General features: G+C 61.6%; 404 protein-coding genes, 4 tRNA genes and 2 pseudogenes (2 of these 410 only partly in view). 153 read left to right on the forward strand and 257 right to left on the reverse strand.

Features of this window, described 5'->3' with window-relative positions; translation table 11 throughout:
- Nucleotides 1-268, reverse strand: partial view of a glucose 1-dehydrogenase gene (locus J7U39_RS14630; protein ID WP_210628840.1) — the 5' end (the start) only. Its footprint begins 479 nt before the window's first position; 268 of the gene's 747 nt are visible here — the first part of the coding sequence; the start codon lies at nucleotides 266-268; the stop codon falls past the left edge of the window.
- Nucleotides 269-375: 107 nt separating this feature from the next.
- On the opposite strand from J7U39_RS14630, the gene J7U39_RS14635 reads away from it, so the two are divergent.
- Together J7U39_RS14635 and J7U39_RS14640 are read left to right on the forward strand one after the other, a co-directional pair.
- Nucleotides 376-720: a helix-turn-helix domain-containing protein gene (locus J7U39_RS14635; RefSeq protein ID WP_210628841.1), complete on the forward strand. Its 345-nt coding sequence runs from the start codon at nucleotides 376-378 to the stop codon at nucleotides 718-720.
- A 462-nt stretch (nucleotides 721-1,182) separates the two neighbouring features.
- Complete coding sequence (locus J7U39_RS14640; RefSeq protein WP_210628842.1) at nucleotides 1,183-2,277, forward strand: GSU2403 family nucleotidyltransferase fold protein; 1,095 nt, start codon at nucleotides 1,183-1,185, stop codon at nucleotides 2,275-2,277.
- 54 nt (nucleotides 2,278-2,331) lie between these two features.
- On the opposite strand, the gene J7U39_RS14645 is transcribed toward J7U39_RS14640, so the two are convergent.
- Nucleotides 2,332-2,796 (reverse strand): hypothetical protein, encoded by a 465-nt coding sequence (locus tag J7U39_RS14645; protein WP_210628843.1) that lies wholly within the window; start codon nucleotides 2,794-2,796, stop codon nucleotides 2,332-2,334.
- Nucleotides 2,797-3,070: 274 nt separating this feature from the next.
- Here J7U39_RS14645 and J7U39_RS14650 point away from each other — a divergent pair, with 274 nt between their 5' ends.
- Both J7U39_RS14650 and J7U39_RS14655 read left to right on the forward strand, forming a co-directional pair.
- Nucleotides 3,071-3,754, forward strand: coding sequence for a winged helix-turn-helix domain-containing protein (locus tag J7U39_RS14650; protein ID WP_210628844.1), 684 nt, complete (start codon nucleotides 3,071-3,073; stop codon nucleotides 3,752-3,754).
- A gap of 58 nt (nucleotides 3,755-3,812) precedes the next feature.
- A complete protein-coding gene (locus J7U39_RS14655; RefSeq protein ID WP_210628845.1) occupies nucleotides 3,813-5,210 on the forward strand; it encodes a HAMP domain-containing sensor histidine kinase in 1,398 nt (465 codons plus the stop codon).
- Here the strand turns inward: J7U39_RS14655 and J7U39_RS14660 are convergent.
- The 9 genes from J7U39_RS14660 to J7U39_RS14700 all read right to left on the reverse strand — a co-directional run bounded on the left by J7U39_RS14660 (nucleotide 5,107) and on the right by J7U39_RS14700 (nucleotide 10,756).
- Nucleotides 5,107-6,003, reverse strand: coding sequence for a glycosyltransferase family 25 protein (locus J7U39_RS14660; RefSeq protein ID WP_210628846.1), 897 nt, complete (start codon nucleotides 6,001-6,003; stop codon nucleotides 5,107-5,109). The genes J7U39_RS14655 and J7U39_RS14660 overlap by 104 nt on opposite strands.
- Before the next feature lie 710 nt (nucleotides 6,004-6,713).
- The gene (locus tag J7U39_RS14665; protein ID WP_210628847.1) at nucleotides 6,714-7,844 is read right to left on the reverse strand and encodes a hypothetical protein; all 1,131 of its coding nucleotides are present in this window, start codon (nucleotides 7,842-7,844) and stop codon (nucleotides 6,714-6,716) included.
- A 424-nt stretch (nucleotides 7,845-8,268) separates the two neighbouring features.
- A complete protein-coding gene (locus J7U39_RS14670) occupies nucleotides 8,269-8,859 on the reverse strand; it encodes a hypothetical protein (protein ID WP_210628848.1) in 591 nt (196 codons plus the stop codon).
- A gap of 13 nt (nucleotides 8,860-8,872) precedes the next feature.
- Nucleotides 8,873-9,028, reverse strand: a complete 156-nt coding sequence (locus tag J7U39_RS14675) for a helix-turn-helix domain-containing protein (protein ID WP_247241762.1) — start codon at nucleotides 9,026-9,028, stop codon at nucleotides 8,873-8,875.
- Between the two features lie 37 nt (nucleotides 9,029-9,065).
- Nucleotides 9,066-9,362, reverse strand: a complete 297-nt coding sequence (locus J7U39_RS14680) for a GcrA family cell cycle regulator (RefSeq protein WP_210628850.1) — start codon at nucleotides 9,360-9,362, stop codon at nucleotides 9,066-9,068.
- Nucleotides 9,359-9,757, reverse strand: coding sequence for a hypothetical protein (locus J7U39_RS14685; RefSeq protein ID WP_210631682.1), 399 nt, complete (start codon nucleotides 9,755-9,757; stop codon nucleotides 9,359-9,361). The genes J7U39_RS14680 and J7U39_RS14685 overlap by 4 nt, the downstream gene beginning before the upstream one ends.
- Nucleotides 9,723-10,091 carry a hypothetical protein gene (locus tag J7U39_RS14690; RefSeq protein ID WP_210631681.1) on the reverse strand — a complete coding sequence of 123 codons (369 nt, stop codon included), beginning with the start codon at nucleotides 10,089-10,091 and terminating at the stop codon, nucleotides 9,723-9,725. Before J7U39_RS14690 ends, J7U39_RS14685 begins: the two co-directional genes overlap by 35 nt.
- 35 nt (nucleotides 10,092-10,126) lie before the next feature.
- Nucleotides 10,127-10,393 carry a sigma-70 family RNA polymerase sigma factor gene (locus tag J7U39_RS14695; protein WP_210628851.1) on the reverse strand — a complete coding sequence of 89 codons (267 nt, stop codon included), beginning with the start codon at nucleotides 10,391-10,393 and terminating at the stop codon, nucleotides 10,127-10,129.
- Nucleotides 10,394-10,531: 138 nt separating this feature from the next.
- Nucleotides 10,532-10,756 carry a hypothetical protein gene (locus tag J7U39_RS14700; protein WP_210628852.1) on the reverse strand — a complete coding sequence of 75 codons (225 nt, stop codon included), beginning with the start codon at nucleotides 10,754-10,756 and terminating at the stop codon, nucleotides 10,532-10,534.
- 83 nt (nucleotides 10,757-10,839) lie between these two features.
- On the opposite strand from J7U39_RS14700, the gene J7U39_RS14705 reads away from it, so the two are divergent.
- From J7U39_RS14705 to J7U39_RS14715, 3 genes are all read left to right on the forward strand, one after another.
- Nucleotides 10,840-11,487: a S24 family peptidase gene (locus tag J7U39_RS14705; RefSeq protein WP_210628853.1), complete on the forward strand. Its 648-nt coding sequence runs from the start codon at nucleotides 10,840-10,842 to the stop codon at nucleotides 11,485-11,487.
- Between the two features lie 778 nt (nucleotides 11,488-12,265).
- Nucleotides 12,266-12,529: a hypothetical protein gene (locus tag J7U39_RS14710; protein WP_210628854.1), complete on the forward strand. Its 264-nt coding sequence runs from the start codon at nucleotides 12,266-12,268 to the stop codon at nucleotides 12,527-12,529.
- A 13-nt stretch (nucleotides 12,530-12,542) separates the two neighbouring features.
- Entirely contained in the window at nucleotides 12,543-12,770 is a 228-nt protein-coding gene (locus J7U39_RS14715) for a hypothetical protein (protein ID WP_210631683.1), read from the forward strand.
- Between the two features lie 26 nt (nucleotides 12,771-12,796).
- Here J7U39_RS14715 and J7U39_RS14720 read toward each other — a convergent pair whose 3' ends face one another.
- The 6 genes from J7U39_RS14720 to J7U39_RS14745 form a co-directional block, all read right to left on the reverse strand.
- Nucleotides 12,797-13,036 (reverse strand): DUF982 domain-containing protein, encoded by a 240-nt coding sequence (locus tag J7U39_RS14720; protein ID WP_210628855.1) that lies wholly within the window; start codon nucleotides 13,034-13,036, stop codon nucleotides 12,797-12,799.
- Between the two features lie 641 nt (nucleotides 13,037-13,677).
- A complete protein-coding gene (locus J7U39_RS14725) occupies nucleotides 13,678-14,445 on the reverse strand; it encodes a MarC family protein (protein ID WP_210628856.1) in 768 nt (255 codons plus the stop codon).
- Nucleotides 14,442-14,813, reverse strand: a complete 372-nt coding sequence (locus J7U39_RS14730) for an STAS/SEC14 domain-containing protein (protein WP_210628857.1) — start codon at nucleotides 14,811-14,813, stop codon at nucleotides 14,442-14,444. Before J7U39_RS14730 ends, J7U39_RS14725 begins: the two co-directional genes overlap by 4 nt.
- A 178-nt stretch (nucleotides 14,814-14,991) precedes the next feature.
- Nucleotides 14,992-16,311 carry a glucoamylase family protein gene (locus J7U39_RS14735; protein WP_210628858.1) on the reverse strand — a complete coding sequence of 440 codons (1,320 nt, stop codon included), beginning with the start codon at nucleotides 16,309-16,311 and terminating at the stop codon, nucleotides 14,992-14,994.
- A 2-nt stretch (nucleotides 16,312-16,313) separates the two neighbouring features.
- A complete protein-coding gene (locus tag J7U39_RS14740; protein ID WP_210628859.1) occupies nucleotides 16,314-20,168 on the reverse strand; it encodes a glycosyl transferase in 3,855 nt (1,284 codons plus the stop codon).
- A 42-nt stretch (nucleotides 20,169-20,210) separates the two neighbouring features.
- Nucleotides 20,211-22,658 carry a phosphoketolase family protein gene (locus J7U39_RS14745; RefSeq protein WP_210628860.1) on the reverse strand — a complete coding sequence of 816 codons (2,448 nt, stop codon included), beginning with the start codon at nucleotides 22,656-22,658 and terminating at the stop codon, nucleotides 20,211-20,213.
- 378 nt (nucleotides 22,659-23,036) lie between these two features.
- On the opposite strand from J7U39_RS14745, the gene J7U39_RS14750 reads away from it, so the two are divergent.
- Nucleotides 23,037-24,725 carry an SbmA/BacA-like family transporter gene (locus tag J7U39_RS14750; RefSeq protein WP_210628861.1) on the forward strand — a complete coding sequence of 563 codons (1,689 nt, stop codon included), beginning with the start codon at nucleotides 23,037-23,039 and terminating at the stop codon, nucleotides 24,723-24,725.
- A 131-nt stretch (nucleotides 24,726-24,856) separates the two neighbouring features.
- On the opposite strand, the gene J7U39_RS14755 is transcribed toward J7U39_RS14750, so the two are convergent.
- A complete protein-coding gene (locus J7U39_RS14755; protein ID WP_247241673.1) occupies nucleotides 24,857-25,027 on the reverse strand; it encodes a hypothetical protein in 171 nt (56 codons plus the stop codon).
- A gap of 603 nt (nucleotides 25,028-25,630) precedes the next feature.
- On the opposite strand from J7U39_RS14755, the gene J7U39_RS14760 reads away from it, so the two are divergent.
- Nucleotides 25,631-26,683, forward strand: coding sequence for a septal ring lytic transglycosylase RlpA family protein (locus J7U39_RS14760; protein WP_210631684.1), 1,053 nt, complete (start codon nucleotides 25,631-25,633; stop codon nucleotides 26,681-26,683).
- 183 nt (nucleotides 26,684-26,866) lie between these two features.
- Here J7U39_RS14760 and J7U39_RS14765 read toward each other — a convergent pair.
- Nucleotides 26,867-26,943 (reverse strand) — tRNA-Pro (locus J7U39_RS14765).
- A 263-nt stretch (nucleotides 26,944-27,206) separates the two neighbouring features.
- Here J7U39_RS14765 and J7U39_RS14770 point away from each other — a divergent pair.
- Nucleotides 27,207-27,614 (forward strand): hypothetical protein, encoded by a 408-nt coding sequence (locus J7U39_RS14770; RefSeq protein WP_210628863.1) that lies wholly within the window; start codon nucleotides 27,207-27,209, stop codon nucleotides 27,612-27,614.
- Between the two features lie 201 nt (nucleotides 27,615-27,815).
- On the opposite strand, the gene J7U39_RS14775 is transcribed toward J7U39_RS14770, so the two are convergent.
- Entirely contained in the window at nucleotides 27,816-30,791 is a 2,976-nt protein-coding gene (locus J7U39_RS14775; RefSeq protein ID WP_210628864.1) for an NAD(P)-dependent oxidoreductase, read from the reverse strand.
- An 811-nt stretch (nucleotides 30,792-31,602) separates the two neighbouring features.
- Between J7U39_RS14775 and J7U39_RS14780 the strand changes: the two genes are divergently transcribed.
- Together J7U39_RS14780 and J7U39_RS14785 are read left to right on the forward strand one after the other, a co-directional pair.
- Nucleotides 31,603-32,796, forward strand: a complete 1,194-nt coding sequence (locus J7U39_RS14780; protein WP_210628865.1) for a TCR/Tet family MFS transporter — start codon at nucleotides 31,603-31,605, stop codon at nucleotides 32,794-32,796.
- A 795-nt stretch (nucleotides 32,797-33,591) separates the two neighbouring features.
- A complete protein-coding gene (locus J7U39_RS14785; protein ID WP_020920629.1) occupies nucleotides 33,592-33,876 on the forward strand; it encodes a GIY-YIG nuclease family protein in 285 nt (94 codons plus the stop codon).
- 666 nt (nucleotides 33,877-34,542) lie between these two features.
- Here the strand turns inward: J7U39_RS14785 and J7U39_RS14790 are convergent.
- The 3 genes from J7U39_RS14790 to J7U39_RS14800 form a co-directional block, all read right to left on the reverse strand.
- A complete protein-coding gene (locus J7U39_RS14790; protein ID WP_210628866.1) occupies nucleotides 34,543-37,938 on the reverse strand; it encodes an acyl-[ACP]--phospholipid O-acyltransferase in 3,396 nt (1,131 codons plus the stop codon).
- A gap of 92 nt (nucleotides 37,939-38,030) precedes the next feature.
- The gene (locus J7U39_RS14795; RefSeq protein WP_008529123.1) at nucleotides 38,031-38,312 is read right to left on the reverse strand and encodes a YiaA/YiaB family inner membrane protein; all 282 of its coding nucleotides are present in this window, start codon (nucleotides 38,310-38,312) and stop codon (nucleotides 38,031-38,033) included.
- A gap of 46 nt (nucleotides 38,313-38,358) precedes the next feature.
- Nucleotides 38,359-39,045: a PspA/IM30 family protein gene (locus tag J7U39_RS14800; protein ID WP_210628867.1), complete on the reverse strand. Its 687-nt coding sequence runs from the start codon at nucleotides 39,043-39,045 to the stop codon at nucleotides 38,359-38,361.
- Between the two features lie 111 nt (nucleotides 39,046-39,156).
- On the opposite strand from J7U39_RS14800, the gene J7U39_RS14805 reads away from it, so the two are divergent.
- Complete coding sequence (locus J7U39_RS14805; RefSeq protein WP_210631685.1) at nucleotides 39,157-39,771, forward strand: TetR/AcrR family transcriptional regulator; 615 nt, start codon at nucleotides 39,157-39,159, stop codon at nucleotides 39,769-39,771.
- A 695-nt stretch (nucleotides 39,772-40,466) separates the two neighbouring features.
- Nucleotides 40,467-41,246 (forward strand): SDR family NAD(P)-dependent oxidoreductase, encoded by a 780-nt coding sequence (locus J7U39_RS14810; RefSeq protein WP_210628868.1) that lies wholly within the window; start codon nucleotides 40,467-40,469, stop codon nucleotides 41,244-41,246.
- A 62-nt stretch (nucleotides 41,247-41,308) separates the two neighbouring features.
- Here J7U39_RS14810 and J7U39_RS14815 read toward each other — a convergent pair whose 3' ends face one another.
- The 5 genes from J7U39_RS14815 to J7U39_RS14835 form a co-directional block, all read right to left on the reverse strand.
- The gene (locus J7U39_RS14815; RefSeq protein ID WP_210628869.1) at nucleotides 41,309-41,884 is read right to left on the reverse strand and encodes a DNA-processing protein DprA; all 576 of its coding nucleotides are present in this window, start codon (nucleotides 41,882-41,884) and stop codon (nucleotides 41,309-41,311) included.
- Between the two features lie 7 nt (nucleotides 41,885-41,891).
- Complete coding sequence (locus J7U39_RS14820; protein WP_210628870.1) at nucleotides 41,892-42,488, reverse strand: hypothetical protein; 597 nt, start codon at nucleotides 42,486-42,488, stop codon at nucleotides 41,892-41,894.
- The gene (locus J7U39_RS14825) at nucleotides 42,485-45,763 is read right to left on the reverse strand and encodes a DNA methyltransferase (protein WP_210628871.1); all 3,279 of its coding nucleotides are present in this window, start codon (nucleotides 45,761-45,763) and stop codon (nucleotides 42,485-42,487) included. Before J7U39_RS14825 ends, J7U39_RS14820 begins: the two co-directional genes overlap by 4 nt.
- Nucleotides 45,764-45,777: 14 nt before the next feature.
- Entirely contained in the window at nucleotides 45,778-49,167 is a 3,390-nt protein-coding gene (locus J7U39_RS14830; protein ID WP_210628872.1) for a helicase-related protein, read from the reverse strand.
- Nucleotides 49,168-49,487: 320 nt separating this feature from the next.
- Nucleotides 49,488-49,562 (reverse strand) — tRNA-Gln (locus J7U39_RS14835).
- A gap of 166 nt (nucleotides 49,563-49,728) precedes the next feature.
- Between J7U39_RS14835 and J7U39_RS14840 the strand changes: the two genes are divergently transcribed.
- Genes J7U39_RS14840 through J7U39_RS14850 form a run of 3 tightly spaced genes read left to right on the forward strand, consistent with a single transcriptional unit; the run spans nucleotide 49,729 to nucleotide 52,827 of the window.
- On the forward strand, nucleotides 49,729-50,637 hold the full coding sequence (locus tag J7U39_RS14840; protein WP_210628873.1) for an MBL fold metallo-hydrolase: 909 nt from the start codon (nucleotides 49,729-49,731) through the stop codon (nucleotides 50,635-50,637).
- 22 nt (nucleotides 50,638-50,659) lie between these two features.
- Nucleotides 50,660-51,109, forward strand: a complete 450-nt coding sequence (locus J7U39_RS14845; RefSeq protein WP_210628874.1) for a DCC1-like thiol-disulfide oxidoreductase family protein — start codon at nucleotides 50,660-50,662, stop codon at nucleotides 51,107-51,109.
- Nucleotides 51,106-52,827, forward strand: a complete 1,722-nt coding sequence (locus J7U39_RS14850; RefSeq protein ID WP_210628875.1) for a DUF4166 domain-containing protein — start codon at nucleotides 51,106-51,108, stop codon at nucleotides 52,825-52,827. The genes J7U39_RS14845 and J7U39_RS14850 overlap by 4 nt, the downstream gene beginning before the upstream one ends.
- A 21-nt stretch (nucleotides 52,828-52,848) precedes the next feature.
- Here J7U39_RS14850 and J7U39_RS14855 read toward each other — a convergent pair whose 3' ends face one another.
- The gene (locus J7U39_RS14855) at nucleotides 52,849-53,247 is read right to left on the reverse strand and encodes a VOC family protein (RefSeq protein ID WP_210628876.1); all 399 of its coding nucleotides are present in this window, start codon (nucleotides 53,245-53,247) and stop codon (nucleotides 52,849-52,851) included.
- A gap of 103 nt (nucleotides 53,248-53,350) precedes the next feature.
- Between J7U39_RS14855 and J7U39_RS14860 the strand changes: the two genes are divergently transcribed.
- Both J7U39_RS14860 and J7U39_RS14865 read left to right on the forward strand, forming a co-directional pair.
- On the forward strand, nucleotides 53,351-54,049 hold the full coding sequence (locus tag J7U39_RS14860; RefSeq protein WP_210628877.1) for a YafY family protein: 699 nt from the start codon (nucleotides 53,351-53,353) through the stop codon (nucleotides 54,047-54,049).
- A 202-nt stretch (nucleotides 54,050-54,251) separates the two neighbouring features.
- Entirely contained in the window at nucleotides 54,252-54,662 is a 411-nt protein-coding gene (locus tag J7U39_RS14865; protein ID WP_210628878.1) for an ester cyclase, read from the forward strand.
- Nucleotides 54,663-54,664: 2 nt separating this feature from the next.
- On the opposite strand, the gene J7U39_RS14870 is transcribed toward J7U39_RS14865, so the two are convergent.
- Complete coding sequence (locus J7U39_RS14870; protein WP_210628879.1) at nucleotides 54,665-55,327, reverse strand: MarR family transcriptional regulator; 663 nt, start codon at nucleotides 55,325-55,327, stop codon at nucleotides 54,665-54,667.
- A gap of 202 nt (nucleotides 55,328-55,529) precedes the next feature.
- Nucleotides 55,530-55,781 (reverse strand): hypothetical protein, encoded by a 252-nt coding sequence (locus J7U39_RS31815; RefSeq protein WP_247241674.1) that lies wholly within the window; start codon nucleotides 55,779-55,781, stop codon nucleotides 55,530-55,532.
- Here J7U39_RS31815 and J7U39_RS14875 point away from each other — a divergent pair.
- Together J7U39_RS14875 and J7U39_RS14880 are read left to right on the forward strand one after the other, a co-directional pair.
- Nucleotides 55,780-56,610 carry a PHB depolymerase family esterase gene (locus J7U39_RS14875; protein WP_247241675.1) on the forward strand — a complete coding sequence of 277 codons (831 nt, stop codon included), beginning with the start codon at nucleotides 55,780-55,782 and terminating at the stop codon, nucleotides 56,608-56,610. The genes J7U39_RS31815 and J7U39_RS14875 overlap by 2 nt on opposite strands.
- 113 nt (nucleotides 56,611-56,723) lie before the next feature.
- Complete coding sequence (locus tag J7U39_RS14880) at nucleotides 56,724-57,404, forward strand: peroxiredoxin-like family protein (RefSeq protein WP_210628881.1); 681 nt, start codon at nucleotides 56,724-56,726, stop codon at nucleotides 57,402-57,404.
- A 315-nt stretch (nucleotides 57,405-57,719) separates the two neighbouring features.
- On the opposite strand, the gene J7U39_RS14885 is transcribed toward J7U39_RS14880, so the two are convergent.
- On the reverse strand, nucleotides 57,720-58,628 hold the full coding sequence (locus J7U39_RS14885; protein ID WP_210628882.1) for a DUF1499 domain-containing protein: 909 nt from the start codon (nucleotides 58,626-58,628) through the stop codon (nucleotides 57,720-57,722).
- Between the two features lie 696 nt (nucleotides 58,629-59,324).
- Here J7U39_RS14885 and J7U39_RS14890 point away from each other — a divergent pair.
- Nucleotides 59,325-59,711: a hypothetical protein gene (locus J7U39_RS14890; RefSeq protein ID WP_210628883.1), complete on the forward strand. Its 387-nt coding sequence runs from the start codon at nucleotides 59,325-59,327 to the stop codon at nucleotides 59,709-59,711.
- 15 nt (nucleotides 59,712-59,726) lie between these two features.
- Here J7U39_RS14890 and J7U39_RS14895 read toward each other — a convergent pair whose 3' ends face one another.
- A complete protein-coding gene (locus J7U39_RS14895) occupies nucleotides 59,727-59,972 on the reverse strand; it encodes a hypothetical protein (RefSeq protein ID WP_064706406.1) in 246 nt (81 codons plus the stop codon).
- Between the two features lie 116 nt (nucleotides 59,973-60,088).
- Here J7U39_RS14895 and J7U39_RS14900 point away from each other — a divergent pair, with 116 nt between their 5' ends.
- Complete coding sequence (locus J7U39_RS14900; RefSeq protein ID WP_029531594.1) at nucleotides 60,089-60,286, forward strand: hypothetical protein; 198 nt, start codon at nucleotides 60,089-60,091, stop codon at nucleotides 60,284-60,286.
- Nucleotides 60,287-60,721: 435 nt separating this feature from the next.
- Here J7U39_RS14900 and J7U39_RS14905 read toward each other — a convergent pair.
- Nucleotides 60,722-61,007, reverse strand: a pseudogene (locus tag J7U39_RS14905) (GIY-YIG nuclease family protein).
- A 452-nt stretch (nucleotides 61,008-61,459) separates the two neighbouring features.
- On the opposite strand from J7U39_RS14905, the gene J7U39_RS14910 reads away from it, so the two are divergent.
- On the forward strand, nucleotides 61,460-61,735 hold the full coding sequence (locus tag J7U39_RS14910) for a hypothetical protein (RefSeq protein WP_210628884.1): 276 nt from the start codon (nucleotides 61,460-61,462) through the stop codon (nucleotides 61,733-61,735).
- Between the two features lie 18 nt (nucleotides 61,736-61,753).
- Here the strand turns inward: J7U39_RS14910 and ppdK are convergent, their stop codons facing one another.
- Entirely contained in the window at nucleotides 61,754-64,420 is a 2,667-nt protein-coding gene (ppdK, locus tag J7U39_RS14915; protein ID WP_210628885.1) for a pyruvate, phosphate dikinase, read from the reverse strand.
- 879 nt (nucleotides 64,421-65,299) lie between these two features.
- On the opposite strand from ppdK, the gene J7U39_RS14920 reads away from it, so the two are divergent.
- Nucleotides 65,300-65,953 carry a glutathione S-transferase family protein gene (locus tag J7U39_RS14920; RefSeq protein ID WP_210628886.1) on the forward strand — a complete coding sequence of 218 codons (654 nt, stop codon included), beginning with the start codon at nucleotides 65,300-65,302 and terminating at the stop codon, nucleotides 65,951-65,953.
- A gap of 521 nt (nucleotides 65,954-66,474) precedes the next feature.
- Here J7U39_RS14920 and J7U39_RS14925 read toward each other — a convergent pair.
- The 5 genes from J7U39_RS14925 to J7U39_RS14945 form a co-directional block, all read right to left on the reverse strand.
- Complete coding sequence (locus J7U39_RS14925) at nucleotides 66,475-69,936, reverse strand: chromosome segregation SMC family protein (protein WP_210628887.1); 3,462 nt, start codon at nucleotides 69,934-69,936, stop codon at nucleotides 66,475-66,477.
- A gap of 102 nt (nucleotides 69,937-70,038) precedes the next feature.
- Nucleotides 70,039-70,815, reverse strand: a complete 777-nt coding sequence (locus tag J7U39_RS14930; RefSeq protein ID WP_210628888.1) for a DsbA family protein — start codon at nucleotides 70,813-70,815, stop codon at nucleotides 70,039-70,041.
- Nucleotides 70,816-70,965: 150 nt separating this feature from the next.
- Nucleotides 70,966-71,235 carry a type II toxin-antitoxin system RelE/ParE family toxin gene (locus tag J7U39_RS14935; RefSeq protein WP_210628889.1) on the reverse strand — a complete coding sequence of 90 codons (270 nt, stop codon included), beginning with the start codon at nucleotides 71,233-71,235 and terminating at the stop codon, nucleotides 70,966-70,968.
- Nucleotides 71,219-71,443, reverse strand: a complete 225-nt coding sequence (locus tag J7U39_RS14940) for a DUF6290 family protein (RefSeq protein WP_210631686.1) — start codon at nucleotides 71,441-71,443, stop codon at nucleotides 71,219-71,221. Before J7U39_RS14940 ends, J7U39_RS14935 begins: the two co-directional genes overlap by 17 nt.
- A 229-nt stretch (nucleotides 71,444-71,672) precedes the next feature.
- The gene (locus J7U39_RS14945) at nucleotides 71,673-72,170 is read right to left on the reverse strand and encodes a DUF721 domain-containing protein (protein ID WP_210628890.1); all 498 of its coding nucleotides are present in this window, start codon (nucleotides 72,168-72,170) and stop codon (nucleotides 71,673-71,675) included.
- Nucleotides 72,171-72,266: 96 nt separating this feature from the next.
- Here J7U39_RS14945 and mutY point away from each other — a divergent pair, with 96 nt between their 5' ends.
- Genes mutY through J7U39_RS14960 form a run of 3 tightly spaced genes read left to right on the forward strand, consistent with a single transcriptional unit; the run spans nucleotide 72,267 to nucleotide 74,358 of the window.
- Complete coding sequence (gene mutY, locus J7U39_RS14950) at nucleotides 72,267-73,370, forward strand: A/G-specific adenine glycosylase (protein WP_210628891.1); 1,104 nt, start codon at nucleotides 72,267-72,269, stop codon at nucleotides 73,368-73,370.
- A gap of 2 nt (nucleotides 73,371-73,372) precedes the next feature.
- Complete coding sequence (locus J7U39_RS14955) at nucleotides 73,373-73,987, forward strand: HAD family phosphatase (RefSeq protein ID WP_210628892.1); 615 nt, start codon at nucleotides 73,373-73,375, stop codon at nucleotides 73,985-73,987.
- A gap of 5 nt (nucleotides 73,988-73,992) precedes the next feature.
- On the forward strand, nucleotides 73,993-74,358 hold the full coding sequence (locus J7U39_RS14960) for a nuclear transport factor 2 family protein (protein ID WP_210628893.1): 366 nt from the start codon (nucleotides 73,993-73,995) through the stop codon (nucleotides 74,356-74,358).
- Nucleotides 74,359-74,537: 179 nt separating this feature from the next.
- Here the strand turns inward: J7U39_RS14960 and J7U39_RS14965 are convergent, their stop codons facing one another.
- The 4 genes from J7U39_RS14965 to J7U39_RS14980 form a co-directional block, all read right to left on the reverse strand.
- Complete coding sequence (locus J7U39_RS14965) at nucleotides 74,538-75,668, reverse strand: site-specific DNA-methyltransferase (RefSeq protein WP_210628894.1); 1,131 nt, start codon at nucleotides 75,666-75,668, stop codon at nucleotides 74,538-74,540.
- Between the two features lie 170 nt (nucleotides 75,669-75,838).
- Nucleotides 75,839-76,483: a hypothetical protein gene (locus J7U39_RS14970; RefSeq protein WP_210628895.1), complete on the reverse strand. Its 645-nt coding sequence runs from the start codon at nucleotides 76,481-76,483 to the stop codon at nucleotides 75,839-75,841.
- 126 nt (nucleotides 76,484-76,609) lie between these two features.
- Complete coding sequence (locus J7U39_RS14975; protein WP_210628896.1) at nucleotides 76,610-76,960, reverse strand: antibiotic biosynthesis monooxygenase; 351 nt, start codon at nucleotides 76,958-76,960, stop codon at nucleotides 76,610-76,612.
- Entirely contained in the window at nucleotides 76,957-77,286 is a 330-nt protein-coding gene (locus J7U39_RS14980; RefSeq protein WP_210628897.1) for an NIPSNAP family protein, read from the reverse strand. Before J7U39_RS14980 ends, J7U39_RS14975 begins: the two co-directional genes overlap by 4 nt.
- Nucleotides 77,287-77,355: 69 nt before the next feature.
- Between J7U39_RS14980 and J7U39_RS14985 the strand changes: the two genes are divergently transcribed.
- Entirely contained in the window at nucleotides 77,356-78,039 is a 684-nt protein-coding gene (locus tag J7U39_RS14985; protein WP_210628898.1) for a metalloregulator ArsR/SmtB family transcription factor, read from the forward strand.
- Nucleotides 78,040-78,242: 203 nt separating this feature from the next.
- On the opposite strand, the gene J7U39_RS14990 is transcribed toward J7U39_RS14985, so the two are convergent.
- Both J7U39_RS14990 and J7U39_RS14995 read right to left on the reverse strand, forming a co-directional pair.
- On the reverse strand, nucleotides 78,243-78,467 hold the full coding sequence (locus J7U39_RS14990; protein WP_210628899.1) for a hypothetical protein: 225 nt from the start codon (nucleotides 78,465-78,467) through the stop codon (nucleotides 78,243-78,245).
- A 323-nt stretch (nucleotides 78,468-78,790) separates the two neighbouring features.
- On the reverse strand, nucleotides 78,791-82,312 hold the full coding sequence (locus J7U39_RS14995; RefSeq protein ID WP_210628900.1) for an autotransporter domain-containing protein: 3,522 nt from the start codon (nucleotides 82,310-82,312) through the stop codon (nucleotides 78,791-78,793).
- A 203-nt stretch (nucleotides 82,313-82,515) separates the two neighbouring features.
- On the opposite strand from J7U39_RS14995, the gene J7U39_RS15000 reads away from it, so the two are divergent.
- The 5 genes from J7U39_RS15000 to J7U39_RS15020 all read left to right on the forward strand — a co-directional run bounded on the left by J7U39_RS15000 (nucleotide 82,516) and on the right by J7U39_RS15020 (nucleotide 85,868).
- Nucleotides 82,516-83,430: a MarR family transcriptional regulator gene (locus tag J7U39_RS15000; RefSeq protein ID WP_210628901.1), complete on the forward strand. Its 915-nt coding sequence runs from the start codon at nucleotides 82,516-82,518 to the stop codon at nucleotides 83,428-83,430.
- Nucleotides 83,431-83,565: 135 nt separating this feature from the next.
- Nucleotides 83,566-84,141: a hypothetical protein gene (locus tag J7U39_RS15005; protein WP_210628902.1), complete on the forward strand. Its 576-nt coding sequence runs from the start codon at nucleotides 83,566-83,568 to the stop codon at nucleotides 84,139-84,141.
- A gap of 52 nt (nucleotides 84,142-84,193) precedes the next feature.
- Nucleotides 84,194-84,538: a hypothetical protein gene (locus tag J7U39_RS15010; protein ID WP_210628903.1), complete on the forward strand. Its 345-nt coding sequence runs from the start codon at nucleotides 84,194-84,196 to the stop codon at nucleotides 84,536-84,538.
- Between the two features lie 9 nt (nucleotides 84,539-84,547).
- Nucleotides 84,548-84,991 carry a hypothetical protein gene (locus J7U39_RS15015; RefSeq protein ID WP_210628904.1) on the forward strand — a complete coding sequence of 148 codons (444 nt, stop codon included), beginning with the start codon at nucleotides 84,548-84,550 and terminating at the stop codon, nucleotides 84,989-84,991.
- A 187-nt stretch (nucleotides 84,992-85,178) separates the two neighbouring features.
- Complete coding sequence (locus J7U39_RS15020) at nucleotides 85,179-85,868, forward strand: HAD family hydrolase (RefSeq protein WP_210628905.1); 690 nt, start codon at nucleotides 85,179-85,181, stop codon at nucleotides 85,866-85,868.
- 625 nt (nucleotides 85,869-86,493) lie between these two features.
- On the opposite strand, the gene J7U39_RS15025 is transcribed toward J7U39_RS15020, so the two are convergent.
- Nucleotides 86,494-87,141 (reverse strand): hypothetical protein, encoded by a 648-nt coding sequence (locus tag J7U39_RS15025; protein WP_210631687.1) that lies wholly within the window; start codon nucleotides 87,139-87,141, stop codon nucleotides 86,494-86,496.
- Nucleotides 87,142-87,404: 263 nt separating this feature from the next.
- On the opposite strand from J7U39_RS15025, the gene thrC reads away from it, so the two are divergent.
- From thrC to J7U39_RS15055, 6 genes are all read left to right on the forward strand, one after another.
- Nucleotides 87,405-88,829 carry a threonine synthase gene (gene thrC, locus J7U39_RS15030; RefSeq protein WP_210628906.1) on the forward strand — a complete coding sequence of 475 codons (1,425 nt, stop codon included), beginning with the start codon at nucleotides 87,405-87,407 and terminating at the stop codon, nucleotides 88,827-88,829.
- A gap of 3 nt (nucleotides 88,830-88,832) precedes the next feature.
- A complete protein-coding gene (locus tag J7U39_RS15035) occupies nucleotides 88,833-90,128 on the forward strand; it encodes a pitrilysin family protein (RefSeq protein ID WP_210628907.1) in 1,296 nt (431 codons plus the stop codon).
- Nucleotides 90,129-90,156: 28 nt separating this feature from the next.
- Nucleotides 90,157-90,771: a GNAT family protein gene (locus J7U39_RS15040; protein WP_210628908.1), complete on the forward strand. Its 615-nt coding sequence runs from the start codon at nucleotides 90,157-90,159 to the stop codon at nucleotides 90,769-90,771.
- On the forward strand, nucleotides 90,768-93,680 hold the full coding sequence (locus J7U39_RS15045) for a sensor domain-containing phosphodiesterase (RefSeq protein ID WP_210628909.1): 2,913 nt from the start codon (nucleotides 90,768-90,770) through the stop codon (nucleotides 93,678-93,680). Before J7U39_RS15040 ends, J7U39_RS15045 begins: the two co-directional genes overlap by 4 nt.
- Before the next feature lie 84 nt (nucleotides 93,681-93,764).
- The gene (locus J7U39_RS15050; RefSeq protein WP_210628910.1) at nucleotides 93,765-94,184 is read left to right on the forward strand and encodes a hypothetical protein; all 420 of its coding nucleotides are present in this window, start codon (nucleotides 93,765-93,767) and stop codon (nucleotides 94,182-94,184) included.
- Nucleotides 94,185-94,290: 106 nt separating this feature from the next.
- Nucleotides 94,291-94,599 carry a Dabb family protein gene (locus J7U39_RS15055; RefSeq protein ID WP_210628911.1) on the forward strand — a complete coding sequence of 103 codons (309 nt, stop codon included), beginning with the start codon at nucleotides 94,291-94,293 and terminating at the stop codon, nucleotides 94,597-94,599.
- Between the two features lie 61 nt (nucleotides 94,600-94,660).
- Here J7U39_RS15055 and J7U39_RS15060 read toward each other — a convergent pair whose 3' ends face one another.
- From J7U39_RS15060 to J7U39_RS15080, 5 genes are all read right to left on the reverse strand, one after another.
- Complete coding sequence (locus tag J7U39_RS15060; RefSeq protein ID WP_210628912.1) at nucleotides 94,661-95,563, reverse strand: zinc ABC transporter substrate-binding protein; 903 nt, start codon at nucleotides 95,561-95,563, stop codon at nucleotides 94,661-94,663.
- A 16-nt stretch (nucleotides 95,564-95,579) separates the two neighbouring features.
- Nucleotides 95,580-96,452, reverse strand: a complete 873-nt coding sequence (locus tag J7U39_RS15065) for a metal ABC transporter permease (protein WP_210628913.1) — start codon at nucleotides 96,450-96,452, stop codon at nucleotides 95,580-95,582.
- Entirely contained in the window at nucleotides 96,449-97,198 is a 750-nt protein-coding gene (locus tag J7U39_RS15070) for a metal ABC transporter ATP-binding protein (RefSeq protein WP_210628914.1), read from the reverse strand. Before J7U39_RS15070 ends, J7U39_RS15065 begins: the two co-directional genes overlap by 4 nt.
- Before the next feature lie 551 nt (nucleotides 97,199-97,749).
- Nucleotides 97,750-98,235, reverse strand: coding sequence for a peroxiredoxin (locus tag J7U39_RS15075; RefSeq protein WP_210628915.1), 486 nt, complete (start codon nucleotides 98,233-98,235; stop codon nucleotides 97,750-97,752).
- A gap of 81 nt (nucleotides 98,236-98,316) precedes the next feature.
- Complete coding sequence (locus J7U39_RS15080) at nucleotides 98,317-99,156, reverse strand: protein-disulfide reductase DsbD domain-containing protein (protein ID WP_210628916.1); 840 nt, start codon at nucleotides 99,154-99,156, stop codon at nucleotides 98,317-98,319.
- 141 nt (nucleotides 99,157-99,297) lie between these two features.
- On the opposite strand from J7U39_RS15080, the gene J7U39_RS15085 reads away from it, so the two are divergent.
- The 3 genes from J7U39_RS15085 (at nucleotide 99,298) to J7U39_RS15095 (ending at nucleotide 101,380) form a co-directional block, all read left to right on the forward strand.
- Nucleotides 99,298-99,903: a YqgE/AlgH family protein gene (locus tag J7U39_RS15085; RefSeq protein WP_088396070.1), complete on the forward strand. Its 606-nt coding sequence runs from the start codon at nucleotides 99,298-99,300 to the stop codon at nucleotides 99,901-99,903.
- Nucleotides 99,904-100,022: 119 nt separating this feature from the next.
- Nucleotides 100,023-100,214, forward strand: a complete 192-nt coding sequence (locus J7U39_RS15090) for a CsbD family protein (RefSeq protein WP_210628917.1) — start codon at nucleotides 100,023-100,025, stop codon at nucleotides 100,212-100,214.
- 89 nt (nucleotides 100,215-100,303) lie between these two features.
- Nucleotides 100,304-101,380 (forward strand): putative zinc-binding metallopeptidase, encoded by a 1,077-nt coding sequence (locus tag J7U39_RS15095; protein ID WP_210628918.1) that lies wholly within the window; start codon nucleotides 100,304-100,306, stop codon nucleotides 101,378-101,380.
- Nucleotides 101,381-101,583: 203 nt separating this feature from the next.
- Here the strand turns inward: J7U39_RS15095 and rnhA are convergent, their stop codons facing one another.
- The 5 genes from rnhA to J7U39_RS15120 all read right to left on the reverse strand — a co-directional run bounded on the left by rnhA (nucleotide 101,584) and on the right by J7U39_RS15120 (nucleotide 105,258).
- Nucleotides 101,584-102,039: a ribonuclease HI gene (gene rnhA, locus J7U39_RS15100; RefSeq protein ID WP_210628919.1), complete on the reverse strand. Its 456-nt coding sequence runs from the start codon at nucleotides 102,037-102,039 to the stop codon at nucleotides 101,584-101,586.
- Nucleotides 102,036-103,001 (reverse strand): homoserine kinase, encoded by a 966-nt coding sequence (locus tag J7U39_RS15105; RefSeq protein ID WP_210628920.1) that lies wholly within the window; start codon nucleotides 102,999-103,001, stop codon nucleotides 102,036-102,038. The genes rnhA and J7U39_RS15105 overlap by 4 nt, the downstream gene beginning before the upstream one ends.
- Before the next feature lie 52 nt (nucleotides 103,002-103,053).
- Complete coding sequence (gene ispH, locus J7U39_RS15110) at nucleotides 103,054-104,055, reverse strand: 4-hydroxy-3-methylbut-2-enyl diphosphate reductase (RefSeq protein WP_210628921.1); 1,002 nt, start codon at nucleotides 104,053-104,055, stop codon at nucleotides 103,054-103,056.
- Between the two features lie 74 nt (nucleotides 104,056-104,129).
- Nucleotides 104,130-104,885 carry an SURF1 family protein gene (locus J7U39_RS15115; protein ID WP_210628922.1) on the reverse strand — a complete coding sequence of 252 codons (756 nt, stop codon included), beginning with the start codon at nucleotides 104,883-104,885 and terminating at the stop codon, nucleotides 104,130-104,132.
- Complete coding sequence (locus J7U39_RS15120) at nucleotides 104,878-105,258, reverse strand: DUF983 domain-containing protein (protein WP_210628923.1); 381 nt, start codon at nucleotides 105,256-105,258, stop codon at nucleotides 104,878-104,880. Before J7U39_RS15120 ends, J7U39_RS15115 begins: the two co-directional genes overlap by 8 nt.
- Nucleotides 105,259-105,397: 139 nt before the next feature.
- On the opposite strand from J7U39_RS15120, the gene J7U39_RS15125 reads away from it, so the two are divergent.
- Nucleotides 105,398-106,039, forward strand: a complete 642-nt coding sequence (locus J7U39_RS15125; RefSeq protein WP_210628924.1) for a chloramphenicol phosphotransferase — start codon at nucleotides 105,398-105,400, stop codon at nucleotides 106,037-106,039.
- Between the two features lie 241 nt (nucleotides 106,040-106,280).
- Nucleotides 106,281-106,544, forward strand: a complete 264-nt coding sequence (locus J7U39_RS15130) for a hypothetical protein (RefSeq protein WP_097597707.1) — start codon at nucleotides 106,281-106,283, stop codon at nucleotides 106,542-106,544.
- A gap of 108 nt (nucleotides 106,545-106,652) precedes the next feature.
- Here J7U39_RS15130 and J7U39_RS15135 read toward each other — a convergent pair whose 3' ends face one another.
- The 6 genes from J7U39_RS15135 to coxB form a co-directional block, all read right to left on the reverse strand.
- Nucleotides 106,653-107,531 carry a cytochrome c oxidase subunit 3 gene (locus J7U39_RS15135; protein ID WP_064800923.1) on the reverse strand — a complete coding sequence of 293 codons (879 nt, stop codon included), beginning with the start codon at nucleotides 107,529-107,531 and terminating at the stop codon, nucleotides 106,653-106,655.
- Between the two features lie 60 nt (nucleotides 107,532-107,591).
- Nucleotides 107,592-108,200, reverse strand: a complete 609-nt coding sequence (locus J7U39_RS15140) for a cytochrome c oxidase assembly protein (protein ID WP_210628925.1) — start codon at nucleotides 108,198-108,200, stop codon at nucleotides 107,592-107,594.
- Complete coding sequence (locus J7U39_RS15145) at nucleotides 108,197-108,337, reverse strand: hypothetical protein (RefSeq protein WP_004672998.1); 141 nt, start codon at nucleotides 108,335-108,337, stop codon at nucleotides 108,197-108,199. The genes J7U39_RS15140 and J7U39_RS15145 overlap by 4 nt, the downstream gene beginning before the upstream one ends.
- A complete protein-coding gene (locus J7U39_RS15150; protein ID WP_210628926.1) occupies nucleotides 108,337-109,287 on the reverse strand; it encodes a heme o synthase in 951 nt (316 codons plus the stop codon). Before J7U39_RS15150 ends, J7U39_RS15145 begins: the two co-directional genes overlap by 1 nt.
- A gap of 65 nt (nucleotides 109,288-109,352) precedes the next feature.
- Nucleotides 109,353-111,053 carry a cytochrome c oxidase subunit I gene (gene ctaD / locus J7U39_RS15155; protein ID WP_210628927.1) on the reverse strand — a complete coding sequence of 567 codons (1,701 nt, stop codon included), beginning with the start codon at nucleotides 111,051-111,053 and terminating at the stop codon, nucleotides 109,353-109,355.
- Between the two features lie 17 nt (nucleotides 111,054-111,070).
- Nucleotides 111,071-111,955 carry a cytochrome c oxidase subunit II gene (gene coxB, locus J7U39_RS15160; RefSeq protein WP_210628928.1) on the reverse strand — a complete coding sequence of 295 codons (885 nt, stop codon included), beginning with the start codon at nucleotides 111,953-111,955 and terminating at the stop codon, nucleotides 111,071-111,073.
- Between the two features lie 315 nt (nucleotides 111,956-112,270).
- Between coxB and J7U39_RS15165 the strand changes: the two genes are divergently transcribed.
- From J7U39_RS15165 to J7U39_RS15190, 6 genes are all read left to right on the forward strand, one after another.
- Nucleotides 112,271-112,927 (forward strand): invasion associated locus B family protein, encoded by a 657-nt coding sequence (locus J7U39_RS15165; RefSeq protein WP_210628929.1) that lies wholly within the window; start codon nucleotides 112,271-112,273, stop codon nucleotides 112,925-112,927.
- A gap of 282 nt (nucleotides 112,928-113,209) precedes the next feature.
- Entirely contained in the window at nucleotides 113,210-113,851 is a 642-nt protein-coding gene (locus J7U39_RS15170; protein ID WP_210628930.1) for a peroxiredoxin-like family protein, read from the forward strand.
- Nucleotides 113,852-114,050: 199 nt separating this feature from the next.
- Nucleotides 114,051-115,466 (forward strand): metalloprotease TldD, encoded by a 1,416-nt coding sequence (tldD, locus tag J7U39_RS15175; RefSeq protein WP_210628931.1) that lies wholly within the window; start codon nucleotides 114,051-114,053, stop codon nucleotides 115,464-115,466.
- A gap of 14 nt (nucleotides 115,467-115,480) precedes the next feature.
- On the forward strand, nucleotides 115,481-115,972 hold the full coding sequence (locus J7U39_RS15180; RefSeq protein ID WP_210628932.1) for a GNAT family N-acetyltransferase: 492 nt from the start codon (nucleotides 115,481-115,483) through the stop codon (nucleotides 115,970-115,972).
- 163 nt (nucleotides 115,973-116,135) lie between these two features.
- Entirely contained in the window at nucleotides 116,136-116,777 is a 642-nt protein-coding gene (locus J7U39_RS15185; protein WP_210628933.1) for a DUF47 family protein, read from the forward strand.
- Entirely contained in the window at nucleotides 116,777-117,790 is a 1,014-nt protein-coding gene (locus J7U39_RS15190) for an inorganic phosphate transporter (protein ID WP_210628934.1), read from the forward strand. Before J7U39_RS15185 ends, J7U39_RS15190 begins: the two co-directional genes overlap by 1 nt.
- 16 nt (nucleotides 117,791-117,806) lie before the next feature.
- Here the strand turns inward: J7U39_RS15190 and J7U39_RS15195 are convergent, their stop codons facing one another.
- Both J7U39_RS15195 and J7U39_RS15200 read right to left on the reverse strand, forming a co-directional pair.
- On the reverse strand, nucleotides 117,807-118,112 hold the full coding sequence (locus tag J7U39_RS15195; RefSeq protein WP_210628935.1) for a pyrophosphatase: 306 nt from the start codon (nucleotides 118,110-118,112) through the stop codon (nucleotides 117,807-117,809).
- Between the two features lie 81 nt (nucleotides 118,113-118,193).
- Complete coding sequence (locus J7U39_RS15200; protein ID WP_210628936.1) at nucleotides 118,194-119,477, reverse strand: D-alanyl-D-alanine carboxypeptidase family protein; 1,284 nt, start codon at nucleotides 119,475-119,477, stop codon at nucleotides 118,194-118,196.
- 217 nt (nucleotides 119,478-119,694) lie between these two features.
- On the opposite strand from J7U39_RS15200, the gene J7U39_RS15205 reads away from it, so the two are divergent.
- Nucleotides 119,695-120,732, forward strand: coding sequence for a polysaccharide deacetylase family protein (locus J7U39_RS15205; RefSeq protein WP_210628937.1), 1,038 nt, complete (start codon nucleotides 119,695-119,697; stop codon nucleotides 120,730-120,732).
- Between the two features lie 4 nt (nucleotides 120,733-120,736).
- Here the strand turns inward: J7U39_RS15205 and pdxH are convergent, their stop codons facing one another.
- On the reverse strand, nucleotides 120,737-121,357 hold the full coding sequence (pdxH, locus tag J7U39_RS15210) for a pyridoxamine 5'-phosphate oxidase (RefSeq protein WP_210628938.1): 621 nt from the start codon (nucleotides 121,355-121,357) through the stop codon (nucleotides 120,737-120,739).
- Nucleotides 121,358-121,422: 65 nt separating this feature from the next.
- On the opposite strand from pdxH, the gene J7U39_RS15215 reads away from it, so the two are divergent.
- From J7U39_RS15215 to J7U39_RS15230, 4 genes are all read left to right on the forward strand, one after another.
- Entirely contained in the window at nucleotides 121,423-121,881 is a 459-nt protein-coding gene (locus tag J7U39_RS15215; protein ID WP_210628939.1) for an RT0821/Lpp0805 family surface protein, read from the forward strand.
- A 337-nt stretch (nucleotides 121,882-122,218) separates the two neighbouring features.
- Entirely contained in the window at nucleotides 122,219-123,382 is a 1,164-nt protein-coding gene (locus J7U39_RS15220) for a DnaJ C-terminal domain-containing protein (RefSeq protein WP_210628940.1), read from the forward strand.
- Nucleotides 123,383-123,503: 121 nt separating this feature from the next.
- Nucleotides 123,504-124,322, forward strand: a complete 819-nt coding sequence (gene fabI / locus J7U39_RS15225) for an enoyl-ACP reductase FabI (RefSeq protein ID WP_210628941.1) — start codon at nucleotides 123,504-123,506, stop codon at nucleotides 124,320-124,322.
- A gap of 19 nt (nucleotides 124,323-124,341) precedes the next feature.
- A complete protein-coding gene (locus J7U39_RS15230; protein WP_210628942.1) occupies nucleotides 124,342-124,932 on the forward strand; it encodes a histidine phosphatase family protein in 591 nt (196 codons plus the stop codon).
- 190 nt (nucleotides 124,933-125,122) lie between these two features.
- Here J7U39_RS15230 and J7U39_RS15235 read toward each other — a convergent pair whose 3' ends face one another.
- Complete coding sequence (locus J7U39_RS15235) at nucleotides 125,123-125,383, reverse strand: DUF1344 domain-containing protein (protein WP_003569889.1); 261 nt, start codon at nucleotides 125,381-125,383, stop codon at nucleotides 125,123-125,125.
- Nucleotides 125,384-125,621: 238 nt separating this feature from the next.
- On the opposite strand from J7U39_RS15235, the gene J7U39_RS15240 reads away from it, so the two are divergent.
- The 3 genes from J7U39_RS15240 to ribB all read left to right on the forward strand — a co-directional run bounded on the left by J7U39_RS15240 (nucleotide 125,622) and on the right by ribB (nucleotide 131,164).
- Complete coding sequence (locus J7U39_RS15240) at nucleotides 125,622-128,801, forward strand: EAL domain-containing protein (RefSeq protein WP_210628943.1); 3,180 nt, start codon at nucleotides 125,622-125,624, stop codon at nucleotides 128,799-128,801.
- 153 nt (nucleotides 128,802-128,954) lie between these two features.
- On the forward strand, nucleotides 128,955-130,052 hold the full coding sequence (aroC, locus tag J7U39_RS15245) for a chorismate synthase (protein WP_210628944.1): 1,098 nt from the start codon (nucleotides 128,955-128,957) through the stop codon (nucleotides 130,050-130,052).
- An 8-nt stretch (nucleotides 130,053-130,060) separates the two neighbouring features.
- Nucleotides 130,061-131,164, forward strand: coding sequence for a 3,4-dihydroxy-2-butanone-4-phosphate synthase (ribB, locus tag J7U39_RS15250; RefSeq protein ID WP_210628945.1), 1,104 nt, complete (start codon nucleotides 130,061-130,063; stop codon nucleotides 131,162-131,164).
- A 321-nt stretch (nucleotides 131,165-131,485) separates the two neighbouring features.
- On the opposite strand, the gene J7U39_RS15255 is transcribed toward ribB, so the two are convergent.
- A complete protein-coding gene (locus J7U39_RS15255) occupies nucleotides 131,486-132,676 on the reverse strand; it encodes a winged helix-turn-helix domain-containing protein (protein ID WP_210628946.1) in 1,191 nt (396 codons plus the stop codon).
- 278 nt (nucleotides 132,677-132,954) lie between these two features.
- Between J7U39_RS15255 and J7U39_RS15260 the strand changes: the two genes are divergently transcribed.
- Genes J7U39_RS15260 through J7U39_RS15270 form a run of 3 tightly spaced genes read left to right on the forward strand, consistent with a single transcriptional unit; the run spans nucleotide 132,955 to nucleotide 134,825 of the window.
- The gene (locus J7U39_RS15260; protein ID WP_210628947.1) at nucleotides 132,955-133,629 is read left to right on the forward strand and encodes an ABC transporter ATP-binding protein; all 675 of its coding nucleotides are present in this window, start codon (nucleotides 132,955-132,957) and stop codon (nucleotides 133,627-133,629) included.
- Nucleotides 133,629-134,237 (forward strand): energy-coupling factor transporter transmembrane protein EcfT, encoded by a 609-nt coding sequence (locus J7U39_RS15265; protein ID WP_210628948.1) that lies wholly within the window; start codon nucleotides 133,629-133,631, stop codon nucleotides 134,235-134,237. The genes J7U39_RS15260 and J7U39_RS15265 overlap by 1 nt, the downstream gene beginning before the upstream one ends.
- A gap of 24 nt (nucleotides 134,238-134,261) precedes the next feature.
- A complete protein-coding gene (locus J7U39_RS15270) occupies nucleotides 134,262-134,825 on the forward strand; it encodes a biotin transporter BioY (protein WP_210628949.1) in 564 nt (187 codons plus the stop codon).
- Between the two features lie 348 nt (nucleotides 134,826-135,173).
- Here the strand turns inward: J7U39_RS15270 and J7U39_RS15275 are convergent, their stop codons facing one another.
- Nucleotides 135,174-136,313: an acyltransferase gene (locus J7U39_RS15275; RefSeq protein WP_210628950.1), complete on the reverse strand. Its 1,140-nt coding sequence runs from the start codon at nucleotides 136,311-136,313 to the stop codon at nucleotides 135,174-135,176.
- Between the two features lie 576 nt (nucleotides 136,314-136,889).
- Nucleotides 136,890-137,783, reverse strand: coding sequence for a LysR substrate-binding domain-containing protein (locus J7U39_RS15280; RefSeq protein ID WP_210628951.1), 894 nt, complete (start codon nucleotides 137,781-137,783; stop codon nucleotides 136,890-136,892).
- A gap of 232 nt (nucleotides 137,784-138,015) precedes the next feature.
- Here J7U39_RS15280 and J7U39_RS15285 point away from each other — a divergent pair, with 232 nt between their 5' ends.
- The gene (locus tag J7U39_RS15285; protein WP_085779980.1) at nucleotides 138,016-138,402 is read left to right on the forward strand and encodes an ectoine synthase; all 387 of its coding nucleotides are present in this window, start codon (nucleotides 138,016-138,018) and stop codon (nucleotides 138,400-138,402) included.
- A gap of 107 nt (nucleotides 138,403-138,509) precedes the next feature.
- On the opposite strand, the gene J7U39_RS15290 is transcribed toward J7U39_RS15285, so the two are convergent.
- From J7U39_RS15290 to J7U39_RS15300, 3 genes are all read right to left on the reverse strand, one after another.
- Nucleotides 138,510-139,859, reverse strand: coding sequence for an SLC13 family permease (locus J7U39_RS15290; protein WP_210628952.1), 1,350 nt, complete (start codon nucleotides 139,857-139,859; stop codon nucleotides 138,510-138,512).
- Between the two features lie 92 nt (nucleotides 139,860-139,951).
- The gene (locus J7U39_RS15295) at nucleotides 139,952-141,466 is read right to left on the reverse strand and encodes a malonyl-CoA synthase (protein WP_210628953.1); all 1,515 of its coding nucleotides are present in this window, start codon (nucleotides 141,464-141,466) and stop codon (nucleotides 139,952-139,954) included.
- Nucleotides 141,463-142,887 (reverse strand): malonyl-CoA decarboxylase, encoded by a 1,425-nt coding sequence (locus tag J7U39_RS15300; protein WP_210628954.1) that lies wholly within the window; start codon nucleotides 142,885-142,887, stop codon nucleotides 141,463-141,465. The genes J7U39_RS15295 and J7U39_RS15300 overlap by 4 nt, the downstream gene beginning before the upstream one ends.
- Nucleotides 142,888-143,052: 165 nt before the next feature.
- Here J7U39_RS15300 and J7U39_RS15305 point away from each other — a divergent pair, with 165 nt between their 5' ends.
- A complete protein-coding gene (locus J7U39_RS15305) occupies nucleotides 143,053-143,703 on the forward strand; it encodes a GntR family transcriptional regulator (RefSeq protein WP_210628955.1) in 651 nt (216 codons plus the stop codon).
- 293 nt (nucleotides 143,704-143,996) lie between these two features.
- On the opposite strand, the gene J7U39_RS15310 is transcribed toward J7U39_RS15305, so the two are convergent.
- Complete coding sequence (locus J7U39_RS15310) at nucleotides 143,997-144,398, reverse strand: thioesterase family protein (protein WP_085777184.1); 402 nt, start codon at nucleotides 144,396-144,398, stop codon at nucleotides 143,997-143,999.
- Nucleotides 144,399-144,661: 263 nt separating this feature from the next.
- Between J7U39_RS15310 and J7U39_RS15315 the strand changes: the two genes are divergently transcribed.
- From J7U39_RS15315 to J7U39_RS15330, 4 genes are all read left to right on the forward strand, one after another.
- Entirely contained in the window at nucleotides 144,662-145,597 is a 936-nt protein-coding gene (locus J7U39_RS15315) for a histone deacetylase family protein (protein ID WP_210628956.1), read from the forward strand.
- Nucleotides 145,598-145,599: 2 nt separating this feature from the next.
- Nucleotides 145,600-145,851 carry an exodeoxyribonuclease VII small subunit gene (locus J7U39_RS15320; RefSeq protein ID WP_039618216.1) on the forward strand — a complete coding sequence of 84 codons (252 nt, stop codon included), beginning with the start codon at nucleotides 145,600-145,602 and terminating at the stop codon, nucleotides 145,849-145,851.
- An 87-nt stretch (nucleotides 145,852-145,938) separates the two neighbouring features.
- Nucleotides 145,939-146,706 (forward strand): SDR family oxidoreductase, encoded by a 768-nt coding sequence (locus tag J7U39_RS15325; RefSeq protein ID WP_210628957.1) that lies wholly within the window; start codon nucleotides 145,939-145,941, stop codon nucleotides 146,704-146,706.
- An 89-nt stretch (nucleotides 146,707-146,795) separates the two neighbouring features.
- Nucleotides 146,796-147,719, forward strand: a complete 924-nt coding sequence (locus J7U39_RS15330) for a pirin family protein (protein WP_210628958.1) — start codon at nucleotides 146,796-146,798, stop codon at nucleotides 147,717-147,719.
- A gap of 25 nt (nucleotides 147,720-147,744) precedes the next feature.
- Here J7U39_RS15330 and J7U39_RS15335 read toward each other — a convergent pair whose 3' ends face one another.
- Complete coding sequence (locus J7U39_RS15335; protein WP_210628959.1) at nucleotides 147,745-149,721, reverse strand: phospholipase D-like domain-containing protein; 1,977 nt, start codon at nucleotides 149,719-149,721, stop codon at nucleotides 147,745-147,747.
- A gap of 264 nt (nucleotides 149,722-149,985) precedes the next feature.
- Here J7U39_RS15335 and dxs point away from each other — a divergent pair, with 264 nt between their 5' ends.
- Complete coding sequence (gene dxs, locus J7U39_RS15340; RefSeq protein WP_210628960.1) at nucleotides 149,986-151,902, forward strand: 1-deoxy-D-xylulose-5-phosphate synthase; 1,917 nt, start codon at nucleotides 149,986-149,988, stop codon at nucleotides 151,900-151,902.
- 298 nt (nucleotides 151,903-152,200) lie between these two features.
- On the opposite strand, the gene J7U39_RS15345 is transcribed toward dxs, so the two are convergent.
- Complete coding sequence (locus tag J7U39_RS15345) at nucleotides 152,201-154,144, reverse strand: methyl-accepting chemotaxis protein (RefSeq protein ID WP_210628961.1); 1,944 nt, start codon at nucleotides 154,142-154,144, stop codon at nucleotides 152,201-152,203.
- Nucleotides 154,145-154,371: 227 nt separating this feature from the next.
- On the opposite strand from J7U39_RS15345, the gene J7U39_RS15350 reads away from it, so the two are divergent.
- Nucleotides 154,372-155,157 (forward strand): TlyA family RNA methyltransferase, encoded by a 786-nt coding sequence (locus J7U39_RS15350; RefSeq protein WP_210628962.1) that lies wholly within the window; start codon nucleotides 154,372-154,374, stop codon nucleotides 155,155-155,157.
- On the forward strand, nucleotides 155,154-156,404 hold the full coding sequence (locus J7U39_RS15355; RefSeq protein ID WP_210628963.1) for a class I SAM-dependent RNA methyltransferase: 1,251 nt from the start codon (nucleotides 155,154-155,156) through the stop codon (nucleotides 156,402-156,404). Before J7U39_RS15350 ends, J7U39_RS15355 begins: the two co-directional genes overlap by 4 nt.
- A 64-nt stretch (nucleotides 156,405-156,468) precedes the next feature.
- Here J7U39_RS15355 and J7U39_RS15360 read toward each other — a convergent pair whose 3' ends face one another.
- The 3 genes from J7U39_RS15360 to J7U39_RS15370 all read right to left on the reverse strand — a co-directional run bounded on the left by J7U39_RS15360 (nucleotide 156,469) and on the right by J7U39_RS15370 (nucleotide 161,293).
- Nucleotides 156,469-158,550 (reverse strand): methyl-accepting chemotaxis protein, encoded by a 2,082-nt coding sequence (locus J7U39_RS15360; protein ID WP_210628964.1) that lies wholly within the window; start codon nucleotides 158,548-158,550, stop codon nucleotides 156,469-156,471.
- A 204-nt stretch (nucleotides 158,551-158,754) separates the two neighbouring features.
- Nucleotides 158,755-159,507 carry a crotonase/enoyl-CoA hydratase family protein gene (locus tag J7U39_RS15365; protein ID WP_210628965.1) on the reverse strand — a complete coding sequence of 251 codons (753 nt, stop codon included), beginning with the start codon at nucleotides 159,505-159,507 and terminating at the stop codon, nucleotides 158,755-158,757.
- 10 nt (nucleotides 159,508-159,517) lie between these two features.
- On the reverse strand, nucleotides 159,518-161,293 hold the full coding sequence (locus J7U39_RS15370) for an acyl-CoA dehydrogenase (RefSeq protein WP_210628966.1): 1,776 nt from the start codon (nucleotides 161,291-161,293) through the stop codon (nucleotides 159,518-159,520).
- A 206-nt stretch (nucleotides 161,294-161,499) separates the two neighbouring features.
- On the opposite strand from J7U39_RS15370, the gene J7U39_RS15375 reads away from it, so the two are divergent.
- Both J7U39_RS15375 and J7U39_RS15380 read left to right on the forward strand, forming a co-directional pair.
- Complete coding sequence (locus tag J7U39_RS15375; RefSeq protein ID WP_210628967.1) at nucleotides 161,500-162,495, forward strand: transporter; 996 nt, start codon at nucleotides 161,500-161,502, stop codon at nucleotides 162,493-162,495.
- 399 nt (nucleotides 162,496-162,894) lie between these two features.
- On the forward strand, nucleotides 162,895-163,158 hold the full coding sequence (locus tag J7U39_RS15380; RefSeq protein ID WP_210628968.1) for a DUF982 domain-containing protein: 264 nt from the start codon (nucleotides 162,895-162,897) through the stop codon (nucleotides 163,156-163,158).
- A 133-nt stretch (nucleotides 163,159-163,291) separates the two neighbouring features.
- Here the strand turns inward: J7U39_RS15380 and J7U39_RS15385 are convergent, their stop codons facing one another.
- Both J7U39_RS15385 and J7U39_RS15390 read right to left on the reverse strand, forming a co-directional pair.
- Complete coding sequence (locus J7U39_RS15385; RefSeq protein WP_210628969.1) at nucleotides 163,292-163,741, reverse strand: BA14K family protein; 450 nt, start codon at nucleotides 163,739-163,741, stop codon at nucleotides 163,292-163,294.
- 126 nt (nucleotides 163,742-163,867) lie between these two features.
- Complete coding sequence (locus tag J7U39_RS15390; protein WP_210628970.1) at nucleotides 163,868-165,112, reverse strand: aromatic ring-hydroxylating dioxygenase subunit alpha; 1,245 nt, start codon at nucleotides 165,110-165,112, stop codon at nucleotides 163,868-163,870.
- Nucleotides 165,113-165,516: 404 nt separating this feature from the next.
- On the opposite strand from J7U39_RS15390, the gene J7U39_RS15395 reads away from it, so the two are divergent.
- From J7U39_RS15395 to J7U39_RS15405, 3 genes are all read left to right on the forward strand, one after another.
- Complete coding sequence (locus J7U39_RS15395; protein ID WP_210628971.1) at nucleotides 165,517-166,125, forward strand: DUF6656 family protein; 609 nt, start codon at nucleotides 165,517-165,519, stop codon at nucleotides 166,123-166,125.
- Between the two features lie 68 nt (nucleotides 166,126-166,193).
- Complete coding sequence (locus tag J7U39_RS15400; RefSeq protein WP_210631688.1) at nucleotides 166,194-167,168, forward strand: L-threonylcarbamoyladenylate synthase; 975 nt, start codon at nucleotides 166,194-166,196, stop codon at nucleotides 167,166-167,168.
- 33 nt (nucleotides 167,169-167,201) lie between these two features.
- Nucleotides 167,202-168,638 carry an FAD-binding oxidoreductase gene (locus J7U39_RS15405; protein WP_210628972.1) on the forward strand — a complete coding sequence of 479 codons (1,437 nt, stop codon included), beginning with the start codon at nucleotides 167,202-167,204 and terminating at the stop codon, nucleotides 168,636-168,638.
- Between the two features lie 263 nt (nucleotides 168,639-168,901).
- Here the strand turns inward: J7U39_RS15405 and J7U39_RS15410 are convergent, their stop codons facing one another.
- The gene (locus tag J7U39_RS15410; protein WP_210628973.1) at nucleotides 168,902-172,237 is read right to left on the reverse strand and encodes a DUF1217 domain-containing protein; all 3,336 of its coding nucleotides are present in this window, start codon (nucleotides 172,235-172,237) and stop codon (nucleotides 168,902-168,904) included.
- Nucleotides 172,238-172,537: 300 nt separating this feature from the next.
- Here J7U39_RS15410 and J7U39_RS15415 point away from each other — a divergent pair, with 300 nt between their 5' ends.
- Nucleotides 172,538-173,104 (forward strand): DUF6101 family protein, encoded by a 567-nt coding sequence (locus tag J7U39_RS15415; protein ID WP_210628974.1) that lies wholly within the window; start codon nucleotides 172,538-172,540, stop codon nucleotides 173,102-173,104.
- A 95-nt stretch (nucleotides 173,105-173,199) separates the two neighbouring features.
- Here J7U39_RS15415 and ubiA read toward each other — a convergent pair whose 3' ends face one another.
- The 5 genes from ubiA to J7U39_RS15440 form a co-directional block, all read right to left on the reverse strand.
- Complete coding sequence (gene ubiA, locus J7U39_RS15420) at nucleotides 173,200-174,159, reverse strand: 4-hydroxybenzoate octaprenyltransferase (RefSeq protein ID WP_210628975.1); 960 nt, start codon at nucleotides 174,157-174,159, stop codon at nucleotides 173,200-173,202.
- A 163-nt stretch (nucleotides 174,160-174,322) separates the two neighbouring features.
- Nucleotides 174,323-175,135 carry a MipA/OmpV family protein gene (locus tag J7U39_RS15425; protein WP_210628976.1) on the reverse strand — a complete coding sequence of 271 codons (813 nt, stop codon included), beginning with the start codon at nucleotides 175,133-175,135 and terminating at the stop codon, nucleotides 174,323-174,325.
- A gap of 306 nt (nucleotides 175,136-175,441) precedes the next feature.
- Nucleotides 175,442-176,023, reverse strand: coding sequence for a histidine phosphatase family protein (locus J7U39_RS15430; RefSeq protein ID WP_210628977.1), 582 nt, complete (start codon nucleotides 176,021-176,023; stop codon nucleotides 175,442-175,444).
- Between the two features lie 35 nt (nucleotides 176,024-176,058).
- The gene (locus J7U39_RS15435; protein WP_210628978.1) at nucleotides 176,059-177,318 is read right to left on the reverse strand and encodes a cyclopropane-fatty-acyl-phospholipid synthase family protein; all 1,260 of its coding nucleotides are present in this window, start codon (nucleotides 177,316-177,318) and stop codon (nucleotides 176,059-176,061) included.
- A 133-nt stretch (nucleotides 177,319-177,451) separates the two neighbouring features.
- Nucleotides 177,452-179,761, reverse strand: a complete 2,310-nt coding sequence (locus tag J7U39_RS15440) for a Tex family protein (protein ID WP_210628979.1) — start codon at nucleotides 179,759-179,761, stop codon at nucleotides 177,452-177,454.
- 226 nt (nucleotides 179,762-179,987) lie between these two features.
- On the opposite strand from J7U39_RS15440, the gene glyS reads away from it, so the two are divergent.
- On the forward strand, nucleotides 179,988-182,102 hold the full coding sequence (gene glyS / locus J7U39_RS15445) for a glycine--tRNA ligase subunit beta (RefSeq protein WP_210628980.1): 2,115 nt from the start codon (nucleotides 179,988-179,990) through the stop codon (nucleotides 182,100-182,102).
- 293 nt (nucleotides 182,103-182,395) lie between these two features.
- Nucleotides 182,396-182,884, forward strand: a complete 489-nt coding sequence (locus J7U39_RS15450; RefSeq protein ID WP_210628981.1) for a DUF523 domain-containing protein — start codon at nucleotides 182,396-182,398, stop codon at nucleotides 182,882-182,884.
- A gap of 131 nt (nucleotides 182,885-183,015) precedes the next feature.
- Here the strand turns inward: J7U39_RS15450 and J7U39_RS15455 are convergent, their stop codons facing one another.
- The 11 genes from J7U39_RS15455 to J7U39_RS15505 form a co-directional block, all read right to left on the reverse strand.
- A complete protein-coding gene (locus J7U39_RS15455; RefSeq protein ID WP_210628982.1) occupies nucleotides 183,016-184,839 on the reverse strand; it encodes a methyl-accepting chemotaxis protein in 1,824 nt (607 codons plus the stop codon).
- Nucleotides 184,840-185,624: 785 nt separating this feature from the next.
- The gene (locus J7U39_RS15460) at nucleotides 185,625-186,086 is read right to left on the reverse strand and encodes a plant virulence effector HPE1-like domain-containing protein (RefSeq protein WP_210628983.1); all 462 of its coding nucleotides are present in this window, start codon (nucleotides 186,084-186,086) and stop codon (nucleotides 185,625-185,627) included.
- 93 nt (nucleotides 186,087-186,179) lie between these two features.
- On the reverse strand, nucleotides 186,180-187,463 hold the full coding sequence (gene purD / locus J7U39_RS15465; protein WP_210628984.1) for a phosphoribosylamine--glycine ligase: 1,284 nt from the start codon (nucleotides 187,461-187,463) through the stop codon (nucleotides 186,180-186,182).
- 65 nt (nucleotides 187,464-187,528) lie between these two features.
- Entirely contained in the window at nucleotides 187,529-189,463 is a 1,935-nt protein-coding gene (locus J7U39_RS15470; RefSeq protein WP_210628985.1) for a DUF2207 domain-containing protein, read from the reverse strand.
- Nucleotides 189,464-189,501: 38 nt separating this feature from the next.
- Complete coding sequence (aroA, locus tag J7U39_RS15475; protein ID WP_210628986.1) at nucleotides 189,502-190,764, reverse strand: 3-phosphoshikimate 1-carboxyvinyltransferase; 1,263 nt, start codon at nucleotides 190,762-190,764, stop codon at nucleotides 189,502-189,504.
- A gap of 90 nt (nucleotides 190,765-190,854) precedes the next feature.
- A complete protein-coding gene (locus tag J7U39_RS15480; RefSeq protein ID WP_210628987.1) occupies nucleotides 190,855-191,406 on the reverse strand; it encodes a LemA family protein in 552 nt (183 codons plus the stop codon).
- A gap of 112 nt (nucleotides 191,407-191,518) precedes the next feature.
- Entirely contained in the window at nucleotides 191,519-193,267 is a 1,749-nt protein-coding gene (locus J7U39_RS15485) for a DUF2207 domain-containing protein (RefSeq protein ID WP_210631689.1), read from the reverse strand.
- Nucleotides 193,268-193,529: 262 nt separating this feature from the next.
- Nucleotides 193,530-194,081: an AAA family ATPase gene (locus tag J7U39_RS15490; protein WP_210628988.1), complete on the reverse strand. Its 552-nt coding sequence runs from the start codon at nucleotides 194,079-194,081 to the stop codon at nucleotides 193,530-193,532.
- Nucleotides 194,078-195,034 carry a glycine--tRNA ligase subunit alpha gene (locus J7U39_RS15495; RefSeq protein WP_210628989.1) on the reverse strand — a complete coding sequence of 319 codons (957 nt, stop codon included), beginning with the start codon at nucleotides 195,032-195,034 and terminating at the stop codon, nucleotides 194,078-194,080. Before J7U39_RS15495 ends, J7U39_RS15490 begins: the two co-directional genes overlap by 4 nt.
- A 120-nt stretch (nucleotides 195,035-195,154) precedes the next feature.
- Nucleotides 195,155-195,346, reverse strand: a complete 192-nt coding sequence (locus J7U39_RS15500; protein WP_064837015.1) for a hypothetical protein — start codon at nucleotides 195,344-195,346, stop codon at nucleotides 195,155-195,157.
- Nucleotides 195,347-195,363: 17 nt separating this feature from the next.
- Entirely contained in the window at nucleotides 195,364-196,224 is an 861-nt protein-coding gene (locus tag J7U39_RS15505; protein WP_210628990.1) for a S49 family peptidase, read from the reverse strand.
- A 182-nt stretch (nucleotides 196,225-196,406) separates the two neighbouring features.
- On the opposite strand from J7U39_RS15505, the gene J7U39_RS15510 reads away from it, so the two are divergent.
- Nucleotides 196,407-197,747, forward strand: a complete 1,341-nt coding sequence (locus J7U39_RS15510; protein WP_210628991.1) for an Nramp family divalent metal transporter — start codon at nucleotides 196,407-196,409, stop codon at nucleotides 197,745-197,747.
- On the opposite strand, the gene J7U39_RS15515 is transcribed toward J7U39_RS15510, so the two are convergent.
- Together J7U39_RS15515 and J7U39_RS15520 are read right to left on the reverse strand one after the other, a co-directional pair.
- A complete protein-coding gene (locus tag J7U39_RS15515) occupies nucleotides 197,737-198,534 on the reverse strand; it encodes a methyltransferase (RefSeq protein ID WP_210628992.1) in 798 nt (265 codons plus the stop codon). The two genes, J7U39_RS15510 and J7U39_RS15515, sit on opposite strands and share 11 nt — an antisense overlap.
- Before the next feature lie 7 nt (nucleotides 198,535-198,541).
- A complete protein-coding gene (locus tag J7U39_RS15520) occupies nucleotides 198,542-198,769 on the reverse strand; it encodes a DUF2007 domain-containing protein (protein WP_088939554.1) in 228 nt (75 codons plus the stop codon).
- A gap of 108 nt (nucleotides 198,770-198,877) precedes the next feature.
- Here J7U39_RS15520 and J7U39_RS15525 point away from each other — a divergent pair, with 108 nt between their 5' ends.
- The 4 genes from J7U39_RS15525 to moaB all read left to right on the forward strand — a co-directional run bounded on the left by J7U39_RS15525 (nucleotide 198,878) and on the right by moaB (nucleotide 203,302).
- The gene (locus tag J7U39_RS15525; RefSeq protein ID WP_210628993.1) at nucleotides 198,878-199,894 is read left to right on the forward strand and encodes a polyprenyl synthetase family protein; all 1,017 of its coding nucleotides are present in this window, start codon (nucleotides 198,878-198,880) and stop codon (nucleotides 199,892-199,894) included.
- Between the two features lie 127 nt (nucleotides 199,895-200,021).
- A complete protein-coding gene (locus J7U39_RS15530; protein WP_210628994.1) occupies nucleotides 200,022-201,854 on the forward strand; it encodes a tetratricopeptide repeat protein in 1,833 nt (610 codons plus the stop codon).
- A 12-nt stretch (nucleotides 201,855-201,866) separates the two neighbouring features.
- The gene (locus tag J7U39_RS15535) at nucleotides 201,867-202,751 is read left to right on the forward strand and encodes a 4-(cytidine 5'-diphospho)-2-C-methyl-D-erythritol kinase (RefSeq protein ID WP_210628995.1); all 885 of its coding nucleotides are present in this window, start codon (nucleotides 201,867-201,869) and stop codon (nucleotides 202,749-202,751) included.
- Nucleotides 202,751-203,302 carry a molybdenum cofactor biosynthesis protein B gene (gene moaB / locus J7U39_RS15540; protein ID WP_210628996.1) on the forward strand — a complete coding sequence of 184 codons (552 nt, stop codon included), beginning with the start codon at nucleotides 202,751-202,753 and terminating at the stop codon, nucleotides 203,300-203,302. The genes J7U39_RS15535 and moaB overlap by 1 nt, the downstream gene beginning before the upstream one ends.
- Nucleotides 203,303-203,382: 80 nt before the next feature.
- Here the strand turns inward: moaB and J7U39_RS15545 are convergent, their stop codons facing one another.
- Together J7U39_RS15545 and J7U39_RS15550 are read right to left on the reverse strand one after the other, a co-directional pair.
- On the reverse strand, nucleotides 203,383-203,718 hold the full coding sequence (locus tag J7U39_RS15545) for a hypothetical protein (protein ID WP_210628997.1): 336 nt from the start codon (nucleotides 203,716-203,718) through the stop codon (nucleotides 203,383-203,385).
- Between the two features lie 410 nt (nucleotides 203,719-204,128).
- Nucleotides 204,129-204,647 carry a glycosyltransferase family A protein gene (locus tag J7U39_RS15550; protein WP_210628998.1) on the reverse strand — a complete coding sequence of 173 codons (519 nt, stop codon included), beginning with the start codon at nucleotides 204,645-204,647 and terminating at the stop codon, nucleotides 204,129-204,131.
- A gap of 140 nt (nucleotides 204,648-204,787) precedes the next feature.
- Between J7U39_RS15550 and J7U39_RS15555 the strand changes: the two genes are divergently transcribed.
- Entirely contained in the window at nucleotides 204,788-205,945 is a 1,158-nt protein-coding gene (locus J7U39_RS15555) for a PA0069 family radical SAM protein (RefSeq protein ID WP_210628999.1), read from the forward strand.
- A 166-nt stretch (nucleotides 205,946-206,111) separates the two neighbouring features.
- Nucleotides 206,112-206,801, forward strand: a complete 690-nt coding sequence (locus tag J7U39_RS15560; protein WP_210629000.1) for a ribonuclease HII — start codon at nucleotides 206,112-206,114, stop codon at nucleotides 206,799-206,801.
- A gap of 140 nt (nucleotides 206,802-206,941) precedes the next feature.
- Here J7U39_RS15560 and J7U39_RS15565 read toward each other — a convergent pair whose 3' ends face one another.
- The 11 genes from J7U39_RS15565 to J7U39_RS15615 all read right to left on the reverse strand — a co-directional run bounded on the left by J7U39_RS15565 (nucleotide 206,942) and on the right by J7U39_RS15615 (nucleotide 218,329).
- Nucleotides 206,942-207,436, reverse strand: coding sequence for a F0F1 ATP synthase subunit B (locus J7U39_RS15565; protein WP_210629001.1), 495 nt, complete (start codon nucleotides 207,434-207,436; stop codon nucleotides 206,942-206,944).
- Between the two features lie 3 nt (nucleotides 207,437-207,439).
- Nucleotides 207,440-208,063 (reverse strand): F0F1 ATP synthase subunit B, encoded by a 624-nt coding sequence (locus J7U39_RS15570; RefSeq protein ID WP_064800845.1) that lies wholly within the window; start codon nucleotides 208,061-208,063, stop codon nucleotides 207,440-207,442.
- A gap of 77 nt (nucleotides 208,064-208,140) precedes the next feature.
- On the reverse strand, nucleotides 208,141-208,368 hold the full coding sequence (locus tag J7U39_RS15575) for a F0F1 ATP synthase subunit C (protein ID WP_003588243.1): 228 nt from the start codon (nucleotides 208,366-208,368) through the stop codon (nucleotides 208,141-208,143).
- Nucleotides 208,369-208,436: 68 nt separating this feature from the next.
- Nucleotides 208,437-209,189: a F0F1 ATP synthase subunit A gene (locus J7U39_RS15580; protein WP_210629002.1), complete on the reverse strand. Its 753-nt coding sequence runs from the start codon at nucleotides 209,187-209,189 to the stop codon at nucleotides 208,437-208,439.
- Nucleotides 209,190-209,252: 63 nt separating this feature from the next.
- On the reverse strand, nucleotides 209,253-209,588 hold the full coding sequence (locus J7U39_RS15585; RefSeq protein ID WP_210629003.1) for an AtpZ/AtpI family protein: 336 nt from the start codon (nucleotides 209,586-209,588) through the stop codon (nucleotides 209,253-209,255).
- A gap of 272 nt (nucleotides 209,589-209,860) precedes the next feature.
- A complete protein-coding gene (locus J7U39_RS15590) occupies nucleotides 209,861-211,072 on the reverse strand; it encodes a cell wall hydrolase (protein WP_210629004.1) in 1,212 nt (403 codons plus the stop codon).
- A 323-nt stretch (nucleotides 211,073-211,395) separates the two neighbouring features.
- The gene (locus J7U39_RS15595) at nucleotides 211,396-213,297 is read right to left on the reverse strand and encodes a potassium transporter Kup (protein WP_210629005.1); all 1,902 of its coding nucleotides are present in this window, start codon (nucleotides 213,295-213,297) and stop codon (nucleotides 211,396-211,398) included.
- 18 nt (nucleotides 213,298-213,315) lie between these two features.
- Nucleotides 213,316-214,293 carry a magnesium transporter CorA family protein gene (locus tag J7U39_RS15600; RefSeq protein WP_210629006.1) on the reverse strand — a complete coding sequence of 326 codons (978 nt, stop codon included), beginning with the start codon at nucleotides 214,291-214,293 and terminating at the stop codon, nucleotides 213,316-213,318.
- 448 nt (nucleotides 214,294-214,741) lie between these two features.
- Entirely contained in the window at nucleotides 214,742-215,926 is a 1,185-nt protein-coding gene (locus J7U39_RS15605; RefSeq protein WP_210629007.1) for an Mrp/NBP35 family ATP-binding protein, read from the reverse strand.
- A 615-nt stretch (nucleotides 215,927-216,541) separates the two neighbouring features.
- Entirely contained in the window at nucleotides 216,542-217,276 is a 735-nt protein-coding gene (locus tag J7U39_RS15610) for a LuxR family transcriptional regulator (protein ID WP_210629008.1), read from the reverse strand.
- Between the two features lie 258 nt (nucleotides 217,277-217,534).
- A complete protein-coding gene (locus J7U39_RS15615) occupies nucleotides 217,535-218,329 on the reverse strand; it encodes an IclR family transcriptional regulator (RefSeq protein ID WP_210629009.1) in 795 nt (264 codons plus the stop codon).
- Nucleotides 218,330-218,432: 103 nt separating this feature from the next.
- Between J7U39_RS15615 and J7U39_RS15620 the strand changes: the two genes are divergently transcribed.
- The 6 genes from J7U39_RS15620 (at nucleotide 218,433) to J7U39_RS15645 (ending at nucleotide 222,993) form a co-directional block, all read left to right on the forward strand.
- On the forward strand, nucleotides 218,433-219,230 hold the full coding sequence (locus tag J7U39_RS15620) for an SDR family oxidoreductase (protein WP_210629010.1): 798 nt from the start codon (nucleotides 218,433-218,435) through the stop codon (nucleotides 219,228-219,230).
- Nucleotides 219,230-220,147, forward strand: coding sequence for a 2-dehydro-3-deoxygalactonokinase (locus tag J7U39_RS15625; protein WP_210629011.1), 918 nt, complete (start codon nucleotides 219,230-219,232; stop codon nucleotides 220,145-220,147). Before J7U39_RS15620 ends, J7U39_RS15625 begins: the two co-directional genes overlap by 1 nt.
- 13 nt (nucleotides 220,148-220,160) lie before the next feature.
- Nucleotides 220,161-220,793, forward strand: a complete 633-nt coding sequence (locus J7U39_RS15630) for a 2-dehydro-3-deoxy-6-phosphogalactonate aldolase (protein WP_210629012.1) — start codon at nucleotides 220,161-220,163, stop codon at nucleotides 220,791-220,793.
- 4 nt (nucleotides 220,794-220,797) lie between these two features.
- Nucleotides 220,798-221,685: an SMP-30/gluconolactonase/LRE family protein gene (locus J7U39_RS15635; RefSeq protein ID WP_210629013.1), complete on the forward strand. Its 888-nt coding sequence runs from the start codon at nucleotides 220,798-220,800 to the stop codon at nucleotides 221,683-221,685.
- 221 nt (nucleotides 221,686-221,906) lie between these two features.
- A complete protein-coding gene (locus tag J7U39_RS15640) occupies nucleotides 221,907-222,512 on the forward strand; it encodes a PRC-barrel domain-containing protein (RefSeq protein WP_210629014.1) in 606 nt (201 codons plus the stop codon).
- A gap of 163 nt (nucleotides 222,513-222,675) precedes the next feature.
- Nucleotides 222,676-222,993 carry a hypothetical protein gene (locus J7U39_RS15645; protein WP_210629015.1) on the forward strand — a complete coding sequence of 106 codons (318 nt, stop codon included), beginning with the start codon at nucleotides 222,676-222,678 and terminating at the stop codon, nucleotides 222,991-222,993.
- Here J7U39_RS15645 and J7U39_RS15650 read toward each other — a convergent pair.
- Both J7U39_RS15650 and J7U39_RS15655 read right to left on the reverse strand, forming a co-directional pair.
- The gene (locus J7U39_RS15650) at nucleotides 222,957-224,321 is read right to left on the reverse strand and encodes an EAL domain-containing protein (protein ID WP_210629016.1); all 1,365 of its coding nucleotides are present in this window, start codon (nucleotides 224,319-224,321) and stop codon (nucleotides 222,957-222,959) included. The genes J7U39_RS15645 and J7U39_RS15650 overlap by 37 nt on opposite strands.
- 145 nt (nucleotides 224,322-224,466) lie before the next feature.
- A complete protein-coding gene (locus J7U39_RS15655; RefSeq protein WP_210629017.1) occupies nucleotides 224,467-226,197 on the reverse strand; it encodes a response regulator in 1,731 nt (576 codons plus the stop codon).
- Between the two features lie 183 nt (nucleotides 226,198-226,380).
- Between J7U39_RS15655 and mutL the strand changes: the two genes are divergently transcribed.
- A complete protein-coding gene (gene mutL, locus J7U39_RS15660; RefSeq protein ID WP_210629018.1) occupies nucleotides 226,381-228,213 on the forward strand; it encodes a DNA mismatch repair endonuclease MutL in 1,833 nt (610 codons plus the stop codon).
- Between the two features lie 67 nt (nucleotides 228,214-228,280).
- Nucleotides 228,281-228,511 carry a DUF2093 domain-containing protein gene (locus tag J7U39_RS15665; protein WP_210629019.1) on the forward strand — a complete coding sequence of 77 codons (231 nt, stop codon included), beginning with the start codon at nucleotides 228,281-228,283 and terminating at the stop codon, nucleotides 228,509-228,511.
- A 209-nt stretch (nucleotides 228,512-228,720) separates the two neighbouring features.
- On the opposite strand, the gene J7U39_RS15670 is transcribed toward J7U39_RS15665, so the two are convergent.
- The 3 genes from J7U39_RS15670 to J7U39_RS15680 all read right to left on the reverse strand — a co-directional run bounded on the left by J7U39_RS15670 (nucleotide 228,721) and on the right by J7U39_RS15680 (nucleotide 231,538).
- On the reverse strand, nucleotides 228,721-229,638 hold the full coding sequence (locus J7U39_RS15670; RefSeq protein ID WP_210629020.1) for a sugar ABC transporter substrate-binding protein: 918 nt from the start codon (nucleotides 229,636-229,638) through the stop codon (nucleotides 228,721-228,723).
- Between the two features lie 80 nt (nucleotides 229,639-229,718).
- A complete protein-coding gene (locus J7U39_RS15675) occupies nucleotides 229,719-230,483 on the reverse strand; it encodes an ATP-binding cassette domain-containing protein (protein WP_210629021.1) in 765 nt (254 codons plus the stop codon).
- Nucleotides 230,480-231,538 carry an ABC transporter permease gene (locus tag J7U39_RS15680; RefSeq protein WP_210629022.1) on the reverse strand — a complete coding sequence of 353 codons (1,059 nt, stop codon included), beginning with the start codon at nucleotides 231,536-231,538 and terminating at the stop codon, nucleotides 230,480-230,482. The genes J7U39_RS15675 and J7U39_RS15680 overlap by 4 nt, the downstream gene beginning before the upstream one ends.
- 99 nt (nucleotides 231,539-231,637) lie before the next feature.
- Here J7U39_RS15680 and J7U39_RS15685 point away from each other — a divergent pair, with 99 nt between their 5' ends.
- Nucleotides 231,638-232,522: a GntR family transcriptional regulator gene (locus J7U39_RS15685; RefSeq protein WP_210629023.1), complete on the forward strand. Its 885-nt coding sequence runs from the start codon at nucleotides 231,638-231,640 to the stop codon at nucleotides 232,520-232,522.
- 48 nt (nucleotides 232,523-232,570) lie between these two features.
- Here J7U39_RS15685 and lpxK read toward each other — a convergent pair whose 3' ends face one another.
- From lpxK to J7U39_RS15715, 6 genes are all read right to left on the reverse strand, one after another.
- Entirely contained in the window at nucleotides 232,571-233,644 is a 1,074-nt protein-coding gene (gene lpxK / locus J7U39_RS15690; protein ID WP_210629024.1) for a tetraacyldisaccharide 4'-kinase, read from the reverse strand.
- 89 nt (nucleotides 233,645-233,733) lie between these two features.
- On the reverse strand, nucleotides 233,734-234,456 hold the full coding sequence (locus J7U39_RS15695) for an HAD family hydrolase (protein ID WP_210629025.1): 723 nt from the start codon (nucleotides 234,454-234,456) through the stop codon (nucleotides 233,734-233,736).
- A gap of 9 nt (nucleotides 234,457-234,465) precedes the next feature.
- Entirely contained in the window at nucleotides 234,466-235,785 is a 1,320-nt protein-coding gene (waaA, locus tag J7U39_RS15700) for a lipid IV(A) 3-deoxy-D-manno-octulosonic acid transferase (protein WP_210629026.1), read from the reverse strand.
- 159 nt (nucleotides 235,786-235,944) lie between these two features.
- Nucleotides 235,945-236,193, reverse strand: a complete 249-nt coding sequence (locus tag J7U39_RS15705; protein WP_210629027.1) for a DUF4170 domain-containing protein — start codon at nucleotides 236,191-236,193, stop codon at nucleotides 235,945-235,947.
- A gap of 62 nt (nucleotides 236,194-236,255) precedes the next feature.
- Complete coding sequence (locus J7U39_RS15710; protein WP_210629028.1) at nucleotides 236,256-237,065, reverse strand: 3'(2'),5'-bisphosphate nucleotidase CysQ; 810 nt, start codon at nucleotides 237,063-237,065, stop codon at nucleotides 236,256-236,258.
- Nucleotides 237,066-237,094: 29 nt separating this feature from the next.
- Complete coding sequence (locus tag J7U39_RS15715) at nucleotides 237,095-238,441, reverse strand: TldD/PmbA family protein (protein ID WP_210629029.1); 1,347 nt, start codon at nucleotides 238,439-238,441, stop codon at nucleotides 237,095-237,097.
- Between the two features lie 119 nt (nucleotides 238,442-238,560).
- On the opposite strand from J7U39_RS15715, the gene J7U39_RS15720 reads away from it, so the two are divergent.
- The 3 genes from J7U39_RS15720 to J7U39_RS15730 all read left to right on the forward strand — a co-directional run bounded on the left by J7U39_RS15720 (nucleotide 238,561) and on the right by J7U39_RS15730 (nucleotide 241,348).
- Nucleotides 238,561-240,375, forward strand: a complete 1,815-nt coding sequence (locus tag J7U39_RS15720) for a monovalent cation:proton antiporter-2 (CPA2) family protein (RefSeq protein WP_210629030.1) — start codon at nucleotides 238,561-238,563, stop codon at nucleotides 240,373-240,375.
- A 118-nt stretch (nucleotides 240,376-240,493) separates the two neighbouring features.
- Nucleotides 240,494-240,865, forward strand: coding sequence for a VOC family protein (locus J7U39_RS15725; protein WP_210629031.1), 372 nt, complete (start codon nucleotides 240,494-240,496; stop codon nucleotides 240,863-240,865).
- A gap of 3 nt (nucleotides 240,866-240,868) precedes the next feature.
- A complete protein-coding gene (locus J7U39_RS15730; protein ID WP_210629032.1) occupies nucleotides 240,869-241,348 on the forward strand; it encodes an EVE domain-containing protein in 480 nt (159 codons plus the stop codon).
- Here the strand turns inward: J7U39_RS15730 and J7U39_RS15735 are convergent.
- Genes J7U39_RS15735 through J7U39_RS15745 form a run of 3 tightly spaced genes read right to left on the reverse strand, consistent with a single transcriptional unit; the run spans nucleotide 241,337 to nucleotide 244,679 of the window.
- Nucleotides 241,337-242,218 carry a patatin-like phospholipase family protein gene (locus J7U39_RS15735; protein WP_210629033.1) on the reverse strand — a complete coding sequence of 294 codons (882 nt, stop codon included), beginning with the start codon at nucleotides 242,216-242,218 and terminating at the stop codon, nucleotides 241,337-241,339. The two genes, J7U39_RS15730 and J7U39_RS15735, sit on opposite strands and share 12 nt — an antisense overlap.
- 15 nt (nucleotides 242,219-242,233) lie before the next feature.
- Nucleotides 242,234-242,794, reverse strand: coding sequence for a 16S rRNA (guanine(966)-N(2))-methyltransferase RsmD (gene rsmD / locus J7U39_RS15740; RefSeq protein ID WP_210629034.1), 561 nt, complete (start codon nucleotides 242,792-242,794; stop codon nucleotides 242,234-242,236).
- Entirely contained in the window at nucleotides 242,775-244,679 is a 1,905-nt protein-coding gene (locus J7U39_RS15745) for a pseudouridine synthase (RefSeq protein WP_210629035.1), read from the reverse strand. Before J7U39_RS15745 ends, rsmD begins: the two co-directional genes overlap by 20 nt.
- A 90-nt stretch (nucleotides 244,680-244,769) precedes the next feature.
- On the opposite strand from J7U39_RS15745, the gene J7U39_RS15750 reads away from it, so the two are divergent.
- Nucleotides 244,770-245,207: a nucleoside deaminase gene (locus J7U39_RS15750; RefSeq protein ID WP_210631690.1), complete on the forward strand. Its 438-nt coding sequence runs from the start codon at nucleotides 244,770-244,772 to the stop codon at nucleotides 245,205-245,207.
- 260 nt (nucleotides 245,208-245,467) lie between these two features.
- Here the strand turns inward: J7U39_RS15750 and J7U39_RS15755 are convergent, their stop codons facing one another.
- The 4 genes from J7U39_RS15755 to J7U39_RS15770 form a co-directional block, all read right to left on the reverse strand.
- Nucleotides 245,468-246,097, reverse strand: coding sequence for a hypothetical protein (locus J7U39_RS15755; protein ID WP_210629036.1), 630 nt, complete (start codon nucleotides 246,095-246,097; stop codon nucleotides 245,468-245,470).
- Between the two features lie 131 nt (nucleotides 246,098-246,228).
- Nucleotides 246,229-249,135: an isoleucine--tRNA ligase gene (gene ileS / locus J7U39_RS15760; RefSeq protein ID WP_210629037.1), complete on the reverse strand. Its 2,907-nt coding sequence runs from the start codon at nucleotides 249,133-249,135 to the stop codon at nucleotides 246,229-246,231.
- A gap of 283 nt (nucleotides 249,136-249,418) precedes the next feature.
- Nucleotides 249,419-250,402 (reverse strand): bifunctional riboflavin kinase/FAD synthetase, encoded by a 984-nt coding sequence (locus J7U39_RS15765; RefSeq protein WP_210631691.1) that lies wholly within the window; start codon nucleotides 250,400-250,402, stop codon nucleotides 249,419-249,421.
- A gap of 14 nt (nucleotides 250,403-250,416) precedes the next feature.
- Nucleotides 250,417-251,265 carry a TIGR01459 family HAD-type hydrolase gene (locus J7U39_RS15770; RefSeq protein ID WP_210629038.1) on the reverse strand — a complete coding sequence of 283 codons (849 nt, stop codon included), beginning with the start codon at nucleotides 251,263-251,265 and terminating at the stop codon, nucleotides 250,417-250,419.
- Nucleotides 251,266-251,615: 350 nt separating this feature from the next.
- On the opposite strand from J7U39_RS15770, the gene groES reads away from it, so the two are divergent.
- The 3 genes from groES to J7U39_RS15785 all read left to right on the forward strand — a co-directional run bounded on the left by groES (nucleotide 251,616) and on the right by J7U39_RS15785 (nucleotide 254,750).
- Nucleotides 251,616-251,912 carry a co-chaperone GroES gene (groES, locus tag J7U39_RS15775; protein ID WP_004675403.1) on the forward strand — a complete coding sequence of 99 codons (297 nt, stop codon included), beginning with the start codon at nucleotides 251,616-251,618 and terminating at the stop codon, nucleotides 251,910-251,912.
- A 72-nt stretch (nucleotides 251,913-251,984) separates the two neighbouring features.
- Nucleotides 251,985-253,622: a chaperonin GroEL gene (groL, locus tag J7U39_RS15780; RefSeq protein WP_088396568.1), complete on the forward strand. Its 1,638-nt coding sequence runs from the start codon at nucleotides 251,985-251,987 to the stop codon at nucleotides 253,620-253,622.
- A gap of 681 nt (nucleotides 253,623-254,303) precedes the next feature.
- Complete coding sequence (locus J7U39_RS15785) at nucleotides 254,304-254,750, forward strand: hypothetical protein (RefSeq protein ID WP_210629039.1); 447 nt, start codon at nucleotides 254,304-254,306, stop codon at nucleotides 254,748-254,750.
- 191 nt (nucleotides 254,751-254,941) lie between these two features.
- On the opposite strand, the pseudogene J7U39_RS15790 reads toward J7U39_RS15785, so the two are convergent.
- The 3 genes and pseudogenes from J7U39_RS15790 to J7U39_RS15800 form a co-directional block, all read right to left on the reverse strand.
- Nucleotides 254,942-255,851, reverse strand: a pseudogene (locus J7U39_RS15790) (sigma-70 family RNA polymerase sigma factor).
- Nucleotides 255,848-256,591, reverse strand: coding sequence for an SDR family NAD(P)-dependent oxidoreductase (locus J7U39_RS15795; RefSeq protein WP_210629040.1), 744 nt, complete (start codon nucleotides 256,589-256,591; stop codon nucleotides 255,848-255,850). The pseudogene J7U39_RS15790 and the gene J7U39_RS15795 overlap by 4 nt, the downstream one beginning before the upstream one ends.
- A 403-nt stretch (nucleotides 256,592-256,994) precedes the next feature.
- Nucleotides 256,995-257,705, reverse strand: a complete 711-nt coding sequence (locus tag J7U39_RS15800) for a glutathione binding-like protein (protein WP_210629041.1) — start codon at nucleotides 257,703-257,705, stop codon at nucleotides 256,995-256,997.
- 203 nt (nucleotides 257,706-257,908) lie between these two features.
- Here J7U39_RS15800 and J7U39_RS15805 point away from each other — a divergent pair, with 203 nt between their 5' ends.
- The gene (locus J7U39_RS15805) at nucleotides 257,909-258,352 is read left to right on the forward strand and encodes a DoxX family protein (protein ID WP_210629042.1); all 444 of its coding nucleotides are present in this window, start codon (nucleotides 257,909-257,911) and stop codon (nucleotides 258,350-258,352) included.
- Nucleotides 258,353-258,430: 78 nt separating this feature from the next.
- Here the strand turns inward: J7U39_RS15805 and hisG are convergent, their stop codons facing one another.
- From hisG to hisS, 3 genes are read right to left on the reverse strand one after another with little or no spacing between them, the layout of a single operon-like run.
- Nucleotides 258,431-259,126: an ATP phosphoribosyltransferase gene (gene hisG, locus J7U39_RS15810; protein ID WP_210629043.1), complete on the reverse strand. Its 696-nt coding sequence runs from the start codon at nucleotides 259,124-259,126 to the stop codon at nucleotides 258,431-258,433.
- Nucleotides 259,123-260,244 carry an ATP phosphoribosyltransferase regulatory subunit gene (locus J7U39_RS15815; protein ID WP_210629044.1) on the reverse strand — a complete coding sequence of 374 codons (1,122 nt, stop codon included), beginning with the start codon at nucleotides 260,242-260,244 and terminating at the stop codon, nucleotides 259,123-259,125. Before J7U39_RS15815 ends, hisG begins: the two co-directional genes overlap by 4 nt.
- A 51-nt stretch (nucleotides 260,245-260,295) precedes the next feature.
- Nucleotides 260,296-261,819, reverse strand: a complete 1,524-nt coding sequence (gene hisS / locus J7U39_RS15820; RefSeq protein ID WP_210629045.1) for a histidine--tRNA ligase — start codon at nucleotides 261,817-261,819, stop codon at nucleotides 260,296-260,298.
- Nucleotides 261,820-261,948: 129 nt separating this feature from the next.
- Here hisS and J7U39_RS15825 point away from each other — a divergent pair, with 129 nt between their 5' ends.
- The 3 genes from J7U39_RS15825 to J7U39_RS15835 all read left to right on the forward strand — a co-directional run bounded on the left by J7U39_RS15825 (nucleotide 261,949) and on the right by J7U39_RS15835 (nucleotide 263,572).
- Complete coding sequence (locus J7U39_RS15825) at nucleotides 261,949-262,713, forward strand: hypothetical protein (RefSeq protein WP_210629046.1); 765 nt, start codon at nucleotides 261,949-261,951, stop codon at nucleotides 262,711-262,713.
- A gap of 61 nt (nucleotides 262,714-262,774) precedes the next feature.
- On the forward strand, nucleotides 262,775-263,137 hold the full coding sequence (locus tag J7U39_RS15830) for a hypothetical protein (protein ID WP_210629047.1): 363 nt from the start codon (nucleotides 262,775-262,777) through the stop codon (nucleotides 263,135-263,137).
- 75 nt (nucleotides 263,138-263,212) lie between these two features.
- Complete coding sequence (locus tag J7U39_RS15835) at nucleotides 263,213-263,572, forward strand: DUF305 domain-containing protein (protein WP_210629048.1); 360 nt, start codon at nucleotides 263,213-263,215, stop codon at nucleotides 263,570-263,572.
- 64 nt (nucleotides 263,573-263,636) lie between these two features.
- On the opposite strand, the gene J7U39_RS15840 is transcribed toward J7U39_RS15835, so the two are convergent.
- Nucleotides 263,637-264,686 carry an aldo/keto reductase gene (locus J7U39_RS15840; RefSeq protein WP_210629049.1) on the reverse strand — a complete coding sequence of 350 codons (1,050 nt, stop codon included), beginning with the start codon at nucleotides 264,684-264,686 and terminating at the stop codon, nucleotides 263,637-263,639.
- Between the two features lie 255 nt (nucleotides 264,687-264,941).
- Between J7U39_RS15840 and J7U39_RS15845 the strand changes: the two genes are divergently transcribed.
- Complete coding sequence (locus tag J7U39_RS15845) at nucleotides 264,942-265,646, forward strand: HAD family hydrolase (protein WP_210629050.1); 705 nt, start codon at nucleotides 264,942-264,944, stop codon at nucleotides 265,644-265,646.
- Nucleotides 265,647-265,676: 30 nt separating this feature from the next.
- Here the strand turns inward: J7U39_RS15845 and J7U39_RS15850 are convergent, their stop codons facing one another.
- Both J7U39_RS15850 and J7U39_RS15855 read right to left on the reverse strand, forming a co-directional pair.
- Nucleotides 265,677-266,177 carry a hypothetical protein gene (locus tag J7U39_RS15850; RefSeq protein WP_210629051.1) on the reverse strand — a complete coding sequence of 167 codons (501 nt, stop codon included), beginning with the start codon at nucleotides 266,175-266,177 and terminating at the stop codon, nucleotides 265,677-265,679.
- On the reverse strand, nucleotides 266,174-266,803 hold the full coding sequence (locus J7U39_RS15855) for a DNA-3-methyladenine glycosylase I (RefSeq protein WP_210629052.1): 630 nt from the start codon (nucleotides 266,801-266,803) through the stop codon (nucleotides 266,174-266,176). Before J7U39_RS15855 ends, J7U39_RS15850 begins: the two co-directional genes overlap by 4 nt.
- 246 nt (nucleotides 266,804-267,049) lie before the next feature.
- Here J7U39_RS15855 and J7U39_RS15860 point away from each other — a divergent pair, with 246 nt between their 5' ends.
- The 3 genes from J7U39_RS15860 to J7U39_RS15870 all read left to right on the forward strand — a co-directional run bounded on the left by J7U39_RS15860 (nucleotide 267,050) and on the right by J7U39_RS15870 (nucleotide 269,521).
- Entirely contained in the window at nucleotides 267,050-267,796 is a 747-nt protein-coding gene (locus J7U39_RS15860; protein WP_210629053.1) for a L,D-transpeptidase, read from the forward strand.
- A 235-nt stretch (nucleotides 267,797-268,031) separates the two neighbouring features.
- Nucleotides 268,032-268,724 (forward strand): L,D-transpeptidase, encoded by a 693-nt coding sequence (locus J7U39_RS15865; RefSeq protein WP_210629054.1) that lies wholly within the window; start codon nucleotides 268,032-268,034, stop codon nucleotides 268,722-268,724.
- A 122-nt stretch (nucleotides 268,725-268,846) separates the two neighbouring features.
- Complete coding sequence (locus J7U39_RS15870; RefSeq protein WP_210629055.1) at nucleotides 268,847-269,521, forward strand: outer membrane beta-barrel protein; 675 nt, start codon at nucleotides 268,847-268,849, stop codon at nucleotides 269,519-269,521.
- Nucleotides 269,522-269,544: 23 nt separating this feature from the next.
- Here the strand turns inward: J7U39_RS15870 and J7U39_RS15875 are convergent, their stop codons facing one another.
- The 4 genes from J7U39_RS15875 to J7U39_RS15890 all read right to left on the reverse strand — a co-directional run bounded on the left by J7U39_RS15875 (nucleotide 269,545) and on the right by J7U39_RS15890 (nucleotide 274,210).
- The gene (locus tag J7U39_RS15875) at nucleotides 269,545-269,982 is read right to left on the reverse strand and encodes a hypothetical protein (RefSeq protein WP_210629056.1); all 438 of its coding nucleotides are present in this window, start codon (nucleotides 269,980-269,982) and stop codon (nucleotides 269,545-269,547) included.
- A 43-nt stretch (nucleotides 269,983-270,025) separates the two neighbouring features.
- Nucleotides 270,026-271,336 carry a glycolate oxidase subunit GlcF gene (glcF, locus tag J7U39_RS15880; protein WP_210629057.1) on the reverse strand — a complete coding sequence of 437 codons (1,311 nt, stop codon included), beginning with the start codon at nucleotides 271,334-271,336 and terminating at the stop codon, nucleotides 270,026-270,028.
- 238 nt (nucleotides 271,337-271,574) lie between these two features.
- On the reverse strand, nucleotides 271,575-272,774 hold the full coding sequence (locus J7U39_RS15885; RefSeq protein WP_210629058.1) for an FAD-binding protein: 1,200 nt from the start codon (nucleotides 272,772-272,774) through the stop codon (nucleotides 271,575-271,577).
- A complete protein-coding gene (locus J7U39_RS15890; RefSeq protein ID WP_210629059.1) occupies nucleotides 272,771-274,210 on the reverse strand; it encodes an FAD-linked oxidase C-terminal domain-containing protein in 1,440 nt (479 codons plus the stop codon). The genes J7U39_RS15885 and J7U39_RS15890 overlap by 4 nt, the downstream gene beginning before the upstream one ends.
- A gap of 158 nt (nucleotides 274,211-274,368) precedes the next feature.
- On the opposite strand from J7U39_RS15890, the gene J7U39_RS15895 reads away from it, so the two are divergent.
- From J7U39_RS15895 to J7U39_RS15920, 6 genes are all read left to right on the forward strand, one after another.
- On the forward strand, nucleotides 274,369-275,265 hold the full coding sequence (locus tag J7U39_RS15895; protein WP_210629060.1) for a LysR family transcriptional regulator: 897 nt from the start codon (nucleotides 274,369-274,371) through the stop codon (nucleotides 275,263-275,265).
- Between the two features lie 327 nt (nucleotides 275,266-275,592).
- Nucleotides 275,593-276,141, forward strand: a complete 549-nt coding sequence (locus tag J7U39_RS15900; RefSeq protein WP_210629061.1) for an NUDIX hydrolase — start codon at nucleotides 275,593-275,595, stop codon at nucleotides 276,139-276,141.
- Nucleotides 276,142-276,204: 63 nt separating this feature from the next.
- Nucleotides 276,205-277,704 carry an inorganic phosphate transporter gene (locus J7U39_RS15905; RefSeq protein ID WP_210629062.1) on the forward strand — a complete coding sequence of 500 codons (1,500 nt, stop codon included), beginning with the start codon at nucleotides 276,205-276,207 and terminating at the stop codon, nucleotides 277,702-277,704.
- An 18-nt stretch (nucleotides 277,705-277,722) separates the two neighbouring features.
- Nucleotides 277,723-278,460 (forward strand): 16S rRNA (uracil(1498)-N(3))-methyltransferase, encoded by a 738-nt coding sequence (locus J7U39_RS15910; RefSeq protein ID WP_210629063.1) that lies wholly within the window; start codon nucleotides 277,723-277,725, stop codon nucleotides 278,458-278,460.
- Between the two features lie 145 nt (nucleotides 278,461-278,605).
- A complete protein-coding gene (locus tag J7U39_RS15915) occupies nucleotides 278,606-279,979 on the forward strand; it encodes a glutamate--cysteine ligase (RefSeq protein ID WP_210629064.1) in 1,374 nt (457 codons plus the stop codon).
- A gap of 98 nt (nucleotides 279,980-280,077) precedes the next feature.
- Entirely contained in the window at nucleotides 280,078-280,947 is an 870-nt protein-coding gene (locus J7U39_RS15920) for a DUF937 domain-containing protein (protein ID WP_210629065.1), read from the forward strand.
- A gap of 85 nt (nucleotides 280,948-281,032) precedes the next feature.
- On the opposite strand, the gene J7U39_RS15925 is transcribed toward J7U39_RS15920, so the two are convergent.
- Entirely contained in the window at nucleotides 281,033-281,332 is a 300-nt protein-coding gene (locus J7U39_RS15925; RefSeq protein ID WP_210629066.1) for a DUF1127 domain-containing protein, read from the reverse strand.
- Between the two features lie 204 nt (nucleotides 281,333-281,536).
- Between J7U39_RS15925 and J7U39_RS15930 the strand changes: the two genes are divergently transcribed.
- A complete protein-coding gene (locus tag J7U39_RS15930; protein WP_210629067.1) occupies nucleotides 281,537-282,493 on the forward strand; it encodes a LysR substrate-binding domain-containing protein in 957 nt (318 codons plus the stop codon).
- Between the two features lie 6 nt (nucleotides 282,494-282,499).
- Here the strand turns inward: J7U39_RS15930 and J7U39_RS15935 are convergent, their stop codons facing one another.
- From J7U39_RS15935 to J7U39_RS15945, 3 genes are all read right to left on the reverse strand, one after another.
- On the reverse strand, nucleotides 282,500-283,132 hold the full coding sequence (locus tag J7U39_RS15935) for a TetR family transcriptional regulator (protein WP_210629068.1): 633 nt from the start codon (nucleotides 283,130-283,132) through the stop codon (nucleotides 282,500-282,502).
- A gap of 227 nt (nucleotides 283,133-283,359) precedes the next feature.
- Nucleotides 283,360-283,776: an MAPEG family protein gene (locus J7U39_RS15940; protein ID WP_210629069.1), complete on the reverse strand. Its 417-nt coding sequence runs from the start codon at nucleotides 283,774-283,776 to the stop codon at nucleotides 283,360-283,362.
- 105 nt (nucleotides 283,777-283,881) lie between these two features.
- Nucleotides 283,882-284,637 carry an SDR family oxidoreductase gene (locus J7U39_RS15945; RefSeq protein ID WP_210629070.1) on the reverse strand — a complete coding sequence of 252 codons (756 nt, stop codon included), beginning with the start codon at nucleotides 284,635-284,637 and terminating at the stop codon, nucleotides 283,882-283,884.
- A 91-nt stretch (nucleotides 284,638-284,728) separates the two neighbouring features.
- Between J7U39_RS15945 and J7U39_RS15950 the strand changes: the two genes are divergently transcribed.
- The gene (locus J7U39_RS15950) at nucleotides 284,729-285,646 is read left to right on the forward strand and encodes a LysR family transcriptional regulator (protein ID WP_210629071.1); all 918 of its coding nucleotides are present in this window, start codon (nucleotides 284,729-284,731) and stop codon (nucleotides 285,644-285,646) included.
- A gap of 8 nt (nucleotides 285,647-285,654) precedes the next feature.
- On the opposite strand, the gene J7U39_RS15955 is transcribed toward J7U39_RS15950, so the two are convergent.
- The 3 genes from J7U39_RS15955 to J7U39_RS15965 form a co-directional block, all read right to left on the reverse strand.
- Complete coding sequence (locus J7U39_RS15955) at nucleotides 285,655-286,209, reverse strand: hypothetical protein (protein ID WP_210629072.1); 555 nt, start codon at nucleotides 286,207-286,209, stop codon at nucleotides 285,655-285,657.
- Nucleotides 286,210-286,211: 2 nt separating this feature from the next.
- Nucleotides 286,212-287,696 carry an IMP dehydrogenase gene (gene guaB, locus J7U39_RS15960; protein ID WP_210629073.1) on the reverse strand — a complete coding sequence of 495 codons (1,485 nt, stop codon included), beginning with the start codon at nucleotides 287,694-287,696 and terminating at the stop codon, nucleotides 286,212-286,214.
- Nucleotides 287,697-288,078: 382 nt separating this feature from the next.
- Nucleotides 288,079-289,071 (reverse strand): MBL fold metallo-hydrolase, encoded by a 993-nt coding sequence (locus J7U39_RS15965; RefSeq protein ID WP_210629074.1) that lies wholly within the window; start codon nucleotides 289,069-289,071, stop codon nucleotides 288,079-288,081.
- A gap of 242 nt (nucleotides 289,072-289,313) precedes the next feature.
- Here J7U39_RS15965 and J7U39_RS15970 point away from each other — a divergent pair, with 242 nt between their 5' ends.
- Complete coding sequence (locus J7U39_RS15970) at nucleotides 289,314-290,738, forward strand: DHA2 family efflux MFS transporter permease subunit (RefSeq protein WP_210629075.1); 1,425 nt, start codon at nucleotides 289,314-289,316, stop codon at nucleotides 290,736-290,738.
- Between the two features lie 8 nt (nucleotides 290,739-290,746).
- Here the strand turns inward: J7U39_RS15970 and J7U39_RS15975 are convergent, their stop codons facing one another.
- From J7U39_RS15975 to J7U39_RS15985, 3 genes are read right to left on the reverse strand one after another with little or no spacing between them, the layout of a single operon-like run.
- Nucleotides 290,747-291,130, reverse strand: coding sequence for a VOC family protein (locus tag J7U39_RS15975; protein WP_210629076.1), 384 nt, complete (start codon nucleotides 291,128-291,130; stop codon nucleotides 290,747-290,749).
- Between the two features lie 31 nt (nucleotides 291,131-291,161).
- A complete protein-coding gene (locus tag J7U39_RS15980; protein WP_064681032.1) occupies nucleotides 291,162-291,881 on the reverse strand; it encodes an RlmE family RNA methyltransferase in 720 nt (239 codons plus the stop codon).
- Between the two features lie 10 nt (nucleotides 291,882-291,891).
- Nucleotides 291,892-293,439, reverse strand: coding sequence for a Ppx/GppA phosphatase family protein (locus J7U39_RS15985; RefSeq protein WP_210629077.1), 1,548 nt, complete (start codon nucleotides 293,437-293,439; stop codon nucleotides 291,892-291,894).
- Between the two features lie 244 nt (nucleotides 293,440-293,683).
- Between J7U39_RS15985 and J7U39_RS15990 the strand changes: the two genes are divergently transcribed.
- The 3 genes from J7U39_RS15990 (at nucleotide 293,684) to J7U39_RS15995 (ending at nucleotide 295,324) form a co-directional block, all read left to right on the forward strand.
- Nucleotides 293,684-293,757: transfer RNA gene (locus J7U39_RS15990), tRNA-Gln, on the forward strand.
- 519 nt (nucleotides 293,758-294,276) lie between these two features.
- Nucleotides 294,277-294,405, forward strand: coding sequence for a hypothetical protein (locus tag J7U39_RS32185; RefSeq protein WP_259671803.1), 129 nt, complete (start codon nucleotides 294,277-294,279; stop codon nucleotides 294,403-294,405).
- A 73-nt stretch (nucleotides 294,406-294,478) separates the two neighbouring features.
- Nucleotides 294,479-295,324 carry a DUF5675 family protein gene (locus J7U39_RS15995; RefSeq protein ID WP_210629078.1) on the forward strand — a complete coding sequence of 282 codons (846 nt, stop codon included), beginning with the start codon at nucleotides 294,479-294,481 and terminating at the stop codon, nucleotides 295,322-295,324.
- 238 nt (nucleotides 295,325-295,562) lie between these two features.
- On the opposite strand, the gene J7U39_RS16000 is transcribed toward J7U39_RS15995, so the two are convergent.
- From J7U39_RS16000 to J7U39_RS16015, 4 genes are all read right to left on the reverse strand, one after another.
- On the reverse strand, nucleotides 295,563-295,949 hold the full coding sequence (locus tag J7U39_RS16000) for a hypothetical protein (RefSeq protein ID WP_210629079.1): 387 nt from the start codon (nucleotides 295,947-295,949) through the stop codon (nucleotides 295,563-295,565).
- Between the two features lie 87 nt (nucleotides 295,950-296,036).
- Nucleotides 296,037-296,330 carry a hypothetical protein gene (locus tag J7U39_RS16005; RefSeq protein ID WP_210629080.1) on the reverse strand — a complete coding sequence of 98 codons (294 nt, stop codon included), beginning with the start codon at nucleotides 296,328-296,330 and terminating at the stop codon, nucleotides 296,037-296,039.
- The gene (locus J7U39_RS16010) at nucleotides 296,323-296,646 is read right to left on the reverse strand and encodes a DUF2293 domain-containing protein (protein WP_210629081.1); all 324 of its coding nucleotides are present in this window, start codon (nucleotides 296,644-296,646) and stop codon (nucleotides 296,323-296,325) included. The genes J7U39_RS16005 and J7U39_RS16010 overlap by 8 nt, the downstream gene beginning before the upstream one ends.
- 913 nt (nucleotides 296,647-297,559) lie before the next feature.
- Nucleotides 297,560-297,985 carry a hypothetical protein gene (locus J7U39_RS16015; protein WP_210629082.1) on the reverse strand — a complete coding sequence of 142 codons (426 nt, stop codon included), beginning with the start codon at nucleotides 297,983-297,985 and terminating at the stop codon, nucleotides 297,560-297,562.
- Nucleotides 297,986-298,358: 373 nt separating this feature from the next.
- Here J7U39_RS16015 and J7U39_RS16020 point away from each other — a divergent pair, with 373 nt between their 5' ends.
- Entirely contained in the window at nucleotides 298,359-299,573 is a 1,215-nt protein-coding gene (locus J7U39_RS16020) for a hypothetical protein (protein ID WP_210629083.1), read from the forward strand.
- 273 nt (nucleotides 299,574-299,846) lie between these two features.
- Here J7U39_RS16020 and J7U39_RS16025 read toward each other — a convergent pair whose 3' ends face one another.
- The 4 genes from J7U39_RS16025 to J7U39_RS16040 all read right to left on the reverse strand — a co-directional run bounded on the left by J7U39_RS16025 (nucleotide 299,847) and on the right by J7U39_RS16040 (nucleotide 311,017).
- Nucleotides 299,847-300,464, reverse strand: a complete 618-nt coding sequence (locus tag J7U39_RS16025; protein WP_210629084.1) for a hypothetical protein — start codon at nucleotides 300,462-300,464, stop codon at nucleotides 299,847-299,849.
- Nucleotides 300,465-300,595: 131 nt separating this feature from the next.
- Nucleotides 300,596-302,557: a DNA/RNA helicase gene (locus J7U39_RS16030; protein ID WP_210629085.1), complete on the reverse strand. Its 1,962-nt coding sequence runs from the start codon at nucleotides 302,555-302,557 to the stop codon at nucleotides 300,596-300,598.
- Nucleotides 302,554-308,058 (reverse strand): DEAD/DEAH box helicase, encoded by a 5,505-nt coding sequence (locus J7U39_RS16035; RefSeq protein WP_210629086.1) that lies wholly within the window; start codon nucleotides 308,056-308,058, stop codon nucleotides 302,554-302,556. Before J7U39_RS16035 ends, J7U39_RS16030 begins: the two co-directional genes overlap by 4 nt.
- On the reverse strand, nucleotides 308,024-311,017 hold the full coding sequence (locus J7U39_RS16040; protein WP_247241676.1) for a hypothetical protein: 2,994 nt from the start codon (nucleotides 311,015-311,017) through the stop codon (nucleotides 308,024-308,026). Before J7U39_RS16040 ends, J7U39_RS16035 begins: the two co-directional genes overlap by 35 nt.
- Nucleotides 311,018-311,273: 256 nt before the next feature.
- On the opposite strand from J7U39_RS16040, the gene J7U39_RS16045 reads away from it, so the two are divergent.
- From J7U39_RS16045 to vsr, 5 genes are all read left to right on the forward strand, one after another.
- Nucleotides 311,274-312,599, forward strand: coding sequence for a DNA cytosine methyltransferase (locus J7U39_RS16045; protein WP_210629088.1), 1,326 nt, complete (start codon nucleotides 311,274-311,276; stop codon nucleotides 312,597-312,599).
- Between the two features lie 173 nt (nucleotides 312,600-312,772).
- Nucleotides 312,773-314,719: a hypothetical protein gene (locus J7U39_RS16050; RefSeq protein WP_247241677.1), complete on the forward strand. Its 1,947-nt coding sequence runs from the start codon at nucleotides 312,773-312,775 to the stop codon at nucleotides 314,717-314,719.
- A 68-nt stretch (nucleotides 314,720-314,787) separates the two neighbouring features.
- Nucleotides 314,788-316,227, forward strand: a complete 1,440-nt coding sequence (locus tag J7U39_RS16055; protein WP_247241678.1) for a hypothetical protein — start codon at nucleotides 314,788-314,790, stop codon at nucleotides 316,225-316,227.
- Entirely contained in the window at nucleotides 316,224-321,686 is a 5,463-nt protein-coding gene (locus J7U39_RS16060; protein ID WP_210629091.1) for an ATP-binding protein, read from the forward strand. The genes J7U39_RS16055 and J7U39_RS16060 overlap by 4 nt, the downstream gene beginning before the upstream one ends.
- Nucleotides 321,687-321,690: 4 nt before the next feature.
- A complete protein-coding gene (vsr, locus tag J7U39_RS16065; protein ID WP_210629092.1) occupies nucleotides 321,691-322,152 on the forward strand; it encodes a DNA mismatch endonuclease Vsr in 462 nt (153 codons plus the stop codon).
- Nucleotides 322,153-322,216: 64 nt separating this feature from the next.
- Here vsr and J7U39_RS16070 read toward each other — a convergent pair whose 3' ends face one another.
- The 7 genes from J7U39_RS16070 to J7U39_RS16100 all read right to left on the reverse strand — a co-directional run bounded on the left by J7U39_RS16070 (nucleotide 322,217) and on the right by J7U39_RS16100 (nucleotide 330,472).
- Complete coding sequence (locus tag J7U39_RS16070) at nucleotides 322,217-324,043, reverse strand: site-specific integrase (protein ID WP_210629093.1); 1,827 nt, start codon at nucleotides 324,041-324,043, stop codon at nucleotides 322,217-322,219.
- A 441-nt stretch (nucleotides 324,044-324,484) separates the two neighbouring features.
- Nucleotides 324,485-325,144 carry a flavin reductase family protein gene (locus J7U39_RS16075; protein ID WP_210629094.1) on the reverse strand — a complete coding sequence of 220 codons (660 nt, stop codon included), beginning with the start codon at nucleotides 325,142-325,144 and terminating at the stop codon, nucleotides 324,485-324,487.
- 1 nt (nucleotide 325,145) lies between these two features.
- The gene (locus tag J7U39_RS16080) at nucleotides 325,146-326,570 is read right to left on the reverse strand and encodes a Xaa-Pro peptidase family protein (RefSeq protein ID WP_210629095.1); all 1,425 of its coding nucleotides are present in this window, start codon (nucleotides 326,568-326,570) and stop codon (nucleotides 325,146-325,148) included.
- A 34-nt stretch (nucleotides 326,571-326,604) separates the two neighbouring features.
- The gene (locus tag J7U39_RS16085; protein WP_210629096.1) at nucleotides 326,605-327,438 is read right to left on the reverse strand and encodes an ABC transporter permease; all 834 of its coding nucleotides are present in this window, start codon (nucleotides 327,436-327,438) and stop codon (nucleotides 326,605-326,607) included.
- Nucleotides 327,431-328,261 (reverse strand): ABC transporter permease, encoded by an 831-nt coding sequence (locus J7U39_RS16090; RefSeq protein ID WP_210629097.1) that lies wholly within the window; start codon nucleotides 328,259-328,261, stop codon nucleotides 327,431-327,433. Before J7U39_RS16090 ends, J7U39_RS16085 begins: the two co-directional genes overlap by 8 nt.
- Before the next feature lie 7 nt (nucleotides 328,262-328,268).
- Nucleotides 328,269-329,312 carry an extracellular solute-binding protein gene (locus J7U39_RS16095; protein WP_210629098.1) on the reverse strand — a complete coding sequence of 348 codons (1,044 nt, stop codon included), beginning with the start codon at nucleotides 329,310-329,312 and terminating at the stop codon, nucleotides 328,269-328,271.
- Between the two features lie 47 nt (nucleotides 329,313-329,359).
- Nucleotides 329,360-330,472 (reverse strand): ABC transporter ATP-binding protein, encoded by a 1,113-nt coding sequence (locus tag J7U39_RS16100; protein WP_210629099.1) that lies wholly within the window; start codon nucleotides 330,470-330,472, stop codon nucleotides 329,360-329,362.
- 576 nt (nucleotides 330,473-331,048) lie between these two features.
- Here J7U39_RS16100 and J7U39_RS16105 point away from each other — a divergent pair.
- From J7U39_RS16105 to J7U39_RS16120, 4 genes are all read left to right on the forward strand, one after another.
- Nucleotides 331,049-331,978, forward strand: a complete 930-nt coding sequence (locus tag J7U39_RS16105) for an ABC transporter substrate-binding protein (protein WP_210629100.1) — start codon at nucleotides 331,049-331,051, stop codon at nucleotides 331,976-331,978.
- Between the two features lie 5 nt (nucleotides 331,979-331,983).
- Complete coding sequence (locus J7U39_RS16110) at nucleotides 331,984-332,859, forward strand: amino acid ABC transporter permease (RefSeq protein WP_210629101.1); 876 nt, start codon at nucleotides 331,984-331,986, stop codon at nucleotides 332,857-332,859.
- 67 nt (nucleotides 332,860-332,926) lie between these two features.
- The gene (locus J7U39_RS16115; RefSeq protein WP_210629102.1) at nucleotides 332,927-334,057 is read left to right on the forward strand and encodes a sugar phosphate isomerase/epimerase family protein; all 1,131 of its coding nucleotides are present in this window, start codon (nucleotides 332,927-332,929) and stop codon (nucleotides 334,055-334,057) included.
- Nucleotides 334,058-334,223: 166 nt separating this feature from the next.
- A complete protein-coding gene (locus J7U39_RS16120; protein ID WP_210629103.1) occupies nucleotides 334,224-334,967 on the forward strand; it encodes a GntR family transcriptional regulator in 744 nt (247 codons plus the stop codon).
- Nucleotides 334,968-335,369: 402 nt separating this feature from the next.
- Here the strand turns inward: J7U39_RS16120 and fabI (J7U39_RS16125) are convergent, their stop codons facing one another.
- The 7 genes from fabI (J7U39_RS16125) to gmd all read right to left on the reverse strand — a co-directional run bounded on the left by fabI (J7U39_RS16125) (nucleotide 335,370) and on the right by gmd (nucleotide 344,565).
- Complete coding sequence (gene fabI, locus J7U39_RS16125) at nucleotides 335,370-336,155, reverse strand: enoyl-ACP reductase FabI (protein WP_210629104.1); 786 nt, start codon at nucleotides 336,153-336,155, stop codon at nucleotides 335,370-335,372.
- Nucleotides 336,156-336,185: 30 nt separating this feature from the next.
- Entirely contained in the window at nucleotides 336,186-337,358 is a 1,173-nt protein-coding gene (locus J7U39_RS16130; protein ID WP_210629105.1) for an acetate/propionate family kinase, read from the reverse strand.
- A gap of 4 nt (nucleotides 337,359-337,362) precedes the next feature.
- Nucleotides 337,363-338,331 (reverse strand): phosphate acetyltransferase, encoded by a 969-nt coding sequence (locus J7U39_RS16135; RefSeq protein ID WP_210629106.1) that lies wholly within the window; start codon nucleotides 338,329-338,331, stop codon nucleotides 337,363-337,365.
- 56 nt (nucleotides 338,332-338,387) lie between these two features.
- Nucleotides 338,388-340,637, reverse strand: a complete 2,250-nt coding sequence (locus J7U39_RS16140; RefSeq protein WP_210629107.1) for a DUF3141 domain-containing protein — start codon at nucleotides 340,635-340,637, stop codon at nucleotides 338,388-338,390.
- Between the two features lie 543 nt (nucleotides 340,638-341,180).
- Nucleotides 341,181-342,203: a class I SAM-dependent methyltransferase gene (locus J7U39_RS16145; RefSeq protein WP_210629108.1), complete on the reverse strand. Its 1,023-nt coding sequence runs from the start codon at nucleotides 342,201-342,203 to the stop codon at nucleotides 341,181-341,183.
- A gap of 349 nt (nucleotides 342,204-342,552) precedes the next feature.
- The gene (locus J7U39_RS16150) at nucleotides 342,553-343,503 is read right to left on the reverse strand and encodes a GDP-L-fucose synthase (protein WP_210629109.1); all 951 of its coding nucleotides are present in this window, start codon (nucleotides 343,501-343,503) and stop codon (nucleotides 342,553-342,555) included.
- Nucleotides 343,504-344,565, reverse strand: coding sequence for a GDP-mannose 4,6-dehydratase (gmd, locus tag J7U39_RS16155; RefSeq protein WP_210629110.1), 1,062 nt, complete (start codon nucleotides 344,563-344,565; stop codon nucleotides 343,504-343,506). It lies immediately after the preceding gene.
- A gap of 184 nt (nucleotides 344,566-344,749) precedes the next feature.
- Between gmd and rfbB the strand changes: the two genes are divergently transcribed.
- The gene (gene rfbB, locus J7U39_RS16160) at nucleotides 344,750-345,805 is read left to right on the forward strand and encodes a dTDP-glucose 4,6-dehydratase (protein ID WP_210631692.1); all 1,056 of its coding nucleotides are present in this window, start codon (nucleotides 344,750-344,752) and stop codon (nucleotides 345,803-345,805) included.
- A 41-nt stretch (nucleotides 345,806-345,846) separates the two neighbouring features.
- Here rfbB and J7U39_RS16165 read toward each other — a convergent pair whose 3' ends face one another.
- The 20 genes from J7U39_RS16165 to rfbA all read right to left on the reverse strand — a co-directional run bounded on the left by J7U39_RS16165 (nucleotide 345,847) and on the right by rfbA (nucleotide 364,278).
- On the reverse strand, nucleotides 345,847-346,818 hold the full coding sequence (locus J7U39_RS16165; protein WP_210629111.1) for a hypothetical protein: 972 nt from the start codon (nucleotides 346,816-346,818) through the stop codon (nucleotides 345,847-345,849).
- Nucleotides 346,815-347,627, reverse strand: coding sequence for a class I SAM-dependent methyltransferase (locus J7U39_RS16170; protein WP_210629112.1), 813 nt, complete (start codon nucleotides 347,625-347,627; stop codon nucleotides 346,815-346,817). Before J7U39_RS16170 ends, J7U39_RS16165 begins: the two co-directional genes overlap by 4 nt.
- Nucleotides 347,627-348,760 (reverse strand): glycosyltransferase, encoded by a 1,134-nt coding sequence (locus tag J7U39_RS16175; RefSeq protein WP_210629113.1) that lies wholly within the window; start codon nucleotides 348,758-348,760, stop codon nucleotides 347,627-347,629. Before J7U39_RS16175 ends, J7U39_RS16170 begins: the two co-directional genes overlap by 1 nt.
- Nucleotides 348,741-350,234, reverse strand: coding sequence for a glycosyltransferase (locus J7U39_RS16180; protein ID WP_210629114.1), 1,494 nt, complete (start codon nucleotides 350,232-350,234; stop codon nucleotides 348,741-348,743). The genes J7U39_RS16175 and J7U39_RS16180 overlap by 20 nt, the downstream gene beginning before the upstream one ends.
- Before the next feature lie 2 nt (nucleotides 350,235-350,236).
- Nucleotides 350,237-351,103, reverse strand: a complete 867-nt coding sequence (locus tag J7U39_RS16185; protein WP_247241763.1) for a TIGR04325 family methyltransferase — start codon at nucleotides 351,101-351,103, stop codon at nucleotides 350,237-350,239.
- A gap of 44 nt (nucleotides 351,104-351,147) precedes the next feature.
- Nucleotides 351,148-352,014 carry a hypothetical protein gene (locus tag J7U39_RS16190; protein ID WP_210629116.1) on the reverse strand — a complete coding sequence of 289 codons (867 nt, stop codon included), beginning with the start codon at nucleotides 352,012-352,014 and terminating at the stop codon, nucleotides 351,148-351,150.
- The gene (locus J7U39_RS16195; protein WP_004677164.1) at nucleotides 351,999-352,631 is read right to left on the reverse strand and encodes a PIG-L deacetylase family protein; all 633 of its coding nucleotides are present in this window, start codon (nucleotides 352,629-352,631) and stop codon (nucleotides 351,999-352,001) included. The genes J7U39_RS16190 and J7U39_RS16195 overlap by 16 nt, the downstream gene beginning before the upstream one ends.
- A complete protein-coding gene (locus J7U39_RS16200) occupies nucleotides 352,628-353,329 on the reverse strand; it encodes a WbqC family protein (protein ID WP_210629117.1) in 702 nt (233 codons plus the stop codon). The genes J7U39_RS16195 and J7U39_RS16200 overlap by 4 nt, the downstream gene beginning before the upstream one ends.
- Complete coding sequence (locus J7U39_RS16205) at nucleotides 353,326-354,291, reverse strand: glycosyl transferase (protein ID WP_210629118.1); 966 nt, start codon at nucleotides 354,289-354,291, stop codon at nucleotides 353,326-353,328. The genes J7U39_RS16200 and J7U39_RS16205 overlap by 4 nt, the downstream gene beginning before the upstream one ends.
- Nucleotides 354,273-354,950: a glycosyltransferase family protein gene (locus tag J7U39_RS16210; protein WP_210629119.1), complete on the reverse strand. Its 678-nt coding sequence runs from the start codon at nucleotides 354,948-354,950 to the stop codon at nucleotides 354,273-354,275. Before J7U39_RS16210 ends, J7U39_RS16205 begins: the two co-directional genes overlap by 19 nt.
- A complete protein-coding gene (locus J7U39_RS16215; RefSeq protein WP_210629120.1) occupies nucleotides 354,947-355,963 on the reverse strand; it encodes an N-acetylneuraminate synthase family protein in 1,017 nt (338 codons plus the stop codon). The genes J7U39_RS16210 and J7U39_RS16215 overlap by 4 nt, the downstream gene beginning before the upstream one ends.
- A 113-nt stretch (nucleotides 355,964-356,076) precedes the next feature.
- Complete coding sequence (locus J7U39_RS16220) at nucleotides 356,077-357,147, reverse strand: radical SAM protein (protein WP_210629121.1); 1,071 nt, start codon at nucleotides 357,145-357,147, stop codon at nucleotides 356,077-356,079.
- A 2-nt stretch (nucleotides 357,148-357,149) separates the two neighbouring features.
- On the reverse strand, nucleotides 357,150-357,995 hold the full coding sequence (locus J7U39_RS16225) for an NAD(P)-dependent oxidoreductase (RefSeq protein ID WP_210629122.1): 846 nt from the start codon (nucleotides 357,993-357,995) through the stop codon (nucleotides 357,150-357,152).
- Complete coding sequence (locus tag J7U39_RS16230; RefSeq protein ID WP_210629123.1) at nucleotides 357,988-358,701, reverse strand: nucleotidyltransferase family protein; 714 nt, start codon at nucleotides 358,699-358,701, stop codon at nucleotides 357,988-357,990. Before J7U39_RS16230 ends, J7U39_RS16225 begins: the two co-directional genes overlap by 8 nt.
- Nucleotides 358,694-359,674, reverse strand: a complete 981-nt coding sequence (locus tag J7U39_RS16235; protein WP_210629124.1) for an NAD-dependent 4,6-dehydratase LegB — start codon at nucleotides 359,672-359,674, stop codon at nucleotides 358,694-358,696. The genes J7U39_RS16230 and J7U39_RS16235 overlap by 8 nt, the downstream gene beginning before the upstream one ends.
- Nucleotides 359,671-360,990, reverse strand: coding sequence for an ABC transporter ATP-binding protein (locus tag J7U39_RS16240; RefSeq protein ID WP_210629125.1), 1,320 nt, complete (start codon nucleotides 360,988-360,990; stop codon nucleotides 359,671-359,673). The genes J7U39_RS16235 and J7U39_RS16240 overlap by 4 nt, the downstream gene beginning before the upstream one ends.
- Nucleotides 360,990-361,865 carry an ABC transporter permease gene (locus J7U39_RS16245; protein ID WP_210629126.1) on the reverse strand — a complete coding sequence of 292 codons (876 nt, stop codon included), beginning with the start codon at nucleotides 361,863-361,865 and terminating at the stop codon, nucleotides 360,990-360,992. The genes J7U39_RS16240 and J7U39_RS16245 overlap by 1 nt, the downstream gene beginning before the upstream one ends.
- Nucleotides 361,862-362,968: a DegT/DnrJ/EryC1/StrS family aminotransferase gene (locus J7U39_RS16250; RefSeq protein ID WP_210631693.1), complete on the reverse strand. Its 1,107-nt coding sequence runs from the start codon at nucleotides 362,966-362,968 to the stop codon at nucleotides 361,862-361,864. The genes J7U39_RS16245 and J7U39_RS16250 overlap by 4 nt, the downstream gene beginning before the upstream one ends.
- 1 nt (nucleotide 362,969) lies before the next feature.
- A complete protein-coding gene (locus tag J7U39_RS16255; RefSeq protein ID WP_210629127.1) occupies nucleotides 362,970-363,344 on the reverse strand; it encodes an FdtA/QdtA family cupin domain-containing protein in 375 nt (124 codons plus the stop codon).
- Between the two features lie 22 nt (nucleotides 363,345-363,366).
- Nucleotides 363,367-364,278, reverse strand: coding sequence for a glucose-1-phosphate thymidylyltransferase RfbA (gene rfbA / locus J7U39_RS16260; RefSeq protein ID WP_210629128.1), 912 nt, complete (start codon nucleotides 364,276-364,278; stop codon nucleotides 363,367-363,369).
- Nucleotides 364,279-364,533: 255 nt separating this feature from the next.
- On the opposite strand from rfbA, the gene J7U39_RS16265 reads away from it, so the two are divergent.
- Nucleotides 364,534-365,331, forward strand: coding sequence for a glycosyltransferase family 2 protein (locus tag J7U39_RS16265; RefSeq protein ID WP_210629129.1), 798 nt, complete (start codon nucleotides 364,534-364,536; stop codon nucleotides 365,329-365,331).
- A 27-nt stretch (nucleotides 365,332-365,358) separates the two neighbouring features.
- Here J7U39_RS16265 and J7U39_RS16270 read toward each other — a convergent pair whose 3' ends face one another.
- The 3 genes from J7U39_RS16270 to J7U39_RS16280 are packed head-to-tail and all read right to left on the reverse strand — an operon-like array spanning nucleotide 365,359 to nucleotide 367,339.
- Nucleotides 365,359-366,159 (reverse strand): anti-sigma factor, encoded by an 801-nt coding sequence (locus J7U39_RS16270; RefSeq protein WP_210629130.1) that lies wholly within the window; start codon nucleotides 366,157-366,159, stop codon nucleotides 365,359-365,361.
- Nucleotides 366,156-366,758, reverse strand: coding sequence for an RNA polymerase sigma factor (locus J7U39_RS16275; RefSeq protein ID WP_210629131.1), 603 nt, complete (start codon nucleotides 366,756-366,758; stop codon nucleotides 366,156-366,158). Before J7U39_RS16275 ends, J7U39_RS16270 begins: the two co-directional genes overlap by 4 nt.
- A 44-nt stretch (nucleotides 366,759-366,802) precedes the next feature.
- The gene (locus tag J7U39_RS16280) at nucleotides 366,803-367,339 is read right to left on the reverse strand and encodes a tetratricopeptide repeat protein (protein ID WP_210629132.1); all 537 of its coding nucleotides are present in this window, start codon (nucleotides 367,337-367,339) and stop codon (nucleotides 366,803-366,805) included.
- Nucleotides 367,340-367,507: 168 nt separating this feature from the next.
- Between J7U39_RS16280 and J7U39_RS16285 the strand changes: the two genes are divergently transcribed.
- From J7U39_RS16285 to J7U39_RS16295, 3 genes are all read left to right on the forward strand, one after another.
- Nucleotides 367,508-368,560, forward strand: a complete 1,053-nt coding sequence (locus J7U39_RS16285; RefSeq protein ID WP_210629133.1) for a type III polyketide synthase — start codon at nucleotides 367,508-367,510, stop codon at nucleotides 368,558-368,560.
- Nucleotides 368,561-369,061 (forward strand): isoprenylcysteine carboxylmethyltransferase family protein, encoded by a 501-nt coding sequence (locus tag J7U39_RS16290; protein ID WP_210629134.1) that lies wholly within the window; start codon nucleotides 368,561-368,563, stop codon nucleotides 369,059-369,061.
- Nucleotides 369,062-369,133: 72 nt separating this feature from the next.
- On the forward strand, nucleotides 369,134-370,381 hold the full coding sequence (locus tag J7U39_RS16295; RefSeq protein WP_210629135.1) for an FAD-binding oxidoreductase: 1,248 nt from the start codon (nucleotides 369,134-369,136) through the stop codon (nucleotides 370,379-370,381).
- Here J7U39_RS16295 and J7U39_RS16300 read toward each other — a convergent pair.
- The 8 genes from J7U39_RS16300 to J7U39_RS16335 form a co-directional block, all read right to left on the reverse strand.
- Nucleotides 370,371-370,910 carry a gluconokinase gene (locus J7U39_RS16300; RefSeq protein WP_210629136.1) on the reverse strand — a complete coding sequence of 180 codons (540 nt, stop codon included), beginning with the start codon at nucleotides 370,908-370,910 and terminating at the stop codon, nucleotides 370,371-370,373. The genes J7U39_RS16295 and J7U39_RS16300 overlap by 11 nt on opposite strands.
- A 26-nt stretch (nucleotides 370,911-370,936) precedes the next feature.
- Complete coding sequence (locus tag J7U39_RS16305; protein ID WP_210629137.1) at nucleotides 370,937-371,890, reverse strand: peptide ABC transporter ATP-binding protein; 954 nt, start codon at nucleotides 371,888-371,890, stop codon at nucleotides 370,937-370,939.
- On the reverse strand, nucleotides 371,887-372,903 hold the full coding sequence (locus J7U39_RS16310) for an ABC transporter ATP-binding protein (RefSeq protein WP_210629138.1): 1,017 nt from the start codon (nucleotides 372,901-372,903) through the stop codon (nucleotides 371,887-371,889). Before J7U39_RS16310 ends, J7U39_RS16305 begins: the two co-directional genes overlap by 4 nt.
- The gene (locus J7U39_RS16315) at nucleotides 372,903-373,793 is read right to left on the reverse strand and encodes an ABC transporter permease subunit (protein WP_210629139.1); all 891 of its coding nucleotides are present in this window, start codon (nucleotides 373,791-373,793) and stop codon (nucleotides 372,903-372,905) included. Before J7U39_RS16315 ends, J7U39_RS16310 begins: the two co-directional genes overlap by 1 nt.
- Before the next feature lie 9 nt (nucleotides 373,794-373,802).
- A complete protein-coding gene (locus tag J7U39_RS16320) occupies nucleotides 373,803-374,807 on the reverse strand; it encodes an ABC transporter permease subunit (RefSeq protein WP_210629140.1) in 1,005 nt (334 codons plus the stop codon).
- Nucleotides 374,808-374,894: 87 nt separating this feature from the next.
- Complete coding sequence (locus J7U39_RS16325) at nucleotides 374,895-376,490, reverse strand: ABC transporter substrate-binding protein (RefSeq protein WP_210629141.1); 1,596 nt, start codon at nucleotides 376,488-376,490, stop codon at nucleotides 374,895-374,897.
- 332 nt (nucleotides 376,491-376,822) lie between these two features.
- Nucleotides 376,823-377,305: an iron-responsive transcriptional regulator RirA gene (rirA, locus tag J7U39_RS16330; RefSeq protein WP_210629142.1), complete on the reverse strand. Its 483-nt coding sequence runs from the start codon at nucleotides 377,303-377,305 to the stop codon at nucleotides 376,823-376,825.
- A gap of 214 nt (nucleotides 377,306-377,519) precedes the next feature.
- Nucleotides 377,520-379,016 (reverse strand): CoA-acylating methylmalonate-semialdehyde dehydrogenase, encoded by a 1,497-nt coding sequence (locus J7U39_RS16335; RefSeq protein WP_210629143.1) that lies wholly within the window; start codon nucleotides 379,014-379,016, stop codon nucleotides 377,520-377,522.
- Between the two features lie 165 nt (nucleotides 379,017-379,181).
- Here J7U39_RS16335 and J7U39_RS16340 point away from each other — a divergent pair, with 165 nt between their 5' ends.
- Together J7U39_RS16340 and J7U39_RS16345 are read left to right on the forward strand one after the other, a co-directional pair.
- Nucleotides 379,182-379,493, forward strand: a complete 312-nt coding sequence (locus J7U39_RS16340) for a putative quinol monooxygenase (RefSeq protein WP_210629144.1) — start codon at nucleotides 379,182-379,184, stop codon at nucleotides 379,491-379,493.
- On the forward strand, nucleotides 379,493-380,374 hold the full coding sequence (locus J7U39_RS16345; RefSeq protein WP_210629145.1) for a LysR family transcriptional regulator: 882 nt from the start codon (nucleotides 379,493-379,495) through the stop codon (nucleotides 380,372-380,374). The genes J7U39_RS16340 and J7U39_RS16345 overlap by 1 nt, the downstream gene beginning before the upstream one ends.
- Here the strand turns inward: J7U39_RS16345 and J7U39_RS16350 are convergent.
- The 5 genes from J7U39_RS16350 to J7U39_RS16370 all read right to left on the reverse strand — a co-directional run bounded on the left by J7U39_RS16350 (nucleotide 380,371) and on the right by J7U39_RS16370 (nucleotide 390,655).
- Nucleotides 380,371-380,538 (reverse strand): hypothetical protein, encoded by a 168-nt coding sequence (locus J7U39_RS16350; protein WP_210629146.1) that lies wholly within the window; start codon nucleotides 380,536-380,538, stop codon nucleotides 380,371-380,373. The genes J7U39_RS16345 and J7U39_RS16350 overlap by 4 nt on opposite strands.
- A 36-nt stretch (nucleotides 380,539-380,574) precedes the next feature.
- The gene (locus tag J7U39_RS16355; RefSeq protein WP_210629147.1) at nucleotides 380,575-381,012 is read right to left on the reverse strand and encodes a DUF4174 domain-containing protein; all 438 of its coding nucleotides are present in this window, start codon (nucleotides 381,010-381,012) and stop codon (nucleotides 380,575-380,577) included.
- A gap of 262 nt (nucleotides 381,013-381,274) precedes the next feature.
- Entirely contained in the window at nucleotides 381,275-389,224 is a 7,950-nt protein-coding gene (locus J7U39_RS16360; protein ID WP_210629148.1) for a M10 family metallopeptidase, read from the reverse strand.
- Between the two features lie 775 nt (nucleotides 389,225-389,999).
- Nucleotides 390,000-390,076: transfer RNA gene (locus J7U39_RS16365), tRNA-His, on the reverse strand.
- A 129-nt stretch (nucleotides 390,077-390,205) separates the two neighbouring features.
- On the reverse strand, nucleotides 390,206-390,655 hold the full coding sequence (locus tag J7U39_RS16370) for a phasin (protein ID WP_210629149.1): 450 nt from the start codon (nucleotides 390,653-390,655) through the stop codon (nucleotides 390,206-390,208).
- A gap of 213 nt (nucleotides 390,656-390,868) precedes the next feature.
- On the opposite strand from J7U39_RS16370, the gene J7U39_RS16375 reads away from it, so the two are divergent.
- A complete protein-coding gene (locus J7U39_RS16375; RefSeq protein WP_210629150.1) occupies nucleotides 390,869-394,663 on the forward strand; it encodes a PAS domain-containing sensor histidine kinase in 3,795 nt (1,264 codons plus the stop codon).
- 255 nt (nucleotides 394,664-394,918) lie between these two features.
- On the opposite strand, the gene J7U39_RS16380 is transcribed toward J7U39_RS16375, so the two are convergent.
- Nucleotides 394,919-396,871 (reverse strand): acetoacetate--CoA ligase, encoded by a 1,953-nt coding sequence (locus tag J7U39_RS16380; RefSeq protein ID WP_210629151.1) that lies wholly within the window; start codon nucleotides 396,869-396,871, stop codon nucleotides 394,919-394,921.
- A 245-nt stretch (nucleotides 396,872-397,116) separates the two neighbouring features.
- On the opposite strand from J7U39_RS16380, the gene J7U39_RS16385 reads away from it, so the two are divergent.
- Entirely contained in the window at nucleotides 397,117-399,009 is a 1,893-nt protein-coding gene (locus J7U39_RS16385; RefSeq protein ID WP_210629152.1) for an AsmA family protein, read from the forward strand.
- A gap of 29 nt (nucleotides 399,010-399,038) precedes the next feature.
- On the opposite strand, the gene J7U39_RS16390 is transcribed toward J7U39_RS16385, so the two are convergent.
- From J7U39_RS16390 to J7U39_RS16410, 5 genes are all read right to left on the reverse strand, one after another.
- Nucleotides 399,039-399,857, reverse strand: coding sequence for an ABC transporter permease (locus tag J7U39_RS16390; RefSeq protein ID WP_210629153.1), 819 nt, complete (start codon nucleotides 399,855-399,857; stop codon nucleotides 399,039-399,041).
- Nucleotides 399,858-399,860: 3 nt separating this feature from the next.
- A complete protein-coding gene (locus J7U39_RS16395) occupies nucleotides 399,861-400,772 on the reverse strand; it encodes an ABC transporter permease subunit (RefSeq protein WP_210629154.1) in 912 nt (303 codons plus the stop codon).
- A 4-nt stretch (nucleotides 400,773-400,776) separates the two neighbouring features.
- Entirely contained in the window at nucleotides 400,777-401,919 is a 1,143-nt protein-coding gene (locus J7U39_RS16400) for an ABC transporter ATP-binding protein (RefSeq protein ID WP_210629155.1), read from the reverse strand.
- Between the two features lie 89 nt (nucleotides 401,920-402,008).
- Complete coding sequence (locus J7U39_RS16405) at nucleotides 402,009-403,106, reverse strand: polyamine ABC transporter substrate-binding protein (protein WP_064800725.1); 1,098 nt, start codon at nucleotides 403,104-403,106, stop codon at nucleotides 402,009-402,011.
- A 125-nt stretch (nucleotides 403,107-403,231) separates the two neighbouring features.
- A complete protein-coding gene (locus J7U39_RS16410; protein ID WP_210629156.1) occupies nucleotides 403,232-404,641 on the reverse strand; it encodes an XRE family transcriptional regulator in 1,410 nt (469 codons plus the stop codon).
- Nucleotides 404,642-404,832: 191 nt separating this feature from the next.
- On the opposite strand from J7U39_RS16410, the gene aceA reads away from it, so the two are divergent.
- On the forward strand, nucleotides 404,833-406,122 hold the full coding sequence (gene aceA / locus J7U39_RS16415; RefSeq protein WP_210629157.1) for an isocitrate lyase: 1,290 nt from the start codon (nucleotides 404,833-404,835) through the stop codon (nucleotides 406,120-406,122).
- A gap of 21 nt (nucleotides 406,123-406,143) precedes the next feature.
- Nucleotides 406,144-406,380 (forward strand): hypothetical protein, encoded by a 237-nt coding sequence (locus J7U39_RS16420; protein WP_210629158.1) that lies wholly within the window; start codon nucleotides 406,144-406,146, stop codon nucleotides 406,378-406,380.
- A gap of 112 nt (nucleotides 406,381-406,492) precedes the next feature.
- On the opposite strand, the gene J7U39_RS16425 is transcribed toward J7U39_RS16420, so the two are convergent.
- Complete coding sequence (locus tag J7U39_RS16425; RefSeq protein ID WP_210629159.1) at nucleotides 406,493-407,362, reverse strand: LysR family transcriptional regulator; 870 nt, start codon at nucleotides 407,360-407,362, stop codon at nucleotides 406,493-406,495.
- A 90-nt stretch (nucleotides 407,363-407,452) separates the two neighbouring features.
- On the opposite strand from J7U39_RS16425, the gene J7U39_RS16430 reads away from it, so the two are divergent.
- The gene (locus J7U39_RS16430) at nucleotides 407,453-407,704 is read left to right on the forward strand and encodes a hypothetical protein (protein WP_210629160.1); all 252 of its coding nucleotides are present in this window, start codon (nucleotides 407,453-407,455) and stop codon (nucleotides 407,702-407,704) included.
- On the opposite strand, the gene J7U39_RS16435 is transcribed toward J7U39_RS16430, so the two are convergent.
- The 4 genes from J7U39_RS16435 to J7U39_RS16450 form a co-directional block, all read right to left on the reverse strand.
- Nucleotides 407,677-409,524, reverse strand: coding sequence for a methyl-accepting chemotaxis protein (locus tag J7U39_RS16435; protein ID WP_210629161.1), 1,848 nt, complete (start codon nucleotides 409,522-409,524; stop codon nucleotides 407,677-407,679). The two genes, J7U39_RS16430 and J7U39_RS16435, sit on opposite strands and share 28 nt — an antisense overlap.
- Nucleotides 409,525-409,677: 153 nt before the next feature.
- The gene (locus J7U39_RS16440; protein ID WP_210629162.1) at nucleotides 409,678-412,209 is read right to left on the reverse strand and encodes a HAMP domain-containing methyl-accepting chemotaxis protein; all 2,532 of its coding nucleotides are present in this window, start codon (nucleotides 412,207-412,209) and stop codon (nucleotides 409,678-409,680) included.
- Nucleotides 412,210-412,520: 311 nt separating this feature from the next.
- A complete protein-coding gene (locus J7U39_RS16445; RefSeq protein ID WP_210629163.1) occupies nucleotides 412,521-412,664 on the reverse strand; it encodes a hypothetical protein in 144 nt (47 codons plus the stop codon).
- A gap of 145 nt (nucleotides 412,665-412,809) precedes the next feature.
- Nucleotides 412,810-413,991, reverse strand: coding sequence for an NAD(P)/FAD-dependent oxidoreductase (locus tag J7U39_RS16450; RefSeq protein WP_210629164.1), 1,182 nt, complete (start codon nucleotides 413,989-413,991; stop codon nucleotides 412,810-412,812).
- Between the two features lie 125 nt (nucleotides 413,992-414,116).
- On the opposite strand from J7U39_RS16450, the gene J7U39_RS16455 reads away from it, so the two are divergent.
- From J7U39_RS16455 to edd, 5 genes are all read left to right on the forward strand, one after another.
- Nucleotides 414,117-415,553: a glutamine synthetase family protein gene (locus J7U39_RS16455; protein WP_210629165.1), complete on the forward strand. Its 1,437-nt coding sequence runs from the start codon at nucleotides 414,117-414,119 to the stop codon at nucleotides 415,551-415,553.
- 7 nt (nucleotides 415,554-415,560) lie between these two features.
- A complete protein-coding gene (locus J7U39_RS16460) occupies nucleotides 415,561-416,856 on the forward strand; it encodes an FAD-binding oxidoreductase (protein WP_210629166.1) in 1,296 nt (431 codons plus the stop codon).
- A 133-nt stretch (nucleotides 416,857-416,989) separates the two neighbouring features.
- The gene (zwf, locus tag J7U39_RS16465) at nucleotides 416,990-418,465 is read left to right on the forward strand and encodes a glucose-6-phosphate dehydrogenase (protein ID WP_210629167.1); all 1,476 of its coding nucleotides are present in this window, start codon (nucleotides 416,990-416,992) and stop codon (nucleotides 418,463-418,465) included.
- Nucleotides 418,466-418,475: 10 nt separating this feature from the next.
- Entirely contained in the window at nucleotides 418,476-419,174 is a 699-nt protein-coding gene (pgl, locus tag J7U39_RS16470; RefSeq protein ID WP_210629168.1) for a 6-phosphogluconolactonase, read from the forward strand.
- 78 nt (nucleotides 419,175-419,252) lie between these two features.
- Nucleotides 419,253-421,073, forward strand: a complete 1,821-nt coding sequence (gene edd, locus J7U39_RS16475; RefSeq protein WP_210629169.1) for a phosphogluconate dehydratase — start codon at nucleotides 419,253-419,255, stop codon at nucleotides 421,071-421,073.
- A gap of 83 nt (nucleotides 421,074-421,156) precedes the next feature.
- On the opposite strand, the gene J7U39_RS16480 is transcribed toward edd, so the two are convergent.
- The 6 genes from J7U39_RS16480 to J7U39_RS16505 form a co-directional block, all read right to left on the reverse strand.
- On the reverse strand, nucleotides 421,157-421,510 hold the full coding sequence (locus J7U39_RS16480) for a hypothetical protein (RefSeq protein WP_009996042.1): 354 nt from the start codon (nucleotides 421,508-421,510) through the stop codon (nucleotides 421,157-421,159).
- Nucleotides 421,511-421,686: 176 nt separating this feature from the next.
- A complete protein-coding gene (gene ugpC, locus J7U39_RS16485) occupies nucleotides 421,687-422,775 on the reverse strand; it encodes a sn-glycerol-3-phosphate ABC transporter ATP-binding protein UgpC (RefSeq protein WP_210629170.1) in 1,089 nt (362 codons plus the stop codon).
- A 21-nt stretch (nucleotides 422,776-422,796) separates the two neighbouring features.
- The gene (locus tag J7U39_RS16490) at nucleotides 422,797-424,449 is read right to left on the reverse strand and encodes an alpha-glucosidase (protein ID WP_210629171.1); all 1,653 of its coding nucleotides are present in this window, start codon (nucleotides 424,447-424,449) and stop codon (nucleotides 422,797-422,799) included.
- A 33-nt stretch (nucleotides 424,450-424,482) separates the two neighbouring features.
- Nucleotides 424,483-425,646: a carbohydrate ABC transporter permease gene (locus tag J7U39_RS16495; protein WP_210629172.1), complete on the reverse strand. Its 1,164-nt coding sequence runs from the start codon at nucleotides 425,644-425,646 to the stop codon at nucleotides 424,483-424,485.
- A 1-nt stretch (nucleotide 425,647) separates the two neighbouring features.
- Nucleotides 425,648-426,661, reverse strand: a complete 1,014-nt coding sequence (locus J7U39_RS16500) for a sugar ABC transporter permease (RefSeq protein ID WP_210629173.1) — start codon at nucleotides 426,659-426,661, stop codon at nucleotides 425,648-425,650.
- A gap of 185 nt (nucleotides 426,662-426,846) precedes the next feature.
- On the reverse strand, nucleotides 426,847-428,208 hold the full coding sequence (locus J7U39_RS16505) for an ABC transporter substrate-binding protein (RefSeq protein WP_210629174.1): 1,362 nt from the start codon (nucleotides 428,206-428,208) through the stop codon (nucleotides 426,847-426,849).
- A gap of 292 nt (nucleotides 428,209-428,500) precedes the next feature.
- Between J7U39_RS16505 and J7U39_RS16510 the strand changes: the two genes are divergently transcribed.
- Complete coding sequence (locus tag J7U39_RS16510) at nucleotides 428,501-429,529, forward strand: substrate-binding domain-containing protein (RefSeq protein WP_210629175.1); 1,029 nt, start codon at nucleotides 428,501-428,503, stop codon at nucleotides 429,527-429,529.
- Here the strand turns inward: J7U39_RS16510 and folD are convergent, their stop codons facing one another.
- From folD to J7U39_RS16625, 23 genes are all read right to left on the reverse strand, one after another.
- Entirely contained in the window at nucleotides 429,530-430,429 is a 900-nt protein-coding gene (folD, locus tag J7U39_RS16515) for a bifunctional methylenetetrahydrofolate dehydrogenase/methenyltetrahydrofolate cyclohydrolase FolD (RefSeq protein ID WP_210629176.1), read from the reverse strand.
- Between the two features lie 121 nt (nucleotides 430,430-430,550).
- A complete protein-coding gene (locus tag J7U39_RS16520; RefSeq protein ID WP_210629177.1) occupies nucleotides 430,551-432,317 on the reverse strand; it encodes a succinoglycan biosynthesis protein exop in 1,767 nt (588 codons plus the stop codon).
- A 172-nt stretch (nucleotides 432,318-432,489) separates the two neighbouring features.
- Nucleotides 432,490-433,329, reverse strand: coding sequence for a WecB/TagA/CpsF family glycosyltransferase (locus J7U39_RS16525; RefSeq protein ID WP_210629178.1), 840 nt, complete (start codon nucleotides 433,327-433,329; stop codon nucleotides 432,490-432,492).
- 291 nt (nucleotides 433,330-433,620) lie between these two features.
- Complete coding sequence (locus J7U39_RS16530; RefSeq protein WP_210629179.1) at nucleotides 433,621-434,160, reverse strand: hypothetical protein; 540 nt, start codon at nucleotides 434,158-434,160, stop codon at nucleotides 433,621-433,623.
- Complete coding sequence (locus J7U39_RS16535; protein ID WP_210629180.1) at nucleotides 434,160-434,525, reverse strand: hypothetical protein; 366 nt, start codon at nucleotides 434,523-434,525, stop codon at nucleotides 434,160-434,162. The genes J7U39_RS16530 and J7U39_RS16535 overlap by 1 nt, the downstream gene beginning before the upstream one ends.
- Nucleotides 434,526-434,536: 11 nt before the next feature.
- Nucleotides 434,537-435,100 (reverse strand): rod-binding protein, encoded by a 564-nt coding sequence (locus tag J7U39_RS16540; protein ID WP_210629181.1) that lies wholly within the window; start codon nucleotides 435,098-435,100, stop codon nucleotides 434,537-434,539.
- A 31-nt stretch (nucleotides 435,101-435,131) separates the two neighbouring features.
- Nucleotides 435,132-435,545 (reverse strand): hypothetical protein, encoded by a 414-nt coding sequence (locus J7U39_RS16545; RefSeq protein WP_210629182.1) that lies wholly within the window; start codon nucleotides 435,543-435,545, stop codon nucleotides 435,132-435,134.
- 7 nt (nucleotides 435,546-435,552) lie between these two features.
- Nucleotides 435,553-436,305 (reverse strand): flagellar biosynthetic protein FliR, encoded by a 753-nt coding sequence (fliR, locus tag J7U39_RS16550; protein ID WP_210629183.1) that lies wholly within the window; start codon nucleotides 436,303-436,305, stop codon nucleotides 435,553-435,555.
- Nucleotides 436,302-438,389 carry a flagellar biosynthesis protein FlhA gene (gene flhA / locus J7U39_RS16555; RefSeq protein WP_210629184.1) on the reverse strand — a complete coding sequence of 696 codons (2,088 nt, stop codon included), beginning with the start codon at nucleotides 438,387-438,389 and terminating at the stop codon, nucleotides 436,302-436,304. Before flhA ends, fliR begins: the two co-directional genes overlap by 4 nt.
- A gap of 148 nt (nucleotides 438,390-438,537) precedes the next feature.
- The gene (gene fliQ, locus J7U39_RS16560) at nucleotides 438,538-438,804 is read right to left on the reverse strand and encodes a flagellar biosynthesis protein FliQ (protein ID WP_210629185.1); all 267 of its coding nucleotides are present in this window, start codon (nucleotides 438,802-438,804) and stop codon (nucleotides 438,538-438,540) included.
- Between the two features lie 89 nt (nucleotides 438,805-438,893).
- Nucleotides 438,894-439,319, reverse strand: coding sequence for a flagellar hook assembly protein FlgD (flgD, locus tag J7U39_RS16565; RefSeq protein WP_210629186.1), 426 nt, complete (start codon nucleotides 439,317-439,319; stop codon nucleotides 438,894-438,896).
- Complete coding sequence (flbT, locus tag J7U39_RS16570; RefSeq protein ID WP_064693845.1) at nucleotides 439,310-439,759, reverse strand: flagellar biosynthesis repressor FlbT; 450 nt, start codon at nucleotides 439,757-439,759, stop codon at nucleotides 439,310-439,312. Before flbT ends, flgD begins: the two co-directional genes overlap by 10 nt.
- Nucleotides 439,756-440,103, reverse strand: coding sequence for a flagellar biosynthesis regulator FlaF (gene flaF / locus J7U39_RS16575; protein WP_210629187.1), 348 nt, complete (start codon nucleotides 440,101-440,103; stop codon nucleotides 439,756-439,758). The genes flbT and flaF overlap by 4 nt, the downstream gene beginning before the upstream one ends.
- A gap of 34 nt (nucleotides 440,104-440,137) precedes the next feature.
- Nucleotides 440,138-441,190: a flagellar hook-associated family protein gene (locus J7U39_RS16580; RefSeq protein WP_210629188.1), complete on the reverse strand. Its 1,053-nt coding sequence runs from the start codon at nucleotides 441,188-441,190 to the stop codon at nucleotides 440,138-440,140.
- Nucleotides 441,191-441,193: 3 nt separating this feature from the next.
- Nucleotides 441,194-442,681 (reverse strand): flagellar hook-associated protein FlgK, encoded by a 1,488-nt coding sequence (gene flgK / locus J7U39_RS16585; RefSeq protein WP_210629189.1) that lies wholly within the window; start codon nucleotides 442,679-442,681, stop codon nucleotides 441,194-441,196.
- A 19-nt stretch (nucleotides 442,682-442,700) separates the two neighbouring features.
- On the reverse strand, nucleotides 442,701-443,999 hold the full coding sequence (locus J7U39_RS16590) for a flagellar hook protein FlgE (protein WP_184457300.1): 1,299 nt from the start codon (nucleotides 443,997-443,999) through the stop codon (nucleotides 442,701-442,703).
- 126 nt (nucleotides 444,000-444,125) lie between these two features.
- A complete protein-coding gene (locus J7U39_RS16595) occupies nucleotides 444,126-444,797 on the reverse strand; it encodes a winged helix-turn-helix domain-containing protein (RefSeq protein WP_064709879.1) in 672 nt (223 codons plus the stop codon).
- A gap of 280 nt (nucleotides 444,798-445,077) precedes the next feature.
- Nucleotides 445,078-445,662: a lytic transglycosylase domain-containing protein gene (locus J7U39_RS16600; protein WP_210629190.1), complete on the reverse strand. Its 585-nt coding sequence runs from the start codon at nucleotides 445,660-445,662 to the stop codon at nucleotides 445,078-445,080.
- The gene (locus J7U39_RS16605) at nucleotides 445,583-447,022 is read right to left on the reverse strand and encodes a flagellar hook-length control protein FliK (protein WP_210629191.1); all 1,440 of its coding nucleotides are present in this window, start codon (nucleotides 447,020-447,022) and stop codon (nucleotides 445,583-445,585) included. Before J7U39_RS16605 ends, J7U39_RS16600 begins: the two co-directional genes overlap by 80 nt.
- A complete protein-coding gene (gene motC, locus J7U39_RS16610) occupies nucleotides 447,019-448,314 on the reverse strand; it encodes a chemotaxis protein MotC (protein WP_210629192.1) in 1,296 nt (431 codons plus the stop codon). The genes J7U39_RS16605 and motC overlap by 4 nt, the downstream gene beginning before the upstream one ends.
- 10 nt (nucleotides 448,315-448,324) lie before the next feature.
- Entirely contained in the window at nucleotides 448,325-449,662 is a 1,338-nt protein-coding gene (locus J7U39_RS16615; RefSeq protein ID WP_210629193.1) for a MotB family protein, read from the reverse strand.
- Nucleotides 449,659-450,288 carry a hypothetical protein gene (locus J7U39_RS16620; protein ID WP_210629194.1) on the reverse strand — a complete coding sequence of 210 codons (630 nt, stop codon included), beginning with the start codon at nucleotides 450,286-450,288 and terminating at the stop codon, nucleotides 449,659-449,661. The genes J7U39_RS16615 and J7U39_RS16620 overlap by 4 nt, the downstream gene beginning before the upstream one ends.
- 202 nt (nucleotides 450,289-450,490) lie before the next feature.
- On the reverse strand, nucleotides 450,491-451,453 hold the full coding sequence (locus J7U39_RS16625) for a flagellin (protein ID WP_210629195.1): 963 nt from the start codon (nucleotides 451,451-451,453) through the stop codon (nucleotides 450,491-450,493).
- A 64-nt stretch (nucleotides 451,454-451,517) separates the two neighbouring features.
- On the opposite strand from J7U39_RS16625, the gene J7U39_RS16630 reads away from it, so the two are divergent.
- Nucleotides 451,518-451,751, forward strand: a complete 234-nt coding sequence (locus tag J7U39_RS16630; protein ID WP_210629196.1) for a hypothetical protein — start codon at nucleotides 451,518-451,520, stop codon at nucleotides 451,749-451,751.
- Nucleotide 451,752: 1 nt separating this feature from the next.
- On the opposite strand, the gene J7U39_RS16635 is transcribed toward J7U39_RS16630, so the two are convergent.
- From J7U39_RS16635 to J7U39_RS16645, 3 genes are all read right to left on the reverse strand, one after another.
- Nucleotides 451,753-452,664: a flagellin gene (locus J7U39_RS16635; protein WP_210629197.1), complete on the reverse strand. Its 912-nt coding sequence runs from the start codon at nucleotides 452,662-452,664 to the stop codon at nucleotides 451,753-451,755.
- A 245-nt stretch (nucleotides 452,665-452,909) separates the two neighbouring features.
- Nucleotides 452,910-453,818 (reverse strand): flagellin, encoded by a 909-nt coding sequence (locus J7U39_RS16640; protein ID WP_184457286.1) that lies wholly within the window; start codon nucleotides 453,816-453,818, stop codon nucleotides 452,910-452,912.
- A 281-nt stretch (nucleotides 453,819-454,099) separates the two neighbouring features.
- Nucleotides 454,100-455,005, reverse strand: coding sequence for a flagellin (locus J7U39_RS16645; protein WP_210629198.1), 906 nt, complete (start codon nucleotides 455,003-455,005; stop codon nucleotides 454,100-454,102).
- 430 nt (nucleotides 455,006-455,435) lie between these two features.
- Between J7U39_RS16645 and J7U39_RS16650 the strand changes: the two genes are divergently transcribed.
- A complete protein-coding gene (locus J7U39_RS16650) occupies nucleotides 455,436-457,352 on the forward strand; it encodes a glycosyl transferase (protein ID WP_210629199.1) in 1,917 nt (638 codons plus the stop codon).
- A 54-nt stretch (nucleotides 457,353-457,406) separates the two neighbouring features.
- Here J7U39_RS16650 and J7U39_RS16655 read toward each other — a convergent pair whose 3' ends face one another.
- Nucleotides 457,407-457,883 carry an Lrp/AsnC family transcriptional regulator gene (locus J7U39_RS16655; RefSeq protein ID WP_210629200.1) on the reverse strand — a complete coding sequence of 159 codons (477 nt, stop codon included), beginning with the start codon at nucleotides 457,881-457,883 and terminating at the stop codon, nucleotides 457,407-457,409.
- Between the two features lie 104 nt (nucleotides 457,884-457,987).
- Between J7U39_RS16655 and J7U39_RS16660 the strand changes: the two genes are divergently transcribed.
- Nucleotides 457,988-458,521, forward strand: coding sequence for an alpha/beta hydrolase (locus J7U39_RS16660; protein ID WP_210629201.1), 534 nt, complete (start codon nucleotides 457,988-457,990; stop codon nucleotides 458,519-458,521).
- A gap of 48 nt (nucleotides 458,522-458,569) precedes the next feature.
- On the opposite strand, the gene fliP is transcribed toward J7U39_RS16660, so the two are convergent.
- Nucleotides 458,570-458,836, reverse strand: partial view of a flagellar type III secretion system pore protein FliP gene (gene fliP / locus J7U39_RS16665; RefSeq protein WP_011424032.1) — the 3' portion only. The gene runs 471 nt beyond the window's last position; 267 of the gene's 738 nt are visible here — the last part of the coding sequence; its start codon lies off the right edge, out of view; its stop codon occupies nucleotides 458,570-458,572.

Here is a 458,836-nt window from a genome sequence, read left to right on the forward strand (position 1 = left end):
TGACCAGCACGTCGAGCTTGCCGAATTCCTTGACTGCGGCATCGACCACGCCCTGCGCCTGTTCGGCCTTGGAAACGTCGCCCTGCACCGCGATGGCCTTGCCGCCGGCCGCGTCGATCGCCTCGACCACGGCGTCGGCTCCGGCCTTGCTCGAGGCGTAATTCACCACCACTTCAGCACCTTCGGCCGCCATCGCCTTGGCAATCGCGGCGCCGATGCCCTTGGAGGCTCCCGTGACCACTGCGACCTTCCCTGTGAGCTTAGCCATCTCTCGTTCCTTCTGATCCGGAAGGCCGCCGGAATTGACGGCCTTGTTCCGTAGTTCAGAAATTCGGAACTGTTGATCTCGGTTTCAAGGGGCACTATATAAAATTCATGCGACCGCTCTTTCACCCAGCTCTCGAGGATATCAAGCCCGATGCGATCCTCTATGCGCTGTCGGATCCGGAGCGCGTGGCGATCTTCGCCAAGCTCGCAGGCACCGCCTGCGGCGGCACCTGTTCGGCGCTTGCGGATCTCGGCGACCGCATCATTCCAAAATCGTCGCTGTCGAACCATTTCAAGGTGCTGCGCGAATCCGGCCTGATCCGCAGCGAACGCCAGGGGGTGGAGATGCGCAACCAGACCCGCTGCGCCGAGCTCGACGAGCGCTTCCCCGGGCTGGTCAGGGCGATCCTGACGGCTTACGGACAGCTTCCCGAGCAAATGAAGACGGGTTGACGGCTCTTGGAAGATAGCAGCTGCCGTTGGTGGCTCGCCTGGGTCCTCGGGTCAAGCCCGAAGGACGACGGAGAGTGTGAGGTGCCCTGCGGTAACAGGGTGAGGTTCGGCAAACCCGATGCAATCACACTCTCTGATCTCGCTGCCAGACTTCGTCATTCACGCTACCCGATGCCTATCCGCTGCGCCGACGGCGCGTTTGGCGAGAACGCCCACCCCACTCTCCGTCATCCCAGGGCTTGACCCCGGGATCCATACTCGACTTGCCGACGCATGTCGGGAAACCAGTTAGTTATAAGGTCGTGGCAGAAACTTATAACTGGAGATCACGGCCAAAAGGAGTTATAAGGCTTTGGCAGATACTTATAACGCGCATGTGAGCGAGCGAGGACTGCACTTAAGCGGGGAACGCCGCTTTGACCCGTGTGGATGGTCGCTGCACTCGAAAAGGACGAGCCGCCAATGATGAAAGAGATCGACATCAGCTATAGGACAATGTTCGCGGAACTGGCGCAGCGGACGTTGGACGGGCAGTTTCTGTCGGACTTTCCATTGGAAGGTTGGTTTGTGACCGTCACCGTGAAAGGGCGCGACTACTGGTATTTCGATCTCCCGACTCCCGAAGGCAAGGACAAGCGAAGCTATGTCGGTCCGCAGAGCGATGACGCGATCACGGCGCGGGTGATGGCCCACAAGGAGATCAAGGATAACGTCCGGGAGCGACGGCGGATGGTCAGCACGCTCCGTCGTGCCGGCCTTCCGGGTCCCGATAATTTTGCGGGCGACATCACCAAAGCCCTCGCGGATGCGGGCTTATTCCGTCTGCGTGCAGTCCTGATCGGGTCGGTGGCATTCAGCACCTATGCAGGCATGCTCGGCGTTCGCCTGCCCTCATCCGCCATGCAGACCGGCGACGCGGACTTCGCGCAGGACTTTGCTATTTCTGCGGGTGTCCAGGACAGCCTGCCTCCGGTTCTTGAGGTCCTCCAGTCGGTCGATCCCGAATTCAGGGCAGTTCCCCATGAGGCAGACAAGGCTAGGGTCGTCGCCTTTCAGAACGCCAAGGGCTATCGGGTGGAATTCCTGACGGGAAACCGCGGATCGGATGACTATACCGGCAAACCCTCCCCCATGCCTGCCCTCGGCGGTGCGTCGGCGGAAAACCTGCGCTTCCTGGACTACCTGATCTACGAGCCCGTCCGCACGGTTCTCCTCTTCCGCGAGGGCGTGAACGTCCTCGTTCCCGCGCCCGAGCGATATGCAGTCCATAAGCTCATCGTGTCGTCCAGAAGGTTCACGGACACTCTGGGACGCGTAAAGGCCGACAAAGACCTCACGCAAGCGTCACTGCTTTTCCAAGCCCTCGTCGAGACACGCCATGACTCCGAGCTGACAGATGCTTGGGCGGAAGCCTGGGATCGAGGGGATTCATGGAAAGACGGCATTTGCCACGGTCTCCTGAGGCTTCCTCATAAGGGTGTCGAAGCGCTCGGCAAGGCTCTTGGATCGGAGATGCCCGATCTGGAGAAGTTGAGAGCCAAAACTCGGCAGAAGTGATGTCGCATGATGCTCGAGCCGCCCGACGATGGACCGCCCTTCCTCCCGACCACGTTATTGTAGCGCCTTATCCAAAATCACGTTTGTCAGCACGAAAGAATAGAAGTCATCGGCTTCCGGCTCGAAGCTTGGGCCGGCCATATCCAGACAAAAGACACCGCCTCCGCTCGATGGCCAGAGGCAATAGCGCCAGGAAGCTCCACAGTCCGCAATTGAAACCGCATCGGCGGGAATGGAATCGCCTTTTGGGCGCGCTCCATAAACCTTGCTATAGCTGGAAGATTGATAAAGCTGAAACGAGGGGTGTCGTTCAACGAAGGATGCGGGCTCGGGCTCGTAGATGTAGAACCCTTTCGTCGTTGAGCCGACGCCGATGACGCGGATGAACTCTAGATATTGCTGAGAAATGGCGGGATAGCGAGCGACGATGCCCGACAGCTTCTCGTTTGAGAGCGGCTCAAGTGAGGAAAGTTCCTTGCTTTGGTCAACTTCGAGCAGTTGTGAGATTTTGTCGATCATAATGCGTCGGGTCCCTCGATTCTGCCGACACTTTGACGCCTTCTGTCCTGCTGCCGTCAAGGTCCGCTGGACCTCGCAGGCTTGAAGTCGTCGAGCGGCTTTCATTTGTAGCGACCGGCTATGACATGCCGGCGCCGCAACGACCCGACGAGGCACGGCAGCAGAAGGCTCGCGCCGGTGCCCGTCTACCGCCCCTCGCCTTACCAATCCGTAAGTTGCCGCCGGGCCGCCCTCTCGGCTAGATCTGGCCGCACCAGGCATGCCGGAGCGGCCGATGCGAATCCTGCTAATCGAGGACGATATCAAGACGTCCGATTATATCGCCAAGGGCTTGTCCGAGGCCGGGCACGTCTGTGACGTCATCGGCGACGGCCGCGACGGGCTGTTTCAGGCGCAGCGCGAGACCTATGACGTTATCGTCGTCGATCGCATGCTGCCGGGCCTCGACGGGCTGGCGATCGTCCGCTCACTGAGGGCTGCCAGGGTCGGCGCGCCGGCGCTGTTCCTGACCTCGATCGGCGGCGTCGACGATCGCGTCGAAGGGCTGGAGGCGGGCGGCGACGATTATCTCACCAAACCTTTCGCCTTCTCCGAGCTTCTGGCGCGCATCCATGCGCTCGGTCGGCGTCCGCCGGTGCAGGAGCAGCGGACGGTCTTGAAGGTTGCCGATCTCGAGCTCGATCTGATCCGCCGCGAGGCCCGCCGCGCCGGCCAGCTGATCGAGCTGCAGCCGCGCGAGTTCACCCTGCTCGAGGTGCTGATGCGCGGCGAAGGCCGGGTGATCACCAGGACGATGCTGCTCGAGCGGGTCTGGGATTTCCACTTCGATCCGAAGACCAGCGTCGTCGAGACCCATATCAGCCGCCTCAGGGCCAAGGTCGACAAGCCGTTCCAGGCCCAGCTTCTGCACACGATCCGCAACACCGGATACAGCCTGCATGCGCCTCGAACAGGATGATTTCAGGCCCATCGGCCTGAAAATCTCAAATCCTGTTCGCAAGTTAAAGAGTAAGAGCATGATGTCGTCCGAAAACCGCGCACACTTTTCGGCATCATGCTCTAGCCTGCGAAGAAGCACGCCGTTCCGCCTGGCCGTTACCTTCGGCGTCCTCTTCGTCGTCGCCTTCATCTTCAGCGGCGCGATCATCTATCACATGCTGCGCCTCGGCCTTGACCGAGACGTCGACCAGTCGCTCACCGAGATGAATTCGCTCATCGCCTCGACCTATGAGCCCGGCGACACCCAGGATCTGATCAACACGCTGAACAATTATGCGAGTTTCCAGTCCACCTCTGACGGGCTCTATTCGCTGACCGATGCCGGCGGGCGCAAGCTCGCCGGCAATTTTGCGGCGCCCCGCATCCCGGACGGCGTCTATACCGTCACCTCGGGCGATGTCGGGCTGAAGGGGCGTGAGCGCTACCGGATGCGGGTGTCGACCATCGGCCCCTACAATCTGGTGGTGGCGGAAAACTTCAACGATGTCGACGAGATGCTGCGGATCGTTCTGGTAAGCTTCGAATGGGCTGCGGCAATCGTCGTGGCGACGGCGATCGGCGGCGGCGTCTTTCTGGCCGTTCGCGCCCAGGCGAGATTGGACGGGGTCGCCAACACCATGAACGACGTTTCTCACGGCGCCCTCGACGCTCGCGTCCCGATCACCGGCCACGGCGACGATCTCGATACGGTGGCGATCCAGATCAACGCGGCACTGGAGCGGCTGCAGAGACTGGTCGAGAGCATGCGGCAGGTGAGCGCCGATATCGCCCACGATCTGAAAACACCGCTCAACAGGCTGCGCCTGACGCTGGATGCCGCCGTGGCTGGAATCAACCGGCAAGCGGATGTTTCGGCTCTGCTTGACGAAGCGAGAAACGAGAGCGACCGGATCGACGCCACCTTCGAGGCGCTGCTGCGCATTTCCCAGATCGAGGCCGGCGCCCGCAAGGAGCGCTTCCAGGCGACCGATATCGACGCCGTGCTGAGCGTCATCTCCGAGGTCTATGTCGATGTCGCCGAAGATGCGGGGCAGTCGTTCCGGATCGCCGAGCGCGCGCCCGCCGTCATCGGGGGCGACCGCGATCTCTTGACGCAGATGATCGCCAACCTGGTGGAGAACGCGATCAACCACTGCCCGCCCGGAACCGGCATCACGCTGTCGCTTCGCCGCCAGGGCGGCCGCGCCATTCTCTCGGTCGCCGACACCGGCCCCGGCATCCCCGCCGAGGAAAGGGACAAGGTCTTCCGCCGCCTCTACCGCATCGACAAGAGCCGCACGACACCGGGAAGCGGCCTCGGCCTCAGCCTCGTCAGGGCAATCGCCGAGCTGCATTCGGCCGAGATCGCACTGGCGGACAATCATCCCGGCCTTCGCGTTTCGATCGCCTTCCCGCTGATGCCGGAGAAATCCTGAGCCGCCATGCCGCGAGCCGGGCGAAACGGGCGGCAAAACGGCGGATCTCGGCAGCAGCGCGAAAAGACAGCACGCTCCACGGCCGGCGGCGGCCGAGCCGGTAGGCCGAAAGCCCCGCCTGGATCTGCGAGCAGGGATCGGCCCTTTGGCTCACCGGCAGCGGATCGACGAAGCAAGCGCGCAGCCCCTCATCGAACTCCAGGTCGAAGGCGAGATCATAGGGCAGCCGCATCGGCAGCAGCGCCCCGGCAATCCAGCCCGCCGCCTTGCGGTTGACCAGATAGGCGCCCGATCCCTTCTCGCGGGTCAGCGCGATGGCGAGCGAGCGCGAGCCGGTCAGCGGCTCGACCCGGTGCTTGCGACCGGAATTGACCGTCGACAGCCGCAGAATGTCCCAGTGCGCCTGGTGGCGAAGCGCGGCCTCGAGCAGTTCGGCAAAATCGTCGTCTAAGTCGAGATCGTCTTCCAGAATAAGCGCGAATTCCGCCTCACTGGCGAGGAAGCGTCTGGCGCATTCGACGTGGCTGAGATAGCAGCCGATCTCGAAAGGGTTCGGCCGGCGGCCATGCCGACGGAGATAGGATGCTTCATCAAAGTCGGGATGCGGCAGGCTCAGCCCCGCCCCGTCGACCGCCGCCACGCGCTCATAGGCAAGGCCGAAGCCTGCCAGCAGCCGTTCCATCCGAAACCGCCGCAACGGCGCGCGGTCGAGATTGATGAGGTAGGTATTCACCTGCAGGCTGACGGGATGAAGAGCCGGCATAAGGGCGGCAGGTGTGGCGCGCATGTTCATGAGATTTGGCCTCGACTTGGCAATGACGACGCCAAGCCTGCGCTGCAAACCTCACCGGGACTTCGCCCGGACCATACATTTTCGTAAGCTGCGCCATCGCCAGCCGAGGAATGCATCCTTACGGATCGGTATTGTCCCGGCAAAGAGCCGGTAAGAATGCCGCGCTACATCCTCGCGTGCTGCACGCAATGGGTCACTTCCCTTCCCGCGATCATGACGACACCCATCAGGCCTTCGATGACGACGGCGACCCATTGCGTGCCGCGCCTCGCGTCCAAAATACTCCGCCAGCTCGGGAACAACAGGCTTCGCCGATCGTAAGGTTTGTGGGCCGTGCGGAGGTGCTTTAACACAGCCATGCACTTCGATACTCTGTGCGGCCCACTCCAGTCGAAGCCAGGGCGCTCCCGTATGTTTGGAAGCGCCCACGCCATTGCCCAGTCCCGATCGGCATCGCGATGGGAGCGACAGCCCGGAGGCACGTCCGGCGAGAGCACCCGCCGCAACCTCCCTCATCCCAGGCCTTGAGCCTGGGATCCATGGCCACGGCAGTCCAGGCCAGGGTGGATCCTCGGGGAAGCCGGCCGCTCACAGCCGCGACGTCTCGACGCGGAACGCGAAAGGCAATCGCGCGCCGGTCAACCCCACCACGCGACCTTACGAGCGTTCAAGGACGCCCTCGGCCGGTTTGATGATATCCCACATCCCTACTATGGAGGGCTGAAGCCCCAGGCAGCAGGCTCGAGATAAGCACGGGGTGGCTGGATTTCATCCATACCCACCGGCCGGCGCGTCAGCGTCACTATTTTGAATCCCTCGCTGTCTCCCCAGCCAGACAAGTGGGCGTCGATCAGCGGTATGCCGTCCGAAGTCAGGCATTGCCTTAGACCCATATCAGCCATATTCGGTGTCCGGTCATACCATGCGCAGTCCTCGCCGAGCAGCCGGTCCTGCTCTCTCAAGTCGACGATTCCATACGCCTCGTCAAATCTCCTGAACTTCGGCGAGACAATCGAGGAGGAGCGGACAGCTTCGAACATGCGCTCCCCCTTGGATACGGAATATCGAAGCCCCTGGTCTTCAAGCTCGTTCCAGACGGTGATCAGGATCGATCCGTCTCCACGGTCGCGCTGTCGGAGCCACCAGGGATAATGACGCAACAGCCTCTCCTTGGATCTGTGGCTAACCAGCTCCGCCTCGAAGTCTCCAGGATTTGGGGTGTAATCGTCGTAACGTGGCAAGGGCGCGAGCCAGGTACCGGCTTCGAGAAGCTGCATTGGCGGTCGTACCACCGCTTCCGGCACAGGCCCGCGCCGCAGTTCCGTCAGCCGCGTCTCGGACATGACCTCCCCGCTGGAGAAAAGGACTTTCGTCGCGATCTCTATTCCGTCCTCGGTCAGGCAAGTCATCCAACTGGGACTGGTCTCGCCCCTGTCCATGCGCCGGACGATCTGCCGCCAGCGACACTGCTCACCGCCGACGGTCTCAACATCATCCGTTTCCCTGACTTTCGTGATGCCGTCATAATCTTGAGATGGTTCGACCTGCCTGACCTGAAATGATGAGATTTCACCATTCCTCCTGGTTGCCCTCAGAACCACGTTCTTGAAGAAATGTCCGTAAGAAAGGTTCGTTTCTTCGTTTCCTTGCTCTTCAACACGTGTCCAGCCTTTGTGATGCTGGACGACCCGCTGGCGGTCCCCTTTGGCACTATGGGCGTCACGCACGATCATCTTTGCGGTATAGTCGGGCACATCAGGACTGGCGAAATACGGAACCTCGCTCGCAAAGGCGGAACCGGCCGCAATCGTGATCACTGCGAAAACAATCAATCTGTACATGAGACTCCTCGGCGGGAAGGCCCGCACAACCAGTGGGATTGACAGGAGCAGCGACAGGTCAGCGTAACTGAAGGCAGCTGCAGGTCAACTGATAGCCTGCAGCCTCAAGCCGAATGGTGGTCGACCGCACCACCGCCGCATCCCAGGGGCGTAAACGACTGCCCCGATCATCACCAAAACGTAGCGCATACTGCCCTCCGGAGTTTCTCATCTTCTGCAATTTTTAGCTGCAGTCTCTCGTTAGTGGAAGCACCAATCTTGGGTGGCGCCCCGGCACATTCCGCAGACCGGTGAAGGCGCCGCCCTTGCCGTAACGTCATCGCGCCGACGCCGCCTATCTCTCCCGGCACCACCTCTCCTTCGTCTCCTCGGGTCAAGCCCGAGGAGACGAAGGATGAGGCACGCTCTGCGGCAGACCCCCGCATCACCCCTTCGCCCTGCGCAGCGCAATCAACCCCCGGCGAAGCCACAGCAATTGCTGCGGCGGCATGTGGCGCAGGTGTTCGTAATCCATCACCGCGACGTTATAGACGGTGCTGCGCACCTGCGGCCCGTCCTCGCAGCGCAGAAGCACGGCCTGCAGTTCCATCATGCGGTTGCTGGCCTTGCGGGCGCGGTCGGCGAGGCTTTCGGTCACCTCGCCTTCGTGGCCCTTGACGGCGAAGAGCGATTGGGCCCTGGGGCTTGGGGCGGGAATGCCCGTCGTCTTGTGGTAGCGGGCCATGACCTCGGCATAGTCGTCGCCGGCCTGGCGCTGCTCGTCGGTGATCAGCCCGTCGAGGAACATGCGGCCGAGGGTATAACCGGCATAGGGGCTTCTCACGGTCTCGTCGGCTACCGTCCTGCCGAAGCCGTGGATGCGCCGGCGCGCCGCCATCGCCACGCTGATATTCTCCTTCTCGGTTTCGAACGGCTTGATCTTGCCGCAGGGGAAACGCTCGACATTGGCCTTGCGCGGCCGGCCGGCGCCGTTGTTTGCCCGCTGTATCTTCACCTTGGTGGCCTTGCCGCCCATCGGGATCTCCTTCCTATTGAATGATGCCGTTTCGAAGTGCGGCGGCGACCAGGGCAGTCTCCTTGAACACGCCGAGCTTCGCCTTGGCGTTGGCAATGTGGGTGTTGACGGTGATCGGCGAGATGCCGAGGATCGCGCCGATCTCGGCAGCGGTCTTGCCTTGCGCCATCCAGCCGATGATCTCTCGCTCGCGCGGGGTCACGCCCTCATGGCGCCGGTCCGTCGATCGTCGGCACGCGCGGCATCGTCACCTCGGCGCCCGACAGCGTCACCCGCCGCACCCGGTCTGGATGGCGGATCGGCGCGGGTGCCGCGCTGGTGGCCGCCAGCTGCTTGCGCGCATCCTGCCTGGACGGGAACCGGTCGCGGTTGCGATGCGCCATGTTGATGACGGTGTTCTTCTTCGAGCCGAAGAGTTCGGCGATTTGACGTGCCGAGAACCCCTCCTGCCAGAGCTTCTGCGCCTTGACGATCTTGTCTTCCGTCCAGAACAGATCTCTCATCCCACTGCCTCCTGTGCGTCTCGTGCGGCCCTTGCGATGACCGGGTTGTCGGGAAACATCTCAGCCAGCGCCCGCTTGGCGCTGCGGCTGCCCTTTGCCGCCTGCCTCAGCAGGGCCATCTTTTCGGCCGCGACCTTCGGCTGCGGCTGTTCGGGCTCAGCTTTAACGCGCGGGCGGCTTTGCGCCGTCATCACCGCCTGCTGCTGGCGGGCGATTTCGGCGAAGCTCGCCGAGCTCGGGGCGAAGGCGCGGTTATGGTCCCTGACCTGGCCCGACAGGAACAGCCTGGCGGCGCGCCAGACCGCCTCTGCCGGAATGCCGTCGATGGCGACGAGGTAGGCGCGGAGCTGCATGTCGGGATCAATGCCGGCGGAGGCCGGAAATCCCGAAAGCATCCCCGCTATGATCTTGACCGGAGAGGAAATCTCTTGCGGCATCGACCGTTGTCCTTCTGCCCACGCTTGCATTGATCGGCCCGGCTTGCCTCGCCTTCTCATTGAAATACCAGTCGGATTTGATCGCCCGCCAACCGCGCAGGATCTGCATCTCGGCGGCCTCGACCGGGTTGCCGGTCTTGAGGTACTCCTTGAGCTGGATCCTCGCCGCATAGACCGTGAGCGGCTTCTTCAGGCTGCGGGCGCGATGCTCGATGATCGCCGCCGCCAGCTCCTGCCCCAGCACAGGGCTGAGGATTTCCATGATGTCCTTGCTCATCTCCTGCCTTTCCATGCGATTGCCTTCCCGCTCGCGGCGTGTCGCCGTCGTCAAGCGCGCAGCTTCAGCCGCCCTCGGGCGAAGTTGACCAGGGCGCCCGGCCTTACGGCGCGGCCGGGAAAACGCCGGACCGCGCGGCCGGCATGATCCTGTTGGGCGGTGTCGCCCTTCTCGGCGCTGCGAAGCCGGTGGATCTCGTTTTCCACCGAGGGCACCGACACCCCGAGGATGGCTGATATTTCGATATAATCCCGGCCGGAGCGGAAGAGCTCGAGGGCGTTCATGTCAGTGCCTTGATGCGCCGGGGCGGTGCTCATCACTTGATCCTCATTTTCATTTCGATCCGCAGCCGGCCCTTCCCGCCAAGCGGACGCCGGCCAGATCGTTCATTTTCAAACTGGTGAAAGAGGCTGGCGTCGCCGAGGGAGCGCGACGACGCCAGCTGCCGATAGCCTTCAGGGAGGAGTGAGGCTGTCGGAATTGGTGATTGGCCGAGAACGGGGCAAGACCGGCGTCTGCCGCATCTCTTCCGGCTCCGTCTGCCGGCCGCAATTCTCGCAATGGCGCTCGATCACCTCGGCGATCGACAGCGCCCTGCCGCAGTGCGGGCAGCCGGTGTAGCGGGCATTGGCGGAACCCGAAAGCCGGGGCCGGCCGTTGATGATATCGGTGCTTGTCATGACAATAAGGGTATATAAAATACCTCGCACGTCAAGCGATTTAGGGCATTACATGTACCTTTTTTTAGGGTATAATTTATATCATGTTGAAAGATCAGGAACAATTCGAGCGCGAAGAACGCGCAAGGCGTCTGGTCATGGCCAGGAAGAACGCGGGCTTTGCCGGGCCGAAGGCGATCGTCGATCGTTTGGGCTGGAACGCCAATGTCTACAAGGCGCACGAGTCGGGCCGGAACGGCTTCGGCATCGCCGACGCGAAGAAATACGCCAAGGCGTTCAAGGTCAATCTCAACTGGCTGCAGTTCGGAACCGGCGACGCGCTCGATCCGGAGGAACGGCCGGTCTCGGTCGCCGACGTGCCAAAGATCTCCTGGGTCAGCGCCGGGCAGCTGACCGAGCAGGCGCCGATCACCGACTTCTCGGAATTCCCGACGGTCGCCGCGCTCGACCTGCCCGACGGCGACTGGATCGCGCTCGAGGTCGAGGGCAATTCGATGAACAAGATCTCGCCGCCGGGCTCGATCATTTTCGTCAACCGCCGTGACAAGCGCCTGGCGCCGAACGCCCTCTATGTCGTCGCCGACGAGACCGGGGCCGCGACCTACAAGCGCTACCGTCCCAACGACAATCCGCCCTTCCAGCCCGCTTCCTACGAGGACGTGCCGCCGCCGGAATTCCAGGGCGCCGTCACCATCGTCGGCCGCGTCCGCCGATCGGTGATCGAAATGTGAGAGTCCAAGCCTTTCAAAAAGATGAACTGATTCCGTGAGATAACTCTCTCTGTTCCCGCAAAGCGCCAACCTCTTCCCAGTTAGATTCAGGATGATCCGCCGCCCTCACCAGCCGGAAGAATTTGGTTCTCTTGCTTTGCTGATCATCGCTTTCAGCGCCGGCGACCCTGCTTTGAGGTGAACCTCTCAAGGCCGAAACCGGCTCTGCCCCTCGCTTCCATCGCCATGCGCATAATGCGTGCAGCGATCCTTGCGGGAATGACATGCCTGCAAACACGCGCTTCGAGCGCAGGCGCCAAATCTGAAAGCCGCGCCGCAGAGCAGAGCGGATCAGCGTCGCCGCCCGCGCGCCTGCGATATCCCGATCTCTCTCACTTCCTCTCTCTTCCATCTCTTTCCAGTTCCTGAAGGCTGGTGAGGGAGGGTTCCGGCCAAAGCTTCCCCCTACCCCATGAGCAAAGCCCATGAAGCCGGGAGAGCATTGGCCATGTCCTGAAGGCCGGAGCCGGGATGGGACACGTGCCAGAGGGGCCATTCGCTTCACCCTCGTCCTGATTTTCTGACAGCGCACTTAAGGACTTTCGCTTCCCGCGCCGCTGGGCTTCGTCAGCTCGGGAGTTGCACCCGGTCGCCCAATCACTTGGCTGAGACATACGCCTACGATTCGTACCCCGTCAAGCATTGAGGTATTTTTTATACCTTTCCATGTTGACGATATAGGGTATTCTATATACCTTATTCAGCACGCCAATTAGCCGGCGCGAGAGAGGGCAGAGCGATGCAGCATATCCGCGGGATCGAGACCGAGCAGAGCCGGCGGGACGCCCGCTGGAATGGTGCGCGAAGGCTCGACGACTGCGATGCCTATATGGCCAACGAGGCCCAGCGCATGGGCGCCCTCGGCTTTGCCTATCTCGGCCGCCCGGAACATTCGGTCCGCGGCCCGTCATGGCTGCGCGGCGCCACGGCAAGCGTCGAAGCGCATTACCGCTACGCCCGCGAAATCATGGGCATCACCGATGGCGATCAGCTTTATGCCTGAGGGAGAAACGGGGATGTCCGCCGATTGCGTCATTAAAGCCTTTTCCGGCTGCGCCTGCCCGCCGGGTCAGTGCGCCGAGAAGCCCATCATCCCGGCGCCGGTCACCTTCGTCTCGTGGCGGATTCAAGCGTTCACCTGCATCGCCTTCGGCTTCCTGGCCGCGATCCTCTTGGCCGCCTGGATGGAGCCGCAACTCAAGCATCGCGATCTCGATCACCAGGAGCAGGTGCCATGGAAGTAAGCGAATGGTTTTCGACGCGCCACCGGTCAGGAGCTGAACTTGATGTCGCTCGCCCTGGCCGCGGTAATGAACGCCCGCCGCACCTGCTCGGGCTCGGCAACGTCATTGAAGACATCGAGCACCAGCAGCTCGGCAGCCTTGGCCGCCGGCGTCTGCTCGGGCCAATCGTTGAGCAAGGTATTGCCGGCCTGGACGACGTTATAAACGGTCCTGGTCTTGCCATTGATGGTGATCTTTACCGGCTTGAAGCTTCGTCGCCTGCTCATGATGCAGCCCCCACGCGGAACACGCAATTCAACGAACGAGGTTCGGACTCGTTCCGGTTGAAGTGACTATGTCACATCTCGCTGCCGTCAGGCGAATCAACTTGCCTGCAGCCAGACCTGCGAGAGCCGGCAAACCTGGCGACCCGTTTTTCGGTCGACCGCCTGACGTACAGGGACGCCATGCTTGGGGTTTAGCAAACGGCCACCGAATACCAAGAAATTATGAGCCTGAGTTGTGGATAGTTTGCTTCCCTGCAGAAATAAAATGCAATCGTACGAATATTCCCTCTATTTATAGCCGCGATAATAGCACTCACGATAGTATTAATCATTGCAATAAATATTGATTTGTGTATAATAATTCCACAGCACCTAGACGCCAATACCTAGGAAACACCCCCTCTCTTGATCCCCGCTTTTTGCGGGGCTTTCTTTATCTCAGCCGTAGTTTGAGAAGCAGGTGGGCTTTTTGTTGTTTTTGGCGTGCAAGTCAGGACTTCCGGCAGCAGGCAGCGAGCGCGCTCCTGCCAATTCCCGACCATGCCGGCGCGTCCCAAGCACCAGCAACAGCGGTTTTTCGACACGATTTGCCAATGGCAGCACATCAACCATTGCGTCTAAGCGTTACTCGGTAGATGCCGTTACCAGGATAGCATGCTCAAACTATGCAAAATCACCTGCAGCCCCAGAGCAGCCTGGGTAACGCCGAGCACCACTGCCAAAACCTGTAGGGAAGTTCCGATCCATCTGAGGATAGTCTCTGCGAAAATCATTGCCATCCAGTCCAGCGCCAAGATCAGTGCTACGATGGCCGCCACTGTGAGCCCTTCCGTTCGGCGCCCCCCGGCCAACGTGGCGAAGACGATGACAGCGGCTATACCATAAGGCGTCACGATCGTTGGAAACGCCAGCGGTGTGAGAGCCAGCCGCAGATCCGTCTGGCCCAATTCTGTTGGTCGTACCGGGAGGTCAGGAGTCGGCTGCAAGACGGTTCGCAAGGCCACGATGAACAGGATGATGCCACCAGTCATCGCCAGCACCGGCAATGAGATATCCAGATTTTCAAGCATGGTGCGTCCGAGCAGCCCGGCGATCGCCAGTGCCGCCGCCGAGAACAGGATCGCCCTGGCGGCTATTCGTCGCCGAAAGGTGGGCTCATGGCCGCCGACCAGCGCCTTGAACGGCATCAGTATCTTGATCGGACCGAGCATCAAGAAAAGCATGAGGAATATTTTGCGCGCACCGAACTCCACCGCTGGCACATCCGGTCCGAGCGGCGATTGCGCAAAGGATGATGCGGGAAGACAAGCCACCCAAACCATGGCCAGAACAGAAGCCAGGAGGTTCCACCGACCGGCACGACGCAACCAGAGGCCTGCATCTGCAACTTTCCCCCGCAGCCAAGTCATCGTCGGCCCGTCTCCAACCACGAAAGCGCTGGTGCTCGTTGCCCGATGTCGAATAGCCGAACCTCGGGATGTACGAAATAGCGGGCGACGGCGGGGATGATCCTAAGGAACCTGCTTCTGGTTACGACCGCAAGCCGTTCGATCTGTCGATGGTGGCCAGAGACAAATTTCAGATGAGCAGCCACGGCCTCGAAGCTCTTCCACCCGGGAAATGATTCAATGATGATCATCAGCCCGTTGAGTTTTCCATTTGCGTCGAGACAAAGCTCGACCTCTGTCGCGATCCTCTCGAAGTCCGCCTGCTCGAGAGGACCTTGCGGTGTAATGATCAGGATGTTTTTGTCACGCACGGGCTCAACGAGAATCATCTTCGCTCTTGTCCTCAATGCCACTCGATCGCCCCCTCCGCCGGCGGGGAGCAGTCAGACGGTGATGCCGGCCTGTGCGCCGAATGGCGGCTTGCCCGGTGGAAGGCCCCCGGTTCGCACTTTGCGCGATCGCCGATGGTCCCGCCGCAACTGAAAGGCCAAATCGGTTCAGTCGCTGTCATAACCAGCCGCCCGAGAACCCGGCCCGTCTTAGCCCCACAACCAAAGGCGCGCATCGACGCATGATGTTCCATAGCAAGCCGGTTCGGTAGTTTTCGATCATCAGAACCACAGGCCCCTGGTCGATCCCGAAATGGTAGGGGCTGACCCAAGATCCGCCGTCGCCGTTCTCCAAAGTATAGGTCTGGTTGAAGGACGGTTTGAAACCGTAGAGCCGCGTCATGCCGAGATTCATGCGTGCGAAGTTTCGGACGGTCGGGATCACGATCTCCGGCGCAAATGGCAATGAAGCAATGACGACCCATGGGCATACGGTTCCATCGTCCGGCCCAAAGGGTGCACCGCGGGCGATGTAGTCGAAGAATTCCCTGTCGATACCGTCGACATTTCGCTTGATCCAACCGGGACCGTCGCTCGCCGTGAAGCCCCAGCAGTGGGCGCCATAGCCTCCAAAGTTCAAAGGGTTGCGGATTGCGTATTCCTGCTGGACAAAAGTCGCATGCCGGCTGTTCTGAAAGTAGTCGCTGTCATGTTCGCGCATGAACTCGTCACGGATGCTGCGGAAGTCGATCCACATATGCGAAAGCTGGTGGGTAAACAGCGGTCCTGAATAGAGCAGCTCGCGACCGTAGATATTCCGCCATTCATAGCTCTCGGTGTAGGCGGCATAGGATTCCGGCGGCAACGGATGCGTGGGGGAGCCGAGGCCGAGGATATAGAGGAGCAATCCTTCGTCATAGCCGCGCCAGCGATAGGGAATGAAGCCGCTTTCCGGTCGCCAGCCATGGGTCAGCGTCGCGCCGTGGTCGCAGGCCCAGTTCCAGTCCGCCCGCTCGTAGAGCGCCGCCGCGAGCCGTCTGACCTTCACCTCGTCCTCCGTGTCGCCGTCAAAGTAGGCGGCAACGGTCAGAGCACCGGCAAACAGAAAAGCCGAGTCGATGGTCGACAATTCACACTGCCAGACCCGCCGCCCCGTCTCGATGTCGAGGAAATGGTAGAAGAAGCCCTTGTGCCCCGAGGCGTCCGGTTCCGGTCCCTGATGGCAACGCAGCAGGAATTCCAGCCGCCGTCGGGCGATCTTGGCGGCAAACTCCCTGATGACGACGCCGCGCTCCACCACGACCGGAATGGTCGCAAGCGCCATGCCGATGGCGGCGATGCTCGCCGGAGCACCCGCCTGGGTCTTGTCGCGCACCAATCCGTTGTCGGGGTTCGTACATTGGAGATAGTAGAGCAAGGTGGTGAACTGAAGGCGACCGAGATCTTCATCGGTTGGCATCCGGTTCAGTTCGGGATCGGTCGACAAGAGTTCCGACATGGCTAGCCCATCACCAACTGGATCTGATGGTTCTTCCCGTCGTCCTCAAGTGGAACGCTCTGCGCGGTGAGGTCCTCGCCGTCGGCGCTCAGCAGGCGATGACCCCGGCCAGATGCGGGATCCCTCCGCACCTTGATGGAATAGGTCGCCGATCCGAAGCGCAAGTCAGCCTCATAGCCAGGCCAGTGCGAGGGAATGCAGGGTTGGACGGAGAGCTGGTCTCCCTGTCTGCGAATCCCGAGAATGGCTTCCAGACCAACGCGATAAAGCCAGCTGGCCGATCCGGTATACCAGGTCCAGCCTCCGCGGCCGGTATGCGGAAACGCCCCATAGACGTCAGCGCTGACAACGTAGGGTTCGACCATGTATCGCGCAGCGTCTTCGGCGGAGAGGGAATGGTTGATGGGGTTGAGCATGCTCCAGAGCTCAAAGGCCCGATCTGCCTCTCCGAGCATCGCAGTCGCCAGTGCAACCCAGGCCGCCGCATGGGTATACTGGCCACCATTCTCCCGAATTCCGGGAACATACCCCTTTATGTAGCCGGGCTGCAGCGTCCCCTTGTCGAAGGGGGGATGGAAAAGCTGAATCAGCTTGTCTTCGGGCCGAACCAGCCGCTCCCAGACTGCTTGCATGGCATTGGAAGCGCGTCCTGCGTCGGCGACACCGGAGATGACCGCCCAGGCCTGTGGGATGGCGTCGATCTGGCATTCGTCGTTGAGGTGCGAGCCAAGGGGGGTACCATCGTCGAAGTAGGCCCGGCGATACCATGAACCATCCCAAGCCTCAGCCTCCAATGAAGCGCGCAAGGCTTCGGCGCGCTCGAGGCACCATGCCACCCGCTCCTCGTCGCCCCTTGCCGATGCGATGGTGGCAAACGACCTGAGCACGGTGAGGAAGAACCAGCCGTTCCACACGCTCTCGCCTTTGCCCTGCGCGCCGACCTTGTTCATGCCGTCGTTCCAGTCGCCCGTTCCTATGAGCGGAAGTCCATGCGCTCCGAGGCGAAGTCCCCGATCCAACGCGCGGCAGCAGTGGTCATAGAGGGTCCCATTTTCCTCAGTGACCCGAGGAACGCCGAAGCTTTCCTCCTGGTCGTCACTCAAGGGCGGCGACGTCACAAAAGAAACCCGCTCGTCAAGGAGCGCGTGGTCCCCGGTCGTTGATACGTAGTGCTGGACGACGTAAGGCAGGAAATAGAGGTCATCGGTCATGCGGGTGCGCACACCGACGCCTGACGGCGGATGCCACCAGTGCTGGACATCTCCTTCCGTGAACTGACGCGCAGCAGCTCGAAGGATGTGGGCGCGTGTTTCGTCGGGTGCGCAATGCACCAGGGCAGCAACATCCTGGAGCTGGTCGCGAAATCCGTACGCGCCTCCGGACTGGTAGAAACCCGTCCGGGCCCAGACGCGGCAAGACAACACCTGATAGATGAGCCAGCGGTTCATCATGAGATCAAAGGCGGCATCGGGCGTTCGCACCGTTACCGAACCGAGCAGTTCGTCCCATTGGCGGGAGACGATCGCCTGCGAGCGTCGGGCGCCAGCCGGCTCGGCATAGTCGCGCGCGAGCCTGCGGACCTCGTCGCGACTGCCAGCCTGCCCAAGGACGAACACCAGTTCGGCGCCTTGGCCGGGGGGAACCGTCATCTCGACCATCAGCGCGGCGCAGGGATCGAGCAGGCAGCCGACGCTGCCGCCGAGACGGGAACCTTCCAGTCCGGCCGGTCGGGAAACGGACCCATTGATGCCGAGAAACTCCCGCCGGTCGCAGGTGAAGGAGCGCGGTGGCGCGCTTGAAGCAATGAAAGCCAGCTTGCCGGAGAAACCACTGTCCCAGAGGTTCCGCGCGACGATGGCGCCGCTCTCGCCGTCAATCTCGCATTCGATCCGTCCGGCTGCGGTCTCGCGCAGCGTACCGAGAACCCATTCGACGAAATAGGTGGCGGTAAGCCTGCGCGCGTCTGTTCCATTGTTGCGGATCGCCAGGTGAACGATCTTGACGGGGTCGGCGTCCGGGACGTGGACCGTCATTTCCTGCCGCAGAGATCCGTGGGTGCTCTCGTAACGGCTGTAACCCTGCCCATGACTGGCGGTCACCGAAGACGAGTGCCCAAGAGGCAGAAGTGTCGGCGTCCAGAACTCCCCGGTCTGCTCATCGCTGAAGTAGACGACTTCGCCTGGAGGGTCCGAAACCGGATCATTGGCCCATGGCGTAAGCCTGTTCAACTGGCTGTTGCCGGCCCAGCTATAGCCGAGGCCGCTTTCGCTCGTCAGGCAGCCGAACGCGGGGTTGGCAATGACGTTGCACCAGGGCATGGGCGTCATGGCCTCTCCATCAGCCGCGATCACATACTCGCGCCCGTCAGGGGTAAAGCCGCCACAACCATTCCAGAAAAGCAGGTCGCCGCGTGCGGCCGCGCGAGGTTTCTCGCCCTCGCCTCGAGACGGCTCCATTGGTTCCCGGGCTTTAGGCATGGTGGCCGCCGGCGTCTCAACCTGATCGGCAAGTGTTCCCTTGCTGCAATAAAGAACGACGCGCGCTGCAGCAGCGAGGGCATCCGCCGATGCGCTTGAAATAGCGGCCGCCGACAGGAGGTGGATGCCTCCGGCCTTGCCGAGCGTCTCCGCCACTTGGCTTCTGTCCACCGCCTCGCCCGCGCCGTCTTCATCGAGGAGCGCAAGGTCGAAGGGAAGTCCGCGGCTGGTGATGAATGCGTGAGCGGCGATAATCTCCTCGACGAGAGACTTCTGGTCCGCCTGGTCCATGCGCAGCAGCAGAATGGGCAGATCTCCGGATATGCCCAGCGACCACAGTCCCTCCGTGGTCAGCCCTTCCTTGACGGGAGCGCCACCATATCGAAGGCCGGGATTCGAAAATGCCAAGCTTCCGGCAAGGCGATTGTAGGCGGCCACCGTGGCCGGCGAGAGCTTTGAGGAAGCAAGTTCAGCGGCATGCCTCTCCTTCGCATCCGACACGGTCTGGACAACCGCATCGATGGTGGCAAAGCGCTCTGCAATGGCTGCCGCGCCCGCTTCGCTATCAGCCGCGCCCGTCACGAATGCGATTGTCTCCGTTCCGGAGGGTTCGAGGCGGACGGTCCTGCGCAAGCTGAAGATGGGGTCGAGTACCGGACCGGTCGTGCCGGTCAGTTTTCCGCCACGCTCGAGCGCGCCGGGATTTGACGGTGTCCTTCCGCGGCCGAGAAACCTGTAGCGGTCCGTGTCGTACCCGACTGCTGGATGGGTGTCGTCGCTTGATGCCGAAACGTGCACCGCCCAGACCGGCTTCTCCGAGCCGCTGCGTGGCCGACGCCTTGCAAACAGTGCGGTGGTTTCAGCGACAAACCAGGTCTCGACGAAGAGCTTTGCAAATGCCGGATGCGCGCTGTCGGCACGCCGGCCATTCAGGCAGATCTCCGAATAGCTCGTCAGCTCGAGTTCCCTTGCCTTCGCCCCCCTGTTGAACAGACGAAGCAGACGCAGTTCGGCGTCATGGTCGGCTGCGACGCAAACTTCCCACGAGATCTCGATGTCCCCTGCCGAACAGCGAAACTCGGCGCGATCCCCTGGAAAGCTGTGCTGGTAGTCGGCATCGGCCCGGCAGACCGGCTGCCGGGCGATGGACCAGACCTTTCCGTCTTCAAGGTCCCTGACGTAGCAGAACTGGCCCCAGCAATCTCGCGTACCGTCCTCCCGCCAGCGCGTCACGTCGAGGCCGAGCCAGGATCCGTAGCCGGAACCGGATTCGGTCAGCAGAACGCTGTATCCACCGTTCGAAAGCAGCGTGATCTCGGGAGGCGCGCCCGCCGGACGCGCCTCACCGACGTCTTCAATTTCGCCAGTCAATCGAGCCATCGGACAAACCCCTCAGTCGAAGCGGGCACCGGCCCATGGCATCTATGCGTTGTCACCCTCAGTGGAAGTAGCCCCCTTCACGCGAACCGTGCTCTTGACGCCCCACTTCCAACCGCTGATCTCAGGCATGTCGTCGCCATGCTTCTCGATATACTGACGGTGCTCGATCAGCTTCTCGCGGATTGCCTGCTTGAAGTAGGCGGCGCGAGCGCCGAGTTGCGGCAGTCGATCGATAACGTCCTCGACAAGGTGGAAGCGATCGAGTTCGTTGAGGACGACCATGTCGAAGGGTGTTGTTGTCGTCCCCTCCTCCTTGTATCCGCGCACGTGCAGATTGCCATGATTGGTGCGCCGGTAGGTCAGCCGGTGGATCAGCCAGGGATATCCATGGAACGCGAAAATGATCGGCTTGTCCTTGGTGAAGAGCGCGTCGAAATCCCGATCGGAAAGTCCGTGCGGGTGCTCGCTCGACGGCTGCAGCTTCATGAGGTTGACGACGTTGATGACGCGCACCTTCAGTTCGGGCAGGTGCTCCCGGATCAACTGCACCGCAGCCAGCGTCTCAAGCGTCGGCACGTCGCCGCAGCACGCCATCACGACGTCCGGCTCGCTGCCCTTGTCGCTGCTGGCCCATTCCCAGATGCCGAGGCCTTCAGCGCAATGCTTGATCGCCTCATCCATCGTCAGCCATTGCGGCGCTGGCTGCTTGCCGGCAACGACGACGTTCACGTAGTCGCGGCTGCGCAGGCAATGGTCGGTGACGGAAAGCAGCGTGTTCGCGTCCGCCGGCAGGTAGACGCGGATCACCTCCGCCTTCTTGTTGACCACATGGTCGATGAAGCCCGGATCCTGGTGGCTGAAGCCGTTGTGGTCCTGGCGCCAGACGTGCGAGCTCAGGAAGTAGTTGAGCGACCCGATCGGCCGCCGCCACGGAATGTGGTTGCAGATCTTCAACCATTTGGCGTGCTGGTTGAACATCGAGTCGATGATGTGAATGAACGCCTCGTAGCAGGAGAAGAAGCCGTGGCGGCCCGTCAGCAGGTAGCCTTCCAGCCAGCCTTGGCACTGATGCTCGCTCAACACTTCCATCACCCGGCCGTCGGGCGAGAGGTGATCGTCCTCGGGATAGATCTCGGCCATGTAGCAGCGATCGGTGACCTCGAGTACGTCCTGCCAGCGGTTGGAATTGTTTTCGTCGGGGCTGAACAGCCGGAAGTTCTTGTTGTTCAGGTTCAGCTTCATGACGTCGCGCAGGAACTTGCCCATGACCCTGGCGGATTCGGCGGTTGTCGCCCCGGCGCTCGTCACCGACACGGCGTAGTCGCGGAAATCGGGCATCTTCAGGTCACGCAGCAGCAGGCCGCCGTTTGCATGCGGGTTGTCGCTCATCCGGCGTTTTCCGGCCGGGGCGAGCGCGGCAATTTCGGCGCGCAGCTTGCCGTCGCCGTCGAAAAGCTCTTCCGGCTTGTACGACTTCATCCACTGCTGAAGGATCTCGATGTGCTCCTGCTTGCCCATCTCGCCCATCGGGACCTGGTGCGACCGCCAGTAGTCCTCGCATTTCTTGCCGTCGATTTCGCCCGGGCAAGTCCAGCCCTTGGGTGTGCGGAAGACGATCATCGGCCAGGCCGGCCGCTTGAGGTTGCCCTTGTCGCGGGCCTCTGACCAGATTCTCTTGATCTCCGCGACAGCGGTATCCATCGCTGCGGCAAGTTGCTGCTGCACCCTGTCTGGCTCACGCCCTCCCACGAAGAGGGGCGCATATCCCATCCCTTCGAAGAACTTCCTCAGTTCTTCCTCGGGAATGCGGGCAAGGAAGCAGGGATTGGCGATCTTGTAGCCATTGAGGTGCAGGATCGGCAGCACGCAGCCGTCGCGGGCAGGATTGAGAAATTTGTTGCCCTGCCATCCCGTCGCCAGCGGGCCGGTTTCCGCCTCCCCATCGCCCACGACGCAGGCGACGATCAGATCCGGGTTGTCGAAGGCAGCACCATAGGCGTGGCTCAGGGCATAGCCCAGTTCTCCACCCTCGTGGATGCTTCCGGGCGTTTCGGGAGCGACGTGGCTCGGAATACCTCCGGGAAAACTGAACTGTTTGAACAGTCGCTGCATGCCTTCGGCGTCCTGGCCGATATTTGGATAGAACTCGCTGTAAGTACCCTCGAGATAGGCATGCGCGACGAGCGAGGGCCCGCCATGGCCGGGGCCGATGATATAGATCATGTTCAGGTCATCGCGCTTGATCACGCGATTCCAGTGGACATAGAGCATGTTCAGGCCGGGCGAGGTTCCCCAGTGTCCGAGCAGCCGCGGCTTGATGTGCTCGCGTTTCAGAGGCTCCTTGAGCAGCGGATTGTCGAGAAGATAGATCTGCCCGACAGAGAGATAGTTCGACGCCCGCCAGTAGGCGTCCATCAAGCGGAGTTCCTCGGCTCCGAGTGGTGCGGTTGTCGTCTGATTGTCGTTTATTGAAAGAGCGGCATTGGCCATCGTCAGCCTCCTAGCGACTTGTCTTCGCCTCTGCATGCCTGCAGCCGTCACACATGAAGCCCTGCCTCCCCGACAGGTTCCTCAAAGGCACATTGCGCCAAACAAGAGCGCCAGCTTGCAAGGCAACGGCGACGTCTCCACGCAATTCGCAGGCACACAATTCCCGAGACGATTGATCCTGGCCGCGTCAATGCGCCGGAAACCTTGCCGGCAGCATGGCTGGCGCTTTCATGATCCGCCCCTGCGAAGACCCTACACCCCGGAGGGAACCTGGAACATTAGGAATGGCCACTACGTGTTTTTACCAATCCCGGGCCCGTTCTTCGTCGACTGCTTTTCAGGTTATACTTCTGCAGGCACAAACTTGCGGAGGCGAGCATGAGCCAGCAACCTGTTCCGCTCAAGTTGACGGCCAGAAGATTCGTCCGCGCGGTCAAGATATTCATGACCTCGGATGTCGGCAGGCGAGCCAGGCTCCTTCTCGTCGCCCTGGTCGCCCTTTTTGGCGGCATCAGCGCCCTGAATGTCGTCAACAGCTACGTCGGCCGATACTTCATGACGGCAATCGCCGAAAAGCAAACTGCCGAATTCATCCGTCAGGCGATCCTCTATACTGGCGCATTCGCCGCTTCGACGATCGTTGCGGTCATAGCGCGGCTCGCCGAGGAAAGACTGGCATTGCTCTGGCGAGAGTTCCTCACCCGCCGCGCGATCGGCTTCTATATGAGCGACGGCACCTTCTACCGGGTCGGGGTGCGAGGCAAGCTCTCGCACCCCGACCAGCGAATTGCCGAGGACATCAAGGCCTTCACGATCACCACGCTTTCCTTCGTGCTGATGCTCCTCAACAGCGCGCTGACGATCCTGACCTTTTCCAGCGTGCTGTGGCTGATCAGTCCGCTGCTTTTTATTGCGGCTGTCGTTTACGCGGCCTTCGGATCCTACATGACAATCGTGCTGGGCCGCCCCTTGATCAACCTCAACCATGATCAGCTCGACGGCGAAGCAGCCTTCCGGTCCAGTCTCATCCGCGTGCGGGAGAACGCAGAGTCGATCGTGATCGCGGGAGAAGAGCAACGCCACGCAAACCTGCTGTTGAGACAGTTCGATGCACTCGCGGCGAACTTCAGACGCATCATCGTCGTCAATCGCAACGTCGGCTACTTCACCACCGGCTACAACTGGATGATACAGATCATACCGGTCGTCATCATTGCGCCAGCCTTCTTCCGCGGCGACATGGAATTCGGTGTGATCACCCAGTCGGCCGCAGCGTTTGCGATGCTGGTCGGCGCATTCTCGTTCATTGTCAGACAGTTCAATTCGATCTCGAACTTTGCGACGGTCGTAGCGCGCATCAGTTCGCTTTTGGAAGCAATCGAGGAAGCTGGCGAAGCGTCAACAACAGACGTGGACGTTTACGAAACCGAAGGCAAGCTCGCCTATGAACAGCTTACGCTGACGTCGCCGACACAAGAGATACTGCTGAAGAACCTGTCGATGGTCGTCCCGATCGACACGCGATTGATCGTCGCGGGAGAGGGCGAAGCTGCGGGCACGGCGTTGTTCCGGGTCACTGCGGGAATTGGCGCCTGCGGAACCGGACGCGTCCGCCGCCCGCCGCGCGAGCATATGCGCTTCATCGCCCAGCGCTCCTATTTCGCTCCCGGAACGTTGCGCCAGATTTTGGTGCCGACGGAGCGCCCGACGGAAGAGCCGGATGACGAGATCCTTGGCCTGCTCAAGAGGCTCGGTCTTGCCCGCCCCCTGACCTCCACTGACCTCGACGAGGATCAGGACTGGTCGACACTATTGTCACCGCGCGAGCAACAGCTGATTGCGATTGCCAGCGTGCTGATCACGGCTCCATCCTATGTCGTTGTGGAAAAAGCCGACACCATCTTCGGCCACGAGCTTCTGGCCGAAATCCTGAAGCTTCTCGCGGACCGGAAAATCGCATGCATCAACTTCGCGGAAGCGGACGCTCCGCGCGCCGCTTATGATGCCGTTCTCGAATATCATGCGGACGGCTCCTGGAGGTGGATCGACCAAGGAAAACGGCCCTGACGGTCGTGGTGCGCACCGCTTTATCAAATTCTCATCCGGCGACCGCGAGCGGCCTCCCTTGTGACCAATGACACCGAAGTGTCGTCGGCCCTCCGGGAGCCCCTGCGGGGCTGGGGAGATCGATGATGCCGTCATGGGAAGCTCAGGTCCAAACCGAGCATCCTGCTAAGCACGAAGGCGACGAGCCCCACGGCCAGGACCGCTAGCACGAAGACTGCGGCCATCGTGACGCCCGTGCGCAGTACCGCTCGCCTCTCCCCCTTCTCGCCTTGATCGTGATGCCACTTGATGGCGAAGAACATGGCTATGCCTAACGCGAGAACCTTGAAGGTAACGAAGACTATAGGGACCCAATCCAAACAACGACTCTCCTATGCATCAGCTAGGCGCCTTATGCTCGCATCTTAGGCAAATGCATATTTCTTATTACGCAATGCTGATATGTAGCAGCAGGTGGCGGCTTGCGGGCCTGTATCGTTGGGTTCAGGAATGACCGCTTAGGGCGACAGCAGACTTCAGCCGCGTGTTTGCTCCCGGCAATTGGATAGTGGTCGATATCCAATGCCGCTCGGCGACCACTCGGTGCCTGAGGTAGCAACCGGCCCCGGCAAAGTACGGCGTAAAATCGCGTGTCCCCATGGAACTATTGCCCTCAGGCCAGCTTTCACAATTATCTCAGGGATGGAGCGAATGACGGCACAATCCCAGAAGGCAATAGCGCATCGAAGTGCGCTTGGGCTGCTATTCCGCCTGGCTCTCGACCACACGCGTAGCAAACTTCGAGTACGCGGCCGGCAGGAGCGTTTGTATCGACGCATGGCGCCGATACACGGAAGACTGTTGTCAACGATGAACGGATGGCTGTTGATGTAAGTGCTGCAAAGGGCTTGCGATGGCTGGCGATCATGGCGGTCTGCGCATGCTGTGCCTGTACGACCACACAAACACCGAACACGTATCGCAGCAAAGGATATGTTTCCGAGAAGGTTTACGGTGTGACGGCGAGCCCGCGACCCGCCCACGGCAGGAATATTCGCAAGGGTGGTGGCCGTTATACCGTCGGCAAGCCCTACGTGGTGAAAGGCAAACTTTACTCACCGAAGGAGGACCCGAGTTACGACAGGAATGGTGTCGCTTCCTGGTACGGCTCAGCGTTTCATGGTCGCTTGACTGCAAATGGCGAAGTTTACGACAGGCATCACCTTTCCGCCGCGCATCCCACCCTCCCTTTGCCCAGCTACGTGAGGGTGACCAATCTTGAAAACGGTTCGTCGCTCATCGTGCGTGTTAACGATCGCGGTCCCTACCATAGGGGCCGCATCATCGACCTTTCCAGCAAGGCAGCAGATTTGCTGGACCTGAAGCACCATGGCACGGCCTTTGTTCGGGTCCAGTATGTAGGCCGCGCCCGCTCGGACGGACATGATATGCCTTTTCTTATGGCGTCCTACGTCAGGAAGCCAGATCGCCACCAGGACATCAAACCAGAGCCTCGGATCGCGACCGACGTGACGGTAGCCTCGAACCAGTCGGCCGGCGGTCATTTCTCGTCGTCACGGGCGAACCCTGCCATCAAGGCGATGAGCGCCTCCTACCAGCCGGGGGCAATCGCCGCGGCGGCGTTTCAGACATTCGGGCAATTCGTGATGTTCCCTGAGATCGGCCCTACCACCTTTGAGCGGACGCCCGAATTCGCTCCATCGATGCCGCGACAAAAATACTTCCTGAACGAGGATAGTGATGACCGTGAGCGCGGCTCCTGCGAGGTTCAGGCTCTCCCGTTACAGGGTGTCAATCGCAATGTGCGTCTGACGGTGGTTGTCTTGATAAAGCGACGCCGCTCTCGACTCAGAGGCCACCGCCGGCGAGGAATAGCAATGGTTCTTCCCTGGAGTGCGCAAGAAGCCGCCACGAGACATGCCCACCCGCGGCGATCGTGCCAGGATAGCCGCCGATAGCGCCCGGGCCCATGATCGCGATCCGCATGCCCCCGTCGACAAAAGCCGTGGCTGTAAAATCAATATAGCAATTCTACCGCCCCAGAGCAGAATCAAATGCTAAGTCCGGGGTGGCTGTCATGATGGCGGATCGCAAGGCATATTAGCAACAAGAAAAAAGCCCGCTTTCGCGGGCTTTTCGGCTGGTCGGAGTGGAGTGATTCGAACACTCGACCCCCACGTCCCGAACGTGGTGCGCTACCAGACTGCGCTACACTCCGTGACCAGCGGCGCTTCTATAGAACAGCCTATCTGGTTGCACAAGCACCAAATTTCAAAAAGCCGAGGGATTTTTTGACGGGTTGATGACAGCGGCCGGAAGAGGCCGCTGCTTGCAAAAAGACACACCGCAAGCAAATCGAACGGAAGTGCAAAAGGGGCAATTTTCTTTTGCCGGGTTCCGCGCTAAAGGGCTCGGCGGGACAGGCGAAACCGTCGCGACGGCGGCTTCGCAGCCATTGCGCTAGAGATCAGGGACGACACGATGAAACTCCGCACCATTACCGCGGCCGGGATTGCAATTGCGCTTGCCGGATGCACGACCATACCTTCCGCCGGCAATCCGATCGAGGCCCGCTGGGTCGGCAAATCGGCCGGCATCTTCTTTGCCGCCTACGGGCCGCCGATCAGCGATCGCGAGGAAGGTGCGAGCACCATCTATACCTGGCGCGGCGGCTACAAGACCGTGCGCATTCCGGCGAAATATGCCGAGGGCGCCGACGGCAAGCGCGGCAAGCAGATTTCCGCCGCCCGCACCGCCTATCTGCGCTGCCAGGCCGAAATCACCACCAATTCCGACTACACGATCCGCGACATCCGCACCGTCGCCGACATCCCGGGCGTCAACGGCCCGTCCTATTGCGCCGAGTTCCTGGCGCCCGAACAGAAATAACGGACGCTTCGTCCGGCATGTGAGGACAGGCGGCCCTGAGTGCCGCCTGTTTTCGTTTGGGATCCACAAGTTCTGCCTCGAAGCATCCGCATGAATGGCAGTTGGAGATCGTTTCAGGCCAGCGGGTTCGCGCCCGTTGTCACGGAGCGAACGATGAGGTCAGCCTGTGCCGTGTGGCCCCCTTATCCGCGTCGATGGATCTCACCCCTCCGCCGGCCCGTAGAGGCCGAGCTCATCGAGAAGCGCCCGCTGCCGGTCGGCATTTTCGACCAGAAGGCCGGTGTAACGCGCGACGATCCGCGCGCGGTGTGCCGGGTCGGAGACGGCGGACAGCGCGCCGGTGACGGCGGCGATCTTTTCCGAGGTCTGGCGCAGCTCTTCCAGAAGTGCGGCCTTGCCGCCGGCCTCCGCGACCACCTGCTTCGTCACCTTGCCGATGCCGGCCGGCGTGCGGCTGCCGCCGGAGACGTAACCCTCCGGCAGGTCGCCCTTGAGATTGACGACTGTTTTAAACCGGATGACGTCGAAGATCTGGTCGACCGCCTGCCTGGCGCCGGTCACCCGTGAGGGGTGGTCGGTGTCGGCGGCGGCGTGCGGCAGGAGTTCCAGCTTGCCCTTGTGGCGCTCCTCGAGCGGCAGGTAAGGCAGCATCGGGCCGCTCAGCGTGCCGGTCGCCGCGTCCCGGAAGAGGTCGGCGTCGATCGCCGCATGGGCGATCTTGCCCGACGACAGGGCCGCGTCGAGCGCCTCGGCATCGACGACTTCGCCGCGGTCGTAATTGACCAGCACCGCGCCGTCCTTCATGGCGGAGAGCACCTGCGCATCGACGGTGCCGGCATTGGAATAGATGCCGGTCGATGCGTCCAGGCGGCCGAGGCCGATATGGACGGAGAGCACATCGGCGCCGCTTGCGGCTTCGACCGGGCTTGCGGCATAGTCGAAGCCTTCCGCCTCGATCCAGCGCCTGTGATGCTCGCGGGCATAGATCGCCACTTTCATGCCGAAGGCCTTGGCGAGCTTGGCGACTTCACGGCCGATATTGCCGTAGCCGAGAACGGCGAGCTTGCGGCCCTCGAGCTTTGCCGTCGGAAAATCCTTGAGCTGGCGGCCGGTATCGAAATCGCCGCCGGCGACCATCCGGTGCAGCCGGTCGACCGGCAGGTCGGGAACGACCTTCAGGATCGCCTTCATCACCATCTGGGCGGTCGCCCGGCTGTTGATGCCGGGCGTGTTCATCAGGGCCGCAGTGCCGCCCTCGCCATTGCCGCCGCCCCAGGAGGCCGAGCCCATATTGCCAGTGCCGGCGCCGATGCGCACGCCGCCGAGCGGAAAGACCGAGGCCTTGGGAATGAAGGTCGCCGCCGCAATCAGCGCGTCGTACTGGCCCTTGTCGGTCTGCGGCAGGATCTCCGCCTCGGTGCTGAGGTTCGGCTGATAGAAGAAATGGATGCGGCCCTTTTCGAGGCTGGCGCGATCACCGAGCGGGCCGAGATGGAAGCTGCCGCCCTTCCCCTCGATATAGGCCTTGACCTCGCTATAATCAGGCTCGCCGTCGGCGCCGAAGCGTAAGCCCACCAGATCGGCGATCAACACGGTATAAGCGCGGTGCGGATCGTCCTTGCGCACGGCGCCATCGGCCTTGACGGGCGCTTCGAAGGTGACGCCGTTCCTTGCCAGCTCCTCCTCGAGCACGACGATCTTGGCTCTGAGATAGGCGTATTGCAGATTATCAAGCAGCGCGACGACATCGTCCGGTTCGCGGATGCCGCCGACCCAGGCGCGGTAATCGCCCGGCGTGCCGGGGAAGGCGTTGACGTAGCGGGCCGCGTCGAGGCCGGGCTCGTATTCGCCGTTCGGATGGGTGATGCCCTCATAGCCGAGCAGCTGCTTGGAACGGGCGATGATGCGGGCGTGGATGGCGGGATCGGTGATATCAGCGTCCTCGACCTTCAGCAGCGTCACCGCCGCCCCGCGCCGTTCGGCATCGGTGACGGTCAAGGACAGCAGCGGATGCGACTTGACCCATTCGTCGATGACGGCGCGATTGGCGGCGGAGCGACGGTTGAGCTCGACGACGGAGCCGACCCGGGCCTCCGACTGCAGCAGGCCGAAAGTGGTCTCGGCAAAGGCGAGCGCGCTGTAGGTGTTGATGACGCCGCCGAGCATGCGGTCTTCAGCCGCATCGTAGAATGGGCCGGCATCGACGGAGCGCTTGGCCGAAAACGGCTGGCGCGGATCGATCGGCGGGGCGATCTTCAGCTGGCGCGGGATCGCCCAGGCCGGATCCTGCTGGTTCTTCTCGATCAGCGCCAGCGCATGCGGCGTGAAGGAGGCGACGAAATAGCCCGAGATGCCGCCGATCGCCTTCTGGAACGGCATGAACAGGCAGCATTTCGCCATCACGGCGCTGACCAGTTCCGGCTCCCACGGCATGGCGCCGAGCATCGAGGTGGCGTCGAACACCGCATGGCGGTTGGCCGGGTCGCCGTCGAGCCAGCTCAAGAGCTCGCGGATCTCGCCGCTGGTATAGGCATTGGCCCCCGTCGTCTCGTGGCCGACGCCGACGAAGATCGACACGCCGAGGTCGGCAAGTTCGCCCGCCGTGGGGATCACGCCTTCGGAGGCGGCGAAATGAATGCGGCTCTCGCAGCCCTTTTCGGCGAAACGCTGCATCTCGATCAGCTGTGTCGCCCAGGACTGGCGGAAGAAGCCGGCGGCCTTCGACGGATCGCTCTCCGGCCGCGGCGTATCGACATAGACGCGCTGGGAAGCGTCGTTGGCATTCATCAGGTGCTGGATGCAGACGGTGAAGCCGCTATGGCCGCCACCGAGCCCGACCGCCATGCGGTTGACCTTCGGGAAACCGAAATAGCGATGGATCGCCCGCATCATGTCGGTCAGGATCTTGTCGGCCGGATAGCCGCGATGCATGCTGCGGGAAATCTCGGCCGTGGTGAAGCCGCCGATATCGTTGCCCCGATCGTCGAACTTGCGATAGGTCTTTTCGATCCAGGCGTCGAAGGCGATGCGCCGCAGGCGGCTATCGACTTCATCGGTCGTCGCATCGGTGATCGGCCCGACGCCGAAGAACGGGTTGGACGGCAGCTTCGGCGCGCCCGACGCGGTCTGTCGAAGGGCGCTCAATCGCTGTTCCTGCATCTGCGCGATATCTGTCATGGCCTGCCTGTCTGTTTGCGGAGCTGAAGTTGCCTTCATGGTGAAGCGACTGTTCCGCCGAGACAACCTCATCTGCGCCGAACGACAGGCGAAACGCGTCATCGGGGTCGTATCGTTGATGATGGCGCGGGGGACGCGACGCGCTTTCCTGCCTGGAGATCGGCGGTACTGGGATGACGGAGGAGAAGTGGTGCTGCGGATGGAGGGGCAGACGTGGTGCCGCGAGCTGCATCGCCGGTGCGTCTGGCAACAAAGCCAACCACACTCTCCGTCGTCCCAGGGCTTGACCCTGGGATCCACAACCAAGGACGCGCGGACTGCTATTTCTTTGCCCCGATCCACCTCGTCCCAGCCGCATGGATCCCAGGGTCAAGCCCTGGGATGACGGAGGAGAGGTGGTGCCCGGGATGGAGGAGGAGAGGTAGTGCCGGGGACCAAAAGCCTCGTCAGGGCGCGAAGCGAACCGTGAGCGCGGCGCCACAAAGCATCACAGCCGCAACCATCCCCGCACAAAAACGGGCTTGCCGCACGCAACCATCCGGCGTATGTCTTGCCCGTCGCGAAAAGCGACTGCCTCCCTTGATCCGCTCAGTGGCGGAGTAAACAGGTGGACGAATGGGTCGTCCAGGCGGTCGAGCACACGCCGGCCATGCGCTTCAGCCATGGTTCGGCCAGCACTCCCTGAAACCAGCGCCTGACGAGATCAGGCCTCATCGTGAGCCCTCGGCGTCGCGACGCAATTCCGTGATTTGAACGAAATCAGGGAAGCGCTGGCGAGCCTCCCGGCTTGCGTCGACCGTGGAACGCACCCATGACCAGACCCCTTATCGTCATCTTCACCGCCATTGTCCTCGATGCCGTCGGCATCGGGCTCATTTTCCCCATCCTGCCGTCGCTGCTGCAGGAGATCACCCATGCCGCAAACGTCGCGCCCTATATCGGCACGATGACGGCGCTTTACGCGGTGATGCAGTTCATTTTCGCGCCGGTGCTCGGGGCCCTGAGCGACCGGCTCGGCCGGCGGCCGGTGCTGCTGATTTCGCTTGCCGGCGCGGCCGTCAACTACCTGTTCCTGGCGCTCGCGCCCAACCTGCTGCTGCTCTTCGTCGGCCGGGCGATCGCCGGGCTGACAAGCGCCAACGTCTCGGTGGCCACAGCCTATATCACCGACATTTCGCCGGAGGAGAAACGCGCCCGCCGCTTCGGCCTGTTCAACGCCATGTTCGGCCTCGGCTTCATCATCGGCCCGGTCCTCGGCGGCGTGCTCGGCGATCACTGGCTGCGGCTGCCCTTCATCGCAGCCGCCGCACTCAACGGCGCCAACCTGCTGCTCGCCTGCTTCATCCTGCCGGAATCGCGCCGGGGCAGCCGCGCGAGGATCGACCTTGCCGCGCTCAATCCGCTCCGGCCGCTGCGCTCGGTGCTGGCGGTCAGGAGCCGGCTGCCGGTTGTCATCCTCTTTTTCATCTTCAGCGCCACCGGCGAGGCCTACGGCACCTGCTGGGCGCTCTGGGGCAGCGACGCCTTCCGGTGGAACGGGCTTTGGGTCGGCCTGTCGCTCGGCGCCTTCGGCATCTGCCAGACGCTGGCCCAGGCCCTCCTGCCGGGGCCGGCGGTCAAACTGCTCGGCGAACGCGGGGCGATCCTGACCGGCGTCACCGGCGCCGCCATCGCACTTGTCGTCATGGCCCTTGCCGAGCGCGGCTGGATGATCTTCGCGATCATGCCGGTCTTCGCGCTCGGCGGCATCGGCGTGCCGGCGCTGCAGTCTCTCGCCACCCGGCAGGTGGATGAAAACAGCCAAGGCCAGTTCCAGGGCGTGCTGGCCTCGGCCGTCAGCCTCGCCTCGATCGTGGCGCCGCTCGGCTTTTCCAGCCTCTATTTCCTCGTCCGGCAGGACTGGCCGGGCGCCATCTGGCTGTCGGTCGTGGCCGTCTATGCGCTCTGCGTGCCGCTGGTTCTCGGTCTCGGGCTGAGGAAGAGGGAAACGGCGCCGGCGAGTTGAACCGCTGCGGCACTGGTCTCGCTGGAATCCCTCCGGGAGCCGGTCATCGGCGTTTGGCGAGGACGCTAACCCCACCCTCCGTCGTCCCAGGGCTTGACCCTGGGATCCACGACCTGGCACGCGGCTTCAATTTCTCTGCGGTGGGTGGCCATTGCTGCTCAGCGCCAGCCTCATGGATCCCAGGGTCAAGCCCTGGGATGACGGAGGAGAGGTGGTGCCGGCACGCACAAGCCGGCGCGGACGAGAGGTGGTGGCGGGATGTATTTGTCCGCCAGCGCGGAGGCGAGGTGGTGCCGCGACGCGTCGGCTCAGCAGCGGTGAGGACGCTTCGGCAAAAGCGGCGCCGCACAAGCCTCGGCGAAAGCGAGGTCTCACAAGCTGCGCCGGTTCTCAAGCTGCGCCGGCGGTGCGTTTGGCAACATCGCCACCCCACACTCCGTCATCCCAGGGCTTGACCCTGGGATCCACAGCCAAGCACGCGGCTTCAATTCCTTCCCTACGAGAAGATGCCAGCGCTCTTCCCGCAGTGCCAGCCGCATGGATCCCAGGGTCAAGCCCTGGGATGACGGAGGAGAGGTGGTGGCGCAGCACATAAGCCCGCCAGCGCGCGGCAGAGGTAGTGCCGGGACGCGTCGGCGGCAGCGATGACGCTTCGGCAGACGCGGCGCCACACTAGCTACGGCAAATGCGGCGCCTCACAGGCTGCGCCGGCGGTGCGTTTGGCGAGAACGCCAACTCCACACTCCGTCATCCCAGGGCTTGACCCTGGGATCCACAGCCAAGCACTCTGCCCACATGGCAGGATATGTTTACATCGTCACCAACCAGAAAAACGGCACCCTCTATATCGGCGTGACATCCGATCTGGAGCGCCGCATCTACGAGCATCGCGAAGGACTGACACCGGGCTTTGCCTGGAAATATGGCTGCACCCGCCTCGTCTGGTACGAGGAGCATTGGGACATCGGCAGCGCCATCCAGCGCGAGAAATCATTGAAACGATGGAACCGGCAATGGAAGATCGACCTGGTCGAGGCGATGAATCCCGAGTGGGACGATCTCTATCTTACGCTGTGGTGATGCCGGCTGCGTCTTCTGTGGTGCTCTGCGCATGGATCCCAGGGTCAAGCCCTGGGATGACGGAGGAGAGGTGGTCGCGAGACAGATCGGCTCACTGCGAGGAGAGGTGGTGCCGGGATGCATAAGCCGCCAGCGCGGAAGAGAGGTGGTGGCGCAGCACATAAGCCCGCCAGCGCGCAGCAGAGGTAGTGCCGGGACGCATCGGCGGCAGCGATGACGCTTCGGCAGACGCGGCGCCACACTAGCTACGGCAAATGCAGCGCCTCACAAACTGCGCCGGCTCTCAAGCTGCACCGGCGGTGCGTTTGGCGAGAACGCCACCCCCACACTCCGTCATCCCAGGGCTTGACCCTGGGATCCACAGCCAAGCATGAGGCTTCGATTTCTCTGCGGTGGGAGGCCATTGCTGTTCAGCGCCAGCCGCATGGATCCCAGGGTCAAGCCCTGGGATGACGGAGGAGAGGTGGTGCCCGGACGCATAAGCCGACGCGGACGAGGGGTGCGGCTGGGATGCATAAGTGCGCCAACGCGGAAGCGAGGTGGTGCCGCGAAGCATCGCCAGCGGCGGCGATGAAGCGACGGCAAAAGCGGCGCCGCACAGGCTGTGCCGGCGGCGCGTCTGGCGACAGAGGAGAGCTGGCGCCCTCCCCCGCCCAACGCCGGCGCTCACGCCGCCTCTTCCTTCTCCGCCGCCCCCTCCGCCAGCTTGCGGGCGGCGACGAAATCCACCTTGCCGGAGCCCAGCACCGGCACCTTGCCGATGGTGACCTCGGCCGGGACCATCATGTCCATCGCGCCCTTCGACTTGGCGAAGGCGAGGAATTCGGCGCGGGTGGCGGTTTCGGCGTCGGTGAGCAGCACCAGGCGCTCGCCCTTCTTGGGGTCGGGCAGCGACGAGACGACCGAGAGCGCGGCAGGCCAGAGTTCGGCGGCGAGCGCCTCGATTGCCGCCAGCGACACCATTTCGCCGCCGATCTTGGCGAAGCGCTTGGCGCGGCCGCGGATCTTGACGAAGCCGTCCTCGTCGATGCTGACGATGTCGCCGGTGTCGTGCCAGCCATCGGCGAGCGGTTCGAGCACGCCGGGCTTTTCGGCACGGAGATAACCGGCCATGACATTGGCGCCGCGCACATGCAGGCGGCCGCCCTCGTCGATGCCGGGCACCGGCTCGAGCTTCCATTCCATGCCCGGCAGGATTTTGCCGACCGTGCCGGAGCGGTTGTACATCGGCGTATTGATGGAGATCACAGGCGCGGTCTCGGTGACGCCGTAACCTTCGAGGATGCGCAGGCCGAATTTTTCCATATAGGTCTGGCGGGTCGCCGCCTTCACCGGCTCGGCGCCGGCGAAGATGTAGCGGATCGAGCGAAAATCATACGGATGCGCCGTCCTGGCATAACCGTTGAGGAAGGTATCGGTGCCGAAGATGATCGTGGCGTTGGAGACATAGATCAGCTCCGGCACGATGCGGTAATGCAGCGGCGACGGATAGAAATAGACCGGCACGCCCGAGATCAGCGGCAGCACGGTGCCGGCCGTCAGCCCGAAGGAATGGAAGACCGGCAGGATGTTGAACACCTTGTCGCCGCTGTGGAAATCGATGCGGGCGGCGGCCTGGGCGGCGTTCGACAGCACGTTGCGGTGGGTCAGCACCACGCCCTTCGGCGTGCCCTCCGAGCCCGAAGTAAACAGGATGACGGCCGGATCGTCGGCCTGGCGTTTGACGAGCGGCCGACCCTTGCGAAGAAGCCCGATCAGCTTGTCCTTGAACGAGATTTCGGCCCTCAAATCATCGAGCCAGACGATCGTCAGCTGCTTTTCCAGCTCCTCGATCACAGGGCCGAGCTTGGCCTGGGCGACGAAGGCGCGCGAGGTCAGCACGTGTTTGACCTCAGCCGCCTTGCAGGCGGAGAGGATGTTGGCGGCGCCCGCGGTGAAGTTCAGCATCGCCGGCACCTTGCCGGCCGACATGACGCCGAGAAGGGTGGCGGCGGCGCCATTGGCATTCGGCAGCATGACGCCGAGGTTCTGTTCCGGGAAGCGGGCGCGGAACTTGGCGCCGAGCACGGCGGCCCCGGTCAAGAGCTTGCCATAGGTCAGCCGGCCGGTGACCGGATCTTCGACAGCAAGCTTCTTCATGCCGAATTCGTGGCCTGCCCGGATGACCCGCTCGAGCACGGTCGACGAGGTGTCGGCGGTGCGGAACAGCAGGTTCGACATCACCTGGTAGAGTGCTGCCCCCGCCGCCGTGCGGCGTTTGCGGCCTTTCAGCTCCGGCTCCACCTCGAGCTTCACCGGCTCGAGAATGGTGACCTTGACCTTGGGGAACAGCCGGCGGCGGATCTTGCCGTTGTCGAGATAGGAGAAATAGGTCTTCTCCAGCCCGTCGATCTTGACCGGCACCACCATCGAGCCTGTTTTGTCGGCGACCATGGCGGCTCCGTCATAGACCTTCATCAGCGTGCCGGTCACCGTCAGCCGGCCCTCGGGGAAGATGCCGATCGCATTGCCTTCCTGCGCCACCTTGATCAGCGAGCGCGTCGCCATCGGCTTGGTCGGGTCGAGCGGCAGGAATTTGCACATTTTCAGGAAGGGGCGCACCCACCAGGCCTGGGCGATCTTGTAATCGACGGCAAAGACCGGCTCTTCCTCGGTGATGGCGAGCGCCAAGGCGCCATCGAGCAGGCTGACATGGTTCAGCGCAATGATCGGCGCCGGGCCGGCCTTCTTGATATTCTCCAGCCCCTCGACCTCGAGCCGCATGAAGGCGCGGAACAGGATCGAGATGAAATCGCGGAAGGCATTGGTCGGCAGCGTCTTCAGCATCAGCCAGGCGACCGCGAAATTGACAATGCCGAGGCCGATCAGGATCTGCGGAATGGAGGCCCCGAGCGCCTGGATGGCGGCGACCAAACCGAGGCCGACGGTGATGAACAGCGCAGACAGCACATTGGCGGCGCCGATGACGCGGGCGCGGTGATCCTCATGCGCCCATGTCTGCAGACCGGCGAAGGTCGGCACGGCGATGAAGGCGCCCGAGATCGCCATGCCGGCGAGATCGATGGCGACGCGGATGGTATTTTCGCCGGCGAAGAAATCGAGGATCGTCGTCGCGTGCGAGGTCGAGGTGAGGCCCCAGAGGTTCCAGGCGAGATCGAGGCTGAAGAGGCCGAGCAGCGCGGTGCCGACGGGGGCCGGCAACAGCACGACGCGGCCCGCCGACATCCAGGCGGCAATGCCCGAACCGACGGCGACGGCAATCGCGAACACCGTGAGATAGGCGGGCACGACGAGCTCGGAGCCGCCGAGCAGCTCGGTCACCATGGTCGGCAGGATGGAGAGCGTGAAGGCGCCGACCAGCCAGAACCAGCAGTTCATCAGCGCCGAGCGCCACAGCCGCGTATCCCTACGGATCTCCATGACCAGCGTGTAGCTGGAGCGGATGACGTTGCGGTCGATCTGAAGATCCGGCGCCTTGGAGCCGGTCGGCGGGATCATGCGGGCCGACAGCCAGCAGAGCACCGACAGCCCCATCATCATCGAGCCGAAGAGGACGATATTGTCGCCGCTCGAAAAGGCGAGTGCGGCGATGATGGTGCCGCCGAGGATGGCGATGAAGGTGCCGCCCTCGATCCAGGCATTGGCCTTCGGCAGGTCGCGGCGTTCGAGATGATCGGGCAGGATGCCGTATTTGATCGGCCCGAACAGCGCCGAGACGATGCCGAAGCCGAAGAGCGCCGCCATCAGCACAAAAATCGAGGAGAAGCCGAGGCCGACGACGGCAAGGGCCGCTATGCCGATCTCTGAGCGTTTCAACAGTTCCGCCACCTTCGCCTTGTCGTGCTTGTCGGCGATCTCGCCGCCCAGCGCCGAAAGCAGCAGGAAGGGCACGATGAGGATGACGCCGGCAAGCGTCACCAAAGCCGCGCCTTCGCTCGCCGACATCTTGAAGAGGATGAGGAAGACCAGCGTATTCTTCAGGAAATTGTCGTTGAAGGCGGTCAGGAACTGCGTCCAGAACAGCGGCGCGAATTTCCTCGATGTCATCAGATTGTTTTGCACGGCGAGACCCTCTTTTCGTGGGCAGAGAAGGCCACAGAGTTGTTACGCAAAAGTTGAGTGCGATAACAACTCTGCGATGTGGTTAAGGAAGATCAATCTTCACCGTTACGATTGAATTTGACCAGCAGCTTTTCGGTGCGGGCATCTTCGACCTTGCGGATCAGCTTCTCGGATTCGGCATTGTCGCGCAGCGTCTTGGTGATGTTCACCGTCGTCTGCACCAGCATCAATATGCCCATGGCGAGATAGCCCTTCCCCCAGAGATCGAGCGGCATCATGTAGAGGCCGAGCGCCAGCATGAAGGCGGCGGCGCCGAAGGAGATGTAGGAGAAGCTGACCCAGCTGGCGGAATGTTTCTGGAAACTGTCGTTCATAGCAGTGACCCTTTAATTTCTAGGGGTGGATTGTTGGATGAAGATGTCAGGCGGCCGGCGTGATGCGGCTCTTCAGCCGGGCGAGCACGTCATCGGCCGATGAGGTGAGCGGCGCGCCGCAGCCGGCATTGGCAAGCTTTTCGATGATGCCGGCCGGCCGCGTGGCGCTTTCCATCTCCTTCAGCGCCGCCGCCGTCAGCTCGTTCTGGCTCTGGCGCAGGCGCAGCCTGGCCAGCGTCTCCTCGGCCTCGTCGAGGGTGGCCAGGCCGGGACCGGCGACTGCGATATCGAGCTTCTGCGCCTCCTCAGTGGCGCGGGCCAGCCGCTCGCCGCGCTGCAGCGCCTGCAGCCGCGCCTCGGCATCCCTGACGATGCCCTTCAGCTTGGCGATCGAAGTGGTGAACTGGCTTTGCGCCTGTTCCGACGCATCGCGCTCGGCCTCGAGAAAGGCGATCGCCTCGGCCGCTTCCCGCGCCAGCCCCTCATTGCCCCTGGTGAGGGCTGCGGTGGCGCGGGTCTCGAGATCGGCGATGCGGGAAAGGATCGTCTGGTGCTGGGCCTTCTCCTGCTCGTTCTGGGCGATGGCGACAGCGACGCTGCGCCGCGCCGTCTGGATCGACTGGGCGGCATCGCGGATCTGCTGGGCCAGCAGCGGCACGGCGTTGCGATCGGCGAAGGCCTGCTCGGCATCATGCGCCCTGCCCCGCAGCAATGTGGAAATCAATTTGAACATTTCTGTCCTCCGGTTTATGAACGTTGTTCACGAGCTGAGTTATGGCAGAATCATGAACGACGTTCAAGATAAATTTTGAACGACGTTCAAAAATTCGGAAGGGAATGGTTAATGGCCGGTCGACGGGAAGAAAAACGCGAGGATTTGAAGGCGCGGCTGATCGAGGCGGCGCGCGAGCGCATCGCCCGCGACGGGCTCGCCAACCTGCGCGCCCGCGACATCACCCAGGATGCCGGCTGCGCGCTCGGCGGCCTCTACACCGTCTTCTCCGACCTCGCCGAGCTCGTCATCCATGTGAACTCCGCGACGCTGAAGGCGCTGGAGGCGAGGCTGACGCTTGACGAGGCCAGGGGCAAAAGCCCGACTGATCGCCTGCGCAACCTCGCCCAGGGCTACCTCGCCTTCGCCGTGGAACACCGCAATCTCTGGAAGGCGCTGTTCGACCACTTCCCCCCCGCCACCAGCCCGACGCCGCAATGGCACCTCGACGAACACCTCTTCCTGATGGACGTGATCGCCGAACCGCTCGCCGAACTGCAGCCCGGCATGCCCGCCGAAGACCGCGCCATCCGCGCCCGCACCCTGTTCGGCGCCGTCCACGGCGTCGTCAGCATCAGCCTGGAGGGCCGCTTCGTCGGCCTGCCGCTGGAACGGCTGGCACGCGAGGTGGACGAGTTGGTGCAGACGATTGCCGCGGGCGCGGAGCGGCGGCGGCAGGGGGTGTGAGGTGGTGTTGGGTGGAGTGGCGTAGACTGACGTTGCGGTTTCTTTCGCCGAGCCCACCTCATACTCCGTCATCCCAGGGCTTGACCCGAGGATCCATGCCCGGAGCATTGTGCCGGCCGGCGGCGCATGGAGCGGTATCATCCGACTGACGACATTGCCGTTTTCGCCGAGCCCCACCCCCTCCTCCGTCATCCCAGGGCTTGACCCTGGGATCCACGCCGCGCGCATTGTGCAGGCCGTAGGCGCATGGAGCGGCATCATCTGACTGAGGGCCTTGCGGAACCAGCCGGAGCCTCACCCCACTCTCCGTCATCCCAGGGCTTGACCCTGGGATCCATGCCCCGAGCATTGTGCTCGCCGTGTCAGACGGAGCGGCATCATCCGGCGAACGGCCTCGCGGTTCCGGCCTAAGCCTCACCCCACTCTCCGTCATCCTCGGGCTTGACCCGAGGATCCATGCCGCGCGCATTGTGCTGGCCGTCGGCAGACGGAGCGGCAGGGAGCATCCTGTCCGTGAACGTATGTACTCGAGTGCTGCGTGTGGATCCTCGGGTCAAGCCCGAGGATGACGGAGGAGGTGGGAACCAATCTGCAAAACCGCACCCGATCGCTGGCGGACTTGTCGACCATCCCACCTTGACCGAAGCACCCCTACCCAGCACTCTGTCCCGCCACCGCTCGCGAAAGGAACCCCCATGAGCCGCATCTTCATCACCGGTTCCACCGATGGCCTCGGCCTCGCCGCCGCCCGCACCCTTATCCGCGAAGGCCACGAGGTCGTCCTCCACGCCCGCTCCCGCGAGCGCGCCGCGGCCATCGCCGAGACCTCAGCCGCCGCCCTCGGCCTCGTCATCGGCGATCTCGCCAGTGCTGCGGAAACCCGCTCGATCGCCGAACAGGTCAACGCCATCGGCCGCATGGACGCCGTCATCCACAATGCCGGCATCTACCTCGAGCGCAGCCGCGGCGAGACACCCGAAGGCCACGCCAAGACGCTGGCGGTCAACACGCTCGCCCCCTATCTCCTCACCGCCTCGATCACGCGGCCCGACCGGCTGATCTATCTCACCAGCGGCATGCACCGCAGCGGCGGCAGCACGCTTGACGATATCGACTGGAAGAAGCGGCCCTGGAGCGCCAGCCAAGCCTATTCCGAAAGCAAGCTCTACATCGCCACCCTTTCCGCCGCCATCGCCCGCCACTGGGCCGACGTCCTCAGCAACGCCGTCGACCCCGGCTGGGTGCCAACAAAGATGGGCGGCGCTGGCGCGCCGGATGATCTGGAGATGGGACATCTGACGCAGACGTGGCTGGCGACGAGCGAGGAAGAAGCGGCGAAGGTGAGCGGCGGGTATTGGTATCACCGCCAGCGGCGGGAGCCGGCGGCGGAGGTGAACGATGTTGGGTTTCAGGAGGCGCTGGTGGAGAGGCTGGCGGGATTGACGGGGGTTCGGCTGTTTGCAGCGCGCCGGTGAGTTGCAGCAATCTAGCAAGAGCGGAAGAATATCGCGTGCAAAGCAAGGAGATCACGCGCGAATTAGCGATGAAGGTGTCGAGTTTGAATGCCCCAGCCTGCGAGTTCATTGGAAAGCATTGATAAGCTCCCTCCTGGCGAAACGAAGGCGAACACCACTTGGTCAGCGAGGGCAGCGACAAAATGGTTTCGGTGGCGGGCGAGATTAGCGGTGGCGCGTTTCTCGGTTTCCGGAAATGGCGAGATGATAGTCAGCCGACCGTCGTCGAGAGCCTTTCGTTGCACAGCGGGCAATTTCAAGGTGCTGATGCCGCGCGCAATTGCCATCACAACGGGCTGTTTGCCGCGCAACAGAATATCGAGACATTGCTGCTCCAGCGGCGAATGAAAACCGCTGATTACACACCTTCTGGCATCGCGCCATGCCGCCGCCTGATCGAAAGCTTTGAGAATTGTTGCGCCAGGCGTTTCCTTCGAGCAGAGGAATGCCGTCATCGGCGCGGAAAGCGGCTCGAACGTCCCGAGGATTGAAATCGTCTTTGGAGCATCTGCGCCGAGCCGCTGGATCAGCCGGTCGGGATAAGTTCGCTCGCCTTGAGATACGAGTTTCAGGCTATCCGCTAGCTCCAGGCTCCTCATGGTCCCCTCATCCTTCTGGCCAGCGAGCATTGACCGCAGCCCGAACAGGCGTCTGAAGATCGGGAGGCGCAAATCGGATATAGCGCAAAGCGGCGGCCAGCTTTTGCTCCTTAAGCGATGCGAGATAGCGGATCGCGGCTTCTTCGGAAAACGGCTCTGCGGCCTTGTCGGGCTCATGAAAATTTTCGCCCAGCGCTGTCCATATCACAGCGTCGTACCCATTCGCCTGCATCCAGACCGTAATGGCTTCCACAGTTTGCGGGTGACGCTCCATAGCCTTCTCGCTACGGGTTCCGTTGGTGGAGTCGATCCAGCCAACCCGGCCATGCGAGCGTACATTCTTCGGCAATACCTCGGTACCTGAACCTTCACGCGTCCAGAGGTTTTCAAGTGCTGCATTGAGATCACTACAAGCGCTCAACGCGTAATTTGTGGAACAAGAAGCACCGAAGGCTTCGTCGATCACCAACGTAAGGCGCCCATCTCCCGATATCCGGGCGAATTCAACGGGGAGGATCGGTCCGCGTTGCATAAATTCCGACGCGATCGCCAAATCCCGCCGGTCCCAAATCAGCGAGCCCCATGCGAGAACAGCGATCGTCATTCATCGGCTCCTGACTCCACCTCATCTGCACCAGCAAGGCGATATTTTATGTCGTAGTTTTTTATGAAGTCAGCTTCCTCCAGACCCAAGCCGTAGATCAGAGATAATTCCTCATCAATTCGATCTATCGACCCCTTTGATTTTGCTGCTGATATCTCATCGTATTCAATCACATGTCCTTGCTTAGTATTAATGGTCTTTTGGATCGCATCACGTTCTAAGCTGTCGACCAATTTATTGCTAAGCCGTACCCAGTCGATCGTGTCCCAATTTGCTGGTATGGGAAACGACCTAACCAAGGCGTCGTTCACATGCTCGCAATCGGAAAAAACGGAATACCACCAATAAAACAGACTCGAATTCAATAGAGCAGCTGCAAACGCAGCCGCATTCCCGCTTTGAAAGCCGATTTTTCTGCCGTGCGGCGGCTCCATCGCTACGCCATTCTTAATGAACCGCGGAACGCGATGGGATGCCTTGACCCAGTAGCGGCACGCTTCCTGATAATACATCATTCCTTTGCCCGACTTCGAGGTCAGACTTTCAATATTAAACTTCTGCGATGAAACTCGACTGTGAATCTCTATTTCTTCCGCGTGGCCAAGTTTTCCAATGCGATGCCCGTGCAGCTTAACGCTGTGCGTAGCGATCATCATCTTTGACATCAAATTGGGTCGTTCTTCAGCGTAGAAACGTGACACGTCCGAACTAATAATCTGCTTCTGCCCGCCGGGGAGTGACAAAAGGATAACCACAGGCATCTCCACGCCCTCGAACACGGATTGAGGACGACGAGGAAACGAGAGAGCGACTAGCGAGCTACGTTGGAGCAACATCTTTTGAAGAGGCGGCATTTTTTCGGACGACAATGCCGTCAGCTGAACTATCAGACCGATTGGTGATTGCGTCTTTGCTAAACGGATACTCCTCTCAAAAACGAAAGAATAAAGATTTTTGGTTGAGAGTGTGTCGTAGCCATACGAATTCAGAGAGTACGGAACATTCTTGCCAGGATAAACGACGTAAGGGGGGTTGCCCACGATGACGTCAAATCCCCCGTTTTCCATGATCCCGTGGAACTCGATAAACCAGTGAAATGGTTGGTGGGTGTGCAACCATTTTGAATATTGAGCGGAATCGGTCCTCACGCCTGATTCCCGAGCGAGGTGCAAATTTAGCTTGTCTTCAAGTGACTTGAGACGTTGTCGTAGGGCTTGCTTGTCGGCAACCGGAACCGATCCATCGCCGTCAACCTGGCGCAACCGAAATGCTTTGAACGTCTGCTGAAGGTCCGCAGCGCTCCGTGTGATCGTCTCCAATGAATTATCAAGATCAAGCTTGCTGGTTAGCGCTTTCTTGACATCGGCGTAGGTTGCGTAGCCGACCAGCGTGTTCCCGGCGCGAATGTTGAAATCGATATCCGGCAACGGCTCGATGCCGAGGTTCTCATGCCTCGGGTCGGGATCGACCTGGGCTGCGAGCTTCAGGAACAGGCGGAGTTTGCAGATCTCTACCGCTTCTTCCATAATATCGACGCCGAAGAGATTGTTCAGGATGATGCTCTTCAGCGTGAAATAGCGCGCGTTGGGGTGCGTGCTGACCTTTTGCAGTGTTGCCTTGAAGTCCTCGAATTTTTTCGGCGAATGGCCTTCCCCCAAGCGCTCAAGATCAGCGACAAAAGCCTCCATCCGGTCGAGGCAGGTCTCGTAGAGCGGCTCGAGAATGTTAAGCGCGGCGAACAAAAACGCACCTGAACCGCAAGTTGGATCAAGAACGGTGACACCCTCGATTGCTTTCCAGAAGGCACGGAGCAGGTCGGGGCCTTCGCAGCGCTCAATCACATCATGGGCAAACTGCCGGATGTCCAGATTGAGGGTGATCAGATCATTGATCCCCCGAACTTCGCCTGCCGCCAGTTTAGTCCGGACCTCGGTATAGCGTTTGCGGCGCGCCAACACTTCGCGCCAGATCTCCGTAGGTAAAGCGATTCCTGCTGGCGCCTTCTGATTCCACTGCGTTCGGGCCGACACGTCTTGCATGCCCGCCGCAATCTCCGGCGGGAGCTCGTGTTCGGTGCCGTGCTTAACGGCGGCATGGATATAGCGGTCGGGGTCATCACGCAGATGATCCCAAATCGTCGGCCCACCTGGATTTTCAAATGCAACCTTGCATTTTGCTTTAGCGGCGTCGAAAAGGAAGGGGATCACCGTATTCTTTGAAATGTACTCTGTAATATCTTCCTTCGTGTAATAGGCGCCCATCTGTTTTTGATTGATGTATTTTTCGAAAATGTACCCGAGAACGTCCGGATTGATCTCGTTGTCGTTGCGTAGAGGGCGCTCATCGAGATGCCACTGATAGCGGTCGAAATAGGCGAAGATACGAGTGAAAGCCTCGTCTGGAATCTTGATGTCTGGGAAACGCTCCTCAATCTGATGCTTCTCGAACAGGCCGCCATTTAGATAGGGAATCCGGCCAAGCAACTTGTCGAGCTCTGTGTTGCGTTCCTTGCCTCCGAGCCCTTCATGAAAGAGGCGAAGCAGGAAGTAGCGGTAGAATGAATAGAACTTGTCTTGGCCCTCTTGATTCTGACACCGGGCGAGACGGTCGCGCAGGTAGTCGCGTTCGCCATTGAGGAACCCCTTCCGCTGCATGAAGTAGATAAACATCAGGCGGTTTAGCATCAGGGAAGCGTACCATTCCTTATCCGCCACCTCCGTGATGCCACTGATGAAACCGAGAAAGACTTTGTGCTCGGTCTTGAACTGGTCGTAGAACCGCTTTGTGACACGCTCCACATCGAAGGCGGCGCGGGCTCGCGCCGTGACATCAAACAGCGTCAGGATCTTTTCTTCGGCAAGCGAGAATGCAATGGCTTCGATTTTTTGCAGAAAGCCGCGATTACCTGATGAGGCATACCAGAAGTGCTCTGGCATCGAAACGGGCTTGCCAGTTTCGCGCCGTGCCCAGGACCAGGTTTGCTCGGCGCGCTTTTCATCTGTGAAGATGATAAGATGCTCAAGTGTGGTTTTGGCGACCTGAGTTTCGATTTTTTTTCGTGCTGTTCGATCGGGGATTTGATGCCCTGAGGGCGCGTGGCAGACCCAAGCCACCATCCCGCGCTTTTCCGCGACAGCGCGGAGCACGAAAGTTACACCCCCGATGGGAACCGAAAGGTCCGCGTTGTGTCGATCCCAGCCTAATTCTTCGGTGAAGAGCTTCGCGAAGTCGAACTGCTCAAGCAGCTTTCTCGCATTATCAGGTTTGAAATCCATCCCAGTCCCTTTCATCAAACCATCGGGCGCGCCAGCCCCAGCGAGCAGATAATCTGCGGTTCGCCAGAGTGTTCTTCATCATGGATCAGGCAAAGCCTATCCTCCTCGCGCAACGCCAAAACCAGTTCGGCCAACTTGTCATCGCTAATGCCAGCTTTCATCTGACGATTAAGAGTATCCGTTGCCGATTGACGCAAAGGAAAGCGGTAGATCTCTTCAATGGCTTTGCCGAGCTCAGGGAGATCAAACAGCGTGCCCTTCACCTTGTCGGCATGGCGCTTGAGCCGCTCATATGTTCGAAAACGTGCTCCGGATGGGCGACCGAGTTGCCCGCCGACTTGCTTCTCCTCAGCGGCGATATGTTCGACACCCTTCGCCACCATGCCGTGGTGTTCCTCCTGTCGCGGCAAAACAGGTGTGTTTGGCTCGCAGGCGGCGGCTTTCAAAATTTCAAATTGCGATTGGGTGACGCTCGCACCATCCTTATCCACCCACGCCAGAGCGTCATTGCCTTGGGCCGTGCGCATATAGACGAGCGCACCGTTGGGACGTCCATCGTGCGGCGTGAAAGCCTTTGTGGAGTAGACGACGGACGGAAGGTCAGGGATGGATTTCTGCAAGGCAGAATTCGTGTCAATCGCGTTTTTCCAGATCTGATAGGCGTAAGAAGCCAGATCGACTTCTCCTTCTGCTTCCCCGTCAAGTATATTGGATTTCTCATTGTAGAGATCGACAAGTTCCTCACGCTCGCCCTCATCCTCGAAGAATGCTTCGTCGGTTCCCACAACTTCGGCGTTTTCCTTCAGCCGTTGGCGAACGCGCGAGCGGAGCTGGATCAGGCGCTCCACACCATCAGCCGGAAGGAACGAGTAGCAGAGGATTTTCTCTGCCTTCTGCCCAATTCGATCCACGCGGCCCGCTCGCTGGATGAGCCTGATGATCGCCCACGGTAGATCATAGTTCACAAGGATCGCACCATCTTGAAGGTTCTGGCCCTCGCTGAGCACATCGGTAGCGATCAGTATGCGCAGTTCCTCTTCGGGTTTGATCTTGTTGCGCTTGTTGTTGCTGTTTGGGCTAAACCGCCAAGCAAATGCTGTTGGGTCCGACGTTTCGCCGGAAACAGCGGCGATAGAATTAATGCCGGCACCTTTCAGTCGACGCTCAAGGTAGCGAACCGTGTCCGCAAACTGTGAGAAAATAAGCACCTTTTCTTTTTGATGCTTGCTGGTCAACAGTTCGATCAAAGCGGTGAGCTTGGTGTCCCTCGTATGGTTCCAATCACCGCAGTCGCGCAGAATCTTTAGAAGCCGAGCGCTGTCGGTCGTCAGATCTTTCTTCAATTGTGCGACGAACAAATCGGGCCGTAGCCACTTGAAGCGTCGTTTGAATTGACCGGCATAGACGCTGTAGGTCGCCGCGGCACGTGTTCGGAAAGCAGCCTCGTCGCGCAGATCAAGCGCTTCGAACTCCTGAGTATTCTCGTCCTCTCCTTCCGAAAAGAGTTCTGCGTCAGCACTTTGATCGTCGATATCCTCGTCGTAGTTGGCAGTGTCCAATAGCCCCGCATCCTGCGTGCCGAGCGGCAACGGAAGATCGTTCTCTATGGCGTACAAAAAGATGTAGTTTCGAAGGATATGGCGTTCCAACGACTGCTGAAATGCCTCGCCGCTGCTTTCCAAGCGTTTAAAGAGGTTTGTGCGACAGAACCCCATGAGCCGCTTACCCGCGCGAGAAAGATCATCAAGTTGCTTTGCTTCTTTAGGCGTTGGCGGCTTGTGGGGTTTGGGCGCGACATAGTTCCCTAAGCCGTAACGCGGCAAATGCATTTGGTTGATCGCATCGACAACCGGCGCCGCGTAAAGTCTTGCGTACTGATCGCTGGAGTCATTCTCATCGATCTTGAAACGAAGTGTGCGCGGAACACGCTCGGGGAAGTAGGAGCGTGTTCCGTCTTCAAATGTTAAGAACTTGCGACCATTGTCCGGGTCGTCGGTCTGGGCATAGTTGTCCTGAATAAACGTGCGAGTCCGACGAACCATGTAGAGACGCATCAATTCGCGCCAGTCATCTGCGTAAGTGCTCTTCTCGAAAGCAGCGAGGGACCGAACTGAGCACTGGTGGCGCCTTATAAACTCCGTTTCTCCGATATCCTGAAGCAAGCGCTCCGGCCTGACGCCGATATCGCGATCTTCGGGAACGAACAGGCGTAACTGGCTTGAAAGATCGCCGTAGGTCTTGTTGTAGGGCGTGGCGGAAAGGAGAATACAGCGGCTTTCATTTTCCGTGAGGTATTCCTGTATCGCGCGGTATCTTCGCCCTTCTCTGTTGCGAAGATTGTGGCTTTCGTCGATGAGCACCACGCGATAACGACGGAGCTCGGGCAATTCGCGGGTGGCCCGTGTCACCGAAAGAACCTTAGCAAGCAGCCGATACTCGGAAACGTAGTCCTCCCACATCTTCACGAGGTTCTTCGGACATATAATCAACGTTTCTGTGAAATGATCATCCTGAAAGATTTTTGCCAAGGCGGTGGCCATCAGCGTCTTGCCGAGGCCCACCACATCGCCGATCAAAACGCCACCGCGCTTGTTAAGATGATGCGCAGCGATTTTGACGGCCGCCTCCTGATAGGGAAAAAGCCGCTTGCCGAACTCGGGCGGAATTCGAAATTCATTGAGTCCTGCACGCGCCTCTTGGGCAAGATGGTAGGCCATCTTCACGTAGATTATATAGGGGTCGATCGGTTTCTCGCGGGCCCAACTTTCCTCGATGACCTCGATCAATTCATCCGTGATGTCGATGCACCAGCGGTCGGACCAACGATCGTCAAACCATTTCGCGAGCTTCGTCGTAGAATCGTGATCAAGTACATCGACATTTAACTCGCCCTGCTTTGAGAGCCCTGAAAGGGTAAGATTGCTGCTCCCCAAAAAGCCAGTGATTGGATTATTGGGATCAGGACGGAATAAAAGATACAGCTTTGCGTGCAGTGGATGCTTGAGGAACAGCCGAACTGTGACCTGCTTTGACTTTAGTTGATCCACCAACCGCCGCAACCCCGCTTCGTCGGCGTTGTTGGGCATGCCCAAGGTCAATTGAATGCGAAAGTCCTCAGCCAGCTTTTTTTTCAGACGAAGGGCTGTCTGATTGTCGAGCGACTGGTCATCCCTGTCATTGCCGAGGGCAATCCTCAAGTCGTCCTGAGGAAGGCGTTGCATACCTACAAGGAGACGGCATTGCCCGCCATCTCCGCCCGGCCAAACGGATATCAAGTCGTCAATTGATTTCCAACCGCGCAGATTGAAGTAGCCGACACAAAAGTCGCCGTGCGAAGAAATTTGTAAGGTCTGCCGAAGGGCGGGTAAAAGACCCTTTTCAATGTTATCAAATATTCGCGGCAATATTCTACTCCTTGCAGAAACGTCTGCCACATTGCCGAGATAGGCGGTGTAAACCCATCACGTCATGCAATCCGGTGACTTGCGAATCGTTGATTGAAATCTGGAACAATGGTCACTGTTTCGCCAGCGTTTTGCATTTAAAATCACAGGTTGATGCAACGGCGTGATTTTGTCGCATTTGCTAGCATCTTCGCATTCAGCGGCCCTGCTTCTGGCGAAGCATCTCGACATCGCCCTTCCGCACCGGAGGTTCACGCAATAGAGTTAGCCATTTCTCAGGAAAGCCGTAACTCTTGTGTCCAGAAGGGACCCTCGGCGATTGGCTGGGGCGCCTGGATTCGAACCAGGGGATGGCGGTACCAAAAACCGCTGCCTTACCGCTTGGCTACGCCCCACCAGAGCTTGAGCGGCGAACCGCTTGCTCAGAAATCGACGCCTGATTAGCAAAGCTCTTTGCCTGTCACAATGACTAAGTTGCGCCTGCGGCAGATTTCTGCGCGCGAAGCGGCGGGCGGCGTGCTAGCATGCCGCGATATTATCAACCTGAGATCATCGTCCGGCATGGAAAATCCCGCATTCGACCTAGCTTTCGAGCCGGCCTATGGGCGGGCCGTGCCGGTTGCTCCCGATGTCGAGCGCATCACGGCGGAAAATCCCGGGCCTTTCACCTTTTTCGGCACCAACAGCTATCTCGTCGGCTCCTCCTCGCTTGCCGTCATCGATCCCGGGCCGGAGGACGAGGCGCATTATCACGCGCTGATGGCTGCGATCGGCGGGCGTGATGTGACGCATATCTTCGTCAGCCATACGCATCGCGATCACTCGCCGCTTGCCCGGCGGCTGCAGGCGGCAACGGGGGCGGTGACGGTGGGGCAAGGGCCGCATCGGCCGGCGCGGCCGCTGCGGGAAGGCGAGGTCAATCCCTTCGCCGAAAGCGCGGATATGGATTTCGCGCCGGATATCGCGCTCGGCGATGGGGAGACGATAACGGGTGACGGCTGGGCGATGACGGCGGTGCTGACGCCGGGGCATACGGCCAATCATGCCGCCTTCGCGCTCGAGGGCCGCGACATCCTGTTCTCAGGCGATCATGTCATGGCCTGGTCGACCTCGATCGTCGCACCGCCGGACGGGACGATGGCGGATTACATGGCCTCGCTCGACAGGCTGATAGCGCGCGAAGACGGCCTGCTGCTGCCCGGCCATGGCGGGCCGGTCAGCGAGCCGAAGACTTTCCTGCCGGCGCTGAAGGCGCATCGCCTCGGGCGCGAGCAGGCGGTGCTGGCGCGGGTTGCGGCCGGCGATCGGGAGATTGCGGAGATGGTGAAGGCGATTTATCGCGATACCGATCCGAAGCTGCACGGCGCGGCGGCCCTTTCCGTGCTCGCCCATATCGAGCATCTCATGGAGCGCGGCGAGATTGCAGCGGATGGGCCGCCCTCGCTTGCCGCGCGCTATTGGCCGGGGTAATGAAAGGCGGAGGGAGATCAGCATGGGCCGCGCCGATTACAGCTATCGCACCGATCCCGCCGTTCCCGCCTTCGCCGATGACCGGCCGCTCATCGTTTTCGATGGCGAATGCGTCTTCTGCTCCGGCTGGGTGAAATTCGCGCTGAAGCACGACAGGCGGCAGCGCTACCGCTTCGTCGCGGCACAGTCGTCGCTCGGGCAGGCGCTCTACCGGCATTACGGGCTCGATTGCCGCGATTACGAAACCAATATCCTCATCGAGAAGGGCCGCGCCTTCTTCAAGTCCGATGGCTCGATCCGCATGGTGGCCGGGCTCGGCTTTCCCTATTCGCTGGTGAGGCTGTTCCGGCTGCTGCCGCGGCGTGCAGCCGACGCGATCTATGAATTCATCGCCCGCAACCGGCTGAAGATTGCCGGACGGCAGAGCTGCATGGTGCCGACGCCGGAGCAGCGCGGCCGCTTCATCGCATGAGCGGCGGCACCTTTTCCCTGCTGATCATCGGCGGCTACGGCGCCTTCGGCGGCCGGCTCGCCCGGCTGCTCGGCGAGGAGCCCAGGCTCAGGCTGCTGATCGCCGGCCGTTCGCTCGAAAAGGCCGATGATTTCGTCTTCGATATGCGATCGCCGAAGGGCGGCGCCGGGCGCCTCGGCGGCAACGATCTCGGCGCCTGGCTGCAGGCGGTGGTGTTCGATCGTGACGGCGATCTCCGGGAGCAGCTGACGCGGCTGAGGCCCGATCTCGTCGTCGATGCCTCCGGGCCGTTCCAGAGCTTCACCGGCGATGGCTATAAGCTGGTGCGGGCCTGCATCGACCTCGGCATCGATTATGCCGATCTCGCCGACAGCACCGGCTTTGTCGCCGGCATCGGTAGGCTGGATGCGCAGGCGAAGGCCAAGGGCATCTTCGTGCTCTCGGGGCTGAGCAGCCTGCCGGCGCTCTCCTTTGGGGCGCTGGAGGCGATGGCGCCGCATTTCTCCCGCATCGAAAGCGTGGCGGCCGGCATTGCCCCCTCGGCGCATGTGAAGATCGGCCTCAATGTCGTCAGGGCGATCGCAAGTTACGCCGGTAAGCCGGTGGCGGTGCTGCGCGAGGGCCGGCCGGCCGAGGGGCGCGGGCTGATCGATGAGATGCGGGTGACGATCGCCCCGCCCGATGTGGCGCCGCTCGCCAGCCGGAAATTCCTGCTGGTCGATGCGCCCGACCTGGCGCTGCTGCCTGATCGTTTTGCCGGCCTGCAATCCACCTTCACCGGCGTCGGCACCGAGCCGCAGGCGCTGCAGCGGCTCTTGAGATTTGCCGCCCGGCTGGTCGAGATCGGGCTGTTGCCGTCGCTCACGCCGTTCGCCCGGGCGCTGCAGGCGGCCAGCCATCGCTTCGCCGCCGGCGCGCATCGCGGCGGCATGTTCGTGCGCCTGGGCGGCCTCGATCATGAGGGGCGGCGGTTGACGGCGGATTGGTCGCTGATTGCCGAAGGTGATGACGGGCCGTTCATTCCGGTTCTCGGCGTCGAGCTGCTGGTGCGCCGGCTGCTCGACGGCCAACGGCCGGAAAGCGGCGCCCGGCCGGCGGCGGGGGAATTGTCGCTTGCGGATTTCGAAGCGGCCTTCAGCCAGTTCTCCATCGCTTCAGGCGTCCGGCTGGATCACCAGGAAGAGGCCCAGCCGCTCTACCGGCGCATTCTCGGCGACGCCTGGGAGAAGCTGCCGCCGGCGCTGGCGGCGATCCATGCGGGCGGCACCCGGCTTGCCTCCGGCCGGGCGCGGATCGAGCGCGGCAGCGGTCTCCTCGCCCGGCTGATCGCCGGCCTCATCGGCTTTCCCGCCGCCGGCGAGGATGTGCCGGTCGCGGTGCGCTTTGTCGCCGAGGGCGAGCGGGAGATCTGGACGCGCAGTTTCGGCAGCAAGACCTTCCGCAGCTGGCAGGCCGCCGGCCCCGGCCGCGATAGCCACTTGCTCGTCGAGGTGTTCGGGCCGTTCCGGGTGCTGCTGGCGCTGGTGCCGGAGGGGCAGAAGCTGCGCCTCATCGTGCGCGGCTGGCGCTTTTGCGGCATTCCGCTGCCGCTGTTCCTGGCGCCGGGCGGCGATACCTACGAGGAGGAGCGCGATGGGCGCTTCCACTTCCACGTCGAGATCGGCGGGCGGCTGACTGGGCTGGTGGTGCGCTATTCGGGATGGCTGGTGCTGGAGTGAGACCCCTCGCCCTTGCCAGCATCAACGGCCGGCGAAACGCTGTCTGGCGGCCTCGGTGACAGGCGTATAGAGGGCGATGCGGGTCCCCTCGGGGTCGGCAAACTGCACTGTCCGGTTGCCCCATGGCAGATCCTTGGGCGCGTGCACGACCGTGACCCGGTCCTTGAGCCGGGCGAATTCCGCATCGACATCCGACACCATGAATTCGAGAATGGCCGTCCGGTTGGCTCCTGGCTCGGCACTCCCCTCGCTGAACAGCGCCACCGTTTCCGCGCTGCCGATGGCGAGAGTGGCGCCTGGTGTGACGATCTCGGCGAAGACGGGCGCAAGCCATTCGGCGCGACAGCCGGTCACAAGCTCATAAAAGGCCACCATGCTGGCGATATCGGCGGCGATGAGGCGGGTGGATGCGAATTTCATGATCTTCTCCGTGGGTGCGCGATGATGGGTGCGCGACGATCTCTTGGCTTGCCTTTGTCACACAGCCGTGCTGACAGCGTTGTGGCAGCAGGAGTCAGCAGGCATGCGAAAAGCAGAGCGGCTTTTTCAGATCATCCAGATTCTTCGCCGGTCGAGCCGGCCGGTGACCTCGTCGGCGCTCGCGGATGAACTGGAGGTCGCCAGGCGGACCGTCTATCGCGATATCGCCCATCTGATTGCCCAGCGTGTTCCGATCGAAGGCGAGTCCGGGTTCGGCTATGTGCTCGATCCGCGCTACGACATGCCGCCGCTGATGCTGACGCCCGACGAGATCGAGGCGGTCGTGCTCGGCGTGCAGATGGCGGCAAGGCTGAATGATGCGGCCATCCGCAACGCCGCCAGCGATGTCATGGCCAAGATCACCTCGGTCATGCCGCCGGAGCTGCTTCCCTTTATTGCCGAGCCCGCGGTCGGCATCAAACCGGACGATATCGGCGGCGATGCGACGCTCGACACGCGTCCTCTGAGGTCGGCGATCCGGGAAGGCCGCAAGCTGGAACTCGACTATCGCGCGGCGGACGGGACGATCAGCAGCCGCATCGTCTGGCCCGTGCTTCTCGGCTATGCCGATAGGCACAGCCTGCTGATCGCCTGGTGCCAATCGAAACAGGCCTTCCGTCACTTCCGCACCGAACGGATCCTCAAGGTCGAGATTCTGGCTGAATCCATCGGCATGTCCAGGAGCCGGCTGCGACAGCAATGGCAGCAGTGGCGCGATGCCGAGATGCGCAAGTCGGGTTAGATGCGGAGATGCTTCCGGCCGACGAGCGTGGAACGGAAACGTCGCGGCATGCCCTTTCGCCCCGTTTACGGGATGGCAGCCGGATGCGGGGCTGGCTGCGCCGATCTGCCACGATGGCGCTGGAAAAGCGACGAAAAGTCGGTTGCCGATTTATACAGTTTACCTGTATAAATCGGCATTGGGATAGCAGAAAGGATCGATCATGGAGATCGAGAATAAAGAGGTGGTTCGCCGCTTCAACGTTGAAGTGATTCAAGACGGCAGTGAGGCGGCGTTCAAAGCCCTGATGGCCCCGGATTTCATCAACCATGCCGCGCCGGAAGGAATGGCGAATGGCCCGCAGAGCATGTGGAACACGTTCCAAAATGTCCTGCGCCCGGCGCTGTCGAATATGAAAGTGACGATCCATGATCAGATCGCCGAAGGCGACAAGGTGACAACGCGAAAGACGATCAGTGGCACTCACTCCGGTCCCTTGATGGGAATTCCACCGACCGGTCGGGATGTCGCCATCGATGTCATCGATATCGTGCGTGTCGAGGACGGCAAATATGCCGAGCATTGGGGCCTGAACACGTTCTCAACCGTTCTTGCGACTTTAGCGAAGGCCTGACGCTACGGACGAACAAGTCTTTCGATGATACGAATTGCGGCTTCGAGTGTTCGCCTGTCCTCCTGGGACAAGCGCTCGTCGATAAGCGCGGCAATTTCCGCCGTCCGAGCCTTCCTGGAGCGGGTCAGCTCTTCCCGGCCTTTCTCGGTTATGGATAGAAGCCGGCTGCGGCTATCCACCGGATTGGGCAACTTGCTGACCAATTCGGCGGTCTCCAATTGGCCTGCGACCAATCGCATGCTCTGATGTCTGACATTGCGTCGGCTTGCCAATTCGGCGACGCTGAGAGGGCCGCTTCGATCGAGCAGCGCCAGAGTTTCAGACTGAGACGTTGTCGGCGTGTTTGTATTCGCTCTTATGCCCCTGACGAAATTGCCGACCGTGACGCGAAGACTTTCCGCAAGCGCCAAGGCGGACTCCAGCTTTTCGGGGCTCTCTTCATCTCCGGCCATCGGCCACTTCTTCCTTGGAAAGAATGCGTTGCTCTTCCATAAACCGAGACATGCGGGAAATGAAACGGCATCGACCGATCTGAGTGTGAGGGGCAACTGATGCATCGCAGCTTTCGGCCGAGGACCTGGTAGGCTTGTCGCACGAGATCGGAACCAATAAGGGGTTGAAGGCTTCCTGTGACGGTCGAGATTGATTTCGGTTTCGGGCGACAACTTGAACTCCCCCTGCGGACCAGACTGTCATGGTTCGATGCGACAGCTCTGATGAAAGACAGGAAAATCGAAACAGCCATGCTCCATTCTCACGATCAATCCAACTCGACGATCGCAATGGTCCGCGATGTTCGGCAGGCCGATGCGATCTGTTATCGAAGAGACGGAAGCGGGCAGCTTCGCATCGCTACCATGTCACCGTTCATCTGCTGCACGTCGTCGAGGCGAGATGCGGCACAGCCTGGCTTGGAGGCTCTGCTTTCCAGGCTGGAAGGCGTGGTCGTTTGAAGCTCGGCTTCACCAAATCGCTGTCGAGACTGTTGACGACGCGACGGCGAGCCGCACGCTTGTTGGAGAAGGCATGGCGTCCGCTTCGCCGCAAGCCATCCAGGCAGGAGCGACCGAGGCTCCAGACGACCGCCGCATTCGGCAGCAACCCCGGAAGGCTTGTCATGAAGAGCTTCGTGCCCGCCGATCTGCCAAGCAAGCCGGCCCTTGTGGTGGTGCTTCATGGATGCCGGCAGACGCCGGAAAGCCTGGACGCCGCCAGCGGCTTCTCGAGACTGGCGAGCGAGAGAGGGTTCGTGCTGATTTACCCGCAGCAGACCCACGCCAACAATGCTCATAAATGCTTCAACTGGTTCCGTCCGAGCGAGGTCGCTCGCGATCGCGGCGAGGTGCTTTCCGTCAAGCAGATGATTGACCATGCCCTCAAACGACATCGAGCCGATCGCACGCGCGTTTACATTGTCGGCCTTTCTGCCGGCGGAGCGATGACAGGTTCGTTGGTCGCCAACTATCCGGATATGTTTGCAGGTGCCGCCATCGTCGCCGGGATGCCGGTTGGCGCGGTGCGCGATGCAATGTCAGCGCTGCGTGCAATGAAGTCCGGCGCGGCACTGCCCCCGGATGGCTGGGGCGCCAGGATTGCCGAAATCTCCCCCGGCCAACGCTCCTGGCCGCCGATCAGCATCTGGCAGGGGACTGCGGATCGCACGGTCAATCCGGCAAATGCGAGGGCCTGCGTCGATCAATGGGTTGAAGCGAACGCTGTCGATCGAAGCAGCGCCCGTGTCGAGAAGAAGCCCTGGGGCGAGTTGTCCTCCTGGAACGCCGGAGGTGCACGCCCGGTATCGCTCTATTCCATCCATGGCATGGGGCACGGTCTTCCCGTCAAGAGTCGAAGGCCGACCCGTTCAGGCTCGACAGACCCATTCGTGTTGACAGCGGAGATCTCGGCTCCGGTGGAACTGATGCGTCTGTGGCGCCTGGCAAGGCGGTAAGCACGCCTGGCCACTCCAGGCGATCTCACCATCGGGCGCTGGGTGTTCCTGCAACGAGTGCTATATTCAATTTCGGTCGTTGCACCTGAGACGAACCGGGAAAGGAATTCTCGATGGGAGAACAGAAGCGCCCGCTGCAACCTGGGAACACCGCGCCCGCCTTCGAGCTCGCCTCGGCCAATTTCGACGGGACGGTCTCTTTGGCCGATTTGAGCGGCCGGCCATTCCTGATCGGCTTCTTTCGCGGGCTGCACTGCCCGTTCTGCCGGCGCCAGCTCGAGCAGCTTGCCGGCATAGAGCCCACCCTCAGCGCCGCCGGGGTGAGGACCGTGGCCGTTATCAACACGCCGGTGGAGCGCGCTCGCCTGTATGTCCGCCACCGTCCGACGCCGGTGACGCTGCTGTGCGATCCCGACTGCCGCACGCATCGCGCCTATGGTGTGCCGCATGCCGAGTTCCTGCCCGAGGGCAGCAGCGAGCAGCCCGAATGGCCTTATACCGCGACGATGGCGCAGTTCCAGGCGGCGCGCATCAACCCCATGGGTGTGTTTCCGGAACCGATCCAGCCGATGGAAGCCAACACGGTGCTCAACGCCAGGGACGGCTTCGTGCTTGACGAAGCCGATCAGGCGATCTTCGCCAAACACCCTACCCAGCTCGTCGGTCACTTCCTGGTCGATCAGAACGGCACCATTGCCTGGGCACAGATGGAGGCGCTGGACGGACCCAGCAGCCTTTGCATCTTCCCGACGGCGACGGAGATCATCGCTGCCGTGGGCGAGCTTGGGCGCTAGGCTGCAGCGTTATCGGTTGGTGGTCGGATGATTGCCGGCGTCTTTGGCGGCCCGCAACAAGGGGGCCGGTCTGCCGCGCCTATCCCGGCTTTGCTGGGCTCGGGGCGTTTGCTTCCACCTCTCCTCCCTCATTCCTGTGCTCGTCACAGAATTAGGGAGGAGAGCTAGGCAATATCGCAGGACCGTCGAGTTTGCGGCACGGTATGCGGGCCGCGTCTGCCGCGCCCTCTCCCGGCCCTTCGCTTGGGCTCAGGGCGTTCGCCGCTGCAATCGATTCACTGGATCGATTGCTGCCGCCCTTGGCGGCACCGCGGCTCACCCACCCGCAATTCCCAGGAGTTCGGAGTCGAGCGCCTTCAGATAATCGCCGGCGATTGCGGCGCTGAGGCCGAGGTCGTGCTGGCCGTAGCGGGAGGCGACGCGGATGTCGACGAAGGTGGTTTCGGCCTCTTCGCGCAGCCGGATGACCATATCGAAGCGCAGGCCGAGGATCAGCGTGCGGGTGGTCGCCTGCAGCGTCACGCCGTTGGCGCCGCGGATCAGCTTGGCGACGTCGTCGTCATAGGGACGCGGCGTCGGCACGGGAATGATGCCGGGCGCGTCGGTCACGGCGTCGTCGTCGGGGTCGGGCTTTGCCGGCCTGTCCTCGAGATCGCGATCCGGCTCGCTCGTGCCAGTGCTCCTGACGATCGTAAAGCCGCTCTGCTTGGCGACCTTGCGCACCGCCTCCAGCACGCGGTCGAGAGCGCCCTCATAGCGCCGGCCGGTCAGTTCGGGATAGGCCTCCATCTGCTTCTCGCGATCCTCCGGCGTCACCAGCGGATTGCGCTTCAGCCAGATCTGGTCGGATTTCGGCGGCGACAGCCAGTCGGGCGCTGCGACCGGATCGGTGGAGACATCGTAGATCGCAGGCAGGCTGAGGTAGCGCTCCGCCGCCACGGCGCCGATGCCAAGCGGAAAGGCGGCATAGATCAGCGCCGCCAGTGCGGCGAGCCCGCCTTCGGCCCCTGATACCCAGAGGCTGCGCAGGCCGACGGCGGCGAGCAGTGCTGCAAGCAGCGCGCCGCCGGCGGCGGCGATCAAAAGCAGCACCAGATAGGGGGTGGCGAGCCCGCCGAAGCGGTGGGCGATCAGCACGGCGAGCGCCAGAACCAGAGAAAATGCCCCGATCAGCCGCGAAGCGTAGGCGGCGTTGGAAACGGGACGGTCGTAACGGATGGGCATCAAACTTACCGGTTGCTCGTCAGCGCCGCGCCATCAACCACGCAAATCGCCTTCTCCCTGTTTAGAGCATGATGCCGAAAAGTGTGAAGCGGTTTTCGGACGACATCATGCTCTATTTCTTTGATTTAGATCCTGATTCAGATTTAGAGCCTTTCCGGGTTAGATTGAAGCATTCTGTTGGCTCAAACGGAGGCGGATGGTCGACCGGCCGGCGCGTGGCGTAGCCCAGCTCTACGGCCAAGCCGGCCGGTCGATCAGCCGGCCCGTTTCAGCCAACCCTCCCGCAGATTTGTCTGGCAAATCTGCAAGACTTTGGAATCGCCGGACGCACTTATCGCTTCGCCATGGCGAAGCGGTGCGGCCGGTGGGCCGGGCATCTTTCCGCCAGGACAAAGGCGATCGGCTCGGACGTACCGAGGGGTATGTCCGTCGCCAATCGCCTTTGTCCTGACGAAAATCTGCTCCGGCAGAATGCTTCAATCTAACCCGGAAAGACTCTAGGCCGGGCCGGCCTAAAATTATCCGGATCTGGGGCAAGATTCGGCTGAATTGAAACTGTTGTCTCGGAATATCAGATGGAATTCAGCGGAGACCGCCGGGCAATCGACCGCCGATTTCATAAGCCCTTGCTGATATGTCAAAAAAAGGCCATTCTGCCGCGGTTTCATCTCCAGGGTCACGGACAGGAGAGACGGGATGATTTCACCCGAGATAGCAGCAAGGCCGCAGGCGTCTGCGCTTGGCGGGATCGATCACACCGAACCGACGCTGCCGATGGAGCTCGTCGAGCTCGAACTTTCGCTCGAAGGTTATGCTGGCGGCGATGCCGGCTTCTGCGAGGCGGTGCGCCGGGCGGCCGGCCGTTCCGGCGGCGAACTGCTGTTCGACCTGCCGGCCGCCGGCCTGATCGAGGATTGTCGCCGCATCGCCGTCCTGCGCATCCCCGATGGCGAGGGCATGCGCGTCGTGCTGGCGCTGCTCGATCAGAACGGCACCGAGATCCGCATGCAGGCGCCCGACGAGGACACTGCTCATCTGGTGCGCTTCGCCGATGCCTTCATCGAGGTGCTGGAGCGGATCTGAGCGTCCGTCTCGGTTCTAGCGCCGTTCGGCCGCCGCTTCCGCCAGGCTGCGGAAGGGAAATTTGCGGCCGCACTCGCATTTGATCATGAAGCTTTCCTGGTGGTTGGAAGCCCGCTGCACGCCAAAGCCGCGCGGCAGCTGATCGACCTGGAAATCCGGATGCTTGCGCTTGGGATCATCGATCTCCGAGGCCTCGGCAAAACCCGCATTGCCGCATTGCGGGCAGTTCAGTTTCTTCGAAAATCGATCGCGGATGGCCATGCTCGGTTCCAGTGTTTTCGGCCTCCTCATACAGAGGAATGCTCCTTGTGCATAGGTGGGTGGCGAAAGCGGAACCATCTTCCGGCGGTGCCGTTCCTTTTGGAAAGGAGGCGATCATGCCGAACAGAGATCCGATCCCGACACCGACGACCGATACACCGCGCGGGCCGACGCCGACACCCGGCATTCCCGACCGCATCCAGGAAAAACCGCCGCTGACCCCGGCCCAGGACCCGGGCGACACGAAGAACCCGCAAGACCCGCCGCTCGATCCGGCGCTGCTGCCGATCGGGGATCCCGCCGGGGCGGCGTGAAGATGGCGAGAGGCGTTGTCCTCGCTCTTGACGGCTTTTTCTCGTAAGTAACTGAAGCCGCGTGCTTGGTTGTGGATTCCAGGGTCAAGCACCCTGGGATGACGGAGTGTGGGGTTGGCGATGTTGCCAAACGCACCGCCGGCGCAGCTTGGGAGCCGGCGCGGTTTTTAGGATGTCGCAATGCCGCGGCTTGTGCAACGACGCATCCGCCGAAGGTTCCTCACCGCTGCTCAACCGATGCGTCGCGGCACCACCTTGCGCGCTGGCGCACGTATGGGTCGCGGCACCACCTCTCTTCCGCGCTGGCGGCTTATGCATCCCGGCACCACCTCTCCTCGCGGTGAGCCGATCTTTCGCGCGACCACCTCTCCTCCGTCATCCCAGGGCTTGACCCTGGGATCCATGCGCAGAGCACCACAGAAGACACAGCCGGCATCACCACAGCGTAAGATAGAGATCGTCCCACTCGGGATTCATCGCCTCGACCAGGTCGATCTTCCATTGCCGGTTCCATCGTTTCAATGATTTCTCGCGCTGGATGGCGCTGCCGATGTCCCAATACTCCTCGTACCAGACGAGGCGGGGTGCAGCCATATTTCCAGGCAAAGCCCGGTGTCAGTCCTTCGCGATGCTCGTAGATGCGGCGCTCCAGATCGGATGTCACGCCGATATAGAGGGTGCCGTTTTTCTGGTTGGTGACGATGTAAACATATCCTGCCATGTGGGCAGAGTGCTTGGCTGTGGATCCCAGGGTCAAGCCCTGGGATGACGGAGTGTGGGGTGGCGATGTTGCCAAACGCACCGCCGGCGCAGCCTGTGAGGCGCCGCATTTGCCGTAGCTAGTGTGGCGCCGCCTCTGCTGAAGTTTCATCGCTGCTGAGCCGACGCGTCGCGGCACCACCCCGCCTCCGCGCCGGCTTGTGCGTGCCGGCACCACCTCTCCTCCGTCATCCCAGGGCTTGACCCTGGGATCCATGCGGCTGACACTGCGGGAAGATTGACTGAGGCCGCATGCCGGAGCTGGATCCCAAGGCAGCTCAAGGGCGAGCATGACGGAGCGTGGGATGCGCAGGAGAAACAATTCCCGGCCTGGGCCACTCGGCAAGGGACGAGCGGTCGCTTGACGCACTCGCCCGAATGGCTTTTCCTCAGGGAAAAGCAAGGACCAAACCAATGCGCATCGCCCTTCTCCTTATCCTCCTCGCCGTGACCGCCGGCCTTTCCGCCTGCCAGACGATGACGCCGGAAGAGCGGCGGGCGGCCGATGAGCAGAAGTGCCTGAATTATGGTTTCCGCCGCGGAACCGATGCGTTTGCCACCTGCCTGCAGCGCATCGATCTCGACCGGCGGGCCGAGTCGCGGGCGCAGAGTGCCGAGCTGATGCAGAGCATGGCCTGGGATCTGAACGGACCCTATATCTATCACGATCGCTGGCGGTACCATCACTGACGTCGGCGCTGCGCGGTCCTACATGTTTTCCGAAATCACCGCCTGCGCCGCCGCCAATCTGGCGATCGGCACGCGAAACGGCGAGCAGGAGACGTAGTCGAGGCCGATCGTTTCGCAGAAGCGGATCGAGGCGGGGTCGCCGCCATGTTCGCCGCAGATGCCGAGCTTCATGTCGTTGCGGGTGCGCCGGCCGCGTTCGGCGGCGATGCTGATCAGCTCCCCCACCCCATCGAAATCGAGCGAGATGAAGGGATCGTGCTCGATGATGCCCTTGCGCTGATAGGTGGGGATGAAGGCCGACGCGTCGTCGCGTGAGATGCCGAAGGTGGTCTGCGTCAGGTCGTTGGTGCCGAAGGAGAAGAATTCGGCGGCCTCGGCGATCACATGGGCGCGCAGCGCCGCGCGCGGCAGCTCGATCATCGTGCCGACGAGATAATCGATCTTCATGCCGGCTTCGGCCATGACATTGCCGGCGATGGCGTCGATGCAGGCCTTGACGTAATCCAGCTCGGAGCGCAGGCCGACCAGCGGCACCATGATCTCCGGCACGACGGCCGCCCCGGTCTCATGCGCCGCAGCCACCGCCGCCTCGAAAATGGCGCGGGCCTGCATCTCGACGATCTCGGGATAGGAGATCGCCAGCCGGCAGCCGCGATGGCCGAGCATCGGGTTGAACTCGTGCAGCGCATCGACGCGCTGGCGCAGCGCAAGCGGCTCCAACCCCATGGCGAAGGCGACCTCGGCGACCTCGTCGTCGGTCTTCGGCAGGAATTCGTGCAGCGGCGGATCAAGCAGGCGGATCGTCACCGGCAGTCCGTGCATGACGGTGAAAAGGCCGGTGAAATCCAAGCGCTGCATCGGCAGCAGCTTGTCGAGCGCCAGCCGCCTGCCCTTCTCATCCTCGGCCAGGATCATCTCGCGCATGACATGGATGCGCTCGCCCTCGAAGAACATGTGTTCGGTGCGGCAAAGGCCGATGCCCTCGGCGCCGAAGGAGCGGGCGGCGCGGGCATCAGCCGGCGTATCGGCATTGGTGCGCACCGTCATGCGCCGGGCGCGGTCGGCCCAGCCCATGATGCGGCCGAAATCGCCCGACAGTTCCGGCTGGATCATCGGCACCTCGCCCTTCAGCACCTGGCCGGCCGAACCGTCGATGGTGATGATATCGCCCTTCTTCAGCGTCACGCCGATGCCGAGCAGGCGCTCGTTGCGTTGATCGATGCGCATGGTGCCGGCGCCGACGACGCAGGGAATGCCCATGCCGCGGGCAACCACCGCCGCATGGCTGGTCATGCCGCCGCGGGTCGTCAGGATGCCTTCGGCGGCATGCATGCCGTGAATATCCTCCGGGCTGGTCTCGACCCTCAGCAGAATGACCTTGCGGCCCTCGGCTTCCGCCTCGACCGCCTCTTCGGCGGTAAAGACGATGGCGCCGGTCGCCGCCCCCGGCGAGGCCGGCAGCCCGGTGCCGATCACCTGGCGGTTGACGCGCGGATCGATGGTGGGATGCAGGAGCTGGTCGAGGCTCGAAGGTTCGATGCGCAGCACCGCCTCCTCCTCGGTGATCACTTTCTCGTCGACCATGTCGACGGCGATCTTCATCGCCGCCCGGGTCGAACGCTTGCCCGAGCGGGTCTGCAGCATCCACAGCTTGCCGCGCTCGATGGTGAATTCGATATCCTGCATGTCGCGGTAATGCATCTCGAGCTCGGTGCAGATGCGGGTGAGCTCGCGGAAGGCCTCCGGCATCAGCTTTTCCATCGAGGGCTTGTCGGAGCCGGAGGAAAGCCGCCCCTCCTCGGTGATGCTGTGCGGCGTGCGGATGCCGGCAACGACATCCTCCCCTTGCGCATTGACGAGGAATTCGCCGTAGAGCGCCTTCTCGCCGGTCGAAGGATTGCGGGTGAAGGCGACGCCGGTCGCCGAGCTGTTGCCGAGATTGCCGAAGACCATCGCCTGGATATTGACCGCCGTGCCCCAGCCTTCCGGGATGTTGTGCAGCTGGCGGTAGGTGACGGCGCGCGCGCTCTTCCAGCTGGAAAAGACGGCGCCGACCGCACCCCAGAGCTGGACTTCCGGATTCTGCGGAAACTGCTGTCCCAGCTCCTCTTCGATCAACCTTTTGTAGAGGGAGACGACATGCTGCCATTCGGTGGCGCTGAGCTCGGTATCGAGTTCGTGGCCGAGCTTGGCCTTCTCGTCCTCCAGGATTTCCTCGAAGGCGTCGTTGCCGAGGCCCATGACGACATCGGCATACATCTGGATGAAACGGCGGTAACTGTCCCAGGCAAAACGCGCGTCGCCGGCATCATGGCCGAGCGCCTGCACGGTCTCGTCGTTGAGGCCGAGATTGAGCACCGTGTCCATCATGCCGGGCATGGAGACGCGGGCGCCGGAGCGCACCGACAGCAGCAGCGGCTGGCTGGTGGAGCCGAAATGGCGGCCGGTGATCGCCTCGATCGCCGCTATGCCGTCGCGCACCTCGGCCTTCAGCCGGTCGTCGATATGGCCGCCATTGCTGTAATAGGTGTTGCAGGCATCGCTGACGATCGTCAGTCCCGGCGGAACGGGAAGGCCGAGAGCGCACATTTCAGCAAGATTGGCGCCCTTGCCGCCGAGCATCTCGTGGTCGCGCGCGCCACCCTCCGCCTGTCCGTCGCCGAACCTATAGACCCACTTGGTCATCTTCCCCCCAACTCCAGATCGGGATCAGCGTGATCCCTCGGCTGTCGACGACCCTCGCTCTTTTCTCGGCGTCATCCTCGCCCCTGTGGCGAGGATCTGCTGCGTGTGACCGGTCGCAGATGCTCGGGACAAGCCCGAGCATGACGAAAGAGAAGAAGGCAGTGTCGTCAGCCTGACAAATCAGCTTAATGCCTTGGAGTTGAAATGAAAATCGACAAATGCGGCAAAAATGCTGCGTCGCACAATAAATTTCGCGAGAGTGGCGGCCGAAGGCATGCAAACCGCACCCGATCTGAAGAAGGCATAAAAAAAGCTTTGCGGGACTGCAACAATGTCCCGCAAAGCCTTGTTTCCGTCCGGCCAGGAAAACCGGACGGGGGGTCCCTCAACCCAGGACGGTTCATGGAACCACCCTGATCTTCGTGTTCGGCAATACCTCAGGATTTCCCGGGATTGCTCAACACCTCCCGGGTCTTTGCCCTCTACCCGGAAAGCGCATCGCAAATTCGACAATACGCAACGTTGACCGCCCGCTTTTCAGCAAAGTCATCAGGTTGCGTTGAAACAACTTCTAATGCAAGTCAGAGAAAAGAGCATCATCCAAATGGGGTACGGACCGCAAGACAGCCGACCTTTTTTGGTGTTTATCACTGAATGCGGGAAAATTGCGCGCGATTTGTGCACAGTCCGGCTGGAGTTCGGGTTTTGGCCGGCCGATGAGCAACCGCCTCGTCGTCGATGCGACCCTCTCGAAATGCGAGGCAGATCCTGCGCCGATGGCAGACAGCCGTTCCCGCAAAAGCTGACGCCGGACGGCGGTGAATGTCGGAATCCCGTTTGGCCGCACGTCTTTAATGTGGACAAGCGATGGAGAAAGCGATGACGATCACCATTACCGCCTTTGAACGTTCGCCTGATCGGGGCCGGGGTCTCGCGCGCGACATGCGGGTTCGCTGGGCGCTCGAGGAAGCCGGCCAACCCTATGAGGTTCGCCTCGTCACGTTCGAGACGATGAAGCAGCCGGCGCATCTGGCGCGTCAGCCTTTCGGGCAGATCCCGACCTATGAGGAAGGCGATCTTACCCTGTTCGAATCAGGCGCGATCGTCCTGCATATCGCCGAGCGTCATGGCGATGGCTTGTTGCCTGGGGATAGCAATGGCCGGGCGCGGGCGATCGCCTGGATGTTTGCCGCGCTCAATACGGTGGAGACGCCGATCTTCGAGCACAGCCTCGCCAGGATCCTGGAGCGCGACGAACCCTGGTACGAAAAGCGCCTGCGTTCCCTCGAGAGCAGCATCCGCAAACGACTGGACAGCCTTTCTGCCCATCTCGGCGATGCCGACTGGCTCGACGGCGCCTTCAGCGCCGGTGACCTGCTGATGGTCTCGGTACTGCTGCGGCTGAAGTCGTCAAACATACTGGACGATTATCCCAGCCTTGCAGCCTATGTCGCCCGCGCCGAAGCACGGCCGGCCTATCAGCGCGCCTTCGCCGCGCAGCTGGCGGTCTTCCAGGCTGCATCGGGCGGCTGACCAGGGATCATGGGGGGTGAACCGCTTGGACGGAAGTAGTCATTGATTGCTTCGTGTTCTGGCGTTTTCGTTGGTCGAGATACGCAGGAGTTCAATATCCGTGCAACGTCCCCGGCTGGGAGATCGGTGGGGGGGCTGCCCCTCAACCGCAACTACCTCTCGTCCTTCGAGCCCGGTTCATTCTCTCCTCTGCCAACCCAAGCACCACCCTTCCCGCCAGCCCGGCATCACCTCTCCTCACCATCCGGGCACCACCTCTCCTCCGTCATCCCAGGCCTTGAGCCTGGGATCCACGGCCTGGCGCTGGTGGATGCCGCATGGATCCTCGGGTCAAGCCCGAGGAAGACGGAGGATAGGGTGACAGCCGCAGCAAAATAGCGGCGGACCGCCAAATACCAATTCGGTGGCGCCCGTGTGTCTGTCCGCGGCCTCCTGCCGCGTCCGCGTTTCCGGCCGGTCCCTTGCCTCAATCCCATCACCCTGGGCCCTGAGCCTGGTCTCCGCGGCTCGCGCGGACGCCTTCAGGCGATTTCGCGCAGGCGTTCGGCCGTCTGCAGGTCGACGGAGACGAGGGTGGAGACGCCCTGCTCGGCCATGGTGACGCCGAAGAGGCGGTTCATGCGGGCCATGGTGATCGGATTGTGGGTGATGATGACGAAGCGGGTTTCGGTCGATGCCGCCATTTCGTCCATCAGGTTGCAGTAGCGCTCGACATTGTGGTCGTCGAGCGGCGCGTCGACCTCGTCGAGCACGCAGATCGGCGCCGGATTGGTGAGGAAGACGGCGAAGATCAGCGCCATCGCCGTCAGCGCCTGCTCGCCGCCCGACAGCAGCGTCATGGTCTGCGGCTTCTTGCCGGGCGGCCGCGCCAGGATTTCGAGGCCCGCCTCCAGCGGATCGTCGGATTCGATCAGCTGCAGCTCGGCGGTGCCGCCGCCGAAGAGATGGGTGAACAGCCGCTGGAACTGGCCATTGACGACGTCGAAGGCGGCAACCAGGCGCTCGCGGCCCTCGCGGTTCAAGCTCTGGATGGCGCCGCGCAGCTTGCGGATCGCGTCGATGACGTCGTCGCGCTCCTTGATCAGGGCTTCGAGCTTTTCGCTCAGCTCCTTCTGCTCCTCGTCGGCGCGCAGATTGACGGCGCCGAGCCGTTCGCGCTCCATCTTCAGCCGCTCGAGATCGCGCTCGACCTCGCGCGGATCGGGCAGCGCCTGCATCGGCTGCAGGCCGGCAAGCCGCAGCGCCTCATGCGGCGGCACGTTCAGCGCCTCACGGATGCGGGCTTCGCTTTCCTGCCGGCGCTCGCGGGCAGAGACGAGGCGCTCCTCGGCGCGGCCGCGGCGTTCGCGGTATTCGGCAAGCTCGGAAAGCGCGGTCGCCGCCTTGTGGTCGGCGTCGCGCTGGATGCGTTCGGCTTCGGCGAGCAGATCGCCGGCGTTGCGGCGCGCTTCTTCGGCCTTCTGCAATTCGCTGAGCAGAGCGCGGCGCTTGTCGTCGAATTCATCCGGCGCCATTTCGAGCTCGGCCGCCTCCTCGCGCGCCTCTGCCTCGCGCTCGCGCAGTGTGGCGACATGATCCTCGCCACTTGCCGCCCGCTGGCGCCAGGTCTCGCGCTCCTGGCCGATCGCCATGATGCGACGCTGGTGGGCCTCATTTTCCCTCGCCAGGCTTTCGTGCCGGGCGCGGGCCTCGGCGAGCGCGCCGCGGTCGGTCGCAACCTCCGCCTGCTGGAAGCGCAGCCGCTCGTCGATCAGCGTGAGATCAGGCGCATCCTCCAGCTCGATGCGGGCATTTTCTTCCTGAACGCCGATCTCCTCCAGTTGCGTGCCCAACTGGCTGGCGGCCTCGCTGACGACGTCGCGGCGGCGGATGAGATCGCCGGAAGCGCGCTCGGCCGCAGCCAGCGCCTCGCGCGCCTCGGCGAGATGACGCGCCGACAGGCGGCTCATGTCGCGGGCTTCCGCGAGCCTGCGTTCCTCGATGCGGATGGCTTCGGCGGCGGCTGCCTGCCGTTCCTCGGCCTCGGCAAGCACGTCGCGGGCAATCGCCACTTCACTTTCGAGTTCGGCCAGGCGGTTCTTTTGGGCAAGGCGCAGTGCCGCGGCACTCGGGGCATCTGCGCCGGTGACATGGCCGTCCCAGCGATAGACGGCGCCCTCCTTCGTCACCAGGCGCTGGCCGGGCTTCAGCGCCGCCATCAGCGACCGCGCGTCGCCCTCGCCAACCATGCCGATCTGGCGCAGCCGGCGCGTCAGAGCGGCGGGTGCGCTGATATGGGCGATGAGCGGCGTCACGCCCGGCGGAAGCGCCGGGTCGGCGGCGCCGTCGCCATTGACAGACCAATGGGCCGGCGCCTCGGCATCGAGCGGGGATTCCAGATCGTCGCCGAGTGCCGCACCCAGCGCCGTCTCAAAGCCGCGATCGACCTTCAGCTCCTCGGCAACCGGCGGAAACTTGCCGGCGGCCGCACCGGCGGCAAGCATGCGGGAAATGGTGCGGGCCTCGGTTTCCAGCGCATTCAGGGCGGAGCGGGCCTGATCGACCGGCGCGCGCGACAAGGCCTCGGCCTGGCGGGCGGCGGCGAGCGCCCGTTCGACTGTCTGGGCCGCGGCTTCGGCATCGGCCAGCGCGATTTCACCGGCCTCGACGATCGCCCGTTTTTCATCGGGATCGGCCAGGCCTGATATCTTCTCTGCGATGGCCGACAATTCCGCATTCGCCTCGTGCATCTGGCGCTCGAGGCGCATGCGGCGGTCGGCGAGATCGCGGATGGCGCGCTCCAGCTGGTTGCGGCCGGCGGCGGCTTCCGCCCGCTCGGCCGTCAGCTGGGTGAAGATGCGCTCGCTGTCGGCGAGCTTCGCCGCCGCCCCTTCGAAGGCTTCGCGGGTCTCCTCGGCAAAACGGCCGGAATCGGCGAGGATTTGAGAAATCTCGGCCTCTTCGGCGTCGAGCTTGGCGAGGATGACGGCATTGTCGGCGACCAGCCGTTCCTCGCGGCGGATATCTTCGGCCAGCTGGGCGAGACGGCGGGTCAGCTCGTCGCGGCGGCGCAGGATGCGGCCGGCATCCTCTTCCAGCTGGCTTCTGGCGATCTGCAGGCGTTGCAGGGCGGCAGCCGCACGCGCCTCGCCCTCGCGCAATTCCGGCAGCTTCAGGCTGGCAATACCCTGCTGCTTGGCCGCCTCCATCTGGATCTGCGCCTTTTCGGCGACGATGACGGTTGCCTGGTTGAGGGCGCTGTCGGCCTCGGCCTCGGCCTCCTTGGCCTGCACCCAGCGGATATGCAGGAGCATCGCCTCGCGGGCGCGGATATCGGCCGACAGCGTCTTGAAGCGATTGGCCTGGCGGGCCTGACGCTTCAGGCTCTCGATCTGGCTTTCGAGCTGCGAGGTGACGTCGTCGAGGCGCTCGAGATTGGTTTCGGCGGCGCGCAGCCGCAGTTCGGCCTCGTGGCGACGCGAATGCAGGCCGGAGATGCCGGCCGCCTCTTCCAGGAGCTGGCGGCGGGCCTGCGGTTTTGCCTGGATCAGCTCGCCGATGCGGCCCTGGCCAACCATCGAGGGCGAGCGGGCGCCGGTGGAGGCGTCGGCAAAGAGCAGCTGCACATCCTTGGCGCGGCTTTCCTTGCCGTTGATGCGATAGAGCGAGCCTTGTTCACGCTCGATGCGGCGGGTGACCTGGATCTCGTCGCTGTCGTTGAAGGCGGCGGGTGCGGTCCGCTCGCCATTGTCGAGATAGAGCGCCACCTCGGCGGTGTTGCGGGCCGGGCGGTTTCCCGAGCCGGAAAAGATCACGTCGTCCATGCCGGAGGCGCGCATGTTCTTGTAGGAATTCTCGCCCATCACCCAGCGCAGCGCCTCGACGAGATTGGACTTGCCGCAGCCGTTCGGTCCGACGACGCCGGTCAGCCCCCGTTCGATGATGAATTCCGTCGGCTCGACGAAGGATTTGAAGCCGACCAGGCGCAGCTTGTTGAACTTCATGCGGAAATATCCACGGCAGGAAGCCCCGCCCGCAAACTGCGCTGAAAACAAAAAACGGGCGCACGGCTTTCGCCGTCGCCCGCTGTGGTCGAACGGTCCGGTTCAGATGAGGCTGTCGATGAGCTTCGACATGGTGTCAACCGGCATGTCTCCAGAATAGCGCTTGCCATTGATGAGGAACGTTGGCGTGGCGTTGACGCCGAAATCCTTGGATCCCCTTTCCCGCGTGGCGTTCACTTCATCCAGAAGCTTCTGGTTCGTCAAGCATTTCGTGAAGCTATCCTCAGTAAATCCGGCAAGCTTCGACATCTGCAGCAGTGCGGCGCGGCCGTCATCGGCGGCGGCCCAGACCTGCTGCTGCTTGAACAGCATCGAAACCATCGGGAAATACTGTTCCGGCGTGCTCAACTGCTCCGGATTGGAGGAACTGCAGCGGGCGAGCATGAAGGCGGCTGCGGCACGCGGATCGAAGGGGAATTCGCGGATGATGAACTGCACCTTGCCGGTATCGACGTATTTCTGCTTGATCGTGTCGAAGGTGGTGTTGTGGAAATGGGCGCAATGCGGGCAGGTCATCGACATATATTCGACGATCTTGACCGGCGCGTCGGCCTTGCCAAGCGCCATCTCGGGCAGCGCGCCGGGCTTCAGCACTTCGGCCATGTCGACATCGCCGTCGGACTGGGGCATGTCCCCCGCCGAGGTGGCCGCCGTCTGCATGGTATCGACATCGGTGCCGTCGGCCATGGTCTTGCCGGAGGACGAAGCATCGGCAGCGTCCTTGCTGTCGTTGCAGGCGACAAGCGCTGCGGCAGCTGCGGCGATGGCGATCCCACCCAGGAGGCGGCGTTTCGTCAGTTGCATTTCGGACATCTGCATGGGTTCCCCATAAGTAATGAGAGTGACGGCATGATTGTGCGATATAACGGCTGGCAGCCGCCTACAAGGCACGGTTGGCCAACTTCCTTCAAAGAATTGTGACCGTGATGGGACCGCCGGACAAAATTGCTATCGGTCAGCTCCCGGATTTCATCGATAGACATCACGGCGATTGCCAATCCGCACGATGAGGATTCGCACGGTTCCATCGTCGATGCTTGCGATCACCCGATAGTCCCCGATGCGGTACTTCCAGAAGTCCCCAAGTTCAGATCCTTTAAGCGCCTCTCCGATGGATCGTGGATCGTCCAGCTTGGCAACGCGATCATTGAGAAACCGGAGGATTCGGCGAGCCGCCTCATGTCCAAGCTTCTCAAGCTCACGCTCGGCTGCCCGGTCAAACTCAATTCTCCAAGCCATGACGTGCCATCAGCTCGGCCAGCGGCACTGTATCGCTCTCACCTCGGCGAAGCTCTTCGAGGCGCTTTTCGGCGAGATAGACATCCTCGAGATCATCGAGATGTTCGAGAATGGCTTGACGCGCGTAGAAGCTCTTGCTGCGGCCCGTGCGCCTGGCAAGCTCATCGAGGCGTGCTTCGATTTCAGGTGGCAACCGCAAGGCCAACATGATTTTTCTCCTGTCTGCTATACAAATATAGCACCCGAAGCGTTCGGTCACCAGTCTCCTCCCGGAAATCTCGCTGATGCGACTACGCAATGCGAGCCCTATACGTCGGTCTCGGGCAGAGTCGAATTCCTTGTGACCCGTGAGCGTGTTGAAGCAGGATCAAAAAATTAAACGCCCGTAGGACGCCTCGGTCGCCAGAAGCGGACAAACTTCCACTCAGATTTGCTCATCAGCGCCCTCTTCCCCGCTTGCCCATCACCGCAGTTCCCAAGCGCTGGATCGCCTGACGCAGCTTGTCGCCCTCGATGCCCTCCATCATGCCTTCGAGCTTGCGCGCGGCCTCGCCCTTCAGCGGCGCGGGCGGGCGGGAGCGGCGGACGGCTTGCGACACCGGCTTCTGGACGATGCGGATCTGGTGGACGGCGGCGAAGCCGAAGAAGCTGTTGATGCGCTGGATAAGTTCGCCCTGGGCATGGGTGAGGAAGAGCGCGCGCGCGCCTTCGCAGGCGATCGTCAGCACGCCGGGGCGGAAGCTGCCGTCATCGCCGCCGCCGCGGGCCCAGGCGATCTTTTCCGGCCGGGTGCAATCGGCGAAATCCTCGCCGGCGATTTCGCTCCACGAGCCGAGTAGCGCCGTGTTGATGCCGGCGCGGCGCGCCAGGACCGGATCGATCAGCCCGTTCGCCAGTTCGGAAATCTGCTTCACATCTTTGCGTGGATAACTCATCGAAACCTTTGAACGGCGTCACGAATTGGTGCGGCCGACTTGATCGCGCGGCGTTGCTTCGCCAAGTATAGGGCCTTCCCCCCATTGCGGCAAATCATGACGACCACGACACTCGACACGCCCTCGGCAAAGCCCCTCCTCGACTGGTACGACCGCCATCACCGCGACCTGCCCTGGCGCGTTTCGCCCGGCATGGCGGCGCGCGGCGTCCGCGCCGATCCCTATCGCGTCTGGCTGTCCGAAGTGATGCTGCAGCAGACGACGGTGCAGGCGGTCAAACCCTATTTCGAGAAGTTTCTCGAGCGCTGGCCCGAAGTCTCCGATCTTGCCGCAGCCGAAAACGAGGCGGTCATGGCCGCCTGGGCGGGGCTCGGCTATTATGCGCGGGCCCGCAATCTGAAGAAATGCGCCGAAGCGGTAGCTAGGGAACATGGCGGCGTCTTTCCCGACACCGAAGAGGGACTGAAATCGCTTCCCGGCATCGGCGATTATACCGCTGCCGCCGTCGCCGCCATTGCTTTCAATCGGCGGGCCGCCGTCATGGACGGCAATGTCGAGCGGGTGATTTCAAGGCTTTATGCCATCGAAACACCGCTGCCGGGCGCCAAGCCGCTGATGAAGGCGAAGGTGGCGCTGCTGACGCCAGCGGCTCGGCCCGGTGATTTCGCCCAGGCGATGATGGATCTCGGGGCGACGATCTGCACGCCGAAGCGGCCGGCCTGTTCGCTCTGTCCGTTTCGCGATGCCTGCCAGGCGCTGAAGCTTTCCGATCCCGAGCTCTTTCCGGTCAAGGGGGCGAAGAAGGACAAGCCGGTTCGCCAGGGCGCGGCCTTCATCGCGGTGACCGCAGAGGGCGAGATCCTGCTCAGGCGGCGGGCCGATAGCGGCCTGCTCGGCGGCATGACCGAGGTGCCGACGACGGGCTGGACGGCGCGCATCGACGGCGAGACCTCCGTCACCGCCGCCCCCTTCGAGGCGGCCTGGCAATCCTGCGGCACCGTCATCCATGTCTTCACCCATTTCGAACTCCGGCTGTCGATCTGGCGGGCGGCGATCGCTGCAAAGCCGAAGCCGAATGCTGGCGTGGATGACGGATGGTGGGAACCGGTTACAAATCTTGAAGCGCAGGCCTTGCCGACCGTCATGAAAAAAGCGATCGCAGCGGCTATTCCTCTCGCGTTCAAAACATCCAGGGCATAAACATGACCATCGAAATAAGGCATATCGTTTTCGACATCGGCAAAGTTCTCATTCATTACGATCCCAATCTCCCCTTCGCCCGCCTCATTCCCGACGAGGCCGAGCGCAATTGGTTTTTCGCCAATATCTGCACCCATGACTGGAACGTCGAGCAGGACCGCGGCCGCACCTGGGCGGAGGCCGAAGCGCAGCTGATCGAAGCGCATCCGACGCGCGAGGAGCACATCCGCGCTTTCCGCAAATACTGGCACGAGATGGTCCCGCACGCTTATGAGGAGAGCGTCGCGATCATGGAGGGGCTGATCGACGAAGGCCGCGACGTGACCATGCTCACCAACTTCGCCTCCGACACTTTCCGCGAGGCGCAGCAACGTTTCCCGTTCCTGACGAAACCGCGAGGCGTCACCGTTTCCGGCGATGTCGGCCTGATCAAGCCTGACATCGCGATCTATGAGACGCATACGAAGAGCTTCGGCCTCGATCCCGCCGCGACGATCTTCATCGACGACGCACCGGCCAATGTCGAAGGCGCCAAGGCCTTCGGCTGGAACGCGGTGCGGTTTTCGGGCGCGGACAAACTGCGCAGCGATCTCGCTGCCTACGGCGTGAAGGTGTGAGAGCCATGGCCTTCGACCCGGCAGAGGAAATCGAACGCTTCCACGCCGCCATCAACGCGCTGGATTTTCCGGCGATCGAGGACTATTTCGCCGAGGACGCGACCTATGTCTCGAACGGCGTCGGCAGCCTCTCGGGGCGACCAGAGATCATGGCTGCCTTCCGGCGCTATTTCGACGATTATCCCGATCAGACGGCGGAGAATTCGCTGGTGGAAAGCCTGACGCCCCTCTCCGGCCGCGCGGTCTGGTCGCTCAGCGCCACCCACAGCCGGACCGGCAAACCGCTGCTGCGCGAGGGCGAGGAAACGATCACCTTCAATGAAGATGGCCGCATCACGCGGGTCGAAGTCACCGACTATCGCCAGTTCTGATCATTGCGCTTCCCAGCTCAAATAGAAGACGCCCGAGGCTTGAACCCCGGGCGCCTTGGTCTTCTTCCGCAACTGGAGGAAACCGGAAGAAGTTATTTCGATTCGCCAGAGCATGATGCCGAAAAGTGTAAGCGGTTTTCGGACGACATCATGCTCCAATTATCTGGTTTAGGCGCTGCTCAATCCACCTTTGCCAGATCACTGCGGATGACGGACCTGAGCTCGTCGATCGGGCGCAGGGACTGCCCGTCTTCGAAGTGCCAGAAGGTCCATCCGTTGCATGCATCGAGCCCCTGCACCTTGGCGCCGAGACGATGAATGGAGCCGGCCTCGCCGCCCGAGGCTACCGTGCCATCGGCGCGCACGATCGCGCTGTAGCGGCGCTTGGCGTCGGTCAGCACCTGGCCGGGCTTGATCAGGCCGCTTTCGACAAGCACGTTGAAGGCGACGCGAACCTCGGCCTTCTTGCCGGTCATTACGGTGAGTTCCGCCTTGCCGAGCGGCTCGATGGCGGCGATGCGAGCCGAAGCCGCATCGATATATTCCTGCTCGCGCTCGATCCCGACGAAGTGGCGGCCGAGGCGCTTGGCGACGGCGCCCGTCGTTCCCGAGCCGAAGAAGGGATCGAGCACGATATCGCCGGGCTTGGTCGAGGCCATGATGACGCGGGCAAGCAGCGCTTCCGGCTTCTGCGTCGGATGCACCTTCTTGCCGTCCTCGCCCTTCAGCCGCTCATTGCCGTTGCAGATCGGGAACAGCCAGTCGGAGCGCATCTGGACGTCGTCATTGGCGGCCTTCATCGCGTCGTAGTTGAAGGTATAGCCCTTGGCCTTGGCATTCGGACTTGCCCAGATCATCGTCTCATGGGCGTTCTGGAAACGGCGGCCCTTGAAATTCGGCATCGGATTGGTCTTGCGCCAGATGATGTCGTTCAGGATCCAGAAATTCAGATCCTGCAGCGTGGCGCCGACGCGGAAGATATTGTGGTAAGAGCCGATCACCCAGATCGAGCCTGTCGGTTTCAGCACCCGGCGGCAGGCGAGCAGCCAGGCACGGGTGAAGGCGTCATAGGCCTCGAAAGAGGCGAACTGATCCCATTCGTCATCGACCGCATCGACCAGCGACTGGTCGGGACGATGCAGCGTTCCGCCGAGCTGGAGATTATAGGGCGGGTCGGCGAAGATCACGTCGACGGAGTGGTTGGGCAAGGCTTCAAGGGCGCTCACGCAGTCGCCCTTGATGATCGTGTCAACCCAGGAGTCCGCCTTGACGGAAGCCTTGAGGTCGGCAAGCGGAAAAACTGACGCCATTCTGATACTCACTCATACGCTTTACGCTTAACTCTCCGTTATGGTTACCCAACTTAGTTACCAAAGCCTGAAGCACTGGCCGATTTCGGGAATTTATTGTGGCGGGCAATCGGGTAACGGTCCGAGAGCGGCGCCATGAGGCGATTGTTTTAATCGTTTGCTTGAAAAGCTTATCTCTGTTGAGACTGGAGGGGCACCGAATGAGGAGTACCTTTTGGTTTCTCGGTCAGGGCGATGCAGAATGCCTGCCGGGGTGCAGCGTCCATCATTGAGACATAAACATCGAAAGGCGGAATGATTTTCAATTTGATTGCAAGCTGGACACAGTCCCCAGTGTTCTTGTTGCTTTTCAAGCAAGCATCCACGCGCCTGTAATCTCCTATCACTTTGTTATCCCAAAAGTGCCTGGGAATAATTTGGTCCACCCCAAGACCATGATCTTTGAGAGCGTTACTTACTCCAGCGTCTTTCCAGGCGTATAGCCTGAGTGCTGTAACCTGATCCTCGAAATTCTGCACGATATTCTCCCTCATGGGAAAATACGACGGCGGCACAAGAATTCCCAAAGGCACTAGCCGATCCGCAAGCGAGGCCAAAGCTTCTGAATTTCCCTGGCGCGCTTCATGCCAAACGATTTTCCATGCTTCTGCGCAATTGCCCTTGCGGATCAGATTAAATGCTTGCTTCTCAAGGGCTGGCTGCTCATCAGCCGTCTGGGCAAAAACTGCAATTGGCGTAAGAGCAGCGGCTAAAGCAAATACCGTAAAGACTGCTCGAATGAGGCAAGAGCGCGAACAATTTTTTCTATCATCCATTCGAGATTTGCGCCTTCAATGCAACTTGAGCCTTACATTTCGAAGATATCCGACAGCATTGCAAGTAAAAGCGAGAAAACCTGTTTCAGACGAAAACGGGCGGAGCTCTACCACTTCTCGCCGTCCTCACACCGCATCATGAACCCTGCGGCTGTCGGCCGGCGCCTCGCCGCGTTCGAACATGCCGTAGTCGCGCAGGACACTGGCGATGCGCAGGCGGTAATCGGCGAAGATGCCGCCGCGGCCCGCCTGCTGGGCGGACCGATGGGCCTCACGGTTGCGCCATTCCTTCACCGCCGCCTCGTCGCGGAAGAAGGAGAGCGACAGCAGCTTGCCGCGGTTGGTCAGGCTTTCGAAACGTTCGATCGAGATGAAGCCGTCGATGGTTTCGAGTTCGGCACGCAGCTCGCCGGCGAGATCGAGATATTTGTGGCGCTCGCCCATATAGGGCACGACTTCGAAGATGACGGCGATCATGGCAGCACCAGCTTTGCGTGGGGAGCAGAGACGTTTTTCAGGAAGACGCGATCCTCCTTCAGGATAAAGCGTTCGCGACGGGCGAACTCGTAATTCTCGCGGCCGAGCGGGTCGGCGGCCAGCCGGGCGCGGTAGGCTTCGTAGGCGGCGAGGCTTTCGATATTGTAGACGCCGTAAGCCGTCGTCGCCGACCCTTCATGCGGGGCGAAATAGCCGATCAGGTCGGCGCCATTCCTCGGGATCGCCTGGCCCCAGTTGCGGGCATACTCAGTGAAGACGTCCTTCTTGAAGGGGTCGATCTCATAGCGGATGAAGCAGGTGATCATCGGGTTCTCCTTTGTGCTTCCCCGTTTTCGCACATTGCCGGACGAAGATGCTTCGGTTACGATCGAACTATGAAGGAAGGACCAGACATTGCCCAGATCGGCGCGCTGATCGGCGATCCTGCGCGGGCCAACATGCTGGCGGCGCTGACCGGTGGGCGGGCGCTGACGGCGACCGAGCTTGCCGGCGTTGGCGGCATCACGCTGCAGACGGCAAGCGCGCATCTGGCCAAACTCGAAGCCGGCGGGCTGCTGAGCCAGCGCAAGCAGGGGCGCCACCGCTATTTCACGCTGGCCGACGAGGCCGCCGCCCGGCTGATCGAAAGCATGATGGGTTTTGCCGCCGGGCGCGGGCATCTGCGCCACCAGCCAGGGCCGAAGGAGCCGGCGCTGCGCAAGGCGCGCATCTGCTACGATCATCTGGCCGGCGATTATGGCGTGCGCATGCTCGACAGCCTGATTGCATCAGGCGCGATCGAGGCGGTCGGAGAGGGTCTGGCGCTGACGGAAAAGGGCGAGAGCGATCTCGCCCGCATCGGCATCGACGTCGGCAATCTCAAATCCTCGCGCCGCCCGCTCTGCCGCTCCTGCCTCGACTGGAGCGAAAGACGAGCGCATCTGGCGGGCAGCCTCGGCAAGGCGCTGCTGTCGAGCTTCCTTGACAGGGGCTGGGCGAGGCGCACCGCCGAAAGCCGCTCGATCCTCTTTACACCGGAAGGCGACCGGCAATTTCTATTGCTTTTTCCGGCTGGATAGACGGGTGCAGATCTGCAAAACCCTGCCAGCGTAAAGGCGCAGGTGATGAATGCGCCGAACCGACCGTCGGGCATATCCGTCACTCGCCTCGCTTGATTGCCACCCCTGCGCCCCCGCTCCAGTCGAGGCATGTTCGCATTCGGCACGAGCGCGGGCTCCCATCCGGCGTCCTTTGCTGGCACGCGAAGCCGTTTGCGGCTTCATCACCCCTGGCAGCCTTTCTTCCTCATCTTCTTTTCGATCTTTGCCTTCCTTTCGACGCCATCGTCGGCATGTTTTCCGCCGGTCAAACCATGATCCATCATCGCCTGCAGCTGTGCACAGCTTCTGTGATTGTGGTGCTTTCCGCCCTTGGCGGCGGCATCGGATGTGAAGGCCAATAGCAGCGCTGCGGCGGCCGCTGATGGAACAAGAGCTGACAGCCTCATGGTCCCTCTCCTCTTGTCGCCCAAATTAGGATCAAGCCCTTGAATTGGCAATGCTGCTCGTGTCGCGCCGCCACAGAAGCGCGTTGCAAATTTCTTCGCCGCTGGCCGATCGCGATCGGATAGAAAAAGTCGGGGGATTATCCGAGCGAGGCTTAGGAGAGAAACAGTGAGGTTTAACCGACGTTCGCCAAGCAGCTATCCATCCGCTCCGGATGCGAAAGCGCCTCGCTAGAACAGGATGATCTAAGGCCGGGTGGGCCTTAGATTTTAATCCTCAAACAGTTAGAGCATGATTTCCTCCGAAAATCGCTCACACTCATGCTCTAGAATCTCACGTCCAACCGGGCATTGGCGCTGTGGCGGTTGAGGCCACCGCCGAATTCTCCTCGGTACGACAGGGAAGCGACCGCTGCCTCCGTCAGCTGCAACGTCACGGATCCGCCCGCAACGACGCTGTTTTCGGCATTGCGCAGCCCTCTCACGACGAAACTGCCGCCATTTTCGAATGCCAGAGCGGCGAGCGGCGTATCCTGATCGGCAATCCGTCTCCAGGCGACATCAAAACCAGTGGTGACACTCTTTCCGGCGATCGAAGCCTGTCGTTTCGTCCGTAGCCCCACAGTCGTCGCAAACAGATCTTCGCGTGCGCTCTCGCCCGAAAGGGAGGCTGCGCCGCCGTCCTCGTGGAAGCTGTCGCGCTGGCCGATTGCATAGTCCAGTCTGCCGAACGGGGTCACAATCAGGTCACGGGAGAGGCCGAAATCGTATGACGCCTCCGCGAAAATCTGGGCGGTGCTGCCGTGATAACTTGCCGTCTGACTGTCGGAAAAACCGTCAAAGGCGATGTCGCGGCGCGTTTCGATGTCGTGCCAGCTGTTCGACGCCCCGAATCTGACCTGCAGTCCGTCGAACCGCTGCGCGGCATAGAGGCCAAGATGCACGCTGTCGATATTGGCCGTGGAGCCGAGGTCGGGGATCTCGAAAGAGGATTGACCGACGCCTGCGAACACGCCGATCGAACGATCGTCGATCACCCAGTCGACGCCATAGAGCGCGCCGCCGCGCGCTGTCGTCGCGCTCGAGGCGTTTCCGTCACCCTTCAGCCAGGCGACATTGCCATAGGCGCTCGTCCATGCCTTGCCGCCGGTCGCAAACGCCTCGTCCAGCCGGTCATAAACCGCGTTGCGCACGTCATCGGCTTCGCTGAAAAGGCCATTTTGCACCGATGCGTGGATTTCGCCGGAGAGCTGGTCGAATGCATCCCTTGCTTCTGCCCTGTCGCTATAAAGGATCGCATTGTAGAGCGCGAGGCTACTGGAGCCGCTCGTCTGATCGAGGAAGTCGAGGCCATAAGCCGACTGTTGCTGATTATACGTGAGGGCGGCGCTCGGAAACAGAGAACCGGGGCTCAGCACGGTACGCAGGATCAAGGTTACGTCGGTGGCGGAATAGCTGAGGAAAGACTTCAGGAAGGCCGAATCGATCTCCAGATCGCCGAAGGTGCCCGAGACGGCGCCGGCAGAGACGATCGTGTAGGACTGGCCGTTGACGTAGCTGACGGCGGGATCCCAAAGGATTGTCCGAACCTCGGTGCCGTTCAGGAAGGCGGTACCGGTGACGTTCACCCTGTCGCTCAGCCCGGTGCTGCCGATCTCGACTTCGAACACGCTGCTTGGATCGAAGTTCAGATCTCCGGCGACCGTCAGGGTACCAATCGAATTTCCGGGAGCAAGGACGCTGTTTGCTGCAAGCGTGGTCGTGCCGACGCTTCCCGTTCCCTGAAGTCTTGCGCCGGAACCGACGTTGACTGCGCCAGCCAGGCTGCCATTGACCGACAGCGTGCCGTCAAGCACATCCGTGTCGCCGGTATAGCTGCTGTTTCCAGTCAGGTGAAAGAGGCCATCGCCAGTCTTGACGAGACTGCCATCGCCGGTGATCGACCCGGCGAAAGTGGTTGAACTGTCGTCGCCGCCGACCGTGAGTGTCGCCGTGTTAAAAAGGTTCACATCTCCGCCCGACGAACCGCCGCCGGCGAGCGAGCCGATGGTTTCGGAGGTGGCGACGTCGAGCCCGGTTCCGGCAAGATCAGTAATGGTCACGCCCGCTCCGTCGGCCAATGCATTGCCGTTCTGGATGAATAACCGCCCCTGGTCGATCACCGTATCGCCGGAACGCGTGTTGTTGCCGGAAAGGGTCAGTGTCCCCGCGCCAGTCTTGGTCAGCCGTCCGGTACCCGACACGTTGCCGGCGAAGGTCACAGCATAGCCGTTCGTGTTCACGGTGCCACCGGCGCCTCCGATGACCACACCCCGGGCGGCTGGAGACGCAACAGTGCCGAATGTCTGCAACGTCGCGCCGTCGAGGGTCACGGTATTGGTGGCGCTGCCATCACCGAGAGATGCGGATGAGGACACGAAGAGGGTTCCTCCCAGCACATTCATCGCGCCGGAGAAATTGTTGGGTCCAAATAGCCCAAAAGTGCCGGCGCCCGATTTGGTAACGGAGCCGCTGCCGGATATGACGCCGCTGAACGTCCCGCTCGCGCCGGAAGCGCCAAGGGACAGGCTGGCACTGCCGAGCAGAATGTCGCCGCCGCCGGAAAGGCTCGCAATAGCCTGGTTGAAGCCGCCCATATCCAATTGGGTGCCGTTATTCATGAAGAGTCCGGACGAGGTGGAAAGCGCGTTTGCCGACATCAACTGCAATTTGCCGGCTGAGATGGTCGTTGCACCGGTATAGGACTGCTGGCTGCTGAGCGTGAAGGTGCCGGTGCCGGCTTTGGTCAGGCCGCCGTCACCTGATATAACTCCGTCGAAAGTGGTCGAGCTATTGTCAGCTCCAACGGAAAGAACGGCGTTGCCGGCGACGTCGACACTCCCACTACCGGTTAGTGCATCGACAGCTTCACTTGTCTTGATAGTCAACGTCCCGTCGACATTGATGTCCGCAAGCCCCCCGAACACCTTGCCGCCATCGGCCGTTAGTGTCGCGCCGGAAAGCACGTCGATCGACAGGGCCCCTTGCGAGACGCCCGACCATAGGAAGTCCCCGGAAATCGTCAGCCCGCGGTTGGCGACGATGCCACCTGAATAATTTCCGGATCCTATCGAGAGGCTTTCAGTCGTGCCGATCAGGCCTGCGCCGTACAGGCTGTTGATGGAGGCGTCATACATTCTAAGGTCGAAGAGCGATCCTGAGGACAAGCGAAGCGCATCGAGGGTTGAAAGATTTGCTGCGGTGGCGGCATCGAGAATGTTTAGCGTCCGGTTGGCGGAGAGCGCGACTTCGCCGACGCCGAGGAACCTGCCCTGCCAGTTTCCGCCCCGGCTGAAGGTCACACTGTTTGCGCCGTCAATCGTTCCATCGAATGTGAAGTCTCGGATCTCAAGATTAGCATTGTCGAGGCGGATGGTGCCGCTGCCGGCAAGAGAGGCTATCCAATCGCTGTGCGTCCCGAGGTCGATGGTTGCGCCGGATGCAACAGTTGTCGTGGTGGCGCGGAGCAGTGCTCCTTGACCGTCCCCCGGGACCAGCAGCGTGCCGGAATCGACATACACGTCCTGGCTTGAGCCCGAGAAGAAGTTATCCGCAAGCGTGACGGTGCCTGTGTCGCCGGCGCCGCCGAAATGAAGTTCCGCGCCCCTCCCGGCCCGATAAAGCCTGAGATTCAGATCACTGCCGGCAATGGCGGAGAAACGCACAACGGCGCCGTCCATAATATCCATTTCCGGCACCAGACTGACGGTTCCGGCCCCCACGGATCTGATCCATCCACCCGTCGACATGTCGACCTGATCCGTTCCCAACTCGCCGCCGTTGCTGATCTCGACATAGGAATCGAGCAAGGGATCGCTTTGCGCGGTAACGGCTGAAAGAGAGAGTGTAATAAATGCTGAACCGGCAACGGCGAAGTGAACTGAGATACGGCCCTGTGCTTTCATCAAAATCAACTTTATTGAAGAAAATTAAACGCAGAGGCTGTATAAACCGCCTCCCGCCATTGGCAGAGTCTAAACTTTGCATTGATCAGTAAGCAGACGAAAGAAACATGAGCGAGACACGCCTCTATGCCGGAGTGAATGACTTCGCCGCGGACACTCTGTGGGTCGAGGCGGCCCGCTTGATGCGCCATCCCTCCTATAGCGTCGCGGTGCTGTCCTATTGCGAGGCAATGATTGCACGCGTGCCGAAGGTGTTGCCGGCGAACAAGCTTTTTGCCCAGAAGCAGCGCTATCTCGTTTCCTTCGTGCTGATTTGTCTTTACATTCAGTGGCTTCAAGCGCGTGGCCCAGCGCCATCGCTTGCCCTTCTTCAGCGCGCTGCACCCGGCAGCCCGCGCCAGATCGCCGATTTCATCGGCGGGCTGCGTGACCGGGGCCTTGTCACCGCGATGTCACTGGAGACGGATCGCCGTACGCAAATCCTGAAGCCGGGTCTGGCATTGATGCGGGAAATCGCACACTCGCCATTGGCCATTTTGAGATCCTTCGAGCTCCTGGCGCCGCCTCTGCCCATCCGCCCGGACGAACTCGCCCAGGACGAGGACGTGCTGGCGCGCTGGCTGGCGCTCTCCGCGGAACGTTATGCGTTGAAGGACGACCTATTCGGCCCATTTCCGGCCATCGTGCGCCACAGCGAAAGAGATGCCGGCCACCTCGTTTTCTGCGCCGTCATCGCCGAGGCGCTGCGCGAGCGCCCGGCCGACGCGAAGGTCCCCGCAAGCCTGACTTATCGAGCGCTTGCGGAGCGCTTCGGCGTGTCCCGTCAGCATATCAGCAACATCCTCGACGAAGCCGCTGAGAAGGGCTGGTATTGCGTCTCCGCGGGGGGCGAACTCGCCTCGATGCCCGATGGGACGCTCCTTCAGTTCGAGACCTGGGTGGCCGGACAGATGGTCCATTACAGCCGCCTGACGGCGCTGATCGGCGGCAAAAAAGTCGAAGCCGCCGCGCCGAACGATTAAATCGGCCTAAGGTCCGAGGCCTTGTCCGACTGAGTGCCTAGATCAGGAACAGCCGGGTAAAACCGTCGTTTGTCAAACAGTCGTCCATCCACTCCGGATGCGACGGCAACTGACAAACAATCGGAGGAATATCCTATGATGAAGGTAACACATCTGGCATTGGCAGCGGCCCTTCTGGCCGGCACGGCGGCTTCCGGCTTTGCGCAGTCTTCGAGCACAGTCGGCACCGGCGGTTCGACGGCGGGCGGCGGAACTGCGAGCAGCACCGTCGGTACTGGTGGCAGCTCTGCCGGGGGCACCTGCCCGGCTGGTGCGACCAACTGCAATTCCGGTTCGTCCTCGACGCTCGGCACCGGCGGCTCGTCGGCTGGCGGCGGGACGTCGAGCAGCACGGTCGGTACCGGCGGCTCGGCCGCGGGCTCGGGCTCTGGATCCGGTTCCGCCTCTACGCTTGGCACCGGTGGCTCGTCGGCCGGCGGCGGCACGTCCAGCAGCAGCGTGGGCACCGGCGGTTCCGCCGCAGGTTCGGGCGATGCAAATTCGGCCTCGAGTGTCGGAACCGGCGCTTCGTCGGCGGATGGAGACAAGACCGGCAGCACCGTCGGCACCGGCAGCAGCGCGGCAGGCAGCTCGCACGACAACAAGGGCAAGAAAGGCTGCGCGCCTGGCCAGGTCAAGAAGGGTGCCGCCGGCACCGAGGATTGCAAATGATGATCCCGGCCGGCGCCTTCCGGGCGCCGGCCAAACTCTTGGAGAGAAACCAATGACCCGGTTTTCCACAATCGCACTGGCCGCTTCGCTCATTGTGATCGCCGGCCCGACAATGTCGGAAGAGATCAAGCTCGACGACGGGACGACGTGCACGATCGTCCAATCCCAGGCGGGAGACACGTCAACCACCGTCACGGCCGGCAACGGGCACGTGTCCTCGTCGACCACGACAGGCAGCGGTTCGACCGGCTCCACTTCGTCATCCGCCTCGGCGGGCTCCTCGGCTGGATCGGGAAGCGTCGACAGCTTTTCGACGGCAAGCGTGACCCGGCCGGACGGCACCGTCATCACGAAACGGTCCGATGGAACCTGCTCCATCACCAAGCCGAACAAATAGGAGATGGCAATGAAACCTATCAACTTTATCGCCGCCGCCTCGATCGCGCTCCTCGCATCGAGCCCGGCCGCCCTTGCGGAGGAGTGTAATGCGGCCGGAACCGTCGGCACGGCGGGAAGCGCTTCGGCCGGAGGCACATCCGCCAGCTCGGTCGGAACGGCGGGCGCCTGCCAGACCGATGGCGGCACGACATCGTCGATCGGATCTGGCGGAAGTGCGGCCACGGTCGACGGAAAGGCGCAAAGCAAGACTCATATCAACGATAATGGCGACAAGCTGAAGGCGCAGACCAAGGCCCAGGCCGTCGACAAGGGCACGTTCAGCAAGTCCCGCACCAAGACCAGCACGGACGGCAGCTCGCTCGACAGCACGACTCGTACGATGTCGCATGTTCCGGGCGAAAAGCCGGTGAAAAGCACCACCACTCAGAAGATCATTCTGCCGGAACAATAATTGCCCGGGGCTCGCCGCTTGAACTTCGACGAGCCCTGCCCCTCCAGTATCACCATTGAGCAGCGACCACGGAGCCGGTCGCTTGCCGCATCGCAGCCATGCTTGAGATCAGGTTGAGCTTTGCCCGGTGATCGTGTAAAGCCGCAGCATCCCCGCACAAGACCAGATTTCCAGCAAGGCGTGAACAATGGACGGCTTCGATCTCATCATCTTCGACTGCGACGGTGTCCTCGTCGATTCCGAAATCATCGCGGCCGAAGTCGAATCCGCACTGCTGACGGAGGCCGGATATCCGATCGGCGTCGAGGAAATGGGCGAGCGTTTCGCCGGCATGACCTGGCACAACATCCTGCTGCAGGTCGAGCGCGAGGCCAGCATCCCGCTTTCGGCCTCGCTGCTGGATAAATCCGAGCAGCTGCTCGACCTCAGGCTGGCGAATGACGTCAAGGCGATCCCGGGCGTCGAATTCGCCGTCTCCAGGCTACCGATGAAGCGCTGCATCTGCTCGAATTCGAGCACGAAGCGGCTCGACATGATGCTCGGCAAGGTCGGCCTGAAGCCGCTGTTTGCGCCCAACGTCTTCTCCGCCAAGGATCTCGGCGCCGACCGCGTCAAGCCGAAGCCGGATATCTTCCTGCACGGAGCAAGCCGCATGGGCGTCTCTCCCGACCAGACGGTCGTGGTCGAGGATTCCGTCCACGGCGTGCACGCCGCCCGCGCCGCCGGCATGCGCGTCATCGGCTTCACCGGCGCCTCGCACAGCTACCCCGCCCATGCCGACAAACTCACCGATGCCGGCGCCGAGACGGTGATCTCACGCATGAACGACCTGCCGGGCGTGGTTGCCGCGCTGGCGGCGTGGGAAGGCGTGCTCTAGGCCTGGACCATTTCGCTCGGCTGCTGCCGATGCGGTCGCGGCACTACCTCTCCTCCGCGCCGGCGGGGCTTATGCATCCCGGCACCACCTCTCCTCCGTCATCCCAGGGCTTGACCCTGGGATCTTTACTGTGGGCAATTAATTGAAGCCGAGTGCCTGGCTGTGGATCCCAGGGTCAAGCCCTGGGATGACGGAGTGTGGGGTTGGCGTTCTCGCCAAACGCGCCGGCGGCGCAGCTTGTGAAGTGCCGCTGTTGCCGAAGCTCGTGCGGCGCCGCATCTGGTGTCGCTTCATGTGGCTGCTGAGGCGATGTACCCAGACACCACCTCTCTTGCGCGCCGACGGGGCCTATGCACCCCGGCACTGCCTCTCTCCCGCGCAGATGGGATTATGGGTCACGGCACCACCTCTCCTCCGTCATCCCAGGGCTTGACCCTGGGATCCATGCGGCTGGCACTGCGTGAGGAGCGGCGACATTTCCCCGTGGGCAAGCAATTGAGGCCGAGTGCCGGTCGTGGATCCCAGAGTCAAGCCCTGAAATGACGGTGTGAGCGTGGCAATGGCTGAGATTGCGGCTATGTCCTCTCGGCATCCAACGGATATCCCGAGCATGACAAAGGCAGGCCTAGCTGCTCTTCTTCGTCTTCGCCGGCTGGGTGTCGAAGCCGACGTTGACGCGCACCAGGGCGCCGGCGCCGACCGGCATCTTGATGCCTTCCTTGCGGAAGATGACCTGCGTGCCCGGCGAGCCCGCCGGGATTTCGGTCGGGAACTTGGTGACTTCGGAGTAGAGCACGTTCTCGCCGTCGAGGACGCTGACGCGGATCGGCAGCGTCACCGGGCCGGGAGCGCCCGCCGGCCCGGTGATGAGGCGCAGTTGGGCGACGACGGTCATCGTCAGGTTGGTATCGTTCAGCATGCACTGGCGGGTGTAATCGCCGAAGGAGGCCTGGACGGCGATCTGCTGCGGATCGTCCTTCTTGCCCTTGGCGTAAGTGCGGAAGATCGCATCCTGATCGCGCATGAAGATCTGCGGGCAGGCGCCCTGGACGACCGGGGCGACGGTGCCCTGCGCAGTCGTGGCCGTGCCGATCGACGGATTGTTGGACGACGGATTGGCGGGCGCCAGTGGCATGATCTGGGCATTGCCGTTCGGCTGGGCGGGCGCTGCCTCCGGTTTGCTGTCGCCGCCTATGCCGAGCGAATTGCAGCCGGCGAGCAGGGCGACAAGAGAAGCGGAGACGATGAGACGCGAGACCTTGCCGAGCACGATATTCCACCCCTTGCACAAGCGTTTCTTGGAGGCCCCATGTCTTTTGCGTGAGGCCTTTCACGACGGTTGGCGATGGTCTATATCAGCGGCTCAAACAAAAATCGATTGGGTACGCGCCGTTTTGATGCACTTTTCGCCGCCGGATGCGGGCAACTTCGACAAGATAACGGCGATCATATGTCGGCAGGGCCGCACCTTCTCGGTTTCCGGCGAAGCAGGCCACGGCCGCGCCCGGCCGGATTTTCTCCAGCGATAGATCAAGGATGACGAACGTGGACTATATCTCGACCCGCGGCGAGGCCCCTTCCCTCGGCTTTTGCGACGCCCTCTTGACGGGGCTGGCGCGCGACGGCGGGCTCTATGTTCCGCGTGAATGGCCGCACTTCTCCAAGAAGGAGATCCGGGCGCTCCGGGGCAAGAGCTATCAGGAGATCGCCTTCACCATTCTCTCGCCCTTCACCAATGGCGAGATCCCCGAGGCGACCTTCCGGGCAATGATCGACGAGGCCTACGGCACCTTCCGCCATCCGGCGATCGCGCCGCTCGTCCAGACCGGGCCGAACAGCTTCGTCATGGAGCTGTTCCACGGCACGACGCTTGCCTTCAAGGACGTGGCGATGCAGCTGCTCGCCCGGCTGATGGATTATGCGCTGGAAAAGCGCGGCGAGCGGGCGACGATCGTCGGCGCCACCTCCGGCGATACCGGCGGCGCGGCGATCGACGCCTTTGCCGGCCGCGAGCGCACCGACATCTTCATCCTCTTCCCGCACGGCAAGGTCTCGCCGGTGCAGCAGCGGCAGATGACCACTTCGACGTCTTCGAATGTGCATGCGCTCGCCGTCGAAGGCAATTTCGACGACTGCCAGAACCTGGTGAAGGCGATGTTCAACGACGCGGCCTTCCGCGACAGGGTCCGTCTCTCCGGCGTCAACTCGATCAACTGGGCCCGCATCATGGCCCAGATCGTCTATTATTTCACGACGGCGGTGGCGCTCGGCGGGCCGGACCGGAAGGTCTCGTTCACGGTGCCCACGGGCAATTTCGGCGACATCTTCGCCGGCTACTGCGCCAAGCGCATGGGCCTGCCGATCGACCGGCTCGTCATCGCCACCAACGAGAACGACATTCTCACCCGCACGCTGAAGACCGGCCGCTACGACATGAAGGCAGTCAAGGCGACGAGTTCGCCGTCGATGGATATCCAGATCTCGTCGAACTTCGAGCGGCTGCTGTTCGAAGCCTATGGGCGCGATGCCTCGAAGGTGCGCGCCGCGATGGAAAGCCTCAAGCAATCCAACGGCTTCGAGATCGGCGCGCAAGCGCTGAAGGCGATCCGCCGCGATTTCCGCGCCGGCCGCGCCAGTGAGCGGCAGGTGGCCGAGACGATCCGCAAGACCCATGCCGAGACCGGTTATCTGCTCGATCCGCATTCGGCGATCGGCGTCTTCGTGGCGAAGAAGAAGGAAAAGGCGAATACGCCGATGGTGACGCTTGCGACCGCGCATCCGGCGAAATTCCCCGTCGCCGTAAAATCGGCCAGCGGTATTGACCCGGCGCTTCCGACGTGGCTTGCTGGTCTGATGCAAAGGGAGGAGCGCTTCCAGATCATCAAACCGGAGCTGAAAGCCGTTGAAACCTTTATCGGCCAGCACGCCCGCAGCGAGACGACAGCAGGCGCAGAAAGATAGCCAATGACAGTTGAGTGCACCCGGCTCAAATCCGGGCTGACAGTAGTCACAGAAACCATGCCGCACCTGGAAAGCGTTGCGCTCGGAGTCTGGATCAAATCGGGATCGCGCAACGAGACGGAAGACGAGCACGGCATCGCCCACCTGCTCGAACACATGGCCTTCAAGGGCACGGCGCGCCGCACGGCCCGCCAGATCGCCGAAGAGATCGAGGATGTCGGCGGCGAGGTCAACGCCGCCACCTCGACCGAGACGACCTCCTATTATGCCCGGGTGCTGAAGGACCACGTGCCGCTCGCCGTCGACATCCTCGCCGACATCCTGACGGAATCGGCCTTCGAGGAGGAGGAGCTGGAGCGTGAGAAGCAGGTGATCCTGCAGGAGATCAACGCCGCCAACGATACCCCCGACGACGTCGTGTTCGACCGTTTCTCCGAGGCCGCCTATCGTGACCAGACGCTCGGACGCGCCATTCTCGGCACGCCGGAGACCGTCGTCTCCTTCACGCCGCAGCAGATCCGCACCTATCTCGGCCGCAACTATACGACCGATCGGATGTTCGTGGTCGCCACCGGCGCCGTCGACCACCAGGAATTCCTGCGCATGGTCGAGCAGCGTTTCGCCAGCCTGCCGACGCAGCCTTCGGCGCCGCCGGTGATGGAAGCGGCGCGTTATATCGGCGGCAGCGTGCGCGAGCCGCGCGACCTGATGGACGCGCAGATCCTGCTTGGTTTCGAGGGCAAGCCCTACCACGCCCGCGACTTCTACTGCTCGCAGATCCTCGCCAATATCCTCGGCGGCGGCATGTCCTCCAGGCTGTTCCAGGAAGTGCGCGAGTTCCGCGGCCTCTGTTATTCCGTCTACGCCTTCCACTGGGGCTTTTCCGATACCGGCATCTTCGGCATTCATGCCGCTACCGGCGGCGAAAACCTGCCGGAGCTGGTGCCTGTGATCATCGACGAGCTGCACAAGTCGGCCAGCGAGATCCACCAGAAGGAGATCGAACGCGCCCGCGCCCAGATCCGCGCCCAGCTGCTGATGGGCCAGGAGAGCCCGGCCGCCCGCGCCGGCCAGATCGCACGGCAGATGATGCTCTACGGCCGGCCGATCTCCAATCCGGAGATGATGGAACGGCTGGAGGGCATCACCATCGAGCGGCTGACCGACCTCGCCGGCCGGCTGTTCTACGATACGGTGCCGACGCTTTCGGCAATCGGGCCGCTGGAACAGCTCGCGCCGATGGAAGACATCATCGCCTCGCTTTCGGTCCCGGCGCCGAAGACGATGCAGGCCAGCTGAGCCGACGTCCGTCTGCCGGGAGTGATCGATGCCAAAATCGGTGTTTCGGTTCCTGTCGCGGCAGCCGGATGCGGTGGAGCTGGAGAATGAGAAATACCTCTTGCGCCTGCCGCGCTACCAGGATTTCACCCAGTGGCACCGGCTGCGCGCCGAAAGCCGCAAATTCCTCGAACCCTGGGAGCCGACCTGGCGGCGCGACGAGCTGACGGAGGGCGCCTACCGCGCGCGCGTCATCCGCGGCAAGCAGGAATATGCCTCGGGACAGTCGATCCCGCTGTTCATCTTCCTCAAGGAAAACCGCACGCTCGTCGGCGGCATCACCATCGGCTATATCAGGCGCGGTGCGGCACAAAGCTGCATGATCGGCTACTGGATGGGCGAACGCCATGCCGGCCAGGGGCATATGTATGCGGCCCTTCAGTTGGTTATTCCTTACATCTTCTCCGGGCTTGAGTTGCACCGTATTGAAGCAGCCTGTATTCCAGATAACGCGCGCAGCATGCGTCTGCTTGAAAAGGCCGGGTTTCAGCGGGAAGGTTATCTGCGCGGATATTTGAAGATCAACGGTCAGTGGCACGACCACGTGATGTTCTCACGGCTCGCCACCGATACGGATAAAGGCAGGAAAACCGACAGCCGATGACCAGAAACAGCATGCTGCCCAAGTCACCGTCCGGACGAGTGATCGCGGTGATCGCAGCCCTTTTCCTGGCGGTCTTCGCCCTTTCGGCGGGCGTTGCCCAGGCGGCCGAACCGGTGAAGATTTCCCGTGACGATACCGCGCTCGATCTCACCGCGACGACCGAGATCTATGCCAACCAGGGCGAGGCCTTCCAGGTGTCGACGGCCGCCGGCGCCGACGGCATCCGCCGGCGCATCGAGGTCCGGGCGAGCTCGGAAAACCATCAGGGCGACTGGGCGGTGTTTGCGCTCGCCAACGTCTCGGAGGAACAGCTGGAGCGCGTCATCGTCGCCCCGCATTTCCGTCTGGTCAATTCCAAGCTGTTCTGGCCGGATCTCGGCTCGCAGCGCATCAGCGCCATCACGCCGAGCGAAGGTTTTGCGCTCGACCGGCAGCCGAGCGACGAGGCCGACGTCTTCCGCATCACGCTGAACCCCGGCGCCGTCATCACCTTCGTCGCTGAGCTGTCGACGCCGGAACTGCCGCAGATCTATCTCTGGGAACCGAACGCCTACAAGGATACGATCAACGCTTTCACGCTCTATCGCGGCATCGTGCTCGGCATTGCTGGCCTGCTCGCCGTGTTCCTGACCATCCTCTTCGTCGTCAAGGGCACGTCGATGCTGCCGGCAACCGCCGCCCTTGCCTGGGCGGTGCTCGGCTATATCTGCGTCGACTTCGGTTTTCTCGGCAAGCTGATCAGCGTCGCCTCGGCCGACCAGCGAATATGGCGGGCCTGCGCGGAGGTGGCGCTGGCCTCGAGTTTCGTCATCTTCCTCTTCACCTATCTGAACCTCAACCGCTGGCACGCGCATCTCGGCTACGCCACGCTCGCCTGGGTGCTCGGCCTGGCCCTGCTCTTCGGCGTGGCGATCTACGATCCGTCGATCGCCGCCGGCATTGCCCGGCTTTCCTTTGCGCTGACGGCGGCGACCGGCCTGCTGCTCATCATCTATCTCGGCTTCAACCGCTACGACCGCGCCATTCTGCTGGTGCCGGCCTGGGCGCTGACGCTTGTCTGGCTGTTCGGCGCATGGCTGACGGTCACCGGCCGGCTCGACAACGACATCATCCAGCCGGCGCTCGGCGGCGGCCTAGTGCTGATCGTGCTGCTGATCGGCTTTACCGTCATGCAGCACGCCTTTGCCGGTGGTGCCTTCCAGCAGGGGCTGTTTTCCGACCTCGAGCGGCAGTCTCTGGCCTTGACCGGCTCCGGCGACATGGTGTGGGACTGGGATGTGGCGCGCGACCGCGTCGTCACCATCCCCGACGTCTCGGTCAAGCTCGGCCTCTCCCCCGGCACCATGCATGGGGCAGCGCGCAACTGGCTGCCGCGGCTGCACCCCGACGACCGCGACCGCTTCCGCGCCACGCTCGACGTGCTGCTCGAACACCGGCGCGGCCGGCTCAATCACGAGTTCCGCATTCGCGCCGAGGACGGGCATTTCCACTGGCTGCTGATCCGCGCCCGGCCGGTGCTCGGCTCCAACGGCGAAATCATCCGCTGCGTCGGCACGATTGTCGACGTGACCGAGCCGAAGAACTCAGTCGAGCGGCTGCTGCACGATGCGCTGCACGACAATCTGACCGGCCTGCCGAACCGGCAGGTCTTCCTCGACCGGCTGCAGTCTGTGCTGGCGTTGGCGCCGGCCGGCGAGACGCTGCGTCCGACTGTCATGGTGATCGATATCGACCGCTACAAGCTGGTCAATGATTCGCTTGGAGTGGCCGCCGGCGACAATATCCTGATTGCCCTGACGCGGCGCCTGCGGCGTCTGATGAAGCCACAGGACACGCTGGCGCGGCTTGCCGGCGACCAGTTCGGCCTCATCCTGGTCTCCGAGCACAATCCGGCCAAGGTCGCCGATTTTGCCGATGCAGTCAGCAAGGCGATCATGGTGCCAATCAACTTCGCCAGTCGTGAGATCATCCTGACGGCCTCGATCGGGCTCGCTTCCTGGGTCGACCGGCAGGAGAGCGCCAGCGGGCTGCTGAGCGACGCCGAGCTTGCGATGTATCGGGCAAAACGGGCCGGCGGCAACCGCGTCGAACCGTTCCAGCCGGCCTTCCGCGATTTCGGCACCGACCGGCTGCAGCTCGAAACCGATCTGCGCCGGGCCATCGAGCGCAAGGAATTGTCGATGGTCTACCAGCCGATCGCCCGGCTCGAGGACGTCGAGGTCGCCGGCTTCGAGGCGCTGATGCGCTGGGAACATCCGAAGCGCGGCAATATCCCGCCGTCGGAATTCATCCCGCTTGCCGAGTCCTCCGACATCATCGGGGCGCTCGGCATGTTCGCGCTCGAGCAGGCGACCAACGACCTAATGAGCTGGCAGAGCCAGACCGGCGAATTGCCGATCTTCGTGTCGATCAACCTGTCGAGCGTGCAGCTGCTCAACAACGAGCTCTATGACGACGTGCGTTCGGTTCTCGCCAAGACGCATTGCCCGCCTTCGCGGCTGAAACTGGAACTGACGGAATCCATGGTGATGGAGAATCCGGAACAGGCCCGCCTCGTGCTGCAGAAGCTGAAGGAAGCCGGCATCGGCCTGGCGCTCGACGATTTCGGCACCGGCTATTCCTCGCTTGCCTATCTCACCCGCTTCCCCTTCGATACGATCAAGCTCGACAAGGCGCTGGTGCGCGACAGCAGCGACAAGAAGGCGACCGTGCTCCGATCGGTGATATCAATGGCGCGCGAGCTGGAGATGAAGGTGGTGGCCGAGGGAATCGAATCCAACGAGGACGCGATCGAGCTTGCCAAGATGGGCTGCAGCTACGGGCAGAGCTATCTGTTCGGCCCGCCGATGCCGTCGGACTCGGTGCTGCGGCTGCTTCGTGACCGGTTTCCGCTGACGAAACGGGCGTGATCACCGGCGACGACCTCCCTAGAAATGGCGATTGACCGGCGGCCGGCAATATGCGCCACTCCCTTATCACATAAGGAATTTGCGATGCTCAAACTTCTGCTCGCCCTGTCGATCGGCGTCTTTTTCGTTTCGCCGCTTCAGGCCGGTGACGTCCCTCCCGTCATGAAGGCCTGCGTGCCTGGGGTGAAGCATTGTGAACGATGGACTCAGGAATTCCAGACGGCGCTGGCGCTGGCACAGAAGGGCGATCATGCCGCACAGCAGACCGTGGCTTTCTGCTTGTCTTCCGGATGCCATGGCGCGGTGAACGTCGACAAGGTGGCCTCCTGCAGCTGGCACCTCGTCATCACCAATTCGGCTGCGGCCACCGTGCTCGACCGGTCCAACCTCAGGAACACCTGCCGGCCGATGACGCCGGCTCAGAAGGACGAAGCCCGTGCTCACGCCGGCGAGCTCGTCCGCAAGATTTACAATCGTGACATGGCGGCGACCGACCAGATGTAGCCTGGCCTCCTCCGGTTCTCGGCAACGGCTGGCGCGAAAAATAAATCCCGTTGCCGTCCCGGCTTTCGCAGCTATGCTGCCGACACAGAAAATCGGGAGGACCATAATGATCCTGCACTGCGTGTTCCTGCGGCTGAAGACGGCGCTGACGATGGACGACAAGCAATCGCTGTTCGAGGCGATCGTCGCGCTGAAACAGGTCATCCCCGGCATTTTGGATATCAAGTACGGGCCGAATGTTTCGCCCGAGGGCCTGCATGCCGGCTTCGTCGATGGCTTTGCCGTGACCTTCGAAAGCGCTGAAGCGCGGGATGCCTATCTCGTCCATCCCGCCCATGTTGCCGTCGGCGAACGTATCGTCGCCTCGACGGACGGCGGCCTTGCCGGCATCCTGGTCTTCGACCTCAATCTTTAGCGTCTAAAGCGCGCCGCTTGAATCAAAGCCTCATGCGACGCGCTTTCAGAGCGGCCAGCCTTTAGCTCGATTTCGCCATGGCGGCGGCGAGCTGGTCGACATTGTAGCGGAACATCTTCTCATAGGTCGGCGCCGGGCCCTCGGCGTCGGAGAGCGATTCGACAAAGAGCTCGCCGCCGGGCTCGGCGCCGGTTGCCTTGGCGACCTGCTTGACGAGGCGCGGATCGTTGGAATTCTCGAAGAAATAGGCCTTCACATGCTCACTCTTGATCTGCCTGATCAGCTTGGCGACATCGGCGGCGGACGCCTCGCTCTCGGTGGAAAGACCGAGCGGCGCGAGGAAGCTGACATTATATTCGCGGCCGAAATAGCCGAAGGCATCATGGCTGGTCAGCACCTTGCGGCGGTCGTCGGCGATCTTGTCGAATTTCGAATGGGCGTATGTGTTGAGCTCGTCGAGCGTCTTTGAATATTTCTCGGCATTGGCCTTGAAGGCAGCGGCATCGGCCGGATCGGCCGCCGACAGCGCCTTTTCGATATTGGCAACCCAGACCTTGACGTTGACGGGACTGTTCCAGACATGCGGGTCGGTGATCTCAGAACCATCCTCTTCCATCGTGCGGGTGGCGATGCCTTCGGAGACCGTCACCGGCTTGCCCTTGTAGCCGGAGGCGGTGATCAGCCGGTCCATCCAGCCTTCCAGCCCTTCGCCGCTGACGAAGGTGACCTGCGCCGCCTTCAAATTCTTAGCATCGGCGGGTGACGGTTCGAATTCGTGCGGATCGCCGTTCGGGCCGACGAGGCTCGTCACCTTCACATGATCGCCGCCGACCTCTTTGACGACATCGGCAAGCACGGTGAAGGAGGCAACGATTTTCAGCGTTTCGGCCGAGGCGGGTGCGGCCGAGAGCGCCATCAGGGCGGGCAGTGCGGCGGCGGCAAGAACCAGTCTGGGCGATATCATCGAAGTCTCCTTGAGGTCAGCCCTTCAGATGCGGGCGGGGGAAGAGGCGCCGGGCGATGCCGGAGGGCGCGAACAGGATTGAGAAGGCGTAGATCAGGGCTGCCGTCATGATGATCGTCGGGCCGGAGGCGAGTTCGAGATGGTAGGAGGCGATCAGGCCAAGATAGCCGGAGGCGGCGGCGCTGGCGGTGGCAATCAGCATCATGGCGGGCAGGCTGCGCGACCAGAGCTGGGCGACGGCGGCCGGCAGCATCATCAGGCCGACCGCCATCAGCGTGCCGAGCGCCTGGAAGCTGGCGACGAGGTTCAGCACCACCAGCAGCAGGAAGAGGACATGATAGGCCGGGCCGCGGCCGCCGACGGCGCGCAGGAAACCCGGATCGAAGCATTCGGCCACCAGCGGCCGGTAGATGGCGGCGAGGACGACGAGCGTCAGCGAAGTGATCGCGCCGATCTGATAGAGAGCGGGCGCATCGATCGCCAGGATGGTGCCGAACAGCACATGCAGCAGATCGATGTTCGAGCCGCGCAGCGAGACGATCAGCACGCCGAGCGCCAGGGATGCGAGATAGAAGCTGGCAAAGCTCGCATCCTCCCGCAGCACGGTCATGCGGCTGACGGCGCCCGAAAGCAGCGCCACCGAAAGGCCGGCGACAAGGCCGCCCAGGCCCATCGCCGTCAGCGACAACGAGCCGGCGAGGAGATAGCCGATCGCCGCCCCCGGCAGCACCGCATGGCTCATGGCGTCGCCCATCAGGCTCATGCGCCTCAGCATCAGGAAGACGCCGATCGGCCCCGAGCCGAGCCCGAGGCAGAGACAGGCGACGAGGGCGCGCCGCATGAAACCGAAATTGGCAAAGGGCGCCAGGAAGAGATCGTAGGCCGTCATGCCGCCGGCGCCTCTTGCGGTGAGCAGGCCGCGGCGTTCTCATCCCAGCGCTCGGCCATGGCGCGGGCCTTCATCAGATTGGCGGAGGACATGACCTCGGCGGTCGAGCCCCATCCGACAAGCTCGCGGGCAAGCAGCAAGGTTTGCGGGAAATGCGCCCGGACGAGCTCGAAATCGTGCAGCACGGCGATGACGGTGCGGCCTTCGCCGTGCCAGCGGATGACGAGTTCGACGAGATCCCGGGTCGTGCGGGCATCGATTGCGGTAAAAGGCTCGTCGAGCAGAATGACGCCGGCATCCTGCAGCAGCAGACGGGCAAAGAGCACACGCTGGAACTGGCCGGCCGAGAGCGACCCGACATGGCGACTGGCAAAGCCGTCGAGGCCGACGGCGGCAAGCGCCTCGCCTGCTCTCTTCAGGTCGAGGGGGCCGACACGGCTGAAGGCTCCCCTCGCCTTCCAGACGCCGAGCATGACGGTGTCGATGACCGAGATCGGAAAGCGGCGATCGATCTCGGCCGCCTGCGGGAGATAGCCGAATTCCGCCCGGCCGAGCCGGTGCTCGACCCGGCCCTCGGCCGGACGAAGCTCACCCATGATCGCCTTCAGCAGCGTCGACTTGCCCGCCCCGTTCGGCCCGGCAATCGCCGTCAGGCTGCCCGGCGCAAAGGCGCCGGAGACATGATGGACGGCTGGATGCCTGTTGTAGGCGATGGTCAGATTGTCGAGACGGATCAACGGCGTCATGGCAGCAGAACCGCCCAGCGGATGGCGAGCCAGAGGACGGCAATGACCAGTGTGATGCCGACTGCCCTCGATAAGGCCGATTGTCCCATGAGGCTGATGGGAAGGCGATCGGGGTTTCGCGGCATGGCTGATCCCAAAATGTAATAACATTACTGCTGTAATGTTATAACGATTGCGGCAAGATTGAGGCTTGGACTATCGTGGAATTGAAAAGGGCGCGAACGCCATGCCCTTTCTTGGCGTCGGCCCCTTCATCTCGGCCCAGGAGATGGCGGCTGCCCCTCATCCGCCTGCCCGCACCTTCTGCCCGCTTGCGGGGCGAAGGGACACGCCGCGACCTCTCCGTTCCCCGGTAGACTCTCGCTTGGCAGGTCCGCTCTCCCCGTTTACCGGGACAGGGTTAGGGTGAGGGGCAGCTACTCCGCATGACAGAGCAGCCGTGGCCTGGGAAGAAGGAGGGCGTCTCCGCCAATTCGCCAGCACACGAGCGGCGCGGCAACAATTGAAAAGGGCGACCGAATGGCCGCCCCTTTATCTCTCGGAATGAAAACTCAAAGCAGTTCCAGCATCGCCGCTGCACCGGAAACCGTCGCCTGGCCGGGGCTTTCCTCGACGTTGAGGGCTTTGACGACGCCGTCTTCGACCAGCATCGAATAGCGCTTGGAGCGCAGGCCGAGGCCGCCGGCGGAGAGGTCGGCTTCGAGGCCGACGGCCTTGGTGAAGGCGGCGTCCCAATCGGCGAGGAAGTGGATCTTGCCGAGCCCGCCCGAGGATTGCGCCCAGGCGCCCATCACATGCCAGTCGTTGACGGCGAGAACGGCGATGTCGTCGACGCCCTTGCCAAGAATGGTATCGCGGTTTTCGAGATAGCCCGGCAGGTGGTTCAGCGAGCAGGTGGGCGTGAAGGCGCCCGGCACGGCAAAGAGCACGACGCGCTTGCCGGCAAAGAGCTGCTCGGTGGTGATTTCGACCGGGCCGTCGGTGGTCTTTTCCTTGAAGGTGGCGGCCGGAAGCTTGTCGCCGATCGCGATGGTCATGGTTTTCTCCTCGGGTTTGGCTTGTTGGGTTCGTGCTCTGCGGCGGGCGCCGCCGGGGAATAGGGCGACTATAAGTGCCGGTCACTCAAAGGCAAGCGTGGTCTCCATCGCCCTGTCGCCATCGATGACAAGCACGCCCCAGCGCTTGCCTGACATGTCGTAATCCCTGGGCAGCCTGCCGATCATCATATCGGTCTTGAAGGTGGCGCCATCGCGTTTGCCGCCGCTCTGCTTGGTGAAGGCATAACCGCTCGGGCCGGTGACGATGATATCGGGGGTCCCCTTGCCGTCACCCGGCAGAGCGAGCGTCAGCGACAGCGTCTTCCGATCAGCTGAGATCGCATGCGCCGTCACCTTGAAATCATCCGACGGCGGCTTCGGCAGCGTCGCGTCAGCGGCCGCCAGGATCGCCTCTTCCTCCGGGTGCGACTGCATGGCGCGGCCGAGCTTCAGGCTCAAATGCGCCTGGAAGGGAACGCAGATATCCCTGCAGATGCCGATGAAAGCCGAGGCGTCGATCTCGACTCCGCCTTTGCCAGCCGCCGTCAAGGATAGCGGCAGCGTCACCGGCGCGTCATAGGCGATATCCTCGATCCCGCCTTTGAAAAAATGCTTCGGGACGGGATAGGCAATGGCATCGAGGGTCACACCGCTGGCCGGCGCGATGGTGACCTGAGGCGGAATGCCGCTGTTGCCGGGCTCGCGCCAATAGGTGATCCAGCCGGGTTTCGGTTCGATCTGCAGGCCGGCGCGGATTTTGCCGCCGGCATCGGGCGCCAGCGCCACCAGGCGCATGCGGCCGCCCTCGGCCTCGGCCCAGGCGCTCATCTCCGCTTTTGCGGAACAAAAGGGGACGAGGGCCGCGGCCACGGAAATGACCGCCATCAAAAGCCGTCGCGGGGCCATGAAAATAATCATCATGGAACAACGGTTTACCGAAAGTGCTCTCTTGCCGCCAGAAGCCGCGGCCATTTAAATCTTCATTTTCGGTTGATTGATTTGTGACATTGGCCCATCTTTCTCTTGTCGGGGCCTTGGTGCGGTCTGGCAGCAGGAGGAACGATGTCCTTATCGACGCTGAAGAACAGACGGGAACGTGGCTTCTTCGATGGCCAGTTCCTCATCGCCATGCCCGGCATGGAAGACCGCAATTTTGCGCGCACGGTGATTTACATCTGCGCGCATTCGGATGCCGGCGCCATGGGCTTCGTCATCAACCGGCCGCAGAGCCTCACCTTCACCGACGTGCTCCAGCATCTCGACATGATCAAGCAGGAAGAACCGATCGTGCTGCCGCAGCGGGCGCGCGATTTCCCGATCCAGACGGGCGGCCCGGTGGAGAGCGGCCGCGGCTTCGTGCTGCATTCGGACGATTATGCCAGCGACTCCTCGATCCCGGTCAGCGACGACATCTGCCTGACGGCAACGCTCGACATCGTGCGCGCCATCTCCAAGGGCGCGGGGCCGAAGCGCGCGACGATGCTGCTCGGCTATTCCTCCTGGGCGGCCGGCCAGCTGGAAAACGAGGTCGCCAACAATGGCTGGCTCACCTGCCCTGCCAATGAGGAACTGATCTTCGACCGCAATCTCGACGACAAATACGAGCGGGCGCTCGCCGGCATGGGCATCAACGCCGCCATGCTTTCGGCTGAAGCCGGCCACGCCTGACGGTCGCGGCTCACCTGACGGTCGCGGCTCACCTGACGGTCGCGGGAACGAATAGGCGCGAGTGACGTTCCCTTCCCGCGCGGACGAGAGGTCCGTCGCCGAGAATGGAGACATCACAGATGGGTAGCACCAGCGACAAGATTTCAGGCAAGGCAAACGAAATTGCCGGCAAGACCAAGCAGGCCGCCGGCAAGGCCATGGGCGATCGCGACATGCAGGCCAAGGGCGACGTCCAGGAAGCCAAGGGCAAGGGGCAGGTCGCAGCCGGCAAGGTCAAGGACAAGCTCAAGGGCGCCGTCGACCGGCTCTGAACCACAGCAGCCCGGATAAACCATGCCTGCTGCGCACGCGCGCAGCGGGCATTTTTAATCCGCCCCCCCGCCTTGCAGAGATCAGTACGATGAAACTCTTTGCCTGCGACAATTGCGACCAGGTCGTCCACTTCGACAATCGTCACTGCGTGCGCTGCAACCATCGCCTCGGCTTCCTGCCCGGCGACCTCGCGATGCATGCGCTGGAGCCGCGCGATGAGACGGCCTGGCAGCTCGTTTCCGATCCCGACCGGCACGTGGGCTTCTGCGCCAATGCCGGCCTCGACATCTGCAACTGGCTGGTGGAGGACGAGAGCGACAGTGAATTCTGCGCCGCCTGCCGCCACAACCGGCTGGTTCCGAACACCGATACCCAGAACGGCATAGACCGCTGGCGGCGCATCGGTCAGGCGCAGCGTCATCTCTTCTATTCGCTGCTGCGCTGGAGGCTGCCGCATCCCGATCGCGGCGAAGATCCGCATGGCGGCCTGGTCTTCGATTTCCTCGAGGATTCCCTGCAGGGCAACGGCAATGTCGTGCCGGCCATGACCGGCCATGAGGAAGGCCTGATCACCATCCGCGCCGCCGAAGCCGACGACGCCACCCGCGAACAAGCGCGCAGCTCGATGAACGAACCTTACCGCACGCTGCTCGGCCATTTCCGCCACGAGACCGGCCATTTCATCTGGAACAAGCTGGTGCGCGATCAGAACGGCCTCGATGATTTCCGCGCCGTCTTCGGCGACGAGCGGCAGGATTATGCGGCGGCCCTCCAGAAACACTATGCCGCCGGCCCGCCCTTGGGATGGCAGGATAATTTCATCAGCGCCTATGCTTCGTCACATCCTTGGGAGGATTTCGCCGAATGCTTCGCGCATTACCTCCATATCGTCGATACGCTGGAGACGGCCCGCGCCTTCGGCATCGCCATCGATCCGCGCGGCCACGAGGAAATCGCAGGCGAGGTCGATTTTCTTCCCTATCGGGCACAGAGCGCCGAGCAGCTCGTCAGCGCCTGGGTGCCGCTCAGCCTCGCAATCAACGCCATCCAGCGCAGCATGGGTCAGCCCGACTCCTATCCCTTCGTGCTCTCCTCGCCTGTTGTGGCCAAGCTCGAATATCTGCATCGGCTGATCCAGGGGTCGGCGACGGCGTCGCAGCATTGAGATGAAAAGTGCTCGTCATCGGATGAGTCCGCCCATTGTCGGCTTTCGGGGACGAATTGGCTGGGACGACACCAGATATTCCGTCATCCTCGGCCTCGAGCAGGTCAAGCCCGAGCATGACGGAGATTGGGTTGAACCGACGGGCACATTCACGCCGCCAGTGCTTTATTGAGAGAGGTGCGTAACGGCAAAACCTCCCACACTTAAAACGAAATCGCCTTGCCCTTCTTGAACGGCTCCATGCCCCGGCGCGCAAGTTCATCCGCGCGTTCGTTTTCCGGGTGGCCGGCGTGGCCCTTGACCCAGTGCAGCGTCACCTTGTGGCGGTTACGGGCTTCCTCAAGCGCCTGCCAGAGTTCGGCATTCTTCACCGGCTTCTTGTCCGATGTCTTCCAGCCGTTTTTCTTCCAGCCGAAGATCCACTTGGAGATGCCGTCCTTGACGTAGGCGCTGTCGGTATAGAGGTCGACTTCGCAAGGGCTCTTCAGCGCCTGCAACGCCGAGATCGCCGCCATCAGCTCCATGCGATTGTTGGTCGTCTCCGCCTCGCCGCCGCAAAGCTCCTTTTCGACCTCGCCATAACGCAACACTGCGCCCCAGCCGCCGGGACCGGGATTGCCGGAACATGCGCCGTCGGTGAAGATATCGACGTGTTTCATAGGCTCAATCCGTATTCGGCGGCCGAGCCGATCTGGCGGTGGAAGCGCAGCTTGCGCAGATATTCGAGCGGGTCCTTCTTGGTGACCATGGCGCCCTCCGGCGTCATCAGCCAGTCATAGAGCCGGGTCAGGAAGAAGCGCAGCGCCGAGCCGCGCGCGAGCACCGGCAGGGCGGCGATTTCTTCACCGCTCAACGGCCTGACGCTCTGATAACCCTCGAGCATCGCCATGCCCTTGGTGATGTTGTAGGCGCCGTCCTTCTCGAAGCACCAGGCGTTCAGGCAGATCGAGACGTCATAGGCGAGCAGGTCGTTGCAGGCGAAATAGAAATCGATCAGGCCGGAGAGCTCGTCGCCGAGGAAGAAGACGTTGTCGGGGAAGAGGTCGGCATGGATGACGCCGGACGGCAGGCACTTCGGCCAGGCGGCGGCGAGAAAATCAAGCTCCTTGCGGATCTCGCCCTGCAGGCCGGGTTCGACCTCGTCGGCACGCGCCTCGGACTTCTCCCAGAGCCCCCGCCAGCCATCGAGCGACAGGGCGTTCGGCCGTTTCAACTCGAAGCCCTCGCCGGCCACGTGCATTTCGGCCAGCGCCCGGCCGACCTCGCGGCAATGCTTTGCCTCCGGCTTTCTCAGCCACATGCCTTCGAGGAAGGAAATCAGCGCGGCCGGGCGGCCGGAGAGCGAGCCGAGCAGCGCGCCGTCGCGGCGCGGCAATGGCAATGGACAGGACAGGCCGCGGGCCGAGAGATGCTGCATCAAGCCGAGGAAGAAAGGCAGGTCACTCTTTTCCACGCGCTTCTCATAAAGCGTCAGAATCAGCGGCGCCTTGGAGGTATGCAGCAGGAAATTGGAGTTTTCGACGCCTTCGGCGATGCCCTTGTAGGAGAGCAGCGTGCCTGCATCATATTCCGTCAGGAACCATTTCAGATCGTCTTCGGCGATATCGGTGTAGACTGCCAAGTGAAGTCTCGTCTCTGTATGATGGATGGATGACCTGGGACGCGATCGCGGCCTAGCCGTTGACGAACGCCATGTCGGCCGCGGTCAGCTCGATGCTGCGCAATTCGCGGTTGACCAGGAAGTTTTCGGTTTCCTGCACCGTCTCGGCCAGTTCGACGCGGGCATCGAAGCGGGCGCGGAAGGCTTCGATGATTTCGTTGACGATCACCTCCGGCGCCGAGGCGCCGGCGGAAAGGCCAAGCGTCGAAATCGCGCCGATCTCCTCCCAGTCGAGCTCTGCGGCGCGCTGGACGAGGATCGATTTCTTCGCCCCTGCCCTCAGCGCCACTTCCACGAGGCGCTTGGAATTGGAGGAATTCGGTGCGCCGACAATGATGAAAAGATCGCAGCCGGGGGCCGCCTGCTTCACCACTTCCTGGCGGTTGGTCGTCGCATAACAGATCGAATCCGCCGCCGGCGCAGTCAGGTTGGGAAATCGCTCCTGGAGGCGGGCGATGACGCCGGCGGTATCGTCGACCGACAGCGTCGTCTGGGTGACATAACCGAGATTGTCGGGGTCGGCCGGGGCGTAGGCGTCGGCATCCTCGATCGTCTCGATCAGCGAAACCGCGCCTTCCGGCAACTGCCCCATCGTGCCGATCACTTCCGGGTGGCCGGCGTGGCCGATGAGGACGACGTGGCGGCCAAGTCGATTGTGGCGCATTGCCTGCTTGTGGACCTTGGAGACCAGCGGACAGGTGGCGTCGAGATAGAAAAGGTTGCGGCTCGCGGCATCCTCAGGCACCGATTTCGGCACGCCATGGGCCGAGAAGACCACCGGCTGGGCCCGATGCTCGGGCGGGATCTCGTCCAGTTCCTCGACGAAGACGGCGCCCTTGGCCTCCAGCCCCTCGACGACATAACGATTGTGGACGATCTCGTGGCGCACATAGACCGGCGCGCCATAGGATTTCAGCGCCAGCACGACGATCTGGATGGCGCGGTCGACGCCGGCGCAGAAGCCGCGCGGCCCGCAGAGCCTGATCGTCAAGGGAGGTTTCGCCGCAATATTCATGTCCGTTCCGTCAAAATTCCGTCCGATAGGAGTAAGGGACCTCTAGCCCAATATGGCCGGGAATTGAAGCGATACTATTGCCGAGGTGCCCTGCCGGGTTTTCGGAACCAGGAGATCGCCACCACGGTGACGAGCACGGCGGCAAGCCCGTACCAGGTCAGGGCATACTGCAGATGATCGTTCGGCAGATCGACCTGGGTGACGCCGCCGATCGGCAGGCCGGCCGGGTTGGGCGTGGAATCGGCGTCGACGAAGAACGGGATGACGCGCGCCTTCTCCAGGCCGACGCTGTCAGCCATGACGTCGAGGTCCTTCCAGTAGAAGATGTTCTTGGCGACGTCGTTATCGGGCACCAGCCAGGAGGGCTTGCCGGCAAGTTTGGCGCGCGCGAGGCCCGTGACCGTCTGCTGATCAGTCAGCTGGCCCTGCATGCGCATTTCCGGCTCCTTGTTCTCATAGGGAACGAAGCCGCGGTTGACGAAGAGGATGCGCCCGTCCGCAAGCTCGAGCGGGGTATAGACGTAAAAGCCGGTCTGGCCGCGCCAAGTGGCGAAGAAGTGCCGCTCCTTGTTGTTGATGTAGCGGCCGGTGGCGGTAACCTTGCGGTATTCGATGTCGCCGCCGGAAGCCGCCATCGCCTCGATGCCGGCGAGCGGCACCGGCGCGGCAGCCTGGCGCGCGGCGATGTCGGCGAGCAGGCCTTGCTTCCAGGTGAGGCGCTGCAGCTGCCAGGTGCCGAGCGAAACCAGAATGGCAAGGGCAACCAGCACCAGAAAGCCGGATATGACAGGCAGCCGGCGGCGCGGCCCGGCGTGATCGACATCAGTCACTCAGACGTCCTTCGCGGGCATTATGACGGTACTGCATGGCAATCAGGATGCCCTTGAACCAGCGCAGCGTCAGGAGCGACAGGATGATCGTCAGCGGCGCGAAAATAAGGATGTGCACCCAGATCGGCGGCCCATAATTGACCTGCAGCCACAGCACCATGCCAATGATAATGAAGCCGACGATGAGGATGACGAAGACGGCCGGGCCATCACCGGAATCGGCGAAGGAATAATCGAGGCCGCAGGAGGCGCAACGCGGCTTCAGGCCGAGCAGGCCATCGAACAGCTTGCCATGACCGCAGCGCGGGCAGCAGCCCTTGATACCGGTTTTCACCGGATCGAGAGGGGGAAATTGCGCGCTGTCCTCGCTCATGCTGTTCCTTTGCGCGGCCACTTGCGACCGCGGCTTTTTCGATGCTGCCTTAACTCTCCCATAAAGTATTCGCATCCCGAATGGAAATGCCTGCGCGATTTCGCCTCACCGATTCGCGCCAAACAGAAGAAGAAGACTGATGACCAATGACAGCCATGCCGGACAGATCATTATCCTGAACGGCGCGCCGCGCAGCGGCAAATCCAGCATTGCCCGGGCGATCCAAGACGAATTCGAGGGACCGTGGATCAACCTCGGCGTCGACAGCTACAATGCGATGACGCCGCAGCGCTATTTGCCCGGCATCGGGCTCAGGCCCGGCGGCGAGCGGCCGGAGCTCGAAGAGCTGATACCTTTCCTCTATGCCGCCCTTTACGAGTCGATCGCCATCCATGCCGGATTGGGCCTCAACGTCGTCGCCGATCTCGGCCATCACGACAGCTATTCGCACCCACTCGGCATACTTCCCGACTGCGCCCGGCGTCTCGATGGATTTTCCGTGCTGTTCGTCGGCGTGCGCTGTCCGCTCGAGACGATCATGCAGCGGCGAGACATTGAACAAGACGGCCGCGAGACGCTGTATCTCCGCGCCACTGCGGACATGCCGGTTCCCGAACCGGTGCAGCGCTGGCAGGACGAGGTGCACCGGCCAGGCATCTACGACATGGAGGTCGATACCTCGGTGCTGACCGCCGACGAATGCGCCGAGGCAATCCGCCAACGCCTCGATCTCGGCATCCCCGGACCTTCGGCCTTCGAAAGGATCGCTGGCGGACGTTGATGCCAATCGTACGTCCCACTCTCCATTAGGCTCAGGCTTGACCGACTTGACGCGAGCATCGACGCCGAGTTCGGCGGCAAATGCCACCATGATCGCTTCCAGGTGCGAAGCTGGGGCAGGAATCGACGAGAACATCGACATCTTTGCCATTTGCCGACGACGATGCGCCCCGCCCATCCGGGTAATATCAATGTGATCGATCGCGGCGTAGTGTTCCACTTGGCTTTGAGAGGAGGATGCTATGCCTACCATATTGGCCTACCACGACGTCAAGGACGTCAAACATTGGCTCACTTCACCGCGCCGCAAAGAGGTCTTCGAGCCCCTCGGCTGCACAAACATTCGTACGTTTGTCGATCCACAGGCGTCCAATCGCGTTGGCCTCGTCATGGACGTTCCCGACATGGGCCGCCTGGAGGAATTTATGAAGTCCAAGCAAGCTGCGGATGCGATGGAGTATGACGGAGTATTGCCGGAGACCTTGGTGATTCTCACTCAATCGTAGCGGGACGTCAGGGGCCGCGCCGTGGATTAAGCCCTGCGATCACGGTGCGTGGAGCCAAAACAGAAAAGGCGGACCGAGGCCCGCCTTTCGCTTGAACATCGCTTCCGATCAGCCGGCTGCGACGGGTGCGCCCCAGCCGCCCCAGACATAGATGCAGAAGAACAGGAACAGCCAGACGACGTCGACGAAGTGCCAGTACCAGGCGGCTGCCTCGAAGCCGAAATGCTGCTTCGGGGTGAAATCGCCGCGCAGCGCGCGCAGCAGGCAGACCAGCAGGAAGATCGTGCCGACGAGGACGTGGAAACCGTGGAAGCCGGTCGCCATGAAGAAGGTCGCGCCGTAGATCGAATTCTTGAAGTCGAACGGGGCGTGGGCATATTCGTAGGCCTGCACGCTGGAGAACAGGATGCCGAGCAGCACGGTCAGCGTCAGGCCCTGAACGAGGCCCTTGCGGTCATTGTGCAGCAGCGCATGGTGCGCCCAGGTGACCGTCGTGCCGGAGAGCAGCAGGATGACGGTGTTGTAGATCGGCAGGTGCCAGGGATCGAGGACTTCGATGCCCTTCGGCGGCCAGACGCCGCCGGTATAGGCCATGCGCGAGGCCTGGATCGCCTCGTTCGGAAACAGGCTGGCGTCGAAATAAGCCCAGAACCAGGCGACGAAGAACATCACTTCCGAAGCGATGAACATGATCATGCCGTAACGCAGGTGCAGCGAGACGACGCGGGTGTGAGAGCCCTCATGGGCTTCCTTCACCGTATCGGCCCACCAGCCGTACATGACGTAAAGAACCAGCACGAGGCCGATAAAGAAGAGCCAGGGATTGGCGAGTTCAGCGCCAGCGAGCTTGAAGGAGCCGCCGTTCAGGTAACGCATATAGCAGACGCCGCCGATCGCCATGATGAAGGCGCCGAGCGAGGCGAGAATCGGCCACGGGCTCGGATCGATGATGTGGTAGTCGTGGTTCTTCTGATGCGCATCGGCCATGTGGCTATCCCCGGATGTCTTCCTCACTTCGCTCCCGGCATAGCCGGAAACGAGCCTTGATCAAAGTTTCTTTTCAATCTTTACCGTTCCACCCTCATTCGAAGCGACAGGCTTCGGACCCTCTTTCGGGTAGAACGTATATGACAGCGTCACCGTGTGGATATCTTTCGATTCCACCGCCTTGACGATTTCAGGGTCGATATAGAACACGACCGGCATTTCCAGCTTCTCGCCCGGCTTCAGGTCCGTTTCGGTAAAGCAGAAACATTGCACCTTGTTGAAATAGGCGCCCGCTTCGCCCGGCGTGACGTTGAACACCGCCTGGCCGCGCTGGGTCTCGTTCGAGCGGTTCTCGGCGACGAAATTGACCTGGATGGTTTCGCCGATCTTCGGACTGACCTCGCGCTCGACCGGCTTGAAATTCCATTGCAGGCCGGGGGCGACATTGGCGTCGAAGGTGACGCGCATCTTGCGGTCCAGCACGATGCTCGACATCTGCTCGACGCGCTGGGTCGTGCCGTTATAGCCGGTCACCTGGCAGAAGATGCGGTAGAGCGGCACGGCGGCATAGCTCATCGCACCCATGCCGAAGACGAAACTCAGGCACATCAGCACGACGCCGCCGTTGTTGCGGCCTTGCTTCCTCGGTGCGGCGGCTTTTTCGCTCATCCGGCCATCCCCCCGCCGATCTTGACGATCGTGATCGCATAGAAGAGGACGACGAGACCGGCCAGCACCAGCCCAAGGGCGATGTTGCGGTTGCGGCGCGACTTCATCTGCTTTTCGGTGAGCTTGACGAGATCCATCAGAGCGAGCCTCCCACTTGCGAAACCAGCATGGCGGCCAGCCGGTCGATCATCAAAGCGGAGAATACAGCGAAGAGATAGAAGATCGAGAAGGCGAAGAGCTTCTTTGCCGGCACCATCTTCAGATCGCCGTCGGGCATGCGCCAGACGGCGATGGAACAGGTGATGAAGATCGTACCGAGCACGGCGGCGACGAGGCCGTAGCCGAAGCTCGCGAAGCCGAGGACGGACGGCAGCACCGCGCAGATGGCGGTCAGCACCGCATAGGCGACGATCTGATGCTTGGTCACCCGCTCGCCGGCGACGTTCGGCAGCATCGGCACGCCGACGGCCTCGTAATCGCGCATCTTGAAGAGGGCAAGCGCCCAGAAATGCGCCGGCGTCCAGAGGAAGATGATCAGGAAGAGAACGGTGCTCTCGATCGTCACCGTATTCGTCACGCAGGCCCAGCCGATCATCGGCGGGAAGGCGCCGGCGGCACCGCCGATGACGATATTCTGCGGCGTCGAACGCTTCAGCCACATGGTGTAGATGACGGCGTAGAAGAAGATGGTGAAGGCAAGGATGCCGGCCGACAGCCAATTGACGGCAAGGCCGAGAATGACGACGGAAAAGCCCGACAGCACCAGACCGAAGGCGAGCGCCTCCGACGGCGCGACGCGGCCGGCCGGGATCGGGCGCTTGGCCGTGCGGCTCATGACGGCGTCGATATCGGCGTCGTACCACATGTTCAGCGCGCCCGAGGCGCCGGCGCCGACGGCGATGCAGAGGATGGCGATCAGGCCGAGGACGGGGTTGATGTGGCCCGGGGCCAGCACCAGGCCGGCAAAGGCGGTGAAGACCACGAGCGACATCACCCGCGGCTTCAAGAGCTCGAAATAATCGCGCGCGCTCGCTTCCGACATTTCGCCGTCCTCTGCAAGCGCCTCGTGATTGTCGATAACCGTCATCATTCCGTCCTGAATTTACTATGCCGGACGCCGTTTCGAATGCGGCGTCCGGTTTTCCAAGCGCTTTACTTGATGCGCGGCAGCTGTTCCCACTGGTGATAGGGCGGCGGCGAAGGCAGCTGCCACTCCAGCGTCGTCGCACCCTCGCCCCACGGATTCTCGCCGGCGATGCGCTTCTTGGCGAAGGCCTCGAAGACCGAGAAGAGGAAGATCAGCACGCCGAAGGCCGAGATGTAGGAGCCGATCGAGGAAACATAGTTCCAGCCGGCAAAGGCATCCGGATAATCGATGTAGCGGCGCGGCATGCCGGCGAGACCGAGGAAGTGCTGCGGGAAGAACACCAGGTTGACGCCGATGAACATGACCCAGAAATGCAGCTTGCCGACGAACTCGTTGTACATGTAGCCGGTCATCTTCGGGAACCAGTAATACCAGCCGGCAAAGATCGCGAAGACGGCGCCGAGCGACAGAACGTAGTGGAAGTGAGCCACGACGTAATAGGTGTCATGCAGCGAGCGGTCGAGACCGGCATTGGCAAGCTGGACGCCGGTGACGCCGCCGACCGTGAACAGGAAGATGAAGCCGATCGCCCAGATCATCGGCGTGCGGAACGAGATCGAGCCGCCCCACATCGTCGCGATCCAGGAGAAGATCTTCACGCCTGTCGGAACGGCGATGACCATCGTGGCGAAGACGAAGTAACGCTGCGCATCGAGCGACAGACCGACCGTGTACATGTGGTGGGCCCAGACGACGAAGCCGACGGCGCCGATCGCAACCATTGCGTAGGCCATGCCGAGATAGCCGAAGATCGGCTTCTTCGAGAAGGTCGAGATGATGTGGCTGATCATGCCGAAGCCCGGCAGGATGAGGATGTAGACCTCGGGGTGACCGAAGAACCAGAACAGGTGCTGGTAGAGGATCGGGTCGCCGCCGCCTTCCGGAGAGAAGAAGGAGGTGCCGAAGTTGCGGTCAGTCAGCAGCATGGTGATGCCGCCTGCCAGAACTGGCAGCGACAGCAAGAGCAGGAAGGCGGTGATCAGCACCGACCAGGCGAAGAGCGGCATCTTGTGCAGCGTCATGCCGGGGGCGCGCATGTTGAGGATCGTGGTGATGAAGTTGATCGCACCGAGGATCGACGAGGCGCCGGCAATGTGCAGCGCGAAGATCGCCAGATCGACCGCCGGTCCCGGCGTGCCGCTCGTTGCCAGCGGCGGATACATAGTCCAGCCGCCGCCCGTACCGTAAGCGCCTGCCGGGCCTTCGACGAACATCGACAGCAAGAGCAGCGCGAAGGCCGGGACGATCAGCCAGAAGGAGATGTTGTTCAGCCGCGGGAAGGCCATGTCGGGCGCGCCGATCATGATCGGCACCATCCAGTTGGCAAAACCGCCGATCATCGCCGGCATGACCATGAAGAAGATCATGATCAGCGCGTGCGCCGTCGTGAACATGTTAAACATCTGCTTGGCGCCGTCGATCGCGGCATCGCCTTCATAGCCGTAGACCATCGAGGCCAGGCCGTGGAAGATCTGGATGCCCGGCTCCTGCAGCTCCATGCGCATGGCCACCGACAGCGCGCCGCCGATGATGCCGGCGATGATCGCGAAGATCAGGTAGAGCGTGCCGATGTCCTTGTGGTTGGTCGAGAACAGCCAGCGATTGACAAAGCTCGGCTTGTGCCCGTGATCATGGTGATCGTGATCATCATGCGCATGGTCGTGGTGGGCGTGAGAATGATCGTCGTGAGCGGAAGGTCCAGCCATTGTCCCGATCCCCTTAATTACTGTGCTTCGGCAACGTCGACGGTCTTTGCGGGACCATCGGTTGCGGCCATGAGTGTCTTGTAGGCGCCGGGCAGGTCGCTGGCGGCCGCGGTCAGCCACTGCTTGTACTTGTCCTCGGAGACGACGCGGATGGCGATCGGCATGAACGCATGGTCCTTGCCGCAGAGCTCGGAACACTGGCCATAAAACAGGCCTTCGCGCTCGGCCCTGAACCAGGTCTCGTTCAGGCGGCCCGGTACGGCGTCGATCTTGATGCCGAAGGACGGCATGGCGAAAGCGTGGATGACGTCGGTGGGTGCCGCGGTCACGAGAACGCGCACCGTCTTGTTGACCGGCAGCACCAGTTCGTTGTCGACGGCGAGCAGTCTCGGATAGACCGACTTGTCTTCCTTGCCGGCGGCCGCGCGATCCTGATCCTTCAAGAGGTAGGAATCGAAGGCGAGCGGGCTGTCGCCCGAACCTTCATATTCATAATTCCATTGCCACTGGGTGGCGGTCGCCTTGATCGTCACGTCAGGATTTTCGGGCAGCGTCAGCTGCGCCGTCAGAAGATTGAACGAGGGAATGGCGAGGAAGAGCAGCACCAGGACCGGCCCCACGGTCCAGATGACCTCGATCAGCGTATTGTGGCTCGTGCGCGACGGAACCGGATTGGCGCTGGCGCGGAACTTGAAGCAGACGACGATGAGCAGGATCAGAACGAAGAGCGTGATCGGAACGATAAACCACAGGGTATATTGTTCGAACCAATGAATTTCCCGCATAATCGGCGTCGCCGCCGGCTGCAGCGTCGCCTGCCACGGCGTCGGCTGGTCGGCATATGTGCCGGAAGCAAAAAGCAGACAGACCAGCGCGGTCAGAGCTGCATAAGCCTTCTTCATCACCTTATTATCTCCCTCGAGCGCTTGACCTGCTAAATCGAACGCAGAATCCTTGCCATCTTCAGCGCTTCAAACCACAGTTTGGCATTTGCCGCAACAGGCAGGAGCAATTGTCTATGCGGCATTTTTGCTTAAAGCACAGGCAGGCCGAACGGCAAAACATCCCAAGTTTTTCATCAGCATATGAAAAATGCCATTTCCGGCCGATCCGACCACCGCACATTATTTGACAGAGGTCCAATTTCTGCCGCAGTCCCCCGGTTTTCACGGGGTGGGGCTTTTCATTTCCGGTGGGCAGCTTCAACAATAGCCGCAATGATTCGATATCCAGAGGTTTCCATGGGTTTCCGTTCCCTCGCGCGGTCGCTTCTCGTGACTGCCAGCATCGCGGCCGCAGCGACGACGCCCGTCTTCGCACAGCAACCCGCCCCTTCCCCCGCCCAACCCACCACACCGGCACCGGCCGCCCCTGCCCCGGCGCAGCAGCCCCCGGCTGCCAACCCGAATATCCAGGTAACGCCCGGCCAGACGCAGCCGCAGGCGCCCGGCACGGTGAAATCCAACCACGGCGCATGGTCGGTTGTTTGCGACAAGCCGGCCGGTGCGGCGACGGAACAATGCGCGCTGATGCAGAACGTCATCGCCGAGGACCGGCCGGAGGTCGGGCTTTCCGTCGTCGTCTTGAAGACGGCCGACCGCAAATCGAAGATCCTGCGCGTGCTGGCGCCGCTCGGCGTGCTCCTGCCGAACGGTCTCGGACTGAATGTCGACGGCAAGGATATCGGCCGCGCCTACTTCGTCCGCTGCTTCGCCGACGGCTGTTATGCCGAAGTCGTGCTCGAGGACGAACTGCTCAAGACCTTCCGCAGCGGCGCCCAGGCCACCTTCATCGTCTTCCAGACCCCGGAAGAAGGGATCGGCATTCCTGTTGATCTCAAGGGTTTCGCCGAAGGTTTTGACGCGCTGCCTTGAGGGCGGCTGCGGCCTGTCGCGGGTCCGCCCCTCATCCGCTCAATCCAGCTTCACTTCCGCCGGCGGCCCCGCTCTGGTGAAAGGCTGAATTTTGAGAAAACGGACTTTTCCGTTCACGATACGCCGTTTACCGCTTGCCCGCGGGCCAATGTGGGACCATTCTTGGATCGGATCCTGGCGGTGCGGTAAGACAAGAGGTCGGGCCTCGCAACGCTCAGTCTCGACCTCGAAACACTTAACGTGTCGCCTTTTCTCGACTGATCCCGAGCGAGGAGGTTGTCCATGTCCACGCGCTATGTCGACCATCCGCTAAAACCGGGCGACCGGGTGCCGAACGTTGTGTTTGATGCAGTCTCGCGCGAAGGGAAGATCGCGCTTGATGATTTTCGCGGCCGCAGCCCATTGTTGATCGGTTTGTTTCGAGGCCTGCATTGTCCCTTCTGCCGGCGCCATGTCGCGGCCATGGCATATCTCAACCCGATGCTGCGCGAGAAAGGCGTCCAATCGCTGGCAGTGGTAAACACCCCGGTCGAACGCGCGCGGCTGTATTTCCGTTACCATCCGATCCCCGGTATTCTTGCGGCTTCCGACCCGATACGGGCTTCGCACCGAGCCTTCGGCTTACGCGAGGTCGGGATCGACACGGTCATGGCGATACGCATCGATCTGCCGGGCGAATTGCCAGAGCCTATGGGCGTGATGGCGATGGACGATTTTCTCAACAAGAAGGAAGGATATCAAATTACGGAAGCCGATCAGCAGATGATGACCGCCGACCATGGGCAGCTTGTCGGTCAGTTCCTGATCGACCGCGAGGGCATCGTCCGCTGGAGCTTCACTGAAGTTCTGGAGGCCGGGCTGCAAACGTTCAAGGCTCCGAATTCCCGGGAATTGATGTCGGCAGCTTCGCAAGTCGCACATTGACGACAAAAAATCGCTCGACGCCCCGACGGGTGGTCAGCGTCGTCTACCCCGCGCAGAGCGATCAACCGTTTGCATCGCTTCGAGGCGCGTCCCACCTCCCGAGACAAAGAATATTCGCCGCGAGGGCTTCACTCCTTGTTATATGGAGCCCTATCTAGGGGATAAGTGCATTCCCGAACATGCCCATTGGAGCCAGACCATGACCACCGATCTCCTGACGCTTTTCGATGCCGACGAAGCCACAATGCGCGGCCTTGTCGCCGAGGCGCTCGCCGGCGCCGATGACGGCGAACTGTTCGTCGAGCATGCGCAGGCCGAAGCGCTGACCTTCGACAATGGCCGGCTGAAGGGCGGCAGTTTCAACACCGAACAGGGTTTCGGGCTTCGCGCCGTTGCCGGCGAAGCGGTGGGTTATGCCCATGCCGGCGATCTCTCGGTGGCGGCGCTGAAGCGGGCGGCCGATGCGGTCGGCGCGGTGACGCGCGGCTATTCCGGCACCTACGCCGCCGCTCCCCAGGGCACCAACAAGAAATTCTACGGCGACCAGAACCCGATCGGCCAGCCGAGCTTCGAGGAGAAGGTCAAGGTCCTGCAGGACATCGACGCCTATCTCAGAGGCAAGGACGACAAGGTCCGGCAGGTCACCGCCTCGGTCGCCGCGAGCTGGCAGGTGGTCGACATCCTGCGCGCCGACGGCCACCGCGTGCGCGACATAAGACCGATGACCCGCATCAACATTTCCGTCGTGGTCGGTGAAGGCGAGCGGCAGGAGAGCGGTTCCTACGGCAGCGGCGGGCGCATCGGCTTCGGCGATTTCATTGCCGAGGGCAGCTGGCAGTACGGCGCCGACGAGGCGCTGCGCCAGGCGCTCGTCAATCTGGAAGCGATCGACGCGCCCGCCGGCACGATGGATGTCGTTCTCGGCTCCGGCTGGCCGGGCGTCATGCTGCACGAGGCGGTCGGCCACGGGCTGGAAGGGGATTTCAACCGCAAGAAGACCTCGGCCTTTTCAGGGCTTCTCGGCCAGATCGTTGCCGCGCCCGGCGTCACCGTCGTCGACGACGGCACGATCGACAACCGCCGCGGCTCGATCACCATCGACGACGAGGGTACACCGTCGGGCTACAACGTGCTGATCGAGAACGGCAAGCTCGTCGGCTATATGCAGGACCGGCAGAACGCCCGGCTGATGGGCATGGCGCCCACCGGCAACGGCCGCCGCCAGGGCTATGCCCACGTGCCGATGCCGCGCATGACCAACACCTATATGCTCGGCGGCGACAAGACTCCGGAAGAAATCATCGCCTCGGTGAAGAAGGGCGTCTATGCCGTCTCCTTTGGCGGCGGCCAGGTCGACATCACCTCCGGCAAATTCGTCTTCGGTTGCACCGAGGCCTATCTGATCGAAAACGGCAAGATCGGCGCGCCGATCAAGGGGGCGATGCTGATCGGCAACGGCCCGGATGCGATGAAGCGGGTGTCAATGATCGGCAACGACATGAAGCTCGATACCGGCATCGGCAATTGCGGCAAGGCCGGCCAATGGGTTCCGGTCGGCGTCGGCCAGCCGCATCTGCGCATGGATCAGGTCACCGTCGGCGGCACCCAGGCCTGAGGCGGGAGGATCTGATGGGAGAGATCGAAATCAGAGCCTTTGCCGAAGGCGATGCCGATGACGTGCTGTCGGTGATCCTGCCGATCCAGCGCGAGGAGTTCGGCATCGATATCACTGCCGATGCGCAGCCCGATCTCCGGGTCATCCCGGATTTCTACCAGTCCGGCAAAGGTCAGTTCTGGGTCGCCGTCAAGGACGGCGCCATCGTCGGCACCCTTGGGCTGAAGGACATCGGCAACAATCAGGCGGCGCTGCGCAAGATGTTCGTCGCCGCCGAGGTGCGCGGCCGCGAGCACGGCGTGGCGGCGCGGCTTCTCGAGCGCCTGTTCGACCACGCCAGAGATGCCGGCCTCACCGACATCTTCCTCGGCACGACGGACAAGTTCGTCGCCGCCCAGCGCTTCTACGAAAAGAACGGCTTTACCGAAATCGCCAAGAGCGCCCTGCCCCGCTCCTTCCCGCTGATGGCGGTGGACAGCAAGTTTTACCGGTACAAGGTCGGCTGACCGCCGATGGCGGAAAGGGTTCAGCTGTCGGCAACGGCCATGTCCCTGTCGCGGCACAACTGTCATAAATCTGTCACAAACCGAAATTCGGCCCTATCTCTTCAACGGGATAGGGTTTAGGACGGCTCGTCGTCATAGCGCAGACCAGGATTGCGAGGTGTTCATGCTGGGTTGGTTTCGAAAGTTGATGCCGCGCGAAGACCGGTTCTTCGTCCTTTTCGAACAACATTCCAGAACGATCGTCGACGCCGCACAGGCTCTGGACAGGTTGCTGTCGGGAATGGAGATCGAGCATCAATGCGAAACGATCGTGCGGTTGGAAGATCAGGCCGACGATATAACGCGCGAAGTCATGCTGGCCGTCCGGCGGAGTTTCATCACACCTTTCGATCGTGGCGACATCAAGGATCTCATCCAATCCATGGATGATGCGATCGACATGATGCACAAAACCGTCAAAACCATCCGGCTCTTCGAGCAGACCAGCTTCGATCCACGGATGCAGGAAATGGGCAAGACCGTTGTGGAAGCTGCCAATCTCATTGCCGAGGCCATTCCCTTGCTTGATCGCATCAGCGCCAATGCGCCGCGGCTTTCTGCCATCGTCGAGCAGGTCACGCAGGTGGAAGGGCGCTCCGACGAGTTGCACGAGCAGGGGCTCAAGGATCTGTTTCGCCGGCACGGCGCCGGCAATGCGATGGCCTATATGATCGGCAGCGAGATCTACGGCGAGCTGGAGAAGGTGGTCGACCGTTTCGAGGACGTCGCCAACGAGATCAGCGGCATCGTGATCGAGAATGTCTGATGGAAGCCGCCCTCGCTCTTCCGCTTCTTGTCGGCCTGATCGGCGTCGCACTGCTGTTCGATTTTCTCAATGGTCTGCATGATGCGGCCAACTCGATCGCGACAATCGTCTCGACACGGGTCCTGAGGCCGCAATATGCGGTCTTCTGGGCGGCATTCTTCAATTTCATCGCCTTCCTGTTCTTCGGCCTGCATGTGGCCGAGACGCTCGGGACCGGCATCATCGACCCGGCGATCGTCACGCCGCAGGTGATTTTCGCGGCCCTGATCGGCGCCATCGTCTGGAATGTCGTGACCTGGGTCTTCGGCATTCCCTCCAGTTCATCCCATGCTCTGGTCGGCGGGCTGGTCGGTGCGGGCCTTGCCAAAACGGGGTTGAGCTCGATCGTCTGGAGCGGTCTTCTCAAGACCGTCTCCGCCATCGTCATGTCGCCGATGATCGGTTTTCTCCTGGCATTGTTCCTCATCCTGGCGGTGACCTGGACATTCATCCGGCAGACGCCTTTTGCCGTCGACCGATCCTTCCGTTTCCTGCAATTCGTGTCGGCGTCGCTCTATTCGCTCGGCCACGGCGGCAATGACGCCCAGAAGACCATGGGCATCATTGCCGTGCTTCTCTATTCGCAGGGTTACCTCGGCGGCAGCTTCCACGTGCCGCTCTGGGTGGTGATTTCATGCCAGGCAGCGATGGCGCTCGGCACCTTGTTCGGCGGCTGGCGCATCGTCCATACGATGGGCTCGAAGATCACCAGGCTCAATCCGATGCAGGGATTCTGCGCCGAAACGGGCGGCGCCTTGACGCTGTTCGGCGCCACCTGGCTCGGTATCCCCGTCTCGACCACCCATACCATTACCGGCGCCATCATCGGCGTCGGCGCCGCCCGGCGCGTGTCCGCCGTCAGGTGGGGGCTAGCCGGCAACATCGTCATCGCATGGATCATCACCCTGCCGGCAGCGGCAATGATTTCGGCAGTTTCGTTCTGGCTGGTGACCGGCTTGAGCAAAATCTTCTGATGTCGCTCCCGATTTCTTACCAGCTCGGCTGAAACCGCCACTTCCGTTCGATCGCGGCGGCGAGGTCGATGTCGTTACGGCGAGCAAACAGCATGAGGTGACCAAGCAGGTCGGCCGTCTCGTCGGCGAGCTCGCGCCTGATGTCCTCAGGGGAGCGGCCCTTGGCACGGCCGCGGCCGGTCAGGCGGTTCCATGCCTGGGTCAGTTCACCCATCTCCTCCTGCAGCTTCAACAGAAACCAGTCGGCGTCGCGCTCGATGCCGCTCTCGGCGACATGGGCGGAGGAAGCGGCTTCGAACTGGTCGGCAAGACGGCGCAGCATCAATGTTCTCCTTTTGTTTATGGAGGAGACGCTGATTCCCGCTGCTTGTCCAGAGCGCACTGCCTCAGTGGGGCGTTGCGATCAGCCGCGGTCCGGGAGCAGCATGCAGTCATAGGAGCGCTGCTTCAGCGCATCGCAGGCTGAGGCGGCGTCCTCCCTGCTGGCGAAGCCGACGAAGCGGGCGCGATAGATCCTATTGGCCCCCTGCCCGACCGCTTCGGTATAGGGCGAGGCGGAAACGAGCGGCGCGCCGCCTTCCGACTGCGCCTGGGCAAGAAGCGCCCGCGCCGCATCGGCGCTCGGGGCGGCCGAGATCTGGATCTGCCAGTCGCCGTCGGCCTTTTTCGCCGCGGTCTTCGATGTCTTGCCGGCGTTCAGGATTTCGTCCATCGCGACCGGGCGCTCCAGCGGCACGACGGCGTCATCGGCATAGGCCAGGCTCTTTGCCGTGAGATCGTCGGCCGGACGCGGCGCGTTCGCCGGCACCGGAACGTCGGAAGAATCGGCGGCGGAAGCCACTTCGACCGGCTCCCTGGCGCCGACGCTCGCCACCAGCCTTGCGCCGCCTGACGACGAAGCGCGGCCGAGATAGCGGTCGAGCAGCGCTTCCATCCTGGCGTCGCGGCTGCGGGCGGTGCGGCCGCCGAGCACCACGCCGACGACGCGGCGGTTGCCGTCTCTGACGGCGCTGACGAGGTTGAAGCCGGAGGCGTTGGTATAACCGGTCTTGATGCCATCCATGCCCTGGTAGCGGTACATGAGATTGTTGTGGCCGCGCACGGTCTTGCCGCGGAAACTGAAGCTTGCCATCGAGAACAGGCGGTATTCGTTGGGGTAATTCTTCATCAGCGCCACGGCGAGCGTCGACATGTCGCGCGCCGTCGTCACCTGGCGGCTGTTCGGCAGGCCCGATGCGTTGACGAAGACGGTCCGGCTCATGCCGAGCTGGCGGGCCTTGGCCGTCATCATCCGGGCAAAGCCGCTCTCCGAGCCGCCGAGCGTCTCGCCGATCGCGGCAGCGGCGTCATTGGCGGATTTGACGATCATGCCGTAGACCGCCTCGCGCACCGTGATGGTGCCGCCCGCCTTGACGCCGAGCTTGGTCGGCGGCCGCGCGGCAGCGTATCTCGACATTTTGATCGGCGTATCCCAGGCGATCTTGCCGCGTTTCAGCGCCTCGAAGGTGAGATAGAGCGTCATCATCTTCGTCAGCGAGGCCGGATGGTTGAGCGTGTCGGCGTTTTCGGACGCCAGTACCTTGCCGGTGCGGGCATCAAGGATCAGCGAGGCGCTGCCGGCAAGAGCCGCAAGCGGCGCCGAAACGGCAAGCGTCACGGTCAAAACAGCCGCCAAAAGCTTTCTCATGGAGTTCCCCCTGATGCGCTGGCTCTCGATCGGGCCGGCCATGTCTCGCAATGTGACAGAAGCCGCAAGTTTGGCGCGACTTTGCGGCAACGCCTACCATTTTTCTAGTCTTTTCATCGTCTTGGTTAACAGAAAACGAAAGAAGCTGTGCGAAACCGGGATTCAGCAAGGCTTAAGCTGCGGTTGCTAGGTTGCCGCAAAAGGCAATGGGCGGCGCATGGCGGGGCAATTGAAGCGACTGGCAAAACGGGCGGCGATCGGCGCCGGGCTCGAGGCGTCCTTTCTGATCGCCGCGGCCGGCCTGATGCGGCAGGCGCGCGGGCGCGGGGTGATCTTCACGCTGCATCATGTTCGCCCGCACGCAGCCCAGGCCTTTGCCCCGAACGCGCATCTCGAAATCACCCCGCATTTTCTCGATGCGGCGCTCAGGCGGCTGACACGCGACGGCTATCGCTTCGTGCCGCTTAACGAGCTGCCGGCGCTGTTGGCAGAGCCGGAGGGCGGCAGACCGTTTGCGGCTTTTACACTCGACGACGGCTACGCCAACAACATGGAGCATGCGCTGCCGGTGTTCGAGCGGCATCGGGCGCCATTCACGGTGTTCGTCACCAAGGGTTTTGCCGAAGGCTCGCACAGCATCTGGTGGGAAACGCTCGCCGTCCTGTTGCGCCAGGCAAAGGACATCCGCTTCGATTTCGGCCGCGGCAGCGAGCGGCTGGCGCTCGCCGACCCGCGGCAGCAATGGGATGCCTTCGACCGCTTCACCTGGTATATCCACAGCTTCGACGAGGCCCGCGCCGTCGCCGCGATCGACACGCTGGCGCGGGAAAACGGCATCGAGCCGACCGATATCGTGCGCGACCTGGTGATGGGGCCGGCGCAATTGCAGCAGCTTGCCCGACATCCGCTTGCAGCGCTCGGCGCCCACACGATCAGCCATCGCGCCCTTGCCCGCCTGCCGGAGGCCGAAGCGCGAATCGAGATGGAAGTTTCGGCTGATTACGTCGAGGCCTTGACCGGCATCCGTCCCGCCACGATCGCCTATCCCTACGGCACGCCGGAGGCGGCAAGCGCCCGCGAGGCAGCGCTTGTCCGCCGGCTGGGCTTTTCGGTCGCCGTCACGACGCAGCCGGGGCTGCCGGCGGCGGGCAAGCCCGGCTATCTCCCGCGCATGTCGCTGAACGGTTTCTACCAGAAGCAGCGCTATATCTCGGCGCTTGCCTCCGGCATTCCGCTGAAAATCATGGGCCGCTAGCGGCTCACGGATACATCCGCACCTTTTCCCAAGCCCCGACTGGGGACGGGCGGCGAAATTCGATGCGGTCATGCAGGCGGAACTGCTGATCCTTCCAGAATTCGATCGACGTCGGCCGGATGCGGAAGCCCGACCAATAGGGAGGCCGGGGTATCTCGCCAATCGCGTAGCGGGCGGTGTATTCCGCCACCGCCTTCTCCAGCGCGAATCGGCTTTCGAGCGGACGCGATTGTTTGGAGGCCCAGGCGCCGATGCGGCTGCCGCGCGCCCGCGTCTTGAAATAGGCATCGGCCTCGGCGTCGCTCACGATCTCGACAGGCCCGCGCAACCGCACCTGCCGGCGCAGGCTTTTCCAGTGGAAACACATGGCGGCCTTCTTCTGCCCCAAGATTTCGCGACCTTTCTGGCTCTCGAAATTGGTGTAGAAGACGAAACCGTCATCGTCGAATCCCTTCAGGAGAACCATGCGGACATTGGGAAGACCATCTTCGTCGACCGTTGCCAGCGCCACGGCATTGGGATCGTTCGGTTCTGAGGCCTCCGCTTCCTTCAGCCATTCGGCAAAGAGCTTGAAGGGCTCGCCACTTTCGGTAAAGTCACCGCTTGTTAACTCGTTTGCCGACATATTGGTTCAAATGCCCCGGATTATTCAAAACTCGCCCAGCTTTTGATAACTGGACAGGACGCAGGGTGGAAGTCATAGCAAAGTCATATCGCCATACAAAGGGCCTGCGGCAACGCAGCAGCGCCTTCCTGGTTGTCGGCGCCGCAATGCTGTCGCTTTCCGGCTGCCTTGCGGGCGGGATGGATTTCTTGAGCGAGGCCAAGGTCGACCGGTCGGTGGCCACCGGCACCGTGCCGCAGACGCCGCCGAGCACCGACACGCTCTCGGACGAGATGACAGTGCGCAATGCCGTGACTTCGGCCGATGTGCACAAGCTTGAAGGCCAGCCGCTTCCCTGGGCGAATGCATCGACCGGCAGCGCCGGTGTCATCGATACGATCGTCGAAAACAACGAATCGGGCCAGGTCTGCCGGCAGTTCCGCACGACACGGCATTCCTATGTCGGAATCGCCAAATTCTACGGCAAGACCTGCCTCGTCGGCGGCGGCAATTGGCAGCTGCTGAGCTTTCAGCCGGAAAGTTAATTCCGGCGGGAAAGTTAATTCCGGCGGGAAAGTTGATCCGGGAAAACCTGATCGCCCCCGAAATTTGATCGGCGGAACCGATCCGGCGCGCGACAGGTTAACGGCCGCCGGTTTTCCGCCGAATGCTTAGCAAAGAGCTAACCATTTACGGCAAAACACTCCCCATCCCTCCACAGAAATAAGAAGTGATTAGCAACTCGGTCGCACGATCGGTGTCGAGAGTGGCTCTCCCTGCCTTTGGGCCGGTGGCGCCTCAGATGTTGATATTGGACTTCGATATTGGGCGGGGATGCCGGGCAAGGACAGGCGCCCGCATCGCAACACCGGCGGTTTTGACATGCGCGATCCTTACAAAATTCTGGGCGTCAAGCGCGACGCGGCGGCAGACGAGATCAAGGCGGCCTGGCGCAACTTGGCCAAAGCAGCCCATCCCGATCACAATCAGGACGATCCGACGGCGACGGCCCGGTTCGCCGAGATCGGCCGCGCCTATGAAACGCTGCGGGATCCGCGCAAGCGCAGCCTGTTCGACAATGCCGTGCGGATGGCGGAAGCCAGGAAACAGGAACAGACGATCATGCAGCAGCGCCAGGCCGCGCGTGAGGCGGCGGCCCGCGCCAAGGCGGCGCAGGCCAATGCCGAGCGGGTGATGGAAGAACTTGCCCGGGCTGCCCAGAAGGCCGCGGCCGACGGTCAGAGACAGCAGGCCGGCGCCAGCGAAGGCGCCGAGGAGATGGTGGAGCGCATTTTCGGCGCGCAAGCGCGCGCTGCGGCGGGGGGCCAGGCGCAAGGCCGCACCCAGCAGGCCCATAATCAGCAGACGCAGGGCCAGGGCCAGTCCGAAGAGGGCAGACGTGCGGATGGCGAGACCACCGAAGCCAGCGAGGAACTCGGCGAAACGCCAACTAGTGCCGGCGCCAACCTGCCGCTGCCGCTCAGCATTCTGACATCGCTGGTGCGCCGCTTCACCGGCGCCAAGGATGCGGGCCTCGAGAAAGCGCCCGACGAGGTGACGACGGCGACGGTGACGATCGACGACGTGCTGAAGAGCGGCTGGATCACCGCGTCGCTGCCGGAAGGCCGCGAAATCGGCTTCGCGCTGCCGGCCGGCACCACGGATGGTCACGAGATCAGGCTCAAGGGACAGGGCTTCAAGCTGCCGGGCATGCAGCGCGGCGATGCCGTCGTCAATATCCGCATCGCCCCCGACCCGCGCTTCACCGTCGATGGTTTCGACCTGCACGCCGTGCTCCCGATCAGCATCGAAAATGCCGTGCTCGGCACCGAGGCACGCATCGACGGCCCGGCCGGGCCGTTGAACATCACCGTTCCCGCATGGTCGGGCTCGGACAAGACGATCGCGATTACCGGCCAGGGATTGCCGCGGGAAGACGGCAGCAGAGGCGATCTCGTCGTCGAATTGCGCATCATCCTGTGGGAAAAACCCGACGACAAGATCACCGATCTGATGCGGAGCATGCGCGAAGGCCTGTTCCTGTGAAATTTTTATGACATTCGCACCCTTTGTTACGATCCCTAACAGTTGATGATCCAGGCCAAGCTTGAACCGATTAACGGCCTATGCCATAGGCAGGATCGATCAGAATCCTAGGGAGCGAAATATGGCTCAAGCATCCGGCCTCATGGCAGGCAAACGCGGCGTCATCATGGGTGTCGCCAACAATCGTTCGATTGCGTGGGGTATTGCCAAGGCCATTCATGCGCAGGGCGGAGAAGTTGCGCTCACCTATCAGGGCGATGCGCTGAAGAAGCGTGTCGAGCCGCTTGCAGCCGAAATCGACGCGACCCTCGTCGGCCACTGCGATGTCGCCGACGAATCCACCATCGACGCCGTTTTCGAAAATGTCGCAAAGCTGTGGGGCAAGATCGATTTCCTCGTGCATGCGATCGGCTTTTCCGACAAGGACGAGCTGACCGGCCGCTACATCGACACCTCGCCCGATAATTTCACCAAGACGATGCAGATTTCCGTCTACTCCTTCACCTCGGTCGCACGCCGCGCCGAGAAGCTGATGACGGAAGGCGGTTCGATGCTGACCCTGACCTATTACGGCGCCGAAAAGGTGATGCCGAACTATAATGTCATGGGCGTCGCCAAGGCCGCGCTCGAAGCGAGCGTCAAATATCTCGCTGTCGACCTCGGGCCGCAGAACATCCGCGTCAACGCCGTTTCGGCCGGGCCGATCAAGACACTTGCCGCCTCCGGCATCGGCGATTTCCGCTATATTCTGAAGTGGAACGAGTATAACGCTCCGCTGCGCCGTACGGTTACCATCGAGGAAGTCGGCGATGTCGGCCTCTATCTCTTGTCCGACCTGTCGCGCTCGGTCACCGGCGAGGTGCACCATGCCGACAGCGGCTATCATGTCATCGGCATGAAGGCGGTCGACGCGCCGGATATTTCGGTCGTCAAGGACTAAGTTCCCCGGAGTCGAGACCGTGCTCATCTACGTGATCAGACACGGTCAGACCGACTGGAATGCCGAGCGTCGCCTGCAGGGCCAGAAAGACGTTCCGATGAATGCCACGGGCCAGGAACAGGCCCGGCAGAACGGCATCGCACTGGCCGAGATCCTCGGTGAGACGGTCGGCGAATTCGATTTCGTCGCAAGCCCGCTCGGACGCACACGCGCAACGATGGAAATCATGCGCGCCGCAATGGGCCTCCCGCCGCTTGCCTATCGCACCGATCCGCGGCTGGTGGAGATTTCCTTCGGCGACTGGGAAGGCTCGACGATCAAGGAGCTGAAGGCGACGCAGCGCGAGCGGGTGGCCGAACGCAACGTCTCCAAATGGGATTTCATCCCGCCCGGCGACGATGCCGAAAGCTACGAAATCCTCTCCTGGCGTACCGGCGCATGGCTGCGCTCCGTCGAGCGTCCGACCGTCTGCGTCACCCATGGCGGCGTTATCCGCACGCTGTTCCAGGCGATTGCCGACCTGCCGAAGAGCACCGCCGCCGAAGGCGGCATTCCGCAGGACCGGATTGTCAGGATCGATACGAGCGAGCGGACGATCGTCTGGCTGTAAGGGATCGACTGGCTTTACCCCTCATCCGCCTGCCGGCATCTTCCCGCCTGTGGGGAGAAGGGACAAGCAGCGAACTCTCCGTTCCCCGCTGAGCTCTCGTGGACATGTCCCCTCGCCCCGCTTTTACGGGGAGAGGGTAAGGGGCAGCCATTGGGCGCAAACCTCATCCAGTCATTCTCTTGAAGTCTGCTTACTTGACGATATCGAGATCGTTGATGACGCGTTTGCCGTCGACCTCGGTGTAGAAGACGATGACCTTCACGCCGGCTTCGAGGCCGTCGAAATTGAATTCCTCCGGCGCCTGATAGGTCTTGCCGTCGTCGAGCGTCAGCACGAGATTGGCCGTGTCGACCTTCTTGATCGTCGCCTCGACATCGGCGCTCTCGGCAAAACCGCTCATCGGCGACAGGAAACTTGCTGTGGCCAAAAGCGTGGCGACGACGAAACGCATGGCAACAATCCTCTTGAAACGCTGCACGAGAACACTTGCCACAGATAATCTCCTGAATATGGCGAAAATTGCCCGTAAGAATGGCTTTTCCCGCCTAATTGATGAATAGCATTTTAAACATAATCAAGACGCTGCGTTAACCACGCCCGTCCGGCCTGCCGGGTTTTCAACATCGACAACAGGCAATCGTAAATTAACCCCTGCCTTTTAGAGTTACCGCGAATATGGGGGTCTCATTTTGCTATCCAGGCTGGGCGACAGCAAGCGGTTGCGACGCGTTTTGAAGAATAGCCGCCTCTCGTTTCTGGTTTCCGCGTTTGTCGCCCTCGTCGTCACCATGGTCGGCTTCGCGCTCGATCGCGCCAATACTGCCGCTCATATGCGCGAACTTCACATCCGCACCGAGAACGAGACGAACCTGTTGCGCGCCAGGGTGAAGGCCGAGATCAATATGAGCCTCACCATGGTCCGCGATCTTGCAAATCTGACCTCCGTCAACAACGCTGCAAGCCGGGAGGAAACGGAGCGCCAGATCAACTGGCTGCTGATCCAGAACCCGGCTTTCATCCATATCGCCGTCGCGCCTGATTTCATCGTCAGCGACCTCTATCCGCAACGCCCCGGCAGCGGGCGGATCGGCCGCGATGTGCGCGAAACCTCCATCTCGCAGCAAGCGACGACCCGGGCCGCCGGCGACCAGACGGCGCGCTTCTACGGCCCGATCAGCGTTGACGGCCGGGACGCCTTCGCCGTCTTCTTCCCGGTTTTCGTCAAGGAGAGCGGCCAGCGGCGCCTCTGGGGCGCCGTGGAGGTCGCCATCGACCGGAAAAGCTTTTACGAGGCGACCGGCCTGGTGGCGGCGCGCGACCGCGAAAACCAGGAGCGCTATCCCAATCTCGACCATCTTTCCATCGCGGTGCGGGATATTGGCCGGTCAACCGGGAACGCCGCGCTTTCCGCGCCGTTCTTCGGTTCGGCCGACATCGACGACAAGGATCCGATCCGCCGCGAAATCAGCTTTGCCGGCGGCAAATGGGAGCTTTCCGCCGTCCCCAAAGGCGGCTGGGCTGCAATACCGGAAAACCGGAGCGAGCTGCGGCTGATCGTCGTTGCCGCGGGATGCATCATCATCGTCCCGATCTTCCTCGCCACACTGCTGCTCGGCGAACGCAACCGCAACATTGCCGAACTGGAGACGCGCGAAGCAAAGCTCATGGAACTGTCGCAGCGGCTGAACCTTGCGCTCGAATCGTCCACTATCGGCATTTGGGAGCTGCAGGATCATTCGAGCAGCCTCCTTTGGGACGCACGCGCCGCTGCACTGCACGGCAAGCCGGCGGAGGAAGGAAGCCGGCCGCTCGACGAATGGCTGGCGGCGATCCTGCCGGCGGATCGTGAGACCGCCGAGGTGCATTTCTTCAGCTGCAGCATCGCCGGCGCCGCCTGCACGGCGCAGTACCGGATCATGCTTGCCGATGGCGGCATCCGGCACCTGCGCTCTGTCGGCGCCCTCTACAGAGATGTCGGTGGCGCCGGCAAGACGATCGGCATCGTCTGGGACGTCACCGCCGATGCGGAGGCCACCGAGGCGCTGCGCAAGGCCAGGGATGTCAGTGAGGTCAAGAATGCCGAGCTCGAGCTGGCGCTTGAAGAGCTTTCAAGCCGCGAGGGTCAGCTCGCCGAGCTTTCGAGCCGGCTCGACCTGGCGCTCAATTCCTATCAGTGCGGCATATGGGAGGCGCGGCCGGATAGAGGCGGCTCGATCTGGAATGAACGGATGCACGAGCTATACGGGCTGGCGCCGCGCAATGGCTTCATGACCGAGGAGACCTGGCTTTCCCGCATCCACCCCGAGGATCACGGGCTGGCGCTCGAAAGCGCGCGCCACTTCAAGCGAAGCGGCGATACGCATACGCTCGTCTGCCGGGTGCTCGCCGACGACGGCTCGGTGCGTTATGTGCGCTCGGTCGGCAAGGTCTACCAGACCGGGACCGGCGAAATGAAGATCATGGGCATCGCCTTCGACGCCACCGAGGACATGCTGATGACGATCCGGCTGAAGGCGGCCAAGGACGAGGCCGTCGCCAAGAATATCGAGCTCGAACTTGCCAAGAACAGGATCGAGCACAATTCGCTGCACGATCCACTGACCGCGCTCGCCAACCGCCGCAAACTCGACATCGCGCTGGAAAGCCTGACCAATGACGGGCGCCGGCAGCGGCAGAAATTCTCCATCCTGCACATCGACCTCGACCGCTTCAAGGACATCAACGATACGCTCGGCCATGCCGCCGGTGATGCGATGCTGGTGCATGCTTCGAAGGTGCTCGCCAGGAATGTCCGCGGCAGCGACCTCGTGGCGCGCATCGGCGGTGACGAATTCGTCATCCTCGCCTGCGATGTCGGCGATAAGGAGATGGCGGAGCTTGCGACGCGGATCATCGAGGAGATGCGCCAGCCGATCGATTTCCAGGGCTTTGCCTGCCGCTGCGGCGTGTCGATCGGCGTCGCACTCGCCAACGGCATCCATGTCGACGCGCGCAAGGTGCTGATCAATGCCGATATCGCCCTCTACCGCGCAAAGAGCACGGGCCGTAACCGCTTCGAATTCTTCAATCACACTCTTCAGGCCGATATCATCAACACCAAGCGCACGGCCGATGAAATCCTCGCCGGCATCGATAATGGCGAATTTGCCGCCTGGTATCAGCCGCAATTCTGCGCCCGGACGATGGAGCTGACCGGCGTCGAAGCGCTGGTGCGCTGGAAGCATCCCTCCAGGGGGCTGCTGACGCCAGACAAGTTCCTGCGCATTGCCGACGAGATCAATGTCGTGCAGACGCTCGACCGGATCGTGCTGGAAACGGCGCTGCGCGACAAGGCCCGCTTGTTGGCGCTGGGCATTGTCGTTCCCAAGGTCGCGGTCAATGTTTCAGCCAGACGGCTGCATGACGGCAGCCTGATGGAATCCCTCGCCGGCCTCAATATCCGCCCCGGCGAGATCTCCTTCGAACTGGTGGAATCGATCTTCCTCGACGAGAGCGAGGACGTGGTCTCGCACAATCTGGAACGCATCAAGGCGCTCGGCATTGATATCGAGATCGACGATTTCGGCACCGGCCACACCTCGATCGTCAGCCTGTTGAAGCTGAAGCCGAAGCGGCTAAAGATCGACCGCCAGCTGGTGCAGCCGATCATCGGCGCGTCGCAGGAGCGAGCGCTGGTCACCTCGATCATCGACATCGCCCGCTCGCTCGGCGTCGAGACGGTGGCCGAAGGAGTGGAGACGGCAGCCCATGCCACGCTGCTGCGCGATCTCGGCTGCGACCTGCTGCAGGGTTATGCCTTCTCGCCGGCCCTCTCCTTCGACGATTTCGCCGCTGAGGCGGCCGCAACCGGATGGCGGTTGGCTTCGTGATGGCGATGCCTCGGCAAAGGAGCGAAACAGCATTTCCGCCGCTGCCGGTTTGACGCAAAGAAAGGCTTTTGCCTCGGCGGTTTTTTGGCCTATGAGTGGCGCGCCTTTTCAAGCAATGGCGCGATCGGCTTTGGCGCGCCGCCGTGGGAACACATGTCGCACAATACATTCGGTCACCTCTTCCGCGTAACCACCTGGGGCGAAAGCCACGGTCCGGCGCTCGGCTGCGTCGTCGACGGCTGCCCTCCAGGTCTGCGCTTCAAGCTCGAAGACCTGCAGGTCTGGCTCGACAAGCGCAAGCCGGGGCAATCCCGCTTCGTCACGCAGCGGCGCGAGGACGACCTGGTGAAGGTGCTGTCGGGCGTGATGCTCGATGCCGACGGCGAGACGATGACGACGACAGGCACGCCGATCTCCATGCTGATCGAGAACACCGACCAGCGTTCCAAGGATTACGGCGAGATCGCCCGGCAATACCGCCCCGGCCATGCCGATTACACCTATGACCTCAAATACGGCATTCGCGACCATCGCGGCGGCGGCCGCTCCTCGGCGCGCGAAACCGCAGCAAGGGTTGCGGCCGGCGGCATCGCCCGCCTCGTCGTGCCAGGCGTGACCGTGCGTGGCGCGCTGGTGCAGATCGGCAAGCACAAGATCGACCGCCGCAACTGGGACTGGGACCAGATCGGGCAGAACCCGTTCTTCTCGCCGGATGCGGCGATCGTCCCGGTCTGGGAGGAATATCTCGACGGCATTCGCAAGGCCGGCTCCTCGATCGGCGCGGTCGTCGAAGTGATCGCAGAAGGCGTGCCCGCCGGCCTCGGCGCGCCGATCTATTCGAAGCTCGACCAGGACATCGCCTCGCTGCTGATGTCGATCAATGCCGTCAAGGGCGTGGAGATCGGCAATGGTTTTGCCGCCGCCGAAACCTCCGGCGAAGACAATGCCGACGAAATGCGCATGGGCAATGACGGCACGCCGATCTTCCTTTCCAACAATGCCGGCGGTATTCTGGGCGGGATCTCGACCGGACAGCCGATCGTCGCGCGTTTCGCCGTCAAGCCGACCTCGTCGATCCTGACCGAACGCCAGTCGATCGACGCCGATGGCAAGAATGTCGACGTGCGCACCAAGGGCCGGCACGACCCCTGCGTCGGCATCCGCGCCGTACCCATCGGCGAAGCGATGGTCGCCTGCGCCATTGCCGATCATTATCTTCGGGATCGCGGCCAGACCGGCCGTCTGAAATAGGAGCGTCCATGTCTTACGATCAGAAACGCGTCGTCGACGCCATCAGGGCCTTCGAGGCCGGCGAAATTGTCGTCGTCATGGACGACAATGACCGCGAGAACGAGGGCGACCTGATCGTTGCCGCCGTGCATACCACGCCGGAGAAGATGGCCTTCATCGTCCGCCACACCTCAGGCATCGTCTGCGCGCCGATGCCGAAGGAGGAGGCCAAGCGCCTCAACCTCAACGCCATGGTGGCCGAGAACGATTCGGCCCATACGACGGCCTTCACCGTCTCGGTCGACTTCAAGCACGGCACGACGACCGGCATCTCGGCCGACGACCGGACGCTGACGGTGCGCAACCTCGCCAATCCGAATGTCGGGGCCGCCGATTTTGTCCGTCCGGGCCATATCTTTCCGCTGATATCGCGTGAAGGCGGCGTGCTGATGCGCTCCGGCCATACGGAAGCGGCCGTCGACCTCTGCCGGCTCGCCGGCCTGCCGCCGATCGGCGTCATCTCCGAACTGGTCAATGACGACGGCACCGTCACCCGCGGTCCGCAGGTGGTCGATTTCGCCGAGAAGCACGGGCTGAAGCTTGTCTCCGTCGCCGATCTCATCGCCTATCGCCAGCGGAAGGAAACGCTGGTTGAGCACGGCGCCAGCTTCGACATCGACACGCCGTTCGGCAAGGCCAAGGCCCATACCTATGCCCTGCCCTGGGACCCGATGCAGCATCTTGCCGTCGTCTTCGGCGACATCCGCGACGGCGTCGACATTCCGGTGCGCCTGCATCCGGAAAATGTCGCCGAGGACCTTTTCGGCAGGAAGAGCCCAGTCGATTTCTACATGGAGAAGATCGCTGCGGAAGGCCGCGGCGTCATCGTCTACCTGCGAGAGGGCTCCGTCGGCGTTGGCCATTACGACAACGGCCGCAAGGCCCGCAACCAGGGCCGCGAAGCCCATGCCGAGGCGCAGACGCGCGAGAGTGAATGGCTGGAAATCGGCCTCGGCGCCCAGATCCTCAAGGATCTCGGCGTCAGCTCGATCAGGCTGCTCACCAGCCGCGAGCGCCACTATGTCGGCCTGGAAGGTTTCGGGATCAAGATCAGCAAGACGGAGATCTGCTGAGGCCAGGCCCTCTCCTCCCTCATCAAGGCCACGACTGGCTATCTGATTTCGCTAGCAGATGGCGTTGGCAACAGGCCTCTGCGCGGTGAATGGGTTCCTCGTGTGCACCCCACTCTCCGTCATGCTCGGCCTTGAGCCGAGCATCCACGCCGCATCCATCAGCAGCAGTCGCATGGATCCCAGGCTCAAGGCCTGGGATGACGGAGAGTGTGGTTGGCGTTGTTGCCAAAACCGCCGTCGGCGCACAGAAACGCCTTCATTCGGCCGGCTCTCATGACGGCCTCCCTTGTAAAGGCGAGAGACAGGCAGAGAGTAATTCGACTACCCTCTCCACCCCTCCAAAAGCACCACCTTCTCCACCCCCGCAAACCTCGCCACCCGCTCGAGCTCCGCCTCCAGCCGCTCCAGCCGCCCGGCCGACGCCCTCACGCCCGGTTCCAGCCAGAGCCGCCTGACGTCGAGCGTTGATTTCTTGCGGTCGGCCTTCATGTCGATGCGGCCGATCAGGCGGTCGCCTTCGAGCAGCGGGAAGACGTAATAGCCATACTCGCGCTTGGCTTCCGGCACGAAGACCTCGATGCGGTAGAAGAAGCCGAACAGGCGTTCGGTGCGGTTGCGATCGCGGATCATCGGGTCGAAGGGGCTGAGCACGCGGATGCGCGGCGGGGCATCGGGATGGCTGTCGAGCGTCGAGAGGAAATCGGCAAGGGCCCAGGACGGCCGCGCCTTGCCGTCGAGCGCCGGTTCGATCAGCACTTCGGTCAGCTCGTCGCGATGGGCCGATACCCAGGCCTTGGCCTCGTCGGGCGAGACCAGGTTCCAGAAGGCGGCGATCTCGCCGTGGGTGGCGAAACCGAGGCGGGCAAGCGCGCTGCGGCAGGCCCAATCGACGAAGTCTTCGCGGCTCACCTCCGGCTCGCGGAACTCAGCGGGGATAACGCGCTCGGTCAGATCATAGATCTTCTGGAAATTCGAGCGGCCGGCGATGGCGAACTTGCCGGTGTGCCAGAAATATTCGAGCGCCGTCTTGTTCGGATGCCAGTTCCACCAGCCGCCGGAGACATGGCCATCGGCCTTGACGTCGCGCGCCAGCATCGCGCCGTCGCGCCGCACACGCTCATAAGTCTCCTCGAAAGCCGCCTCGAAACCCTCGCCGCGCCACTTGCGCCAGCGCTCGACGAGGACCTTCTCCTGGTGGCGGAACTTGTGCTTCCAATAGACGAAGAAGGCGCTGGGCAGGATCGAGGCATCGTGCGTCCAGTGCTCGAACAGCGCACGTTCCTTCTCCAGCAGCGCCTTCAGATGCTCGCGCCGATAGGTCTGGTTGCGGGAAAACAGGATCTGGTGATGCGCCCGCTCCACCGTCTGGATGCTGTCGACCTGGACGAAGCCGAGATCGTGGATGAGTTGCAGCAGGCCGGCCTTGGTCAAGGCGCGGTTCGGTGGGGCGCTGAGGCCCTGCTTGGCAAGAAAGACGCGGCGGGCATCGGAATTGGACAGCAGATTCGTCATGGCCGCATCATAATCCGGAAAATCTTCCTAGCCACCCGATATCGACAGGGAGATTTGCTCTTTGTAGAAGCACTGCTATCAGGTTGGCGCCAGCGGCTGCCCCTCACCCTAACCCTCTCCTCGCTCGCGGGGAGAGGGGACGTGCCATACGATAGGCATATGGGAACTGAGAGCTCGCGGCTTGTCCCGTCTCCCCGAAAGCGCGGAGACGGTGGCGGTAGCCGGATGAGGGGCTGGTGTCGGCAATCACCCTGTCGTGAAAAATGCGAGGGACTGGTTTGGACATACAATTCGAAAATGCCGGGGTCAGTTTCGGGGCACGGGTGGCGCTGGAGCCGCTGACGCTCGGCATCCGCGGCAAACGCATCGGCGTCATCGGGCTGAACGGCTCGGGCAAGACCACCTTTGCGCGGCTGATCAACGGGCTGACCAAGCCGACCAGTGGTCGCGTCATGGTCAACGGCCGCGACACGGCCGACGAGAAGACTGTTGTCGCCGATGTCGGCTTCATCTTCCAGTCGCCGCAGAACCAGATCATCCTGCCGATCGTCAAGGACGACATCGCTTTCGGGCTGAAGCGGCGCGGCTTCAGCAAAGCGGAGATCGAGGCAAAGGTCGAGGGCGTGCTTGCCCGCTTCGGCGCCGAGGCGCTGGCTGATCGCCGCGCGCACGAGCTTTCCGGCGGCGAACTGCAGGTGGCCGCACTCTGCTCGGTGCTGGCGACCGGCCCCGGCATTCTCATCCTCGACGAGCCGACCAACCAGCTCGACCTCAAAAACCGGGCACTGGTCGAGAGCATCATCGCCGGACTGCCGGAAAGCGCCATCGTCATCACCCACGACCTCGAACTGATCGCCGGGTTCGAGCGGGTTCTGCTGTTTCACCAAGGGCGGCTTGCCGCCGATGCGCCGGCGGCCGAAGCCATCGCGCGCTACAGGGAGATCGCCGCCTGATGCAATCGCTCTACGTCGAAGGCAACAGCCGCATGCACCGGCTCTCGCCGCGGGCAAAGCTCCTGTCGCTGACGACCTTCGCCATCCTGCTGTTCATCAACCACAATCTCCTTCTGCTCTCGGGCGCCGTGCTGGTGGCGGCGGTCCTCTACGGCACGGTCGGCCTGCCGCTCGGCGAGGCGCTGCGACGGCTGCGGCCGATCTTCCTGACGATTGCGGTCGTCGCCCTTTTCAACCTCATCTTCAACCCATGGCAGGCAGCGCTCGTGCCCGTGCTGCGGCTGACGGCGCTGATGCTTCTCGCCGCCAGCGTGACGGCGACGACGACCATTACCGAGTTCATCGACGAGGTGACGGCGCTCGCCCGCCCGCTCGAACGCACCGGCCGGGTTCAGGCCGACGATATCGGCCTCGCTCTCGGCCTGGTGCTGCGCTTCGTGCCTGAGATCGTCAACCGTTACCAGGCGATCCGTGAGGCGCACAGGGCTCGGGGGCTGAAGGTCCGGCCGACGAGCCTGCTCGCGCCGCTGATCATTCTGACACTGAAGGACGCGGATAATGTCGCCGCTGCGATTGACGCGCGCCGCATTCGGCGGCATGGAAGTTAACGATTTTTTAATACGGAGTTCATGATGAGCACCCGCGACCTCGTCCTTACCGCCCTCTTTGCCGCGATCATCGTGGCGCTCGGCCTGCTGCCGCCGATCTCGCTCGGCTTCATTCCGGTGCCGATCACCGCCCAGTCGCTCGGCGTCATGATGGCCGGCGTCGTTCTCGGCGCCCGGCGCGGCGCGATCGCCGTTCTGATCGTGCTGCTGCTCGTCGCGATTGGCCTGCCGGTGCTTTCCGGCGGCCGCGGCGGCCTCGCGATCTTCGCCTCGCCGACAGCCGGTTTTCTCGTCGGCTGGATCTTTGCCGCCTTCGTGACCGGCTATCTCAGCGAACGGCTGGTCAACGACAAGCAGTCCGGCCTGGTCCAGACGGTGAGCTTCTTCCTCGCCGCCATGATCGGCGGGATCATCGTGCTCTACGCCTTCGGCATCACCTATCTCGCAACCGTCGCAGGCCTCGGCTTCACGAAAGCCTTCGTCGGCTCGATGGCCTTCATCCCGGGCGATGTGATCAAGGCCGTCGTCGCTGCCCTCCTCGGCCGCGCCGTCATGGTCGGCTATCCCCTGCTGCCGGCGCGCGCTTGAGCCGCGTAACGGCCGATACCTGCTGAGCATTCCGACAATGGCCGCCTTCCGCCGAATGCGGCCACTGTGCGTTGAAGGAAGTCGCGTGGATGCGCGCGTCAAGCCTGAGCAGGAGCAAGGGTGGAGTGAGCTCTGCGGCAGGGGCCTTGAGCGGGGGGCCTGCCGATCGCTCTCCTCAACCTCCGTCATTCCAGGCCTTGAGCCTGGAATCCATTCCTCGTGCTGCAAGAGGCCACATGGATGCTCGGGTCAAGCCCGAGCAGGACGGAGAGTGGGGTAAACCCCAAGGCAAGAACCGAGACGGGGAAATCGGACGTCATTGCGCGCCCGGCCTCCTCGATTTCACACCTAAGCCCGAGACTCCTTCGCCTGAAATTCGGCAGCGCGCTGCCCAAGCCGGTCGAGGAACCCTCGCAAGATCCTCCGGATCGGCGGCTCTCCCCATTTGCACACCGCAAGCGACATTGCGCAGACGATCGCGACGGCTAGAACCATTGCCAGGAGCGGCGCCAATCCCAGAGCAGTCAACCAGTCGAGAAGCTGGACGCCGATGGCGAAATGCAGGAGATAGAGCGGATAGGTCATCGAGCCGAGGGTCTTCACCGATTGAAGGAAGGAGGCCGGCAGGTGACTGATCCGCTTGCTGTAGCCGACGCTTGCAACGATCGACGCCAGCCCGGCCGCCCAGATAGCGATTGCGGGAAACGACGAGAAGCCATGGCCCGCAGCGGCGAGCGTACGGTTGCTGGTGTTCTCGCCTGCCATGTAGATCTGAACAGCCCCCGTCGCCAGGGCGCAGAGGAAACCCAGCCAGGAAATTCGGTTCATCCGACCCTGAGAGAGCAGCCATATGTAGATGCCGATAGCGAATTGGCAGCCATAATAGAAGGGAATGGCCCGCCAGGCCGTCTCGGTGAATATCGACGGGATGGCTGCATCGGGAAAGGCGTATAAAAGTGCAATGAATGCCGTGCTGGACAGCGACAGGCCTAGCGCCAGGGCGGGCATCCTCGTCTTTTGCCTAGCCGCGCACATGATGAAGACGATGGCGTAGAAACAGATCTCACATGCCAGCGTCCAATATTGGCCGTCTATCCAGGGCCCGCCGGGATAGAGCGTGATCGAGCGCAGATAATTCCAGAGGATGCGCCTGTTGACGTCTTGCGTCGCGATGATGATCAGCGTCAGCGATGCGCAGATCCATACCGCTGGGTAGAGCCGCAGAATGCGCCCCTTGAGAAAGGACAAGGCGCTGGCGGAAGCTGCGGAGTTTACGATGACGAAGCCCGATATGACGAAGAACAATTCGACGCCAACCCAGCCGGGTTGGGCGATGTTCTCGATCTCGGGCATTGGATACGGTCGGAGATATAAAGGCGAAGCCCAGGAAGCAAATCCAAGATGAAATACGGTCACCATCAGCGCGCATACAAATCGCAGTGCGTCGATCCCGTAAATATACGGGCTTCCAGCTTCAGATTTTGCCATATTGATTGTCTCCAACACTTATGCCCCGGCACCGCCTCGACTGAGATAGGGCGCACATTTCCTGCGACGACCCAAAAATGCATTGCGTGATGCGTTCGTCTAAGCCCGTCGGATCAGTTCTGCAACCCCCGCGCGTCTGAGATTGCGGCCTGTTTTGCCGGGCTGGAACAGAGTCTTGTTCGGGCAACAAAAAACCGCCTTGAGGCGGTCGGGCGTTCTATCGATTTCCGTTGATCTAGTCTCCTCCTCCACCGTCGCCGCCATCGCAGCCCCCGTCATCAGAGACCTCGAACCCAATTCCGCCATCGCCACCCGAATCGGGACTGCGCCTGGTATTTGCGGTGGTCTGGGCAGTTGTTCCGGCTTTTACCGCGGTTACGGCGAAAGCGAGGAGGCCTGCAACGAGCATGGTCGTCAGAAGATATGAATCCAATCAGTTTCCTTTCGTTTGCTTCAGGAAATCGCGTTTCCTGATCAAAAGTGTAGATTATTTTTCAAGCGCCGCAATAGCACCAATATGAAACTTTCATGACATTTCAGCTCGGGTCAAAACGAACCGTGCCCGTGGTTTCCAGCCTATTCCATGGTCGGCGGGCCGCCGGATCGACACTCCGCCGTGAACCATTCCGCAAAGCGGCGAACCGGCTTCTTCGCCCAGGAGCTGGTGATCAGGTAATAGCCTTGAGTCTCTGCCGTCGAAATGTCCGAGAGCACAACGAGGTCGCCGCGATCGATCTCTCGCCGGAACACTTCGACAGGGCATAGTGCGACGCCATGCCCAGCGATTACCGCCGTGGCAAGAATGTTGAAGTCCTGGAATATCGGCCCGCGAAGCGGGTCGGGCGCCGTTATATCAGCCTTTCGGAACCATTCTTTCCAGCCGTCCATGGATTCATCGTGCAGCAGCTCGGCTGCCGCAAAGGGAACGCCGTCGGCCGTCCAGTTTCGCTTTGCCAGATAATGAATGCTGGCCACCGGCTGGTTGCGCCTGGAGAAAAGCAGGCGGCTCTCCCGTCCCCCTGACACGTCTTCTCCCATGGTAATGAGAACATCCAGGCTTTCGTCATCGAAGCGCTCTTCCGCTTTTGCATAGACGATCCTGACATCAAGATCAGGATCGCTCTCCCGGAAAGATGGAAGTGCCGGAACCAGCCAGCGCGACGCGATCGAAGGAATGCATCCCACGGTTATCGAACGCCTATTGTGGTCTCTGCGCATGTTGCCGGTGGCGTGGGCGATGGCGGCCAGCGAGCCCGAGACGGCCAGATAATATTCGGCGCCCGCCGGCGTCAGTGCAACGCCGCGTCCGGATTTTTGCAGCAGCTTGCGTCCCATCCATGTCTCCAGATGTTTGACCTGGTGACTGATCGCGGCATGGGTCACGTGCAGTTCGTCTCCGGCCTTTGAAAGACTCATGAGCCGGGCGGTTGCTTCGAAGGCTCTCAATGCGTTCAGCGGCGGCAATTGCATCTGTTCGAATTCCTCACATAAGCAGCAGGATCCATTGGCCGCCCGATATGTCAAATCTTTTAGTATCACTTCGAACGTGCCGGAGAATATCCGATCGCCCTCGGCCCGCGCCAGATTATGTGTAGAATATTCTAACAAGTCTCTCAAATTAGATCATTTGAAAGAGTCGCGGGTGCAGTGCCTAATGGATCACGGAGATCAACACATCTCAGCCATTCGCGAGGAGACGAACATGTTTGTGAGAAGCCTGAGAGAAGTCGAGCAGACCGAGCGTTTCGTCGATTGGGGCAATGGCACAAGCCATCGTCTGCTGACCAGGGATGACGGGATGGGGTTTACCGTCTGCCACACCGTTGTTCGCGCCAACACCGAAGCCCTGCTGCAGTACCGCAACCATCTGGAGGCCTGCTACTGCATCCAGGGAGCAGGCGAGGTCGAGGATATGGACGGCAATGTCTTCCCCATCCGCGCCGGCGATATCTACGTTCTCGACAAACACGATCGGCACTATTTGCGGGGTGGCAAGGATGAGGATCTCATCCTCGTCAGCGTCTTCAATCCACCATTGAATGGCACGGAACGTCACGATCTAAGCAATAGAAGCGGTTCGGAATACTGAGCCGGCCGCCCCGCCCCGCGACCAATACCGCACACCACGCCGTTCAGGTTTTTTCGCCGCCGCGGGCGATGGGCCGGGGCGGAAAGCGATGGGTTCGGCGGTGGCCGTCAAACCAGCCCCGGCACGACGAACACCAACCAGGCGACGATCGGGCCGATAATGGCAATCAGCGCGCTATAGATCAGCAACTGCTTGAGGACCTGCTCTCGCCTGTCATCCGGCGCATTGGCGACCACAAGAGCGCCATTGGTGGAAAAGGGGCTGGTATCGACGATCGTCGTCGAAATCGCGATGGCCGCGACCACGCCTATGGCGCTGACATGTCCCTGCATGAGGAACGGAACCGCAAGCGGGATGATGGCGCCGAGCAGCGCGGTCGAGGATGCAAAGGCCGAGACGATGGCGCCGGTAAAGCAAAGCAGGAGCGCCACCAGCAGCGGCATGCCGAGACTGGATATGCCGTTCGCGACATAGTCGACCGTACCGGCCTTCTCCATGACGCCGACATAGGTGATGATGCCGGCAATCAAAAGCACGGTCGACCAGCTGACCTTGTCGATGGCCGCCTTCTGGGTCTTCGGGGACAGCAGCGCCAGCGCAACGGCGACGGTCATGGCGACCAGACCGACATTGAACTTGAAAACCAGGGCGCCGATGCCGAGCGCCGTCAGGCCGATCAGGGTGGTGATTCTCTCATTGTTCAGACGCAGCGTCGCCGCCGTATCGGCCGCAGTGCCGTAGGCATGGTCCCGGATCGGCTTTGCCGGCGTGCCGCCGTGGCCCCTGATCGAGGCCGACACGCCCTCGGGATGCAGTTCGGGCAAGGGGCCAGGTGATGTTGCCGGCGCGTGCCTCATGACCTTTGCGCCGCCGAAGGCGAAGAACACCAGCACTGATATCGCCAGGTTGAAGAAAAAGCTCGAGAGAAACAACGACGTCGGAGCGAAAGGCAGGCCGGCCTTCGCGACGATCTGGTTGGTGATGCCGCCATAGATGCTGATCGGCGAAAAGCCGCCTGCCTGGGCGCCGTGGATCACCATGAGACCCATCATCACCGGGTGAATGCGGTACTGAATGGCAAAGCTCAGGGCCACAGGGGCGAGAATGGCCACTGCGGCCGGCCCAAGCGCGCCGAAACCGGTGATGACGGCGGCGACGAGGAACATAACCCAGGGGATCAGACCGATGCGTCCACGCACCAGGCGCACGGCGCATTCGACCAGCCAGTCGATGGTGCCGTTGATCTGCGCGATGGCGAAGAGGTAGGTGACGGCGACGAGCGTCAGGAACAGATCGCTCGGGAAGCCGGCAAAAATATCGCCGGTCTTCATGCCGATTGTCATGGAGCCGAGGACGAAGGCGCCGGCAAAAGCGAGCGCGCCCATGTTGATCGGCTGGATCGTCGCAATGATGAACATCGCGACCAGCAGGCCTATGGCCAGTATTTCAATACCCATGATTCCCCTCCCTCCGGCGCCTCCAGCGCCGTAGCTGTTGCGTTCAAGTTTGATGCGGATGCCGACACGCCTCCTCCCAAAGGGCGGTCGCCTTACGTCCTGGTGTAAAGATCGGCGTATTGCTGCCGCAGGATGTTCTTCTGAACCTTGCCCATCGTGTTGCGCGGCAGGTCGTCGGCGAAGATGATGCGTTTGGGTTGCTTGTAGCGCGCGAGGCGGTCGTGGAGGGCGCTGACAATGCTCTTTTCATCCAGGACGGCGCCAGGCTTGCACACGACGACGGCGGTGACGCCTTCGCCGAAATCGGGATGCGGCACGCCGATCACAGCGCTTTCGACCACACCGTCGATCTGGTCGATCTCGCTCTCGACCTCTTTCGGATAGATGTTGTAGCCGCCCGAAATCACCAGATCCTTGCCGCGGCCGACGATGTGGACATAGCCGTCCCGATCAATCTTGCCGAGATCGCCGCTGATGAAGAAGCCGTCGGCGGTGAATTCGGCCGCGGTTTTCTCCGGCATGCGCCAATAGCCCTTGAAGACGTTCGGCCCCTTGATTTCGATCATGCCGGTTTCTTCAGGCGGCAGCACCTGTCCGGTGGCGGGATCGGTCACCCGCACCGTCACGTCAGGCAGCGGCAAGCCCACCGTCCCGGCAATCCTCTTTCCGTCATAGGGGTTCGACGTGTTCATATTGGTTTCGGTCATGCCGTAGCGCTCGAGAATCGCGTGGCCTGTCCGCGCCTGGAACGCGGTATGCGTCTCTGCCAGCAGCGGCGCCGAGCCTGAGATGAACAGGCGAATGTTGGCCGCCGCCTGTTTGTCGAAGCGCGGGCTTTGCAGGAGACGCACGTAGAAGGTCGGCACGCCCATCAGCATCGTTGCCTGCGGCATCAGCGAAACGACCTCATCGGCGTCGAACTTCGGCAGCAGGAACATCGAGGCGCCGGCGAGCAGCGTGACGTTGGTGGCGACGAAGAGCCCGTGCGTGTGGAAGATCGGCAGGGCATGAATCAGCCGGTCATCTGATGTGACGCGCCAGTAGTCCCGCAGGGTCAGGGCGTTGGAGAGCAGATTTCCATGGGTGAGCATCGCTCCCTTCGAACGGCCCGTTGTTCCCGAGGTGTAGAGGATCGCGGCCAGATCATCGGCGGCGCGCGAGGCATCGACAAAGTCGGCCGGCTCGTCGCGCGCAAGATCGAGCAAAGAGCCGCTACCGTCGGAGTCGAGGGTTTCGACGATCGCGCCGTGGCGTTTGGCGATGGTCTCCACGCCTTCCCGTGCGGCCGGGGCGACGACCACCAGACGCGGCTCCGCATCACCGATGAAATAGTCGAGCTCGGCCAGCGTATAGGCGGTGTTGAGCGGCAGGTAGACGGCACCGCTGCGAAGACAGGCGAGATAGAGGATGAGCGCCTCGACGCTTTTTTCGACCTGCACCGCAACCCGGTCGCCGGGGCGGATGCCGAGCGTGTCCATCGCGCCGGCGATGCGGCCGGAAAGAGCGAAGGCGTCGTCATAGGTCCATAGGCGGGTGCTATCGATCCGGATGAACGCTGCGTCGCCGGGCGCGGCGGCCCGCATGGCGTCGAAAAGATGGTTGCTCACTTTCGCCCTCCTCCAAGCGTGGAATTCATCAGTTGTACGAATGCTCGAGAGCCCTGCTGGCCATGGCCGCCGCGGCGGCCGTCATCGCTCTGGCTGAGCAGGTTTTTGACGGCGGGCGAGGCGATCACTTCGCCGCGCTGCGCCAGCGCCTCGTGGTTGGCGACGATGTCGTCGAGCTTGTAGAGGTAATTGACCATCAGACCGTGCGCCTGCTGGATAGCCTTGGGCGAGCGGTCGCCGAGGAAATTCAATCGTTCAAGCCGCGCGCCATTGCCGAGATGGAAGCGGGCAACGGGATCGACGGGACGGCCCTCCGGCGTCCGCTCGGTCAGGAAGTAGCGCGCCGCAAGCGGCAGCAATATGCGCTCCACTTCGGCCGCGCCGTTCTCCTTGCCGGGCCAGTTCGGATCGTCGAGCAAGGCCAGCATTTTCAGGGCCGCTTCGGATAGAACCAAGCCGTCTGCCGCGGCGCGCACCTTGGCAAGCCAACGGGCAAAGCCCGGGACCGGCGAGAGTGTGACGAAATTCTTCAGGCCGGGCAGGTCCCGGCGCAGGTCTTCCACCACCTGCTTGATCAGGAAATTGCCGAAGGAGATCCCGCGCAAGCCATCCTGGCAGTTGGAGATCGAATAGAAGACGGCCGTCGTCGCCTCGTCGGCATTGATCTGCTCCCTGCCCTCATCGAGCACATCGGCGATCGCCTTCGGCACGGATCGGGTAAGCGCCACCTCAACGAAGACGAGCGGCTCGTCGGCCAGTCGCGGATGGAAAAAGGCAAAGCATCGACGGTCGGCCGGCGCCAAGCGACGGCGCAACTCCTCCCAGCTGGCGATCTCATGCACGGCCTCGTATTTGATGATCTTCTCCAGGATGTTTGCCGGCGTCGACCAGTCGATGGGTCGCAGCGTCAGGAAGCCGCGATTGAACCAGGAGCCGAACAGATGCGTGAAGTCGGCATCAAGCGCGTCATAGGCTTCTGATCGGTCTTTGGAAGCAAGCAGCTGCTGACGCATGCGAACGAGCGTGGCGGTGCCGTTCGGCGCGTGATTCAACCGGCGCAGAAGCTCCTGCCGCCGCGGCTCGGCTGCCTGGTGGAGCGCAATAACGGCGGCCGAACTCTTGTCGTTGCGGTAGCGTTCAATCGCCTGGTCGAGCTTGCTCGCATCAGGTCCGAATTTTTCGTGAAGCATCTGGAGGAATGTCTGCGCGCCCTCGCTGTCGAGGGCCTCCCAGCGATCGAGTATCTCGGCCGCAAGGGCCATGCCGGATGCTTCGCCCCGGCTCGACAGCAGCATTTCACAGAGGGTCTGAAGATCGGCTTTGGCGGCGGCCTGTGTGTTGCGCGAGCCGGAAAACAAAAGCTGGCGACCGTGATCCGTGATGCTTTGCAGCATGTCGGTGAAGAAAGACGCCTCGGGCATGCCATTCTCCTCTCTTCCGAAGACCAGCCGTATTGTGCGGCCATTCAGACGATCTGCTTCCCATCGTCGGGCTTCATCGGTAGTATGTAGAGTGTCATCTTTCGTACACGGCGTCAACATTCGTGTATACAAGAATGGCGCTTGCGTATGAAGGATGCGAGACAAATGTCAGAGAATGCCGGTCGGTGGCTTCGGGATGAGATTGAAAACGCGATACTTTCCTACGAGTTCGCCCCCGGTGAACGGCTTGATGAAACGGTGCTTGCCAATCGGTTCGGCGTATCGCGAACGCCGGTGCGCGAGGCGTTGATGCAGCTTGACGCCATCGGGCTGATCGAAATCCGCCCGCGCCGCGGTGCGATCGTGATAGATCCCGGGCCGCACCGGATCTATGAGATGTTCGAGGTGATGGCGGAACTCGAAGGCCTGGCGGGATCGCTCGCCGCACGCCGGCTGGACAAGGCCTCCCGTGAAGCGATCACCGCCACCCACAGCCGCTGCGAACAATCGGCCGGCGCCGGCGATAGCGATGCCTATTATTACGACAATGAGGAATTCCATAAGGCGATCTACGCGGCAAGCCGCAGCGATTTCCTTGAGGAGCAATGCCAGCAATTGCATCGACGCCTGCGGCCGTACCGCCGCCTCCAGCTGCGCGTGCGCAATCGCCTGTCGACCTCCTTCTCGGAACATTGCGCCATCGTCGACGCGATCTTTGCCGGAGATGGAGATGCCGCCCGCCGCCTGCTGCGGAAGCATGTCGGCATTCAGGGCGAGAGGTTCAGCGATCTGGTGGCCAGCATGGCGTCGAGATGACGAGAGGCCCAAATTTCAGCCGGCGGAAAGCCGAGGCGCATCGCGGAGATCAAGGAAACCATCTGCGTAAAAACCGCAAGCACCGGGCTCTTACTCTTGAGGTTCATCTCCACGATGCGGGGAAACGAAAATGTTTTTCTTATTGGGCCAGGCCGAGAGAAGTGCTTTCCAGAAATCCCGCAGCGCCAGAAGCTGCGCGGCTCTCTGTGTTCCATACATGAACGTCACGACGTCGTCGGCGTCCCACCGACCGGTCTCTCGCTCGTCCTTCATCGCTACCCGCCGCAACGCCCCTAATCCAAAAACCCATACAGCCAGTCGCGCGTTTCCTCCGGCAGGGAGGCCGGCTGCTCGTCCTCTCTGTTGCGGGCCTGCCAGATGATCTCGACTTCGGCGGCGCGCTCCTCGCCGGTGTCGATCGAAACGAGGAAGCCGATGGAACGCACGCCGATCTTGTCGATGGCGGCGGTGAAGATTGCCGGCTCGTCATGGTGCAGCGGGCGGTGAAGCATGCAGGAGATCTTGCTGGCGCTATAGAGCGGTTCGTCGTCTACATCGGGCCGTGCCGACCAGAAGCTCGCAATAACGGATTCAGCGTAAGAAATATAGGAGGCCAGGAACATCTTGCCGTTCATATCGACATCGCGAAACGGCACGCGTATTTCCGTCACCCCAGGACGCTTTGACTCACTCATCAACAATACTGCCTTACAACATTCCCCCAAACCGACATTACTGCATAATTGATTGGATCGAAACAGATTTGATTCAAAGCGTTAGAGCCTGGCTTGCAGGTTGTTGAAGGCGCGCCGGTGCGACGATGCGACCGGTGCAAACAATGGGCTGAACGGTTCGCGTCCGATAGCGTGCGAAACCGCCGCGGGAGCACTTGTTGAAATCGGCGGGCAATGCCCCATCTGCTGTGGATCATGACAGAAGCGGCCGATAGAGTGTCTCCATGAGCACCCGTCTTTATGAACACCCGATCTTCCTCGAACATGTGACGCCCGCCGGCCATCCGGAGCGATCGGACCGGATCCGCGCCATCAATGTCGCGCTGGAACATCCGAATTTCGAACGGCTGGAGCGCCGGCAGGCGCCTGAGGCGAGCGAGGATGCGGTGCTGCTGGCGCATCCGGAGGAGCATCTTGCCGCCGTGATGCGGGAAATCCCCGAGGAAGAGGATCGGATCAACCAGCTCGAAGCCGATACTTATGCCAGCGTCAAGAGCCTGCAGGCGGCGCTGACCGGGATCGGCGGGGCGATGGCGGCGGTGGACGATGTCTTTTCCGGCCAGGCCGACAATGTCTTCGTCGCCGCGCGTCCGCCCGGCCATCACGCCGAGAAGATGACGGCGATGGGCTTCTGCTTCTTCAACAATGCGGCGATCGCCGCCCGTCATGCGCAGAAGAGGCATGGCGCCGAGCGCGTCGCCATCGTCGATTGGGACGTGCACCACGGCAACGGCACGCAGGACATCTTCTGGGACGATCCCTCGGTGCTGTTCTGTTCGACGCATCAGATGCCGCTCTATCCCGGCACCGGCGCCAAGGAGGAAAAGGGCAAGCACAATACCATCGTCAATGCGCCGCTTTCGCCGAATGTCGGCAGCGACCATTTCCGCGAGGCGTTCAAATCGCGCGTGCTGCCGGCGCTCGACGATTTTCGGCCGGATCTGATCATCATCTCCGCCGGCTTCGACGCGCATCACCGCGACCCGCTGGCGCAGATCAATCTGACGGGCGAGGATTTCGACTGGGCGACCGGCAGAGTGCTGGAACTGGCCGACCGGCACGCGAAGAACCGGGTCGTCAGCCTGCTCGAAGGCGGCTATGATCTCGAGGGGCTGGCCGAATCGGCGGGCATGCATATTCTGAGAATGATGAAGGGTTGAGAATGACTGACAGCGCAAAGCCGGAAGTGTCCGGCCTTTCCTTCGAGAAGGCGGTCGCAGAACTCGAAAGCATCGTCGCCCGGCTGGAACGCGGCGACGTGGCGCTGGATGAATCGATCGAGATCTATGAGCGCGGCGAAGCGCTGAAGAAACATTGCGAGACGCTGCTTTCGGCGGCCGAAAACCGCATCGAGAAGATCAGGCTCGACCGCGCCGGTAGGCCACAGGGTGTCGAGCCGCTCGACGGGGCCTGAAGCGCCGCAGCGCCCTGATGAAGGCGCTTGGCGATCGGCTTGCGGCCGATCTATGATCCCCTTCCAGAATCTCGAGGGGACGGAACAATGACGGACAGATTGAAGGGCAAGGTCGCCATAATCTCGGGCGGCGCGACCGGCATGGGCGGTGCTGCCTCGAAGCTTTTTGCAGCCGAGGGCGCGCGGGTGGCGATCATCGACCGGAACGGCCAGGCAGCGGCCGAGACCGTGAAGCAGATCCGTGATGCCGGCGGCGAGGCCGATCACTGGACGGCCGATGTCTCCGACGAAGCAGCCGTCAATGCCGCCGTTGCGGGCGTCGAGGACCGTTACGGTGCAGTGACCGTGCTCTTCAACCATGCCGGCACCATCGTCATCAAACCCTTCCTGGAAACGACGCTTCAGGAATGGGACTGGCTGCACGCCGTCAATGTGCGCTCGATGTTCCTGATGACCAAGGCCGTACTGCCGAAGATGATTGCCGCCGGCGGCGGATCGATCGTCTGCACCTCGTCGATCTCGGCGGTCGCCGCCACCCCGATGGAAGTGCTGTACGACACCACCAAGGGCGCGGTGCACATGTTCGCCCGCGCCATCGCCGTCGAGTTCCGCGACCGAAACATCCGCTGCAACGCCGTCTGCCCCGGTTTCATCCGCACGCCGCACGGGCTGCGCGAGGTCGCCGACCTGCAGGCGCTCGGCGTCGATGTTTCGGATGCCGCCATTGCCGCGCAGCAGGGACGGATCGGCGAACCGGAAGACGTGGCGCGCGCCGCCCTTTATCTCGCCAGCGATGAATCGAGCTTCGTCAATGGCGCTCATCTCTTCGTCGATAACGGCTTCACCGCGATCTGACATCATGGAGCCTCTTCGGCACATCCTGTTGGACGCGCGGCGCTGCAGGGACTATTTGTGGTCGACGTCCCTGCAAGCGGAGATCCCTCATGTCCTTCTTTCCCGGTAAAGATCCCCTGCCCGGCGATGCCTTCGCCTGCGATGCGATCGAGAACCTGATCATTCCGCGCACGAGCGACATCGGCGGCTTCCAGGTGCGGCGCGCACTGCCGACGCGGCAGCGGCGGCTCGTCGGGCCGTTCATCTTCTTCGACCGCATGGGACCGGCGATCCTGAAGCCCAATGAGGCGCTCGACGTCAAGCCGCATCCGCATATCGGCCTGTCGACCGTTACCTACCTCTTCGACGGCGAGATCCGCCATCGCGACAGCCTCGGCACCGAAAAGGTCATCCGTCCCGGCGACATCAACCTGATGACGGCCGGCCGCGGCATCGTCCATTCCGAGCGCACGCCGGACAATCTGCGCGGCCACCCGTTGCTGATGTCCGGGCTGCAGACATGGCTCGCGTTGCCCGACGACAAGGAGGAGATCGATCCTTCCTTCGCCCATACGGAAAAGACCGACATGCCGCTGATCGAAACATCAGGGGTGCGCGGCCGGGTCGTCATCGGTTCGTTCGAAGGCATGAGATCACCGGTCGGCACGTTCTCCGACACGCTCTATGTCGATCTCAACCTGCAGCCGGGCGTCCGCTTTCCCTTCGGCGCCGGCCATGAGGAGCGCGCCGTCTACGTGCTGTCGGGCGAGGTGGTCATCGCAGGCGATCGCTTCGTCGCCGATCAGTTGCTGGTCTTCCGGCCCGGCGATCCGATCACGCTGGAAGCCGGCGGCGACGGCTGTCATCTAATGCTCTTCGGCGGCGCGGCGCTGAATTCGAAACGCTATATCTGGTGGAATTTCGTCTCCTCCTCGAAGGAACGGATCGAAAAGGCCAAGGAGGAATGGCGCACTGGCCGCTTCGATATCGTGCCGGGTGACGAAGAGGAATTCGTGCCTCTGCCGGAGGGGTGACGGCGGCGGATAGGCCGCCTGGAAATCAACCCGCCGCGAAATAGCGCGTCAGCGCCCCCTTCGTGCGATTGACGTAGCCGTCCTGCCAACTGTCGTCGACGTTGAGGAAGCCCGACCAGCCCTTCTTGCCCTGGCGCTTCAGTTCCGCCTCGACCGCACGGAAGCGGTAGTGGTCGTAGACATCGAGGATATGCACCGCATAGGCCTCGGCAAGGGCGCGGTCGCCTTTGACGATCAGCATGTTCTCATCATTGGCGTAGGAGGCCTTGAAACCGAGGTTATGGCTGCCGAGGACGACGACGCACTCATCCGATAAGGGATCGATCACCAGCACCTTGTCGTGAATGATGGCGCCGACCTTCTTGGCCGTCAGTTCCTCCGCGCCGAAATCCGCCAGCAGTTGCCGGTCGTCGATGCGCGAGGCCCGGACGATCGAGACGTTGGCCTCGTCGAACTTATGCGGCGAGGTGGCGTCGACATCGTCGTCCTCGTCGTCGGGATCGTTCTTTTTGCTGGGGACATAGTTGGGCATGGCCTGGGGGCTGGAAACGGCGCCGGTGACGATCAGCTTCTGGTCCTTGAGGCCGATGTCGATCGCCTCGCCGACGATGCAATCCTTGCCGGACTGTCCGGGATAGAAGGCCAGAAACAGCACCGCATGCTCGGCGCGGCGCATCAGCCGGTAGACCTCGCGAAGGTCGGGCGGTGTATCCTTGCCCTTCCTTCGGCTCTGCATGTTCGGCGAAAACCATGCTTCGACCGAAGTGCCGTTGCCGGTCGGGACGATGGAAGGTGTTTCATTCGAGCGTCGGAATTCCTTGCTCTGCTGGTTGTCGGGCATGCCGTCGTCGAATTCGACGGGAGCTTCCAGCGTCGCATTATCTTCCAGCATCCGCTCCCAATAGGCAACATAGGCCGCGGCGACCGCATCGTTGCGGACGATCAAGGCGTTGTTGGACTGGCCGGCAAGTCCCGTGGCCGTCCAGTTGGTGCTGCCGGTGAACACGCTGCGCGTCCCGTCGGGCGCTATGTGCACCACGAATTTGTTGTGGCCGATCTGGCTCGAATTGTTGAACATCCGGTGGTGAATCTCGACGCCGGCCTCAATCAGCGCCTTGCGCGCCTCATGATTGCGCACATCCCAATCGTCGCTAACCTTGCCGGTGTTGGCGAGAATGATGCGTAACCTGTCCTTGTTGGCCAGCAGAAGCTCGAGCAGTTCCTTGTCCTCCAACTCATAGAGGGCGATCAGAAAGCGTCCAGGCGCATTCATGAACTCCCTGAGCATCGGAATGACATCGCCGGCCAGATATTTGCGGATGCCGTTCGCCGGATCGGAAATCATGTCGATCAGCTCGTTCGGCTTCTTCACACCGTCTTCCAGCAGGACGTTTCGCAGCCACTGGGCAGCCAGGATACCGTTGGTGAAGGTCGATTCGAACTGGCCGCGCTTGCGCGTCACATGAACCCGATTGGAGGCGACGGCCGGCCCGAGATAACCGAGCGGCCGCGGCGGCCCTTCATAGGCCTTGACTGAGATTTTCTCGAAGGTGCCGTCAGGCTTCCTGATCGGCCTGCCCTTTTCGTCCCGCTTGTTGATTTGGACGATCTCAGGTGTCGGATCGGGCGCGGCCTGCAGGCCCGGCTTCAGGTCGCCAAGTGGACGGATCTCGTAACGCACGCGGACCTCGTCCGGCCGTCGTCTCATCTCGTTGCGCCGCTTGCGCAGCGTCAGATCGCGCCAGGAGAGCTTCTGCACCGGCCAGAGCGAGGTCGTTTGCGGCAGCCAATGCGGATTGCGCTGTCCCTTGAAGGCTACCCAGGCGGCGCAGGTCACCCGGTCCTCGCTGCCATCGGCTCTTTTCGCGACGTTTCCCTGCTCGTCGAGATACACGCGGACGACTTCGAAGCCGAGGCATCCGTCGATCTTGTCGTCTATCTCCCAGGCCACATAGGCGACCTCGTTGTTCACATAGGCATGCGCTGCAACAATCGTTCCCATGACCCGTCTCCCCAGTGAGCAAGGCAACATTGCTACCCTTCCGTGTCATATTCAAGCTGCTCGCCAGCTCTTCGCGCGTTCGATCGGCTGGGAAAAACGGGCAAATGCAACTCACAGAAATAGAAAGTGATATCTACCGAAACCGCTCACACTTTTTTCCGCCATGCTCTAAGGTGAAAACCTTCGGTTCCTGAAATGCACTTGTTTTGCCCCGATCTAATCGAATAAAGCGAAACGAGGAAAAGCAAGAAAGAGCGCCCGCCCGTGACACAACTGCCGAAGACCCCCCTGCTCGACCAGGTCGTCTATCCCGCCGACCTGCGCAAGCTCGAGGATCGCGACCTGCCGCAGCTTGCCCGCGAGGTCCGGGATGAAATGATCGATGCGGTGTCGCGCACCGGCGGTCATCTCGGCGCCGGCCTCGGCGTGGTCGAGCTGACGATCGCCATCCACAGCGTCTTCGATACGCCCAACGACCGGCTGATCTTCGATGTCGGCCACCAATGCTATCCGCACAAGATTCTCACCGGCCGGCGCGACCGCATCCGCACGCTGCGCCAGGAAAACGGCCTTTCCGGTTTCACCCGCCGGGCCGAGAGCGAATATGATCCGTTCGGGGCAGCGCACTCCTCGACCTCGATCTCGGCCGGCCTCGGCATGGCGATTGCCGCCGATCTCGACAAAACCGACCGCCGCGTCATCGCCGTCATCGGCGACGGGGCGATGTCGGCCGGCATGGCCTATGAGGCGCTGAACAATGCCGGTGCCCTCGATGCCCGCCTCATCGTCATCCTCAACGACAACGACATGTCGATCGCGCCGCCGACCGGCGCAATGAGCGCCTATCTCGCCCGCCTCGCTTCGGGGCGCACCTATATGGGCTTCCGCGACTTCGGCAAGAAGCTGACGGCCTATCTCGGCAAGAATATCGACCGGGCGATCACGCGCGCCGTCGAGCACGCGCGCGGCTACGTCACTGGCGGCACGATGTTCGAGGAGATGGGCTTCTATCATATCGGGCCGATCGACGGGCATTCCTTCGACCATCTGCTGCCGGTGCTGCGCAATGTGCGCGACAATGGCCGCGGGCCGGTGCTGATCCATGTCGTCACCCAGAAGGGCAAGGGTTATCCGCCGGCGGAGGCCGCTGCCGACAAATATCACGGCGTCAACAAGTTCGACGTCATCACGGGCGCGCAGGCGCGGGTCAAGCCGAACGCACCGAGCTATACCAGCGTCTTTGCCGAAGCGCTGGTGCAGGAAGCCGCTCTCGACGACAAGATCGTCGGCATCACCGCCGCCATGCCGAATGGTACCGGTCTCGACAAGCTCGCAGAAGCCTTCCCGTCGCGCTGTTTCGACGTCGGCATCGCCGAACAGCATGCCGTGACCTTTGCCGCCGGCCTTGCGGCGGAAGGCTACAAACCGTTCGCCGCACTCTATTCCACCTTCCTGCAGCGCGCCTATGACCAGGTCGTGCACGATGTGGCGATCCAGGGCCTGCCGGTGCGTTTCCCGATCGACCGCGCCGGCTTCGTCGGCGCCGACGGGCCGACCCATGCCGGCTCCTTCGACACCGCCTTCCTCGCGACCCTGCCCGGCTTCGTGGTGATGGCGGCGGCCGACGAGGCCGAACTCAAGCACATGGTGCGCACGGCAGCCGCCTATGATGCCGGCCCGATCTCCTTCCGCTATCCCCGCGGCGAAGGTGTCGGCGTCGACATGCCGGCGCGCGGCGAAATCCTGCAGATCGGCAAGGGCCGCATCGTCAAGGAAGGCACCAAGGTGGCGCTGCTCTCCTTCGGCACCCGGCTTGCCGACTGCCTGCTCGCCAGCGAAGATCTCGAGGCTGCCGGCCTTTCGACAACGGTCGCCGATGCGCGTTTCGCCAAGCCGCTCGATCGCGACCTGATCCGCCAGCTCGCCCGCCACCACGAGATGCTGATCACCGTCGAGGAAGGCTCGGTCGGCGGCTTCGGCAGCCAGGTGATGCAATACCTTTCGAGCGAAGGCCTGCTCGACAACGGCCTGAAGATCCGCTCGCTCGTCATGCCCGACATCTGGATGGAACAGGCCAAGCCGGAAGCGATGAACGCCCATGCCGGGTTGGACCGCGCCGGGATTGTTTCGACCGTGTTCCGGGCGCTCGGGCGCGGTGTTGCTGTTGGAGTTGCGGGGTAGATGAATTGTGAGGGCATGCCATGTGGCCCCCTCATCCGCCCTACGGGCACCTTCTCTCCGCTGGGGAGAAGAGGGAATCGACACGCCGCCGCCGGCAGGCGGATGAGGGGGCCACACGCAAGTCCCTCAATAAAAGGGCGGCGCATCTCCCCCACCTCCCATCTCCGTATTTGCCCAACGCGTCGCTGGCGCAGTGGATCGCTGTATGATTCTCGTGTTTATCTGCGGTCCCTCCAACGAAAAAGGGCGACGCATCACTGCACCGCCCTCTTCATCTAGCATCCCACTCTGAGCGCTCTCAGAACTCCGTCCACTCCTCCTGCACCGCAGCTGCGGCGGTTGCCTGGCGCCCGGCGAAGGCCTTGGTGACCTGGCTGGCAAGGGCGCGGGCCGGAGAGGCGACCGGGCGGGAGGCAGGTGTCGCGACTGCCGTCCTCTGGGCCGAAGCGGCAGGCTCGGTTCCGAGCTTGAACTGGCGCAGCAGCTCGTCCAGGGCGCTTGCTTCCTGGGCAAGCGCATGGCTTGCAGCGGTCTGCTGCTCGACCATCGCCGCATTCTGCTGCGTGCCCTGATCCATGTTGTTGACGGCGGTGTTGATCTCCTGCAGCCCGATCGACTGTTCGCGCGTGGCGGTGACGATCGCGTTGACGTTGCGGTTGATCTCCTGCACCTCGGCGACGATCGCTTCCAGCGCCTTGCCGGTTTCGCCGACCAGCGTGACGCCGGTCTGGACATGGGTGCCGGAATTGGTGATCAGGTCCTTGATTTCCTTTGCAGCCTTGGCGGAACGCTGCGCCAGTTCGCGCACTTCCTGGGCAACGACGGCAAAGCCCTTGCCTGCCTCACCGGCGCGTGCGGCCTCGACGCCAGCGTTCAGCGCCAGGAGGTTGGTCTGGAAGGCGATGTCGTCGATGACACCGATGATGTTGGAGATTTCGCCCGAGGACTTTTCGATCTGCTGCATTGCCGAGACCGCCTTGCGGACGACATCACCTGATTTTTCGGCGCCGAGGCGGGTGCGCTCGACGAGATTGCCGACATCCTCGGCGCGCTTGGCGCTGTCGCGCACCGTCGTCGTCACCTGCTCGAGCGCTGCGGCGGTCTCTTCGACCGCGGCGGCTTGCTGCTCGGTGCGATGGGCAAGATCGTCGGCGGCCGAGCGGATCTCGCCGGCGCCGGCATTGATGGCCGAGGCATTGCGGCCGACCGACTGGAGTGCCGCCTGAAGCTTTTCCACGGCATTATTGAAGTCGTTGCGCAGGCTGTCATATTGCGATGCGAAGGGCGTCTGGATGCGGGCGGCGACATCGCCGACGGCAAGGCCGGCCAGGCCACCGGCCAAAGCGTCGACGGCGTAGCGGAGCTCGCCCTCCTCGCGCGCCTTCTGCTCATCGCTTGCCTGGCGCTGGCGCTCTGCATCGTCGCGCATGCGGTCGGTTTCACCGGCAAGACGCAGCTTCTCGATCGCCGCCTGCTTGAAGACGAGAACCGACTGGGCCATGCGGCCGATTTCGTCGCCGCGTTCGACGGCCGGGACTTCGATGTCGTTCTGACCGCCGGCGAGACGATCCATGGCGGCGGTCATGCCGACGACCGGGCGGACGATGGTGCGCGACATCAGCCAGGCAAGAAGGGTGGCGGCAAGCGAGGCGACGATGCCCCCGGCCAGCAGCGTCGTCGTCAGATCGCTGTTGGCATCGGCCCGGATCGCGGCGAGCGCATTCGACTTTTCGCGGGCGGTGGCCTTGATCTTGGCGGACGCCTGGCGGAAACCATCGAGCTGACCCTTGGTGGCGTTGACGCCGATCTTGACGACCTCTTCGATCGGCATGTCGGTTTCCTTGCGCGCCTTGGTCTGCGGTTCGGCAAGTTCATGGAAATAGAGGTCGGCGGCCTTCTGCATGCCGTCGATCATCTCGACCAGTTGCGGCTCGCCCGCCGCCGTCTGCCTGGCGGCGGCGATCGCCTTCAGCATGCGCTCGCGATTGGCGAAGACGTCGCCATAGGTGCTGTCGCTGCGGAAGAGAATGAAGCCGCGCAGGTTGACCGCCTGCTCGAGCATGGCCTGCAGCGCATCATCGATCTGATTGACGAGCAGCTCCGATTTTTCCTGCTCGGCGGAGGCGGCCGCCGACGCCGTCGCCTTCGAATAGACGAAAGCCGAAACGGACACGAAGATCAGAATGAGGGCTGCGAACGTGGCCGCAAGCTTCCCGTTCAAGGATATATTTTTGGCAGACATCGATGAATTTCTCCTGGCGACAGTCGACGCGGCGAGAGACGGCCGCGCACAAGGCGCAACCGCAGAGACTGGGAATCGGAAACATGATCGGCGGAAGACGCCTGCGCCTTCATGGCGCCAAGCGGTTTGAACCAACCGCTGTAATCGTGCCGACCCTATGCGGGCAGACTTTAAATTTGCTTAAATTGCGCACCTCAGGAATTGCCCGGCAATCCGCAGGGAATAAAATGCTTGCAACCGACGGCTTTGCCGGTCATTCACAGCCGATGTCAGCTCAGAACAGCCAACGCCTCGACCAGCTTCTCGTCTCCCGCGGCCTCTTTGCCAGCCGCTCGCGGGCGCGCGACGCCGTGCAGCGCGGCACCGTCAGGATCGGCGGCCAGCTTGTAACCAAGGCCGGCGCGCTCTTCGGCGACGATGCCGAGATCGAGATCCACGACCCGGCACAGGCTTACGTCTCACGCGCCGCATTGAAGCTCGCCGCCGCTCTCGACCATTTCCGGCTCGATCCTGCCGGCCATCACTGTCTCGATATCGGCGCTTCCACCGGCGGTTTCACCGAGGTGCTGCTGCAGCGGGGTGCTGCGCATGTCACCGCCATCGATGTCGGGCATGGGCAGATGCATCCGCGGATCTCGGCCGATCCGCGGGTGACGAACCGCGAGGGCCTCAACGCCCGCAGTCTCAGCGCCGACGATATCGGCGAGCCCGCCACCTTCATCGTCTCCGACGTCTCCTTCATCTCGCTGAAGCTGGCGCTGGCGCCGGCGCTTGATCTCGCCGCGCCGGGCGCCGTTGCCGTGCTGCTCGTCAAGCCGCAGTTCGAGGCCGGGCGCGAGGCGATCGGCAAGGGCGGGCTTTTGAAAGAACCCTCCTCTGCTCCCGCGGTTGCCTCCGAGCTGGAGCGCTGGTTCACCGAGGACATGGGCTGGAAGAGCCTCGGCCTCATCCCCTCGCCGATACCAGGCGGCGACGGCAATCGGGAATACCTTCTGGCAGGATTGAAAGCGTGAGCACCGAAACCGTCACGATCGAGAAACTCGGCGCCCAGGGCGATGGCATTGCAAACCAGGCCGAGGGGCCGGTCTACGTACCTTTTTCCCTACCGGGGGAAACAGTGGCGATCGCCCGTGTCAAAAGCCATGGCACGATCATGTCGATCGCGGCGCCCTCACCCGACCGGCAGGAGCCGCCTTGCCGGCATTTCGGCCCGGATGGCGTCAACGGCACCTGCGGCGGCTGCACACTGCAGCATCTGGCGGATGCCCCCTACCGCGCCTTCAAGCGCCAGCTGGTCGTCGATGCGCTGAGATCCAAGGGGTTGACGCCTGAGGTCGGCGAGATCGTTCCGGCCCGGCCGGGCGAGCGCCGGCGCGTGGTGTTTGCGGCGCGCAAGACCGAGAAGGATATGCTGATCGGCTTCAACCAGGCCGAAAGCCATCATATCGTCGCGATCGAGGAATGTCCGATCTCGTCGGCCGGGATCGTCGCCCGGCTGCCGGCGATCAAGGCGATCGCCGCCTCGCTCGCGACCAATGCCGAACCCTTCCGGGTGGCGGTGCTCGAAACGCTCTCCGGCCTCGATCTCGCAGTCGACGAGATCAGGAAACTCTCCGACCCGCAGCGGCGCAAGGCGATCGAGACCGTGCTGGCCTTGCGCGGCATCGCCCGCGTGACGCTGAACGGCGAAATCCTCGTCGAGCCGGCCAAGCCGATCGTCGAATTCGGCGGTGTCGAGGTTTCGCCGCCGGCTGGCGGCTTTGCCCAGGCGACCAAGCCGGCGGAAGAGGCGATGGCGAAGCTGGTGCTCGCTCATGTCGGCAAAGCCAAGCGGATTGCCGATCTCTTTGCCGGCGCCGGCACGTTTTCGCTGAGGCTGGCACGGATCGGCCGCGTCCATGCGGTCGAGGCCGAGGCGAAGGCGCTCGCAGCCCTCGACCAGGCCGCCCGCAATACCCAGGGGTTGAAGCCGGTGACGATCGAAAAGCGCGATCTCTTCCGCCGTCCGCTGATGACGCAGGAGCTGAAGCCCTATGACGCCGTCGTCTTCGACCCGCCGCGCGCCGGCGCGGAGTTCCAGTGCAAGGAGCTGGCCCGATCGGCGGTGAAGAAGATCGCCGCGGTCAGCTGCAATCCGCTGACGCTGGCGCGCGATCTGGCGATCCTCGTCGAGGGCGGCTACCGCATCACCGGGGTGACGCCGATCGATCAGTTCCTGTGGACCTCGCATGTCGAGGTGGTGGCGACGCTGGAGAAGTAACCGGCGTCATTCGGCAATCGGAAACGCCCGCGGCGAGCGCGGGCATCTCCGATGATAACCTTTGTCAAGCTGCGCGGCGGACAGCCAACGCTTCCTGAGCGCCGAGTCTGAACTGCGCCAGAAGCCGCATCAGTTTCGCGGCCTCCTGGGCAAGACCATGGCTGGCGGCCGTCTGTTCCTCGACCATGGCTGCATTTTGCTGGGTGCCCTGATCCATTGTGTTGACGGCAGTGTTGATCTCGGCGAGGCCTGTCGACTGTTCACGCGTGGCGATCACAATCGCCTCGACATGGCGGCTGATTTCCTGCACCTGCGTAACAATCGACTGGAGCGCCTTGCCGGTATCGCCGACGAGTGTGACGCCTGAACGAACCTGAGCATTCGAAGTCGTGATCAGGCCTTCGATTTCCTTGGCGGCCTGGGCCGAACGCTGGGCCAGTTCGCGCACTTCCTGGGCAACGACGGCAAAACCCTTGCCGGCTTCACCAGCGCGTGCGGCTTCGACGCCAGCGTTGAGAGCCAGCAGGTTTGTCTGGAAGGCAATATCATCGATAACGCCGATGATGCTTGAGATCTTCTCCGAGGACTGTTGGATGCCGGTCATGGCATCGACGGCCTTGCTGACGATCTCGCCCGAATGTTCGGCGTCGTTGCGTGTGCGGCCAACCAGACTGCCGGCCTCTTCGGCGCGGCGAGCGGTATCCTTGACGGTCGTGGTGATCTCTTCCAGAGCGGCAGCCGTTTCCTCGACGGAGGCGGCCTGCTGTTCGGTGCGGCGGGCAAGACCGTCCGCGGCGGTACGGATTTCCGTCGCTCCAGCGTCAATTGCGTGGGCATTGCTGCCGACGGCCTGGAGGGCAGCGTCCAGCTTGGCGACCGAGGTGTTGTAGTCGCTGCGCAAGCGATCGAGGTGGGAGGCAAAAGGCGTATCGATGCGATGGGCAAGATTGCCTTCGGAAAGTGCTCCGAGCGCGCCAGCAAGCGCATCGACGGCCTCACGGATCTCCGCGGCCTCACGCGTTTTCTGCGCTTCGCGTTCCCGGCGCTCGCGTTCCGTCAGCGAGCGACCCTGCTCAGCCTCGCTTTCCAGGCGCTCCCGGTCGATGGCATTGGCCTTGAACACGGCAACGGTCTCCGCCATCGAGCCGATCTGGTCATGGCGTTCCTCGCCCGGAATGGCGGCGGAAAGATCTCCGCCGGCAATCTTCTGCATGGCGGCGGTCATCGCCGTGATCGGACGGATGACGAGGCCGTGCAACAGCCATGCCATGGCGGCAATCATGATGCCGACGGCCAGAAACGTGGCGACGAAGGCCGCGATGCGGAACTGGTTGAGCGTGGCGAAGGCTTTGTCGCTGTCGACCACGAAGCCGAGATACCACTTTACAGTCGGAAGACCCTCGACGGGTACGAAGGACACGAGCACCGGTTTGCCGGTAAATTCGGTCTCTGTGAGGCTGCCGCCGATCGAGGGGGTGACCGTCGGAAAGGCATCGGCCAATGTCTTCGTCACCAGCTTTGCATCGGGGTGGATGAGAATTTGGCCGCTGCTATTAACGAGGAAAGCCTCTCCCTGCCCGCCAAGATTGATCTCCTTGATCATCTTGACCATGGTTTCCAGCGAGAAGTCGCTGGCGGCAACACCGGCAAGCTTGCCGTCGCGGGAAACCGGGACCGCGGTGCTGATGATTAGATTGCCGCTGGATGCATCGGTATAGGGTTCAGTCAGCACGGGAGCATTTGCCTTGACGGCATCCTGATACCAGGGGCGCTTGCGCGGATCGTAACCCGCCGGCAGCGGCAGGTCGGGCCACGATGTGAAGACGCCCTGCTCATCGCCGAAATAGGTGCTGACAAACTGAGTGACGAGCACGTCATTCTGCAGGACTTTGCGCACGCTGTCGCGATCGACCGCCTTACCGACAGCATCGCCTACCATGGCGGTCAGGATGACGCGCCCATTCATCCAGTTGGCAAGGCTGTGGGCAGCCTGCTCGCCCGAGGATTTGATATTCGCTTCGATTGAAGAGGTGGTCACGCTACGCTGAACGTAATCGATATAATAGGAAAAGGCGGCGAAAGCGGCTAGAACCACGATAGACGCTGCAACCAGGATGCGCGTCATCAGATTGGTCTTCTTTGTCATGCCATGCACTCCTTCAAATAGATTCGGGGGCGCAACGGTTAAGCACGCTGCCAAATGGGCGGCGGCAACCGTTGGATGAATTTGAACAAGGGGGTCAAGCACATCATGCGCCCGGACGGCCGAGGAATCCGTCGCGCTCTAGTTATTTAGCTTATACTTAAAAGGAGCTTAAAATCTCATCAAGAACCGTTAGATTATAGGGGCTCAACGTCGCATAAAAGCTTTGAAGGCGGCCCGCGCCTCTGCACTTTTCAGCCGGGCTGAGAAATGGCGAGCCTCTTCATCGATGCGGGCGATAATTTCCTCGCGCGGGCCGCGGACGAGCTCACGGGCGATGCGCAGCGCCTCGGGCGGCTTGGCGGCAAGCTTTGCGGCAGCAGCCAGCGTCTGGCTTTCAACCTCTTCCGGCGTCGTCACCTTCCAGACAAGCCCGGCTTCCCGTGCGTCCTCGGCGCTGAAGGTCTCTCCGGCGGCGAGCATGGCAAAAGCCCGCTGGTGTCCCATGATGCGCGGAGCAATCAGGCTGGACGCCGCTTCCGGCACCAGCGCCAGATCGACGAAGGGCGTGCGGAACTGGCTGCGGTCGGAAGCGATCGTCAGGTCGCAATGCAGGTTGAGGGTCGTACCGATGCCGATCGCCAGGCCGTCGACCCCGGAGACCAGCGGCTTTTCGGATCTGACGAGCGCGTAGAGAAAATCGATCAGCTCCTCTCCCATGCCGCCGCCCGTTGCGGCGGCCAGAAAATCGGCGATGTCGTTGCCGGCCGAAAAGCTGCCATCGGTGCCGAGGAACACCGTCACCCTTATCTTCGCGTCCGCATTGGCGCCATTCAGCGCATCGGTCATGGTGCGGTACATCGCCCGCGTGAACGCATTCTTCTTTTCCGGCCGGTTGAAGCGGATGAGCTGGACGCCGGGATGGGCGGAAGGCTGCTCGACGATGATGTGATCGGTCATGGAGTTTTCCTCAGACAAGCAGAATGCGGGCGGCGGCAAGGCTTGCCGCGCCATTGACGACCCGGTCGCGAAGGGCTGCGGTCTCGGCGAGCAGGTTTTCGGCGGCAAAGCGGCAGAGCGCGATTCGGCCCTCGGCTTTGCCGTCGCCGCTCACGGCCAGGCCCCCCTTGGCGAGATAACAGCCGGTGAGCACCAGCCCGAACAGGCGCTGATAGGGCGTGGCGCCGGCGAGCGCTTCCGCGGTTCTGTCGTCTGCCAGCGCCTCCAGAAGCCAGGCCGTGGCCTGCTCAAGGTCGGCGATGGCTGCATCGAGCCGCGCGGCTGTCTCGCCGAAACCATCGAGATTCGAGCGGCGGACACCGTCGGCGATCCCCTTCAACTCGGCGATGAAGCCTTTTACCTGATCGCCGCCGGAAAGCGGCAGCTTGCGGGTGACGAGATCGATCGCCTGGATGCCGTTGGTGCCCTCGTAGATCGGCGCGATACGGGCGTCGCGGAGATAACGGGCCGCACCGGTCTCCTCGATGAAGCCCATGCCGCCATGCACCTGGATGCCGAGCGAGGCGACCTCGACGCCGGCATCGGTTGAAAACGACTTGGCGATCGGCGTCAACAGCGCGGCACGCTCCTGCCAGTGGCGGCCGTCGCCTGCCCGGCGGGACATGTCGATCGCATGGGCGCAGGCATAGGAGATGGCGCGCGAGCCCTGGGTCAGCGCCTTCATTGTGAGAAGCATGCGGGCGACGTCAGGATGTTCAATGATCGGGCTCATGCCGGCGGCCGACCAGCCCGGGGCCTTGCCCTGTGTGCGTTCGCCGGCATAGGCGATAGCCTTCTGAGTGGCGGCCTCGGCGATCGCCACCCCCTGCATGCCGACCGCCAGGCGGGCATTGTTCATCATCGTGAACATGCAGGCGAGCCCCTTGTTCTCCTCGCCGACCAGCCAGCCGATCGCCCCCTTTTCGTCGCCGAACCGGCCGTCGCCATAAATCATCGTGCAGGTCGGCGAGCCATGGATGCCGAGCTTGTGCTCCAGCGCATGGCAGAAGAGATCGTTGCGGGTCCCGAGCGAGCCGTCGTCGTTCACCAGAAACTTCGGCACCAGGAAGAGCGAGATGCCGCGCGTGCCGGCCGGCGCATCCGGCAGCCGCGCCAGCACCAGGTGGATGATGTTGTCGGCCGCGTCGTGTTCACCCCAGGTGATGAAGATCTTCTGGCCTGATATGCGATAGCTGCCGTCGGGCCTGCGTTCGGCGCGGGCTTTCAGGACGCCGAGATCAGAGCCGGCATGCGGCTCGGTCAGGTTCATGGTGCCGGTCCATTCGCCCGACACCATCTTTGCCAGATATTTCTCTTTCAGCGCCGCGCTGCCATGGGTGCTGACCGCCTCGATCGCACCCATCGTCAGCGTCGGAGCCAGCGCAAAAGCCATGGATCCGGAATTCCACATTTCGAGCGCTGCGACATTCAGCATATCGGGCAGAGCCTGGCCGCCGAAAGCTTCAGGCGCCGTCAGGCCGTTCCACCCGCCGGCGATCCAGTTGCGGTAGAGGTCACGCCAGCCATCCGGCAGCCGGACCTCGCCGTCAATCAGGCGGGCGCCCTGGCGGTCGCCGATTTCAGCGAGAGGCGCCACTTCCTCTGTGGCAAAACGTCCCGCCTCGGCCAGGATGGCGTCGACGAGATCCTCGCCGAGATCGCCGAAAAGACCATTCGACATCACCTCGCTCATGCCGGCTACATGCTTCAATGTGAACGCGATTTCCTCGACGGGCGCCTTGTACATTGCTTCCTCCTCCGTGGGGTACCTGCACCGCATGCAAAGCCCTCCCCGGCAAGGGCTAGTTGATTTTTACGTAAACGTCAATTTTGATTCATACCGCGCGATGCGATAATTCCACTGGCGCGGTGCTTTCCTCTTGCACAGCGGCGCCCATGGACGGCATGGAGAACTGAAGACAATCTATCGCCCTCGCAAAGGAACGGCGACCAATGGATACATTGCCCGTCAACATACCCGGTTTCGTCTGGGCCTATCGTTTCTCGCCGGATGAAAAGACGGCGGTGCGGCTGACCAACACCGCGACGGTGGCGGATCTGACCGCCGAGAACTGCTTCTACTGGCTGCATCTCAACCTCGTCGATGCCCGTGTACCTGCCCTGCTCGAGACGCTTGACGGACTGACCGAAGACGCGAAATCGGCGTTGACGACGCATGACACGCATGCGGCGCTGACCGTCGACGAGCAGATGCTCTACGGCACGCTCGTCGATTGCCAGCGCGATTTCGACCAGGACACCAACAATCTCGGCTGGCTGCATTTCGCCATGTCGGATCGCTTCATCATCACCACAAGGCTGCAGCCGCTGCGCAGCGTCGAACGGGCGCGCACACTGATCGAGAAGAACCCGGGCAAATTCTCGCGGCCGGTCGATCTGTTCGAGCTGCTGGTGATCGAGTTCCAGCGCACGCTGATTGCGATCGTCATCGAGCTCACCGAAGAGCTGAACCAGATCGAGGATATCGTCTACGACAATGCGCCGCGCGACGAGCGCCGGCGGCTCGCGCCGGTGCGGCGAACCGTGGTCCGGCTGCACCGGCATCTGCGCACGGTGCTGGCGCTGATGCGCCGCGCGGCGGCGGCCGATGACGATGAAATGCCCTTCGGCTTCGAGGACGTGGCGCGGCGGCTGACGAGCCGGCTGGAAACGGTGGACCACGATGTCTACGCGCTGCAGGACCGGGCCCGCCTGCTGCACGAAGAAATCGATTCCAAACAATCCTCCGAGACCAACCGCCACCTCTATCTGCTGTCGATCATGACCGCCTTCCTGCTGCCGCCGACGCTGGTGACGGGTTTCTTCGGCATGAACACCGCCAACCTGCCCTTCGCCGTCGGCGATTACGGCACGGAATACGCCGTCATCCTGATCATCGCCTCGATTGCGTTTGCCTGGTGGCTGCTGCGGCGGGTGAATATTCTTTGAGGGTGAGAGTTAGACGTGACTGTCGGGAGGCGCAGTCGCTTCTATACCATCAAACGTTGCGGTACTTGCCACAGAGCTCATCCAACGCTCCGTCATCTCGGGCTTGACCCGAGGATCCACGCTGCCCTGGTCCGCAGTGGCCATGGATCCCAGGCTCAAGGCCTGGGATGACGGAGGTTGGGTTAACATTCTTGTCAAATTCGCCGCCGACGCAGCGGATGGCGCGACATTGCGCCTATCGCGTCATGTGGGACGCGGCCACTGTCAGCATTGCGACGCTTCGTTCATCTGATTTCTGCCTCGGCGGTGGCAGAGTGATCAACTGGCTTATGCCACCACCTCGCCCGGAACGGTTCTTGCACGGTTACTAATATGTTCACTGTGGGGAGGCCTGATGTCATGAAGTGGCACACACCTGGAGAATTCAGCCCGCTGATGCTCGTTGTGAACGGGCCAGAAAAATACAAGCTTATCGCGAGCCTTTGGGAGGCGGCCCAGATGCTGACGGCTTGCTGGCCGTTCGACGACGGCGAAGAATATCTTACGGCTGTTATGGCGTGCCGCGATGCGATCCATGGGGTCCTTCCGGCCGAGGACGCGAGAGAAGCGCTGATTCGTGCTGCCAAGGAGGCAGGCATTTCGGTGATCACCGTCGTTCACTGAGTATCGCAGCCGACGATGAAATGGGTTCACGGGCTTCTTCATGCCACCGCCGTCTCGTTACTGCTCCCCAGCTTCGACACGTCCCCTCTCCCCGTTTTCATGGGGAGAGGGTCAGGGGTAGCATCGGCACCTATCAATACGGGGAATAGCACTGCTGGCGCGGGCCGTCATAAGGCTGGAAGGTGTTGTCGTAGGCGCGGTAAGACCGGTAGCGGTTCGCGCACCAGGCGACGTGAGCCGAACCCATGCGCGGCGCGGGCGCGGCGTAGCGCGGAGCCGCAATGACCGCGCCGGCGCCGAAGGCGGCGAGCGGATACCAGTAGCCGTTATAGTGGCGGTAGCCGGGGCGATAGTAGGAATAGCCGCGATAGCCGCCATACCAGCCGGGCCGGTAATAGGCGCCGGGGCGATAGCCGGGCCGGTAATAGTCACGTCGGTAATAGTACTGGACATTCTCGACAGCCGAGGATTTTCCCACCTGCGGCGCGGCCGGCATCTGGATTGCCTGCGACGGCACGAAGCTCGTCAAAACGATAGCACCGGCCAGCACCGCGGTTACCATCCTGTTTCTCAGCCCGATCATTTCTCTCTCCCATTCAACAGCGATCACTGCTTGCCCTGCAACGCTTACGAGCGAGAATGGTTCCAAAAGCCGCCGGAATCGGCAGCTTCCGGATGAGTAGAGCTTGGCCCGCTCAACCGACAGAGGTCAAGCGACGGCGGAGATTTTCGCCTGGTCGCCCTGCAGGCGGTTCACCATGAAGTTCGAATACCACTCGAGGAACTGCATGACGCCGCCCTCGTGCAGGGCGGAATAGGGGCCGGGCTCATAGGCGGGCGAGTGGATGCCGAAGGCATTTTCCTCGACGATCCGGCGGTCCTGGTCGTTGGTCTCGGTCCAGACGTGGGTCAGTTCCTCGAGATTGTAATCCACGCCCTCCACCGCGTCCTTGTGGACGAGCCACTTGGTCGTCACCGCCGTCTCGTTGGCGTTGAGCGGCAGCACCCGGAAGGAGATGGCGTGGTCGCCGAGCAGATGGTTCCACGTCGTCGGATAGTGGAAGAGCAGCATCGTGCCTATACGATTGATCGAGATGTCGTCGGATATCCGGCGCTGCACGGCGGGCTTGCCGGACATAGTGTAGCTTTCGGCGTCCTCGATCAGCGGCATGCGGGCGGTGCGGAACTGACCGTCCGGCGAGATCTGGAACTTGCTCGGCAGGCCGGCGGCCTCGCAGCGCGCCCAATGGCCGGCGATCTCCGGATCGTCGGCGCCGCCGTCCGTGCCGGTGACGCTCGGCGCTTCCGGATAGGTGCGGCAGAGTTCCGGGTGATTGGCGGCGCAGTGGTAGCACTCGCGATTGTTTTCCCAGACGAGCTTCCAGTTGCCCTTCTCGATGATCGTGCTCTGGAACGCGATCTTGGTCTCGCCGATCCGGTGCGGCGCCATATAGGGCTCGATCTTGTCGCGCACCGGCTTGAAATCCGGGGCCGTGTCGGCGAGGCAGATGAAAATATAGCCTGCCACGCTCTCGCAGTGGACGGGCTTCAGATTGAAGCCGGTTTTGTCGAAATCGTCGCCCATGTGACGGGCAAAGGCAAGTTTGCCGTCGAGATCGTAGGTCCACTGATGATAGGGGCAGACGAGACGCACGGAAGAGCCGTGCTCCTTCGTGCAGACGCGCGAGCCGCGATGACGACAGCTGTTGTGGAAGGCGCGGATGACATTGTCACGGCCACGGACGATGACGACCGGATAAGAGCCGATCTGGACGGTGAAATAGGCGCCCGGCTTCGGCAACTCGCAATCATGGCCCATGAACAGCCAGTCGCGATAGTAGATCATCTCCATGTCGAGTTTGAAATAATCCTCGTCGGTGTAGAACGGCTGTTCGAGGCTGAAGCCCTCGCGGCGGTTCTTGAGCTGACGTAATACGTTGCTGCGAATATCCATCTTCATGTCCTCGTGCACCGGCTGCCGCGCCTTCAAGCGGAAGGCTATGGAAGCGCGCCTGCTTCCTTCTCCTGCGGGAGAATTGTTCATGACGCCATTTAATCACCTGGCATTCCTGCCGCTTGGTTGTAATGCGACATCGGCTTCGAAATTGACGACAGGATGCGCCGAGGCTTCGACACAGCCCCTCGCGATCGACCCGATGTCGGACTCTGCAGGCAATTATCGTCAATTGCGACATTGCGTAAAGACCGGATTGGCAAAGAGGGCGGCTCCCCGATATTGGTGATTGTCGCATTTACGACATCGCCGGCTTCCGCCGATGCGCCGGTCGCCTCTTAATACCGCTTTAAGCATACGCTCTTATCCTGCTGTCGACCTCAGACCGACGAAGCACGTAAACCATGGCCAGACTCCGCTATTTCGACGCGAAAGAAGTAATCCGGCCGCAGGAGCGGCAACTGGTCGCCGCGCATTCCGAATTCCTGCGCACCGGCCGCATCCCCCGCGAACGGCGGCACTGGCTGGCCGAGGAAAGGCGCTACCTCACCCATGACGAGGTCGCCGCAAAGACCGGCCGCAAGCTGGAGGCGGCCGGCGAGAAGACGCATCAGCACATCAACGGCTTCCACCACTCGATCCAGTTTCCGAAGATGATCTTTCACCGGACGCTGCAGGACAGCCCGCATCTCGGCTATTGCCACGTCACCGCGGCGCGCACCAAATTCGCCCATTATGAAGAGGTGAGCTGGGCCTTCTACATCTCCAATTTCTATTCCGATATCGGCGACAACGACAATTTCTTCGAACGGATCGACGTCGGCTATTCCCGGATGTATTTCGCCGTCGCGATCAAGCCTGGGGAGGATTCCGCCGAAAAGATGACCATCGACCGCTCGGTGCGCGGCAATGGGCTGCTCTTTCGCACCCACGATCCGCAGGCGGCGATCCGAAACATCCTGCTGCTCGGCGCCCGCAACGAACAGCTGCGCGAAATCATCCGCCAACTGTGAGCCAACAAGGCGATTGATCGCCGGCCGCGGAAAGCCTAATGACTGCCGGAACCAGACACGGGCAGCATATGGCACGCATCATCGACATCAGGGCAGACAGGCAGGCGGCGCTCGAAGCGGCCTGTGCCGCTCTTTCCCAAGGTTTTGCCATCGCCATGCCGACAGAGACGGTCTATGGCCTTGCGGCCGACGCCACCAATCCGACCGCCATCACCCGCATTTACGAAACCAAGGGTCGGCCGCGCTTCAATCCGCTGATCTGCCATATGGCCGATCTCGAGATGGCCGAACAGCATGCCGAGTTCGACCCCGTCTCGCGGGCGCTCGCCGAAGCCTTCTGGCCCGGCCCGCTGACGCTCGTACTGCCGCTGAAGGCTGAAAGCCCGATCCACGCGTTGGCGACCGCCGGCCTCGACAGCGTCGGCGTGCGCGTGCCCAAGGGCTTCGCCGGCACCCTGATCGGCGCCTTCGGACGGCCGCTCGCAGCTCCCAGCGCCAACACCTCAGGCGCCATCAGCGCGACCAGTGCGGCCCATGTCGAAGCCGATCTCGGGGCGAGAATCCCGTTGATCCTCGACGCGGGACCGAGCGCGGTCGGCGTCGAATCGACAATCGTCAAGGCGGAGGGTGGCCGGCTACGGCTGCTTCGGCCCGGCGGGCTGGCGGCGCGCGAGATCGAGCGCGTGGCGGGCCAGCCGCTGCTGCGCGCGAAAAAGGCATCGGCGGCAATCGAGGCGCCCGGCATGCTCGCCTCGCATTATGCGCCGGGCGCCAGCGTGCGCCTCAATGCGATGGCGGTGGAACCCGGCGAAGCGCTGATCGTCTTCGGCGGTGCGGCGGTCGAAGGCGCGCGCCAGGCACGCATCGCCCTCGACCTCAGCCCGCGCGGCGATCTGGCGGAAGCGGCGGCCAATCTGTTCGACTACATGAAGCGAGCCGATGCCTGCGGGGTGTCGAGCATCGCCTTTTCGCCCATTCCGGACGACGGACTCGGCGAAGCCATCAACGACCGGCTGCAAAGGGCCGCCGCGCCCCGCGACTGACTGACCTGATAGAAGCGATAGAGGATCGACCAGATGAACAGCGCCGGCATTTCCACCGATCTTCTCGACCGTTTCGCCGCAATCGTCGGCGAAAAATATGCGCTGCGCGATGACGCCGATCTGGCGCCGCATCTGATCGAAAACCGCGGGCTCTATCATGGCTCCTCACCTCTCCTGCTGAAGCCAAGTTCGGTCGAGGAAGTCTCCGAGATCATGAAGCTTGCGACCGAGACCGGAACGGCGATCGTGCCGCAGACCGGCAATACCGGCCTCGTCGGCGGCCAGACGCCGCGCACCGGCCAGGCCGACATCATCCTGTCGCTCGAACGCATGACGAGGATCCGCGACGTCGACCCGGTGGCGAATGTGCTGGTCGCCGATGGCGGCGCCATCCTTGCCGATGTGCAGAAGGCGGCCGAGGCGCATGGAAGGCTCTTTCCGCTGTCGCTCGGCTCGGAGGGCTCCTGCCGCATCGGCGGCAATCTCTCCACCAATGCCGGCGGCACGGCCGTGCTTGCCTATGGCAATATGCGCCAGCTCTGCCTCGGCCTCGAAGTGGTGCTGCCGACCGGCGAGATCTGGGATGGCCTGCGCCGCCTGAAGAAGGACAATACCGGCTATGACCTGCGCGATCTCTTCATCGGCGCCGAAGGCACGCTCGGCATCATCACCGGGGCGGTGCTGAAGCTGTTTCCCCAGCCGCTCGGCCACCAGGTTGCGTTCGCCGGCCTCAATTCGGTCGAGGATGCGCTTGCGCTTTTCAATCTTGCCGCCAGCCTCTGCGGCACATCGCTGACCGGTTTCGAGCTGATGCCGCGCTTCGGCGTCGAGATCACCACGCGCCACATCGACGGCGTCCGCGATCCGCTGCAAGCGGCTTACCCCTGGTACGTGCTGATCGACATTTCGACATCGGATTCAGCCGAAACGGCGGAGCGGATGATGAATGGCGTGCTGGAGCAGGGCTTCGAGGCCGGTCTGGTGCTGGACGCCGCGATCGCCTCATCGGTCGCCCAGCAGAAGGCGATCTGGCATATGCGCGAGAGCATGTCGGACGCCCAGAAGCCGGAAGGCGGCTCGATCAAGCACGACGTGTCCGTGCCGGTGTCGAAGATCCCGCATTTCATGGCCGAAGCGGAAAGAGCCGTCATAGCGGCCATGCCGGGCGCGCGCATCTGCGCCTTCGGCCATATGGGCGACGGAAATATTCATTACAATATTTCCCAGCCGATCGGCGCCGACAAGGCCGCCTTCATCGCCCGCTGGCGCGAAATGAACCATATCGTGCATGAGCTGGTGCTCGCCCATGGCGGCTCGATTTCGGCCGAACACGGCATCGGCCAGCTGAAGCGCGACGAACTGGCGGCGATCCGCCCGGCGATCGAGATCGAACTGATGCGCCGCATCAAGCGGGCTTTCGATCCGGCCAATATCATGAACCCGGGAAAGGTCGTCAGTCTCGAGGCGTGAGCGGCGGCAGTCAGGGAATTGTCCCTCGTCCGTCTGCGGGCACGGACCGTTGTCGAGCGCCCTGATTGGCTCTTCCGTCGACCTCACACTCCGTCATCCCAGGCTTCAAGGCCTGGGATGACGGAGTATGGGATTAGCTTTTCGCCAAACGAAGCGGGTGCGCCGGCTTCACCGCCGTGGGCGAGACGAGTGGCTCACCCCCGGTAAGGTTACGGTGAGGGCCCGCCACCCGCGCCGCTGTGCGCGCTCCTGCCTGAACCACCTTAAGCCTGCTGCGTGCCGCCGCCGGTTAGGATCTGCAGCGCCGGCGACTGCTGGGTGCTGTTCTGGACGTCGTACATCGCGGTGAAGCGCCGCAGCAGCTTGTCGACCTTCTTCGGATCCTGGAGATCCTCGAGCTTGACGAAGCGGTTGAGGAGATCGGCCTGCTTGGCGACATCCATGCTCGACATCTGTGACGGCAGGCTGTAGGCCGTGGTGATGACCTGATAGAGCGCCTTGTCGCCGAGGATCGAATAGAGCGAGGTGATGCTGGAGGCCTTGCGACTGAAGTAGAGCGCCAGACGCACACCGTCGTTGCTTTCGCCCTCCTGGGTCTCCAGCGTCTGCTGCAGGTAGAGCTCCTGGGTATTCTCCTCGGCCGCCTTGTTCTGGATGGAGCCTATCTTGGCACGGGTCAGATTGCCGTCCTTGTCGAAGTTGAAGGCGGCGACGATATCCTTGAAGCGCGCATCGGCCTTGGTGTTGAGGTAGCTCTTCTTGTCGTCGGGATCGGAGGTGAAGATCTTCTTCAGCGTCGCCTTGTCGTAATCCTTCGGGTCGAGGTTGTTCGCCTTCAACACCAGATCGGTCAGGCGGCTATCATCGAGGAAATCGTCGAGCGACTGCACTTTCGCCATACCCTTGGCGAAATAATCCACCTCGGCCGTTGCGTCCTTCGATGCCTTGTCCTTTACCGGCCCAGCCTTCAGCAGCATGGTTACATGCGCCTTGTAGTCCGTGGCGTATTTGGCCATGGTCGCGTCCGGCAGCGCCTGGAGGGGCGCCGCCGGCTTGCCGTCGGGGCCGAAGTTGAAGGCGCGCGCCAGGTTGGTGATGCGCTCGTCCTTCAGCGAGGCGATATAGCCGTCCGGATCATAGGCATCGCTCGTCAGGATTTTACGCATCATCGAGCGCGGCACGTCCTGATCGGTCAAGCCGTAGGCCTGCAGCGCGACATGATAGAGATCCGGCAGATTGTCGTTGCTCTTCTTGAAATCTGCCGTTCGATTGGTGCGCAGGAAGTCGTTGACGCTGTTGATCTCGGAGAAATCGAGCAGGCTCGTGCTGTCGGCCATCATGCTCTTGTAATTGTCGGCAACTTCTTCGATCGCCTCGTCGCGCTCGTCGTCATAGCGCGCCATGTAGTTGTCGTTGGTGGTCTGCGCCTGATCTGCGGTCTGGATCGAGCTGACGACGGGAAGCGATCCGTCGGCGGCAAAGTTGAAATCGGCATTGAGGTCGGAATAGCCGGCCGCGGCAGCGGCGGTCGCATCGGTCAGGATGCTCTTGAGATCGGCGTCCGTGATATCGAACGGCAGATTGTAGGTGCTCTTCAGGAAGTTGGTGATGGCAGGATCGGCGATGAGATCATCGACATTGGCGATCGTCGCCATGCGGGCGGAATAGTCGTCCGTGCGCGCCGTGGCGGCAATTTTCGTGTTGGTGATCTGGGCGGATGTCTGTGCCGCCATGCCATCCTCGAGCGAACCGTCCGCCTTGAAGTTGAAGGCGGCGGCGACGTCGGCATAGGTGCCGGTGCCGCTCTGATCGGTCAGGATAGCGCGCAGATCGACATCGCTGACGGTCGACGGGATGCCGTAGGCGTTGCGGATGAAATTGTTCAGCCGGCGGTCGCTTAGCAGCTGGTCGACATTGGAGATGCCGGCGATCGTTGCCTGGTAATAGACGGCGGCATCGTCGGCCTTGCTTGCCGTGCTGGCGCTTTGCGCCGCACTCTGCGTGGCATAGAGGGTCGCGACCGAGCCGTCCGTTTTGAAATTGAAGAGATCGTGGACGTCGCTATAGCCCTGGGCGCTGGCAGCCGCGGGATCGACGAGGAAGCTCCTCAGCGTTGCGTCGGAAACGCTGTCGGCGATCTGCATGCTGGTTCTGAGATAGCTGACGGCGACGGGATCGGACATGATGTCGTCGACATTGGTGATATTGCCGATCATGGCGTTGAAGTGCGCTGCGTTCGCCGCCGATTTGTCGGTGGTCGACTTGCGCTGTGCGTCGGTCTGGATCACCGAACCGTTGATCGAGCCGTCCGCATTGAAGTTGAAGTCGGCATTGAGCCCGGCTTTCCCCTGGGCGGCGGCATAGGTCGAGTCCGTCAGAATGCTCTTCAGCTCGGCATTGCTGAAGCTGGTGCCGAGGCCGTAGGCATCCTTGATATAGCGCGCCAGAACGCTGTCGGCGAGCAGGTCGTCGACATTGGTGATGCTGCTCGACCGCGAAGTCACGCTATAATAATTGGCGGTGCTTGCCGCCGCGTCCTTCAGCTTGTTCGACTGGTCGATCGTCTGGGCACGCGCCGTTGTCGATGTCGTGCCGTCGGCCTTGAAATTGAAGGCGTTATAGACGTCGGTAAAGCCCATCAGCTGGGCATAACCGGGGTCGGTCAACACCATGCGCAGCGCCGGCGCGGTGAAATCGGCGCCCATGCTGTAGGCGGTCTTGATATAGGAGGTCAGTCGGCTGTCGGCGACGAGATCGTCGACGTTGGTGATCGTGCCGATCTTGGCGGTGTAATAGGCCTGATTGTATTCGGCCGCCGTCTTGCTGACATAGACGACATCGGAACCGACGGAATTGTCGATGATCACAGACTGGTTGTTCAGCGTATAGGTCTCGATGATCGACGCCTTCTGCGTCGCGGTCTGGGCGCTGCCGTTGACCGTACCATCGGCATTGAAGCTGAACTGGGCGGCAAGCGCCTTGTATTTGTCGCCGCCCTGGGTGTTGACGACGCTTGTCGGGTCGCTGAGGTCGCTCGTCAGCACCTGCCGCAGGAAATCCTTTGAGGCATAGGTGGGATCGATCTTGAAGGCCTTCAGCACATAGGTGCGCATCCGGGTGTTGTTGACCAGGTCGTCGACGGTCTGCACACTGTCGATATTGTTGCTGTAATATGTGCTCTCGGTGGCAGACACCTTGTCGGCATCGACGAAGGACTGCTTGTAGAGGCCGATGAGCTCGTCCTCCTGAGCATCGGTCTGAACGTCCTTGTCGGGTGCGTTGAAATTGAAGGCGGCGGCGAATTCGCGGTAGCGCGTATCGGAAAGCTTGTTGGCGTAGCTGTTCGGGTCGGTCAGATCGCTCTCGAGCACCTTCTTCATGAAGGCCTTGGCATAGGTCATGTCCTCAAGGCCGTAGGCCTTCATCGCGTAGCTGTAGAGCTTGTAATCGCCGAGAAAGTCGTCGACGTCTTTGACCTTGTTGATATTGTCCGCGTAGTACTGGGCATCCTTCTTGACCGTCGCCTGCGAGGCGACCTTGTTCAAGCTCGACGTCATGTCCTTCGACAGGATCGTGTAAGCGAGGGAGGCCGTGATCATCAAAAGCGCCCTTTTCGGCAAAATCTCTAAAGAACGACAAACTGCTGGTGAGCCCATTTTGCCACGCAAAACTTACCCGAGACTTACCTTTGGACTGCGCCATTTCAGGGCAGCGGGCCGTTCACCTTCCGGAAACCCTGCCGGATTCGGTTTTGATAACCATCAGGGGAGGCAAAGTTTTCTTAACCGCAATTTTTAAGCTGTACGGAAGGGGGGCCGCCTATTGTCGGACATAGAGGACGAAAAGTCCCGAGGAGAAGACCGAAAACCGGCTCTCAGGTAAGACAAGGGTAGAATGAAATGAACAATCCCGTTTTGAAGCCCGCTTGGGCTGACACGACGCTGCGTCTCGATCCGTCCCGCTTTCCGCAGCAGGTCAGCTACGCCATCCATGATTGTTCGGATGACGTCAGCATCACGATCGACGAACGCGGCGCGGTCCTGCGGAAAGTCCTTCCCTCCAGCGGCCTGCCACTCTCGATTGCCCTGCCGAGGCGCGTCTTCAAGGGTGTCGCCGCCCGCGCCATCGACCATGGCGACGGCGAGGTCACCGTCACACTCGAGCTTCACCATGCGGATCCGGAACTCTGCATTCCGCTGCTCGTCGCCCATGATCTCAGCGACATCGCCGCCGACTGGCGCAGCTGGTCGGAGGCCTTCCGCATTCCGATGCTGATGGTCGAGGCCGATGGCGTCGCCCGGCCGCTCGAAGAGCATATCGGGGCGCTGCGCACCAGTGACCTCAAGCCGCGCCGCCGTCATTCCTACTTCGCCAATCGCCGTCCGCGCTTCCTCGTGCGTCGCACCACCGGGCAGCTGGGCGTCGCCATGAAGATCGAAGGCAAGGAAATCATCGCCCGCAACTGACCGAAATCGCGACAGCGCCATTTCGGCGGTAATATCTCGGAAAATTTCGAAACCCGGCGCTTGTGCCGGGTTTTTCGTGTTACGGGTCATTGCCCTCAAGGAAGGGCGAAGAGCAGCGAAAAGAACAGGCCGAGGAAGATGGTCAGGCCGACGCGGTTGTTCGACTTGAAGAGCGCCAGGCACTGGGCGGGATCGTTGATATCGAGCCGGACAATCTGCCAAGCGAACATGCCGGCCGCGCCGAACAAGGCAATAAAGGCGATGAGATTGGCGCCGGCGAGCGCGAAGGCCGCAAACATCAGCAACAGCGTCAGCCCATAAAGGCCGATCAGCCATTGCCTCGTCTTATCACCGAAGAGGCGCGCGGTGGAGCGCACGCCGATCAGCTCGTCATCCTCCTTGTCCTGATGCGCATAGATCGTGTCGTAACCGATCGTCCAGGCAACGGAGGCGGCGTAGAGCAGGATGGCGGCAAAGGAGAGGCCGCCCAGAATGCCGGCCCAGCCCATCAGCGCGCCCCAGGAAAAGGCAAGGCCGAGATAGAATTGCGGCCAGTCGGTGAAGCGCTTGGCATAGGGATAAAGCGCGACGATGCCGAGCGAGAGGAGGCCGAGAAAGACGGTGAACCAGTTGAACTGCAAGAGCACGAAGAGGCCGACCAGCGCCTGAATGCCGATGAAGATCTTGGCGCGGGCGCGGGTGACGCGGCCGGAGGGCAGCGGACGCGAGCGGGTGCGGGCCACTTCCATATCGATCTCGTGGTCGACGAGATCGTTATAGGTGCAGCCGGCGCCGCGCATGGCGACGGCGCCGATGAAATAGAGGAAAAGGTGGGACACCAGCAGGCTGCCGGAATAGAGCCCCTGGCCAATCGCCGCATTGGAGGCGAGCGTGGCCGACCAGAAGCACGGCCACATCAAGAGCTGCCAGCCGATCGGTCGATCCCAGCGTGCAAGCTGCGCATAAGGCCAGAGCCATGGCGGCAGGATCCGGTAGACCCAGTTATCGGAAGGTGCGTCGGAGACGCGATCGTGGAACTCGCCGGTATCTTGCATGCCATTCATCTAGCGGCGGGCCGGCGATCCGGTCAAGAAGCGATCGCAGCGCGCCAGAAGCGTGTCGCATTAAATCTGATTTCGTATGGCCGCGCTTCGGCTCATTGTTTATGCATGTCGTTTTCCCGGAACCGCGGCACACTTCCGGGCGACATGCATTAAATCACTGCAGCGAGAAATTGAACCTGTAGGTCGCCGAGACACCGATGAGCACCTGGTTCTTCGAGCCGCGCTGCCGCACGAGGCTGCTGTCGGCCGCCGGACCCGCCAGTCGCTTGTATTCGAGGAAAGAGCTGGCCGACAGGTTTTCCGTCGCCTTCCATGTCAGGGCCGCGCCGGCGCCATAGGACTGGACGCCCGACGACGGCTTGTATTGATCAAGCCCGCTTGCCGCCGACTGTTTGGCGTTGACGCCGTAATAGGCATCATAATAGCCGCTGGTGGCGAATGTCGCGCGCGGACCGCCGGACAATTGCAGGTTGGGGGCGATATCGGTGAAGGCATCAACGGCGAGATCGGCAACGACCCCGTCATGGGAGCGGATGCCTTGGCGAACTTCGGCGCGGGCGCGCAGGAAATCGGTCGGATAGACTTCGACGAAGCCGCCGGCTTCCGCTCCCCATTTGACCTTCTTCATGCCCTTCAGTTCATGACCGTCGCCCTCGTCGCGCGAAGGCACGAATTTGCCGACGAGGCCGGCGCGGAAAGCACCATTATCCATGAGGGCGAAGGACGGATTGTCGTTGCGCGAGGAAAAGCGCGGAGCCGAGCCCCGCCGCCCGGCCGAAATCAGCGGGCTGAACCGGAACTCATAGCGCCGTGAGCCTTCGAATTTCGGCGCTGAAAAGCCGGCGATACCGACGCTGAGATACCAGTCGCCGGACCAGAAATGCTGGCCGCTTTCCTGCGCGAGCGCCAATGCCGGGGATGAACAGGCAATAGCCAGGGAGATCGATACGACTGATCGATGAAACACGTCCGCACTCCAGAAAACGCAAAAACACAGCCGCGGAGAGCGGCGGTGGCTACATTTATCGTGAGGTCGTTACCGCGATGTTAACCACGGCGAGGGGATTGCGCGTCATCGAGACCTAGGAAACCGGCGAGAGCGGCCCCTCATCCGCCTGCCGGCACTTTCTCCCCGCCTGCGGGGCGAAGGGAACAAACCTCAGCCTCTCCGTCCCCGCTAACCTTTCGCACGGCACGTCCCCTCTCCCCGTTTTACTCGGGAGAGGTTGGTAAGGTGCCGTTGTCGGCACGAGAAAAACAGCAAATAGTCGCCCTATCTCTGGTTCCACCGGCGGATGACCGGTTCGGTCAGGTCGTGCTCATAACCAAGCACGCTGATGCTGGCGGTATCGAGCACGAAATGCGCGCCAGCTTGCGGCGGCAGGCCGAGCCAGCGGGCGGCCAGCACGCGCAGGAAATGCGAACTGGAAAAGATCAGGATGGGGGCTGCCGCTTGGCGAAGCGCATCGATGACGGTGTCGGCGCGGGCACCGACGTCAGCGGCCGTTTCGCCGTTCGGGCAACCGTCGCGAAAGAGCTGCCAGCCTGGGCGCTCCGCCAGGATCGTCTTCGTCGTGACGCCTTCATAGGCGCCGTAATCCCATTCGGCTAGATCGTCGCGGATCGCCGCGCCCGCTCCGAAGCCGGCGAGCGCGCAGGTCTTGCGGGCCCGTTGCGACGGGCTCGACCAGACCAGCGAGAAGGAAAGGCCGGCCAGCCGCTCGGCGAGTTTTCGAGCGGCGGCTTCACCGGTCGCCGTCAGGGGAATATCGCTCCGCCCGGTATGGCGCCCGGACAGGCTCCATTCGGTTTCACCGTGGCGGACCAGGTAAATCTCGGGAAAGACATTGCTCATCCGCAGCCCCTTTCATCACAAACGCCGCCGCGGGATCAGAACGTCACCTTTTCCAGCGGTGGCCGCCTCGCCTCGAATTCCTTCAGCTTCGCTTCGTTCTCAGCGATATAGTTGCGGTTGTCGGGAACGGTGAACTGGTTCTTGGCGATCTGGATCTGCAGGATGAACAGCTCATCCCAGCGGAAGCCCATTTCGGAACCGGCCAGATAAAATTCCCACATGCGGAAGAACTGCTCGTCGTAAAGCGCCACCGCGTCGGCCTTGCGCGCCACGAAACGCTCGCGCCAGTGGCGCAGGGTATAGGCATAATGCATCGGCAGGATTTCGACGTCCCTGACGAGGAGCCCGGCCTTCTCCAGGGGCGGCAAGACCTCCCCGACGGAAGGGATATAGCCACCGGGGAAAATATACTTCTCGATGAAGGCATTGGTGCCGAAGCTCGGCTTCGGACGGCCGATCGAATGCAGCACCATGACGCCGTTGTGGTCGAGCAGGTCCGATACCTTGCGGAAGAAGTTGCCATAATTGCCGATGCCGACGTGCTCGAACATACCGACGGAGACGATGCGGTCGAACTTTCGCCCGCTCATGGTGCGGTAGTCCTGCAGCTCGAAATGCACCCGCTCGGAAAGGCCGCGCTTTTCGGCGCGGGCGCGGGAGACCTTGAGCTGCTCTTCGCTCAGCGTAATGCCGGTGAACTCGGCGCCTTCAGTCGCCTCCGTCAGATACATGCCCATGCCGCCCCAGCCGGAGCCGATCTCCAGGATCCGCTGGTTGGGCCTAAGCAGCAGCTTGGCGGCGATATGGCGTTTCTTGGCAAGCTGCGCCTCGTCAAGACCGATACCCGGCGGTTCGAAATAGGCGCAGGAATATTGCCAATCCTCGTCGAGGAAAAGATCGAAGAGCTTGGCCGACAGATCGTAATGATGGGCGACATTGTGCTTGTTACGATTGATCGGCACGCGACTCTTCAGCTGCTGCCAGGCGATACGGCCGACGAGCAGCGCCGCCATCTTGAAGTCGAAGATCTCGTTGGTGGTGTTCTGCTTCACCAGCGATAGGAAGTCGTAGATGTTGCCCTGTTCGAGAATGAACCGGCCCTGCATGTACATTTCACCGAGCTTCAGCGTCGGATCGCGCCGGATGGCGTCCTCGGCCTCCTGATCGGCAAGCCGGGCGACCACCATGTCTCCGGTGCCGTCGCCGATCACGTGAGTCTCGCCATTGGCAAGGGTAAGTTTCAACGAACCCTTGCGGATGATTTGCTGGACAATCGATAGGAAAGCCGACGCCATGGACGCCTCGCAAATGTGACAGGATGGTCACATCAACTTAATAACTCTCCTCCGCCTTACAAGCGCCGGATTTAGCAGTCCGCAAAGAACGCTGCCAAACTGTTGCATTTTTGCCGAAATGACGGTTAAGCCGTTATTTTCGTTTCATGGCTTCGGCGAGTGCACTACCGAAGGCACTCTGGCTCTCCGGTTTCGGAGCTGCAGGCCGGCGATCGTTCTGCGGCCGGCCGCCCTGACCTCCGCGAGAATCAGCACGCGGCTGAGACGCCGAAGAACCATCGTCGCGGCGCATGGAGAGACCGATGCGCTTGCGCTTGGCGTCGACTTCCACGACCCGCACCTTGACGACATCGCCCGCCTTGACGACCTCATGCGGGTCCTTGACGAAACGATCGGCAAGCTGGGACACATGCACCAGACCGTCCTGATGCACGCCGATATCGACGAAGGCGCCGAAGGCGGCGACATTGGTGACGGTGCCTTCGAGCACCATGCCCGGAGTCAGGTCGGAAATCTCGTTGACGCCCTCGGCGAAGGTCGGGGTCTTGAAGCTTGGACGCGGGTCGCGGCCGGGCTTTTCCAGCTCGGCGATGATGTCCTTCACCGTCGGCAGGCCGAATTTCTCATCGATGAACCGGCGCGGGTCGATCGATTTCAGAACGGCGCTGTCGCCCATCAGGGCGCGCAGGTCGCGGCCGCAGGCAGCAACGATCTTCTTGGCGACGCCGTAGGCCTCGGGGTGGACCGAGGAGGCGTCGAGCGGCTCCTTGCCGTTCGGAATGCGCAGGAAGCCGGCGCATTGCTCGAAGGTGCGGCCGCCGAGTCTTGCGACCTTCAGCAGATCGCGCCGCGTCTCGAAACGGCCCTCGCTGTCGCGGTGGCGGACGATCGCCTCGGCGATCGATGGGCCGAGGCCGGAGACACGGGCGAGCAATGGCGCCGAGGCGGTGTTGAGATCGACGCCGACGGCGTTCACCGCGTCTTCGACCACGGCATCGAGCGAGCGCGACAGCTTCTGCTGGTCGACATCGTGCTGATACTGGCCGACGCCGATCGACTTCGGCTCGATCTTGACGAGTTCGGCGAGCGGATCCTGCAGGCGCCGGGCGATGGAGACGGCGCCGCGCAGCGATACGTCGAGATCGGGAAACTCGGCCGCTGCGGTCGCCGAGGCGGAATAGACCGAGGCGCCCGCTTCCGAGACGATGACCTTGGTCGGCTTCGGGGCCGGCAGCTCGGCCAGCATGTCGGCCACCAGCTTTTCGGTTTCGCGGCTGCCTGTGCCGTTGCCGATCGAGATCAGCTCGACATTGTGCTTGCGGATCAGCGACGCGAGCTCGATCTGGGCGCCGCGCACGTCGTTCCTCGGCTGAAAGGGATAGACGGTCGATGTCGCCACCACCTTGCCGGTGCCGTCGACGACGGCGACCTTGACGCCGGTGCGGATGCCGGGATCGAGACCCATGGTCGCGCGCGAGCCGGCCGGCGCGGCCAGCAGCAGGTCCTTCAGATTGCGGGCGAAGACATGGATCGCCTCCTCTTCGGCCCTTTCGCGCAGCTCCCGCATCAGATCGAGCGACAGCGACATGGAAAGCTTGACGCGCCAGGTCCAGCTGGCGACCTCCATCAGCCACCGGTCGCCGGGACGGCTTGTGCCGATCTCATAGGCAGCGGCGATCATCCGTTCGACCGGTTTGTTCGGCGATGCGGTCTCGGCATCGGCCTCGATCGTCAGCGTCAGCACCTCCTCGTTCCACCCGCGCAGCATGGCGAGCGCGCGGTGGCCGGGCGCGGTCGCCCAGCGTTCGGAATGATCGAAATAATCGGAGAACTTCTCGCCCGCCGCCTGCTTGCCGTCAACGACCCTGGCCTTCAGCAGCGCTGCCTGGCGCATATGGGCGCGCAACTTGCCGAGCAGGTCGGCATTTTCGGCAATACCTTCGGCGATGATGTCGCGCGCGCCTTCCAGCGCCGTCTTCACGTCGGGCACGTCAGCCGTGACGAAGCCTTCGGCGAGCACCGCCGGCTCTCGGCCACGCTCGGCCAGGATCGCCTCGGCAAGCGGGCCGAGGCCGCGTTCGCGGGCGATTTCGGCGCGGGTGCGGCGCTTCGGCTTGTAGGGCAGATAGAGATCCTCGAGCTCGGCCTTGGTTTCGGCGCCCGCGACCTTCGCCATCAGCTCCTCGGTCATCTTGCCCTGGCCGGTGATCGATTCGACGATCGCGTCGCGCCGGGCTTCGAGTTCGCGCAGATAGACCAGCCGCTCGGCGAGATTGCGCAGCTGGGTGTCATCGAGCCCGCCCGTCACTTCCTTGCGGTAGCGGGCGATGAAGGGCACGGTGGCGCCCTCGTCGAGCAGCTCGATGGCGGCTTTGGCCTGGTCCGGCCGGGCGTTGATTTCGGCCGAGATACGGGCTGCGAGAAAACGGAGGTCAGCGGCCATGGGATTTCCTGTTCCGACGAAAGTTGCGGGACCATAGCGGCGAAAAGCGGCAAGGCAATGCCCGACTGTGGTTTCCACAGCGGAAGTTGGGGAATTGGGGGCATCTGCGTGTCGCCCATCCCCATCGCTCTCTTCCGTTTTTGCGGTTGTGCAGATGCGGCATTCTTTGATAGCAGAAGCAACGTTTTTGGATCGCCCTGCCCGCGGGCGCAAGGAAAAGAGTGACATGCCAAACCTTCTTCTCGAACTTCGCTCCGAAGAGATTCCGGCCCGCATGCAGCGCAAGGCTGCCGGCGACCTGAAGAAGCTCGTCACCGATGCGCTCGTCGAAGCCGGCCTGTCCTATGAGGGCGCGCGCGAATACTGGACGCCGCGCCGGCTGGCGCTCGACATCCACGGCTTGACGGCGCGCTCGGCCGATGTACGCGAGGAACGCAAAGGGCCGCGCACCGACGCCAACGAGAAGGCAATCGAGGGCTTTCTGCGCGGCGCCGGCCTTTCCTCCGTCTCCGAGGCGCAGGTGGTGAGCGATCCAAAGAAGGGCGATTTCTACGTCGCAGTCATTTCCAAGCCCGGCCGCGCGACGGAAGAGATCGTCGCCGAGGTGATGCCCGGCATCATCCGCGATTTCCCCTGGCCGAAATCGATGCGCTGGGGCAAGGCCTCCTCCAGACCGGGCGCGCTGCGTTGGGTGCGGCCGCTGCAGTCGATCGTCTGCACCTTCGGCCCGGAGCATGAAGAAACCGTGGTCATCCCCTTCGAGATCGACGGCATCACCGCCTCCAACGTCACCTATGGCCACCGCTTCCATGCGCCCGAAGCCATCACTGTCCGCCGCTTCGACGATTATGCGGCGAGCCTGGAAAAGGCGAAGGTCATCCTCGACGCCGAGCGGCGCAAGGACATCATCCTGCACGACGCGCGCGACATTGCTTTTGCCAACGGGCTCGAGCTGGTGGAAGACGAAGGCTTGCTGGAGGAAGTGTCCGGCCTCGTCGAATGGCCACAGGTGCTGATGGGCAGCTTCGAGGAAGATTATCTCTCCATTCCCTCCGAGATCATCCGGCTGACGATCAAAACCAACCAGAAGTGCTTCGTCACCCGAAGGCAGGGCGAAGAGACACTGTCGAACAGGTTCATCCTGGTGTCCAACATCCAGGCGCATGACGGTGGCAAGGAAATCGTCCATGGCAACGGCAAGGTGGTGCGCGCCCGCCTTTCGGATGCCCTGCATTTCTGGAAGCGCGACCAGAGCGATATGCCCGACCTCGAGACACTCAAAACATCTGCCGTAAGGTTCGGCCTTGACCTGAAGAAGCCGCTCGACCAACGCATGGCCAAGCTCGATGCGCTCGACGTGACCTTCCACGCCAAGCTCGGCACGCAGGGCGACCGGGTCGCCCGCATCCGCGCGCGGGCAAAGGAATTGGCTGATATCACCGGCGCCGACGCCGGTCTCGTCGATCGCGCCGCCGTGCTCGCCAAGGCGGATCTGCGCACCGAGGCCGTCGGCGAATTTCCGGAACTGCAAGGCTTGATGGGCCGCAAATATGCGGTGCTGCAGGGCGAAAACGCCTCCGTCGCCGCGGCGATCGAGGACCATTACAAGCCGCAGGGTCCGTCGGACCGCGTGCCGGAGAACAAGGTGGCGATTACGCTGGCGCTTGCCGACAAGCTCGACACGCTGACGGGCTTCTGGGCGATCGACGAGAAGCCGACGGGTTCAAAAGACCCGTTTGCGCTGCGGCGTGCCGCCCTCGGCGTCGTTCGTATCCTGCTGGAACGCAGGGTCCGCCTGCCGCTGCTGGCGGCGACCAAGGATGATGATCTGCTCTCCTTCTTCCATGATCGCCTCAAGGTCTATCTGCGTGATCAGGGTGCCCGGCACGATCTGATCGACGCCGTGCTGACGCCTGAAGCCGACGATCTGTTGATGGTGGCGCGCCGCGTCGAGGCGCTGACGGCCTTCATCTCCTCGGAGGACGGCAAGAACCTGCTCGCCGGCACCAAGCGCGCGACGCAGCTGCTCGCCGCCGAGGAGAAGAAGGGCACCGTCATCGCCGACGGCGTTTCGCCGGCGCTCTTCAGGCTCGATGCCGAGAAGGAGCTGTTCGCCGCCATATCGAGCGCTTCGCAGGATGCGGCGAATGCCGTTGCCGGCGAAGATTTTCGCTCGGCGATGGAAGCGCTTTCCAAGCTGCGCGGCCCTGTCGACCGCTTCTTCGAAGACGTGCTCGTCAACGACGAGGACGCGGCCATCCGCGCCAACCGCCTGGCTCTGCTGCGGTTGATCCGCGAGGCGACGGGAACGGTGGCGGATTTCTCGAAGATTTCGGGGTGATATTCGGCTTCTTGCAGTGCCGACGCGGCGCGGTCTCGAACATCTGCCCCTCACCCTAACCTTTGCCGGGGTCGAGCCACGGGTCTCGTCCCGTCCTCCGGACCCCCGTAAACGGGTAGAGGGGACCTGCCCTGCGAGAGGTTGTGGGGAACGGAGAGGTCGCGGCAAATCCCCTTCGCCCCGCGCGCGGGGAGAAGGCGCCGGCAGGCGGATGAGGGGCGTTTTGCTATCGCTTAAACAATCCGCCCACCCAACCCTGGCATTGCCGCCACCACGGCGCCATTCAAACAGCCATGCACAGCAAGATTCTCGTCAGCGCCTGCCTCATGGGGCACGCCGTCCGTTATGACGGACGGGCGAAACCGTTGCTTCACCCGGCGATCGAGAGATGGCGGGCCGAAGGGCGGTTGGTGACGATCTGTCCGGAGATGTCGGCGGGCATGGCGGTGCCGCGGGCGCCGGCGGAGATCGCAGAGGCGGCAACCGGCAAAGAGGTTCTGGCCGGCAAGGCGCGGGTTATAGAGCTGACGGGCGGCGATGTGACGGCAGAGTTTCTGCAGGCGGCGGAGAATGCCGTGGCGCTCGCACGGCAGACCGGCTGCCGCTATGCTCTGCTCATCGACGGCAGTCCGTCCTGCGGCTCCGGGTTCATCTATGACGGCACCTTTTCCGGACGCAGGCAGGCCGGCAACGGCGTAACGGCGGCGGCGCTGAAAGCGGCCGGCGTCGAAGTGTTTTCCGATGGGGAAATCGACCGATTGATCGACCGTCTGGCACAATGAACCCCAAACGACACGGCCGCCGGAGAACCGACGGCCGCTAAGAATTTGGTGCTGAAAATCCTGTTTGTCCCCACACTGCTTTTGTTTTTATGCAATTCCTGACGGAAACCCGCCTCTATCCTGGAATTGCGCTAGGCAGCGCGGCGACCTTGATGCGCAATGGGAGCAGCACCGGCATTGCCGACCCGGAAGCCGCGGATGAGGTCGATCAGTTCGTCGGTGTCGCTGGCGAGCGTCTCGGCCGATGCCGTGGTCTCCTCGGCCATGGCGGCGTTCTGCTGGGTGGCGGCGTCGAGCTGGTTCACCGCCGAAGAGATCGAGCGCAGCGTGGTGTCCTGTTCGGAAGCGCTGTGGGCGATTTTGGCGACGATCTCGTTGGCGGCCTTGATCTGGTCGGAGATGCGCTTCAGCGCCTCGCCTGCCTCGCCGACCAGTCGGACGCCGTGATCGACCTGGGTGGAGGAGCGGGCGATCTGGTCCTTGATCTCCTTTGCCGCGGCGGCGGAGCGCTGGGCGAGTTCGCGCACCTCCTGGGCAACAACGGCAAAACCCTTGCCGGATTCACCGGCACGGGCCGCCTCGACGCCGGCGTTCAAAGCCAGGAGGTTGGTCTGGAAGGCGATCTCGTCGATGACGCCGATGATCTTTGATATCTCCGAAGACGATTTCTCGATGCCGCTCATCGCCTCGATCGCCTCGCTGACGATCGCATCGCTATGGGTGGTCTCGGCGCTGACGGCGTGCACGCGCTTGCTCGCCTCATGGGCGCCATCGGCGGTCTGGCGGACGGCGACCGTGAGCTCATCGAGGGCGGCCGATGTTTCCTCCAGGCTTGCGGCCTGGCGCTCGGTGCGCTGCGACAACTCGTTCGAGGCGCGGCGAATCTCTTCCTTGCTCGTACCGATGTCACTGCCCTTGGCGCTGACCTTGGCCATGGCGGCTTCGAGATGCGACAGCGCATCGTTGAAGTTGTCGCGAAGGGCGGCGTATTTCTGGCCGAGATCGGCGCAGCGGACGGTAAGATCGCCACGGGCGATCAGCTCCAGCGCCTGGCCGATCGTCGTCACCACGCGGGCCTGGAGTGCGGCGTCGTCCTGCTGCTGGCGCAGGTTGTTTTCGCGCTCGCTTTCCAGCGCCAGCTGCTGGGCCGCCTCGCGATCGGACATCTGATGCCGTTCGCGGATCTTCTCCTGCAGCGACAGCGTCGCCTTTGCCATCATGCCGACCTCATTGTTCATGCCGGTATGCGGGATGGCGATGGAGACGTCCTCTTCGGAGACCGCCTTCAGGGCGGCATGGACATTGTTGAGGGGCCCCGATATGCCGCGGATGACGACGTAGGCCGCAGCCATGGCCAGGAAGAAAAGAACGATGCTGCCGGAGAGCGCGGTCAGGATCGTGCTGTTCACCTGGGCATCGAGATCGTCCATATAGACGCCGGTGACAACGACGACCTTCCAGGGGTCGAAGGCCTGGCCATAGGCCGTCTTGCGATAATCGCCGGCCGGCTGGCCCGGCTTGCTGGTGGAATAAAATTCGACGAGACCGCCGCCCTGCTGGCCGAGTTTGACCAACTCTTCGCGATAGAGCTTGCCCTTGCTGTCCGGCTGCCCCTTCAGGTTCTGTCCGACCTTCGAGGCGTCGTAGTGAAACATCATCTGGACATCGTAGCTATAGCCGAAGAAATAGCCGTCCGGATCGTATTTCATGCCATTGACGGTGGCGTAAGCCTGCTTCTGGGCATCCTCCAGCTTCATTTCGCCTGCGGTCACCTTGGCCTGGTAAAGCTTGAGAACCGAGATCGCCGACTGAACCTCGGCACGCAGCATGTCGTAACGCTCCTTGTAAATGGCATCGACCGAGGAGCGGATCTGCAGGGACGTGGCGATCGCAAAGGCCGACATCAAACCGACGATCAGCAATATGAGCTGCTTCGATATCTTCAAATTTTTCATGATTCCTCGCAAAGGGGAATGAGGGAATACATTCCGGTGCGGTCTTCTACCGCCTGTGCGAGCGCATCTGAGAAGGACGCGTCTACCGCTGCTGAACAACATGCTGCGACCGGTGAGTAAGAATTGAAGCTGACTCAATAAGAAAGCTTTAATTTTATTCAAAACGGCGCAAATTTCCCTAAAAATCAGGGGGCGGAGTTACCAAGCATACCGCTGACTTCACCCGCCGATCGAATATCATCCGTTTTCGCTCTGCAGAACTGCCGGGGCCTTAGAGCTTTTCCGGGCTAGATTGAAGCATTCTGCCGGAGCAGGTTTTCGTCAGGGCAAAGGCGATTGGCGACGGGCATACCCCCAGGTACGTCCGAGCCGATCGCCTTTGATCCTGGCGGAAACATGCCCGGCCCACCGGCCGCACCGCTTCGCCGTGGGCGAAGCGACAAGTGCGTCCGGCGATTCCAAGGTCTTGCAGATTTGCCAAGCAAATCTGCGGGAGGGTTGGCTGAAACGGGCCGGCTGATCGACCGGCCGGCTTGGCCGTAGAGCTGGGCTACGACACGCGCCGGCCGGTCGACCATCCGACCCCGTTTGAGCCAACAGAATGCTTCAATCTAACCCGGAAAAGCTCTAAAGCAGGAATGCACCCCCGCTTCTCTTCGAGGGTGCATTCGCTCCACCGCGGTGGAACCCCAAGCGATCGAAACCTTGATCGGGCAGGGGCAGGGAACTATCGCAGCGGCTCAGATTGGCTTTAGTGGCACACAGCCGTTTTGCGTGTTGATCGTCTAGAAGCGCAGCTTGAATTCGGAAATATCGAGAGCCGCCGGCTTCTCAACCATGCCGGCGGCAACCGGCCTGGCATCGCCGCCGATGACGGCTGCGGTCGTTGCGTTCATGTCGATGCCTTGGGCGGGCGATATCGAAGGTTCGGCGGCAGCCAGTGCTTCCGGCGTTGCCTTGCTGACGAAGACGACGGGCGAACCACCCATCCAGGCTTCGGTGCGGAAGATCTTCGTTTCGCCGCCGACGTGGCGGACTTCGCTTGCCTGGAGGACGCCGGGTTTCAGTTCCGGCACCGTATAGTCCTTGCGGCTATGCTCGGCCTGCAGCGGCGGGCAAGCGGCGCAGCTTTCAGTGACGATGCTGCCTTCTGCACGGCCTGCCGTTTTGCCGATCACCTCAATCGAGGAGGCCATCGCCGTGCCTGCCATCAGCAGGATTGCCGCACCGAGGAAAATCTGACGCATCAACGCACCTCCGTCTCACTACGGCAGCGGTATAGCGCAGCTTCGTTTCCATCCCGTCAGGGGAAAGGGTAAAAATTTAAGGAACGTAGCGGTTTATGCTTTGTCCGAGGCTTTTTCGCGCTCGATCGCGCGCCAGCCGATATCGCGCCGGCAGAAGCCGTTTTCCCACCGAACTCTGTCCAGCAGGGCATAGGCGCGGCCCTTCGCCTCGGCAACCGTGCCGCCTGACGCCGTGACGTTGAGCACGCGGCCGCCGGTCGCGACCAGCACGCCGTCCTTCATGCCCGTGCCGGCATGAAACACCTTCTCGCCCTCGCCTGCCGCCGGCAGCGACTGGATCGGTGTGTTTTTCTCATAGGCGCCGGGATAGCCCTTCGAGGCCATGACCACTGTCAGGGCCGGATCGTCGCTCCATTCGGCGCTCACCTGATCGAGCGTGCCATTGGCGGTGGCAAGCAGCAGCGGCAGCAGATCGCTCTTCAGCCGCATCATCAGCACCTGGCATTCCGGATCGCCGAAACGAACATTGTATTCGATCAGCTCCGGGCCCTTATGAGTGATCATCAGTCCGGCGAAAAACACGCCGGAGAAGGGATGCCCGCTCTCGGCCATGCCGCGGATTGTCGGCTCGATGATTTCCTTCATCGTCCGCTCGACCATTTCGGCCGTCATGACCGGCGCTGGCGAATAGGCGCCCATGCCGCCGGTATTGACGCCGGTATCGCCCTCGCCCACCCGCTTGTGATCCTGGGCGGTCACCAGCGGCAGCGCATGTTTTCCGTCGCAGAGACAAAAGAAGCTTGCCTCCTCGCCATCGAGATAGGCTTCGACGACGACTTCGGCGCCGGCCGCGCCAAAGGCGCCCTCGAAGCAGTCGTCGACGGCAGCAAGCGCCTCATCGAGCGTCATCGCAACCGTCACGCCCTTGCCGGCGGCCAGCCCGTCAGCCTTGACGACGATCGGTGCGCCCTGCCCGCGAATATAGGCTTTCGCCTTCGGCGCGTTGTTGAAACGCTGGTAGGCGCCGGTGGGAATGCCGTAGCGGGCGCAGATGTCCTTGGTGAAGCCCTTGGAGCCCTCGAGCTGGGCGGCGCCGGCGGAGGGGCCGAAGACCGCCAGGCCGTCGGCGCGCAGCCGGTCGGCGAGGCCGGCGACGAGCGGGGCCTCGGGGCCGACGACGACGAAATCGATCGCCTTGTCCTTGCAGATGGCAGCGACCGCTTCATGATCGTCGATATTGACCGGCACGAGGACGGCGTGTTCGCCAATGCCCGGATTGCCGGGCGCGGCGTAGAGTTCGCTCAGCAACGGCGATTGCGCCAGCTTCCAGGCGAGCGCGTGCTCGCGTCCGCCCGACCCGATCAACAGAACCTTCATGCGCGACCCTTTCCTGTTCCGTCAGGCGGTTAAGGGCCACGGGCTGAAAGGTCAAGCGGGAAAGCTTACCAGCCCCCGCCTCCGCCGCCTCCGCCACCTCCGCCAGAGGAGCCGCCGCCGGAAAAACCGGAGGATGAACTCGACGGCGGCGGCGAGGGGATCGTCGACGCGATGGTGGACGCCATTGACGAGGAGAAACCGCCGATACGGTCGGAGAAGCTGCCGCTGTTGAAATCACCGGAATACCAGGAGGGCGAATAGGCCGCGGCCGCGCCGGCGGCGGCTGCCGCGAGCCAGGTCTCGAAGGTGCGCGACCAGGGCTTTTCGACGCCCAAAGCCACGGCATAGGGGAGCAGGGTCTCGAAATGCTGCGGCGACATTTGGGGAGCGCCGGCCATATTCATGCGGTCCTTCTCGGCCAGCGTCAGGTATTGCCGCAGGCCGTCAACGCCGTCCATCATCCTGGCGCCGAGCGGGGTCGGCGCGCCCATGATGAAGACATAGAGGACGTTGAGCAGCACGATGCCGCCGACGGCAAAGAGCATCGGCGTTTCGTGCAGCTCCACCAGCGACGAGGCAAGCGTCAGGACAATGATCGCCAGGATGCTGACGCCGACAAAAACGCCGACCGCTGCGGCGATGACGGCCATGACCTTGGCGAACAGCGATCTGCCGTGGTGCAGCGACTTGACCAAACCGGCGACGAAGACGGAAATGAAGACCGAGATGGCAATCGGGATCAGCATCAGTGCGATCGTGTCAGGCTCCAGCGAGCCGAAGACGAACAGCGCCACCAGGGCGGCGGCGCTGAGCGCGATGCCGCCTGCGGTATAGCCGATGTTGGAATTGTAATATTTGCCGCGATGTTCCTTCTCGATGGCCGAACGGAAGGACTGCCCTACCGATTTTACCCGCTCGCCATTGGCCTTGTCGATCGTCAGCGTCCTGCCTTCGCCGCCGGCCACTTTCAGCAGTTCGGCCTCGCCGGCCTGGAACTTCTCCTTGCCGAGCGCCTTGCCGGTACCGCGAATGACGATCGAATTCTTCAGGTCTTCGAGCTTGACGTAACCGCGGACCGCAAGATTGAGCGCCGTGGCGGCAAGCGCCGTCCAGCCGCCGCCGGAAAAGCCCCTATTGTCGATGTAGTTGACCAGCGCCGGCGAGATGCCGTCAGGCGCATCCCAGCGCGGCACGACGACGCCCCGGGCGGGATCGCGACCAACCTTCAGCCAGGATCTGAGGTAGTAGGCGAAAACCAGGATCAGGCCGCCGAAGCCGATGAAATAATTGCGGTTGTCCTTCAGCCACCAGGTGCTTTCCATATCCGCGCTCGGCGGATCGATCGAGCCCTTCGGCATCCGGATCGCAAAGGTCAGGCCTTCATTGGGGCCAAGAGGCGCGGTGGTGGAAAAGACAAGGCCGGCGCTGCTTTCGCTGACACGGGCGTTCTTTCCAGTCGCGCCTTGCGGGCCGGTGAAGAAGATCGTCCCCGTCGCAGCGACACCCGGCGGCAGCGTCACCGTCGCCGTCGCGGAGCGGATCGGAAAGATCCAGCCATTGCCGGTGACGTTCCAGTAGAGTTCGTCGTGATCGTCGAAGTAGCGGATCTGGCGGTTGGTCCGGTAGGTGAAGACGTAGCGATGACGACCCGGCGTCACCGTCACCTCGGCGGAGCCGGCATAGATGCGGATGCCGCCCGATATCGATTCGGTATGCCAGGGCTCGTCCGCGCCGTCGCGGCTGACCGACACCATGTCGAAATCGACGCTGCGGCGACGACCTCCGGCGTCGGTGAAAAAAAGCGGAAAGTCCCGGAAGATGCCATGATTGATCCGGTTGCCCTCGGCATTGACGGTGATCGTTTCCCTCACCGTCATCGCGCCGCTCTTTTCCAGCGTGATGTCGGAGGCGAAGCTGTCGATCACCTCGGCGGCAAAGACCGCCGGCGCGGCGAGCATCAAGATGAGCGCCAAGCAGAATCCGAAAAACCGACGCCCCATTCCTCTCTCCCTGCCGGCGGCCCCGGCCGCGCTTTTCGTCAATCCTTGTCCTGATAGGTCACGCCGAGGGCGGCGAGCGTCCGCCAATAGGCGGGGAACGTCTTGCCGACGCAATCGGGGTCGAGAATGGTGATGCCATCGATCTTCAGTCCGGCGAGCGCAAAGCTCATGGCGATGCGGTGATCGGCGAAGGTGTCGATCTCGGCCGGAAGACGCTGGCCGGCGAGAGCAGGATCGGAATGGACGATCAGATCGTCGCCTTCCTCGACGGCCAGACCTTCGCGGATCTTGTTGAGCCCGGTGGACAGGGCGCGGATGCGGTCGCATTCCTTGACGCGCAGATTGGCAATGCCGACGAAGCGGACCGGCGTCTCGTTGAAGGCGGCAAGCACGGCGATCGTCGGAACGGCATCCTGCATCTGCGAGCCATCGATTTCGGCCGGCAGATGCGGGAACTTGGCGATCGTCTCGTAAGCCTTGGCATCCGGCTGGGTGAAGGCATCGTTCGGTACGCCGAGATCGATCTTGCCCTCGCTCAGCACTTCGGCCGCCCAGAGGTAGGTCGCGGCCGATGCATCCGGCTCGATGACGAAATCGGCGGCGCGGTAGCCAGTCGGTTCGACGCGCCAGGTGACGGGGCTGGTCTTTTCGACCTTGGCGCCGAAGGCCCTCATCGCCGCCGTGGTGAGATCGATATAGCCAAGCGCGCCGATATCCTCGCCGACCAGTTCGATGTCGACCGAACGGTCGCCGCCGGCCGCCATCATCAGCAGCGCCGAAACATACTGGCTGGACAGCCCGCCATCAATCAGGATCCGGTCGGCCTCGAAGCGGCCGGTGCCCCTGACGGTGACCGGCGGGCAGCCGGTCTCGGCGGTGATGTCGATGCCGAGCGTGCGCATCGCTTCGACCAGCGGGCCGATCGGGCGCTTGCGCATGTGCTCGTCGCCGTCGACGATGACGGTACCGTCGACCAGAGCCGCAGCCGCCGTCAGGAAACGTGTGGCCGTCCCGGCGTTGCCGAGGAAGAGCGGCGCCTTCGGCGGCATGAGCCGGCCGCTGCCGGTGACGACGAAAGTTGTGTCGTCGGGCTCGTCGACCGCAACACCCATGGCGCGCAGCGCATCGGCCATATAACGGGTATCGTCGCTCTTCAGCGCGCCGGTCAGCCGGCTCGTGCCCTCGGCAAGGCCGGCGAGAAGCAGGGCCCGATTGGTGATCGACTTCGAGCCCGGCGGCATGGCGCGACCGGAAAGCGGCCGGCCCGGCGGGATGATCGTGAGTTTGGCTGTGCGTGTCATGCTACGTCTTCCGTCCATGGGCGAGCTAAAGCGCGTCGCCACCTGCCCTTGCTCTTAATCGGTTTTTTGCAAAGGCAAAATGCCGGATCGTCAGAATTTGACGCTGGGGACGGCGCGATCGGCCTCGTTGGTGATCTCGAAATACTCCCGCTTGGCAAAACCGAACTGGCCGGCGACGAGATTGGAGGGAAAGCTTTCGACCTTGACGTTGAGGTCGCGGGCCGCGCCGTTGTAATAACGCCGCGCCATCTGCAGCTCGCCCTCCAGAGTTTCGAGCGACGCCTGCAGTTCGGCAAAATTCTGGTTGGCCTTGAGATCGGGATAGGCCTCGGCGAGCGCGATCACCCGGCCGAGCGCCTGGCCGAGCAGGCCTTCCGCCTGCGCCCTGCCGGCAACGTCACCCGATGGCACGGCCTGCGCCTTGTTGCGGAGCGCAACCACCTCCTCGAGCGTCGACTTCTCATGGGCGGCATAGCCTTTGACCGTCTCGATCAGGTTCGGGATCAGATCGGCGCGCCGCTTCAACTGCACATCGATGCCCGACCAGGCTTCCTCAGCCATCTGCCGGGAACGAACCAGGCCGTTATAAATGAAGACGATGTAAAGCGCGATGACAACGATAAGAGCAAGTATCACATACATGCAGATGAGCTCCCCGATTTGATGATCGCACGTTAGTGATTCGGCGTGACAAAGTCATCGTGGTGCGGTCGTTCTTCGCAGATTTCAATCAGACCTTTACATCACTGTCCCTCTAAGAACTGCTCCGCCAATCCGGAGCATAGGTTTCCATCTTTTCGCTTTCTCGCCAAAGATTGAACCGCTCGGTCCAGCGTTGCTCGACGCTCAGGGCAACGGCGAAAGGAAGATAGTGCTCGTAGCATTCGACGGACATTGCCGGGCCATCTATCTCGCCGCGAAAATAACGATTCAAACTAAGGATGTTATTGCGGATCCGCCGCTGCTTCGACGTTGGCATGCGCGACATCGCCAAAACCGCAATAATGCCGGCAATGTGCAGCAAGATCGCCATCAAATATGGCCACTGTTCGCTGATCACCTCAGTCGTACCGATATAGACAAGTGCAGCGATCACCGTCACCGGAAGCCCCACCATCAAACCAAGCGCCTGTTTGAACTGCTCGGCGGTGCCGGTCGCGACGGGAAACCGCTCAGGATGGCGGAACATGGTTACAACCAGAAAAACAATGAACAATAACCCTGAGATGGCGGCGGAATAGAGCGAAAGACCCGTAAGGTAGGCGACGGCAATGCCAAGAGCCAGAATTGTCGCCGAAGTCGCCAACATTGCTCGATCTACGCCACCTCTAACTTTCCGATATTCCTCTGCGACAATCTGGTGCAAGTCACGTTCGAAACCATGGAGGGCATGTCTGACCCTGCGCCGATCGTTGACTGGCCTCTCTCCTTCTATTCGACCAAATACCGAACGCGTCACAGCTGGAAGACCATACCATCTGGCGCGCGCCACCTTTCCCTTCTTGCGCACTTGCCTGGCTGACAAATCCGAAGCTTCGGCATCCTCATCAAGGCTGGAAATGCGAAGCATTCTTTTCACTGCGAGATGGCAGGCAGACGCCATGAAGGCTGCCTTTGCAGCACCGGGCTTCCAGTTCAAAAACAAATAGGCGGCTAAAGCAGGCGATATGCTCTCCGTCTCCTTGCTATCGACAGCAATTGAAGATGCGGGCAATCGCCAACCCCGCCACCTACTGAGGATAAACAGACCGGCGAGGAGCAGTCCCAAAATGCTTATGAATGGGAGAAAGTGATCGGAAAGCCACCACTCTACCCGCTTGCCACTCGTCATGGTCACAAAGGTCCCAGCGGGATATTCGATCTCGATGTCTGGCAGGACTCGATCCGCTTTACCAGCTGGAATAGACACCGAGATCTCATTCGGTGCGCTCCGCACCATGTCATAGGCGGCCGTCCGATCCTGTTGCGAAGGGCGCAAGGTTCCGCCCGGCGGCAGCTTCAGAGTAAGCGTCTTTTTCGCGCCCTGACCGTGCACGCGGCCCATATAGGCCGGCAGGAAGAGAACCTCGCGGTCGCCTTCCTTACGAATCAGGCGTCCGAGCCAGTAAGCGATCTGGATCTTTGCAAGACCGGTGGGCAGATCTGCAGAGCAGTCTTTGCAGTGCTCGGCTCCTATATAGATCGAGTAGCCCGGCACATTATTTTCCCGAGAATAGTATTCGTCGAGTCCGTCGCGCCGGGCTGCGGCCAATTGGAAATCTCGCCAGTGAACACCACCCGCCGCATCCACGAAACGTTGAGGGATATCGACGTAGACCCCGCCATAATTCATCGCCATTTTTACCGCGATGTCGAAGTGCTCCGACACAAAGGCAGTGCCGTCGGTGTAGACTTCGACCGTACTGTTTGCCGACTGGACGGTGAACTCCTTGTCAAAATCGCTGCACGACGTCAGAACAACCAGTATGGAGCATAAGATGGGCCATGATAAAAGACGCAACATCCTGGCGGCGAAATTCTCATCTGAAAATTTAAAGTAAAGAATATCGTTCTTCAAAAGAGATACCGAAGCTTGCGTTGTCGCAACACCTGACAACGTAGTGATGGTTTGCGCAATACAAAAGAAGGCTGGCCTTGCACCGACGAAAATTTTCGAGACTGCCTACGCCGCCTGGCTCGTCAACTGACGCCGCCGGCGTCAGTCAGCAGGAACGTTTCGCCGCAGAGATCTTTGGGCAACAAAGACGCAGGATTCTCGGCTGTCGTCAAACACCGATATGCGTGCGAATTCGAGCCGCCGTCTGCTCCGGCGAAAGGTCCGTCGTATCAATTTCGACTGTGTATTCAGCCAGTCCGCGCAACAGTTTATAGTTTGCCCGGAGCTGTTGCAGCTTCGCCGGATCCGTCAGCTTGAGCGCCTCGGATCGGCCGGGAGAGATGAGGCGCCTGGCATTCTCCTCCGGCGCGCAATCGAGGAGAACCGCGACCAGATCCGCGCCTCTGGCGGCAGCCAGATCGACATACGAGGAGAACATCGCACCATCATGCTCGTCATCCGCAAGAGCATCGGTAAAGACGAAGCTTTCAGCCGGATCGGCGTGCAAGGCGTGGTCGAAAACCGCTCGTCGAATCTGCTTACGCAGTGATGCATGCAGAGGATTGCTGCGGGCGAAAAGAACTTCGGCCGGATTGAGCAGCGTGTGATTGTCGATGAGCCGCGCGCCGAGGCTTCTCGCCAGCAATCGGCCGACCGTCAGCTTCCCGGTGCCTGGCCAGCCGTTGAGATGGACGATACGGCCGGCAGGCTTTTGCGTCACGCCGCCTCTTTCGACAGGTTGACGCCGCCGGCGTCGGTCAGCAGGAAGGCTTCGCCGCAGGCCTTGGCGAGCGTGCGCACCCGCAGGATATAGCTCTGGCGCTCGGTCACCGAGATGACGCCGCGGGCGTCGAGCAGGTTGAAGACGTGGCTGGCCTTGATGCACTGGTCGTAAGCCGGGAAGACGCATTTGTGCAGGCGCTGGTTGTCGCTTTGGCCGGGAGCGCCGGCATCGAGCAGCGCCCGGCATTCCTTCTCGGCATCGACGAAGTGGCGATGGAGCATCTCGGTATTGGCGAATTCGAAATTGTGACGCGAATATTCCTGCTCGGCCTGCAGGAAGACGTCGCCATAGCTGATCTTCTCGTCGCCCTCGCGGCCGTTGAAATTCAGATCATAGACGTTGTCGACGCCCTGGACATACATGGCGAGGCGCTCGAGACCATAGGTCAGTTCCCCGGCGACCGGCGCGCATTCGATGCCGCAGACCTGCTGAAAATAGGTGAATTGCGAGACTTCCATGCCGTCGCACCAGCATTCCCAGCCGAGACCCCAGGCGCCGAGCGTCGGGCTTTCCCAGTCGTCCTCGACGAAACGGATGTCGTGCAGCAGCGGATCGAGACCGATCGCCGCCAGCGAGCCGAGATAGAGCTCCTGCAGATTGGGCGGGTTCGGCTTCAGGATGACCTGGTACTGGTAATAATGCTGCAGACGGTTCGGGTTTTCGCCATAGCGGCCGTCGGACGGGCGCCGCGACGGCTGGACATAGGCTGCCTTCCACGGCTTCGGCCCGAGGGCGCGCAGCGTGGTGGCCGGATGGAAGGTGCCGGCGCCGACTTCCATGTCGTAGGGCTGCAGCACCGCGCAACCCTTGTCCGCCCAGTAACCATGCAGGGTCAGGATCAGCGCCTGGAAGGAGCGCTTCGGGTTCATATGGTCTGGGATGGCTGACATGAAACGGCACCGATTGCTTGGGAATTATCGGCGCGACAGGTGCCATGGTGGGCGGCAGGGGTCAAGGGTTTTGCGGGGGCGAGGAGCTGTGCGGAGACACACGAGGCTTTTCGCCGAGACCTATTCGTCATCCCGCTTCAACCGATATTCCCCGGTCACGGGATCTTTGACCAGCGTGCCGATCGCGCCGGTCTGGCGCTCTTTCTCGGCGCGGCGGGACTTTTCGGCGAGCTTGCGGGCATCGGAGACGAAGCGGCGGTAGAGCCACCAGGCCGAAAAGACCAGCACCAGGATGGTGATAAGCTGTGCCATGCCCTCTCTTGCTCCTCTCAAAGCCCGAAGCGGCTCCACAATGCTCTCTCTTCCGCCGCTTCGACAAGTCCCGTTGCGAGACCTGCCCCCGCGCCTTCGAGTGTAACAGGCGATACGCCGGGAATGCGGCGGCCGAAGAGGCCGCGGCCGGCGGTGACGAGTTCCAGCCGGGTCTTCTGGCCGTAGCGCCGCTTCAATTCCTGGCGCATGTCGCCGATACCGTCGATGAGGCCAAGCTCGAGGCCGCGCGTACCGCTCCAGAACAGGCCGGAAAACACCGTCGCATCATCCGTCAGCTTGCCGGCGCGGCGCTCACGCACCATTGCGATGAAGACCTGGTGGATTTCGAGCTGCAGGCTCTTGAGGTACTCGATATCCTTTTCCTTTTCCGGCTGGAACGGATCGAGGATCACCTTGTTTTCGCCGGCCGTATAGACGCGGCGCTCGACGCCGATCTTCTTCAGGAGCTCGGGAAAGCCGAAACCGCCGGAGACGACGCCGATCGAGCCGACGATCGAGGTGGCGTCGGCGATGATCTCGTCGCCGGCAAGCGCGATCATGTAGCCGCCGGAAGCGGCGACATCCTCGACGAAAACAAGCACCTTCTTCTGCTTTTCGCGGGCGAGCTCACGAATGCGGGTGAAGATCAGGCGGGACTGAACAGGCGAGCCGCCTGGCGAATTGATTGTTATGGCAACCGCCGGCGCCTCCTTCATGGCGAAGGCCTTTTCCAGGACCGGGGCGACATTGGCGAGATTGAGGGTGGGCCTGAACTGGCCACCGCCGCTGATGATCGCACCCTGCAGCCTGACGACGGGAACGGTGAGGCCCTCCTTGCGGAACCGTTTCGGCAGCAGCTTTTTCAAGAATCCGGCCATTTCCCATCCTTCGCTTCGGCTCGCGCGATCGTCAATCCGCGATCGCATCCATGTATGCGCTGGAACGACAAACGCAATGGCCGCGTTCCTGAAAAACATCGGATTGATTTTCTTGTTGCGAATGACTTGCATTATCATTCTAATCGGTCATAGTGCACGGACGATAAACAGGTGGAAATGGCATGGACGCCCTCAATCCCAATGCAAAAAGCGGCTGGCGGCACGAACGCGGAGAGGCGTCGCTGTCGGACGTCTACCGCACTGTGGGCACGGGGCGTCACAGCTCGATATGGCGCCGGGCGGCGGCCTTTGCCGGGCCGGGTTACATGGTCGCCGTCGGCTACATGGACCCAGGCAACTGGGCGACCTCGCTCGCCGGCGGCTCGAAATTCGGTTATGCGCTGCTCACCGTCGCGCTGCTTTCCAACGTGATGGCAATCGTGCTGCAATCGCTCTGCGCGCGGCTGGCGATCGCCTCCGGCCGCGACCTCGCGCAGGCCTGCCGCGACGCCTTTCCTAAATATGTCTCAGTGCCGCTCTGGGCCTTTGCGGAAATCGCCATCATCGCCACCGACATTGCCGAGGTGATCGGCACGGCAATCGGCCTCAACCTGCTCTTCGGCATCCCGCTGGAGCTCGGCGTTCTCATCACCGCGCTGGACGTCTTCCTGATCCTCTTCCTGCAGAAGCTCGGCTTCCGCTGGGTGGAAGCCTTCATCATCGCGCTGCTCGGCGTGATCGCGCTCTGCTTCGGCGTGCAGATCTTCCTTGCCGATCCGCAATGGGGCGCCGTTATTACCGGCTTCTTCCCGACAACCGAAATCGTCACCAATCCGGAGATGCTCTATCTCGCGCTCGGCATCCTCGGTGCGACGGTCATGCCGCACAATCTCTATCTCCATTCCGGCATTGTGCAGACGCGGGCCTATGGTCACACGATCCCTGAGAAGAAGGAGGCGCTGACTTATGCGACGATCGACTCCACCGTCGCGCTGTGTTTCGCGCTTCTGATCAATGCCTCGATCCTGATCCTTGCGGCCGCCGCCTTCAATGCCAACGGCAAGACCGACGTCGTCGAGCTCGGCAATGCCTATGCGCTGCTGTCGCCGCTGCTCGGCCTCGCGATCGCGCCGACGCTCTTCGGCATCGCGCTTCTGTGCTGCGGCCTCAACTCGACGGTGACGGCGACCCTTGCCGGCCAGATCGTCATGGAAGGCTTCCTGAAGATCCGGCTGAAACCGTGGGTGCGCCGGCTGATCACCCGCGCTATTGCCATCGTGCCGGCGGCGGTCGTCACCATCTGGTACGGCAACCAGGGCACGGCCGAACTCCTGATCCTCACACAGGTGGTGCTCAGCCTGCAGCTTTCCTTCGCGGTCTTTCCGCTTGTGATGTTCACCGCCAGCCGGGCCAAGATGGGCGAACTCGTCGCGCCGCGCTGGCTGAGCGGCACCGCCTATGTGATCGCCGTCGTCATCGCCGGGCTGAACGTCAAGCTGCTCTTCGACTTCGTCAGCGGCTAGCGATTGACGATCGAAGCCTGGCATAGGCTGCCCGGCCATTGTTGAAATCGTCGACCAGAGGGGAGAACTTGTGGCTCCCCTCTTCGTGCATGATGAGGGCCGCGCGTAGCGACAGCCGCGCCCGCGAGCCCTTGATGGCGGTCACCAGGATGCGCACGGCATTTTCCCCGGCGCGTGGATGGATGGCGGTGATCTCGATGCCGCCGAAGCGCCGGCCGCAGGCATCGATGATCTCGGCGATCGACGGAGGCCTGGCGATCAGCGACAATTGCCCGCCCGGGATCATGATGGCGCCGGCCGTGCGGATCCAGCTTTCGAACAGGCCGTCGGTCATCGCATGGGCTTCGGCCTTCAGCGCATCGGGCGTGCGCCGGTCGCCGGCATCGTTGAAGGGTGGGTTCATGATCACGTGGTGGAAGCTTTCATCGGCAAGGCCGGCATCGTTGCGCGCCTTGGCGGTCAGCGTCACATCGGCCTCGATGACACTGAGGCGGGCTGCGAGATGGGCATTTTCCGGCAAAAGGATGCTGCGGCGGGCATAATCGGCCATTTCGGCCGAACGCTCGAACAGCACCACTTGCGTCTTGACAAGGCGCGAGGCGACGGCAAGGCCGGCAGCACCGGCGCCGGCGCCGAGATCGGCAACTTTGACCGGGCGATCGTCGGCGACAAGGGCGGCCAGCAGCATCGCATCCATGCCGGCGCGATGCCCCCTGCCCTTCGGCTGCACCACATGAAAGGCGCCGCGATGGAAGGCATCGATGGTTTCGGCGAATTTACCGGTCATCGCCCGCTCATGTCCTGTCGCGCAGTTCGCCGCCAAGACCGGCGTCGATCAGGATACGGCGGGCCCGGTCGGCCATTTCCTCATCCACCAGCAGGCGGCGCGGCAGCATGCCGAGCGAGCCTTCCAGAACGCTCATCCCCTGATCGGCGATGAAGCAGTGAATTCCGGCATCCTTCATTAGGCTCTCGGCAAAGGAGAGCAGGACGGGATCGTTGGCGCGGATAAGTTCATGCATTTGCCGTCTTTTTCCTTCCAATTTCGGCTGACGCGACAATTCACCCCTTGCCGCGCCCATCGCCCCTTTCTATTGTCAGATGCAATGAATGAACAGGAGTCCGGGTCGTTGGGCGTGGTCATACCGCTTGAAGAAAGCAAAAACAAACTGGCATCCATCAAGCCGTTGGTCGATCTCACCAGGGCTGACATGGAGCGGGTGAACCAGCTCATTCTGTCGAAAGCCGGCTCCGACGTGCAGATGATCCCCGAAGTGGCGAACCATCTGATCTCATCCGGGGGCAAGCGGCTGAGGCCGATGCTGACGCTGGCGGCCGCCTCGCTGTTCGACTACCGCGGCGAAAACCACATCAAGCTCGCCACCTCGGTCGAATTCATGCATACGGCAACGCTGCTGCATGACGACGTCGTCGATGAAAGCGACCTGCGCCGCGGCAAATCGACGGCTCGGATGATCTGGGGCAACCAGGCAAGCGTGCTGGTCGGCGATTTCCTGCTCGGGCAGGCCTTCCGCATGATGGTCGATGTCGGCTCGCTCGATGCGCTCGACGTCTTGTCTTCCGCTGCTTGCGTGATCGCCGAAGGCGAAGTGCTGCAGCTTTCCGTCGCCAAGAACATGGAGACGACGGAAGACGACTACCTCTCCGTCATCCGCGCCAAGACGGCGGCTCTCTTTGCGGCTGCCGCCGAAGTCGGGCCGATCGTCGCCGATGCCGGCCGTTCCGGCCGCAATGCGCTGAAATCCTACGGCATGAATCTCGGCCTCGCCTTTCAGCTCGTCGACGACGCGCTCGACTATGGCGGCAAGGCCGCCGATCTCGGCAAGAATGTCGGCGACGATTTCCGCGAAGGCAAGATCACGCTGCCCGTCATCCTGGCCTATCGCCGCGGCACCACGGAGGAGCGCGCCTTCTGGCGCGATGCGATCGAGGCCGGCAACAGCAGCGACGCCAACCTGGAAAAAGCGCTGGGGCTGATCACCAAATACGGCACGCTGAGCGACACGATCAATCGGGCGGTCCATTACGGCACGATCGCGCGGGACGCGCTGGCGCCGCTTCCCGATACGGTATGGAAATCCGCCCTGATGGAAGTGATCGACTTCTGCATCGAGCGCGTCAATTGATCGAACGCCGCGATCGAGGCTGATTTTCTTGCAGCGTCGCTCCAAAAAAGCCATCCTGTTATGAATCAGTGATGACGACTGATTTGCGACCGGCAGCGGCCGGACGCTCTCGAAGAAAGGTTTCCTAATGCGGCAGAGAATTGCCATCCGTCTTCTTACGAGCGCAGCCCTGGCGGCTGTCCTTTCGCTCGGCGGCGTTGCCGGCGCGAGTGCCGAAGATGCGGCCAAGGCGGGCGATGCCGGTAAGGCCGAGAGCTTCTTCGATGCCGATAGCGTCACCACTTTCTCCGGCGCCTTCCTCGCCGCGCGCACGGCCGATGTCGATCACGATTACGAAACGGCGATCGCGCTCTACAAGAAGGCGCTGCAGATCGAGCCCGGCAATCCCGAGATTCGCCAGCGGCTGATGATCTCGCTGCTGCTCAACGGCGACATCAAGGAAGGCGTCAAATACGCCAATGATCTGAAGAGCGATCCCTCGGTCGAGCGCATCACCACGATCGTGCGCGGCATGGATGCCGTGCGCCGCGACGACTACAAGACCGCCGAGTCGATCCTGAAATATAAGGGGCCCAACGATCTCGACCGGATGATGAATGACCTGCTGCTCGCCTGGGCCCGGGTCGGCGCCGGCCGCGGCAAGGAAGCGCTCGCCATGGTCGAGAAGATGAAGGGGCCGGACTGGTTCCGCATCTTCCAGAATTACAATGCCGGTGCGATCGCCGTCGTCACCGGCGACGTGAAATCGGCCCGCCAGCATCTGAACGACGCCGTGCTCGACAAGGAAGGCGGGGCAACGGCGCCCGACACGTTCATGCGTGCGGTGATGGCGCTTGCCCGCCTGGAGGCGGCGCAGGGGAACAAGCAGAAGGCGCTCGATGCCGTGTCCGTCGGCGATAACCTGCTGCCGAATTATGCGCCGCTGAATGCGCTGCGCGACAGTATCGAGAAGGGCGAGAAGCAGGAGCAGCAGGTCAAGACCGCCGAAGAAGGCGCCGCCGGCGTGCTCTTCTCCGTCGGCGGCGCGCTGAACCGCGACGGCGCCGAGGATATCGTCTCGCTCTACCTGCAGACCGCCAACGCGCTCGATCCCAACAGCGCCGATACGCTGGTGCTGCTCGGCGGCATCGCCGAAAAGCAGAACCAGATGGACCGCGCCATCTCCCTCTACAAGAAGGTGCCGGAGAATTCACCGATGCGGCGCATTTCCGAGCTGCAGCTCGGCCTCGCCCTTGCCCAGGGCGGCAAGGTCGACGAGGCACGCAAGCACCTGCAGGCGCTGATCGCCTCCGACCCGAAGGACATCCGCAGCTACCTCGCCTATGGCAGCGTGCTCTCCGACGCCAAGGATTACGAGGCGATGGCCGCCAATTACGACAAGGCGGTCGAAGCGATCGGCCCAATTCCCGGCCGCGCCAACTGGAGCGTCTTCTTCCAGCGCGGCATCGCCTATGAGCGGCTGAAGAAGTGGGACCAGGCCGAACCGAACTTCCGCAAAGCTCTGGAGCTCAACCCCGACCAGCCGCAGGTGCTGAACTATCTCGGCTATTCCTGGATCGACATGAACCGGAACCTCGACGAAGGCCTCGCCATGATCAAGAAGGCCGTCGATCTTCGCCCTGACGACGGTTACATCATCGATTCGCTCGGCTGGGCGTATTTCCGTCTCAACCGCTTCGACGACGCCGTCGACGAGCTGGAGCGGGCGGCACAGATCAAGGCCGGCGACGCGACGATCAACGACCATCTCGGCGATGCCTACTGGCGCGTCGGGCGCAAGCTCGAAGCCGTCTACCAGTGGAACCGGGCGCTCGCCTCCGAGCCTGAAGCGGCCGAAATTCCGAAGATCAAGGAAAAGGTCGCAAACGGCCTGCCCGCTAACGACGATGCCAAGGCGGCCGACAAGAAGCAGCCGGATCCGGCGCCGGTCACGCCGCCGCCGGTCGACAAGAAGTCCTGACGGGCGCCACCGATGCCTGAGCAGGGCTTGGCCAATGCTTTCGGCGTCACCGAAGAGGCGCGCGCGAAGATCAATCTCGCCCTGCATGTAACGGGCCAGCGGCCGGACGGCTATCACCTGCTCGATATGCTGGTGACCTTCGCAGATTGCGGCGACCGGCTGGGCTTCCTGCCGGCGCAGGCTGACGCCTTCACCCTATCGGGCCGTTTCGGCGAGACGCTTGCCGACGACGGCGGCACCAACCTGGTGATCAGAGCGCGCGACCTCCTGCGCGAGGTCGTGGGCGCCCTTGCGTTCCCCGTTCATATCCACCTCCAGAAGAACCTGCCCGTCGCCTCGGGCATCGGCGGCGGCTCGGCCGACGCGGCGGCGACACTGCGGGGGCTGATGCGCCTCTGGGGCACTGGATTGCCGATAGAGACGCTGGCTGCGCTGGCGCTGAAGCTTGGCGCCGACGTGCCCATGTGCCTCGAGAGCCGGCCGCTGATTGCCCGCGGCATCGGCGAGGAGATCGAAGCCGTGCCCGATCTGCCGGCCTTCGCCATGGTGCTTGCCAACCCATTGAAGGGGGTTTCGACGCCGGAGGTTTTCCGCCGGCTCAAGGCAAAGAACAATTCACCCCTGACGCTCGCACAGACCGCAGGCTGGCTTGCGGCGATCGGCGCGGCTCGCAACGACCTGGAGCCACCGGCGCGCGAGGCCGTGCCCGAAATCGCGGCGATCTTGGCGATGCTGCGGACCGAGGGCGCTCTTCTTGCCCGTATGTCCGGCTCCGGCGCTACCTGCTTCGGGATCTTTGCCGACATGGCCGCCGCGCGAGATGCGGCGGCGGCTCTTCACGAGGCGCGGCCCGACTGGTATTTCCAGGCGACGGAAACGGTTTCGGGAGGCATGTGATGGCAGGTTTGGACGAAAAACGGCCCTTCATCGCCGTCGGCATTGCGGTTCTCACCGTCTCGGATACGCGCACGCCGGAGACGGACAAGTCCGGCGATACGCTGGCGGCGCGGATTGCCGAGGCGGGCCACAGGCTGGTCGAGCGGGCGATCGTGCCCGACGACCGGGAGAAAATCGCCACCCAGGTCAAAGCTTGGACCGAGCGGGAGGAGATCGATGTCATCATCACCTCGGGCGGCACCGGTTTTACCGGCCGAGACGTGACGCCCGAGGCGGTGGAGCCGCTGTTCGAAAAGCGCATGGACGGCTTTTCCGCCGTCTTCCACCGTATTTCCTACGATAAGATCGGCACGGCGACGATCCAGTCGCGCGCCACCGCGGGTGTTGCCAACTCCACCTTCATCTTCGCCCTGCCCGGCTCGCCCGGCGCCTGCCGGGACGCCTGGGACGGCATACTGAAAGCACAGCTCGACTATCGCAGCATGCCGTGCAATTTCGTCGAGATCATGCCGCGCCTGGACGAGCATCTGAAACGCGGCGCGCAGAAATAGACTGGAGCTGCCGTTCCAGCGCCGCGGTCGCGCCGTCGAAAATCCGATTCAGACTTTCGGCGCCGACGCGCTGGCATTTGTCATGTGGCAATGCCCGGCAGAGCCGGCATCGAATCCCAGCCATCACCCGACAGCAAGATGCAGCTTATGCCGTGGATATCCGTGACCACGAGCGTCCAGGTGCCGCTTTTGGCGGCATAGACCTCAAGAACGGCGTTCTGATTGACCAGCCCGACGGCGGTGAGCTTCTCACCGAAATTCTGGTCGAGGAAACTGACGACGTCGGATCGACCTGCGCAACTGAGCATCGTCTGCGATGCTGCCGAATGCGGATGCGCGATCACCAATGTCGGCAATATGACGGCCAGCAGGCCGCAGATCATACTGCGTACGCCGTGGATACTACCGCCTGGCATGACGCACCTCCTTTCGCCGGGAACCCGGCAGAAGAGGAGATTTTTCGCCGACCTGTTCTGCCGTTCACCGGCATTCCACGGCACCCGTTGCGAAGCGCGGCGCTTCGGCGGCGCCATGGACGAATTATAGCGCGAAATCCGATTGGGCGCCATCTTTGCGCGATGATGGGAAGCAATCACCAAAGCGCGCTTGCGGCGAGACCAGCCCCTCATCCGGCTGCCGCCACCGACCGGGGTCGAGCCACTGGTCTCGACGTCCTTCGGACCCCGTAAACGGAGCGAAGGAACCATGCCGCAACCTCGCCATCACCACCAACCTCTCGCCGGGCACGTCCCCTCTCCCCGTTTTCAAGGGGCAGGTTAGGGTGAGGGGCACTTTTTCGGACAGCATCGATGCAGGGATGGGCATTCTACCGCGCGGCACGCGCCACCCAGGAAGGAATCAATTCACTTGCGAGCTTGCGCGGCTTCTGGCCCTTGGCGAAGTCGGCAACAGGCATCCCGCTTCTGGCGGCGGCGAGCGCCTGGTTCTTCGGCATCAACAGCCCAAGCTCCAGCGGCGGCCGGGCGCGGGCGACGCGCTGGAAGAAGGGGCGTCGATAGCCGCGCGACGCAGTAAAGCGCGCCGGCGTCTTGTTCAGCGCCACATACTCGGCGATCTCATCGATCCAGCCGGCCTGCGGCCTGGCGCCCGGCTCGACGAAGAGCAGCCATTCGCCTCGGGCCGAGCGAACGATATCCTTGATATCCCATTGTGAATGGAAACGGCAGCCGGCGGCGTCGGCGACCCGCGAGGTGCCGTCGCGCGAGCCGTGATCGAGCACGATCACATCGCTGACGAGCCCTTCCACCGCGCCTGCCACCAATACCGATAAGGTCTGCGCCAGTTCGGATTCCTGATCCTGGCATTCGAGAACAACCGTCAACATCGATTATTCATAATGCGCCGCACAATTTTTTGCCAGCATCCTTTTCCTGATTTTGTTCTTGCATTGTTCTCGTTTTGCCGATAGGAATTTAATCATCACAAACGGGCGGAGGCAACGGCTTTTCGCTGCGGGAGAATCCGATGAGAGAGCAGTCCCTGGCAGGGCAGGCCGCATTCGCGCCTGCCAATACGGCAGATATTGCCGATGCGATGATCGTGTCGTCCGGTCTCAGGGTCGAGGGCGACCGGCGGCGCGGGCGCGGAGCGGGACTGAACCCGACAGGGCGGTTCGAAGCGCTGCAGCGGGAGACGTTCGACGACGGCTGGCAGACGCTGGAAGAGCTGCCGCCGTTCAGGACCGAGGTGCAGATCGAAAAGCCGCGCACCGCGATTACCCGCAACGAATCTCCGGATCTTTCGTTCGACCGCTCGATCAATCCCTATCGCGGCTGCGAGCATGGCTGCATCTATTGTTTCGCCCGGCCGACGCACGCCTATATGGGGCTTTCGGCGGGGCTCGATTTTGAGACGAAGCTCTTCGCCAAGCCCGATGCGGCCAAGCTGCTAGAGCGGGAACTCGCCAAGCCGGGCTACAAGGTGCGGGTGATCGCGATCGGCACCAATACCGACCCCTATCAGCCGATCGAGAAGGAATGGCGCATCATGCGCGGCATCCTCGAGGTGCTGAACAAGGCGAACCATCCGGTGTCGATCGTCACCAAGTCGGCGATGATCCTGCGCGATCTCGACATTCTTCAGGAGATGGCCGGCAAGAACCTGGTGCGCGTCGGCATCTCGGTCACCACGCTCGACCGCAAGCTTGCCCGGGCGATGGAGCCGCGCGCCGCCACGCCGCCGCGACGGCTGGAGACCATTCATGCGCTCTCGGAGGCAGGCATCCAGACTGCCGTCATGGCCGCCCCGCTGATCCCGGCGCTGAACGATCACGAGCTCGAGCGCATTCTCGAATCGGCGAAGGCTGCCGGCGCCGCCGAGGCGAGTTATGTGATCCTCAGACTGCCGCTCGAAGTCAGCCCGCTCTTTCGCGACTGGCTGTTGCAGCACTATCCCGATCGTTACCGGCACGTGATGTCGCTGGTGCGCTCGATGCGCGGCGGCAAGGATTACGACGCCGAATTCGGCAAGCGCATGAAGGGTGCCGGCCCCTATGCCTGGCAGATCGCCCGGCGTTTCGAAATGGCGGCGAAACGCTTCGAGCTGACGCGGCGCAGCGTGCCGCTGCGCGACGATCTGTTCGTGCCACCGGATGGCAGCGGCGTGCAGTTGTCGCTGCTCTGATTTTTTAAGCTTGCGCATCGGCTGCTCAGAAAAACCGCCCTGTTTCGAGCCCCGAGCGCAATTCCTGCGGATGGCCTTGACCGCCACCATCCGCCGGACCGTCCCCGGCCGCCGCCCTGATCCGGGGACTTGCGGGAAATCGGGTTGGCGTGCGAGGTTCAGCCGCATGAAACGTCGCACGCCACCCGATTCTCCCCTGCTTTTCGACACGGTCCCTCTCGTGCCGGATTTCAAGCTCGAGCTCAAAGCCCGCAAGGCCGGTCACTGGCCGGTCGCCGGCGCCGACGAGGCAGGCCGCGGGCCGCTGGCGGGGCCTGTGGTGGCCGCTGCGGTCATTCTCGATCCGAAGCGCATCCCTGAGGGCCTCAACGATTCCAAGCAGCTCTCGGCGCAGCGGCGCGAGGAACTCTTCGTGCAGATCCTGGCGACCGCGACGGTTTCCATCGCCTCCTCCAGCTCGACCCGCATCGACGAGACGGACATTCGCAAGGCGAGCCTGGACGCGATGCGTCGCGCCATCTGCAGCCTCGCCATTCCCGCAAGCTACGTGCTGACAGATGGGCTTGACGTGCCGCCTGGCCTCGATTGCCCCGGACAGGCGGTGGTCAAGGGCGATGCCCGCTCGGTCTCGATCGCCGCCGCCTCGATCGTCGCCAAGGTGACGCGCGACCGGATGATGGCGAGGGCGCATAACGTGTTTCCCGATTACGGTTTTGCCGCGCATGCCGGCTACGGCACGGCGCAGCACCGCGCCGGCATCGAGAAGCACGGCCCCTGCTCACTGCACCGGATGAGTTTTCGGCCGCTGCGCAACGGCGAGGACGGTCCTGAGATGGACGAGTTGATTTCCGAATAGGCTGCAAAAGAAAGGGCCGGCAATTGCCGATCAGGGACGCCGCACTGCAGCTCCGCACGCGGCCAGGAAAAAAACAAGCGCTATCAACAAGAAAAAGGCCAGGACATGCCCGGCCTTTTTCTCATTCTATTCAGAACCGCTCAGTTGAGCCGCGTCTTGACCTGTCCGACGGCGTTGCCGAAGAGCTCGGACTGGACCTTGCCGTCGGCCTTCTTGGCGAGCACCGTCTCGGCGGCCGCGATCGCCAGGTCGACGGCGGCGGAACGCACCGCCTTCATCGCGTCGGCCTCGGCCTGCTTGATCTTCTGCTCGGAGAGCGCCGTGCGGTTGGCAACGAATTCTTCCGTCTTCTTCTTCGCCTCGGCGGTCAGCATCTCGGCTTCGCGCTCCGCTGCGGCAACGATATGGGCGGCTTCCGCTTCCGCTTCCTTGCGCTTGCGCTGGTATTCGGCGAGCAGATGCTGAGCTTCCTCGCGCAGGCGCTTGGCTTCAGCCAGTTCATTGCGGATCTGGTCGGCTCGGTCGTCGAGCGAGCGCGCCATCATGCCCGGAACCTTGAGATAGACGACCAGCGCCAGGAAAAGGATGAGGCCGACAAAGGCGAAGAAAGTCGCGTCGAGGTGAAAAATATCCATCGATCAAGCCTCCTTCTTGGCTGCCGCGACGGCGGCGGCGACATCTGCCTGAGCAGCGGTGCTGCCGATCAGCTGTTCGACGACGGCGGCCGCCGTTTCCTCGGCAATGGTGCCGACGTCGGCGAAAGCCTTGGCCTTGATGTCGGCGATACGGGCTTCGGCAGCCTTGATCTTTTCCGACAGGCTCGCCTCGACGGTCCGGCGATCCTCTTCGGCCTTGACCTTGGCAGCGTCGCGGGCGGCGGAGCCGATCGCGTGGGACTTGGCGCGGGCAGCGGCCAGTTCGCCTTCATAGGTCTGGACGGCGGCGTCGGCTTCCGCCTTCAGGCGGCCTGCTTCTTCCAGGTCCTGGGAGATGCGCGTGTGGCGCTGATCGAGGATGGCCCCGATGCGCGGCGCGATGACCTTTTGCATAAGGAGGTAAAAGACGCCGAACGTAATCACCAGCCAGAGCAGCTGAGATGCGTAGGTCGTCGAATCGAAAGGCGGGAACGGGCCGCGGGCGTGTTCGCCTTCGGCAACGCCGGTCTCGGTATGGACCTCGCCTGCGGCCGGAGCGGCGTGCGCATCCGTGCCGGTCGCTGCCGCCGGTGCTTCTTCAGCGTAAGCCGGGGTCACAAAAAACATGCTCACCTCCAGGTGGACTGCAAATGCAAAGGATCACGGCTTGCGGTCGCAGGCCGTGATCCATCTATTCGCCGATATCAGACAGCGAAGAGGAGGAGGAGAGCGACGAGCAGCGAGAAGATGCCCAGAGCTTCCGTAACGGCGAAGCCGAATACCAGACGGCCGAACTGGCTGTCAGCGGCAGACGGATTGCGCAGAGCGCCGGAGAGGTAGCTGCCGAAGATATTGCCGAGGCCGAGAGCCGTACCGGCCATACCAAAGCAAGCCAGGCCTGCACCGATGAACTTTGCTGCTTCCGCTTCCATGTTGAACTCCTTTGAAATGGTTGTTGCGGCGAATGACTGACGCCCTGGAGACGTCGTTGTCGTTATCCTTAGTGCCCGCCCGGATGGATTGCGTCGTTGAGGTACATGCAAGTCAGCACCGCGAAGACGTAAGCCTGAAGGAAGGCGACGAGGAACTCGAGACCGGTCAGGGCGACGGTCATGATGAGGGGAAGAACGGCGCCGCCGATACCGACGGCACCAAGGGTTCCAAGCGAGGCGACAAAGCCTGCGAACACCTTCAGCGTGATGTGACCGGCGAGCATGTTGGCGAAAAGACGAACGGACAGCGAAATCGGACGGGACAGGAAGGAAATGATTTCGATCGCGACGACCAACGGCAGCAATATGCCCGGCACGCCCGAGGGCACGAAGACATTCAGGAAGTGGAAGCCGTGCTTATAGAAACCGTAGGCGAGCACCGTACCGATGACGAGGATCGCCAGCGCGAAGGTGACGATGATCTGGCTGGTGATCGTGAAGAAATAGGGGAACATGCCGAGCAGGTTCGCTGTCAGCACGAACATGAATAGCGAGAAGACCAGCGGGAAGAACTTCATTCCCTGCTTGCCCGCGCCTTCCTTCAGCATGTTGGCGATGAATTCATAGGACATTTCCGCGACCGACTGCGAGCGACCCGGCACGATGGCGCGGTTCGAGGTCGAGAAATAAAGAAAGCCGGCGGCAACCGCTGCCGAAGCGACCATGAAGAGCGATGCGTTGGTGAACGAAAAATCAATTCCGCCGATTTCGATCGGGACAATCTTCTGGATCAGGAACTGATGAGTCGGATCGCTAGACACCGCTTGTTCTCTCTCTTTGGCCCGCAGGACGCGGGGTCATTGCACTGGACCGGGACCGGCCCTCTATTTCTTATCGTCCTTGTCCAGAGGGTGGGCCACCACCCCCGCAGAACGCAGCACGTTCAAAACGCCAGCACAGAATCCGAGAAGCAGAAGAACAATCAACCCCCAAGGCGCCGTGCCAACAAAACGGTCGAGAAGATAGCCAAGGACGGCACCGACGACGATTGCGGCAATGAACTCGCTGGAGAGCTTCATCGCCTGGGCATAACCTTTGCGGCTTACCTCGGCTTGGGCCTCGCTTGCTTGTTCCACTCCCGCCTCAGCGCGCTTGGTCGCGAGTTCCGCTCCCAGTTGCGCACGGCGCTTCTCAAGACTTTCCTCGCGGTCATCCGCCATGGATCTCTCCTCGCCTGCCCGTCGCCCGCACTCCCGCTACCCCGGTCATTCGGACCCCGGACGCGAAGGTTGAGACCCTTCCGGCCCGTTCTGAAGTCGCGCGCAACATAGTTTTAGGGCTTGGTATAGTCAAGGCGTAGACGGCTTCTGTCCAGCCAGAAAATAAATTCGTGAAATCAAAGGGATAAGTCGATTTCCGGCCGAGCGCGCAAATTCGACGGAAAGAATCCGCTTTTGGGGGCGAAAAATCGGCCTGGCCCCAGCGCTTTATCTCAGCTCCAGCCGCCACCATAGGTGCGATAGAAGACGTGGAGACCGATGCGGCCGACCTTCTCCATGGTCTTTGCCCATTTCGGCCTGACATAGACGGCATGGTAGTGTGTTGCCGAACCTACCTGCGGCAGCCAGATCTTGCCTGATGTCACTGCCATGGCCACGTCGCGGGCCACCCGCCAGTGATATTGCGAATTCACCCGGTCCCTGATGGCGTCGCAGGCGAAGGAAAACTGGCAGCGGTTGCGCCAATCCTCGTTCTGGTAGACGACGCCGCAAATGCTCTTGGGATAGGCGGGGTTTCGAACGCGGTTGAGGATAACCTGAGCGACGGCCGCTTGGCCCTTCACCGATTCCCCGCGCGCCTCGAAATAGATGCCGGAGGCAAGGCACTGCTGCTCGCGGGCGGAAAAGACGCTCGGCGGCAGCACGCTTGCGGCCCAGGCGTGATCGCCCGGACCGATCTGGGGGACGAAGCGGCCGCTGTCGGGTTCGGTCAAGATCGAATCGAAGGGCGACTGGCGGGCGTAATCCGGTGCCGCCGGCGCATAGGCGGTGGCCAGCACGTCGGCCTTGTTGCTGGTGACAAGGCTTGCGAGCATCGCCGGCACGCCGACCTCCGGCATCACCGGCTGCTTCTTATAAAAAGAGGTGGCGATCTCGATTTCCCTGCCCTGGATCTTCGGCCTGACGAAAGCCGACCTGTCCTTGAGATCGAAGTTCGGGGTGAACAGCATCTTGGTGCGCTCGAGAATGGAGCCGGCGGAAAAATCCTTCGGCGGCTGCATCTTCTCGACGGCGACGACGCGGCCTTTCTTCGTGCCGCGAATGACGCGATCCTCGTCCGGCGTGTCCTCGTGACCCTTGTCCTTGGCCGTAAAAGCCACCTTGCGGCCATCGGGCAGCACCATGCCGGCGCCTGAGGCGATCGAGCCGGTCGCTGCCGGACCGGCGAAGGCGAGCTCGGCCTGATGGATGGAGCCGGCCGGCGAATTGGTCAGCACCATGCGCCAGCTCTCCCCCTCACGATCGAGACCGGCGAGCATGGTGGCGAGATCGGCGTGGGAAGCAACGCTCGGGAAGATCAGCCAGCCGGCAAGCCCGAAGATAACGGGCGACACCCAGTTCTCGGGAAGAAGACGCAGCTTGCTACGGGAAGGGCTCTTTCGACGCAACACGAACTCCGTGCATGGAACGCGGGAACATGCCATCGAAAATCACTCATTAACCTTGACGTCCGGTTAACGGGGTGTGCCGGAAAGTGACTATGAGCGCCTTTGGATATTCTAATGTGGCGGATAGTTTCGTCCATCCAGAGCCGCTGCGCTCCTTCTGGCCTTATAGCTCTGCAGAGCGAGTTGGACGGGAACGCATCCCCAATCTCCGTTGTCCTCGGCCTTGAGCCGAGGACCCGTGCCGCTGCTGGCAGGTCCAGTGTGGATGCTCGGCTCAAGGCCGAGCATGCCGGAGGTTGAGATGGCGGAAGGGCCGTTCAAAGCGCGGTCACTCCCGTCAGCAATCTCGTCCGCACCCATCAAATAATAACGTGCGAGCCCAGCTCCACGACGCGGTTGGCCGGCAGACGGAAGTAATCCGAGGGGTTGGCGGCGGCGTTGGCCAGCGCAATGTAAAGACGGTCCTGCCAGTGGGGCATGCCCGACTTGGCATCCGGCACCAGTTTGCGGCGGCCGAGATAGAAGGAGGTCGACATGATGTCGAACTTCAGTCCGGTCTTGCGCAGCGTCGCCAGCGCCTGCGAGACGTTCTGCGATTCCATGAAGCCGAAGAGCAGCTCGACGCGCGAGAACCGTTCGGAAATCGGCTCGACCTTGTAGCGGTCGTGGCTCGGTACGCGCGGCTTGTTGACGGTGCGGATCGTCAGGATGACGTTGCGGTCGTGAAGCACGTGGTTGTGCTTGAGATTGTGCAGCAGGGCGGCGGGGGCCGATTCCGGATCGCTGGTCAGGAAGATCGCCGTGCCCGGAACCTGCGCCGGCGAATGCTCGCTCTTGCGCTCGATCGAACTGACGAAGGAAGCGAGCGGAATATCGGTGTGCCGGGTCTTTTCCATCAGGATCGCGGTGCCGCGGCGCCAGGTCCACATGACCACGGTAAAGGCGGTGGCGATCAGGATCGGGATATAGCCGCCATCGTGGATCTTCAGAAGGTTGGCGCCGAGGAAGATCATTTCGAGGACGACGAGCGGCGCGAGCGCGATCACCGCAACCGGCAGCGACCAATTCCAGCGGGCGCGGACGAATTCGAAGGCCATGATCGAGGTGACGACCATGGCGCCGGTGACGGAGATGCCGTAGGCGGTCGCCAATGCGTCCGACGTCTTGAAGCTCAGCACCAGGAAGATGACGCCAAAGAACAGCACGGCGTTGACCGACGGCAAGAAGATCTGTCCCGTGTTGGTTTCCGAAGTGAATAGGATTTCCATGCGCGGCAGGAAGCCGAGGTTGATGCCCTGGCGCACCAGCGAAAAGGCGCCGGTTATGACGGCCTGGCTGGCGATGATTGTTGCGGCGGTGGCGAGGATGACGACCGGCAGCAGCGCCCATTGCGGATACATCAGATAGAAGGGATCGGACATCGTCTCCGGCTTGCCGAGCACGAGTGCGCCCTGCCCGAGATAGTTCAGCGTCAGCGCCGGGAAGACCAGCAGGAACCAAGCCCACTGAATCGGGCGGCGGCCGAAATGGCCGAGATCGGCATAAAGCGCCTCGGCGCCCGTCACCGTCAGGAAGACCGCACCGAGAACGACGACGCCGTAAAAACCCTCATGCAGCAGGAAACTGACGGCATAATAGGGGTTGAAGGCGGCGAGGATGCCGAAATCGTCGGAGATGTGGGAAATGCCGGCGGCGGCCATGACGAGGAACCAGACGGCGGTGATCGGCCCGAAGAACTTGGCGACGGCACCGGTGCCGCGCGATTGCACGACAAAGAGCAGCGCCAGGATCACCACCGAGATGGGCACGATATAGTCCGCCAGGCTGGGCGTGACGAGTTTCAGACCCTCTACGGCCGACAGCACCGAAAGCGCCGGCGTGATCATCGCATCGCCGAGGAACAGGGCAGCGCCCATCAGTCCGAGCAGCATCAGCAGTGCGGTATGGCCGTTGGCGGTCTTCATCAGAAGGGCGAGCAGCGACAGCGTGCCGCCCTCCCCGTCGTTGTCGGCGCGCAGCAGGAAGAGAACGTATTTGATGGTGACGATGATGGTCAGCGCCCAGATCATCAGCGAAATCAGACTAATGACCTCGAAACGGGTGACACCGTCATGGGCGACGGGCTTCAGCGCTTCCCGAAACGCGTAGAGCGGGCTTGTGCCGATATCGCCGTAGACGACACCGACGGAACCGAGCGCGAGATAGAACAGCTTGCGCGGCGTCATATGGCGTTCGTGCGGAGGATGGCTCTCTTCGGACATGAAATTTCAACAGGCTCCTCAGAGCCAGCCTTTCCAGCGAAAGAAGAAAAAGGGGATGACGGCCGATATTACCATCAAAGTCAGCGAATAGGGATAACCCGCCGTCCAGGCCAGCTCGGGCATGACATGAAAATTCATGCCATAGATCGAGGCGACCAATGTCGGCGGCAGGAACACGACCGAGGCGATCGAGAAAATCTTGATGATCGAGTTCTGCTCGATGTTGATCAGACCGAGCGAGGCGTCGAGCAGGAAGGTGATGTTGGCAGCGATGAAGGAGGCATGCTCCGACAGCGACTGGATATCGCGCGACACGGTGCGGCAGAGTTCCTTCGCCTCGCGGTCCTGCTGGATCGCCGGGATGGTGTGAAAGAATGTCATTAGCCGGGAAAGCGAGCCGAGGCTGTCGCGTAGCTTGCTGATCATACGATGATGGCCGGCAATATCGCGCAGCTTTTCCTCAAGGTAATTCGACGGCTTACGGACCTTTTTAGCCCGGTCGCCGAAGACGTGCGTCGACAGGATGTCAATGCGCGAGACCGAGGTTTCCAGGATTTCGGCGGTCCGGTCGACGATCGTCTCCAGGAGCTTGGCGAGAAGGGCCGCACCGCTGCGCCAGTTTTCCGGCAGCCGGTGCAGGGCGGCGATGAACAGCGCAAAGGATTTAGGTTGGGCGTATCGGATGGTGACCAGACGGTTTCCGGCCAGGATGAAGGCGACATCGGTCAGCGTCGGCGCGTCGGTATCCGCCTTCCAGACCAGCGAAGCGGTCATGAAGACGGCGTCGTTCTCGATATAAAGGCGAGCCGACGGTTCGATGTCCTTCAGATCGTCGCGGGTCGGAACTCCGATACCGAGGACCTTTTCGACATAAAGCTCCTCCTCGCGGCTCGGCTCGATCATGTCGATCCAGACGATATCCTGGGGAACGGATGCCGTCTGCGAGAGATCGCGGATCTCGACCGATCTGCAATTAGAACAATAAGCGGTGATCACCGGCAGCGTCTCCGATGCTCACGCCACTTCGTGGTCATCATCTTCATTGCAAGCCTTTCCATCCGTCCGCCATCGCGGCAATGCGAGGGTGGCTCGTTCCAGGTCCAAACGGAAGCGGATCAAGAAAGTTCATACAACTCCGGCTGCATCCGGCCTTGAAGCCAGCATGCCCATTGTGCTCAACCGCATCGCAGTACCCATCCTTCGACCTTGCAGGCGGGCCGGACCTTCGAAACGAAGACGGCCGTCATGAGCATCTGCAGCAACGCCATCATGGCGCCGCGGCATATGAAGCAAAGCCGTGAAATAATCAAGACATCTTCCGTGAAGTGCGCCTTTTCACCACGTTTCCCGCACAATTCGGAGTGATCGCAACGGTGATTCGGCGGTTCAGCGCTTTGCTGTCATCCGCGCCCTGGCCCGGAAGTCGTGCCCATAGCCGGAGACGTCATTCGAAGACGATCGCCGGCGCCGGCCGCTGGGGTTGGCCGCCGAGCTGCTGCCACACCTTGGCGGCGATGCCGCGATAGATGCCGGCGACGACGCCGTTCGGATCGGAGGCGACCAGCGGCGTGCCGGCGTCGGAGGTTTCGCGGATGTTCATCGTCAGCGGCACCTCGCCGAGGAAGGGCACGCCGATGCGCTCAGCCTCCTTGCGGGCGCCGCCGTGGCCGAAGATGTCGTAGCGGGTGCCGGTGTCGGGCGCGATGAAATAGCTCATGTTTTCGACGATGCCGAGCACCGGCACCTCGACCTTGCGGAACATGTTGAGGCCCTTGCGGGCATCGATCAGGGCGAGATCCTGAGGCGTGGAAACGATGACGGCGCCGGCAAGCGGCACCTGCTGGGCCATCGTCAATTGCGCATCGCCGGTGCCGGGCGGCATGTCGACGACGAGGACGTCGAGCTCGCCCCATGCCACTTCGCGCAGCATCTGCATCAGGGCCGACTGGACCATCGGCCCGCGCCAGATCATCGCCGTCTCCTCGTCGACGAGGAAACCCATCGACATGACCTTGAGGCCGTAATTCTCCATCGGATTGATGATGCGGCCATCGATCTGCGTCGGGCGGCCGGAGATCTTCAAGAGCCGCGGCATGGAGGGGCCGTAGATATCGGCATCGAGAATGCCGACCCGGAGACCATTGGCGAGCAGGCCGAGCGCCAGGTTGACGGCGGTGGTCGACTTGCCGACCCCGCCCTTGCCGGAGGCGACGGCAATAATGGCGCCGATGCCGGGGACGCCGATCTTGCCGGCGCGGGGCGGCGGCTGCTGCGGCGCATGCGCGTGGTGCCCGTGATCGTGGCCCCCATGATCATGACCGGCGTGACCGTGAGGCGGATTCGGCACGGGCCGGGCGGCGGGCGCGGCGGACGCCGCCTTTCTGTCCGCGGTCAGCGTGACGAGCGCACCTTTGACACCCGGCATCTCCTTGATGACGCGCTCGGCGGCAAGCCGCATCGGCTCCAGCTCCTTGGCGCGCTCGGCCGGAACAGTGATGGAGAAATAGACCTTGCCGTCGGAAATGAAGACATCGGAGACCATGCCGAGCGCGACGATGTCGTGTTCGAGATCCGGTCCGCGCACGGTCTTCAGCGTTTCGAGAACCTGTTCCTTCGTGACGTCGGTCATTCCACCCTCATTGCTTCTTCTCGCAGACTACGGCGCCGCGCGTCTTTCATTGCGCACACATGATTTTAGTCCTAGCCGATTCCGACCAAGGCATGAAATCATGCGGTAGAGATAGTGGAGCCGCCCGCCTTCGCCAAACAAAATCATCGGGAGGAAAATCAATTCGCGGGCTTCGAAAAACGCCGGCGGGGACCCCGCGAATCCGTTGCGGCCATCAAGTCCGCCGGGCTTTTCGCCCTGATGGCCGCAACGGTCTCTCTCCCCGAGAACCGGCGCAATGCGGGGCGAACTAGCGCAAGCCGAAAAAAAGGCCAGAGAAAAGTGATCAGGAAGAGGAATTCGTGAACAGCTGCGAACGAAGCGGTGCCGAAAGGCAACAACCGCCTCCGACGCCGAACGCCGGGAGAGAAGCGGCGTCGGCGTCGGACAGCGGTGTGTCGGCCGCGCCATTTCCTGGCGCTGGTCATCAAAGTCCCCTCTGGACCTCTGGCAACAAAGATGCAGAAAGCGTGCCAGATGAAAAAAATCGGAAAAGCGCGGAGAAGTGCCGGGGCAGCATCCCGGTTTTGCCTAAGCACTGAGCGGCCGGCCACAGCGCGCCGCCATCTTTGCAACTTATTTGATCAGGCCGATCCGCAGCGCCTTGGCGACCGCCTGGGTGCGGTTGACCGTGTCGAGCTTCTTGGTGGCGCGGTTGAGGTAATGATTGACCGTATGTTCGGACAGCGCCAGGATTTCGGCGATTTCGGCGCTGGTCTTGCCGGCCGCCGTCCAGTTGAGGCAGTCGATCTCGCGGTCGGTCAGCGAGTCCGTCATGCGCGCATCGAGGTTGCGGATTTCGGCAAGCCTGTCGAAGACATGGATGGCGATATAGCAAAGCTCGCGCATCTCGGCGGCGCTGAAGGGTTCACGATCGCCCGAGAAGGAGACGGCGCCGCGCAGGCCGGAGGCCTCATGGGTTGGGAAATAGGCGCCGCGCATCATCCTGAAACGCTCGAACAACCCCGTGACCAGGGCGGACTTGCCGTCGTCCCGCGACCAGGTCTCACGCGACATATCGTAAAAGAACGGCCGCGTCGATGTCCTCAACCGCCTCAGAACCGGGCTGTTCACCATCAAGCCCTCTTGGTCGTAAATCGCCAGAAGCTCGGCCGGCCAGCTGGTGATCACTGTGCTGGCTTGAAGATCCATAGAGGTGATCGGCGGCAGGTTGAGAACCATGAAGGCGCGGCTGCGATACGCTTCCGTCACGCGTTTCATGAAACGGAAGATATCGAACTGGGTCTTCAGCCCAGCTATTTCCTGAACATAGTCGTCTTCTTCAGTGGATACCTGTGACAAGGGTGCCATCACATTTCTTCATCTTCGACACAGCAATCGGGAAAATTCCATGCGAATTCTGCCGCCGCATGGTTGGAATGTATCGGGAAATTACAATCTTCGGTTTGAGGAAAATGTGCCATATGCTCAACATTGGGCACATGACCGCTGCATGATTGTAGATTTTCGCGCAGTAGTTGTCCAGATTCGCTAGGGCTCGATATCGCGCTCGTCATAAGCATGCTCCGCAAATCACGTCCAGCAATGGTACGGTAGATGCCTGTTCCGTCAGCGGCGCGGGCCGAGACGGACACGCATGCCTTCCATGATCTTTCTCGCCGCCCGCTGAACGGGAACGGCCCACTGGTGCAGAAGTTCCATCGACAGCCGATAGGCCGGGCCGGTGACCGAAATGCCGCCGATGAAGGTTCGATCCTCCGACCAGATGGGTGCGGCGACACAGCGGATGCCGGCCTCGTGCTCCTCGCGGTCGAAAGCATAGCCCTGTTCGGCAATCTCGCGGACTTCGGCGGCAAGCGTCTCGGCCGAAGCATGGGTCGAGGCGGTAAAGCGGGTGAAGCTCAGGCCGGCGAGGAGATCGACAAGAGTTTCGGGCGGAAGCAGCGAAAGAGCGGCCTTGCCGACGCCGGTGCAGTAGCAGGGCGACGCATTGCCGATCTGTGAATACATGCGCACCGGCTGACGGCCTTCGACCTTGTCGAGATAGATGATCGACTGTCCCCGGAGAACGCCGAGATGCACCGTCTCGCCGGTCGCCTGCTGGAGTTCGCTCAGGTGCGGCTCGGCAACCAGGCGGAATTCGTTGCGCGCCCAGCTGCGCGCGGCAAAATCGAGCAGGCGCAGGCCCGGCGCATAACGGCCGTCGCCATCGAACTCAAGCAACCCCTCCTCCACCAGGTGGCTGAGCTGGCGATGCAGCGTGCCGCGCGGCTGGCCGGCGAGCGCCAGGATATCGGTGAAGCGCAATGGCGCATCCGCGTGGGTGACGAGATCGAGGAGAACCATCAATTTGCCGAGGGTGCCGGTCTCACGCGCTTGGGCCATGCCGTCGCTCGAAGTCATTGTCTATGTGCCATTGAATCGGTCCGCCCTTGCAAGCATGCGCCCTTGACAGAAAGGCCAGCATAATCCGATAATTCCACATAGTCAAATTAAGTTCCAAATAATGGAACACCAGAGACCGGAGGAGACGGTGAGCGCGGTGGCAGCACAATTTCCCGAGTTCAAGGATCGCGTCGTGCTCGTGACCGGCGGCGGATCCGGCATCGGCGCGGCGATCGTCGAAGGTTTCGCACGTCAAGGCGCCAAGGTCGCCTTCATCGACATTGCCGAGACGACCGGCACGGAACTCGCGGAAAGACTGTCGCGGGAAACGGCGCATCCGGTGCTCTTCTACCATGCCGATCTGCGCGACATCGAGGCGATCCGGCGCACGGTCGATGCCGTCGTTCAGACATCCGGGCCGATCCGCGTGCTCGTCAACAATGCCGCCTGGGATGACCGCCACGAATTCGACGCTGTGACCGAGGCCTACTGGGACAACAATCAGGCGGTCAATCTGCGGCACGTGTTCTTCACCTCGCAGGCGGTGGCGCCGTCGATGCGGTCGGCCGGCGGCGGCGCGATCGTCAATATGTCGTCGATCGCCTTCAAGCTGAACATGGGCGGATTTCCCGCCTATGCGGCAGCGAAAGCGGCAGTTGTCGGACTGACGAAGAGCATGGCCGGCCGGCTCGGGCCGGAAAATATCCGGGTCAACTGCATCCTGCCCGGTATGATCGTCACCGAGCGGCAGATGCAGCTCTGGCTCACCGAGGAAAGCATCGCACGCTCGGTCGAGCAGCAATGCCTGAAATTCCCGCTCAAGGCGGAAGCCATCGTCGGTCCCTGCCTGTTTCTTGCATCCGACTGCGCGGCGGCGATGACCGCCCAGTCCCTGATCGTCGACGGAGGCGTTTTGTAATGGCTAATCCCGCTTATGTCGCGGTGGACTGGGGCACCAGCAGTTTCCGGCTCTGGCTGATCGGCAGGGACGGCGGCATCCTTGCCGAACGCCGCAGCGGCGAAGGCATGACGAGCGCGGCAAAGACCGGCTTTTCCCAGGTGCTATCAGCACATCTTGCCGCCATCGAAGCGCCGGAAAGCCTGCCTGTCATCGTCTGCGGCATGGCCGGCGCAAGGCAGGGCTGGGTCGAAGCCGGCTATATCGACGTGCCGGCGCCGCTCGCCTCGATCCTCACCGCGGCGGTCCGCGTGCCGGGTGAAAGCCGCGACATCCGCATCCTGCCGGGCCTTGCCCAGCGCGATGTGGCGAGGCCCGACGTCATGCGCGGCGAGGAAACCCAGCTCCTCGGCGCGCTCGGTCGCGCGAATTCGGCGGCGCAGGCAGTCTGCATGCCCGGCACGCATTCGAAATGGGTGCATGTCGTGGACGGCAAGGTCACCGGCTTTTCGACCTTCATGACCGGCGAACTTTTCGACGCGATCAGCAAAAACACGATCCTGTCGCATGCCGTGTCAGGTGCCGAACAACAGCCGGCGGATGCGGCTGCCTTCGAGGCGGCCGTATCGGCGGCCTTTGCGCATCCCGCACTTGCCTCCAATCTGCTGTTTACCGCTCGTTCCGGCCAGCTGCTGCACGGGATCTCCGCCGCGGCCGCGCAGGCCCGGCTTTCCGGCACGCTGATCGGCCTCGAAATTGCCGGCGCGCTGCAAGATGCCGCCAACGGCACTGGCATCACCCTCGTCGCCACCGGACGCCTGCAGGCGCTCTACGAGCAGGCCTTCAACACCCTCTCCCTTGCCTTCACCGCCATCGACGCCGATGCGGCCGTGCGCCGCGGCCTATCGGCAGCCGCCGAAGCCATCTGGCCGAATTGAGAAAGCTGACACGATGAACCGTATCCCCTTCCCCGACATGAAGCGTCCGCTGATCGCCATCCTGCGCGGCATCCGGCCCGACGAGACCGAGAGCGTCGTCGGCGCCCTGATCGAAAACGGCCTGACGGCGATCGAGATTCCGCTCAACTCGCCGGAGCCGTTCGAATCCATCGAGATCGCCGCGAAGATGGCGCCGGCCGAGGTGCTGATCGGCGCCGGCACGGTACTGACGGTCGAGGCGGTCGACAGCCTGAATGCGGCTGGCGGCACGCTGCTCGTCACACCCAATGTCGAGCCCGAGGTGATCATCCGGGCGCGCGACTATGGTATGGTGACGATGCCCGGCGTCTTTACGCCGACGGAGGCCTTAGCGGCAGCGCGCGCCGGCGCCACCGGTCTCAAATTCTTCCCGGCGAGCGTGCTTGGCCCCTCCGGCATCACGGCGATCCGGGCGATCCTGCCGCCGGAACTGACGATTGCCGCCGTCGGCGGCGTGTCGGACAAGAATTTCGCCGATTACACCAAGGCCGGCATCTCAGCCTTCGGCCTCGGCACCAGCCTCTATAAGCCCGGAATGACTGCGGCAGAGGTTGCCGAGCGCGCCAAGGCGACCATTTACGCCTATGATGCAGCCATGGGAGCGTGAACGCATGACCGACATTTACGAGTTCGAAGGCAAGACCCTTTGCAACACCAATTCCGTTCTCGGCGAAGGACCGGCCTATGATCCGGACAGCAATACGGTCTGGTGGTTCAACATCCTCGGCAAGGAGCTGCACGAGCTCAGACTCGCAACAGGGGAGAAAAAGGTCCATCCGCTGCCCGTAATGGCAAGCGTGCTGGCCCGCATCGACGCCGAACGGCAGCTGATTGCGACGGAGCAAGGGCTTTTCGTGCGCGACGTGGCGAGCGGCAACCTCACCTTCTATGCCGCGCTCGAAAACGACAGGCCGGAGAATCGCTCGAACGACGGCCGCACCCATCCGTCGGGGGCACTCTGGATCGGCACGATGAGCAAGCGGGCGGAGAACCAGGCCGGCGCCATCTATCATGTCGCCGGCGGCAAGGTGACAAAGATCTTCAACGGCATCAGCATTCCGAATTCGATCTGCTTTTCCCCGGACGGCACGATCGGCTACTACACGGATTCCCGCATCAACCGGCTGATGCGCGTCATGGTCGATCCGCAGACCGGCCTGCCCTCGGGCGAGCCGATCGTGCTCGTCGACAGCATGAACGAACCCGGCGACATTGACGGCTCGGTGGTCGATGCCGACGGCTATATCTGGAATGCCCGCTGGGGCGCCGGCGTCGTCGATCGCTACAATCCCGATGGCTTGCGCATCTCGCGCTACAAGGTTCCCGCCGTCCAGCCTTCCTGCCCTGCCTTCATCGGCGCCAATGCCGACCGGCTGGCGGTAACGACGGCCTGGGAAGGGCTTGACGAGGATGCCCGTTCGGCTCAGCCGAGTGCCGGCGCGCTTCTGGAACTCGGCATCGAAGTCAAGGGCGTGTTCGATCCCGTCTATGTGCTCTGATTGCGGCGTCGGCCAGCCGCATTCAAGGCGCTCCCAAGCGGGGGCGCCTTTTTTCCTCTCGGCCCCGTTCGCTAATAAAAGTTCCGTGATAATCGAGAAATTTTCCGTGTTTTCAACCGGAACCAATCGGCGCACCACTCATTTTCCCTTCGAACCGGCGCGGCAAGGATGATGCATTGCCGAGTCAGCGATCACTCTAGGGAAATGAAAGTAGGTTCGAAATGACACGCAAACTTTTGACGACCGTTGCCGCTGGCGCGCTGTTTGCCACGGCTTTCGCACCGGCGGCATTCTCGCAGACGGCGCCGCAGCCTGCCGATCCCGCCGCCACCAATCAGGCAGCGCCGGCCGACCCGGCTGCCCCCAAGCCGGTCACCCCTGATGTCACCAAGCCCGCAGGCGACGCTGCACAGGCTCCGGCTGCAAAACCGACCACGGATGTAGCTCAAGGTACCTATCTGACGGAGCAGGCTCCGGACCAGATCAGCGCCAACACCTATATCGGCCAGTCGGTCTACAACGGCAACAATGAAAGCATCGGCAGCATCAACGACCTTATCCTCAAGAAGGACGGCGGAATCGTTGCCGCAATCGTCGGCGTCGGCGGCTTCCTCGGCATCGGCGAAAAGGATGTCGCCGTTCCGATAGACAAGATCACGGTTGCCCAGAACACCCAGGACGGCAGTCTCAAGCTGACAACAAGCGAAACGGCCGAATCGTTGAAGGCTGCGCCCGAGTTCAAGACACTGGCAATGCAGTCTGCAGAAAAGGCCCCGGCCGCAACCGGTACCGATACGACGGCAACCGGCTCGACCACGCCTAAGTAAACCGCGCGCGGTAGTATAGCGTAGGCGATGGCGCTCCTAGGGGCGCCATTGCTTTTTCTGATTGCATGTTTCACGCAATTCACCACGCAGAACCGCTGCGCACTTTTGCCTGACGCGATCCCGGGGGCAAAACCGCTGCGCACTTTTGCTGGGATTGGCTTGTTTGTTCCACGCAATCCCGGACGCAAAACCGCTGCGCACTTTTGCTGGGATTGGCTGTTTGCTTTACGCAATCCCGGACGCAAAACCGCTGCGCACTTTTGCTGGGATTGGCTGTTTGCTTTACGCAATCCCGGACGCAAAACCGCTGCGCACTTTTGCTGGGATTGGCTGTTTGCTTTACGCAATCCCGGACGCAAAACCGCTGCGCACTTTTGCTGGGATTGGCTGTTTGCTTTACGCAATCCCGGACGCAAAACCGCTGCGCACTTTTGCTGGGATTGCTTATGCGCTGACGCGCTCGGCGGGCGCCATATCGTAATAGTTCTCGTGCAGGAAGCGCAGCGTGGCGATGCCATCGGCCGGACGGCCGAAATGGTAGCCCTGGCCCATGCCGCAGCCGAGTGTGCGCAGCTTCGCCGCTTCGGCATAATCCTCAATGCCTTCGGCCACGACTTCAAGCTCCAAGCCTTCGCACATGGAAAGGATCGCCTTGATGATGTGTTCGGAGGCGCGGTCGGAATTGATGCGCGAGACGAAGGCGCGGTCAATCTTGATCTTGTCGAAGATGAAGTCGCGCAGACGCCCGAGACTCGACTGGCCGGTGCCGAAGTCGTCGAGCGAGATGCGCACGCCGGCGGCGCGCAGATCGGCGATGATGCGATGGGCAGTATCGGCCGAACCCATCACCGCCGTCTCGGTGATCTCCAGTTCCAGGCGGTGCGGATCGAAGCCGACGCGACCGAGGATCGACAGGATGCTGCCGCTCGTGCCGGGATCCATCAGCTGCGCCGAAGAGAGGTTGAAGGACAGGAAGAGTTCGCGCGGCCAGGACAGGGCTGCTTCGGCGGCCTTGCGAAGCAGGGCCTCCGACAGCGCATCGATGAAGCCGCGCTCCTCGGCGAGCGGTACGAAGACGCCGGGGGACACGAAACCGAGATCGGGATCGTTCCAGCGGGCAAGCGCCTCGAAGCCGACGACCTGATTGTTGGCAAGCGAGACGATCGGCTGGAAATGAACGTCGATCGCGTCGGAGATGATGGCATTTCTGAGCGCCTGCTCCAGCTGTGTCGCGCGCTTCATCTCTTGGGCGATTTCACGCGAATAGACGGTGATCTGGCCGCGGCCGCGGCGCTTGGAACGATAGAGGGCGGTTTCGGCGCTCTTCAACAGTTCTTCGCAGTCCTCTCCGGCGAAGGGATAGATGGCGAAGCCGAAGGAGGCAGACAGACGCACATTGCGGTCGCCGAGGTCATAGGGCGCCGACAACACCTCGCGGATCATCTGGCCGAATTTCTCGGCGCTTGCCCGCTCGAAAATCAACGGCAGCACGAAGGCGAACTCGTCGCCGTCGTGACGGGTGACCAGCGCTCCGTCCGGAATGCAAGCCCGGAGCCGGTGGGCGACCTGGCAAAGGATCTCGTCGCCGGCCGAGGAGCCAAAGAGATCGTTGATCGGCTTGAAGCTGTCGAGATTGGCGATACCGATGGTGAAGGGCGCGGGATCGCCGGCGCGCTCGGCGGAGATTTGCAGCACCTTGTCGCGCATGCGATTGCGGTTTCCCAACCCGGTCAGCGGATCGGTATAAGCCATCGCCTGAAGCTCATTGTGACTCACGGTCAAGGAAGCTGTTTCCGCCGATTTCATCATCCAAACCCGAGCTTCCCTCCGCAGCCGGGGAGAGAATGACCGGCATTTCTTAACAATTCGCTAGTAATCAGCCGCCTTGACGAACTGATCTACCCCAGATTTGGGGAGGTTGCGGTTTATGGGAGACGTCGACCGGACTTGCGTCTCATCCGCTCGCTCGAACCGGCGCAGCCCCTTCCGTCAGGTATTTCTGAAATATCGTCTCCAGCATGTCGGGACTGACAGGCTTCATGATGACGTCGTCCATGCCCGATTTGGCGCATTCGGCGCGATCGCGCTCGAAGGCCTGAGTCAGCACGCCGATGATCGGGGTGCGGGCTGCGCCGCCGGCTTCCTCCATCTGGCGAATCAGGCGCGCCGCCTCGAAACCGTTGAAGCCCGGCAACGAAATGTCCATCAGCACCACCCCGGGCCGGTGTTCGGCCCAGAGGCGCACGACCTCGTCGCCGGTCGCCGCGATCATATGACGATAGCCGAGGCCCTCGAGGATCTGTGAAAACACGATCTGGTTGATATCGTTGTCCTCGGCGACAAGAACCTGCAGGCCGACCGTATCGTCGGAAATGCTGATTTCCCAATCCGTATCCGCACCGCCGCCGCTGTTGCGGCTGTTGCGGTTGAAATGGCGGGCGATCTGGAAGGTAAGTTCGTTGGCGATCTGGAACCCGTCCATGACGAGCGCCGGAATTCCATATTGTTCGGCAAGCTCGAGGCAGCGCATGCCCATCTGATTGTCGATGATCAGCAGATCGAGCGAAATGCCGGAGGAGGTGGCGATTTCCAGGAACCGCTCTTCTTCATCCTCGCCGCGCACCGAGCAGGATTCGAAACCATATTTCGTCAGCGTCCGCAGAGCGGCGGTCTCGGCAGCGAGGTCGGCGGTGACGACGAGGATCTTGCGGCCGGAGAAATTCTCCGGAACGATCGCCTCCATCGCTGCCGGCTCGCGGCGCTCCACCGCGCTCGGCACTGGCACATAGGCGCGGCGATAACTCTGGTTGGCGGAGGCGGTGATCGCCGAGGCGCGGTCGAACTCCTCGAGATCGGCGCCGTCGCGCGGCAGGTCCTGCATGGTCGACACCAGGAAATAGCGGCCGGGCTTGCCGATGCGGTGCTTGCGGCTGACGATGTCGCGCTCGATGCCGTCGCGGGAAATCTGCCGCTGGCGGGAGATCGACATCTCGCCGGTTTCCAGCACGTGACGATCGCTTTCCTCGAAGCGCTTGGCGATCTCGGGTGAGAAGAGGTCGCCGCTCTTGCGCCCGAGCACCTCGTCGGCGCTCCTCTGGTATTTCTCGCAAAAGGCGAGGTTCACCGCGACATAGGTGAGGTTGCGATCCTTGACGAAAAGCGGGAACGGCAGGTTATCGAGAATGTCTTCGGTGAGCTGCACCCGCTCCAGGTCCGAGCGCCACTGCTCCTCGCGCTTCTTGTCCTCGGAGATGTCGGAAACGACGGTGACGCCGTAACCGCCCGGCAACCTGCGCTTGACGAAGCGGACCCAGCTGTCGGCGCCATGTCGCTCGACGGATTCGAAGCGCTCGCGCCAATGCGAGGCGATCTTCTGCGACAGCCAGTCCTCGCGACTGAGCGAGCCGCTCTGCCTGATATCATATTGCTGGCGAACGCCGGTATCGTAGATCGCGCCCAGGAAATCGCGCAGTCGGATTCCGGGCTTCAGCATCTCGGACGGCAAGGGGAAGAATTCGAGAATCTGGCGGCTTGCGAAGATCAGATGATCGTTCTTGTCGTAGATGATGAACGCTGCCGAAAGGCTGTCGCACACCGCATCGAAGAGCGCCGTCTGCAGATCGGCCCCGGCGAGCGTCCCGTCGGTCTCTGATGATGTGTCCGCCTTTTCGAAGCCGGCACTCATTCCATTTCGTCCCACATCTGTTCGATTTCGCGGCTTCCGGAGGTGTGTGATTAGAAATGCCATTTTTCTGTTAAAACCGGCTTAACACTACCGATCCCCGAATTCGGGGGAGCCGCGGATCACAGTTTCGCCAAGCGATCCGAGACCCCTTCCCTCCAGCCCGCGAATCCCCGAAAATAGCCCATGGCCATCAGACAGCTTTCCGAAACGCTCATCAACCAGATCGCCGCCGGCGAAGTCATCGAACGGCCGGCGAGCGCTGCCAAGGAATTGATCGAGAACGCGCTCGATGCGGGGGCGACGCGCATTGAGATCGCCACGGCAGGCGGCGGCAAGGCGCTGCTGCGGGTCAGCGACAACGGCTTCGGCATGGACGCCGCCGATCTGGAACTGGCAATCAGGCGCCATTGCACCTCGAAGATCTCCGAGACGCTCGAGGATATCAGAACGCTCGGTTTCCGCGGCGAGGCGCTGCCGTCGATCGGGTCCGTGGCGAGGCTCAGCATCGCAAGCCGCAAGCGCGACAGTGCCGGCGGCCACGAGATCGCCGTTGCCGGCGGCAAGGTCTTGCATCTCAGGCCGGCCGCCGCCAATCCCGGCACGATCGTAGAAGTCCGAGACCTGTTCTTCGCCACGCCTGCCCGGCTCAAATTCCTGAAGACAGAAAAGGCTGAAGCCGGCGCCATTACCGAGATCGTCAAACGCATGGCGATCGCCTTTCCCGCCGTGCGCTTCGTGCTGTCCGGCTCGGACCGCGCAACGCTGGAATTTCCGGCGACGGGCGACGATCATCTGGCGCGCATGGCGCAGGTGCTCGGCAAGGACTTCAGCGACAACGCCATTGCGCTCGACGCCGAGCGCGAGGAGATCGCGCTGACCGGCTTTGCCGGCGTGCCGACCTTCAATCGCGGTAACTCCGCGCATCAATATGCCTTCGTCAACGGCCGGCCGGTGCAGGACAAGCTGATCCTCTCGGCGATCCGCGGCGCCTATGCCGAGACGATCCCGTCCGGGCGTTATCCGGTGGCGGTGCTGTCGATCGCTCTCGATCCGGCCCTCGTCGACGTCAACGTGCATCCGGCCAAATCCGACGTGCGCTTCCGCGACCCGGGCCTGGTGCGTGGCCTGATCGTCGGCGCCATTCGCGAGGCGCTCGCGCGCGACGGCAGCCGGGCGGCAACGACTGGCGCAAGCGATATGCTGCGCGCCTTCCGCCCCGGTTTCCAGCCCTATGGGCAGCAGCCACAGGCGCCATGGTCGGCAGAGACCTCCCCTTCCCGCCCCTACCAGCCGGCACCGGCTTTTTCCGAACGGCCGCAGGCATCCTTCGACGGCCTGTCGATGCCGACCGCACGGGCCGAGCCGCAATTTTTTCCGGACCCCGTGTCTCCCGGCCTGGCCTCTCCTAGCCCGGCCGCGCCCGAAACCGTTGGGCGTTATCCGCTCGGCGCGGCACGGGCGCAGATCCACGCCAACTATATCGTCGCCCAGACCGAGGACGGGCTCGTCATCGTCGACCAGCATGCGGCGCATGAGCGGCTGGTGTTCGAGGCGATGCGCAAGGCGCTGCATTCGAAGCGGCTGGCCTCGCAGGTGCTGCTCATCCCCGAGATCGTCGACATTCCGGAAGAGGATTGCGACCGGCTGATGCTGCATGCGGCAGAGTTTGCCGAACTCGGTCTGGCGATCGAGCGTTTCGGTCCCGGTGCGATCGCGGTGCGCGAAACACCGGCCATGCTCGGCGAGGTCGACGCCCATGGCCTGATCCGCCAGCTTGCCGACGAGATCGCAGAATGGGATACGGCATCGGGCCTGTCGGCCAAGCTCGAATATGTGGCGGCGACCATGGCCTGCCATGGATCGGTTCGCTCCGGCCGGCGGCTGCGGCCGGAGGAAATGAACGCGCTACTGAGGGAAATGGAAGTGACGCCCGGCTCCGGCCAGTGCAATCACGGCCGGCCGACCTATATCGAATTGAAGCTCAGCGATATCGAACGGCTATTCGGCAGAAGCTGAAAAAGCTGGCAAAGCCGCCTTTGCGGGAGTATGGCAAACGGATGACAGACTGTAGGGAACGGAGCGCATGAATTTGTTCGAAGGGCACGGAAACCGCGAGGCGAAGATCCGCTATCTCGACGGCGATTTCCAGATTCTCTCGCCCGGCTCCTATGTGGTCTGCGCGATGACCGGAAAAAACATCCCGCTCGACGAGCTGCGCTACTGGAGCGTCGCCCGGCAGGAGCCCTATGCCGACGTTATATCTGCAATCGACGCCGACAAACGCGCCGGCGTGCTGCCGAACCAGCGGCGCTAGGGAGACGTGTGCCGATGGGTGGTCGGCGCAGGCATCTGACCGAGGGAATCGGCGATCAATTGCATCCCGAGCCCGGGGGCTGCGATTTCGCCAATCGAGCGGTCAGATGTCAGGCCCGCCCGGCGAAGGACGAGCCGTTTGCTTGACCAGATGCCCGCAAGGCATCGACTACGGCGTATGCGCTCTCAACAAATCGCATAGAGAAGCAGCTACTTGAATTTCGCCATGTTCTCAGCCGTCACGAGCGCCGCGCCGGAGTCAATTAATGATTCAACTTTCTCGCCGCGAATAGACTTTACCAGCGCATCCACGCCGAGTTCCGCCATCTTGGTGGGAAACTGCGCCACTGATGCATCCTCGATTCCATTCTTCAGCGCTTCCTCTTCGCCGCAGCAGAAGTCGAAACCGACCAGCACAATCTTGTCACTGGCAATGCCCGCGTTCTTGATTGCGCGTGCCGCGCCAGCAGCGGGGGGGCCGCAAGCGGCATAAATGGCCTTGAGGTCCGGGTTTTTCGTCAACAGATCCTCGGCGACACTGATCCCGAGTTCCTCGGTGCAGTTGGTTGCACCTTTCCCGACGATCTTGACGTCAACGCCCTTCAGTCCTTCGAGCATACCCTTCACACGGTCATCGAGCGCCGGTACACCGGGCACGCCCTCGAGTATCCCGAGCGTATCGCCGTCATGGAGCACGGTTTTGAGGTATTCCCCCGCGATTTTGCCTGCGGCGAGGTTGTCGGTGGTGGCAAGCGCTGTCCTGCCGTTCCAATCCGGAATGTTGTTGTCCATCAGCACGACTTTGATACCGGCCGCTACCGCCTTGTCCAGGGCCGTCGACACGGTGGGATCGACGGGCGTGAGGGCGATGCCCTGCACCCCTCGTGTCACCATCGACTCAATCTGCGCGATCTGGCCTTCGATGTCGGTTGCGGACGTACCCTGGCCGTAGATGATCTCGACGCCCGGATTTCTCTTGGCGTAATCTTTCGCTGCGTCTTCCATTGTTGCGAAGAACGGTACAGGGAACTTGGTTATAAACCCGAGCTTCACTGGCTCCTCCGCCAGGGACGGGACTACAGAGACGACCAGGAGCGCAACAGCTCCCAGCAGGGATTGCGGTTTCATGATTACACCTCCCGTGTTTCGACCGCCCTCTTCTAGAGCGCGATCTCGTTTTCCGCTGCCCCAACCAAGCAGCGATCCCCTCAAGCCTCCGCACCGACGATCATCGCAACAACGTCCTGCTTGTTCGCCTCTGTGGGCTTCACTTCACCCACCTTGCGACCCTGCCGGAGGACAACCGCCCGATCGGCGATCTCGATGACATGCTCCATGTTATGGGTGATGATGATCACGGCATTGCCGTCGGCTTTGAGCTGATTGATAATGTCAAGAACCTGGCGAGACTCGCGAAGGCCGAGCGCCGCGGTGGGTTCGTCAAGGATCACCAGTTTGCGCGCAAAAACAATGGCACGTGCGACCGCGATCGCCTGTCGCTGTCCCCCAGACATCAGTGCGACCGGTGCGTCGAATTTCGGCAGCTTAACCTTCAGGCGATCGATGACGTTCGCTGCTTCCCGCTTCATTTCGCCCGTGCTGAGAAAGCGGAGCGGACGCGGCAACCAGGAGGGGAAAGAGATCTCCCGACCGCAGTAGAAATTCTGCACGGGGGTCAGGTTGTCGAAAAGCGCCAGATCCTGATAGACGGTTTCAATCCCGGCGCGGCGGGCGGCCGCAGTTGAATGAAGCGATACCGGAGCACCATCTATAAGGATCTCTCCTTCGTCGAGACTATGGAGCCCGCTGATGCATTTGACGAGTGTCGACTTGCCGGCGCCGTTGTCACCCAGGAGAGCCGTTACCTCACCTGAATAAGCATCGAAACTTACATTCTTCAGGGCATGGATTGCGCCAAAGCGCTTTTGGGCATTTCGAACCGAAAGTGCCGGTGTGGTGGATGCCGGGTTCATTGCACTGCCGCCGATTGAAGCACGCGTGCGCGCGACTCGAGATGGTTACGAAGCACGTCAGCTTCGACGGCGATGACGATGACGAACCCAATCGCGATCATCTGAAAGAACACGTCGACGCCGAGAAGGTTAAGCGCATTGCGGATGACGCCGATCAACACGGCGCCCATTAGGGCGTGGCCAAGGTGGCCTCGTCCGCCAAGGAAGCTGGCGCCACCGATGATCACAGCAGCAATCGTGTCAAGTTCCAGGAGATTGCCGTAGATCGGCGAGGCGGCACCGGTCCGCCCGGCAAGCAGCACCGCGCCCACGCCGGCACAAAAGCCAGAAACGATGTAGGTCGAGAGCAGAACGCCTCTTACCGGGATGCCCATGCTTGTCGCGGCGTTCGGCGAGCCGCCGACGGCATAGATCCATCGGCCGCAGACCATCGACTTCGTCAGGATCAGAAAAACGATCCCGAACATCCCGATGACAAAAAAAGAATTGGGTACGCCAAGCGTCGTCCCGCCGCCGATGGCGGTAACTGCATCCGGCATCCCACGTATGGTCGTGTGACCCGGAGCCAATTCGAGGGCCAGACCGCGGCAGATGCTCAAAGTCGCAAGCGTGATGATAAAGGGATGTGGCAGTCGACCATAGACAAAGACCAGGCCGTTTATAGCGCCAACGGCAGCACCGGCAAGCAGCATGGCCATGATGACGATGAACGATGAGTCAACCTGCTGGTAGACAAGTCCGCCAATGACTGTCGCCAGTGCAAGGTTCGAGCCTACAGAGAGGTCGATGCCGCGCGTCAGGATGACAAGCTGTTGGCCCATTGCCACCACAGCGATCACTGCTGTCTGCGCGAGGATGTTCCCGAGGTTTACCGGTTTTAAAAAAGCCGGGGTGACAATACTGACCACGGCGATAAGCATAATGAGGATTAACAGTGGACCCAGGCTCAACAGCTTCAGTCCCAGTGCGATGCCAGATTGTCTCGGATGGAAGGTTGCGTCCTGCGAACCACCAGGCCGGGACGAATTTTGAGGCAGCGTCCTGGAGTCTTCCAAATTCCCCGAGCCTCCCTGGTTTTTTATACATAAGAAACATATGATACACGTACGTCAACTTGTTTTTTATGGATATCTAGTCAGATCAGCAGTTGTGCCATGAGAACCGATACGACTTTCAAGCGGGCGTTCAACGATATGATCGACATTGTCCGCACGTTCGATCTTGGGGAGGAGTTACCCTCCGAAAATGCACTGCGCGCCCAGCTCGGCGTAAGCAGGACAACAGTGCGAAAGGTGCTGGCAGGAATGTCCGCACGTGGAATCATCGTATCTGAAGCGCACAGGCGGATCGTCCGTGAGCAACCGCTGCCGATAGAACGCTATCCACGCGAAGAGACCTTGGCGATTTCGGAACAGGTCGAAACAAGCTTCATGGACTGGATGTTGCGCGGTGATGCGTGCCCGGGCACAGAAATCAACGAGGCGGAACTAGCTCGTAGGTTCGGCGTCGCAACAACGATCGTCCGTGAGTTTCTCAATCGATTTCAGAAATATGGGCTGATCGAGAAACGCCCCAACGCAGGCTGGGTCTTCAAAGGGTTCACAGCGAGTTTCGCACTCGAACTGTTTGAGATCAGAGAAATGTTCGAAATGCGTTCGGCGCGGCTGTTCGCGGCCCTGCCCGACAGCTCGCCGGTCTGGAAGCAGCTCCACTCTACGCGGAGCGCACATTTGGAACTGCTCGCCGATATCGACTCCCGGTATCAGGATTTCTCGGAATTGGACAGCCGGTTTCACCGGCTGATTACGGCAGTTGCACCAAACCGATTCATTGAAAGCTTCCAAGACGTGATCGCCATGGTGTTTCACTATCACTATCAGTGGAACAAGCGTGATGAACGGGCGCGGAACGAGGTCGCCATCAGGGAACATCTTGCGCTCATCGAAGCCCTCGAAAGCCGCAATATCGCGTTGATCGATCACGCCTGTCGGTTGCATCTGACGTCTGCTCGCGAAACTTTGCTTTATTCGATCGCATGATCGGGTTGCAGGCAGATTTAGGCGGCCCAGGTGGTTCACAGCAGCCAGTTACGGCCGCTCGGCCGTTCCTGAAGTTACTTTAGCCCCAGCCTTCAATTCCCTGAGGCGCCGATCACGGCAGGCAATGATTGCCCGGTCGATGATCAGACCCGGGGCGAGATGATCCTCGAAGACCATGTCGACCTCGATCACCTTGGCCTTCTGCGCCAATTGCTCCGCCTTGCCGTGATGACCGGAGAGGCGAACGAAATCCTTTGAGGTGGTGACGATCAGGAGGTCCTGGCGTTCGGCCGTCATCAGGATATCGTCGATCTCCTCCTCGGTCAGGTGTTCGTGGTCGCCGAAGGTCTTGGCGACCGTGATCTCGGCGCCGCGCGATTCGACGGTGCGGAAGAATTTGGCGGGATCGGCGATACCGGCGAAGGCAAGCACCTTGATGCCGGCAAGCCTGTTGTCGCCGCGTACCTTCAGCGATGCGGTGAAATAGGGCTTTGCCGCGCGTGCCGCCATGCGGACGATGCCATCGGCAGCATTACCGCCGCCTACCTTCAGCAGTGCCGTCGCCGAACTCAGCTGCTGGCGGATCGGCGCGCGGACCGGGCCGGCCGGCACGATATGGCCGTTGCCAAGGCCGCGCGTCGCGTCGATGACGAGCAGCGCATAGTCGATCGCCAGCCGGGCGCTCTGAAACCCGTCATCCATGATGATGAGGTCGGCGCCTTCCGCGACCAAGCGCCGAGCACCGTCGACACGCCGGCGGGAAATCACCGTTAGCGCCTCCTGGGCGAGCAAAAGCGGTTCATCGCCGACGGCGACCGCCCGGTGATGATGGGGATCGACCACCGTCGTCACGTCGAGCGAGCCGCCGTAACCTCTGCTGAGAAAGCCGGGCTTCAGGCCTTTCGCCTTGGCGGCGCGGGCGAGCGTCAGCGCCGTCGGCGTCTTGCCGGCGCCGCCGACGGTGAAATTGCCGACACAGATGACGGGAACGGAAACCGAAGCGCGGCGCGCATGGGCCATGCGATGGCCGGCGATACGGCCGTAGAGAAAGGACAGCGGCGCCAGCAGCCAGGCGCGCCAATCGGCTTTCCTCCACCAGAACGGCGGCGCTTCTGAAATCATTTTGCCGTCCCGCTCCCCGCCCGGCCAGAGAATTCGTTTTCCCGGCGGGATTGAGAGGTTAAAATCGATGAAAATGCAAGACTTTACGATCAGGCCGGCTGCAGATCGGGCAGCAACGTCTCAAGGGCGGTGATATCGTCGAGCACATGATCGGCCGCCGCGGCAAGTGAATCGCGCGAGCCGGTTCCCGTCAACACGGCGATCCTAAGTCCCGTGCCGGCATTCAGGCCCATGTGCAGATCGTGGTTGTTGTCGCCGACCATGGCGACCTCGGATGGCAAAAGCCCGGTCGCAGCGCAGAAGCCGAGCACCATGCCCGGCTCCGGCTTGACGCCGAAGCCGCTGTCGTAGCCGGCGATATAATCGACATAGCGGGCGAAACCGAAGCGCTCCGCCGTCTGGCGGATGGAGCGCTCATTGTCGCTGGAGGCAACGCCGAGCTTGAAACCGCGCCGATGCAGCCTTGCGAAAAAGCCGGCAAGGTCGGTCACCGGCACGGAAAATTCAGCGGCGCCGGAAAAGAGGTCGTCGAGACGGATCGTCAATTCCCCGATATCGATCATCGATCCGGCGGCGACGAGCCCCTCGGCGATCTGCCTTGTATTGCCGGCGGCGAGCAGGCTGTCGGGAACGATATGGCCGCTCACCGGATCCATGCCGCAGGCAGACAGCAGCCGGTCGGCCAGAAGTGGGTCGCCCTCAGCGGCGATGCGGGCAAGCTCGCGATTGACCGGCAGCCAGCTCTCGTCATAGTCGAGCAGCGTGCCGTCCTTGTCGAAGAGGATGCCTTTGATATGCGCCGGGCCCGACATCGCGTCTCCTCAGACCTGGGCCGCGGCCTTGGGCAACAAACGCGCCTTGACCGTCAGCGGATTGATATAGGGTTCGAGCCCCTTCACCGTCGCCGATAGTGCGCCCCGCATCTCGTGCACGGTGGCGACGCCGGCCTCGATCATGGTACGGCGGGCTTCATCATTGGTCAGCAGGTAATGCACGCCCTTGGCCAGCATTTCGGTATCGCGCACCATGCGGGCGCTGCCGCTGCGGGCGAGCTTCTGATAGGCCTCGCGGAAATTCTGCACATTGCCGCCGGAGAGGATGGCGCAGCCGAGCATGGCAGGCTCCAACGGGTTCTGACCACCCTCGGCAAAGAGCGAGCGGCCGACGAAAGCGATTTCGGTCAGACGGAGATAAAGCCCCATTTCGCCGATCGTATCGCCAAGGAAAACATCGACATCGGCCGACAGGACATCGTCACGGGTGCGGCGGGCGACCTTCAGTCCCTGCTTGACCAGCGCCGCCTCGATCTCGTCGCTGCGCTCGGGATGGCGGGGCACGATGATCGTCAATTGACGATCGCGCTCCTTCAGGGCGCGATGGACGATGCCGGCGGCATTCTCCTCGCCGTCGAAGGTGGAGATCGCCGCCCAGGTCTTGCGATCGCCGATCTGCTTCCTGTAGCGGGAGAAGACAGCGCTGTCATAAGGCGGGGCGTCGGTATCGACCTTCAGATTGCCCGAGGTGATGACGGGAACGGCACCGAGATTGCGGAACCGCTCGGCATCGACATCGGATTGGGCAATGACGAGGGCGAGGTTTTCGAACAAGGCCTCCGCAATCGACGGGCGGCGGCGCCAGCGGGCAAAGGAGCGGTCCGACATGCGGGCATTGACCAGGATCTGCGGGATGCGGCGACGGCCGAGCTCCAGCACCGTCGCCGGCCAGATCTCGGATTCGGCGATAATGGCGCAATCGGGCTGCCAATAGTCGAGGAAGCGGCTGACGGATGGTTTCAGATCCAGCGGCACATATTGATGGATCGCCTCCTGGCCGAGGCGCTCGGCGGCGAGCCTGGCGGAGGTGATGGTGCCGGTGGTCAGGATGACATGGATCTCGCGGCGGCGGATTTCGCGGATCAGCGGAATGACGGCATTGGTTTCGCCGACACTTGCAGCATGGAACCAGACGAGCGGGCCTTGCGGCCGGTTGGCGCTCGGATAGCCGAAGCGTTCCAGGCGGCGCGCCCGGTCTTCCTTGCCCTTGGCCGTGCGGTAGGTCAGATAGAGGCCGACGACCGGTGAGGCCACGGTTCCCGCCAGACGGTATGTGCTCAGACCGAGCCGCGCCATCCGGGAGCTCATCGCGCCAGCCTCCGACCCAAGACGATCGACATCAAACCCATTCCCTTATTATCGTTGCGGCCGGAATGGCCGATCAATTTGTTCAGAATGCGTCAAACGATCCGGATCGACGGGCGCCCGATGCACGAAGGCCCGTTCGGCTGGCGGCGGCTGCCGAGGTCAGTTGCCCCCAGCCTTTTGATGCGGATCGAGCAGACGGTGCATGTGGACGATGAAATAGCGCATATGCGCATTGTCGACCGTCTGCTGCGCCTTCGCCTTCCAGGCCGTCAGCGCCGAGGCATAGTCGGGAAAAATGCCGACGATATCGAGACCGTCCAGATCACGGAACTGGACGTCTTCGAGGCTTTCCAGTTCGCCGCCAAAAACGAGGTGCAAAAGCTGCTTCTTGTCACCGGAGTCAGTCATTTTCTTGTTCTCTTTCTGCCGAATTCCTCCGCCACCTCATCTGCGGGATTTTGACGGAAACGTCAACCGTCTCCTCGCCCGGCAAAAGCCGTTAGAAACTCATCGATCCGGGCCGTCGGCGCCGCACAGAGCACCTTATGGGTGACGTCCGCCCTATTATAGACGATCGGCTTGCCGTCGAGATCGACGAGGCGGCCACCGGCGCAGGCCAGAACGAGATCAGCGGCGGCAAGGTCCCAGTCGTGCGAATTGCCCTTGACGAAGGTGGCTTCGAGGCGGCCGTCCGCCACCATGGCGATGCGATAGGCGAGCGATGGAATATATTTTTCGCGCCTCACGCGGTCACGGAACGCCGGCGGAAACGTCCTCAACAGGTCTTCGCCGACCGCAAGCCGGCTCACCTTGTCCGGCCCGGCGGCGGAAACGGTGAAGGGCACGCCGTTCTTCAGCGCCACGCCGCCATCGACCGCTTCGTAGAGCTCTTCGAGCGCGGGCGCATAGAGCACACCGGCGACCGGGCGACCGCGATGCACGACCGCGACGCTGACGCACCAGACCAGCTGCCCACCGAGGAAGGCGCGGGTGCCGTCGATCGGATCGACGATGAACAGCGTCTCGCACGAGAGGCGGTCAGCATCGTCCTCGGTTTCCTCCGACAGCCAGCCATAATCCGGCCGCGCCTTGCGCAGGATCGTTTCAAGCGTCTTGTTGGCGGCGAAATCGGCGGCGCTGACGGGAGAGCGGTCGCCGTTCTTCCACCAGACCTCGGGAGACTGGTTGAAGAAGCCGAAGGCGACCGCGCCGGCCTCCTTGGCAGCATCGGCGATCAAGGCGAGATCGCTCTGCCAACGCAGCTTTTCGCTATCGCTCATCCGTCAACCCATTTCCTGCCGCCCGCTTCTCACTGTCCGGCGAGCGTCATGCCTTCGATCGCGAAGGTCGGAGCCGCGACGCCGAACTTGCGGTCGATGTCATTTGCCGGCGTCAGGCGCATGAACATGTCCTTGAGGTTCGAGGCAATCGTCACCTCGGACACCGGGAACGTAAGTTCGCCGTTCTCGATCCAGAAGCCGGTGGCGCCGCGGCTATATTCGCCGGTGATCATGTTGACGCCGTGGCCGATCAGTTCGGTGACGTAAAAACCGTTGCCGGTGCTGCGGATCAGCTCCTCCGGCGAGATCTCGCCCGGCTCAAGGGCAAGGTTGGTGGAAGACGGCGTGACGGCGCTGCCGCCGCGCACGCCGCGGCCATTGGTCCGCAGGCCGAGTTCGCGGGCCGTCGAGGTCGAGAGGAACCAGTGCTTCAGGACACCGTCTTCGATCATGACAAGCCGCTCGCCGGACACGCCCTCACCGTCGAAGGGACGCGAGGAAGGCCCGCGCACGATCAGCGGATCGTCGGTGATCGACAGCCCTGACTTCAGCACCTGCTGACCCATCCTGTCGCGCAGGAAGCTGGTCTTGCGGGCGACGGCGGCACCGTTGATCGCACCGGCGATATGGCCGACGAAACCGCGGGCGACGCGCGGATCAAAGACGACCGTGACATTCTTGCCAGTCGGCACCTGGCGCGGATTGACACGCTTGACCACCCGTTCGCCGGCCCGGCGGCCGATTTCGGCGGGATCGTCGAGTTCGGCGTAATAAAGCCGGCTGTCGAAATCATAGTCGCGCTCCATGCCGGTGCCTTCGCCTGCGATGACGCTGACGGAGTTGCCGAAACGGGAGGCCATGTAACTGCCTTGGAAACCGTGCGATGTGGCGAGAACGAGGCCGCCCATGCCGGCCGACGCGCCGGCGCCGGAGGAATTGGTGACGCCCGTGACTTCAAGAGCTGCCGTCTCGGCGGCAAGAGCCGCCTCGCGCAACATCTCCGAGGAGACTTCGGTGGCATCGAGCAATTGCAGGTCGGGATAGGACTTGGCAAGGTTCGCCTCGTCCGCCAGGCACGCATACGGGTCTTCCGGGGAAACCTTGGCCATGGCGACGGCCCGTTCGGCCAGCGCCTGGAGATCGAAGCCCGGATTGGCCGAAACGCTGGCGACGCGCTTGCCGATGAAGACGCGGAGCGAAAAATCGTCGCTTTCCGACGATTCTGTCCCCTCGACCTTGCCAAGCCGGACGCTGACCGATTGCGAGCGAGAGCGAACGACGACGGCGTCGGCAGCGTCGGCGCCCGCCTTCCTTGCCAGATCGATCAATTGACTTGCGCGGGAAAGAAGTGTCGAGGAATCGATTTCAGAGGACATGATTTGGCCTTTCCTTCGGCATCCATTTATTGTGCACTCTCCCTGGCATCAAGGCCGCCGCCGCCGATTCTTTGTCAGGGCTGCCAGGATGTTTCCCGCCGTCGAAAGAAATTGCCAGCATGTCAGCGCCCAACGACCTTTTTTCCGAAACGATCCTGCTGCTCGGCGGCGCGGTGGTCGCCGCGCCGATCTTCAAGAAGCTCGGGCTCGGAACGGTGCTCGGTTACCTCGCCGCCGGCATCGTCATCGGCCCCGTCTTCCACGGCATCACCGATGGCGAACAGATCCTTGCCGTGGCCGAGCTCGGCGTCGTCTTCCTGCTCTTCATCATCGGCCTGGAGTTGAAGCCAAGCCGGCTCTGGCAGATGCGGCGCGATATCTTCGGTCTCGGCACGGCGCAGGTGGTGGTAACAGGGCTGGCGCTGACCGCGCTCGCCTGGTTTTCCGAAGTTCTGGATTGGCGCGGCAGCATCGTCGCCGGTTTCGGGCTGGCGCTGTCCTCGACGGCCTTCGCCATGCAGATCCTCGAGGGCGACGGCGACGTCAACACGCGATACGGGCAGCGTTCCTTCTCGATGCTGCTGTTCCAGGACCTGGCGATCGTGCCGCTCTTGGCGCTGATCACCGTTCTCGACGGCAGCGGCAAGGGCAGCAATACGCCGCTCACCGATTTTGCCGTGGCCGTCGGTGCGGTGGCGGCGATGATCGTCATGGGGCGCTACCTGCTGACGCCGCTCTTCCAGATCATCGCCCGCACCGGCGCGCGCGAGGCGATGATCGCGGCGGCGCTCTTTGTCGTCATGGGATCGGCAAGCCTGATGCAGCTTGCCGGGCTGTCGATGGCGATGGGGGCCTTCCTGTCCGGGGTGATGCTGGCCGAATCCTCCTACCGGCACGAACTCGAGGCCGATATCGAGCCTTTTCGCGGCGTACTGCTCGCCATTTTCTTCATCGCCGTCGGCCTGTCGCTGCAGCTCGGCGTTCTCGTCGACAACGCGCTCTTTGTTATCGTCACTGTGCCGATCGTCATGGCCGTCAAGGCGATCATTATCTACGGGCTCTGCCGGATTTCGGGATCGCCGCACAATGACGCAATCCGCATTGCTTTCCTGTTGCCGCAAGGCGGCGAATTCGGCTTCGTGCTCTTTACCACCGCGGGCGTCGTCGGATTGATGTCGACGAGCACCGCATCGCTGCTGGTGGCGATCGTCACGCTGTCCATGGCGCTGACGCCGATCGGCGCGGCGCTGTCGAAGCGGCTGCTCAACGGCGATGAACAGGAGGAGCTGGACGAGGATTTCGAAGGCGCCGGCGCCGACGTGCTGATGGTCGGCTTCTCGCGTTTCGGCCAGATCGCCGCCCAGATCCTGCTTGCCGGCGGGCGCAGCGTCACCGTCATCGATTTTTCCGCCGACCGTATCCGCCAGGCTTCCTCCTTCGGCTTTCGCATCTATTTCGGCGACGGCACCCGCAAGGACGTGCTGCGCTCGGCGGGCATCGACCGCGCGAAGATCGTGCTCGTCTGCACCCAGAAGAAGGAGATCACCGACAAGGTGGTGGAGCTGGTGCAGGCCGATTATCCGCAGACGCGCCTCTACGTACGCTCCTACGACCGCATCCATTCGATCGAACTGCGCAACAAGGGGATCGATTACGAGCTGCGCGAGACACTGGAATCGGGCCTGCTGTTCGGAAGGCGGACGCTGGAGGCGCTCGGCGTCTCCGAAACCGACGCTTATGAAATCGGCGAGGACATCCGCAAGCGCGACGAGGCGCGGCTCGCCCTGCAGGTCTCCGAGGGGCTCCAGGCGGGGCGCGACATGCTGTTTTCCCACCCTGTCCGTCCCGAACCGCTGGTCAAGCCGAAGCGCGCCGCCGATCCTTTCGAGGATGATCCGCTGGCCGGAATCACGGATGCGACGGCGGACGCATAAATCAAATCCGCAGGCGCGACGCTCGAGCGGATCGACAAGCGGAAGGCACGGAGGTTACTGCCAGAATCTGTCAGCATGCCTCTCTAGGGTCCTCCTGACCGACACACAGGAGGCTAACATGATCGACAGCAACAGCATTCTGCTTTTCGTAACCGACGCGCCGAAGAGCGCCAGCTTTTATGCGCGGCTGCTCGGGCAGGATCCCGTCGAAGCCAGCCCGACCTTCGCCATGTTCATTCTGCCTTCGGGGCTGGCACTCGGACTGTGGGGCAAGGCGGGCGTCGAGCCTGCTCCGGCTGCGGCGGGCGGCGGCTGCGAGGTCGGTTTCAAGGTTGCGACAGCAGACATGGTTGATAGGCTCCACACCGAATGGCAGGACAAGAGCGCGCCGATCCTTCTGCCGCCGACCAACCTCGATTTCGGCCGTAGCTTTGTCGCGGCCGATCCCGACGGGCATCGTCTGCGCGTCTACAACGTGGCGGAGGACTGAGCCATGTCGCGCAGCTGGATCGCTGTCGCATCAGCAAACCATGTCCGCATCGGACGCAAAGCCGGGTTCATGCAAGTCTGTCACGGCAAGGCCGCTCCGCTTAAGCGGAGCGCGCCAGGCGACCGCGTCATCTACTATTCGCCGACCGAAACCTTTGGCGGCACCGATCGCCTGCAGGCGTTCACGGCCATTGGCATGATCGAGGAAAAGGAGGCATATCAGGTGGAGGTTCACCCGGGCTTCCGCCCCTGGAGACGGGATGTCGCCTGGTGGCGAGCCACGGAAGCACCCATCCGGCCGCTGCTCGGTCGGCTATCTTTCACCAGCGATCGGGCTGGCTGGGGATATCGACTGCGCTTTGGTCTCTTCGAAATCGACAATGATGATGCCGAGCTCATAGCCGAAGCAATGTTCTCTGAACCGCTCGCTCATGTCGCGCGGACGCGAACAACGGTGCCCATGCAAGGTTCTTTAGCGTTTTAGCCGCGCTTCGATCTCGCGGTCGAGGGCGAATTTCAGGTCGTCCTTGACGCCGACGGACATGGCAAGCACTTCGCGGGCTTTGAGGAAATCCATGACGCCGGTGCGGCCGACCGTCGGGCGCAGGAAGATATGCGGCTGGCAAAGCTTCAGCTTCAGGGAGATCGCCGTCTGCATCATCAACTGGCCGGAACCGAAGATGCTTTCCATGCGGTTCGGGATATGGGTGCCGTCGCCTTCCGGGGCGCCGACGACGTCGATGCCGACGACGATGTCGGCAAGATCCATCAGGCATTCATAAGGGACCGGATTGCTGATGCCACCATCGATCATTACGCGGCCGCGCAGGCGCACCGGCATGAAAACGGCGGGGATGGAAGACGAGGCGGCGAGTGCCGGAAACAGCTCGCCCTCTTCGATGATCACCTCGTTCTGACCGTAATAATCTGTCGTGATGACCTTCATCGGCACCAGCAGATCTTCAAATCGGGCCGGCAGCTCGGAGGGCAGGAAGGCTTTCAGTATCCGTTCCAGATTGAACTGGCCGATGCGGATGCCCTTGGCCACCGCATCGCGCACCGTTGTCGGTCGCATCCCCCAGATGCGGGCAACGACGGCCGTCTTGTTGCCGACGGTTGCCAGCGCATGTTCGCGAATTTCGGCGCCGGACATGCCGGCGGCCATGCCGGCCCCCATGATGGCGCCGATCGACGAACCCGCAATTGCAACCGGGCGGATCCCGAGTTCGTCAATGGTTTCAATGACATGGATATGTGACAGGCCGCGCGCGCCGCCGCCGCCGAAGGCAACCGCGACTGTCGGCAAATCGCTGATCGCAGGCAGTTTCGGACTGATGATCTCTGCCTGCTGCACGCCCCGCCCCTGCGCCTATTGCGGCTGATATCGGAAGAAATGCACCCTCGTATCGCCAAAGATGCGGCTTTCGAGGAAAACATAGGAAGGGTGGACCGAAACGACAATGTCGGCGCGCTCTTCGAGCACCGCGATCGCCCCCGGCCGCAGCCAGCCGCCGATGGCGGCCGCCGCCATCGCCTTCTCGCCGAGGCCTTTGCCATAGGGCGGGTCGGCAAAGAGCACATCGAAAGGCTCGAGATTGCCGACGCTGCCGAGATTGGTCGCATCGCGGCGCAGGATGCGGGTGCGTCCGTGCAGGCCGAGCGCATCGATGTTTTCCCAGAGCAGCGCCCTGCCCTCGATGCTGTTTTCGACGAAGAGCGCGTGGCGACAGCCGCGAGAGACGGCTTCGAGGCCGACGGCGCCGGTGCCGGCGAAAAGATCGAGGATCCGGGTGCCGTCGACGCATTCCGGATAGGCATGGCTCAATATATTGAACAGGCTCTCGCGTGTCCGGTCGGCGGTCGGCCGGATCTCGTTGGATTTTGGCACGGCGAGAGGCCGTCCGCGAAACTCACCGCCGACGATCCGCACCGCGCGTCATTCCCTTTCCTCGAGCACCACCTCTGGACGGACCGCCCGCGGGCCTGTCACCGCCCGGCCTTTCACCGCCTGGCTTGGTGCCCTTCGGTTTGCCGGAAAACTTCTTGGGTCCGCCGGACCCGGCGCCAAAGCTCTTGCCGCGCGGCTTATCGCCCGAAGGCTTGCCGCTCACAGCCTTGTCGCCGAACGACCGTTCGCCGCGCGGACGCTCGGAGCGACCCTCGCTAGCGAAGCTTCTGGCTGTCCGCGGGCGCTCGTCACCCTCCTCTCGCGCCTTGCGATCGCCACGCGGCTTGCCGGCGAAAGGTCGATCGCCCCGCGATGGCCGATCGCCGAAGGGGCGGTCGCTGCGCGGACGCCCAGAACGGCCCTCGCCGGTGGAGACTCTGGCGGCACGAGGACGTTCGTCACCATCCGCACGGGGCTTGCGATCGCCGCGCGGCTTGTCGCCGAAAGGCCGGTCGCCGCGCGATGGGCGATCGCCGAAGCCGCGGTCTTCGCGAGCGGGACGATCCCCGAACGAGCGCTGGCGGCCGAAGCCTTCGACCTCATCCTTGCGGCGGGGCTGCTCGCTCGAACGGATCCATTCACCGTCCTCTTCCCGCACACGGTTGATCGGCGTGCGCGGGCGATCCTCGATGCGATCGAAAGCATTGGTCTTTGCCGCCGGCTGCTCGCCGCGCCGGCGCGCAGTCTGCGCATTCTTGGCGGCCTTGGCCGCCGCCTTCTCGCCGAGAGGCCGGGCGCCGGGCGCCATCCAGACATTGGCGCTGCGGCGCTGGCCGAGCGGCTGGGCGCGCTTCGGCTTGTCTTCATCCCTGCGGCCGCCGTCGCGGCGATCGTCGTCTCTGCGCCCGCCGTGGCGGTCGTCACGTTTGGTGTCGAGGCGGCTCAGCGCCCGCTCACGCTTGTCCTCCTGGCGCCGCGGCCGTTCGCGCTTTTCCGGCGCCGCCGGTGCCGCGGCCTGTTCCTCTTCCTCGGCGGCGACAGCCGGGGCGTTGTAGATCGGCGCGTCGAAATTCGCCTTGGCTTCCTCGATCAGGCGCGGGCCGAGCTGGTCACGCAATGTGCGGCCGCGCACCTCGACGACCTGGCCTTCCGGCAAATCGCCGAGCTGGAACGGCCCATAGGAAATGCGGATCAGACGGTTGACGTCGAGACCGAGAGCGCCGAGCACATTCTTGATTTCGCGGTTCTTGCCTTCGCGAAGGCCCATGGTGATCCAGACGTTTGAGCCCTGGGTGCGGTCGAGGGTTGCCTCGATCGATCCATAGAGCACGCCGTCAACGGCGATGCCGTCCTTCAACTTGTCGAGCGCTTCCTGATCGATCTCGCCATGCGCGCGGACGCGGTAGCGCCTCAACCAACCGGTCGCCGGCAGTTCGAGGGCGCGGGCGAGGCCGCCGTCATTGGTGAGCAGCAGCAGGCCTTCGGTGTTGATGTCGAGCCGGCCGATCGACATGACGCGCGGCAGCTCTTCCGGCAGGTTGTCGAAGACGGTCGGACGGCCTTCCGGATCGGCATTGGTGGTCACGAGGCCCGCCGGCTTGTGATAGAGCCAGAGCCTGGTGCGCTCGATGCCACGGATCGGTACACCGTCGACCTCGATGCGGTCGGCAAGTGTGACGTTGACGACGGGGGTTTCGAGAACCGTGCCGTTCAGCGTCACACGGCCTTCCATGATCATGCGCTCGATGTCGCGGCGGGAGGCGACGCCTGCGCGCGCCATCACCTTGGAAATGCGCTCGGCCTTGGTGTCGCTTTCGGCTTCGGCCGCCGCCGGGCGCGCGGCCGCGGCCTTCGGACCGGCTTTCGGCCTGATATCCCGTGAAAGGGGCTTTGCGCCCGGGCGTTTTGGCTTGTCTTTGGGTGTCATTTGCTGTTTGCCTGCCTTTTGGGCCTGTCTATCAGGTCACGCATCTGCGGTTAAGTGGAAATTCTTGCGATCGTGAAGACAAATCGTTTCATGGAGATGGCGCTTGAAGAAGCGCGCGCCGCAGGAGTACGCGGCGAGGTGCCGATCGGCGCGGTCGTCGTTGTCGACGATATCGCCGTTTCACGCTCGGGAAACCGCACGCGCGAACTCAAAGACGTCACCGCGCATGCCGAAATCGCCGCAATCCGGCTCGCCTGCGAGACGCTTGGGCAGGAGCGCCTTGTCGGCGCCGATCTCTATGTGACGCTCGAGCCTTGCACCATGTGCGCGGCAGCCATCTCGTTTGCGCGCATCCGCCGGCTCTATTACGGCGCCGAGGATCCGAAGGGCGGCGCCGTCGACAATGGCGTGCGATTCTATGCACAACCGACCTGCCATCACGCTCCCGAGGTCTATTCCGGCATCAACGAGGTGCAGTCGGCCGAGATCTTGCGGCGATTCTTTGTGGAACGGAGAGAGGCGCCGTAGTGCTCAGTGCCCGCCGCCATCTTCGGCTTTTGCGCTGATAGCTGCCCCTCAGCCTAACCCTTTCCCCGCTCGCGGGGCGAGGGGAGGTGCCCTGCGAGACGCTGGTGAGGAACGAAGACGGTGTGGCATGTCCGTTCGCCCCGCGAGCGGGGTCCGAAGGACGGGCGAGGCCCGTGGCCCGACGCCGGTCGGTGGCGGCAGCCGGATGAGGGGCTGCCATCGCCGATCTCCTGCGGCGGCGCTAAGCGCTCGGAAAACCGCTACTGCAGGAAGTTCCACCACTGCTTGCCGGAATTGGCGATTGCCGCATCCTTCTTGCGCTTCTTCTGCTTCTTGAGCTCGGGCTCGCCGACGTCGTCGAGCTTTGCCGGATCGTCGACGGTGCGGTAACCGGGCGGCGGATCGGAAATATAGCGGCGCTGATCGAGGTATGAGCCCTTCTGCAGGGCGCGGGCCTCGCGATAGGCCTGGGTCTGGGCTTCGGTCGTGCGCCGGCCGCCTTCGATGGCGGAGCTCGCCAGCGGCGAGCGGTAATTCGGGTTGTCCGAATTGGCGTCAGCCTCGGAAACGAGGCGGGCGCGGGTCTCCTCCGGCGATTCAAGCCATTGCGGATTGTCCTTGTTGGCCACCGTCGGCTGCGGCGCGATAAGGGTCTCGCGCTGCCCCTCAGCCGGCAGCACCAGCGTCGGACGCGGCGTATATTTGACGCCCTTGTTCTTCGGGTCGGGCCCGGTCAGCGACACGGACTGGCCGAGATCGTCGGTCAGCTGCTCCATGGCCGTCTTGTCGGTGCCGTAGGTCGGGCTGCTGGCGCAGCCGGACACCAGGGAGCATCCCACCATGACAACAGACAGGCAGGCGCCTACACGGAACCAATGCGTTGCGAACATGAAAACCCTTCCAGCCACCGGTGCAATCGTCGCCCTACCGGACAACCGTCCCCCTGACGCAAAAATCCGGCCATTTTCAGGCAGCTTTTACCGGATGAACGCCTCGAAGGCAATTCACCCGGCAAATATCTTCAGGCGCGGATGCCGAGTTCGCGCAATGCGGCGGCGTCGCGCGCCGAGACGTCGGGATACTCCGGATCGGAACCGACATCGGTGGTGATGCGCCAGGAACGCGCGCATTTGACGCCTTCGGCAAGCCTCGGCACGACGGCAACATCAGGCACCTCGGCAAGACGGAAGGCGTCGGCCGGGCCGGCATCCGTCTTGATCGTGATGCCAGAGGTGATGCAGACTTCGCTGAAGTCCTGGCCCTCGAGCGCCTTGCAAAGCGCCGCGTCGGCGACATGCACGACCGGAGCCGCCTCGAGCGAGGAACCGATGCGCTTGTCCTTGCGCTCGATTTCGAGCGCGCCGGTCACGACGCTGCGGATTGCGCGGATCTTCCTCCACTTCTCGGCCAACGCATCGTTGCGCCATTCCTTTGCGACCGGAGCGAACTGCTCCAGATGCACCGAGATGGCCGAGGGATTGCGCGAGAGCCATGCCTCTTCCATGGTGAAGGGCAGCATCGGCGCAAGCCAGGTCACCACGCAATCGAAAATCATGCGGATGACATAAAGCGCCGAGCGGCGGCGAAGGCTGGAGGGCGCATCGCAATAGAGCGCATCCTTGCGAACGTCGAAGTAGAAGGCCGAGAGCTCGACATTGGCAAAGTCGATCAATGCGCGGGCGATCTTCTTGAAGTCGAAGGCATCATAGTTCTCGCGCACGAGCTGGTCGAGCTCGGAGAGACGGTGCAGCATCAGTTGCTCCAGCTCCGGCAGATCGGCAAGCGCAATGACCTCGCCCTTGTCGTGGGCGAGCGTGCCGAGCATCCAGCGGATGGTGTTGCGCAGTTTGCGATAGGCGTCGACATTGGTCTGGATGATCGTCTTGCCGACGCGGAGATCATCGGCATAGTCCGAGGTCATCACCCAGAGACGCAGGATATCGGCGCCGGCATCCTTCATCACTTCCTGCGGGGCGGTGACGTTGCCCTTCGACTTCGACATCTTCTCGCCCTTCTCGTCCATGGTGAAACCATGGGTGAGGACGGCGTTATAGGGCGCGCGGCCGCGGGTGGCGGCCGATTCCAGGAGCGAGGAATGGAACCAGCCGCGATGCTGATCAGACCCTTCGAGATAAAGGTCGGCCGGCCATTTCAGGTCGGGGCGGTCTTCCAGTGTGAAGGTGTGCGTCGAGCCGGAGTCGAACCAGACGTCGAGGATATCCATGACCTGCGTCCACTTGGCCGGATCATGCTCGTTGCCGAGGAAGCGCTCCTTGGCGCCTTCGGCGAACCAGGCGTCTGCGCCCTCTGCGTCGAAGGCATTGAGGATGCGCTGGTTGACGGCCTCGTCCTTCAGGACTTCGCCCTGCTCATTCACGAAGACGCAGATCGGCACGCCCCACGCTCTTTGACGGGAAAGCACCCAATCCGGGCGCTGCTCGATCATCGCGCGCAGACGGTTCTGGCCAGCGGCCGGCACGAAGCGGGTGTCATCGATCGCGCTCAGCGCCCGATTGCGCAGCGTCGTCCCATCCGACAGCGTCTTGTCCATATAGACGAACCACTGCGGCGTGTTGCGGAAGATCACCGGTTTTTTGGAGCGCCAGGAATGCGGATATTGGTGCTTCAGACGGCCGCGGGCAAAGAGCGCGTTCCGATCGATCAGCGCCTTGATGACGCGATCATTGGCATCGCCCTTCTTGCCGTTGTCGTCGATCACGCGTGCGCCTTCCAGACCGGGGGCATCGGCCGTGTAGAAGCCGCCGTCGTCGACCGGAAACGGGATCTTGGTCTCGATGCCGCGCGCCTCGATCTCACGGGCATGCGCCATCCAGACGTCAAAGTCTTCGCGGCCGTGGCTCGGCGCCGTGTGCACGAAACCGGTACCGGCATCGTCAGTGACATGATCGCCCTCGAGCAGCGGGACTTCGAACTCGTAACCGCCGTCGAGGCCTCTAAGCGGATGCGCGCAGGTGATGCCGGCGAGATCGGCAGCCGTGACGTCGGCGAGACGCTTGTACTGCAGCTTTGCCTTGGCAAAAGATTCTTCAGCCAGCTTGTCGGCGAAGATCAACCTTTCACCCGGGCGCGGGCCGAAATCGTTCTCGGCGGCCGTGACTTCGTAAAGGCCGTAGGCGACACGTGAGGAATAGGCGATCGCGCGGTTGCCGGGGATCGTCCAGGGCGTGGTCGTCCAGATGACGACGAAGGCATCCTTGAGGCTCTCCGAGCCCTTCGCGACCGGGAACTTCACCCAGATCGTGTCGCTTTCATAATCGTGGTATTCGACCTCGGCTTCGGCAAGCGCGGTGCGCTCGACGACCGACCACATGATCGGCTTGGAGCCGCGGTAGAGCTGGCCGCTTGCGGCGATCTTCAGCAGTTCACCGGCGATACGGCTTTCCGCATGGAAGTTCATCGTCAGATACGGGTTTTCGAAGTCGCCGACGATGCCGAGGCGCTGGAACTCGTCGCCCTGGACCTTGATCCACTTCTCGGCATAGGCGCGGCACTCGCGGCGGAACCCGATCATCGCCGCCGGCTCGCTCAGGTCGGGCTTGGCCTTGCCCTTGGCGCGATAGTTCTCCTCCTCGATCTTCCATTCGATCGGCAGGCCGTGGCAATCCCAGCCGGGCACGTAGTTGGCGTCATAGCCGCGCATCTGGAACGAACGGTTGATGACGTCCTTGAGGATCTTGTTCAGCGCATGGCCGATATGGATGTTGCCATTGGCGTAGGGCGGGCCGTCGTGCAGGACGAATTTCTCGCGGCCGGCGGCGGAGGCGCGCAGTTTCTTGTAGAGATCCATCTGCTGCCAGCGGGCAACGAGCTCCGGCTCCTTCTGCGGCAGACCGGCGCGCATCGGGAAATCGGTTTCGGGCAAATAGAGGGTCTTCGAGTAATCGATCTTTTCGGCGGTTTCGGTCATGTTCGACAATCGTTTTTGGCGGCCCAGGGAGGGGCGCAACGGACGTGAAAATAGGTGGCGGCGGAAGCGCCTGCTCGCAAGCGCCAAAAACCCGGACCTCCCGGCCGCTTAGCGCGCGCGGAAGGCCGGGCCGATAATTCGTATCGTGGTCGCCAGCCGAAATTTCGTCATAGCGCCGGTTCATAGGCGTTTTTGCCGGGAAAAGGAAGAGAAGAAATCGCAGGCCTGGCAACCCAGGTCAGGGCCGATTCCACCATGCGGAATATCCCGAGCCGTGACGAACTCAGGCGAAACACAGTTTCCGATCAAGTTCGCCGAGCGGCACGACGCCCGCCAGCAGCGCCCTCGCCTCCTCCTCGTCGCGTTTGATCTGGGCGACGAGCGCATCGAGGCCGTCGAATTTCAGCTCGGGCCTGATATAGCCGAAGAAGGAGACGGCGCAGCGCTGGCCGTAGAGATCGCCGCTGAAATCGAAGAGATAGGTTTCGAGCAGCGGCGCGCCGTTTTCCGTGACGGTCGGCCGGCGGCCATAGCTGGCGACGGCATCGTGGAGCATTCCGTCCTGGCGGCGGAAGCGGACGGCGTAGATGCCGGCGGCGAGTTCGGCCTCGGGCGGCAGGCGCATGTTGGCGGTGGGAAAACCGAGCTGGCGGCCGAGCTTTTCGCCGTCGATCACCTCGGCTTCGACAGTGTAGCGGTAGCCCAGCATGCCGGCCGCTTCGCTGACATTGCCGTCCTTCAGGAGCGCCCGGATGTGGCTCGAAGAGACGACGTCGGCGTTCTCGTCGCGGAAGGCATCGATCAGAGTGACGCCGAAACCATAGGTCTGGCCGGCATTCATCAGAAAGGCAGGACCACCTTCGCGACCGCGACCGAAATGGAAATCGAAGCCGGTGACGACCTCGGAGGCGCCGAGCCAATCCTTCAGGATCGAATGGATGAAATCGTCGGCCGAGCGCTGCGAAAATTCATAGTCGAAGGGATATTCGATGACCGCATTGAAACCAAGGGTTTCCAGGATGCGGGCCTTGAGCGGCGCGGGCGTCAGACGGAAGACCGGTGTCTGCGGCCGGAACACCGTGCGCGGATGCGGCTCGAAGGTCAGCACCAGGGCAGGAATGCCGCGCGCCTTGGCGATTTCGAGCGCACGGTTCAGCACCGACTGATGGCCGCGATGCACGCCGTCGAAATTGCCGATGGCGATCACCCCGCCCTTGAGATGGGCGGGCAAGGGTTCGCGGGTTTCATTGCGGTGGAAGACGGTCATCGGCTGGCTTCTCTTCATGCAAGACGCGGCATCCACCACTTCGGCGCCGCCTTCTCCCGATCGAGATAGGCGTTGAGGATCGCTTCGTCGGTCTCGCCGTTCAAGGTGTATTCCTTCGCGTGAATACCGCCGCTGATGTAGAGAAGATCGAGACCGAAATTCAAGGCGCCGCGCACATCCGTCGGCATGCCGTCTCCGATCGCCAGCACGCGGTCAATGGAAAAATCGCCGCGAAGCTCGCGGGCGGCCGCAAGCGTCGCTTCGTAGATCGGCTGGTGCGGCTTGCCGGCAATGCGGGTTTTGCCGCCTAATTGCTCGTAATAGGCGGCCATGGCGCCGGCGCAGGGGATGATGCGATGGCCACGTTCGACGACGAGGTCGGGATTGGCGCAGATCATCGGCACGTCGCGTGCCTGAAAATCCAGAAGCATATCGGTGTAATCCTCGGGCTTCTCCGTCTCGTCGTCGAAAAAGCCGGTGCAGACGAGCGATTGCGCTTCGCCCGCCGGCCGACGTTCGACGCCAATGCCTTCGAGAAGCGCCTTGTCGCGCTCGGGGCCGAGCAGAAAGACCGTCTTCGGCCCTTCTGAAATCAGCCCGCGAGTGACGTCGCCCGAGGTGACGATCCGGTCATAGGCGCTGTCGGGGACTCCGATATGGCGCAACTGCTCAACCACCTGCCAGGAAAGGCGCGGCGAATTGGTGATGAGGACGACGGCGACGCCGCTCTCACGCGCGGCTTGAAGGGCGGCGGCGGCCTTCGGAAACGGATCGACGCCGTTGTGAACCACCCCCCAGACGTCGCAGAGCACCACGTCGTAATGCGCCGATATCTGCGAGAAGTTTTCTATCCGCCTGGCCATGCCGATTTCCCGATTTGCTTCAGTCACCGGTGACATTGCAAAGGCGCAAGGCGATGGCAAGGCATTTTCTTCACCTTGGCAGACAAGAGCGCCGGCAATCCCGGCCAGAGCGAATGGCAAGGTCGGGCGACGTTGCCGAACGCAACGGTTAGAGAACATTTCAACGACAATCTCCGATAATTCACCGCCTCTTCACAATTCCGGCACAAAAATTCGTGATTGCTCTCATTGACTCCTCTCGGAGCCATCCCTAAATGCTCGAGCGCTAGCACTCACCTTAGAGGAGTGCTAACACTTATCCATGTGGACCGCTCCGGTCCGCGAATGTCATTCGATCGAGGGATTAGACAATGGCAAGCACCAATTTCCGTCCGCTTCACGACCGCGTCGTCGTTCGTCGCGTCGAGTCCGAAGAGAAGACCAAGGGCGGCATCATCATTCCCGACACCGCCAAGGAAAAGCCGCAGGAAGGCGAAATCGTCGCCGTCGGCTCCGGCGCACGTGACGAGTCCGGCAAGGTCGTGGCTCTCGACGTCAAGGCTGGCGACCGCGTTCTGTTCGGCAAGTGGTCCGGCACTGAAGTCAAGATCAACGGCGAAGACCTTCTGATCATGAAGGAAGCCGACATCATGGGCATCATCGGCTGATCGGCCGATCCGCTTTCCCGAAATGGCTGACGGGCGTTTCGCCCGAACAAATCGAATTCAGGAGTCACAAACATGGCAGCTAAAGAAATCAAGTTTGGCCGCACCGCGCGCGAAAAGATGCTGCGCGGCGTCGACATTCTCGCCGATGCAGTGAAGGTCACGCTCGGCCCGAAGGGTCGTAACGTCATCATCGACAAGTCGTTCGGCGCTCCGCGCATCACCAAGGACGGCGTTTCCGTCGCCAAGGAAATCGAACTCGAAGACAAGTTCGAAAACATGGGCGCCCAGATGGTCCGCGAAGTCGCTTCGAAGACCAACGACATCGCCGGCGACGGCACCACGACTGCAACCGTTCTTGCCCAGGCGATCGTTCGCGAAGGCGCCAAGGCCGTTGCCGCCGGCATGAACCCGATGGACCTGAAGCGCGGCATCGATCTCGCCGTTGCTGAAGTCGTCAAGGATCTCCAGGCCAAGGCCAAGAAGATCAACACTTCGGAGGAAGTCGCCCAAGTCGGCACGATCTCCGCAAACGGCGAACGTCAGGTCGGTCTCGACATTGCCGAAGCCATGCAGAAGGTCGGCAACGAAGGCGTCATCACGGTTGAAGAAGCCAAGACCGCCGAAACCGAACTCGAAGTCGTCGAAGGCATGCAGTTCGACCGCGGCTATCTCAGCCCCTACTTCGTCACCAACCCGGAAAAGATGGTCGCCGACCTCGAAGACGTCTTCATTCTCCTCCACGAGAAGAAGCTCTCGAACCTGCAGTCGATGCTCCCGGTTCTCGAAGCCGTCGTCCAGACCGGCAAGCCGCTCCTCATCATCGCTGAAGACGTCGAAGGCGAAGCCCTTGCAACGCTCGTCGTCAACAAGCTGCGCGGCGGCCTGAAGATTGCTGCCGTCAAGGCGCCTGGCTTCGGCGACCGCCGCAAGGCCATGCTCGAAGACATCGCCATCCTGACCGGCGGCACCGTCATCTCCGAGGACCTCGGCATCAAGCTCGAAAGCGTCACGCTCGACATGCTCGGCCGTGCCAAGAAGGTTTCGATCTCCAAGGAAAACACCACGATCGTCGACGGTTCGGGCGCCAAGTCCGACATCGAAGGCCGTGTTGCCCAGATCAAGGCGCAGATCGAAGAAACCACCTCCGACTACGACCGCGAGAAGCTGCAGGAACGCCTTGCCAAGCTCGCTGGTGGCGTTGCCGTCATCCGCGTCGGGGGCTCGACCGAAGTCGAAGTCAAGGAGAAGAAGGACCGCATCGACGACGCCCTCAACGCGACGCGCGCTGCCGTTCAGGAAGGCATCGTACCGGGCGGCGGCGTTGCCCTGCTCCGTTCTTCCGTCAAGATCTCCGCCAAGGGCGTCAACGACGACCAGGAAGCCGGCATCAACATAGTTCGTCGCGCTCTGCAGGCTCCGGCCCGCCAGATCGCTGAGAACGCTGGTGACGAAGCTTCGATCGTCGTTGGCAAGATCCTCGACAAGGATCAGGACAACTACGGCTACAACGCCCAGACCGGCGAATATGGCGACATGATCGGCATGGGCATCATCGACCCTGTCAAGGTCGTTCGCACCGCCCTGCAGGATGCCGCTTCCGTCGCATCGCTGCTGATCACCACCGAAGCCATGATCGCCGAGCTGCCGAAGAAGGACGCTCCGGCTATGCCGGGCGGCATGGGCGGCATGGGCGGTATGGACATGATGTGATAGGCCTCCGGCCTGTCACAACATCGTCCATGAAACCGCCCATCATTCAAAATGGTTCAGCGCGTAAAGCGCGCTGAACTGGCGGTATGGACATGATGTGATAGGCGAAAGCCGTCACTGAAATCCATTCCGGCACATCCGGAACAGGAAGGGCGGCCCTCGGGTCGCCCTTTTCTTTTCGCCAAAAATGATTCGATCCGTTGCGCGCTATTTTATGCTGCGCAGTGCGTCCGCGCTCGCGAAGCTTTCGTCAGGCTTATGTCGCCGCTCATTTCCTATGCGCGGGAGATTGCTTACGGGGGGCAGGCTTTCTCCCGCAAGCGCAGCGAAACGGGTCGAAAAGCGCTGAAACTGATCACTTCTGGCCGAAGACGCGGGGATGCCGACATTTCCCGCAACTGATGCCGATCCGAACAGCCCTTAAAAAGCCGTTGCCGTTTGTGCAAAAGCTCCTATAAATCCGCGCTGCAATTGATGCGCGCCCGGCGATGATTTTCGCCATCAGACGAGCGCGAGAAGGCGATGCCATAGTTGCGTACTCGAGAGGCTCCGGTCCGGAGACTCGAACGGCCGCAGCGATCGCCGGTGTAGGCGCGGGCATTATGCCCCTGTCCCATGATCCTGTTTCTTTGTGTTTGCCGAGCGTGCGGCGTCGGAGCCGCATCCGAACTGGGGAACGCCTTGTTTAAGATCGCCAAAGCCAATGCAGCCGTGCCCTTGATGACCGGCTCCCTGAACGACAATCATCAAAATCACCAGATGCTTGCTCAGCTGTCAGTTTCCGAAAGCTGGACCGGAGATTTTTCGACCGGCCTGATCCGTCTCGGCAAATGGAGCGCGATGCTGCACGGCATCTCCGCCGATGAATGCGGCCTGCTGAACCTGATCCGCTGCTACGATACCAAGGATCGCAGCCACGTGCTGGAGCTGTTCGAGCAGGCGGCGACGCACTGCTCCTCTTTCTGTTTTTCGACGACGATCATCACGCGGAACGGTTTCCGTCAGCCGCTGTTCTGCATGGGGGAGTCGAGCGGGCTCGAGGAGAAATACAGCGGCCGCATGGCCGGCGTCTTCATCTTTCCGCGCTTCAAGCTGCAAGACGCAACCCAGATCACAAGCTGGCAGTGAAGACCGGCGACGCGAGATAAAGGCCGCCTCCGGGCTCAGCCACTAACGTAAAACGTGGAATCGCTAAATTTGCGGTTCCCTAAGCCTATCGCGTGAACCTAACTTCACGTGGCAGGCTTTCGGGCATTGGCTTCTGATTTGGTATTCGGCGCATAGCGGGCCGCGAGAAAGCTCGTCTCGACCAGTATCGGTCACCGCGATGCGGCCGGCATGACATCAGCACCATCCCTGACATAGGTCGCGTAGCGATGGTCGCGGATCAGGCTTATCTTTTGCCCGCGCCATTCGAGCAGCATGAAATAGGAAGGACCGCCCGACGGTTCGGCCGATACCAGCAATATTTCCCGGCCTTCCAGCCAGGCCGGTTCGAGCTTGACCGGCGGATATTGGGCATAGTAGGTGAAGAACCGACCGACGTCGGCGGCACCCGAGATTTCCGGCCGTCGCGCCTGGCGAAGCCGAACGTCATCGGCCAGCAAGCGACGCAGCGCGTCCCAATCTTGGGCGTTGAAGAGCGCTGCAAAGTTCTGGGCCTCGGGACTTGGCGACGGCGCGACCTCAGACCGCACGTCGGAGATCGCGCGCAATCGCGTCCTACCGCGCGACAGATGGGCCTTGACGGCATCGACACTCAGTTCCAGCAGCGCTGCGATATCCGCAAGCGACTCTCCCAGCACATCCTTGAGGATCACCGCGCTGCGTTGCGGCACCGGCAATTCTGCAAAATGACCCAGGGCGATACTCACCGTGTCCCGCCGGATCAGCGCGTCCTCCGGGCCGACGGCGCTGATATCGGCCAGATCAAAGGCCATCTCAAGCGGCTCCGACCGGCGCGTACTGCGCTGGCGCAGGGCATCTATGGCTCGATTGTGGACGATGCGAAACAGCCACGGTCGCAGCCGCGTGCCCGGTGGGATCGAGCCGGCCGTCGCAAATACCCTGACAAACGCGTCCTGAATCACGTCCTCGCCGTCGATCACCGAACCCACCAGACGAGCAGCATAACGATGCAGTTGGGGGGCGAAGCGCGTCCGCTTCCCTGGCCAGGTCTTCGAGCAGAGTTTTCCTCTCTTCGGCCCCGAGAGCTGGGTCTTTCGTCATTCGATGACCGTCACACCCGTATCACCACGCACGGCATAGACCATGGCCTCGGCGAGGCCGGAATCGCCGATCAGTTCGGCGACCGTATCACCGAAAGCCCGCGGCGTCATGTCCGGCCAGATGGCGGCCTGCTCGGCAAATGTCCGACCCGCCTTCGCAGCATAGGCCCCAATTCCGGTATCGCCCACACCAGTTCCAACGAACATCTGCCGGGGAACGATGACCCGGAACCGCAAGCCCAGGCCGAGTTCGGCCGACAAGTCTTCGGCATATTTTGCAATGAACCACTGCGCGCGCTTGGCGCCGGCATAACCTCCCGATAGCGGCGACCCCTGCACGGCGGCTCCGCTGGAGACCAGGACGACGAGCCCGCCCGGCGCCATTGGCAAAGTCAGGGCAGCCTGTACCCAATGCAGCGCGGCCTTGACGTCCACATTCCAGTTGGTCGTGAATGCCTCCCAGCCAATGCGGTCGATCCGTTCCATGGACGGTTTCGCACCGGCATTCATGATGACAACATCAGGTCGCGTCTGCTCCATGATCCGCCACGCCGCGTCGGCATCGGTCGCATCGGCGGATATGGCGGTGACGGCCGGTTGCTTAGCCGGCCGCTGCTCAGCCGTCGCGTCTCGGGCGACCACGGTGACTTCGGCCGCGCGAGCAACGAATGCCTCGGCGAGCCCACTCCCCAAGCCGCGGCTCCCGCCGACGACCACGATTCGCTTTCCTTCCAGATCCATTTCTCAGTCCTTAGTCGGGTTGGTTTCGACCGCTCGACGACGGTCGCAACAACGACGCTTCAAGGAGGTGAAAAGAGTCATCGCCATCTGCGATTTGTGGAAGCCGGCGTCAAAAAAGCCTGACTCCGACCGAATGCCGCCGGGATTGCGGTCGTCAGCCCAAGCGGATCGCGTCCTTGATACGGGGTTTGCCGGTTTCCAGTCGGACTACCGCGCCGAACCTCCACATCTGCGGCGATCGCGAAGTTCGGGCGATGCGGGTTCTTGCAAAAGCTGACGTTCACTCCCCGGGAGAGAGAGGCAATCGAAGCCGCGTTGAGTGTCCGAAATCTCCAGCTTGAGTAATACCCCCTTAGTGGCTGGGCCTCAGGGCGGCCTTTTGCATTTTCCGGCGGATCGTCCGTTACTCCGGTTTGACCGGAATGTTGAGGCCTCTGGCGCTTGCCGGGCGGGCGATGCAGCGCTCCAGCCAATCGGAGACTGCGGGGAATTTCGCATAGTCGAGAATCTCACGGCCGCCATAGAAGATGTCGGCGCCGCGGACCCAGGTGAAGGTGGTGATGTCGGCGATCGTATATTGATCGCCCATGATCCACTGACGGCCCTGCAACCGGCCTTCGAGCACGCCGAGCAGGCGTTTGGATTCATCGCGGTAACGCTCCACCGGATAGGAATTATTGGCGACCTTGTCGGCGGCGAATTTGTGGAAATGGCCGAACTGGCCGAGCATCGGACCTATTCCGGCCATCTGGAAAAACACCCACTGGATGCATTCATAGCGGCCGGCGGCATCGGCGGGGATGAGCTTGCCGGTCTTTTCGGCGAGGTAGAGCAGGATGGCGCCGGATTCGAACAGGCCGATCGGCTTTCCCCCAGGCCCGTCCGGATCGATGATCGCCGGAATGCGGCCGTTCGGGTTCAGGGATTCGAATTCCGGCGACTTCTGCTCGTTTGCGGCAAAGGAAATATAATGCGGCTCATAGGGGAGCCCAAGTTCTTCGAGGGCGACCGATACCTTCACCCCGTTCGGCGTCTGCAGGGAATAGAGCTGGATGATATCGGGATTTTTCGCCGGCCAGCGCGTGGTGATCGGAAATGCGGAAAGATCTGCCATAGGGGACTCCATGTTTGGCGGCGACCATAGAAGACGATGCTCCAGAAAGGCAAGCGACGGCATCGTTCCATATTATTGAACGAAGCGTCTGCTTCCGTTTATCTTTCCATAACGGCAGAAAAAGGCGACATAGAACGCATCAGAGGTCCAACAGGTGCCGGGGCACCAAGATCTCCAGAGCCATTCAAACGGAGACAATGTCCATGTCGAACGCCAACAATGTCATCATCCTGATCGCCCGGATCCTTCTTTCCTTCATGTTCATCTTTGCCGGCTTCGGCAAGGTCACCGATCCGGCTTCCACTGCCGGCATGATCGCCGGCGCCGGCCTTCCGGCCTCCACCGCGCTCACCTATCTCGCCGGTCTCTTCGAACTCGCAACCGGCATTGCCGTGCTCGTCGGTTTCCAGGTCCGCATCGTCGGCTGGCTGCTTGCCGTCTTCTGCGTCTTCACCGGCGTGGTCTTCCATCTTGCGCCAGTCAACGTTCCCGATTTCCCGGCCGCCGCCAACGGCTGGATTAACGGCCTGAACTTCGTCAACTTCCTGAAGAACATCACGCTCGCCGGCGCCTATATCATGCTCGCAACCAATGGCGCAGGCGCCTACTCGCTCGACGCCCGCCGCGGTGCCTACGCAGCCGCCTGATAGCAGTTGATATCCTCCCAAAAATGCAAAACCCGCCGTCATCCGACGGCGGGTTATTTTATGCCTTGATGACCGGGATCAGAGGGCGGCGCGCACCGCCTCGATGATCGCCTGCACCGCCGGCTCGCCCGCATGGCTCTCCTTGCGGGCGCGCACGAGGCAAGCCTCTGAATGCAGGATGATGCCGTCCTGGAGCACCTTCAGATGATTGGCGCGCAGCGTCGAGCCGGTGGAAGTGATATCGACGATGATATCGGCCGAGCCGGAGGCGGGAGCGCCTTCGGTCGCGCCCAGGCTTTCGACGATGCGATAAAGCTGAATGCCGTGCTGGCTCGAAAAGAACTGCTGGGTCAGGCGCCAATACTTGGTGGCGATGGCAAGGCGTCGACCGTGGCGGGCGCGGAAATCGGCGGCGACATCGCCGAGATCGGCCATGCTGTCGACATCGAGCCAAATCTCGGGCACCGCGACGACGACATCGGCATGGCCGAAGCCGAGCCGGGCGCAGAATTCGACGCGCTTGTCGGCCTCGGCAAAGCCTTCCCGCATCAGATCCTCGCCGGTGACGCCGAAATCGACGGTGCCGTTGCCGAGCTCGCGGGAGATTTCCGACGCCGACAGGAAGGTGATCTCGATATCGTCCCAGCCTTCGACGCGGCCGCGATAGGAGCGGTCGTTGCCAACCGCCGAGATCGGCAGGCCGGCCCGCTCGAAGATCGCCGAAGCGTCGTCCTTCATCCGGCCCTTGGAGGGAAGCGCGATGGTGATGGTCATGCGGCTGCCCTTTCGGTTTCGATGCGGTCGAGCCAGAAGGAGAAGCCGACGGCCGGAATGCGGTCCGTCGCGCCGAGGAAGGTCAACAGCCGGTCGAAGCGGCCGCCGCCGGCCAGGACCGCGCTCGAGCCTTCCACCGTCACCTCGAAGACGAGGCCGGAGTAATAATCGAGCGGACGCCCGAAAGCGGCGCGGTAATCCAGGCAGGACAGGTCGACGCCGGCATCGGCAAGGGCGGCGACGCGGCCGTTAAAGCGCGACAGCGCATTGCCGAGCTTCAGGCCGGCAGCGTCGGCAAAGCCGGCAAGTGCTGCGGACGCATTGACGAGCGGCACGTGCAGAGACAGGAACTCTTGCAGCACATGGAAGGCCGCATCGTCGAGACGCGTCTCGGACAGGATGAGCTTTTCCTTGAGGCGCCGGGCGATCTCCAGCGGCGAGCGGCTGGCATTTGAGGAATAACCGGTCGCCTGCATCTCGTGCTCGATATGGGCGACCAGCGCCTGCTCGTCACCTGACACAACAAGCCTGGCGATATCGTCGTCAGGGCCGGTGACGAATTGCGGGCTGACGAGGCTTGCCAGCAAGGCTTCCAGTTGCGTCATATTGCCGAAAGCGTGGATCAGGCGCTTCTGCCAGCCGAGCGGCAGGCCGAGCGCCTGAACGACCGCCTCGAACACCGCCTGATCGCCCAACGTCACGGCTAAGCGCCGGCCCGGCAGCAGGCGGGCGAGAATGCCGGTTGCGTCACCAATGGCGCGCGCATCGGCGCCCGGTATGTTGATGTCGCCGAGATCCTCGATGCCGGCCTGGTAGAATTCATTGGCGCCTTCGCGGCGCTGGCGGAAGACTTCGCCGAGGTAGGCGTAACGCTTCGGCGTGCCGGTTGCCGTCTCGATGTGGCGCAGACAGACGGGGATGGTGAATTCGGGACGCAGGCAGAGGCTGGCGCCGGTTTCGCTTTCCGTCATGAAGATGCGCCGGCGCAGATCCTCGCCGGCGATATCGAGGAACGGCTCGGCCGGCTGTATGACCGGCGTATCGATGCGCTCGGAATTTCGCGAAGCGAATTCGGCAAGCAGGTCGTTGGAGAATTCCGGGAGGTTGATCAGGGGCATGCTGCGCTCCGAACAACAGGCGAAGGGCGTGCCGGAAGGCACGTATATGTCTCAGACATCACCGCCAGCCCTCTTTCGATCCTCCGCCTGCGCGGCAAGGATTTCCCTCACCTTGGCGACGAGATCGGCTTCCATAACCGTCTCCTGCGCCACGCGGGCTTCGCGCCAGCTGGCATTGTCCTCGATCTCGCCGGAAAGGCGCTTGCCCTCGATCAGATCCTTGATCTGCACGACGCCTTCAGCGCGCTCGTCGCCGCCCTGGATGATGGCGATGGGGCAGCCGCGGCGGTCGGCATATTTCAGCTGGTTGCCGAATTTCTTCCAGTTGCCCTGGAACATCTCGGCGCGAATACCGGCCGCGCGCAATTGCTGCGTCATCTTCTGGTAGCGGCCCATCGCCTCGACATCGCCGTCCATGACGGTGACCAGCACCGGCTCGATCACTTCGCTGGCGCCAAGCTTGCCGAGGTTCTTCAGCGCCGTCATCAGCCTGGAGACGCCGATCGAAAAGCCGGTTGCCGGAACCGGCTGGCCCATGAAGCGGGAGACGAGGCCGTCATAACGACCACCGCCGCCGACCGAGCCGAAAACGACCTTGTCGCCCTTCTCGTTGGTGACGTCGAAGAGAAGCTCGGCCTCATAGACCGGGCCGGTATAATATTCGAGGCCGCGCACGACGGAAGGGTCGATCTTGATGCGGTCGGCGCCATAGCCGGCGCTCGTGACGAGTGCACCGATGAAATTCAACTCCTCGACGCCTTCGGCGCCCTTCGACGTCCCCGCAACGAGTTCGGCCAGACGTCCGGCGCTTTCGGCATAATCCTTGATGCCGACGAAGAAGAGCACCTTGTCGATCTGCTCCTGGTCGAGACCGGCGCCCTTGGTGAAGTCGCCCGATTCATCCTTGCGGCCGGGGCCGAGCAGCAGCGAGACACCTTCCGGGCCGAACTTGTCGAGCTTATCGATGGCGCGCAGAACGTTGAGCCGCTGGCCGGCCTTGTCGTCGCCGCCGAGGCCGATCGCCTCCAAGACGCCGTCCAGAACCTTGCGGTTGTTGACACGGATGACGTAGTCGCCGCGCTTGATGCCGAGGGCTTCCAGCGTATCGGCCATCATCATGCACATTTCGGCATCGGCCTGAACACCAGGCGCGCCCACGGTATCGGCATCGAACTGCATGAACTGGCGGAAGCGGCCGGGGCCGGGCTTCTCGTTACGGAAGACGTATCCGGCGCGATAGGTGCGGTAGGGAAGCTGGATCTCGTTGAAATTTTCCGCGACGTGGCGGGCAAGCGGCGCCGTCAGGTCGTAACGCAGCGACATCCACTGCTCGTCATCATCCTGCAGCGAGAAGACGCCCTCGTTCGGCCGGTCGCTGTCGGGCAGAAACTTGCCGAGCGCATCGGTATATTCGAACAGCGGCGTTTCGACAGGATCGAAACCATAATGCTCATAGACTTCCCGGATCTTTGCCGTCATCTCGTTGACGGCGCGGATATCGTCGGCCGTCCGGTCGACGAAGCCGCGCGGCAGGCGGGCCTTGAGCTTTTGCGGTTTCTTCTGCTTGTCGTTCATTTCCGGGAATTCCGCTGACTGTGACAGTGGCGGTGTCCTAGCGGATTGGGCGGAGAGCGGCAAGGGCGGAGGGCCTTGATGGCGCTGCCAGAATCGATTGAACGATGAGGCATTGTTCAGAATGCGGATATGATCATGATCACCGAAGCGCTCCTCTATGCCGCGACATTGCCACTGACCGGCAAGCGCCATCGGAAGTTCATCCGCAATTCCGTCAATCTCTGGTCGCGGGCCGGACGTTGCGCCGGGGATTGGGCCGACCACGAAGAGAAGAGCCGCAACGCAATCCGTGCAGCAGCGGCCGGCCTCAGGCAGAGGCGGACCGCCGTCGTGCTCGGCTCCGGCCTGTTGCGGGATGTGCCGATCGATGAGCTGGCACGCGATTTCGACACCGTCGTGCTCGTCGATCTCATTCATCTCGCCTCGGTGCGGCTGTGGCTTGCGGCCAAGGGCTATCGCAACGTCCGGCTGATCGAGCGCGATCTCTCCGGCTACGACGATTTCGCCGCCGGTCAGGAGCCCGAACCGCTCGCCTTCCTGCGTGGCGTGCCCTATCTCGATTTCGTGGTTTCCGCCAATCTCTTGTCCCAGATCGGCCGCGGCGTGAAGCGACGCCATGAGGCCGAGGCGGCCGGTCGAATGCCTGAAGACACGGTGGAGAGGCTGATCACCGCGCATCTCAGCGGGCTTTCCGAACTTTCCTGCCGGCATTGCCTTGTGACCGACATCGCCTATGCCCTCATCGACCGCAACGGCAAAACACATGAGGAGACCGACCTGCTGCACGGCGTCACCCCGCCGCCGGCGAAAGCGGTCTGGACATGGCCGGTCGCTCCGCTCGGCGAAGAGAGCAGGGATTACCGGATCGAACACAAGGTCATTGCCGGCTGGTGATGCGGATGGGGCCGTCGGGCAGCACTTGGCGTGCAGCAGGCATTCACCTATATGAAACACCATGCGCATGATCGCCCTCATCACAATGTTTCTCGGCTGGCTGGTCTACGGCGCCATGTCCGCATGGGCTGGCTGTCCGACATGCGCGTCGATGAATGCGCCGGCCGCCGGCGGCAGCATGCACCATGAAATGGCTGGCATGCCGATGCCGAAAGAAGCAGGCAAGGCCGGTTCCTTGAAAGACCCTTGCGCCAGCGGAAACTTCGCGCATATGCCGCTTTGCGCCGCCTGTCTTATGCTGCCGGCGGCAGTGATGACCGGGGCGGGCGGAAAATCCAATTTCGGCTATCCGGCGCCGCCGCTTGCCCGCGCCCTTGATGACAACAGGCCTGCTCCACAGGCACCGCCTCCCCGACTGGTCTGATACCCGCATTTTCCATGCAGATGGGCGGCTTCGGCTGCCCGGGAACTCTATTGTCAGACAGAGGAAGGAACTCTCATGTCTTTGAAAATCATCGCCCTTACCGCCATGCTTGCCGCTTTTGCCGCACCCGCTTTCGCCGAAGACAAGCCCATGGATATGAGCGAGCCAATGGGCAACCACGACGCGGCCAGCCACGCCTTCAGCGAGGCGAACGACAAAATGCACAAGAATATGATGATCAAGTATAGCGGCGACGCCGACGTCGATTTCGTCCACGGCATGATTCCGCACCATCAGGGCGCGATCGACATGGCCAAGGTCGAGCTCCAATACGGCAAGGATCCCGAAATCCGCAAGCTCGCCGAAGCGGTGATCAAGGCGCAGGAGGCCGAGATCGCGGAAATGAACGCCTGGTTGAAGGCCCACGGCAAGTAGTCAGCCGTTGCTGAAGGGGAACGCCCGATAGGACAGGCGTTCCCCGGACCTTAGAGTGGTGAGGTCAGTCCTTCGGCTCGAAGTCGGCCGGGCGGCGACCGGCGCCTTGTCGCGACAGCATCCAGCCCGGATATTCTGGGGCAAGTGCGCTCACCTCGTCGAGCCTCTGCATATCACCTTCGTCGAGTTTCAGCCGGACGGCGGCAAGGTTCTGGTCGAGCTGATCGACACGCTTGGCGCCGATGATGACCGAGGTGACGAAAGGCTTGGCGAGGATATAGGCGAGCGCGACGGTCGCGACGCCGACACCATGCTTCTCGGCGATCTCGCGCATGACGGCGACGCAGGCCCAAGCCCTGTCCCTGTCGACCGGCGGGAAATCGAAACTGGCGCGGCGGCCTTCGCCATTGCCAGGCGCGCCCGGACCATATTTGCCGGAGAGCAGGCCGCCGGCGAGCGGCGACCAAACCATCAGGCCGAGCTTTTCCTCCTGCATCATCGGCACGATGTCCCGTTCGAGATCGCGGCCGGCGATGGAATAATAGGCCTGCACCGTCTCGAAACGGGCAAAGCCGCGGCGTTCGGAGACACCGAGCGCCTTGGAAATACGCCAGGCCTGCCAGTTGGAAACACCGATATAACGAACGAGGCCGCGCGAAACGAGATCGTCGAAGGCGCGCAGCGTTTCCTCGATCGGCGTCACCGTATCGGTCGCGTGGATCTGATAGAGGTCGATATGATCGGTCTGCAGGCGCTTGAGGCTCGCCTCGACCGAATCCATGATATGGCCGCGCGAGGCGCCGCGGTCGTTCGGCTTGTCGCCCATGATGCCATAGACCTTGGTGGCGATGACGACGTCCTTGCGCGGCACATCCAGGTTCTTCAGCGCCTGGCCGAGCAGCCTTTCGGATTCGCCGGATGAATAGACATCGGCCGTGTCGATGAAATTGACGCCTGCTGCCAGCGAGCGCTCGACGATCCGGTCGGCGGCATTCTGGTCGACATCGGCGATGGCGCCCCACATGCTGCCTTCTTTGGCGTCGCCGAAGGTCATCGTGCCCAGGCAGATTTCCGAGACGAAAAGTCCGGTATTTCCGAGTTGATTGTAACGCATGGTCGAAAAAATCCTTTGTGTCTGCCGCAAGAGGGACTTGCGAACGGAAGAACTTCATCTTTTGATTATTGGCCTGCGCGCGACAGGCACAGCCGTGGCTGGCTGCTGGGTGAGGCCCATTCGATGTAGTGCGACGGCGACGCTTTTCAACGCCAAGCCTTGTCGCATCGGAGGCTGACACCCTTGTCTCGACATAGCCCTTGTCTCGACACAGGCGGCCGATAGATTGACGGCCATAATTGAAGAGGTGCGCATGTGACGACGCGAGCACTGACGACGATCGGCTTCGATGCCGACGACACGCTTTGGCAGAACGAACAACATTACCGACTGACCGAGGCCTATTTTACTGAGCTTCTTGCCGATTTCGCTGAAGGCCCGAAGATTTCCGAGCGGCTGCTGGAAGCCGAGAAACGCAATCTTCGCCATTACGGCTTCGGCATCAAGGGCTTCACGCTGTCGATGATCGAGACGGCGATCGAGATCACCGAGGGCAAAGTGCCGGCGAGCGTCATCGCCAAGATCCTCGATACCGGCCGCGACCTTCTCAGCCATCCGGTCGAGATCATGCCGCATGCGCGCGACACGTTGGAGGCGCTTGCCGGCAAATATCTGCTTGTCGTAATCACCAAGGGCGATCTCTTCGACCAGGAGCGCAAGCTTGCCCAATCCGGGCTCGGCGACTTCTTCGATGCCGTCGAGATCGTATCCGACAAGACGGCCGTCACCTATCGCCGCATCTTCGCCAAGGTCGGAGACGGGCCGGAGCGGGCAATGATGGTCGGCAATTCGCTGAAATCGGATATCGTGCCGGCGATCGCAGCCGGCAGTTACGGCGTTTTCGTGCCGCACGAACTCACCTGGGTGCTGGAACATGTGGACGAGCCGAGAGAAGCGCCGCGCTTCCGAAAGATTGGCCATCTCGGCGAATTGCGCGAGCTGATCGATGGGCTCGCATAGCGGGCCCAGGCGACACGCATTAAGCCAGCCTCATTTCGCCTTGGGAGGCGCCTTCGGAAACAGCGAGGGCGAGTCCGGCTCAGCCGGCGGATGCTGCGGGGCGGCGGTCAGCGGCTCGATGAGGATGCTGAAGGGGGCCCCGAGGCCGCGGCGCGGCGAGACCTTGGAGTAGTAGGGACGCAGCAGCCAGGTGGTGTTTTCCTTCACCGTCGTCTGAAAGCTCATGCCGTCCTCATCGGTGCCGAAGAAAGCTTCGTCGTCGGGTTTCGACAGGTCGAAGATCGCCAGGAAGGCGAACTTGCTCTTGGTGGAAAAATCGATCTTCACGTGCTGACCGGCGCGCACCGGCAGCGTGTAGACGTGGCCGCTGCCGAATTTCGTCCATCCCTTGAGCTGCATGGTGACGGCCGGAAACTGCAGCTTCTCCAGTTTCTCACCGGGATCGAGCTGCGGCGTCTGCGCCGCGGCAAAGGCCGGCAAGAACAACAAGGCAAGGGCGGCGATCGATATTTTCACGGACAGATCTTTCATGGTCGAACCAGGACGGCGCGCATCGCCTCCACCTCGGGCCGACAGAAGCAGCCCTCCAGATGATCGTTGACGAGGCCCATCGCCTGCATGAAGGCATAAACTGTGGTCGGGCCGACAAAGGTCCAGCCGCGTTTCTTCAGATCCTTCGAAATGACCACCGATGTCGGCGTCGTCGGATTGGCGACGATGTGCTCACGGTCGACCACAACAGGCCGCTCATTGTGGCCGGGTTCGTAGCGCCAGAAATAACGGGCGAGCGAGCCGAATTCGTCCCGAAGCTCGATGGCGCGCCCGGCGTTGTTGATCGTGGAAACGATCTTGCCGCGATGACGGATAATGCCGGCATCAGCCAGGCAGCGGGCCACATCCTTCTCACCGAAGAGGGCAACCTTCTCGAAATCGAAGCCGGCGAAGGCGGCGCGGAAATTCTCCCGCTTGCGCAGGATGGTCAGCCAGGAAAGACCGGATTGGAAACCTTCAAGGCAGATCTTCTCGAACAGGCGAATATCGTCCGTGACGGGGCGGCCCCATTCCTCGTCGTGATACTTGAGATAGTCCGGCAGGTTGGCGTGCCAGTGGCAGCGGCTCCTGCCGTCCTCGCCGATGATGATGCCAGTCGTGCTCATGTCCGCTTCATTCTCCGGGATCCGCGTCGTTCTCCGGTCATGATTCCGGCTTTACCATTTGCAAACCGTCTTTCCAAACCGATCGGTAACCCTGACGAAAAGTTTATTCGGCCGGTCGGTCTTTCATGGATCGATCTTTACCATTCGCTGGCGGATGGAGTGGCAGCGTCTTTGCGAGCGGAACATCTCCGCCAGGCGGACCCATCCCGCCAGTCCATTTTCGGTCATTTGTAGAGAGTTCGTCCGATGATGAAACACCTTTTTCTTGCCTCAGTCTTCTGCGGCATCTTCTCCACGGCCGCCATTGCAGACGACCGCTACGCCACCCGCCCGCCTATTATCCTCAGCCCCGATCTGACCGCACCTTGGATCAATCAGCTCGGCGGCAAGGTCCGGCCGGTCGTCTATCAGCGCCCGGTCGTCCAGCCGCAGCAGCGCGGCCTCTTCCAGCGCCGCGTCACCCGCCAGGCGCAGCAGCCGGCCCCTCAGACGGTTTCGGCGATCAATCCCGGCATACCGGCAATCCGCCACCCAATCGAGCCGCAATATCTGCCGCAGATGGTCGATTACGACACCACGGAAAAGCCTGGAACCATCGTCATCGATACCAACAACCGCTTTCTCTATCTCGTCATGAACGGCGGCAAGGCACGGCGCTACGGCGTGGGTGTCGGCAAGCCGGGCTTCGAATGGGCCGGCGTCCACAAGATCACCCGCAAGACGGAATGGCCGGATTGGACGCCGCCTTCCGAAATGATCAGCCGCGAGGCCGCCAAGGGCCACTATCTGCCGGCGCGCATGGACGGCGGCCTGGAAAATCCGCTCGGCGCGCGCGCCATGTATCTCGGCTCGACGCTCTACCGCATCCATGGCACCAATGCGCCCTGGTCGATCGGCAGCGCCGTTTCTTCCGGCTGTATCCGCCTGCGCAACGAGGACGTCGTCGATCTCTACGACCGCGTCAACGTCGGAACCCGCGTCATCGTCATGTAACGGCGCACGCAAAAGCTGGAGCACCAGCAAGAGTGTGCAGTGGTTTTGCGTTGAGAATTCAGTAAAAACAAAGAGATGGAGCATTTTCGTGTTTCGGAGAAATACGGAAATGCTCTATGAAGCCGCTAGGACAGGTGGCTCCACTCGTCAAAATGGCTTTATCCGGCCATGTCGATCTTGAATCGGGCAGAAGATCATGTAGCTTCGGGCGGACTTGCTTGAGGGGAATCGACTAATGATCAAAGTGATGCCGGGACTGGCCGCGGCCGGACTTGTCCTGTCCTTGATTTCTACATCAGCCTTCGCCGCGCCTGCCGGCCCGGCTTCCGACAATGCACGGCATCCGGCGCAGATCATGCGCGTGGCGCAGATGCCGAAATATGTAAAGCCGCAATTCAAGCGCAAGAAAGTGCGCCTGGTGACGACGGAAGTGGCCGGCACTGTCATCATCGATACCAATAACAAATATCTCTACCTGGTCGAAGGCAACAACCGCGCGACCCGCTACGGCATCGGCGTCGGCCGCGACGGCTTCGGCTGGTCGGGCATCGTCAAGATCGGCCGCAAGGCCGAATGGCCGGCCTGGACGCCGCCGGCCGAAATGCGCCGCCGCGAAGCTGCCAAGGGTCACATCATCCCCGCTTACCAGGAAGGCGGCGAGGACAATCCGCTCGGCGCCCGCGCCATGTATCTCTACCAGGGTGGCCGCGACACCATCTTCCGCATCCACGGCACCAACCAGCCCTGGACGATCGGCCTCAATATGTCTTCCGGCTGTATCCGCATGATGAACGAGGACGTGATGCATCTTTACGATCGTGCGCCTGTCGGCACCAAGGTGATCGTCATCGGCCCCGGCAACAAGCAGGGCAATGTGGCTTTCGAGGACAGGGGTATCGACGTGCTGCGCACCATGTTCGGCGGCTGAGCAACACTTGTCAAAAAACGAGGGCGCTTTTTAGAGGCGCCTTTTATTTCTCTTGGACTTTGCGGCGGAAAGCTGGCAGACGTGCCTAGGAGTGGACATATTTGCAATATCGGGGCTATTCAATGACATATGCGCTGCGTTCTTCCGCTTCCCTGCTTGCGGGCATCGCGTTTTTCACATTCTGTTCGGCAGCATCCGCCTCGGCGGAAGATCTGCAGTTCTCCATTTACGGCGGTTACCAGACCGCGCCGCACAGCGGCGTCGATCTTTCCGACGGCACGCATTTCACCGCCGGCTGGGAAGGCAAGTCCTTCGGCGCGCCGCCCTATTACGGCGGCCGCGTCACCTGGTGGCTGGAGAATTTCAACAAGCCGAACTGGGGTATCTCGCTCGATTACACCCATGACAAGGTCTATGCCGACGACGACACGCTCGCCAAGGCCGGCTGGTCGCATTTCGAATTCACCGACGGTCTGAACCTGCTGACGGTGAACGGGCTCTACCGCTTCCAGGATCCGAGCCGCCGCTGGACGCCTTATCTCGGCGCCGGCATCGGCGTGAACATTCCGCATGTCGAGGTGATTCGTCCCGAGGGCAAGACCTGGGCCTACGAATTCGGCGGCGTGACGCTGCAGGCCCAGGCCGGCGTCGATTTCAAGGTGACCGACCGCTGGTCGACCTTTGTCGAATACAAGGGCACCTATTCGCGCGTCGACGTTCCGATCGACAGCGGCGTTGACCTGAAGACCAACATCTTCACCAACGCCGTCAACGTCGGCGTCTCGTTCCACTGGTAATGAATTGAATTTCGGCTGCGGCGCTATTTCGTGCCGCAGCTGACCTTGCCCTCGGCAGCATAAGGTTTGCTGCCGCCTTCGATGGTCAGGGAATAGGTGCCGCTGAAATTCGACGCCGGTTTGCCACGGACGCCGGCGACCACCACCAGATCCAGCGTTGCGCCGCCAGTATCGTCACCGCCGCCGTCGAAGACCTCCAGAAGCAGTTCGCCATCGCGCGACCAGTGATTGCTCAGATGCTGCGATTCGAACAGACGTTTGGCAAAGGTCGCTTGCGCGGGATCCTTGACAACAAGCGCACCGCGGAAATGGTTGAGCCTATGGCCGGCATCGCTTGCGAAACCGCTTTCAAGGGTGAAGCGCGCCTGCGCGTCATCGGCGGAACAGAATAGGCGGCTGTCGGCATGGGCCGCGCCTGCCGCACCGAGCAGTCCCGCAAGTACAATCATTCCCCGCCACATCGCCCAACCTCCCGGGAGCGGCCCGAATGGGCCCGCATTCCCGTCAGCCTAACGGCAAACCGGTTAATTTTTCCGGCATAGCGCCGCCATAGGCCCAGTCGAGAAGCTCGACCGTATGCAGGATCGGGATCTCGGTGCCGGCGGCGATCTGGGTGATGCAGCCGATATTGCCGGTGGCGATGATGTTGGCCTTGGTGGCCTCGATGTTTTTGACCTTGCGTGCCTTCAGCGCCGCCGAAATCTCCGGCTGCATGATGTTGTAGGTGCCGGCCGAGCCGCAGCAGAGATGGCCTTCGGCCGGATCGCGCACGGTAAAGCCCGCCGCCTTCAGCAGTTGCTTCGGCGCAAGGGTGATGCGCTGGCCGTGCTGCATCGAACAGGCGGAATGATAAGCGACCGTGATGCCCCTCGGCATATGGGCCGGCAGGTCGAGGGTCGCCAGATATTCGGTAATGTCCTTTGCCAGCGCCGAGACTCTGGCCGCCTTTGCGGCATAGGCGGGGTCGAGGCGCAGCATGTGACCGTAATCCTTGATCGTCGTGCCGCAGCCCGATGCGGTGATGAGGATCGCATCGAGGCCATGGCTGTCGATCTCGCGCGTCCAGATATCGACATTGGTGCGGGCGCTTGCGAGCGCCTGTTCGGCCCGGCCCATATGGTGGACCAGCGATCCGCAGCAGACCTCGCCTTCCGGCGCCACGACCTCGATGCCGAGCCGTGTCAGCAGCCGGATCGCCGCCGCGTTGATGCCGGGATCGAGCACCGGCTGGGCGCAGCCGGTGAGAATCGCCACCCGGCCGCGCCGCCCCGCCTCGGGCCGATGGGTGCCGGGTTTTGAAAAGTCTGAAGCCGCCGGGATGCGGCGCGGCGCAAGCGCCAGCATGGCGGCAAAGGGCTTCAGCGCTGCCCCCCGCATCAGGCCGGCAAAGGGGCGGCCGAGACGGGCGAGATGGAGCGCCAGCCGGAAACGGCCGGGATAGGGCAGTACGGTCGCGAGAATGGCGCGCGTCAGCCGGTTCGTGAACGGCCGTCTGTAAGTCTTTTCGATATGGGCGCGGGCGTGATCGACCAGATGCATATAGTCGACGCCCGAGGGACAGGTGGTGACGCAGGCAAGGCAGGAGAGACAGCGGTCGATATGGGTGACGACCTCGGCATCGGCGGGGCGGCCGTTTTCCAGCATGTCCTTGATCAGGTAGATCCGCCCGCGCGGGCTGTCGAGCTCGTTGCCGAGCGTCACATAGGTGGGACAGGTGGCAGTGCAGAAGCCGCAATGGACGCACTTGCGCAGGATCTTTTCGGATTCGGCGACATGGGGGTCGGCGAGTTGCGATGGGGTGAAGTTGGTTTGCATCTAGCGGGACCTCCGCTTTGGGGGCGCTGTGCCTGGGGCACCCCCCTCTGTCCTGCCGGACATCTCCCCCACAAGGGGGGAGATCAGATGGGCGCAACGGTTTCCCCAAACAGCCACCGTGGAATTACTTCGATACGGCAGAGAGGGACCGGTGATCCAACCTCTTGCCAATCTTCCCTCTTGTGAGGGAGATGTCCGGCAGGACAGAGGGGGGTGGACCACGCGCAAACTCATCTTCTCACCCCATCTTCCCCGGATTGAAGATCCCCGCCGGATCGAACTTCTCCTTCACCCGCCGCGACAGCATCGCCACTGCCTCCGGCTCCGGATGGAAGGCCGCCGTTGCCGCCCTCGCCGCGTCCGAAGCACGGATCAGCGTCGCATGGCCGCCACCGAGCACCTTGATGAAGCGGCGGACCAGATCTGCTTCGGGGTCCGCCTCCATCCTCATCCAGACGAGACCGCCCTGCCAGTCGTAGAAGGCGTCGACGCCGGCTTCTAGACGAAGGGCCGCGACCAGCTGGTGGCCGGCTCCCGGCGCGACCGAGACGCGCCAGACCGGCCGTGTCGTACCGTCGGCATAGGGTAATACATCACGGATTTCTCGCCAGAGCCTCTGGCTCTCCGGCTCATCCAGCCGCGTCACCGTGGCAAAGGCCGACATCGCCGCCGCAAGCTTTTCCATGCGCACGCCGACCGAACCGGCCAGGCCCTCAACGCGCAGAACCGTCGCCTCGCCCTCGGGCAATTTGCCGGCAAGGAATTTCCAGGTCACCGTCAGCGGCAGATGGGCGGCACTGGAGACCTCGACCGGCAGCGCCATCGCCGCCGCCATGGCATTGGCCGCTTCGGCATCGTTGAGGCCGGAGAGAACCAGCGTCTGTTCCGTCTTCGGGCGCGGCGGCACGCGGAAGGTCAGTTCGGTGAGAAAACCCAGCGTTCCATGCGAGCCGGCGATCAGCTTGACGAGATCGAGGCCGGTGACGTTCTTCATCACCCGGCCGCCGGCCTTGATGATCTCGCCCCTGCCGTTGACGAAGCGAACACCGAGCAGGCTGTCGCGGGCCGCTCCGGCAACGAGGCGGCGCGGGCCGGAAACATTGGCGGCGAAGACGCCGCCGATCGTCGGCTCGCCCGACCTGCGCATGATTGGGCGATGATCCATTGGCTCGAAGGCAAGCATCTGGCCGCCTTCGGACAGTGCCGCCTCGACCTCGGCAAGCGGCGTACCCGAGCGGACCGTCATGACCATCTCGCCGGGATTGTAGGCGATGATACCGGAAAGCCTGGTCGATCGCAGCCGGTCTTCTGATGCAACGGCATTGCCGAAACCGGAGCGCGTATCACCGCCACAGACAGCGAGCGGCCGGTTCGTCTCCGCATGTGCGAGGACGATCGCCGCCGCCTGTTCCTCGCTTGTCGGCATCAGATCGATCATGCGGCAGGGCGCCCTTCGAGCGGGAAGACCTTCGACGGGTTGAGGAGCCAGCCCGGATCGAAGGCGGCGCGCACCGCCATCTGCTGGGCGAGATCGGCCTCCGAATATTGATGGCGCATCAGGTCGCGCTTTTCGATGCCGACGCCATGCTCGCCGGTGAGGCAGCCGCCGGCATCGACGCAGAGCTTGAGGATATCGTTGCCGGCGGCTTCTGCGCGGGCGGCATCCTCGGGGTCGTTGGCATTGAAGAGGATCAGCGGATGCATGTTGCCGTCGCCGGCATGAAAGACGTTGGCGACCCGCAGGCCGTAGTGATCGACGATCTCGGCAGTTCTCTTCAGCACATGGGAAAGCTGGCTGAGCGGCACGGTGCCGTCCATGCAGATATAGTCGGCGATGCGGCCGGTGGCGCCGAAGGCGGATTTGCGCCCCTTCCAGATCAGCGCCGCCTCGGTGGCCGACTGGCATTCGCGCACGGTCTTCACAGCATGGCGGCGGGCGATCTCGACGATGTCTTTGAGGGTGGCGTCCATTTCGGCGTCCGAACCCTCGACCTCGACAATCAGCAGTGCCCCGACATCGAGGGGATAGCCGGCATGGGCGAAGGCCTCGCAGATCTCGATCGCCGGCTTGTCCATGAACTCGATGGCAACCGGGATGATTCCGGCGGCGATGACATCGGCAACGCAGGCGCCGGCCTCTTCCGAGCTTTCGAAGCCGAAGAGCACCGGACGGGCGCCTTCCGGCTTGGCGATCAGCCGCACGGTCGCCTCGGTGACGATGCCGAGCTGGCCTTCGTGGCCGCAGACGAGGCCGAGCAGGTCGTAACCGGCCGCGTCGAGCGCCTTGCCGCCGAGTTCGATCACTGTGCCGTCGACCAGCACCATTCTGACGCCGAGCAGATTGTTGGTGGTGACGCCATATTTCAGGCAGTGGGCGCCGCCGGAATTCATGCCGATATTGCCGCCAATCGTGCAGGCGAGCTGCGAACTCGGATCAGGCGCGTAGAAAAAGCCGTCGGCCGAGACGGATTCGGAGATGTTGAGATTGGTGACACCCGCCTGAACCACGGCGACACGGTTCGGCAGATCGATTTCGAGAATGCTGTTCATCTTCGACAGGCCGAGCACAACGGCATCCTCCTGCGGAATGGCGCCGCCGGAAAGCGAGGTGCCGGCGCCGCGCGGCACCACGGGAATGCCGTAGCGTTGGCAATAGCGCATGACGGCCGCCACCTCGGCCGTGGTGCGCGGCAGGGCGACGGCAAGCGGCAGGCGGCGATAGGACACGAAGGCGTCTGTCTCGAACGGCACCAGTTCGCGCGCCTCATGAACCAGGCATTCCGGTTGCAGAAGATCGGCGAGATCGGCAACGATCCGGGCGCGGCGCGCCAGCACATCGGCGCGCGGGGCGAGAAACGGAATGGCGTCGGACATGATGTCCTCCCTGACCCTGACGACCGGAAGTCACAGCGGTAAGATGACAGCGGGAAGGGCCGCCAGCCTCTGTCGCCGGTGAACCGGCTTAGCACTTTCCCGAAAGTGGCGCAAATGCTAAGCACTTATGCCAAAAGGGGAAAAAGTCTGAAAACCTTATGACCAATCTGGGTGATCTCGAAATTTTTGCCAAGGTCGTTTCGACGGGAAGCATGTCGCTCGCCGGGCGGGCGCTCGGCTGTTCCCCAGCCGTCGTCTCCAAGCGCATCAAGCGGCTGGAGGACCGGCTCGGTACCCGGCTTTTGCAGCGCACGACGCGGCAGATCTCGCTGACGGAAGCCGGACAGGGTTTTTACGACCGCGTTCTCGGCATTCTCGCCGGGTTGGAGGAGGCCGAATTCTACATTTCCGGCCGCTCGGCGCAAATGCACGGCACGCTGAAGATCTCGGCGCCGACCTCCTTCGGTCGCATGCATATCGCGCCGCATCTGAAGGCGTTCATGCAGGCGCACCCGGAGCTTGCGATCAACCTGGTGCTGACCGACGAATTCAGCGACATCGTCGGCGGCGGTTTCGATCTGGCGATCCGGATTGCCGAACTGACCGATTCCAGCCTCGTCGCCCGACGGCTGGCGCCCGTGCGCCGGCTGCTCTGTGCTTCGCCGGATTACCTGGCCGCGCATAGCGAGCCCAGGCATATCGACGATCTGAAACACCATCGCTGCCTGCCGGCGCACAATAACGACACCTGGCGGCTGAACGGGCCGGACGGAGCCCTCAGCCTGCGGCCAGACGGCATGCTGATCACCAATTCCAGCGAGGTGATCCGCGAGGCCGTCATCGCGGGGCTCGGGATCGCGCTGCGGTCCACCTGGGATATCGGCGAGGAACTGAAGGCCGGCCGTCTGGTGCAGGTGCTGCCCGCCTATGAGGGCTCGCACAATGTCGCGCTCTCGGCCGTCTATCCTAGCCGGCAGTTCCTGCCGGCCAAGGTGCGGCTGTTCATCGACTATCTGAGCGAGCTTTACGGGCCGATCCCCTATTGGGAGCGCTGATGGCGGCCCGTAACCGCGGCACGAAAGTGCACGAAGCAAGGCAGCGGTGGGACAGCGAGGCATGGTTACCACATTTTCAAAAATGCTGGTGGAACAATTCGTCCCGCCATTGATTAGGGGTCCGGACGAAGCCATATTGTACACCTGTGCAACATGGCGCATTCGAAACAGGATGTGACGGTTTTTTTGAGCCTGCCCCAGCCCGATTTCCCCTATGAACGGCGGTTAAATCATGTTTCGGATCGTCGCGGCTTTGGATTGTGTCAGCGTTCCGTGATACACGCATATGAGTGATTCCTAACAACCACTGTAAAGGTGACCCGACAATTGACTCTTCTCGCCCGATTGGCATCCGATGTGCGACTGATGTTCCGGCGCCCGCCGCGACAGCAATATGGTGCGCTCTGCTACCGGTTGAAGAAGAAGAGCGGTGAAGTCGAGGTACTCCTGATGACGAGCCGCGACACCGGCCGCTGGGTCATTCCCAAGGGCTGGCCGATGAACGGCAAGTGCGCCCATGAGGTCGCCCTGCAGGAAGCTCTGGAGGAAGCCGGCGTTCGCGGCTCCGTCGAGGCGGAAACGCTCGGTTCCTACACCTATCCGAAAGTGCTGCGCGACGGTGTGCAGGTGGTTTGCAAAGTGCAGGTCTATGCGCTTGAGGTCACCGACATGGCGAAGACCTTCAAGGAAAAAGGCGAACGCACCATCGAGTGGGTCTCGGTCGACGAGGCGGTGAGCCGCGTGCGCGAACCGGAGCTTCGCAACCTCTTCCTCGCCTTCAAACAAAAGATGACCGACAAGCTTTCAGTCAGACCGGCGAAGCGAATTCCGGTGGCCAAAAAAGGTCCGGCGGCCAAGCAAATTCCAGCGGAATGAATCCTGCCATCTTGCACTGCTAGGAAAGCAGCGTAGAAGCAGCTTCATCCCTCAGGAAAAAGAATGCCGCCCCGTCCCGCAGTTCTTACCAAACGCACGCTCGATAAAGACCTCGATAAAATCACCTATGTCGAGGACGCGGCAAAGCACGTTGCGCGACTGCTGGTGGCACCCGGGCTCGGGCTGATTTTCGTCGGCCTGGTCATGCTCTTTGCCGGCGTCTATGTCTTCGACCGTCCGGGCGCCGTACTCGTCGTGGCGGCAGCGGCCCTTGCCGGCTACATGGCGATGAATATCGGCGCCAACGACGTGACCAACAACGTCGGTGCGGCCGTCGGTGCACGCGCCATGACGATGGGCCAGGCGCTGGTCATTGCTGCGATCTTCGAGGTCTTGGGCGCCACGATCGCGGGCGGCGAAGTGGTCAAGACGATTTCCTCCGACATCGTCGATGCTGGCCAGGTGTCGCCGGCGGTGCTCGGCTGGATCATGATGGCGGCGCTGACCGCAGCCGCCCTTTGGATCAACCTTGCAACCTGGATGAACGCGCCCGTTTCCACCACGCATGCGATCGTCGGGGCGGTGATCGGGGCCGGCATCTCAGCTGTGGGGCCGGAGCCGGTGAATTGGCGGGTAATGTTCGAGATCGCCTCGAGCTGGATCACCTCGCCGCTCCTTGGCGGACTGATCGCGGCCGGCCTGCTCTATCTCGTCAAGACGCTCATCATCTATCGCGACGACAAGATCGCGGCGGCGCGGCGTTGGGTACCGGTGCTGGTCGCGACGATGGCTGGCGCCTTCATGGCCTATATGGTGCTGCAGCTGTCGCCGATCGGTAGATTTCCGCCCTTCACCGTCATTCTGATCGGGATCGCCATCGGGCTGGTGACCTGGCTTATCGCCCGGCCGCTCGTCCTCGTCCAGGCGCGGGATCTTGAAAACCGCAACAGTTCACTGCGGGCGCTGTTCCGGCTGCCGCTGATCGGCTCGGCGGCGCTGCTATCCTTCGCGCATGGCGCAAACGACGTTTCGAACGCGGTCGGGCCGCTTTCGGCGATCGTCCATTCGGTCGGCATCGGCGGCGTTGGCGGCGTCGGCCATTCGCCCCTCTGGGTGATGCTGATCGGCGCCTTCGGCATCTCCGTCGGCCTGCTGCTCTTCGGGCCACGGCTCATCCGCCTCGTCGGCGAGGAGATCACCAAGCTCAATCCGATGCGCGCCTATTGCGTCGCGCTGTCGACCGCTTTCACCGTCATCGTCGCCTCTTGGCTCGGCCTGCCGGTCAGCACCACCCATATCGCCGTCGGCTCCGTCTTCGGCGTCGGCTTCTTCCGCGAATGGTATACGCGCCATTCGAAGCGCCGCATCGCCTATATCAGGCGCAAGACGGAGAGCTTCGATATCGACGAGCCGGAGGAGCCGAATATCCACGAGAGGCGGCGACGCTATCTGGTGCGGCGCTCGCATTTCATGACGATCATCGCCGCCTGGATCATCACCGTGCCGGTTTCGGCAGCGCTTGCGGCGATGATTTATTGGGTTATGTTCGCGCTCTTCGTTTGAGATCCCGAGTTTTTTCCAATGCGCGCCAATTTCCGCATGCAACGACTTTTCGTCGACGCGCCGCTTTCCAGCGGCGCCGTCGTGGAGGCGAATGCCGACCATTTCAACTATCTCGCCAACGTGCTGAGGATGGAGGACGGCACAGACATCCTGCTCTTCAACGGCCGCGACGGCGAGTGGCGGGCGACGCTGTCCTTCCCGACGCGCAAACGCATCCTGCTGACGGCAACCGAAGAGACGCGGCCGCAGCCGGCGGCCACGGACCTGCACTATCTCTTTGCCCCGCTCAAAGTCGGCCGCATGGATTATCTCGTGCAGAAAGCGGTGGAAATGGGCGCCGGGCTGCTGCAGCCTGTCATGACCCAGCATGTGCAGGGGAAGATCACCAATCTCGACAAGCTGCGCGCCAATGTCGTCGAGGCGGCGGAGCAATGCGGTATTCTCGGCATCCCCGCCGTGGCCGAGCCGGTGAGGCTTTCCGACCTGCTCGACCATTGGCCGAGCGAGCGCCGCATCATCTATTGCGACGAGGGTGACGCCGGGCAAAACCCGCTGCCGGTGCTGGCAGCCATCCAAGAAAGGCATCTCGCTCTGCTCGTCGGGCCGGAAGGCGGCTTTTCGGAGGATGAGCGGGCGCGGCTTCGAAGCCTCGATTTCGTCACTGCCATTCCGCTCGGACCTCGCATCCTCCGGGCCGATACGGCCGCTGTTGCGGCGCTGGCGGTGGTCCAGGCGGCGATCGGCGACTGGACATGACCGGGAAAACGGGTTGACGCGGAAATCACTGCTGTTTTTTTGATGCGTCGTTGAAAGAATTTCACTTGCAACATACGTGGCTTGGGTCCTAATCACCTTCCAATTGCCCGGCCCCCTGGGCGCCTTTTGAATACAGGTACCCCGCATGGCCCGCGACACTACCGACCAGACACCGCTCTCTTCCGTTCAGGAATTGACCGATTACATCGCCGCGGGCAACAAGCCGCGGGAGCGCTTCCGGATCGGCACCGAACATGAGAAGTTCGCCTTCTTCCGCGCCGACAACAGCCCGGTTCCCTACTTCGGCGATGCCAGCATCTCGGCCCTGCTTACCGGCCTGCAGAAAAAGAGCGGCTGGGAGCCGATCATGGACGGCGGCAACATCATCGGCCTTGCCGAGCAGCACGGCATGGGGGCGATCTCGATCGAGCCCGGCGGCCAGTTCGAACTGTCAGGCGCGCCGCTGGAGACAATCCACCAGACCTGCAGGGAATCGAACCAGCACCTGGCGACGCTGCGCGAGATCGCCGAACCGATGGGCATCCGTTTCCTCGGCATCGGCGGCAGTCCGAAATGGACCTATGCCGAAACCCCGCAAATGCCGAAATCGCGCTACGAGATCATGACCCGCTATATGCCGAAGGTCGGCACCAAGGGCCTAGACATGATGTATCGCACCTGCACGATCCAGGTGAATCTCGATTTCTCCTCGGAAGCCGACATGCGCCAGAAGATGCGCGTCTCGATGAAGCTGCAATCGCTGGCGACCGCGCTGTTTGCATCCTCGCCCTTCACCGAGGGCAAGCCGAACGGGCTGCTCTCCTGGCGCGGCGATATCTGGCGCGATGTCGACAACCAGCGCTCGGGCCTGCTCGATTTCACGTTCCGCGACGATTTCGGCTTCCGCGATTATGCCGAATGGGCGCTCGACGTGCCGATGTATTTCATCGTCCGCGACGGGCACTATCACGACTGTACCCATGTGACCTTCCGCCAGTTCATGAACGGCGCGTTGAAGGGCGAGGTCGCCGATCCGGCGCCGACGATGGGTGACTGGACAAACCATCTTTCCACGCTCTTCCCGGACGTGCGAATGAAACGCTTCCTCGAAATGCGCGGCGCCGACGGCGGCCCATGGCGGCGCATCTGTGCGTTGCCCGCTTTCTGGGTCGGCCTGCTCTACGACGATGCGGCCCTTCAGGCCGCCGACGAGCTGACGAAGGATTGGAGCTTTGCCGAGATCGGCGCCCTGCGCAATGCCGTTCCGGCGCAAGGGTTGAAGGCCGAGTTTCGCGGGCATGCGCTGCTCGAGGCGGCGCGCGAGGTCGTCGGCATCTCAAGGGCCGGCCTCAAGGCGCGCGGCAGGCTTAACGGCGAAGGCCAGGACGAAAGCATCTTCCTGGCGCCGCTCGACGAGGTGCTTGCCAAGAAGGCGACGCTCGCCGAGGATCTGCTGTCGCTCTATCACGGCCGCTGGCAGGGTTCCGTCGAACCGGTCTTCGAGGATTATCAGTACTGAGATCGTCCTAAGCCCCTCTGACAAAAAGCCGTTTGCGTATTACCATTTCCGGATATAGTGACGTCACAACGCGTCACGACTCGGGGAAAGGGACCTCCATGCTGCCACTCTTCGATATGATGATGCAGGCGCAGAACGGCGCGGCGATGGAAGCGATCGCCCGGCAATTCAACCTGGCGCAGGAACAGGCGACGAAGGCCATGGCGGCGCTGATGCCGGCCTTTTCCGCCGGCCTGAAGCGCAGCACCGGCAATCCTTACGATTTCGTCGGGCTGATGCAGGCCGTCGCCTCCGGCAATTACGCGCGATATTTCGAGGATATGAGCCGGGCCTTCACGCCGGAGGGCATTTCCGACGGCAACAACATCCTTGCCCAGTTGTTCGGCTCCAAGGAGGTTTCGCGGGCGATCGCAGCCCAGGCCGCCCAGATGACCGGGATCGGACAGGACATCTACAAACAGATGCTGCCGGTGCTGGCCGACACGCTGATGGGCGGGCTCTTCAAGCAGACGACCGGCCAGATGGCCTCTCCTGTCAACCCCTTCGCCAACACGGCGATGGGCGAGAGCATTCAAAAATGGCTTGAGAGTACGGGCTTTGCGCCGAAGCCGAAGGCAGCCCCGGAGTCCAGCATTTTCGACAATCCCTTCACGCAGGCGATGCAACTGATGTTTTCGATGCCGAAACAGCAACCGGCGCCTGCCCCGAACCCATTCCTCGACAATCCTTTCGCCAAGGCCTTCCAGGAGATGATGGCCGGGCTCGGCCAGCAACCGGCAGCCCAGCAGCCTACCGCGAAGACGCCGGAGGCTCCGAAGGAAGAGGCGAAGGTCAATGCCGACAGCTATGCGGAGATGTTGAACGCCATGTTCGACAGCGGGCTGGAAGTGCAGAAGAGCTACCAGAGGAATCTGGAGGCGATTTTCGAAACTTACCGGCCGAAGCCTTCGCCTGACCCTAAGACATAAAAAGACCCGGCGATGGCTGGGAAAGCCGATCGCCGGGTCAAGCGGCAGGGCTATTGGCTATCACCCTGCGGGGAAACTTGCGCTCCTACTCGTCGCAGGAACGGAAGAACTGCAGGCGCCAACGATTGCGCGCCGAACGCGTCAGATGTTCCGACGGATCCTCGAAAAACGTCGAGGCCAGGAACGCCGAGGTCAGATCGGCCCTGGTGAGGCCGATATCTCTCAGCTGCGTATCATTCAGATCATGCAGCGCGTTGATCTCCATGCGATTGCGAAACACGCGAAAGAGGAAGGTCAACGGGGCGAGGCCTGCCGCCAGACGCTGGGAAAACGTCGGGGTAAGCTTGCCGCAGTCGAGTTCTAGTGTCCGGTCTGTCGTGTGCATCGAACTCTCCTTTCTTTCGGGGCACGCAACAACCCACCCCTGCCGCGAGGTCGTGCGGAAGGGAGCAGGCTGAATTCGGCTCGGACAGGCAGGGTGTCTGTCCTTCACTTTGCTTGATTTGCATCCCGAAGATGCCAAAGACCTATTGATCAGTCCAACGAATGTTTCTAATGATTATCATCAGCTATCTTTATAGGTGAACCCATGTCCGCGCCTCTTGATCTCGACCAGTTGCAGACTTTCATCGCCATCGTCGATTCCGGCAGCTTCACCAAGGCCGCCGACAGGGTCTACAAGACCCAATCCGCCGTCTCCATGCAGATGCGCCGTCTCGAAGAGCGCATCGGCAAGCAGCTGTTCATCAAGGACGGCCGCGGCAATCGGCTGACGGTCGAGGGTGAAAAACTGCTCAATTACGCCCGGCGCATCATCCGCCTCAACAATGAGGCGATCGCCGCCTTTGACGACAACAGGCTGGAGGGGACGCTACGCATCGGCACGCCGGACGATTACGCCGACCGCTATATGCCTGAGATCATCGGCCGTTTTGCCAAGACGCATCCGAATGTCGAGCTTTACATCGTCTGCGAGCCGTCGATGGACCTTGCCGAGCGCATGCACAAGGGCGAGCTCGATATCGCCCTCGTCACCCACAATCCGCGCGAGCGCATGTCCGATGTGGTCAGAACCGAGCCGCTCTGCTGGGTCGGCTCGGCCAACCATCCGATCCGCGACGATGCGCCGGTGCCGCTAGCCGTTGGCCGCCGCGACTGCCAATGGCGCCAGCTTGCCTGCTCGGCGCTCGATGCCGTCGGGCGCGAGCACCAGATCCTGTTCACCAGCTGGTCCTGCACCGTCGTCGCCGCGGCCGTGCTTGCCGGTATGGCGGTCTCGGTGATGCCGGAATCGGCGCTGCGGACGGGCATGAAGGTGCTGAGCCAGGCCGACGGTTTCCCGGCGCTGCCGCCGGTGCAGATCGGCATCATGAAACGGCCTGGCGTCTCGCTGTCGCTGATGAACGCAATCACGGCCCATATCACTGCCTGCCTCGACAACATCACGCCGGCTGTCGTCGACGACGGGCTGGAAGCGGATGTCAAATCCGCCCAGGCGCGCCTTTATCCGCGGCTGAAGGCTGCCAATATGGTGCCGAGCTGGTAGAAGGCCTCAGGCGACGCTCGCGGCAAAAAGGGAGGCCCGGATGACGCGTTTCCACTCGCCGAGCATGCGCTGCGCTATGGCCTCTTCGCTGACGGCCGCAAGTCGGATGACGGCGCCGATCAGGTGGCTAAAAAGGTAAGTGCGCGCGAACATTTCCTCGTCGCAACGGTCGGGAGCCAACCGGCGTACAGCGTCATCGAAGATACCAGCGACGCGACCGCTATGCTCGATATTCAGCCGAAGCAGATCCTGATCGGTTTCGGTTCCCATCCAGACGCCGAGATAAACGGGATCGTCGCGATAGGATTCGTAGTACCAGTCGATGGTGGCGCAGACGAGATCGAGGGCCTGGTCGAGGGACTGCACGTCGCTGAACATCGCCGCCGTCTTCGCCTGAATCGCCGAAGCGTGCTGGTCGAACAGGGCTTTGACGATCGCCGCCTTCTCCGGGAAATACTGGTAAACCGAGCCGATCGGCACCTTGGCGGCGACCGCGAGCTCCGTCATCCGCATGGCGCTGACGCCCTTTTGGGCGATTATCTTGGCGGCGGCAGCGAGGATAAGATCCAGCCTCTGGATGCTACGCTCCTGCTTCGGCTTCCTGCGCAAGCCGATGCGATCCATGCTTTCCGCGCCCATGTCGTTCCCATTCTTATTGTTTCGCGGCGCAGGCTATCTACCACCACCGCGTCGAGCGGATATGACATGCAAGCCTTCATCAGCGGTAAATGGAAACGCTCAGATTTTAACGATAGGCAAACGCGTGAGAAATCAGGCTCCTAGGCCGCATTGCTCTGATTGACGAGGGCGCAAAAAACGTCAGATAGTTGTAAAATCCGGCAGATTGCCGCCTGCGCACATCGCCGTCAGCCCATCGCCATCCAGATGGCGAGCCAACCCCACATGGCTGCAAGCACCAGATAACCGGCAGCAAAGATCGGGCTGCGGTAACTGAGATCATTGCTGGTGACGTGAATGGCGGCATGAGCGTAACGCAGAGCGACGAAGAGCCAGGCGAGGCCGAGGGCGACAAGATTGTCGGCCTCGGCGATATAGAGAAGAATGCAGCAGGGGTAAAAGAGTACAGGCAATTCGAACTGGTTGGCGAGGCAATTCTTGACGACAAGGCTTTCGGCGGGTTCGTCACGATTTTCGCGATAGTCCTGTTTGCGGATCTTTCCGACCCGCACCATTTTCCCGCGTCTCAGGCCAAGAAGCGCGTAGAGACCATAGACCAGGGCCACATGGGCAAGGAGTGGCCAGAAGATTTCATAGCCGGTCATGATCGCCACTTCCTTTCCGCTTTATATGCCGTTGGCAGCATTAGCGGAAAGGATAAGCGGATGCCAGCGGCTCGCCGCTGTGCAACCGCAAACCCGATATTGTCTTCACACCTGGGCGCTGCCGCCATCGACGAAGAGTTCGGCACCGCTGACGAAGCTGGAATCCTCCGAGGCAAGGAAGAGTGCGGCAGCGGCAACTTCCTCGGCGCGACCGACCCTGCCCATAGGCACCTGGGCTGCCAAGGCGTCGAGCAAGCCCTGCTGCTGCGTTGGGTCCTTGCCCGCCAATTCGACCAGTCCAGTCGTTTCCGTCGGGCCAGGACTAAGCGTGTTGATCCGAATGCCGCGATCCTTCAAGTCGAGGATCCAGTTGCGCGCAAAGCTGCGCAAGGCGGCTTTCGATGCGGCGTAAACGCTGAAGGCGGGTGTGCCGGTCGAGCCTGCGGTCGATCCCGTCAAGATGATCGATGATCCTGGCGAGAGCAGCGGCAAGGCCTTCTGCACCGTAAAGAGAACCCCCTTCACGTTCCGATCGAACGTGTCGTCATACTGCTCTTCAGTGATTTCGCCGAGGGGCAACATGGAGCCGCCACCCGCGTTGACGAAGAGCACGTCAATTTTCCCGGATTCTGCCTTCACCCGTTCATAGAGGCGATCGAGGTCGGCGAGATTGGCTGAATCCGCCTGAATTCCCACAACCTCGCCGCCTATCTCAGCGATTGCTGCATCGAGAACATCCTTGCGGCGACCCGTGATAAAGACCCGGGCGCCCTCGGCTACGAAGCGCTTGGCCGTTGCAAGGCCGATGCCCGAAGTGGCGCCCGTGATAACCGCAATCTTTGCGTTCAGTCGTTGTGTCATTGTCGTCTCCTTGGTTCGACTGAAGCTGAGATATGGACGAAAGCATCGTTGCGGAATAGAAAGAGTTGAAAGCCATTGTTTCAGGAATGAAATGACAAAGTTTCCCGATTTCGAGGGTCTTGCGATGTTTGCGAAGGTCGCGGAAGAGCGTTCCTTCCTTCGGGCTGCGCAGACGCTCGGCGTGTCGGTGCCGACCGTTTCGCGGGCCGTCAGCCGTCTTGAGCACAGACTCGGCGCCAGGCTCTTCAACCGGACGTCCCGGCAGCTGGCGTTGACCGAATTCGGCCTGCGACTGGTCGATAGCGCCGCACGAATCTATGCCGAGGCCGAGAGGGCGGAGGACGCTGCCCGGGAGATTGCCACCCGGCCGAAGGGTCTCATCAGGCTTGCCGCACCGATGGCCTTCGGGACGCGCTGGCTTGCCCCGGTCCTGCCTGATTTTTTCGAGCGCTTTCCGGAGATTTCCATCGACCTGCACATGAGCGATGCCGTCGTCGATATCGTGGGAGAGGGTTTTGATGCCGCGCTCAGAATCGCAGTACTGCCGGATTCGTCCTTGGTCGCGCGAAGGCTGACGCCGGTGGATCGCTTCATTCTCGCTGCACCCGCATATCTCGACCGGTACGGCGTGCCGGAACATCCGCGCGACCTAGCGGCTCACCATTGCCTGGGATACGCCTATAGGGCGCGACAGGATGTCTGGCGCCTGCGCAACAGTGAAGGCAAGGAGGAGGTCATCGTGCCAAGTGGCTCTCTCAAGGCCACAAATTCGCAAGCCTTGGTGCCAATGGCGCTAAGCGGCCTCGGGATCATCGAACTTCCGGAGTTTCTCGCGCATGACTATCTGATAGACGGCCGGCTGAAGCCGATTCTTCCCGACTGGACACTGCCGACCGGCGCACTGTATTTCGTCACACCTTCCGCGCGGAACCGGCCAGCGAAGGTCGAGGTACTTTCCGATTTCATGATGGCGAGACTGTCAAATCCGGTTTGGCGGCGAAGGAGCTGATAGCCACTTCAGTCCTGGCGTGGCGACAGCCAACGGGCAATTGCAAGCCGGGCCGCGACGATGAAGCAGATAGCGAGGCTTGCGAATTTCAACCGCGTCATCCACGGCAGCACGTGCATTGCAAGACCTGCGGACGCGCTGTTGCCGAAGGCAATCAGACTGGAAATGTTCTCGCCGTAGTCGGAGATGCCGTAGATGAAAGGCAGCAGAGAGATCGCCTTGGCTATGAGCGGATGAAGTGACCGGCCGAACCACGAGCCGACGGGACCAAGCCCGAGGAAGACGACGAACAGCAGCGCCGTCAGCAATGCCGGAAAGATCAGCTCCGGCCCGAAATACATGGCGCTGAGCAGTTTGGCCGCCGTCTTATTTTCATCGAGCAGCTTCTGCATGTGGAAGACGGTCGATTCGTCGTAGCCGGCGAAGTAGGTGTCGAGCACCGCCTGCCCGGTTTCGTGCTTGAAAGGCACGACGAAGCCGAAGGTCGTCCAGGCGAGCACGGCAAGGCAAAGGGCGGCGAGCAGCGCGACGATCCAGAGCGGAATTGCGCTGCCCGCCTTCATGATCAGAGGCCGGCGCCCGGATAATTCGGGCTCTCGCGGGTGATCGTCACGTCATGGGCGTGGCTTTCGCGAAGGCCGGCGCCGGAGATGCGCACAAAGGTGGCGCGCTCCTGGAAATCCTTCAGGTCCTTGCCGCCAACATAACCCATGGCCGCCTTGAGACCGCCGGCGAGCTGGTGGACGACGGCCGAGACCGGTCCCTTGTACGGCACCTGGCCCTCGATGCCTTCGGGCACGAGCTTCAGCGTGTCGCGCACCTCAGCCTGGAAATAACGATCGGCCGAACCGCGGGCCATGGCGCCGACGGAGCCCATGCCACGATAGGCCTTGAAGGAACGGCCCTGGTAAAGATAAACCTCGCCCGGGCTCTCGTCGGTGCCGGCGAGCAGCGAGCCGATCATGACGGCAGAAGCACCGGCGGCGATCGCCTTGGCAAGGTCGCCGGAGAATTTGATGCCGCCGTCGGCGATGACGGGCACATCCTGATCCTGGGCGGCCTGGACGGCCGACATGATGGCGGCGAGCTGCGGAACGCCGACGCCGGCGACAATGCGCGTCGTGCAGATCGAACCCGGGCCGATGCCGACCTTGACGGCGTCGGCGCCGGCATCGATCAGCGCTCTGGTGCCGTCATAGGTGGCGACGTTGCCGGCCATGATCCTGACCGAGTTGGAAAGCTTCTTGACCCGGGCGACAGCATCGAGAACACGCTGCGAATGGCCATGGGCGGTATCGACGACCAAAAGGTCGACGCCGGCCTCGATCAGGCGTTCGGCCCGCTCGAAGCCGTCATCGCCGACGCTGATGGCGGCGGCGGCGCGAAGCCTGCCCTGCGCATCCTTGGAGGCGTTCGGGTTCAGCTGCGACTTCTCGATATCCTTGACGGTGATGAGGCCGACGCAGCGGCCTTCGGCGTCGACGACCAGCAGCTTCTCAATGCGATGCGAGTGCAGCAGGCGCTTGGCTTCCTGCTGATCGACGCTCTCCTTGACCGTGACCAGATTGTCCTTGGTCATCAGCTCATGGATCTTCTGCTCCGGATCCGAGGCGAAGCGGACGTCGCGGTTGGTGAGGATGCCGACGAGGCGGCCGGACTTCTCGACGACCGGGATGCCGGAGATGCCATGCGATTTCATCAGGGAGAGCGCTTCGGCAAGCTTCGCCTCCGGGCCGATGGTGACCGGATTGACGACCATGCCGCTTTCGAACTTCTTCACCTGGCGGACCTCTTCGGCCTGCTCGATCGGCGTCAGGTTGCGGTGGATGACGCCGAGGCCGCCGGCCTGGGCCATGGCGATCGCCAGCCGGCTCTCGGTGACGGTATCCATGGCCGAAGAGAGGATCGGGATGTTGAGATCGAAGTCGCGGGCGATGCGGGTTGCGATATTCGTCTGGCCGGGCATGACCTCGGAATGGCCGGGCTGCAGCAGCACGTCGTCGAAGGTAAGCGCGTCCGCGCCGGTTGCCGTTTCAATGATGCGGGCCATGGCCAAATTCCTTCAGTTAAGAAAATGCAACCCGTCCCGGAAACGAATCGTCCGCCCCGGCGGTGTGCATGAGTTGCTTGGAAGTTGGCGAGGGCTGGTAACACGTCTATGACAGGAAGGAAATAGCAAAAAGCCCGGCGTGGCCGCCGGATCGTCATGGGAGCCATGCATCTACCGCATCGGCCCGAAAATCGGAATCGATTTCGGAAAGCACGATGCGTAGATTCAAAGTGTTACAGCGTCCCTTGCGCGTCTGCCAAGACGCGCGGCGCGGGAAAGCGCATCGCGTCAAACTTCATTCATGCGATGCGCTTTAGCTCTTTGTTTTTACGCATGTCGTTATCCCGGAACCGCTACACACTTCCGGACGACATGCGGTAGATCAAATGTCGAACTGATAGGTCTTCGCCACGAAGCGATAGCCGCCATCCTGCCTTTCGGCGAAACCGACCGCGGGGAACGGCATGTGGTAACCGAGGAAGGCGATCTTGTCGGTGGCGATCATGTCGAAAACCTTGCGGCGGCTGGCCGCCGCCTGCGCCTTGTCCATATCGAAGCGCACTTCCCAATCCGGGCGCAGCAGCGACAGAATATAGTGGTTGGCCGTATCGCCTGTCAGCACCAGGCGCTTGCCCTCGGATTCCACATGGAACACCATGTGGCCCGGGCTGTGACCCGCGGCCAGCATCGCCGTCATGCCGGGCGCAATGCTGTCACCGTCCTTGATGAAGATGGCTTTTTCGACGAGCGGCGTCAGGTTGGCAAGCACGGCCTTGTGGCCGCCTTCGGCGGGCGTGCCTTCGCGTGATTTGCTCGACCAGAAATCATATTCGGCCTGACCGATGACATAGCGGGCATTCTTGAAGGCGGCTGCGCCATTTTCCATGAGACCGCCGATATGATCGCCGTGCAGATGGGTGAGCGCCACGAGGGTGACGTCGTCGGCCGAGTATCCTGCGGCTTTCAAGCCTTCGGCAAGCCGGCCGGCGCCACGCGCCCGCCCCGCTGCACCGAAGCCGGTATCGACAAGAATGACATCCGCGCCGGTATCGATGAGGGCAGGCGTATAGCCGCTCAGGAGCTTGTCGGCCGGCAGGAAGTTTGCAGTCAGCAATGCCTTGACCGTCTCGGGATCCTGATTGGTGCCGTAGGTTTCATAGGGTTTTTCGGAGATGTTGATGCCATCGCGCACCACTGTGAATTTATAGGAACCGAGCTTGAATTGATCGATCTCGGGCAAAGGCATTGCATTCATATTGCTGCTTTCTCCAGTCGCGGCCGCCACGGCCTTCTCTCTTAAAATCACCGGCGCAGCCAGCAGCCCGAGGCCTGTGGCAAAAAACGTGCGCCGCCTTATTGGCGTTGAGATTGCCATGTCCACTCCCCTTTGATGCGCGGCGCGCCATCGCGCCGACCCGACGATCTGGCCGTATTTCCTGCCCGGGTAGGTGAACATAGGTCAATGTTGATAGGGAAGGATGTCGGGCAAGCCATCTCACGCAGACGTGAACCAAACGTTCCATCGAAGCGGATTGAAGGATTGGCAGGCCCGGGAAGTGAGTCTACACAGCAAATGCCTTTCCTGCTCCAATCCGCAGCCTATCAAGGCTCCCGCCTATGAACCGCATCGTCCCGCTGATCCTTGCCGTCGCTCTCTTCATGGAGCAGATGGACTCCACCGTGATTTCGACGGCGTTGCCCGCAATCGCCGGGGATCTCAATGTCGGGCCGATTACGCTGAAGCTGGCGCTGACCTCCTACATGGTGGCGCTGGCGGTGTTCATCCCGGTCAGCGGCTGGATGGCCGACAGGTTCGGCGCCAAGAAGATTTTCCGGCTTGCCATCTCCGTCTTCGTCATCGGCTCGATTTTCTGCGCCTTCTCGTCCAATCTCGTCGAATTCGTGTTTGCCCGCTTCCTGCAGGGCATGGGCGGCGCGATGATGACGCCGGTCGGCCGCCTGGTGCTGGTGCGCACGACGAAGCGCAGCGATCTGGTTTCCGCCATGGCGCTGCTGACGATCCCGGCGCTGGTCGGCCCGCTCACGGGCCCGCCGCTCGGCGGCTTCATCACTACCTATTTCAGTTGGCATTGGATCTTCCTGATCAACGTGCCGGTCGGCATCATCGGCATCTGGCTTGCAACGATCTTCCTGCCGGAGGTGGAAGCGATCGCGCCGCCGAAGCTCGATTTCACCGGCTTCGTGCTCACCTCGCTTTCAGCCGCCGGCGTCGTCTTCGGCCTGTCGGTGGTCAGCCTGCCGGCCCTGCCGCCGATCATCGGCATCACCGCGACCTTTATCGGCCTTGCCTGCGGCGTCCTCTACATCAGCCATGCGAAGCGCCACCCAGCGCCGATCCTCAACCTCAACCTGTTCAAAAATCCGACGTTCCGGGCTTCGACCATGGGCGGCAATCTCTTTCGAATCTGCGTCGGCGCCATGCCGTTCCTGACACCGCTGATGCTGCAGCTCGGCTTCGGGCTGACGCCGTTCCAATCCGGCCTCATCACCTTTGCCGGGGCGATCGGGGCGATCACCACAAAGTTCATGGCCAAGCGCGTTTTCGCCGCCACCGGCTTTCGCACGACACTCGTCGGCGCCGCCATGGTGACGACGCTTGTGACCGTCATCACCGGCTTCTTCACGCCGGCAACGCCGCACCTCGTCATCATCGGCGTGCTGCTTCTCGGCGGTTTCTCCCGCTCCTTCATGTTCACCGGCGTCAATGCGCTTGCCTTCGCCGATATCGATGATGCCGAAGCCAGCCAGGCGACATCGATGAGCTCCGTCATGCAGCAGGTCAGCCTGGCGCTCGGCGTCGCGGTGGCGGCCGCAATATTGGAGACCTCGATCTATCTCAGGGGCGAGGCGCTTGATGTGGCCGATTTCCATCTGGCTTTCTACATCTTTGCCGGACTGACGGTGATTGCGACCATTCCCTTCGTCCGCATGGATCGCAACGCTGGCGCCCTCGTTTCCGGCCATCGCTCGAGAGGCGTGAAGCCGTCGGCCATCGAAGCCGAACAATCGATGGTGAAATAGGCCGGGCTTTATTCGGGACGTTCGCAGACTGCACTAAGCTTGTTGCCGTCGAGGTCGCGGACGTAGGCCGCATAGAAATGGGCATGGTAGGAGCGCAGGCCAGGCCCGCCTTCATCCGCCGCGCCCGCCGCAATCGCGGCTGCGTGGAAGGCATCGACAGCCGCCCGCGTTTCGGCCGCAAGCGCCACCATGGCGCCGTTACCGGCAGTCGCCCGGTGGCGATTGAACGGCGTCACCACCCAGAAGCGGCAGCGCGTGTCGCCTTCGGCGGAATAGCCGATCTCCTCTTCTGTATGACGCTGGCGACGATAGCCGAGCGCACCCAGCACGGCGTCATAGAAATGACCTGCGCGATGAAGATCGTTGGTTCCGAGCGTGATGTAGAGAAGCATGGGATCATCATCAACCGGGATGGACCCGAGATCAAGCTTGCTCTGCGTCAGCTTCCGCCTTGCGGCCTTTGAAGCCCTTGGCCAGCAGGAACATCTCCACCGATTCGGCGCGTGACGAGTTCGGCTTGACATGGACGACCTGGCGGAAATTCTGCTTCAGCATGGCGAGCAGATCACGCTCGGTGCCGCCCTGGAAGGTCTTGGTGAGGAAATGCCCGCCCTCTCCCAGCACCTCGACGGCGAAATGGGCCGCAACCTCGCACAAATGCATGGTGCGCAGATGATCGGTTCTGTGGTGGCCCGTGGTCGGCGCGGCCATATCGGAAATGACGAGATCGGGCGTGCCGCCGACCGCCTCCATCAGCTTTTCCGGCGCGCTCGGATCGAGGAAGTCGAGCTGCAGGATCTTGACGCCGGGAAGCTGGGCCATTTCGAGGAAATCGATCGCGGCCACACGCACGTCCTCATCCGTCGAACCGGTGACCTTGGCGGCGATCTGTGACCAGCTGCCGGGAGCCGCACCCAGATCGATGATGCGCCTGGCGCCGCGCAGGATGTGGTATTTCTCGTCGATCTCCAACAGCTTGAAGGCGGCGCGGGCGCGATAGCCTTCGAGCTGGGCGCGCTGCACATAGGGATCGTTGATGTGGCGCTGCAGCCATTGGCGGGAGGACGCCTTCATCTTCTTGTTCTTGACGCGCTGGCCGAGCTTGCGGCCGGTGCGGTTTCCCGCGATCGGTGCCTTTGTCATGCCCTTCCCCTTATTTCGCCCGCTGGCCGCGGCGGTTGCGATGGCGCCGCCACACGCCGTCATCGGCCATCATGTCGGTGAGCAGGCCTTCCCTCAAGCCGCGATCGGCGACCCGCATGCGCGGGCTCGGCCAACGGCGGCGGATCGCCTCCAGAATGGCGCAGCCGGCAAGCACCAGATCGGCCCGGTCCGGCCCGATGCAGGGATTGGCGGCGCGGCTTTCGAAATCCCAGGAGAGAAGCTTCGCCTGCATGGCGGAGACCTCGTCATCCGAGAGCCAGATGCCATCGACCTTGCGCCGGTCATAGCGCGGCAGGTCGAGATGGACACCGGCAAGCGTCGTCACCGTGCCCGACGTGCCGATCAGGTGGAAATCGCCAGTCTGGGCGATCTCGATCTCCGGGCAGTCGAAGCATCCGAGCATGGCTTCGACCTCGCGCACCATGCCTTCGAAAACATCCGGCGTGACGTCGCGCCCGCCGTGACGCTCCGACAGCGTCACGACGCCGACCGGCAGCGAGGTCCAATGGGTGATGTGATTGGCGAGCCGGCTGAAGCGACTATCGCCGATGCGGATGACGGCGATCTCCGACGAGCCGCCACCAATATCGAAGAGGACGACGGAACGAGTCTCGCGGCCAACGAGCGAGGAGCAGCCGGAGACCGCGAGGCGTGCCTCGGTCTCCCGGTCGATGATCTCAAGTTCGAGGCCGGTTTCGGCGACAACGCGGCCGAGGAACTCCGCGCCGTTGACCGCCTGACGGCAGGCCTCGGTGGCGATCAGCCGCATGCGGCGGATCTCCCGGTTCCTCAGCTTGCCGGCGCAGATCCTCAGCGCCTCGATCGCCCTTTCCATCGCCTCGTCGGAGAGACGGCCGCTGGCGGCAAGACCCTCGCCGAGCCGTACGATGCGGGAAAAGGCATCCACGACGCGGAACTGGCCCGGCCGGGTCGGCTGGGCTATCAGCAGACGGCAATTATTGGTGCCGAGATCGAGCGCGGCATAGAGTTCTTCCGGCCATGCATGCTCGCCGGCCTGACGATCCCCCTGGTGACCGTGGCTCTCCTGGCGGCCTTTGCGGCCGGCGCCGGCGCCGTTCTGCATCTCGCGCGGGACGGCACTGCGCACCGTCTCTTCGACGCGGCTTTCCTGCAGGGGCACATGGGAAGGCTTTGCCGATGACAGCGGCCGGCCCTGCAGCCCGCGCTTGCCGCGATGCTTCCGGCGGTTGCGCCGGCTCGATGCCTGTTCGCTGTCGGGCCGGGCGGCTGCCGCGTCCTGTTCCACCTTCTGGTTTTGAACTGAACTATCCTGCGAAGCGCCTTGACCGCCGCGACGACGGCGCTTGCGCTTGCGAGCCGGATGTCCGGCCGCATCTTCCATGGGGCGCGCAGGCTGCCCGGCACTGCCGGGGAACTCATGCGAAGCGGGATGGGCGACGCTGCGGGTTTGCCCGCCGCGCTTGCCCTTGCGACGCCTGGACTTCTTGCCGTCCCTGCGCCCTGCCGCCGTCGCCCCGTCAAATTGCGGCTTCGCGCCGCCTTCGGGGTCTTCCACGTTGTTTTCCACCGCGCCGCGCAAGTCCCGGAGGTATGCAGCAGGCGCTCGTTTGATTTTTGCGTTGCCGCAAGAATATCAGCGCCCACCAAAATCACCAAATTCTTTTTTGACAGAGGGCTTTGCGGAAGAGTTTCACCGCCGGCCTGAGAAGGCCGATTTTTTTCAAAACAGGTATTTGCAATCGCCGGGCTTTTGTTTATAAGCGCCGCACACCAGCCGAACCGCCCGCCGGTTCGCTTGCTGGGGAATAGTTCAATGGTAGAACAGCGGACTCTGACTCCGTCGATCTTGGTTCGAATCCAGGTTCCCCAGCCATTCAGCATTTATCCTTGTTTTTCAGTGACTTGGGTGGGGAAACACCGCGGCATCCGGAACAGTCCAGCGGACCAATTTTCCGGATCGCTTTAGCATCCCACGCTCGGAAGGCACCTCAGCTGCATCTGGACAGCTCGTCCAAGGCGGACGGCGGCCATCGCGGGCCACACAGCCGGTAGTTCCCTCCAATTCACCGGCGGTCCATCTCAAAAGCTCTTACAACCTCGATCACAACTATCGTGTGCGCCGATGCGGCATTTGGCGACAGCCATGAGAGCTGAAGATGAGTACTACTATTGATTGACTATCCTCTTGAAATGCTCGGGCCTATACTCCTCGCTGAGGATGGTCCTTTCCCTAGCCAAGAGGAGGTTCGCATGAGAAAGGTCACTTATGGCTTTCTAGCATTGTCCGCACTCTTCTCTCTCACAAGTCATATTCGAGCGGAAGAGATCAACATGGACAATCCCGATGAGGGAGTAATCATCACCCCAGACAGCACAACCATGGGAAATGGGGATGGAACAGGCACGACCTGGCCTGCCGGGGAAGAGCCGGGCGGCAGTGACGGCGGTGACGCAGGCGGAGGTGACGCGGCCGGAGGAGGAGGTGACGGAGGAAGCGGAGAGTAGTAGTAGTAGTTGGTAGTAGTTGGTAGTAGTTGGTAGTAGTAGTTAGTAGTTGGTAGTAAAAGCTGACGACAAACTAAGAGGCACTACTAATGTCCATCCTCTATACGCGTAGAACTATAGGACGGGCAGCGTGCGCATCGATGCTCGCTGCCCTCGTCAAAGAGATCGCTTATGCGGCAGATGACACCCTCAGTCTGAGGCTGATCAGAACCTACGAGACGAACGTTGGGATTACGGGCGAGCTTTTATGTAACGGACGCTTCGTGGCCCACACCTTAGAGCGGCCTTGGTCTCTGCAAAGCGACGTCATCACCTCTATACCAGAGGGGCAATACCGAGTTTTTCTTCACTATAAGGAACCTGATAAGCAACACAAGGCTTCTGGTATCTATTGGCGCATGGAACTTAATTGGACTGACACAAAGCCGAGAACTGCGGTCCAGATCCACATCGGAAACACAATTGATCAAACGATTGGATGTATTTTGCCTGGCCTCACGGCTATCAACAAAGAACTGCGGCTTGTAGATTCAGCGGGAGCGGTATCAGCCTTAGAGGAACAATTCTATGGCTCCGCGAATCCAGTATCGACGCCGGACAAATCGATAGTTCTGAACATTTCGTCGTTGCCCAAACCGACAGAGCTCATGGTTACAGACGACGCCGGAAGAACTGTGCTTCGTCAGGATGGGCTGAAATGGTTTCTCATCGTAAATGGTCAAGGAACCCATATGTACGATGAAATCAAGCGAACTACGCGACACTTTGTTTTCACCGGGGCTCCGGGCACTTTCGCTTTTGGACGGCAAGTTAGGATAGGTCTGCACGGAGGCATCATCGAGATCTCGAAAGATGGGAAACAATGGCGTCGATTCAATCCGGGATCGACGGTTCAGAGAAGTGATGAGGTTATGAAATATCTCGCGCCCCTCTGATGAATATTATTTTTGACCGTCGCACAAATCATACTCAGATATTGCGATTAAAACTTTCGATCTCCAGACCTGAAACTGTGAAAATGTGAAACCGTCCACGTATCGTTGAGAAGTGTCATTAGTTGCATTAGCCAGGTGAGGATTTGGGCTGTCCGGCGGGCGGAATGGGTCGTCTGAAACTTGGACGGGGAATGGCAGCGATCCTAGGGATCTACCGTCCATTCCCACAGAGAAAGGCCTATGCAGAAGCCTGAGGCTTGGCCAATGCCCGCACAATGCACCTAGCCGTACTACTCAGCTCATCGACGGGGCCATCAGCTCCCGATCGAATTTCATGGAGCCACTTCTGCTCCTCATTCGTCATGGGCGTGCCGAGCATCCGTTCGAAGAGGCGAATCGCATCCTCATCGTAGAACTGGCGCGCGGCCAAACGAAAGAGCTGCCGCACGTCGGCGCCGATGACCGAGGCAACCTCTTCCACGCAATGAAGGGGGAGCTTGGCGTCTCCGCGCAGAACCATCTGGAAGAGCGGGCTTGCCAAAAAGCTTTCGCTCGGGACGGGCACCGACATTTTTGCGATCCGCTCCTTGAGGTGAGCTACGAGTTTAATGGTACTGTTAGTCATTGATCACTCCTGCGCTTGCATCGATGTTTCAATTATAGCGAGCGACAGTTGGGGTAGTTCAGCTCCCATTGGCGGCCCGAGAGCCCCTCAACTGAGGCTTTCGCGCTGATCAGGGCGGATATGACGATTGAAAACTTCCATGTCATAGGGAAAAAATTGAGCCAGGCACATCAGGAGAATTTCCCCCTCATCCAGTTGCAGCAGTCGTGCGACAGGGGGCACTTGCCAAATCTGCAAGTCAAATCCGCCGATGATATAGCGGACCGTTGTCACCTGCTCGTTGAAGCCCATTGCTTTCATGAAGGCTCTTTGTGGAATTCCCAATTCAGTGATGCGAGCGGCGATGAGCCTCGTAAGCGCCAGCCTTTCGCGCTTAGACATTGTTTGCCTCCACCACCTTCTTTGATTTGCGGGCTTTGGGTTTCTTTCGCCAAACTTTCAGCATAGCGTCGATCCGTGGCTGTACACGGTTGCGGGCCTCGCTTCGATCCATACCGAGGAGAAGGAGCGTGTCGTAGTCTGTCATCTCGTGCCGGAGAAATGTCTGCATGGTGATGCCTACTGCCTGACCAAGCGAGGCATCCCGCCAATCACGCTCTCCCACCAATCTTGAGAAATAGGCGACTGCAAAATCAGGGCAGCCCGGGTGGTTTTGGCGAATATGCCTTTCTACGACATCAATAGGATAAACACTCATGCCGTGCTCCTCAGCGACAGGGGAGCCTATTTATAGTGCAGTAAAATCGTCCAAATCAAATAAGCCGTTACTTACTTCTGGCATTTGTTCACAGCCAATACTTCAAAAAAACGGATTTGAATTCTTCACGGCGCTGGGCCTGCGTATACTCCGACCGATAAGCAAAAGTGGTCAAAAGGCACCCCAAAAAAAGCGAAGTCTTAGACAAGGGACAAACCTTGAAGGGGATGTCTTTTGCACGCCCCGAGTGCCGGTGAACCTATCCTCCTCAGCCGCTGAGATGTGTCGCTGGCCCTTCCATCGTATCCATCGAGCTAACACAACCTTTACGCCGACCTTTACGAAATCTTGCATATGTAAAGGTACAGCGGATTTTCGAGTTTAAATAGCTGATTTGGCAACGTAGATGTAAAGGTCGAATGGCTCTGAAAGCCGCCTTTTCCGGGCTTCACCTTGACGTAACTTTACGTTTTCTTGACAAAAACGCCCGATTTCAGATTTTTATGAAAAATGTAAGGGTCGCCGCGAAATTTGCCTCGTACATATGCGACTATCTGCCATGGAATATGGCACGCCAAAGCAGTTGTGACCACGGTTGCGGATAGAATTTCGTTTTCAAGTACACGAAAACAGATATCGATCGCGGGGCACGTTGGCCACCAACGCTGAAAACATATCCGGGCTAAATGAGGTAAGGTCCTCAAATGCAACGCAAGTGAAGCTATTTAAGATGATTTCCGGATCGGGAAATACTGCCTTATGAGATTGATCTAGATATTGGTCGCACGCGGCGGCCCAACATGAAAGGAGGATCTGTTGGCCGGCACGCCTACCTCCGCGCCGGTGTGTTCGCTCCAAGCCTCCTGTCCTTTTGGGCCAGCTAAAAATTTGGCTGGCCCATCCGTTATCAAACTTAGATTGCCGCGAGCTCACGGCGGATCCGGGTGACCTCTTCACCATCGTCGTAGCTGTCGATCATCATTTCCAGCTCGTAGCGGATGCGATCAGCATTCGCGATCGCAGCGTTTACATTCCCGCGATGGATCTTCTCTTCGACCGTGAGATCATCCCAATCATCGTTCTCGGCAACAATATTCGTCAGACTGTTGCGAATGATGACGTCTCCGTTCGGGTAGGTGTCGTGGTAATGTCCTGCGACCTTGCGCAGAAGAGCAGCTTCCACGGGATCCTTGTCGTCGGCCTCCTTGGCGAGAAGCTCATAAAGGTGCCGGATAGACATTACCAAGCCGGAAGCACCGAACTCCTTCGCAAGCTCGTCCGGATACGGCAGGCAGAAATTTGCCATATTCATCGACGGAATAACGGGGGTGTCGCTCATGATAAATCTCCTTCTTGAGCTTCAGGGATCGCCGGACATTCGGCGACCTTGGCTCAAGCTGAGACCAACCACCTCGCCCGTTGCACTACCGCTTTCCTTCGCCACCGATTGATTGTTCATCACCAAGTTCCGACTTTTACTGTGATCTTTGATGGCACTTATAGCGATGCGCCGGCGCGATCGCATTCAAAGTTGAGGCTTTTGGGCAACAGTAAGCGACTGCAGGCCTCTACCCTGGCTCTGGTGATGTCGAGCGCCTGGCAAAAGCGGACTTTTCCATTCTCCCGAATCCACTTAGGCAACCCATTCATTCGATGGCATTCATGCTGCACCGATGGCTGGTCAGTTGCTAATGTAATCCAGGAGGCCGGCCTTGCCGCACGATATCATTCTGTATCGAAATCGAAAGCTTCAAGATCCGGTCACACTCACATATGGGGAAACGACTCTCAGGAGCTCACAGGCGCGCTTGGCCAACCGGACGACTCTGACCCCGCAGATCGATCTCAAAGCCTACCAGTGCCGCTCTGTGATCGATTGGATCGACATCCATTTCGAGCTGTCTCGGCGCACACAGTATTGGCACCTTAACGACCGCATCGAAAAGCTGACAGGCCGGAGAGAATATCCTGAAGCCTTGGATATTAGCGGCGGCAAGACAGCTACCCGATACAAGCTGCGCGTCCAGGAGCCAAATCTTGAGGCCGTCCGGAAAGTGCTCCGCGACCTTGAGAGCGCTTATGGCTTCGTTGCGCCGGCCAGCGTCAGTGGGATTGAAATCAGCATCGACTTCTACCCGGAAAAGCCGAGCGAGGAAGCTCGAGCGCGAATGCACGGTGTCCTGGTCCGGCATTTCTACCCAACGACGCGGGTCTTAAGGAGCAACAGGATGTGGCCGCGTTTCATGCCTGGGAGCGTCAAAAGCACCGACTACACGGTGAGCCGCAATGATAGTGACAGCAGCCTCGATATCGGAAACCGCATGACACCTGGATTGGACCGCCCGGCCCTATACGGTTCCACCTACTACGTCGGCGAACGAGACAATCCAAGAGCTTTCTGGCGCATCCAGAACAAGGTCCTCGACATGCAGAACAAGGCTGCAGGCACCTGGGATGAGCTACCTGTCCACAAGAAGCGAGTCCGGATTGAGGTAACTTTGGGAGATGAGGGCTGCAGGGAGATAGGACTGGATAAATTCAGCGACCTTGAAGCACTAAGGATCACCCGCCTGCAGAAAGGCTTCTTCCAATTCATGAAGCCGACTTTCGCAATTATCCGTCCGGCAAGTTCGCCCGCCGCATCAGCGGCAGTGAAGCAGAAGGTCGAGGAATACCAGAGACAAAGGTTTCTGAATGCAGGGGTGCTTGGGCTGCAAATTCGTGAGGACGCGCGAGGAGAGCTACGAGCGTTGGAAATGCCAAAGATCAGAAGGTGGCACAGAAAGAGCGGAAGCAAGGTGCCACCCCAGGTGAGAGCAGGTGCCGGCGCGTACGGAACGATGATTGTGTACGAGGAACTGACGAGGATGGTGGAGCGGGCACTGGCTGGCCTTCAGAGGAGAGTTAGAAGAGAGATGGGTGAGTGAGGAGGTTAGCGAGTACAAACGGAAAGAAGTGATTCATGCCGTACAAGTTATCAGGTTGGCAGCTGGTAAAGCGAAGGCAAATGCCTGACTGATATGATATCTGGCCCTATGACATACCGTATGCTACTTGGGAAAAACTTGCAGCCGCGCAACCACCATCGAGCATTCAACGTGATATTATGACTGCCCAGAAAGGTCTAAACGACTAGATTAGGTTACATAGGCCGCTCCCGTATTGAATCGAGGCGAATGATGCGCGCCATACTCGCTGCTTTACCTGAACGCAGTCGCGTGGAGGCGCAGCAGGCTTAGCATCGCTGAATCGGACCGCGTGCCCTTCGCCATGTTATACCAATGCGTGACTAGCTGGAGGTTGCTCCTTCGCCCGATCATCGAACCGTCATCGTAATGTCCTGCGCTGTCGATCCTATCCAGGCTCGCACGCAAATCGGGCACTGCCTCGTCAAACTTCACCCCAGTGCGAGCGCAACGATACGCTTGCCGCTCGGCAAGATCATCTAGAGTGCGGAGCAGGTCAATCGCGTTAAGCTGCTTTGTCTTGAGACGACGGCTAACAGTCTTTCCGCTGTTGGCAACTGTGTTCTTCGTTGTAGCCAAGATGCGCTTTCTGGCTACGCTCCATCCGCCGTTTGTGGCTTCCTGGTTTCCGCTCAACGCATACCGGCCCCGGGCGACCTTGACGACCCGGCCGTCCTCACGCAGGGTGTTCAGCAGCCCATGCGTTCCCCACATCTTTTCATTATGGATCGGCCATTTTTCTTCCAGCGCGATGCGGGCCAATTCGTAGTTCTGCATCGCGCCCCCATGCTTCTCGAGTGTGTCGATGACCTTTTGGCGTAATTCTTCCGATCCTCGATAGTATCCAGCCAATTTCAACTCCCGTGGTGTTGCGCCGCGCCCGTACCACAAACAACGCGTGACGTGGATGAAGGGCTACCTGACTAAGCCCTCCGATTGCAATTGAAGACATGTTCATGGTACGCATTAGCGAACGTCGAGCCCTAGCGTTCATAATCAACGATGTCAGGCAATCGTTCCCCCAAGCCCTCTATCACTTGCCCCAAGCGACTGCGGCGATCTCGCAACGTGATGACGAGGGTGTCGATCGGCCGGGTGAGCGGGATCATGATCCAAAGCCACGCCGCGGCTTCCGCTGGTTCTACCGGAAGCAGTCCGTTAGACAGGCCGCCTACACCCCTCCGCGCCAATTGCCAGGATTCATCCAAGCCGTCCAGCACCGTTATCCAGCCCTCCAGCCCCCTGCAGGATTCATATTGTACGACCCGGAGCGCATCGCTCGACCGGGGAAAGGTCCGGCGGGTAGCCTCGTCGACGGCATCCCATGCCATCCAACCGTTCCGCCGGAAGGCACCGGCGAGCAAGCTGCTTCGCTTGTCGCCGCTCGCCGTTACCTCGGATGGCGGCACGCAGTGCAGGAGATCGACTGGCATGTTCCCGGCCTTGATCGCCGAGGCCAGGACGTCGCGCTGCAATGCTTCCATCTCGGAATATCTCCCGATCCGGACGATGACCCTACCTCCCGGCGCCTCGGCACTGGGCGCTACATTCCATTGCAAGCCCACCTCGTCGGCGAGTGCGTTCGCGAACTTGGCAAGGCTAGCCTTCATTCGAAGCCCGTCCCTCAAGTTCCGCTCGCCATCCTTGGGCTCCCCGACGACCGACGACTTCCAGTCCGTCGCCCTTCCCCGCACGAGTTGCGAGAAGCCGTCTGCCAACGCAATCGCGTTGCCGCCGTAGAGTCTGGCGAGAAGGTCAGCCTCGGGTTGGGGCCAGTCCTGCGCTTCGTCCACGAGGATCGCGTCGAAGCCAAACTCGAATGGATGGGCCTTCTTGATTGCTTCCACCTCCTGCGGCCCTACGGCGCCGCTTGCGAAGTAGTCGCTTGCCTCCCTGCAGTCGGCGTCGTAGCTGCGAAGGTCGATTTCGCCATCCTTGCCGAGCCCGAGGTGGCCTAGCCAGGAGTACATGAAGGACATCACGGTCCGGACGGTGATGCCTCCTGCATCCCCGTCGCCAGGAATGCCCATGAGGGCAATCGTCCGTTGGATGTCCGCCGCAAGGGCCGTGTTGTAGGTGAGCACCAACGAACGCGTTCCCCGTTCGACAAAGGCCTCGTAGGCTGCTTGCAACAGGAGGATGGTTTTGCCCGTGCCTCCATGGCCACGCAAGTGGACGCGCTGGCTTCCGAACAGGTTAGCCAATTCACGGGCCACCTGCGGCCGAGACGCGATGCGATCCATCCGCCTTCGATCCAAGGATGAGGGCCTCAACTCCTGGAACAGGCCGTCAGCAAGGACCTTCTCCATCACCTCGTCGCTGCCGGAGCTTATTGCGTGCTCGCCGTTGATTTTGCGAATGCCAAGAACGGATGCCGCCGCCATCAAGAATTGCAACGCATCGAAGGAGAACGGCACCGCGCCCGCGGGCGGTTGCGGGATGCCACGAACGCGGGGAAGCTCGGGGATACCCAGCAGGGCGACGCAGCGATAGACCCAGGGGCTGGAACCAGTCGTATCTCGAAAGTGCTCCTTCAGGGCGTGCCCCTGGGCGTCGTTCTGGTCGGTCGCGCTTTTCCATCCGTCCCCATATTTGACCTTGACGCCCCCCGCCTCAATGCGCATCGCCCCCGAGGAGTGGTCCTTCACCTCGACCGCGACGATGAACGATCGCACGCGCACCTTGGCACCGACGATCGAGTTGCCTTCCATGTCCTTAGCATTCGACCTGGGGACGACATACCGCCTCGTACGGAATAGCCCCGCCACTACCACGTCGATGTCGCTGACCTTTTGCCCGGAAAGCTTGACGCTGGAGGCGATCTTGACGTGTTCCTCCTCGGGCGGGGAGGTCTCGATCCCCCGCCACGCCCTTGCCAGGGCATCGCGTACCAGGAGCGCGGCCTCGTACTCTGAACTCCCCGGCTCCCCGATGACCTCGATCACGACTGGAGCCTCAGGTAGTAGTTTGCCATCCGGTTCGAGAAGTCTCGTGCGTCGACGAACTCGGCCTCGATGCCATCCAGGCGCAATTCGTCCCGCGCCTGAACCTGTTGTGGCTGTAGGTATCCTGGATCTACGTGCCAAAGTGGATGCCCCAACACGAGCGCCTTGCGACCAAGGCGAACGCAAGAAAGGCCACCGGCATGCCGTTCCTGGACTTGAACTCCCGCATCGGCGCAGAACCTTGCGAAAGCCTGGACGGAATTCAACTCGGCATCCTCGATCCAGCGATCCAGCGGAAGGGGTTCGCCAAGGACGAGATCCGCGACGTCAAGGCCAAGGCGCCAGTCCAGGATCCCGTGGCTAAACCGATTTCCATAGTTTCGCAGGCAGTCCGGGCAGGATCGGTCGCAATCATGGGCGTGGCCACCGGCCTGCCATTTCCGTGATACGACGCCATGGTAGTCCCTGATGGCCCGCTCCAAGTTCACGGGATCCGACGCCCAGCGTGCATAGCCCGCGCCGTTCTCGAGCGCGTCGGCCAGGAAGACCTGCTCCGTTTCGCAGTCACCCTTGCGCAAGGCCTGGCGGCCAACCCTGAATTCCGACGGGTCGACGTCGAGCGCGGTCGCGAGCGAAAGCTTGACCAGCTCCGCGAACGACGCGAGGGCCGCCCGCGCTGCAGGCTGGTTGCGGGTGTCCAGCATCCCCAGGCGGCCGATCCCGGGCGCGCCCTCGATGAAGAAGCTCAGGACCTCGGTCGTGAAGACAGCGCCGATCGCTCCCCTGTCGACGTAGGGGGCGGTCGCGGCATTGGCATCCAAGGGAGGCGAGCCGTCCCGGTAGAGCGACGCGTCCTTGACCAGCACTCGCTCGAACGTGTGCTGGAAGAACTCGAAGAGTCGTCCCCCGTTGTCGTTTACGACGGCCACGGGCCCAGGTCGGAAGGCAATCTTCATCGGCCCGCAACCTTCGTTCCCGAACTCTTGCTCGAACGCCCGAACTGGCGGAGGCAATGTAGGACCACGCTGCCGCTCCCCATCGTAGTCACGCCTTCGATAAGCGCCGAGAAAGCCCTTCGGCTGGTAAAGTGGAAACGGCACCGACGCTCCGCCGCAGGTCGCGCATTCGTCGTGTCCTCCGGCCGCGATGGTGCTGCAGGTAGTGTCCTCGCAACGCGTATAGGTCGTCGGGCGCCCGAGCGGCTCTGGTTCATTCTGGACACCGTTTGGCCCGTCTCTCCTCAGGACGAAGCCGATCGCCGTATTGAGCTGCTTGTCCTTGGGGATCTCCGAGCCAGGGCAGAAGGCCCATACGGCATGGTCGAGCGGACGGTCGCTGATGACTACCTCCTCCAGCTTCGATGGCCTATTCTTGTCATAAAACAGGCTGCGAACCTGGGTAGGGAACCCGAACATGGGCAGGATCCCGGCAACGGCCAGGAGATGGCTGAGCTCGTCCTGGATGAACCGTGTATTGCCGACGGCCTCGTCGATTGCCACGACAAGCTGCGCCCGTGCGTACCGGGCAAGCTCCGCCGCCCGGTCCTCGATTGGTGCGTGGGAAAGCAAGCGGTGGACGACCTCGTCGACCTGCGGAGACGTCGACAGCCAAGCGGCGACCGGGCCACGATAGACGGGGATCCACTCCGCCTTTCGTCCAAACGTGCCATGGATGCTGTCGACGTTCCGGGCCGGTCCCGGGTCGAGGCTCTTGAATGCGCGGCGCAGGCATTCAGAGGCAACCACGCGTCGAACGATCTCGGGGCGCGAGAGGTCTAGCTTGGGCTGCGGCGGGAGATCGCCCGTCATTCGCTCGGGGTTGTTGAAGTAGAAGTCATCATGGGCTGCCCCGCGCGAGATCGTGACGGCATAGGAGAATGCCTGTCCCGCTCGACCAGCGCGGCCAACCCGCTGCTGGTAGTTGAAGCGCTGGGGAGGCATGTTGGCCATCATCACCAACTTCAGCGAGCCAATGTCGACGCCGACCTCCATCGTCGTCGTGACGGAGAGCGCGTCGATCGCCTGGACGAGGGGCGACTCGCCATCAAGGAAGGCAGTTCCCTTGAAGAGGCGCTGCCTGTTGCGCTGCTTCGACATTGGCTTGGTCTGGCCGGTGAGCTCGGCGGCGGCGAGCCGGTGCACTGGTTCGCGCGACACCCAGCTGTAGTAATCCTGCCCAGGTTTTTCGACGACCGAGAAGCTGGTCGAGCTGCAGTGGGGCGTCGTGCACGCCTTCACTGGAAGCAGCATCGTGCGTCGCGAACACGTGTCGCAGCGAAAGAGCTTGCGCTCGCCGCGGGGGACCAGCGCGATCGGCAGGCTCGAGTGGTTGGTCACCTGCAGCAGCCAGTTGGCATTGATGACACCCTTCTGCTGGAGATAGTCGGAAATAGTCGTGCCCAGCTCGCTTGGATCCCTGTTGGAAAGTCCCGCGACCTTCTCGATATAGCTCCTTGCAATGTTAGGGATCGACGTCGATCCCCTGGACTTCTCGCCTGCCAGATATCGCGCGTGTCCGAGGATGCGCACGATGTTCGCAAGCACGCCGTTCGCGATGCCCTCGTCCATGGCGAGCCGGCCCCCGTGGCTTCCCTCTACCTCGATCGAGGCAGTCGCCATAGATTCCAAGTCTCGCCCAGCTCTATCGAACAAGGAAACAGCGACCTCGCCCGCGAAATATTCCATGTAGTCGCGACGGCGGGCCTGGGCCACGTCTGGCGCTGTGGGTTCCCACTCGCCGGGGACCGGCGGCTTGAAGAACTTCCACCAGGGGGTTCCGTCTTCCTCGCCGCTGTCGGTCGCCCGGCTGGCGCGCGGCCCCGCAGGGTTCTGGCCAAGCGCCACGAGTTTGGTTGCCATGACCTCGAGCAAGGTGGGCCAACCGACGCGGGGGCTCGATATCCGCGCATCGTGATCGGCGATCAAGGCCTTTTGAGCCTTGTCGGCGACCCCGAACTTGTTGAGCTTCACGGCAGTGAATATGCCTGGGGTGTGTTGCTCCGCAGCGTCGACGATCGCTTGCAATGCCGGGTCATCCGAGGGTTCGCTGCCTACATGGGCAAGGAGGTCCGTGGTCGTGGGAATCGCCTTCGGCGCGAGGCTCGAATGCACCAGTTGCCGGACGAGGTCGCGGTAGTGATTGAGCTCAATTCCCGCGGCAAGGTCCGCCGCGTCGTCCCTGCTGTCGGTGAAGGCGATCATCTTCTCCGATTGGCTGCCGTCGCCCGTGGCGAACATCGACCGGTCCGCCACCAGCTGGGTAGTGACATTCAAGCCGGTCCTCAGGCCCCTCACCGGGCTCTTGACCACGCCGGCGAAGAAGGCACGCCGGTTTTCCTGCAACGCGTTGATGGCCTTCTTGCTGGAGAGGCAGCACGGGCAGACTTCCGGCAATGCGGCAATCGTTTCGCCCGGACCGAGACCGGACGCCGGCGGGAAGAAGATCAAGCCACTACCGGGATTGGTATCATTGTTGAGCAATCCCGAAAAATGATTGAAGGTTCCTCTCTGGAACTGCATCCGGACGGCCTTGCCAGAAGGGGACGCGTGCTCCCATGACGGCTTCCTCGGCAGCTCTCCCCCCGGCCAGTACCAGCGATATTCCTCGATCGTGCGCTCGTTGACCTGACTGGCCTTGTCGTTGCCTTCGCCGGCCCGCGTCGCTTCGAGAAAGGTGAAGCTTGCCAGCAGCGGGTCGGTGGTTGGAACGACGTAACCGCCGAGGAAGGCTTCCCCGCAATCATAGCAATAGAGGAGCTCGAGGACCTGACCGCCACAGCCGCACTTCATCGCCGGGGATTTGAAGAGCCTTCCGAAGCGGCGACGCGGGGATTTGAACCGCTCCTCGATCTCGGTGCATTGTGGGTTGCTGCAGGCCCACATGCCCTGGACCTGGCGAAGGAACATGTGCGAGCGGAATGTTGGCTTTGGTCTCTCGTAAGTGCTGTCACCCTCCAGCTTTGCCGCGATCAACAACGCCGTCAGCTCCTCGCGGGCCTCGCTGGCCCCGAAGAGCACGCTGGCCAGTTCCGGCAGCGGGGACGGGCGCACGACATCCCGCTGCTTGCCGGTCATCGGGTCCGTGGCGAGCGACCGGCCGGCAATGGCGCATGCCGTCGCAATCGCCTCGCGTGGCGAGAACGACCTTGATATCTCTTGCTGCGCCGCCGTCGCTCGTTCCCCGCCCGCCAACAGGTCCGGTCCCATGGTCGAGAGAAGCCCTCGGTCGACCGGCAACCCGACGGAGAACGTCCTGGGCTCGCCAGGGAAGATCGAGAATGTTCGCCGGTCGACACCAAAGAATTGCTCCAGGTACTCCCTGCCGGAATCCCCGTCGAGCGAGGCGCTGGTGGCGATACACCTGAGCTGGCTTGAGGCCGGGTCGAGCCCCAGGCGGTCGAGCATGTTGCGCACGACAAGCGCGACCTCGGTCCCCTGCGTCCCGCGGTACGAGTGCAGCTCGTCGACGACGAGGGTGAACGTGTTCTTCGCATCCGACCGCAACCAGTCGCGCGTCTGGTCGAAGATTGGAGATTCCTCGGCGCGCATGAGCATGATGTTCAGCATGCTGGTGTTCGTTATGAGGATGTCGGGCGGAGCGGCGATCATGTCCCACCGCGTCAGCATTTCGCCGATGGAGGGGTCCTGGAACTGACTGCACGTGTCGATGATGACCCGCTCTTCACTGCCACGCGCCGCCATCTGGGCGCGGATCGCGGCGACCTCGGTTTCAATCTTGAGGACCTCCCTCCCGACCTCGTTGATCCTGGAGCGGTGGCTCGAGCCAAGCGGGGAGGGTGGGACGAAGGTGCCGCCGAGCGTCGCACCGGTGTAGCGCCCGAAATAGAACAAGGGTTTCTCGAACAGGTGGAGCGCGCGGCTAGCTGCCTGGCGGAGGCGGGAGATCTGGTCCTCGACGAGTGCGTTGGTGGGATACAGCACGATCGCCCTGACGGCCGGCATGACCGTACCGTCGAGCCCAGACCGGGAATGGTTCCACTGCTTTGCGTCATTGGCAAGCGCGGAATTCCACCAACGATGGACTTGACCATCGCCAACCCCGCCGGCGCGCTCTTGCATGAGCGACGCGATCAACGGCAAGAGGAAGCTTTCCGTCTTTCCCGATCCAGTCCCCGACGTCACGACGACGTTGCGGTGCCCCTCGGCGTCGCCAGCGATCGCCGTGACGAGCGACTGGGCTTGGTGCTTCCTGAGCGTGACATCGCTTGCGCCGAAGATCACCTTGGCAAGGTTTGCGCCGACGAATGAGTCGAGCCCAGCCTTGTTGCATGCCTCGACGATCGGGTCGGTCGACGGATACTGCGGCACGGCCTCGAGGAGCGGTTCCCTTGCCATCACGCCGTCCGCAAGCAGTATTTCGCGCCGCTCCTCCATGACCGCTTGGTCGCGCATCCAGAAGGCACTGTCATAGTACCGCAGGTAGGCGTCGCGAATGTAGTCTATGACGCTAGCCGGATTGGCTTCGTCGATGATTGCCTTCATCACGTTTCTCCGTGGACAGCGCGGCCAGCACGCTTGATGCAACAATGGGACCGATGTTCGAGTAGGAAATCGTGCCGCGCCCGGTCCTTGGGAGGTACCCCGAGGACGCCACCAAGGCCCGGCCCAGGAGGCCTGGGGGATCGCAGCCAAGGGTGGCGCGGAAGATGCCCCGTGCCTTGTCGTACTGCCAAAGGAAGACGCCATCGTCGCGCGCGGCCAGCACCTTGACTACCTGGTACGGCCCGGCCCAGGCGGAGCCGTCAGGGGCGACGTACGCATACGCCTGGAACCCGTCGTTCCAACGATAAGCGCCGGGGCGCGACGCCAGTGCTGCGTCCATCCAGCGAGCCTTCCGGGCATCGAAGGCCTGCAGGCTTCCTGGCCTGCCGATCGAGACAGGCCGGAGGCTGGAGGACATTCCTTCCAGCCACTCGAAGGCACCCGCCAGAGCCTCGCCCCTGCGTTCCAGGATGGCGATGTCCCGTCCAAGCGGATCGGCAATCGCGGAGAACGCCGACCTTGCCGAGGCGCCGTCCATGTCGACCACCCAGATAGCTCGCGGTCGCCCGGGCAGGTCTTCCTGGTAGGCACGTCCACCGTGTCGCTGCGTCGCGTCCATGATGGCGTCGACGAGGCGGGGCGATCGAAAGCCCGACAGGAATGCCTTGCCGTCGTCGATGAAGTTGACCGACGCCCTGGGCACGCACCACGACTTGATCGCATTAGAACCGGGGAAGAGCTCGACGTCGAGGAAGCCCAGCAAGGAAAAGTCCTGCGCGACCTGTCGCGACGACGTCGACGCGGGATCGTTGCCAAGCCCGGCAAGCGCCTGGAACTTTCCCCAGCTGCCGCTCCCGAGGAAGCAAAGCGCGTCGAGGAAACCGTCGGCATCGATCGTATCGACCCTTGGAGGCTCGGGCCGGCCGATCCGGCTGATCGGGATCGGCAAGGCGGGCAGGGCACCGGCGGCCTGCGGTGTCCCACGATGGAGCATGACGACCATCGTCCCGCACCCGTTGCAACGCTGCTCGAGGGGGGTGTTGCGGGGCCGCCCCGGCGGCAGCGTTTCGCAGATCCAATAGTGGTAGCCTCGTTCGATGCAGGTCTCCGACGAAGCCCGCCGTACCGGTGAAGCGCCGGCGACGGGTTGTTGCTCCTCCTCGAACGAGCCCTCCGGCAAGATGCTCAACGCGTCGATCGGCGACGCCCCTTGCGAAGACAACGCCTCGTCTGGCTCCATGCCGTGGACCGTCGCCTTGCCGACGCTGTCCTGGGCCGGCGTGGCGGAGACGACGGACATGTATGCCAGACCACCCTTGCCTTCGCGATTAAGCGGGCGCGGCGAGTCGGCGTCCCTGAAATACGCCTCGGCGGCGGCCCTTTCCATTCCATCCTGGAAACCCCTGAGCGTGATTCCATCCGGAAACCGAAGTTGCGCGGCATCCAACGGGAGGGAGCAGTCATTGCCGGTGGCATCGACCTTGGCCAGCAGGCGCGGGCTCGCCCCGTTGGCCCAGGCTTCTATCCGCGTCGGTCCAGCGCTTGAAAGGAAATCCACAGAAACGGGCTTGGAGGCGTGATAGAAGCTAGGCAAAAGCTGCATGCCCCCGCCAATCGAGAGCACGCCATCGTTCGACCATGGCACGAGGCACTCCAGATCGTCGCCAGGAACCCTTTCGGGCTGCCGGACCTGAACGTCCTTGTAGAGTATCCAGCCAGAGGGAAGGCCCGGCAGTTCCGAGGGCGAAGCCTTCTCGGGCATCCTCATCGCGGCGGTCGCAAGATAGGACTCCACCCTGCCCGGCAACCCATGGGCATCGCGCACGAGCACGACGTGGGGAACGCCGAACGACACCTTCGCCACTTCCGCCCACAGATTCTCCTGCGTGGACCTGACCATGGGGATCACCAATCGCGGCTGCCAATCCAGGGGTCGCAACCCAGGCAGGGCGCCGGCAAGATGGCAGCGAGAGCCGATCCCGAGCCCGAGAGGAGATGGCGAGAGGGTCGAATAGCCCCCGAAGCGATCACTCGCCATGAAGAACTCGTCGCCTTCTCCCTCCATCTTGAACGGACCGGCGGATTCCTCGCTCGCCATTCGCCCAAGGTGGAGTTCTAGGACCTGTCTTGGGAATCTTTGCACGAAGTTCGCGAGCAGCGACAGGCGCACACTTCCGGCCGAGGCTGGGACGCCAATCCTCGTTCCCGCGTCCCCGCTGCTCCACTTGGAAAGTTGCGCCAGTGCCGCCTCGACGACCCGTTCCCGGAGCTCTGTCCTTGCCCAGGCATTCCTGAGCCGGGAATTAGCCTTGCTCCCGGCGATCCAGTGCGACAGGTAGAACTCCATCTCCTTCAATGAGATGTTCTCGCTACCCGAGAAATTGTAGCGTTCGAAAAGGTCATTGAATAGTTCGCGGTCGCTGGCCCTGACCACCGCTTGCGATATCGCCTTGCCGACATATTTCCATGTCGTGGCAGCCACCGCCGTGGGCTTGCCGAGGCCAAAGTTGTTGAGCACGAGCCAGTCGTGCAGCGCGCTCCACAACATATCGGTCGCATAGCCATACTGCGACAACCGCTGCCTCTCGATGCCGGTCACCTGGGAGAGGCGGATGTAGTAGTTGTTCGCCGCGAACTCCCCTTCCGCGGCCATGATGGTGGCTGCGTGGGAAAGGCAGAACAACACAGCCGTGAAGAACGGCTGTGATTTCATCCCGGCGCGCCTCCAAAGTTCCATGGCGCTGACGATCGTGTCGTAAGGGTTTCCCCGTCGTTCGAGCCAATCGCCGATATGGCGGCAAATGGCGTCTTCCAAGAGGTCGGGTTCTACGCCTAATTGCCTTCCCACCTCTTCGCGCATGTCATTGTCAAGCGTTAGGTAAACCGGTTGCCCCGCATGCCGCCCGTCAAAGAACACGTTGTTAAGCGCAGTGTTGCAATCCTTGTACGAGATCGCCACCGCCGTCCCCTCCCCCATGCAGCTTGCTTTAAAAACTTGCAACTACCTATAGAATCAGATTCTTTACAAGTTGCAAAGCAAACCCTGCTTTCTGTTGCGGCGAGATCTGTACGAACCCCGGCGATCGCCCGTTGAAGGACTGGATAGCGCCAGTAAAGCCCCCGCTGGCACGATGCCGCAGCTGGGCCGTTCAAAAGCCATTCGCAGGCCGACTCGGGTATTGACTTGGACGACTACTAAAGGTTGGGTTCTCCGCATGAAAAAAAAATATGTCTTCGCCGATTTGTTCTCTGGGTGCGGTGGTCTCTCGCTGGGGCTGGCGCAAGCAGGCCTCAGGGGGCGTTTCGCGATCGAGCGCGACGCGATGGCCTTCCGGACCTTCGCCGCCAACCTCCTCGACAGGCCGGGCGCTGCCACCCGCTTCGACTGGCCGGACTGGCTCGAGAAGAAGGCTTGGGACATAGAGGAGTTGCTCGAACTTCACCTACAAGACTTGGTGGAACTACGGGGGACGATCGACGTGCTCGCCGGCGGCCCGCCATGCCAGGGCTTTAGCTTCGCCGGCCGGCGAAACGAGGACGATCCCCGCAACCTACTCTTCAAGAGGTACGTCGAGATGGTCGAGGCCCTGCAGCCGCAGGCCCTCATCATCGAGAATGTCCCTGGCATGCGTGTCGCGCATGCCCGCCGCAACGTCGTCGATCTCCAGCCCCTGGACTCGACTGCCCGCAAGGTCTCATTCTACGACAAGCTCGTCGAGAGCCTGTCGGCCGCCGGTTACCACGTCGATGCAATGCTGGTTAACTCCTCCGAGTTCGGGGTGCCGCAAAAGCGTTCGCGCTTGATCGCGATCGGCGTGCGGAAGGATCTTTGCAACTGGTTGGAGGGGGGCATCCTACGGGCATTCAAGCTAATCGAGGAAGAGAGGGTCGAGCAGTTGGATTTCCTCGCGCTGGCGCCAGTGGTGACTGCGTCCGACGCGATTTCCGACCTAGAGACCGCTGGCAGCCCTCTCATTGAATGCATCGATCCGGAATCGCCCAGGCATTTCGTAGAGGGAAGCTACGGGGGGCCAAAGACCCACTACCAAGAGCTGATGCACGACGGTCATGAAGGTTCGATGGACAGCATGAGGCTCGCGCGGCATACCGACGAGGTCCGAGGCCGGTTTGCCCAGATCCTGAAGGAATGCCGAAGGGGCGTCCGGATGGACGACGCTAGCCGCCAAACCTATGGCTTGAAGAAGCATCGCATTTACCCATTGTCTGGAAGTGAGCCCGCGCCGACGGTCACGACGCTTCCCGATGACATCCTGCACTACGTCGAGCCTCGTATCCTGACGGTGCGCGAATATGCGAGACTGCAGTCCTTCCCCGATTGGTTCACCTTCAAGGGGAAATACACCACTGGTGGCGATCGCCGCACCAAGGAGTGCCCACGCTATACCCAGGTCGGCAACGCCGTGCCCCCGCTTCTCGCCCGCGCGATCGGCAATGCGCTTGCGCGACTGCTCGACGAGGTTTCCTCGGCCCAGCGCGATGCCAGCGAGCCGCTTGCGCGACCGGCCTTGGCAATGGGCTGAGGCGGACGGTCGTGGAGGTCGAAACGAGAGCCATATATCCAGCACGATTGGTCAATTGGTCGGGCAATCGATCGGGCGGGGTTCGCAGGCTTTTCGACGAAGGAAGCGGTCGACCAGGCGGGGGCGTCTTCGAGACCAACCTCCTCCACAAGCTCGAGGATTGGGCCAGGAAGATGGTCGAGGCGCCCGGAAGCGCGCCGCGGATATTGATGCTCGTTGGCGGCCCGGGCAACGGCAAGACCGAGGCCATCGAATCCACCATTGGTTGGCTGGACGGCGCGCTCGGCGCAAGCGACCGGCTGGTTCAAGCACTTGCCGGGGCGTTCCTGCCAGCCGGGGATGGTTTCGTCCCCCGCTTAGTGCGCGTCGATGCTGGGGCCCTTGGGAGCCCTGGGCGCCAGCTGGCGATCTCCATCGTCCAGGACGCGTCCACGGTCCTGGACGCCACGGGCAGGCCCGCCGCGCAGTTGTTGCTCGACGAGCTGGAGGCAATGCAATCGGCGCCGGAGACCGAGGCATATCTTTGTTGCGTCAACAGAGGTGTCTTGGACGATGCCCTCATAGAGGCGATCGATCGAGGCTCGGGCTGCTCCCGCGAACTCCTGGAAGCCGTCACCCGCGCCGTCAGCCTCGCGCCCGACGCCCCCTCCTGCTGGCCGCTTGACTCGTTCCCCGCTGTCGCTGCGTGGCCCATGGACGCGGAATCCCTGCTCTTGCCACCGGCCCGGGGCGGCGAGGCTCCGGCAAAATCCTTGGTGCGCCACGCGCTGGAGGAGAGTCGCTGGCTTCCCGCCGGCAGCTGCGCAGCCGGCCCATCCTGCCCGTTTTGTGGAAGCCGGGAACGGTTGGCTCGCGATCGGGACGAAGGGTCATTGCTGCGGATGCTGCGATGGTACGAGGTCGCAAGCGGCAAGCGCTGGAGCTTCCGGGACCTGTTCTCGCTGGTTTCCTACCTGTTGGCTGGCCATAGGGTCTCGCCTCGCGACGCGGGGCTTGAGCCTTGTGGATGGGCGGCAAGGCTTGCGGGCCTAGACGAGACGGCCAACCGCGGAGGCAAGCCGTCCCGCGAGACTTCTTCCTCGATATTCCAGTTGGTCGCCGCCCAGTACCAGCATGCGCTCTTCCACCGATGGGACCGCGACGCGGGGCCTTCCTTGCTACGCGACATCAAGGAGCTCGGTCTGGACGACGACAACACGGCAATGGGGCTATACTGGTTTTTGTCCTCGCGGCGCGCGCCATACCTGCCAAGCATGATCGGCGACGTGCTCGAGGGTCTCGGCGAGCTGCTTGACCCAGCGCTTGCCGCGCCCGACGCGGAGGTCCAAGCATCCCGCAACACGCGCTTTGCCTTGCGCGAGGTCGATATACGGTTCAGCAGGTCGGTCCTCGAGGGGCTCGACTACCTTCGCAAGCTCCAGATCCTGACGCGCCTGGAGGTGGAGCTCATCGGTCGACTCGCGAGACTCGACGGCGAGCTATCAAGCCCAGGGGTTCGTCGAAGGCGCCCCCTGTCCGCGACGAACCTCCAGAGGTTCATTCGCGATTTTGCTTGCAGGCTGGTGCGCAGGTCCCTCGGCACGAGGACTGCGACCGTCCTTGACGCGCCCATCCTCTCCGATTTCCAAAGGGTGATCGAGGATGGCGAGGGCGAAGGCCTATACGAGATAGCACACGAGGTCGAGCAACTATTGAACCGGAACCAGGATTTCGAGATCTCGCTCACGACCACGTTCGGCCAACCGCTTCCGCCGCTCTCCCGCCGCGCCATGCTAGTCGTGCCCGCGCGGTCGGTCCGCCCCCTCCAGGCCAATGCAAGCGGGCGGCCGGCGTCGCCAATCCCGTTCCTCAAGGTAGGTGACGGCCGGTCGAGCCAGCCGATCGCGCTCACGTACGACCTGTTCAAGGCCGTCAGGGAACTCGAGGAGGGCATGTCGGTTGCCTCGTTGCCTCGAACGGTCCTTGCCCTCCTCGACACGACGCGTGCCCGGCTCGCCGGGCCGATCGTGAGGGATGGCCAGCTCCTGGAACGGGCGCGAATCCAGGTAGGATCTCCCGATACCTCCGTGGTGCAGCGACGTGTTGGTTTCGGCATCCGCAAGGATGGAGCGACCCGATGACCCTGGCAAGATTCCGGGAAGAACCATGGCGCACGTCGCATCCTGCCTACCAGAATAGTGGACTTGCGATGTCGCCCGCGCCCGAATACGCAAGCTCGGAGGTCCTGCTTTCGTCATTGTATCGCCATGTCGGCCTCGAGGGCGCGACGGAGAGAACGGTTCCCCAGCGCGGCCGGGATATCGACAAGGCGGTTCAATGGCATCGCGACCGGCGCCTGAAGCCGGACGGCGCGGTGCTCGATCCGGACGCCTTTCACATGTTGCTGCATTCGGTGCTCGAAAGCCCCAAGCTTCCCAACCAGTCCTCGAAGCGTTTCGTGCAAGTCACGCCTCTGGTGCCGCAGGCGGCGCTGTTCTCCGGCTCTGCCCGCCTCAGCGCGAACTCGTGGCCCGCTGGCGCCTTGGTAAGGCGGATGATATGGCTCGGGTCTCGCGACCGGCAGCAAGCCGAGGCCATCTGGCAGGCGCTCTTCGAGGCGCTCTCTATCGTCGATGACGACGATATCTTTGCCCGCTTCCTTCAGGCGGAAATAGAGGCATGGGCGCCCAGCCCCAAGTGGGGCCTGCTGCCGGCCAACGAGCAATTCACCCTCGACGTGGACGACCAAAGGGACCTAGCTTACCCAGCGAGGCGATTTGCCCGGGACCTTGGCACGGTGATCGCCGCGAAGTCCGCGATGACCAGAAGGCAGTGGACGAGCCTCTTGGAAGCCGTCTTGAGGCTTGCGGCGGTTGCGCACGTCACGTGGACTTGCGATGTCCATGCCAGAATGTGGGGCTGCGTACGAAGCGCACTGGATGGTGGCGGTCCCACGGACATCAACGAAGCTCGTGCATTGGTCTTCCCCCGGTCCTTCCAATTCCTTTCCTATGGCGATCGCGCACTGCCGGGCATGAAGGACAGGGCCGCCGCCTTCCTGCAGGCTCGACTCGGGCTGAACGCAACCCTTTGGGCGCTCGACACCGTCCAGGAAGGAGGGCATGGCCTTTCGTCAGCGCGAGATGTCCTGGAGCTTTGCGACCTCGTACGCCGCAATTCCAGGGCCCTGGCGACGATTGGCCTGGCCGACATGCTCGCGGAAGTCTCCGAGCGCGAGACTCGTACGCTACTATGCAAGAAGGGGATCGGTTCGAACATCATGGAATTCGGCCGTCACGTCCTGGGCCAGCGGCAGGCAGCCAGCCCCGTCCTGAGGGGATACGACCAGGGGTTCGTGATAAGGAAGCGCGGTAACGGGAATGGCGCTCCCTGGGTCGTCGGCATGGGGCCGGTGGCGATCCTTGCGTTGGTGCATTGCTCGCTCTCGGGCGCGACCGGGCCTCGGTCGGTACGCCGCCTGTCGCAGCACCTGTCCGCCTACGGAATTTCCGTCGACCATCGCGACATAGCCACGAACGACCTCGGCCACCAACTGCGAATGCTGGGGCTCGTACTTGATAGCCCGGACGCGGAAAGCGGCATGTTGCTCGTGCCTCCCTTTCCAGCCGTGAAGCAGGCCATTGCATGAACCACCTCGCATCGTCCATCCACGACTTGGTTCATGACAAGCTCCAGCAGGCCTTGGCCGGCAATGCCGAGGGTCGCTTGATCTTCCATGGCCCGCCGCCCGAGATAATGTCGAGTGTCTTCGAGATGCTGGCAGGATCGTCGACGCTCGTGCCCGTCCTCCTGCTTCTCCCCGCCTTGGCACCCGGGGAGGCAAACCCACCCGCCGGCGCGTCGGGCCCGTGCGACGACACCCACCTCCTCAACCTTCGCAACTCTCCGTCGCAACCAACGTTCCTGGCGCTCGTTCCGCCTGGCCAGCACAGTATGCGCTCCGTGACGTCCACGACCGACGAATTCGGCGTCGCCGCGTCAAACAACGGTGGCAACGTGGCTTTCGAGGACTGGTGGGCGGACGAATTCATCCAGGACCTCGTTAAGGAAGGCATCGCTCGTTGTGGTCTCCATGACCAGGCGCAACGGGAGGAGGCCCGCGTCCTGGTGGGGCGTGCAGCCGCGGCCGCCGACGAGCTCGACCCCGAGCGCACGCAGCGTGGCAATGCCTGGCGGGTCATTTCTCGGTTGTTCGAGTCAGCCGGAACGGAAACTGGCCTCGCGCCAGGGACGAAGATCAGCCTTGCTTGTGGCATGCCGCCGCTCGGCGACGGCAGCCTTGCCGCTCGCGAGCAACTTGGCGTCTTGGAGAAGGTTGCCGACGCGATGTCCGATGGCTTCGGGCCTGGGATCCGGCGCGCCAAGGACAATGCAGACCAAGAGGACCTAGAGCATCTGGATGCATTCCTCGCGCACCTGCGCAGCGTATGCGACCTCCCGACTGCGTTCGAGCGCGCGACGGCGACCTACTACGCGCCCGGCAATGGACTGGAGCTTCCCGTCGTCCCGGATTGGTGGATCGCCCTCACCGCTGAAAAATGGACCGAACTGCTGACCGAGGATGCTGGTGCCCAAGGCGACATCCACATCAGCTGTTCGAACCCGCTCGTCCACCTCGGCAAGGGAATGCCGATCGTCGTCGAGGGCGGCGTCGCCTTGGCGTTCGAGGCGGTCGGGGCCCGGGCCCGCGGCACTGTGCTGGCGATCGAGCGCGGTCCAAGGGGCAATGAGATCGGCAAGGTGGTCATCGGCGATGGCGACGCGATCCTGATGGACGAATCGCTGCCCCAGCACCGGTCCCCGATGCGCTACGCGGCGTCAGCACCAGGCTTCAAGCCAGGCACCATCAAGGTAATATCCCTCTCCACCTGGCAGCCTGGAATCTTCGTGGCCTGTCGGCTTGCGCGCAAGCTCACCCCGCCTCGCAGGCCGCCGCGCAGGCAGAAGAGCACGCCGGGACTCGAGACCAGCATGGTCGTGCCAGGCGGTGGACGCTACGAAATCCTCGTCTTCACCTCCCCGGGCATCCGGGTCGACCCCGTTGCGGAGGGGACGGGCGACGACGTTCAGGATCGCATCGACACCGTCGACCAACTGCCCGTTCGAAATGTCAGAACGGGACACCATCAAATCGAAGTGGAGGCCGAGACCAACTACCAGCTCGACATCGGCTTCGAGCGCGATGCTGTCGATGGATCCGTCGACCGGGAAACCTGCCGGCTGTTCATCTCGGTGGAAGACGTGGTCGAGCAAGGATGCAGGAGCGAATTCGAGCGCTTGATCCGCGTCAATCGTCGCCTCGTCGACTCGTCGGATGCCAAGCCTGTCGTACAACTCAACCGAAGCGCCCGATGCTCCAGCCTCCAGGATTGGATGCTTGCCGAAGATGCCGTCGACCAGTCCTTCCTTCCAGTCGTCCTGGCAAACGACTACGTCGACGCTTGGGTGCAGAAACCGTGGGGCGCTGGTACTGGCCCCATCTTCTCGAGCGGGCGGTTCCTGCACGATCCGCGCCCAGACGCGACCGAATTCCAGCCACCCGCAGGCTTCCTGGAAGCACGCAGGAAGATCGCCGCCCGCATCCGGGGCACCGGCGACCAAACCGGCCTTGCCGAGGCCGCGGAGCTTGGCAAGTGGCTACGGGGAGACGAGGAATTTCGGTCGCTCGTCGAGACGTACTTGGATTCCTACGCGGCGTGGCTTGCAGCTTCCCCCGATGTCGCCTGCTGGGTGGACGTGGCCGTCGTCACCACGCTGGAGGACGATGGCCGGACGTTGGCACGCATCCCAGACGCGATCATACTTTCACCATTGCATCCATTGCGCATAGCATGGCAGTCGCTGGCGCAAGAGGTCCTTCTCGAGGCCGACACGCTCGGCAAGCCATGCCCGGCTGCCAGTGTGCTAGATCCGGATTGCGTACCGGACGTTCTCACGATGTCGCTTCGCTCCCCCGGCGGTATCGAGCACGTGGACTACCTGGCGGTCGAGAACGGGACCGACTATTGGTCCGTCCTCTGGAATGGCGATCGCCTGGGGCGGCTACCTAGCCGGTCCAAGATCGCGCCGTTCGGCGATGCCTTCGGCATCTCCGTCGGTGGCATCTCGGTTGGTTTCAGCGCAGCTCAGGTGGCTAGGGCCTTGGATGACGTATCAGGCCTCCTAGCAGCGAAACCAGTTGTCGGTCTGGTCGTCGAAAGCGCAGGCGGGACGACGGACGCATGCAACGAAGGCTTGGTCGAATGGTGTTCGAACCGATATCGAGACGGGAACGGCCGGACGCCTCGGCAGGCCGCAGGCCCGCGCCTCGTCGAGATCTACGACCACCGGTCAGCCGGCTCCCGGCCAGACGATGCTACCATCGCCAATCTGTCGGAGGATACGAGGAACAGCGTCCGGTGGTTCGATGGGCAACCCGCCCGAGCCACACCGGACCTCGGGATCATAGCGCAGCTGGACATGTCGGAGCCAAGTGCAGCGGCCGTCGCTGGCCGCTCACCCCTTGGGCATGGTGGCTTGCTACGCCATCGCGTACGCCGCCAACTCCCCGGGGCTTTCTTGAGCGAGACACGGCAATCCCTCCCGGCCAACGCATCTGGGTCGGTCCTAGCCGACAAGATTGGAGCCTGCATCGCTACCATGGAAAACCTGGGCGAGCGGCGGACCGGCTTGCGCTTCGCCCCGAATGTGAATGTGGTGCGCGACATGCTTGAGTCGCGCAACGCCGAGTTCGTCGCCGTATCATCGTCGGCGATCGATCCCGCGTGCTTTCTCGGGGGATGGCTTGAGAATGCCTACCTTTGGGACTACGACATGCCCTCCTATTCCCATCGTGCGGGCGATACAAACGGCTACTACCTTCTCTCCAAGGTCAAGCAGGCGGATCGCGAAGCCCTCGCCAAGGTCCTTGCCCGGCTGCCGTCTTGCGCGGGCATGGACGGGGACAGCGTCCAAGACCTCCTCCTCGAGATCGCCCGCAGGGGCATCCCGACGATCCGTGGCCTTTCGAGCGATAACCATGGAGCAACGGGCGACCTCGGTCTTTTCGTTGCCGTCAGGTTGCTCCAAGACCGCTTTCGCCAGGCGAACCTTGAAGGAAGCCTGCTTCCGGTGATCGACGGCGAGGGCGAGGACGTCAATGTTTGCATCATCGTGCCAGTCGATCCCTTTCGCGGCTATTTCGCCGACCTTGCCAGGTCGCTTGGCAAGGACAGGAAGGAAACATCCCTCTCCCGGCCCGACCTGCTAGTGATCGGGGCACGGTTCTCGGGCGGGCAAGTGAGAATTCATCTCACCCCCGTCGAGGTGAAGTGCCGGTTAGGCTCGACCTTCCCTGCCTCGGAGGTCGGCGATGCGCTCGAACAAGCCAAGACCTTCTCGCGCCTTCTTTCCAACATGCTGCCCCACGAGGGCCAGCCGGTCGCGTGGGCACTTGGCTTCCAGCACCTGCTTCTATCGATCATCGGATTCGGCATGAGGGTCTACAGCCAGCATCCGGATGTCGCCGGGCGCGAAGCGCAATGGTCCGCGATCCACGAACGCATCGCGGCTGCGATCCTGGGTCCGGTGCCGTGCGTCTCGGTCGACCAGCGCGGACGCCTCATCATCGTCGACGACAGCCCGCGTAGCGGGGTCCGCGACCGCGACGACGACGGGTTCGACGAGACCGTCACGATCGGGAATGGCGACGCTGGCTTTGTCGTGGCTGGCGACCCTGCCTCATTCTATGCGGGAGTAAGGGAAAGGGTCGGCCAATGGGGTTTCCTCCCCGACCTCGCCGATCCATTGCCAGTACCGTCGCCGCGGCTTGCCATCGAGGCAGCGATGGCGACGACGCAGGCGACAGAAGCGGGTGTCGCCGTCGCGGCTGGCCCGTCCGCCAGCGTGGTATCTCCCCCCGCGTCATCAGGTCTCATCCCTGGGACCGAACGTTCACCTAGCGATGCATCTCGTGGCGTCCTGCTCTCAATCGGCACGACGATCGATAGCTTCCGCCCCGGCGAGATCGGATTGAACGTCTCGGACACAAGACTCAACCAGTTGAACATGGGCGTGGTCGGCGACCTTGGCACCGGCAAGACGCAGCTGCTGAAGTCCCTCATCCTGCAAATCGCCAGCTCGGCGGCCGACAACCGGGGGATCCAGCCGCGATTCCTGATCTTCGACTACAAGCGCGACTACAGCAGCCCGGATTTCGTCGCGGCTACCGGCGCGCGGGTGGTTAAGCCCCATCGCCTTCCTTTGAACCTGTTCGACACGAGCGGGCTTGGCGACGTAGCTGCGCCCTGGCTGGACCGGTTCCGGTTCTTCGCTGATGTCCTCGATAAGATCTACACTGGAATTGGCCCGGTGCAGCGCGACAAGCTGAAGCGTGCCGTGCGTTCGGCCTACGAGTCTTCGCCAGCTGGCAGGCCCCCGACCTTGCGCGACGTCCACGCGGCCTATGCAGAATTGCTCGACGGTAAGTCGGACTCGCCGATGGCCATCATCGACGATCTCATCGACATGGAAATCTTCGTTCCGGACGCCGGCGATGCCGTGCCATTCGATCAATTCCTGGACGGGGTGGTCGTGGTATCGTTGGACGCCTTGGGCCAGGACGATCGAAGCAAGAACATGCTGGTGGCGATCATGCTTAACATGTTCTACGAAAACATGCTGCGCGTGCCTAAGCGTCCATTCATAGGCGAGGAGCCGCAGCTTCGCGCGATCGATTCCTATCTGTTGGTCGACGAAGCCGACAACATCATGCGCTACGAGTTCGACGTGTTGCGCAAGCTGCTCCTGCAGGGCCGCGAGTTCGGCACGGGAGTGATACTTGCCTCGCAATATCTACGGCATTTCAAAGTCAATGCCACCGATTACCGGGAGCCGCTGCTCACGTGGTTCATCCACAAGGTTCCGAACGTTACACCAGCCGAGTTGTCGGCGCTGGGATTGACGGGAGGCGCCGCGGACTTGGCCGAACGGGTAAAGTCGCTCAAGGTCCATCAATGCCTCTATAAGTCCTTCGACGTGTCTGGCGAGATCGTCAAGGGCCTCCCATTTTTCGAACTTCAGGCCCGTAGCGTGACTGGGGGAGAGTGAGGCCATGGTCGACACAATGACGCCCGCACAGCGTTCCGAGCGAATGTCGCGCATCCGATCTGGCAACACAAAGCCCGAGATTGCGCTGAGGCGAGCTCTCCACCAACTTGGCTTTCGTTTCCGAGTGCACGGCACCCGCTTGCCAGGCAAGCCGGATATCGTGCTAGCCAAGTACAAGACTGCGATATTCGTCCATGGCTGCTTCTGGCATCGCCATCCTGGGTGCAAGGTCGCGACGACACCGAAGTCGAACACCGACTTCTGGGCAAACAAGTTCGCTCGTAATGTCGAGCGCGACGAAAGGGTCGTGAGGCAGCTTGAAGACGATGGTTGGCGCGTGATTATAGTATGGGAATGCGACGTCGATGGTCCATCGAAGGCAACATCGGTGGCGGCACGAATTGCCATGGTGTTGCGGCAGGATGTGATCGAAGGATCCAATAGTCGTCGTGCCAAGCAAGGGTGAGTGACATGCGCTGGCTCGCCGCCAAGATAAAGTGCTCTTAAGCCCATTGGCAACTGTCCATTGCTCAACAGCTCCCTGCCACAAGTGTGCTTGCTTGATTATTCACCTTTAGATGATCGATGTCCAAATTTGGATACGCGATCGAGTTTATAAGTTCCACGCGCAGCTCAAGCATACCTTGCGGCAACGTCCCGTAACGCTGAGTCATTGTGCCTGCGGTGTGCCCTAGGATGAAGCCAAACTGCTCATCCAAATACCCTGCGCGCCGAAGCGCGTCTGCTGCTCCGTGTCGAAAACTGTAGAGGGAAAGACCGCGCCCCTCCTTTAACCCGATCTTCGTCAGATAGCGGGGGAAATCTCTGCTGAAGTCTGCAATCATCTGACCGCGATCATTACGCTCGGCCGTTGGGAAGAGGCGCTGGCCACCCTTCTCCCTTATCGTGGCGTGGTAGTCGAGGAAGCCCAACTTTACCAATTCTGGATGCACCGGCACCACACGCATCGAGCCGGAAGTCTTCACAGACTTGTCGCCTTCCCCTTCAGTCGTAATGTGCATGATCCAATGGCCGCGGTCTTCACGCACGTCTCCGACACCAAGCTGCGCTATCTCTGCGGGGCGCGCACCGGAATAAAGCATGACAAGCGGCACCCAATAACGGTGATCGCGGATAAGGACATTGCCCGGCTTACTCCAAAACCGGGGAGCTTCATCGTTCTGGCATCCGGTGAAGAACGGCGAATTGAACAAGGCGTTCATTTCGTCAACCGCGAAGGGCTTCGTCGTCTTCTCCTTAGATTTCTTCAGAAACATGTCAGCGGCCGGATTCGCCGCGATATAACCGTGGTTCGTCAACCAGGTGCAGAACGCGCTGAAGCCGGAAAGATATCGATTGACGGTCGTCGTGCTGATCGTCGGCTTCTTCACCGTCTCATTGTGCTTGACGATTTGGGTGAGCTTCATCCCTTCGAACGCTTTCGTCTCGGTGGCCTTCACAGGATATTGCAGCAAGAGCGCCTTCCACTCGCGAACCACCTTCTTGTCAATTCGATGCACCGGGAACGTGCTGCCAACGTATTCAACGAACAGACCAACGTCTCGGCGAGCCTGCGCCAGCGTGTCGGGCTTGATCTGGTTCGGGTTCTCGCGGGAGTAGCTTTCGAACAGCTCCATGATAGTCTCACCTGGCGCTGCCGCTTCGCGAGCTCTACCGCTCGCAGGCTTAACGATCGGATCTTTGGGAGCACCTGAGAAATCTCCTGTGTCACGCTCCAGGGTGCGCTGTAGCCCCTCGATCTCCGCCCGGGTCATCAAGGTGCAGAGCTCGCGGTATTCATCAGACCCCGTATCGACAAGTAGTCGATGCTGGGCAACGAACTTCTTTACTGCAGGCTCGATCAACTTCGCATCGCCGGCCGTAAGCGCGCTTTTCAGTGCGTTGAGACGGCGCGCACGGAGGTTTGCGTCATCGGTGCGTGCGCGAAGCATGAGTTCATAATCGGTGTAGGCGTTGATCATGCCGAAAAAATTCTCGGACGTGATCTCCCCCATGTCGATCTGGCGATAGATGTGCTGCAATTCGGCATCCATCTGCTCCGGTGTTGGCATGGACCGCTGCGTGCGATCATAGCCGTCAATCGTAGCCTCGTAGTGCTGCCAGACGGCGATCGCCTTGTCGTCCGAGGTAATTTCTCGGCGCGCACGAACCTCCTCGAATTCAGCGCGCCAACCCTCTATCACGGGCCAGAGGCGCTTCTTCGCTTCGTTCTCATCCTTGGTGCGCAGAGACTTCTTGCGCGTCGTGGTTCCGTAATGCCCGACGAGATCGAGCGGGACATCCAGCCTCGCGTAGTAGGTAGCGTTTCGCCGTTCGAGATATGTAACCCTTGCCAAATCCGCCCATCCGTAGCACTATTCCGGAACACCCAACCGGAACAGTCCTAGAAAATAAGCTGTTTGTTTGCAATAGGTTGTTTTGCATCATAGGCTTACTGAAAGTTGGATTACTTTCCAGGTTCCCCAGCCAATTCTCTCCATTGATTTGTTGACTCATGCCGGATTTCGTTTTGGCATATTGGCGACCTGATGCCAAGAACTGACGCCCACTGGTGAACCAGGCACTAGCGCCCCGCAACCGACCCCTTCGGGCGAAGACAGGGGTTTCGTCATGGCAGTGCGCCACGAGGTCAAGAACTCACTCGCCGCAGAAACTCATCTTCTATCGGCGGCCGCACATACCCGCCGCTTTCGTTCATTCCTGTCCGGGCAGCCGTCTTTCACTCAATTTTCAATTTTCCGATCACAGAAAAGCTCGGATGATCGGCCGGAAGCTCACTACGCCGCCGTCTGCTCACCCGCCTTCCGGCTTTCCCACTCCTGTAGCGTCGGCGTCTTGATATCGAACTGGTCACGCGTTCGGGCATAAGTGTGGCCACCCATACGGCCAACCGCATCCATCATCTGCTGATCGATATGCAGGTTTGATGCGTTGACCGCATCGCTACGGACAAACACGCCGACGACCTCGCCGAGGATGATCTCGCGGGCCGGGCCGACCTGCAGAGTTGTGTGACGGCGGCATTCAAGTGCGGCCGGGGCCGCGAGGATACGGGGGCTTCGCACCATCTGGCCGGGCATGGTCGCAAGACCCGCCTCCTCCATCTCGTTCACCTCCGGGCCGAACTTGATGGCGCAGACCTCCATCTGATCCACCAGTGCATTATCGCAGATGTGGACGGTGAACTCGCCGGTCTCCCGGACGTTGCGGGCGGTGTCCTTGAACCGCATGTCGGCATAGTTCTCTACGCCGATGGCGACGATTGCCGGATCGTGGGTCAGAACATTGAAGAAGCTGAACGGGCCGGCGTTCGGCTGGCCGTCCTTGCTGACCGTCGTCACCAGCGCGATCGGGCGCGGAATCACGGTGCCGATCAGGATCTTATAGCGCTCGCGTTCTGTGAGCGTGGCGAAGGCGAAATGGGTGTGGTCTGTCATATCAGGCCTCGGCAGCGATGCGGTGGGTTTCAAGCGGAGTATGGCGGGAGAGGTTCTCGAACCCATCCTTGGTGACGACATACATGTCGCCGACATTGCAGCCGGCCGAAAGCGGCTCCAGCCATTGCGTATGGAGCACGAAGACCATCCCTTCTTCCATCCGGTCGTAATTGTGGGAGGAGATGTTGAAGCTGTTCTGCCCTCCGGCCATGCCGACCGAGTGGCCAAGGTTGGGATTATGTGGCCCGTGCGTCGCCGGGTAGACGTGCATGAGTTTGCGGCCCTGCGCCTCCCAGTCGATGTTCTTCACATACTGTCGCGGGATGAGGCGGGCGCTGCCATCGTCCATCGGAGCCCAGTTGTAGGGCATGGTGCGCGCTTCGGGCGAGGTCAGCATGCCGCGCTCGATCATTGGCTCGAAGGCCGCGTTGTTGACGTCGCGCATCAGGGCACCGGGGCGGATCAGCTTTTCAGCGCGCTTGACGCCCTCGGTGCAGGCTTCGAGCACCTCTTCCTGCCGTTTGGTGATCCCGCCGACCGCGATCATGCGGGCGGTCTGGGCGGTGTAGCCGCGATAGGTGACATTCGAGACATAGAGGTTGATCAGGTCGCCCGGCCGCACGACATGGCCGTAGGGCTTGCCGCAATGGGTGCCGAACTCGTTGATGCCGATCTGGTAGCCGTCGCCGGTCAAGCCGCCGTAGGAGAGTTGCGCCTGGGTGAAGGCGGCGTAGATTTCATGGTCGGTGACGCCGGGTTTCGCAACATGATAGGCAGCCTGGGTGGCGATGCTGATGAGCTGGGCGGCGGCGCGGAACATGGTGATCTCGCGCGGCGAGCGGACCTTCTGCATCCGGTCGAGGATGGCGTTGTCGGCGACGAACTTCGTCTTCGGCATCAGTTCTTCGAGCGCCGCCCAGAAGGTCAGCGAGGTGCGGTCGCCGATGCGGCCGATCTGCGCCTTCGCGAGCCCCATGCCGGCCAGAAGCTCGGCGCACTTCTCGGCGGTCTTGACGACGCTGTCGCCGGGACGGTCGGCATATTCGCGGCCGATCGGACCGATCTGCCAGATGTCCTCAACCAGCACCGGCTCGCCGCCCGGCGGCAGAAGCACGGACTGGGTGAAGAAGGAGAGCAGCGTCAGCGGCTTGTCGGCATCGGTCGGGATAATCAGCACACCCTCGCGCATCCAGTCGCAGATATAGCGCAGATAGTGGTTTGACGTGTGGAACCAGCCGACGCCGCCGGTATGGACGATCAGCGCATCATGGCCGGCTTCCACGGCCTGGCGGCGGATGCGGCGCAGGCGATCCTCGAATTCCTCGACCGGCAGCGGCAGCGGCGCGTCGAAATCGAAGTCCGGCTGGAAATCGGCCAGCAGCGATCCGACGCGGTAGGATCCTGACTTGGTTGCGCTAGGGGTCATAGAGTGTTTCCTTCCAGATTATTCTTGAGCTTGATCAGGCCTGCCGCGGCGCGAGAACGCGCCTTGCGACGAGCATGACGATCAGGGTGAGACCGATGAGGATGCCCGAGATCGCGGCGACGCGGACGTCGAGCGACTCCTCGATCAGCGCGAACATCCGGAGCGGCAGGACTGTCGTTTCGGCATCCGCGAGGAAGAGCGAAACCGAGACATTGTCCAGCGACTGGATGAAGACCAGGAACGCGCCGGCAAGAATGCCCGGCATCAAGAGCGGCAGCGTCACCCGGCGAAGCGTGGTGAACCAGGATGCGCCCATCACGGTCGATGCCTCGGCGAGCGACGGATTGAGACCCTGCGCGACGACGGAGGCAGCGCGATACATCAGCGGCCCGAAGACGACGACATGGCCGGCGACGGTCAGCCAGAGCGACGGCTGGAAGCCGATGAAATTGGCGACGATCAGGGCTGCCAGACCATAGACGAGGCTGGGCAGGACGAGTGGCGACAGAAGCAAAGGTTCGATCGCGCCGACCGTCCCCTTGCGCATCCGGCTCATGCCGATGGTCGCGGGTACGGCAAAAAGCAGCGAGCCCATAACCGCAAGGCCTGCGATCTTCAGCGAATTGAAGGCAGCCGCATGTTCGGTTGCCGAGCGGACCGGATCGAGCAGCGCCTCATACCAGCGAAGCGAGAAGCCTTCAGGCGGGTATTTCAAGGTCTGGCCCGAGGTGAAGGACATCGTCAGGGCAATGACGATCGGCGCGACGAGATAGATCACGGCGAAGGTGCCGAAACCGAAAACGATAACTCTGTATAGCAGACCGGGGATGGGATTTTCACGCCTATGAGTAAGCTTGGGATTAGCCATGGCCGACAAGCCTCCTGTGACGGGAAATCATGGTCATTGTGACGAGCAGGCAACCGGTGGAGAGCAGCAGCACGACGGCAATCGCCGAAGCCAGTGGCCAGTCAAACAGCGTGCCGACCTCGCGGTAGATCAACTGCGGCACATAGACGTTGCGCGCGCCACCGATAACGACCTGTGTGACGAAGGAACTGCTGGTGCTGGCGAAGACCAGTATCCAGCCGGCCAGCAGACTCGGCAGCATGAGCGGGACGAGTACGGTGACGAAGATGCGCCATGGACCGGCACCGGAAACCTGTGCTGCTTCGGTATATTGAACCGGCGTGCGCGACAGGATGGCGACTAGGGGCAGGATGATCAGCGGCAGGTCGATCTGGCACATGGCCATGACGAGGCCGAGTTCGGTGAACATCAGGGTCATCGGCCGACCGATCAGCCCGAGCCCGAGCAGCGCCTCGCTGATCGGCCCCTGCCGGCCGAGGATGACGATCCAGGCGAAGGTGCGTACCACATTGCTGGTCAGCATGGGAATGAGCGTCAGGAAGATGATGACTTGGCGCGCCGTCTTGCCGCTATGCCAGTAGAGAAGCGCGATCGGCACCCCGAGCAGCGTCGTGGCAAGAACCGTCTCCAGGCCCAGCCGGGCGGTATTGACGAGGACGCGAAAATTGAACGCGTCCCCGAAGAACCGGCCATAGTTGGCCAGCGTGGCCCCGTCCGGGCCTGTGAAGCTGAAACCGACGAGGACGGCGAGCGGCGTCGCAAAGAACGCCACCGACAGCAACAGCATCGGTACAACGTATGGAAAACCGCCCGCCTTCATCATGCTCCCCTCAGCCTGCGACGAGAGCGTCGAACTGGCGGATCCAGTCGGCGCGGTTCTTGTTGATGGCGACCCAGTCCGGATAGACCATGTTGCCGAGCTGCTCGCGCGTCACATAGGCTTCGATCTCAGGCGTCAGCGCGACGTCCTTGTTGGTCGGGAACATCTCGGTCGGCGGCAGCTTCAGCTTGTCCTGCGCAGCCTTGGAGATGGCGGCATCCATATAGGCATAGGCCGCATCGAGGTTCTTTGCGCCCTTGGTCAGGTGGATGTTGACCGGGGCTGCCGGCGCGCCGGTTTCCGGGGCGACATATTCCGCCTTGAGGCCCATCGACTTCAGACGGGCGACATTGCCGGTCGAGCACATGAAGACCGCGATCTCGCCCTGCTGGAACAGCGTCATCTGGTGGTTGGTACTGTCGACGACGCCCTTCAGGTGTTCCGGATGGTCCTTGAACAGCTTGAAGACCGCATCCATGTCGTTCGGGCCGGAGCCAAAAATCTTCGCCATCTCCGTATAGGCCATGACGGCCGTGTTCGAACCGAAACCGGTCCAGGAGACGAGGCCGCTGTAGGCCGGATTTTCGAACAGGTCGCGATACCCCTTCGGACGCGGAACGAGGTCGGGATTGTAGGCGATGCCGTTGACCTCGATCGTCACCGTCGGACCGTATTCGCCCTGGAAGGCCGGATCGAGCATGCCCCAGTTCTTGAGACGGCTCGGGTCGATCTTCTGGATGATGTCGTTTTCGATGGCCACGGCCATCTGACCGGGCGACATCAGCAGCGTATCGTAGGGCGGGTTGCCGGGGCTCGCCATGACCTTGGCGAGCTGGTCCTGCGCCATCGACGGGGCGATGGTCAGGCCGTAGCCGGCTTCCTTGACGAGCGGGCCCAGAACGCTGCGATAGCCGTCTTCCCAGTTGCCCGGAAAGGTCGCGGCAATGGCGGTCTCGCCGGCCGCCGCACGAGCGGCGAATGGCATTGCCGAAGCTGCAGCAACGCCGGCAGCGAGAAGGCCGAAATGGCGGCGGGTCATTTTGAAGTCGTTCATGCTGTCACCTCTGTCGGTTGTTGTTGATGTCATTCAGTCATAGGCATTCACTGGATGCTTTCCGGTTCGGCCGGAAATGCGTGACACCTGCGGGTGTCGATCTCTGCGAAAAGCTGGGCCCCGATGTCCGGAATGGCGGTGCCGGGACCGCGAACCTCGGAGGCGCGCAGGCCCGTGCCGTCGTCGAGGACGAGGTCGTGGATCAGGGAGGGCCCGAGCGGCACGGAAACGGTGATGCGCGCGGCAAGCGCGTTCACGCCTGACTGCGTCATCAGGCGAACCTCTTCGGGCCGGAAGGTGATCGTGACCTTCGAGCCCGTGGTGAAGCTCAGACGGCGCGGGAGAACGAGGGTTTCGCCGCTCTCCAGAGCAATCACCGTGCTGCCGTCGCCGAACTCGGCAACGGTCCCGCGCAGGAGATTGGTCTGACCGATGAAGGTATTGACGAACAAGGTCTTCGGCCGATCGTAGACGGCCATCGGCGTATCGATCTGCTCGACGTTGCCCTTGTTCATCAGCACCAGCCGACTGGCGAGGCTCTGGGCCTCTTCCTGGTCATGGGTGACGATCAGCGTGGTGATGCCGAGCGTCTTCTGGAGATGAAGGAGCTCGACCTGCAGGTCGAAGCGCAGTGCCCGGTCAAGAGCGCCGAAGGGTTCGTCAAGAAGCAGGAGCGACGGGCGGCCCGCCATCGCGCGGGCGACGGCGACGCGCTGCTGCTGACCGCCGGAGAGTTCGCGAGGCAGGCGGTTGCCATAGCCATCGAGCCGGACAAGCGCGAGCATCTCGGCGACCTGTGCGTTTCGCTCCGCGCGCGGCACCTTCTGGCAGGCGAGCGGATAGGCGATGTTCTCCGCAACAGTCAGATGCGGGAACAGCGCATAGTTCTGGAAGACCATGCCGATCCCTCGCGCACGGGCGGAAACATTGGCAAGGTCGTCGTCGCCGAGCACGATCCTGCCCGCCTTCGGCTGGATGAGGCCGGCGATGGCCCTCAGCACCGTCGACTTGCCGCAGCCGCTCGGCCCCAGAAGCGCGACAATCTCGCCGGCCTCGATTTCGAAGGAAATGTCGCTGACGGCATTCTGCCCGCCATAGCTATGGGTAACGCCCCGAACACTGAGCCGCTTGCGATCGGCCGTCTTTGCGATGTCTAGCATGTGGCTTCCCTGACCTTGCGTGGTTGTGACGAGCGCTCCGACACCGGAGCATGTTGCAAAGGGAATTGCAAAGCCCGTGCCAGATTCGAAGCAGGACGAGCGGAATAAACTCAACTATCTGATTATAGGAACCTTTTTATGATTTAAAAAGTTTCGCAACTTTCTTATTATAAATTTCCGTTATTTATTTCGGAAGATATTTTGTCTAAAGTTTCGTCATAAATGTTCGATGCAGTGCAGAATTCTGCTCATTTATCGACCGCCGACACGATGCGTCGGGCGAGCCACGAGCAATTTCGCAGGTGTTTCGCCATCACGCAGGGAATGAGGATGAAGAGAACGGCGAGACCTCAGGCAAATTTCGCTCAGAAAATCGACGTCAAGGATGATTTTTTAATCACGGTAAATTCGAATTATTATGCGAAATAATATGCGAAACTTTATTCGGAGAAGTGGAGATTAATAATTATTAATGCAAATTCAATCGCTTGATGTCGCAAATTTAAAACTGGCACGGTGATTGCTTGGAAGATCCCAGAGAATTCACGCATGGCAAAATCTAAAAAAGGGGATCCCATGAAGAACGTGCAGACAATCCTGAAGACCGGCATCGCCACCGCGCTCGTTACCCTCATGACGCTGTCGGCCCATGCGGCCGAGAGCGTGGCCGAGAAGATGGAAGCGGCTGACGTTGCCAAGCTCCCCGGCGTGGTGCCGACGAAGAAGCTGGCGGATGGCCTTCCCGTTTCGATCAAGGCATCAGGCGTTCTGAAGGTTGCGACGGATCTGACGCCGCCGATCAGCTTCCACGACGATGACGGCAAGCTTGTCGGCATCGACGCCGATATCGCCGCAGCCCTCGGCGTGATCCTGGGTGTCGATGTCCAGATGACGGATGTCGGCGCGGGTGCTGCCATCGTTCCCGCCATCCTGTCCAAGCGCTTCGACATGACGATCTCCGGCATCAATGACGATGTCGAGCTGGAAAAGCAGGTCGATGTCATCGACTACATGTACGACGCCACCACGATCATGACGATCAAGGACAACCCGCTCGGCATCAAGAGCATGGAAGACCTCTGCGGCAAGAAGGTCGCCGTTCCGGTCGGCACCTTCCAGGGCAGGATGGTCGAGGCCGCCTCGGCGAAATGCAAGACGCCGATCGACATCATGGCGATCCCGAAGATGCCCGACGTGCTGCAGGCGGTGCGCACCGACCGTGCCGACGCCACCGTAAACGGCTATGCGACCAGCGTCTACACGACCGAGCACCAGACGGGCAACGGCAAGGGCCTGCAGGCGCTTCCCGATATCCGTCTTGCCGTCGGCTATCTCGGCATGCTGACGGCAAAGGACAATCCGGAGCTCCGCGACACCGTCGTCGCCGCCCTGCAGCAGATGGTCGACAGCGGCGCATACGAGGCGATCATGAAGAAGTGGAGCCTCGGCCCGCTTGCCGTCAAGACCGTCAAGGTCAACGACGCCGCCAGCATGCCCGCAGAGTGAACCTCATGACACTGTTCGCCACGCAAACAACGACAATGAGCCTGCCGCCACCGGCCATGAGGTCGATCAAGTGGGGACAGTTCGCAACCGGTGCCAGCGCGATCCTCGCGCTGGTCCTCCTCGGCAGCGTCGTCGCGCAGAGCCAGAGCGTTCAGTGGTCCGAGATTCCGCGCTATCTCGTGCATCCCTCCATCCTGCGCGGCGTGCTTCTGACGCTCGAGCTGACGGCCGGCGCCATGGTCTTCGGCATCGGCCTCGGCTGCCTTCTCGCCATCATGGCAACGTCGACGAACATCGTCCTGAAGGCGATTGCCGCGGGCATCGTATGGTGGTTTCGCGGCGTGCCGCTGATTGTCCAGATCTTCCTCTGGTTCAATATCGCGCTCTTCATACCGCAGGTCGGGGTGGGACACTACAGCATCTCGATCAACGACCTCGTCACGCCGGCGCTTGCAGGGTTCCTGGCGCTCGGGCTGCACGAGGCAGCGAACATGTCGGAAATCATCCGCAGCGGCCTTCTTGCCATCGACCGCGGGCAGCGCGAGGCGGCGACGGCACTCGGATTGAAGCCTCGCCAGACGTTCCGGACGATCATCCTGCCGCAAGCCGCACGCCTCATCGTCCCGCCGACCGGCAATCAGGCGATCGGCATGCTGAAGGCGAGCGCCATCGTCTCCGTCATCGGCATGCAGGACCTGCTGACGCAGGCGCAGGTCATCTACGCCCGCAACTTCCTGGTGATCGAACTGCTGTTCGTCGCCTCCATCTGGTACCTCGCGATCACGACGGTGGCGTCGATCGGCCAGCACTATCTCGAAAAGAGCCTCCAGCCCAAATTCCGCAGCGGCGCCGACAAGCTCCGCGACGCGAAACGCGCCTGAGGACCCGTCAAAAACGAAGGGCGCCGCCAGAGCAGCGGACCCGTCAGGAAACAGCAAGGAGCATGACATGAAGCTTGGCATCGACAATATCAAACTGCCGGAATCGAAAAAGCGAGGCCCGCTCGGCAGCGTCGACCATGTCAAGGAGCTCGGGCTTTCGGGCATCTTCTTCTCGACGGCACTGGACATGAGCCCGACGCTCGACATGGGTGAATTGCGCGAGATCCGGGCGAAGGCCGACGAGCTCGGCCTTTACCTGGAAAGCGGCATCGGCAAGATCAATCCCTATTGCAGCGCCGAGGAGCCGGCTCTCAGGGCCGCCGGCGGCGGCGACATCATCGCCGGCTTCACCCGCATGATCGAGGCGAGTGCCGCCATCGGCTGCCTCGAACTCTGGGTCGCGCCCGGCAACTTCAAGTCCGAATATCGCGGCCGGCTCGCCAATGACCGCTTCCGGACCGATATCACCTGGGAAGACCAACTCGTCGGCATCGAGAAGGTGCTCCAGAAGCTTGCGCCTGTCGCCCGCGCGCATGGCGCGCACCTGAATATCGAGACCCACGACGAGATTACCTCCTTCGAGATCCTGCGGCTGATCGAGAGCGTCGGCTCCGACTGCGTCGGCGTCGTCTTCGACACTGCCAATGGCCTGCAGCGGGCCGAGCATCCGGTCTTCGCAGCCAAGCGCCTCGCCCCCTTCGTCCGTCAGACGCATATCAAAGACGCCTATGTCGGCCGCGCGCCCGGCGGCCTCGACTTCCAGACCCGGCCCGTCGGCGGCGGTATCGTCGATTTCGAGACGATCCTGCCGATCCTCGCCGAAGCCAACCCCGCGCTCAACCTCTCGCTGGAGGTTGCGGCCTCCGTCGCCGACAAGCCGCGAAAGGCAAACCCGCGCCAGTGCATCCAGATCGACGATCCGATCTGGCGCGCCGGCCATCCCGATCTCACAGCCGAAGAGCTCGGCGCCTACATGGCGCTGGTGGACGCCTACGAAACGCGCGTCGCCTCCGGCGAGGTCCCGGACTGGGAGGCCTACGAAGCCAGCCAGTACGGCTACCCGAGCTACGAGCATCAGTCCTACGGCTTCAACGAGGCAATCGCCTTCATCAAGCAGTCGGCGCGTCACATCGAGGCGATCTGCAAGAACAAGGGCATCACGCTGAATTCGGCAACGGCGGACAGGAAGGCGGCCTGATCGCCCGAAATAACGGAGGCTTCGGCCGTCTGACTTCACCGGCTTACGGTGGAAACATCGAGTTGCGCACAAACATTCTTATGGAAAAAATTACGGCGCACCGATATCGGATATGTCACGGCATCTGGTGTGACCCGGAGGCTGCCGTTAAGCCTGGAGAGGAATGATGAAGAAGACGCGTCGTCAAAGCCTGAAACCGTCCACGACCGCCAACGGCGCGCCCGACACTGTTGACAATGACGACGTGTCTGAACGCATTCGCAACACGCTGGCCGCCGCGATCGGCGAAGGCGCGCTCAAGCCGGGGACCAAGATCCTCGAAGAAGCGATCGCCGAACATTTTGGGGTCAGCCGTACCGTCGTTCGCGGCGCGCTCGGCGTGCTCGAAAGCGACCATCTGCTGGAACGCAAGAGAAATCGAGGAACCTTCGTCGCCGAGCCGAGCATTGAGCAGGCCAAGAGCCTGTTCGAAGCACGGCGGAAGTTGGAGCGGCTGCTGCTTGAACTCGTCATCATGCGCGCGACGTCAGAACAACTCGATGCGCTGGAGAGGCTGACGGACGAGGAAGAACACATCCATCACCACGGCGACGAGAAATCGAAGACCGTTCTTTCCGGAAAATTCCACATCGTCCTCGCCGGCCTCGCTGGAAATCCCGTGCTGACGGAAATGCTTTCCAAGATCGTCGCCCGCCTGTCTCTTGTCATGTCGCTCTACGAAGAAGACCGCGAGGACGACTGTGGCGCCGACCATCACCGCATGATCGTTGCGGCGCTAAAGGCGAAAGACCTTGCCAAGGCGCAGGACCTGATGGACCACCATCTCGCGGACATCGAGGGGCGCGTGCGCCTGACGGAGGGACAGGGCGATCGGCATACTTTCCTCGCAGTGTTGGAGAACTTTTCGTGAGTTGCGCCAGCGGTCGGCGCCGGAAATTATTGCCGCTCGGCCGTCCTGTTGACTGATGCCCAAAGCCAGGGCACAAAGGTGGCATCCACGGTCGCTCGCGGCAGGAAAACAGTAGGAATTTCAAAGCTTTTTCGCTAAGCCATTGAAATCATGAATCCAGGTTCCCCAGCCAATTCTCTCCCAGTCCTTTAATTCCGTGATTTTCCAGTCATGCCGGATATCGTGTTGGCATCATTGGGGACCTGATGCCCAGAACTGCAGCCCGCAGCTGATGCCCACGCGAGTGAGCGCGGCCAGCGTCCCAGCGGACAGGCAAGGGCAACGCACGCTTCGAATACGAGCGCGACGTCATGCTTTGGCATCTCGAAGACGCGGCGCGTTGTAAACCACTCCACTGGTTCCCTAGTCTATGATGTGGTAGCCGCCGTCGATGTAGATGGTGTCGCCGGTGATCAGCCGCGCTGCATCATGAGCGAGGAAGGCCGTTGCCATGCCGACATCGTCTATCGACACAAGGCTGCGTGTCGGCGCCCTTTCCTCGGCCTTGCTAAGAAGCTCGTCGAATTTCGGGATGCCGGAGGCAGCCCGCGTCGCCAGCGGGCCTGGCGAGATGGCATGCACCCGAATGCCCTTCGGCCCGAGTTCGGCGGCGATGTAGCGCACGGCGCTTTCGAGCGCCGCCTTGGCGACACCCATGACGTTGTAGTTCTTCACGACCATCTGGCTGCCGTAGTAGCTCATGGTGAACAGCGTCCCGCCGCGTTTCATCAGGGGTTCCGCAAGATGCGCCATGCGAATGAACGACCAGCAGGAAATGTCCATCGTCTTCAGGAATCCTTCACGAGGCACGTCGACCACTCGCCCCTGCAGAGTATCCTTTGGCGAAAAGGCAATCGAATGCACCAGGAAATCGAGCTCGCCCCATTGCTCGGCTATCCGGTCGAACACCGCCTCCAATTGTGCCGGCAGGGAAACGTCGAGCGGCATGAAGATGGGCGCTTCCAGCGCCTCGGCCAGCGGCTCGACATGGGGCTTGGCCTTGTCATTGAGATAGGTCACCGCGAGCTCGGCGCCAAGCGCACGGAAGGCTCTGGCGCAACCCCAGGCGATCGACTGGTCATTGGCGATGCCGACCACCAGCCCGCGCTTGCCTTCAAGAAGCTTGGCCTTCACATCAGGGATCATCATCAGCCCCTCTCCCGGGTCATGGGTTGCCCATCATGCGGCGAGCAATGCGTATGTATGCCGCGCGATCATCAGTTCCTCGTCGGTCGGCACGGCATAAATGGCGAGCCTGCTATCGTCGCCCGAAATCAACAGCTCGCCGGCGGCGTTTCGCCTGCTGTCGAGCTTGGCGCCTAACCATTCCAGCTTCCTGCAGATCCGCTCACGCATGACCGGCGAGTTTTCCCCGACGCCGGCGGTGAACACGAAAGCGTCCAATCCGCCGAGAGCGGCCGCGAGCATGCCGGCATTGAGGCCGATGCGATGTACGAAATGATCGAGCGCGAGTGCCGCACCCGGCTCCTCGCTCGCCAACAGGTCGCGGACGTCGTTGCTGACGCCCGAGAGGCCCTTGAGGCCGGATTCCCTGTAAAGAAGGTCCTGCAGCTCAGCTGCACTCATGCCGCGCTGCTGGAGAAGATAGAGAAGCACGCCCGGATCGATCTGGCCGCATCGTGTGCCCATCGGCAGGCCATCCAGAGCAGTGAAGCCCAGTGTGCTCTCCACGCTTTTCCCGCTGCGGAGCGCGCACATCGAGGCACCGCTTCCGAGGTGGGCGACAATGACCCGTCCTCGGCCAACGTCCGGCGCGATCTCGGCCAGCCTTCCGGCGACATATTCGTAGGACAGGCCATGAAAACCATAGCGCCGGACACCCTCTTCGAAATAATGCGCGGGAATGGCGTAGTGGTCAGCCATCGGATCATGGCCGCGATGGAAGGCCGTGTCGAAGCAGGCAACCTGCGTTAGCTGCGGCTGACGCTCCAGCAGTGCGCGGATCGGCGCGAGATTGCTTGGCTGGTGCAACGGCGCAAGCGGCGTATAGCGCTCCAGTTCGTGCAGCAGGGTTTCATCGATGCGCGCCGGGCGCATGTGGTTCGGGCCGCCATGGACGACCCGATGGCCGACGGCAATCAGACGGCCGTCGTGCCGCTCGCGCAGCCATTCGCCCACAAGGCGCATCGCCGCGGGCAAATCGGCAACGGTCTCGTTTGGATAGCTTGCGTCCGCCAGCCGCTCGCCGCCGGCACCCTTGATGGCCAGGCGCGGCGCAGTGCCGATGCCTTCCATCTTACCCTTGACCAGTCGCGTGAGCGAACCCGAGACCGCGAAGACCTCGAACTTCAGGCTGGAGGAGCCGGCATTGACGACGAGGATGGTGTCCATTGCATCATCCCCCCTGTATCGGCGCCGTGCGGCGGCGCCCATCGGCCAGCAGGACGCCGACGGCGCAGGAGGCAAGGCGCGCCAGCACGGAATCTGCCCGCGACGTCAGGATGATCGGCACGCGCGCTCCAAGCACGATGCCTGCTGCATCTGCCTTCGCCAGGAACGTCAGGTTCTTCGCCAGCATGTTACCGGATTCGAGATTGGGGACGACGAGTATCTGGGCGTGGCCGGCCACCGGCGACTGGATGCCCTTTATCCGTGCAGCCTCCGGATCGATCGCATTGTCGAAGGCAAGCGGCCCGTCGAGAATGCCGCCCGTTATCTGTCCGCGCTCGGCCATCTTGCAAAGAGCAGCGGCGTCGATCGTCGAAGGGATCTTCAATGTGACCGTCTCAACCGCCGAAAGGATCGCCACGCGGGGCGTGCCCAGGCCGACCTGGGTGAAGAGATCGATGGCGTTCTGAACGATGTCGCGCTTGGCATCGAGATCCGGCGCGATGTTGATGGCCGCGTCGGTAATGAACAGCGTTTCCGAATGGTGCGGGACATCCATCACGAAGACATGGCTGATCCGCCGCGCCGTCCTCAGTCCCGTGGCCGATGACGTCACGGCGCGCATGAGCTCATCCGTGTGGAGGCTTCCTTTCATCAGCAAATCAGCGCCGCCTTGGCGGATGATCTCCACCGCCTTCGCCGCCGCCGCGTCGCTATGCGGCGTGTCGACCAGCTCGAATGGGGAGATATCGATGTGATGCGCGTCTGCAATTGTGCGCACCTTTCCCGCCGGCCCGACCAGGACCGGACGGATCAGTCCTATCTCGGCTGCCTCGACGGCGCCGCGCAGCGATGTCTCGTCGCAAGGATGGGCGACGACCGTCGTCATCACAGGAACCTGCTTTGCCTTGGCGATCAGCCGCTCATACTTCTGATGCGGCACGTACTCTTTCCCAACGTCGTCTAAATCCTGCATCTTCACACTCCATGTTGAAGGGCGGGCTCAGTCCCTCGGCTTCAGCATCTTGTCGGCTAACTTGCGCGGCGAACAGGCTTCCCCGGGGTGGCCTTCGCCGGCGACAAGACAGGTTCCGGCAGCGTCTCTCCGGAAAGGCCGAATATCCCGACAATCCTCTTCCAGCGCTGTTCGGCTTCGCCGGAAAGCGCGCCGCGCACGTTCAAGACCTCACGCAGGGAAGACAAGGCCTCGCGGCGAACACTCTCCTCCGCCGGCAATAGCCGTGGGATAGCGCTCACGGCAGCCTCTTCGTCGATCAGCAGCATGAGGAACTGGTCGCGGATCAAGGCCTTGAATTCCGCGAGCGTCATCGCCGGCATGCCGTCCTCGGTGCGCCGCATCCGGCGAATGGCGGCAAAGCCACGCTCATCGGCTGCACCATTGGCCATGGCGACGTAGAGCAGGCTGCGCGCCAGACCTTCCCGAAGTCCGCCGTCCTCCATTTGCGCCTTGAGTTCCTCGATCCTCTCCTTGAGAACCTGCGCATGCAGCGCGGTCTTGCTTGCTCTGCGCTGCGGCCTGGTGTCAGACGGATCGATGCCGACTGCCGCCTGCAGGAGCGGAGACCCGTAGACGGAGAGGAAGGTCGCCTCGCTCAGCGCCTCGATCCCTTGACGCCATGCATCCAGCCCCGCAACGACCTGGCGTGAGAAGGCTTGCTCCAACGCCAGGAAGGGATTGTCGGCACGAACGGGACGGCGCTCTTCCGCCACATCGAGGGCGAGATCTGCAATCGGCGCCATCCAAGGATTGACGTCGCTAAACACCTCGTATTGCAGCCGGAGCGGATGCATCTCACGCAGATGCTTGGCCGCCCAATCCGGCGCCATTGCGCGGACGAAAGGCTGAAGGAAAGTCCGGTAGAGGGACAGGTTGATCTCCGAGACCTTCGCAACGGTCGCAAAACGCCGGTCATCCGCGGCGTTATTGCAGCCGAGCGCGCGGATATCGTCCAGCGTCCTTGCCTCGCAGCGCATGATCCAATCACCCTCGACGAGGTCCCCGCCTACTGTCTCAGCGGTCTTTGCCTCGAAAATCGCCTCGTAGAGCCCGGGTGGCAGCGCATCGATCAGATCGATATTGCTGGAGAATTCTCCATGCTCCTTGCGGGCAACGCTCGCGGACACGAAAATTCCGAGGTGACCGATCGTTTCGTGCACCGTGTAAACGATCGTCTGGCCGTGTGAGCGTATCTCGTTCACATCGTCATAGAGATCCAGAATCCAGCCGAGCGCCTGCGCGGGCGGCGTGACGTTGTCTCCCTTCGAGCAGAAGACGACGATCGGCGTGCGGATGTTGCGAAGATCGATCGCCTCGCCCTTTGACGTCTTGATGCGGCCCGCGGCAAGATTGTTGCCGACGAAGAGTTCGTCGACGATGAACTGGATTTCCTCCGCGTTCAGATTGACGTGACCACCCCACCACTGCTCGAAACCGAGATAGCGTGGTGCCTCGGTGTCAATCTTCGAATAGAGGTTATATTGCTTGGTCCATAGCGTGTTGGCCGGATTCTGGTTCTCGAAATTCTGCACCAGCCATGCGCCGTCGAACTGCCCGTGTCCGAGGTCGCTGGTGAGTGCGGTCATCCAAGTACCGCCAAGCAGTCCGCCGGTATATCGCATCGGATATTTGCCGCGTTCACCCGCCCAGTAGGAAAGTGGCGCGCCGGCAATGATGATCGAGCCGAACAGTTCTGAGCGCATGGCGGCCAGCATCATGACGGCCCAGCCCGCCTGGCAGTTGCCGATCACGCATGGCTTGGCGTCGGCCTGCGGATGCAGCGATATCACCTTCTCCAAAAAGATGGCTTCAGCCAGTGCAATGTCTTCGATCGTCTGTCCCGGCATCGGCTGCGGAAGAAAGCCAATAAAATAGCACGGGTGCCCGGCTCTCAGTGCAACGCCGATCTCGCTGTCAGCCTTGAAGCCACCGATGCCCGGCCCGTGTCCAGCTCTCGGATCGACCACGACGAAAGGCCGGCGCTTTTCATCAATCTCTACCCCCTCAGGCGGGACGATCCGAACCAGCGCGTAGTTGACGGGCTTCTCGAGCGAACGTCCGTCAAGCACGACCTCGGGCGTGAAGCTCAGGACATGCGGCGCGGTTGCTTCCGCATGGGCGCGATACTGGTTGCCGCGCTTGCGCATGACGTCCCAGAACAGCACGCTGCGCTGGGCGGCATCCAAAACATAGTCGAGGGCGTAACCGGCCGGACCGAACTGCGTGGCGAAACCGGCTGTGGGAAGATAGGAAGAATGCCGCATGCCAAATCTCCTGTTCACCGCTCTTGGCCAGAGACTTATACTTGGATGATCATATTCTTGATCTGCGTCCGCTCTGTGAATGATGGCCGCGCTGTGGGCCATGCACGCTCTTAGCACATGCAGCATAGGCGCAGCGTGGTGCCGGACAAACGTATCTTACGGTAGCATACGCGGCGGCGCGGCTGGCCTCATGAGACCGCAGCGGCTGGGGCGCCGCTCGGCATCAGACTTTCCGCAGCCGGTATTCTCGCTCATGCGTCGCGGGTCGAACTCGACATCGCGGATCATCGACCCTGTTACAGGGCAGCGAAGGCCGACTTCGCTCATCATATCCGGGATCCGCAAGTGTCTCCATCATCGTGACCCTCGCCGTCGCCGAGGCACAAGGGGGCATCCACGGTCGCTGGCGGCGGGACACTGAAGGATCTCAAGGCGCCTTCGATAAGCCATTGAGCCCAGGCGCGAACCCCCAGCCAATTTCCCTCAAATCTCCGATGAGCTCGGTTCCGCCGATAACATAGAACAGACAGCCTTGAGCTGCGGCTATTCAAAGACAATGAGGCTCGCAGGGGTTGGCGGCATCGATTTGACCGTGACGCCGGTGAGGCCGGCCAGTTTTGCCATCTCGGCCAGTTCGCTTTGCTTGTAAGCCTGGCCGGCCGGTGTGCTGACGAGCATCTCCCAGGAGAAGGCCGCTGGAAAAGGCGGCGACACGCCATCTTCATTCGGCACGAAATCGACCGCGACGATCCGACCATCCGCTGCAAGGCTCGCGATGATCTTTCGCAACAGCGCGGCACATGTCGGCAAATCGAAATGGTGCAGAAAATTCGGAAGCAGGACGAGGTCATAACCAGCGCCCCAGTCGATCTCGAAGGCACTGCCGGCGATCGTCCGGTACCGGTCCGCGACGCCTGATTTTTCCGCATTCTGCCTCGACAGCTCCAAGACGGCCCCCCAGTCGACGGCGACGATCTCCGCGGATGGAAAGGCCCTGGCAATTTCGATGCCGAAGACGCCTGGGCCTGCAGCGATGTCCAGGACCTTCTTGGGAGACATCGCCCAGCTGGAGATTTCCCCAGCCAGCAGTTTGGCGCTGAGCCCGGTGAAAGAGCCCATGCCACGCGCAAACTTCAGCCAGACGGGGTTGTCGGGCGACATGTTCGCAAGGCCCATCGAACCGCCGTTTCGCACGACGGACGTCGGATCGCGCAGAAAATTATCGAGTACTTCTGGTGCGGCGGCGAACTCGACGGCAGAGCCCATATAGGCCGGCGAATTGCGATCGAGGAACGTACTGGTCGAGGGCGTCATTTTGTACTGTTCGCCCTCCTTGGTCAGGAAGCCATGGACCACAAGGTAATCGCAGAGGATGCGCACGCCACGCTCCGAGGCGGCTGTTGCCGACGCCAGGACTGCCGGCGTCTTGCCCTCGCCAATATGTGTAAAGAGATCAAGTTCGATGGCCGCCCTGATCGCTGCCGTCTTTCGGCACGCAAACAGCGCATCGACCACAAGTTCGGGCGACACTGCGCCGGCATGGGCGTGCTCGATGCTCGTTTCCATGGAACCCTCCCAAGAAATTCGACCGATCTTGCCTGGCAGCGCCAGCAGCGGAAATTATGCGTATATTCGCCCCTCCTACAATACCCACCGCGCTAACCCTATCGGGTTCCCCGCCGCAATGATCGGGCTTGCTGCCGGTCGCCGATATTGTTCGAATTGCTCTTCCTCGCCGGTGGACTGTAATTCGGACCGGCTTTGGCGTTTATACCGACGCGTGGTGAAGCTTAGACACCAATGCGTTCCGGACCCGCCGGCCATAGGACCACGAGGCAATCGGAGGCTCGGCGACAGCGCTGTGTCGCGAATCAATGTGGGACAGAGAAAGTGCCGGCCCGCAGGAACTCGGGCATCAGGCCGCTGGATCAGATCCGTTTTCGCATTCGAGAAACCAAGCGTAAGTGGCTCTAATGCCGTCCTCAAGCGAAATGCTCGGTTTCCAGCCCATGTCCTGCAGCTTCTTGTTGCTCATCAGCTTTCGCGGCGTGCCGTCGGGCTTGGAAAGGTCATGGACGATCTCACCCTCGTAACCGACGATGCGGCGAACCAGACGCGTCAACTCGATGATTTCAAGATCCGTGCCCGAGCCGACATTGACATGCTGTGCGCCCGAATAGGTTTTCAGCAGAAACACCAGCGCGTCGGCGCAGTCGTCGACGTGAAGAAACTCGCGGCGCGGGGTTCCGGTGCCCCAGACAACCATTTGCGGGTCTCTGCGCAATTTCGCCGCATGCGCCTTGCGGATCAGCGCGGGCAGGACATGACTGGAGTTCAGGTCGAAATTATCGCCAGGTCCGTACAGGTTGGTCGGCATCGCCGAAATGTAGTCACGGCCATATTGCTTGCGATAGGCTTCCGCGAGCTTGATACCGGCGATCTTGGCAATGGCGTACCATTCGTTGGTCGGCTCAAGCGGACCGGTCAACAGAGCCTCTTCAGGAATCGGCTGGGGAGCGAGCTTGGGATAAATGCAGCTTGAACCCAGGAAGAGAAGCCGGTCCACCTCCGCCCGGTGAGCGGCTTCAAAGATGTTGGTTTGAATGATCAGATTGTCGGAGATGAATTCGGCAGGATAGCTGTCATTGGCGAGGATTCCGCCAACCTTGGCTGCGGCGATTATGATCGCGTCCGGCCGGGTTGCTTCAACAAACTTCTCGACCTGGTCCTGGCGCTTCAAGTCGACCTCGGCGCGCGTGGCCGTGATGATCCTGCAATTTTCGGATTGAAGCCTGCGCACAAGAGCACTGCCGACCATACCGCGATGACCGGCAACCCAGATCTTCTTGTTCGATAAGTCGTACACTCAGACCTCTTTCCGGCTGCCTTGAGCCTTCCAGTGCTTGATATCCTCGCGCACCATCTCAGCGGCGAGTTCACGAACCGGGGTCTTATGGTGCCAGCCCAGATTCTGACGTGCCTTGGTCGGGTCGCCAAGCAGAAGATCGACTTCCGTCGGGCGGAAATACCGGGGATCGATTTCCACAAGGCAAGCGCCGGAGGCGGCATCATAGCCCTTTTCGTCGACACCGGATCCCTTCCATTCCAAGGTGATGCCGACATCGGCAAAGGCCCACTCGACAAACTGGCGCACACGCGTCGTCTCACCCGTCGCCAAGACGTAGTCATCCGGCTTGTCCTGCTGCAGCATCAGCCACATGCCCTCGACATATTCGCGCGCATGGCCCCAGTCACGCTGGGCGTCAAGGTTCCCCAGGAAAAGCTTGTCCTGAAGGCCGAGGCTGATGGCAGCCACCGCCATCGTGATCTTGCGCGTGACGAAGGTCTCGCCGCGAAGCGGGCTTTCATGATTGAACAGAATGCCGTTCGACGCGTGCATGCCGTAGGCCTCGCGATAATTCACGACGATCCAGTAGGCATAGAGCTTGGCTGCGGCATAGGGGGAGCGCGGATAGAACGGCGTCTTCTCGTTCTGCGGCACTTGCTGCACGAGACCGTAGAGTTCCGACGTCGACGCCTGGTAGAACCGGCTTTTTTTCTCAAGACCCAGGATGCGGATCGCTTCGAGCAGCCTCAACGTCCCGATACCATCGGCATCGGCCGTATATTCCGGCGTTTCGAAACTGACGCCGACATGGCTTTGTGCGGCCAGGTTGTAGATTTCGTCAGGCTGAGTCTGCTGGATGATCCGCAGCAGGTTGGTCGAGTCGATCATATCGCCATAGTGAAGGACGAAGCGTGGGTGGGCCTCATGCGGATCCTGATAGATATGTTCGATGCGGCCGGTGTTAAAAGATGATGACCGCCGCTTGATACCGTGCACCGTGTAGCCTTTGCTCAGAAGCAATTCGGCCAGATAGGCACCATCCTGACCAGTCACCCCAGTAATAAGCGCGGTTTTCGTCATTTTTCACGTCGTCTTTCGATGCAATCTTCGGGAGGTGTTTATGGAAACGACCGAACCAGCGCAACCCCAATGTGACCGACACCGGGGACAAACGAAATTCAGCATTGTCGATCTCTTCGGTTGACGGCGGATGGGCGCAATGAGACTAGAGCGTTCCATTTATCAGATGTCCAAAGGGAAAGACATGATCTTGGTGACGGGAGGTGCCGGCTTTATCGGTGCGAATTTCGTGCTCGACTGGCTTGCGCTTCACGATGAGCCGGTCGTCAACCTCGATGCCCTCACCTATGCCGGCAATCTTGAGAGCCTTAACTCCATCTGGAGTGACCCGCGTCATGTCTTCGTCAAAGGCAGCATTGCGGACTACGACCTTGTCGACGCACTGCTCCGTTCCCACCGGCCTCGCGCCATCCTGAACTTCGCTGCCGAAAGTCATGTCGATCGATCGATCCATGGGCCAGAAGAATTTATCCAGACCAACATTGTCGGCACGTTTCGTCTGCTGGAGGCAATCCGGGGATTTCTTGCCTCACAGAGTGAAGACTTCCGGGAGAGCTTTCGCTTCCTCCACGTATCGACGGACGAGGTCTATGGTTCGCTTGCTCCCGACGAGGCCGCTTTCAGCGAACATCGCAAATACGAACCCAATAGTCCTTATTCCGCGAGCAAGGCAGCGAGTGACCATCTGGTTCGCGCCTACCATCACACCTATGGCCTACCCGTTCTGACGACGAACTGTTCGAACAATTACGGTCCCTATCATTTTCCGGAAAAGCTTATTCCCCTCGTCATCCACAATGCTCTGTCGGGGAAACAGATTCCGATCTACGGAGACGGGATGCAGGTGCGCGACTGGCTGTTCGTCAAAGATCATTGCAGCGCGATCCGGCGTGTTCTGGAGAGAGGAAAAGTCGGGGAAACCTACAATGTCGGCGGCAGGAATGAACTGACGAACCTGTCAGTCGTCAATACGCTCTGCGAAATTCTCGATGAATTGACGCCCCTGCCAAACGGCGCAAGCTACAAGGCCCAGATTTCCTTTGTGCGTGATCGGCCAGGTCATGATCGTCGTTACGCCATCGATGCGGCAAAGATAGAAAGGGAGCTGGACTGGCGCCCTAGTGAGACCTTCGAGACGGGCATTCGCAAGACCGTCGAATGGTATCTCGCCAACGATGCTTGGGTAGAGAATGTGACAAGCGGCAGCTATCGACAGTGGATCGATCGGCAGTACCAATAACGAGGCGAGGAGAAGCGAGGCTCCTCCCCGCAATCGTGACATCAGTACCTGATGAAATTGTGCAGGAAGCTTATGACCGGCCGGGGTACATTGCTTTGCACCCATCGGCGCGCCTTAACCCGGAAAAAGGGACGAATGCCGCCGGAAAAGCCGGGAGAAACCGTCCTGATCGCTTTCAGGGCTTGCCTCAGAGCGCGTTCATAGACCCTGTAAGCAGCGTCGGGCTCCTCGCAGACGGCGGTGTAGAAAGCCGACAGCCGATCGAACATGCCATTGGTCAGCAACTGAAACTGGTGGAAGTGATAAAAGATCAGCGGCGAACCATCGACCTCGATCCTGCCTGATGCATCCTGCGAAAAATGCAGCTTTTCGTAGTTCCAGGGCGCGATTCCGGCTCCGGGATGCTCGATGATATGGCAATTCGGGTAGAGATCCGGCCATTCATCCAAATACTTCTGATCACCCATCTTGCCGTCTTCCAGGCGATAGTAGCACCATTCGATGCACTGCTCGCGCCAGCGAGTGAGGCAGCGCATTCCCTCTTCGTCGCGCCGGAAACTCACCCATTCGACGCAGAAACGGCCGTTAATTTCGCGATTCTGCAGCCGCGGAGCAAAACGGTGTTCGATAATGGCGATGGAACTATTGCCGACTTCGTCGAAAATCGGACCGAGCGGTGAATAAAACAGCAGATCGGAATCGAGGTAGGTGATGAAATCAATGTCGGGATGCTGCTCCAGCAGGAAACTCGGCAGACACGGAGACAGGGTCCAGCAATATTCGGCGACGCCGCGCGATTTCTTGACTTCCAGAAGTTCCGGCGTCTCGAGATCAGCGAGTGGAATGCAGGTGATGTAGGACCTGTTGAGAGCGGTCAATATCTCCTGCGTCTGCTGGTCCATGCAAAGCACAAAAACATGCGCATCGGGGCACCACTGGACGAGGCTCTCCATCATGGCCATTCCCTTGATGAGATAGCCGTTGTCGAAAAGGGTACAGAAATAGTTCGTCATGATTGGGTTTGTTTCCTGCACAAATAGGTGCGCATTGCATTGCCCTTACGACTGTCGTGCGGATCCACGTTCTCAGTTAGCGTGAACGTCGCCAGGACGTGCAGGCCGTGAACTCGAAAGATGTCCAATAGCTGCGGCTCGGAAAAATGGATCTCTATGGTCTCGACGCCATAGGCCTGTTTGCGGAAATACTTGGTCGGCTCGCCATAGACAACAGGCGTACGGTGAAAAATCACGTATTCCTTGGCAACACGGGCGCTCTCTGCGATCGCCGCGTCATAATCGGGGATATGCAGCAGACAACATCCTGAGACGACGACATCGAAAGCGTCATCCTGATAGTTGAGCCGCGTCGCATCCTCCACGTCGAACGACAGCCCGGGATAAATGCTGCGCGCCATATCGATGAAAGCATCGGAGTAATCGCAGCCGCGATAACGCAGCGGCAAGCCACTCACATCAAGCACTTCGGAATAATAGCCGCTGGAACAACCGATTTCGAGCAGCGAAGCATTAGCCGGAAGATCGTCGATGCTGCGCAAAGCGGCGGTAAAGACATCGAATACATCAATGGAAGCGCCATTGCGGTATTCCTTCAGCTGGCGCTCGACGAGGGCTCTCTGGCGGGCGGGCAGATCACTTGCTTTCCAGGATGCAGCAAGGCGCGAACTTTCGCTGTCTCGACGAGCCGCCTCTATCTCGACATAGCGGGACGATACCGACGTCGTCGGCAACAGCCGATCATGCAATCGCTTCAACTGGCTCTTCATCCCCGGAAAGCGATTGAGACTTGTGCGCAGAAACGACATCAGCCCTGTTTCTCCAGATATCGTTCGAGGATCGGCACCAATTCTTCCATTCTCGACTTGTAGGTGTGGTCCTTCAGCGTCCTTGCCTGACCGGCCTTCGCTATGGCGTCGGCCTCGTCCGGGTGGTCTATATAGTAGCGGACGAGTTCTGTCGCTTCTTCCGCACTGGAATAGGCAACCACTTCCTTTCCAACCTCGAAAATCTCCCCGAGATTATCCTTCTTGTCGGTTATCAGCAGCGATCCGACACCGGTCGCCTCGTAGAGCCGCATGTTATTGGCGTTGTTTTCGGCAACATTGATATGGCGGTTGACGGTGATCCGGCTGCGCGCCAGCGCCCGATACATATCCGGACCCCAGACTTCGCCATTGTGACGTTTGCGAATCGGAGAAGAGCGCGGGAGCGTCTTCGCGCCGTAACCGAAAAACTGTATCGGCGTGGTATCGGCAAGATGTTCGAGCAAGGGTACGGCCTTGCCATGATGACGGCTTATGCCGCCGACGAAGCTCACCGGCACATCGCGCCTGATATCGCCAAGGAGATCGAGCACCCGAGTGTCGAAGCCAATCCTGAAATATTCGGATTTTATCCCCATCTCATGAAAACGGGGTACGAAATGGGGGAAAGACGTCAGAATAAGGTCATAGGGTCGCAGAAACTCACCCGGCGGCAGCGGACAAGCGATCTGGCCGACAATCAACGGCACCGTCTTCTTCAACTCCGTCAGGGCATGCGGCGGAAAGAAGCTGAGATCCTGACAGTAGAGTACATCCGGCTTGAATGTTCGAACCCGGGCCATTGCGACCTCCAGCAAGCCAGGGAGCGCCGCCAGGCGTGCGCCAACATAAGGCAGCCTGAAAAACCGATGCGGCAGTTTCATCGCCCAAGCGCTGAACGGCTCGTTGTTTTCTTGCGCCCAGGCCGATTGAAGCGGGACACAATTGCCGATGATGTCAATGACGTCGCAACCCTGGTCCTTCAGGTGGCGCGAGTAGAAATCGGACGTGCCGAATGCGGCGGCCAAAAGAGCTTTCGTCTGTTCTAGCGAGGTCGATTTTCGGAGCTGTGGCCGCCGCGCATAGAATTGCTTCAGAAACCGCGCGTAATAGGTGTCAAATATTGCTATTTTCATGTTCACCGTCTGGTTGACTGCCGGGACGTTCCTGTGACGTTCTATAGACGCTACCGACAAGCTTTGCCGGGTTCCCGGCAATTATTGCCCCTTCGGGGAAATTTCCGCGGACGACCGCACCCGCAGCGACAATGCTATCACGTCCTATTTCTGTGCCACGCAAGATCAGGGCATTGGTGCCAATGAACACATTATCGCCAATGTGCACCGGTGCAGTCTTGATGTCCGCCTCGACATCCGAATGACGGCGCCCTTCCGGACGTATCGGATGAAAGTCCGTGTCGAAAATCGTGACGTTGGCTCCCATCAGCACTTCCGCGCCGATTGAAATCCCTACAGCCGAGACGATGGTTGCACCACTGATGCCGCTGTCTGCGCCAATGCTGATCTTCGATCCGGCGCGAATGGTCGCTATCTTCACCGGATGATTGAGAGCGAGCGCTGTAAATCGGGAATCAGAACACAGGACGACGCGATCACCGAGGTGAATCTCACTGTCAGGATGTCGTTGCAACAAAGGGGCGCCATAGAGCACAACATCGCGGCCAACGCTTACCCCGTGACGTTTCAGTTCGCCAAGCTGCCTTGCACGCATACGGGAAAAGGCGAATTTCTTAAGGCTGGTCGTGATCATTCCCAAAAGGACACGTGCGTAAAAGAAATAGGCCATGCGGAAAGGTGCGGTCGATCTCTGCACCGGTGAACCGACAAGCGAATAGAAGATCAGGCGTTGAAACACATTGTGAGGAGAGCGCCTGCCAAACAATCGTTTTTTCCATGAATGCCTGGAGATGTCGTTTCCATATACTGGCGGGGAATAGACGATTGCTTTTGTGCTGACGATCAGAGGCACTCCGGCGCGCGAAAAGCGCATCGCGATTTCATAATCGGCCATGTAGTGCGGCAGCAGGCGTGGCCGCATACCGCCATATCTCCGAAACAAGAGGGCTGGATATAGAGTACCTCGACCGCTCAATGCATCCACGCGGTATTGGCTCTCAGGCGACCGTTGTTGCGCTTCGCTCAATTCCGAAAGGACATCCCAGATCGCGAACCTGTTGATGTTGATCCGAGGTCCTATACTCACAAGAGGTGGGTCTTTCCCCTCTTCATGGATAACGCTTCCGACGGCGGCTTCGCCATTCGCCTTGGATGTTTGCACCAGGGTTTCAACATAATCTTCGTCGAACCAGGTGTCATTATTCAGAAACAGGATATAATCTTCCGCCTTGCAAGACGGAAGGACGTATTTCAGCCCCTTCTCGATGGCACCCCCCCACCAAAGATTGCCGTCGCCTCGGATTTCGACAACATCGCCCTGCGACTGCAGGTATTCTGCCGTGCCATCGGTCGAACCGTCGTTGACAACGACGATCGTCAGCGCGTCGGCGAGAGTTTGTCTCCTGAGAGCCTCCAGCACCTTCCGGGTGTGCTCCAGACGATTGAAGACAGGGATAATGACGTTAACGCGCATCGCTAGATTTCCGGCTTCTCAAGAAACCAGCCAGTATACGACCATTCGTATTGTCCCTGAGCTGGCGTAAGGCCAACGCCCCAACGCGTCAATTCCTGCAAGGGCGGCGGTGTTGCTATTCCAAATGTCCCAGCTGGCTGGAACCTGTCCAGCACCTCGTAGCCATGCCTCGCGAAGCGATTCTGCAATTCATGCGCGTTCAAGAACCACACGGGGTAGCTCGCGCGATAGATGCGTTCCGGCACATGCTGTACAAAAGGGGCTTCGGGGATATCGACCTGCGCGCTTGTTCTGTCAACAAGGATGAACTTGACGCCTTTCGAAAGAAGGCTCTCAAGATGCTCGTGGGGATATTCGAGGTACTGGAGCACGCCCGAGAGCAGAACGATGTGAGGGTTCACAAATTCGATTGCTTCTTCGAGGCTACGAGAAAAGCTCAGAAGCCCGTCTTCAAATTCTGCTCGCCCTGCTTCTGCAAAATGAGGCTGCTCCACGACGCACCATTTCAATTCCGCGAGATGAGCGAGTTTTGACCGGTGTTGAAAATAGGAACTTCCGAGCGCGCCTCCAAAGTCGACCACTCTCAAACGACCATCGGATCTGGATGCAACATAGAGCAGCCAGGCAAGCAGCGGATGCGAGTAGATTCTCTCTCTGAAGATTACAGTGTCCCGCTCATATGAGGCACGGCCCTGAACAACTGCGCGTGTCGCTTCGACGGCTTTTGCAAGAATGGCCGGCGCATCATAGCCGGTTGAATCAGCCATTGCCGAACGCCAATCATCGTAAGGTCCGTCGAAAATGATGTTGTGCCGTCGGAATTCGGCCCAGATCTCCTGTTCGCGCGCTTGGGGCGATTCTCGCGTCACCTCAAGCAAACAGTGGATTCCCGGAAGCGCAAATTTAAGCCGTCTCATTCTTCAAACCAGGCTTGGAACGGCCGGCGCTCAAATTCGTCCAGTGCCCCACCGGGTGTGGAATTGAAGATGCGGATATCATTTGCTCGCGCGATATTCGCGATGGCTCGATATTGTCGCCACAGCCGCGCCGCCTGCTGAAAGTCGTCGTGACGGTTCGTTGTCGGGGTGCCGTCCGCATTTACGGTGAAATCTTTTCCCTTTTGCACCTTGAGGTCGAACGCGTATTCATAGGTTGCTGACAGGAAGCGATCATGGTCGACGCCGAGCAGGATGATTTCCTTGAAACCAAGATACATCGCTATCATCAAGGCCATCACCGGGACTGAATCGACACGTGGCACCGGTTTGGAGATATCGACGATTTCTACCGATGGTCTTTCGTCGAAGCTTTCGCCGAGCATGAGATAGCGGACTGTTCGTCCTGAAAACAGATCGTGTTTTCGAACCAGCTCCGCTTCCGTGGAGCTGAGGAAGAGTTCCGCGCCGCCCAGGTGCGAATGCATCTCCTCGAACCAGCGGACCACGTCCTCGGGTGTCATCAATCCGTAGGTGATTTGCGGAACACAATGATAACGAGACTGGAACTTGCCGAAATCGGAATGCAGATAGCCGTTGGAAACGGTTATCACATTTTCGCCTTGAAGCCGCGACAGATCCAAGCCCTTGACGCTCGGTCCATTTCCTAAAATGAAACAGCGTTGGCCCGCACGCAGCCCGGCAAGCTGCCTGTTTTCTGCCAGCGATCTCGCGACATCAGCAGATAACTTGTGACGATTTTTAAGCCTGCGCTTCAGCTCATGCACACCATAGGGGAGCAGCATGGAGCCAAAGGTCAAAATCTTCCTCAAGGCTGCAGCCACTTCACCACCTCAAAGACTTCGGCGTATTTTACACCGATGCGCTGGCCGGCGTTCTCGGCTTCATTGCGGAAGAAGCTCACCCATTTCCGCCCGGTGCGCTCCATCTCGGATTCATGGGCAAGGATCGCTTTTTCCTTCTGGTCCCAATGGGCGGTAATGTCGACGTAGAAATTCCCCCTGAAATCGACGGTCGAATGATACCAGTTGCTGCGATACATCAGCAGGCGGGGCACGTGCCGGCAGCTGTGCAGCGATGCGCGCGACAGTGCCAGGTGGTCATGATGGATATCGCCGACCCAGTGGGTATAGACCATATCGATCTTCAGATCCTGCACCAGCTTGAGGATCTCGATATTCAGCGGGTCGACGAATTCGATCTGGAGCGTTTTGAACTCGCCGCAAAACATCTTTTGAACGCCGAGGATTTCCATCGCGGCATCCGCTTCCGCTCTGGCGACCTGGCTGCTGCGCACGGACTGGTCATATTGGTTGGAAAAGCCGGATACGGTCGCGACATAGACGTAAACGGTGTCGCCATTTGCTGTATGGCGCGCCAGTGCACCACCGCAGCCGAGCTCAACGTCGTCAAAATGGGCACCGATCGCGAGAATATTCATTTGCAACTCCAGAGCAGGTCACGCGTGCCTGCAATACCACAATTCAGCAGTGTGTCGAGAATACTGAGATAGGGAATGAAATCGCCGAAGGGCTGTGGATAAACCGGATGGACGAAATGCTGCCACTCGATTTCGATTCCGGCTGCCTCGAACAGTTCCGGCCGCATATAGTCGCGAGCGCCGAGACCCGAGAGATAACGCGTCGCTCCGACTTTGCCCAGCAATTCGACAAGCAACTCGTTCCTATGACCCACGGGGCTTAGAGTGCTCGATCGCACCGTCGGCATGGTGATTTCAAGCATATCCAGAATACCGTCCAGGAAATGCATGTTGAAATCGGCCAAGAGGTCGAACCGCTTGCCGTAGAGGACTTCGATGCGGGGAAAGACTTCGCTCCAGCCGGCGGACTTGCGATAGTTTTCACGAAGCAGCGAAAGGTTCTGGTCTATCCATCCGGTGCCCGGTGCCAGCTCCACCGCGTTGATCGGTGTGCCGAAACTTGGCTTTCTGATTCCGACGGTGAGCCAGCGGTCGCCTTGTGCCGTCTTTATCTTGTCACGGTGCGTCCAGCTTTTGCTCGTTCCGTGGACAAACTGGACGTGGTCCAGAACGACGTAGAGGTCGGCGTTCAGAAATCGCTGAAAAAAGCCGAGATAGGACGCAAAGTCCGGCTGATGGATCACCGCTGTCAGGGTCATGCAGCCAATCTTTCCAGTAAATCGGCGACTCGGCCAACCCCGCCAAGGTCGACCTTGGTCATGGCGGTCTCGCTCATGCTCCTGATGGGAATTGCCTTTTCCAGGATGCCGAGATCGAAAGCGGAGTGATGACCGGCGAAGAGCGCTCCTCCAAGTTCCTCGAGCGCATGCCCGACCGGGATTTCAAACGGTTCGTTTGCGACCACGACACAGGGCAGGCCGGCCGCACACGCTTCGAAGGGCGTAAGACCGCCCCCGGTAATCGCCAGATCGTGCCCGTACATCTCCGCCGCAAGCGACGGCACCTGGTTCAGCAATCTGAACCGATCCGGCGGAGCCGCCGCGACGACCTCTTCAAGCTCCGCCATGTGCTGGAAGCTCGGGCCTGTCACGATGGTGACAGGGAAAGGCTTGCTGCTCAGCCATTTAGCGACGCGGACCGTCACTCCATAAGTGTCGGCGCCGCCGAGGGTGACAAGTATCGATGCAAGCTTTTCCCGAACTCGGCGATACCTGGCGATTTCAGGATTGAGTATCATGTACTCTATGCCCAGCCGAACATCTCTGCCCTTCAGACCCTTCGTGTTTTCGAACAGCAGAGCGCAGATATTCAGGTCGGCAAGTTCCGCGCCATCACCACGATCATCGAAGGTAACAAGCTTGGCGTCCAAGCGTTTGATCGTCTCGCTGTGGGATCGCTGCGTATTAAGGCGGTCGTTGATCCAGATCGGAGACGGAGCAGCGGCTTCGAGGAAAGCCTTCTCCCATCCCGTCACGGCTGCCAGATCATAGAGCGCCACGGCAAACCCGCGCTCGCGGATGATTCTCAAGGAATTCGGATGATCGTTTGCCAAAAATCGGACCGAATGACCGCGGGTGCGCAGCTCGGCGGCGAGCGTCAGCGACCGAAACAGATGCCCCATGCCGCGTGCATGCGAACTTTCTACGCAGAAGACGAACATAGCCTGATCGCCTCTTCCGTCCCGAGCCAGGTTCCGCCCGCCTGCGCTGCGAGCGCACAGGCGCGTCTCCAGTCCTCCTCAGTATCCACCGTCAGGCGCAGCTCCGGAGAGATTTTGGCTGGGGGCACCTCGAGCCGACCAATCTTGAACAATTCGGGGCGATCCGTGAAGTATTCATTCACGTGTTCGCGATGGTGCGGCAGCTTCCCCTCGCAGTGGCTGCGCGATAGAGCTTCGAAGGTAAATATCTCGGCGCCGACGCCAATAGGCAACTGGCCAAAGGCATGGGTGTAATCGAATCCCTGCTTTTGGTGCAGATCGATCAGCCTCTCAAGCTCCTCGACGTCGGTAAAAGGATTATCTGCGGTCAACCGCACGATATCTGACATCCCGAGCGATCTCGCACACTGAAAATAACGATCGAGAACGTCGGTTTCGTCGCCGCGAAAGCAGCTAACGCCGTGCTCAAGGCAGCAGGCTTCGATAATATCGTTCTCGCTGGCGGACGATGTCGCAACGACAACCTTTGCCGGGCGCTTCAGTATCTGAAGCCGACCAAGAACATGTCCGAGAAGGGGCTTTCCGCAAATGTCGCGAAGCACTTTTCCCGGCAGCCGCGTCGATCCCATCCGCGCCTGAATAATAATTCCAAGCGTCACGCCAGATCGCTCCATTGAAGGACCGCGTCCGCATCGAGGTCGTTTGCGACCCGCCGTCCTGCGAGAGCTTCGAAATGCTTCGGTTCAATTCCTGTTCCAGGTCGCTTAACGGAAATGTCGCCGGCGGAGATGACATGGCCGGCCTTGAGCGGTCGATTGACGACAACGCTCTTGCGATTGTTCAATCTCGTCGTTGCTTCACTCGCAGCCGGCTCCTTGCGGCCACTGCCTTTCATGATCTCGAACGCTCGTATCGCGTCGACGAGCCATTTCATTTCCGTCGGATCGGCCGAAAGCATGTGGTCCGGGCCGTCGGCGGACTTGTCGTAGGTGAAATGACGCTCGATCACCCGGGCGCCCATCGCGACCGCACAGAGGCTTGCGACCGGCGTCAGCGTATGGTCGGAATAACCGATGTCGAGATCCGGAAACGCTTTCATCATCGTCTGCATTGCACGCAGGTTCACATTTTCCGGATGCGTCGGATAACTCGTGATGGCATGCAGCAGAATAAGCTTGTCGTTGCCGGCTTCCTTGATGGCGGCGACGGACTCCTGAACTTCGTCGAGCGTCGACATCCCCGTCGACAGGATGATCGGCTTGCCGGTTTTTGCCAGATAACGGAGAAAGGGAATGTTGACCGCGTCGTCCGAACCCACCTTGTGGGCGCCGACTCCACACTTCTCCAGTAGATCGACATCCGTTTCATGCGAAGGCGAGGAGAACCAGTCCAGCCCGTGCTCTTCGGCATAGCGAAACACCGCTTCGTGAAGCTCGTGGCCGATTTCATATTTGCGGAAGAGTTCGAACTGCGAGGTAACGCCGGTGTTCTCCATGTCGAACATGGCGTTGCGGCTCGACAAAGTCTCTGCGCGATAGGTCTGGAGCTTGACGGCATCCACCCCCGCCGCCTTTGCCTCGTCAATCAAGCGCTTTGCCTGATCAAACGTCGTGAAGTTTCCGCCGATCTCAGCGATGATATAGCACCGATCAGGCCGGTAATTCCGGAACATCCTGTTACTCCCTGTAATTCACGACCGGCAAAGCCGCCTCGCTCTCGCGGCGATCGCAGCCCCTAAACTATAGGCTTGGCGAGGTCTGGTCGTAGCGCGTGGAATTCGGCCGATTACTGCCCGATTTCCTGGTTTCGGTCGACGTAATTCCGCACAATGACCTGTCGGCCGCAAATCTCAGCCGTCTCATCATTGGTCTGTCTCGGCAGATAACATCTGCGGCAGACCTCGCTCTTCAGGAAGCCTTGCGGTTCCTTGTGCAGAGCGCGCACCGCGTTCATTTTTTCCCCATGCCAGATCTGGTGCACGGTTTCGGTGTTCGCATTGCCGATAACCTCGCGGTTCTCCTCGTCGTTCGAGCACTTCATGACCAATCCGTCGGCACCAATCACAAGGCGTTGGTACTGCTGCGGGCATGTGAAGTTATCGAGATAGGCGATCTCGGAATCGTTGCCGAGGTAATCGATCAACGGATTGAAAGCGACCAGATCCACATGAGGTGCAAAGGTCTCGTAGTAGAGATCGGGATTCTCCCGGATTGCCGGCCAGATACCCTGCACCTTGATCACAGGACGGTGGAGACCGCGCTCTTCCTTGTACTTCTTTATGTCCTTGATCTTGTCGAGCAGGGCTTCGAACTTGATCGGCTTGCGGATCTTCTCGTAGGTCTCACCGGTGCCGTCGATCGAAACGGTGATCCAGTCGATGCCGGCATCGACAAGCTGGGCGAAATAGTCTCTGTTGAGCTTGAAGCCATGCGTGAGGGTCGAAACCTCTTTGATCCCATGGTCCTTAGCGTAGCGCACACAGTCGGCGAAACGCTTGTGCAACGTCGCCTCGCCGCGCAGCGAGAGGCGGATCGCCGGAACCTTGCCGCCGATCTCATCGATAATCCGGCAATAGAGGTCCCAGTCCATCCGCGTCGTATTGACGTTTTTCTTGAACTCGTCGCTGATCGTATAGCACATGGGGCAGCGCAGGTTGCAGATCGACGCCAGCTCGAGATCGACGAGCAGCGGGTAATCCGAAACCTGCTGGTTCAGGGCATATTCCGACCATTTGCGACGGTAATCCGCGTATTCGGCTTCCCATCCCTCGCCACGGAATCTGTCGAACGTGGCTTCGCGCTCGTCCGTGTCCATCGAGTAGTTGCCTTTGTTGATCGGAACGTAACGCTCGTTCAATTTTACGACTCCTTCATCATCACGCGGATGCCGGCGGGCAGATCCCACTCCGGCTGCCATCCGAGAACGGCGCGAGCCCGCGTAATATCGGCCCGCACGTCAGGTATTTCATTCCGCCGAACAGCGCAAGACGACACTACTGGTAGATTAGTGCCGGCAGCTTCTTGCAAGATGTCGATGATTTCCTGCACCGAATACGACATTCCGGAGCCGATATTGATGCAGTGGTAACCTTCCGACACGTCCATTGATTTGGCAAAGGCGCTCAGGACATCGTCGACGAAGACATAATCCCGCCGCGGACCGAGGTCCATGACCTGTATTTCCTGTTTCGTTCTTACCTGATTCAGTAGCGTCGGTACCAGAAATTCCGGCCGCTGCCCAACCCCATATATATTGAAAAGGCGCAATACCACCACCGGTATTTGCTCGTATGTAGCAGCGAACTCACAGAGCTGTTCGGCAAGATATTTGGAAAGTGCGTAAGGGTTGTTCGGCTTGACCGGATCGCTTTCATGGATCGGCAGCCGTTCCGGCACCCCATAAACATAGGCGCTTGCGAAGACGAGTTTGGCCTTGTGCCGCTTGCACCAGTTCAAAGCATGCTGTGTACCGAGAACATTGGCGGCGGTGAAACTCGGGCCTTGTGTCCAGCTATCCGGAACGAATGTCCTGCCGGCAAGATGAAACAGCGTGCGCGCTGCCGGAAGCTCCTTCCAAAGGCGCTCTTCGCTAATGTCCCCATGCGTTCGCTCAAGCGCAAGCACATCGATGCCAGCTTGTTCAAGCCGCTCCACCAGACGCTTCCCGAGGAAGCCGCCTGCACCGGTGACGATGGCGTCAACCATTCAAGAACCTGGATTGCATGGTTTCGAACTCTTCGATCGCCAATGCATAATCGTCGGGGCGTCCGATATCGAGCCAATAGCCCGGAAAATCGCGAACCGTGGCCGGCTTGCCTGCCGCCAGTAGATCGAGCATCAACTGGTCAAAGCCGTAAGCGCCGCGTTGCGGTATGTGCTCGACGGCCGCCGAAGACACCATGTAGACGCCCATGCTGACTTTATACTCGGCCGTGGGCTTCTCCCGGAAGCCCGTTAGTCGTCCTGCGGCGTTGGTATCAAGAACGCCGTAGTCTATGCGATGCTGGCGCGTCTTGGACGAGATCGTGAATATATTGCCGTCCCGGACATGGACATCATGAAAATCGGCATAATTGAGGTCCGTCAGGATGTCGCCGTTCATCACTAGAAAATTCTCAGGAAGATCCTTGATCAACCGCAGCGGCCCCATCGTGCCAAGCGGCTCGTCCTCGAGCGAATAGTCGATGCGTACGCCCCACTTGTCGCCATCCTGGAAAAACGCCTTGATCAATTCGGCCTGATGATTGACGGCAAGCGTGATGTGCTGAAATCCGCCTGCTATCAGCTGCCGGATGATGACCTCAAGAATAGGATAATCGCCGATCGGCATCAAAGGCTTTGGAAGGACGACGGTATAGGGCCGCAACCTCGTGCCCATTCCCCCCGCCAGAATGACTGCGCGTCTAGACATTGAAAATATCCGCCTTATACCGCGCCAGATTCTGCGGCTGACGCAGCCATTCGATCGTTGCCTTCAGACCATCCTCCACGCTGTAACGCGGCGAAAATCCCGTCAGAGACTTGATCAGGCTGTTGTCGCAGCACAAGCGTTCCACTTCACTGTTTGCGGGACGCAAACGCTGTTCGTCGCATTCAATCTCGACGCTGACGCCGATGATATCGGCGATGAGCTGAACGGTATCGCCAATCGATATCTCGCTGCCGGAACCGATATTGACGGTCTGGCCGATCGCTTGGTCGCAGGCCGCGAGCGCCAGAAAGCCATCGCAGGTATCCTGGACGAAATTGAAGTCCCGCGTTGGTGAGAGCGCACCAAGCTTCAGGGTCGTCCGTCCGCTCAGAAGCTGTGAAATCACGGTCGGAATAACCGCCCTTGCAGATTGTCTCGGGCCAAAGGTGTTGAAAGGCCGGGCAATCGTCACCGGCAGATCAAAGCTCGAATAATAGCTGTAGGCGATCGCATCCGCACCGATCTTGGAAGCCGAATAGGGCGACTGCGCCTGCAGCGGATGGCTTTCGCTGATCGGCACAAAACGCGCGGTGCCGTAGACTTCGCTGGTCGAGGTCTGGATCACCCTTCCCACCCCAGCGTCGAGGGCTCCTTGAAGGACGTTCAGCGTCCCATGCACATTCGTATCGATGTAGCTTGAGGGTGCTTGATAGGAATAGGGAATCGCAATCAGAGCGGCGAGATGGAAAACCGTATCCACGCCTTTTGCGACGGTGCGCATTTGCGAGGGATCGCGGACGTCTCCGAGGATCACTTCGAACTGGCCGCGGTGTTCGGATTGGTCAAGCCAGCCCCAGCTGGAAAACGAGTTGTACTGGCATAGGGCGCGAACTTCGACGCCCGACCTGACCAGCGTCTCGACAAGGTGAGAGCCGATAAATCCATCCGCCCCAGTGACAAGCACTTTCTTCATTTCAAAACACCCTCAGAATCGCGCTGGAAGAGCTTCTCCACCTCCCAAGGCAACTGGATCGCCGAAATCGACGGCTTGCGTTGCTGACCCAGCATCTGGATAATTCCGACATTGTCCTCCACGTCAAACCGAATACCCTCGGCGACGGAATAGATCGAGAACCGGCTCGATATGCCGAGCCGCAAGTAGAAGGTGCCGGTGTTGAGGAGATATCCGGGAAATCTGACGCGCGCTTTGTAATAGCCGGCTGGCCGGGTATCCAGGCGCCCGACGTCGAGTTCGGGATCGGAAAGGCTGACGAGCGTGGTGTAGCCGTCCTCCATCTTGATCTGCATCCCGACCGAGAGGCCGGAAAGAGGCTCCCTCAATTCGTATTCGACCTCGACCGAGAAGCCGTTCGACAGTTCCACGGTTTCAGAAACCTCGTCCTTCTCGTTCAATACCGCGACGCGGCATATCACCGCTTTTCCGTCGATGTCCTCGGGATTGACCGAGTAACTTGCGGTACCGCCGAATTCCGGGCGATTGAGATAGGCCTTGATCACATCTGCGGTCTCGCCCATCGCAGCAACCTTGCCATCGGCCATCAGAATCGATTTCGGGCAGATGCTGCTGATCGCGGTCATGTTGTGACTGACGAAGATGATCGTTCGACCTGCCTTCGTGACTTCCTGCATGCGTCCCATGCATTTGTTCTGGAAGTTGACGTCGCCGACGGCCAGAACTTCATCAACCAGCAGAATCTCCGGCTCGAGATGCGCCGCGACCGAGAAAGCCAGACGCACATACATTCCAGATGAATACCGCTTCACCGGGGTGTCAATGAACTCGCCGATTTCAGCAAACTCGACGATCTCATCGAATTTGGACCTGACCTCGGCGCGGCTCATGCCAAGGATGGCTCCGTTGAGATAGACGTTCTCGCGACCGGTGAGCTCCGGATGAAATCCGGTGCCGACCTCAAGCAGGCTGGCAATCCTGCCCCGTATACCTATGAAACCCGAATTGGGCATGGTGATACGTGACATGACCTTCAACAGGGTGGATTTGCCGGCGCCATTCCTGCCGATAATCCCGACGATCTCGCCGTTCCCCACCTCGAAGGAGACATCATCCAGCGCTTTAAAGATGTCGCCCTTCACTCGCGACTGCTGACTCTTGTTGGAAGCATAATCGGATACAGAAACATTCGGATCGGGAAGGTTGCGCCACTTTGCCCACCAGCTTTGAAGGTCGCGATAAAGCGTGCCATGGTTGATCACGCCAAGGCGGTATAGCTTGCTGACGTGCTCGGCTCGAATAACGATATCGTTCATCAGACCGTATCCATCGCAGTTGCCTCCGCACGAGCGAAAAGCATCAAGCCGCACGTCGCGATCGCGACAGTCACAGCCAGATTGGCGAGACACAGACTGACCGGCAAAGCGGGAGAATCAAGCAGCGCCCAACGGAAGGTCTGTACCGGGGTCGTCATCGGATTGATATAAAAGAACCAGTGATACCGTTCAGGAATCTGACTAAAGGGATAGACAATCGGCGTGGCATACATCCAGAGCTGCGTCATGAATCCGACGGCATAAACCAAGTCACGAAAACGGACTGTTAGCGCCGAAACCACAAGCCCCGCACCTATACCAAGCACCGCAATATAGAGCAGCAGGAGCGGCGTCATAAATAGGAACCTGTAGCTCAATGCCAGATCGGGGGCGGCGATCTTCATCCCAACCGCAACCGTCAACAGGAGCAGGAACTGGATGGCAAATGCGACAAGCCCGCTCATGGCAACGGATAGCGGCACCACGAGCTTGGGGAAATAAACCTTTCCGAACAGGTTGGCATTTTTCGAGAAGACGTCGGAGTTATTGGCCAGACAGACGGAAAAATAACTCCAGATGATCGTTCCCGACATATAAAACAGGAAAGGTGGCAGGCCATCCGTGGAAAGATTGGCGATTTTTCCGAACACGATATAATACGTCATTGCCGTCAGCGACGGTTGAATAATGTACCAGACCGGCCCCAGAACCGTCTGTTTATAAAATGTCGTGAAATCCCGCATAAAGAACATCCAGACGAGATCGCGATATCGCCAGACGAGTCCGAGATCCGGCGCGCTGCCCTTCGAAGGCTTGATAACGATATCCCAATCTTCCTCGCGGGTGGAGGCCGATCCCTTCAGCTGTTCTGTCATGCCGCCAACTTCAGCTTTTCCGGGAGCGCAGTAAGAAGGCTGCAGACGCGCTCGATCTCATCCTTTCGATGCCCAGCCGAAATAGGCAGGCTCAGCTCGGTGGCATGCAGCTCATCGGCAATGGGATAGTCGCCGGAAAGAATGCCTTGCATTGCCTTCTGCCGATGCGGGGCGATCGGATAATGTATCTCGGTCTTGACGCCGTTATCGAGCAGCCACCGACGCAATTCGTCGCGGGCCGGATGACGTATCGCGAAGATATGAAACACGTCATACTCGGCAGGTCGACGAAGCGGCTGCGCGAGCCATTTGGGCAAATTGGCAAAATAAACATCGGCCAGTGCCCGCTTATGTTCAGTCACCTGGTCGAGGTGACGGAGTTTAACCCGCAGGAATGCCGCCTGCATCTCGTCAAGCCTCGAATTTACACCAATATAGACGTTCTCATATTTTTTCTTCGAGCCGTAGTTGCGCATATGTCTCAGGCGATCGGCAAATTCGTCATCGTTCGTGACGATGGCGCCCGCATCTCCGAGAGCTCCAAGATTCTTGGTCGGATAGAAGCTGAAGCAACCGGCAATTCCGAAGGTGCCGGTCAGCTTGCCGTCAAAGCGCGCGCCGTGAGACTGCGCGCAATCCTCGATCACCTTGAGACCATGCTCGCTTGCAAACGCCGCGATCTCGGTCATCCGGCAGGATTTGCCGAAAAGATGCGTCACGCAGATTGCCTGCGTCTTGTGTGTGAGCGCCGCTGGAAGGCGCTCCGGATCGATATTGAAGGTTTCGCGCTCGGGCTCCACCAGAACGGGTTTGTGGCCCGCGCGAAGAATCGCCAGAACAGTGGCTATATAGGTGTTGGAGGCAACCATGATCTCGCTGCCTTTCGGCAGGTCGAGCGCTTCGATCGACAGGATCAATGCATCCAGACCATTGGCCACGCTGATGCAATGTTTGCTTTCCGCAAAGGCAGCGAATTCAGCTTCGAATGCGGAGACCTCATTGCCAAGTATGTACCATCCGGACCGAATGACACGGGATGCAACCGCCTCCAACTCTTCCATCAGCGGGCGGTTGGCCTGCGCTAGACTTTCATACTCAATCATCTCAGAGCCGTTCATAGGGGGTGTCGATGTAGTCGTCCTTATCATATCCGTGAGAGGCAAAAACCAGCAGGATAGAACCAGGACCGAAGGTCATTTCATGCCAGTCCCTTGGCTCTACCAGCAGGCACTGGTCCGGTGACGACAAGGTGACCTCTTCCCTGGCTTTTCCATCGTCCATCAAAACCATCACGCTCCCCGAAATCGCCACCAAGGCCTGCCGCGTCTTGTGATGACGATGACCGCCGCGTGTGTATCCGTCAGCACCATAGATCCAGAAGCTCCGGACCACCGGAAATGGCAGTATTCCGTCCATGACGGTCAACGCGCCTCGTGAGTCGGACATTGTCTTTAACTTAAGCAGGGTAAAAGCAGACAAGATTGATTTCCAGTTTTGCAGGTCAGCCGGGCGGGAAATGCGGAGTTGGTTCCCTCACCAGGCTGATGAGGTATCGACCGTAAGAGCTCTTTTCAAGTGGAGCTGCCAGCCTCAGCAACTGCTCGGCATCTATGTATTCCAAATGAAAGGCGATTTCTTCGGGGCAGGCAATCTTCAGCCCCTGGCGCCGCTCGATGGTGGCAATGAATTGACTGGCTTCAAGGAGTGAATCGTGCGTGCCCGTATCAAGCCAGGCATGTCCTCTGCCCAAGACGGCAACATTCAGCCTGCCGGCCGCCAAATAATGGCGATTGATATCGGTAATTTCGGTTTCACCGCGTGGCGATGGTTTCAAGGCGGCAGCAATATCAACCACGTCATTGTCGTAGAAATATAAACCGGTTACTGCATAAGAAGAGCGGGGCCTGGATGGCTTTTCCTCCAGGCTGAGGACTTTGCCCTGACCATCAAATTCCACTACCCCATACCGGTCGGGATCGTGGACTTTGTACGCGAAGATCGTCGCTTCGTCCGACCTCGCGGAAGCCGCGGATAAATCATGGGTCAGGAGGTTGCCGTAGAAGATATTGTCTCCCAGCACGAGGGCGGTTGCATCCCGCGCGATGAATTCCCTGCCAATCGAGAATGCCTGGGGAATTCCGTCCGGTGCAGCCTGCACGGCATATTGGAGATTTAATCCCCATTGGGCGCCGTCACCCAGCAACTGTTCAAAACGCGGGGTGTCCTGCGGCGTGGAGATAATCAGGATATCCCGGATGCCTGCAAGCATCAGCGTTGACAGGGGATAGTAGATCATCGGCTTGTCGAAAACCGGAAGAAGCTGCTTCGAAATGGCGAGAGTCGCGGGATGAAGTCGGGTGCCCGAGCCACCGGCGAGCAAGATGCCCTTGCGCAGTTTTTTATTCGAAGACAAGAGACCTCCTGTAAAACCTGGTAAAGCCGCGTGCATTCACGAGCCCGGCGTGGTGACCATCGCTGTTCGACACTGCTCACTACAGATAGATTGATCTGCATGCAATGCACTTACCAAGACGGGAAGTCGACCAATCGCCGGTCAATCGGACATTGATCGAGGATAATCTGCAGGACTGGATTGCGACGCCGCCTCTCCGTCTGCTACGGGTCGGCTAGATTTCGCCCCTAGAATGTGAGCAAGATACTCGTCAAAATGGCTGTAGACACCGCCGATCCACGCCCTCCTCGGATAAGCCTCATCACTGTTTGCTGGAACGCCGAACAGACCATTACCGATACGCTGCGCTCCATCGACACGCAAACCTACCGCGATTTCGATCATATCATCGTCGATGGTGGCTCAACCGATTCCACCCTCGCCATCATCGCTTCGGCGCCGGCGGATAACCGCCGTGTGCTTTCTGAGGTGGACGGAGGTATCTATGAGGCCATGAACAAGGGGATTGGCCTTGCGAGCGGCGACATCATCGGATTCCTGAATGCCGACGACACTTTCGAGAGCAGCGACTCCCTGGAAACCGTGGCGGCAGCGCTGGACGATAAAGCCTATGACGGCTGCTATGGCGATCTCGTCTATGTTTCCAACCGGCACATCGATCGCAAGATCCGTTACTGGAAATCCCGCGCGTTCAAACCCGGTTTCTTCGCGCGCGGCTGGTGCCCGCCGCACCCAACATTCTATGTTCGGCGCAACATCTATGAACGGTTCGGGCGGTTTGACCTGCGTTATCGGCTTGCAGCCGACGTCGAGCTGATGATGCGATTTTTGGAAGTCGCGCGGATCAGAACGATCTATATTCCGCGAGTCTTGGTCAGAATGCGCTTAGGGGGCGCCACGAACAAGAACGTTCAAAATATATCGCGTCAGAACAAGGAGGTGCTGCGCGCCCTTGCCGACCACGGCCTCAAGGTCTCAACATCAATGTTCTGGGCCTTCAAGATCGTGAACCGGCTAGGCCAGTTCCTGATGCGCAATCGATCGCAGGACTGATCAGCTTAAAGCCGCCGGCGTGGCGGGTCACACCGCCACCCTCCGCCGCACTCCATCCGCAATTGCCGTCATCCTGTCCGCCGCCGCATAGCCGATCAGCATAAAGGCGTGCGTCTCGTTCGACCAGTAGACGACATTCATCCCTTTGCGGTTTTCCAGATCCGGCGCCTTCGGCCCCGCATCAGATTTCACGATGCAGAGCGCCATCGGGCCGGTTTCGGGATCGAGATAGGCGATCTGGGCGAGCGCCTTACCGTCATATTGCAGCAGCAGGGCGCTTTTGAAATCGATCCCCGGGAGCGAAACTGCTTCCGGGGAGAGCGACAGGCCGAGCTTCTCGTCAAGACTGGCGAGCTGGGCGGCCTGGTCCTGCCTGCCGGGAACGGGGCCGGCGAGCGTTTCGGCGGTATAGAGCGAGATATAATCGGCGACCACGGCGCGCCATTCGCTGTTTTCGTCCTTTGCGGAAAAGCCCCTGCCGATGCCGATGACGGTGCGGTCGATGGCGATGCCGGCCACAAGCGAGGCGGCGAGCGCGCCGAGGAAGCGACGGCGGACGACCGCAGGCGCGGAGGCGGGTTTTGCGTTCTCATGCGCAGGAATGGCGGCGAGCATCGCCTCCAGTTTTTCCCGCGGGGCTTCCGAGAGGAGCGGAGCGAAAGCCTGCTCGAACGGCAGACTGGCGCGCGCCAGGAATTCCAGCCGTTCGGCGACGCTCTCATCTTCCTTGACGATGGCCTCGATGCGAGCTGCCTCTTCCGCCGTCAGCTCGCCGTCGATGAAGGCGGTCAAGTCCTCGTCGGTGGGAATGGTGTGTTTCATGCTCATGGCCGTCCCCCTGCCGGTCCGGCGCCGGAGAGCCTGGCGCGGGCGGCCGCCAGCCGGCTCATCACGGTCCCGATCGGAATATCCAATATGCCTGCAACTTCGCGATAGGACAGTCCTTCCACATAGGCGAGGAAAACCGCCGTCCGCTGCGCCTCGGGCAACGCATTTACCTGTTTCAAAACCTGCCCCGCCATCACATGCGTTTCAGTATCGTGCGCGCCGTCGAACGTCAGCGCTTCGCCGGCATCGACGAAACCCTGGCCCTGGCGCACCCGGCGCGAGCGGATCTCGTTCAGCCAGATTGAATGCAGGATCGAAAACAGCCAGCGGTCGAGCCGGGTGCCGGGAACGAACTGGCCGGCGCGCTCGAGCGCGCGAAGGCAGGTCGCCTGCACTAGGTCGTCGGCGACATCGCGCTGATGCGAGAGAACGAGACCATAACGCCAGAGCCTGGCCAGGTTTTCCGTCAGACCGCTCCTGATATCCGCTTCGCTCGCGATGGCCGCCTCCGCCGATCCTGCATCCTTGGAACCGCCTGATAAACCGGCGATTCCATTCTCGCGACTATAGGCAGGAAATGGCGCGTCCGCGACCGACATTCGGATATCCTTTTCCGGCTCCATTTCCCGCCAGTGGCCTAATCTCAGATCTTCGACGGGTCGAGGATGACAGCGTTCAGATCCTGATATTCCTCGCAAGCCATGCCGCAGATCGTCTTGATCATGTTCAATTGCTCCTTTGCGAGATCGAGCCGGCCCTTGATGACATAGGCTTCGCCGAGATATTCACGGACCTTGGCGTACTGCGGATCCATCTTCACCGACTGCAGGTAATAGGAGATGCCTTCGTCGGTGCGGCCGAGCTTGCGGGTGGCGTAACCGCGATAGTTCAGCACCTCCGCGCTGTTCTGGTCCCTGACCGTATCGAGCATGGCAAGCGCCTCTTCATAACGGCCGGCCTTGGCCAGCGAATAGGCATAGTCGGTACGGTTCTCGTCCGAGACATTAGCGCTCTGCTGCTTGACGCATTTCTTGGTCTTCTGGTCGTAGATCTCGCCCTTCTTGCAGGTCGGCATCGTGCTGTTGTCATTGCCGACAGCAAAGACCGGGCCGGAGAAGAGCGAAGCGGCAAGGCAGCCGCCAAGAAGGACGGCAGCAATACGGGCTGTCATGATCGTCATGGGAAAACTCCTGGAAAGTGACGTTGCGGGGAGAAAACACCGCTGCCCCGTGGTTTATTCGCCGGCCGCTCCATTTTCTCCATCACGGCTTCGTGAAGCCCCTGAGGCCGAATAAACCGTCCCAACCGGGTGTTCTCAGCGTTGCGCCGGGAAGACAAGGAGAATTCTGTGACCGATACCGTGAAACTCGCCAGCCTCGCCACTGCCACGCCCGAACATATCATTTTCCAAAAGCAGGCGGCCGAATCTTCAGCTCGGCTGTTTGCCGGCCGTTTCGAGGATTTCCGTCATCTTGCCCGCGTCTTCGATACCGCCGGTATTAACAAGCGCCATGCGGCGCGGCCGCTTGCCTGGTTCGACGAGCCGCACGGCTGGCAGGACCGCATGCAGGCCTATGCAGAAGTGGCGGGCGAACTTTTCGTCGAGGCAGCCAGCTTGGCGCTTCGTCGGGCCGGGCTTGAGGCTGGCGATGTCGACTGTGTCGTTACCGTTTCTTCCACCGGCTTTACGACCCCAAGCCTCGATGCGCAGCTTAGCCGCAGGATGGGCTTCAGGGCCGATATCGAGCGTGTTCCGGTCTTCGGGCTCGGCTGCGCCGCCGGCGTCTCCGGCTTTGCGATCGCGTCGCGGCTCGCACGCAACCGGCCGGGCGTCGTTGTGCTTTTCGTCTCAATCGAACTTTGCACGCTGGCCTTCCGGCTGGACGAGCTGACGCGGCCGAATATCATCGCGACGGCGCTTTTCGGCGATGGCGCCGCTGCCTGCGTGCTCTGCACGAGCGGCGGCGGCCTGGCGGAAGTCGAATCGACTGGCGAGCACCTCTTCCCGGACACGCTCGATATCATGGGATGGAAGATCGACGATGGCGGCTTCGGCATCGTGCTGGCGCAATCCTTGCCGCCATTCGCCGAACGAGAGCTCGCCCCGGCCGTCACCGCCATACTGGCGCGAAACGGCCTGAGGCCGGCAGATATCGACCGCTTCATCTGCCATCCCGGCGGCATGAAGGTGCTGGCCGCAATGGAGAGCGCGCTTTCACTGACACCCGGCACGCTCGATCACGAACGCGCCGTGCTTGCCGAATATGGCAACATGTCTTCGCCGACCGTGTTGTTCGTGCTGGAACGGGTAATCCGCGCCGGGCTGCCGGAGCGGGCAGCGATGATCGCCATGGGACCAGGGTTTTCGGCGAGCTGCGTGACGCTGCGGAGGGCGGCATGAATGTGGCCGTCGATCGCGCTCCTGACATTCGTGACGCTGCAGCGGTTGGGCGAACTCGTGCTTGCCCAGCGCAACACTGCCGCCCTGCTCGCCAGAGGCGGCCGGGAGGTCGCCCCGGAGCATTATCGCGTCATGGTGGCGCTGCATGCCGCCTGGATCATGGGGCTTTGGCTGCTGGCGCCGGGCAGGTCGGTTCAACCCTTCTGGTTTTTGGTGTTCCTGGGGCTCCAGGCGCTGCGCCTCTGGGTGCTTACGACCCTGAAAGATCGCTGGACGACGCGCATCATCATCCTGCCCGGCGCGCCGCTCGTGAAGTCGGGACCCTATCGCTTTCTCCGGCATCCGAACTACACGATCGTCGTTTGCGAGATCGCCGTCCTTCCCCTTGCTTTCGGCCTGCCAGTCTATGCGATCGTCTTTTCGTTTTTCAATGCCGCAATCCTGCATGTGCGCATAAAGGCCGAAAATGCCGCGCTGAAAAGCGCAATGATTGTGAAATGAATGCGATTTTCGTTTGCGCGGCGGGATCGGCAGGGGCATTTTCAATCTGGGAACAATGCGGAATGCAGGGGAATGACGAAGAACGCAATCGTGCTCGGCGCTGGTATCGTGGGGGTGTCCACGGCAATCCATCTTCAGCGGCGCGGTCGGCAGGTGACGCTGATCGACCGCAAGGATCCAGGCAGCGAAACCTCCTTCGGCAATGCCGGCCTGATCCAGCGCGAGGGGGTGGCACCTTACGGCTTTCCCCAGCAGCTCGGCCTTCTCCTGCGTTATGCGCTCAACAACCGCATCGATGCGCATTATCATCTCAGTACGCTGCCGAGACAGCTCGCCTTTCTCGCCCGTTACTGGTGGAATTCGAATGCCCGGCGACACGCGGTCATCACCCGGGCCTATGCGCCACTGATCGAAAATTCGATCGCCGAGCACAAGGACCTGATCGAGGCGGCGCAGGCGCAGGCGCTGATCCGCAAGAACGGCTGGGTGAAGATCTTCCGGACGGAGGCCAAGCGCGACGAGGCCCTAGCGGAGGCCGCGCTTTGGCAGAATGAATTCGGAGTGGACTATGACAGCCTGACGTCGGCCGATATCGCACGCATGGAACCCGATATGAGCGTCCGTTTCGCCGGCGGCATCCGCTGGCGCGATCCCTGGTCGGTGCTCGATCCGCATGCGCTGACATCGGCCTATCGCCGCTATTTCGAAAGCCTCGGCGGCCGCTTCGTCACAGGCGACGCCGCCTCGCTCGGCCAGTTCGGCGCCGGCTGGAAGATCATGAGCAGCGAAGGTGCAATGGAAGCGGAGGATGCGGTCCTTGCGCTCGGTCCCTGGGCAGCCGTCGCGACGCGCCGGCTCGGTTATTCCTTTCCCCTCGGCGTCAAGCGCGGCTATCACATGCATTATGCCGCCAAGGGCAATGCCATGCTCATCAACTGGATCCTCGATGCCGAGCGCGGTTATTTGCTGGCGCCGATGAACCGCGGCATCCGCCTGACGACAGGGGCGGAGTTCGCAATGCTCGACGCGCCGAAGACGCCGGTGCAGCTCGACCGGGCCGAAGCCGTGGCGCGTACGATCTTCCCTCTCGGAGGAAGGCTCGATCCCGAACCATGGATGGGCGCGCGCCCCTGCACGCCGGACATGATGCCTGTCATCGGCAAGGCGCCGCGCCATCAGGGCCTGTGGTTCGCCTTCGGCCACGCCCATCATGGACTGACGCTCGGGCCCGTTACCGGCCGCGTGCTGGCGGAACTCATCAGCGGCGAGACGCCATTCATCGATATCTCGGCCTATTCGCCGCAGCGCTTCAAGCCATAACACCGAGGGTGGAGAGACCCCGGAGGGCCGTTGCCGTGATGCCGTCGATCGTATCGTCGATGTCGACGGTGACGACTCCGGGTTCGCCCGTCGGCACCTCGAGTGTCGCCAACTGACTTTCGAGTAGCGAGACCGGCATGAAATGCCCCTTGCGCTCGCCCATGCGCTTCGTCAGCAACGCCTTCGACCCTTCGAGGTAAACGAAGAACAGATTGCTGCCGGCAGCAGCCCTCAGCCTGTCGCGATAGATGCGTTTCAGCGCCGAACAGGAGACAATGATGCCCTCGCCCTTTTCCAGCGAGGCCTGCATCCGTTTGCCGATCAAGTCGAGCCAGGGCATCCGATCCTCATCGGTCAGCGGAATGCCCTTCGACATCTTCTCGACATTGGCGGCCGGATGAAGCGCATCACCTTCGAGGAAGGCCAGATGCAAGGCCTCAGCGAGTTTCTCGCCGACCGAGGACTTGCCGCAACCGCTGACCCCCATGACGATGATCGCATGGGCTCTGTTGATCCGATCGTCCTGCATGTTTCCTCTCAAACGGCGGCTCCCGCTCAGTCGAGCGGGAAATGACAGGCATATTGTTGTGCGCCTTCCCCACTTAATTCGGGAGAAACCTGGCGACAATAGTCCTGCGCCTTCCAGCAGCGCGGATTGAAGTGGCAGCCGGACGGCGGCTTCAGCGGCGACGGCAGTTCGCCCTGCAGGCGGATGCGGTTCTTCTCCCGCTCGGGATCGGCGATCGGGGTCGCCGACAGCAAGGCGGCCGTATAGGGATGGCGCGGACGGGCGAAGACTTCGGCGGCAGGACCGGTTTCGATCGGGCGGCCGAGATACATCACCATCACCTCGTCGGCGATGTGATGGACGACCGAGAGGCCGTGCGAGATGAAGAGATAGGCAAGGCCCATCTCCTTCTGCAGGTCCATAAGCAAGTTCAGCACCTGCGCCTGGATCGAGAGGTCAAGGGCCGAAACCGGTTCGTCGAGCACCAGCACCTTCGGCCGCAGCATCAGCGCGCGGGCAATTGCGATGCGCTGGCGCTGGCCGCCGGAGAACATATGGGGGTAGCGGCCGTGATGTTCCGGGCGCAGCCCGACGCGGGCCATCATCTCCTCCACCTTGCGGCGGCGGGCGCTCGCGTCGAGATCGGTATTGATTTTCAGCGGCTCTTCCAGAATTGCACCAACCTTCTGGCGCGGGTTGAGCGAGCCATAGGGATTCTGGAAGACGATCTGCACCTGGCTGCGCAGGCTGCGGTCGCCGACCCGCGCCGGCTTGCCGTCGATCAGCAACTCGCCGGCTGTCGGATCCTCGATCATCGTGACCAGACGGGCGAGTGTCGACTTGCCGCAGCCGGATTCACCGACGACGGCGAGCGTCTTGCCGGAATGGAGGCTGAAGCTGACGCCGTTCAGCGCCCTGACCGTGGCGTCGGCTTTGAAGAGACCGCGGTTGACGGTGTAGAAACGGGCGAGATCCCTGCCCTCGAGAACAGCGCCCGTCATACCAGGTCTCCTGCAGTTTCAACGCGCATGACACCGGGATGCCCGAGTGGCTTACCGTCCTTCAATGGATAGTTACACAGCGCCCGCCCGAGTTCCGGTCCCTGGCGCACGACGCCGCGATCGCATTCGACCGTGGCATAGCCGCAGCGCGGCGCGAAAAGACAGCCTGTCGGGCGACCGTGCTGGCCGGGAACGACGCCGGCGATCGAGGGGAGACGATGGCCGACCTGGGCGCGTTCCGGCAGAGCCGCAAGCAGGGCTGCCGTATAGGGATGATGCGGATCACGGAAGAGCGCCTTCACCGGCTGTTCCTCGACCTTCTGGCCGGCATATTGCACTTGCACGCGTTCCGCGGTTTCGGCGACGACACCCATGTCATGAGTGATCAGCACCAGCGCCATGCCCTGCTCCTTCTGCAGGCGCACAAGCAGATCGAGGATCTGCGCCTGGATCGTCACGTCGAGCGCCGTCGTCGGCTCGTCGGCGATCAGAAGCTTCGGATTGCAGGCGAGCGCCATGGCGATCATGACGCGCTGGCTCATGCCGCCCGACATCTGGTGCGGGAAGTTCGACAGGCGGTCTTCCGGCGCCGGAATGCCGACGAGGCTCAAGAGTTCGATCGAACGTTCGCGGCGCTCTTTCCGGTTGAGGCCCATATGGACGCGCAGGGTCTCGCCGAGCTGGAAACCGACCGTGAAGCACGGGTTCAGGCTCGACATCGGCTCCTGGAAGATCATCGCCATGTCCTTGCCGACGATCCGGCGGCGCTGACGGGCGGAGATGCCGCGCAGATCCTGACCATCGAACTGCATGCGGTCGGCGGTGATCCTGGCGGTCCAGGGCAGCAGCCCCATCAGGGCCAGCATGGCAACGGATTTGCCCGAGCCGGATTCGCCGACGACCGACAGGATCTCGCCCTTGTCGCAAGTCAGCGACACGCCGTCGACGGCGCGGAAAAGACCGGATGATGTCTGGAATTCGACAGTCAGATTTTCGATTTCGAGGAGCGGCATCACGACCTCTTCAGTTTGGGATCAAGCGCATCGCGCAGGCCGTCGCCCATCAGGTTGATGGCAAGAACGGTGATAAGGATGGCGAGGCCCGGAAATGTCACGACCCACCAGGCGCGCGAGATGAATTCGCGGGACTCGGCGAGCATGGTGCCCCATTCGGGTGTCGGCGGCTGAGCGCCCATGCCGAGAAAGCCGAGGGCGGCGGCATCGAGGATCGCCGCCGAGAAGGCAAGCGTCGCCTGAACGATCAGCGGCCCCAGACAGTTCGGCAGGATCGTCTTGAACATCAAGCGCAGCGTGCCCGCGCCGGCAACACGCGAGGCGATCACATATTCCTTCTCACGTTCTGAAATGACCGAGGCGCGGGTCAACCGCACGAAATGCGGCTGGTTGACCAGCGAAATCGCGATCATCGCGTTGGTGAGACCAGGGCCGAGGACCGCCACCAGAACGAGCGCAAGCAGCAGCGACGGGAAGGCCAAGATGATGTCCATCAAGCGCATGATGGCGGTATCGATCCGGCCGCGGAAGTAGCCGGCGACGAGGCCGATCAGGACACCACATATGACCGACAGTGTGACGACAACGACGCCGATGAAGAGCGAGAACCGCGCGCCGTAGATCAGCCGCGAGAGGATATCGCGGCCGACGGCATCCGTTCCGAGCGGAAAGGAGGCGTGGCCTCCCTCCATCCAGGAAGGCACGGCGAGCAGCACCTCCCGGTTCTGCTCGTTCGGCGCATGTGGCGCAAAGACCGGTGCAAAGATCGCAACGACGAGGATGATGACGAAAACAACGAGGCCGATGACGGCGCCCTTGTTGCGGGAGAAATAGTGCCAGAATTCCGCAAGAGCGGATGGCTGGCCGGTTTTAACGGTGACCGTGCTCATGGACCGCTCCTAGTGACGAATGCGCGGATTGATGAAGCCGTAGAGGACATCAACAATCAGATTGACCATCATGATGACGCCGGCGATCAGCAGAAGGCCGCCCTGCACCACCGCGTAATCGCGCTTGAACACCGAATCGACCATCCATTTGCCGATACCCGGCCAGGAGAAGATCGTCTCGGTGAGGATGGCGCCGGCAAGAAGGACGCCGATCTGCAGGCCGATCGTGGTGATGACGGGGATCATTGCATTGCGCAGCGCGTGCACGCCGACGACGCGCAGCGGCTTCAAACCTTTCGAGCGTGCGGTGCGGACATAGTCCTCACCGAGAACCTCGAGCATGGCCGAGCGCGTCTGGCGGGCGATGACGGCGAGCGGGATGGTCGCCAGCACGATGGTGGGCAAAATGAGGTAGCTGATGGCCGAGGCAAAGGCCCCTTTCTGACCTGACAGCAGGCTGTCGATCAGCATGAAGCCGGTCACCGGCTTGAAGAAATACATCAGCGAGATGCGGCCGGATACCGGCGTCCAGCCGAGATAGCCGGAGAAGAAGATGATGAGCAGCAGACCCCACCAGAAAATCGGCATGGAATAACCGACGAGGGCGACACCCATCACGCTCTGATCGAACCACGTGCCTCGCTTGACGGCGGCAAAGACGCCAGCGGGCACGCCGAGACAGACCGCAAGGATGATGGCGCAGAAGGACAGTTCCAGCGTTGCCGGAAACAATGTCAGGAATTCGCCGAGAACGGGCCGCTTGGTGACGATCGAGGTGCCGAGATCGCCCTGCAGCACTTTTCCGAGATAATCGAAATACTGCATATACATGGGCCGGTCGAAACCGAGATCGTGCATGATCTGGGCGTGCCGCTCCGGCGCCATGACGCGTTCACCCGAGAGCAGCATCACGGGATCTCCGGGCAGCAGGCGGATGAAAGAAAAGGCAATCAGGGAAACGCCGAGGAATGTCGGAATCAGCACCGCAAGGCGGCCGATGAAAAAGCGCAACATGGCAGATGTCCAATAGTTTCCGGCGGTCAGGAGGGTCCTGACCGCCGGCTGTGCCCAGCACTGCCGGGCATTTTTACATTATTCTTGTTATTCGGATACGTCGACGCCGTCGAAACGGTGAATGCCGAGCGGGTCCATCTTGAAGCCCGACACCTTCTTGCTCATCGGAACGAAGACAAGCGAATGGTCGAGGGTCGCCCAGGGGGCTTCCTTCTTGAAGATCAGCTGCGCCTGCTCATAGGCCTTGGTGCGCTCGCCGACATCGGCCGTCAGCTTGGCCTTGGTCATCAGGTCGTCGTATTCCTTGTTGCACCACTGGGCGCGGTTGTTGCCGCCGACGGCATCGCAGCCGAGCAACGTATCCATGAAGTTGTCGGGATCGCCATTGTCACCGGTCCAGCCGAGAATGACGGCGCCGTCACGCTTCACATCGGAGGAGAGCTTCAGGTACTCGGCCCACTCATGCGTGACGATCTCGACCTTGACGCCAATCTTGGCGAAGTCGGCCTGGATCAGTTCGGCAGCGCGGCGTGCGTTCAGCATGTAGGGGCGCGACACCGGCATCGCCCAGACCTTCATGCTGAGATCCTTGACGCCGGCATCTGCCAGAGCCTTCTTGGCGGCGTCCGGATCATACTTCTCGTCCTGAACGGCATCGTTATAGGACCACATGGTCGGCGGGATCGGATTCTTGGCAACGGTTGCCGCGCCCTGGAAGACGGCATCGACGATCGCCTGCTTGTTGATTGCCATGTTGAGCGCGCGGCGAACTTCCGGCTTGTCGAAGGGCGCCATCTGCGTGTTGTAGGCGAGGTAGCTGACGTTGAGGCCGGGCTGCTCCAGAACCGTCAGATTTCCGTCCTTCTTCAGTTCAGGAACGTCGGCGGCATTCGGATAGGGAATCAGGTGGCATTCGCCGGCTTTCAGCTTCTGAGCGCGGACGGCGGCGTCAGAGGTAATGGCAAAAACCAGATCGTCGATCTTTTCCTTGCCCTTGAAATAGCTTTCGTTGGCCTTGTAGCGGATGACGGCATCCGGCTGGTAGGCGACGAAGGTGTAGGGGCCGGTACCGAGCGGCTGCTGGTTCAGCTGTGCCATCTTGCCGTCGGCGGCAAGCTTGTCGGCATATTCCTTGGACATGATGGAAGCGAAGTCCATGGCGAGGTCGGCCAGGAACGGCGCTTCGGGATGGTTGAGCGTGAACTTGACGGTGAGGTCATCGACCTTCTCGACCGACTTGATCAGTTCCGGGAAGCCCATGCCGGCGGCGTATTCGTAAGAACCGCCCTCGACATACTTGTTCCAAGGATTGTCGGACTTCAGCTGGCGCTCGAAGGAGAAGACGACGTCGTCGGCGTTGAAATCGCGCGTCGGCGTGAAGAAGTCGGTGGTCTGGAACTTGACGCCGGGATGAAGTTTGAAGGTGTATTCCTTGCCGTCGTCCGAAACGCTCCAGCTGTCGGCCAAGCCGGGTTCGATCTCGGTGCCGCCATGCTTGAATTCGACGAGGCGGCTGTAGACGGTGCGCGAGGACGCGTCGAAGGTCGTGCCTGCCGTATAGAGGCTCGGGTCGAAGCCTTCCGGCGAACCCTCGGAGCAATAAACAAGGGTCTTGGACCAGGCGGACGTCGCCATGACCGAAATCAAGGCCGTCGCTGCCAGCATGACAGAGATCTTTTTCATAGTATTGTTTCCCGGTTGTTCTTTTTTGATGTCTGGAGACCCGTAGGCATCCCGATCGACGGTCGATGGAACGACATTTATCTACTGAAAGCAACGGCCTACGGAGAAAATTTTTCCAGCTGGACAATTTTAGAAATTTTTGGTCAAAAATCGGCCTCATTCGGAAATATTCGGACAAAAATGTCCGGGATTTCGTCGCATTTTGGACAATTGCGCCTCTCAGCAGCGCATGTTGGACATTTCAGCACCCCTGGGTGCAACCGGATGGCGCAAACAAAAACCGCGATCGCCGAGGCAACCGCGGTTTCATAAGTCAGACCTGTTTCTTGAAATCAGGCGGCGGGGGCAACGGCCGCCGGCTTGCGGTAGTGGTGCTCGCCGGTAATTCCGAGGAGGAAATTGATCTGGGGTCGGGCTTTGACGAGGTCATCGATCGAATATTCCGAGAGCACGCCGAAGAAGGCGTTCAACGCCTTGCGCAGCGCCGAGTTCAGGCCACAGCTGTCGACCAGCGGGCATTCGACCATGCCGTCATCCTCGAAGCATTCGGCCATGGCGAAACTGTCTTCCGTGACCCGGACGACGTCGAAGAGCGTGATCTCGGGTGCCGGCTTGCCCAGGCGCACACCGCCGTTGCGGCCGCGCACGGTTTCGACCAGACCGGCCTTGTTCAGCGGCTGCAGGATCTTGAAAAGAAAGAGTTCGGAAACCCCGTAGGCCTTGGCAATTTCCGGAATCCGGCTCAGCTGCCCTTCGTTGGCAGCACAATACATCAACATGCGAACCGCATAGTTGGTCTGCTTCGTCAACCGCATGCCGATCTCCTGACTCGTGCCTGTTCAGACGTATATAGGCGGTTTGGTAGTTTTGAACAATTCCAAAATATGAAATTCGCATTCAGCTTATGAGGCCATTTGCCGCGAGGCCAATGCTCCACGATCTTCTGGTTATGGTCCAAAATGGCCTGCCAACGCCCAAATGAACGGGGGCCAAAAGGCCCCCGAATTGCAGATCGATCTGTCGCACAGATTACTTCATCGTCGGCATGACGAATTCGGCGCCGCTCTTGATGCCGGACGGCCAGCGGGCGGTGACGGTCTTGGTCTTCGTCCAGAACTTGATCGAATCCGTGCCGTGCTGGTTGAGGTCGCCGAAGCTCGATGCCTTCCAGCCGCCGAAGGAGTGATAGGCGAGCGGAACCGGGATCGGAACGTTGATGCCGATCATGCCGATATTGATGCGCGAGGCGAAATCGCGGGCGGCGTCGCCGTCGCGGGTATAGATCGCGACGCCGTTGCCGTATTCGTGCTTCATCGGCAGCGACAGCGCTTCCTCGTAGTTCTGGGCGCGAACGACGGAGAGGACGGGTCCGAAGATCTCGGTCTTGTAGATGTCCATCTCAGGCGTGACGTGATCGAACAGGCAGCCGCCGACGAAATAGCCGTCTTCATAACCCTGGAGCTTGAAGTCGCGGCCATCGACCACGAGCTTGGCGCCTTCCTCGACGCCACGGTCGATGAGGCCGCGAACGCGGTTATAGGCTTCCTTGGTGACGAGCGGGCCCATGTCGGCCTTGTCGTCGGTATAGGGGCCGATGCGCAGCGACTCGATCTTCGGCGTCAGCTTCTCGACGAGGCGGTTGGCGGTCTCTTCGCCGACCGGAACGGCAACCGAGATCGCCATGCAGCGCTCACCGGCCGAACCGTAGCCCGCGCCCATCAGCGCGTTGACGGCCTGGTCCATATCGGCATCCGGCATGATGATCATGTGGTTCTTGGCGCCGCCGAAGCACTGGGCGCGTTTGCCGTTCATCGCCGCCGTGCCGTAGACGTAGCGGGCGATTGGCGTGGAGCCGACGAAGGAAACGGCGCCGATATCCGGATCGGTGAGGACGGCGTCGACGGCGCCCTTGTCGCCGTTGACGACATTGAGGATGCCCGCCGGAAGACCGGCCTCGATCATCAGTTCGGCAAGACGGATCGGCAGGGAGGGATCACGCTCGGAAGGCTTCAGGATGAAGGCATTGCCGCAGGCGATCGCCGGCGCGAACATCCACATCGGGATCATGCCGGGGAAATTGAAAGGAGTGATGCCGGCGCCGATGCCGACCGGCTGGCGGATCGAATACATGTCGATCGCCGGACCCGCGCCCTCGGTGAACTCACCCTTGGCGAGATGCGGGATGCCGCAGACGAATTCGCAGACTTCGAGGCCGCGAATGACGTCGCCCTTGGCGTCTTCGATCGTTTTGCCGTGTTCCTTCGAAATCAATTCGGCAAGTTCGTCCATATGCTTGTTCAGGAGCTCGACGAACTTGAAGAAGACGCGAGCGCGGCGCTGCGGGTTGGTGGCAGCCCATTTCGGCTGCGCGGCCTTGGCGTTCTCGACGGCGGCGCGAAGCTCCTCGACACTGGCGAGGGCGACGGTCGCCTGCACTTCGCCGGTCGCCGGATTGTAGACGTTGCTGACCCGGCCGCTGGTGCCGGCGACCTGCTTGCCGCCGATGAAATGTCCGATCTCACGCATGAATGTTCCTCCTGTTTGGATGGCCTACATTCGCACTTCAATTTGCACAAATCAACGCGATGATATAAGCAACCGTTGTGCACAATTTATAGTTCTGATGCAGGCGCTGCTGCTCCCAAACTTGGAGCGGCATGCGGACAAGTCAAACTCAGGGAGGGTCAATCGATGAGCCAAAATCCGGTCGTGCGAATGGCGGATGTGGCGATCGCCGCCGACAGGCTCGACGCCTATCGGGCATTGCTGACGGAGGAGATCGAGGCTTCGGTCACGCTGGAAGAGGGTGTCCTTTCACTCAGCGCTGTTTCCATCCGAGAGGCTCCAAACCGCGTTCGTATTCTCGAAGTCTACGCCGACCAGGAGGCCTATGAGGCGCATCTGCGGACACCGCATTTCCTCAAATATAAGAGCGAGACGGCCGGCATGGTGACGTCGCTGACGCTGATCGATGTCGATCCGATTGCAATGCGGGCCAAGTGATGAACTGGGACGACGTTCGCATCTTCCTCGCCATCGCCCGAACCGGCCAGATCCTCGCCGCGTCAAAGCGATTGGGGCTTAACCACGCCACGCTTTCACGTCGGCTGACCTCACTCGAAGAGGCGCTGAAGACGCGGCTCTTCGTGCGCCGGACGAATGGCTGCGAGCTGACGGCTGAAGGCGGCATCTTCCTTAATGCCGCCGAGCGGATGGAAACCGAAATGCTCGCGGCGCAGGCCAATCTCGGCCACACCGACACGGCGATTGCCGGGACGGTGCGCGTCGGCGCACCCGATGGTTTCGGCGTCTCCTTCCTGGCACCCCGCATGGGCAGGCTGATCGAGCGCCATCCGGAGCTGAAGATCCAGCTCGTGCCGGTGCCGCGCTCCTTCTCGCTGTCGCAGCGTGAGGCCGATATCGCCATCACGCTGGAACGTCCCGAACAGGGCCGGCTCGTCTCCTCCAAGCTGACGGACTATACACTCGGCCTCTATGCCTCGCGCGACTACATCGCCTCGAACGGCAGACCCGGCGATGTCGAAGCGCTGAAGGCGCATCCGCGCATCGGCTATGTCGAGGATCTGATCTTCACCGCCTCGCTGAATTTCTCCGGCGAGGTAATGCGCAGCTGGGACGCCGGCTTTGAAATCTCGACGGCGATTGGCCAGACGGAGGCGGTGCGATCAGGCGCGGGTATCGGCATCCTGCACGATTATATCGCCCGACAATATCCGGAACTGCAGCGCATCCTGCCTGACATTTCGATCCGACGGGCTTATTGGACGACCTATCACGAAACCGCGCGCGACCTCGTCCGCGTCCGCAGTGTCGTCGACTTCCTACAGGAACTCGTCCGTGCCGAGCGCCACATCTTCCTTTAAATTCCCGAAACGTGCTTGGCCGGCTCGTCGTTCTCATCGGGGTTGGGAACAGGAGCTTCGTCGGGGAGTCGGTCCGGCTCCGGTTCGGTGATCGGCGGCACCGGCTTCCAGCCGGGCGCCGGCATCGGCGGCTGATCGGGAATGGGTTCGTTGGGCACGGACATGACCGCCTCCCTTTATGTTTGCGATGTTCGTCGGGACTATTTGTCCGACTTCAGCGTCTCGGCAGCGCGCATCGGCATGCTGTCGATGATGGCGAAGAGCTCGCCATTGGTGATCGGCTCGCTGACCTTGAGCTTGACGGTGCCGTCCTTGCCGACAAGGAAGGCGGCGAATTCACCGGTCTCCGGCGCATCGAGATCGCGGCGGATCACTTCGCCGTCGAGGCCATCGGCGGCGCCGAAAAGCGCCCGCACCTTGCCGCCCGAGACCTTCAGCACCACCATATCGCGCTCATCGACCGCGCTGCGGTCGGCCAGCAGCTGGTTTTCCTGGCGCGCCGCGCGGGCATTGTCCCTGTCGGCGAAAAGAATGAAGACGCGATTCTTCCACTGGAATGCGGCCAGGCTTTCGATCGGCGAATAGGCGCCGTTCGTCTCGTCGATCTTGGTCGCGCCGTAGAGCAGCGTTTTCGACATGCGTATTCTCCCGTCAGCTTGGAGAACGGTGAGGGATGGCATGGGTTCCATTTAATCGACAGGATCCTGGTTTCGAGCCTGCACCTGCAGATTGCACGCTGCACTTTTGCGCGACATGCTCTCTAACCCCGCTGCCGTGCCTACCGTTGATCGAAAGAGCTACGCCCGCACCGACGTCCGTCAATATCCGCCGGACTTGATTCACGCCGTTACGGGTTCAGCCCCTTCCCGAAAAAAATGCGCCGCGAGGTCCGAGCAAGGATCACGCAAAGAAGAAGTCCCACGAATGCAGGCTTGAAAGAGCAACATTTGTTAGCGTTATGGTGTTGTCGGCATCGGCTCTGATAATTGTATCATTCCCGGACTGCTCAGTTGCCGCAAAAAGCGATTCCCAGTTGGCGAAAATGCTGTCATCGATCGAGATCACGTCACTTGCTGAGCCGGTTGCGACGAAGTTTGTGATCGTATCATGGCCCCAGTTCGGCGAGTAAATGAAGACGTCGGTTGCCGCTCCGCCAGTGAGGGTATCATTGCCGGCACCCCCCGTTAGCGTATTCGAACCACTGCCGCCGACGATAATGTTGTCCAATGCATTCCCTGTTCCGACGATAAACGTCCCAGATCCGATAAAGGTGAGGTTCTCGACATTGGCAGCAAGCGTATAGCTCGCCAGTGTCGTGCGAACCGTATCGGTCCCGGCGTCAGCAGCTTCGGCGACGATGTCGCCGGCATTGTCGACGATGTAGGTGTCGTTGCCCGCACCACCGATCAAGGTGTCCGCACCTGCTGCGCCATTCAGCGTGTCATTGAAGGCGCCGCCGATGATCGTATTATCAAGCGCGTTGCCGGCGCCGGTGAAGCTGGCGGAGCCGGTATAGGTCAGGTTCTCGACATTGTTGCCGAGCGTATAGCTGGCAAGCGCCGTCCGGACCGTGTCCGTCCCTTCATTGACATTCTCGATCACCACGTCGGTTGCGATATCGACCACATAGATGTCGTCGCCAATCCCACCCAGCATCGTGTCGGAACCAGCCCCGCCGATCAATGTGTCATTGCCCGCAGCGCCTATAAGCTTGTCGGCGGCGACACCACCTGTGATGACGTTGTCGAGCAGATTCCCTGCCCCGGTAAAGGCTGCCGTTCCGATATAGGTGAGGTTCTCGACATTGGCCGCCAATGTGTGGGCACTCAGGGTCGTGCGAACCGTGTCGATCCCCTCATTGGCGTTCTCGGTGACGAGGTCGCCGGCATTGTCGACGATATAGGTGTCGTCGCCAACACCACCGATCAAACGATCGGCCCCGCCCCCGCCATTCAGCGTATCGTTGCCGACGCCGCCCGAAAGCGTATCGGCGGCAGCGCCACCCGTGATCACGTTGTCGAGATCATTGCCCGTTCCGGCAAAGGCTACCGTACCGATATAGGTCAGGTTCTCGACATCGCTGCCAAGCGTATAGCTTGCCAATGTCGTGCGAACCGTGTCGGTTCCCTCGTCGGCAGCTTCGGTGACGATGTCACCGGCATGGTCGACGATATAGGTGTCATCGCCCGCACCGCCGATCAAGGTGTCCGCACCTGCCCCACCATTCAGCGTGTCATTGAAGGCGCCGCCGGTGATCGTGTTGGCGAGCGCATTGCCGGTGCCGGTGAAGCTGGCGGAGCCCGTAAAGAGCAGGTTCTCGACATTGTTGCCGAGCGTATAGCCGGCAAGCGCCGTCCGGATCGTGTCCGTCCCTTCATTGACATTCTCGATCACCACGTCGGTCGCAATATCGACCACATAGATGTCGTCGCCCGTCCCGCCCGACATCGTGTCGGAACCGACGCCGCCGATCAATGTGTCGGTGCCGGCGCCGCCGTTCAGCGTGTCATTGCCGATGCCGCCGTCAAGCGTGTCGTTGCCGGCGCCGCCGATGATCGTGTTGACGAGCGCATTGCCGGTGCCGGTGAAGCTGCCGGATCCCGTATAGAGCAGGTTCTCGACATTGTTGCCGAGCGTATAGCTTGAAAGCGCCGTCTTGATCAGATCGGTTCCTGCATTCAGCCCTTCGGTGACCACGTCGCCAACGTCATCGACAAGATAGGTGTCGTTGCCCGCACCGCCGATCAAGCTGTCCGCACCGGCCTTCCCATCCAGGGTATCGGCACCTGCCCCGCCCAGAATGGTGTTGTCGAGATCATTGCCCGTTCCGGCAAAGGCTACCGTGCCGATGCCGATATAGGTGAGGTTCTCGACATCGCTGCCAAGCGTATAGCTTGCCAATGTCGTGCGAACCGTGTCGGTTCCCTCATTGGCGGCTTCGGTGACGCTGTCGCCGACATTGTCGACGATGTAGGTGTCGTCGCCCGCACCGCCGATCAAGCTGTCCGCACCGACTCCGCCATTCAGCGTATCGTTGCCGGCGTCGCCCGAAAGCGTATCGGCGGCAGCGCCACCCGTGATCACGTTGTCGAGATTGTTGCCGGTGCCTGCAAACGGCCCCGTGCCGGCAAAGCTCAGGTTCTCGACATTGGCAGCAAGCGTATAGCTCGCCAGTGTCGTGCGAACCGTATCGGTCCCGGCGTCAGCAGCTTCGGCGACGATGTCGCCGGCATTGTCGACGATGTAGGTGTCGTTGCCCGCACCACCGATCAAGGTGTCCGCACCTGCTGCGCCATTCAGCGTGTCATTGAAGGCGCCGCCGGTGATCGTATTATCAAGCGCGTTGCCGGTGCCGGTGAAGCTGGCGGAGCCGGTATAGGTCAGGTTCTCGACATTGTTGCCGAGCGTATAGCCGGCAAGCGCCGTCCGGACCGTGTCCGTCCCTTCATTGACATTCTCGATCACCACGTCGGTTGCGATATCGACCACATAGATGTCGTCGCCAATCCCACCCAGCATCGTGTCGGAACCAGCCCCGCCGATCAATGTGTCATTGCCCGCAGCGCCTATAAGCTTGTCGGCGGCGACACCACCTGTGATGACGTTGTCGAGCAGATTCCCTGCCCCGGTAAAGGCTGCCGTTCCGATATAGGTGAGGTTCTCGACATTGGCCGCCAATGTGTGGGCACTCAGGGTCGTGCGAACCGTGTCGATCCCCTCATTGGCGTTCTCGGTGACGAGGTCGCCGGCATTGTCGACGATATAGGTGTCGTCGCCAACACCACCGATCAAACGATCGGCCCCGCCCCCGCCATTCAGCGTATCGTTGCCGACGCCGCCCGAAAGCGTATCGGCGGCAGCGCCACCCGTGATCACGTTGTCGAGATCATTGCCCGTTCCGGCAAAGGCTACCGTACCGATATAGGTCAGGTTCTCGACATCGCTGCCAAGCGTATAGCTTGCCAATGTCGTGCGAACCGTGTCGGTTCCCTCGTCGGCAGCTTCGGTGACGATGTCACCGGCATGGTCGACGATATAGGTGTCATCGCCCGCACCGCCGATCAAGGTGTCCGCACCTGCCCCACCATTCAGCGTGTCATTGAAGGCGCCGCCGGTGATCGTGTTGGCGAGCGCATTGCCGGTGCCGGTGAAGCTGGCGGAGCCCGTAAAGAGCAGGTTCTCGACATTGTTGCCGAGCGTATAGCCGGCAAGCGCCGTCCGGATCGTGTCCGTCCCTTCATTGACATTCTCGATCACCACGTCGGTCGCAATATCGACCACATAGATGTCGTCGCCCGTCCCGCCCGACATCGTGTCGGAACCGACGCCGCCGATCAATGTGTCGGTGCCGGCGCCGCCGTTCAGCGTGTCATTGCCGATGCCGCCGTCAAGCGTGTCGTTGCCGGCGCCGCCGATGATCGTGTTGACGAGCGCATTGCCGGTGCCGGTGAAGCTGCCGGATCCCGTATAGAGCAGGTTCTCGACATTGTTGCCGAGCGTATAGCTTGAAAGCGCCGTCTTGATCAGATCGGTTCCTGCATTCAGCCCTTCGGTGACCACGTCGCCAACGTCATCGACAAGATAGGTGTCGTTGCCCGCACCGCCGATCAAGCTGTCCGCACCGGCCTTCCCATCCAGGGTATCGGCACCTGCCCCGCCCAGAATGGTGTTGTCGAGATCATTGCCCGTTCCGGCAAAGGCTACCGTGCCGATGCCGATATAGGTGAGGTTCTCGACATCGCTGCCAAGCGTATAGCTTGCCAATGTCGTGCGAACCGTGTCGGTTCCCTCATTGGCGGCTTCGGTGACGCTGTCGCCGACATTGTCGACGATGTAGGTGTCGTCGCCCGCACCGCCGATCAAGCTGTCCGCACCGACTCCGCCATTCAGCGTATCGTTGCCGGCGTCGCCCGAAAGCGTATCGGCGGCAGCGCCACCCGTGATCACGTTGTCGAGATTGTTGCCGGTGCCTGCAAACGGCCCCGTGCCGGCAAAGCTCAGGTTCTCGACATTGGCAGCAAGCGTATAGCTCGCCAGTGTCGTGCGAACCGTATCGGTCCCGGCGTCAGCAGCTTCGGCGACGATGTCGCCGGCATTGTCGACGATGTAGGTGTCGTTGCCCGCACCACCGATCAAGGTGTCCGCACCTGCTGCGCCATTCAGCGTGTCATTGAAGGCGCCGCCGGTGATCGTATTATCAAGCGCGTTGCCGGTGCCGGTGAAGCTGGCGGAGCCGGTATAGGTCAGGTTCTCGACATTGTTGCCGAGCGTATAGCCGGCAAGCGCCGTCCGGACCGTGTCCGTCCCTTCATTGACATTCTCGATCACCACGTCGGTTGCGATATCGACCACATAGATGTCGTCGCCAATCCCACCCAGCATCGTGTCGGAACCAGCCCCGCCGATCAATGTGTCATTGCCCGCAGCGCCTATAAGCTTGTCGGCGGCGACACCACCTGTGATGACGTTGTCGAGCAGATTCCCTGCCCCGGTAAAGGCTGCCGTTCCGATATAGGTGAGGTTCTCGACATTGGCCGCCAATGTGTGGGCACTCAGGGTCGTGCGAACCGTGTCGATCCCCTCATTGGCGTTCTCGGTGACGAGGTCGCCGGCATTGTCGACGATATAGGTGTCGTCGCCAACACCACCGATCAAACGATCGGCCCCGCCCCCGCCATTCAGCGTATCGTTGCCGACGCCGCCCGAAAGCGTATCGGCGGCAGCGCCACCCGTGATCACGTTGTCGAGATCATTGCCCGTTCCGGCAAAGGCTACCGTACCGATATAGGTCAGGTTCTCGACATCGCTGCCAAGCGTATAGCTTGCCAATGTCGTGCGAACCGTGTCGGTTCCCTCGTCGGCAGCTTCGGTGACGATGTCACCGGCATGGTCGACGATATAGGTGTCATCGCCCGCACCGCCGATCAAGGTGTCCGCACCTGCCCCACCATTCAGCGTGTCATTGAAGGCGCCGCCGGTGATCGTGTTGGCGAGCGCATTGCCGGTGCCGGTGAAGCTGGCGGAGCCCGTAAAGAGCAGGTTCTCGACATTGTTGCCGAGCGTATAGCCGGCAAGCGCCGTCCGGATCGTGTCCGTCCCTTCATTGACATTCTCGATCACCACGTCGGTCGCAATATCGACCACATAGATGTCGTCGCCCGTCCCGCCCGACATCGTGTCGGAACCGACGCCGCCGATCAATGTGTCGGTGCCGGCGCCGCCGTTCAGCGTGTCATTGCCGATGCCGCCGTCAAGCGTGTCGTTGCCGGCGCCGCCGATGATCGTGTTGACGAGCGCATTGCCGGTGCCGGTGAAGCTGCCGGATCCCGTATAGAGCAGGTTCTCGACATTGTTGCCGAGCGTATAGCTTGAAAGCGCCGTCTTGATCAGATCGGTTCCTGCATTCAGCCCTTCGGTGACCACGTCGCCAACGTCATCGACAAGATAGGTGTCGTTGCCCGCACCGCCGATCAAGCTGTCCGCACCGGCCTTCCCATCCAGGGTATCGGCACCTGCCCCGCCCAGAATGGTGTTGTCGAGATCATTGCCCGTTCCGGCAAAGGCTACCGTGCCGATGCCGATATAGGTGAGGTTCTCGACATCGCCGCCAAGCGTATAGCTTGCCAATGTCGTGCGAACCGTGTCGGTTCCCTCATTGGCGGCTTCGGTGACGCTGTCGCCGACATTGTCGACGATGTAGGTGTCGTCGCCTGCACCGCCGATCAAGCTGTCCGCACCGGCTCCGCCATTCAGCGTATCGTTGCCGGCGTCGCCGGTGATCGTGTTGGCGAGCGCATTGCCGGTGCCGGTGAAGCTGGCGGATCCAGTGTAGGTGAGGTTCTCGACATTGACCAAGGCGGCGATCGAGTAGGCTGCAAGCGCCGTGCGGATTTCGTCGGTGCCGGCGCTGACCGCCTCGTTGATCACGTCGCCCGCACTGTCGACCATATAGATGTCGTTGCCGCCGCCGCCATTCAGCGTGTCATTGCCGGCGCCGCCGTCCAGAACATCGTTGCCAGCGCCGCCGGTGATCGTATTGGCGATGCTGGTTCCAGTCCCGGTAAAATCGCCGGTGCCGATGAAGGTCAGGTTTTCGACATTGGCATTGATGGTCAAGGCATAGGAAGAAAGCGTCGTCTTGATCAGATCGCCTCCTTCATTCAGCCCTTCGGTGATCACGTCGGCAAGGGTATCGACAATATAGGTGTCGTTGCCCGCACCGCCGATCAAGCTGTCCGCACCGCCCCTCCCGTCCAAGGTGTCGGCACCTGCCCCGCCCCTGATCGTATTGGCAAGGTCATTGCCCGTCCCGGTAAAGGCTGCCGTGCCGATATAGGTGAGGTTCTCGAGATTGGCGGCAAGCGTATAGCTTGCCGATGTCGCGCGAACAGTGTCGATCCCCTCATTGGCGGCTTCGGTGACGCTGTCGCCAACATTGTCGACGATGTAGGTGTCGTCGCCCGCACTACCGATCAAGGTGTCCGCACCAGCCCCGCCATTCAGCGTGTCGTTGAAGGCGCCGCCGGTGATCGTGTTGGCGAGCGCATTGCCGGTGCCGGTGAAGCTGGCGGACCCTGTGTAGGTCAAGATCTCGACATTGTCGCGGAGCGTATAGGTTGAAAGCGCCGTCTGAACGGTGTCCGTCCCCTGGTTCGCACTCTCGATCACAAAATCGAAGTTATCGTCGACGGCATAGAGATCGTTGCCCGCCCCGCCCACCATCCAATCGGAACCAACTCCGCCGATCAATGTGTCAGCGCCGGCGCCGCCATAAAGCGAATCATTCCCGGCATTGCCCCAAAGCGTATTGTTCGCTTCGTTGCCTGTGATGTTGTCGTTGCCGGAGCCGGCCTGAACGTTCTCGATCAAGGACGCAACGTTGCCGTGAAACAGAAGCGCGTTGAAAATGTTGCCGCGGGCGTAGCCATTGTTCGGACCACCCCACAGATCGGCCAACTGGTCCTGGGAAAAGACCGAGTATCCGCCTGCTCGCAGGTCGATCTTGAGGGCGGTGGTATAAGCGCTCAAATCATAGGTATCGATACCGCCACCGTCCCAGATTGTTGCGAAGATCCGGTTGGCATCGGGCGTGATGGCCGCCACTCCGTTGACATAGGTGATGCCTTCGTCGGGATTCCACTTGTAGACGGTATCGCCACTGTTCGTGGTGTAGTCCGCACCATACATTTCCTGCAGGGCGGCGATGTCGAGCATCATGAAGGTTTGCGGCGCGCCATCATGCTCATACTTGTACCCACTCAAATTGTCTCCGACATAGGTGCGGTAGGTCATGATCGTGTATTCGACCGAGTCATACGCACTCGGAACAACTGTCGTATTGGCGTCATCCGGTTCATGAGCATGCTTCAAACCGAGAGCGTGACCCAACTCATGCGCCACGGTGTGGCCCGCATAGTTGCCGAACCCCGGAAAGCGAAGGTCATCTTCTGTGCCGGCATATTCGGTTCCGAACCAGACATCGCCGCTGTAGCTGCGATTACCCGGATAATAGGTCCATGCCGTCGGAGGCAGGGACGACTGAGCGAAGCGCACGGATGCGGTATCGGCGCCTCCCGCCTCAAAGTTCGCGTTCGTAAATCCCTCAACCGAAAAGCCGTCATTTGCCGCGTTTCCGTAGGATTGCTCCATAAGAAACAAGGCTGCAGACTGCTGTTGAGAAGAAATCGACGAGAAGTCGAAATCTTTCTCGCCCTCATAGGAATACGATGTCGAAAGGGTGGGAAACGCATAGGTTATCGTGCCGTCCCAGGCAACGCCGCTGATAAGCCCGTCAATTCTCTGATCCCCAGTCGTGTCGACGTACTTAATAAAAGTAATGAGGTTCGTCATAAAATCCCCGTTTGCCTATTCCATTTCGGCCGCGCCTAATGCCAATTTCCTCTGCTCCATTTGAAGAGGAAATTCAACCAAAAGCTTTATTTATGTTCGAGAAGGTTTTTGATCTTGGCGACTAGCGCTTATGAGGCGCTTCCACCGCAACCTCTAACAAAGGCTAGAAGACATATTCCAGGATCCTGCGCCCTGCCCGTCCGAACCTGCGCAATTGCTCGCATGACGGCACTTAAATTGAAGTTACGGTCATCTGCTAAAATTTAGTAAGTCTCCACGCTTATCGGGAAAACGAGGTCCGAATTGTTTAAGCGCCCCTGAATGTTGTCTACGCCTCTCTTGCCGCGGATCGGCTTCGCGGTTCGCATCCTTGGCAATTTTGCTTGCGTGGGGCATCGTTCCGGATCAAGTGGCGGATTGTTGCAATTGCGGAGCTCGCTGCTGCGTGCCGCATATGTAGCTCACCCAGAGGTATGGCACCATACGAGTGGGTTGTGCTTCCTGAATGTTCGAGCTGATGTGGCAAATAGGCAGCAAATTCGCCGGAAGCGTAGGCTCTTTTTAAGCGCTGCTCACTTTGCCTTCGGGATGTTGCCATCTGGTCAGGAGAGGCGCCTCGCCTACCATCCCATACGTGAAAGCCCGTGCTTTTTGGCAAGGCAAGCCAGCCTCGGTGCGGCATCACTACAGATACAGTCAAACGTCTGTACGTTTTTCGGTCGAAATGACGTCAGCCAGAACGATTTGTCTGATAGGGAGCTGACCTAGAGAGAAATGGTACGGTTGGGGGGTCTCGAACCTCCGACCTCAGGTGCCACAAACCTGCGCTCTAACCAACTGAGCTACAACCGCATAAATCACGTTTGACGCGACGGGGGTCACATACGAGGACTTGGCGATGAATTCAAGTCCCATTCCTCATCAATATACAAAAAGGCTGGACGCGGGGTCCAGCCTTTTGTCACGCAATGGTAAAACCGATCAGGCAACCTTGAAGGATGCCATGGCCTTTTCGGCGGCTTCCTTGGAGGGCTTTGCGAGCTTTTCGGCAACCTGCTTGGTGGTTTCCTGGATCGACTTCGCCTGTTCGACGGCGAGTTCGGCCTGCTTGCGCAGGAAGGAGGTCTGCAGTTCGAAGAATTCAGCCGGGGACTTGACGCCGAGCAGTGCTTCCATGTGCGAGAGCGAGGTTTCGGCGTTGACGCGCAGGACGTCGATCGCCTTCAGGCCGATCTCGACGGTGCCGGCCTGTGCCGTCTGGACGGTGGCTTCGAGCGTCTTGCCGGCTTCCTCGCCAGCGGTCTTCAGCTTGGCATAGGCGTCTTTCGACTGCTGGGCGCCCTTTTCAGCGAATTCGCGGAAGGATTCAGCCAGCTTGGACGGGTCGAAAGAAGCGATTGAAAAAACATCATCGGTCTTTATGGTAGCCATGGGTCGCATTCCTTTGGGCTAAGGCAGTTGCTGCCTGCGATCATCGAATGACGTCTATATAGAATATTTCATTGTGCATTGCAACATAAATTGTGCGACGCACAAGTCGTTAACCCTTTCGGCTGAAAGCACCCCGCTGTTCTGGACCGGCGTGCGACCTGCAGTTATTAATAAGCCGTTAATTTAGAAGGCCGACAGCGACAAGGTTTGATCATGCCCGCAGTCCAATATCCGTTCATCGATATCGCCGTGCATGCGCGGGTGCGGGAACGCTTTTCGCGCGGCGAGGCCATGGTGCTATTTTCGGCCGATCTTGCCCGCCTGCTCTGGGCAAACGGCGCAGGCGCGGAGCTTTTCGGCCATTCGGCGGTCTACGACCTGCTCGACCAGGGAGCCGATCGCACCGACATCACCTTTCGCCAGCTGGAAACGGCGGCGCGTCAGCTCGCCGATATCGGCGACAACAGAAGCCTGATGATCCGGGTCGCCAAGGGCTTCCAGCGCGTGCAGGTGCAGGCGGCGGCCGAACTGATCCGGCTTTCATCAGGCGAGAAGGCTATTCTGTTTTCCGTGCCGGTGTCGGCAAGGCCGCTAACGGCGGGCGCTGCGGCGGCCCAGATGCTGCAAGGTCTCGATGATCCCGACACGCATATGGCCGTCATCGGCGCCAATGGCGAGGTCATCGCGGCCTCGCCCGGCTTCGCCTCGCTCGCCATATCAGGTGAGACCGCAAAGGCCTTGATCAATCTTGCCGGCGCGCATCCCGATCGCCTGGTGAAGCGCCCGGTCGCCACCGGCAGGGGTTATCTTCCGGCAGCAGTCGGCAGGCTCAGCGACGAGCCGGCGCTCAATCTGCTCTTTGCCGTGGAAACCGCGATCGGTCATCTGGATCCGACCGATGCGCCCGTGCTCGACGCAGTCGATGCACCCCCGCAGGCGGCTGACGCGCCGGCGAGGGAAGAAGGCACGTCGTCATCCGAACTTCCTCCGCAAGAGGCGGCTGCGGCGACCGGCTTCGGCGAGATCGTCAATGCCGTCTCGGGAATCGAAGAGGTCGAGGAGACACTGGAGGAGATCGCCGACGACCGGGAACAGCCGGCCGAGGCGGCTGCCACCACCGCAGAGGCGGCGGTTGCGGACGAGAATCCGACCGCAAAGGAAGCGGCGGAGAACGACGACGCGACCGAGAGCCGCATGGATGAGGCCGACGAGCCCGCGGCGCCCGTCGATGAGGCCGCGAGCCATTCCGCCGACGAGACGGCGGAAGCGACCGCGATGGCGGGGACACCCGCCGAGACCAGCCAAATGCCGCGCGATGAGGCGCCGGACGCCGCGCGCGAAGAGCCGGCCATCGCAGCCGACGCGCCCCCTCCCGCGTCGCTTGCGCCCGAGCCTGGTTTCGTCTTCAGGCCGAACAGCCGCGCCACCCGCTTCGTCTGGAAGATCGATGCGGAAGGCCGGTTCAACGAAGTCAGTCACGAATTTGCCGAGGCCGTCGGTCCGCATGCATCCGCTATCATCGGCTCTGCCTTCAGCGACATCGCCGCTCTCTTCAATCTCGACCCCGACGGCAAGATTTCCGAGGCCCTTGCGCGCCGCGACACATGGTCGGGGAAGACGATCCTCTGGCCGGTCGAAGGCACCAGCCTCGTCGTTCCGGTCGATCTCGCCGCACTGCCGACCTATACCCGCAGCCGCGACTTCGACGGCTTCCGCGGCTTCGGCGTCGTCAGGCTTTCCGATACGCAGGAGGATCCGCTGGCGCTCGGCCTGACGCTTGGCCCGGACGGTGTCGGCCATGATGCGGCAGGCCCCGGCCCGGCGGCCGACGCTATCAGCGAACCGGCACACGAGATTGACGTCGCGCCCGAAGCGGCCCCGGCAGAAACGATCGCGGCGGACGTGATCGAGGACCACCCTCAGATCGAAGAGACGCCTTTCGAAGCGGCCGGAGGGGAGGCCGGCTTCGAGCCGCCCACCCGGGAGAGCGCCGCCGAAGAGGTGCAGGAGAGCGCCGGTGAAGGGCTGGCGGCCGATGCCGCAGACGAACCCCCGGCGCTTCGCATCGTGGAAACGCCCAATCGCCGTTCCACCGACAAGGTGGTGCAGCTTCACAGCACAGGCGCCGCATTGACGGCCGCCGAACAGGCGAACTTCCGCGAAATCGCCAAGCGCCTGGAAGCCTTCGGCGCCCGCAGGGAGGAGCCCGACACCCCGGCGCCGACGGGCACCACCGCCACGGAACCGGCGGCTTTCGAAGAAAGCGCGGCGCCCGAAGCCTTCACCGGCGAAACGCCCGGCGCCGATACGCCCGACACAGCTTCGGCCGAGGAGATTGCGCCGCAGGAAGCGATCTTCGAGAAGGCGGCCGAGTCGTTGCGCGAAGACGGCGCCGCGGAAGAACCCGCCGCCATCACCGAGGACGAGGCGACGGAAGGGCTCGAGGAGACGGTCAGCCAGATCGAGGTTCTCACAAGCTTCATCCCGCCGCGCGTGAAGATGATTGACGGGCTTTCGGCCGGAACGGTCGACCAATTGCCCGTCGCGGTGCTTATCCATGTCGGCGATGCGCTGATCCATGCCAATCCCGAATTCATGCGGCTGACGGGCTACCAGTCGCTCGACGCGCTGCGTGAGGTTGGCGGTATCGAAGCCCTGCTGCAGCGGCGCGAACTTGAGGAAAAGGCAGCCGGTTCCGGCACCATGATGCTGGTCAAGGCCGACGACACGCTGACACCGGTGACTGCGCGGCTGCAATCGGTGCGCTGGGAAGATGCCAATGCTCTGATGCTGGCGCTGATGCCGGTGGAAGGCAAGGAGGATGGCCGCGGCGACAGCAACCGGTCCGAAGCGCGTCCGGAGCGGATGGTCGAGAAGGTCGCCAAGCTTCAGGTCGAGGTCGAGGAATTGCGCTCGATCCTGGAAACGGCGACCGACGGCGTCGTCGTCATCGGCACCGAGGGCGATATCCGTTCGATGAACCGGTCGGCGAGCGCGCTGTTCAATTACGACGAGCAGGAGACGCGCGGCAAACCCTTCGTCATGCTGTTTGCCCATGAGAGCCAGAAAGCCGTCCTCGACTATCTGAACGGCCTTGCCGGCCACGGCGTGGCAAGCGTGCTGAACGACGGGCGCGAAGTGATCGGCCGCGAGGCCGGCGGCGGCTTCGTGCCGCTGTTCATGACGATGGGCCGGCTTACCTCCTCGAACGGTTATTGCGCCGTCATCCGCGATATCACCCAGTGGAAACGCACCGAGGATGAGCTGCGCAATGCCAAGGGCGCGGCCGAAACCGCCAACGCCCACAAGACCGATTTCCTCGCGCGCGTCAGCCATGAAATCCGCACGCCGCTCAACGCCATCATCGGCTTTTCCGACATGATGGCCGGCGAGCGCTTCGGTCCGATCGGCCATCCCCGATATATCGAATATGCCAACGATATCGGCCGCTCCGGCCGGCACGTCCTGGATATCGTTAACGATCTCCTCGATATTTCGAAGATCGAGGCGGGCGAGATGGATCTTGACTTCGCCGCCGTCGGCCTCAACGAGGCGGTCTCAGAGGCCGTCGCCCTCGTCCAGCCGCAGGCAAACGGCCAGCGCGTCATCATCCGCACGGCGCTGTCCCATTCGGTGCCCGAGGTCGTAGCCGATCTGCGCTCGATCAAGCAGATCGCGCTCAACATCCTGTCGAACGCCATCCGCTTTACGCCGTCTGGCGGACAGATCGTCGTTTCCACCTCCTACGAGGCGAATGGCAGCGTGGTGTTGAGGGTTCGCGATACCGGCATCGGCATGACGCGCGCCGAACTCGACCATGCGATGAAGCCGTTCCGCCAGGTCTCCTCGACCCAGTCACGCCATCGCGGCGACGGCACCGGGCTCGGCCTGCCGCTGACCAAGGCGATGGTGGATGCCAATCGGGCGACATTCTCGATCAATTCGGCGCCGAACGAAGGCACGCTTGTCGAGATCACCTTCCCGTCGCAACGTGTGCTGGCTGGCTGATCCCTATCGACGGGGCAGAGCCGCCGGAACGCTGCACGGCAGGCAAAAAAAAGGCAGCCGGAGGCTGCCTTGAATGGGTGCTGTTCAACAAGAGCTCAGTCGATCAACGTCATGTTTCGTAAGCCCGGAGGCTTCAGGCCGCCTCGTTCATGTGCGGCCCCCAAGTTGTTTCACCTTTGACAAAGGTTTCTTAACGAAAGGTTTCCATGACAGGGGATTGCTGAATGGTGAAAGCTTGTGGTTTACGGCTCCTTATCAGTCCCTCAGTTCACTCAAATCAGCGAAGAGCCGCAGCGCTTCCGGATTGGCGAGCGCCTCCTGGTTTTTCACCGGCCGGCCATGAACGACCTCACGCACTGCAAGCTCGACGATCTTGCCGGATTTGGTGCGGGGAATATCGGCAACCGCGATGATCTTTGCCGGCACGTGCCGCGGCGAGGCGCCGGTGCGAATACGCGCCTTTACCGCCTTGACGAGATCCTCGGTCAGCGTCACACCTGAGGCAAGGCGGACGAAGAGGATGACACGCACGTCGTCATCCCATTCCTGGCCGATACACAGTGCCTCGGCCACCTCGTCCATCTGTTCCACCTGGTTGTAGATCTCGGCCGTGCCGATGCGCACACCGCCGGGGTTGAGCGTCGCATCCGAGCGGCCATGGATGACGAGGCCGCCATGCTCTGTCCATTCGGCAAAATCGCCGTGGCACCAGACATTGTCGAACCGCTCGAAATAAGCGGCGCGATATTTGGCGCCATCAGGATCGTTCCAGAACATCACAGGCATGGAGGGGAAGGCCTTGGTGCAGACGAGTTCGCCCTTCTCACCGCGAACCGGCTTGCCGTCATCGTCCCAGACGTCGACCGCAAGACCGAGACCAGGACCCTGGATCTCGCCGCGCCAGACCGGCTGCAGCGGATTGCCCAGCACGAAACAGGAAACGATATCGGTGCCGCCTGAGATCGAAGCAAGCTGCACGTCCGCCTTGATGCCCTCATAGACGAAGGTGAAACCCTCGGGCGACAGCGGAGAACCGGTGGAGGTCATCAGCCGGAGGCTGGAAAGATCGTGGCTTTTGCGCGGCGTCAGCCCGCCCTTGCGCACCGCATCGATATATTTTGCCGAGGTGCCGAAAATTGCGAATTTTTCCGCCTCGGCATAGTCAAACAACACATTGCCGTCCGGTGCAAAGGGCGAACCGTCGAACAGGCAGAGCGCGGCGCCGCTGGCGAGCCCGCTGACCAGCCAGTTCCACATCATCCAGCCGCAGGTGGTGAAGTAGAAGAGCTTCTCGCCCGCCTGCAGGCCGCAATGCAGCCGGTGCTCCTTGAGATGCTGCAGCAGCGTGCCGCCGGCCGAATGCACGATGCATTTGGGCACACCGGTCGTGCCTGAGGAAAAGAGGATGTAGAGCGGGTGGGCGAAAGCAAGCGGCGTGAAGGCGATCTCCTTGGCCTCGTAGGGCGCAATGAAAGCTTCCAGCGTCGAAGCCCCTGATGTCTTGCCCGCCACTGCCTCGGCATCGCCGGCATAGTGAACGACGACCGTGGGGACACCGAGGCTTTTCGCCACCGCGGCAACCTTGGGGCCAACGTCCTGCAGCTTGCCGGAATACCAATAGGCGTCGCAGGCGATGAAGAGCCGGGGACCGATCTGGCCGAAGCGGTCGAGCACGCCCTGCTCGCCGAAATCGGGAGAGCAGGATGACCAGATGGCGCCGATCGAGGCGGCGGCCAACATGCAGGCGATGGTCTCCGGCATGTTGGGCATCATGGCGGCGATGCGGTCGCCCTTGCCGATGCCGAGTGCCGCGAAGGCCTGCTGCAGCTTGGAGACCTGCGCGCGCAGCCGATCCCACGACCAACGGTCTTCGGCCTTGTCCTCGCCGCGGAAAATGATGGCGTCGGCCTCGCCGCGGCCGGGCAGCAGGTTTTCGGCGAAATTCAGCGTCGCATCGGGAAAGAAGCGGGCCTCCAGCATGCGGTCGCCGTCGACGAGCACCCGTGCGCCGCGTTCTCCCTTTACGCCGCAGAAATTCCAGACGCTCGACCAGAACTTCTCCCGCTCGGCCACCGACCATGCGTGCACATCCTCAAAGCCTGCAAGCGAGAGGCCGAATTCTCTATTGCAACGCTCGATGAAGGCATGGATCGGGCTTGTTGCAACGGTCTCGGCCGAGGGCACCCAAAGTGGCTTGTTATCCTGCATTCATTCTTCCTCCCCAATCCCGTCCTTATATCATGCTGCATTGCATTATAAAGTGCGACCGCCCGATCCCAAGCCTAAACGCGTCGCATAAACCGGATTCATGCGACGCGGTTCGGCTCTTCGTTTTATGATGTCGTAGTCTTGGAACCGTTGCACGCTTCCAGGCGACATGCATTGGATTTGCATAGGCCTGATATTTCATATATCGGGCGAAATCAGCGCATAACCGGTAACCGGCAGAGATCATGAGCACGTCTAGACATCGCAGGTGGCGCAGGAAAATCGGGCCCGTTTCGCGCTGGCTTCCGGCCTTCGCCCGCATGTCGACGCTGTTTCTGCTGGTTGCGCTTGCACTGTTCGTGGCCCTCAGGGTCGCAGCGCCCTATCTCATCACGACGGGTTTCGTGCGCTCCGGCATCGAGGATGCGCTGTCGAAATGGACGGGCTACCATGCCGAGATCAAGGGTAATCCGGTTCTCGAATTCTGGCCGACGCCGCGCATCACGCTGAACCAGGTCACCATCCGCCAGCCGCGCGAAAGCGGCGACAAGCTGCTCGGCAGTATTGAAAGCCTGTCGGCGGATTTCAGCCTCATCGATGCGCTGAGAGGCCGGACGAGTTTCCACGAATTCCATCTGCTGCGGCCCAACCTGGCGCTGACGCGTGATGAGAACGGCCTGATCGACTGGAGTTACGCCGGCCTGCTTGCGCGCGCGATCAGCGGCGTGCGCTACGAAAACGGGGCTGAGCTGCTCGATCCCGCTCTCGATGCCGAGATCGGTGCGGTGACCGTCGAGGACGGCACGCTTGCCGTCACCGACGTCAAGAGCGCCAAGACTTACAATTTTGACAGCGTCACGGCCGACATCGGCTGGCCACGGCTCTCGGGCGCGATCTCGGCTGTCGTGATCGCCCGTATCAACGGCGTGGACCTGAAGGTGGATTTCGCCTCGCGCCAGCCGCTGCTCGCCTTTGCCGGCAAGAGCGCCGAGACGCGGACATCGCTGACGTCAAACCTGCTGACGGCCCGTTTTCAAGGGATCGCCAGCATCGCCAGCCTTTCGGCGCTTTCCGGCAATATCGCCGTCAGCATTCCCGATGTGCCGGCGTTTCTGACATGGTCGGGCAGATCGCTCCCCGGCGTCGGCACGCTGAAGAGCGCCTCGCTGGAATCCGACATCATGTCATCGGGCAGCGGGCTGCGTTTCAACGATCTCAGCCTGTCGCTGAACGAGGCGAGCGCCACCGGCGTGATGGACCTTACGACTAGGGCCGGCAGACGGCCGAAGATCGGCGGCACGCTCGCCTTCGACCAGATGAACCTGAAGCCGTTCCTCGACGCTTTCGCGCTGCGATTGGCGGCGGGTGAGGCGGAGGAAATCTCCACCGGCATCAGCGCACCGCTGCAACTGCTCGACGTCGACGTCAGGCTTTCGGCGCGGCGCGCTGAGATGGGCCGCTTCGAGCTTTCCGATGTCGGCGCCAGCATGATCGTCACCGGCGGCGAGGCCAAGTTCGATATCGGCGACAGCGGCTTCGAAGGCGGCGAAATGACGGCGCATCTGGAGGCGACGCGGCGCGACTTCGACGGCGGCGGCAAGCTGCAGCTGTCGATCCGCGATGCCGACTTCGCCGGCCTTGCCGAGCGTCTGCAGCTCAAAGGACCGCTGCCGCTTGCGACGGGATCGCTCGATCTCGACCTGCAGTCGTCGAAGGCGATCTGGACGGCCGGTCTTGCCGACGTCACCGGCAAGCTGCATTTCTGGACGAGGGAAGGCACGATTCCCGGCGTCGACTCCGGCGCGCTCAGGACACAGGCGGCCCAAAAGCCGTTCTTTCCACTGAGTGCCGCAGCCGGCAGCGCTTTCGCGTTCAACCAGTTGGAACTTCGGGCCGATTTCGCCAACGGCTCCGCCGAAATCCATGACGCCCATGTTGTCGGGCCGACGCAGACGCTGGCGCTTTCCGGCGTGGTCACCTATCAGTCCAACGGGCTGGCGCTTTCCGGTTCTCTGGAGGCGACCGATCCGGCCAAGGCGGCAGAGCTGCCGCTTCTGCCGTTCTTCGTGGGCGGCTCATGGCCGAATCCGGTGATCTCGCCGGTTCCGCTTTTTGGCGGCACGCCCCACGCGCAATAAAGAGCCCTGCGTCCAAGGGGACATGCCGCTCAGGCGCCGGCTGCCGCCGCCCGCTCGTCGCGCTCGCGCTGCACTTCCCGCCGCTTGGTGATCACGGATGCGCAGATAACGCCGACCGCGACGATGGCGATCAGGATCGTGCAGATCGCATTGATCTCAGGCGTTACCCCAAGGCGCACCTGGCTATAGATCTTCATCGGCAGCGTGGTTGCGCCGGGGCCGGAGGTGAAGCTTGCAATGACGAGGTCGTCGAGCGACAGCGTGAAAGCCAGGATCCAGCCCGAAAACACCGCCGGCGAGATGATCGGCAGCGTGATCTCGAAGAAGGTCCGCACCGGCGGCGCGCCCAGATCCTGCGCGGCTTCCTCGATCGACTGGTCGAAGCTCAAGAGCCGTGATTGCACGACGACGGCGACGAAGCACATGGTCAGCGTCGTATGCGCCAGCGTAATGGTCCAGAAGCCGCGGTCGAGGCCGATTGCGACGAAGAGCAGCAGCAGCGACAGACCGGTGATGACTTCGGGCATGACGAGCGGCGCATAGACCATGCCTGAAAAGAGCATGCGGCCGCGGAAGCGGGTATAGCGCACCAGCGTTAGCGCCGCCATCGTGCCGAGGATGGTCGCAAAGGTGGCCGACAGCAGACCGACACGGATCGTTACCCAGGCGGCATCGAGCAGGGCCTGGTTCGAGAGCAGCGACGCATACCATTTGGTGGAGAAGCCGCCCCAGACGGTGACGAGTTTCGATTCGTTGAAGGAAAAGACCACCAGCAGCACGATCGGCAGATAGAGGAAGGCAAAGCCGAGCACGACGGAGATGATGTTGAAACGGGTCCATCTCAGCATGGCTTATTTCCCCCGCTCTTCGGCCTTGGCCTGCGCATTCTGGAAGAAGACGATCGGAATCACCAGGATCATGAGCAGGATGGTTGCGACCGCCGAGGAGACTGGCCAGTCTCTATTCGCGTTGAATTCGTTCCAGAGCGTCTTGCCGATCATCAACGTCTGCGAACCGCCGAGAAGATCGGGAATGACGAACTCGCCAACGGCAGGGATGAAGACCAGCATGCAGCCGGCAACCACGCCGGGGATCGACAGCGGGAAGGTGACGCGCCAGAAGGCCTGGGTCGGCGTGCAGCCGAGATCCTGCGCTGCCTCGATCAGCGTGCCGTCCATCTTTTCGAGCGCCGAATAGAGCGGCAGCACCATGAAGGGCAGATAGGAATAGACGATGCCGATATAGACGGCGGTGGTGGTGTTGAGGATGATCAGTGGGATGTCGATTACATGCAGCGACAGGAGGAGCTGGTTCAGCAGCCCTTCGGGCTTCAGGATGGCTATCCAGGCATAGACGCGGATCAGGAAGCTCGTCCAGAACGGCAGGATGACGAGCATCAAAAGTGTCGGGCGGATGCGCCGCGGGGCCTGCGCCATGCCATAGGCGATCGGATAGGCGATCAGCAGCATCAGGAAGGTCGAGACCGCCGCGATGATGACGCTCGAGAGATAAGCGTTGAAGTAGAGCGGATCGTCGGTGAGATAGCCGTAATTATCCAAGGAGAAGGTCGAGACCTTGCTCCAGAAGGCACTCCAGCCATCGGCAAAGGAGAAGACCGGCTCATAGGGCGGGATGGCGATCGCCGTCGTCGACAGGGAAATGCGGAAGACGATGAAGAACGGCGCCAGAAAGAAGAGCAGCAGCCAAGCGTAGGGGATGATGATGACGAGGCGGTTGTAAAGGCGCGATGCGAAGGTTTCCATAACCTCAATCCTTCAGCAGCACGCCGCCATTCTCGTCGAACGAAACCCAGACGTCCTGATCATAGGTGAACGGGTCTTCGACGGAACGCTGCGCGTTGAGGGAAGAAGCTCTGACGAATTTGCCGCTCGGCAGCTTGATATGGAAGACGGTCATGTCGCCGAGATAGCCGATATCCCAGATCTCGCCTTTGGCGGCATTGACCGAGGCATTCGCGGGGGCCGTGCGCGCCACGCGGATCTTTTCCGGGCGGATGGCAAAACCGACCGTTTTGCCGACGGCCGGCGTCTCGGTGGCGGCCGTCCGGATCGTCAGGCCGGTTTCGACCGAAATCTCGACCGCGCCGTTTTCCGACGTCGTCACCTTGCCGTCGAAGATATTCACGTCGCCGATGAAGTCCGCGACGAAGCGGGAATTCGGCGCCTCGTATATTTCGGCCGGCGTTGCCACCTGCACGACCTTGCCGTGGCTCATGACCGCGATGCGGTCGGCCATGGTCATCGCCTCTTCCTGATCGTGGGTGACCACAACGAAGGTGAGACCGAGCGTCTGTTGCAGGTCCATCAGTTCGAACTGAGTTTCCTCGCGCAGCTTCTTGTCGAGCGCGCCAAGCGGTTCGTCGAGCAGCAGCACTTTCGGGCGTTTGGCGAGCGAGCGGGCGAGCGCAACGCGCTGGCGCTGACCGCCGGAGAGCTGGTTCGGTTTGCGTGAGGCAAACTGCTCGAGCTTTACGAGCTTCAGCATCTGCGTCACGCGCTCAGTCATTTCGTCCTTCGGCATGCCGTCCTGCTTGAGGCCGAAGGCGATATTCTTCTCGACGGTCATATGCGGAAAAAGCGCGTAAGACTGGAACATCATGTTGACCGGCCGCTTGTAGGGCGGCGTGCCGGCGAGGTCGGTGCCATCGAGGATGATTTCGCCCGAGGTCGGCTGCTCGAAGCCGGCGAGCATGCGCAGAAGCGTCGACTTGCCGCAGCCGGACGCACCGAGCAGCGCGAAGAACTCGCGGTGATAAATGTTCAGCGACAGATCATCGACGGCGGTGAAATTGCCGAAGCGCTTGGTGACATTCTTGAAGGCTATGAAGGGTTTTGCAGAAGGGTCGGTCCAGGGTGCGAAGGCGCGGCGGATATTGCCCAAAGATTTCATAATATTCCCCGAATATAAGTTTTCAGCCGGCCTCCACCCCGGGCCGGTAATGAAAGGCCCGGACGTTTCCGTCCGGGCCTGGCATCGACTTACTGGCCGGTCACGACCTTCGTCCAGATTCGCGTTGCCGTGCGCTGCGTCTTCGGATCCCACGGCTTGACGGTGAAAAGGTTCTTCATCACCTCGTCGGTCGGATAGACCGCCGGATCTTCCAGCACTTCCTTGCTGACGAACTGCTGCGAGGCCTTGTTGCCGTTGGCATAGAAGGTGTGGTCGCTCGCCTTGGCGATGACCTCGGGCTTCATCAGGTAGTTCAGGAATTCATGCGCTTCGGCCACGTGCTTGGCATCGGCGGGGATTGCCATCATGTCGAACCACATCTGAGCGCCCTGCACGGGGATCGAATAATTGACCTCGACGCCGTTCTTGGCTTCGGCCGCGCGGTCGCGGGCCTGCAGCATGTCGCCGGAATAACCGAAGGCAATGCAGATGTCGCCATTGGCAAGGGCGTTGATATATTCGGACGAGTGGAACTTGCGGATATAGGGGCGCACCGCCGTCAGCAATGCCTCGACCTTCTTGAAATCCTCGGCCTTGGTGGAGTTCGGATCGAGGCCGAGATAACGCAGCGCCGTGGTCATCACGTCCTTCGGCGTGTCGAGCACGTAGATGCCGCAGTCCTTGAACTTTTCGGCGACCTTCGGATCGAAAATCACTTCGAGACCGGGCTTGGCGTCAGGCCCGAGGATTTCAGCGACCTTCTTGACGTTATAGCCGATACCGTCGGTCCCCCACATGTAATCGACGGCGTATTCGTTGCCCGGGTCATAGGAAGCGGTGCGCTGCTGGATCACGTCCCACATGTTGGAAAGGTTCGGCAGCTTCGACTTGTCGAGCTTCTGGAAGACGCCTGCCTGGATCTGGCGCTGCAGGAAGTCGGCGGTGGGAACGACGACGTCATAACCGGTGCCGCCGGCAAGCAGCTTGGTTTCCACCGTCTCGTTCGAATCAAAGGTGTCGTAAACGACCTTGATGCCGGTTTCCTTGGTGAAGTCGGCAAGGATGCTGTCGTCGATATAATCCGACCAGTTGTAAACGTTGACGACGCGCTCCTGCGCAACGGCCGGCGCGGCGGCAAGGAGCGCGGCGATGGCTGCGGCCGTCACGGTTGCGATGGTTGACCTCATGACTTCTCCTGTTTGTTCGAAGAGCCCGCATCCGCGAACCTCTTTTCCCTCTGGTTTTGCCCCGCAGACTAAGAAGGAATTTCTAACCCCACAAGCGCAAAAACTACGCTTTCAATCATTTCACCTCACTGGAAGTCGAAGGCGCTGAGGCCCGCCACCATCTCGTCGAGCCCGAGCGGCCGCGTTACCGGCGGCTCAGCGCGGGAAAGGCAGCCGCGCCGCTCGCAAAGACGACAGGCTGAGCCGATCGCAACCGGATCGAGCGCCGCCCCCTGCCCGTAGACCACGCCATCCGCGAGGGCGGCATCGCAGCCGATCAGAATCGCGGTGCGTCTGATCCTTTCCCCGAATTCGACGCTCGGCCCCTCCAGGGTGCGCGCGACCGTCAGGAAGGAGGCGCCATCCGGCATGACGACGGTCTCGGCGAGAATCTGGCCCGGCTGCAGGAAGGCGGCATGGATATTGAGCTTTGGACAGCCGCCGCCGAAACGGGCCTGCGGAAAGCCCTGGGCGCCGGCGCGCCGCAGCCGATGGCCGGCCGCATCGATCTCGACCAGGAAGAAGGGGATGGCTGCCGCCCCAGGTCGCTGCAGCATCGTCAGACGCGTTGCCGCATGGCCGAAGGAGACGCCGAAACGCGCGCGAAGAATATCGATGTCGTAACGCGTCGCCTTAGCCGCCGACAGGAAGGCCTCGTAGGGCATTGCCAGCGCCAGGGCCGCAATGCGGGCAAGCTCGAAGCGGGCGATGCGGCGCGCCTCGGCGGAAGAAAGCGAGAGATCGTCGAGCTCGGCATCGATGGCCGGCAGCAAGGCAAGGTTTGCGACCTCGACTGAGATTTCGTGCGCACGATCGGCCGGCGACAGCCGTTCCGAAATGAAAAGCCGCATCGAATGCCGATCGAAACGGCGGCGCAGATCCGGCATGACGTGCACGGGCAAGACGCGCATAGCAATGCCGCGTTCGGCGCGCAGCCAGTCCTTCAGCCCCGCCGCAAGATCGAGGCCGCCGGGCACCGTCGCAGCAAAGGCTTCCGCCGCGGTCTCGATCCGTCCGAAATAGCCCGATCGGCGCTCCAGCGTCTCGCGCAGCTCGTCCAGCGGCAGCCGGCCGGCGGCAACGGGCGCATGCCCTTCGGCCGCCATCAGCGCCGTCAGATCGGACAGCCGCGCGGCCTGTTCGCGGTAGGCGCGATAAAGCTTGATCATGCCGCTTGCGGCATTCGGCGCCGCCTCGGCCACCTCCACCAATTCCTGGTCGCCAGGCAGTTCGCCTGATAGCAGCGGGTCGGCGAAGACCTCCTTCAGCTGCCCGAGGCTGCCGCCGGTCTGCCCCCGCAACTCCTCCAGATCGACCCGGTAGACGGCCGCAAGCTTCAGGAGCAGCTGCACCGTCAACGGCCGCTGGTTGCGCTCGATGAGGTTCAGGTAGGAAGGCGAAATCTCCAGCGCCTCGGCCATGGCGGTCTGCGTCAGCGCCAGCGCATTGCGGATGCGCCGCAGTTTAGGGCCTGCGAAGATCTTCCGTTCCGCCATGTCACACCTTTGACAAAGAACAGGAGCGTTTAATTTACAAAATTTTACAAATTCACAGCGCCCCTCTGTCAATCCTCGTCATCTTAACCTTTTTCCAGTGCAGGAATCAAAGGTTTTCCTGGCCAGATCAGCGCAAATTGTCAATCTTGTCATTCATCCATCCAAAGACGATTTTCAGTGAGGAGAGCCGCATGACCGATTTTTACAAGCTTGTCCGAAATGCACCAGCAGGCCGCTTCGACGGTATCGAACGGCCCTATTCGGCCGCTGACGTACAGCGGCTGAGAGGCTCGGTGGCGCTCAGCCATACGCTCGCCGAAATGGGGGCGGGTCGCTTGTGGCAGCTCATTCATCAGGAAGACTTCGTCAATGCGCTTGGCGCGCTCTCCGGCAACCAGGCTATGCAGATGGTGCGCGCCGGGCTGAAGGCGATCTATCTCTCCGGCTGGCAGGTGGCGGCTGACGCCAATACGGCATCGGCGATGTATCCCGACCAGTCGCTTTATCCCGCCAATGCCGGGCCGGAACTCGCCAAGCGCATCAACCGCACGCTGCAGCGGGCCGATCAGATCGAGACAGCTGAGGGCAACGGCCTTACCGTCGAGACCTGGTTTGCGCCGATCGTTGCCGATGCGGAAGCCGGTTTCGGAGGACCGCTCAACGCCTTCGAGATCATGAAGGCCTATATCGAGGCGGGTGCGGCGGGCGTCCATTTCGAGGATCAGCTCGCTTCGGAGAAGAAATGCGGCCATCTCGGCGGCAAGGTGCTGATCCCGACAGCCGCCCATATCCGCAATCTCGACGCCGCCCGGCTTGCCGCCGACGTCATGGGCGTGGCGACGCTGGTCATCGCCCGCACCGATGCGGAGGCAGCAAAACTGCTGACGTCTGATATCGATGAGCGCGACCAGCCCTTCGTCGACTATGATGCCGGGCGCACGGTCGAGGGATTCTACCAGGTCAGAAACGGCATCGAGCCCTGCATCGCCCGTGCCGTCGCCTATGCGCCGCATTGCGACCTGATCTGGTGCGAGACCTCCAAGCCGGATCTGGAGCAGGCGCGCCGTTTTGCCGAAGGTGTGCACAAGGTCCATCCGGGCAAGCTGCTCGCCTATAATTGCTCGCCTTCCTTCAACTGGAAGAAAAATCTTGACGAGGCGACGATCGCAAAGTTCCAGCGCGAACTCGGCGCGATGGGCTACAAGTTCCAGTTCATCACGCTCGCGGGCTTCCACCAGCTGAACTATGGCATGTACGAGCTGGCGCGCGGCTACAAGCAGCGGCAGATGTCGGCCTATTCCGAACTGCAGCAGGCCGAATTCGCCGCAGAGGCGAACGGCTATACCGCCACCAAGCATCAACGCGAGGTCGGCACCGGCTATTTCGACTCCGTGTCGCTCGCCATCACCGGCGGCCGGTCTTCGACTACGGCAATGCACGATTCAACCGAACATGCGCAGTTCAAACCGGCTGCGGAATGAGCGCAAGAGGAGGATAAGATCATGGCATCCATCGCACGCGTCCGGGAGCGGGCCGAGCAGCAGGCATCGAGCATGAGCGAGGATCAACAGACGACGATCCGCATGCTCGCCAACGACCTGCATCGGCTGAACCAATCCGTCATGAAGGCCGTCGAGGCCGGCGTTTCGGTCGAACTGGTGCGCTCGGCTCGTCATCACGGCGGCGACGGCAACTGGGGCGACCTGTTGATCCCGGTTGTCGTCACCAACCGGCACTGACGAAACAGCCGGCAGCTCGGGCACATCGCTCGATCTGCCCTCGATCACAGCGTCCGCGCCTCGAAAGAAGGCGCGGACGCCTTATCGTCTTTCAGTCTTTCCAGCCTCGGCATCAGCCGCGGCTTGGACGCTTGCCGGCGAAGAGATCGGCATAGCTTCGGATCAGCCTGGTCATGCGGTCGGCGACCGTGCGGATCTCCGGGCGATGGCGATCCTCGGCATTCATGACGATCCATTGGCGGTGGCGCAATTCCGGCAGTTCGCTGCCCTGGCGCTGCAAATCGGGATGGAGATCGCCGACGAAACAGGGAAGCACTGTTTTGCCGGCGCCGGCGCGCACCAGATCCGGCAGCGAACGCGGCCGGTTAACCGTGGCGACGATCTCGGCGGCGGCATGGGCATGCGGCCAGCGCAGATAGGACGAGATCGCGTCCTCCTCGCCGACGGCTATCCAGCGCTCGTCCGGTTCGGCGGCGTTGCGCCTGCTATAGACCGCATAGGCCACCTCGCCGAGCTGGCGGGCGGCAAGATTGCCCTCCTCCGGCTCGAAGGCGCGAATGCCGATATCGCTCTCGCGATAGGCAAGGCTTGCCCGCGCCTCGCCGATTGTGAGAGCAACGGCGAAGGCATCGCCCGGCATGCGGATTGCGGCGAAATTCTCCGTCAACAGCCAGGCGACCCAGGTGCCGGCGGCGATCCGGACGGTCGTGCCACCCTCCCCGGACTGCCGCCAGGCTTCGACCTTGCGGGCGGCCGCCTCCATCTCTTGAAGGTGATCGAGCAGTGCCTGGCCGTCGCCAGTCAGCCGATAACCGGTCTGGCTGCGGGAAAACAAGGTGCGGCCGACCTCCTGTTCGAGATCGAGCATGCGCCGGCCGACGGTCGCCGGGCTGAGCCCGCTTGCGGCACTGGCTCCCGTCAGGCCGCCAAGCCGGGCGACCTGCAGGAAAAGCTGATAGGAATCCCAATTCGCGTTTTTCATCAGTGAAAAACATAGCGTGGATTTGCCTGTTTATGAAGAGAAATTCGATGCTTAAATCCAGGGATGTACTCGAGTAGGAAAGGACATCCCATGTTCGATATGATCACCATCGCAGGCGTCCACGGATTTCGGCATCATTGCGGTCCGAGCAACAGCAAGGCCGACGAGGATCGGTTCTATGCCGAGTTCGGAGACAGCGGCATCATTCGCTTTGCAGCTTGGCTGACCTCGCTCGACCTCATGCTCAAGCGTGTCGCCCCAACGGAAAGACGCCGCAAAGTTGCGGCGCAATCCTGCGGCAGCGGCCGCGCTCCTCAGGCGACCTTCCTTGCGCCGCGGTGAGCGGCCGCGGGCTCTACGCCGATGCGGAAACGCTCGATCAGCGCCATCAGCGTATCGGCCTCGCCGGCAAGCAGGCGGCTTGCCTGCGTCGTCTCGGCAACCATCGAGGCGTTCTTCTGGGTCATCTGGTCCATGGCGTTGACCGAACTGTTGACCTCCTGCAGCGCGGCCGCCTGGTCGCGGTTGGCGGTGGCGATGGTCTCGACATGGCCGCTGATTGCGATGATCTCCTGGCTGATCGAAGCAAGGACGCTGCCAGTCTTCTGGACGAGCTCCGAGCCGGCCGTGACTTCGCGGCTTGATGTCTCGATCAGCGACTTGATCTCGCGCGCCGCATCGGCCGAGCGCTGGGCGAGTTCGCGGACCTCCTGGGCGACGACGGCAAAACCCTTGCCCGCCTCGCCGGCGCGCGCCGCCTCGATGCCGGCATTCAGCGCCAGAAGGTTGGTCTGGAAGGCGATGTCGTCGATCACCTCAATGATCTGCTCGATACGCTGCGAGGCTCCTTCGATACGCTCCATGGCGGCGACGGCATCGCCGACCACGGTGCCGGAATTGTCGGCCGTCTTCTTGGTCGCGGCGACGACGCTGTTGGCTTCGCGGGCACGCTCGGCGGAGGAGCGAACCGTGACCGTAATCTCCTCCACCGCGGCGGCGGTCTCCTCCAGGCTCGCCGCCTGCGCCTCGGTGCGCTTCGAAAGCTCGCCGGCGGAGGCCGAAACGGCGCTGCTGTTGCGCTGGATCGTCGAGGCGCTGTCGCGGATGCCGGAGAGCGTATCCTGGAGCCGGAGCAGCGATGCGTTGAAATCGACGCGCAGTTGTTCCAGCCGGCCGATAAAGGGCGTGCCGATCGTTTGCGAGACATCACCCTGGGACAGGCGCCCGAGGCCAGCCGCCAGCTGGCTGACGGCAAAATCGATCTGGCTGTCGAGCGAGCGCTTGTCAGCATCGTTGCGGGCGCGTTCGGCATCACCCAAGGCGCGCTGTTCGACTGCCTGCGTTTCCAGATTGCGCCTGGCACGGGCGCTGTCACGGAAGAGCGCAAGAGCCCGGCCGATTTCGCCGAACTCATTCTTCTTCTCGAGACAGGGGATCGCGCCGTCAAGATCGCCCGAGGAGATCGAGTGGACGTTCGCCGTCAGCGCCTGCAGGGGCCGCACCGACAGGCGGATCGCATAGAAGGCGAGAACGCCGACGAGCAGCATGACGACGGCGCCGATGCCGAGAACCAGGATCAGCAGCTCATTCATGCGTTGATAATAGAACTCCATCGGGATGCCGATGAAGATTATGCCGACATTGACGTTCGACGCGTTCTTGATCGGGAAATAGCCTGTCATGAATTTGCGGCCGAATAGCTCGGCGGGTCCGTAATAGGCCTCGCCCCGGGCGAGAACCGCCTGGGCCGGGTGCTCGGCTGCAAGCTTGGTGCCGAGGGCGCGGTCGCCGTTTTCCTTCTTGACGTTGGTGGAGATGCGAACGTAGTCGCTGCCCTGCTTTTGGAAGATCGTCGCGACACCGGCGATCGACTGCGCGGTGCGGTCGACAAGCGAATGATCGGCAAGGGCCGGAACCGCGTCCTCGGTGACGGCGGCAAGCTGATTATTCATCACCTCGATCTTCGCGGCCGGATCAGCCGCGCCGTAAAGGACAGCCATGGCGCGGGCGGCGTTCCGGGCATCCGAGACAGCCCCGTCCATCACATGGCGGCTCAGATTGTAATAGGTCGCGCCGACGATAGCGGCCGTGCTGATCGCCAGCAGAAACAGCGTGATCGCCACGATCTGGCTGACAATAGATGTAGAGAAAAGGCGCAGCATGAAAAACCCCCGGCCGGCAACAAGGGCTAAATTAGAGGAAAAGCGTTAAGGAAAATTTTCCGTAAATCAGGGCGGCAGTGAGCGCGATTCTGGAACAAAAGAAAACGGCCCCGGGAAGAGCCGGGGCCGTTTGGATGAGAAAAGGATCAGCGATCAGGCGGCGCGGTAGACCTGGGCCTCGGCCGCCTCGCCGTGGATCTTGAACTGCTGGATGAGGCGGCGCAGCGCATCGGCCTCGTCGGCGAGTTCGCGGCTGGCAGCGGTCGTCTCCTCGACCATGGCGGCGTTCTTCTGCGTCATCTGATCCATCTGGTTGACCGTCGAGTTGACGCTCTGCAGCGCGTTGGACTGATCGTGGCTGGCACGGGCGATCATCTCGACATGCTGGCTGATCGTGACGATCTGTGCGCTGATCTTCGCAAGCACGGTGCCGGTTTCCTGGACGAATTGCGAGCCGGAACTGACCTCGCTGGTCGACTTGTTGATCAGCCCCTTGATCTCCTGCGCGGCAGCGGCGGAGCGCTGAGCGAGTTCGCGGACTTCCATGGCGACGACTGCAAAGCCCTTGCCGGCCTCCCCGGCGCGCGCTGCCTCGATGCCGGCGTTGAGCGCCAGCAAATTGGTCTGGAAGGCAATCTCGTCGATGACGCCGATGATCTGCTCGATCTGACGCGAGGCTTCCTCGATGCGGCCCATGGCGTCGATCGCATTGCTGACGACGACGGCGGAATCGTCGGCGCTGCGCTTGGCCTGGCGGACGATCTGGTCGGCATCCTTGGCGCGTTCGGCCGACGAGCGGACCGTGACGGTGATCTGATCGACGGCGGCGGCGGTCTCTTCGAGCGAGGCGGCCTGCTGTTCCGTGCGCTTGGAGAGATCCTCGGCCGAATGGGCCATCTGGTTGCCGTTGCCCTGGATCAATTCGACGTTGTCACGGATCTGGCTCATCGTCGCCTGCAGGCGCAGCATCGAGCCGTTGAAATCCTGGCGCAGCTGTTCGAGACGGCCGATGAAGGGTGTCGCGATCGTCGTCGAGATATCGCCCTGCGACATGCGCTCGAGGCCGGCGGCGAGTGCGTTGACCGCGAATTCGATCTGGCGATCCATCTCGCGCTTTTCGGCATCGTTGCGCTGGCGCTCGTGTTCGGCGGCAGCGCGCTCCTCGTCGCTCTGTTCTTCTATGCGGATCTTCGAGATGGCGTTTTCTTTGAAGATGCCGAGTGCCCGGGCCATGTCGCCGATTTCGTCGTGGCGCTGCTCGCCCGATATGCTGGTATCCAGCGCGCCTTCGGCGATGCGGCGCATGGCGCCGGTGATCTGGCTGATCGGACGCTGCAGCGTCAGCACCAGAGCGATGCCGCCGAGGATCGACAGGAGGATGCCGAGGCCGGTGGTCATGACGGAGATGCTGTTTGCCTGGGTGCGCTCGGTGCCGGCCGTCTGCTTCTGCAGTTCGGCGAAATCGGTGAGCTTCTTCCAGATGCCGTCGAGTTCCTGGCGGGCCGCTGCATAGGCCGTGACGCGCTCGCCGATCGTATCGACGATCTTCGAGCCGCCGCCGGAAATGGCGTCGAGCGCCGGCTTGATCGCCTCCGATATGCCTTCGGCAAAACCCATGCCCTTGGCGCTTGTTGTTAGCACTTCCATGTCCTTGCCGAGCGTGCCGGTCTGCTGTTGCAGACGGACGAGATTTTCCTTGCTTGAATTGGCGAGGAAATCGGAAAGGACGATCTGCAGCGCGTAGACGGAGTTTTCGAGACGCCGCGTATCCTGAAGGACGGAATTGGTCTGGGCGATGCGGCCTTCCAGTTCGGCGAAACGCTGTGTCGCCTCACGCATCTTCTGCGTCGCGGTGAGCTGCGTATAGGTCGAGGTCTGGCGGAAGCGGGACACGAGACGACCGAGCTCGGTGATGTTTTCCTCCGTCGGGCTGGGCATCTCGGCGATCTGCTTGATGCTGTCGATGGTCGCAGCCAGCGAATCGATGACATTCTTCTGGTTGGTGGGGACCGAGATTGCGATCAGCCGCTGGGACTTCATGATCTCCGGCAGCTGTTCCTTGATGTAGGCGATCTTTTCCTCAGGCGTCTGCGGCTTGCTGTAACCGCTGGCGACGCTGCCAAGGAAATCGCCGCCCTTCAGCAGGCGGTCGGCCGTGCGCAGCGTGATCGTGGCGGCGCCCTCGTCGCGCTGAAGCGCGGTCTGCAGTTCATCGGCCTGATAGGAGACCGTGAAGCGGGTGCTGATCAGGCTCTTCTGCGCCGCGTCGATCTGCTCGTGCAGCTTCTGCTCCTGCTCGTGCAGGCCCCAGAGCTTGTCGACGACGCCGGAAATATCCTTGGTGCGGCGCGATGCCTCGGCAAGGCTGTCGCGGCCGGCGGCCTCTTCTCCGACCTGATCCAGCGTCTGGTCTAGCACGCCCTGCTGGGTCTTCAGATCCGACAGCAGCTTGTCGCGCGCCTCGGGGCTGGTGACGCGCAGGAAATCGTCCATCGAACCGTAGAGATCCTTGAATCCGCTCAGCGACTGCAGCACGCTGTTGGATATTTCCATGCGGCCCTGGAGAAGCCCGGATGCGTAAAGGCCGGTCAAGCCCACCGCCGAAATGGTGACGACAAAGGGCAGAACGAAGATCAGAACCTTGGTCTTGATCCTGAAGCGGGAAAGAATCTTGTCAATCAACATGGCGTTCCGAGCCTTTCATACACTACTCCTCCCGCGGGCAGCCATAAGGCGCGCCAGCCGAGTGCACATCGAACTATTCTCTTTCCATCGGGGAACCTGGAGGCCAGGCGGCAGTCATTGCCGGTTCATGTCCAAGCAGAGTTGGAAACGCCCAAATAATCGCGGGCAATAGTGTCAGATTAGATATTAATTTTCAGATAAGCGGTCATGGTGACTTAAGCCAAGGCGGTGAAATAATTGCAGATTATGCGCCACGCAGCCGCAGTGTTGCGAACGGGGGCCGCAAGTTTGCTTGTCGACGCTCGGCAGGATCAGATGAGGTGAGCGAGCAGCAGCGCCAAGCTGGCGGCGGTCGCGCCGGCTGCGAGCATCAGGTATCGCAGGGTGGCGATGCGGGCGTCGGGTTTTGCCTGGGCGATTGCGATGGCGCGGGCGCGTCGTGCGTTTCTGTTCATGCTCGAAACCTCACTTTTGTGACACAACAGTCCAACAAAAAGGCCTGCCGGTAAAGCTTAATTTGGGAAAAGCTTTCAGAGCCGGCAATTGAGACAGGATGGCGCACCTCTCTTAAGAAGTCTTGAATCGTTATACCGGATATTTCTATGCGCATTCGCCGGCGGCAAAGCCGGAAGCCCAGGCCCATTGGAAATTATAGCCGCCGAGCCAGCCGGTGACGTCGACACATTCCCCGACGAAATAAAGGCCTGGAACGGTCTTTGCTTCCATGCTGCGGGAATCGAGCGCCGCCGTGTCGATGCCGCCGAGCGTCACTTCGGCGGTGCGGTAGCCTTCAGAGCCGGACGGTTTGATGATCCAGTTCTGGGCGCTGGCGGCCAGCCGCTGCAGCGCCTTGTCGGGCAGATCGGCCATATTGCCGGCGATCTTTTCCCGCTCGACGAGAAACTGGGCCAGCCGCTTCGGCAGGATATCGCCGAGAGCTGTCTGGGCCGACTGGCGGCCTTTCAACTGCTTTGCCGTCTTCAGCTGCGCTGATATGTCGACATCCGGCTCGACCGCGACAACGATTTCATCGCCCTCCCGCCAGTAGGACGAGATCTGCAGGATGGCGGGACCGCTTAAGCCCCGATGGGTAAACAGCAGCGCTTCGCGAAAAGCGGTGCGGCCATGGCGGATTTCGGCAGGTGCGGAAATGCCGGCAAGCGGCGCTAAGCTTGCAAGCAGGCCGGGATCGAGCGTCAGCGGCACGAGACCCGGGCGGGTTTCGAGCACGGCCAGGCCGAACTGCTCGGCAAGGCGATAGGCAAAGCCGGTGGCGCCCATCTTCGGGATCGATTTGCCGCCGGTCGCAACGATGAGAGAGGATGCCTCGAAGACGCTTTCGCCCGTGGAGACGCGGAAGCCAGCCTCACTTCTCTCGACACCTGATATTTCGGTGCCGAGATGCAGGCCCGCGCCGGCCGCGCGCATCTCGTCCAGCAGCATGCGGATGATGTCCTTGGCGCTGTCGTCGCAGAACAATTGGCCGAGCGTCTTTTCGTGCCAGGCAATGCCGTGTCGGTCGACCATGGCGATGAAATCGGCGGGCGTGAAACGGGCAAGCGCCGACTTGCAGAAATGCGGATTGGCGGACAGGAAATTCTTCGGCTCGGCATGGATATTGGTGAAATTGCAGCGACCGCCGCCCGATATGCGGATCTTCTCGCCAGGCACCTTCGCGTGGTCGATGACGACGACCGAGCGGCCGCGTTTACCCGCGCGAATGGCCGCCATCATGCCGGCGGCTCCGGCGCCGATGATGATGACGTCGCTTTTGTGCTGCAAACCCTTTTCCCCAATCCAACCGGCGTCTTCTTTTCCATCAAAGGGCGAAAGTCAACGTTCTCAACCCCTCGCCAATTGGCAAACTCCGGCTATGATGGCGCCACGATCAACCAAACCGGTGTGTCATGTCCCCAAAAAAGACGACGCTGAAGCCTGCCAGAAACGTACCCGCCTCGACGAAAACACCTCCGGACCCCGGATCCCTGCGCGGCGTTGCGAACTGGAAGGAAGCGGCGCAGTGGCTGAGGGCCAGGGGCATCGAAGACATCGAATGCATCACGCCGGACCTTGCCGGCGTGCCGCGCGGCAAGATGATGCCGAGTTCCAAATTTACCTCCAACACCTCGCTGGCGCTGCCTTCGGCGATCTACCGGCATACGATTTCCGGCGAGTATCCGGAGGAGACGGAGAGCTTCCGATACGAGCCGCGCGACAGCGACCTGAAGCTGATGCCCGACCTTTCGACGCTTTCGGTCGTCCCCTGGGAGACCGACCCGACGGCCCAGGTGATCTGCGACATCGTCGATTCGGACGGCGGGGAAGTGCCCTATACGCCGCGCAACGTCTTGAAGCGGATCATGAGCCTCTATCACGACCGCGGCTGGAAGCCGATCGTGGCGCCGGAGATCGAGTTCTATCTGGTCGCCAAGAATGACGACCCCGACTATCCGCTGCATCCGCCGAAAGGCCGCTCCGGCCGCTCGATCCTCGGCGGCCAGGGCTATTCGATCGCCGGCATCAACGAGTTCGACGAACTGATCGACGATATCTACCACTTCTCCGAAAAGCAGGGGCTGGAGATCGATACGCTGATCCACGAGGAGGGACCGGCGCAGCTCGAGATCAACCTGCGCCATGGCAATCCGATCGAGCTTGCCGACCAGGTGTTCCTGTTCAAGCGCACGATCCGCGAGGCGGCGCTGAAGCACGACATCTACGCGACCTTCATGGCCAAGCCGATGCAGGGGCAGCCGGGCTCGGCGATGCATATCCACCAATCGGTGGTCAATATCGAGACGGGTAGGAACGTCTTCTCTAATCCGGACGGATCGGCCTCGAAGGAATTTTTCCATTTCATCGGCGGCATGCAGAAATTCGTGCCGAGCGCGATGGCGATGCTGGCCCCCTATGTGAATTCCTACCGCCGCCTGCAGCCCGACATGTCCTGCCCGGTCAACAATGCCTGGGGCTACGACAACCGGACGACCGCCTTCCGCGTCCCGGTTTCCGATCCGCAGGCGCGGCGGGTGGAAAACCGGCTGCCGAGTTCGGACGCCAATCCCTATCTGGCGCTCGCAGCCTCGCTCGCCGCCGGCCTGCTCGGCATCATGAGGCAGATCGAGCCGACGGCGCCGACCGAGGATTCGGCCAATGAAGGTTCGATCGACCTGCCGCGCGGTCTGCTGGAAGCCGTGGCGCTGATGGAGGACGAGCTCGCCTTCGAAGAGGTGTTCGGCAAGCAGTTCATCGGCCTTTACGCCGGCGTCAAGCGCGGCGAGTTCGAGACCTTCATGCAGGTGATCAGTCCCTGGGAGCGGGAGTTTCTTCTGCTCAACGTGTGAGGATATCATGGCGTCGCAGGAGATGTGGCAAAGCCCGATTGCGCCCGGGCTATCCTGGTACCAGGCAAACGTCGGGGGGCGGCCGACCTACGCCGCTCTCGACGGCTCGAGGACATGCGACGTCGCCATTGTCGGCGGCGGCTATACCGGCCTGCAGGCCGCCTACAACCTCGCCAAGTCGGGCGTTTCGGTGGTGCTGATCGAGGCATGGCGCTTCGGCGACGGAGCCTCCGGGCGCAATGGCGGCCAGCTCGGCACCGGCCAGCGGTGGTGGCCGGAAGAGCTTGAGGAAAAGATCGGCTACGAACGCTCGAAGGCGCTGTTCGATGTCGCCGAGGCGGCCAAGCGCCATCTTCTCGATTTCGCCAGGGAACATCAGATCGAGATCGATTACGTGCCTGGCCAGCTCAACGTCGCGCACAAGGCAAGCTACGAACGCGACTATCGTGAGAATGCGGAAATCGCCGCTGAGCGTTACGGCTATCCGCATTTGCGCTTCATGGACCGGAAGGAAACGCAGGAGCGGCTCGGCTCAAACCGTTTCCACTGCGGCGTGCGTGATGTCGGCACCGGCCATATTCATCCGCTGAAGCTGCTCATCGGGCTGGCGCGGGTGGCCTCCAATGCCGGCGCTGATATCTTCGAGATGACCCCTGCAAAGGCGATCCGCCAAACCGGCGGCAAGGTGATGATCGAAACCGAAAGGGGAACGATCACCGCCGACCGGGCGCTGATCGCCTGCAACGGTCATATCGGCAATCTGGAGCCGGTGACGGCAAGTCATGTCATGCCAATCCGCTCCTTTATCGGCGCCACCGTTCCGCTTGAGGCCTATCCCGATGTGCTGCCGGGAGGCGAAGCTGTCGCCGATTCGCGCTTCGTCGTTCGCTATTTCCGCAAAGTCGAAGGCCGCCTGCTGTTCGGTGGCCGCGAGGTCTATACGGCGGACAATCCCCGGGACATATCGCGGCACATCCGACGGCAGATCGGCGAGGTCTATCCTGGCTTGAAGGATATCCAGATCACCCATGCCTGGGGCGGCAGCGTCGGAATCACCATGCCGCGCCAGCTTTTCGTGCGCGATGTGATGCCCGGCGTCACCTCGATCGGTGGTTACTCCGGCCATGGCGTCATGCTGTCAAACTACTGTGGCAGGCTCTATGCGGAAACGGTGCTTGGCAAATCCGGCGATCTCGACCTGTTCAGATCGCTCGATATTCCTGCCTTTCCCGGCGGAGCCCGGATGCGGGCGCCGCTGCTTTTCCTCGCCTTGTCGTGGTTTGCGCTTCGCGACAAGTTTTAGTCCGATTGCGGATTTCCTCTTCCGGCAATTCGCTCTAAAACCGGAGCCCGACAGATTCATTGCACTGCACACTGGCTTTTTTAAATCGATTAGATTAAAAGGGCCGCAACCAGCCTGATTGAGAGACAAGCTCATGAGCAGCCAGATCATTCCCGTTGAGCCCTTTGATTGCGTCGTCTTCGGCGGCAGCGGCGACCTTGCCGAGCGGAAGCTTTTGCCCGCGCTCTACCATCGCCAGATCGAGGGCCAGTTCAAGGAGCCGACGCGTATCATCGGCGCCTCGCGCAGCCCGCTTTCGCATGAGGAATATCGCAAGTTCGCCAGGGACGCGCTGAAGGAACACCTGAAGAAAGGTGAATACGACGAAGACGAGGTCGAGAAGTTCTGTGCCCGCCTCTATTATGTTTCAGTCGACGCCCGCACGGACACCGGCTGGGATGAGCTGAAAAAGCTGCTCGACGAAAGCAAGGATCGGGTGCGCGGCTTCTATCTGGCGGTTGCACCTGGCATCTTCGGCGACATTTCGCAAAAGATCCATGATCACAAGCTGATCACCAAGTCGACCCGCATCGTCGTCGAAAAACCGATCGGCCGCGACCTCGCCTCGGCGCTGCAGCTCAACGACACGATCGGCCGCGTCTTCAAGGAAGAGCAGATCTTCCGCATCGACCACTATCTCGGCAAGGAGACGGTGCAGAACCTGATGGCGCTGCGTTTTGCCAACGCGCTCTATGAGCCGCTGTGGAACGCCAACTACATCGATCATGTGCAGATCACCGTGGCGGAATCGGTCGGCCTCGAAGGCCGCGCCGGCTATTACGATACCGCCGGTGCGCTGCGCGACATGGTGCAGAACCACATCCTGCAGCTGCTCTGCCTGACCGCGATGGAAGTGCCCTCGTCGATGGATTCGGAAGCCGTTCGCGACGAGAAGCTGAAGGTGCTGCGCGCCCTGAAGCCGCTCGACGCTTCCAATGTCGAGCAGGCGACGGTTCGCGGCCAGTACCGGGCCGGTGCATCGAGCAGCGGCCCGGTCAAGGGTTATCTCGAAGAGCTCGAAGGCGGCGTCTCCAACACCGAGACCTTCGTCGCCATCAAGGCGGAGATCAACAACTGGCGCTGGGCGGGTGTGCCCTTCTACATCAGAACCGGCAAGCGCCTTACCGGGCGCATGTCGGAAATCGTCATCACCTTCAAGCCGATCCCGCATGCGATCTTCGACCAGGCGGCCGGGCGCATTGTCGCCAACCAGCTGATCATTCGCCTGCAGCCGGATGAGGGGGTCAAGCAGTCGCTGATGATCAAAGATCCGGGTCCGGGCGGCATGCGCCTGCGCAGCGTATCGCTCGACATGAGCTTCGCCCAGGCCTTCAATGTCCGCAATCCCGACGCCTACGAGCGCCTGCTAATGGACGTGATCCGCTCCAACCAGACATTGTTCATGCGCCGCGACGAAGTCGAGGCCGCATGGAGGTGGGTGGATCCGATCCTCAAGGGTTGGGAAACGACCGGCCAGCAGGTGCAGGGCTATACGGCCGGCACCTGGGGCCCGAGCCAGGCCATCGCGCTGATCGAGCGCGACGGCCGCACCTGGCATGACGACATATAGGACGACACCGATGGCATCGAACCTGCATTCCTTCGCCAGTGCTGCCGACCTCGCCGACAGCCTCGCCGACACGGTCGCCGACAGGCTTTCGGCGGCAATCGCCGCCCGCGGTGCGGCGTCCATCGCCGTTTCCGGCGGTTCGACGCCGAAGGCCTTCTTCCAGGCGCTTTCGACACGCGACATCGCCTGGGACAAAGTGACGATCACGCTGGTGGACGAACGTTTCGTGCCGGCCGACAATGCCCGCTCGAACCACCTGCTGGTCGATGCCAACCTTCTTCAGAACAAGGCAAAAGCGGCGCGTTTCGTGCCGCTTTACCAGCCGGCATCCTCCGTCGAGGAGGCCGCACGGCTTGCGACGGAAAAAAGCGACGAAATCGGAATACCCTTCGACGTCGTCATCCTCGGCATGGGCGGCGACGGCCACACGGCTTCGTTCTTCCCCGGCGGCAGCAATCTTGCCCGGGCGCTCGACGCGTCGACGCCGCGCGGCGTCATCACCATGGAAGCGGAAGGAGCCGGCGAGCCGCGCCTGACCTTCACCTTCTCCAGTCTTCAGGATGCCGCACTCCTGGTGCTCCATATTGAGGGCGAAGGCAAAAAAGACGTTCTCGCAAAGGCGGAAGGCAGCGGTGACGAGGCAGAAATGCCGATCCGCGCCGTTCTGCGCCGGGCCACTTCCCCGGTCGAGATCTACTGGGCTCCCTGATCGGCCCCAGACCGGATCCGGATTTCAGGCCGGAGCCGCCGAAAGAGATAGAGACAACGAACAAGGCAGGGATTTTCCATGTCCGCTCATGCACGCATTTCTGCGATCACCGATCGCATCGTCGAACGCTCGAAGCCGACCCGCGAGCGCTACCTGGAACGCCTGCGCGCCGCCGCTTCCAAGGGTGTGCAGCGCTCGGTGCTCGGCTGCGCCAACCTCGCGCACGGCTTCGCGGTCTGTTCCCCCGCCGAAAAGGATGCGCTCGCCGGCGACCGCATACCCAATCTCGGCATCATCACCGCCTATAACGACATGCTCTCGGCCCACCAGCCGTTCGAGACCTATCCGGCGATCATCCGTGAGGCGGCCGCCGAGGCAGGCGGTGTCGCTCAGGTGGCCGGCGGCGTGCCCGCAATGTGCGACGGCGTCACCCAGGGACAGCCGGGCATGGAGCTCTCGCTCTTCTCGCGTGACCTGATCGCCATGGCCGCGGGCGTCGGCCTGTCGCACAATATGTTCGATGCCGCCCTCTTCCTCGGCGTCTGCGACAAGATCGTGCCGGGCCTCGTCATCGCCGCACTATCCTTCGGCCACTTGCCGTCGATCTTCGTTCCCGCCGGTCCGATGACCACAGGCCTGCCGAACGACGAGAAGTCGCGCGTGCGGCAGCTCTTTGCCGAGGGCAAGGTCGGGCGCGCCGAGCTTCTGGAGGCGGAATCGAAATCCTATCATGGTCCCGGCACCTGCACCTTCTACGGCACCGCCAACTCCAACCAAATGCTGATGGAGATCATGGGATTCCACATGCCGGGCTCCTCCTTCATCAACCCCGGTACGCCGCTGCGGGAAGCGCTGACGCGCGAAGCCGCCAAGCGGGCGCTGGCGATCACCGCACTCGGCAACGAATTCACGCCAGCCGGCGAGATGATCGACGAGCGCTCGATCGTCAACGGCGTCGTCGGCCTGCATGCGACCGGCGGCTCGACCAACCACACGCTGCACCTCGTCGCCATGGCGCGGGCAGCCGGCATCCAGCTCACCTGGCAGGACATTGCCGAGCTTTCGGAAATCGTGCCGCTGCTTGCCCGCGTCTATCCGAACGGGCTTGCCGACGTGAACCATTTCCAGGCGGCCGGCGGCATGGGTTTCCTCATCAAGGAACTCCTCAAGCACGGGCTGGTGCATGACGACGTGCGCACCGTCTTCGGCCAAGGCCTCGAGGCCTATACGGTCGATGCCCGGCTCGGCGAGAACCGCACCGTGTTGCGCGAACCGTCGCCGGAGAAGAGCCACGATCCGAAGGTGCTTTCCAGCATCGAGACGCCGTTCCAGGCCAATGGCGGGCTGAAGATGCTGCGTGGCAATCTCGGCAAGGCGGTCATCAAGATCTCCGCCGTCAAGCCGGAGCGCCACGTCATCGAGGCGCCGGCGATTGTCTTCCACAGCCAGCAGGAACTGCAGGACGCTTTCAAGGAAGGCAAGCTCAACCGCGATTTCATCGCGGTTGTACGCTTCCAGGGGCCGAAGGCGAACGGTATGCCGGAACTGCACAAGCTGACGCCGCCGCTCGGCGTGCTGCAGGACCGCGGCTTCCGCGTGGCGCTGCTCACCGACGGGCGCATGTCGGGCGCATCCGGCAAGGTGCCGGCAGCAATCCACGTCACGCCGGAAGCGGTCGATGGCGGCCCAATCGCCCGCATCCGGGACGGCGACATCATTCGCCTCGACGCGATCAAGGGCACGCTCGAAGTGCTGGTCGATGCAGCCGACATGGCCGAGCGCGAGCCGGTGAGCATCGATCTCTCCGACAATGAATTCGGCATGGGCCGTGAACTCTTCGCCCCCTTCCGCCGCGCCGTCGGCGCATCCGATCAGGGCGCCAGCGTGCTCTTCCACTGAGCGCAATCAGTTTAAACAAGAAAAACCCGCGGGGCGCCTGAAGCGTCCCGCGGGTTTTTCTATGAGCGGTCCGAGACTATCCGTCAGGCGCGGATATCGAGGACGTAGTCCTTGTGCGCGGGGTGCGTGCTGTAGACGAAGATCTTATTCAGCTCCTTCTGCGTCAGCAGCCGCAGGAAGCGAACCTCGATCGTATTGTTGGCGTTGACCTTCATCAGCAGGCATCCGACCTTGGTGATGCGGGCATCCGGAATATCCAGATAGAACTGCTTCGGCAGGTTGAACTGGGTCAGGATTGCCAATGTTGCGCTGCTCATCGAGATGCGGACAATGTCGCAGCGGCGCGAAGCCGCGTGCATGACGCCCTTTTCCGTATATTCGATGCGCGCGGCGTTCATCGTATCCTCCATTTTGAACCGCGCCTCGCGGTCATACATGAAGGACTCTTCCTTGCTCAGGAAATGAGATCTTGGCTGTGACGGATTGGAAGCGGCCACCTGCTTATCCCCCTCATAAAGTGATGAGGAAAAGGTAGCAGCCGATCTTTAACAGAAAGTGAGAATTCGGCTGCCTCCATATAATTCCCGGGATTACCACCCCAAAAATGGCCGCCTCATTTCCGGTATGTATGGCCGCTCGCGTCAAAGAGATGCAGCCTCTGCCGATCGGCGGCAAAGCGCATCTTCTGGCCCTTATGGACATCGTAAATGCCCGGCAGCTTGACGACGATCGGCTCGCCGGGCACCAGGCCCTCAATATAGAGCAGCGTCACTTCGCCGAGCGCTTCGACGATCGACACTTCGCCCTCGAAAAGATAGTCGGCGCCGTCGGCGATCCTCAGATCTTCGGGGCGGACTCCGAAGCTCGCCTGCTTGCCCTTCTCGGAGGCATCGGTCGCCACATCCAATGTCACCGACATGCCGCCGGTCAGCGTCACGGTCGTCTGGCTGCCGGTCCCGGCGATCGTCGCCGGAATGATGTTCATGGCGGGCGAGCCGATGAATTTCGCGACGAAGAGGTTGGCGGGGCGCTCGTAGAGCTCCAGCGGCGCACCGACCTGCTCGATATTGCCGGCCGACAGGACGACGATGCGGTCGGCGAGCGTCATCGCCTCGACCTGGTCGTGGGTGACGTAGATCATCGTCGTATCGGCCATCTGCTCATTGAGACGGGCAATTTCGATACGCGTGGCGACGCGCAGCGCGGCATCGAGGTTGGACAGCGGCTCGTCGAACAGGAAGACCTTGGGATCGCGGCAGATGGCGCGACCGATCGCCACGCGCTGGCGCTGACCGCCGGAGAGCGCCTTCGGCAGCCGGTCGAGATATTTGGTCAGCTGCAGACTCTCGGCCGCCGCGCGGACGCGGCGGTCGATCTCCTGCTTGTTTTCGCCGGCGATCTTCATGCCGAAGGCCATGTTGTCGTAGACGGTCATGTGGGGGTAGAGCGCGTATGACTGGAAGACCATGGCGATGCCGCGCTTCGAGGGCGGCACGTCATTGACGAGCTGGCCGTCGATATACATCTCGCCGCCGGTAATCGCCTCGAGACCGGCGATCATGCGCAGAAGCGTGGACTTGCCGCAGCCGGACGGACCGACGAAGACGATGAATTCGCCCTGCTTGATATCGAGGTCGATACCATGGAGAACATCCACGGAACCGTAGGATTTGCGAATGTCCTTCAGTGTCAGTCCAGTCATTTCTCACTCCCCTCCTGATCCTTAGGCGAGACGGGCGAAATACGCCCCCCAGGCCGGAATATCGATCTTGTCGCCATAGTTGTTGCTGGTAAAGCCATGGCCCGTCAATGCCTGCCATTCTCCCGCAGGCAGAGTGACGCCGGTCTCGGCCGGGCTCATGTTGAAGATGCAGAGCAGCTTCTCATCGGCGTGTTCGCGGGTGAAGACCAGGCTATCGCCCTGCGCCTCCTCGAATTCGATCTCACCCTTGGCAAAGGCCGGGTGCAGCTTTCGGAAGGCAATGAAGCGGCGATAGTGCTCCAGCACCGAAGTCTCGTCGCCCTGCTGGACGTTGACGGCGCGCAGAATGTGCTCGACCGGAACCGGAAGCCAGGGCTTGACGGTTGAAAAACCGCCCTGGGCGACGTGGCTGTCCCAGACCATCGGCGTACGGCAGCCGTCGCGGCCCTTGAATTCCGGCCAGAACTGGATGCCATAGGGATCCTGCAGATCCTGATAGGCGAGATCGGCCTCGGTCAGGGCCAGTTCCTCGCCCTGGTAGAGGCAGACGGAGCCGCGCAACGTCAAGAGCAGCGAAGCATAGAGCTTGGCAAAGGCGTCGTGATCGGCGACCAGCCCGCCCCAGCGGCTGACGTGACGCATGACGTCGTGATTGGAGAAGGCCCAGCAGGCCCAGCCATCGGGCGCGGCAGCTTCGAAATCCTCCATCACCTCCTCGACGCGCTCCGGCGTCAGCGGATCGGGGGCAAGGAATTCGAAGGCATAACACATATGCATCTTGTCATTGCCGGAGGTATATTCGCCGACGATTTCGAGGCCGCGCTGGCTGTCGCCCACCTCGCCGACGGCGGCGATTGCCGGAAACTCCTCGAGGACGGCGCGGAAGCGCTTCAGGAAGGCAAGGTTCTCCGGCCGGTTCTTGTCGTAGATATGCTCCTGGAAATTGTAGGGATTGACCGCCGGCGCCGTCGAGGCGTTGCGCCGCTCAGGGGCAAGCGCCGGATTGTCGCGCAGGAGCGGATCGTGGAAATAGAAATTGATGGTGTCGAGGCGGAAGCCGTCGACGCCGCGATTGAGCCAGAAGCGCACGACATCGAGCAGGCGGTCCTGCACTTCCGGATTATGCAGGTTCATATCCGGCTGCGAGGTCAGGAAATTGTGCAGGTAATACTGCATGCGCGTCGGATCCCACGCCCATGCGGAGCCGCCGAAGATCGACAGCCAGTTGTTCGGCGGCGAACCATCGGGTTTGGCATCGGCCCAGACATACCAGTCAGCCTTGGCATTGGTCTTGCTGGAACGGCTCTGCACGAACCAGGGGTGCTGGTCCGAGCTGTGGGAGATGACGAGGTCGATCATCACACGGATGCCGAGACGATGGGCCTCAGCGATCATCGTGTCGAAATCCACCAGCGTGCCGAAGATCGCATCGACGTTCTCGTAATCGGAAACGTCGTAACCGAAATCGCGCATCGGCGAGGTGAAGAAGGGCGAGATCCAGATCGCATCGACGCCGAGGCTTGCCACATGCGGCAGGCGGGCGGTGATGCCCTTCAGGTCGCCGATGCCGTCGCCGTTCGAATCCTGGTAGGAGCGCGGATAGATCTGATAGATCACCGCGCCGCGCCACCAGTCCTTGTCGGGAGTCAAGATCGATTGAGGAGCCACGTTCATGGAATATCCTGTCTGAAGTCAGTTTGGAAATGGTCAGCCGCCCTTGACCGAACCCGCCAGCAGACCACGCACCAGATAACGCTGCAGTCCGAAGAAGACCAGCAGCGGCACGACGATAGTGACGAAGGCCGACGCCGTCAAAATCTCCCAATTGCCGCCGCGCGAGCCGAGCAGCGCGTTCAGCCTGCCGGTCAGCACGAGGTGATCCTGGTCAGTGCCGAGGAAGACCATGGCGACGAGCAGGTCATTCCATACCCACAGGAACTGGAAGATGGCGAAGGAGGCGAGTGCCGGGAAGGACAGGGGCAAAACGATACGAACGAAGATCTCGAAGTCGCTTGCGCCGTCGACGCGGGCGGATTCGATGATCTCCTTCGGCAGGCCGGCGATATAGGCCCGCAGGAGAAAGATGGCGAGCGGCATGCCGAAGGCGGTGTGCGCGAACCAGATGCCAGGATAGGTCTTCGACGGCTGGCCAAGCATATTGCCGATCTCGTTGTAGAGACGCAGCAGCGGAATCAGCGACATCTGCAGCGGCACGACGATGAGGCCGACCACAAGCGCAATCAGCAGCGCGCGCCCGGGAAACTCCATCCAGCTCAATGCATAGGCGGCAAAAGCGGCAATCAGGATCGGGATGATCGTTGCCGGGATCGTCACCGTCAGCGAATTGATGAAGGACTGACCGATGCCTTCGCCGGTCAGAACCGTCTTGTAGTTCTGCAGCGTGAACTCCGGCGGCGCGGAGACGGACACGTAGATGCGCCGCGGCCGCTCGTCGGGCGAAAAGGCCGTGTTCTTCATGTAGCGATAGCTGCCGTCGCTGTTGATCTGCAGGCTCTCGCCATCGCCGAGATCGGCGGTCTCGCCGGCTTCAAAAGCGGCCGGTTGCTGCACGCGGTTGCCGAAGGATTTTACCGAGCGGCCGGTCTGCCCTTCCAGCACATTGCCTGAAATGACGTAATCGGCGCCTTCCTGCTTTTGCTGATCGGGCGTGCCCAGGCGGACGGCGACAGTCTGCGTCGAGCCGACGAAGGACGTCCACCAGCCGGAGACGACGATCTGGTCCTTGTCGCGCAAGGCGCTGACGAAGATGCCGAGCGTCGGGATCAGCCAGATGATGACGATCAGCAGAACGGCAAGGTGAACGAAGAGACGGGCGGGGCCGATCTTGAAATAGCTTCCGACAGCGGTCATCTCAATGGCCCTTCAGTTCGCGGTTGGCGCGGCGCACGTTCCAGACCATGATCGGCGTGACGGCAAGCATGATGATGATGGCGATGACCGCACTTCGGCCGGAATCGCCGCCGCCGCGGAACATCCAGTCGAACATCAGGTTCGCCAGCACCATGGTCTGCCACTGGCCGTTGGTCATGGTCAGCACGATGTCGAAAACCTTGAGGACGAGGATGGTGATCGTCGTCCAGACGACGGCGATGGTGCCCCAGACCTGCGGCACCATGATGCGCCAGAAGATCTGCCAGCCATTGGCGCCGTCGATGACGGCGGCTTCGATCGTCTCCTCGGGAATGCCGCGCAGCGCTGCCGAGAGGATGACCATGGCGAAACCGGTCTGGATCCAGATCAGGATGACCATCAGGAAGAAATTGTTCCAGAAGGGAACCGAGATCCAGACTTCGGGCGTGCCGCCGAACAGCTGGACGATGGCGTTCAAGAGGCCGATCTGGACGTCGTTGCCGCCGCGATATTCATAGATGAATTTCCAGATGACCGAGGCGCCGACGAAGGAGATCGCCATCGGCATGAAGACGATGCTCTTGGCGATATTGCCCCACCAGATGCGGTCGGTCATCACCGCGATGACCAGGCCGAAGAAGGTGCAGGCGGCCGGCACGACGGCGAGCCAGAGGATGTTGTTGAAGATCGACTGGCGGAATTCGCGGTCACCGATCGCCCATTTGTAATTGGCCACGCCGACGAATTGCTGGCCGGTGCGGTCATAGAAGGAGAGAATGAAGGTCGCGACAACCGGGTAGACGAGATAGACGAAAAGCAGGAAGAGCGCCGGGCCGAGAAACAGCCATGGCCGGATGAGCGCACGGCGGTTGAGGTTGCGCGAGGCGGCGCGGATGTCGCCGTCCTTCACCGGCAGAGCGAAATCGAGGATCTTATTCGAAAAATAGAAATAGGCCGAGCACGCGACAACGGCGGCGACCACGACGCCCAAAGCGGACACTATCTGCAACAGCATTACGTCCCTCCCCTGCTTCCCCTGATCTTATTCCGACCGGCTTTCATTCTGACGGGTCAAGGCCGGCCACCGTCAATATGTTTGCATTGCCCAATCACAATATATCCCATTGGCCCGGCTCTTTGCGAACCCGGCCAGTCATGGAGCGTATGCCGCCGGCAAACCGGCGGCATCGTTTTGAAAGATTATTTGATGCCGTCCCAGGCGCTCTGGATTTCGCCGGCGGCCTCCTCGGCGGACTTGCCGCCGACGAAATCAACCATGCCCGTCCAGAAGGCGCCGGCGCCGATCTTCCCCGGCATCAGGTCGGAACCGTCAAAGCGGAAGGTGGTGGCGGACGTCAGGATCTCGCCTTCCTTCTTCATTTGCGGATTGGCATAGGCATCGGTGCTGACGCCCTTATAGGGCGTCAGGAAGCTCGACTGCGCCATCCAGACTTCATGCGCGATCGGGGTCTTCAGGAAGTCGATGAAGGCGCGGGCCGTCTTCGAGTCCTTGGTGATCGAGACGAGCGTGCCGGCGCCGAGCACCGGCTTGCCGAGTTCGGGATGCGAAGCATAGGTCGGCATATAGAAGAAGTCGGCATCCTGTCCGAGCTTCGTGCCTTCAGGGAAGAAGGACGGTATGAACGAGGCCTGATGGTGCAGGTAGCACTTCGGCGGAACGGTGAAGAGGCCCTTCGGGCTGTCGCGGAAATCGGTCGATGCCACGGCCGCGACGCCACCGTTTACATATTTCTCGTTCTTGGCGAACTTGCCGAATTCTTCGATCGCGGCAACGACGGCCGGATCGGTGAACTTCAGCTCGTTCGTCGTCCATTTGTCATAGGCTTCCGGCGACTGCATGCGCAGCATGATGTCCTCGACCCAGTCGGTCGCCGGCCAGCCGGTGGCGCCACCGGAACCGAGACCGATGCACCAGGGAACGCCGCCATCCTTGACGATCTGGTCGGTCAGAGCATGGAGCTCTTCCATGGTCGTCGGGATCTTGTAGCCGGCTTCCTCGAAATTCTCCGGAACGTACCACACCAGCGACTTGACGTCGGCCTTATAGGGGAAGGCGTAGAAGGCTTCCTTGCCGTCCTTGCCCTTGTAGGTGCCGTAACCGACCCAGCTGTCGCCGGCGCCGTAATTGTCCTTGATCCACTTGGAATTGTCGTCGCCGAGCGGCGTCAGGAAGCCCTTGCCGGCGAGGTCGGCCAGAAGGCCCGGCTGCGGCAGAACGGCGATATTCGGCGGCGAGCCGGCCTGCGTATCGATGACGATCTGCTGTTCGTAGTTTTCGGAAGAGGAATATTTGACGTCGATTCCGGTCGCTTCGGTAAAATAGGCGAGAACGCTGCGGAAGAACGCCTCGTCCTCACCGCGCCACGGGCCGAAGATCGTCAGCGGCTGCCCCTTCAGATCGGCATGAGCGGCCTTGAATTCGTCATAGCTCTTCCAGTTGAACTTGGCATCCTGTCCCGGGGCAAATTTCAGGTCGGCCGCGGACGCAGCACCGGCAAAAAGCGCCGCCACGGCAACGCCCATCAAAAATGACTTTTTCATGTGATCAACCTCCCATCACAAAACCGCGCCAAACTTCTTCATCGGAAATTTTCAAAGCGCTTTGGCACCCCCAACTCATTCCACTTTCGGTGGAGCGAAGTCAAGTCATTTCGCTAAAAGCCGCGGCAGACATGCGGAATAGCGCCGTCCCACCAGTGTCTATTGGGCAATATGGAGCGATTTTTCTTGAGTCAAGCGCGCCAAATGAATACATAATTGAAAGCGCTTTGGCTGTCGCTGGGAGGCGGCTTGCCCGTCGAGGCGCCAAGCGGGCCGGGAGGAAGCATAGCAGGTGAATCTCAAACAGCTATCGGAATTGCTGGGGCTTTCGCAGACGACAGTGAGCCGAGCGCTCAACGGTTATCCCGAGGTCAACGAGGCGACCCGAGAGCGCGTGCTCCAAGCCGTGAAGGAAACCGGGTACCGGCCGAACAAGGCTGCGCAGCGGCTTGCGACCGGCAAGGCAGGTTCGATCGGCCTCGTCATGCCGACGGCGCCCGGCCACCAGTCCGACGTGCATTTCGGCGAATTCCTGGCTGGACTCGGCGAGGAGGCCGTGCGCCACGATTTCCATTTCGTCATCATGCCGTCCGATCCGGACGACGAGGTGGCGGCGCTCCGGCGGCTTGCGATCAGCGGTAATGTCGACGCGCTGTTCATCGCCTATATGCGCGCTCACGACCCGCGGCTCGCCATGCTGAAATCGCTCTCCATGCCCTATGTCGTCCACGGTCGCTCCTTCGGCGCGGAGCCGGATTATCCCTATCTCGACATCGACAATGAAGGGGCCTTCTACGACGCGACGCGGCTCTTGCTGCAGCTCGGCCACACGCGTTTTGCCTTGATGAATGGGCCGATACATCTCGATTTCGCGATCCGCAGAAGGAACGGCGTCATCTCAGCCCTTGCCGAACGCGGCCTCACGCTGGAGGAGGATTGCATGAGCCAAACACTGATGACGGACGAACTGGGCCTGCTGGCGATGGAACGGTTCCTGCAACTGCCGGAACGGCCGACGGCGATCCTCTGCTCCAGCACGGTGATGGCGCTCGGGGCGATCCGCGCGGTGAACCAGGCCGGATTGCGGCTCGGCGAGGACATTTCGCTGATCGCCCATGACGACGTGCTGCCGCTCTTGAAGCCGGAAAACTTCTCGGTGCCGCTGACGACGACACGCTCCTCGCTGCGGGCCGCAGGCGTTCGCATCGCCCAGCGGCTGATCGGCACGGTGAAAGAGGCCGACCCCTTCCCCGAACAGGAGCTCTGGAAAACCGAGTTGATCGTCAGGGCCTCGACCGGCCCAGCCCCGCAACAACCATAATCAGAACTGCGGCGGCGTCTGCCCGGCGGTGCGATGGGCGGCGATGACCGTATTGGCCATCAGCATGGCGATGGTCATCGGGCCGACGCCGCCCGGAACCGGCGTGATGGTGCCGGCGACCTCGGAGACCTCGCGGAAGGCGACGTCGCCGACGAGCCGGGTCTTGCCCTCGCCCTTCTCAGGAGCCGGCACGCGATTGATGCCGACGTCGATCACGGTCGCGCCGGGCTTGACCCAATCGGCCTTGACCATTTCCGGCCGGCCGACGGCGGCGACCAGAATATCGGCGTTGCGGCAGACCTCGGCGAGATTCTTGGTTCTCGAATGCGCGATCGTCACCGTCGCATTGGCATTGAGCAGCAGTTGCGCCATCGGCTTGCCGAACAGGTTGGAACGGCCGATGACGACGGCGTTGAGGCCGGAGAGATCCTCGCCATGGGTGCGGCGGACGAAGACCATGGCGCCGGCCGGCGTGCAGGAGACCAGACCGGTCTTCAGGTCGCCGGTGGCAAGCTTGCCGGCGTTGACGACGCTGAGGCCGTCGACATCCTTTTCGGGCAGGATCGACTGGATGATCGGCTCGCTGTCGAGCGGCTTCGGCAAGGGCAATTGCACAAGGATGCCATGGATCGACGGATCGCCGTTGAGGGTGGCGACGAGGCCTGCCAGTTCCTCCTGCGTCGTCTCGGCCGGCAGCGTGTGCTGCACAGACTTGAAACCACATTCCTTGGCCATGCGGCTCTTGGAGCCGACATAGGCGTGGCTTGCCGGATCGTCGCCGACGATGATGACCGCAAGGCCGGTGGTGACGCCGCTGCTCTTTTCCAGCGCTGCCGTCGCACTCTTGACCGTCTGAATTACCGATGCAGCTACGTTCTTGCCGTCGATTACTGTCGTCACGCGTCTCTCCGCCCTGTTTAGCGTCAATCTATGGATAGTTGACGAGCGTCAAATGCCCGCTAACGCCCTATCCTGTCGGAAAGCGGCAAGGCAATATCAAATTTGCAAGGAAATGGTTGGTTCAGCGCCGCGGTTGCCGCGTTTCCATCACATGAACACGAAGCCGGTCCCGCAGGCCTGAGATTTGGGAGCGCAGCAGTTCGACCTCGTCGACCGCAGCAGAGGCCGGCACGGGCGATGGCGGCGGAGAAGGGACGGACGCGGACGCCGGCACATCCATTGCCGGAGCCGCGACGGATTTGCGCAAGGACAGCAGGAAAGCCAGTGCGAGAGCGATTGCCAGGCCTGTGGCGGCGCCGGCCAGAGCGCGGCCGGTCAGACCACTCTTTGCCGATGTCGCCGATGCCAGCGGCGGCTTCAAAACGGTGATATGGCCGTCGCCTGCCGCCGCCGATACGGATGCCGCATCATCCAGGCGCGAGCGGGCGGCATTCGCCTTTTCGCGCAGTTCGGTCAGCCGCGACAGATCGACGCCGGTATCCCGGCTCTGGGCGATCAGCATGTTGCGGCGCTCGTTCAGTCCCTTGCGCGCATCGACCGCAGCCTTGGCAGCGGCATTGGCGACCTGAGCGAGCCGGGCAAGCTCCTTGCCCATGTTCTCCTTAAGCCCATCCGTTTCGGCCTGCTGCTGCAACAGGCGGGGATGGCGTGGGCCAAGCTCAGCCGAAAGCTGCGCAAACGTCGTCCTTGCGACCGCATATTTGTCGCGCCAGTCCTGCATCGCCGGCGAGAGCATGCCGGAGGGCAACGAACCATCCAGCACGTCGGCAAGCTTCGCCGCCTTCAGCCGGTCGGCCTGCGCCTTGGCCGCGAGAATGTTCTGGTCTGCCTCTTTCAGATCGGCATCAAGCCGGTCGATCTGACGACGAAGGTCGATCGCTACCTTGACATTGCCATCGCCGCTCTTTGCCGTGAAGGCGGAAAGCTCGGCCTGAGCCTCGTCATAGGCCTTACGCAGGGTGGCGTCGGTCTCAGCGCTCCGACCTTGGCCGCTGCCTGTGGAACCGGTTTCGGCAAGCCGCGCGGCGATGCGCATGGATTTGCCACTGTCGCCGGTCGTCACCCTGACGAGAATCGTGCCGGCGGCCGCATCGGGCACGATCTCAATCGCTTGTTTCAGCGTGGCTTCGGCGCGCGAGGCCGGATCGGCGGCGGCACCGGTTCCCGAGAGGAGATCGAATGCAATGCCGAGCGCATTGGTGCTGGAACCGGCAAATTCAGGATCGCGATCAAGTTTCAACGCAGCGACCGTCGAGGCCACCGTGCGCGCGGACACTAGCCCCTTTGCCGCAGCCTGCGTGAAAGCGGCGCGGCTTGCGGCATCCGTTTTCACAGCAAGCGTCGTTTCGGCGCGGTAGTGGACAGGCGCAGCCGGCATCAGCATCGGCAGACCGGCGCCCAGGATTGTTGCGGCAGCGACCATTACCGCAAAGCCGGTCCTGCCCGCGCGGGGTTGCGGTGCCGCCGGGCGGGGCTCGACCGGTTCCTGATGACTTGCGGCCGGCAGTTCGACCGAAATTGCCGTCTCGCCGGCGGGAACCGCCGGCTCCCCATATCGTGCTGGTTCCGTCGGAAGACGATGGCCGACATCATTGGCAGCCCGGAGACGGTTGCCGAGAATGGTTTCGATGCGGTCGACGAGCGGCGCCTCGGGCGCCGCCTTCACGCGCTGCTCTTCCAGCACACGGCCGATGGCGCGCAGCAGGTCGGCTTCGGGCGGGGCGATATTCGCTCCGTTCGATCGGGACTGCCGGTAGTGATCGTCATGGGCGCGCGGCCTTGCGGCTGCGCGATCGAGAAAACTGCTTCTGGCCCTGCTATCGTACATTTGCACCACATCTCATGCACATGATGGCCAAGTTTACTCATCCGCACGCGATGCAGATGATTAAGCCACTCTAAATATTCATGGCAAAGAAATGGTTAACCGCGACCGGCAAGAATTGCGGTCCGGTTCTCGATAGCGCTGCCTGCGCGTCAAACGCGCGGGCAATTCAGGCTCAGCTCGCCTTCTTGCGATCGGCCGCCGGCTGCACGATGCTGCGGGGCTCTTCGGGATGGCCGAGAATTCTTTCGCGCCGGCGGAAGCGGTAGCGCAGCACATGAAAGAGGAAGACCGGAATGCCGACGATATAGCGCCGCCAGAGGCGCGCGGGCTCCTGTATCAGGCGATAGGCCCATTCAAGACGCATCATCCGCACCGTCTTCGGCGCCCGCGGCACGGCGCCGGAGACGAAGTCGAAGAGAGCGCCCACCGTCAGCACCAGGCGCGCATGGTCGGCGCGGATATTGTCGTGAACCCATTTCTCCTGCAGCGGTGTCCCCATGCCGACGATCAGAATATCGAGTTTCTGGCGCTCGATCTCCTCGATGACATCCGTGGAGTCGACCTTGTCGAAAAAACCGTCGGAAATAACGACAAATTCATGCCAGGGCGTGTGCTTGTGGAAATTTTCTGCCGCCGCCTCGACGACCGAGCGCTTGCCGCCGATAAGACCGATGCGGCGCGGGGCCTCCATGAAGGTGAGGAAGGCCGGGACGAAATCAGTGCCGTTCAAATTGGCGGGAAATGGCGCGCCATGGGCGATCTGCGAAGCGATGTTGAGGCCGATACCATCAGGCAGCACCAGATTGTGCGACATGATCCGGTAATATTCATCGTCCCGCAGGGCCGTCAGCATGTTATGGGCGTTGACGAAGCAAACCACGGTCTGACCGACGGGGATGGAGGCGAGCTCGTTGATGAAAACGAGGGCATCGTCCCAGCCGAGATCGCAGACCGGCAGATCGAAGATCGTCCGCCGCGACGCAAGCACCGCGAAGTTTGCAATCAAATTCATTCCTACCTCCTGCCGAGGGTGCTTCATGCGCCCGACATCCCGGAAAACAAGCCCATATTCCGCACCCCGGAGGTCTCGAAAGGACCGGTCGCGTCACGCATGGAAAGGCGTCGCCCCGATGGCGGAAACGGCGCATGCCAAGCTGTGCCACCTGATATAACAGGACGGTTTCAAACAACCCTTAGGAAAATTCCTTGGATTTTGATGCTCGTATAAGTAGTTTATTAACCAAAGACGGCCCAACGACAAACGGCGCCCAAAGGCGCCGTTTGTGCATTGATGGTCGGTTGTTCAATGGGCGAGCGGGGCCGATGCTTCCTCAGCTGGCGCGCCCTCGATGATCTTCACCGGTGCGCCGAGCTTCTTCGGCTGACCGGCCGAATTTTCCTTGACCTCTTCCTTGGAGAGATAATCAAGCTGCTCCAGCATCACGTCGGCGACATACTCGCCGCCGAGGCGCTCGTTCATGCCCTTCCTGATCTCCTCGCGAAAGGCTTTCGGGTCGAAGGATTTGATGTGGGCAAGATCGACCATCTTGTTGCCGACGAGCAGGCTGAAAAGCTCGTCGGTCGTCATCTCGGTCAGCGGCAAGGTCACGCCCTTCAGCATGTCCTTGTTCATCATGAAGGAAATGCGGCCGAGAAAATAACCGGTGATCGCGCCGTCACCGATGACCGGCACAGTGATCGTTTCACCCTTCACCAGTTCGAGCGCGCTCTGCTTGGAATCCGTTGCCGCGGGTGCCGGCGCCGTCGCCAGGTACACCGAAAAATAGACCGAGGCCAAGGTGATGGCGCAGACCCAGATACCGGTGAGGACGAGCTTGACCATCAGTTTCCACGCGTGGCGAATTGTTCCTGGGAATAGGTGCCGTCGGCGTCGGCGTCCTGAACCGCATTCTTCAGGAGGTCGGCCACTGCACGAACTGCTTCGAGATGCGCCTCGACACGCCGGGCGTTAAGAACCAGCTTCTTTTTCAGGCCGTGCAGCTGATCGAGATGGGCAGCGGCAAGCTCGGCCGGATCGGTGTCGCGGAAAAGCATCGACAGCTCGTAGAGGCAACGGCTCTTGTGGGCGTTGGAGACCTTGAGGTCGAACTGCGGATCGTTGCCGATCCGGGTGTTCTCATTGTCGATGATCATCTCGAGGCGTCCGAGAACGGATTTGATCCTGTATTCGTTCGAAACTATTTCCATTGTATCCTCGATTATGCGTCGCTTGCTGTCTTGGAGTCGGCGGTTGGCGTGCCGAAGGTCCTGCGCTGGAAGTCATCGATCATGCTGAGCGCGGTGTTGCGGTCGCGATCATCGGTCGCGGCATTGACGATCTTGCCCTCCTGACGGCGCAGCTGCTCGCTGTACATCTGCTTGGCGATGCCGATACCGTCGCCCTTCGCCATGGTGTTGCCGAGCTGCTCGGCCATCATGCCCTTCCAGATATCGCCGGTCGCGCCCTTGCCGTAGACGTCTTCGCTCTCGCTCGGCAGCATCGACTTGACGAAGTTCTGCAGCACCATGGCCTCGAACTTCCGGTAGCTTTCCGGAACCTCCTCAGTCTTGGTGCGGTTCTGAATATTGGAGAGGCCGCTCTTCTGGCCGACATGATCGAGAACGTCGACCGCATTGGAGAAGCCCTTGCCGTTCTCGGCGAGGCTCGTCGCGGCAAAGGCCGCGCGATTTGCCTTCAATTTTTCCTGGGCTGCCTGAACCTCCATGGGGTCGGCAGCTTTGACCACGTCCAGGACCAGATCACTGGGGGGCGAAATAGCCACGTTACAATCCTCTGAATTAAGATCGCAACGATTATGGTTTTTGAAGCTTGCTGGAGGCTGGCGTTGCGAATTGCTGGTCGATCACATCGTAAACGGCATTGTCGTCGGCCTCCCGACGCTCGGCGTCCAAGGCCTCTTTCAAGCCCTCTTCCAGCCGATCGGCCTTGGCGCGCTCCCGCGACAGCCGCATCTCGTGGATCTGCTGCATGCCGGTCAGCTGCTGATCCTTGATGGTGAGTCTGCCGAATCGATCGGCATAATTCTGTGAAAAAGCGTGGTGGACGGGATCCATCGAGCCGAGCGCGACGATGACGTCGTCCATCGCCGCATTGACCTCGATGCGTTGACGGCTGGTTTCCGCCAGATCGTTTTCCGCCATCCTTTCGATATGCCGTTGCACCGACAGGAGACGCTTGAGCTTCTGGGAACGGCTCTTCTCGATCATGACAGCCTCATCGCCCGATATAGATCGAACCAAAGGCTTGGCCGAACTGGCTGATCAGCGCCGCAATCGAGATGTAAAGCAGGAAGAGCCCGCCCATCAGGAGATAGGGCGTGGAAATGAAATAGACCGGGATCTGCGGCGCCAGCTTGTTGATGAAGCCGATCGAGACGTTGAAGATCATGCCGTAGATCAGAAAGGGGCTCGACAGCCGCAGCATGATGTAGGTCGTCTGCTCGAGCGTGTCGGTGAAGGAGATCAGCGTCGCGCGCATCTGCATCAGGCCGCCGAAAGGCATGGTCGTGTAGGAATCGATCAGGGCGCGGAAGACGATGTGATGGAAATCCATGATGAAGAGAATCATGATGCCGGCAAAGGTGATGAAGGCGGAAAGGCTGGTCTCGGGCGTATCTTCGATGACATCGGCCGAACCCGGCTGGGTATAGCCGACCATCATGGCGAGGATCGTCGCGGCGAATTGCATGCCGAGCGTATAGAGTCTGGCCAGCATGCCGTACATCACGCCGATCAGTGATTCGCTGAAGATCAGGCCGATATAGGTCGCGGACCCGGTGTGGACGGCGGGATAGACGGTGTCCCAAAGCAGCGGCATGACGGCGATCGACAGCGCGAGGGCAATGAAGACGCGCAGCTGCTCGGGCACGCGCGCCGAGGAAAAACCCGGAAGGACCAGCACACAGCCGCCGATCCGGCAGAAAACCAGAAACAGCGCGAGAACCGTCCCTTGCGGGTCTGTTATCATGAAATCGAGCCCAAAATTTTTATTTCGATGCCCTTGGCCAGTTCGACATGCGACAGGACCGGGAGCGTGGCGAACAGCCTTTCGATTATCATGCGCACATAGGAGCGTGTTTCCGGCGACGTGACAAGGGCGAACGGCAGGCCGCGATCCATGAACTCACGGATAACTTTGCTGGCCTGCTCGCTGAATTCCTCCAGGCTGCGCGGATCGATGTCGAATTCGATCACCTCGCCCTTGGCATCGCGCTTCAGCGCCTGGTGGAAGGCGAGATCCCATTTACTGCCGAGGCGCAACACACGCAATACGCCATTATCGGCGAGATCGCCGCAGAGCTGTTGGGCCATGCGGATGCGGACATGCTCGACGATCTGCTCGGTCTTCCTGACATGCGGGGCAAGCTCGGCCACCGCTTCGAGAATGAGATGCAGGTTGCGGATCGACACCCGCTCGGCAAGCAGGAGCTTGAGCACCGCCTGCAGGCCGGAATAGGACATGTGCGACGAGCAGATCTCGTCGGCGAGCTTCTTGTATTCCGGGTCGAGTCGATCGATCAGCACCTTGACGTCCTTGTAGGACAGAAGCTGCGGCAGGTTGTTGCGGATGACCTCGCTCATGTGCGTGAGCACGACGGAGACGTTGTCGATCGGCTGGAAGCCTTCGCGTTTCAGATCGTCGGCGAAGTTTTCGAGGATCGAGACGGCCGGCATGCCGAAAGCGGGTTCGCGGATTTCGTCGCCGGGAATACTGGGCTTGCGACCGGCGCCGGTGACGACGAGGACTTCGCCGACGCGCAGCAGATTGGAGGCGACCGTCGTGCCGTGGATGCGGATCTGATAAGACTTCTCGGCGATGGCGATGTCGTCCGTGACCTTGATTTCCGGCACCACGAAACCGTATTGAGTGGCGAACTTCTTGCGCATCTTGCCGACGCGGAACGCCAGCTCCTGGTGAGCGCCGAGCAGGCGGGTCGACACCATCTTGCCGAGTGCGAGTTCGATCTCCGAGGTGCGTAGCACCGACTTGACCGAATCCTTCTCCAGCTCCTTGCTCTGGACGACCTTCTTTTCCTCCTGTTCGCGGCGAAGCTTATTTTCAGCCTCGACCTGCCGCGGAATGAACCAGGCGCCGAAGGCGAGAAGACCGCCGAGGACGGTGAAGGGAATGGTCGGCAGGCCCGGCATCAGGCCGAGAACGAACATCAGCACGGCCGAGACGGAGAGCGCGCGGGGATAGCCGCTCAGCTGGTTGACCACCGCCTGGTCGGTGGAGCCGGTCGTGCCGCCGCGCGACACGAGAAGGCCGGCCGCGAGCGAAACGATGAGGGCCGGCATCTGCGAGACGAGGCCGTCGCCGACGGAGAGCTTGACGAAGACGTCGGCCGCTTCGCCGATCGGCATGGCGTGGCGGAAATAGCCGATGATGATGCCGCCGAAGACGTTAATCGCGGTGATGATGAGGCCGGCGACGGCATCGCCGCGCACGAATTTCGACGCGCCGTCCATCGCCCCGAAGAAGGAGCTCTCCTCCTCGAGCTCCTTGCGCCGGCGCTGGGCTTCCTTTTCGTCGATAATGCCGGCCGAGAGATCGGCATCGATCGACATCTGCTTGCCCGGGATGGCGTCGAGGGTGAAACGCGCGCCGACTTCGGCGATACGCGTGGCACCCTTGGTGATGACGATGAAGTTGATGGTGATGAGGATCAGGAAGACGATCAGACCGATGACGAAGTCGCCGGACATGACGAGACTGGCGAAACCGGCAATGACGCCGCCGGCCGCATCGTGGCCTTCATTGCCGTGGGACAGGATGACGCGGGTCGTCGCGATGTTGAGCGCCAACCGTGTCATCGTCGCGATCAGCAGAATGGTCGGAAAAGACGAGAAATCGAGCGGCTTCTGGATCCACAGCGCGACCATCAGGATCAGCACCGAGAAAGCGATCGAGAAAGCCAGGCCCATATCGATCAGGAACGGCGGGATCGGCAGGAAGAGAATGCAGATGATGCCGATGATGCCGAGGGCAAAACCGATATCGCGCAGGCTCGGGGCGACTTTGGGAAGGGGGAGTGCAGGTGGTTGCGCCATGACGATTCCGTCTCTTCATGAGAGGAGGCGGACATGGGTCCGCCCAATTCGGATCGAGAATTAAATGGCGAAGCTTGCGCGAAGGTGGCTCAAAGCGGTTCAGCTATTCATGAGGCGTAGAACCGCTGCGCAGTTTTGCGGGAATTGCTTAGAAGCCGGTCTGGATGCGCGAAAAGACGAGATTGGTGAAAATGGAGATTTGCGAGCCGACGAAAGGGGCGGTGATTCCGACCACGACCAGCACGGCGACAATCTTCGGCACGAAGGTCAGTGTCGCTTCCTGCACCTGGGTCAGCGCCTGAATCAAGGCAATGACGAGACCCACCACCATCGCGGCGAGAACCGCCGGACCGGAGGCAATCAGGACCGTCCAGATTGCGGCCTGGAACAGGTCCAATGCATCGGCTTCATTCATCTGAAGGCAACCTCATATCGCCTCGAAGCAGCCCCGCTATAACAGGGCTGCGATTGATCGGCATTAGCGCGCTCCTGGCGCCCCTTGCGTCAGGAGCCGCTGCTCGGCGCCTCGTCGGCAACAGTGATTCCCGCCTGCACGAGTATCTTATCGCCATCCGTGGTCGTCGCAATGATGCCGTCGGAATAAACTTTGACGGAATCAATGACGCCTTTGACGGTGCCGTCGGCGCTTTCCATATATTTGCCGACATAGCTGCTGGCCTGCGTCAGGCTCGAGCTTGCCAGAAGCGTATCCAGCTTGGTGTTGGTCTGGATCGTCTGCTCGACCTGCGAGAAGGTCGCAAGCTGAGCGACCTGCTCACTTGCATCCATCGGATCGGTCGGATCCTGGTTCTTCATCTGCGCGATGAGCAGCTGAAGGAAGTTGTCGTAGTTCAGCGTCGCCTTCTGGGTCGAGCTTGACGTGCCGGTCGAGGTCGAGCTCGTCACTTTTGACGTTGCATCTACCGCCATGGTGCGATCTCCCTGCGGATCTGCTCGACCATCGTCGGCGGCAGTTCGTGGTTGTTGAGAATATTGTCTTCGATGGCGTAGAGACCGCGGATCGCCTTCAGCGCGTCGAAGGCGCGGCCGGTCGACACAAGTGCGTCGATGCGCTTCAGTTCGGCGAGGATCTCTTCATTCTTGAAGCAGGTGAGCAGCATGGTGATCGACTTGCGGAACATCGCCGTCGAGTGCTCCTTGCCCTCGGGGTTGATGAGGATCATCTGCGCGATGAAGTAGAGCTGGCGCAGGGGCGTCGTCGCACCTTCCGGCTGGAGGACGTGATTTTCGAGAAGGAACGTCACATCATTCAGGAATTCCAGCGCGACCTTGCGGTCGACACGCAGGACGGCGCCGTTGATGAAGATTCTTTCCCCGGCTTTCAGAGAAATGCGTAGTGTACTTTTCATTTAAGTCCATCCCTGATGATGGTGGTAACGTCGATGATGCCCTGGTAGTTGTTAGACAGACGTTTTCTGATCCTGTCGCATTCCTTCAATATCCAGATCGCAATCGAGATGAGGTTGGCCCTGAGCTGGACATCCAGCTGGTTTTCCGGATGTTTCAGATCCTCGATAAAGCTGATCCACACCCGGCGCGTATAAAACAGGGCTTCGATGGCTTCCCGGCCGTATTTTTCCTTGTCGCGCGCCAACGACAGCAGCTCTATGGACCGGTCAAGAACCTGCCATTCCCGCTCTTTCGCGTCGGCCACCGAGTCCTGCATGACTTCGGCATATGAGAACTGATACATTCATGCATCCTTCTTTATTGCGCGCCTTTGCTCATCAAAGGTAGTTCACGAGACTCAACTGCTGGATCTTCGAGACGATCGTGTAAGCGGTTTCAAGCTGCGTTTCCAAAGTCTTGACGAGAGTGGAGGCTTCGTACGGATCGACGCCCTGAAGATCGACCAGCTTGTTCTTGATAATGTTCGACTGAGCGTCGAGAGCGTCGTTGGACTTCTTGACGCGCTCCTGGGAGAGGCCGAGCTGGCTTGCCTGCGTCACGAGACCGCTCGTGGCCTTGGCCGTGTAGCTGATGGCCTGCTTGGACACCGTCGTCATTGCATCGGTGCTGAGGTTCTGGCCGAGCAGCGCGGTGGTCATGACCGAAGCAAGCGCCAAATAGCGCATGCCTTCGGAATTGGCATTGGTCGAAGATTCGATCACTTCCGAGTTGCTGATGCGGCTCGTCATGTTCTGGCTCGACGCCTGCGACCAGCCGGTCCCCGCAGCCGTCCAGTTCGCTTCGCTGAACATCGGTTCGACCGTCGACGTGATGAAGGTCTCCATTTCAGCGCCGGTGAGGTCGCTGACCGCTTTCGGCGGGATAAGGCCGGCTGCATAAGTGTTCAAAGCGGTAACGATTGCCGTACTGGTTGCGGTCGTCTTGTCTGTCAGCGGCTGCACGTCGGTGTTGATGCCGGAGAACAGATATTCCCCGTTCACCATGGTGTTGGCCGTATCCATCATGGTCGAAAGTGCGCTGGTGGCCGACTGAATGGCGACGGTTATGCTGCCCGGATCGTGGCTGCCCTGCAGCGCCGTCAGCTTCGAAACGAGGCCATCGCCAACGTCCTTCATCTTGGAAAGACCGAGCTGCGAGGATTCCATGCGTGCGCTGACGAGCGAATTGCTTGCTTTGATCGAGTCTATTCTGTCGGTCTCGCGGGTGAAATCCACGCTCCTGGCCGCATTACCGCCGAGCGAGATGCCGATGTCTGCATAGACTCCCGTCGTTGCTTCCATCGTCGCCTTCGTCATCTGGTTCTGCGCCTGACGGATCGTCAACCGCATCGCATTCTGAATGGCCGAACTTGAAATAAATGAGCTCTTCATGGCTTAACTCGCGATATCCAGCAATGACTTCAACATTTCGTCTACGGCGTTCAGAATCTTGGTCGCCGCTTTGTAGGACTGCTCAATGTCGAGGAGCAGCGTCAGCTCCTCGTCGAGGTTGACGCCGGTCTCATTGGAATAGGCTTCGTCGGAGCGCGACAGTGCCGCCGAAGTGTTTTCGGCCGCCGTCGTTGCGTTGCTGCGGTACTGCTCGAGCCAGCCGAGTGAATTCGTGGCATATTCCATGATGCTCACGTTGGAATCGATGCCCGTCGTGGCGTCGAAGCCGACCGGCGCTCCAGCTGCCGGGTCGAAATCCATGTCGGATGTCATCGCCGTATAAAGGCGGTCGAGCTCAGCCGTATAACCGCTGACGCCTGACGTATTCAGGACGACGCCGGCGGCGTTGACGCCACCATCGCGCAGACGCATCGGATCGCCGCCCTGTGAGGTGATTACGCGGGTGCTGACCGTGATGGTCGACGCCATGCCGGCGACCGCGGTGGCGCCAGTATCTACCGTGCCGCCGCTCCAGGTGAAGAGGCCAGGCACATAGGCCGGGGGGCCTGCCGTGTTCTGCTCCTTGAAGAGCGAGACGAGGCCACGGGCGATTTCGTCGAGCTGCTTCTGGAAGTTGGGGGCGATCTCGTCGCGAATCTGCAGGAGCGACTGGAGGCTTCCCTGCCCCGTCGTCGTCGAACCCTTGCCGAGCGGCAGCGCCACGCCGTCGATATAGACAGAATTGCCGACCGTGGTGGCGGTATAGATATCCTGGGACTTGAACGTCACCTTGCGCGGGATCGTCTCGAAGAGGATCGTTCCGTCCGGCGTGCTCAACACCATGTCGTTGTTGTCGCGCGTCGTCGCGCTGACGCCGACGATTTGCGAAATCTGCTTCAGAACTTTCTCGCGTTCATCGAGAGCGCCGGATGCATCCGTACCGGAGGCGGTGGCGGTCTTGACCGCATTGTTAGCCTTCTCGAACTGGCTGAGGAGCGTATTCAGCGTATCGACGGCGGTGGTGATTTCCTTGTCGGCGTTGGCGCGAACGTCCTGAACGGACTGCGAGGCATTGTTCAGCGAGTTGGCGACGTCCTGGGCGGCGGTGACGGCGCCCTGCGCGGCGACTGTACTGCCGGGCGTGGTGCGGAACGCCTGGAGCTTCTGCTGGAAAACACCGAGATAAGTGGACGGCGACGTTTCGTAGTCGTTGCCGCCCATGATCGATTTGAGGTCTTCGAGACCGCCCAGCAGGGTCTGCTGGGCACTATCCTGAGAGGAGGTCTTCAGATACTGACGCAGTAGGGCATCTTCCTGTGCCCGGTTGATCTTGACCACCTGCGCGCCGTTGAGTGACGTGGTGAGCATCGCCTGTCGGCGCACGTAATCCTTGTTGCCCGCATTCGAGATATTGTTCGATACGACACTGCTCTGCGTGCCGGTATTGTTGAATATGTTCTGCGCGGTATTCAGTGCGGACGTGAGCGACATGGCTTAGCCGTTACCTTACTTATCTCTTGAGGTTGACGAGGACGTCCATGATGTCGGACCCCGTCTGAAACACTTTCGAATTGGCGGTGTAGCTGCGCTGCGCTTCGATCATCTCGGTCAGTTCGCCGGCGAGATCGACGTTCGAACCCTCGAGAGCACCTGATTTGATCGTGCCGAGCCCGTTGGTCTGCGGGAAGCCGGTGACGGTGACGCCCGATTGTCCGTTGGCGCTGTAGACGTTGCCGCTCATCAGCGTCAGCTTGTCGGGGCTTGCAACGTTGGCGAGCGGAATGCGGTAAAGTGGCTTGGTGCTGCCGTCTTCATACTTGGCGTAGACGATGCCGTCGCCGTCGATGGTGACGTCCTTGACCGGGGTCGCCGCCTGACCGTTCGGCGTACCGGTGCCGGAAAAGGCGGCGCCGAGTTGAGTAAAGCCGGAGAGATCCATTGCTATCGTCTGGCCGGTGGTCGTATCGTTGATGCTGAGGGTGCCGCCAGTGAGCATCTTGCCGTCACGGTCAAAGGTTAGCGATCCCGATCCGACAGCGCCACCGGCGCTGTACGGAAATGAAGTTGTGCCACCCGTCGCCGCGTTGGCGTTGCGAAAGACTGCAACCTCCCAGGTCGCAGCGGTACCGGTTGCCGGCGGCGGCGTAACCACCGAGGTCTTCGTGAAGTAGAAGTCGTACATCACCTTGTTGCCGAGACGGTCATAGGCGACCATCGAGACCTTTTTGGTGTCGGCGGTGGTGGTCGCGAGGTTTGCGCTTGGAAGGGTCGCCGGGGCAACCGGCGCGACGTTGGCGTTGGAATCAAGGTTCCCCTTGAAGACACCTGATGTCGACGCGATTGCGGTCAGACCATCCTGATTGACGTTGACGGGGACGAGGCCGTCGAAGCCGTTGACGACGACGGCAGGAGCGCCGGAGTCGTAGGAATAGCCCATCAACTGGAAGCCGGCGGCATTGACGAGATTGCCTTCGTCGTCCTTCTGGAAGTCGCCGGCGCGGGTCAGAACCGGTGTGCCGTCAGGCCCTTGGACAATGAAGAAGCCGTCGCCCGAAATCGCAAGATCGGTGGAGGAGGTCGTGTAAGAAATATCGCCTTGGTCGGAGACCGCCTGGCGCACGGAGGTCTGAACGCCGCCGGAGTTGTAATTGCCGCCCGAGGAGGGGAGAACCAGCGAGGAGAAGCTCGTCGACACGGCCTTGTAACCGGTGGTGTTCACGTTGGCAATGTTGTCGGAGACGGTGCTGAGGCGGTTTGCCTGCGCGTTCATGCCCGACACTGCCGTCTTCATGCTGCCGAAAATGCTCATCTGAAAACCTCGTTTTACCTGTTAAACTCGAGAGTATTTGTCGGGCCTTGCGTGAAGCTGTCTGTGATGGCGAGCAGCGAGGCCAATCTCGAGGTTCAGCCGGACGCCGCTGTCCGGCCGGAAAAATCAGGCCCAGTCGATGCAGTAGCCAAGGAAGCGCTTGGAATCGACCGGATCGACACCGAGCTTCTTGCGCAGCTTCTTGCGCAGCTTCGAGATGTGGCTTTCGACGACGTTCTCCTCGACCTCCTCATCGAAGATGCCGTAGATGGCGTTGAAGATCTGGGTCTTGGTGACCCGGCGACCGCGATTGGCGATCAAATATTCGAGGATGCGGCGCTCGCGCCGGGGAAGCGCGAAGACTTCGCCGTTGATCTCGGGGTCACGACCATCCGAGAAGACACGGATGCCGCCGATATCGGTGTAGTTGGCGATCGCCTTCAGCCGGCGCCGGATCGCGGCCGCCCTGGCGAGGATTTCGCGGGGATGGACAGGCTTGCGTACCACGTCGTCGACGCCGCAATCGAAAAGCGCAAGGGTGTTTTCGAGCGAGGGCTGGTCGCTGACCGCGATCACCGGCGCCATCGAGCGGTCCCGGATCGCCCGGGGCAGCTCGAAGCTGCGTTGGCCCTGACCGATCAAAAAGGCCTCGACCGCCGCAATATCCGAATCGGCAGCGGTCTGTACCCACTCGCCGAATTCCGATGGATCAAAGCCGGTGGAGGGAATGCCCTCCCGGCCAAACAGGGATGTGTATCCGTCTTTCACGAGCTCACGCTCATCAACCACTACGATCATTCGTCCGCCTCCGAATCAGTGTGGCACTTCGATGATCTATGGGTACGAATCGCACGAATCGGCGACAACTCGTTAAAGTGAATGGCGGAAATTAATAATTGATTAAGACCCGCGTTGCGATTTGATCTACATCTAGTGGCCTGGCTCGGATATCCACACAAAAGTTTCGTGGAAAAGTTAACGAGCAGTTAAATGTGACTTGCACGTCGATTTGACGCCGGATTCCTGCCACATTATGACACAGTTCCGTCACAATTTGGCACTTCCATTTTTGGTTGAATTAATTTTGGCAGAAGTTACTCGCATTGGGAGTCCATTTGCCATAGCCCGTGGCCACCAAATTGGCGATGACGCGACAGACATATTGCTTCTGCGCCGGGTTGTTATTTGGCCCTGCATGGTATCTGGCTACCGCCATTGTCCACGTCTCATGACGGTCATGCAGGTTGCGGAGAAACTTCGCCGCATATTCGACGTTGCGATGCGGATCGAACATATCTTCGGCGGAGGCGAAATTCTCGCCATGATAATAGTGATTGATCTGCATGCATCCGATGTCGATTAGCTTCGCCCCGCTTCTTCGGGCGACATCGAACTGCCTCATCGCATCCTCTTCCGAAGGCGGAAAAATCGCCCTGCCTTCGACGTTCATGGCATAGGGATAAAGTGAGCCCTTGCGACCGGTCTCCGTCAGCCCAACCGAATAGAGGATGCCTTCCGGGATGCCGTATTTGACCGCAGCCGACTGGATTTCGCGTTCGCAGGCACCGGTGGAAGCGGCTGCCTCAGAGGTAAACGCCGCCAGCGCTGCTGCTGCGAGCACCGCCAGCAAAGACGTCTTCGATACCGGTCTCGCCTGCGCCATTGAAGCCTCCATCCGTCCGCTGCGCCACCTGATTGTGGCGCTCGCGCGCCTCGCTGCCCTGCCCTTGCTGCGGCAGCGACTGCTGCTGGGAGGCCTGCCCCTGGCCGTCGGCCTGGTTGCCAACGTCGGCCCGCTCGACGGGGGCCAGGCTGATGGTAACGTTTTCGACCGCATAGCCCTGGCTGCGCAGAGATTCGAGAATCTTGCCGTGATCTTCCTTCAGCTGCCGGTAGGCTGTGCCGGTTTCGACCTTGAGGTCGACGTTCAGGGCGTCGCCAGCCAGGCGCATGGTCGCCGTCACCAGGCCAAGATCGATCGGGTTCATCTGGATCTTCAGCGTATTGACCACCTTGCCGGTGCTCGTCCATTCCGCCGCGTTGGAGAGCGCCGAACTCGGCTGCATGGCGCGCGCCCATTCGGAGTCACCAGCGAGAGCCGCGGTGACCGCGGCGGAATTGGTGTTCTGCGCCAAGCCGATATAGCGGCGCGATTCGAGGACCGAGACGTTTTCGACATCGGTCTTCTTCGCACCGTCCTTCGGCCCGGCCTGTTCCGCGCCGCGGTGAACGTCCATCGACACGCCGCGGCCATCGGCGCGACTGATCCGGAACGTCCGGCCGTCGGCGGCTTCGGTGTTCTCGGCGCCGGGAACCCTGATATCATCAGCCTTGACGCTTTCGACATTGCCGCTGACGACCGCCAGGGCGTCGGATGCGTGCCCGCTCGTTTTGGCGTCGACACCAACGGTCGTCTTCTCGGCAGATCCGGCCTCGCCGGTCTTGGTGAGGGCTTGATGGACGGCTGCCACGGCTGGCGAAGCCGTGCCATTGGCGGCCTCCTGCTTCAGCAGCCCGAGCACATCGGAAATGCCGCCGTCATCGGCCTCACTGTCCGTATCCGCATCTGTTTTCGGGATCTCCGCCTTGACGCGCTTGACGCCCTTGGCCGCCTGCGCGGCCTCGTCGGCGGATTGATCCTCGGCATCGAGCTTGCCGACGCCGACCGGCGGTTTGAGCCCATCCTTTGCAGGTCTTGCCGCGGCCTTTTCGACATTGGCGATCGTCTCCGGCTGCACCTCGGCCTGTGCCTTGAGCGCGGCGCCGCCGAGATCGATCAGCGGTTTGGCGCCGCTGCGGCTGCGGATCGTTCGTGTCACTTTCCCTGGATCGCCATCGGCGACACTTTGATCCGGCTGCGCATCGTCGGGCGCGTCGTCGAAGGCGCTGCCGCCTGTCTTGGCAAGCACATCGGAGAAGCCGCCCTGCTGACCGGTGGCATCGCCCTTTCCAGCCTTGGCGGATTTCGCGGCCGCAGCCGCCTCCGCACCAGAGGCTCCGCCCGAGACGCTCAAATCCATCATTGTTCGTTGCCTTCCTGCGCCAGCAGACCATCGATCTCGTCGAGCTTGGACCGGCTGGTCGTCACAAATGCGTTGAATGAGGAGTCGGTATCCTGGCTCTGGCCAGTCGATGCCACACCTCCCGGAACAGGCTCGGGAGGCGCGCTTGGCGTCCCCGGTTGCGTGGCTATCGCAGCAGCCTTTTCAGAAGTGATTTCTTGATGAGAAGTGTTAGGATTGGATGCTTGCGTCAAGCTTGCCGGATCCGGCGCACGCAGGATCTGCTCGGCAACGGACCGCGCCGCCGCCTGCAGCGCCTGATCCCGCGGCGAAAGCGTTTCACCATCGATGTCGCTGACGTTCTTCGCCGCCTGGTCGATATCGTCCGTCGGAAGGCCGGCCATACCGCCATAAAAATCTGCCAGCGGGCCGAAGGCATTGTCGGTACCCGCGCTAAGCAGCTGCACATGTTCGACCGCCATGCGCGCCAGCTCAGGCTTGCCCGCTATCGCTGCAGCGCGGGCGATGCGCAGATAGACCTCGCGCTGGCGCGGGGCATCCATGAAGGAGAGGATATCGACGACATCATGCGGTTTCACATCGTGATCATGGGCGACGACGAGCTTGACGAAAAGATCGGCGAACTGGCTAGCATAGGGCGAATGCAGGAAGCGTCTGGCATAACGCTGCGAATAGGCGAGCCCCTTGTCGAGCATTCCCTTGTCGACGCAGATGGCGAGGGAACGGCGCAAGGCCGCCTCCTCGACAATCGTGCCCGGCGCGGCCAGACGTGCCTGGTCGTAGAGGCCAAGCGCATCTGTCGGTTTGCTGGCGATCATCACGTTGCCGCCGATCAGCGCCAGGTATGGACCGATCTTCTTGTCGCGATATTCCTTAGCGGTTTCCTCCAGCGTCTTGGCGACGAGCAGCCCCTTGCCCGTCAGATATTTGCGCAGCACATCGGTGACGCGGTTGTCGAAATAGCCGTTGACGTCATGGGCGATCAGATATTCGAGCGTCTGGGGATTGCCGCCGCTCATCGTATAGATCAGCGCCGCATCGACATTGCGGTCGTCATCGAAAATCTTTGTATCGGCCGTTCGCAGCCGTTCGTCGATGGTTCCCAACATGAAGCGCTGCATTTCGCCGGCCGAATGATCGCCGGCGACGACGGAATCCTGTACGAACTGCAGCGACCGCAGCATCTTGTACGGCGCAAGATCGTCCGGATCCTGCGCTTTGCCTGCGGCAGGCGAAAGCATCGCCAGGCCGAGGGCCATAAATCCGACGTAGCGATGCTGCCGACGCGCCATCCGACTATCCCTATTCCGCCTGCACCAGGATCTCGATCCGACGGTTGGCCGCATTGAACGGGTCGGCGGGAAGCTTCAGCCGACGGTCGGCGAAACCGGAGACCTGGGAGACGCGCGTCTCGTCCAGCCCGCCGCGCACGAGCATGTAATAGGCGCTCTGGGCGCGATCCATCGAAAGCCGCCAGTTCTCGTTCTGCCCGCCCTTGTATTGGCGCCCGTCCGTGTGGCCGCGGACGGCGACTGCGCCCCCCCTCTCCTTCAGGATCGTCCCGATCTTTTCCATGGCGAGCACCATCTCCTGGCGCGGAACGGCCGAACCGATATTGAACATCGAATCGTCGTTCTGGTCGGAGATGCTGACCAGCAGGCCGCCTTCGGCTGCCGTCACTGTCAGGCCTTCGGCGAGCTTGCCGGCAACACCGCCGATCTGTTGCGCGATCTCCGCCTGAAGCTGTTCGGCTTCCTTCTTCTGCTGCTCGGTCCCAGCCGCGCTCTTGTCGGCTTCCTTCTGATGCTCGACGTCCTTCCGAGCTTCCGCCTTCTTCTCCTCAGGCGCCCTGCCATCCGTCGCCTTGCCGTCCCTGGTCTCGGCGGGGCCGGTCGTTTCCTTGGTCTGCTTGGCTTCCTTGGCGGGCGCTTCCTTAGCGGGCTTCTGATCGCTCGCCAAAGGCACCGGCTTCATATCCTCTGCCTTGGCGATCTCCGTCGTCTCGCTCTCGGCCGCCTGCTCCTCGCTCTTGCCGGGCGGCAGGGGTTTTCCGGCCGTTGTCACCTCCACCTGCTTCGTCCAGAAATCCGGATCGAAGGGATCGCGATAGGCTTGACCGCCATCGGCGCCGGTGGCAGGGCCGGAATCGGCCGCGCCGCCATCGCCCTTGGCGCTGACATTGGCCTGCTGGCCGACCTCCTGGGCGATCTCGGCGAGTACCGAATAAGGATTCTCGAAGAAATCGGCCTCGGAATAATTGGTCTGGTCGCCTGAGGTCGATGTCTGGTCGTCACCATCGGCGGCGGACTTGCCCTCGGTCGGATTATCTTCCTTCTGTTTCGACTTTTCCTTCTTCTCCTCGCCCTCGGCATGGTCGACAGGCTTCTTCAGGCCTTTCTCGGTCGGCTTTTCGTCGGCAAGCTTGATCGGATTGAAATAGGTCGCGACCGCGGCCTTGGTCTCCTCGTTGGCGGCGTTGACCAGCCACATGACCAGGAAGAATGCCATCATCGCTGTCATGAAGTCGGCATATGCAATTTTCCACGCACCGCCGTGGGCACCATCGTGATCACCGCCGCCATGCCGCTTGACGATAATGATCTCGTTTCTGCCGTGGTGATGGTTTTCGCCGTCGCTCATTCGAGAACTTTCTTCAAGCTGGCCGCCCAGGCGGACATTCGGGTGACGATGACGGATTCACCGATTTCGACGGCTAGATCGACATCGTCTGCCTCGATGTGCCGAACCGCGGCAGCATGTTCGCCGAGCTCGGCCTTCAATATGTCGAAGAGGCTGGTCGGACCCCTGACGACGATCGGTCCGGCCGCGCCTTCGAGAATCGCTTCACGCAGCAAAGCGGCGAGACTTTCGGCAGCCTTCGCCGCAAGCGCGTCCGTCACGACGGGCGCAATGGCCGTGGCTGCGCCAGCGCTGACCAGCTGAGCGACTTCTTCGGCGATATCGCGGACGCGGGATGCAATGACCGCCGCCGCCTCCACTTCATAGCGAATCTTCAGTTCCTCGAGCGCGCGCGCATGGGCCTCGGCCAGAGCGCGCGCCTCGCTTTCGTATTTCTCGGCCAAATCAGCGGTCGCCGCGGCATGGCCTTGCGCATAGGCGTCACGCCGCTCCGCCTCGAGGTCGACCGGCGGTTCGCTCGGCGGCTCCGGAAAAACATCTCCGGCCAAATCGTCGATATCGATGATCGGCCCTGACGGCTTCGGTTCGCCGAAGTCCTTCAAATACCGAGAAAGCGAAATGCTCATAGAAACCATCCAGCGTCCGGGAGACGTGCGGCATGCCCGCCCCCGTTCAAAATGACCTTGTGCGCGACATGTCCTTCGCAGCGAACAAGGGCTTGACCTTGCACCGGCACGATTTTCGGACGATGCCTTCATGCCGGAAACTAGGAAGTCAAACTTGCGCGAAGATGAATGGCGCCGCCGCCATCAGTGATCACGCCCAGCTCTATTCCAGCAGAATGAGGATCTTGCTCGCTGCCGTGTTGAGGATCGAGATCGCTTCGACGGCCATCTGCTTCTGGGTTTCAATCGCCTTCTGGCGGATCGAAGCCTCATCCATATCGGTATCGACGAGCGCGCCGACGCTTTTGTCGATCGAATCCGACAGATCAGCGGCGTAATCGATCTGATCGTCGATACGCGTCTTCATCACACCGATGGAGGCTGCCGTCGTCGTCAGTGAGGAGAACAGGGAGTCGGTCACATCGAGCATGTCGACGAGCTGGGCGTCGGTGGTGTTCTTGCCGATCGCGATTTCGCTGCCCGTCGCCGGCGTGGTCGAACCGGCGTCCAGCAGGTAATAATTCCGCGGTCCGGTGCCGCTGTTGTTGATCGCCTGGGCGTCAATCGCCTTGGTGAACAGGCCACCGCTCGCATTGTTCTTGTCGATGAGGATGGTCTGCGACGAAGGGAAGTCGATGGTCTGGGCCTGGTATTCGCCCGTCGAGGCGCGCACGAAGCCTGAAATGACCGACCATGCCGGCGGCGCGGTCTTGTCACTGTTCAGCAACCAGTTCTCGCCTGCAAACGACGTTGATTCGACAACGGTCTTCAGCTGCTCCTTATATTCGCTGATCTCGGCATTGATCTTGTCCTTGTCGGTGCCGGGCTCTCTTGCAGCAACCAGCTTGGCGCGGATCTGGCTGACGAGATCGAGCGCCGAATTCATTGCCGTGTAGGTCGCATCCACCTTGGCAGCGCCGAGACCCAGCGCATCGCCGATCGTGCCGAGATTGGTGCTATCCGAGCGCATGACAGTGGCGACCGACCAGTAGGAGGCATCGTCTGCGGCCGTCTCGATCCGATAGCCCGAAGAAACTTGCTGCTGGGTCTGACTGGCTTCTTTGTTGATGCTGCGCAGCACCGCAAGTGCATTCACCGCGGCCGCGCTGGTAATCTTAACGGTCATCGACAGGGTCTCGGAATAAGATGAAAGGGCAGGCCGGATTGCCGGCGGCGACTGAAGTGGCCTCATGCCTCCGGCGAAATTTCACCGGCGCGTCGCAAAAGCAAATCAACTCAAGGCGAAGTTAACTCGATATCAACTTGTTGGGCAAGAGCGGCGCCGCGAGCGCGACATTCGGATTGCCTCGCAAGTCAAACCATTGTTGTCAAAGAAAGAACCGCGCCGTTTCGGGCGCGGTCCGGAAGGTTTTCTGCTTGCGGCCGAACGGCGGCGCAAGATTCGGTCCAGCTTCAGCGGCTGATTTAGCTGCGGAACAGCGTGAGGATGTTCTGAGCGCTGGAGTTGGCGATCGACAGCGACTGGATCGCCAGCTGCTGCTGGGTCTGCAACGCCGTCAGCTTGCTCGATTCCTCTTCCATGTCAGCATCGACGAGGCGGCCGACGCCCGAATCGATCGAATCGGTGAGCGCTCCGACGAAGTTTTCCTGCAATTCGATACGCGTCGAAATCGAACCGAGTTGCGATGCAGCCTTGGTCATCGCTTCGAGGCCGGCCTCAATCGAGGTCAGGGCCATGGAAATCTCAGCCGAACCGAAGGTGCTGATGTCCATAGAGTAGATCGAACCGATCGTGCCGTAGGACGTGCCGATAATGCCGGAACTCGTCTCGATCGTACCGGTCGAGGTCATGCCGAAAAGAACATTGCCCGTAGAGCTCGTGTCCAGGACGTAGTCCGTCGTCTTGACCGAGACGTTGCCGTTTCCGTCGCGGACGAAGGTCGACACGACGCTCTTGGTGCCGTCGGCACCGGCGACCCAGTTTTCACCGGAGAAGGAAGCCGACTGTGCGATGCTGAGCAGCTGCTGCTGCAGCTGACCGATTTCTTCCTGGACCTTGGTCTTGTCGACGCCCTTTTCGGTTGCGGCAACGATCTTCGCCTTGATCTCGCTGATGACGTCAATGGCGCTGTCCATGGCGGAGTAAGCGGTGTCGACCTTGGCGGCGCCTAGACCGAGAGCGTCGGACACGGCCGAAAGCGCCTTGTTGTCCGAACGCATGGTCGTTGCGATCGACCAGTAGGCGGCATTGTCGGCAGCCTTTTCAACACGATAACCCGACGAGACGTGGTTCTGCGTGTCTTCGAGGCTGTCGTTGATTCCGCGGAGTGTCTGAAGAGCGGCCATTGCCGCGACGTTCGTCAAAATGCTGGTCATGAAATGATTGCCCCTTGTTGGCATCTGGGAAAAAGGGACATTCCGGAATGTTACCGGGAACGGGGATCAGCCTCATGCCTGTTAACCGGTTGTTAATTTCGGTTAACCCGCCGTCTCGTTGAGCTGAGAAGACAACATTATGGTTAATCAATCGTTAACGGAAATAAGAAAGCCGCGCTTCGTCGAAGCGCGGCTCGGCACGAGGTGCCCGCCGGAGACCGGCGGGCCATATTTTCCGGCGCTTATTAGCCGCGGAAGAGCGACAGGATGGTCTGCGAAGAGGAGTTCGCGATCGACAGCGACTGGACAGCCAGCTGCTGCTGGGTCTGGAGGGCGCTGAGCTTGGAGGACTCTTCTTCCATGTCAGCGTCGACGAGGCGGCCGATACCGGAGTCGATCGAGTCGCTCAGAGCCGACACGAAGTTTTCCTGAAGTTCGATACGCTTGGAGATCGAGCCGAGAGCAGCACCGGCGCTGGTCATGGACTTCAGAGCCGATTCGACGTTGGTCAGAGCGGACTGGATCTCGCCGAGGGTGAAGTTGGTGATGTCCATCGCGTAGACCGAACCGGTCGCGCCGTTCGAAGAACCGAGGATACCTGTGGAGGTTTCGACCGCGCCGCCGCTCATGCCGAACAGAACGTTGCCAGTGGAGCTGTTGTCGAGAACGTAGTCGGTCATCACGACCGAAACGGCGTTGGAGCCGTCGCGGACGAAGGAGGCAACGACGTTCTTGGTGCCGTTAGCGCCGGCAACCCAGTTTTCACCGGAGAAGGAGGCCGACTGAGCGACGCTCAGGAGCTGCTGCTGCAGCTGGCTGATTTCTTCCTGGACCTTGGCCTTGTCGACGCCGTTTTCAGTCGCGGCAACGAGCTTGGCCTTGATATCGCCGACGACATCGATGGCGCTGTCCATGGCGGAGTAAGCGGTGTCGACCTTGGCGGCGCCGAGGCCGAGAGCGTCGGAAACAGCCGAAAGAGCCTTGTTATCCGAACGCATGGTCGTTGCGATCGACCAGTAAGCAGCGTTGTCGGCAGCTTTGCCGACGCGGTAGCCGGACGAAACGTGAGCCTGGGTCGTCTGGAGACCCTGGTTGACGCCACGCAGAGTCTGGAGGGCTGCCATTGCAGCATTATTGGTATTGATGCTCGTCATAGTTTGTTTGCCCCTTGTTGGCAGATTTTAAGAAGGGACATTCCGGATTTTCGGCCGGCCCACAGCGATCAGCATCATGCCTGTTAACCATTCTCGTTAGGGTTAACTCGCCGTTTCGATGGGCCTAGAAAACAGCAAGATGGTTAAGGAAAGCTAAATTCAAAATCGAAATTGCGTAAAAATATCTGATACTTACAGAGATTTACATTAACCTTATGTTAAAACATTTCGCGGCCGGGGATGAGCCGGCCGCGAAACTTGAAAGCCTTGTGCCGACCGTTTTAACGGAAGAGCGACAGGATGTTCTGCGAAGAGGAGTTCGCGATCGACAGCGACTGGATCGCCAGCTGCTGCTGGGTCTGCAGAGCGCTGAGCCTCGAGGATTCTTCCTCCATGTCGGCGTCGACGAGACGGCCGATACCGGAGTCGATCGAGTCGCTGAGAGCCGAGACGAAGTCTTCCTGGCTGTCGATGCGGCTGGAGAGCGAGCCGAGAGCAGCACCGGCGCTGGTCATCGACTTCAGAGCCGATTCGACGTTCGTCAGAGCCGACTGGATCTGGCCGGCCGTGAAGCTGGTGATGTCCATCGAGTAGATCGAACCGGTCGCGCCCGTCGAGGTACCGAGAATACCCGTGGAGGTTTCAACCGCGCCAGCGCTCATGCCGAACAGAACGTTGCCGGCGGAGCCGCTGTCGAGGACGTAGTCGGTCGTGGTGATCGATACGGCGTTGGAGCCGTCACGGACGAACGACGAAACGACGCTCTTGGTGCCGTTAGCGCCGGCAACCCAGTTCTCGCCGTTGAAGGAAGCCGACTGAGCGATGCTCAGGAGCTGCTGCTGCAGCTGACCGATTTCTTCCTGCACCTTGGCCTTGTCAACGCCGTTTTCAGTTGCGGCAACCAGCTTGGCCTTGATTTCGCCGACGACGTCGATGGCGCTGTCCATGGCGGTGTAAGCGGTATCGACCTTCGCAGCACCAACGCCGAGGGCGTCGGAAACGGCCGACAGTGCCTTGTTGTCCGAACGCATGGTCGTTGCGATCGACCAGTAGGCAGCGTTGTCGGAAGCCTTTTCAACGCGATAACCCGACGAAACGTGGTTCTGCGTTTTGTTGAGGCCCTGGTTGACGCTGCGCAGCGTCTGGAGAGCGGCCTGTGCGGAAGAATTCGTGTTAATGCTTGTCATAAATCTGTCCCCTGGAAACTAGATACAAAAAGGAGGACATACCGGACTGTAATACCGGCGATGACGGACCAGCTTCATGCTACTCGGCGCCTGCTTGTTTGGCCCAAACCCGTCATGTCCAGGGCAATCTCGCAGCCAATGCTTGCCAACTTCTTAAAAATAGAGGCTCCGTTCCGGCTCCTTACATCCCATAGTTAATACCGGCTGAATCTATCCCTTCGCATGCTAACATATCGGGAAAGAAGCCGTTTTCCCTCGGACAAGACAATGTCTTCATGAGGCGCACCTGTTTCAAGCAAGCTTCGAATGGCAACATGGCAGGTGCCGGGATAGCATCATCGGATCAATCCACCCGTTGTCCGGGAGGACGGATCGTGGGCGCTCGGCAATCGACAGCCATGCGAGAAAATTTCCTTCACGGAGTTGGGTTTTGAACAGCAAAGTTTCGTTCTCTGCGGCATCCAAAGATTACCAGGCAGGCCGCTACACAAAGTCCTTGGCGACGCTCAACCAGCTCATCGATACTCAGCAGGACGCCAAGACCTATGCGCTGCTGGCCAAGAACCTCGTGCAGCTCGGCTTCAAGGCCGATGCCGCGAAAGCCTATGGTCTGGCCGGCAATTGCGAAGGACCAAACGCCTACGAATATCAGAAGCAGGCTGCCAAGCTGCACTACGAAACCGGCAACGAGGACGAAGCGCTGCTGATCGCCATGCGCAACCTCACCAGAGCGCAGGAAGATCCCGAACTCGCCTTCATCATCACCGCGATCTATCTGAAGCGCCAGCAGCGGGATATCATCCGCCCGTTCAAGACGGTTCTGTCGGAAAGCATGAACCCCGATCACATGCGCCTGGCGGCCCTGCTGCTCAGCGACGATCTCAACGACGCAACCAACCAGACGCTTGCCCGCAACATCTTCAAACGCTTCCCGGGCAATCACGCCTTCCGCTTTCTTCACCTCGTTTTTGCCCGGGAATTCAACGATTTCGACGAGGCGGCCAAGCATCAGGCAGTGATCGACGACGCGCTGGCAAAGGGCAATGTCGAGATCCTGCGCAAGGACAACCCGTTCTATCATCTGCACTGGTGCGGCAACGAAGATTTCAACCGGTATGCGACGATCGGCACGGCCCCGCTTAACCAGGAACGCATCGCTTTCCGCCGCAACCAGCCGCACACATGGTCGAACAAGATCCGCATCGGCTACATGTCATCGGACTTCTGGGATCGCCACGCGACGATGAAGCTGCTGCAGCGCATTCTCGAATTGCACGACAGGGACAGGTTCGAGGTGACGCTCTTCTGCCATACAGGTCCCGAATACCTGAAGCATAACGTCACCGACCGCAGCCGCTGGGGCAGGATCGTCGACATTCACGGCTTCTCCGACCAGGCCGTGCTGGAAATCGTACGCGAGCACAATATCGACATCATGGTCGATCTCAAGGGTCATACGTCGGGCAGCCGCGCGTCAGCCTTCAACCTGCCGCTCGCACCTGTTCATGTCGGATGGCTCGGTTTTCCCGGCAGCACCGTCAACATCGATCTCGACTACGTCATCGGCGACCATTCGGTGCTGCCCGACTTGGCCAAGCCATTCTTCCATGAGAAATTCTGCCGGCTTCCGGAGAGCTACCAGCCGAATGATCCGATGCATCGCCCGAAGCCGCGTCCGGTCACCCGCGAGCAGCTCGGCCTGCCGGAAGAGGCCTTCATCTTCGCCTCCTTCAACGGCAACCGCAAGATTACGCCTGATGTGGTCAACAGCTGGTGCCGGATCCTCAAGCGGGCGCCGAACAGTGTGCTCTGGCTGATGGCCAATTCGCCGCGCAACCAGGCAAACCTGCTGAAGCAGTTCCAGACATCAGGCATTGCGCCCAAGCGCATCATCTTCTGCCCGCGCGCGCCCTACGAAGATCACATCAGCCGCCAGCAGGCAGCCGACCTCGGGATCGACACCTTCCCGGTCAACGGCCATACGACCACCTCGGAGCAGCTCTGGGGCGGCCTGCCGGTTTTGACCGTCAAGGGCACCAACTTCGCCTCACGCGTCAGCGAAAGCCTGCTCAGGGCGATCGATCTGCCCGAGCTCGTCGCAAGCGACCTGCAGGCTTATGAGGACCTTGCCGTCGAACTGGCGCAGAACCCGGGACGGATCGCCGAATACAAGGCACACCTCAAGGAGAGGCGCTATATCGCGCCGCTCTTCGACGCCGAACGCTTCTGCCATCATCTCGAGCAGGCCTATGAAATCATGGCAGAGCGCGCCAAGCAGGGCCTCGCACCCGATCACATGGATATTCCGGCGCTGCCGCCGCGCACGACACCGTTCGCAGCCGAGTGATGTTTTCCGAGACGGAATACCCGCCGAAGCGGTCCTGTTCGCTTCAGCGGGTCTTTACTTCTTTGCGATCAGTTCACGCCCGATGCGTTTAGGCGGCTCTCTGCGCAGAACGACGGCCGTCGTGACCGAGCCATAGCGCGCAATGGCATCGACGATGCTTTCAAGGCCACCCGGCGTAGGAACAATGACTTTCAGGTGAAAACAATCCTCTCCTGTCAGCCTTAGAACCTCGATGATCTCAGGCATATCGGAAAATTGCTTCAAGCATGTCTTGATATGCTCGTGCGTGGTGCGCAGGCGAATGACGGCCATCATGCCAAGCCCAACTGCGGCGGGGTCGATGACGGCTCTGTACGCCTCAATGATACCGCGTTCTTCAAGCCGTTTGAGACGCTCCGACGTGGCCGGCTGGGAAAGACCGACCTTCCTTCCGAGCTCGGAGACGCTGATGCGTCCATCATCCTGCAAGACTTCGATGATGGCGATGTCGGTTGGATCAAGATCTGGACTGATATCGGTGCGCTTTGCCATCAACCTTCAATCTATCGGATTATCCGGTGCTTTTCCGATAGATGCCAATTTGGTTCGCAGGTGTAAACCGCCATACTCCCGCTGAAGCGAAGAAGAGGCGAGATATGACCGAATTCATTCATTTGCCGGGCATCGGCAATTCCGGAAACGCTCACTGGCAGAGCCGTTGGGAGAATGCCAATCCGGCCATACGCCGTTTTGCACCGACGAGTTGGGATCAGCCGGATCTTTCCGACTGGATCCAAGCCTTGGAGCAAGCGGTGCGCAGAGCGAAAACACCACCTGTTCTCGTGGCGCATAGCCTCTCCTGCCTGCTTGTAGCACATTGGCATCAGCGGACCTCTTCGCCGATCAAGGGAGCGTTCCTCGCCGCCGTGCCAGACCCTCTTTCTCCGAGCTTTCCTGCGGACGCCGCAGGCTTTGCAGATGTGCCGCAGGTGCAGTTCGGCTTTCGATCGCTGATCGTCGCTAGCACCACCGATCCCTATGGTTCGCTCCCCTACGCCGAAACGCGAGCAAAGCAATGGGGTAGCGAGTTGAAAATCATCGGCGCGGCCGGCCACATCAATGGCCAAAGCGATCTGGGTGACTGGCCGGAAGGTCTGGCATTGCTGATGGATTTCGCGAGCCGCGCATAGCATAAACCGCTCGATCGAGGAACCGAAGTTCCTCATCGCCCCAGCCGGTCAGCTGAACGAGCGCACCAGGCTGCCGACGAGCAGATTCCAGCCGTCGATCAGGACGAAGAAGAGAATCTTGAAAGGCAGCGAGATCGAAGTCGGCGGCAGCATCATCATGCCCATCGCCATGGTGATGGTTGCGACGATGAGGTCGATGACGAGGAACGGCAGCACGACGAGAAAGCCGATCTCGAAACCGCGGCGAATCTCCGAAATCATGAAGGCAGGGATCAGCACGCGATAGTCGATCGGATCGGTCGTCTGGATGTTCTG

This window comes from Rhizobium sp. NLR16a, from assembly GCF_017948245.1.
In the GTDB taxonomy this organism is placed as follows: domain Bacteria; phylum Pseudomonadota; class Alphaproteobacteria; order Rhizobiales; family Rhizobiaceae; genus Rhizobium.

Bases quoted from the DNA above. Each gene is read 5' to 3' on its own strand.
- J7U39_RS14635 (WP_210628841.1), top strand. From the start codon at position 376: ATGCGACCGCTCTTTCACCCAGCTCTCGAGGATATCAAGCCCGATGCG.
- J7U39_RS14640 (WP_210628842.1), top strand. From the start codon at position 1,183: ATGATGAAAGAGATCGACATCAGCTATAGGACAATGTTCGCGGAACTG.
- J7U39_RS14645 (WP_210628843.1), bottom strand. From the start codon at position 2,796: ATGATCGACAAAATCTCACAACTGCTCGAAGTTGACCAAAGCAAGGAA.
- J7U39_RS14650 (WP_210628844.1), top strand. From the start codon at position 3,071: ATGCGAATCCTGCTAATCGAGGACGATATCAAGACGTCCGATTATATC.
- J7U39_RS14655 (WP_210628845.1), top strand. From the start codon at position 3,813: ATGATGTCGTCCGAAAACCGCGCACACTTTTCGGCATCATGCTCTAGC.
- J7U39_RS14660 (WP_210628846.1), bottom strand. From the start codon at position 6,003: ATGAACATGCGCGCCACACCTGCCGCCCTTATGCCGGCTCTTCATCCC.
- J7U39_RS14665 (WP_210628847.1), bottom strand. From the start codon at position 7,844: ATGTACAGATTGATTGTTTTCGCAGTGATCACGATTGCGGCCGGTTCC.
- J7U39_RS14670 (WP_210628848.1), bottom strand. From the start codon at position 8,859: ATGGGCGGCAAGGCCACCAAGGTGAAGATACAGCGGGCAAACAACGGC.
- J7U39_RS14675 (WP_247241762.1), bottom strand. From the start codon at position 9,028: ATGGCGCAAGGCAAGACCGCTGCCGAGATCGGCGCGATCCTCGGCATC.
- J7U39_RS14680 (WP_210628850.1), bottom strand. From the start codon at position 9,362: ATGAGAGATCTGTTCTGGACGGAAGACAAGATCGTCAAGGCGCAGAAG.
- J7U39_RS14685 (WP_210631682.1), bottom strand. From the start codon at position 9,757: ATGCTTTCGGGATTTCCGGCCTCCGCCGGCATTGATCCCGACATGCAG.
- J7U39_RS14690 (WP_210631681.1), bottom strand. From the start codon at position 10,091: ATGGAAAGGCAGGAGATGAGCAAGGACATCATGGAAATCCTCAGCCCT.
- J7U39_RS14695 (WP_210628851.1), bottom strand. From the start codon at position 10,393: ATGAGCACCGCCCCGGCGCATCAAGGCACTGACATGAACGCCCTCGAG.
- J7U39_RS14700 (WP_210628852.1), bottom strand. From the start codon at position 10,756: ATGACAAGCACCGATATCATCAACGGCCGGCCCCGGCTTTCGGGTTCC.
- J7U39_RS14705 (WP_210628853.1), top strand. From the start codon at position 10,840: ATGTTGAAAGATCAGGAACAATTCGAGCGCGAAGAACGCGCAAGGCGT.
- J7U39_RS14710 (WP_210628854.1), top strand. From the start codon at position 12,266: ATGCAGCATATCCGCGGGATCGAGACCGAGCAGAGCCGGCGGGACGCC.
- J7U39_RS14715 (WP_210631683.1), top strand. From the start codon at position 12,543: ATGTCCGCCGATTGCGTCATTAAAGCCTTTTCCGGCTGCGCCTGCCCG.
- J7U39_RS14720 (WP_210628855.1), bottom strand. From the start codon at position 13,036: ATGAGCAGGCGACGAAGCTTCAAGCCGGTAAAGATCACCATCAATGGC.
- J7U39_RS14725 (WP_210628856.1), bottom strand. From the start codon at position 14,445: ATGACTTGGCTGCGGGGGAAAGTTGCAGATGCAGGCCTCTGGTTGCGT.
- J7U39_RS14730 (WP_210628857.1), bottom strand. From the start codon at position 14,813: ATGATTCTCGTTGAGCCCGTGCGTGACAAAAACATCCTGATCATTACA.
- J7U39_RS14735 (WP_210628858.1), bottom strand. From the start codon at position 16,311: ATGTCGGAACTCTTGTCGACCGATCCCGAACTGAACCGGATGCCAACC.
- J7U39_RS14740 (WP_210628859.1), bottom strand. From the start codon at position 20,168: ATGGCTCGATTGACTGGCGAAATTGAAGACGTCGGTGAGGCGCGTCCG.
- J7U39_RS14745 (WP_210628860.1), bottom strand. From the start codon at position 22,658: ATGGCCAATGCCGCTCTTTCAATAAACGACAATCAGACGACAACCGCA.
- J7U39_RS14750 (WP_210628861.1), top strand. From the start codon at position 23,037: ATGAGCCAGCAACCTGTTCCGCTCAAGTTGACGGCCAGAAGATTCGTC.
- J7U39_RS14755 (WP_247241673.1), bottom strand. From the start codon at position 25,027: ATGTTCTTCGCCATCAAGTGGCATCACGATCAAGGCGAGAAGGGGGAG.
- J7U39_RS14760 (WP_210631684.1), top strand. From the start codon at position 25,631: ATGGCGGTCTGCGCATGCTGTGCCTGTACGACCACACAAACACCGAAC.
- J7U39_RS14770 (WP_210628863.1), top strand. From the start codon at position 27,207: ATGAAACTCCGCACCATTACCGCGGCCGGGATTGCAATTGCGCTTGCC.
- J7U39_RS14775 (WP_210628864.1), bottom strand. From the start codon at position 30,791: ATGACAGATATCGCGCAGATGCAGGAACAGCGATTGAGCGCCCTTCGA.
- J7U39_RS14780 (WP_210628865.1), top strand. From the start codon at position 31,603: ATGACCAGACCCCTTATCGTCATCTTCACCGCCATTGTCCTCGATGCC.
- J7U39_RS14785 (WP_020920629.1), top strand. From the start codon at position 33,592: ATGGCAGGATATGTTTACATCGTCACCAACCAGAAAAACGGCACCCTC.
- J7U39_RS14795 (WP_008529123.1), bottom strand. From the start codon at position 38,312: ATGAACGACAGTTTCCAGAAACATTCCGCCAGCTGGGTCAGCTTCTCC.
- J7U39_RS14800 (WP_210628867.1), bottom strand. From the start codon at position 39,045: ATGTTCAAATTGATTTCCACATTGCTGCGGGGCAGGGCGCATGATGCC.
- J7U39_RS14805 (WP_210631685.1), top strand. From the start codon at position 39,157: ATGGCCGGTCGACGGGAAGAAAAACGCGAGGATTTGAAGGCGCGGCTG.
- J7U39_RS14810 (WP_210628868.1), top strand. From the start codon at position 40,467: ATGAGCCGCATCTTCATCACCGGTTCCACCGATGGCCTCGGCCTCGCC.
- J7U39_RS14815 (WP_210628869.1), bottom strand. From the start codon at position 41,884: ATGAGGAGCCTGGAGCTAGCGGATAGCCTGAAACTCGTATCTCAAGGC.
- J7U39_RS14820 (WP_210628870.1), bottom strand. From the start codon at position 42,488: ATGACGATCGCTGTTCTCGCATGGGGCTCGCTGATTTGGGACCGGCGG.
- J7U39_RS14825 (WP_210628871.1), bottom strand. From the start codon at position 45,763: ATGGATTTCAAACCTGATAATGCGAGAAAGCTGCTTGAGCAGTTCGAC.
- J7U39_RS14840 (WP_210628873.1), top strand. From the start codon at position 49,729: ATGGAAAATCCCGCATTCGACCTAGCTTTCGAGCCGGCCTATGGGCGG.
- J7U39_RS14845 (WP_210628874.1), top strand. From the start codon at position 50,660: ATGGGCCGCGCCGATTACAGCTATCGCACCGATCCCGCCGTTCCCGCC.
- J7U39_RS14850 (WP_210628875.1), top strand. From the start codon at position 51,106: ATGAGCGGCGGCACCTTTTCCCTGCTGATCATCGGCGGCTACGGCGCC.
- J7U39_RS14855 (WP_210628876.1), bottom strand. From the start codon at position 53,247: ATGAAATTCGCATCCACCCGCCTCATCGCCGCCGATATCGCCAGCATG.
- J7U39_RS14860 (WP_210628877.1), top strand. From the start codon at position 53,351: ATGCGAAAAGCAGAGCGGCTTTTTCAGATCATCCAGATTCTTCGCCGG.
- J7U39_RS14865 (WP_210628878.1), top strand. From the start codon at position 54,252: ATGGAGATCGAGAATAAAGAGGTGGTTCGCCGCTTCAACGTTGAAGTG.
- J7U39_RS14875 (WP_247241675.1), top strand. From the start codon at position 55,780: ATGAAGAGCTTCGTGCCCGCCGATCTGCCAAGCAAGCCGGCCCTTGTG.
- J7U39_RS31815 (WP_247241674.1), bottom strand. From the start codon at position 55,781: ATGACAAGCCTTCCGGGGTTGCTGCCGAATGCGGCGGTCGTCTGGAGC.
- J7U39_RS14880 (WP_210628881.1), top strand. From the start codon at position 56,724: ATGGGAGAACAGAAGCGCCCGCTGCAACCTGGGAACACCGCGCCCGCC.
- J7U39_RS14885 (WP_210628882.1), bottom strand. From the start codon at position 58,628: ATGCCCATCCGTTACGACCGTCCCGTTTCCAACGCCGCCTACGCTTCG.
- J7U39_RS14890 (WP_210628883.1), top strand. From the start codon at position 59,325: ATGATTTCACCCGAGATAGCAGCAAGGCCGCAGGCGTCTGCGCTTGGC.
- J7U39_RS14895 (WP_064706406.1), bottom strand. From the start codon at position 59,972: ATGGCCATCCGCGATCGATTTTCGAAGAAACTGAACTGCCCGCAATGC.
- J7U39_RS14900 (WP_029531594.1), top strand. From the start codon at position 60,089: ATGCCGAACAGAGATCCGATCCCGACACCGACGACCGATACACCGCGC.
- J7U39_RS14910 (WP_210628884.1), top strand. From the start codon at position 61,460: ATGCGCATCGCCCTTCTCCTTATCCTCCTCGCCGTGACCGCCGGCCTT.
- ppdK (WP_210628885.1), bottom strand. From the start codon at position 64,420: ATGACCAAGTGGGTCTATAGGTTCGGCGACGGACAGGCGGAGGGTGGC.
- J7U39_RS14920 (WP_210628886.1), top strand. From the start codon at position 65,300: ATGACGATCACCATTACCGCCTTTGAACGTTCGCCTGATCGGGGCCGG.
- J7U39_RS14925 (WP_210628887.1), bottom strand. From the start codon at position 69,936: ATGAAGTTCAACAAGCTGCGCCTGGTCGGCTTCAAATCCTTCGTCGAG.
- J7U39_RS14930 (WP_210628888.1), bottom strand. From the start codon at position 70,815: ATGCAGATGTCCGAAATGCAACTGACGAAACGCCGCCTCCTGGGTGGG.
- J7U39_RS14935 (WP_210628889.1), bottom strand. From the start codon at position 71,235: ATGGCTTGGAGAATTGAGTTTGACCGGGCAGCCGAGCGTGAGCTTGAG.
- J7U39_RS14940 (WP_210631686.1), bottom strand. From the start codon at position 71,443: ATGTTGGCCTTGCGGTTGCCACCTGAAATCGAAGCACGCCTCGATGAG.
- J7U39_RS14945 (WP_210628890.1), bottom strand. From the start codon at position 72,170: ATGAGTTATCCACGCAAAGATGTGAAGCAGATTTCCGAACTGGCGAAC.
- mutY (WP_210628891.1), top strand. From the start codon at position 72,267: ATGACGACCACGACACTCGACACGCCCTCGGCAAAGCCCCTCCTCGAC.
- J7U39_RS14955 (WP_210628892.1), top strand. From the start codon at position 73,373: ATGACCATCGAAATAAGGCATATCGTTTTCGACATCGGCAAAGTTCTC.
- J7U39_RS14960 (WP_210628893.1), top strand. From the start codon at position 73,993: ATGGCCTTCGACCCGGCAGAGGAAATCGAACGCTTCCACGCCGCCATC.
- J7U39_RS14965 (WP_210628894.1), bottom strand. From the start codon at position 75,668: ATGGCGTCAGTTTTTCCGCTTGCCGACCTCAAGGCTTCCGTCAAGGCG.
- J7U39_RS14970 (WP_210628895.1), bottom strand. From the start codon at position 76,483: ATGGATGATAGAAAAAATTGTTCGCGCTCTTGCCTCATTCGAGCAGTC.
- J7U39_RS14975 (WP_210628896.1), bottom strand. From the start codon at position 76,960: ATGATCGCCGTCATCTTCGAAGTCGTGCCCTATATGGGCGAGCGCCAC.
- J7U39_RS14980 (WP_210628897.1), bottom strand. From the start codon at position 77,286: ATGATCACCTGCTTCATCCGCTATGAGATCGACCCCTTCAAGAAGGAC.
- J7U39_RS14985 (WP_210628898.1), top strand. From the start codon at position 77,356: ATGAAGGAAGGACCAGACATTGCCCAGATCGGCGCGCTGATCGGCGAT.
- J7U39_RS14990 (WP_210628899.1), bottom strand. From the start codon at position 78,467: ATGAGGCTGTCAGCTCTTGTTCCATCAGCGGCCGCCGCAGCGCTGCTA.
- J7U39_RS15000 (WP_210628901.1), top strand. From the start codon at position 82,516: ATGAGCGAGACACGCCTCTATGCCGGAGTGAATGACTTCGCCGCGGAC.
- J7U39_RS15005 (WP_210628902.1), top strand. From the start codon at position 83,566: ATGATGAAGGTAACACATCTGGCATTGGCAGCGGCCCTTCTGGCCGGC.
- J7U39_RS15010 (WP_210628903.1), top strand. From the start codon at position 84,194: ATGACCCGGTTTTCCACAATCGCACTGGCCGCTTCGCTCATTGTGATC.
- J7U39_RS15015 (WP_210628904.1), top strand. From the start codon at position 84,548: ATGAAACCTATCAACTTTATCGCCGCCGCCTCGATCGCGCTCCTCGCA.
- J7U39_RS15020 (WP_210628905.1), top strand. From the start codon at position 85,179: ATGGACGGCTTCGATCTCATCATCTTCGACTGCGACGGTGTCCTCGTC.
- thrC (WP_210628906.1), top strand. From the start codon at position 87,405: ATGACGAACGTGGACTATATCTCGACCCGCGGCGAGGCCCCTTCCCTC.
- J7U39_RS15035 (WP_210628907.1), top strand. From the start codon at position 88,833: ATGACAGTTGAGTGCACCCGGCTCAAATCCGGGCTGACAGTAGTCACA.
- J7U39_RS15040 (WP_210628908.1), top strand. From the start codon at position 90,157: ATGCCAAAATCGGTGTTTCGGTTCCTGTCGCGGCAGCCGGATGCGGTG.
- J7U39_RS15045 (WP_210628909.1), top strand. From the start codon at position 90,768: ATGACCAGAAACAGCATGCTGCCCAAGTCACCGTCCGGACGAGTGATC.
- J7U39_RS15050 (WP_210628910.1), top strand. From the start codon at position 93,765: ATGCTCAAACTTCTGCTCGCCCTGTCGATCGGCGTCTTTTTCGTTTCG.
- J7U39_RS15055 (WP_210628911.1), top strand. From the start codon at position 94,291: ATGATCCTGCACTGCGTGTTCCTGCGGCTGAAGACGGCGCTGACGATG.
- J7U39_RS15060 (WP_210628912.1), bottom strand. From the start codon at position 95,563: ATGATATCGCCCAGACTGGTTCTTGCCGCCGCCGCACTGCCCGCCCTG.
- J7U39_RS15065 (WP_210628913.1), bottom strand. From the start codon at position 96,452: ATGACGGCCTACGATCTCTTCCTGGCGCCCTTTGCCAATTTCGGTTTC.
- J7U39_RS15070 (WP_210628914.1), bottom strand. From the start codon at position 97,198: ATGACGCCGTTGATCCGTCTCGACAATCTGACCATCGCCTACAACAGG.
- J7U39_RS15075 (WP_210628915.1), bottom strand. From the start codon at position 98,235: ATGACCATCGCGATCGGCGACAAGCTTCCGGCCGCCACCTTCAAGGAA.
- J7U39_RS15080 (WP_210628916.1), bottom strand. From the start codon at position 99,156: ATGATGATTATTTTCATGGCCCCGCGACGGCTTTTGATGGCGGTCATT.
- J7U39_RS15085 (WP_088396070.1), top strand. From the start codon at position 99,298: ATGTCCTTATCGACGCTGAAGAACAGACGGGAACGTGGCTTCTTCGAT.
- J7U39_RS15090 (WP_210628917.1), top strand. From the start codon at position 100,023: ATGGGTAGCACCAGCGACAAGATTTCAGGCAAGGCAAACGAAATTGCC.
- J7U39_RS15095 (WP_210628918.1), top strand. From the start codon at position 100,304: ATGAAACTCTTTGCCTGCGACAATTGCGACCAGGTCGTCCACTTCGAC.
- rnhA (WP_210628919.1), bottom strand. From the start codon at position 102,039: ATGAAACACGTCGATATCTTCACCGACGGCGCATGTTCCGGCAATCCC.
- ispH (WP_210628921.1), bottom strand. From the start codon at position 104,055: ATGAATATTGCGGCGAAACCTCCCTTGACGATCAGGCTCTGCGGGCCG.
- J7U39_RS15120 (WP_210628923.1), bottom strand. From the start codon at position 105,258: ATGAGCGAGGACAGCGCGCAATTTCCCCCTCTCGATCCGGTGAAAACC.
- J7U39_RS15125 (WP_210628924.1), top strand. From the start codon at position 105,398: ATGACCAATGACAGCCATGCCGGACAGATCATTATCCTGAACGGCGCG.
- J7U39_RS15130 (WP_097597707.1), top strand. From the start codon at position 106,281: ATGCCTACCATATTGGCCTACCACGACGTCAAGGACGTCAAACATTGG.
- J7U39_RS15135 (WP_064800923.1), bottom strand. From the start codon at position 107,531: ATGGCCGATGCGCATCAGAAGAACCACGACTACCACATCATCGATCCG.
- J7U39_RS15140 (WP_210628925.1), bottom strand. From the start codon at position 108,200: ATGAGCGAAAAAGCCGCCGCACCGAGGAAGCAAGGCCGCAACAACGGC.
- J7U39_RS15145 (WP_004672998.1), bottom strand. From the start codon at position 108,337: ATGGATCTCGTCAAGCTCACCGAAAAGCAGATGAAGTCGCGCCGCAAC.
- J7U39_RS15150 (WP_210628926.1), bottom strand. From the start codon at position 109,287: ATGACGGTTATCGACAATCACGAGGCGCTTGCAGAGGACGGCGAAATG.
- ctaD (WP_210628927.1), bottom strand. From the start codon at position 111,053: ATGGCTGGACCTTCCGCTCACGACGATCATTCTCACGCCCACCACGAC.
- coxB (WP_210628928.1), bottom strand. From the start codon at position 111,955: ATGAAGAAGGCTTATGCAGCTCTGACCGCGCTGGTCTGTCTGCTTTTT.
- J7U39_RS15165 (WP_210628929.1), top strand. From the start codon at position 112,271: ATGATTCGATATCCAGAGGTTTCCATGGGTTTCCGTTCCCTCGCGCGG.
- J7U39_RS15170 (WP_210628930.1), top strand. From the start codon at position 113,210: ATGTCCACGCGCTATGTCGACCATCCGCTAAAACCGGGCGACCGGGTG.
- tldD (WP_210628931.1), top strand. From the start codon at position 114,051: ATGACCACCGATCTCCTGACGCTTTTCGATGCCGACGAAGCCACAATG.
- J7U39_RS15180 (WP_210628932.1), top strand. From the start codon at position 115,481: ATGGGAGAGATCGAAATCAGAGCCTTTGCCGAAGGCGATGCCGATGAC.
- J7U39_RS15185 (WP_210628933.1), top strand. From the start codon at position 116,136: ATGCTGGGTTGGTTTCGAAAGTTGATGCCGCGCGAAGACCGGTTCTTC.
- J7U39_RS15190 (WP_210628934.1), top strand. From the start codon at position 116,777: ATGGAAGCCGCCCTCGCTCTTCCGCTTCTTGTCGGCCTGATCGGCGTC.
- J7U39_RS15195 (WP_210628935.1), bottom strand. From the start codon at position 118,112: ATGCTGCGCCGTCTTGCCGACCAGTTCGAAGCCGCTTCCTCCGCCCAT.
- J7U39_RS15200 (WP_210628936.1), bottom strand. From the start codon at position 119,477: ATGAGAAAGCTTTTGGCGGCTGTTTTGACCGTGACGCTTGCCGTTTCG.
- J7U39_RS15205 (WP_210628937.1), top strand. From the start codon at position 119,695: ATGGCGGGGCAATTGAAGCGACTGGCAAAACGGGCGGCGATCGGCGCC.
- pdxH (WP_210628938.1), bottom strand. From the start codon at position 121,357: ATGTCGGCAAACGAGTTAACAAGCGGTGACTTTACCGAAAGTGGCGAG.
- J7U39_RS15220 (WP_210628940.1), top strand. From the start codon at position 122,219: ATGCGCGATCCTTACAAAATTCTGGGCGTCAAGCGCGACGCGGCGGCA.
- fabI (WP_210628941.1), top strand. From the start codon at position 123,504: ATGGCTCAAGCATCCGGCCTCATGGCAGGCAAACGCGGCGTCATCATG.
- J7U39_RS15235 (WP_003569889.1), bottom strand. From the start codon at position 125,383: ATGCGTTTCGTCGTCGCCACGCTTTTGGCCACAGCAAGTTTCCTGTCG.
- aroC (WP_210628944.1), top strand. From the start codon at position 128,955: ATGTCGCACAATACATTCGGTCACCTCTTCCGCGTAACCACCTGGGGC.
- ribB (WP_210628945.1), top strand. From the start codon at position 130,061: ATGTCTTACGATCAGAAACGCGTCGTCGACGCCATCAGGGCCTTCGAG.
- J7U39_RS15255 (WP_210628946.1), bottom strand. From the start codon at position 132,676: ATGACGAATCTGCTGTCCAATTCCGATGCCCGCCGCGTCTTTCTTGCC.
- J7U39_RS15265 (WP_210628948.1), top strand. From the start codon at position 133,629: ATGCAATCGCTCTACGTCGAAGGCAACAGCCGCATGCACCGGCTCTCG.
- J7U39_RS15270 (WP_210628949.1), top strand. From the start codon at position 134,262: ATGAGCACCCGCGACCTCGTCCTTACCGCCCTCTTTGCCGCGATCATC.
- J7U39_RS15275 (WP_210628950.1), bottom strand. From the start codon at position 136,313: ATGGCAAAATCTGAAGCTGGAAGCCCGTATATTTACGGGATCGACGCA.
- J7U39_RS15280 (WP_210628951.1), bottom strand. From the start codon at position 137,783: ATGCAATTGCCGCCGCTGAACGCATTGAGAGCCTTCGAAGCAACCGCC.
- J7U39_RS15285 (WP_085779980.1), top strand. From the start codon at position 138,016: ATGTTTGTGAGAAGCCTGAGAGAAGTCGAGCAGACCGAGCGTTTCGTC.
- J7U39_RS15290 (WP_210628952.1), bottom strand. From the start codon at position 139,859: ATGGGTATTGAAATACTGGCCATAGGCCTGCTGGTCGCGATGTTCATC.
- J7U39_RS15300 (WP_210628954.1), bottom strand. From the start codon at position 142,887: ATGCCCGAGGCGTCTTTCTTCACCGACATGCTGCAAAGCATCACGGAT.
- J7U39_RS15305 (WP_210628955.1), top strand. From the start codon at position 143,053: ATGTCAGAGAATGCCGGTCGGTGGCTTCGGGATGAGATTGAAAACGCG.
- J7U39_RS15310 (WP_085777184.1), bottom strand. From the start codon at position 144,398: ATGAGTGAGTCAAAGCGTCCTGGGGTGACGGAAATACGCGTGCCGTTT.
- J7U39_RS15315 (WP_210628956.1), top strand. From the start codon at position 144,662: ATGAGCACCCGTCTTTATGAACACCCGATCTTCCTCGAACATGTGACG.
- J7U39_RS15320 (WP_039618216.1), top strand. From the start codon at position 145,600: ATGACTGACAGCGCAAAGCCGGAAGTGTCCGGCCTTTCCTTCGAGAAG.
- J7U39_RS15325 (WP_210628957.1), top strand. From the start codon at position 145,939: ATGACGGACAGATTGAAGGGCAAGGTCGCCATAATCTCGGGCGGCGCG.
- J7U39_RS15330 (WP_210628958.1), top strand. From the start codon at position 146,796: ATGTCCTTCTTTCCCGGTAAAGATCCCCTGCCCGGCGATGCCTTCGCC.
- J7U39_RS15335 (WP_210628959.1), bottom strand. From the start codon at position 149,721: ATGGGAACGATTGTTGCAGCGCATGCCTATGTGAACAACGAGGTCGCC.
- J7U39_RS15345 (WP_210628961.1), bottom strand. From the start codon at position 154,144: ATGTCTGCCAAAAATATATCCTTGAACGGGAAGCTTGCGGCCACGTTC.
- J7U39_RS15350 (WP_210628962.1), top strand. From the start codon at position 154,372: ATGCTTGCAACCGACGGCTTTGCCGGTCATTCACAGCCGATGTCAGCT.
- J7U39_RS15360 (WP_210628964.1), bottom strand. From the start codon at position 158,550: ATGACAAAGAAGACCAATCTGATGACGCGCATCCTGGTTGCAGCGTCT.
- J7U39_RS15365 (WP_210628965.1), bottom strand. From the start codon at position 159,507: ATGACCGATCACATCATCGTCGAGCAGCCTTCCGCCCATCCCGGCGTC.
- J7U39_RS15370 (WP_210628966.1), bottom strand. From the start codon at position 161,293: ATGTACAAGGCGCCCGTCGAGGAAATCGCGTTCACATTGAAGCATGTA.
- J7U39_RS15375 (WP_210628967.1), top strand. From the start codon at position 161,500: ATGGATACATTGCCCGTCAACATACCCGGTTTCGTCTGGGCCTATCGT.
- J7U39_RS15380 (WP_210628968.1), top strand. From the start codon at position 162,895: ATGAAGTGGCACACACCTGGAGAATTCAGCCCGCTGATGCTCGTTGTG.
- J7U39_RS15385 (WP_210628969.1), bottom strand. From the start codon at position 163,741: ATGATCGGGCTGAGAAACAGGATGGTAACCGCGGTGCTGGCCGGTGCT.
- J7U39_RS15390 (WP_210628970.1), bottom strand. From the start codon at position 165,112: ATGGATATTCGCAGCAACGTATTACGTCAGCTCAAGAACCGCCGCGAG.
- J7U39_RS15395 (WP_210628971.1), top strand. From the start codon at position 165,517: ATGGCCAGACTCCGCTATTTCGACGCGAAAGAAGTAATCCGGCCGCAG.
- J7U39_RS15400 (WP_210631688.1), top strand. From the start codon at position 166,194: ATGGCACGCATCATCGACATCAGGGCAGACAGGCAGGCGGCGCTCGAA.
- J7U39_RS15405 (WP_210628972.1), top strand. From the start codon at position 167,202: ATGAACAGCGCCGGCATTTCCACCGATCTTCTCGACCGTTTCGCCGCA.
- J7U39_RS15410 (WP_210628973.1), bottom strand. From the start codon at position 172,237: ATGATCACGGCCTCCCTCGCTTACACGATCCTGTCGAAGGACATGACG.
- J7U39_RS15415 (WP_210628974.1), top strand. From the start codon at position 172,538: ATGAACAATCCCGTTTTGAAGCCCGCTTGGGCTGACACGACGCTGCGT.
- ubiA (WP_210628975.1), bottom strand. From the start codon at position 174,159: ATGCAAGATACCGGCGAGTTCCACGATCGCGTCTCCGACGCACCTTCC.
- J7U39_RS15430 (WP_210628977.1), bottom strand. From the start codon at position 176,023: ATGAGCAATGTCTTTCCCGAGATTTACCTGGTCCGCCACGGTGAAACC.
- J7U39_RS15435 (WP_210628978.1), bottom strand. From the start codon at position 177,318: ATGGCGTCGGCTTTCCTATCGATTGTCCAGCAAATCATCCGCAAGGGT.
- J7U39_RS15440 (WP_210628979.1), bottom strand. From the start codon at position 179,761: ATGGCCGCTGACCTCCGTTTTCTCGCAGCCCGTATCTCGGCCGAAATC.
- glyS (WP_210628980.1), top strand. From the start codon at position 179,988: ATGCCAAACCTTCTTCTCGAACTTCGCTCCGAAGAGATTCCGGCCCGC.
- J7U39_RS15450 (WP_210628981.1), top strand. From the start codon at position 182,396: ATGCACAGCAAGATTCTCGTCAGCGCCTGCCTCATGGGGCACGCCGTC.
- J7U39_RS15455 (WP_210628982.1), bottom strand. From the start codon at position 184,839: ATGAAAAATTTGAAGATATCGAAGCAGCTCATATTGCTGATCGTCGGT.
- J7U39_RS15460 (WP_210628983.1), bottom strand. From the start codon at position 186,086: ATGCGTCAGATTTTCCTCGGTGCGGCAATCCTGCTGATGGCAGGCACG.
- purD (WP_210628984.1), bottom strand. From the start codon at position 187,463: ATGAAGGTTCTGTTGATCGGGTCGGGCGGACGCGAGCACGCGCTCGCC.
- J7U39_RS15470 (WP_210628985.1), bottom strand. From the start codon at position 189,463: ATGGGGCGTCGGTTTTTCGGATTCTGCTTGGCGCTCATCTTGATGCTC.
- aroA (WP_210628986.1), bottom strand. From the start codon at position 190,764: ATGACACGCACAGCCAAACTCACGATCATCCCGCCGGGCCGGCCGCTT.
- J7U39_RS15480 (WP_210628987.1), bottom strand. From the start codon at position 191,406: ATGTATGTGATACTTGCTCTTATCGTTGTCATCGCGCTTTACATCGTC.
- J7U39_RS15485 (WP_210631689.1), bottom strand. From the start codon at position 193,267: ATGTTGCGTCTTTTATCATGGCCCATCTTATGCTCCATACTGGTTGTT.
- J7U39_RS15495 (WP_210628989.1), bottom strand. From the start codon at position 195,034: ATGTCAGCCATCCCAGACCATATGAACCCGAAGCGCTCCTTCCAGGCG.
- J7U39_RS15500 (WP_064837015.1), bottom strand. From the start codon at position 195,346: ATGGCACAGCTTATCACCATCCTGGTGCTGGTCTTTTCGGCCTGGTGG.
- J7U39_RS15505 (WP_210628990.1), bottom strand. From the start codon at position 196,224: ATGGCCGGATTCTTGAAAAAGCTGCTGCCGAAACGGTTCCGCAAGGAG.
- J7U39_RS15510 (WP_210628991.1), top strand. From the start codon at position 196,407: ATGGACGCCCTCAATCCCAATGCAAAAAGCGGCTGGCGGCACGAACGC.
- J7U39_RS15515 (WP_210628992.1), bottom strand. From the start codon at position 198,534: ATGACCGGTAAATTCGCCGAAACCATCGATGCCTTCCATCGCGGCGCC.
- J7U39_RS15520 (WP_088939554.1), bottom strand. From the start codon at position 198,769: ATGCATGAACTTATCCGCGCCAACGATCCCGTCCTGCTCTCCTTTGCC.
- J7U39_RS15530 (WP_210628994.1), top strand. From the start codon at position 200,022: ATGCGGCAGAGAATTGCCATCCGTCTTCTTACGAGCGCAGCCCTGGCG.
- J7U39_RS15535 (WP_210628995.1), top strand. From the start codon at position 201,867: ATGCCTGAGCAGGGCTTGGCCAATGCTTTCGGCGTCACCGAAGAGGCG.
- moaB (WP_210628996.1), top strand. From the start codon at position 202,751: ATGGCAGGTTTGGACGAAAAACGGCCCTTCATCGCCGTCGGCATTGCG.
- J7U39_RS15545 (WP_210628997.1), bottom strand. From the start codon at position 203,718: ATGCCAGGCGGTAGTATCCACGGCGTACGCAGTATGATCTGCGGCCTG.
- J7U39_RS15550 (WP_210628998.1), bottom strand. From the start codon at position 204,647: ATGTTGACGGTTGTTCTCGAATGCCAGGATCAGGAATCCGAACTGGCG.
- J7U39_RS15555 (WP_210628999.1), top strand. From the start codon at position 204,788: ATGAGAGAGCAGTCCCTGGCAGGGCAGGCCGCATTCGCGCCTGCCAAT.
- J7U39_RS15560 (WP_210629000.1), top strand. From the start codon at position 206,112: ATGAAACGTCGCACGCCACCCGATTCTCCCCTGCTTTTCGACACGGTC.
- J7U39_RS15565 (WP_210629001.1), bottom strand. From the start codon at position 207,436: ATGGATATTTTTCACCTCGACGCGACTTTCTTCGCCTTTGTCGGCCTC.
- J7U39_RS15570 (WP_064800845.1), bottom strand. From the start codon at position 208,063: ATGTTTTTTGTGACCCCGGCTTACGCTGAAGAAGCACCGGCGGCAGCG.
- J7U39_RS15575 (WP_003588243.1), bottom strand. From the start codon at position 208,368: ATGGAAGCGGAAGCAGCAAAGTTCATCGGTGCAGGCCTGGCTTGCTTT.
- J7U39_RS15585 (WP_210629003.1), bottom strand. From the start codon at position 209,588: ATGGCGGATGACCGCGAGGAAAGTCTTGAGAAGCGCCGTGCGCAACTG.
- J7U39_RS15590 (WP_210629004.1), bottom strand. From the start codon at position 211,072: ATGGCATGTTCCCGCGTTCCATGCACGGAGTTCGTGTTGCGTCGAAAG.
- J7U39_RS15595 (WP_210629005.1), bottom strand. From the start codon at position 213,297: ATGTCCGAAGAGAGCCATCCTCCGCACGAACGCCATATGACGCCGCGC.
- J7U39_RS15605 (WP_210629007.1), bottom strand. From the start codon at position 215,926: ATGACCGACGTCACGAAGGAACAGGTTCTCGAAACGCTGAAGACCGTG.
- J7U39_RS15610 (WP_210629008.1), bottom strand. From the start codon at position 217,276: ATGGCACCCTTGTCACAGGTATCCACTGAAGAAGACGACTATGTTCAG.
- J7U39_RS15615 (WP_210629009.1), bottom strand. From the start codon at position 218,329: ATGACTTCGAGCGACGGCATGGCCCAAGCGCGTGAGACCGGCACCCTC.
- J7U39_RS15620 (WP_210629010.1), top strand. From the start codon at position 218,433: ATGGAACACCAGAGACCGGAGGAGACGGTGAGCGCGGTGGCAGCACAA.
- J7U39_RS15625 (WP_210629011.1), top strand. From the start codon at position 219,230: ATGGCTAATCCCGCTTATGTCGCGGTGGACTGGGGCACCAGCAGTTTC.
- J7U39_RS15630 (WP_210629012.1), top strand. From the start codon at position 220,161: ATGAACCGTATCCCCTTCCCCGACATGAAGCGTCCGCTGATCGCCATC.
- J7U39_RS15635 (WP_210629013.1), top strand. From the start codon at position 220,798: ATGACCGACATTTACGAGTTCGAAGGCAAGACCCTTTGCAACACCAAT.
- J7U39_RS15640 (WP_210629014.1), top strand. From the start codon at position 221,907: ATGACACGCAAACTTTTGACGACCGTTGCCGCTGGCGCGCTGTTTGCC.
- J7U39_RS15650 (WP_210629016.1), bottom strand. From the start codon at position 224,321: ATGATGAAATCGGCGGAAACAGCTTCCTTGACCGTGAGTCACAATGAG.
- J7U39_RS15655 (WP_210629017.1), bottom strand. From the start codon at position 226,197: ATGAGTGCCGGCTTCGAAAAGGCGGACACATCATCAGAGACCGACGGG.
- mutL (WP_210629018.1), top strand. From the start codon at position 226,381: ATGGCCATCAGACAGCTTTCCGAAACGCTCATCAACCAGATCGCCGCC.
- J7U39_RS15665 (WP_210629019.1), top strand. From the start codon at position 228,281: ATGAATTTGTTCGAAGGGCACGGAAACCGCGAGGCGAAGATCCGCTAT.
- J7U39_RS15670 (WP_210629020.1), bottom strand. From the start codon at position 229,638: ATGAAACCGCAATCCCTGCTGGGAGCTGTTGCGCTCCTGGTCGTCTCT.
- J7U39_RS15675 (WP_210629021.1), bottom strand. From the start codon at position 230,483: ATGAACCCGGCATCCACCACACCGGCACTTTCGGTTCGAAATGCCCAA.
- J7U39_RS15685 (WP_210629023.1), top strand. From the start codon at position 231,638: ATGAGAACCGATACGACTTTCAAGCGGGCGTTCAACGATATGATCGAC.
- lpxK (WP_210629024.1), bottom strand. From the start codon at position 233,644: ATGATTTCAGAAGCGCCGCCGTTCTGGTGGAGGAAAGCCGATTGGCGC.
- J7U39_RS15695 (WP_210629025.1), bottom strand. From the start codon at position 234,456: ATGTCGGGCCCGGCGCATATCAAAGGCATCCTCTTCGACAAGGACGGC.
- waaA (WP_210629026.1), bottom strand. From the start codon at position 235,785: ATGAGCTCCCGGATGGCGCGGCTCGGTCTGAGCACATACCGTCTGGCG.
- J7U39_RS15705 (WP_210629027.1), bottom strand. From the start codon at position 236,193: ATGACTGACTCCGGTGACAAGAAGCAGCTTTTGCACCTCGTTTTTGGC.
- J7U39_RS15710 (WP_210629028.1), bottom strand. From the start codon at position 237,065: ATGAGCGATAGCGAAAAGCTGCGTTGGCAGAGCGATCTCGCCTTGATC.
- J7U39_RS15715 (WP_210629029.1), bottom strand. From the start codon at position 238,441: ATGTCCTCTGAAATCGATTCCTCGACACTTCTTTCCCGCGCAAGTCAA.
- J7U39_RS15720 (WP_210629030.1), top strand. From the start codon at position 238,561: ATGTCAGCGCCCAACGACCTTTTTTCCGAAACGATCCTGCTGCTCGGC.
- J7U39_RS15725 (WP_210629031.1), top strand. From the start codon at position 240,494: ATGATCGACAGCAACAGCATTCTGCTTTTCGTAACCGACGCGCCGAAG.
- J7U39_RS15730 (WP_210629032.1), top strand. From the start codon at position 240,869: ATGTCGCGCAGCTGGATCGCTGTCGCATCAGCAAACCATGTCCGCATC.
- J7U39_RS15745 (WP_210629035.1), bottom strand. From the start codon at position 244,679: ATGACACCCAAAGACAAGCCAAAACGCCCGGGCGCAAAGCCCCTTTCA.
- J7U39_RS15750 (WP_210631690.1), top strand. From the start codon at position 244,770: ATGGAGATGGCGCTTGAAGAAGCGCGCGCCGCAGGAGTACGCGGCGAG.
- J7U39_RS15755 (WP_210629036.1), bottom strand. From the start codon at position 246,097: ATGTTCGCAACGCATTGGTTCCGTGTAGGCGCCTGCCTGTCTGTTGTC.
- ileS (WP_210629037.1), bottom strand. From the start codon at position 249,135: ATGACCGAAACCGCCGAAAAGATCGATTACTCGAAGACCCTCTATTTG.
- J7U39_RS15765 (WP_210631691.1), bottom strand. From the start codon at position 250,402: ATGACCGTCTTCCACCGCAATGAAACCCGCGAACCCTTGCCCGCCCAT.
- J7U39_RS15770 (WP_210629038.1), bottom strand. From the start codon at position 251,265: ATGGCCAGGCGGATAGAAAACTTCTCGCAGATATCGGCGCATTACGAC.
- groES (WP_004675403.1), top strand. From the start codon at position 251,616: ATGGCAAGCACCAATTTCCGTCCGCTTCACGACCGCGTCGTCGTTCGT.
- groL (WP_088396568.1), top strand. From the start codon at position 251,985: ATGGCAGCTAAAGAAATCAAGTTTGGCCGCACCGCGCGCGAAAAGATG.
- J7U39_RS15795 (WP_210629040.1), bottom strand. From the start codon at position 256,591: ATGGATCTGGAAGGAAAGCGAATCGTGGTCGTCGGCGGGAGCCGCGGC.
- J7U39_RS15800 (WP_210629041.1), bottom strand. From the start codon at position 257,705: ATGGCAGATCTTTCCGCATTTCCGATCACCACGCGCTGGCCGGCGAAA.
- J7U39_RS15805 (WP_210629042.1), top strand. From the start codon at position 257,909: ATGTCGAACGCCAACAATGTCATCATCCTGATCGCCCGGATCCTTCTT.
- hisG (WP_210629043.1), bottom strand. From the start codon at position 259,126: ATGACCATCACCATCGCGCTTCCCTCCAAGGGCCGGATGAAGGACGAC.
- J7U39_RS15815 (WP_210629044.1), bottom strand. From the start codon at position 260,244: ATGCCCCTGATCAACCTCCCGGAATTCTCCAACGACCTGCTTGCCGAA.
- hisS (WP_210629045.1), bottom strand. From the start codon at position 261,819: ATGAACGACAAGCAGAAGAAACCGCAAAAGCTCAAGGCCCGCCTGCCG.
- J7U39_RS15825 (WP_210629046.1), top strand. From the start codon at position 261,949: ATGATCATGATCACCGAAGCGCTCCTCTATGCCGCGACATTGCCACTG.
- J7U39_RS15830 (WP_210629047.1), top strand. From the start codon at position 262,775: ATGCGCATGATCGCCCTCATCACAATGTTTCTCGGCTGGCTGGTCTAC.
- J7U39_RS15835 (WP_210629048.1), top strand. From the start codon at position 263,213: ATGTCTTTGAAAATCATCGCCCTTACCGCCATGCTTGCCGCTTTTGCC.
- J7U39_RS15840 (WP_210629049.1), bottom strand. From the start codon at position 264,686: ATGCGTTACAATCAACTCGGAAATACCGGACTTTTCGTCTCGGAAATC.
- J7U39_RS15850 (WP_210629051.1), bottom strand. From the start codon at position 266,177: ATGAAAGATCTGTCCGTGAAAATATCGATCGCCGCCCTTGCCTTGTTG.
- J7U39_RS15855 (WP_210629052.1), bottom strand. From the start codon at position 266,803: ATGAGCACGACTGGCATCATCATCGGCGAGGACGGCAGGAGCCGCTGC.
- J7U39_RS15860 (WP_210629053.1), top strand. From the start codon at position 267,050: ATGATGAAACACCTTTTTCTTGCCTCAGTCTTCTGCGGCATCTTCTCC.
- J7U39_RS15865 (WP_210629054.1), top strand. From the start codon at position 268,032: ATGATCAAAGTGATGCCGGGACTGGCCGCGGCCGGACTTGTCCTGTCC.
- J7U39_RS15870 (WP_210629055.1), top strand. From the start codon at position 268,847: ATGACATATGCGCTGCGTTCTTCCGCTTCCCTGCTTGCGGGCATCGCG.
- J7U39_RS15875 (WP_210629056.1), bottom strand. From the start codon at position 269,982: ATGTGGCGGGGAATGATTGTACTTGCGGGACTGCTCGGTGCGGCAGGC.
- glcF (WP_210629057.1), bottom strand. From the start codon at position 271,336: ATGCAAACCAACTTCACCCCATCGCAACTCGCCGACCCCCATGTCGCC.
- J7U39_RS15885 (WP_210629058.1), bottom strand. From the start codon at position 272,774: ATGATCGATCTGATGCCGACAAGCGAGGAACAGGCGGCGGCGATCGTC.
- J7U39_RS15890 (WP_210629059.1), bottom strand. From the start codon at position 274,210: ATGTCCGACGCCATTCCGTTTCTCGCCCCGCGCGCCGATGTGCTGGCG.
- J7U39_RS15895 (WP_210629060.1), top strand. From the start codon at position 274,369: ATGACCAATCTGGGTGATCTCGAAATTTTTGCCAAGGTCGTTTCGACG.
- J7U39_RS15905 (WP_210629062.1), top strand. From the start codon at position 276,205: ATGCCGCCCCGTCCCGCAGTTCTTACCAAACGCACGCTCGATAAAGAC.
- J7U39_RS15910 (WP_210629063.1), top strand. From the start codon at position 277,723: ATGCGCGCCAATTTCCGCATGCAACGACTTTTCGTCGACGCGCCGCTT.
- J7U39_RS15915 (WP_210629064.1), top strand. From the start codon at position 278,606: ATGGCCCGCGACACTACCGACCAGACACCGCTCTCTTCCGTTCAGGAA.
- J7U39_RS15920 (WP_210629065.1), top strand. From the start codon at position 280,078: ATGCTGCCACTCTTCGATATGATGATGCAGGCGCAGAACGGCGCGGCG.
- J7U39_RS15925 (WP_210629066.1), bottom strand. From the start codon at position 281,332: ATGCACACGACAGACCGGACACTAGAACTCGACTGCGGCAAGCTTACC.
- J7U39_RS15930 (WP_210629067.1), top strand. From the start codon at position 281,537: ATGTCCGCGCCTCTTGATCTCGACCAGTTGCAGACTTTCATCGCCATC.
- J7U39_RS15935 (WP_210629068.1), bottom strand. From the start codon at position 283,132: ATGGGCGCGGAAAGCATGGATCGCATCGGCTTGCGCAGGAAGCCGAAG.
- J7U39_RS15940 (WP_210629069.1), bottom strand. From the start codon at position 283,776: ATGACCGGCTATGAAATCTTCTGGCCACTCCTTGCCCATGTGGCCCTG.
- J7U39_RS15945 (WP_210629070.1), bottom strand. From the start codon at position 284,637: ATGACACAACGACTGAACGCAAAGATTGCGGTTATCACGGGCGCCACT.
- J7U39_RS15950 (WP_210629071.1), top strand. From the start codon at position 284,729: ATGACAAAGTTTCCCGATTTCGAGGGTCTTGCGATGTTTGCGAAGGTC.
- J7U39_RS15955 (WP_210629072.1), bottom strand. From the start codon at position 286,209: ATGAAGGCGGGCAGCGCAATTCCGCTCTGGATCGTCGCGCTGCTCGCC.
- guaB (WP_210629073.1), bottom strand. From the start codon at position 287,696: ATGGCCCGCATCATTGAAACGGCAACCGGCGCGGACGCGCTTACCTTC.
- J7U39_RS15965 (WP_210629074.1), bottom strand. From the start codon at position 289,071: ATGGCAATCTCAACGCCAATAAGGCGGCGCACGTTTTTTGCCACAGGC.
- J7U39_RS15970 (WP_210629075.1), top strand. From the start codon at position 289,314: ATGAACCGCATCGTCCCGCTGATCCTTGCCGTCGCTCTCTTCATGGAG.
- J7U39_RS15975 (WP_210629076.1), bottom strand. From the start codon at position 291,130: ATGCTTCTCTACATCACGCTCGGAACCAACGATCTTCATCGCGCAGGT.
- J7U39_RS15980 (WP_064681032.1), bottom strand. From the start codon at position 291,881: ATGACAAAGGCACCGATCGCGGGAAACCGCACCGGCCGCAAGCTCGGC.
- J7U39_RS32185 (WP_259671803.1), top strand. From the start codon at position 294,277: ATGGAACAGGCACGACCTGGCCTGCCGGGGAAGAGCCGGGCGGCAGTG.
- J7U39_RS15995 (WP_210629078.1), top strand. From the start codon at position 294,479: ATGTCCATCCTCTATACGCGTAGAACTATAGGACGGGCAGCGTGCGCA.
- J7U39_RS16000 (WP_210629079.1), bottom strand. From the start codon at position 295,949: ATGACTAACAGTACCATTAAACTCGTAGCTCACCTCAAGGAGCGGATC.
- J7U39_RS16005 (WP_210629080.1), bottom strand. From the start codon at position 296,330: ATGTCTAAGCGCGAAAGGCTGGCGCTTACGAGGCTCATCGCCGCTCGC.
- J7U39_RS16010 (WP_210629081.1), bottom strand. From the start codon at position 296,646: ATGAGTGTTTATCCTATTGATGTCGTAGAAAGGCATATTCGCCAAAAC.
- J7U39_RS16015 (WP_210629082.1), bottom strand. From the start codon at position 297,985: ATGAGCGACACCCCCGTTATTCCGTCGATGAATATGGCAAATTTCTGC.
- J7U39_RS16035 (WP_210629086.1), bottom strand. From the start codon at position 308,058: ATGAAGGCAATCATCGACGAAGCCAATCCGGCTAGCGTCATAGACTAC.
- J7U39_RS16045 (WP_210629088.1), top strand. From the start codon at position 311,274: ATGAAAAAAAAATATGTCTTCGCCGATTTGTTCTCTGGGTGCGGTGGT.
- J7U39_RS16050 (WP_247241677.1), top strand. From the start codon at position 312,773: ATGGTCGAGGCGCCCGGAAGCGCGCCGCGGATATTGATGCTCGTTGGC.
- J7U39_RS16055 (WP_247241678.1), top strand. From the start codon at position 314,788: ATGTCGCCCGCGCCCGAATACGCAAGCTCGGAGGTCCTGCTTTCGTCA.
- J7U39_RS16060 (WP_210629091.1), top strand. From the start codon at position 316,224: ATGAACCACCTCGCATCGTCCATCCACGACTTGGTTCATGACAAGCTC.
- vsr (WP_210629092.1), top strand. From the start codon at position 321,691: ATGGTCGACACAATGACGCCCGCACAGCGTTCCGAGCGAATGTCGCGC.
- J7U39_RS16075 (WP_210629094.1), bottom strand. From the start codon at position 325,144: ATGACAGACCACACCCATTTCGCCTTCGCCACGCTCACAGAACGCGAG.
- J7U39_RS16080 (WP_210629095.1), bottom strand. From the start codon at position 326,570: ATGACCCCTAGCGCAACCAAGTCAGGATCCTACCGCGTCGGATCGCTG.
- J7U39_RS16085 (WP_210629096.1), bottom strand. From the start codon at position 327,438: ATGGCTAATCCCAAGCTTACTCATAGGCGTGAAAATCCCATCCCCGGT.
- J7U39_RS16090 (WP_210629097.1), bottom strand. From the start codon at position 328,261: ATGATGAAGGCGGGCGGTTTTCCATACGTTGTACCGATGCTGTTGCTG.
- J7U39_RS16095 (WP_210629098.1), bottom strand. From the start codon at position 329,312: ATGAACGACTTCAAAATGACCCGCCGCCATTTCGGCCTTCTCGCTGCC.
- J7U39_RS16100 (WP_210629099.1), bottom strand. From the start codon at position 330,472: ATGCTAGACATCGCAAAGACGGCCGATCGCAAGCGGCTCAGTGTTCGG.
- J7U39_RS16105 (WP_210629100.1), top strand. From the start codon at position 331,049: ATGAAGAACGTGCAGACAATCCTGAAGACCGGCATCGCCACCGCGCTC.
- J7U39_RS16110 (WP_210629101.1), top strand. From the start codon at position 331,984: ATGACACTGTTCGCCACGCAAACAACGACAATGAGCCTGCCGCCACCG.
- J7U39_RS16115 (WP_210629102.1), top strand. From the start codon at position 332,927: ATGAAGCTTGGCATCGACAATATCAAACTGCCGGAATCGAAAAAGCGA.
- J7U39_RS16120 (WP_210629103.1), top strand. From the start codon at position 334,224: ATGAAGAAGACGCGTCGTCAAAGCCTGAAACCGTCCACGACCGCCAAC.
- fabI (WP_210629104.1), bottom strand. From the start codon at position 336,155: ATGATGATCCCTGATGTGAAGGCCAAGCTTCTTGAAGGCAAGCGCGGG.
- J7U39_RS16130 (WP_210629105.1), bottom strand. From the start codon at position 337,358: ATGGACACCATCCTCGTCGTCAATGCCGGCTCCTCCAGCCTGAAGTTC.
- J7U39_RS16135 (WP_210629106.1), bottom strand. From the start codon at position 338,331: ATGCAGGATTTAGACGACGTTGGGAAAGAGTACGTGCCGCATCAGAAG.
- J7U39_RS16140 (WP_210629107.1), bottom strand. From the start codon at position 340,637: ATGCGGCATTCTTCCTATCTTCCCACAGCCGGTTTCGCCACGCAGTTC.
- J7U39_RS16145 (WP_210629108.1), bottom strand. From the start codon at position 342,203: ATGGAAACGAGCATCGAGCACGCCCATGCCGGCGCAGTGTCGCCCGAA.
- gmd (WP_210629110.1), bottom strand. From the start codon at position 344,565: ATGACGAAAACCGCGCTTATTACTGGGGTGACTGGTCAGGATGGTGCC.
- rfbB (WP_210631692.1), top strand. From the start codon at position 344,750: ATGATCTTGGTGACGGGAGGTGCCGGCTTTATCGGTGCGAATTTCGTG.
- J7U39_RS16165 (WP_210629111.1), bottom strand. From the start codon at position 346,818: ATGACGAACTATTTCTGTACCCTTTTCGACAACGGCTATCTCATCAAG.
- J7U39_RS16170 (WP_210629112.1), bottom strand. From the start codon at position 347,627: ATGTCGTTTCTGCGCACAAGTCTCAATCGCTTTCCGGGGATGAAGAGC.
- J7U39_RS16175 (WP_210629113.1), bottom strand. From the start codon at position 348,760: ATGAAAATAGCAATATTTGACACCTATTACGCGCGGTTTCTGAAGCAA.
- J7U39_RS16180 (WP_210629114.1), bottom strand. From the start codon at position 350,234: ATGCGCGTTAACGTCATTATCCCTGTCTTCAATCGTCTGGAGCACACC.
- J7U39_RS16195 (WP_004677164.1), bottom strand. From the start codon at position 352,631: ATGAATATTCTCGCGATCGGTGCCCATTTTGACGACGTTGAGCTCGGC.
- J7U39_RS16200 (WP_210629117.1), bottom strand. From the start codon at position 353,329: ATGACCCTGACAGCGGTGATCCATCAGCCGGACTTTGCGTCCTATCTC.
- J7U39_RS16205 (WP_210629118.1), bottom strand. From the start codon at position 354,291: ATGTTCGTCTTCTGCGTAGAAAGTTCGCATGCACGCGGCATGGGGCAT.
- J7U39_RS16215 (WP_210629120.1), bottom strand. From the start codon at position 355,963: ATGTTCCGGAATTACCGGCCTGATCGGTGCTATATCATCGCTGAGATC.
- J7U39_RS16225 (WP_210629122.1), bottom strand. From the start codon at position 357,995: ATGGTTGACGCCATCGTCACCGGTGCAGGCGGCTTCCTCGGGAAGCGT.
- J7U39_RS16230 (WP_210629123.1), bottom strand. From the start codon at position 358,701: ATGTCTAGACGCGCAGTCATTCTGGCGGGGGGAATGGGCACGAGGTTG.
- J7U39_RS16235 (WP_210629124.1), bottom strand. From the start codon at position 359,674: ATGAAGAAAGTGCTTGTCACTGGGGCGGATGGATTTATCGGCTCTCAC.
- J7U39_RS16240 (WP_210629125.1), bottom strand. From the start codon at position 360,990: ATGAACGATATCGTTATTCGAGCCGAGCACGTCAGCAAGCTATACCGC.
- J7U39_RS16245 (WP_210629126.1), bottom strand. From the start codon at position 361,865: ATGACAGAACAGCTGAAGGGATCGGCCTCCACCCGCGAGGAAGATTGG.
- J7U39_RS16250 (WP_210631693.1), bottom strand. From the start codon at position 362,968: ATGATTGAGTATGAAAGTCTAGCGCAGGCCAACCGCCCGCTGATGGAA.
- J7U39_RS16265 (WP_210629129.1), top strand. From the start codon at position 364,534: ATGGCTGTAGACACCGCCGATCCACGCCCTCCTCGGATAAGCCTCATC.
- J7U39_RS16270 (WP_210629130.1), bottom strand. From the start codon at position 366,159: ATGAGCATGAAACACACCATTCCCACCGACGAGGACTTGACCGCCTTC.
- J7U39_RS16275 (WP_210629131.1), bottom strand. From the start codon at position 366,758: ATGTCGGTCGCGGACGCGCCATTTCCTGCCTATAGTCGCGAGAATGGA.
- J7U39_RS16280 (WP_210629132.1), bottom strand. From the start codon at position 367,339: ATGACGATCATGACAGCCCGTATTGCTGCCGTCCTTCTTGGCGGCTGC.
- J7U39_RS16290 (WP_210629134.1), top strand. From the start codon at position 368,561: ATGTGGCCGTCGATCGCGCTCCTGACATTCGTGACGCTGCAGCGGTTG.
- J7U39_RS16295 (WP_210629135.1), top strand. From the start codon at position 369,134: ATGACGAAGAACGCAATCGTGCTCGGCGCTGGTATCGTGGGGGTGTCC.
- J7U39_RS16300 (WP_210629136.1), bottom strand. From the start codon at position 370,910: ATGCAGGACGATCGGATCAACAGAGCCCATGCGATCATCGTCATGGGG.
- J7U39_RS16305 (WP_210629137.1), bottom strand. From the start codon at position 371,890: ATGACGGGCGCTGTTCTCGAGGGCAGGGATCTCGCCCGTTTCTACACC.
- J7U39_RS16310 (WP_210629138.1), bottom strand. From the start codon at position 372,903: ATGCCGCTCCTCGAAATCGAAAATCTGACTGTCGAATTCCAGACATCA.
- J7U39_RS16315 (WP_210629139.1), bottom strand. From the start codon at position 373,793: ATGAGCACGGTCACCGTTAAAACCGGCCAGCCATCCGCTCTTGCGGAA.
- J7U39_RS16320 (WP_210629140.1), bottom strand. From the start codon at position 374,807: ATGTTGCGCTTTTTCATCGGCCGCCTTGCGGTGCTGATTCCGACATTC.
- J7U39_RS16325 (WP_210629141.1), bottom strand. From the start codon at position 376,490: ATGAAAAAGATCTCTGTCATGCTGGCAGCGACGGCCTTGATTTCGGTC.
- rirA (WP_210629142.1), bottom strand. From the start codon at position 377,305: ATGCGGTTGACGAAGCAGACCAACTATGCGGTTCGCATGTTGATGTAT.
- J7U39_RS16335 (WP_210629143.1), bottom strand. From the start codon at position 379,016: ATGCGTGAGATCGGACATTTCATCGGCGGCAAGCAGGTCGCCGGCACC.
- J7U39_RS16340 (WP_210629144.1), top strand. From the start codon at position 379,182: ATGAGCCAAAATCCGGTCGTGCGAATGGCGGATGTGGCGATCGCCGCC.
- J7U39_RS16345 (WP_210629145.1), top strand. From the start codon at position 379,493: ATGAACTGGGACGACGTTCGCATCTTCCTCGCCATCGCCCGAACCGGC.
- J7U39_RS16350 (WP_210629146.1), bottom strand. From the start codon at position 380,538: ATGTCCGTGCCCAACGAACCCATTCCCGATCAGCCGCCGATGCCGGCG.
- J7U39_RS16355 (WP_210629147.1), bottom strand. From the start codon at position 381,012: ATGTCGAAAACGCTGCTCTACGGCGCGACCAAGATCGACGAGACGAAC.
- J7U39_RS16360 (WP_210629148.1), bottom strand. From the start codon at position 389,224: ATGACGAACCTCATTACTTTTATTAAGTACGTCGACACGACTGGGGAT.
- J7U39_RS16370 (WP_210629149.1), bottom strand. From the start codon at position 390,655: ATGGCTACCATAAAGACCGATGATGTTTTTTCAATCGCTTCTTTCGAC.
- J7U39_RS16375 (WP_210629150.1), top strand. From the start codon at position 390,869: ATGCCCGCAGTCCAATATCCGTTCATCGATATCGCCGTGCATGCGCGG.
- J7U39_RS16380 (WP_210629151.1), bottom strand. From the start codon at position 396,871: ATGCAGGATAACAAGCCACTTTGGGTGCCCTCGGCCGAGACCGTTGCA.
- J7U39_RS16385 (WP_210629152.1), top strand. From the start codon at position 397,117: ATGAGCACGTCTAGACATCGCAGGTGGCGCAGGAAAATCGGGCCCGTT.
- J7U39_RS16390 (WP_210629153.1), bottom strand. From the start codon at position 399,857: ATGCTGAGATGGACCCGTTTCAACATCATCTCCGTCGTGCTCGGCTTT.
- J7U39_RS16395 (WP_210629154.1), bottom strand. From the start codon at position 400,772: ATGGAAACCTTCGCATCGCGCCTTTACAACCGCCTCGTCATCATCATC.
- J7U39_RS16400 (WP_210629155.1), bottom strand. From the start codon at position 401,919: ATGAAATCTTTGGGCAATATCCGCCGCGCCTTCGCACCCTGGACCGAC.
- J7U39_RS16405 (WP_064800725.1), bottom strand. From the start codon at position 403,106: ATGAGGTCAACCATCGCAACCGTGACGGCCGCAGCCATCGCCGCGCTC.
- J7U39_RS16410 (WP_210629156.1), bottom strand. From the start codon at position 404,641: ATGGCGGAACGGAAGATCTTCGCAGGCCCTAAACTGCGGCGCATCCGC.
- aceA (WP_210629157.1), top strand. From the start codon at position 404,833: ATGACCGATTTTTACAAGCTTGTCCGAAATGCACCAGCAGGCCGCTTC.
- J7U39_RS16420 (WP_210629158.1), top strand. From the start codon at position 406,144: ATGGCATCCATCGCACGCGTCCGGGAGCGGGCCGAGCAGCAGGCATCG.
- J7U39_RS16425 (WP_210629159.1), bottom strand. From the start codon at position 407,362: ATGAAAAACGCGAATTGGGATTCCTATCAGCTTTTCCTGCAGGTCGCC.
- J7U39_RS16430 (WP_210629160.1), top strand. From the start codon at position 407,453: ATGTTCGATATGATCACCATCGCAGGCGTCCACGGATTTCGGCATCAT.
- J7U39_RS16435 (WP_210629161.1), bottom strand. From the start codon at position 409,524: ATGCTGCGCCTTTTCTCTACATCTATTGTCAGCCAGATCGTGGCGATC.
- J7U39_RS16440 (WP_210629162.1), bottom strand. From the start codon at position 412,209: ATGTTGATTGACAAGATTCTTTCCCGCTTCAGGATCAAGACCAAGGTT.
- J7U39_RS16445 (WP_210629163.1), bottom strand. From the start codon at position 412,664: ATGAACAGAAACGCACGACGCGCCCGCGCCATCGCAATCGCCCAGGCA.
- J7U39_RS16455 (WP_210629165.1), top strand. From the start codon at position 414,117: ATGTCCCCAAAAAAGACGACGCTGAAGCCTGCCAGAAACGTACCCGCC.
- J7U39_RS16460 (WP_210629166.1), top strand. From the start codon at position 415,561: ATGGCGTCGCAGGAGATGTGGCAAAGCCCGATTGCGCCCGGGCTATCC.
- zwf (WP_210629167.1), top strand. From the start codon at position 416,990: ATGAGCAGCCAGATCATTCCCGTTGAGCCCTTTGATTGCGTCGTCTTC.
- pgl (WP_210629168.1), top strand. From the start codon at position 418,476: ATGGCATCGAACCTGCATTCCTTCGCCAGTGCTGCCGACCTCGCCGAC.
- edd (WP_210629169.1), top strand. From the start codon at position 419,253: ATGTCCGCTCATGCACGCATTTCTGCGATCACCGATCGCATCGTCGAA.
- J7U39_RS16480 (WP_009996042.1), bottom strand. From the start codon at position 421,510: ATGTATGACCGCGAGGCGCGGTTCAAAATGGAGGATACGATGAACGCC.
- ugpC (WP_210629170.1), bottom strand. From the start codon at position 422,775: ATGACTGGACTGACACTGAAGGACATTCGCAAATCCTACGGTTCCGTG.
- J7U39_RS16490 (WP_210629171.1), bottom strand. From the start codon at position 424,449: ATGAACGTGGCTCCTCAATCGATCTTGACTCCCGACAAGGACTGGTGG.
- J7U39_RS16495 (WP_210629172.1), bottom strand. From the start codon at position 425,646: ATGACCGCTGTCGGAAGCTATTTCAAGATCGGCCCCGCCCGTCTCTTC.
- J7U39_RS16500 (WP_210629173.1), bottom strand. From the start codon at position 426,661: ATGCTGTTGCAGATAGTGTCCGCTTTGGGCGTCGTGGTCGCCGCCGTT.
- J7U39_RS16505 (WP_210629174.1), bottom strand. From the start codon at position 428,208: ATGAAAAAGTCATTTTTGATGGGCGTTGCCGTGGCGGCGCTTTTTGCC.
- J7U39_RS16520 (WP_210629177.1), bottom strand. From the start codon at position 432,317: ATGTACGATAGCAGGGCCAGAAGCAGTTTTCTCGATCGCGCAGCCGCA.
- J7U39_RS16525 (WP_210629178.1), bottom strand. From the start codon at position 433,329: ATGAATTTGATTGCAAACTTCGCGGTGCTTGCGTCGCGGCGGACGATC.
- J7U39_RS16530 (WP_210629179.1), bottom strand. From the start codon at position 434,160: ATGGTCAAGCTCGTCCTCACCGGTATCTGGGTCTGCGCCATCACCTTG.
- J7U39_RS16535 (WP_210629180.1), bottom strand. From the start codon at position 434,525: ATGGAAATAGTTTCGAACGAATACAGGATCAAATCCGTTCTCGGACGC.
- J7U39_RS16545 (WP_210629182.1), bottom strand. From the start codon at position 435,545: ATGATCGAGAAGAGCCGTTCCCAGAAGCTCAAGCGTCTCCTGTCGGTG.
- fliR (WP_210629183.1), bottom strand. From the start codon at position 436,305: ATGATAACAGACCCGCAAGGGACGGTTCTCGCGCTGTTTCTGGTTTTC.
- flhA (WP_210629184.1), bottom strand. From the start codon at position 438,389: ATGGCGCAACCACCTGCACTCCCCCTTCCCAAAGTCGCCCCGAGCCTG.
- fliQ (WP_210629185.1), bottom strand. From the start codon at position 438,804: ATGAATGAAGCCGATGCATTGGACCTGTTCCAGGCCGCAATCTGGACG.
- flgD (WP_210629186.1), bottom strand. From the start codon at position 439,319: ATGGCGGTAGATGCAACGTCAAAAGTGACGAGCTCGACCTCGACCGGC.
- flbT (WP_064693845.1), bottom strand. From the start codon at position 439,759: ATGAAAAGTACACTACGCATTTCTCTGAAAGCCGGGGAAAGAATCTTC.
- flaF (WP_210629187.1), bottom strand. From the start codon at position 440,103: ATGTATCAGTTCTCATATGCCGAAGTCATGCAGGACTCGGTGGCCGAC.
- J7U39_RS16580 (WP_210629188.1), bottom strand. From the start codon at position 441,190: ATGAAGAGCTCATTTATTTCAAGTTCGGCCATTCAGAATGCGATGCGG.
- flgK (WP_210629189.1), bottom strand. From the start codon at position 442,681: ATGTCGCTCACGTCCGCACTGAATACCGCGCAGAACATATTCAACAAT.
- J7U39_RS16590 (WP_184457300.1), bottom strand. From the start codon at position 443,999: ATGAGCATTTTCGGCAGCATGAAGACGGCAGTGTCGGGCATGAACGCG.
- J7U39_RS16595 (WP_064709879.1), bottom strand. From the start codon at position 444,797: ATGATCGTAGTGGTTGATGAGCGTGAGCTCGTGAAAGACGGATACACA.
- J7U39_RS16600 (WP_210629190.1), bottom strand. From the start codon at position 445,662: ATGGCGCAGGCGAGACCGGTATCGAAGACGTCTTTGCTGGCGGTGCTC.
- J7U39_RS16605 (WP_210629191.1), bottom strand. From the start codon at position 447,022: ATGATGGATTTGAGCGTCTCGGGCGGAGCCTCTGGTGCGGAGGCGGCT.
- motC (WP_210629192.1), bottom strand. From the start codon at position 448,314: ATGGCGCGTCGGCAGCATCGCTACGTCGGATTTATGGCCCTCGGCCTG.
- J7U39_RS16615 (WP_210629193.1), bottom strand. From the start codon at position 449,662: ATGAGCGACGGCGAAAACCATCACCACGGCAGAAACGAGATCATTATC.
- J7U39_RS16620 (WP_210629194.1), bottom strand. From the start codon at position 450,288: ATGAGCATTTCGCTTTCTCGGTATTTGAAGGACTTCGGCGAACCGAAG.
- J7U39_RS16625 (WP_210629195.1), bottom strand. From the start codon at position 451,453: ATGACCGTTAAGATTACCAGCGCGGCCGCGGTGAATGCACTTGCGGTG.
- J7U39_RS16630 (WP_210629196.1), top strand. From the start codon at position 451,518: ATGCCTCCGGCGAAATTTCACCGGCGCGTCGCAAAAGCAAATCAACTC.
- J7U39_RS16635 (WP_210629197.1), bottom strand. From the start codon at position 452,664: ATGACCAGCATTTTGACGAACGTCGCGGCAATGGCCGCTCTTCAGACA.
- J7U39_RS16640 (WP_184457286.1), bottom strand. From the start codon at position 453,818: ATGACGAGCATCAATACCAATAATGCTGCAATGGCAGCCCTCCAGACT.
- J7U39_RS16645 (WP_210629198.1), bottom strand. From the start codon at position 455,005: ATGACAAGCATTAACACGAATTCTTCCGCACAGGCCGCTCTCCAGACG.
- J7U39_RS16655 (WP_210629200.1), bottom strand. From the start codon at position 457,883: ATGGCAAAGCGCACCGATATCAGTCCAGATCTTGATCCAACCGACATC.
- J7U39_RS16660 (WP_210629201.1), top strand. From the start codon at position 457,988: ATGACCGAATTCATTCATTTGCCGGGCATCGGCAATTCCGGAAACGCT.